Origin of the sequence: Paenibacillus sp. LPE1-1-1.1 (assembly GCF_040676435.1) — a bacterium.
Classification (GTDB): Bacteria; Bacillota; Bacilli; order Paenibacillales; family Paenibacillaceae; genus Pristimantibacillus.
In genome coordinates, this window is the sequence record NZ_JBEGHY010000044.1 from 115,343 (window position 1) to 498,659 (window position 383,317).

A 383,317-nucleotide genomic window follows, 5' to 3' on the forward strand; every position below is an offset into this window, starting at 1 on the left:
TAACAAAGGCGACGAGCATGACGGCTGAACCAATCCCGTTATAGATCAGAAATTGATTAGCCGCGCGCTCGCGGTTGAAATAACCCCAGATTCCGATTAAGAAATACATCGCAACGAGCGTAATCTCGAAAAACACAAAAAACAAGAACAGATCGCGGGCGAGGAATACCCCAAGCATGCCCGTCTCCAGCAATAGAAACCAAATGAAAAACGATTTCCATCTTTTTTTGACTTGGATGGCAGCCAGCGATGCCATGGCCGATACCAGCGTCGTCAGCAGCAGGAGAGGAAGCGACAATCCGTCTACGCCAAGCTCATATTGGAACGAAAACATAAATTCCGAAACGCCGGGTTGCTGCGTTTCCTTGTTCAGCGGCAGCTGCACCCAGCTTTGCTGCTCATCGAACGCGGCGCCCCCCTGCTGCTTGTCATAATTGGCGTACAGCCAAAAGGACAGGACCAGCGGAATGAGCGTCGTTACGACGACTGTTGTCTTCATCCAGCTGCTCCTATGCTTCGGAAGCAAAAGCATGATGATCACGCCTAACAGCGGCGACAGCAAAATAATCGACAATATGGGAATATCATTCAGGATGCTCACGGCAGGAACCTCCTTCCGACGATGGCAACCGCAATAACCACAAAACCGATAATGGCCGCTAGGCCGTAGGTTTGCGCCTGGCCGTTCTGCAGGCGGGCTGCCGCTCGGCCGGCAGAGCTTACCGCCGTGCCTGTCAGCCGGACGATTCCGCCTATGACATAGGTATCAAACGCCAGCAAAACAGAGCCAAGCAGCTTCAGCGGCCTGACGATCACGGCTGCATACAGCTCATCGATATAGAAGCCGCGCTCAAGCAGCCGGACAAGCCAAGGCGTTTTCTCCCGCAAGGCCGAACTGCTGATGCTTTTTTTTCCGTATACGAGCCATCCGATATAAATTCCGAGAAGTCCCACGGCAATTGAACCGACGATTGCCGCGCCGCTGGCATGCGCCTCTTCAGGACCATCGTTAATCCACGACCCGAACCAGCCGTTCCACGGCGTCTCGATAAACCCGGCTGCAGCAGCCAGGACAGCTAACACAATCAGCGGCAGCGTCATGGAAATAGGAGATTCGTGAGCCTTTGACGCCGCAACGCTTGGTTTGCCCATAAATACGAGAAAAAACAGCCGTGACATATATAGCGCCGTACAAAAGGCCGCTCCCAAACCAACGACGAACAACAGCGGGTTTGTCTCCCAAGCGACCGACAATATCAAATCCTTCGACCAAAAGCCGGATAAAGGCGGAATGCCGGAGAGCGCAAGAGCGCCGATACCGAAAGACCATGCCGTTATGCGCATTTTCGAGCCCAGGCCGCCCATTTCGTTAATATTCTGGGTATGTACGGCATGGATGATGCTGCCGGCTCCCAGGAACAGCAGCGCTTTAAAGAAAGCATGCGTAAACAAATGAAAGATCCCGCCCGTTAAGGAGCCGAGACCGAGCGCCAACATCATATAGCCGAGCTGGCTTACCGTGGAGTACGCCAATATCCGTTTGATGTCATTTTGCCCCAGCGCGATCGCGGCCGCGAAGATGGCCGTAAATCCGCCCACGTAAGCGACCGTTTCCATAGCAGCGGCGGAGTCCTGAAAAATATCATACGTCCGCGCTATAAGAAACACGCCCGCGGCAACCATAGTCGCCGCGTGGATCAAGGCACTGATCGGCGTCGGACCTTCCATCGCGTCAGGCAGCCATACATGCAGCGGGAATTGCCCCGATTTCCCGATGGCGCCCACAAAAATAAGCAGGGCGATTAGCGTCGTGATCCCGTTTGTAATCGCGCCCGACTGACCGTCGAACACGCTTTGAATCGTTGTAAAATCAAGCGCATGCTCCGGCATATACCAGAACAGCAGCAGGATAGCCAGCAGCAGCCCGACATCGCCGATGCGCGTAACGATAAAGGCTTTTTTGGCGGCTGCGCGCGCCTTGGGCAGCGTAAACCAAAAGCCGATCAGCAGGAAAGAGCAGACGCCGACCAACTCCCAAAAAATATAAAGCGACAATAAATTATCCGACAGCACCAAGCCCAGCATTGAAAAAGTAAATAAGGAAACATAGCCGTAAAATACGGATATCCGCTCGTCGTCCTTCATATAGCCCGCCGAATACAGCTGCACTAGAAAGCTGACAAGCGTGACGACCACCAGCATAAGCGCCGTCAGGTTCGTCACCTCAAACCCGATTCGAAGCGTATAATCTCCAATCGAAATCCAATCGAAGGCATAATTATAGTCCACTTCATTGGCGCCCAAGCGGTCTGCCAAAATCAACAGCGAAAACACGAAAGCAGCAAACGTGCCTAACGAGCCGATGAATACGCCCGCCCGCCGGTAGCTGCGGCCGAGCGCCGTCAAAACGAGGAAGGCTGCCAGCGGAAACAGCGGTATCAACCAAGCCGTTTGTGTGAATTTATCCATACGCTGCGCTACCTCCTCATTTTGTCAAATTCGTCGACGTTCACTGTCCCTCGCATCCGGAACAAAGCAATCAATATAGCTACTCCAATCGCCGCTTCTGCCGCGGCAACCGTAATCGTAAACAACGAAAATAGTTGGCCGGTCAAGGAAGGAACGACGCCGTATTTCGAAAAGGCGATCAGATTCAGGTTGACCGCGCCCAGCATAAGCTCAATCGAGAGCAGCACGACGACCGCATTTCGTTTTACTAATGCGCCGTAGAGCCCAATACAAAACAAAATCGCTGCCAGCGTTAAATAGGAGGATAACATCTCTTTAATCCGCCTCCTTCTTGGCGAGCACGATGGCTCCGATAAAAGCAACGGTCAACAGCACGGAGACAAGCTCAAAGGGAATGACGTACCCCGTATATAAAAGCTCTCCGATAGCCATCGTATTATCTTCCGCTTGCCGAAAGGGCTGCGGCTCAGGCAACTCCGTCGACCGAATCGCATAAAACAGCACGCCGAACAAGCTCAGCGCACCGATTGCAGCCAGCGTCTCATGCAGCGGCTTCGCAGGCTCCCGTACCCCGGGCTGATGCTTCGTCATCATAATGCCGAAGATCATCAGGATCGAAACCGCGCCGGCATAGATCAGAACCTGTACGAACGCGACGAACTCTGCATCAAGCAGCACGAACATTCCCGCTAAGCCCAGAAATACGGCTGCCATAGAGATGACCATATGAACGACCTTCTCCAGCGTGATCATAAGAACAGCGCCGCAAATCATGATCGCCGAAAAGATAAAAAAAGCGACGAACTCGCCCGTGAATGCAATATTGAACAACTATTTCGCGCCCCCTTTGGCCGGCGCTCCGATATTGTTATTATCCTGCCGGGTAAGCGTATTATTGTCGGTCAGCCATTGCGCGTCCTTAAACAGATCATCGCGGCTGAACGTCGCCAGTTCAAAATGATTCGACATGACGATCGCTTCCGTCGGACAAACCTCCGTACAGAGGTCGCATAGGATGCAAATTTCAAAGTTAATATCAAACGTGTCGATGACCTTGCCTTTTTTGTCCGGATCCGGATTCGGTTTGCCTGTCAGCGTAATGCAATCCGTCGGGCAAATGCGCGCGCATTGATTGCAGACGATGCACAAATCCGGAATAAAATGCTGAATGCCACGGAACCGATCCGGCATGACAAAGGGCACGTCAGGATAGGAAGTGGTCACTTTTGGAGCCGTCATCGATTTGAGCGTTACGCCCAGTCCTTGCAGCATTCCTTTCATTTCCTTCTCCCCTTTGCTAGTTCTTAATAAACAATTCCAAATATACGGCCGTGAGAAATACGTTAAGCAGCGAAACGGGCAGCAGCACCTTCCAGCCGAGTCCCATCAGCTGGTCTACGCGAATTCGGGGCATCGTCGCGCGGATCCAAAACAGGAAAAACACAATAAAAGCAAACTTCAGCAAAAACCAGATGATTCCCGGCACAAAATCAAGAAAAGGCGCCGGCGCATGCCAGCCGCCAAGAAACAGCACCGTCGTAAGGGCAGCAATCGCATAAACGTAAACATATTCCGAGAGCATAAAGAAAGCGAAGCGGAAACCGCTGTATTCGACGTGGTAACCCGCAACAAGCTCCGATTCCGCCTCCGGCAAATCGAAGGGCGTGCGGTTGAGCTCCGAGACCGCCGCAATGATGAAGATAACGAAACCGATGATTTGCGGGAGGAAATTCCAATCCCAGAACCAGCCCCCGTCCTGCGCAGCTACAATATCCCTTAAATTCAAGCTGCCGCTGAGCAGAATGACGCCAACCACCGAAATCACAAGCGGTACCTCATAGCTTATCATCTGCGCCGCCGAGCGCATACCCCCGAGCAGGGCGTACTTGTTATTGGAAGCCCAGCCGCCGAGAACGATGGCAAGCGTCGAGATCCCGGATAAAGCTACATAGTAGAGCAGCCCGACATTCAAATCCGCAAAATAAAGATTTTGCGTATACGGCAGAACCGCCAGCACGGAGAACGCAGGGATGTACGCGAGCGCGGGCGCTAAAATGAACAGTATGCGGTCAGCCTTGCGCGGAATCGTATCTTCCTTAATGAGCAGCTTGAAAATATCCGCCACCGTCTGCAGCAAGCCAAACGGTCCAACCCGGTTGGGTCCGATACGAAGCTGCATCCATCCGATTACCTTGCGTTCGAAGTAAATGGCATACGTAACGAAACCGAGCACGACAAAAAGGAATACAACCGCCCATAGAAACAGCACAAGCGCATTGCCCCAGGTGAGCGACTGGTTAAGCCAAGACTGCATCAACAATCGACCTCCCCGACGACAATGTCAATGCCGCCCAGTATCGTAATGAGGTTTGTCATCGTTTCTCCAACCAGCAGCTTCGGCAGTATTTGCAAATTAACGAAGGAAGGCCGCCTGAACTTGAGTCTGTACGGCTCCGCTTTACCCTTGGATACGATGTGGCAGCCGATTTCGCCGCGCGGTGATTCAATGCGGACGTAGACCTCTCCGGCAGGCGGTCGAAGTACGCGCGGCACCTTCCCCATCGTATCTCCTCCGCTTGGGAACATCGCAAGCGCTTGTTTCAAAATACGCAGGCTTTGGCGGATTTCCTCCATACGAATGCGATAACGGTCATAGCAATCGCCCTCCTTGCCAAGCGGCACGTCGAATTCAAATTGGCTGTACAGGCTGTAAGGCTCGGCCTTGCGCACATCGAAGTCGACTCCGGTACATCTCAAATTGGCTCCCGTTAGTCCATAATCGATTGCCGTTGCGGCATCATACTTTCCAACGCCCTTGATTCGGGCCAAGAAGATTTCATTGCCGCTGACAAGCTTATCGTATTCCTGCAGCTTGCTCTCCATATAAGGAACAAACTCGCGCACCTTATCGAGCCAGCCGGGCGGCGCATCCCATTTCACGCCGCCCACTCTCATATAATTATAGGTTAATCTTGCTCCGCACAGCTCATTGAATAGATCAATAATCATTTCCCGATCGCGGAATGCGTACAAAAAGGGGCTCATCGCTCCGATATCAAGCAGATAGGTTCCCCACCAGACCAGATGGCTTGCTACCCGCTGCATCTCCATGACCACAAGCCGCAAATACTCCGCCCGCTGCGGCACCTCAAGGCCCATCATGGTCTCCACCGCGTGCACGAGCACATAGTTGTTCGTCATGGCAGAGACGTAATCCATTCGATCCGTGTAAGGAATGATTTGCGTGAAATTTAAATTTTCCGCGATCTTCTCCGTCCCCCGGTGCAAATAGCCCATAACTGGCGTTGCCTCGGTTATGACTTCGCCATCGAGCTTAACGATAATTCGAAATACGCCGTGTGTGCTAGGATGCTGCGGACCTACGTTTAAGAGAAGTTCTTCTGTACGGATCAAGGGCTGCCTACACCTCCGAATCTAACGGTTCGTAATCCTTGCGCAGCGGATGGCCGACCCAATCGTCAGGCATCATAATCCGCCGCAAATCAGGGTGTCCGGGAAAATCGACGCCCAGGAGGTCATAAATTTCGCGCTCGTTCCAATTCGCCGTCGCCCACACCGGCGTCGCTGAATATACGGATGCCGAATCGCGGTCACTCTTGATCTTGATAGCTACCTCTCTGTTGCTGCCAAGCGAAAGCATATGATAGACCACTTCCATATGCGTCTCGTAATCGATGCCGGACACATTGCGCAAATAGTTGAACCGCAGCTCTTCGTGCTCCTTTAACAGCCGCGAGGCTTCCCGCCAGTAGTCATTTTTGATTATAATCATTGGCATGTCGCCATTTAATTCGTTCACGTAAGCATCCTCAACCGCGGACTCGGCAATCTCCCGCTTTAGCAGCGCTGTCATTGCATCCAGCTCCGGCTGCCGCAGCGACGGCGGCTTGGGCGGCTCCGGCTGGACTTCTCCCGCCTCCGCTTCCGCCTTTTCCTTCGCTGCAGCCCTTGCGGCGCGCGCCTCGGCCGCTGCCTTCAGCTTGGCCTCCCGCTCCGCATCTGCCTGGGGTGCCGGTTGCGAATCCGTAACGGGCTTTGCGCCGTCCCCGTTCTGTTCCTCGCTCATCGGTCGGTCACCCGCTTCCCGGTTTTCGCTTCATATCGGATCTTCTCCTGGAGCTTGTTGATGCCGTAGATCAGCGCCGCCGGGTTAGGCGGACAGCCCGGTATATACACGTCGACGGGCACGATCTGATCGACGCCTTTTATGACTGCATAAGATTTGATATAGGGACCTCCAGCCGTCGCGCAGGAGCCCATCGCAATCACCCATTTCGGCTCAGGCATTTGATCGTACAGCCTTCTGAGCAGGGGGCCCATCTTTTTCGTAACGGTACCGGCTACGATCATCACGTCGGATTGCCGCGGCGAGGTGCGGAACATGACGCCGAAGCGGTCGAGATCATAATGCGATGCGCCCGTTCCCATCATTTCAATCGCGCAGCAAGCCAGACCAAAGGTAAGCGGCCATAATGAATTGCTTCTCGCCCAGGCTTTAAGCTGCTCCAAGGTACCCATAAATACGTTGCGCTCCAGCTCTTTGCGTTCCTCTATTGAAATTGACTCTAAACTGAATTCCATTTCAGCACCCTCTTTTTCCAGGCATATAGAAGACCGATAAGAAGCATTCCCGCAAAAATGACCATTTCAACTAGCACAAATAAGCCGAGCTTATTATATGCAACGGCCCACGGATATAAGAAAACGGTTTCCACATCAAAGATGACGAACATTAAAGCAAACAAGTAATAGCGGATGTTAAAACGGACCTGTCCCTCACCTACGGGCTCATTCCCGCTTTCATAGGTGGTTTGCTTGAGTTCATTCGGCTTATTCGGTCTTAGCAGCCTTCCTGCAGTCAATGCAACGACTGGGAGCAAAATGCCAAGAACGATAAAAACAGCCACAACGACATAGTTATTGGCGTAGTTTTCCACACGATCGCCTCCGTCAATTGGGGTAGGTACGGACCGTTGCCGCTTGTCAATTTTTCCTCACAATTATAACAAATGCTTCCACTGACGTCTATGACGGAGTTACGTCAAAGCGGGCTCCTTGTCCGGCCTGTCGGCCTGCTGTTCCGGCTTTTTTTCTTTTTCGACAGAATCCGTTCCCTGCGGAATGATCTCGGGAAATTTGCCGCTGCCGTTATCCCGTTTTTTGCGAATGACGGCGATTACCAGCAGCAGGAACGGCAATAAAAAGCCGTGAAAGAGACTGTATACCGTCCACACCCCCATCGCAAACACCCGGGCATGGGCGACGTTGCGGTAGACGATAAAGGAGAGCGGTACGATAATAAACGCATACGGCAATGCCAATGTCCGATAGGTAGATAAATTCAGGATTTGAGCCGTAAGAACCGTTAGTACATAAACGCATAGCGCAAGCTTCATAAATACGGTGCCGACCCAAACCATGGCGACCAAAATCTCCACACGCACCAATATCTCTTCAATGTTAATATTTTTGGCCATATCATACACGGCGAACGGGCTGCGGCTTGCCTCATCCACTCCCATAACCCCGACCAAAAACACGGTAATCGATACACTCACAATCGTTATCAACGCAGCCGACAGCTTCAATGATTTTCTCAGTTTCTTACGGTCCTGCTCTCTCACCAGCGGAAAAACCATCGTGATAAACACAAACTCCCCAATCGGAAACCCCAAGATGGGATACAAACCCTTTATCGGCTGCTCCAAGCCATTATACAAAAACGGTTCGAAGTTATGGAAATCAAATTGATTGAATAACGAGACCGTCACAATCACAATGACGAACAGCCCCCAGCCAAACAAGATTTCTCCCGTGCGCGCGATGGTTTCGATGCCCAAGTAGACACCGTAAATAACGACAATCATAAACGTGCCGTCAATGAACCACTCCGGCGTGAGAGGCAGCACCGAGAGGCTCATAAAATCAGAAATGTTGCGCAGGACCAGCGCGCTAAGCAGGAGAAAAAACAAAACATAGAGCAGGGAGAACGCCTTGCCCGCCCATGCTCCCAGCACCCGTTCCGCATACTGGGCCAAAGACAGGTTCGGAAAGCGGTCCGAGAGCTTCAAGAATACGATTAAAATCAAATAGTTAAACGGCCCGGCAAGCAGCATCGACAGCCAGCCGTCTTGTTTGGCGATGGACGTGACGGAAGTCGGCAGTATGAGCGCCGCACTCCCAAGAGCAAATAAAAATAAAAGTTTGGCGCATTGGCTGGATGTGATTTCCGCATTGTTCATGCCCGCAAATTTACTCATCGCTTCAACGTATCCTCCTCTATCCAGGCTATAATCGGCCGGTAGATCGGCCCGGTTAACGCTTTTATCGCATCCGTAGGATTAGGAATTGGCAGATGGAACAGCCGGGCTATGATTAAGAGCGTACCTATTGTTAAAATAACCAATGCCCAGCCTCTCTCGCGAAAAAGAAGCTTATCGCCGTTTCGTTTCCAAATCACTGCTCCCGATATCGAGGCAAGCAGTAATACTCCAATTAATGCCATCATACCGATCACTCATTCCACTATAGATTCGCCCCGTCCACCCGATCCTGTAATTAAGAAAGTGCATATGACTTCGCTTTTCACTTTGGGAAACAGATAGGCCCAGTCCCCTTCAATCCGCTTCCAAATGGCCGGCTGCTGCAAATATACCTCTTTGCCCCAGCCCATCGCATCGGCTTGCAGTTTTTTTTGAAGCTTATTGATCGTGTCCTCTACCTCGTTCTTCACGACCTCGCTCGCCATCATTCCGATCTGGTTCAATACCTTTTCTTCCAACACATTGACCTTCGGGCACATAATTTCTTGAATGCTCCCTGTCACCCTAAGATGTACCTTTACAATCGGCATGTCGTTCTCGCCTTTTTTGACCTTGTATTTCACGTTTACTCCATGCACCTCTACGATTAAATTCCCCTTTGATTCCGGGCATGCCAGCTTGATGACAGTGCTTTTCATTTTATTTTGCAGCCATGACAGCCCTCTGGATTCCTTAGGCTTTAAGTAATCAACCAGCTTTCCATTGTTAAAAATTGCCATCGTAGAAAGTACAGGAATGGCTTCGGCCGGTATGCTGGATACATTTTCATTCTTGTTCCCTTTCGTACGATCGCCCTCTATGCGCATAGAGGGAAGCACGGCTTGCTGTTTCCCTTGCCCGTGCAGCTTGGTCAAGTCATTGATCTTAACCACGTAGTTCAGTCCATAAGCTTCCTGGTTAACCTCCACCATTTCATGAATCTGATTGATGGGTATCGACTCCATCTGCGTCGTTAACTGCAGCAGCTGCTCCGCCTTTACGCCGCGCGTAACGATAACGGAGATATCCGTTCTGATGTCAGGGTTTCTTTCGATTAAATCGATTAGCGGAAATATCCCCTTTTTGGCTATCCCCTCTCCAATAACGAGCATTTGGGTATGGGAGAAAAAAAGTCTCCTCGACGTTTTGGCCGACATCTTGCGTATCGCTTCAAACAGGGTATCGCCGGTCTCCGTAAATGTCGTTACCGCCGTCCCCCCAATTCCGCCCTTGCTCTCAGCGGCTACGTTTTGCGGGAGCACGACCTGAACCGTCAGCTGCAGCTTCTGTTTGCCGCTAGGATCTTCATCCACTCCTAAAGCCAGAACGACACCGAGCTTATCCAAATACCGAAGATCCCAGCAGCCGCTCAGCAGAATCAGCAAGCATGCTGTCCATAAGAGAACTCCTTTACGGCATGCTCGCAGGATGAAAGCTTGTCTCTCATGGCGTTGGAGGCGGCTCATTGCTCAGGCTCCTTCCTTGGCTCCAGTTCGATGTCCTGTCTTGTTTTGTTTTTGCTTGCCAGCAATTCAGGACGATCGCGCATCATCCAGTGCGGTGCCCGAACGAGCGTATCCTTCATATCCTTGAGAAAAAACGGGGCGAACGGTTTGATATACGGCATCCCAAAAGACCTGATATTGCTCAGATGTAAAACAAGCACGAGTACAACTAAACCAATGCCGTAGAAGCCCAGCGTCGATGCGGCCAGCAGCAGGAGAAAACGCAGCAATCTCGCCGCAATGCCAAGGCTGTAGGTAGGCGATACGAAGCTTGCGATTGCCGTGAACGAGACGACGATTACGACAGCCGGAGATACGATGCCCGCTTCAACGACGGATTGCCCGATAACCAAACCTCCTACAATGGAAATCGTATTGCCTGCGGCGCTCGGCATGCGAACAACGGCTTCGCGCAGGATTTCAAAAACGAATTCCATAATAAAGGCTTCCAAATAAGCGGGAAAAGGCACGCCCTCACGCTGTGCGGCCAGCTTCAAGAGCAGCTGCGTGGGGATCATTTCCTGATGGTAGCCGACAATAGCAACATAAACGGACGGCATTAGCAGCGCAATCAAAAAAGAAACAAAACGAAGCATTCTCAAAAAGGTAGTAATATCAAAGCGTTGATAATAGTCTTCTGACGCTTGAAAGAACATATTCAATATGGCAGGCACTACAAGAACGAACGGCGTTCCGTCTACCAAAATGGCAATGCGGCCTTCCAACAGATTGCCTGCTACCGCATCGGGCCGTTCATTGTTGAGCACGGTAGGAAATGGCGACCACTTCTGGTCCGTTATCAACTCTTCGATATATCCGGATTCCAAGATCCCGTCTAAACGTATGGCATCCAGCCTTTCACGCAAATCCACGAGCACATTTTCGTCCGCCAATCCTTTTATATACATAATACAAACCGGCGTTTGCGAAATTTCCCCGATCGTCCATTGCTCCATCCAGAGCTTTGGGCTGCGGATTTTTCTGCGGATCATAGACGTGTTCGTCCGGATCGATTCCGTAAAGCCTTCCCTCGGCCCCCGAATTGCCATTTCGGTTTTCGGCTCTTCGATTCCTCTCCTCGCACCGCCGATAACATTGGCTGCAAGCGCTTGATCCGTTCCCTCGACAAGCAGGATGCTGTAGCCCATAAAGAGCTTTTGGAATAACAACTTCCAATCGCTGATATCCGTAAGGACTCCTATGGAAAGCAGTCCGCTCCTCATGACCGTTAGCAATTCCTCCGGTTGGATAGGCTCGTCCTGCGGAAATCGCTCTCTATGGATCGGTTGGATGATAAACTCATTCAATCGTTCGTCATCCACCATTCCCTGCACATACACAATAACGATCTTCGTATGGTTAGGATCGGGAAGCGACAGTTCGCGGAAGATGATATCCTCGCTCTCGCCCAGCTCTTTTTTTATGATCGCCATATTTTGTTCAACAGAAAGTGAAAGGGGCTTATCCGCATAGGGATCAAGCTGCTCTTTCTCAAGCTTTTCAGCACGGGATGATCTTTTATCCGTTTTTTTTCCCGCTTTGCCTTTGCCTCGTACATAAGCTTTGTACATATGCCCCTCTCCTTTCCGTTATATCGCTCGCTGTCTTAGGATAACTCTTCCATGGCATAATTATGTACACCGCCCCATCCGCTGGATTATTATCGCTTTCACCGAACCTTTTTCACGAAAAAAAACCGCAGGACCGTTTCTACACGGTTTCCTGCGGCTTCCATTCTTTCTTCCTATCGGATTCTTGATTCCGTCAGCTTAAATTGTCCGACCAGCTGCTGCAGCAGCGTCGTAATGGACTCCACGCTTTGCGAGGTTTGACGTACATTCGTCATCTCGCCGATAAGCTCCTGCACTTTGCTCTCTACGTCGGAGGATACCTTGCGGTTTTCTCGGCTTACGAGAGCGATTTTCTCCATAAGCTGCACAACCTCGTCGACAACCTTCGTCTTGCGAAGATCCTCCGCGTGCGCGTTAGCAAGCGTACTGGCCGCTGCCGCAACCAGCTGGTTGCCTTCCTCGACGACTCTTGTTCCCTCATCCATCGATGCGTAGGCCTGCTTCGCCTCATCATAAATATGGCGGGTAATGCCATGCACCTCTTCGGTCGATTTTTTGGTCATATCCGCGAGCTTGCGGATTTCCGATGCGACCACCGCAAAACCTCGGCCCTGCTCGCCAACCCTGGCAGCCTCAATCGAGGCATTTAGTGCCAAGAGATTCGTTTGTGCAGATATTTCCTCAATCACATGCAGGACGCTTTGAATTTCCTGAACGGTATCCATAAATTTATGAATGGTCTTGTTCGTCTCACCAACCTTAGCAGAGATGTGATGCATTTTGTCCCCAATCCGGTCAACCTCGCTTTTGGCTGCCGCTATTTGTTCCGCCGCCTGCTCTTCAATCTGCTTCAGCGTCGTCCTCATATCGCCAGCCGCATCCTTGGCCATGTCGATATCTTTTAGCTGCAGCCTAATGCTGCCGATCATATCCGTTACTTTCCCGCTGACCCGTTCCGTTGATGCCGACGTCACTGCCGCCGACTCATTAAGCACAAGCTGGCTGGATAACACGTCTGCCGAAGCAAGCCTAACCTGAAGCATGATGCCTTCCAAGGAATCAATCATATTATTGATCCATTTAGCTAATTCCTTTGATTCATCATTATCGAACTCCTGAAGCGCGAGACGTTGGGTCAAATCACCTTTGCCTTCGGCATTCAAACGTATAAAGCTGTTAATTTTGCGCAAATGGGTCACGACCCGCTCGGACTCCTTTTTCTGAAAGACACCGCTGTAGATTAATCCGAATAAAAGATTAAACATGCCCGCTGCCGCCGCGGTCATCCAAATCGGTGCACTGGATGCAATGAACACTATAAGCAGCGCCGTCGTCACGCTTAAACTGGCAATGGAGATAAGCTGAAGCTTCCGCTGCCTCCAACCGATACTGCGGATCCGGTAAACCTCTTCCAGGTCGCCCTCGCACATCATCCCCCATTTATCCGGGCAATGCGGAAGCTGAAAGGTTACCCCTTTGCCAATAACGGATATATGCCTATAATCCGAGTAGCCCGGGAATTCTACAAACAAATTGCTGCCGTTGCGGATCGTATTCGCTACGCCCGTATGCAGCTCCCCTGTCGCCGGATCGGTAAATACGATCTCCAGTTCGGTATGCTCCTTTATCGAAACCGTACCCCAATCGGTAGTAACCCCATCCTTAAGGTTTTCTCCATGCGTAAATGTACGATCCTCGAAGCGGCTCCGGGAAAGTGCCGTACCCGGCGCAATTTGCGTATTAAGTCCGGCCTTAGCCATAAATATGTAATTATCCCCGGAATCCGGGTATACGTGGCCCGATTCCCGTTGAATCAAATCGCCCAACACATCATTTGGCACACGGCCGCACAAAGTCCCTGCCAAGCTGTTATTCACCGATATAGGGACCATAAACAATAATGTCATTTTATCGTGGAAGGAGGATGAGCGCGGCCCTAGCTTTAACGTAATCGGATCTCTGAAAGGTCCGAATAGGCATCTTCGCAACCTGCTCGCTTCCCTCGTATATGCAAGCCCTGGCTGCAAAATACTATCCGACGGGTAGGCCATGCCGACATGCGCGCTGAACGTTGAGTAGGCAACGGATTGCTTCGCATCCAGAAAGAAAATCTCTGTGAAGTCTATTGCCCGCGCATATGTTCTAGCGAATAGCGATTCTATTTGCGACTGCACGGTAGAAGCAGAATGATCTTCCTTTTGACTGAGCAGTACTGACATTTCGTCGCTCAAACGGTCTAAATGCGTCCAATAATCCGTCGCCCAGTTGGTAAGCAGCTCTTTGCGCGTCTCTGCAATCCCTTCAAAGCTATGCTCGACATCCGCTTTCAATTGCTTGTTCAAACGCCATGAAACCCAGAGCGGAAATCCTACCTTCATTCCTAACCAATCAAACATATGACTCTCCCCCTGCTATCTCTGTCATTTCTGATGTTAACTATATTAACATATAATGTTTGATATTTCATACATAATATTAGTCTTTTTGTCGAAACAGCTCAAATTCATAGGAATATATCATCGATTTCCGACTAAAACACGAATATTAACAAAAACCTGACATGGATTAGCGTCTAATAATCAATAGATTCATTAATTTCAATAAAGATGCTTACTGCAGTTAGGCTCCCAAAGCCCAAACATAAAAAAAAGCATCATTCACGCCTTGAAGGCATGAATGATGCTTTAATTGGTTATGCTTATTTCTGCTTTACGTTCAGACGATTCATGGCACGCTGCAAAGCAAGCTCCGCGCGGCGGAAATCAATCTGGTCTTGCTTAGCCGCAAGACGCTGCTGGGCACGCTGTTTAGCGGCTTCAGCCCGTTCAATGTTAATATCGGTTGCAAGCTCCGCGCTCTCGGCAAGAATAACGATCTTATCCTTGCGTACCTCGATAAAGCCTCCATTTACCGCTATAACATCTGCTTTATTATTATCGCGTTTGATGACGACAGGCGCGATACGAAGCGGCGTTACCAGCGGAATGTGGTTTGGCAATATGCCAAGCTCACCTTCAACGCCAGTTACGCTAACCATATTCGCAGTCTCTGCGTACACCTTGCGCTCTGGTGTTACGATCTCTACCAAAAACGAACTCATGTGGATTCCTCCCGCCTTTCGCTATTAAAGCGTTTTGGCTTTCTCCACGGCTTCTTCAATCACACCAACATATCGGAAGGATTCTTCCGGAAGGTCGTCATGTTTGCCATCGAGAATTTCTTTGAAGCTGCGAACGGATTCTTTAACAGGTACATATTTACCTTTAATGCCTGTGAACGGTTCAGCAACGTGGAACGGCTGAGATAGGAAGAGTTGAATTTTACGTGCGCGAGACACCGTCAATTTATCTTCTTCGCTAAGCTCGTCCATACCTAGAATTGCGATAATATCTTGAAGCTCTTTGTAGCGTTGAAGAATTTTCTTAACGCCTTGAGCTACGTTATAGTGCTCTTCACCCAAAACGGATGGGCTTAGGATACGCGAAGACGACGCGAGCGGATCAACCGCTGGGAAGATACCCATCTCGGAGATTTTACGCTCCAAGTTTGTCGTAGCGTCCAAGTGGGCAAACGTCGTTGCAGGAGCCGGATCCGTGTAGTCATCGGCAGGTACGTAGATCGCTTGGATCGAAGTAACCGAACCTTTTTTCGTGGACGTGATACGCTCTTGCAGCTGACCCATTTCAGTTGCCAGCGTTGGCTGGTAACCTACCGCGGAAGGCATACGGCCTAGAAGGGCCGAAACCTCGGAACCTGCTTGCGTGAAACGGAAGATGTTATCGACGAACAATAGTACGTCTTTTCCTTCTTCGTCGCGGAAATATTCAGCCATGGTCAGACCAGTCAAAGCTACGCGTTGACGTGCGCCTGGCGGCTCGTTCATTTGTCCGAATACCATCGCTGTTTTGCTTAGTACGCCGGAGTCTTTCATCTCGTGGTAAAGGTCATTACCTTCACGAGTACGCTCACCTACACCCGCGAATACGGAGATACCGCCGTGCTCTTGCGCGATGTTATTGATAAGCTCTTGGATCGTAACCGTTTTACCTACGCCCGCGCCGCCGAAGAGGCCGATTTTACCGCCTTTTGCGTATGGTGCGAGAAGGTCGATTACTTTAATGCCTGTTTCAAGAATTTCCGCTTGTGTGGAAAGTTGGTCAAAAGCAGGTGCTTCGCGGTGAATCGGAAGGTTAATTGGTGATGTAACATCGCCCGCTTCGTCGATTGGTTGACCAAGTACGTTAAATACACGGCCAAGTGTTGGTGCGCCAACCGGAATGGTGATTGCTGCGCCTGTATCTACTGCGATCATACCGCGTACAAGACCGTCTGTCGTACTCATAGCTACGGCACGTACCTTATTGTCACCGAGGTGAACGGCTACTTCAAGCGTCAAGTTAATATCAATGCCGCCTGCTTCGCCCTTTTGCTCGATTTTGACAGCGTTCAAAATTTCCGGCAAATTGCCGCGTTCGAACTCTAAGTCTACGACCGGACCCATGACGGATACAACATGTCCTTTTTTCATGGTTTTCCCTCCTGGTTCCTTCTTGTTACTGCACGCCGATCTGCTTATCGCAAGCGTCCGGCCCTTGCAGTGCCTATATTAAGATTGGGCATTTGCCCCTGCAACGATTTCGGAAATTTCCTGGGTAATTGCCGCTTGACGCGCTCTATTGTAAGTAAGCGTCAATTGGTTGATGATCTTCGTCGCATTTTTCGTTGCGCTTCCCATGGCAGTCATACGTGCGCCGAACTCACTCGCTTTACCGTCTAGTACCGCGCTGTAAATGAGCGTTTCCGCATATTTAGGCAGCAGCACTTCAAGCACGCCTTCTGGTGATGGCTCGTATTCATACGATGTAACAGCTGCATTTCCGCCCACTTCTTCAAGCGGCAGCAAACGCAATGCTGTCGGTACTTGAGTAATCGCATTTACGAATTCATTGTAGTAAAGATAAAGCTCGTCATACGCGCCTTCGGAAAACTTCTGTACCGCGGAATACGCAACCGATTTAATGTCAGCGAATGAAGGAGCGTCTGGCAAGCCAGTCACTTCCTCAACGATTGGCATGTTGCGGCGGCGGAAATAATCGCGGCCCTTCCGTCCGATAACGAACAACACGTACTCATCGCTTGACTTATGGTTCTCACGAATCGTTTGCGTTACTTTACGAAGAATATTCGCATTGTAGCCGCCTGCAAGACCACGGTCCGAAGTAATAACGAGATAACCCGTTTTCTTCACCGGACGTGTCTCCAGCATAGGATGTTTCACATCTCTAGTGCCGGCAGCGATGCTCGCTACAACTTCCTTCAGCTTCTCGGCGTATGGACGCGCTGCTTGCGCGGCTTCCTGTGCTTTTCTTAAGCGGGAAGCGGCAACCATCTCCATCGCTTTCGTAATCTGCTTCGTATTTTGTTTACTCTTGATCTCGCGCTTAATATCGCGCATACCTTTTGCCATTTGGTTTCACCCGCCTTTATTGCTTTGGACCTGCTCCAAAGCCTGGTGTTGGTGGAGTAAGCAGTCTAAGCCCGGACATATGAACGGGCGTTGACTTCTATTTCACAGCGCAGCACAAGCTTCGCCACAAACGTGGCGACAGCTGTTTACGCTAGATTATGCTGATACAGCAAAGCTTTTCTTGAATTTATTGATCGCATCAACAAGAGCTTTCTCGTTGTCAGCAACGATGTCCTTCGTATCGCGGATCGATTGGCCGATTTCCGGGCTGTTCGAATCCAAGTACGCGTGGAACTCTTTCTCAAAGCGAAGGATATCCGATACTGGAATTTCATCCAAGTGGCCTTTAACCGCGGAGTAGATTGAGATAACTTGCTTCTCAACCGGCATCGGTTGGTTAACGTCTTGTTTCAGAATTTCCATTGTACGGGCACCGCGGTTAAGGCGAGCTAGTGTAGATTTATCAAGATCAGAGCCGAATTGCGAGAACGCTTGAAGCTCGCGGTAAGCCGCAAGATCCAGACGGAGCGTACCGGCTACTTTTTTCATTGCTTTAATTTGAGCGGAACCACCTACACGGGATACGGAGATACCAACGTTAACCGCTGGGCGTTGACCCGAGTAGAATAGATCTGCTTCAAGGAAGATTTGACCGTCTGTAATCGAGATAACATTCGTAGGAATGTATGCCGAAACGTCTGATGCCTGCGTCTCAATGAATGGCAGTGCCGTCATTGAACCGCCACCTCTAGCGTCGCTAAGCTTAGCTGCGCGCTCAAGCAAACGGGAGTGAAGGTAGAATACATCCCCTGGGTATGCTTCACGACCCGGTGGACGGCGAAGCAAGAGTGAAAGCTCACGGTAAGCTGCTGCTTGTTTCGATAGATCATCATAGATAACAAGAACGTGCTCGCCTTTGTACATGAAGTACTCGCCCATTGTGCAGCCCGCGTAAGGAGCTAGGAAGAGCAATGGAGCAGGCTCGGAAGCGCCAGCCGTTACAACGATTGTGTACTCAAGAGCGCCGTGGCGGCGAAGAGTTTCAACTACGTTTGCAACAGTGGATTGTTTTTGGCCGACAGCTACGTAAATACATTTCACGCCGTTGCCTTTTTGGTTAATGATTGCATCGATTGCAATCGCTGTTTTACCTGTTTGACGGTCACCGATGATAAGCTCACGTTGTCCGCGGCCTACCGGTACCATTGCGTCGATTGCTTTAATTCCCGTTTGCATTGGTTCATGAACCGATTTACGGTCGATAACGCCTGGTGCCGGAGATTCAATCGCACGGAATTGAGTCGTGTTGATTGGTCCTTTGCCGTCAAGCGGCTGACCAAGCGGGTTTACTACGCGGCCAAGAAGCTCTTCGCCGACAGGTACTTCCATAATACGGCCAGTACGTTTTACTTGATCGCCTTCACGGATATCCGTGTACGGTCCAAGAATAACGACACCGACATTGCTTTCTTCCAAGTTCAAAGCCATACCGACAACACCGTTGGAGAATTCGAGCAATTCGCCCTGCATCGCATTTTCCAAACCGTGTACGCGGGCGATACCGTCACCGACATTGATTACGGTGCCGACGTCTACGACTTGAATTTCGGATTTATATTGTTCGATCTGTTGTTTAATCAGCGTGCTGATTTCATCAGGTCTGATACTCAATTCGTTCACCCCTATCTACAGTGCATTAGATTTTAAACGATTTTTGTAAACGTTCCAATTTGCCGGACAAGCTGCCGTCATATAGGCGGTCGCCGATGCGTACTTGTACGCCTCCAAGCAAAGCTGGCTCTACGATTTGCTGTGCAATAATAGTTTTGCCGGTTATTTGTCCGAACTGTGCCGCTACTCCGACAAGCTCTTCATCGGACAAAGCATGTGCGGTATAAACCGTTGCATGCGCTTGACCAAGCGACTCTCCCGCAACCTTCGTGTATGCCGCATATACATCGGCAATGACGTCTTGACGTCTGCGGGTAATAAGAATTTCCAGCGTATTGATCACAAGTGCGGATACGCGATCGCCGAACGCTGTTTTGAGAACGGCAATCTTGCTTGCCGGATCAATGCTCGGAAGAGATAGGAACTTTTGAACGTCAGCGTCTTGCTCGAGAGTTTGCACGACCAGCTTAAGCTGCTCCTCTACCTCCGAAACAACCTGCTGCTTCTCAGCAACCTCGAACAATGCTTTAGCGTAGCGCTTCGCTACGGCTGCATCGCGGCTCATTTATTTCCAACTTCTTTCAAATATTGACCAACCAGCTGTTCTTGCGATTTCTCATCTACTTGCTTCTCAATAATTTTCGACGCGATTTTCACGGAAATGCCGCCAACCTCGGTACGAAGGGCTGCAATTGCTTTGTTTTTCTCGCTTTCGATATCTTTGAGGGCATCGTCTTTCAGACGAGTTGCTTCCGATTTCGCGGTTTGAACGATTTCTTCCGCCTGCTTCGAACTTGTCGTTCTCGATTGTTCAATAATTTCGTAAGCTTCCTTGCGAGCTTGCTGGAGTGCAATCTTCTGCTCTTCCATTTGCAGCTCGGCTGCTTTACGGCTGCTTTCAGCTGTGTTCATTTGTTCAAGCACAAGCTGTCTGCGCTTCTCCATTACACCGAACAACGGGCCGAATGCATATTTACTTAGCAACCAATATAATATCCCGAAGGCAATGATCGCATATACTGTTGATTCCCAATGCCATGACATAGAAGCGACTCCTTTCTCAACGCAATATTGTCTTAATCATAACGAAGGCGAAGAGGGCTAAGGCCTTCCCCGCCAATATCAGTTATTATGCTTGGAAGAAAGCCAAGAAACCGATTACTACGCCGATGATAGGCACAACTTCGACGATACCTACACCGATAAACATTGTTGTTTGCAATTTACCTTGAAGTTCAGGCTGACGAGCGATACCTTCAACTGTTTTACTAACGATCATACCGTTACCTACGCCCGCGCCAACTGCGCCCAAACCTACTGCCAAAGCTGCTGCTAATAATTCCATTTTTAAAATCCTCCTCGAATATTGTTGTTTTTATTTTGTATAGCCAACCTCAGTCCTTAAAAATCACTCCGAGGCATAAAGCGGATATTAATGTTCTTCATCGTGGATAGCTGCTTGCGAGATATACACCATCGTAAGAATCGTAAACAAGAAAGCTTGGATACCGCCGACGAAAAGACTGAAGCCCTGCCATGCGACAAGAAAAGGCGTTCCCACCCATCCCATCATCAAGATTGTTGCGATAAGCACCTCGCCCGCGTAAATGTTCGCGAACAACCGCAGCGCCAGCGTTACCGGCTTAGAGATCGTCTCGATCACGTTAACAGGGAAGAAAACCGGAAACGGATGGAAGTAATGCTTCAGATAGTGCTTCGTATTCAATCTCAAACCAAGGAAATGGACGATCACGAATACGATTAGCGCTAGACCTGCCGTTACCGAGATATCAGCAGTTGGCGATTTCCACCAAGCGATTTCGACATGTCCGCCTTTATCTTCCAACAGCTCCTCCGTGATACCGAACGATTCGTAAGCATGATGAGTTTCAGTCACGATACCGAAAGGCAGTCCGAGCAAGTTGGAGATGAAGATAAACATAATGAGCGTCATCCCTAAAGACAAGAAAGGCTTTACACGATTTAAAGGCATCGTGCTAGAGATAAAGTTGTGTACGAAATCGACAACCCATTCCAAAAAGTTTTGGAACTTTGAAGGGTTGTCCACAGAAAGGTTGCGAACAGCCAGCTTCGCGATCAAAAACGTTACAATAACTGAAACCGTAATGGCAATGAAGCTCGAAATGTCGATTTGAAGCGGCCCGAGCTGCCATATGGGAAATTCATGCATCTAAAATTTTCACCCCTTTCCGCTAAGATTGTCGTTTATTGTGGATATACGCTGCTACCAATAGAACAAACGGCATGACCATACAGCCAGCTAAAGCTGCCGGCATGTTCAGGTCCTCCGGAAAACGATAGGCGATCATGGCAACCAACAACACTGTTGCGATACGGTTTCCAAGACCAAGACCTCTCTTGCGCGGTCCGACCCCTGCTGCTCCTAGGGTGACCATTTCTACTCTGCGTTTTAGTAAAAACGCATTCATGGAACTTGCTGCCAATCCCACAAGAAGGCCGAGAGACACCGTACGCCATTCCGGAAGGAACGCCCATACAATTAGGCACACTGCCATTGCATAAACAAGCGTACGTATTGCTGTCTTCATTATTTTATCCATCGGCTTCCTCCATAACCTTCTTAACGAGCAGAATGGCTGAGAGTAGTCCGACAGCCAGACCGACCAGTATGCCACCGAGCGACCATGCCTTCGGATCCCCAAAACGGTTCCCGAGCGACGAGCCGATCCAATAGCCTAAAAAGATACATACAGCGACTTGCACTCCGAGTGCGCCAACGAGTCCGGCGGCAAACAGCGGATTGTCCCTTCTGTCCTTTTTATTCATGGCTCATACCCCTGTCAATCCTCATTTATTTTATCCAAGCCGTGACACGTTTGTCAATTGAATTAACTGCAAACTTTTGGTGAACAGAACGTCCAAAACCCTTGATACATAAGGTATTATGACCCCGGAAAACCGTACAGTACTACTGTATGCTGTACATTCGCCTATCAGGTCATCGCCCTAATGCAATCTATGAACGTTGTGTGAACGAATCCGGACGATCCTTCAACCTGCCAAAATGATGCAATATCGCGTCTACGATACGTTCCGAAGCCCGTCCGTCGCCATACGGATTGGCTGCCTGGCTCATGCGGGCGTACAGCTGGGAATCGGTCAAAAGCGCATGCGCACGACTATATACCTGCTCCTCATCCGTTCCTACAAGCTCCAGAGTGCCTGCCTCGATGCCTTCCGGACGCTCCGTCGTATCGCGAAGAACAAGCGTCGGCACTCCGAAGGACGGTGCCTCTTCTTGCAAGCCGCCCGAATCCGTCATGATCATGTGGGCATGCGGGTAAAAATTGTGGAATTCAAACACATCAAGCGGTTCAATCAACCGAATGCGGGGATGATCGCCCAATATTTCATTGGCAGGCTCTCTTACAGCCGGGTTTGGATGCACCGCATATACGACGACGACATCCTCATGCTCATCCGCAATCCGTTTTACCGCGCGGAAAATGTTCCGATGCGGCTCGCCAAGCGCTTCGCGGCGATGAGCCGTCATAAGAATCATTCGTTTCCCTTTCGCCCAATCGATCACGGGATGCGAGAAGGACTCGTCCACCGTATATTGAAATACGTCGGTAGCCGTGTTGCCAGTCACATAAATGGCAGCATCCGACTTGTTCTCTTTGCGCAAATTATTCGCCGACCATTCCGTCGGTGCAAAGTGCACATCAGATAGCACGCCGGCAAGCTGCCGATTCATTTCCTCCGGGTACGGAGATAGTTTGTTCCACGTACGAAGCCCCGCTTCTACGTGTCCCACTTGTATTTGCTTTAGAAAGGAGGCATAGCTCGCAAGGAACGTCGTCTGCGTATCCCCGTGAACGAGCACGATGTCAGGCTTGGCTTCCGTGAGCACGGGATCCAGTCCTTCTAATACGCGGACTGTCGTTTCTGTCAGCGTCTGTCGATCCTTCATGACATTTAAATCGTAATTTGGATGGATTTCGAAAAAATCGAGAACCTGGTCCAGCATCTGGCGATGCTGAGCCGTTACGCATACGATCGATTCGATTTCGTCTTCGCGCTTTTGCAGCTCCAGCACGAGCGGCGCCATCTTAACGGCTTCCGGACGCGTTCCGAAAATGGTCATTACCTTCAGTTTAGACAAAATCTTTCACTCCTATTATCGTTTCATGTCGATTTGAACTAATTTGTGCCAAACATGCGATCTCCGGCATCTCCTAGACCAGGGACAATGTAACCTTTTTCATTGAGGCGCTCATCCAAAGCCGCGATGTAGATATCGACATCCGGGTGCGCTTCCTGTACGGCTTTCACGCCTTCCGGAGCAGCGATCAGACACATTAATTTGATTTGATCGCATTTATGGTTTTTCAGCGAGCTGATAGCCGCGATAGCCGAGCCGCCGGTTGCAAGCATCGGATCAATGACGATAAGCATGCGATTCGGCGCATCCGTTGGCAGATTAATATAATATTCCTTTGGCTGAAGCGTCTCGTGATCGCGGGCAAGACCGATATGGCCTACCTTCGCTGATGGAATCAGCTTCAATATGCCGTCTACCATGCCAAGTCCGGCACGCAGAATAGGGACAAGGCCAAGCATTCTTCCCGATACAACCTTAGCGTCCGTCTCAGCGACAGGCGTTTGTACCTTGATCGTATCAAGCGGAATTTCTCTCGTAATTTCGTATGACATTAATGTTGCGACTTCATCAACCAATTCCCGAAAATCTTTTGTATTCGTTTCTTTATTCCGAATAAAAGTCAGCTTATGCTGAATTAACGGATGGTCGCAAATGATTAGTTTGCTCATGGAGCGGTATTCCTCCCGTACATTGTTGTTATTATTCCAGTCGTCGCAAGCCCTGACACAATCCCGTATATTATAGCATTGTAAACAAGCGGTTGCATCTTGTGTTTTGCAAAACGCGCCAAGCGCCAACGGCCGCATCCGTCCTTTGGCGTCAAAAGCTTGTTTCGCGGAGATCTATAAGCCTATTTATTAGCGAAAATTAATAAATTTTAAATATAATAAAGGCCGGCGCCTCCCTCTTGGAAGGCGCCGGCCTTTGCCAGTCTATATGAGTTAAATGCTCTTTAGCTGCTACCGCAGCCGCCTCCGCAGGAGGAACCACAAGAAGATCCCCCGCTATCTCCTCCGCCGCCGGAAGAATCTCCGCCTGAACCGCCGTGGTCTCCCCCAGAATCGTTTCTGCCATCGTCGGAGGAACCGCTGCAGGCGTACGTTGAATCGCCGCTGCCGTTTGCTTTGCGCTGCTCCTCGTTCTGGGCTTGATCCATCTGCTGGGCGAAATCATCCGGATTCGACATTGAATGATAGATAAGCATACCCGACAGCAGGCCGGTTGCTCCCAGTATTGGATCATAGCCATAGCCGTTCGCGGGGCGCGATTCATTCCCGTAAGGCGGTTTGCCGCTGCCAACAGCCGAAAGCTGGGACCCGGCACGTTCTATTAAATAATCTACCGTTTCATTTAAATCCGCGATACGGGCCGCGGTCTTCTTATTAAACCACTGTTCCCGAAGCTTTTCCTTGCCGAATTCTTTTAGCTCCGCCAGCCTCTGCTCCGACATGCGAGTCCGGTAGAACGCTCCCCATATCCTTCCGCTAGCCGGTGTTTGAGTGAACAGCTCGCCGTAAACCCAATCGAACAGCGCCCGCTCTCCCGGCTGCGGCAGCGCTCCCGGTTCATGAGGCGCATGGTGAATCATTTCGCCGCAGAAGCTTGTGCAGAACTGCTCATACTCCCTGGTAAACATAAGCATCTCATGCCATACGGCATCCACCTGTTTGCTGTACATCGGAACGCTGCGCATAATGCTGCACATCAAGAAGTACCGCTTGAGTTCGAACCATGTCCAATCCCATTCTTTATCTGAGATTCTCGGGAATTCCTTCAGTACGCGATCCTTCGCGCGGCTCTCAAAGTCCGAGCTAAGCGCCGCCTCCAAGCGTTCCGCAGCCCGCCTCGCAGGGTGTCCGTACGGCACGCCCAGCGCTGAAGGCAAATCCGCTTTCGGCCAAGGCGCAAATGCATTGGTCCGACCAAACGACCCTTGTCCCCTGCCGCCCGATCGACCGTTTCGGCTAGAACCAGTCGCTTTTATAATTACGCTTAGTATAATAAAGAGGAATACCACAATGATCATAATCGCTGCAAATTGAGCCATCTTAACCTCCTGCGCCGTTTCGTCGTACCCATATATTAACACAACCGCGCCTGTCCAGGTTTAATACCTATTCCATCGAATAAAAAATTCCCTTTGCAGCTCTCTCTACAAAGGGTTCACGCGCAAACATCATCTTATCTTCTGAGCGAGGTCGTGCTGACAACGCCGTAGCGGAATAGCAGCTTGCGTCCTAGCAAGCCTACAGCCCGGTCCGTAATAAAGCCCATTAATCCGAGGCAAATCAGACCGACAAAAATCCAGTCGGTACGGAAAAACAATCGCGAATTCCAGATTAAATAACCGATGCCCTCGTTTGAAGCAATCATTTCCGCCCCGATAATAGCCATATAAGAGGTTCCCATAGCTAGCCTTACACCCGTAAACATGAAAGGGACCGTCGCAGGAACGATAACATGGAGGACAATTTGCCATTCTGAAGCTCCCATGCTCCGGGCCGAACGAATTTTGTCCTCCTCGACAGACAGCACCCCCGTCAGCGTATTCAGCACAACGATGAAGAAGGTAGCATACAAAATCAAGGCGATTTTGGAGGTCTCTCCAATACCGAACCATACCAAAAACAACGTAATAAACGCAATCGGCGGGATGAAGCGAATAAAGTTCAAGAATGGCTCCGCAAACGTACGAACGATGTTCACCTTCCCAATAATTAAGCCGACAGGTATGGCCAGCAAGCTCCCGAGCGTCCAACCCATCAATACGCGATAGGAGCTGATTCCGATATATTTGAGCAGGGAACCGTCTTCCAGCAGTTCATATCCTCCCTTCGCCGTATAGACGGGCCCCGGCAAAACCTCCGGGCCATACAGGAGAGAAAGCAATTGCCATAACGTCAGTCCCGCTGTCCACAGCAACAGCAGCAGCACCCCTTTTTTCTTCAGCAGACGCATCTGCCTTCCCCCTTTCTACTCGTCAAAATGAGATTGAATGCGTTCGTAAAGCTCATTGAATTCAGGTCTTGCGATATCTCGCGGATAAGCGAGCGGCACTTCGTATATATCCGTTATTTTGGATGAAGGCCCCGCCGACATAATGCCGATTCGCTGCCCAAGCAGAAGCGCCTCCTGGATGTCATGCGTAACAAAGATGACGGTTTTGTCCGTATTGCGCCAAATGCCGGCCAGCTCCCGCTGCATCGTCCGCCTTGTCATGGCGTCCAGCGCGCCAAACGGCTCATCCATAAGCAGTATGGCCGGGTCGTTAGAAAGCACGCGCGCGAGCTGTACCCGCTGCTTCATGCCGCCCGACAGCTCTCGCGGGAATTTTTTCTCATGCCCGCTCAGTCCCACCATAGCGATATACTTATCGGAAATCGCTTGCCGCTCTGCCGCCGGTATCCGCTTCATCCGTAGCCCGAACTCCACATTTTCTCTTACGGTCAGCCAAGGAAACAAGGAAGAGTCCGCCTGCTGGAAGACGACCGCGCGATCCTGCCCCGGACGCTCCACCTCGTCTTCGCCAACCCGCAAGTTTCCCGATGACTTTGAAACGAAACCTGCAACCATATTAAGCAGAGTCGATTTGCCGCAGCCGCTTGGTCCAAGAAGAACGAAAAACTCTCCTCCTTTGACGACTAAATCGACATCTTTAATAATGTAATGAAGCTCGCCGGCCGTTTGCTGCGAATAGCTCTTGTTTAAGCTTTCAATATAAATAGCATTGGTGTTCGGTGCGACTGCCATTTTGTTTGCCTCCCTACTTAAGTTCAATCACGCGATCCGGGAACGCCTTGCGAACAAGCGCCAGATTCAATTTCTCGTTCAGCTCAAAATCCTTCTCGATAATTTTGTTATCGATCATGTATTTCTTTTGTCCCGCTAAGCCGTCATAAGCCTTTTGCGTAAAGCCGATGCTCCACGGATTGTTCGGCAAATCCTTCAATGTCGCTTCCCGCGGCTGCTTCACTTCCTTGTACAAAAGGTCAGCCGTTTCATCCGGGTGCTCCTGCGCATAAGCCGAAGCTTCATCCAGCGCCTTCAAGAATTCCACTAAGCCATCTTCGTTTTTGGCGATCAGCTCATCGGGCGCAACCAGACCTGTTCCGAGCCGCACAGGCGTCTGCGACATATCCGTCAGCTCATTCGCTTCCTCCAGCGCCGCAAATTTGGCGTTCAATACCGCCCCGTAGACCCATACTCCGTCTACTTCGCCTTTTTTCAAAGCGACGTAGGCCTCGTCGAAGCCCCCTTGGCCGATTAACTCCACATCATTTAACGCGATGCCGTTCTCTGCCAAATAAACATCCCATAAATAAGGAATAAAGGTTCCTCGCGAGAAGCTTAGCTTCTTGCCCTTTAAATCGGCAGCATTCTGAATATCCTTTCTCGCAAACAGCTTCCACTCTTTGGCATTGGCATCCGATGCCAGACCCGTAGAGGAGATTACGGAGTAATCGCCCTTGCTTACCGCATTTAAGATCGGAAAGTCCGCCCCGTAAGCGATGTCTACCTGATTGATGAATAATGAATTAATGCCTTCGGCCGGCGTCGCGAACGTGATCAGCTCCGCGTCTATGCCATGCTTCTCGAAAAATCCTTTGTTTGCAGCCACTCTAAACACGGGATTAGAGGTAATATCCGCTATCCGAAGCTTTAATGTATCCGCCGCTTTTTCATCCGATCCGCAGCCCGCCAGCACGACGCCAAGCATCGCAAGCACCAATCCGGAAATTCCCCATCGCCTTAAGCTGTTTTTTTGCATACGCCTTCTCCTCCATTATGGAAGCCCCCTTAGGCCCCTCTATTCAACTCGACCTATCCGCTTGCTAATTTTGCTCTGTCTCGTCGCTTCTGGCTACGCAGAGAGCGCCCTCGCCAAAGGTGACCGTGCCTGCTACTTCAACCACGGATTCCGTCCCTCTTCCGGCTGCGCCCGGCAAGCGGTAATCGGCTACATCAATAGCAGCGATCTCCTGTTCAATTGGCTTCTCCAGCTGCGGTACCCACTCGTATGGCAGGCGGTATGCGCGATAGACCATGTTGGAGTTGCGTTTGTTCTTATACGGCGAAATATATTCCCAGACGAGCTCATGCTCGCGGGTCACTTCAAACACACGGCCGTCCGCACCCTCCGTTATTAGCGTATTGCCGTTTGGCAGGCGCTGGGCGGAACTGATGTACGGACTGTAAAAGCGGTAGGAGTCAAGTGGCGCCTGGAAACCGGCTTCGGTCGGCGTGTATTGCCATTCAATCTCAAGCGTGACGGGATTAATTTCCAAAATACGCGAATGATCGCGAAGCGCATTTTTCACGCCGTCCGACGAAGGATTCGGCTTGCCGTAGCCCGCCCAGCCGCCGTTGTCGAAAATGAGGATGTTGCCTTCGCCAGGCAGTCCCTGCGGGATGAGATGAGCATGATGCTGCCCGATAATCCAGCCCAAATGCTTCGTTTCCGGCGCGGAGTAATCCGGCCCCAGCTGCCATACGATTTTGCCCGTCTTCTTGTCGATAATCGCGATGATATTCGTTTCCCTGGCGTCCCAAATGATGTTATCCGGATGAAAGCGTTCGTCGCCTTGGTCGTAAAATTTATTAGGTCCTAGCACGGAAGCAGAGTTGATGTGCATCCAGTCGCCGGAGTTATTGCCGAAAAACCGCGTATTCGGGTCGCGGGAAAGCGTCTGCTTCGCATCCTCGTCAAAGCCCAGCTCGTCAAAATGGTCGCTGCACGTCCACTCCCATACCACGTTGCCTTCCCAGTCCACTTCAATAATCGTGTCGTCCAGCAGCTCGATCTCCGATATCTCCGGACGTTTTACATTTTTGTGGGCTAAAATGATCGTATTGCCTGAATCAACCTTTGGCTCTTGTCCGGGCACATAGTAACCAACCGGATTGCCTTCGCGCTGGTAGTCATGATGGGCTCTCGCCATCCATTGCGCAGGATGGCCCGGGTCTTCTATAAATTCGTAGCGGTCAAACTTCCATACGATATTGCCTTCCCAATCGACCTGGACGAGATTCGCCTCATCCTGGAAGCCGTATTTCGGATCTCTCTCCGCCGTGCTTCCAAGCACGTAGCCGCCTGGCAGCATTTTGTTCGGGAAGCCTCTTAATCCTTTCCACAAATGCACCTCGCGACCATTCATATCGATCAGCAAGGCGCCTAAATCCGCCGCTTGGTAAATCGTATAACCGCTCCATGCTTTCTCCGGGTTATAAACCGTTGCTCCTGTTGGATAAATGGTTGGATGTCCCATAATAATCGCTCCTTATATGTAGGTTAATGACTTACTCACTCGTTTAATGCCAGTATCTCAATAGCTAATGAACCGTTCGGACCGGCGCTTCTGCTCCGCTTGCTGCTCGCGCTCGACCTTTTTTGCATTTTGTTTGGCAAGCGACAGCATCGCATCAGAGAAACCTTCGAGATTCTCGATCATTTGCCGGTAGCCGTTAATCTGAAAGGTGAGCTGCTCTGCGGAAAAACCCGCGAACAGCGTGGTAATGCTCCGTAAGCCGACATCATGGTTTCGGTTAAGCATTTCCTTGCCTTTATCCGTGATTTCAAGGACTACCGCCCTGCGGTCCTGCTCGCTTCGCTTACGCACGGCTAGACCGCTTTCCTCCAGCTTGTCGCATAAGGCCGTAACCGCGCCTGAAGTGAAGTCCAGCTGCTCAGCCAAATCACCCAGCCTTTGCTCGCCATCCCGCAGGATAATATTCAGAATAAGGAGACCGGGCAGCGCAATCCCTTCTATCGAAATCTTGTCTCTTTCCTTCACGAACCTTCTTACCATTTTGCGAAACAGCCAATCCGCTTCCTCAAGCAGTGCCCAGTTGTTGTTTTCCATGAATTTTAATTCGTTCTCCTTTTCGCAGGATGACCGAGCTTAGATACAAAAAGGCCCCCGCCTTCTTTTCATGACGAAAAGAGAGCAGGAGCCTTTGGTGGTCCAATCGGCTAACCTAATTGTTTAACGCTAAGATAATGAATGTTCATTTAATCGTTCTGAAGCCAATATTAAACCATTAATTCACATCAGTCAAGTAGGAATTAAAAATTCAGAAAATATAGCTATTAACAGACATATCCCCAACTTATTCACATTTGTCCACAGGTTGTTCATAATATTGTGGATAAGTTTATGGGATAAGTGAGCAAAACTCTTTTCAACTCAAATTCTTATATCTAATTACGAAATTATGTTGCGCAACAAGATAGTACAAATGATTCGTTCCATAAAAAGGAATATGCTGTATATGAGTTGAATTTATAACAGCCATGCCACACTTCGAGTTTCTTTTCACAAACACCGATTTTCAATTAAGGATGTGTAAGCTTCTGAAACATTTATTGTATATAATATATTTAATATGTATAACGCTTTTAGTCACAGCTTGCACCTCTCGGCAAGAAATCCAAAACGATCATCATGTGAAAGACGCGGTTTTAAAAGAAATCAGTTCATATAAACTTAATGAAAAAAATTATTTGATGTTTGTGGATACTCCAGAAACAGATAATAAAAAAATAACTTTATATCTTCCGTATTCTGTGAATAATATTAATGTTAAAGCAATTGAGCTAGAGCAAGCCTGATTCTTGCAGACGGGAGAACCGTGAGCATTAGCACAGGTCAGTTTTATTTACAAAAATATGTAACAAAAGACAATGTGCCTCAAGATAAACTTAAATTCCCGGACAGCGGTTATTTTAAAAACATAAATGGAAAAATCGCCTATTCTGCACAGTTTAGCTATAGAGGGAAGTCAGATGTAGAGGATGTAAGCATAGTTCTGCCCGATGGATTATTTCCGCCACTCAACGCCAAAGTTTCTAAGTCCATTGATTCAAGCGATACAGCGTCATCGTATAACTTGGGCCTTACTTTTCCTGAAGCTGAGTTCAAACGGCACCATGTAGACTCCCTTACTTTTGAGATGTTATGGGCCCAGAAATACGAAGATAAAGATGCAGTAATTCTAATGGGTTCAGTCCCTATTAGATTAGAAGATTATAGCAACTAAAGTTAAATAAAAAGCAGTGATTAAACCTGACCAAATAAAATGGCGGAGCAAGGGTATACCTGCTCCGCCATTTGTTTATCTTTTAAATCACGTGTTGTTTATCCTTCACCTTACACCGAAGCATAGTGGCAAGCGGCAAAATGCCCCTTCCTCACTTCAAGAAGCGCCGGTTCATCGACCTTACACTTGTTTGTCGCAATCGGACAACGCGTGTGGAATTGGCAGCCCGTCGGCGGATTGATTGGGCTCGGCAGATCGCCGGTCAATACAATACGCTCGCGGCTCTCCTCAACCTCCGGGTCCGGAATCGGAATCGCCGACAGCAGCGCCCGTGTATACGGATGCGCAGGACTTGCGTAGAGCTCGCTGCTCTCGGCAAGCTCGACGATTTTGCCCAAATACATAACCGCTACGCGGTCGCTGATATGCTTTACCATCGACAGATCATGCGCGATGAATAAATAAGTGAGACCCATTTTGCGCTGCAGATCCTGCATCAGGTTCACAACCTGCGCTTGAATGGATACGTCCAGCGCCGAGATCGGCTCATCCGCGATAATGAAGCGCGGATCGACCGCAAGCGCGCGGGCAATCCCGATACGCTGCCGCTGGCCGCCCGAAAATTCATGCGGGTAACGCGTAGCATGATCGGGATTAAGACCTACGACATCGAGCAAATGCTCGACTCTATGCTTGCGTTCCTTCTTGCTGCCTACAAGCTTGTGGATATCCAGTGCTTCGCCGATGATGTCCATAACCGTCATACGCGGGTTTAACGACGCGTACGGATCTTGGAAAATCATTTGCATATCGCGGCGCAGCGCTTTTAGCTTGGCACCCTTCAGCTTATAGATATCCTGCCCGTCGAAGTTGACGCCGCCGCTTGTTGGCTCGTAAAGCCTCATGATCGTACGTCCTGCGGTTGATTTTCCGCAGCCGGATTCCCCAACGACGCCGACGGTTTCTCCTTTTTGAATGGAGAAGGTGATATCGTTAACGGCCTGGAGCGTCGCTCCGCCGCCTAAATTAAAGAACTTGCGCAAATGATTGATTTCAATTAACGGAGCACTCATACAGACACCTCCCGTTTTGCATAAGGATGCGCGAGCCAGCATGCCGATGCATGCGATTCATTGCCGTCTACCGGGAGCAATTCAGGATCATTGTCTACGCACACCTTCATGGCTTCATCGCAGCGGGCGCAGAAGCTGCAGCCCGCCGGCGGCTTAATTAAATCCGGCGGCATCCCGTAAATCGGAACTAACGGATCTTCCTTCCTCTGGTCGAGGCGTGGAAGAGAGCGCAGAAGCCCTCTCGTATACGGATGCTTTGGATTTTTGAAAATCTCCCATTTCGTGCCCGTTTCGACGACTTTGCCGGCATACATAACAATAACGCGGTCACACATATCGGCTACTACGCCTAAATCATGAGTAATAAGAATAATAGAAGTGCCCAGCTTTTGCTGCAAATCCTTCATCACACGCATAATTTGCGCCTGTATCGTCACGTCAAGCGCCGTCGTCGGCTCGTCCGCAATAAGCAAAGACGGGTTGCAGGCCAGCGCAATCGCAATCATCGCCCGCTGACGCATTCCGCCCGAAAACTGATGCGGGTACTGGTTGACCCGCGACGCAGCGTTCGGAATACCGACGAGATTAAGCATTTCAATAGCCCGCTCCGTTGCCTTCGCGCCGCTAATGCCTTGATGCTTAATCAACCCTTCGGTGATTTGCCTTCCAATGGTCAACGTAGGATTAAGCGATGTCATCGGGTCCTGGAAGATCATCCCCATCTCTTTGCCGCGGATGTCTTCCATTTGGCTGTTCGATAACTTCAAAATTTCTTTATCCTTAAACATAATCGATCCGCTGGTCTCAGCCGGAGGCGATGGAATCAAACGCATGAGCGACTGGGCGGTTACGCTCTTGCCGCAGCCGGACTCCCCAACGATCGCTACTGCCTCGCCTTTATTAACATGAAAGTTAACGCCGCGAACCGCTTTAACGATACCGCCGCGAACTTTGAAATTCACGCGAAGGTTTTTCACCTCAAGTAATTTCTCCATCCTTGTCCACCTCCTACTTCTTCATTTTCGGATCAAGCGCATCTCGTAGACCGTCGCCAAAAATATTAAAGCATAGCATAGTAATGCTAATGACCGCCGCCGGGAAAATCATTCTCCACGGATACAGCGTCCATGCTTTGATTGCATCATTGATCATCGTACCTAGAGATGCTGCCGGAGACTGAACGCCAAGGCCGAGGAAGCTCAAAAAGGCTTCCGCAAAAATCGCGCTCGGGACTGTCAGTGTCAGCGTTACGATAATCGGACCCATTGCGTTAGGAATCAGATGCCGGAATAAAATACGTCCGGTACCGGCGCCAAGCGCCTGGGCCGCCATGACATATTCTTGGTTTTTGAGCTGCATGATCTGGCCCCGCACGATCCATGCCATACTGATCCAGCCGGTTATACTGAGCGCAACCACGATGGTAAGCATGCTGGGCTTAAAAATAACGATTAATAGAATAATAATGAGCATGCTCGGAATCGAGTATAAAATTTCGCAGAAACGGTTCAAAATTTCATCCACGCGGCCGCCGAAATACCCCATGATTCCCCCGATAATAACGCCGAGAACCAAATCGGCAAGCGCAGCATATAAGCCAACCTGCAGGGAAATGCCGGCCCCCATCCAAGTCCGGGTGAAGAGATCGCGGCCGAGATCATCCGTGCCAAACCAATAAGTGGCCGAAGGACCCAGGTTTTTTTCCCTCAAATGATTCGTCTGATAGTCCTGATCGGATATAATCGGACCAAAAATAGCCATAAGAGATACGATGACTAGAATAATTAAGCTGATCATCGCAATTTTATTGGAACGCAGCCGCAGCCAGGCATCTTTCCATGCCGAAATGCTTTCGCGGACAACGACTTCCGTATGCTTCTCGTCTTTGCTTAGCTTTGCGAATTGATCCGGCGTAAAGGTGTTTTCCTTCATCCTTTCCCCCCTCCTCTTGTCAGCTTAATGCGAGGATCGACAAAACCGTAAGCAACATCAGTCAAGAACCGCGCTGCCATCAGGATAATGCCATAAAATAAAGTAAGCCCCATTATGAGCGTATAGTCACGGTTAGAAATACTTTGTACGAAATATTTGCCGATTCCGCCGATACCGAAAATTTGCTCGACAACAACCGAGCCGGTAATGATGTTCGCAGTCATCGGTCCGATGTAAGTAACCACTGGTAAAATCGCATTTCGCAGCGCATGGCGTACCAAGATGATGCGGCCGTTCAAACCTTTGGCGCGAGCGGTCTTAATGTAATCCGCAGACAATACTTCCAGCATAGTCGAGCGTGTCAGACGCGCGATAAATGCTGCGGGAAGGAAAGAAAGCGCTAGCACGGGCATAATAAAGTCGGTCGGGTCGTTCAGACCTGATACGCTGAGCCATTGCAATTTGCTTCCGAATACGTACTGCAGAATAGACGCGGCAAGGAAGTTCGGAATCGAAACCCCAAGCACCGCAATGATAATCGTGGCGCTATCCAGCCATTTGCGATGATTAAGCGCAGCAATGATACCCAGAATAAGACCTGCCGCTACGGACAGGATGACGGCAAAAAGTCCAATTTGAGCGGAATAAATAAAGCTTTCTTTAATGATTCGTGAGACGGACATATACTGCTGCTTCATCGACATCCCCAAATCGCCGTGAAGCAAATTGTTAAGATACATCAAATACTGCTTCCATACCGGCTGATCAAGGCCGTACATTGCCAAGAGATGTTCTCTTATTTTTTCCGGAATCGCTTTTTCCCTGACAAAGGGATCGCCCGGGATGATTTTCATGAGAAAGAAAGTAGCTGACGCAAGAACAAACAACGAAGCGAACATGGACAGAAACTTCTTGAATACATATTTTATCAACGCAATGGACACCTCCTTACAGAATATAAACAAGAAGAATCGTGAAGTGCTAGAGTCTGAAATAGTCAATAAGAAAGGGATATATGCGGACATCCCGCATATATCCCTACCTTCAGATGCTGGAAGGATGACTATTCCGCTTCGTAATAACCTCTTGTGTAATCAATGTCGCCTTTGTAATCTGTGATGATATTTTTGAATCCAGGTTTCAGCATGTAAACGTTGCTGTAGTAGTAAATCGGCATAATCGGCATTTGATCCATCAGGATTTTCTCTGCTTCAGTCATAGCAGCAATACGCTCTTTTTGATCTCCGCTTGCGTATGCTTTTTTGATCAAAGCATCGTATTCAGGCGAAGCAAAACCTGTATTGTTTTGGCCGCCGCCAGTAACGAACATATCCATGTACGTCATTGGATCGTTATAGTCCGCTCCCCAGCCTGCGCGGGAAATCTGGTAGTTCATTGCCGTACGGTTTTTGAGTAGAACAGAGAACTCTTCGTTCTTGGCAACGACTACGATACCAAGATTTTGACGCCACATTTCAACAATGGCTTCCGCGATTTTCTTGTGGCCATCACTTGTATTAAATGTCAAAGTCACTTCAGGGAACTTCGTGAGTTTCAGCTCAGCAAGACCTTCAGCAAGCAATTTTTTTGCTTCATCAACATTTTCTGTAAAGTAATCATCTTTCACTTCTGTACGGTAATCTTCTTTCTCACCGATAATGCCCGGCGGAACAAAACCGAATGAAGGAACTTCACCGGCCATCGTTACGCTTTCCACGATCGCTTGGCGGTCAATCGCCATCGAAAGGGCTTTACGGACTTTTACGTTGTTGAAAGGAACTTCTTCTGTGTTAAACATGTAGTAGTACGAGCTTGCAATCCCTTTTGTCACGAACTCATCCTTCTTCGATTCTTTTAGAACCGGGATTTGCTCGGCAGGAATTTCACCGGTAGGTTTACCCGTGTAATCAAGTTCGCCAGTCTCATAGTTCGCAAGCTCAGTCGCAGAATCAGACAGCATCGTAAAATTAACGCCTGCAAACTTCACTTGGTCTTTGTCGTAATAGTTCTCGTTCGGAACGAGCTTAATGGATGTATTGTGCTGCCATTCGCTCATTTTGAAAGGACCGTTACCGATGATTGTAGCCGCATCCGCAGCCCAAGCTTCGTTATCCTTCACCGATTGGTGAACAGGGTTGTAAACGTAGAAAGAAGTCAGGCTCAAGAAATAAGGAGTAGGCGAGTTCAGCTTCACTTCAAGCGTTTGCGCATCGATAGCTTTGATGCCTACGCCGTCAGCGTTCGTCGTTTTGCCTTCGTTATAATCTTGTGCGCCAACGATGTAGTAGAATTGGTAAGCGTATGTCGAGCCTGTTGCAGGATCAAGCGCGCGTTTCCAAGAGTATTCATAGTCATTAGCGGTAACAGGGTCACCATTGCTCCATTTCGCGTCTTTGCGAATGGTAAACGTGTAAGTAAGCCCATCCTCGGACATTTCCCATTTCTCTGCGGTTGCAGGAATGGTTTCGCCACTTTCGTCTTTACGAGTCAAGCCTTCATAAATACCTGTGGCAAGCGTACCGGATACGTTGTCTTCCATAAGTGCAGGATCCAGCGTCGAAGGCTCAGAGTGAATGTTCAAACGGAACACTTTCGCTTCAGTCGTCTCGCCCGTTGTCCCGCCATTCGCAGCGCCGTTGTTGCTTGTTTCTTCTTTCGGCGTACAACCTACCGCGATCATAGCAAGAATGAGTAAAGCAGCGATAAATGAAAAAGCAGACTTTCTTGTTCTCATTGTTACCCTCCCGTTTTTTTCTCTACTTTGTTCAGCAGTGGGTAGTATCGTCCACCTTACTCGCCTTATATACAAACGTTTGCATCAGAGAGAAAGCTTGTCTGATCCAAATGCGCGTATCCTCTTGAGCTAATGTTATACACTCATCCCATCCAAACATAGAGATTGAAGTTTACTAATAAATTTCACTATACATCCATGTTAATTATTTATCAACAAATATATGCTGTAAATTTATGTATTAAATGACTAATATCCGCTATACTTTAGTGCTTTGACGCGTTTATTCGAATAATTAATTTGTCGCTTTAATGCTTCACAGCGTTTATTTAGATTATTATTCTGTTACTTTAACGCTTTGAAGCAATTACAGGGAATAAAAGGCAAATATAGATCAAATTATATAAAATACATAAATCATTAAATATCCTTTTAATTTCCAATTGATTTCGAATATAATTTAGCTTTTTGTTTATAAAATCGAAATAAACCGCAATGACACTATGATTTTACGTATTCACAACATTGTGATAGTAACAAGAAATAATAAAATAATCAGACCTTATTTCATCATTTTTACTAAAATAATAGCCGAATCTGCTTATTTCATTGTTTTATATCATTCTTCTCGGCTTATTATTTTATACCGCTTATTCACTGCTCCACCGGAAGAACAACAACAAAAAAAGGACCTACTCGTGTATAAACACCGAATAGGTCCTCTGAATCAAATGCTGATGGAACGAATTAGTAAGTCATGCCAGGGTAAAGCGGATATTGTGCAGTGAGATCACGTACCAAGCCGCGGGCTTTTGCAAGCACTTCTTGATCTTCCGGACTGTTAAGCACGAGAGCGATAACTTCCGCAATGACTTTCATTGCTTTCTCGTCCATGCCGCGAGCCGTTGCAGCTGGCGTACCGATACGAATGCCGGAAGTGACAAACGGGCTTGTTGGATCAAACGGGATTGCATTTTTGTTAACGGTAATGCCTACTTCATCAAGTACATGCTCCGCTACTTTACCTGTAATGTTCAGGTTGCGCGTATCAAGCAGCATCAAATGATTGTCTGTGCCGCCGGAAACGATGTTGAAGCCTTTTGCAACAAGCTCTTCGGAAAGCACCTTCGCATTTTTCACAACTTGTGTCGCGTATTGCTTGAACTCCGGTTTAAGCGCTTCGCCGAAAGCTACCGCTTTTGCTGCAATAATATGCATCAATGGACCGCCTTGCGAACCAGGGAAAACCGCTTTATCAATCGCTGCTGCCCAAGGCTGACGGCAAAGGATCATACCGCCGCGTGGTCCGCGAAGCGTTTTGTGCGTAGTCGTCGTAACAAAATGTGCATGCGGCACTGGGCTCGGATGAAGACCCGCTGCTACCAAACCGGCAATGTGAGCCATATCAACCATGAACAAAGCGCCTACGTCGTTAGCGATTTTGCCAAGCTTTTCAAAATCGATGATACGGGGATATGCGCTCGCACCAGCCACGATCAGGCGTGGACGGTGCTTGAAAGCAAGCTTGCGGACTTCTTCATAATCGATGGTGAAGGAATCCTCTTGCACGCCGTATGCCACGAAGTTGTAAAGCAAGCCGGATGCATTGACCGGGCTGCCGTGCGTCAAGTGACCGCCGTGCGCCAAGTTCATGCCTAGAACCGTATCGCCAGGCTGCAAAGCAGCAAGGTAAACAGCCATATTCGCTTGTGCGCCGGAGTGAGGCTGAACGTTCGCATGCTCTGCGCCGAACAATTCCTTCGCACGGTTGCGGGCGATATCCTCAACGATATCCACATGCTCACAGCCGCCGTAGAAACGTTTGCTTGGGTAGCCTTCTGCATATTTGTTCGTAAGCACGCTTCCCATTGCTTCCAGAACCGCTTCGCTTACGATGTTCTCTGATGCGATAAGCTCAATGTTATCCCGTTGACGAGTAAGCTCAAGGCCTAGTGCTTTCAATACTTCCGGATCTTGTTTGCGCAGGTTTTCCATTTTCATTATCCTCCTCAAATTAGACAGCCTATATATTTTTAAATTGTTTTATAAAATTAGATCATTCGTTCTCCGCGTTCGGCTAATCGCATGTTCCGGCAGATTGCTCTGCCGCTATCTCAGTGCCCAGCTCGTATACCGCGCGCGAACCGCCTATCAGCTTCGGCCTTGTGACGGCCATCGTAACATGGGCTTCCCCGATGTCGCGAATCGACGGACGGACCGGAACGGCTACCCGCTTCAGATGCATGCCGATGAACGTATCGCCGATATCGATGCCGGCATGCGCTTGTACCGTTTCTACAAGACAGGGGTCCTTTAACTGGCGGTAGGCATAGGCTGCCATCGATCCGCCGGCTTTCGGCACGGGGACCGCTCCGACGGGTTCTAAGCCGTAACGCTCGGCTGCCTCCCTATCGATAACGAGCGCTCGATTCAAATGCTCGCAGCATTGGTACACCGGAATGAAGCCCAGCTCTCTCCGCGCCGCTTCCACGCCCGCGTAAATTTGCGCGGCCGTTTCGACGGTTCCTGCCGTTCCAATGCGATGGCCCAGCACTTCACTAGTACTTACACCGATCACTAAAAGCTGACTCACGGCAAGCCCGCCTGCCGCTGCCAGCTCGCGGACGATCGTCTCTACCTGATCTGCTATGACACCAAGCCGTACATCTTCTTCTATGCTCATCGCGATGGCCCCCTAATTAGGACTGGCTGCTGAACTGCTCTTCAATTTGCATCACTTTGTTTACTCTGCCGACATGGCGCTCGCCGTTCGAGAACGGCGTTTCAAGCCAAATCCGAATAATTTCCAAGGCTACGCCAGGTCCGAGAACCCGCTCTCCAAGTGCCAATACGTTTGTATCGTTATGTTCCCTTGTCGCTTTAGCCGAGAACATGTCGTTGACGAGCGCGCAGCGGATACCCCGAACTTTATTGGCCGCGATCGACATGCCGATTCCGGTTCCGCAAATCAAGATACCGCGTTCTGCTTTGCCGCTCGTAACAAGGTCGCATACGGGCAGCGCATAGTCCGGGTAGTCAACCGATTGGTCACAGCTGCAGCCTACATCTTCGATTTCATGGCCGAGCGATTGAAGAAAAGGCACAACCTCATCCTTCAAACGATAGCCCGCATGATCGGCACCAATAGCAATTTTCAATGCAAAAGACCTCCTTCGTTATGAAACATCACAGTGCTAGTATACCTATTTTTGCAGAAAAAGACGAAAAAAGAGCAAGACATGCTAATTAGCATGCTGCTCTTTGCCCAGGCGACCGGCCGTATATTCCGATGCTCCACCGTGGTTAGCCCACTTCCGTCGCCAGTTACATCGGAAACCGTATATTGTCTTTCCATAATAGCCGAAGCGGTTCAAAAAATCAATCCATATTAACGGGGACAGCCGCGGAATTATCTTTTGGAAAGCTTGTCCAGAAGCTTCACGAGCGCATCCTCGATTTCATTCGCGCTGCTGTTATAGATGGAGAGCGATCCGCCAAACGGATCCACGATGTCGAAACTTGGGATTCTGCGCTCCAGCTCCAGCAAACGGCTTCGTTCCGCCGAGGTGAGCTGCTGACCCAAGGCTTGCTTCATATGCAGCTCCGAATACAGACGTTCCAGCTCTTCGATATCGGCGAGCACGCTCGCGTCCTGGTACGCATATTCCTTCAGCGTATAGGTTTTGTCTACAGCCTCGGGATGCCACTGCAGCAGCCCGCGCTTATGGTTAGACGTCATCGTCAAAATAATGTCAGCCCAACCGACCGCCTCGCTTGTCAGCGCAAGCGAAGTGCTCTTATGCTCAATATCGCGCTGTCTAAGCGTCTCTACCGCATGGGCAGACACCGGCAGCCCATCGACCGTGGAGATGCCCGCGGAACGGACCGCAACCGTAATGCCTCTTAGAGCAGCCATCCGGCGCAGCATAGCCTCCGCCATCGGCGAGCGGCATGTATTGCCAGTACAAACAAATAATATACGTTTCACACTGCCAACTCCTTTTCGCACGCTTTTCCCAGCTGTCTATCTTAAAAAATAAACAATATACCGAAAATAAACAAAATTCCGCCGCCTACAGCCTCGCCGTATTCGCCGAGATTGCCGCTAACCTTGCGGCCGATCATTAAGCCAAGCACGGACATGAGCCCGCCCAGCAGCCCAATCAATAAGATGGTCGTCCACATATTGGCCGCAAACATGCCAAGCGTAATGCCGACAGAGAAGGAATCGATGCTGACGCTAAGCGAGAGCAAGAGCAAGCCCCATAAGGATTTGTGGTCAAAAGACTGCACCGCGTCTCCGCGCAGCGAGCTGTAGATCATATGCCCGCCCAGCAGCACCAGCAAAATACCGGCCGCGACCGTAGCCACATCGCCGAGCAGAACCCCTACATATTGACCCGTGTAGATGCCCGCCAGCGGCATTATAACATGAAACAAAGCAATAACCACGCCCAGCTTCAAAATATCCAGCAGCCGAATGCCTTTTAATCCTATGCCAAGTCCGAGCGAAAAGGCATCTAAGCCAAGCGCTAACGCGATAATGAACAGCGTCAGAAACTGTCCGGCATGCAAATGTGCTTCAACCACAGTCTATCTCCCCCATGTCCGCCTGGTTTCTCTACCAAACATATGCGGACATGGGGACAAACATACTTATCATAGTTCAAACTGTAAGGGAAGGCATTTTCATTTCAACGTCAACATCAATACCAATACCAATAACAACACCAAGACCATCAACATCAACACATATCATAGTTCACACTGTTGCCGAGGCCATTTCCATTTCAACGTCAATACCAATACCAATACCAATACCAATGCCAATGCCAATACCAATGCCAATAACAATAACAACACCAAGACCATCAACATCAACACATATCATAGTTCACACTGTAGCTAAGGCCATTTCCATTTCAACATCAACACCAATACCACACCAACACCAACACCAACACCAACACCAACACCAACACCAACACCAACACCAACACATTCTACTGCACTTTCTACAACAGAAACTTGACATGGCACCCGACAAATTGAGCTACGTTGCAGTTAGTACAACAGAATACCCACAACACGCCACAAAACTGCCCCTAGACATGCTTTCTATTGCGGAAACTGCATTGTAGCGAAACAATGGGTGATTGAGCAAGAGTTACATTGTACTAACTGCAGTGTAGGAGCATGATGCAGCTCTTGATTGGAGACGAAGTAAGTTTCTAGGTTAATTCCTAGCTCTTCGATTTGCTCGTTCAGCATGTGGCGTTTTTTTGCTTTTCACTTTTCGCCAGGGCGTTAGCTACACTGAAGCCATTTCCATTTCCATTTCGACATCAACATCAATACCAATACCAATAACAACACCAACACCAACACCAACACCAACACATTCTACTGCACTTTCTACAACAGAAACCTGACATGGCGCCCGACAAATTGAGCTACGTTGCAGTTAGTACAACAGAATTCCCTCAACTCGCCACAAAACTGCCCCTAGACATGCTTTCTATTGCAGAAACTGCATTGTAGCGAAACAATGGGTGATTGAGCAAGAGTTACATTGTACTAACTGCAGTGTAGGAGCATGATGCAGCTCTTGATTGGAGACGAAGTTACTCTTAACACATGCACCAGCCCAGCCTAATGTATTACTTCTAAACACGAACGATTCGATTGCCGGCTGCCTTTGCCAAGCGGTTCATCAGCGCGGCTCCAATGCCCTGCTCGCCGCTGCTCTCCGCCCAAATGCGCTCTGCGCCGACACCGTCAAGCTCCCGCAAAGCCGCGTACAAGCGATGGGCTGCATCGTCCAGCTCCGCTTCGCTTCCCAGCGACAATACATGGTCAGCGCTGTATTGGGCTACCCGCTCCTCGAAAGCCAGCACGCCAGTCACTTCCCCGTCCCGGCTTGCGGCTTCTGCTTGCGCATGAATATAAGCCGTGACGGCCCCTGGATCGCCTTGTACAAGCACAAGCTCTCCTTGCGGTGCGTAATGCGTATATTTCATGCCGGGGGAACGAGGGGCCGTCTCAGGCTCCTCTATCGAGGCGCTGTCGATTCGCGCTTCCGGTACCGCCTGCTGCAGCGCTTCGCGCGTAATGCCGCCCGGACGCAAAATGCGGATGCCATGCTCGCCGTCCAATTCAATTACCGTCGATTCCAAGCCGACACCCGTCGGTCCGTCATCCACAAGGCCGTCTATGCGTCCTTCTAAATCCTCCAGCACATGTTCCGCAAGCGTCGGGCTCGGTCTTCCCGAGCGATTCGCGCTTGGCGCCGCAATCGGGCATCCTGCTTGCTCAAGCAGCGCTAGAGCCGCCCGGTGATCCGGAATCCGGATGCCTACCGTAGGCAGCCCTGCCGTTACCAGGGGCGATAGCGCCTCATCACGAACAGGCAGCACAATCGTAAGCGGGCCCGGCCAAAAGCAATCCATAAGCCTCGAAGCCAGCTTCGGATACGGCAGCACCAGCTCATCCAACTGCTTGCGGTGCGCGATATGCACAATTAGCGGATTGTCCGAGGGACGCCCCTTCGCGCTGAATATCCGCTCCACGGCCTCCGTGCTCCGTGCGTCCGCGCCAAGCCCGTAGACGGTCTCTGTCGGAAATGCAATGAGACCGCCATCTCTAAGCGCAGCGGCTGCCTCCCTGAGCTCCGGACCGAGCTGTTCCACATTCGCCTGCTTAACGTGCCATACTTTCATAGTCGTCATCTCTATCCTTCAATCCTTGCTCTCATATAAATTATCCATTCTTCCGCTATTATAGCATATGCATGCCCAAACAAGCGTAAACGGATACTGCCGGCCTTTGGCGGCAAAATCTCGTTTAACGGGTGAGCTATAAGAACCCGGCAAGCTTCGGAAACCTATAAAATAATACAAAAAAATCGGCCGTCACGTCTTCCGCTTGCAAGACATGACGGCCGTTTTTTTATGAAAACAATGACTTATCCCAGTCGATTAGCGTTTTTATGAGAACAATGATTTAATCCAGTCGATTAGCGATTCGATGATCTCCCACAGGAAAAACTTCGCTTCCGGCGCTACGCCTTCCAATGGCGCGTCTGCCGCCGCAGTTTCAAGCGCTGCTGTTTTCACTGGAGCCGTATCCGACTGCAGCGCAGCGCCCTGAGCCGTATCCGTGCCAGAGGCAGCCGATGCCTCGCCGCTTGCCGCATCGATGAAGCATAGGGGCGGAAACAGTACGCACCACCAATTTTGGCCGCCGCCTTCGCCAAGCGTGATCCGGAGCGCTTCATAATCGCCGGCCGGATAAACCTGATTGCCATACATTTTAGTCGGGAAAGGGACCATGCCAAGCTCTGCTTGCGAGCCATATTCAAAACCGCGGCTTTCCAATACCTCTGCGGTAATCCGTTCAATTTCAGGCATATGGGCGAGAATCGTCTGGCGTGCTTCCTCAATCGTCTGAGGACCCGTTACCCAGCTGTTCATCGCTTTAACGATTTCATCCCGAACAAGGCGTTTCACGACTTGGTCAGCGGGATTATCGGAATTGGCTAAAATACGAAGACGAATCGATTCCTGCGGAATTTGGCCGCCTGCAACCGCCGCGTCCATTTGCTGGGCTTCCCAGCTCATAATTAGTAGAATAAGTGCAAATATAATAAAACCATAGGATTTACGGTAGGCAAATTTATTGGAACGAACGGATTTGGATGATGGAGATACCTCAATATTGGAATAAGAATGAATGGAATAATGGCTGGACATACACACAAGCTCCTCTCGTCGCACCCGTCAGTGCGTCTGCTTGCGTTCCGGAACGTATCTATCCGTCATTATGTCCGCCTATCGGAATATATAAACCTAGCAAACTATCTTTTTTCAAGCGTTAACAGAATATAAGAATACCGGTAAGCTTCGAAAGCTGATAAATGTATTTGAAAATGTATTTGAAAAAAAGAGCAATCGCTTATAATAAAAGCAACAACTAGACGGCGTTATTGAAGCTCCTCTATTTTGCAGAAGACAAGGATGATTATCTGATGGATTTCGAAAAAACGTATGCCGCTTACCGACCGCTGCTCCAGTCCATCGCCTACCGCATGCTCGGCTCATTCAGCGAGGCCGAGGACCTGGTCCAGGACGTGTTTGCGGATTACAGCCAACTTGACGCTAACGACATACAAAATGAAAAAGCCTATCTCGTCCGGATGGTGACGAACCGCTCCATTAATCTCAGCCAATCTGCGCGCAAAAGGAGAGAGGTGTATGTCGGCCAGTGGCTTCCGGAGCCGGATGTCGACCATACGGCCACGGACCCTGCCGAACTGTACGACCGGCACGAATCCGTCTCCTATGCCCTGCTTGTCATGCTGGAGCAGCTCTCCGCAGTGGAGCGGGCGGTATTCGTCCTGAGGGAATCGCTTGCCTACGATTACGATGAAATCGCGGCGTGCCTGCAAAAGACGGAAGCCAATTGCCGTAAAATTTTCAGCCGGGCCAAAGAGAAGCTTCAAAAGGAAAGAGAGCTCCTGCCGGCCAACACCGTGAAAGCCGAGCCGCTCGTCGTTACCTTTATGGAGGCCGCCGCGACGGGTGATTTCAACAAATTGGTTGCGCTTCTGACCGAGGAAGCAGTACTCGTCTCCGATGGAGGCGGCAAGGTACGCGCAGCGATCTTCGCTATTATCAGCCGGACTCGCGTGATGGCCTTCCTGCAGGGGGTTATTCCGAGAACCTTCCTCGGAGACGGTCACCGCTTCGCAATCGTCAACGGGCAGGCCGGCGTCATTATCATGAAAGACGGCAAGCCGCGCAGCGTAATAAGCTTTCAGCTTGATGCGGAAAATCAGCAGATCGAGCGGATCTTCGTTATGCTGAATCCGGATAAGCTGAAGCATGTGCTGGTGGAATAGGTTTTAGGCGGGGGGAGGTTTTGGCGGGTGGTTTTAGGATGGATGGTTTGGTTCGAACTATAGTGCGAAGCCTTTAGTTCAAAACCTTTGGTGCAAAACCTTTAGTGCGAGACCTTTAGTGCGAGACCTTTAGTTCGAGACCTTTAGTTCGAGACCTTTAGTGCGAATCCTTTAGTGCGAAGCCTTTAGTGCGAAGCCTTTAGTGCGAGGCCTTTAGTGCGAAGCCTTTAGTGCGAAGCCTTTAGTGCGAAGCCTTTAGTGCGAAGCCTTTAGTGCGAAGCCTTTAGTGCGGAGCCTTTAGTGCGAGGCCTTTAGTGCGGAGCCTTTAGTGCGAGGCCTTAGTTTGAGTAATTTTTTTGCGGAATCGTTCTTCTCCTGTCACAACTGGCCGCGCTGCTTTGTCTTAGATCATGAAGACACGCAAGACGGCCAAACGGCCGACCATTCGGATAATAGAGGAGAATGAAAACCATGACAGAGAGAATTGAAATCGCAAAAGAAATTCCTGCCGCGTATCAGGCAATGCTCGGGTTGGAGAAATTTTTGGGCACGGCAAGCATCAGCAAGCAGCTTAAGGAGCTCATCAAAATTCGCGCTTCGCAAATCAACGGCTGCGCCTACTGCATCAACATGCATACGAAGGATGCCCGGGCAATCGGCGAGACCGAGCAGCGGATATACGCTTTGAGCGCTTGGCGTGATACGCGTTATTTTACGGATGCGGAAAGAGCCGCGCTTGCCCTGACGGAATCCGTTACGCTCCTCACGAAGGAGCATGTGCCGGATAACGTGTATGAGGAGGCTGCCCGCCATTTCGACAGCAAGCAGGTCGGAGAAATCATCATGGCGATCGTCACGATCAATGCGTGGAACCGTATTGCGATAAGCACGAATATGATGCCGGAGTAAGTGCAGCTGGCTGGCTCATAAGGCAGGCCTGCTTATAAACACGGAGTCGGAGCTATGGGAGGAAAGGGATATGCTGGCGCTATCAGCTCCTTCATTTCCGCGGTACATTTGCGTCGGGATGGAGCTATGGGATAAATGAAGGGGATGTGTTGGCGTTATCGGCTTGCTTACCGCAGTACATTCACGTCGCTACGTGGCGTTAAAGGATGTAGGAAATTTGCTGGTGTTACCGGCTACGCATTAACGTGACAAATCCGAGTTGAGACGAAGCTAAGGGATGAACGGGTTTGATGGCGTTATCAGCACAGCTTTACCGCAACCTAATATGCATCTAGACGGAGCTAAGGAATAATTAACGGATTGCGCTGGCGTTATCGGCTTCCTTATTACCACAACCAATTCACGTTGAGACGGGACGTTAATGGATTAACGGAATGTACTGGCGTTATCAGCACCCCTTTACCGCAATTCGCTTTGAGACGGAGCTAAGGATGAACGGATTGCGCTGTCGTGACTCCAACTTCGCCTGTTTGTTTTAGAAGTTGTCTGCGCAGTAAAATTAGATGGAATTTCTCCTGCTAATTTCGGATTATTCAAGGGAAATATGATTTAGCTGGAATTTCTCCATCTAATTCTTGAGTTTAGAGATGATATAGCCGTTTTGGTGGCATTTAACAGGAGTTTTTCCCGTTATTCTGTATGATATCTGAAATATTAGAATATTAACTGGAGTTTTTCCTGTTAATTTTCGGCGGCACTCTCGGATAGGCTCATACGCTGCAACTTTTACAAGCAACAGACACACGTATTTGGTCCCTAAACGAACCTTACCTTATGGGAACGCACCAAAGAACGAGGCGCTCGCATTACATTATCACTGGAACGGACCCTAGCATGGGAGTGACTACTTGCCAGGGTCAACCCACGCCCATAGGACCGCCGCCAATCCGCAGCATAAACCGCTAGCTGGTTTCGTTCCGATACCGAACAGTGATTCAGCTACGAATCCACGGATCGAAACCGGTTAGAGGTAAAAATACCAGCGGCAGGAGGCCTCTTCACAACCTGCCGCTACAAAAAAAGGATGCCCCGAAAGCCTAAACGCTTTCGGGGCATCCTTTTACCTCTCGCATTAGCTCCGCTACAGTTGCGTCGCGATGACATGGCGCTCGATCCCGGCGTAATCGCTGATGATGCGGATGTCATCCCAGCGGTCGAGCGCCCGCAGCATCTCTGCGACGATGCGAGGCTGGCCCATGCCGAGCTCGAACGCGACGATGCGCGGTATCTGCGCCAGCAGCGGAAGCTGCCCGATCATGCGGCGGTATGGCGTAAGCCCATCCGCCCCGCCTTCCAGCGCGAGATGCGGCTCATAGTCGCGCACCTCGCGCTGCAGCCCTGCCATGTCCGCCGACGGAATGTACGGCGGATTCGAGACCAGCACGTCGATGCGAAGCTCGCCGTGCGGGGATTCACTCTGCTCATGCCCGGGTACGAAGGGCATGAGCAGGTCGCCCTGCACGAACGTCAGCCGGTCCGCTGCCTCCTGGCGGGCCGCGTTCGTGCGGGCGACTGCCAGCGCGTCCGGCGATAGGTCGGACGCGCACACGCGCCACGCGGGACGCTGCGAAGCGAGCGTCACGGCGATGGCGCCGCTGCCTGTGCCGACGTCGACCACCGTCGGCGCAGGCCCTTCCCCGCTGCCCTGCGCGGCTGGCCAGAGCTGGTCGGCGGCTTCAATCACCGCCTCCACGAGCAGCTCTGTCTCGGGACGCGGTATGAGCACGGCCGGCGTGACCTTAAACGGCCGACCGTAAAACCACTGCTCGCCGATCATATATTGCACGGGCTCGCCCGCCGCTTTGCGGCGGATAAGCGCTTCCCACTCCGCGATCCGCTCGCTCGGGAACGGCTCACCGCCGTCGCGGAGCAGCGCGGCGCGGTCCATGCCGAGCAAATGCATAAGCAGCAGCTCGGCATTATTCCGAGGCTCCTCCACCGCTTCCGCCAGCAGCAGCGCGGCCGCCTGCACGCTGGCCTGCCGAAGCGTCAACGGCGCCTTAAACCACCGTTCCCCTGTTTGCTTGCCCATTTCCGCATCGTCCCTTCACATCCAAATTCTATTACCCAAAAACCGCAAAGCAGCATGACCCTTCCTTTCAGTCAGCCCCGTGCCAGCCTTATATGCCCATAACCTAACAAAACGCCGAACCTCTGTCTGCTTATGGAAAGCAACCAGCGGTCAGCGCCATATTTTTAAGCCATTTCACGTTCCATAATATCGGCTTGCTCCGCGATCGTAAGCGATGAAATCACTTCCGACAGATCGCCGTTCATAACCGAATCCAGCTTATGCAGCGTCAATCCGATGCGGTGATCCGTTACGCGGCTTTGCGGGAAGTTGTACGTACGAATACGTTCACTGCGGTCTCCCGTTCCGACTTTGCTCTTCCGTTCGCCGGCATATTTCGCTTCTTCCTCTTGGCGGCGAACATCGGAGATGCGGGCACGAAGCACGGCAAGCGCCTTCGCCTTATTCTCGTTCTGCGATTTGCCATCCTGGCAAGTCGCCATGATGCCTGTTGGAACATGCAGCACGCGTACCGCGGATTTCGTCGTATTAACCGATTGGCCGCCCGCTCCGCTGGAGCAGAACGTATCGACGCGAATATCCTTGTCGAGAATTTCTACTTCTACATCCTCGACCTCCGGCATAACCGCTACCGTCGAAGTCGAGGTATGAATCCGTCCGCCCGATTCCGTTACCGGAATACGCTGTACGCGATGCGCGCCGCTCTCGAACTTCAGCTTGCTGTACGCGCCTTTGCCCGTAATCATGAAAATAACCTCTTTGAAGCCGCCAAGGTCATTTTCGCTGAAATCCATCAGCTCTACGCGCCAGCCTTGCGTATCCGCAAATTTCGTATACATGCGGTAAAGCTCATATGCGAATAAAGCTGCTTCGTCGCCGCCTGCCGCGCCGCGGATCTCGACGATAACGTTCTTGTCGTCATTCGGGTCCTTCGGCAGCAAGACGATACGAATCTTCTCATCAAGCTCCGCTTGGCGCTTGCTGAGTTCGTCGATCTCCATCTTAACCATTTCACGCATTTCGTCATCGAGCTTCTCTGCCTGCATCAGCTTGGCATCGTCAAGCTGCTCGGTGACCTGTTTATATTCCGTAAAGGCATCATAAGCCTCTTGTAAATCCGACTGCTCCTTGGAAAGCTCTCTAAGCCGTTTGGGATCACTGGATACATCCGGATCACACAACAGCTCACTCAGCTTCTCATACCGGTCTGCGAGTGCTTGTAAACGGTCAAACACGATCATTCACCTCTATTTATTCCATTAGGATAATGTTTATTATACCATACCAACGGATTTCTATCGACTGCTGGTTTGGATTAACAGTGGCCATTCCTGCCCAAATAGCGATACCGCTATAATCTTCATATGCCCGCCAAGCCGCTTTGGTTACCCCAGAGAGACAAGACCAATCCGCAATAAAGCCCTGCAAGCGCCAAACAGCACTTACAGGGCTATAGCATTGCCTATTATTTACACGTTAAAACGGAAATGGATAACGTCGCCGTCACGCACAACGTATTCTTTGCCTTCAAGGCGCACTTGCCCCTTCTCGCGAGCCGCTACCATGGAGCCGGCTGCCGCAAGATCGGTAAAGGATACAACCTCGGCGCGAATGAATCCGCGTTCGAAGTCGGTATGGATAACGCCCGCCGCTTGCGGCGCTTTGGTTCCGCTGCGAATCGTCCATGCACGGACCTCTTGTACGCCTGCCGTAAAGTAAGTGTACAATCCCAGCAGCTTATAAGCCGAGCTAATCAAGCGGTTAAGGCCCGATTCCGACATGCCAAGCTCTTCAAGGAACATTTCCTTGTCTTCGCCCTCAAGCTCCGCAATCTCCGCTTCAACCTTCGCGCTGATCGGCACAACATCCGCGCCCTCAGCCGCTGCGAATTCACGTACCTTTTGCACATACTCGTTGCCGTCCGAATTCGAAACCTCTTCCTCGCTTACGTTAGCGGCATACAATACCGTTTTCATCGTAAGCAGATGCAAATCGCGAACGAGCAGTTTCTCATCGTCGCTCAGCTCAACGCTGCGCGCCGGCATGTCGTTATACAATGCTTCTTTAATGCGCTCCAGCACTTCGATTTCTTGGGCAACCTTCTTGTCTCCGCCCTTGAGATTTTTACGGGAGCGTTCGATTTTTTTGTCAACCGAGTCGATGTCCGCCAAAATAAGCTCCAAATTAATCGTCTGAATATCGCTAATCGGATCTACTTTACCCGATACATGCGTAATATTCTCATCCTGGAAGCAGCGCACAACGTGAACAATTGCGTCTACCTCGCGGATATGCGCCAAAAACTTATTGCCAAGCCCCTCGCCCTTGCTCGCGCCTGCAACCAGACCGGCAATATCAACGAATTCAAAGGCTGTTGGCACGATGCTCTTCGGAACGACAAGCTCAACCAGCTTGTCCAGACGCTCGTCCGGCACTTCAACAACACCAACGTTAGGATCTATAGTACAAAAAGGATAATTGGCGGATTCTGCTCCTGCTTGCGTAATTGCGTTAAACAAAGTCGATTTTCCGACGTTCGGAAGACCTACGATTCCAGCTTTCAATGCCATGCGTTAAGACACCCCTATTTTCCCGAAAGTAAACAACTCCAGCTATTATACCCCAGCATCCCCTACATTGAAAGTGTAACCCGCTGGCAGAAACCACTTTAATCGGGCATTTAATCGAAGCCATGCCTGCGAGATGCCCGCTTATTCCGATTTGGAGCCCGCATGAGAATGATTAGCCCGGCTGCGGAAATACTACGGAAGCACCGGCCTGTGAATGACTGCATCATCAATAAACATAACGAGGAGATGAGCGAATGGAAAACAAGAAGCATAAAGGAAACTACAAAGGAACGACGAATATGCATGCCAAAAACCAGGATATGGCTTTCGTTAACGACACGATCGAAGATACGAAGTCTACATCGAACTACACCACCAACAATAAAAAAACAGACTAACTCTTGTCCCTTCAGCGGAAAATGGCCTGGCATCCCCTATAACCGGGTAATGCCAGGCCTATTGCCTTTCACGTTACATTCTTATCGGAGCTTCCTTCAGCTCTGCGCGGGATTGCAGGTACCGGAAGAAGGCTACCGATGCTTCGCCGCGCGTCACCTGCTTCTTAGGCAGGAACTTGCCGTCAGCCAGGCTCATGATTTTTAGACCGACGACGATTGCCGCCTGGCCCTTATGCTCGATTTGCGCGTTGTCTTTGAATGATGCTTTAAAAATATGGTCGTAATTCGCAAGCGCATTATAGCCTAAAGCGCGCACGATCAGCTCAGCCATCTCATCCCGTGATACTTTGCCGCTTGGATTAAAGGAACCGTCGCCTACATCGATTAAATTTTGCTCCAGCGCGGATTCAACATATACGAAATAGCTGGAATCCGCAGCGACATCGTTAAAGGAAGCCTTGGCATCTGAGCGATCGGCAGAACCGTAGAGCGGCGATTGGCCGCTGCTTCTAGCGAGCACCAGCATCTTGATAAGCTCGCCGCGGGTGATCGGCTCATTCGGGCGTACCTCGCCATTTTTGACGTCGAGCGCTTTATAGGCGACCATCAATTCCAATTGGCGCTGCGCCCAGTGCCCTTCGATATCCTTTGCCTTCGGCTTCTCGAGCTGCGTGGCCTCGCCGGTTTCCCTATTCCGCCAGCCGCCCGTCTCCGCATCAAGAAATACCGATTCATCGATTAAACGAGGCACCAGCTGATATACAAGCTCTGCTTCTGTCTGCTTCTGAACCTCATCGGCCTTGATTTCGCCCGAAGCTACCATCAGGTTATATTTCTCGATCGGAATCGGCTGTCCGTTCCAAGAAAATTGTTGTACAAGCCGGTACGTAAGCTGCGTGCGGTAATAATCCAACCAGCTGGCAACCGCCTGCTCCTTCTTGATCAATGCCGGTGCCTGAGCCAGATATTCAAAGTTCGAAAGGTAAGCATCATAATTGACCGTTTCTCCCGTACTCGAATCGATCGCGACGTTAATGCTGTCATAATTAACGACTGCGCCATGGATTTTGTGAACAAAGCTAAAGTAGTACTGACGGTTATCTCCCGCGTTAATTCCCTCATACTGCTTCGGGTCGGGCTTTACGAAATAAAGCTCATCCGTCAGCCAAGGCAAATGCTTCTTCACCGCATCTACGGCGAGAGTCGAGGCTTGGTCCAGCGACACCTTCGGACTGCCCGTCTGCCCCTGTTCGTTGTTGTAATAGATATAAAAGCTGCGCACGGCTCCCGTGCGTCCGTCCACAGTGGCCGAAGCTGAGCCGTTTTCTTTGCCATCCTTCTTTATCGACCAATTCAGATGCCAGAACGCTTCCAATGCGCCTGTGCTCTCATTCATTTGTTCACTGTAGTTGGAGCCGTTCAATTCTGCGTCAGCGGGCAGCTTAAAAGCAGCCTTAACCGCATCCGCCGCCTGCTTCTCCGTTACGGTTCCTGCTTTAGGCATTTCGCCGAGCGGCTTCTCTGAGAGAGGCTTATCGGAAACCGTCCCCGTTCTATAAGACGGAAAATTCGATTGTTCCTTTAGCGCCCCGGTTGCGGCATCGATGGCCATTGGCAGAAGCTCATAGCTAAGCATTGGCTTTCGTTTTCCCTGTGCATTATAAGGCACGATATAGGTCAACTCCGGAAGCGCCGCTGCCCGAAGCTTCTCGTTTGCCTGCTCCGTCGTTAGCAGCGCGTCCACCTTCGGAAATTTGATTGTATCATCCCATTGGAGCGAATATCTGCGAACATGTCCTTCGCTGTCTACCTCAAGCTCTATGTAGTTATCCACGTAGGGAATACCATTCACTACACGGTCATAACGGAGCCTGTGAAGCACCTCGCCCGTCAGCGGAGGCAAAAGTTGCAGTCCATATTCCGGGTTATATTGAATACTGTCTTTGTATTTGGCAGCGATGGCGTTGATGAATTTGAGCGCAATTTGCTGCGCGTCATCCCGCTCAACCTTCAGCGGATAAGTCGGCTTTGCAGAGGGATTATCGGTATAAGCGCTAAACTCAAGCAGCTGTCCGTCGTCCGCATGGATGCGAACATAAATGCTTCCTAAATGCTTGCCGTTAACTTTTTTTACGAAGTCGAGGCCCCAGGCATTTCGTTTGCCCCCAGCCAGCAGCTCCATCGAAAGATTAGCCCCTTGCAGCGTATACTCCTTAGGAATGCTGACATACTGCCTGGCCAATGCCTCTGCTTTCTCCTTCGTAATGGCTACATCAACCGGAGCCGCAATCGCTTCATCCATCGTAGTCCCTCCTGATGCAGACACCACATTCGTCCCCGTAGGGTTGCTGACGCTATCGGCAAATGCCGACGCAGGCAATACGCTCATGAGCATTGCTGCGGACAGCATGACCGCAAGCTTCTTGCTATTCCTTTTCTTCACTGCTTCACCCTCCAATGCTTTTCCAATTTATTCATAAACTAGACGTATCCGATACACTGGAAGTTGCAGGCTGCATACAAAAAAAGACTGCCGCAGATTCATGTCCGCCGGCAGTCTTTCCTTCATTCTTTATTCAATCGGCTTTTAATCGGTTACGCCGTTTTCCTGCGTCCGAAATAGAGCCCTATTTTTTGCAAAATATAAATGCCAAACCAGGTGGAGAGAATAATAAACAGCGGCATGACCGTGAAATTATAACGGTACTCCGGCACGAACACCAGTCGAATCATCGTCATAATAATAATGACTACCGCAAGCATAGCCGCCGGCTGCCTCCATCTCCATATAATCGCCAAAAGCGGGATAATCGCGCCGTAAATGATTAGGAGATGCAATGCAGCAACACGCGGGTAAGCATGATAGATCGGCGAATGCCCCGACCCGAAGAACATATGCGTATACGTATATTTCAGCTTGCCAACCGTATACCATTTCACATATTTCCATGTCTGCTGGGTAAAGCCCGCTTTGATACGCGCCCATGCATACTCATTTTGCGACATGCCGTTTTGTACGACGATTTTGTCCGAATAATCCTTGTTAGGATAGGTTCCCGCTTTGAACGGGTTAGATTGGGACGCCGTCAAAACAAACTCATTCAAGGATACCACATTGCGAATCCACCAAGGGAGCATTGTCGCCGAGAGGCATAAACCCGTAATAATACCCAGTAAAACGACTTTTTTGAATACAGCCAGCTTAGAGGTTCTTTCCGTCATCTGCCCGGATTTCGGCCTAAACCATTGCTGCAGCAAGAATAATCCATAGAGCGGAACAAACAACGGTAAGAACTCAGCTCTTACGAGCACGGTAATTCCCAGCAAAATACCTGCGAGGGCGGCATCGCGCTTGCGCTGCGTCCGAAAAGCATGCAGCTGCATCGATAGGTATCCCATTAGAAAAAACAGCGCTAGCGTTTCGGTAAGCACCGCGCCGTTCGCCCAAATAAAGGGATGGTATATCGCCGATATAAACAACGATACAATCGCTACCCATTTGTTTCTCGTTGCCTGATAAGCAATCATATAGATAAGCAGTAATGTCGCGAGGCTTACGAGGACTTGAACCCAGCGGATAAGCGGGAACGGTTCAACATTGATTTGGTCAGCCACCAAATACATTCCCGTCATGAACAAAGGATAACCCGGCGTTACCCTGGCATTCGGGACCTCTTCTTTATAGGCATAGATCCCTTTATCGAGCAGCCGATGCACCATCTCGTCATAATATTTGGTATCATGCGAAACGGTATGCTTAACCGAAGTAAGAAAATCGGTCCTCAACCAAGCTGCGAGCAGAAAAATAAGGACGATCGCTATCGTCCATGCTTTGTTTCTTTTTAACCATTCCACCACTTTCGATAATCCCCCTCCATGCTGAATGCGGCCTATTTCCAAGCGAGTACGATTACCCCCGCCAAGATAATTGCGGCACCAATCCAGCGCTGCAGCGGTACCGATTCGTGAAATATAAACACAGCTGCAACAAGCGCGATGACGTATGCCAAGCTTTGCAGCGGATAAGCTAAGCTAAGCGGCAGTTTCTTGAGAACATATAACCACAAAACGGTCGCAATGCCGTACAAAACCAGTCCCGACCAAATATGGGGCGACCACAGCAGCGATACCCAAGTATCACCTTTCGCCGTATCCATTTTGTTCATTCCTGTTTTCCACAATAATTGACCTGAAACGAGCAGCAAAATATTAAGAAACAATATGATATAAGCCATTATGAATCCGACCTTTTGCGTTCATGCAATTCATGATGCAATATGCCAAGCTCTTGCGTCAGCCGGATAACCTTCTCCGACAATTTCGATACGATAACCGTAAGATGCAGGATTAGTGCGATGCAGAACAAAATACCCACCAAAAATAACAGCGCCGGCGCATAATCGATGCCGACAGCATCTGCCAGTGCGTCAATGATTTGTACGCGAACCGACAAAATAAGCATCACAACACCGAACAACAACCACAGCATTGAATACTGCTCGCGGAGCAATCTCCGGTTAATCAACATAATTAGTACAAACAAAAAACCTACGCTTGTGATAATCCACAAGGCTTGCATGGTGTATCCTCCTTCAAGCTGTCACAAACTCATATTTGTAGCAAAAAAGCTTCGCAAGCCGTCGCTTGCTTCTACGATTGAACTTCAGCCGGCTTGGTTGCCTTCAGGCTCCGGATAAACAATGCCAGCGTAACCTTAATCATATAATACACCGAACGCATCGCATTTATAGATGAAGTCCCGCCCGTACGTGCTTCCATAACCACCGCAACTTCGCTCGTGCGAAGGCCGCTGCGGTGAATCAAAACAATGGAATCCACCTCGGGGTAATCCGTTGCATAATCGCTTTGGAATACGGAAATCGCCCGTTTATTGGCAGCTCTGAAGCCTGAAGTTACATCAAGCACCCGTTTGCGCGTCATTGCGCTGACAATGGTAGACAAAATTTTGATACCGGCTCTCCGCGACGCCGAAGAAAGAAAGCCCGTTTGCTCAATAAAACGCGAGCCAATCGCCAGATCGGCTTTACCGCTAAGTACGGGATCCAATATGAGATGCAGCTGTTCCGCTTTATGCTGTCCGTCTCCATCCACTTGTACGGCAACATCATAACCATAGCGGTAAGCATAACGATATCCGGTCTGCATGGCGCCCCCAATACCTAGATTAGTCGGAAGTGTCACGACAGCCGCGCCGTTCGCTTCGGCTACCTCGCGAGTCCGGTCCTTTGAGCCGTCATTGATGACCAATATGTGAGCAGACGGGCAATGAGTCTTCACATCACGGATCACATGGCTTATGCTGTGCTCTTCGTTGTAAGCCGGGATAATGATCAATACTTTTGAAGACGTTAACCCTTGCCGCAGAGACTCTCCGGTTACCGTACTGTCCTTTTTCGTCATGACTGCGTTCACTCCATCACCACTCCATAAACCAAAGTTTGGGTACGCAAATGCGCACAATTAGATCAATTCTACTAGATAACTCTATTAGAAAGCAACAAAAACGATTGTGAAAATGTGTAAAAAATGTGCATTTTCCGTAGTTTCCGTATCCAATAGATGCTTAATATAGCATTTTATGTTTGCTAGATAAATTAAGACCATGAAAAAAATATCGCCTGGTTAGCAGCCTTAGACTGATACCAGACGATATTTAGACGAAGCTTCGTTATAAAAAGTTGCTTACATTTGACCGGAGATTTTTGCTTTCAAAGCATCTTTGCTTTGAACGCCGACCATTTTGTCAACGGGTTGGCCGTCTTTGAACAAAATCAATGTCGGAATACTCATAACGCCGAATTGGGAAGCAAGCTCAGGCTGCTCATCCACGTTGATTTTCGCGATTACGGCTTGACCTTCCAGCTCAGTGGAAAGCTCCTCAACGATTGGAAGCTGCATTTTGCAAGGTCCGCACCAAGGTGCCCAGAAATCTACAAGGGAAACGCCGTTTTGAATGCTCTCGTTAAAATTTTCTTTCGTCAATGCTACTGCCATTTCAATCATCCTCTCCAAACAATGTGTATGATAAAGGGAATACCCGTCTCACCGCTTATTGAAACGTTATTTGCTATCCGCATGCATGAATTTGTTTCAACACGTCCTGAATCGTTATCGCGCTAAAATGGCTTTCCAGCTGCTTCTCCGCCGTGCAAAATATACCGAACATGACTTGATTCATATTCGATCCAACGACGCAATCCATCTCTGGATTGCCCGAGCACCAGCTCGGGATGAGCGATCCTTGTGCCATCACCCGATAGATGTCAGCCAGTGTTACCACGTTCGGATCAATCGTCAGCCTGTAGCCTCCGCCTGAGCCCTCACGCGTATCCACATATCCACTGCGGCGCAAACCGCCCATTACCTTGCGAACGCGAGCAGAGTGCGTGCCGACGTTCTCGGCAATCATATCGCTGCTGGCCATTCTTTCCGGTAAATAAGCCAAGTAAACGAGACTGTGTACGGCAATCGTAAATTCGCTGTTCACTGTTTAATGGCCTCCCTGCTTTGTACTGTAATTTTATCAGTTACAGTTAAGTTTGTCAATAGACAGGCCGCCGAATTGCTTTCTTAGCATACGGAAGGAACGATCCTGTTATTCTCCATCAATTTTTGGATTGGCCGTAAGTATTTTTTGTGATCATTGTCATGTTTGAGCGTTCTCTCCGAATAAATATGAATTGTGCATCCTTATTCGGTTCAGCCGACCTAACCGATAGGCACATGCTTCCTAAACCGGTTTTACTTTGTAAAACTTTAAGGAGGTGACGCAAAATGGCATTATTTTGGAATCGATGGATACCCGTTCGTACGGAGGGGGGTTCTAGATCGGAGCTGATTGACCGACTGGAGGCCCATTTCAAAGCCAATGGACTGAAATCCAAAATTACCATTGAAGGCAATTCCTTGAGACGGATTCATGTGCTAAAAAAGGACGCCGATCTCGCCAAGGTGCTGCTTGATGCATTTGACGAGGAGCATTAACCGGTTTGGCAAAACTTCTCCAGGCAGCGGCATTCTCTGTGGATGCCGCTGTCTGGCTTTCTAATTAGGACGAGCGTCCGATGACCGAGGAGTTTCTCATCCACCGGTAGCCTTTGCGAACGCCGTTCAGCACCCATTCGGGCACGGGAATCGCCTTCTTGGACAGAAAGGGCATATAAATTTTATTGTAGGCTTTCTTCAAATCCTCCCACATCGTACACGGCTCTTCCTTCAAAAAATCGGAAATATCAAGGACGATGCCGCGTCCATCCTTCACCATGACATTTTTGCCATGCACATCATGCGGGTGGAGGCCCCTGGACCGGGCATAATCGAGTGCTTCATCGATATCCTGAATCACTTTTTCGGGAATAACGACTCCATCAATGATGCATTGATACAGCGTTTTCCCTTTCAGCCGTTTCAAAATCAAATAATAATGCCCGTCATGCTCGCCGGCGTGATAACACATCGAATAGGCAGGATGGCTGCCAATCCGCTTATAAACCTCGCATTCGCTCTCCCAGCCCTCGCGGCCGGGCGCGTACACCTTTACAGCAATATCCGAATAATCGCGGTGCGTAAACACACCCGCATAATTGCCGGCGCCCAGAAGCTTCCAGCCTTGCGGGGTCTCATCCACGCGGATCGGATCCGCAGGGTCGATACTGCCCAGAACAAGCCCGGAAAGCAGAGTCTTCTTCATTAGCCCGATAAACGACTCCAACTGCTTCTCATCCATCATGAGCGTTCCCTCTTTCTTTATCCACGAACAATGTTTTCTTTCATTGTAAGACCCCCCGCCATAAAAATAAAGACCATGACAAAAAGCTCTCCAGCTCTCCATCACGGTCTTATGCTATTTTACGAGACTTAATGGCCTCCGCTTACGACCTTTAATCCAATAACTCCCGAAATAATCATCGATAAAAACAACAATTTACGCCAATCCCGGGATTCTCCGAAAATAAACATGCCGAGCACGACGCTGCCGATCGAGCCGATTCCCGTCCATATGCCGTATGCGGTGCTGATCGGAATGGTCTGAAGCGCCTTGGACAAGAAGAAAAAGCTGACAAAGCCTGCGCCAATCGCTCCTACCGTACCCTTCCAGCGTTTAAAGCCGTCAGACAACTTCATAAACGTTACGCCGCCGACTTCTCCTAATCCGGAAATAATTAAAAAGACCCAAGCCATATTAAGAACCCACCTTTTCTCGCTCTATGCTGATTGAGTTTGAATGACTCGCCTCAGGTGCAGGCTTTTCCTTCGACACCAGCTTCAACCCGACGATGCCGCCGACAAGCAAAGCAATAAAAAATAAACGCCAGAAATCAGTCGGCTCATCCAAAATCAGAATACCCGCTACAACGGTGCCCACCGTACCGATCCCCGTAAACATAGCGTACGCAACGCCAATCTCAATCGTACGCATCGCGCGGGCAAACAGCATAAAGCTGGCTGCAAGCAGCACGACCGTAATGATACTGGGCACAAGCTCCGTAAAGCCCTCCGAATATTTAAGGCCAAACGTCCAGCCCACCTCAAGAAATCCAGCCAACAATAAAAATACCCACTGCATGCTTATTCATTCCTCTCCCGCTGTCATCGTCCAAAGCTGCCATAATGATTGCCATACCATTTGCTTTCTTTTTTCGAACAGCTCTTCTTCGTATAATTGGTTTTCGACGAGCAATCCATCGACGCATACGTAAAAAACGGCTATTAAACGTTCTTCCTCTTCCCGGTTAAAAAGCCCCTCTGCTGCTCCTTTATGGAGGACCGCTGCAATCCCTTCGCTCAGCTCATTCTCGTGCCGCATGAAATCCTGCCTAAGCTGATCCCTCAAATGGCGCGGAGGCACAAGAATCGTCCGCTTCAAAAAGGCCTGGCCGGTTGTGATATGGTTAAGATCCGTGAAGAAAGCAAACAATCGGTATACCTGCTGCTTAATCGGCTCCTGCTCCATTTCCCGAAGAAGTTCCACATACTGCTTCAGCTCTTCCGCAATCACTTCTTGAATAAGCTGGACGAACAGCTGCTCTTTCGATTTATAATGCGCATAAATGGACGGCGTCTTAATGCCAACCGCCTTGGCAATTTCTGATAGGGCCGCTCCCTCGTAGCCGGATTCCGTAAACATCGTTAATGCCGCCTGCTTAATTTTCTCCGCCGTTGTAGGCTCACTACTCATCATTCATTCCTCCGTCATGCTCGGCTCGTCTTTTTACCTAACGAACGTTAGTTAGTTTAACGAAATTGTAAGACGGTTTTGAAAAAAAGTCAATGCATGCTGGAACGAGAAAAAAAGCCATACCCGCTCCCCTTCACTCGGAGAACAGCTATGGCTTCCAGTTTTATTGCTTCTTGATTTGATTATTTTCGATTTGTTTATTTTCAATTCGGTTGTTTTTAATTCCGTTATATTTGCCCCACAGCATCCAGAAAGCATTAATGATCATCGCGAGCGCGATGCTCAGCACCATCACCAGCACGTTTAGAATAAGGAAATATACGAGCAGCAATCCAAAATCGGTGTCGTTTTGGGACAGCGGCAGGATCTGGCTCAATGCGAATGCAAGCAGAACGCTGAACGGAATCCAGAACAAGAAGATGAAGATCGGAAAGTACCAATGCCGGTTACGAAACAGCTTAACGATGGGAATCGCGAATGCGAAAATCATCAGACCGCATACCAGGTAGCTGCGCTCCACGATTGCACTGTTAAAGTAAGCCGTATACAAAAATGCATTTCCAGCCGCGGCATAGATAAGGCTGAGCAGCAGCACAGAGCGCATCGAACGCTTAAACAACACCTGCTCCTTCACCGCTTCTTCCATTATCCGCCTACGATTTCTTCAAGCGCCCGGATAAATGCATCTATTTCATCATCCGTTCCGATGCTTACCCGCAAGTATTCATCGATGCGAGGCTGATCGAAATAACGGACCAATACGCCTTTGTCGCGCAGCTGCTGGAATATGGCTTTAGCCGCGAGCGATTCATGTGAAATGAATACAAAATTCGCCTTCGAATCGGTGACCTTAAAGTCCATCGCAAGAAGCTGCTTCGTTACACGCTCACGCGTGGCGATAACTTTCGCTGTCATTTCCTTGAAATAAGCGTCATCTTCAAAGGAAGCAACGGCTCCCGCAAGCGCAAGCCTGTCCATCGTATAGGAATTAAACGAATTTTTGATACGGTTCAATCCCTCAATTAATTCCTCGTTGCCAAATGCGAAGCCGACGCGCAGGCCTGCCAAAGAACGTGATTTCGAGAGCGTCTGCACGACAAGCAAATTCGGATAATCCTTAATGAGCTCTATCGACGACTGTCCTCCGAAATCAATATAAGCTTCGTCAATGATAACAGCCTGGTTTGGATGGTCTGCTAGCAGCTTGCGGATATCATCCAGCGGAAGCAATTGCGCCGTTGGCGCATTGGGATTCGGTATGATGATCCCGCCGTTATCCGCAGGAAAGTCTTCGATACGGACATGAAACTGCTCGTCCAGCGGAACAAGCTCCGTCTGCAAGCCATAGAGCTTGGCATATACCTTATAGAAGCTATAGGTAATATCGGGAAACAACAGCTTCTTCGCCGGATCGAAGAAAGCAGCGAAAGCAAACGCCAATATTTCATCCGAGCCATTGCCTGCAAATACCTGACCGGCAGGCAATCCGTAATAGGCGGCAGCCGCACTCACAAGACTCTCGCAGGTAGGATCGGGGTACAAACGCAGGTCGGCATTTGCCGCATCCTTAATTGCCTCGATGACCCTCGGAGAAGGCGGGTAGGGATTCTCATTTGTATTCAGCTTGATATACGTTTTATCCTTCGGCTGTTCGCCAGGCACGTACGGCACGAGCGAAGCCGTCAGCGGACTCCAAAATTTACTCAATGGTTACTCTTCCTTTCGTTTTTGGCATTCCAGTCACTGCTATTATTTTAACATTAATGCGATAGCGTATTACTGACATTAGATCTAACGAACGAGAACCTTCGTAATCATCAATCCAAGCAGTGCCCCCAATGTGTTAAGAATGATATCGTCGATATCGAAGCTGCCCACGCGCGTCAGCATTTGAGTCAGCTCCACAATGGTGATTAGCAGGATCGAGGCCGCGGCAAGAACAATCCCGCGGCTGTACTTCTTATTTAAGAGCGGCAAAAACAGGCCAATCGGCATGAAAAGAACGATATTGCCGAATAAGTTCTTGAACCAAATATCAAAGTTAAAATGATCATGATAGACGATGTATTTTTTTATCGTAAAAAAAGGAACCAGATTATAGCTATAGCCTTCTCCAAAATAACGATTACGGTAAAATAACAGCCAGCACATGACCAGCGCATACCCAAAAGCGAGCGCGGTGAGAAACAGGTTCAGCAGCAAACTTTTCGACTGGGCATTCGGATACAACCGCATCTTCTACAGCCTCCAAGGCACAGAATACACGTTAAACTCATCGGCCCCGGTAATCGCGAGCCCGTTGAGCTGAAGGCCGGTCGAACAGCCGCCGTCGATGCCGATCTTTCCGGGACCAAACCAAATGTCAGGTTTACCGTGGATATCTATCGTTTTGGTATGGCCAAATATAACGGTTTTACTTACGTTCGTCGGTCTGCTTAGGAAAGGTTGCTTGATATAGAGAAAATCTCTCGCCGGCTGATCCTTCCAATTCAAATAATTCGGATTAAGACCGGCATGCACATAAATAAAATGCTCGTCCTCATGATAATAAGGCAGGTTTTCGAGAAACGACATGTGATGCGCGTAATGCTCCCGGACAGCCGCTTTCGCTTCTTCAATGATATGCTCGATCGGGCCTTGCTTGATACCCGCGTAGCTCTCCGCCGTTTGCCTTCCGCCATGTCCGGTAAACTTGAGCAGCGCCTGCTCGCTCCGCTCCAGCATGACGTCGACGAGCCGTTCGTCATGATTCCCTTGAATGGCTATCGCGCCGTCTTTTTGAACCAATCCGATGACCTGCTCCACCACATCCCGGCTCCGGGGGCCGCGATCGACAAAATCGCCGAGCAGCATCAGCTGATCCTCGCCGGGACAATAGTTCATGCGCTCAAGCAAATCGTTAAACGGGGTGTAGCAGCCATGTATATCGCTTATCACCAGCGTTCTCTTCATACGCGTCTCCCCGAGATCACAAGATCTCTCTCTACGCCGTCGAGTACCGCAACCTTAGGCAAATGCCCCCATACCTCAAAGCCGAACTTGCGAAGCAAAGCCAAGCTTGGCTCATTGTGCCCGAACACGAAGCCGAGCAGCGTATTGATGCCAAGACGCGGGCTTTCCTCGATGGCCTTCCGGATCAGCACCGAGCCAAGTCCGAGCTTGCGGCATTCCTCTGCTATGTAGATGCTGATTTCCGCCGTCGCGTTGTAGGCAGGCCTGCCATAAAACGATTGAAAGCTGAACCACGCGGCAATTTCCCCCTCAACGAGCACAACCCATAACGGACGAAAATCAGCGGAATGATCGTCGAACCACGCTCTTTTGCTCTCTACGGTTGCAGGCTCCAAATCGGCCGTTACCATACGGCTTGCAACCGTTGAATTATAAATGTCGACAATGCGCTCCAGATCGCTTAGCTGCGCATCAATTATTTCATAATGTAGCTGTCTGGTCATGCTCGCCACCTCTTACCCTTCCATGTTATTCACGATTTTTTGCTTCAATCAGGACTCTCAGAGCTTTGACAAATTATATCATATCACTCATTGTCCGCTATATATTTATTGTATTCCGCAGGAGTATTTAAATTAACAAAACCGGAAGATTCTCCCTGCTCTTGCAAATTGATCACCACGGTCCGAAGCCTATTAAACAACCCCATAAGACGGTAATCCCCTGCTTTTAACGCCGCTTCTATCTGCGCTGCCGCTCTCGCATGATAGAGCGCATGAAACGGCTGGCCGGGGGCGTAAATCACATCCGCTTCGCTGTCCATATGGGCAAGAAGAACGGAAAGCAGCTCCTCCGACAGCTCCGGCATATCGCAGGCCATCGTAAATACATAACCGTCTCCAATAGAAGATAAACCCGCATGAAGCCCTGATAACGGACCGCATTCCGGAAAATCGTCGATGACAAAGCTTACGGCCTCGCCCCATTCGCCCAGACTTTCCCGATAAAGCGCTTCGCGCTCAGGCGATCCCACCGATACCGTCACATGCTCCGTCAAACGCGATAATTGCTCTACAAGCCGGTAAATGAGCGGTTTGCCCGCAATGGGCAGCAGCGCTTTATCCGTTCCCATTCTCGTGCTGAGCCCGCCGGCAAGAATCAAGCTTTGAATACGTTGGTTTCCCATTCCCTCATCCCCCTATAAATAGAAAGAAAGCCTGCCGAGTATTGACGCTCGACAGGCTTTTATCATTAATTGCCTTATGCTTTAGACGGATCGAATGAGCTCTTCAGCGAAACGATGCGGTTAAAGGCCAGCTTCTCGGCGGTCGTATCCTTCGGATCAACGTTAAAGTAGCCATGACGGAAAAATTGGAACTTATCCCCGCCCGCAGCGTCCTTCATGTTAGGCTCAACGAAGCCTTGCAGCACTTCAAGCGAATTCGGGTTAATGCATTCCAGGAATGGCTTGCCGTCCTCTTCGGCCTCGCTCGTAATCAACGGCTCGAACAAGCGAAAATCGGCAGCAACCGCTTGCGATGCTTCGACCCAATGAATCGTGCCTTTCACTTTGCGCTCATTGAAGCCGGAGCCGCTCTTTGTCTTCGGATCGTAGGTGCAGTGCAGCTCGATCACATTTCCCGCTTCATCTTTAATAGCTTCTTGGCAGGTGATGAAATACGCATGCTTCAAGCGGACCTCATTGCCAGGGAACAGACGGAAATATTTATTCGGAGGATTTTCCATAAAATCATCTTGTTCAATGTAAATCTCGCGCGAAAACGGGATTTGGCGCATGCCCATTTCCTCGTTCTCTGCATTATTCTCGGCATCCAGCAGCTCGGTTTGGCCTTCCGGATAGTTCGTAATCACAACTTTCAGAGGACGGAGGACAGCCATCGTGCGAAGTGCCTTCAGCTTCAAATCTTCTCTGATAAAATGCTCAAGATTGCGCTCATCGACCAGGCTGTTGCTCTTCGATACCCCGATCTCGCGGCAGAATGCGCGCATCGCTTCAGGCGTGTAGCCCTTGCGGCGCAATCCGCTGATCGTCGGCATACGCGGATCATCCCAGCCGTCTACTACGGCTTCGTCGACCAATTGCTTCAACTTGCGCTTGCTCATGACGGTGTTAGTCACATTGAGACGGGCAAACTCGTATTGGCGCGGAGTCGCATCCATCTCGCACTCAGCGACCGTCCAGTCGTAGAGCGGACGGTGATCCTCGAATTCCAGCGTACAGATCGAATGCGTGATGCCTTCGATCGCATCGCTTAGCGGGTGAGCATAATCATACATCGGATAGATGCACCAAGCATCGCCCGTGCGGTGATGATGGGTATGCGCGATACGGTACAGAACGGGATCGCGCAAAGTAATGTTCGGAGAAGCCATATCGATCTTGGCCCGCAGCACTCTCTCACCGTCCTCGAACTCGCCCGCGCGCATGCGCGCGAACAAATCCAGGTTTTCTTCCACGGTACGGCTGCGGTACGGGCTTTCCTTGCCCGGCTCCGTCAACGTGCCGCGATACTCGCGGGTTTGCTCCGCCGTTAGATCGCAGACGTAAGCTTTACCCTTCCGGATCAGCAGTACCGCGCGGTTATAAAGCTCCTCAAAATAGTCCGACGCAAAACGAAGCTCGTCCCATTCGAAGCCAAGCCAGCGCACATCCTCTTGAATGGATTCCACGTACTCCGTATCTTCCTTAAGCGGGTTTGTATCGTCAAAGCGCAAATTGGTCCTGCCTTTGAACTCATCGGCGAGCTCAAAGTTCAGACAGATCGACTTGGCATGTCCAATATGCAAATAGCCGTTCGGCTCCGGCGGAAAACGCGTGACAATTTCCTGCACATGGCCGCTCTTCAAATCTTCGACTACAATGTTTTTTATGAAATTCGAGGATGATGACTTGTTCTCTACAGCATTCTCCATCTGCGACCAACCTTTCCCACGAAAAATATTTATCCTCTTATAATACACAAATTTCCGTGAAATTATAATACTCACTCTATTCTGCGGCAGAAAGCATCATAGCCCGTCCTCAATACGAGGCGGGCTGGTCGTGCTCAGATCGAAAATGAATAGATTAACCTTTAATCTATAGGCAGCTATAGGTATTCCTACTATTGCACTGCTCATCATTTTCGAAGTCTCAAGCATCAAAACCGAATGATGCCCGACGAGTAGAGGAACACGAGCAATACGAGAATGGGCGCCACGTAGCGGAGCATGAACAGCCACAGCCTCAGCCACCACGAAGACAAGCCCGCTTCCTCTGCCGCTCCGCGCCAAGCATAACCGACGAACAGCGTGACAACCAGCCCGCCGAGCGGCAGCACGATGTTGGAGCACACGAAGTCCATCCAGTCAAAAAACGGCTTGCCGCCAAACGTCAGCCAAGGCACTTTGTTTCCTAAGGATAAAGCGGAAGGCAATCCGATCAAGAAGCAAAGCAGCGTTAGGAAAATAACCGAGAAGCTGCGGCGCCAGCCAAATGCCTCGCGTACGAAGGCAATTGGAACTTCGAGCAGCGATACCGTGGAAGTCAAGGCAGCGAAAGCCAGCAGCACAAAAAACAAGCCGCCAAAAAAAGCTCCGAACGGCATCGCCGAGAAGGCGGCCGGCAGCGCAACGAATACGAGGCTCGGGCCCTGCGACGCTTCCAAACCGAATACAAACGTCGTGGGAAATATAATTAAGCCCGCGAGAAAAGCATAAATTAAATCGCCTGCGCCAATGGCCAGTGTCGCGAGCCCCAGCGATTGCCGCTTATCGACATAAGCGCCGTAGGTCATCATCGCCCCCATGCCAAGCGACAACGAGAAGAAGGCGTGGCCAAGCGCGACAAGCGCGGATTCCGCCGTCAGCTTGCTAAAGTCAGGCTTTAGAAAAAAGGCGGCGCCTTCTCCTGCGCCCTCCAGCGACAATGCCCGTATACACAGCACAACAAGCAAAATAACCAGCCCTGGAATCAAAATCTTATTGAACCTTTCAATTCCGGCCGACACGCCCCGCATAATAATGAAGCCTGTCAGAAGCAGCACGATAAATTGCCAAGCAACAGGCATCCAGCTGTTGTTAAATTCACTGAACAGCAGCCCAAAATCAGAATGCTTGAACAGCTCTCCCGTAAACGAGAGCATGGCGTAATGCAAAGTCCAGCCCGCAACGACCGCATAGAAGGACAAAATGACAAACGCGCCCAGTATCGTAATAAACCCAAAGCCGCCCCACAGCTTGTGACCGCTGAGGCGAATGAGCGACGTGGACGCATTGCCTCTGCCGCCCCGCCCGACCGCCAGCTCGGCGAGCAGAACAGGCAGCCCAACCAGCAGCAAGCATATAACGAAGAGCAAGAAAAATGCCGCTCCTCCGTATTGCCCTGTTATATAAGGAAACTTCCACATATTCCCGAGCCCGACCGCACTGCCGATCGCCGCCAGTATAAAGCCCGAGGAGGAAAATCTTTCTTTCGCAGACTGCCCTTTCCCTTGCAAGGTCTCTGATTGATTTTGATCCTGCACCAATTCATCCCTCCATGCGGTAACTTTCTATGCGATATTCGACGTATTGATGGGTAGTATGACCATTTTTGAAAAATATATCTGCATTCGAATCGCACCGGTCCAGTGCGGTGCAACGGACAATTCATCTCTGTAATTAACAACGTGGCAGCCTCATGAAACATAAAGTTAAGAAAAGGGATCTTGCGGCAGCATAACGGCAAGCTCCTCTGACCGTTATCTTGCTTGGTTTACTCGGAACAGAAGCGATTATAACGCGTCGGGATGCCTAGAATCCCTTTGAGCAGATTAACTGATTTCACACACAGAAAATAGAGACACCCTCTCTCGAATGAGCAAAGATCAATATCCTGAAAAACCAGACATCCTTAAATTTTAATTGCATAATAACAACTTAACTGTTTGAATGACGATGTAGATACAAACACTGCTATCATCACGAATTTTCAAAAAATTCCCGAAAATGACTCGAAAAATAAATGCATATAAACAACTATAAAGAATAACGACATTCAAATGGCAACACTTAGCTACCTCTCCCTCCAAGAACGTGGATAATCGCGCTCTGCACTCTTGTCATTTCTGTTTATTTTCAACCAGTTATGATTGAAGGTTTTTTTATCGAAACCGCTCTGAGGCCAGATCCATTTGCATGGTAAAAGAGTGTGGAAAGCTCGGGATAGACACGGGTATAAAAAGCCAACTAGAGGCGGTGCTGCGGTACAGAGACTGCCATCGATCTAGCTCGTAAACAGACGAAGCAGGCCAACTGGATACACGAGGATGTATGAGGACGTACGAAGAGAAAGAGCCGTTCAATAAACAACAAGCATGAGTCCTGTAATTCAATCTGCCGGTATCTTTTTTCTAAAAACAGTTACTCCGCAGCGCCGCGCTTAGATGGATTATTCAGCCTCTCAGCTCAAAAGCAAAAGGGCGCCAGTCCTGAGACCGGCGCCCTTTCCATATACCATCGTTCTTGTATATAAATATACTTTCTTTCTGTTTCTATCCCTCTTGTATAGCCAAGTTTGTTGAACGGCGCTCAAATTCGGAGTAAATTCGCCTTCAAATGTCAGTCTTCCCCGTAAAACGACTAGAATAGCCATAAAATGGGCTTTTTTTCGCCGGGAAGCCGCATCTATTTCATTTTTTAGTGAGGGAGCATTAAAGCAAGCGTTCGATTTCGGCTCTCATATCGAGTGGTTCATCGGTTGATTCGAACCGTTTGATGACGTTCCCTTCGCGGTCAATGAGGAATTTGGTAAAATTCCATTTAATGGAATTACCCTCCAGGTAATGCGGCAATTTCTCCTCAAGGAAGGCATTTAGCATTTTGCCGCTTGGGGCACTTGTGTCAAAGCCTTTGAAGGGAGCTTCCTCCGTTAAGTAGTTGAATAAGGGATGAGCCGTTTCGTCCCGCACATCCGTCTTGTCGAAGAGCGGAAACGTGACACCGTAGTTTATTTGGCAGAAGCTTTGAACATCGGAATTCGCCCCAGGCTCCTGTTCGCCAAACTGATTGCTCGGGAATCCGAGAATTTCGAGCCCTTGATCCTTATATTCTCCATAAAGCTTTTGCAGATCCGCATACTGCGGCGTAAAGCCGCATTTGCTGGCCGTATTGACGACAATCAATACCTTGCCTTTATATTGCTCCATGCTTTGCTTCTCACCTTGTAATGTCTCAAGACCGTACGAATAAATGCTCATTGTTAATTGCCTCCTCCGGCGTATTTTAATTTCCCAAAATTAAATTGTATACAATTTATTATGTAATTAGAATAACATGAATAAATAGCGGCTGTCAAACGAAAAAGGACTGCACCCAGGCGATTCCTCTCCTGGGTGCAGTCCTTCCATTCCATAGGCTTATAAAAATTATGATTGCTTCTTTCTACCGCTCAGCCAATCCGTAAACAAAGCATAATCCTGTTCCACTTGATTGGCATAGGAGACAGCCCAATTCGCGATAAATGTACAAAATGCATCCTCATCATTGCCCATCGCCTTCACGATTTCAACCTCGCTGTGATAAGCCAATATCCCTTGTGCCACATCGACATCGGCACGCGCATGCATCTTGGCTGTCAGCCTGCCCATCGTTGCCGTGACAGACAGTAAGTCCCCCTCCGTCTCCAGCGCTTCAAGCTTAAGCCTTTTCTTGTAAGGAGAGCGCTCCCGCACATAAAATTGCCGATCGCCGATCGACAGCCACCCGAGATAAGGATCTGCCTCGTGATGCATCGCTTTCTGCGTCATCGTTACCCGTTTTCCCTGATGCTCGAACATCGCCCAGAAAGATTCGTCGTAAGGCATGAAGTAAGCGGGAACCGGAACGCGCACTTCCTTCACCTCAAGCACGATATCATCCCCGCCTTGCGCTTCCTCGCCAGCTTCAATTAATACATAGAATCGGTCAAGACCGATAGAAGCCGTTCCCGAGCCATGCTTTACCGCAATATCCTTGATTTGAAAATGGCGCAATTCCGCCGCTTCATCCGCTGCGACGGATTCCAAATAATTAGGCCAAGCATCCAGCAGCTCTGCGCGCTCCTTCTCGGTTGGCGATACAATTTCTTCCGTAGCCGCAAACTGGCGATTCTCCTGCACAAGTGCAGTGACCTTCTCCAGAAAATGCTGGTCCTTGCGTTTTTGCAGCTTCTTGAGCAGCTTCTTTACGGGACCCTCGGCCCGCTCCATATCTATTGCATAGGTACCCGGATCGTCCTTGCCTTTCGCAAAACGGCGGATTTGCTTCGAGTAGGCCTGCAGATAAGCCTCGATCCCGCCGAGCTGATTCTCATAAGACTGCCCTTTGAGCCTGCCAACCAGCGCAATGCTAACGGACATCCGCAGCAAATCGTATAAATACGAGCCTAAATACCCCTCGTCGAAATCATTTACATCGTAGACCAGCGAACCGCGTTCATTGCGGAAAGCCCCGAAATTCTCGAAATGCAGATCGCCTTGTATCCAGGTCGGACGGTTGATTGGCGTATGATACGGAAACCACTCCCGCGATACATCGAAATAAAATAAATACGCGCTGCCGCGAAAGAAGGAAAAAGGCGTTACCGACATTTTCAAATACTTTTCCTCGCGCTTGCTGCGCTCCAGCCTCATCAATTTCTGATCGAATTCCTGAAAAATGGCCGATAATGTCCGTCTTCTTAGTTTGTTTTGGGTCAGCTTCACGCGTTCAGTCAACTTTGGATCCATACGACTCTCCCCCATTTACACTACGATTCTACTTTTTGCAGCCTCATATAATCACTAATCATGGCAATACGCCACGGTACGATCATGCCAAACGCGAGCAAATAGAAAATAGCCCCGGTTTGCGGAATCGACATATACTGCTCCACGACGCGATGCAAGGACAGCCGTATGACGAACAGCGTCATCATAATGAAAATGAATGCTTTCGAGCGTCTAACATAAATTTCGGATTCCACGCGCTCCAAGCGCGTCGTTACGATTAACGGAAACGCGAAAATCAGCAGTCCCGTCAGGAAAGAGGAAAATCCCCACACCCATGGAATATGGGTGGCAGAGAACGCAAACATCATAAAGCCCGTTGCCATGCCGAGCGGCGGAATGGCGATTTTTCGCAAAGTGGTCGGCTGTTTGCCTGCACGGATCCGAACGATAATAAGTGTGAGGCCAGCTAGTGCCGATACGATGATCGAGCCGATTTGGATTAAGTGTGTAGACAGCAGCACTGCATCCTCCCTCCCGTTTCCTTCAACATATTCTGTTATTTCTTTCATCGTACTGTAAAACCATACGTACTGCAAATAGAGCAAAGCGTTGCTGCCCGTTAGCGATTGTATTCGAAAAAATGCCGTCTAAACCGGGCTTTGCCGTCCCGCGGGTCACGTTTCATTCGGGTCCTGAAGCCGGAATGCCTTCGGCGATATTCCCTCCTGCTTTTTGAAAACCTTGCTGAAATATTTCTCGTCGTGAAAACCGACCATTTCCGCGATTTGGGCAATGCGCAAATTGGGATTGACCATCAACAGCTTCGCTTTATCGATCCGAATGCCCGTAATGTAATCGGTAATGTTAATGCCGTATTCCTGTTTAAACTTGCGGGACACATATTCGCGGCTGACAAAAAACCGCTTCGCTATGTCCTGCAGGGAAAGCTCGTCCCTGTAATGCTGGTCAATAAAGCTGGCTATATCGCTCATTTTTGTTTTCTCCTGCGCTTGGCGCTGAACGACTGCCAGCGATAGACGCTGCAGCAGCCGGTAAGACCATTCCCGCCAATCCTGCAGCGAGAAGGCGTTTGCATTCACATACGGAGAATTTTCCGCCAGCTCCTCGGCGCTCAGCAGCGCCTCCTCTTCGACAGCCTGGCGGCCCGGCGCTTCCCGAAGCAGCCTGGCGCAAAAAAGCAGCACATCTGTTTTATATTCATCCAGCATATCAGGAGAAATATGACCCGATAAGCGCGCCGCCTCCAGCCAGCGCCCCGATGCCGAGGCCAGCTGCTCTTCGATTCCGCTGAGCGCAGCCACCTTCCACTCCTCTTCCCAGTCCGAGAAAGCGATTCGTTTCGCATTCTTCTCTTCCTCGAAGCAGTGCAGATAATGATTGGCAGCCAGCGTATTTCGCTGTGATAAAGCTGCTAATGCCTCCTCATATTGATCAGGCATAGCTGCCGGGAAATCGCCTGCCTTGCTCAGTCCGGCATGCATGCGCCGCTGCAGCGTCACAAATAAACCTTCATTAATATCTTGGAGAATAACAGGCAGCTGTCCGTTCTCGCCCCACGCGGCAATGACGATTTCCGTCGGCGCCCCCCAGTGCCTAAACGCGACGCCCCGCTTCTCGCTGATCAGAAACTCATTGCATATATTAATAATCGCAAAATGCAGCAGATCGCTGTCCCAGGCAAAGCGTTCTTGAAGCTGCTTATCGCTTGCATCGACCTGCAGCAGCGCTAGCCGCGCCTTGACCGTCCCCTCAGGAATGAGTCCCTCTTCCTGCAGCCTGCGCACAGCCGTTTGCGCCGTTTTCGGCTCATTGATAAGCCCCGTTAGCAGTTTCTCGCCGTATACCGGCTTGAATTCATTGAGCCGCATGCTCTGCTTCTGCCGGTCAGTCCGCTCTTGCTCCTCCAGACGCCACTGCGATGCAGCCTTGGCAACCGCCGCATTAATCGCCTCCGGTTCAATCGGCTTCAGCAAATAATCGATTCCGCCATGGCGCACCGCCTCGCGGACGAAATCAAAATCGCCGCGGCCGCTTACCACAATAAATTTTACCGTTCCCGCAAACTCATTGACCGCAGCCATCAGGTCTACGCCGCTGCCTTCGGGCATCATCATATCCATAATAACAATGGCAGGCTTGTCCAGCCTCATCCGCTGAATCGCTTCAAAACCGCCGCTGGCCTCATCGATTTCCGTAATCCCGTGCAGCTCCCAGTTCACGAGCAGTCTTACCGCCTTTCTTACGCGGGCTTCGTCATCCACGATTAACGCCTTCATATGGATCCCCTCCTTTCTCCAGCATGCTCTTCATGATTAGCGTGATCTTGACCCCCTTGGGGCCTATATTCTCAACCTCTAGCCGCGCTTCGTCGCCGTACACCATACGCATGCGCGCAAGCACATTGTTGAGTCCGATCTTAGGCTCGGCGCCAGCCTGCGCGAGCTTGACGTATTGGAGGGCGCTGTCGTCTTGGGCATGCGAAGCTTCGCTGCCGTCATGTAACACTCCGGCAGGAGCTTCATCTATGGCATCTTCCCTAAACTGTACGCCGGCAAGCTCCCGCCGCAGCTCAGACAGTCTTTTCTGCGGAATCGCGGCACCATTGTTTTCAACGATGATCTCTAACAGGCCATCCTCACGCTGGCGCGCCCGCAAGGTCAGCCGGCCATCCTCCGCCGACTTATCCATGCCATGCTTAAAATAATTTTCAATAACGGGCTGCAGCAGCATTTTCGGCATTTCCGCGCCAAGCAGCGAATCCGCCACTTCAACTTGAAATTCAAACCGGTTCTCATAGCGCTCTCTCTGCAGCTCAACGTAAGCCTTCAAATGTGCCAGCTCATCCCTCAGCGTAATGGTCTTTGACTCATTGTCCATGCTGTACCGCATCATCCGGGCGAGCGCGGACAGCAGCGCATAAATGCGGGGCACACCCAGCTCGAGCGCCAGCGTACCGATGATTTGGATGGTATTATTCAGAAAATGCGGATTGATTTGCGCTTGCAGCGCCCGCAGCTGATTCGTTTTGTTCGCAAGCTCCAGCTTGTATTCGCGCAAAATGAAATTATTAATCGTATCCATCATGCTGCGGAAACGGCCAACGACCAATCCGATCTCATCATTGCCCGAGGGTTGTATGGGCACATTCAAGTTTCCGGCCTGTACCTGATTCATATAACGGACCAGCTGCTTTACCGGAGCCGTGATTCGGAGCGATACCACTACCGTGGCCGTTACGATCACAACAAGGGATAAAGCAAGAAGAAGCAAATTGATAACCGCCGCTTGATTGGCCTCCCGAATGAGATAAGAAGTAGGAATACGCTTTACAATCGTCCAATCCGTAATCGAAGCTTGCACGCGTTCATAAACAAACAGCGCGCCATCCTGCTCAAAATGACCGCCCTCCTCGTCTCCGCGCGCCAATGCCCCGCCATACCACGCAGCTTTCAGCGGCTTGCCCAGCAGTGCTTCATCATCCGCGAAAATCACGTTCCCACTTTTGTCGATTACGTAAAGATCCTCCTCGCTGCGGTCATAAAGCTGCAAAGCGATATCCGCGAGCAGCGAAAGCTTCACGTCGATCGAGACATAGCCGAGCTTTTCATTAGAAGGGATACGCTCGATTCGGCGATGCAGCGTAAATACCATTTCGCTTGGCTGCTCAGGCTGCAAGGAGGAGAAGCCGTAGGTTTGACTCCTGTGCGTAGGCTGAAGCGCCGTGCTTTCCCCGCTTCCTACATAAGCATCCAGCTCGGAGAAGGGCTCAATATCATTTGCCCGTTTGGCGCCCGCCACATTCGTAACGATCGTTGCCCGCTTGCCAAGGCTTGCGTACAAATACACCTGATGCACATCCGGCACGGATGACTTCATGTACGACATCGCGGCGAACACGCGGCTATCTGTTTGGAAATCCGCTAAACCCGTCTGCAGCTGCCGGTAAAGTTCCGCATCCGAATAAACGTTAAGCGAACCGAGACTCAGCTCTTCCAGCACCCCGGTTACGTTCCGCTGGCCTTGATAAAGCAAGTTTTGCGTATCCTCCAGCGCCCTTTCCTTCATCGAATGAGTCGTATAGCTGTAGGAAACGATCATCGTTGTCACGATGGGAACAATCGTCGCAAACAGCATAAAAACAATTAATTTCGTTCGCATGCTATTAAATTTCAAAGGTAAACCGCCTCCGCTCCCGATCAATATATTGCACCTGACCGGTCACATCCGTCGGTGTTTATCGCTCCCTGAGACTTGCATAATTAAACATACAATAGTTTTCTGGTGAAAAGAAAGGGGAGTTCTTCGATGGGCAGCAAGAGAATGTCCGGATGGTGGCCGCAATTGGTATTCGTGGGACCCGTTACCATCTTTTTTCTACTTATTATGATTATCCCGTTTCTGCTTGGCATGTACTACTCGTTTACCGATTGGAACGGCGTAGCAGGAACCGTTAACTGGGTTGGCTTCGATAACTTCAAACAAATCTTTACGAATGATGCCGATTTCTGGTCTTCCTTCTGGTTTACGATTCGTTTTACGTTCGTTGGCGTCCTCTTAACTAATCTGGTCGGCTTCTTTCTGGCTTACCTGCTGACAAAGAAGCTGAAATCCCGCAATGTGCTGCGGACGATCTTCTTTATGCCGAACGTCATCGGCGGACTGCTGCTCGGTTTCATTTGGCAGTTTATCTTTGTAAAAGGTTTCTCTACCGTCGGCGATATGACCGGCTGGTCGTTCTTCAACCTTCCATGGCTTGGGGATGAAACGACGGGCTTCTGGGGCATTACGATGGTTTTCGTATGGCAATCGGCCGGGTATCTGATGGTTGTCTATATCGCTTCCCTTACGAATGTATCGAAGGAAGTGCTTGAGGCTGCTGAGATCGACGGGGCAACGCGCATGCAGGTGCTTCGCAGCATTATTTTGCCGCTCATTATGCCTGCGATCACGGTTTGTTTGTTCCTGGCCATCTCGTGGTCATTCAAAATGTTCGACCTCAACCTGTCGCTCACCAAAGGCGGACCATTCAAATCAACGGAATCCGTTGCGCTTAACATCTATGCCGAGGCGTTCCAGAACAATCGCTACGGACTAGGTACGGCCAAATCGCTTATCTTCTTTATCGTCGTTGCGGTCATTACGCTCATACAGGTTCGCGTCACCAAGAGCAAGGAGGTTGAAGCTTAATGGATACCAAAAAATATACCGGAAAGCTGTTCATTACCGAAGCGGTGATGATTATCGTCGGCCTGGTGTTTCTCGCGCCGTTTTATTTCCTGCTAGTGAACTCGGTCAAGCCCTTCGGCGAGATCATGACCAATTCGGCCAGCTGGCCGCAGGTTTTTAACTGGGAGAACTATTCCCGCGCTTGGAAGCTGACGCGTTTCCCGCAAGCTTTTAGCAATTCGATGATCATCACGGTTGTAACCGTCGTCCTGACTGCGCTGATCAGCGCCATGGGTGCTTACCGGATGGTTCGGGCGAACACCCGCTTTAACCGCGTTTTGTTTATGTTTTTTGTGGCGGCTATGGTTATTCCGTTCCAGTCGATCATGATTCCTTTGCTAAAAGTCGTAAACGTGCTTGGCGTCAACAATAGTATGTACGGACTTATTATGTGTTATCTCGGGCTCGGCGCCCCGCTTTCGCTGTTCCTGTTTCACGGCTTCATCAAAGCGATTCCGCTTGAAATCGAAGAAGCAGCGACCGTGGACGGCTGCAATCCGATTACCGTGTTCTTCCGGATCGTGCTGCCTCTGCTAAAGCCGATGCTGATGACCGTTATTATTTTGAACTGCCTATGGGTGTGGAATGATTACTTGCTTCCGTCGCTTATTTTGCAAAAGCCCGACATGCGGACGATTCCGCTCGCGACCTTCGCGTTCTTCGGGCAATATACGAAGCAATGGGATCTTGCGCTTCCGGCGCTCGTACTCGGCATTGCTCCTATCGTAGCTTTCTTCCTGCTGTTGCAGCGTTACATCGTTGAGGGAGTAGCGGCAGGTTCAGTTAAAGGCTAACGCTTGTAATTGAACAGTCGATTCCATATAATAAACCATTAATCAAGGGGGATTTACATCATGAATAAAAAGCTGACTATGCTAATGCTTAGCCTCGTGCTGGCGATGAGCATCGTATTGACCGCATGTGGCGGCAGCAGCACCAACGAAGGCGAAGGCGGTAACACACCGAAAGAAGAAGTCAAAACGGTAACGATTTTTCAATTCAAAACCGAAATCGTTGAAGGCCTGAACGAATTGGCGGTTGAATTCAATAAAGAATACCCGAACATCAAGCTAGATATCCAAACCGTAGGCGGCGGTGCCGATTACGGCGCTTCCCTAAAAACAAAATTCGCTGCCGGCGACGCTCCCGATATTTTCTCCAACGGCGGTTACGCGGAAATGGAAATGTGGCTGGACAAGCTCGAGGATCTATCCGACCAAGCATGGGTGAAGGATCTCGTTCCTTTGGCTGCTGAGCCAATGACCAAAGACGGCAAAGTATACGGCATGGCGATGAATCTTGAAGGCTTCGGCTATATCTACAACAAAGATCTCTTTACCAAAGCAGGCATTACTGAGCTGCCAAAAACGTATTCCCAGCTTGAAGCTGCGGCAAAAACGCTAAAAGCAGCGGGCATCACGCCATTCGCTAACGCTTATCAAGAGTGGTGGTTGATCGGTAACCAAGGCATCAACCCTGCATTCGCGCAGCAGCCGGATGTAAATGCCTTTATCGCTGGCCTGAACGACGGCTCCGCAAAAATTCCAGGCAACGAGAAATTCGCGGATTGGGCTAAACTGATGAAGCTTACTGTCGATTACGGCAACAAGAACCCGCTCACGACCGACTACAACACGCAAGTATCGCTATTTGCGAGCGGCGAAGCAGCTATGATGCAAGAAGGCAACTGGGCGCAAGTACAAATCGATAGCATCAATCCTGACCTGAACCTTGGCGTATTGCCAATGCCGCTTGGCGAGGATGCTGCTGCGAATGACAAGCTGAATGTCGGTATCCCGGCTAACCTGGTTATCAACAAAGAATCCGACGTGAAGGAAGAAGCCAAAACGTTCCTGAATTGGCTCGTAACTTCCGACATCGGTAAAGAATACATCGTCAAAAAATTCAAGTTCATTCCGGCTCTGACTACGATTACGGCTACGCCTGAGGATATGGGCGACATCGGTACCGAGGTTCACAACTATGTGCAAGCGGGCAAAGTGCTTGGCTTGCAGTCCTCGAAATACCCGGATGGCGTAACGCAGGAATTCGCCAGCGTGATTCAACAGTATATCGCAGGCAGAATCGATGAATCTGCTTGGGAGACTGGCATGCAGGGCGCATGGGATAAACTGAAAAAATAAGTCTTTTTGAATGTGAATGGCCGTTTAACCGTCCGAAAGGAGGTTAGGCGGCTGTTTTTTTGCTGCTAGCTTCGGAGCGGAGCGGTAAACCCGAAGATAGACATAACAGATAAACCGTATGTTATGATGAAGAGATCTTTTCTAATCGGCAGTTTATGGTTTGTGCCATGTATCAAAATCCTAGGCGGGCGGGGTGCGAGGATATGGAAACGAAAGTCGCGTTAGTTAAACCAACTCTGGCTTTGAAGGACGCGTATCTGTCTTTTTATCAGGAATGGGCGGAAAGCGGAGAGGATATGGTGCCGTGGGTTATTAGCAAGGAGCCTGCTGATTTTCAAGGCATGCTTCAGTTTTTGGAGGCTAATGAAAGCGGCGAGAATTTACCGAAGGGCTGGGTGCCGGACTCTACCTTTTGGCTCGTAGCTGGCGATGAGCGGATTGTCGGTGCGGTCAACATTCGACATGCGCTTACCGAAAAGCTGCTGAACAGCGGAGGCCATATCGGTTATGGCATACGTCCCTCGGACAGACGCAAAGGCTACGCTGGTAAGCTGTTAGGCTTAGCTTTGGTCGAGGCGCGCAAGCTAGGCATTCGCAAGGTACTCGTCGTATGCGACGAGAGCAATCTCGCCTCAGAGAGAACGATCCTGCGTAATGGCGGAGTACCCGATACTCCGTATACCGAGGAGAACGGCAATGTAATCAAAAGGTTTTGGATATCGTGCTTTTCTTAGTCCAAATAATCCAAGAAATCGCGAGCCAGCTCATATCGAACGATTCGTTTTCCGGTACCGCGGTAAAAAGGTTGCAGCCACCCTCTTGCGCATAAGTTCCGTAGGTGATGAACAGCCGTTTTGTGATCCATGCCAAAATGCCGCTCCACATCTTTCGGTCGAATAGGCTCCGCTTGCCGGATAGCGAGGCGTATTATCTCTTTCTCAGCAAGCAGTGTGCGGGAAATCCGAGCCTGCCCTGGCTCAAATCTGCTGAGCACCATCCGTAGCATCGTCATGCAAAGATCTGGGTTCTTCTCCACATCATCGTATGCGAATGAGATAACATGATAGCCCATCGCGAACATAAAAGTTTCACGGTTTAGCTCATTGGAATATTTTTGTCGGTCCATGTCGCGCACATGCGAAGCAAAACCTTTGATTTCAATAATAAGCTTTATTTTCCCCGGCAGCAGCCAAGCAAAATCGGCAAAATACGACCTACCTCTCCAATCGATGACTTCATACTCGGGATGCAGATGCTGGAAGCTGCCCCGTAAAGGCCACCAAACGTTCCGTAAAAATAATGTTTCCGCATGCCCATGTCCTCTCTCCAGTCTGCCGCGGCGCTCCCCCTTCCTATTCTCGACATGATATTGAATAAATGAGCGTTGTGCCTCATCATACGCCATATTCATCAACCTCCCTGAAAATAGAAAACGTCCCGGTATTACTCGCGCAGGAGTAACAACGGGACGTTCTTCGTCTCTTTCATCTAATTATAGGACAACAGATTTGAGATGACTAGTCTTTTTGCAGAAAAATGCTGCTGAACGAAATTACCAAACTTTTTCTGGATAGAGTAAACGGATGCCTTAGATATTTAACAGGAATTTCTCCTTTTAAATTATCCTTTTCTGTATGTATGACAGCTTAACTGAAATTTCTCCTGCTAATTTCCTCAGAACGCTCCAAAAGCAGCTCAAAACAATAAATTAACTGGAGGTTTTCCATCTAATTGGCCGGTAGGAGCTCAATTTGAGCAATTAACAGGAGGTTTTCCAGCTAATTAAACTGTAGGAGCACTAGATGCGCATTTCTACTTGAGGTCACCCGTAAGTTATCCAAACTTTATATCGAAAAGAGTGATCGGGTGACTATGAGCTTCGTTATTTAACAGGAATTTCTCCCGTTAAATTAGCCCTTTCTGTATGTATGACAGCTTAACTGGAATTTCTCCTGCTAATTTCCTCAGAATGCTCCAAAAGCAGCTCAAAGCGACAAATTAACTGGAGGTTTTCCATCTAATTGGCTGGTAGGAGCTCATATTGCGCAATTAACAGGAGTTCTTCCATCTAATCGGCTGGTGGGAGCTCAAATTGAACAATTAACGGGAGGTTTTCCAGCTAATTAAACTGTAGGAGCACTAGATGCGCATTTCTACTTGTGGTCACCCGTAAGTTATCCAAACTTTATATCGAAAAGAGTGATCGGGTGACTATGAGCTTCGTTATTTAACAGGAATTTCTCCCGTTAAATTAGCCCTTTCTGCATGTATGACAGCTTAACCGGAATTTCTCCTGCTAATTTCCTCAATATGCTCCAAAAGCAGCTCAAAACAACAAATTAACAGGAGTTATTCCATCTAAGCGACCGGTGGGAGCTCAAATTGAGCAATTAACGGGAGGTTTTCCAGCTAAATAGACTTTGAGAGCATTAAATGTGCCTTTGTACGAAATGGTCCTCGGTAAATCAAGGGACGGTGGAACCCGGATTGAGCAATTAACAGGAGGTTTTCCAGCTAAATAAACGGTGAGAGCTCGAATTGAGCATTTGTACTATATAGTCACCGGCAAAATAAGCAGAAGCCCCGCTAATTCGAGGTTTGTTCGAAGCAACGGGGCTTCCGTGGAAAACGTTAGATTGATTAGCCCTGCGGCATATACTTACGGATATCTACGCCGAGGTTCTGTGAAAGCTTCATGCCAAAGTTGCGGTCGGCGCGGAAGAAGTTGCAGATGGCGCGGAGACGTATATCGTCGTTCGTCTGCTCCAGCTCACCAGTCACATTGGCAATCAAATTTGCCTGCTGCTGCTCAGACAAGGAGCGGAAGCGCTCGCCCGCCTGCGTGAATTCATCGGTTTTTTCGATCTTTTGGCGGCCCGCAACACCTTGCAGCGGCGCATAGGAATCGGCGTATGACGCCGCTTCCCTCGGGCTCTCCGAGGAGCTGTTTGGCTCATAATTAACAGAAGAAGGATTAGCATGCATCGTCATCGCGCCGTCGCGTTGATGGTTGCGTACGGGCGCATACGGACAGTTTACGGGAATGTGCAGATAGTTCGCGCCAAGGCGGTACCGCTGCGCATCCGGGTACGAGAACAATCGTCCCTGCAGCAGCTTGTCCTCCGACGGCTCGATGCCCGGAACCAAAGCGCTTGGCGAGAAGGCCGACTGCTCTACCTCCGCGAAATAGTTAACGGGATTGCGGTTCAACATCATCGTGCCGACTTTTTGCAGCGGATACATATCCTCCGGCCATACCTTTGTCGGATCGAGCGGGTCAAACGCATACCTCTCCATATGCTCAATCGGCATAAGCTGCACATGAAGCTCCCATTCCGGGAATTGCCCGAGCTCGATGGCATCATGCAAATCGCGAGTCGCATGATTGAAATCTTTGCCCTGCATGACGCTCGCTTCGGCTGCGGTGAAGTTCCGTACGCCTTGCAGCGATTTCCAATGGTATTTCACGTAAGTCGGTTTGCCTGCATCATTGATCCACTTAAAAGCATGAACGCCAAAGCCGTCCATCTCGCGGTAAGTCGCGGGTGTTCCGTCATCCGAGAACAGCCAAGTCAGCATATGCGTGGATTCCGGCGAAAGCGTCATGAAATCCCAGTAACGCGCCGGATCTTGAAGATTCGTATGCGGTGCCGGCTTCAGGGAATGGACCATATCCGGAAACTTCATGGCATCGCGGATGAAAAATACAGGCAGATGGTTGCCGACAATATCGTAATTGCCTTCCTGCGTATAGAACTTCACCGCGAATCCGCGCGGATCGCGTGCCGTTTCCGGCGACCCCGTTCCGTTGATAACCGTGGAGAAACGGACGAATACCGGCGTCTCTTCACCTGCTGCCTGCATAAAATGAGCCTTCGTATGCTCTTTCATGCTGACCTCCGTACGGAATACACCATGTGCGCCAGCTCCGCGCGCATGCACGACACGCTCCGGAATCCGTTCCCGGTCAAAATGCGCAAGTTTCTCTAACAGATGGTAGTCCTCTAATAGCGCAGGCCCCCGCACTCCGGCAGTTCGTGAGTTCTGATTATCGCCAACAGGCATTCCTTGATTCGTTGTCATGTAGTTGTCCATGATAGCACCTCTTCGATTGGTTTATATATTTAGACTTGATCTAAATCCTTAAACCAATCTTAACGGATAGCCGAATAGCTGTCATGAACGCATGATGAACGAGAGATGAACATCTCATGAAAAAGCAGCTGCCTCCTGGCATGTTATGCCTAAAAGGAAATCGCAGCGCACGCTAATCGCGGATATCCGCTATTCGGTAGCCTACGCCACGCACCGTGACAATATATTTAGGAGAAACCGCGCTATCCTTTAATTTTTTGCGCAAGCTCTTAATATGGGCATCAACCAAATTGCTGCCGCCGTAGAAATGCAACCCCCACACCGTATCAAGCAGCGACTCGCGCGACAGCACGGAACCGTCGGACGACATAAAATGCAGCAGCAAATCATATTCCGTTTTGGTGAGCTCGACACGCTGGCTTGCCCGGTCAACGGTCATTTTCTTAAGGTCGACCGTAATATCCTTAAAGGTTCGAATGTCCTCATCCACCGCCTTTGCTCCGGCTGCCGGCCGGTTCAAGAGCATGCGGTTGATTTGTTTTATAGCTTGCTCCGGCTTAGCAGGCCAAACTAGCAGCTCGGCTGCGCCGAGGGCAAACGTCCCGCGGCTGTCGAATGATTTCTGGTCCAGTAGAATCAAGACAGGAACCGCATGAAGGTCAGCAGACTCCAGCAAGTCCGCGCCGGCTTGCAGCGTATGGCCTGTCGAAGCGTGTACAACGGGTATCGCATCGAATACAAGCAGCTCCGGCTGCAGGCTTTGAAGCATGCTTTTATTAAAATCATGCAGCGAAAAAACATCAAAACATTCGGATGACAATGCGACAAGCAAGCTTTTTACCCGTTCCGGCATCGGACTGATGATCATTACCCGCTGCGTAATCGAGCATAACATTCCGTTTTGCAGCAGCTCCTCTTCCGAGAGGCTTTCCGCACCGACCTTATTCAACGAGTCATTGTCCGTTATGATTGTTTCGTCGCGCATTCCTCGCACACCCCTTCTATGACAACCTGTGCATGCTCGATTCTATATTTCGTTTCCGCCGCTACCTTCTGCAGCCACTCGCTTGGCAGCTCCGTAAGCACCTCGTCGACTCGCCCGCACACGGTGCAAACAATATGTTGGTGCTCGTCCGTACGGGCGTCGTAACGGCTAACCGCCTCGCCCAGCTTCAGTTCCCGAATCAATCCCGCGTCCGTCAAATACCGCAAGGAATTGTACACCGTACCGTAGGCGAAGTTAAAGCCTTTGCCGCGAAGCCGCTCAATGACATCCGCAGCCGTTGGATGGTCCGGCGCATGCTGAACGACTTCCAATATCTCTTTGCGCTGTATCGTTAAGTTGATTTTGTTCACGAAAACATCATCCCTTTTTAGTGACTTTAGACTAAGTATAAATTCATGAAGGTAAACGGTCAACCATCCTTATATTGGCCATCCTATTACTCTATGAAATAAATATCATTTTTTTGTCGAAATAAATAAACTGAATATTTACAAAATTCAAACAATGGTGTATACTAAGCCTATATTAAAGGAAAGGGGATAGTCCATTGGAGTAAGTTAGCGAAGCATGTCTCATTAACTCGGAAAGGAGTACCGATCGGACTTAAGGACATGCGGGGACAATAGCGAAAGACATGTAAACAGCCACTAGGAATAACAGGTACTTACGGAAAAGAAGGATTTGAAACAAATCGAAAGGAAGTTGATCGAGGTCATTAAAGCTAGGATCGAAGTCGATAAGGTTTGTAACAAATTCGAAAGGATAAAGAAGAAACAGGGCAAGCAGCGGAATGGAGCGTTTGAATAAATTGAATAGTTTTCTACCAAGCACGTGAAGGGCTTCTGGTTATCATAGATAAGCAGAAGCCCTTCTTACGTGCGTCTATAGGATGGGACTCAATAACCTGGAAATCGATTCTTTGAACCGGTTCATCATCGGCCGCTCCGAATAAATTTCAAGCGTCATCTCCGTACTATTTTTCATATCATCCTCAAAAATGCGTTGCAGCTTAGCCGATGTCTGCGTATCATAGATAAACGCATTCATCTCAAAATTCAGCTTAAAGCTGCGGATGTCGAGATTCGCCGTGCCAACCGAAGCGACCTGGCCGTCAATGACAAGCGTCTTCGCATGGAGGAAGCCTTTCTCGAACATATAGCATTTGACCCCGTTGTTAAGAAGCTCTCCCAAATAGGAATGCGTCGCCCAATACACGAAAAAATGATCCGGCATGCTCGGCAGCATGATCCGAACGTCGACACCGGATAAAGATGCGATCTTCAGAGCCGTCATCAGGCTTTCATCCGGTACAAAATACGGCGTTTGCAAACAAATTGTCTTTTTGGCCGCATAAATCATTTTTATATACGCATCCTTAATTTGTTGGTACTCCGTGTCCGGCCCGCTAGCTACCAGCTGCATTCCGATCGAACCGGCATTAATGCTCATGATGGGGAAATACAAATCGTTCAACAAAATCTTGCCCGAAGCAGCCAGATTCCAATCCATTAGAAACTGTGCCTGCATTTGCAGCACGGCGTTGCCCTTAACTCTCAGATGGGTATCTCTCCATTCGCCGAAATGCTCGTTCAGGCCCAAATATTCATCGCCGATATTGAAACCGCCGATATAGCCAACCTGCCCGTCTATAATAACGAGCTTGCGATGATTGCGATAATTAATCTTTAAATTCAAATAAGGAATCCGCGATGGAAAAAAGGCCGCTTCCTGGCCGCCAGCCGCCAGCAAATCATGAAAATACCGCTTGGGCAGGCCCGAGCTTCCAATATGGTCATACAGAAACTTTACCTCGACTCCCTCAGCTGCCTTCGCAGCCAGGGCCTTTACCAGTCTTCTGCCCAGCTCATCGTCTCGGACGATATAATACACGAGATGGATATGGTGATGAGCTCCCTCTATATCCTTCAGCAAAGCGTCAAATTTCGCATTGCCCTCGGTATAGATTTCTACCGCATTATTGCTCGTAAACAGCGCGTAGCTGGTTTTTAAGTTCATATAGATCATATCCTGGTAGCTTTGCATGGCCGGATCGCGATAAGCGATTTCGCCGTCGCGCAGCTGCCGCATCTGTCTCTCGATGGTATGCTCGATAATGCGCTGGCTGTCGCCGAGCAGCTTATACAGCTTTCTTTTGCGAATCTTCTGCCCCAAGATCAAATACAAAACAAACCCGATAACCGGGATGAAGAATAGAACCATTAACCAAGCCCATGTCGTGCTTGCGTTGCGCCGTTCAAGAAAAATGACGGTAATCGCCAAAAAGATGTTCAGCAGCATAATAATTGCATATGCGTTTTGCATGATAGCCGTTCGTATAATAAACACCTCAGTCTAATGTAAAAGCTAATGCGATCATACTCCAAGCACGAAGTATGTTCAAGCCTGATTATATGCTACAATTCAAGCAGAACAACCTATTGCTTCATTAATATCCCATTCACATGAAATGCATCAAAATATAAGTTAATAATAAGCCGGGAACGATTGGCTCTGATTTTTTTAGATGAACCGCAGCGCTGGCACTGGAGGAACAACGATGGATATACGTAAATTTAGATTGGACGAGAAATCCCTTGGCACCTTTAGCGAGGAGCGAGACGAATACGAAAGAGATTATGCGAGGCTAATCCAATCCCCCGCGTTTCGCCGCCTGCAGGGCAAATCGCAGGTATTTGGCGCAGGCACGGGCGACTATTACAGAACTAGGCTGACCCATTCCCTGGAGGTTTCCCAGATCGCGCGCGAGGTTGCCCGCAGACTGGGCAAGCAATATGATTTTCTCTCCCGCAAGGAGCATCCTGGCCTTGTATTGGATCCCGCCGTCGTTGAAATTGCGGCGCTCGCGCATGATCTCGGACATCCGCCGTTTGGCCATAAAGGCGAAGAGGTGCTCAATCATGTGCTCATGGAAGAGTACGGCATTCCTTACGAGGGAAATGCGCAAAACTTTCGTATTTTGATGTTTTTGGAGAAACGCGCCGGCAGCGGAAGCGGCCTCGATTTGACTGCTGCTGTCCTGCTCGCGGTCAATAAATACCCGTTCAGCCTTGGCGAGCCCGACCGTCTAAAGGGTGTGTACGTCACCGAGTGGGGTGAGATCGAGCAGCTGCGCCGCTCATGGAAAATTCCGATCGGCTGCTCCACGCTGGAAGCCCAGCTTATGGATCTATGCGATGATATCGCTTATTCCACGCATGATATCGAGGATGGCATCCGTGCCGGCAAAATCCAAATGAACCGCACCTTTTTCGAAGACAGCAGGCTCATCGACCATGTCGTTCAGGAAATTGTCGAGGATAAAGGCAATACGGGCATCGGCTGGGGAGAGGTGGACATTCCCGCCATGGTCAAGCGTGTGCTCGTCTCCTATTTCGAGCAGTGGCAGGAGCTTTACGTCAGCTGCGAGCGCGAACCCTCGCGCACCCGGCGGGAGATGAAGGCAAGATGGGTAAGCCTTTTCGCCGGCAAGGTCGGTATCATTGACGATACCTCGCGCGGCTGGAAGAAGGTCACCTTCGTAAACAATGGGCAGCAGGATATCGATTTGCTGCGGACGATGGAAATATTGAAGAAGCTCGCATGGGTAACGCTCATTAAGGACTTCCGCGTTCAGCGGCTGCAGATGCGCAGCGAGATCATGATCCGCAGGCTGTGGGACAGCTTCAAGGTTCCCGAATACGGCCGGCTCATCATTCCGCCCGACTGGATTGAAAATTACGAGCTTCATAAGAGCAAATGGAGCTGGCCCCGGTTTGTCGCCGATTATATCTCGGGTATGACCGACGCCTATGCCGAGAAAGTATACGCCGAGCTCTATGCCAGCAAGTCGGGCTCGATTTACGAGATGGATTAACAAGCGTAAACAGCTGATGCCGCTTTGGCGGCAAAAGCTCGTTTCGCGGTGAAATATAAGCAACGTATACGGTTAAAATTTATATTTTCTTATATTTGAAAAAAGCGCAGCAGGGATGAGCTTGGCTCACTCCCCTCTGCGCTTTTTTTTAGTTAAAGCTAGTCTCGTTCTCTTATCGTGCTGACCGCGCCCGCAGACAGCTCGGTAATATAATCGAAGAAACGGACAGGATCAACGTCATATACGAGGCTGACCGGGCGCCCGTCCGCGCGTTCTACCATGCGGCCTTGGCTCGGCCCGTCCTTGATCACGCCGCTGTTGACTGTTTTGATCGCCGCCAACCCCGGGTTGCCTAAGATAGCCGTCGTCAGTACATCCCACAAATAATACGTCGAATTGGTCTCCATATAAACGAGCGGCGGACAGGCGGCGTAGCATTGGCCTACAAAATCAAGTCCCTCGTGCTTCCGCAGCGATGCCCAGCGATTGCGGACCTCCATCGTAAGCGGAACCTTGTTCGTGCTCTCCAAAGCGACGAGCACGATTTGAATCCGGCTAGCCCATACGCGGTGTACGGCTTCAGGATCCCAGAAGGCGTTCCATTCCGCAGTACCGTCATGCTCGGGCTCCTGGACGTTCCCCTTCTCATTAAACGTGCCGCCCATCCATACGAGCTTCTCGATCTTCTCTTCGATATCCGGCGCTTCCTCCAATGCCCGCGCGAGATCGGTAAGCGGGCCCGTGAACAGCAAAGTCACCTTCTCTTCGGAGCGGCGCAGCTGGTCCACCATGTGCTGGTGGGCAGGCTGTGCGGCGACTGCCGTTGAAATAAACCCGGATTCGTTCAGGATAGGGAGCGCATCCACGAAAAACGTATGCATCCGCCATTCAGCGGGGAAAGGGTTCACGCCGCGTGAATTCGACCTTGCCACCTCAATCGACTTCGTCTTGGCCGGGTCACCGAAGCGGTCGATGATTTTGCAGCTCGCCTTGATGCCGGGCTCCAAATAACCGTCTGCCGGGATCACGGATACCCCAAGCAGCTCAACCTCTTTCATTTGCAGCAAAAGAAACAGGGATACCAGATCGTCTACGCCGGCATCATGATTAAAATAAATTTTATTTCCCATATCTATCCATCCTTTCCGGGTATAAAACGATATATCGTTTGTCAATCCTATAGCTGAGGAGGTGAATGGTCCATGGCTAAGGATGTACTATGCGAAGTGAACTCATGCAAGTTCTGGGCGGCAGGCAATCATTGCAGCGCCTCATCTATTTATGTAGTCAGCAACCGCGGCAAACAAGCAAGCCACTCCGAAGAAACAGATTGCAAAACGTTTGAACCAAAGATTTAACGTTTTACTTCACATGTAGAAAAAACAGCGCAAGCTTCCTGGGCCAAAGCACCGTAAATGTTTTGGCTGACACAGGTACGGCTTGCGCTATTGTCTTTATTGCGTGACAGGCACCGCGTCATAATACTCTTCAAGCGACTCTCCGCTTTCGGCAAGCTCCGCAGCAAGGTCTTCGCCTACATAGCGCAAATGCCATGGTTCATATTGATAGCCGGTGATCTCTTCTTTACCCTTCAAATACCGAATAATAAATCCATGCTCATGCGCATGCTTCGCAAGCCACAATGCTTCCTTCGTATCCGCAAAGCAATCGGCTGCCGCGCATTTGCCGTCGCTGCCGGTAACATCGATCGCGAGGCCGGTTTCATGCTCGCTCGTTCCCGGAAATGCGCTGTACGTTCTCGCCTTTTCAATGCCGTCTCTCTTTACGTACCGATCAAACAGCGTCTTCTGCGTGCTGTGCGAGCGATAGGCCGAAACCCCAGCCAATTGGATATTGTCCGCCTCGGCCGCAGCAAACAGTTTCTCGAGCGCCGAAGCCGCTTCCTGGCGCAGCTTGCGCTTTTCTACCTTCTCCGCAAAAATAAACCGAACATCCGGATACACTAAATCCGTTGGATTATATTCCTCCGGCAGCTTGCGCTGCTTATTGACGAGCACGGCGATATCCGCAGGTTTTGCAATAACGGCTAGTCCATCCTCCGTTTTCTCTTCTTGACCGCCGCCAGCCCCAGCCCCATCGGCGGATTCCGGTTCTTCCGTCGCAGCAGGCGTATCGTTGACTGCATTCTCATCCGGATTCGAGTCCGCGCTTCCTGCAATCTCACCGCCGTTATCTGCGGCCCCGTCAGCGGCAGCCACCTGTTTAGGCGGAATCGTAGTCGTCTCTTCTTTATTGTAAATAGAGTAACCAATGACCATTGCCGCGCATACCATAACGAACAACAACAGCCTACTACTTCTTTTTTTCATGATTAACCTCCAGCAAATATTTTACATATATTTCATGTAAATATACTTCTATTCATAGTTTGTCCAATTGTCTCTCATTAATAGACTACTAAAACCGCTGTAATGTTTCAATCTAATCGTTTGAAACAGATGTTACCTTCTGGAATAAATAAAAAAACCTTTATTATTTCTTTACTTGTCAAGATTATGCTTGGGCATGGAGGAGCCTTTTGCCTTTTGACATCCGACTATAATTAGGAGCATAATGGATTAAGAATTTACCGAACGCATATATATTACTATAAGCGGGCTGGCTGCCTCTGTGAGACGGCCTGTTTTTGCTGTGAAAGGTAGGCGGTTATATGACATTTCTCACTCCAAAACGATTGTTAAGCACTCGTCCCATTCTTTTCTTCTCGTTCATTATGCTGCTTAAGAGCTATCTGGCGTGGATGGTTATTTTCGAGGATGGGTTTTCATGGACTACGATTTTAAAAGAAATTCCGTTTGTGCTCATTGTGTACTGTCTTATTGAATGGTTCGCTTCCAAGCGCAAGCTTGTCTATTATTTGATAGCGAATCTAGTGATGACTCTTATCTTATTCGCCGTCATTATGTATTACAAGTATTACGGCGTTATCGTAACCTATCTCGCGCTCGAACAGGTCAATCAAGTCACTGCAGTGAAAAATAGCGTGTTCTCGCTCATGGATCCTTACTACTTGCTGATCTTTATCGATATTATCGTTATGGCTGTCGTGTTATTCCGCCCGAAGAAGGCGCTAAACTGGAAGCAGGCGAGCTCCCGCAAGGAAAACAAACGGCTTGTCGTTGCCTTATTTAGCATTTCAATCGCGCTTTGCTTGTTCAATATCCTGCCAAACCGCGCCAGCATGAATGAAATTGTCAAAGCGGAGCAAATGGGTATTCTCAATTATGAGGCCTATATGATTTTTTCCAATAAAGACGTTGATTACGTTGATCCAAACCATATTACGCAAGACAAAATCAATACCGTCAAAAAGATAGAAACGCCTGCCGCGCCGCAGCTTTGGAAGACGGCATCCGGCAAAAACGTCATTATCATCCAGATGGAATCGTTCCAAAATTTCCTCGTCAACCTAAAAATTGACGGTCAAGAAATTACGCCGAACATCAATAAGCTTGCTAACGAAAACTATTATTTCAAACATTTCTATCAACAGGTCGGCCAAGGCAATACATCCGATGCCGAGTTCGTTGTCAATACTTCTTATTACATTCCGCCTCGCGGCGCGGCAACGATGATTTATGCCGATAAGGAGCTTCCGAGCTTACCGAAAATGCTGAAGGCCAATGGCTATGACACCTCAACGTTCCATACGAATGTCGTTGAATTCTGGAACCGCGGCGAGCTTTATAAAGCGCTAGGCTTTGACCGTTATTACGATGCTAAGTTCTTTGGCACGGAGGATTCGGTATTCTTCGGCGCTTCCGATGAGCAGCTTTATAAGAAAACAGCGGCTGAGATGGACCGTATGAGTCAAAACGGCAAACCGTTCTACTCGCATGTGATCTCGATGACCGCGCATCATCCGTTTACGATTCCGGAAGATAAATACAAAATGACGCTTCCCGAGCGTTATGAAGGAACCTTTGTCGGGGATTATATCCGTGCGCAAAACTATGCCGACTTCGCGCTTGGCGAGTTTATTGCCGATCTGAAGGAACGCGGCATTTGGGATAACAGCTTAGTCCTGCTTTACGGCGATCATCTCGGCCTTCCGGTTTATTCGCTTGACCGCGATGACAAAGAGCTGATGGCTGAGATTTACGGCCATGAATACGGCTATACCGATATGATCAACATTCCGCTCGTGGTAGCATCGACAGGCATTACCGAGGGGAAAGTATTCGATCAGCTAGGCGGCCAAGTCGATATTTTGCCAACGATCGCGAACATGCTCGGCATTTCCTTGGACGATCATATCCACTTCGGCCAAGACTTGTTCAACCAAACGTACAATGTGCTGCCGCAGCGTTATTATCTCCCGACCGGCTCATTCTTAAGCAGCAAAGAGCTGTTTATGTCGGGAAGCGGCTATGAGGACGGCAAGCACTATTCCTTGGCCGGCGACGGCATCACGGAGCAAGAAGCTACGGAGGATGAGTACCAGCGCGCGCTGGAGCTGCTCAATCTATCCGACAGCTACGTCAGCCAATTGCCAACTTGGAAGAAAAAATAAAAAATAGAAGGCTCGCCTTGAAGCGCAACTGCTTCAGGGGGAGCCTTTTCTATTTCTAGCCATTAGAGCAGTTAGCTGTTTTTAACCGCCTCAAGCACTTCATTCGCATGGCCGTCTACGCTTACGCTGCGCCATTCCTTGATCAGCCTGCCTTGTTCATCAAGCAAGAAGGTAGAGCGCTCGATCCCCATAAACTCCTCGCCGTTCCAGCTCCGCAGCTTCCATACGCCGAACAGCTCCGAAACCGTATGCTCCGTGTCCGAAAGCAATAGGAAAGGCAGCTCGTGCTTATCCACGAATTGCTCGTGGGAAGCCAAATCATCGGGGCTGATTCCGATCACTTCCGTATTGTTCGCAGCGAATTGCCCGTTAAAATCACGGAAATCGCATGATTCCGTTGTGCAGCCCGGCGTCATGTCGCGCGGATAAAAATAAATAACGAGTTTTTTGCCCGCAAAACCAGCAAGATCCACATCCTTGCCGTTTGATGCCTGAAGCTTAAAATTCGGAACTTGGTCTCCAACCTTCAATGCCTCTCCCATAATCGCTCATGCTCCTCTAATTTATATTTTCAATCGACAAACCTTGTTCATCTTCGCGCAGATATAATTCCCCTATACCGCGTATGGTTACGCGCACCGGGAAGCTCTCGGCAGTTTTATCCGTGAAATGCCAGCGCCTGCCGGTTTCGACCACCATCAACAACCCGTTGTCATCGCCGATCGGGTTAAAGCTGTCGTTACGCGTCTTATACGTCATGAGACCAAAACTCTCAAATTGGTCTACGGCCGCCGGAACGCTGCTGGTCGGCACGCCAATCTCGCTGATGCACAGGATGTCCTGCTGCGGGTCAAAGGGATGAGCGGCAGCGTTGTCCATCGTATGACGCGCGATAAGCTCCAGTATATTACCCGCCGGGTCTTCGAAATAAACCGAATGCGAGTTCCAGGACTCGCTGTAGGACACATCCTGGCCCGCCTCCGTGCCGATCGGCACCAGCGCTTCGATCCACTTTTTCGCCTCGGGAAGCCTGTTCTCCGGAATCGTAAAAGCAAAGTGGTAATAATGCTTCTCGGCCGGTTGCGGGTCCATCTCCCGGAACGTCAGCTCGCTCCAGCCTGCCTGAACCGTAAAGCTTCCCTGCTCCGAGCGAATAACCGGAAGACCTAGCACCTCGCTGTAAAATGGTTGAATGGCTGCTGCGCTAGCCGTTATTAACAAAAGCTTCTCAATAATCATTTTACACCTCGTTGCGTTCAAAATACAAAGCGCTCTCCGTTGCAAAAGCTCTTGCCTCGGCGGGATCCTCATGCATGCCGTAAGCGAGCATCAGCTTCGTCACGGCAGCTTCAACGGAAAGCTTCTCTATAACAATCGCCCCTGCTTCAATCAGACGAAGGGAGGAGGAATACAGCGCATCCGAACGGTCCCTAATCGGACATATGTAGAAGTCTATGCCGAGCTCCTTGCAGCGTGCGATGAACTGCGGGAGTGAGTACGGCCCCTGTTCGACCGCGCAGGCCGTACCGGAATGATGAAGATCATGAAGCACCGCCTTGGGCCGGTTCGACGCAAAATCGTAATAGGTATAATCCAGGCCCGGATAAGGCCTAATATAAACGATGCCGGAATCCAGACGCAGCGAGTCCGCTTGCCAGTCCAATGCCGTTTTCGGCGCGGCGAGCCGCAGCGTCTCCGGCTTCGGATTACGATCATGCGGAAGCCAGTTGAATACGCTATCCTCTATTTTTCCGTAGGGTAAGCCATAAGGACTGCCAAACTGGTCCGTGAAGGATACGGCTTGCGTAATCCGGGTTCCGAGATAAACAAGCATGTCCCCTTTGTCATCCTCGTACACCACAAATACGCCAGGAAGCTGCTCGCCCGCTGCAAAATCGATCGCACTCGCAAAATTGCGGCGCCCGTTGCTCCGCTTGTCAGCCAGCGGGTAATTGCTCGCGGTCAGCACGATCGGTACCCGCGTGCCCGCAAATAAATAGCTGATCATGGCTGCGCTATACGCTAACGTGTCCGAGCCGTGCGTAACGACGATACCGTCGTACGGAGTCAGATCCAAGCCGCGAATAGCCCGCGCAAGCGCGACCCAGTCGTTTGTCGTCAAATTTTCGCTTAACAGGTTTAGCGGCTGTATCGCATGAAGCGTTACGTCACTGCGTTTGCGCGCGCTATGGTTGTAATCATCAATAAGGGAATAAGAGCCTGCGCCGTCGACATCGATGCCCTCTCCTTGTTTTTTGCTGCCAATGGTTCCTCCGGTAAATACGACTAACAGCTGTTTCATTCTTGTTCCTCCTTGCCTTGCTAACATGCTATCGCTTCCCAGCGTCTATTGCTAATGGAATGTTATCATCGTATATGCGGCGATGCATCCAGGTCAAGACGGATCGTTATTCTTATCAGGTTGCCCCGTCGTACTAGCTTCATACGATCAAGACATTGCCCGCTCCGCACGCCCAAAACAAATAGAGCTGCCGCGAGGCACGCGTTTCTTCGCGCCCGGCGGCAGCTCAATTTGTTCAATCGCCCTCCAGCTTTTTTTGCTTCAGCCAAAAATCATTAAAGTGATCCAATATCGCCTCTGTCGAAACGGTGTCCTGCAAATATTTCCGTCCGATAACCGCAGCTTCTTCAAAATACACGTCATAATTCGTATAATGAGTCGGCCGCTTCACGCCTTGATAACGAATGGGGTCGTTTGCCATCAGCTTATACGGGGCATAAGTGCCCGTAGAATACTTCTCCTCATCTAAAGCATTGCTATAAATAGAGATGACACCCGCTGCATCCGCAAAGTCCCGGTTACGCTCAAGCGACGAAAGATAAGAAATAAATGCCCATGCCTCATTTTTATGCTTGGATTGCAGGGCAATCCCCCAGCCAGCCGCGCCTACATTGAAATGCGATACGCCCTCCGGTCCGGCAGGCAGGGGAGCCGTAGCCCATTGGTTCCTGCTAAGCTTGTCCTGAATGGAAGGAATCACGTCCGTATCTTGGATCAAAATGGCCGCTTTGCCGTCCGTAAACGCTTGTACCTGTTCATTGAAGCCCCAATCAATGGATGCGGGATGCGAAGTCTCGACGTAGATTTTACGGTATAGCTCAAGCGCCTCCGCTGCGCGTTCGCCTTTGAAAATAGTCGACCCGTCCAAATTAAACATCGAATCGTCAGCATTTACGTTATTCCCGTTATAATCCTGAATGATGGCCGATAAAGGGTTAGCCGCACCTCTTCCGCCGCGAAAGGCATAGCCGTACTGTTCGATCTCCGGCTTCGTCAGCTGCTTGCTGACAAAGAAAAGCTGTTCCCATGTTTCCGGCACTTGAAGCGCTTTGGCATCAAACCAATCCTTGCGGTAATAGAGCTGTACCTGATAGAGGCTGCTCGGGATGTAATAAATAATATCAGCCACGGCTCTCGCCATAAGCCTCGAATTTTCGCTGAGCAGCATGTAATTGCTCCAGCCTGATATGTACTTTTCCAAGCTAACCAGCAATCCCTTTTCCGCCATTGCATATACCGTAATATCGCGTACTTCCACGATGTCTACCTCTTGGTTTTGCTCCAGCATCGTCAGAATGTCAGCATCCGCCGTATCGTAGTTAGGTGAAATAAGCTCGATTGCTATTCCCGGATTATCCGCTTCGAATAGTTCGATTAATCGCTCGAGCTCCGCTGTGCGCTTCGGCGACATTAAGCTTTGGACGACCTTTAGAATCACTTTAGCAGGAGCAGGTGTCTGCTCGGTTTCCTCCGTTTGGCCGCGATTATTCGTGCAGCCGCCTATGAAAGAGATCATGATGATCAATGAGAGCGGGTACAGTGCTTTGTAGAACAGACTGCGCTTCATCAAATCCCCCCGATTCAAGTAAAGGTAAATTGCCATTACTTTGTATATCGGCTTTAAGCTCCCCAAACGGTACAGTTTCGTCCTTGTTTTTTGCCGAATATATCCTGCATGCTTCCTAAGCTGGATTTAGCGCTTATTTCATGAAGCCATGCGGCGTACCGGCTTTCTGATCAGCGCTCTTCCTCCGAGGAGCATCAGCGTAATGGCAAACGTAGCGCCGTACATCCATTTAATCGCCGGAAGCTGCGAGTCCGTTCCGGCAAAGAACCCATGCGCCATGGCCATCATGAAGATGGGATAAGCCAGCATGTGAATCGTTAACCACACGCCTTTCGAAAGCTTTTGGCGAAAATCCGAGGTAAGCAGCAACAGAATCAAGCCATAAAGCGAAAGGGTGCCCATTCCATAAAGCACGGGATGCTCATGAGCCATAAACGGTACGAGGATCTCCTTCCACTCAAACGGAGTATACGTATCAATGACAAGCACCGCGGCGTGCAGCAAAGCCAGCAGCGACCCGCCGTTCGTCAAGCGCATATGCGTCTTGTAGACGGACGGTTTTCTTTTGCCTTTTACAAACGGATAACCGTAAAGGATGCCAAAAGCCATTCCGGCAAAAAGAAGCAAATAAGCGCAAATGCCTAAAATTCGTGTAAGCTGCCAAGTCGGCAGTCCAATAATCCAATCCGTCATATAACTCTCCTCCCATTCCTCTGTGGGGGAATCGCTGCCTGATGCCTGTGGAGCGACCCGTCCGACATATAGATGCAGCCCTCGTAAGAAGGAGCATGCTCGGCAAGCATGGCCGTCCCCCGTTCTAGTCCGGCAATGCATACGACCTTCGCCCACACCTCGCATGCCGTAACATCCGGTCCCGAAATCGTGCACTGGACAACATCGCTGCCGCTCGGCCTCATTCCACGGGGATCTATAAGATGATGGTATTTTCCCTGCGGCGTTCCCCAGCTTCGCCCAAGCGTGCTCGAGGTCGCTACTCCGCCATTGTACAGCTGAATAGCCGCATCGCTGCAGGCTGCATCCCATGGATTTTGAATGCGCAGCTCTGCGGGGCCGCCATCCGCGCGGTCATCCCATACCATCGCATCGCCGCCCGCGTTAATCAATCCTCTTCCAATGCCCTTTCTACGCCGCAGCCAATCCGACAGCTTCCGGACAGACCAGCTCTTTGCTATCCCTCCGAGATCAAGCTGCACGCCGCTTCTTAGCCTCACCGCTTTCATCCGTGCATCCATTTCCATGTACGGCTCTTCCGGCCTCAGGATCGCTCCTTGGAAGGGGGTGGTTGGTTTAAATCGCCCCGCATGCTCAAAGGAACGGTCATATCCTGCCGCTTGCAGCGCCGCCAAAACATTAACGTCAAAAAGACCGTCTGTACGCAGCCGATAGGCTTCAGCTTCGGCCAGCAGCTGAAATAAAATATCCGAAACGAGCATCCAGCTTCCCGCAGCCCGGTTTAGCCTGTTCAGCTCGCTGCCTGCGTTAAATCGGCTGAGCCGGGCTTCCATATCCTCAAACCACTCTTTTACCAAAGCCGCGTATTCGCCTGCCTCATCCCGTGCTTCCTTTGCGGAATCCGAATGCGGATTCCGCTGCTGGATAAGCTGTGCCTCAATGTCTGTATTCATCGCGCGAAAATGAACAGATATCCGGTTATTCATCCTACGACCGCCCCGTCTGGGACCGCAGGCCGCCGCTTGCTGACCCCGAATCGCTATCCTGCTCGGGAGCGGTCTCCCAGCCCCCGTTTCCTTCCGCTTCGCCGTAACGCTCCGACCGGCCGTTAGATCTCTGCTGCGCCCAGCCGTCTACCACGCTGTCTTCCTCATCGAGCTGCTGTTCTATCGTTTGGTCAGAGCCATCCCCCGCTTTCAGCGCATGCACCTGCTGGAAAGCCTGGCTGTTCTGTATAGAGCCGAATACAAGAAATACAGCAAATGCTCCGCATGCCCCGAGCTGCCATTTCATCGTCTTGGATTGTTTCATCGACCCGCTCACTCTCCTTTTTTGAACACCATTTCTTCTAATTTAAGCAGAGTGTATCGCGGTATTCTGAAGCCTAGGTTAATACAATATAAAAAAAAATACGATCAGTCCCGCAGTTCCCGGCTATAATATATGATGGTATCCGCTCCTAGCCTGCTTACCTCATTTATTTTATAATTTGTAAATAATAATAATAATAATAATCATTGTCAATGCTATAAAAGTAACAAGATGATGCCAACTGAGAATAAGCCGGGATCGTTGTAGAACGGGATATCTCCATTAGGGATTGACTGGACTGACGTATACCGTATGATAGAGACCGAGGTGACGATTCATGATTAATCAAAATAGCGATGTCTCCGAAGAGCATCGACTGCATAAACCGGAAGAAGCCGGCGCCCATGAGCGCCGCGGCTCAGGCAAGCGTTATTTTGGCCGGGGCGGCGTGAAATTCGCGTTACTGAAGCTGTTAAACGGCGAGCCTATGCACGGCTATCAGATGATGAAGGCATTGGAGGAGCAGTCCGGCGGTCTCTATGTACCGAGCGCAGGCTCCATATATCCGACCCTCCAAATGCTGGAGGAGCGCGGGTTTATTGCCATGAAAGACGAAGATAGCGGCAAAAAGGTATTTATGATTACGGAGCAGGGCCGCTCGGCCTTGCTGCTTCTCCCCGATAAAACGAGATGCGAAACAGCCGAAGACGGCCGCTGCTCCCCGGAGACCGAATCCTTTCGGAATGAGAAAATACGCCGCAAGCTAGGGTTATCTCATGAAACCTTCGACCTGCTGCGCTTAGTGACGCGAGCCGAGCATGAAGCTTCGGCCAGCAAGGAACGAACGGAAAAGCTGCAGCGGCTGCTGAACGAGCAGCAGAAGCAGCTTAACGCTTTCCTTTCCGGCGAAGAGCAGCTCGTACGGCAATAAAGAGCGGACAGCATAACCAAAGTTCAGCGCTTATAATCAAAAAAAGATTACCGCAAAGCCTCCCAAGAGAGGCCAACGGTAATCTTTTTTATTAATCAGAACTAATGAGAGGAATCATGCGATACCTGATGTCCCTTCAGCGTATGACCGCCGTGAACGCTGCCTGATTGCTCGGCACCCTTTTCCCGTCCCATGAACGGCCACCAGTTGGCAGGTCCGAACGTACGCACCATAACCGGGATGAACAAAGGCAGCATCAGCAGCGCATACATGAACAAGCCGCAAAGCACGATCGTCGCGATTTGCAGAAGCGACATGACGCCCGAAGGCAGCATCGCCGCGAATGTCCCGCCTAGAATAACGGCTGCCGACATAATGACCGTACCCATGTTTTTCATCGCTTCCAGAATCGCTTCCTGCGGCGATAAATGACGATATTCCTTGAAGCGGTCCATTAAGAAGATACTGTAGTCGATTCCGAGCGCGACCAGCATTACGAAGCCGAAGAACGGCACCGCCCAGCTAATGCCGGATTGTCCGAGCACCCTGACGAATATGACCTCCGCAATCGCCATCGACGAATAGAACGTGACGAGGAGCGAAGCGACCATATACAGGGGCATAACGATGGAGCGGAACAAAATGATCAGAATGATCGAAATCCCTATCAGCATGAGGATAACGGTACGTGAATAATCAGCCTTCGAAATATTGCTTAAGTCGTTATTCATGCTGGTTACGCCGCCGACTGCGACCTCGGCTCCGCCGTATTCCGTCCCTTGGATAGCACGGTTGACCGCTGCTTCTAGACTGTCAATTTGAGCCATCGTCTCCTGCGCGTAAGGGTTACCGCTGAAGACAACATCAAATTTCGCCGTTTGGCGGTCCTCTGACATATAAACGTTCAGCGCCGACTGGAACTCCTCGTTCGCAATGGCTTCCTCCGGGATGTACCAGCCGCTCATTTGCTTATTCGGCGCTTCGGCAAGCCCGTTCAGGTAACCGCCGGCAGAAGCCAGCCCATCCGTTACCTGCGTTAAGCCGTCCACGCTTTGGTCGAGTCCGTCCGTAAGCTCGCCCAGCTGCTCATTTAAGGATGCAAAGCCGGCCTGCAGCTCCTTCTGCCCATCCGAGAGCTCGTCGAAGCCTTGCGTTACGCTCGGCAGCTTCGATACGATTTGGCCCTGGCCCGCTGCCGCTTGCGCGATGCCGCTTTGCAGCTCGGCAAGCCCCGCAGCCAGCTTGCCAAGTCCTGCCGCTAAGGCTGATTGTCCCTCGGACGCTTGCAGAAGTCCAGCATTCGCTTGCGTCATGCCGCCCGAGATGCCTGTAAGCTGCTCATTTAGCTGCGTCAATTGGCCGCTTAGACCTGCTGCTCCCTCTTGCAGCTGCCCCAATGAGCTAAGCAATTCCTTGTAATTCGCGTCGTCCTGCAGCTCTGGATGGCTGTCCTGCAGACTCGCCAAGCCTTGCTCCGTGCCTGATAAGCCGTCAGCCAACTTCGTTTGCTCGGAAGCAATCGCGCGGTATGCGCCGGATAACTGGCCAAGACCGCCGCCCAGCTGTTCATAGCTGCCCAGCAATTGCCGGCTGGCACTACCCAGCTGCTTCGCGCTTGCCTCTGCCTGCTTCAAGCCATCGCTCAGCTCTCCCGCACCCGCTGACCCATCCAGCATTCCCTGCTGAATCTGCTTCAGGCCGGCGCCGAGCTCCACGATACCAGCTTTCAACGCATTCGTGCCGTCTACAAGCTGGCCGGCGCCAGCTGCCGCTTCATCCAGCTTAGGCGCATTTTCGCTTAGCGCGCTGCTGGCTTCGGTGAGTCCTTCACCGATTTTACCCAAGCCCTCGCCGCTTTGACCAAGTCCGTCCTCTAGGGTCGTAACCTGATCCGACACGAGAAATTGCTCCATGATATCGCCCGTAGGACGGGTCGCGCTGCGGACAGCCTTGACGCCCTCCGTATTGGCAAGCTCGCGGCTAACCTGCTCGAGCGCCGCCAGCCCCTTCGGCGTATCCATCGGTTTATCCGTCTTTACAATAACGGTGGTAGGCAACGAATCCCCAGGACCGAAGCTATTTGAAATAATATTAAAAGCCTTGACGGAATCATATTTATCGCCGATTTCATCCAGCGAGTTAAAGGATATGGTTCCTTTATACGCAGTCAGGAAAGGAACGATGATGACCGCCAAAATAATAAGCGCCCATACGGGGCGTTTCAATGAAAATTTGCCGACTGTTCCCCACAGCTTGCTTGGTTTATGCTCCAGTGAGCCTTTTGCCGGCCAAAACAGCTTCGTGCCAAGCACCGCCATAAAGAACGGAACAATCGTGAATAATGCGATGAGCAGCACCGCTACGCCGACTGCAACCGCAACCGCCGAGCGGTAAAGCATGAAGGTCGAGAAGCCGATCGCGGCAAAACCGACCAGCACCGCCAAGCCGGAAAACAATACCGTTCTGCCTGCCGTGCGATAGGTTTGAATAATCGCTTCCGTCTTATCGCCTCCGCTATGCGTAAGCTCTTCCTTAAAGCGGCTGATGAGCAAAATGCAATAATCCGTACCGATACCGAATAATACGGCAACAAGAAATATCTGCGTGAAATTCGAGAGCGGAAAGTCGAAAAACTCGACTAAGAACGCGATAACCGATTGTGAAATCAAGTAAGTAAAGCCCACCGCAACGAGCGGTACGAGCGGCGCGACGGCCGAACGGAATACGACAAAAAGGATGACCAAAATGAAGCCAAGCGTAATGAACTCCGTTTTCTTGAGCCCTTCCTGAGAGCTCTGTACGACATCCTCGGAGATTACCCAGTTGCCGGTATAATAATGCTCTACCTCCACATCCGAAATCGCCTCGTAAAGCCCGTCTCTCAGCTCGACGAGCTGACGGTCGCCGGCCTCGACATTAACGAGCGCCAGGATGGTGCTTCCATCCTTGGACACCATCTGCTCCTTCAGCTCTTCGGTATCAAAGTGCGTGGTAACGGAGAGAACACCGATGTCCCCGGCATTGCTCTTCAGCTTATCGATGCCGCCCTTCACTTCCTTTAAATCCGCGTCGGATAAGCCGCCTTCCTTGTGAAATACAAGTACGGTCGGCATCCCGCTGCTGGCGCCGGCACCATCATTCCCGCCGATGGCTTCTTCCAGCTCGCTTGCAATGGTCGAGGAATAGCCGTCAGGCACGTTAATCTGCCCTTTCGTTCGTACGAGCTCCTCCATGTTCGGTGCGCTGAGCATCAAGCCGACAGCAGCCACCAGCCATAACACCAGAACAAGCCATCTCCATTTCAGTACGGTTCTCATCCCTAACTTCCCTCCAATGATATCAAACTAAGGTTGCATCATTTCCTTCGCAAGCTTCTCGAAGGTCTCGATAAACTTCATTGCTTCCTGCTCCGGAAAACGTTCGATGTATTTGGCCAACAGCACATGGATTTTATCTTCCATGCGGTCACAAACCTGTTTACCTTCCTCGGTAAGGGCCAAATAAATGACGCGGCGATCCTTTTCATCCGGCAGCCGCTCAATCAGGTTCTTATCAAACAGCCGCGTCATGATTGCGGTGATGGAGCTTTTGCCCACGCAAAAAATGTCCGCCAGCTCGGAAGACGTGCATTTCTCCCTCGAACGTAAATAACGCAATGTAGAAAATTGATCAACCGTTAGATCATCCGGCATTAGCTCGCGGATCATCGCATTTAGCCGGCGGTTAACGAGAAAATTCGCCGCCTCGTAGCGATCGATAATGTCTTTTAATAATGCTCGATCCACACTGATGTCCTCCCTGTTATGAAACATTCCTACGACCGATAAATTAATTCTATTGTGAAATAGTTCTACAATAGAACTATATCAAACAATTTTATGCCCAACAATCCAATAATTTTGAACGAATAGTGAACAATATGACATTTTTTCCTAGCTCAAGCGATAAACCAGAACTCATTTATCCTAAAGAGATGTGTCGAATGATAGGGAAAATACATAAGCAACCAGGCGGCCGCCGCAGGAGCTGGAGCTGCTGCTGGGCAGGGCAATTTAAGCAGAGAGCCAGAGAGAGCGCAAAAAAAAGAGCAGTCCTCGGTCTATGACCGAAGAGACTGCTCCATTTTCATTTAGCTTCGCTAATATGCCGCGCCTTCTACAGCTTAAACGGTTGATCCTTCGGCTGCATCGGTGCCAGTGCCCGTTTGCTCCTTAGAAACACCGCTGCCTTGGCGATCGCCGCGCGGCCCTTTGCCGCCGCCTCGTGTCGGCAGCTCTCCGTTCACATGTTTCGTCGCATGCTCAACGGCTGCTGCAAGCTTCGTATCATACTGCTCCTGCGTGATCGTGCCCGCCGCTAATTCCGCAGCCAGCTTCGTCTTCTGATCCTTTACCTGCAGGTCGATAAGCGCTTGGACGGCGACGCCCTTCTCGGCCGCTACGGCCGCAATGGTTTTACCCGCATCCAGCTCTACCTTTAACGCCTCTTCTGTCACGCCCAGCGCCTCAGCGATTGCGGTTAGATTTTTACCGAATCCTTGGCCCTTGCCGCGCTGTGCCAGCACGCCATTCACATGCTGAGTCGCATGCTCACCGGCTGCCGCAAGCTTCGTATCATACTGCTCCTGCGTGATCGTACCCGCTGCCAATTCCGCAGCCAGCTTCGTCTTCTGGTCCTTCACCTGCAGATCGATAAGCGTTTGAACGGCAACGCCCTTCTCGGTCGCTACGGCCGCGATGGTCTTACCTGCTTCCAGTTCTGCCTTTAAAGCCTCTTCTGTCACTCCCAGCGCCTCAGCGATTGCGGTTAGATTTTTGCCAATTCCGCCGCCGCCGCGTTTCCCGAAGCCAAAGCCTTTGGAATCGAGCAGCTTTTCCGCCTTCGTCGCAGCATCCGCAGCAGTATCATCGCCTGTTTGCGCCGGCGCAGCAGCCTCAGCCGCTTCCAGCCACTCAACTAATTTCGTCTGCAGCTCAGCCCTTGTCTTCCCTTGCTCTACGGCAACCTCCGACAAGGTTAAGGTTTGAAGCTTCGTCTGCAGCGCAGTTTCCTCTAACCCTAAGTATTCAAGAAGCTGTGCTTGTATTTGTTCAAAGCCGCGTCCGAATCCGCCGCGCTTGCCTGCATGATCCTTACCGGCTTTGCCGCTCTCTGCCTGTGTGCTCTGTGCCGCCAGCTTGTCGCTGCTTGCCGCAAATACGGCTTGGCCTGCCCAAAGGCTGCCGCCTCCGAGCGCCAACGTTAGCGCGATTGCTCCTGCTGTTATCGCCTTTGCTTTTGCTTTTGCATTCATTATTTACTTCCACCTTTCACTTTCGATTTGTTGTTACAAGATCTATCATAGCCAGCAATACTTAAGCCTCCTTTAATCCAAGCTGAATGTTGGCTGAATATGGACAGGATTCCGTCCATGCTGTCTTTCGTTTGACATGCAAATGTCGAATGATAGCGTTTAATATGCTTTTTTTTCTGAACAGAACACTTTCCTAACAGGAAGTCTCGCATTTATCTAATACCTATTTGTTAATGTAGACGGAGTTGCAGCATCATGAGCGGTCAAAAATGATTTGAAAATCCCTCTTCATTTTTCGACAAACTTCGACGATAACTTATCTTAACTTATAATTATGAGGTGTGGTCCGCATGAAACGCATGAAAGAAAGAAGCTTAGTCTTTACCAGCTCCATCCTATTGGCCCTTCTGCTTGTTCTGATCATCGGCGTTACAGAGTATTTATCGTACAACACGCAAAAAAAATCCTACCTCGCTGAAATTGAACGGATTGGCGAGTCGCTCAGCTACCAAATCGAGGCCGGGCATGATTTGCTTACCTTTGGCTTCAATGAATTAACGGCCGGAAGAGAAACCAAAAACGAAACCTTCGAGCTGCTCAAGCGGCAGCTGGATGTCATGACCAAAAACGATGTTGTCACCAATGCCTACGTGTACATGCCTGACATTATCGAACGGGACGGCAAGGAATTCATGGTCATGATGCAAAGCAATGAGGCGCTCCAAGCTGCAGGCCTCGGGGCTGGCGACGAATATGAAATGAATGCTGATTTTGCCGCAGATATGCATGAAGCACTTGAAAAGGGATCCGCCCTAACGGATGTTTTTACCGACGAATACGGCGAATGGATCTCGTATTTGATTCAAATTAAAGACCCCAGCGGCAAGTTGATCGGCATATTCGGCATGGATGTCGACTTCAAGCAAATTCATGAGGCTCTGCGGACTATGCTTTGGGAAGGCGTTACAATTGCCGCTATTCTATCCCTTATCGCTATCGTCATCATTGTTACCTTAATCCGTTTGGCGCTGAAGCCGCTCAAACGATTGGCTCAAGTATCCTCGCTGGCTGCAAAAGGCGACTTAACGCTGGCCGTGCCTATCAAAGGCGGCAACGAAATTGCGCAGGTATCGCTTGCCTTTAACGAAATGATCGCCAGCCTGCGCCAGCTGACCAATAACATCCGCATAACCTCCGATGAGGTTGCCGGATCGGCGTACAATATGCAGCAAAGCGCGGAACAAACTTCGCGTGCTACGGAAGAGGTAACGGAAGCCATTCAAGAGGTAGCTTCCGGCTCCGACACTCAACTGCAGAGCTTCCAAGAGTGCCAGCGCGCCATGACAGAAATGACGATCGGCATTCAGCGGATTGCCGAATCGACCTCTTCCGTATCCGAGCTTGCGGCCGATACGACCGCGCTCGCTTCCGAAGGCGAAGCCGTCATCGACCAAACGCTGCAGCAGATGCAGGCTATCGAATCCAATGTCATCGCAACCGTATCGACTCTGCATGAATTAAAGGAGCAAAGCGATAATATCGGCAGCATCCTGGCGTTGATCAGCGATGTTGCGAATCAAACCAACCTGCTTGCGCTCAATGCTTCTATTGAAGCCGCACGCGCGGGCGAGCACGGAAAAGGCTTTGCCGTCGTTGCCCATGAAATCCGCAAGCTGGCTGAGCGCTCCAAGGAATCCTCGGAGCAAATTGCCGCTATTCTGCACAGCATCGGCAGCCATACCTCAACAGCCGTCTCGTCGATGGAGCAATCGGTAGAAGCCGCACGCATAGGCTCAAGCATTACGAGCCATGCCGGCGAGTCATTCCGCTCCATCGTCACGTCCATCCGCGACGTATCCAGCCAGGTCCAAGAGGTTTCTGCCGCTTCGGAGCAAATGTCGGCAGGCAGCGAGCAAATCGCCGCGTCGCTGGACGAGCTCGAGGGCATCACGGCTAACGCCGCGGGCAACTCGCAGCGGGTTGCAGCCGCTTCGGAAGAGCAGCTTGCCTCGATGCAGGAGGTTGCAAGCTCCGCCGAGCAGCTCCGCAATTTGGCTGCCGGCTTGAATGAAGCCATCGGCCGCTTTAAAACCTAATAAACAGAAAAACGGCTATGCGGGAATGACTTCCGCTTAGCCGTTTTTGTTATTTAACCTATGCCGGTAAAGCCGCGCCTAATTGCAGCTGGTACATGGCATAATATTTGCCGCGCTGCTCCATAAGCTCGTCATGGCTGCCGCGCTCCACGATCACGCCGCGGTCCAGCACGAGAATTTGGTCGGCATTTCGAATCGTCGACAGGCGGTGAGCGATAACGAATGTCGTACGGCCCTTCTTCAGCACATCGAGCGCCTCTTGAATAATGGCCTCCGTCTCCGTATCGATGCTCGCTGTCGCCTCATCGAGAATAAGGATGGCCGGGTCATAGGCCAGCGCCCGGGCGAATGAAACGAGCTGCCGCTGACCGGCTGAGAGCGTGCTGCCTTTCTCGATAACCGGCGCATCGATCCCTCCCTGAAGCTGGCTGAACATTTCATAGGCGCCTACGTCGCGCAACGATTGCTCGATCTTCCCGCGGCTGATGGCCGGGTTATCCAGACTGATGTTGGACGCAATCGTTCCTGTAAACAAGAACGGATCCTGGAGCACGATGCCCATATGCTGGCGAAGCAGCTGCTTCGGAATATCGCGAACATCCATGCCGTCCACAATGATCTTGCCTTCATTTGCATCATAGAAACGGAACAGCAAGTTCAGTATCGAGCTTTTGCCAGACCCGGTGTGGCCTACCAGCGCCACGGTTTCCCCTTGGCGGGCGTGGAAGGAAATATGCTTCAGCACATATTCATCCTGCTTGTAGGCAAAGGATACGTCCTCGAACTTCACATCGCCTTTGTAACGCTCCATCCTGCCGCGAGCGACATCGATCCCTTCCTCGTCCATCAGCTTAAACACCCGCTCTGCCGATACGCGCGCCGTCTCCAAATTCGAGAGCTGATTTACGATACCTACAATCGGGGCAAACATACGGTTCATATAGTCGACAAAAGCGTACAGCACGCCGACCGATACCGCTGAGCGAAGCGAATCTCCCCAGAACATCCAAATGACGATGATGAACAAGATATTCCGCACGACGTTAACCAAATTATGCGACGTAATGGAATTGAGGCTGAGCAGCTTATTTTGATACTTGTAATAATGCTCGTTCATTTCTTCGAATTCCTTAGTCGTCTCTTTCTGACGGCGGAACGCTTGGATAATCGTCATCCCTTGGATGGATTCATTGATCATCCCGTTAATCTCACTCAGCTTCGAGCGGATAATGCGGTTATACCGCGCCGCGAACTTCCGGTAAACGATAATCCAGAGGATGAGAATAGGCACAAGCGGCAGCGCCACAAGCGCTAATCGCACATCCAATAAGAACAATGCGCCGTAAATGGCTGCCATATAAATAATGCCTGTGAAAAAATTCGCCAGCACCGCGACATAAAGCTCGCGAATCGCCTCCGTATCGTTGGTTACCCGGGATACGACCTGGCCCGCCGACAGATTATCGTAATAGTTCACCGGCAGCCGCTGCGTATGGGCGAAAATATCGGTGCGCATCTTGCGCACGATGCGGTTCGCCGACGTTTGCAGCATCAGCCGCTGACCGTAGGTAAATACGGCGACCAGCAGCAGAAAACCGAAATACATCACAGCCAGCTTCATTAATGAAGGGAACTCCGGCTGGTAAAAGGCATAAAGCTCTTCCCTGGAGAGCTTCGTTACGGGATACGAGATACTCTCCGCCGTATCCTTGTTTGTCACGGTAAGGGTATTGCCCTCGACCACGCGTTTGCCTTCATCCGATGCCAGCGCTTGGTCGAGCCAATAAAACTGCCTGCCCACCTGCAGCACGCGAACCTCTTTGCCCTTCTGCCCGGAAGCCTCTGCAGCAAAATGATCCTCGCGCTTATACCATTTGTCTTTATAAAAAACGGCGAAGTCCTGCTTGCCCTCGACCTCATGCCACTTCTTCTCGATGCCGAGAATGTTCTGGTCAATCATCCGCTTGGCTATAAACGGTCCCGCAAGCTCTGCGCATACTGCAAGCACGAGCAGCAAAAGGGCGAGCATGATCGGTTTTTTATAAAGCATGGCGTATTGAAACAATCGTTTTCCTGTATTGCCCATTGCCCTTCACGCCTCCTGTTTATTACGTTTCAATGATGGCCTCCAGCTGCTGGCGGTCATACTGCTCGCGATACCACCCGCCGCGCTCCAGCAATTGCTCATGCGTGCCTTCCTGCACGATCCGTCCCTCATCGAGCACGATGATCCAATCGGCATGCTGCACGGCTGATAAGCGATGCGTCGTTATAAGCGTGGTCTTGCCGGCTCTCTCCGTACGGATGCCCTCAATGATTTCAGCCTCCGTCTTGCCGTCTACAGCCGACAACGCGTCGTCCATCAGCAGAATTTCCGGGTCGGCGATGAGCGCGCGCGCAATGCTGACACGCTGCTTTTGGCCGCCGGAAAGCGCCACTCCACGTTCACCGACCATCGTCTCCAGCCCATCCGGCAGAAACTTAATGTCCTTCGCGAACGATGCCCGCTCCAGCGCCCGCTGCAAATCCTCTTCCGTACCCTCTTGGAGTCCAAAGAAAATATTTTCGCGAATCGTTTTGGAGAACAGGATCGGCTGCTGAGGCACATAACCGATCCAGCCCAGCAAATCATCAATCTTCAAACTGTCCAGCTTTGTCCCGGATATGCTGATATCGCCCCGGCCTAGCGGATATTCCCTTAACAGCTGCTTCAGCAGCGTGGTCTTGCCGCTCCCGGTCCTGCCTACAATGCCGAGCGTCTGTCCTTGCCGCAGCGCAAAGGATACGTTCGCCAGGTTATCGACCGCGGAGGAAGGATAACGGAACGTCACCTCCCGGAACTGCAGCGAAGACGGCCCGCTTACCTGTACCGGCGAGCTTGCGTCGGCAACGTCCGGCTTATAGCCAAGCGTTTCATTGACGCGGTCAAGCGACGCATTGCCCCGCTGCATGATATTAATCAGCTCGCCGATGGCGAACATCGGCCAAATCAGCATCCCGAGAAATACGTTAAAGGAGACCAGCTCCCCGAGCGTAATTTCGTTATGGAATACGAGATAGCCGCCATAACAAAGGCCGATCAAATAACTTGTTCCGACGAGGATTTTCATCGTTGGCTCGAACAGCGCATCGATACGCGCTACGGCAATATTTTTGCTCAGCACATCATTCGTTTTGGCGCCAAAGCGCGCCTCGTTGGCTTCCTCCTGCACGAACGCCCGTATGACCCGCACGCCGGATACCGATTCAAGCACCTGATCGTTTAACTCGCCGAATGCGTCCTGCGCATCCATAAAGCGCTCGTGAATTTTTTTGCCATAATGCTTCATCGCCAGCGCCATAAGAGGAAGCGGCAATAAGGCGGCGAGCGTAAGCTTAACGCTGATTAAGCCCGCCATTACGATTAGAATCGTAATCATGAACAGCGTCGAGTCGATGAGCGTCAAAATACCGAAGCCCGCCGTCGTCGCTACCGCACCCAAGTCATTCGTAGAGCGCGCCATAAGGTCGCCCGTCCGGTTACGTTCGTAAAAGGTCGGAGTCATGCGAAGAAAATGCCCCATCAAACGCGAACGAAGCAGCTTCTCCAGCACAAATGCCCCGCCAAACAGCTTATAATGCCATATGTACGTTATGATATAACCCACAACCGTAAGCAAGGTCCAGCCGTACAGCACGCGGTTAAACTCGGCCTGCCCGAGCTGGTCCTGATGGATGCCGTCAATCGTATAGCCGATCAGCCACGGCGGTATGACATCAATAAATCCCGTTAAAATAAGAAGTGAAATAGCCACGGTATAACGCTTCCAGTTCATTTTGAAAAACCAGCTTAGTTTTTTGAGTACACTGAACATCCTTCTCTACCACACCTTCCGTTATCCAACCCATTCTCGTTTACCTTCTGTTTATTCCCTCGGCATGTGCACATGGCGGCAGCTGCTCCCCTAGTTGCAAAAAAAAGAAGCGTGTCGCCGTAACGACACGCTTCTTCTCTGCGTAAGGCACGGCTGCATGGCAGTCCTGCCTCACGGGCATAGAAAAGGCGCATGATTACGATGACGTAACCATGCGCCTTTGATGATGGGAATACCCTTAATCAAAGTAAAACGACGCGCGGATGGATTACGTTATTCATGTCCAAACGATGGTTCATTGCTGCATTTGCATTAAAGTGGATGTTTGTATTCATGGATCGTAATCCTCCTCTCGATAAATTCTAATTGTCACTTTACCATTCGTGGAAATGACTGTCAACCCCGCGTTTGGGTATACTTTTCCTATAATCAAACATTACCAAGCTGCGGTTCCATTCGTGTTAGTGCTGAAAAGCGCATTCCCTCTCATGAGAAGCAGATCCGCGTCACAAATCGTTCCCGTTTACTGTGATTTAGATCACAAAGGGAAGGTTCTTACGCGGCTATACTTGGGTTATTCGATAAGGCGCGGCGAGAACGGATCAGCCCGTTCCATCCCGCATGGCGCCAATAGACAGTGGAGGGATTCATCATGTTAAGCGCGAATTCGGTTCAAATCATTAAATCTACGGTTCCCGTATTAGAGGTTCACGGCGTCGCGATTACGAAACGCTTTTATGAGCTGCTGTTCACGAACCATCCCGAGCTCTTGAACATTTTCAATCACGCAAACCAAAAGCAAGGCAAACAACAGACCGCGTTAGCTAACGCGGTTTACGCAGCCGCAGTGCATATCGATAATCTAGCGGCCATTATCCCGGTCGTGAAGCAAATCGGGCATAAGCATCGCAGCCTGGGCGTTAAGCCGGAGCATTATCCGATTGTCGGAACCTATTTGCTCAAGGCCATCAAGGAAGTGCTCGGGGATGCGGCTACGGATGAAATTTTAAATGCGTGGGCAGAAGCTTACGGCATCATTGCGGATGCATTTATTAGCATTGAGCAGGAAATGTACGAGGCTGCGCGTACGCAGCTAGGCGGCTGGGAGGGCTTCCGCCCGTTCCGGGTGGAGCGGGTCGTCAAGGAGAGCGAGGTTATTTCTTCTTTCTATTTGGTTCCGGAGGACGGCGGCGACATCGCCAGCTTTATTCCCGGACAATACGTGAGCGTGAAGCTCCAAATCGAAGGCGCCGAGCATACGCAAATCCGGCAGTACAGCCTGTCCGATTCGCCCGGCAAGCCCTATTACCGCATATCGGTAAAACGCGAGGATGCTTGTCAGGACCGCTCCGCGGGAGCCGTTTCCACCTATTTGCATCAATGCGCGCAGGAAGGCAAGACCTTATGGCTGTCGGCTCCAGCCGGTGATTTCACGCTTAACACCGACGATCAGCGTCCCGTTGTTTTGATTAGCGGAGGCGTTGGCTTAACCCCTATGGTCAGTATGCTGAACACGCTGACCGAACGCTATAACACGCGGCCGGTCATCTTTATCCATGCGGCACAGAACGGCGAAGTACACGCGATGAGAGACCATGTCAATGCGCTGGCAGACCAGCATCCGCAGCTATCGGTGTTTTATTGCTACCAGAACCCGACAGAAGAAGACATCCGGCTGCAGCGCTTCCACAAGGAAGGGTATATCGACTTGGCATGGCTGCAATCCGTCATTCCGGATGCGGACGCTCAATATTACTTCTGCGGGCCGACTCCTTTTATGGCATCCGTGAAACGTTCGCTGAGCGAGTGGGGAATTCCGGAAGCCGATACCCATTTCGAATTTTTCGGTCCGGCCGCCAGCCTCGAAACCGCAGCAACCAGCTAGTTCGGCTCGGATTCTTTCATTTGGGCGCGAAGCAGCCTGTTGACCGTTTCGCGCCTAAGGCCGACGAGCTGGCCGATCTCATCCTGCGTCAGCACATCGGTAATGGACATAGGACCGATATAAACGGCAAACCATTGCTGGAGCCTGATCAGCTTATCTGCCGGAGCAACCTGCGTTAATTGATCAATCCGCTGCTGCATCATACGCAGCTTGCTTTGGAGGAGCAGCGCGATTTCGCGGTTCTTCTCCGGATTTCGCTCGAGCTCGCCGTACCACTGCTGCGGCGATACGCTGTCAACCTCGCAGGTGATGAGCGCTACCGCCGTGCCGTGATAGGGCATCGGGCTAATCAACGAATGATGCGGAATGGTTTCTCCGGGCACGATGAGATTAACCAGAAACGGATTGCCGTCCTCGTGCACGCGAACGATCTTTAGCAATCCGCTTCGAAGATGGAAGAGCGGTCCGCTTTCCCCTTGGCGAAATAAAACTTGTCCTTTGTGCAAAAGCATGCCGTTCCTCCTTATTTCAGGGCCCATCCGGATTTTTTCGGATGGGCTTTATTGCCGTGAAATCCTGCTGCTATCCGGTCGGCGTCATTAAAAATGTCACATTTAAGCAATTGACTGTACGATAATGCCCAGAGTAAAATGTTACATGCTGAGTAAAGTTATCGGTTTATCCAACTAAGAAAGAAGGCGAGCCAGCAGCATGCAGATCAGAACCTATGCCATCTGTTTTTATATCATCATGATTTACTGGATTTCCTCTCATATTCCTTCTATGCATTCCTTGTTTTTCCCTACACTGGGCGCCTTCAGCCTGCTCTTCATCTCGCGTCCGTTCGAGAAAGCCGAAGTGAGCAAAATTGCCTTGGGAGCCGTCATTTCATCGCTTATCGGATCTGTATTCGTTTATTGGAATCCCGGCGTGCTGTCCCTGCTTCTCACGCTCTTGAGCGTTCTATATTTGATTAACAAATTCAAATGGAATGCGCCTCCGATATTGGCCGTTTCGCTCATTCCGTTCTTTACCAAGCCGTCGTTATTATGGGTCATTCCTTTATCCGTCTGCGGATCGCTTCTCGGCTTGCTGCTTACGCTGTCAGCCGCGGCTTACGTAGAGAAAAAGTTCGGCGCCGTTTCGCTGCTTCCAAAAAGAGCCGCCAAAGCGGAATCCGATTCCGCCATGTAATCAGCCCTTCCACTCCTCCGGCAAAAGCCGCTGGTACTGCGGCTGTAAATACCGGTCGTCAATGAGCACGAGCGTCCCGCGATCGGTTTCCGAGCGTATTAGGCGGCCGCCCGCCTGCAGCACCTTGTTCATGCCGGGAAACACATACGCGTAATCGTAGCCGCTCTTGCCCTGTCCGTTAAAATAATCCTTCAGCATATTCCGTTCGACGCCCAGCTGCGGCAGCCCTACGCCAACGACGATCACTCCGATCAAGCGGTCTCCGGCCAAATCAACACCTTCAGAGAATACGCCGCCCATAACGGCGAAGCCGATCAAAGAATTCCCGTTACCCGCTTGGAACGTATCCAGGAAGCGATCCCGCTCCTCCTCTGTCATATCCGGTCTTTGCAGCAGCACTTCCGCACCTGAGGCCGCGCCCGCGGGAACCGACCACTCCATAAGCTCCATATACGTCTCGTAAACCGCGTTCATGTAAGCGTAGGATGGGAAAAACACGAAATAATTGCCCGGGCGCTCGCCCATGAGCTGCACAATCAGCTTCGCAATCGGCAGCTTCGATTCATCGCGGTCATGATAGCGGGTCGACAGCGGTTTGACCATTACGTTAAGCTGATCCTTCGAGAAAGGCGAGGGTACCGCCAGCGTATAATCATCCTCTCCCGCCCCCAGCATGTCCATGTAATAGGACACCGGCGAGAGGGTCGCAGAGAAATAAATATGCGACCGGTAGCCTTTCCCCATCTGCTTCAGCAGCTGCGAGGGGTCCAGGCAAAACAGCTTCAGCCGAACATCGCTTTTCGTGAGCTCGGTGTATACGACATAGCGGTCATCGAACAACTTCGCTGTACGCATAAAATTTTGCGCCGCAAAATAAGTATCCAGCAGCAGCCCGCCGCCGCTTACGCCGGCCGCAAGCGCCTGTTCCGCGGCCGATGCGAAGGCATCGACAAGCGCGACCAGCTCCTCCGGCAGCTGCCTCTCGACCATGTGGGGCGCGCCGTCGCTGCTTTTGCGCAGGGCAATGAAATAATCGTTCACGGCCTTCGCCGTGCGGAAGCCCTCGCCATGCACTCCTTTAAGCTCGCGCTGCAGCGCTAGGAACGGAGCCTTCGCCAGCTCTGCAGAGAACATCTCCCTTGCCCGGTCGACCAGATTATGCGCCTCGTCCACAAGCAGCGCCGTCCGCTTCTTCATCTCCGCATATTGACGCTTGAAGGAGATGCGCGGATCAAATATATAATTATAATCACAGATAACCGCATCCGCCGCATAGGCCAAATCCAGCGAATATTCAAACGGGCATACGCGATGCTTATGGGCATAGGCTTCAATAACCGGCCTTGTCATCACCGTTTCCTGTTCCAGAATATCCAGCACCGCGCCGTTAATCCGGTCATAATACCCCTCGGCGTAAGGACAGTGCTCCTTCTCGCAGCGCACCTCCTCCTGGAAGCAGATCTTATCTTTAGCCGTTATCGTCACGGCTTGCAAATGCAGTCCTTTGCTCTTCATAAAAAGCAGCGCGTCCTCGGCCGCAGCTCTCGTCGTCGTCCGCGCCGTCAAATAATAAAACCGCTGGAGCATGCCTGCACCCATCGCTTTGATGGCCGGATAGGTCGTTGATATCGTCTTCCCGATGCCCGTAGGCGCCTTCGCAAACAAACGTACGCCCTCTTCAATCGACTTGTATACCGCACCCGCCAGCTTCCGCTGCCCCGCCCGGTACGTCTCAAACGGAAAAGCAAGCCCGCGGATGCTCTCGTTCCGGGCCTGCTCATGCCTTCGGCGCTGCCGGACGTAAGGGGCATACCTCGCAGCGATCTCATGGACATACTGCTCCAGCTCGGCGAAGCTGACCTCCCGCAAGAAGCGCCGTTCTTCCTCCGTCTCCGTCTGGACATAAGTCAGCTGCACGCGCATTGCCTCCTGCCCATGCTCCTTCGCATACATATAGGCATAGAACTGAGCCTGCGCCCAGTGTACGGGATACCCGTCTTCCGTTATTCGCTCCAAGTCGCCGCCGGTCGATTTAATCTCATCCACGGTAAGCAGCGGTTCTGTTCCGAGCAGCCCGTCGCAGCGCCCGTCAAGCGTAAACAGCAGCTCATCGACCGCAATCTCCGCCTTTACATAGACCTCCTTCCGGTCCTCTTCCCCATAGGTCCGCTGTACTCTCTGATGCGCTTTCGTCCCCTCGTGCATCGTATCTATCGCATTCAGTCTTACGTCGATGCTTCCGCTTAAAAACACGTATTCGACCAAATGCCTCACCGATATCGTAACCGTATCCTTATTTAGCATAATCTCTTCTCGATCGCTCCCATAAAGAACATTTGTTCCTCAATTGTACCACAAGCGCCGTATCTAATGACCAGCCAGACAAAAGAAGCACCTTCAATGCCATTTGCGCAAATGGCATTGAAGGTGCTTCTCTATCTTTCGTTAAGGAGCCGTATCGTCCTGTTAATTAAAGCTCTCCGGTTTCTTCCTCAGGATGGTTGCCAACGCCGTTCAGCAGGTCCGTGCCGTGAAATTCATCGCCAGGAGATGCCGGATCGACCGGGCTATCCTTCGCAATCACGTCCGCATCCGGAACGGCGGCAAGCTCCTCTGAAATTTCCTCAGCGGTATCCACCTCATCATACGATTCGATTGCAGCCGGAATATGCGATTCATGCACATGGGCATTCTCGCGCGGATGCTGCTTCGACAGGAGCTCCGCCGCATCCGGTACAGCGCCTTCCCGCGTCTCTTCCGTAAACAAACCGAAGGAAGGATCGATATCTTTTTCCGTCGCCAGACTGTTCGAATGCTCTTTATCGCGTTCGCGAGCGTTATCCATTTTGATTACCTCCTTAGACGTATCTACCCTATATTACCCACTACCCCCGTGGTTCTAACCAAAAAAAGTAGTGCAGTTTTTGTCGAAAAAAAAAGGAGCCGCCGCAACTCCGTCGAACCCTAAACGAACCGCAACCCTAGCGTATACGGTTATTGCTGTCATTTAGCGGTAAAGCTGGTATTGTTGCGGCGAAAGCTATGAACCCGTTATGTCGAAAAATCCATAGAGGCTTATATTTTGAAATGGAGGCGATTATGAATAGGCCGCATCTTCACAGCTTGCTGATCACCTTAAATTGGAACCGGTTAATCCTCAATATTTTGTGGGTTGTTTCCATTTTCGTGTTTGCCTTGCAATTGCTTATTTATGAGGTTATCGCACCCTTGGTGCCTTCTTTTACGCCAATGCATTATTTATCCAAGGACATGCTCATACCCGATACCGTGTTTTTGTTTATCATGGTCATTCTCGAGCTATGCCACCGGTTTTATCCGAGAAGGTCAGAGGGTGCGATCATTTCCGCCTCCATGGCATTATCGTTTATGTATTTCCGTTTCCTCAATGATCATTTTGCGGTCGCGCCTATTGTGCTGTTGTTTCCGCTGCTTATTTCGATCATCTATTTCAAAAAAAAATATTTGTTTATTTGCCTGGCTCTCAGCTCACTCGTCCTTTATGGCACCTACTATTATGCCGGGCATCGGACAACAACGGATATTGTCGAAATGCTTATCATGTTTTGTTTTATGTTCATTGCCGCTTTTACCGGACTTGCGGTAATCCGCCGCGGAAGCGAGCTCGTTGCACAGCTTGACATGGTCCAGCAGTCCGAGCAGGAGCTGCGTATTCAGACGATCCTGATGGAGCGTATGGTCATGATTGACCCGCTGACGGGCTTGCACAACCATAAATCGTTCCATGAACATTTCGAGAAGCTGCTGGCCGATCAGAAGCTGCATCCCTTCCCGATACAGATCGCCATCATGGATATCGATAATTTCAAGCAGGTCAACGATACGTTCGGGCACTGGGCAGGCGATATCGCGCTAAAGCAGGCCGCAGCCTGCATTGCAGCCCATATTAGCCGCAAAAGCTTTGCCGCCCGCTATGGCGGCGAGGAGTTCGTCATCCTCTTGCAAGAAGACGGTATCGAAGCCGCTTGGCACATCATTGAAAAGTTAAGAAAAGCGATTGCGTGCAGTCCCATTCCGGAAATGAACCACCGCTATGTGACCGTAAGCATCGGCCTGCATGCGGTTGAGGTCGGAGAAACGAAGGAAAATGCCTTCCAGCAAGCCGATCAAGCGCTCTATGTCTCGAAGAGCGAGGGAAAAAACCGTACGACGATGCAATAGGCAAAAAAGAAACAGGGCTGTCTTTCAAGGGATTTAACCTTGAGAGACAGCCCTGTCACCGTTAACCGGCGTTTTCATGCGTAGCCGCAAACGTTAATAACACGCCAATATCGCGATCGTCGCATTATCTTGATACGGTCTCTCCTGCGCAAGCACATGCTTTACAATAAATGCGGCTGCCTCATTAGGCGTGTAGCGCATCGCATCCTCCAGCAGCTCGACCGATAAATCGTCATACAGCCCATCGCTGCATAAAATAACCCAATCTCCCGCCAAGAGCCGGATCGGGATCTGATTCGCATTCATTTCCGTTACCCTCGGAATCCCTAGATAACTGGTTAATAAATGGCGTTCCGGATGCGTATCCGCCTCTTCCTGCGTAAGTTCGCCGGCGATTACCTTTTCCTGCAGCCGATTCGCATAGATATGGTCCTTCGTTAAGGCAAGCAGCCTGCCGCCGCGGTACCAGTAGATGCGGCTGTCCCCAGCCGATATCCAGTACAGCTTATCCTCATGAATAACGGTGGCAGCCAGCGTCGTGCCTACGCACCATTCCAGCTCATGTTTCAGCGCAAGCTCATAAACGGCTTTATTGGCGAGCTGCAGCGCCTCCGCCAGCGTCCGCGGTACGGATTCCTCCGTTTTTTTCTTCGTATATTCATCCAGCATGGTCAGCGCTGCAAGCTGGCCCGCTTCCTTGCCCATCTCGTAACCGCCCATCCCGTCAGCGAGCACCGCCAGCACGCCGTGGCGTTTGATCGCCTCCGTATCCTTGAAAGAAGAGAAACAATACGCGTCCTGCTGCTCCTCGCGCTCTCCGATATGCTGCGCGGAGCCGGTCATGACATGAATAGCGGCAGAAAGCGCAGGCTCCCCCTGCTCTGCTTGCAGTGTTTCGACAGCTGGCTGCGAAAGCTCCGTGGATAGCCCGATAACCATCTTCTCCCCTGTCTCTTGAACCGTTGCTGCATCGCTGCCAGGCTTGCCCTTCCTCTGATTAACAAACACATGGAATAGAAAGACTGCTGCCAGGAGCACGGCCCCGCCCAAAACGATCCAGCCCAGCACCAAGCTTATCCTCTCCGCCTGCTGCCCGCTCCACAACCAATCCAGCTGCGCTGCCGGCATCCACTTAACCGCAGCATAGGCAGCCGAGAGCAGCACCCAAATTAGCGCCAATCCTTTGGTTCCTCTATTCACGATCCGATCACCTCCGCCTTGTGTCCAGCTTGCCATCCGGCTCGGCGTACTGCTGAGATCCCGCCCTAGATGTTCCGCGCCGTCAATGGCCTTCATCTACAATCATATTGAGAGGAGCAAGCTTTTATGTTTGCGTCTGCGCAATCCCCCTTGCAGGAAGCCGGAAGCCGGCTTTCCACCCTTCATTACCCCCTGAAATTGACAAAATTCGACGAATCTATATAAAAGCTATACGTAAGGAGTGAACCACGATGGTGAATAATTACAAACGCTTCATTCAAAACCAATTCGAAAAAGTAAAGTCTACCGCTTCCGAATTCATTTCTTCAAGTAGTGAAGAACAAGAAGATAGCGCTATTGAACTCAATCCGCAATATTATGTCGAGCTGAAAGCAATCGCCGATATGCAGCATACAACCGTGCAAGCCATCGTCAATGGAATCGTTGTCCAATACCTGGCAAGCCTCCCATATGAAGCAACCCCCCTCTCCGTGGATCAGAAGGAAGATAACCCGCTTCTATATTTGGACGGCATTTGCAAACTAGAGGATTAAGGAGTGCTGGCAAATGGATCACCACTTGAACATTCAGGATACGGTTTTCCTGGATGAAACAGCTTTAGCCGCTTTAATGAACCCTGAAGACCCGCGTTATTTGAAAGCCCGAACCTTGTTTCTGGATTTGCATGATCTTGAACGCAATTACGTGACGACCAATTCCATTATATTTGGCCTTCACGAATGGCTTCGCAATGAATACAGCTATCAGCAGGCGGAATACTTTCTGAATGCCATTGATAAGGCAGTAAGCAAAGGCAGGCTTGAGGTTATCTCCAGCGGCCCCGAGTTTGAGCTTGAATCGCGCAGACTGCTAATGGACAGGCCCGAGCTCCGCTTCTCCCTCAGCGAAGCATTCACGGCTGTGACGATGTCCTATTATCAAGTAAAACGCATCTTTACTTTCAACCGCAATTACATGATGCTGGCTAATTTGGATAAGGATATTCGAATTATTCCTTCCAATTAAAAGGCTTATTTCCCTTGAACTTCAAAACTGCTTATGAAAAAAAGCTCCGCACGGGTGCGGAGCTTTTTGCTTTTCCTATTTATTTTTTCACGATGTCCTGTACCGCTTTGTCGAATTTATCAAGCAGCTGGTCGCTTGTAATTTGCTTGCCGAGGTACTCCTGCATAGCCGCACCCCATTGCTGCGTGATGCCGTCCGGGAAGCGGTCCCAGTTCCAGCCTTTCACTTGATCAGGGCTTGCATTCGCGAAAGCAGCGAAGTCGCCGCCGATTTTGCCTACTGCTTCTGGATTTGGTTCGATAGAAGACAATGCCGGTACAAATTTAAAGTCGGTGGAGATGAATTTTTCACCTGTTTCCGATGTAACCATCCAGTTCAAGAACGCTTTCGCTTCTTCTACTTGGTCGGATTTGCTGTTCACGATCCAGTTGTTCGGCACGCCTGTAAACACGTTCGGTTTGCCTTGAAGCGGCACAGCCATCATACCGAGGTTAAGCGCCGGATCGATCTCGTCGATCATGCCTTGAATCCAGTTGCCGTGCTGAATCATTGCGTATTTGCCGGCAGCAAATTCTGCTACCTGCGTGTTGTAATCCGTTGTCAACGCATTGTCTTGGCCGTTGGCGAACATAATGTCCACCAGGCGAATCCATTGCTTCATGATCGGGTCGTCCTTCAGCTTCACTTTGCCTGCTTTTACATCCTCGATGAAGGCAGCCGGATCAGCTTGGTTCGCGAATGCGATGTTCAGCGTATGGATCCCCATCGACCACCACTCGGAAGTGAGCGCAAATGGCGTGATGCCTGCATCCTTGAGCTTTTTGGCAACGGCCTCGAGATCCTCAAGCGTTTGCGGAAGCTCGGTGATGCCCGCATTGGCAAACAGATCCTTGTTATACGTGAAACCATAAGCTTCAAGGTTCATCGGCATGCCGAGCAGCTTGCCGTCACGCGTAATTTGCGCTTTCGACGCTTCTACCAAATCTTTGGCCCAAGCCTCGCCTGTCAAATCGGTAGCTCGGTCCACGTAAGGCTCGAACCCGGCCCAGCCCGCAGAGTTGAAAATTTCCGGCTCTTCTCCGGCAGCAAGCTCCGCTTTCAGCAATGCGCTGTAGTCCTCGCCGCCGCCATGCGTCTCGATTTCCACCTTAACGCCAGTTTCCTTCTCGTACTCGGCAGCCAGCTTCCCAAGCGCCTCGGCAATCTCGACTTTAAATTGGAACACTTTAATCGTAACGTCTTTCTTCGGAGCTTCCGTGGGCTCCTCTGTCTTACCTGCATTGGCAGCTTCCGTTGGCGCATTTGTTGCGTTTCCGCCGTTGTTGTTGCTGCCGCAGCCGCTTGCCAGAACGATGAGCATAATAGCCGCTAACATAAGAAATGAAATTCTTTTCATCTTATGACCTCCCGCAAATTTTATATATCATTCTGTTTTGTAACGCTTACATCGTCATTATAATTGTGCAACTAGCTGGCACAACACCGAATATATTGCACTAATAGGTGTAATATGTTGATAACTTCCATATATTCAGCATTAATTTTATCCTTTTACGGATCCAGCCGTTATACCTTCAATAATATGCTTTTGCAAAAATAAGAAAAAGATAATGATCGGAATCGTGCTCAGCGTGAGCGCTGCCATAGCCAAATCCCATTTGCGCAAATATTGGCCAAAAAACTTCTGCACCGCCAGCGGAATCGTTGTCAGATTATCATTAATAACCAAGACCGGAAGCAAATAGTCGTTCCAGATCCACAGCACGTTCAGGATAATGACCGTCACCGTAATCGGCTTCAGCAGCGGGAATACGATTCGCCAGAACACGCCGTAAGGAGAGCAGCCGTCCATCACCGCAGCCTCTTCTACCTCGAGCGGAACGGACTTAATGAAGCCGTGATACAGAAACATCGATAACGATATGCCAAAGCCCATGTAACAAATTACGATACCATATAGATGGCCGCGAAGCTCGAATAGGGAAGTAATGCGCATGAGCGGCAGCATCACCGATTGAAACGGAATGATCATTGCGGCAACTAGCACCGTGAGCAGCAGCTTGTTGAAGGTCGTTGGACGGCGTACCAAGCGGTAAGCCATCATCGAGCTAATGACGACTAGCAACAGCACGCTGATTGACGTCACCATAAACGAATTAAGGAATACCGTCGGGAAATCGATGGCCACCCAAGCCCGCTTAAAATTATCCAGTCCCAGCTTCTCCGGAAGCGAGGCGGCATTGAGCAGAATGTATTTGAGCTCTTTAAACGAGTTCGTGAGCAAAAAGTAAAACGGTGCCAGAAAAATTAGCGCAACCGCAATAGCGACAAGCTCCAGCAGCAGGATGAGGGGAGTGTAGCGCTGTCTGTTTTCCATTATGCCTCCACCTCTTTCTTCTTCGTAATCCACACCTGCGTGACGGTAATCAGCGCGACCCCAAAGAAGAAGATCATCGCTTTTGCCGTGCCGAGACCGTAACGGTTGTTCACTAGCCCCTCGCGGTATACGTTGAGCGCGATCGATTCCGTCGCGTTGCCGGGTCCGCCCGCGGTGAGCGACAGGTTAAGATCGAACATTTTGAATGAGTTGGAGGTCGTTAAGAACAAGCATATCGTAATCGCTGGCATGATGAGCGGTACGGTTACGGAACGCAGCAGCTGCCACGCGCCAGCCCCGTCGATCTTGGCAGCCTCGATTAAATCCTTCGGCACGCTGATCATCGCCGCAATGTAGATAATCATCATGTAACCCGCTGTTTGCCAAACGAATACAATCACGATTCCCCAAAAGGCCGTATTCGGCGTACCGAGCCATTGAAAATTGAAGAATCCGATATCCGTTGCTTCCCCGATCGCCCGGAAGCCCCGCACAAAGATGAAGTACCAAATGTAGCCGAGCAGCAATCCCCCAATGACGTTAGGCAGAAAAAACACCGTCCGCAGGAAGTTGCGGCTCTTCAGGTTGCGCGTAAGCAGCAGCGACAGCAGAAATGCCGTTACATTGGTGACGACGACGGCCGCAGCCGTAAATTTAGTCGTAAACCAGAACGCATTCCAAAACCTGGTATCATCGGTGAAAATTTTTATGATATTTTTCATTCCGGTCCATTTCGCGTTGCCGAGATCCATCCCGTTCCATTCTGTGAACGTGTAGTAAAAGCCCATCGCGAACGGCGCAAGCACAATCAGTATAAAGGCAATAAGTCCCGGGCCGACAAACACGGTTTGCTGGGCCCATTCGGTCCATTTGATTTTTTTGGACATCCTCTCGTCCCCCTTCTCTTTCCGATGACGGAATATAGCTGTTGATATACCCAGTATAAAACCGATGGCCGCCAATGGAACACAGAGGATGATGATAAGGTAGGTGGACTATATTGACCATCCGCAGCCTGATCGGTTACTGTGTATGCAAGAGCGAGATGTACAGAAAGCGGGCGATCGTGATCATGAATACGGCTAAGCCGTTTAACACCATTCGAAAAAAACTCATGCTCCTGCTGCTTGCGGCAACGATTTTGCCCATTGCGACCTCCATGATTATCTCTTATAACGCAACCACCAAATCCATAACTGAAGAAGCCATCGCCAAAAATAACCGGCTGCTGTCGCTCGGTAAAACCAACATCATGAACTACATGAACAACATCAACCAAAAGTCGCTCGCCGTCTATAATGCAATGAACGTGCCGCGCTCCTTGTATTATATTTTGGAGCACAGCATGGAGGACGAGGTATTCCCGAACGATATTACCGATGTCATCCGCAACCGCAATCTGCTGAAGGACCACCTCTACAACATCTATCAAAGCGTAAGCGAGTTTCATAAAGTCAGGCTCTATGTCGTGAAGCAAAACGCGACTTACCTTCTCTGGAACGACGATATCAAGGTGGGGCAGAACGCCGGCTCCATCCCGGAAACGGCCAAGAAAGCCTATATCGAACCGTCGCATAAAAGCCATAATTACGGGCTCGTCGATCTGAAGTCAGCCGCAAGCGAGGAAATGGTCTTCACGCTGCATCGCCCGATCTTCCTTGCTCCGAGCGAAAAGCTGCTTGCCGAGCTGTCCATCGATGTACGGCTGTCGGTGTTAGAGGATTTGAACCGCCAGCTTTATGACAGCGGCGAGGAGAGCTTCTACATCATGGATTCGAGCGGCCAAATCGTGTTATCCTCGGATAAAAACGAGATCGGCACCGCCTCCAAGCAAAGCTGGCTTGAAACGGTCTTGAAGTCAGGGCAGGACAGCGGGCATTTCGATTGGAAAGCGGAATCCTTCGACGGGATGGTCTTTTATGACCGGATTAAGACGCCTTACATGGACTGGTATTTAGTTAAGCAAACGCCATACAAGCATCTGTACAGCGCTGCCGACCGCATAGCCCGCATCAATACAGCCGTCGGAATCGCCTTTCTTGCTGTCGTGGTATTGGCTACCTTATTCATTTCCATCCGGTTTACAAAGCCGCTGCTGCGTCTGATCGGTTACGTGAACAAAATTGAAACGGGTAATTTGAACGTGTCGATCGATATCCACAGCAATGATGAAATCGGCCTGCTTGCCCGGCGTTTCCGCTCCATGATGCAGACGATCAACAACTTGATTTTGACCGAGTACCGGCTCGAGATCGCCAACAAGACGAATGAATTGAAAGCGCTGCAGGCCCAGGTTAATCCGCATTTTCTCTACAACGCGCTGCAGTCGATCGGCACCGTGTCGCTCCAGCATGGGGATACGAAAGCCTATTCGCTCATAACTTCCCTTGGCAAAATGATGCGCTACCAGATGAACACGATGGATGCGGTCGTCGAGCTCAGCCGGGAACTCGATTATGTACAAGCTTATCTCGATCTGCAGAAGCAGCGCTTCGATACCGCCCTGCATATTCAACTGAATATCGACGAGCAGGCCAAACGCATTTTGATTCCAAAGATGATTTTGCAGCCGTTGCTCGAAAACTTCTTTAAGCACGGCTTCGTGCAATCGTCAGAGGAGCCTTCCGAGCTGGTTATTACATGCTTCTTGGATGAGCCGAGACAGCTGCTGTCCATCGAGGTACAGGATAATGGCTGCGGCCTGCCGGAGGATCGGCTTCAGGAGGTGCTGCAGCAGCTGAACAAGGTGCCGAAGCTCGGCGCCGCGCGGGAGAATAACCAGGAGGACGGGGGCATTGGCCTGCATAACGTGCTCTCGAGGCTACGCCTGCATTTTGACTCCACCGCCGCAATGGAGCTGCGCCATGTGCAGCCGCACGGCTTTTCCGTTACGATCCATATCCCGCTGGTGAAGGAGAATGAAGGATGAAGGCATTAATCATAGACGATGAGAAGCATGTGAGGGAAGCGATTCGCCTGCTCGTTCCATGGGATCGATTCGGCATCGATACGCTGCTTGAAGCACAGGACGGCGCAGCTGCTACGGGCTTGATCCGAGACGAGAAGCCCGAGATTATTTTCACCGATATGATGATGCCGAACATGGACGGCAGGGAGCTGCTGCAGTGGGCGGCCGAGCATGCGCCCGCCAGCAAAATCATCGTGATCAGCGGCCATGATGACTTCAGCTTTGTTCGCCATGCGGTAAAGTACGGCGGGGTCGATTATATATTAAAGCCGATCGATGCCGAGCAGCTGGTGAGCGCTTTGACCAAAGCGGTGGACAGCTGGACGACGGAGGAACAGGAACGTACCCGCAAACGCAAAATGAATATCGAGCTGAACCAGCTGAAGCCGATGTATTTGGAGCAGTATTTCTCGACGATAATTAATGAGCCCGGCACTTATCCGAGCTTTGCCGATACGCTGAAACGGGAGCTCGGCATGACGTCCCCGATTACTAGAGCCCGCATCGCAATCGTAAGGCTTGACCTGACTTCGCCTGCGGTAAGGGAAAAGTTTGCGGACGGACTGGATTTGCTGTTATTCTCGCTGACGAATATTTGCAATGAGTTTCTGAAGGAGAAAGAGCAAGGCTTCGCCTTTCGCCACCGCGGACATGAGCAGGAGCTGCTGCTTCTGTTCTGGGGCGAGGGCGCACAGGCTCAAGAGCTGATAGCCGAAATGAACGACGCCATGTCCTTGGCGCTTAAAACGCGGTTCCACTTTGGGCTCGGCCACCCAGCCGCCTTCCCTGAAGCCGCAGCCGGCGCTTATCAGCAAGCCAAGCTTGCGCTGCTGCGCCGAAATCTGCTCGTTAACGATACTTACTGTCATCCGTTCAGCGCTGCGGCTCCCGGCAGCAAAAACACGCAGCAGCTTTTTAGCGAGCATGAGGAATCTCTGCGCTTTGCCGTTCTCAGCGGCAGCAAGGAGCAAATTCGCCGCGCCTTAAAGCCGTGGTTTGATACGCTTGACCAAGCCGGCAGCGTATCGTTAGAGCAGCTTCTCGTCTGGCGTCAGCAATACGGGCTGGCCAAGTCGATATGGGAATCCAAAAAAGACCGCGGCAGTATCTCGGAGCAGGCCCCGAAAGCGGAGGAGCAGGTATTATTGCCTGTCGATGCCCATGGTGTTTTTGATTTTGAACAATGGAAGCATTTTGTATTTACGGAGGCTTGCGAGCTCGCCGCACAATTAGCGGAGCGCGACAAGGAACGCAGCGTCATCGAAGACATTGCCGAATATATCGAACAGCACCCGCATGAGGAAATTACGCTGCAGGACATATCGGAGCGGTTTTTCTTGAGCAGAGAATATATATCACGGAAATTCAAACAAGAAACGAATGGGAATTTATCCGATTTCATTGCGGAGGTACGGATTAAACGGGCGAAGGAGCTGCTGGCGAACGGACAGCTGAAAATTTCGCAGGTCGCAGAGCTTGTCGGCTACCAGGACGAGAAATATTTCAGCCGTGTCTTTAAGAAACGAACAAACTGCTCGCCTAACGATTTTCGAAAGCATCTTTTTGGCGGAGATTCGTAGGCTGCTGCTGCCTCTCGCGGCAAAAGCAGGCGATGTCCGAATTTATGCAAACCCTGGCGTAAACGGCCGTCACTGTCCTTAGCGGCAGAAGCTCGTTTCGTTTCGCGGTAAGCAAAAAGCCGAGCCCCGCGCGAATGGCGTTAACCATTCGCGCGGGGCTCGGCTTCTGTTCGTGAATAAGGGAACTACATGATTGGCGTACCCTTTTTCAACGTCTTCATGTCACTATTGGAGTTATTGAGCGCGGGCAGCATTTTCTCGCCGCTGACCATTGGTTCATGGCAGATTAAACAAGTCGGAACGTGATCAAACGCAAAGTTATCGCGCATCCAACTGTTGCACCCTTCCGTCTCGCATGTCCATACCTTCGTGTTTTCTTCCGGAATTTCTTCAAGCGGTTTTTTACGATTGTACATGGTCAGCCCCCTTCGCGATAAAAAAGGAAAAACTGCCTCGAACTTATAGGTTAGGGGCAGTTATCATTTATAAACAGCAGTGTATTGTGAATATTTGCTTCAAACTTGCAATTGATTTCATTGTACCATATTTCGTCCAATAAAGGCAAATATCAGCCTATGCTCATGCGCCTTTTTTTGAGGATTCGTCGTAGTAAGCAAACAGCTGCTCTATCGGCTTAAAATACAAGTGTCCGTCCTCCCACGGTTGAAAGTGAAGATCCATCCTTGAGTCATTCCAATCGGCAGGCGTGCCTGTCGTGCTTAGTCTCCCTGGCAATAACGGCTCCTCTACAACGGTTGGAAATTCTTGATAGCCAAACAGCAAATTTTCGTGCATCGCGATGATTTCGTATTTCGGACCATGGAAAGCCCGCTCTTCCTGGAGCTGGTAATGGAAATAAATATAGCTCGCGGCCATATCCGGCTTCAAATGCGCAACCCTTCCTACGCGGCGATCCACCGTTTCCTTGCGCAGCCAATGCTCATAGCTTGCAGGCTCGTTAAAATGAAACACGTCGATCATCGGGATCCATTTCCGCGGCGCAGAATGCCCCGGCCAATCCTCCAGAAAAGGCGCCATCGATAGCAAAAGCTCTTCCGGCTCCAGCGGCCGATTCACGCACTCATAGTAAACGAACACATTGCGTTCCCATTTGAAGCAGCACGCCGTCATCAGCTCGCCCTGCTCCAACTGTTGATGCACCGCCTGCTCCCGCTTCGCGGCTTCCATCGCTTCCGCTTCAAAGCCTTCTCTCATTTGCGCCCGCGCAATCACTCTAAACATAAGTACCTCGCTTTGTGTAACCGAATGTTAAGTAATACTACGCAATACCGCATTCTGTCTATGTATCGTTTGCGCCGAGCCTGTTGTACCATTATATGCTGTCCATGACGCACATATGGCTATTATAAAGGAGGACAAACTCTGCTTTCAATCGCCGTTTCATAAATATATGGATGGAGAGCCTGATTTCTCGATTGTTGGTTATTCTAAATAATGAAGTTGCAATGCACTGCTTAAAATAAAGGAGGATGATGGTTTTGGAAAGCACAAGCGAGTTTGTGGCTAAGGTAAAGGCTACGCAGCACAAGGCCGAGCTTAACAAAAGAAACCGCGGCAATGGCAATCCGGCTGAGAAGCTCAGCACTAAACAGCACAGCACCAATAAATAACGGGAACAAGACAAGGTTGTCTAGCGTGATTCATTCGCTGTAAGCCTGCATAGGGAAAAGGCCCTCCAGCTCTTATGCAGCTAAAGGGCCTTTTCACTATTGATTTCATGGCTTACCGTATCAAACGGAATATTCATGCGGATAATACTCAATGCGGGAATCCGCGATAATCGTAAGCTTACTCTCCGCCGCGTCGAATTCAACCGTACCATCCTTAATGTAATACCAGGTTTTTAACGTCGGCTGATCGTCAAACTCCTGAAAAACAAACACGTTCAGCTCTTCCTTGTGCGCTAACAGCTCCTCAATCATCGGGCCCCAAGGCACGCTGACCGTGAATTTCCAGCCCTGTCCCTGCGGAACGAGCGTATAGGAAACATCATGCTTATTCGAATCAATAATCATACGCCCGCCCACTGCGTGCTTCACTTGAAACGTCTGTTTCATCTCGAACCCCTCCCCAAAGCTTGCGCAAGCAAACTTACTTCGTATGCCTAAGGCAAATCAATAAGCATAAAAAACACGGCTTCCGACGCGGCAAGAGAAAGCCCATCCGCCGCTTCGATCTGCGCGGTATCGCCAGTCTCCAGCGTTTCCCCATGCACTTGAAGGCTGCCCTCAATGATATAGATAAATTGCTTGCGGCCAGGCTCGACCGCGTAGTCCAGATTCTTTCCCTGCTCCAGCTTGCTCAAATAGATGGTCATGTCTTGGCCTATCGAGGCTGTCTGCCCATCCGCTTGACCGGAGACGACAGGCAGCAGCGCATTATGCATCTTGTCGATATCGAATCGGCTCGCTTCATAGGATGGCGCCAAGCCTCGCTCCTTCGGCATAAACCACAGCTGCAGCAAGCGCAGCTCTGTCTCCTCCGAGGCGTTGAACTCCGTGTGGATGACACCGGTACCCGCTGACATGCGCTGTATCTCTCCAAAAGAGGATACAACCGAATTGCCGAGATTATCTTCATGACGGATCTGACCGTTCAATACGATAGAGACAATTTCCATGTCGCTGTGGGGATGGGCGCCAAAGCCTTTTCCCGGAGCCAAATAATCGTCATTGCACACACGCATAACGCTAAAGCCCGTTCGGTTCGGATCATAATAAGCGCCGAATGAAAAGCTGGGTTGGCTGCGCAGCCAGCCGAGATCCGCCGAATGCCGCGAAGCTGCGGGAAATACGTCGATCATCGTCTCTCCTCCAAACAACTGTTTATTTACTTACTTATTTATAGCAGTTTTATATCTATCAAGCAAGCTATAAACCCCGTTTGCAGACAAACCAAAAAGGCGGCCGATAGCTCAAGAGCTGCCGAGCGCCTTTTTACTTTATTTTAGGCTCTGTTATCGTTAAATTTTGATTTTCATATAAAAAAACCGCCTTTTGTAAGGCGGTTTTTAACTCGTAGCCGTTAACGTTGTTTTCGTTTTGTTCTATCTCGTAATTTGCGCAGTCTTGAAACATTACGGCAACAGCAAAGATTCCCGAGAACTTGACATCCCCCTTGTATACACCTATCAGCATCGCTTGGTTCTATCTCAATACATAGGACTATATTCGGACTGTCACCAACACACGCTCGCAATGGGATAGACAACATGCCATTCCCAATTCGGGTACTAATCATGGGAATATTTGAAGCGGATTTGTTGCGCGACTTTTTGTGGCACTTCCCTCTACATCCACATGAACATGACAAAGGGGATACACCGCCTTAAATGAAAGTTTAAATGGTGTATTGTATGCGATAACTTGTAAAAGTGCATGGACGACAAATAGCAACAATGAGAATCAACAAAGCTTTATTTTAAGGCAGACTCTTAATTGCGCACCGGATTAAGCAGCGGCTTAAAGCCTTCGATGCGGCATTCCACCACATCTCCGTCTCGGATAACGACAGCGCCGGGGGTGCCGGTCATAATAATATCCCCAGGAAGCAGCGTCATTACTTTCGAATGGAAAGAAACCGCAAATGCGGGCCGAAACTTCATGTTAAACACTTTGTTCCGATGCGCGGCCGCCCCGTTAAGCGCCGTCTCCACTTGAATATCCAGCGGATCGGGAAATTCATCCTTCGTAATAAATTGAGGCCCGAAGCTGAAAAAGGTGTCAAAGCTTTTGGCTCTCGTTAAGTACCGCTGATTTCTAGCGTGGATATCGGATGCCGTTACGTCGATCGTCGTGGTATAGCCAGCGATGGCGTCATATACTTCAGCTTCCGTTATGTTTTTGCAAGTCTTGCCGATAATAATGCCTAACTCGGCCTCCGCCGTAATCGTCCCCGCCCCCGGAGGAATCCGTATGGCATCGAGCGGGCCGATAAGGGTCGTATCCGGCTTCATAAAGCTGACCGGCTCATCATTCGGATCTGCTGCAGCAAGCTCCGCGGCATCCTTCACGTAGTTTAGGCCGATGCCCCAAATTTTTCGGGGATGCCGGTAGAGGGGGCCGTACTCTGCTTTTTCATACGGAATAGACGCAAGCTGTGCCAGCTTCTCCTTGCCGCCGGCGTTGTACCATTCCGTGAGAGTCGCAAGCTCTCCAAGACGAATTAGCTCGAACAGCTCCGTACTCCAGCCTGCCCGTTCCGCTTCGTTAATCGTTTCTATGAGGACAAGCCCGTTCGGGACTGAAATCGCGGCTTGCTCATTGCCATTTATTTTTACGGTAGATAATTTCATCGATGAGCACTCCTCTGCTTTAGCTTATGGCTCTACAATTGCCGATACGTGGTCAGCTACCCATTCCAGCAGCCGCAAATCTTGCCCGCGGCCCGCAACAAAAGACAGGCCGACAGGGTAACCGTGTTCTCCCGCAATTGGCACCGTCACCTGCGGAAGTCCCGCAAGTCCGGCTATGCAGCTCATTTCAAGCGTTTGTATACGGCGCTGCTCCACCTCGGAACCCGACAATTGAAGCAGCGGAGCTATCGCGGGTACCGTCGGCAGAACAAGAACGGCATCAGTCCCGAGCAGCTCATTCATACGGGAACGCACGTTTTCTCGCAACCTGTACGCCTCGCCGCTTTCCTCTTCCTTGAGCGTGCTCGCCCAAGCAAACCGTTCAGCAATTCCCGGGCCGAAGACGGGCTGTACGCGTGTGATCCATTCTTGGTGCGCGCGCCAAATTTCCAAGCCCTGAATGATGCGAAAAGCGTTCATCCACTCCCGCAGGCCGTTCAGCGCCACGACAACCTCCTCATGCTGCTGAGTCCTTTCACGCAGCGCCGGAAAATAGCGGGATGCCGCCGATTTTGTGTGGTCATCCGTTAATGACCATACATCCTGAGCGAACAGCATCCGCGCAAATCCCCGGTCGGCAGACGGCTCGGTATCCAGAAGCACTTTTCCCACATCGACAAGCGTCTGCGGGTCGCGAGCCATCCAGCCCACTGTATCAAAGCTCGGTGCCAGCGGAATCAAGCCGCGTGCATCCACAGCGCCATGCGTTGGCCGAATGCCGTAAATCCCGCAATAGGCGGACGGCACTCGGATCGAGCCTCCCGTATCGGTACCGATCGCAAAGTCTGCCAGCCCAGCCGATACCGCAACGGCCGAGCCGCTGGAGGATCCGCCCGGTATGCGCCCAGGCGCTTTCGGATTGACCGGAGTCCCGTAATGGGCATTTTCTCCGTTAATGCTGTACATTACTTCATCCGTAAGTGTGGTTCCCTCCAGCCTCGCACCGTTTCGGAGCAGGCGGTCTATCACAGCGGCGTTTTCCGTCGAGGGCCCGTGCGTCCGCAGCCAATCCGGATTGCCCGCACCCGGTGTATGGCCGGCAATGTTAAACACATCCTTGACCGCAAACGTTTTTCCGCTTAAGCTCCCCTGAGCTAGAGGCTCTAACACCAATTGTTCATTCGCATACGCGTTCCAGCTTTGCTTCATCGTGTTTTCAGCCTCCATGTCTCTCCTATTGGATACTACCAGCCTATTGCGGCGCCATCACAGCGCGGGTCCGATCCACCCTGCAGGAACCCTTGCTCATCGCGCATAATCGCATGCGCATGCCCCATAATCCCGTCAAAATCCTTGACTTTGCGCACAATATGGCCTGCCTGCGCCAACGATTCCAGGACCTCCTGCGATACGCGCCCCTCGATCTTCAGCTCCTGTGTCGGCTCTCCCCATGTCCGGCCCCAAACCCATCTAGGCTCGTTAATCGCTTGCTGCGGGTCCATTCCATAATCAATCATCCGGGTAAAAATCGCGGTTTGCGTCTGCGGCTGTCCCTCTCCGCCTTGCGTGCCATACAGCACGGCCGGTTTGCCATCACGGCAAGCCATCGCAGGCATGAGGGTATGGAATGTTCTTTTGGCCGGCTTCAGGCTGTTTACATGATTCGGGTCAAGCGAAAAGAACGAACCGCGGTTTTGCAGCAATACTCCCGTATTCCCTGCTACGACGCCTGATCCGAACTCGAAATATAGACTTTGAATGAAGGAGACGGAATTCCCTTCCTCATCGACGGCGGCCGCATAGGCCGTATCGCTGCCAAGCACCTCCGATTTCTCCGAGGAAGCACGGTCGAGTGCAATCGAAGCGGCAAGCGCTGCCGCATAATTTTTATCCAACAGCCGCTCAAGCGGCACATTCGTAAATGCGGGATCGGATAAGTAGGTGTTCCGGTCACGGAAGCTCAGCTTAAGCGCCTCGATGCACAACTGATAATAATCATGCGAGCCATGCGCGATTTCACCCAGCTTAAACTGTTCCAATATATGAAGCGCCATAATGGCGGAAAAACCTTGGGAGTTAGGAGGCATCTGATGAAGCGTATAACCTCGGTAGGAGCCTTCGACCGGCGTTACCCAATCCCCGTGATGATCGGCAAAATCATCCGCCGTCAGAAGTCCGTCATGCTTGCCGAGGAAATTCGTGATTTCCTTTGCCGTCTCCCCCTTATAAAATTCATCGCGCCCAAATTCCGCCAGCCGCCGCAGCGTCTTGGCCAGCGCAAGCTGTTTAAAGCGCTCGCCTGTCTTCGCGGCCTGACCGCCAGGCAGATAAATATCCGCGGTTTCAAGCGACCTCGCAAGCACCGATTCATTATGAACCGTGTTCTGATATTGATCATTCGACATCGGAAAACCATTTTCGGCATAGTCTATGGCAGGTGCCAGCACTTCCGCCCAAGACAAACGGCCATACTCGCGATGAACCGCATCCCAGCCGTCAACCATGCCGGGTACCGTGACGATACTGCCGATGCCCCGGTTCGGTATGGCTGCAAGGCCCGCATAGGCGCCGATATTCGCTTTATAGCCTGAACGCCCGCTCGCATTATAGCCGCGAACCTTGCCTTCGCTATGATGATAGCCAAGCCAAAAGGAATCTCCCCCGAGACTTGTCATATGCGGGTACACAACGGCAAGGCATGCGCTGACCGCGACCGCGGCATCATAAGCATTACCGCCCTTCTCCAGCATGCGCGCGCCTGCCGCAGTAGCTAAATAATGAGGACTCACAACCATTGCTTTCGTTCCAACCACGGACTGATTCACATCTACCACTCCCAATGATGATGATTTGCTGACAAGCGCAAACGGCTGCCGTTAACCATTGGCGGCAAAAAGCCCGTTTTGCGGTGAACGATAAGAATTCCGATAAGTTGAATAACTTATCCATTCCTATATCTAAAATAAAACTCGTAAACGGTTTATTTTTTATGATAGATAATATAACATTATATATGAATTTAAAATACCATCTCCGCAAATGATAGGCAACTAAAATGTAATCAGTTTTAATTTATTGTATTGAAAACGACTGATAATGTGTATATATTTATACATATGGTAATGAAAACACGATATTACAAGACACCTTGAAATAGAACAAATACGGATTGGAGCTGATTAGAAAGTGCAAACAAGACCAATTGACGAGACATATACGATAGAAATTGATGATATCGATCGCAAAATTATTGCAGAACTCAATCTGAATGGAAGAATATCTTACACCGATTTAGCAAAAGAAATCGGTTTATCCCGCGTAGCCGTTCAATCCCGTATCAATGCTTTGATGGACGGAGGGGTAATCGAACGGTTTACCGCCGTGATAAATCCGGAGCGAATCGGCATACACGTATCGGCATTTTTTAATGTGGAGGTGGAGCCTAAGCATTTGCACGCCGTCGCGGATCAGCTCTCGACCGAGCCGTTCGTCACCAGCCTGTACCATATGACCGGTCCCAGCAAGCTGCACATGCATGGCCTTTTCCGCAACAATCAAGAGATGGAGCATTTTCTGAAGGATAAGCTGTACACCTTGCCGGGTATCATGAGCGTCGATTGCCAAGTGCTCATTAACCGTTACAAGAGCCGTATGGGAATGAGGCTGTAAAATATGGCGAGCAAAATAATGAATAACCGCTACATGCAGCTGTCATGGGCGATGATGAAGACCGGCATTATCGGCTATGGGGGCGGGCCCTCCGTCATTCCGCTTATCCGTTACGAAGCCGTTACGAATTACAAATGGATCGAAGACGAGGAATTCGGCGAAATCTTGGCTCTTGCAAATGCACTGCCGGGACCGATCGCCACAAAGATTGCAGCTTACCTGGGCTACCGGGAAAAAGGCACGCTCGGCGCGATCGTATCCGTTCTTGCCCATATCGTTCCGTCCGGCATTGCGATGATTTTGCTGTTAACGACTGTCCAGTTTCTCAGCAGCGCGGCGTTCATACAGGGAATGATCGGGGCCGTAACGCCAGTTATTGCGGTCATGCTTGGCATGATGGCCTATGAATTCGGAGAAAGGGCCGTAAAGGGGCTCGGGAAATACGTTGGCTTTGGTTTTTTCGCCTTGGCCTTTGGACTGCTGCAGGGCATTCATATCCATCCTGCTATCGTCATTCTATTATTTCTAGGTTACGGCGCTTTCCATCTGAGAACCGTAGGGGCCCTGCAGCGCAGAAAGCAGCAAAAGCAGCAGCGTACCGTGCAGCAGAAGGAGGGCGTCACGCGTGGAATGGATTAATTTAGTTATCGGGTTCTTTATTGCCAACGTGCTCGGTTACGGCGGAGGCCCCGCTTCCATCCCGCTCATGTACCGGGAGATCGTAACCAACCATGCGTGGACGACGCCGGTTGAATTTTCAAATATTCTTGCTTTGGGCAACGCGCTGCCTGGCCCGATTGCAACAAAAATAGCCGCGTTCGTCGGCTACGACGTCGGCGGCTGGATCGGCATCCTTCTAGCCTTAGCCGCAACGATCGTTCCTTCGGCTGTCGCGCTGATCCTGCTGCTTAAAGTGCTGCAGAAGCATCGTCAATCCCCCGTCGTAAAAGGAATGACCCTGCTCGTGCAGCCCGTCATTGCCGTCATGATGCTTCTGCTGACTTGGCAAATGGCTCAAAGCTCCGTCGAATCGATTGGTATTCTTCAATCTCTTATCATAGCGGCAGCCGCTTTCTGGGCGATGCAGTTCCGCAAAATCCATCCCGCCATCGTCATTGTTATCGCATTCGCATACGGGGGGTTAGTTATCCCACATTTGAACGTACTTTAATTTTATTCCATGCCAAAGAGGACTGCTCCTCCGCAAAGCTTGCTTTGCCGGGGGGCCAGTCCTTTTATTTTGCGGGATTCCTACGCTATATCTAGTTAACAAACCATTTATAGAGGTAACTAAGCAGAATCCCCATGATAAATAAAAGATAAATGCAGTACTTTCTTTTTTCAGACTCATCCGTTAGAGCGGCATCCATAAAGTATACAATCGCTGTAAGTATGATTTTAAATAGCAGCTGTTGAAAAGGAAGGGCTAGTCCCATGCCGAATGCAGCCAGGTAAAATAAAACTTTCAAGTTCATTTCATGACTCCTCAAACCTCAAAATCAAAAGTCACTTCATCCGCGTGAATGCTTCCGTGTCGCGATCATGATTCCAGTAGACCAGTTCAACTTCGTTATCCATAAATCTTCTCTGGCATCTAAGTAGTTTATGAGATCTACACTTTTGGGTAATGTGCTTCCGACCAGGTCGCAACCGGGTTTAAATCATCAATGATATAAAGTCCTCCCGGCTTCAATAAATCCAACGTTTCATCTAACGCATAGAATTTTCCTGGCCAAGTATCCGCGAAGATGAAGTCAAAAGCCTCGCCTTTTAACTCATTTATCAAAATTTCTCCATCCATAGCAAAAAATTGTACTCTCTTATCGGAGCCCAGATGCTTTTTGGCTATGGCCAGCAACGCTTCGTCACTCTCAACCGTCAATAACGTCGATTCACGGTCCATTCCATCCAATATCCAGCTAGTAGATATGCCCGCACCCGTGCCCAGCTCTAGCAGCCTGCCGTTCGCGCAGGAAGCCGCCAGCGTTCTGAGCAAAGAACCGGTTTCCGTATCGCAGGACATTTTAAAGCCTAGTCCCTCAGCATCATTGGCAATGGCTTCGATTACATCAGGCTGCATGTAATTTTGAACGAGTATCATAAAACATGCCCGCCAACCTTCATGGTCAGCGGGCATGTTTTTAATAGGTACAGCTATTTGACTATAACTTTCATCACGCTGCTTTCATTCATGCCGCTGGCGTTCTCGAGTTCCACCCGATACTCGTACGTTCCTGACGTTCTGCCGCTCACGCTGGTAAATGCGGTTTGCGCATAAGGCGTTTTGGCCGTCAGCGTTTGGGTATCGATGAGCACGCCGTTCTCGAAGAGACGGTATGTGGTGCCGTTCGTGCCCCACCACAGGTTCATCGTGATTTTGTAATCCCCGTTTCCATCCCAGTTATCATGGGATAAAACCGGTTTTGCAGGCGCAGCATCCTTCACAACGGCCTCATGAGATCCGCAGGATGTTGTCCCATAGGAGTTAATCAGCTCACAGGTATAGGTGTATGTGCCATTCACTTTGCCTGTGATGCTCGTTTCGGCCGTTTGTGCCGAAGGCGAGCGGTCAGTCAGCACCTGCGTATCAATAAGCAATCCATTCTCATAAAGCTTATACACCGTGCCGTTGTTGCCGTACCAGAGATTCATCGTAATTTTGTAGCTGCCATCCAAAAGGCCGTTATCATGGCCATTGTTATTGGACAGCACCGGCTTGCCAGGCACAGCTGTCGCTTTCTCGATTCCTGTCACGATAATCGTCACGGCCTTCGCGGTTTCAAGTCCTTCATTGTTCACGGCCACCGCCGTAAACGTATGAATACCTGCATTATCTTTCAATGGAAGCTGGCTTCCGTTCTCAATCACCGTTCCGTCAAACGTTAACACTAAACTGCGGATACCCGATTCCAGGTCCTCTGCGGTTACTTGCAAGGCGTAAACGTCCGTTGCCTTTAATTGCTGAGGCGGCAACCCCGCCACTGCCGGTGCAGTCGTATCCTCGGGCTGCTGCGGTGCGCCAATATACTGAATATGCGGCGCAGCCGGCTCCGTCATATCGGCCCCAAGATAGAAGCTGGTATGCGGAGGCTGGTTGTAGGCTACGTTCTGCCAAGCAACGCCCAAGCGGTACACAGGATCATGCATTAACGTGCGGATCCGGTGCTCCGTTACATCCGTCGTCGTATAAATGCGCAGCTCCGAGCTGTCCGACGAACGCCACATGACTTCCTCGCGCCAGTCACCGAACAAATCGGCCTGCAGGCTCGGGTTCGCTTTGGTCGAGTTGTTGGAGGCCGCTCCTTCCGCTGTAAATACGTTTGCGGTCGTTTCACTCGCGTAGTCCCACTTATCAATACGGTTATAATCCTGCAGCTCGCGCAGCAGATCGCCATCCCACCATACGCCGAAATTCGTAGACGTTGGGATATTCGTCGTAATTAATTCGCCGCGCGCATTGTATAGGCCGGTAATTGGGATATGCTGCTCGTTCGTGATTGTAGCCGACCATGCCTCTTCACCCACATGGTTCGGATCAATATCGGCCGAGAGCCCGCGTCCCGTGTCGATACCGGTATGCACGCCCCATAAAATTTCGCCCGTAGCCGGATCACGCATCTCCATGCCGTATTCAGAATCCGTATGCTCATGCACGTCGAACAATTCGAGCCCGGGTCTTGTCGGATCAAGATCGCCCAGATGCATAGCATCGCCATGACCAAGCCCTGTATTGTATAACGGCTTGCCGTCATCGTCGATCGCCATGGCGCCGAACGAAACTTCATCTTTACCGTCGCCGTCTACGTCGGCAATAGACAGGTTATGATTGCCCTGGCCGGCATAGCTTCCGTAACCCTCGTCATTCGAATCGAATTTCCACTGCTGTTCGAGCTGACCGTCACGGAAGCTGTACGCGGACAATACCGTTCTCGTATAGTAGCCCCTGCTGAAAATAACGCTAGGGTGCTCGCCGTCCAGGTAAGCAACGCCTGCCAGGAAGCGGTCTACGCGGTTCCCGTATGCATCCCCCCATGCGCCAACGTCCCCGCGCGGTGGATCGTAAGCCACGGTGTCGAGCTCCCCGCCGGTTAATCCGTTGAATACGGTCAAATATTCATTGCCAAGCAATACATAACCGCCGCTGTTGCGATAATCCGCGCTGGCGTCGCCTATGGCATGGCCTTGGCCGTCAATCGTCCCGTCTGCGGTCTTAAACGTAACCTCTGCGCGTCCGTCACCGTCCAAATCGTACACCATAAACTGCGTATAGTGTGCGCCTGCGCGGATGTTCGGGCCCAGATTAATGCGCCATAAACGCGTTCCGTCCATTTCGTAAGCATCCATGTATACGATGCCCGTATAACCGCCCTGCGAGTTATCCTTGCTGTTCGAAGGCGACCACAGCAGAACAATCTCATACTGGCCGTCACCGTCCAAATCACCGACGCTCGCATCTCCCGCGCTATACGTGTACGGCTGGCCGTCCTTCGTATAATCATCCGCCGGCTTCTGCAAGGGAACCGACAAATATTGCTTCTGCCATACGCCGAATGCTTCGGAGGCCGGTTTCTCTACGCCATTCATAACCGAAGTCAATTTGTAGGAGGAGCTGTCCGTACCCGCCGTATCGACATAGTTTGTCGTATCCGTTATGGGCGTTGCGTTTAGCTTTATGCCGTCACGGTACAGGTTAAACCCAATGGCTTCCGGATCCAAGCCAAGCAATCTCCAACCGATATAGTTGCCTGCATCCTGTTTAACCGCCACCGGTGCACGGTCCAAATACTCCATATTGCGATATAGCGTGGTCACCGCAGGTGTTTCCAAGCTCGCCGATTGCTCGGAGATGCCTCCTGCGTTAACCGATGCGACTTTATAGTAGTAAGAAATAGTCGTCAATACCGTTGTGTCCGTATAGTTGGCCTCTGTCGATTTGCCGATCAGCGTATATTCCCCATCCGCTTTCTTCGCACGGTAAATATTAAACATGCGTGCTTCTGCTACAGCATCCCAAGTGAATGTGATGTCGTTTTTATTCGTCGACTGCACCGTTAAGCCTGTCGGAACAGCCGCCTTTGCGACGTTTGGATCAATCATGGATACGGTAAGCACGTTCGAGGCTACCGATTCAAAACCTGTGCTTTCCACGGCTGTAACCGTGTATTCGTAATCCAAGCCAACATCGGCGGTCAGATCCGTAAAATGGGTGTCCGACGTTTCGATAAGCAGCTCCGGACTGCTTGCAACGGTCGCTTGACGGTACACACGGTAGGCGGATGCGCCGTCTACCGCTCCCCAGGAAAGGGCTGCCGATACCGGATCGCTATTCAGGTCGATGCCGGTAAGCGTCAGGTCCGTCGGCGACAGCAGAAGCGGCGTAATTTCCAATCCGTTCAGGTGAGCCGTCTGGCCGCTGAAGACAAGGTTCATCTTCCCGTCCTTCACCGCGATTTGGTTAAACATCTTCTCGGCAATATTGGCTTTGCCCGAAGCAATCGTGCCATAATCCTTGCCCTCAATGCTGACGTTCGTCCTCGTCGAGCCGATCCAGTCTCCCGTATACGTCTTCACCGAATAGTAGCCATTCGGGAGATCAACTTGGAATTCATAGGAATTGCCAAAATACGCTACAAAATCCCTGCGCAGGTCATCCGTTGCCGATCCGCGGTCGCGATCAATCATGCCCGTGCTCGAAGTGAGGCCGTACCCAAGCTCCGGCGTGTAGAGAACGCTGCGTGTTACTTCCGTATATCCCGATGCAACGGGAGCGCCTACCGGGCCAAAGTCGAAACGGTATAGGGCCGATTTGGTCGTAATCGATACAGCATTCGACGGCTCTGACTCGCCCCGGCCGTTAACCGCTGTTACTCGAACCGTATAGGTCTGGCCCTCCAGCATGCCTCCGATCGTCAGTTTCGGAACGGTTGCTGTTCCAATCAAGGCATAGGCCATGTCCGGCTCTGATGCGAGCCTTCGGTATATTTTATAAATATCCGTTCCTTCCACGGCATTCCACTGCAGCTGCGCACCCGCGTTGCTGACGCTGCCCGCGACCAGCCCGGCAGTCTTAGCCGGCACGGCTTCAGGCTGTTCGATCTCTTGAACAAAATCCGCCAGCGGTACATTCAGCTGCTCAATGCCTCCCGCGAGCAGGCGGGCCAGCTGGATTGCGCCGTACTCCTGGAAGTGCGTGTTGTCCGCAGACCCGTTCGGGAAAGCCCCGTAAATCCCCGGCTCGACATGCAGGAATACAGACAAGGTCGCCTGCGCGCCGATGGAATCGTAATACGCCACGCTGAGCGTACTTAGGTCGACCAGCTCCACATTCAGCTCTTCGGCGACATCCTTCATTGCCGCTACATATTCCGGAAAGCTGACGTTGAACTTGCCCGTATCCGCATTAAAATCTCTGCGGCCCATTGGCGTTACGAGAATCGGCGTAGCACCGCGCTGTCTCGTGCCGTTAATATAGGTTTTCAAATAATTTTTGAAGTCTGCTGGCGATGCGTACCGTTCAGGAACGCTGATGGTTGCATCGTTATGGCCAAACTGAACGAGGAAATAATCGCCCGGCTTAATGGCACGCAATACCTCATCCAGCCGTCCTTCGAAGATGAAGGACTTGGAGCTTCTGCCGCCGATCGCATGGTTTTTGAACATGACGCCATTGCTGAAGAAACGCGGCAGCATTTGGCCCCAGCCTGCTTCCGGCTCCCAATACGGGTCATACGTTTGAACCGTCGAGTCGCCGGCAATATAAACAGTCGGGAGCTCGCCTGCTTGGCGTACCTGCTGCTTCGTAATGACCAGCGCATTGATTTTCGGTGCGCCCCCGCTGAATTCCAAATTCAGCTGGCCGTCCACCAAAGCGATCTGGAAATCCATCTCCAGAAACTGTCCAGCCACTTTGCCCGTAAGCTGTACCTTCTGAATCGCCTCGGCTTTAATCGCGATTTCCGATGCTTCCGAAGCGTCGCCTGCGATAAGCGACACGGTATAATCGCCGTTCGGAAGATCAACGCTGAACGTTGTATTCAACGGCATGGCAAAGTCGGATTTAAGCGCATCATCCGTCCCTCTGTCGCCAAAGCTCACCTTTGAAATATCGGCAAAGCCGTATTTCAGAGCCGCGGAATACGCCGCTGCGGACGTAATCCGCGTATAGCCCTCCGCTTGTGCCCCTGAACCAAAGTCGAAGCGCTGAACGTCTCCGTCCGGCAGCGGATCAGGCGTAGTATACACTGCACTTGCTGCCGTACTCGACGCACCCGACTCGCCGCGATCGTTGGATGCCGTAATTTGATAGTAATGCGGTACGGAAGTGTCCACGCCTTCATCGGTAAACGCCGGTACGGCCGATTGCCCGATTTCCGCGAATGGACCCGCTTCCGCATCGGAACGCCAAATTTTATAGCCTGTCGCTCCGTCCGTTACCGTCCAGCTTAGCTTTACGGCTGATTCCAATACCTCGCTGACCGTTAAGCCTGCCGGTGCTGCCGGCGCTACGGCAGCGGGAATTTCAACCGCAGCCGTCGGCTCGCTCAGCTCGGATTCCAATCCCGCGGCGTTCAATGCCGTTACCGCGTACGTATAGCTGCTGCCTTCCGTTACATCCGTATCGATAAAGGAAGCGCCCGTCGATTGTCCCGCGAGCAGGCTCGCGCCGCCGCCCTCTGTCCGATAAATCTTGTAGAGAACCGCACCCGCAACGCTGCCCCATGAAAGCGACACGTCATTCTTTGTCACTCCTGTAACGGCAAGGCCCGCAGGCGCATCCGGCCGAACAGGCATGACCTGTTCAATAACGAGTCCGTTCAGATAGCCATATCCGGTAGATGCGGAAATGCCGACCGTCAATTGCCCGTCATTTACCGTGGTCCGATAGGTGGCTTGCGCAATAGCCTGCCTAGTTGAGATCGTTCCAGCCGCAACGCCTTCCAAGGCGACGTTCGTTTTTGTCGTGCTTGTTCCTGTTAGAAGATCGCCTGAATAAACGGTGACATCATATTCGCCGTTAGGTAGATCCGCGTAAAAGGAAAACGAGCTGCCGAGCACAAAATCATTGGTCAGCTCGTCGCCGCCCGAGCGATTCCGGGACGCAAGCGCCGCACTGAGGCCATAACCCGCCTCTGCCGTATAAAGCTGAGCCTCATTAACAGCCGTAAACCCTTCCTTGACCGGGCTCGCGGCAGTGCCGAAGTCGAATTTCCCCACCCATTGCTCCGCGCTTGCATTCACCTGCCGTGAACCGAGCGGCAAGCCAGGCATGACAGTCGAGCCTATAACGGCCGCTGCCAGCAGTATCTTAAAAAGACGTTTTGGATTTCTTCGCATATAACATGAATCCCCCGCTTTCCTCAAATAAAATGCCTCATTTAGCAGCACTAAGATGTAGTAAGCGTTTTCAATTCACTTGTGCAAAAGCGTCTATGTTGGGGCTGAGTAACCGAAATGTTTGCATACCTCCTCTTTCCCAGAGCAATCCTTTATGTCGGATTTTTCAAAGCAAGACATCTACCACTCGATAGTACAGCGATATAACATCGGAGAACATCCAAAAAACCGTTAATAATTATGAAAAAACCGAGTTTATTGCGGGCAGTCCCGATCCCTTCGGCGTCTTATAGGACCTAATGACCAGAACATATTAAATGTTCGGTTCCGTTATTTGATTCGAACCACATCATAGATAGCAGCGGGGACTAAAAAAGATGGCTCCTGTTCAATACAGGAGCCATCTCTGACGTGCGGCCTAATACTCTTTTTTCAAGTTTCTTTGACTAAGGGTTCAGTTAAGAAGGCCGCGGCCTTCTCTCCTGTTGTTTATTTTTTCGCTGCAAGGAATGCATCGATTTGGGTTTGCAGCTCGTTCTGAATCTTATCGATACCTGCTGCTTTGACTTGTTTTTTCAAATCTTCAAGGCCTTTTTCTACGTCTTTGATCACACCGTACTCCAGTGGAATCGCATAACGAAGCATCACATTACTTACATTGGCAACTTCTGTTTTTACTTTACTGTTATCGAAAACAAAAGTTTCAAGCGGGTAGTGGTACACGTTGCTGTCCCAACCGTTTTGCATAGCCGTCGCTTCCTCAGGGAACGACTCGTTATCACGGTTTAGAGGGGAGTTGAAGCCCCAGAAGGAGAAGCCAGTGTAGTTCGGGCTTTTGTCTGTTGATTGGAATTTTTCATCGCCAACAGCTGTGTAGTGAACGCCTTCAATACCGAGATTAATAAGGTCATGCAGTTCTTGGTCATTTTGCATCAAATCAATAAACATAAGAGCGCGTTCCGGATGTTTCGATGTCGCATGTACGGATACCCCGTTCTGTGTAGCAACCGCTTGGGATTTCTTATTGTTCGGGTTAATGTCAGCAAGTGCAACTTCGTATTGATTGGTTTGGCGCATCAAGGCCATGAGAGAGCCGAGCGTACCCATATTATGAGTAATAGCTGCGGTTTTACCTTCTCTGAAATCCTGCTGATGATCGTTTTTGTTGTTCAGTACGTTTTTGGACCAAGCATTATTGTCCGCAAGGTCTTTGTAGTAAAGAAGCTGCTCTTTAAATTCCGGTGTTTCATAGACATTAAAGATCTGTCCCGTTTCATCCGTTATTTTAAAGCCGAGTGGAATATCTAAATCAAACAGGTTCCAATCATTTTGCTGCTTCAACATGATGCGGTCTAGGTTATGCATCTTCCAGTCGCCAGTTTCCGGTGTGAAAGGAGTGATTCCTTTCTCGTTAGCTGCCACTGTTTTCAAATAATTTGCAAATGTTTCCGGGCTGTCGATTGCAGGCAGGTTGTATTTTTTGCGCAAATCTTCACGGTATAGAATAAGTTTCTCTACGGATTCACCAAGGTTCTGAGGAACCATATACAGCTTGCCGTTTACTTTCGCTTGATCCCAGTTAACATCGGACATTGCTTTAAAAGTTTCAGGCATATAGGTTTTAATCATGTCTTCAGTCAATTCAAGAAAGCCGCCTTTAAGCGCTTGGTCATTATATCCAGCCCAGTTGGCCGTATAGATAAGGTCGAAATCTTCATTAGCCGCAAGCTTCAACGGATATTTCTGTGCCCAATCGGACCAATCCAGAAATTCACCTTCAAGTGTTACATTGATTTTTGCTTTCAATTTTTCGTTAATAGCTGCAAAAACACTATCATAATCAACCGGTTTAGGTCCTACAAACACCATTTTAAGTTTAACAGCCTCTGATGTATCTGCTGCGCCTTGGCCTTGCTCCGTATTCGTGCTTGTCTCTCCCCCGTCTGGTGTCTGGGTAGCAGCAGGTGCGTTATTGTTCTTGCTTCCGCAAGCACTGATGATCATCACCATTGCCATGATCAAAGCGAGCATAATTATACTTTTCTTTTTAATCATTTGGTATATCCCCCTTATTATTTATCGTATTTATCGATAAACCAAGTTTCCTTGGAATCATCCTTTAACAGCGCCAATCGTCAAGCCTTTAACAAAGTACTTCTGAATAAACGGATACGCGACTAGGATCGGGCCGCTTGCGACAACGGTCATCGCCATCTTCAAGCCTTCAGTAGGCAGCACATTGGTAACGACTGCGCCTGAGCCCATCATCGCCTTGCGCATGCCATCCATATTGCCTAGCATTTTGTATAGATAGTATTGGAGAGGCATCAGCTTTTCATCCGAGACAAAAAGCAAGGCGTTATACCAGTCGTTCCAATAACCGAGAGCAAGAAATAATCCAATGGTTGCGAGTGCAGGCTTCGAGAGCGGAAGAATCAGACGAAGGAAAATGAGAAAGTCGCCTGCACCGTCTATTTTAGCCGATTCTACAATCGCTTCCGGGATATTGCTCATAAACGATTTCATAACGATCATATAAAACACGTTGAGCAGCAGCGGAATAATCAATGCCAGAATCGTATCCTTCATGTGCAAGTAATTGACCATCAGAAGGTACCAAGGCACAAGGCCGCCGCTGAACAATGTGGTAAAGAAGAAGAAGAATGAAAATTGGTTACGCCATTTGAAATCTCTTCTGGACAAGCAATACGCGGTCATCGCTGTCAGAAATAATCCGATAACGGTTCCGATCGCGGTAACAGCCAATGTCACCGAATATGCCCGTATAATTTGCTCAGGGTACTTAAACAGAATTTTATAGGGTTCGAATGAAAATGCACTCGGGAAAAACTGATACCCTTCTGTAACAATCGTACTTTCTTCGGACAGTGACGAAGATAAGATTAGAATAAAAGGCAGGATGCATAGAGCAGCCAGGACAGTTAAAGAAATATAGCCGATAACGGAAAGCAATTGGCGATCCCGTTGTTGTGATCTTACTGGTTTCACTTCAAGCTCAGTTCCACTCATATCATATTACCTCCCATTAGAATAACGCCCGATCTTTGTCATACCTGCGAACTGAGTAGTTCACGAGCATGATGGCTGTAAATCCAAGAACGGATTGGAAAACTCCGGCTGCGGCCGACATACCAATATCATTCGAGGTAATCAGTGACCGGAATACGAATGTGTCGATTACGTCGGTAGATGAGAATAGAACACCATTGTTACCGACCATATTGTAGAACATTCCGAAATCGCCTCTGAAAATATTGCCTACCGCGAGCAGCACTAGAATGATAACGGTTGGATACAAGTTTGGAATCGTCACTTTCAGGATACGCTGGAACACATTCGCTCCGTCGATCTCAGCCGCTTCATACATTTCCGTATCGATGCTCGTAATTGCTGCCAGATACATGACCGTACCATAACCAAGCATCTTCCAAGCGGACACAATCGTCAAAATATATGGCCAATAAGCGGGTGTATTATAGATGTCGATTGGCTCCATGCCGATTCCTCTCAGCAGGGAATTGACGGTACCAATATCGAAATTCAATAAATTATAAGCAATTGCGCCAACAACGACCCATGAAATGAAATAAGGGAGAAACAGAATAGATTGCGTAATTTTACGGAACCACTTGCCCCCAACCTCAAACAATAGAATCGCGGTAAAAATTTGCAAGATATTATTTACGATAATAAATGCGATATTATAGAGAGCCGTATTTCTCGTAATTCTCCAAGCGTCCCCCGATTCAAAGAAAAACCGAAAATTATCAAGCCCGTTCCACGCGCTTCCAAAAATACCGCCGGCATAATCATAATGCTTGAACGCAATGATTATTCCTGCCATCGGTACATAAGCAAACAGCAGGAAAAACAAAACAGCGGGCGTTAGCATCAGCAGAATCGTGCGGTATTTGTTCAAATCATTTATAAATCCGTGTCGTTTCATGTGCGCTCCCTCTCTCATCTCTTGTCTACGTTTATTATAAGAAATAGAAGAGAGCTGCATAATTAGGTTGATCAACTAAAACCAATACTAATTCAACGATTGGCTGTATAAGAGCAAAGAACTGCCCGGTCCTGAGCAGACCGGGCAGTCATTTATTCCTATTTTAAATTTTATGCTGCTTACGATATTCTCCAGGCGACATGCCTGTGGACAGCTTGAATTGCCGGTTGAAATACACAATATTCTTGTATCCGGCAAGCTCTGCGATCTCATACACCTTTCTAGTCGGATCCTTCAACAATTCGCATACACGCTTCATGCGCAAATCGATAAGGAAATCGGTAAATAACGTATTCGTTTCAGCCTTAAAGAGCTGCCCTAAGTAGTTGGGAGTGAAGTCGAAATGCGCAGCCACCTCATTCAGCGTGATCTTCTGGTCGAGCCTTTGCTCAACGAATCGTGTAATCTCATCAATAAGCTTGCGTTTCTGCCGCTGCTTCTTCAAATACAGCAGTTCAGACAATTCGAAGAATCGTCTTCGCAGCCAGGATAAAATATCATGCACCGTTTCAAATTGAAACAGAATAAAGGGCTGATGCGATTCCCATTTCAAAATTTCATACAGATGCTCGTTCATTTGCTGAAGATCGGCATGGAGCTTGGAAGTAATACGAATGATAAGATCATAGATGTCGCTTTTCTGAGTTAGGGGCTGATCCCCATTAAACAGCTCAAGCAAGCAATCGTCGATCGTAGTGAGATCGTATTCGAGCATCGCTTGTAACATCCGGTCAACCGTCTCCTCCAAATTCAAAGCCATTGCCTGCTTGGGAGACCAAGCCGAAGCATCCTGTATGAGCCTGTTTTTGCCAAACACCCATTTGATGCTTAGCGCGGCTTGGGCTTGCCGATAGGAGTCATGCAGTTTATTTATCTCTGACGTATATTTACCCGTGCCAATCGTAATGGAGTAGGAGAATTCTTTGTAGAATGCTTCGATCAATTGTTCTAGGATTGCCTTTATATGTTCTTCCTGAATCGTTGTCAACAGCACGAAATGGTCGTCGTAGCTCGCCATCAATGTTCCCAGGCTTTTCGCTTTCACAAATTCCCGGATGAAGCGGGTGATGCTTGCGATTAACAATCGCCGTTCCTCTTCCGCCACTTGCTTGATTTTCCAGGCCAAATCATCGACTTCGATAATAGCGACTGCAGCTCCGCTTTGGAGGATGGGAGCGAGAAAACGGTGAAGATGCGCCTCTACTTGTCCCGGCGTAGGCTCCTTAAACCACCGCAGCAGCAGCTCCTGATGCACGAGGCTCAGTGTATCCGAAAGGGAAGAGAGCTGTTTCCGTTCCTCCTCGATTTTGTTGCACATATGATCCAGCATATCATGCAGTTCACCATCCTCCACAGGTTTAAGAAGGTAGCCAGAAGCGTTCAATTGAATCGCTTCTTTCGCATAGCCGAAGTCCTGATGACCGCTTATAAAAACGATATGAACCTGCGGGTTGATCTCCTTCGCTTTACGTGCGAATTCCATGCCGGACATAATCGGCATTCGTATATCGGAGAGAATAAGATCAACCGGGTGCTGCTCCATAAGCTGCAGCGCTTCGAAGCCGCTTACCGCGGTTCTCACATTCTGATGCTGCACAGCCTTGTTGCTCACAACGCGCCGCCGAAGCCATTCCAAATCAATGGATTCATCATCAACCAGTAAGATGTTCACTTCCATAATCTTCTGCTCCTCTCATCGTTGTCTGTGATCAGGCGTTGATATCGCCATCTTCCTTTATTTCCGAATTCGCCATTGGAAGAATAATTTGCACGGTCGTTCCTGCTCCGTAATGGCTTCCAATGCGAATGCCGAAGTCGTCGCCGTACCGGAGCTTAATCCTCTCCTCAACGTTTTTGAGTCCGTATTTATCCGATTGGTTGTCCGGCTGCAGCGTATTCGATTGCATTTTCCTAAGGGTATCCGGTCTCATTCCGATACCGTTATCGATGACTTTCAGTTCAATATGGTCGCCCAGCCGTTTCCCGGTAATTCGAATGGCAATGGATTTGCCGAACCACGAATGCTTGAATATATTTTCGACAAATGGCTGCAGAATCAGCTTAATGATCGGCGTATGCAGAATGTCGGGCTCGATATCGAAATAGACCTTGAACGTGTCTGCATACTTGACCCGCTGAATATCGAGGTAGGCTTCAATCTGTTCAAGCTCCTTCTCTAAGGAGATATAGACATTGCCTCCATTTAAGGTGAGCCGGTAGAACTTGGACAAGCCTTGAACCATTTGCGTGACCTTCTGAACCTCACCGAGATTGGCAAGACTGCCAATTGTAGACAAGGTATTATATAAAAAATGAGGGCTGATCTGCGCCTGAAGCACATCAAGCTCGGCCTGTTTCTTCTGAATGCCCTGCACATATTCATTTTTGATCAATTCCTGAATGCTGGTGGCCATCTGGTTAAACGAATCGGCAATATGGACAAATTCGTCATTGCCTGTGAACACGATCCGTTTATGAAAGTTTCCTTCCTGAAAGGAACGGACCAGCGTGACGATTCGCTTCATTTTTTTGCCGGAGAGCCTAGCAACGATAAAACCGATAAAAGCCATAACTAAAAAGCTGATCGTACAAACGGTGCCGATCACCTTTTGCATTCTGCTGGCATCTTTGTTCAAATAAGCATGGGGTACCAGTGTTTCGATAATGAAAGGTGTGCCGCTAATTTGTTCTGTGATGCTGAGCTCGTTGCTTTGCTTCGAATGCGTGTCTGCCCGGCCTCGGGTGTATAAGGTTGCGCCTGTCGTCGTATCGACTAACCGCAAGCTGATGCCTTCATCAATCGGAAACGTATCGAAGTTGCCAAAAAGCTCGTCGAACCTAGCTGTAACGCGGATATAGCCAATCACAGACGCCAGGCCGCTGGAGGAAACCAGCTTGCGGAAATGGGAAATATGATCCAGCTTCTTGTCTGTATCAAGTTGAAGCCACAGATTATCCTGATTCATGGCTTGAATCGATTTGAACCAATCCGTGTTTTGTATGCTGCTGGCAGGAAGGACGTAATAGTCCCTTCTGGTAATCTCCTTTTCCATATTGTCGCCTTGAACCTCGTACATTTTTTCATTCACAGTGTAGAGGGCGAGACGGATGTTGTTGCCGTACAGCTGAAGAGGCGCTTTCATTTGAGGAATGATGTCATCTCTCATTTTGAGCATGACCTCAAGAGGGTCTCCCGTATTCTGAAGCGCGTTCTGAAAGGTAAGGCTGGTGAACAAGGTGCTCGACATTCGGTTGATTTCATCCATTTGATATTCGATATTATTGCTTGTCTGCTTCATAGCTGTCCGAATATTCGTTTCCGCCATCTCTGTTCGGGACTGAATAAGCATCGTGTACGAAATATAGCCAATGAGTAAGTCAGTCAGCAGAACAAGCAGAAGGTAAGGGATCATCATTTTGTAGGTGAACGGGATATAGAGCCTTCCTAGTCTGAAGCGTCGCATGGGACTTCCACTCTCCGGGCAAATTTATTTTCATTAAATATACAGGATTAAAAAGCCGAAGTATATTGGTTAACACAAACTGGTAACCCAAATTGGACACTTTGAAAAAAGTGCATAGCGTAGAGGCACAAAAAAAGATGACTCCTGTCCAGTACAGGAATCATCTCTTACGTGTGGCAATCTTTTTTTAAGCGTCCTTGACTAAGGGTTCCGTTTATCTTGGACCGCTTTTATAATTCAAGCTTTACATACGCCCGCGAATCGCATCAATGTACGCTTTCGACTGCGCCATTTGATGCTCCTTCGCTTCCTCCATGATAATGTGCACATGCGGCTTGTATTGATTGAGAAGCTTCATATAAAGCTCATAATTCATGTCGCCGAGGCCCGCTGTCGACGTTCCCAGCTCGCCGTTCTCAAGCAAATAACGGTCCTTCGCGTGAGCCGCAATGATCCGGTTGCCCAGCAGCTCGAACGCCTCTGCGATTACTTGGTCCTGCTTGGCAAAATTCGCAGCCGTCAGCAGGTTGCCGGGATCGATGACGACGCCGATATTGGAGGAAGGAACCTCCTCCAGCATTCGCGCAAGCTCGGGAGCCGTACCGACCAAATGGCCGTTGGCAGCCTCCAGCCCGACAAAGACGCCCCACTTCTCGGCTTCCTCGGTGAGCTCCTCAAGCGTCGCTTTCATGATTGACCAGTCACGGTCGGTGTAGTCTCCGCCTTCGTTGCGCCCGGTTTCCGCAGCCACCATCGGCGCTCCGAAAAATCTGGCATAGCGCAGCAGCTCTTTAAATCGGTTCACGTTCGCGCGGCGCAGCTCCTCGTCCCACTCAAACAAATGAACGTAGCAGCCGAGCACCGAAATCGAAACGCCATGCTTATCGAATTGCTCGCCGATTGCATTCGCCAGCCCCGGGCTTAGATTGCCCGGCTTGCTGAAATCGACATCGCTGATGGCCTTCCATAAAGCGAGCTGCACATGGCTGAACCCGCTTCCCGCTACTTTTGGCGCAAGCTCCCGGTAAGGCAAACTTCCGAATAAATGGGCAAGAACACCGACTGACATCTGATCGTCTCCTTCATATTAGACGCTGCCCTCCAGTGCGACATCCACCTTAGGCGCGTACACTTTTTTGGCTAGATAGGATTGCGCAATCATGAATACACCGCCCGTTACCCAATACAACGAAATAGCGGCAGGCGCCGACAGAGCGAATACGCCCATTAGAACCGGGGATAAATACCCCATGAATGCGAGCTGCTTTTGCTGTGCGGCATTTGCGTTAGGCTGCGTCGTCTGCGATACCTTGAACTGTACAAAATAAACGACCGCCGCGATAATCGGAAGCACGATATCCGGCGAGCCAAGCTTAAACCAAAGGAAGGAATGGTCCGCCAGCTCCGGCGTCAGCTTGATAGCCGAGTATAAGCCCATCAGGATCGGCATTTGGATAAGCATCGGCAAGCAGCCTATCGCGAGCGGGTTCACTTGATGCTTCTGATAAAGCTGCATCGTTTCCTGCTGCAGCTTCTGTTTGGAATCCGCATCTGACTTGTTTTTATACTTCTCTTGAAGCTGTTTAAGCTCCGGCTGCAGCAGCGCCATCTTCGTTTTCATTTGATTTTGCGAGCGGTATTGACGCATCATGAGCGGAAGCAGTACCAGCCGAATAATAAGCGTAATGCCAATAATCGCAAAGCCGTAATTTCCGCTAAACAAATCCGCTAAATATTGAATCGTTGCGGAAAGCGGATAAATAACATAATGATTGAATAAACCGGGCGTATCCCCATCGATCGTGCCGCTGGCCGTGCTGCAGCCGCTCACCAAAAGCAAGCTTGCCAGCATCATGCCGATTATGATTAACCGTCCATATTTTATTGAAGGGAATACATTGTTCGTTTGCATAAAAATCCTCCTCGTTTGTTTGAAAATGGCGCAACAAACGAGGCGTTGCAATCTGCTATGTCGTCATCGGGCGATTCCTTCCGCTTTACCTTTCTGGCCAGCCAATGATGCAGCGGCACGGTGCGAATCAGCACTTGAGGCATCGCAATATACAAAACTTTTACAACTTGGTCCCGCTCCCAGTATTCGTATGCCCCCGAATGCAGATGCGACGCATAAGCAAAAGCCAAGGAACATAGAAGGCTGATTGAAATCAGATACGGAATAATATCATGCAGTTCAAACTCGAACAATGTATTCACCTCCTTTCATCTTCATGTTGCTTTCTATACGACTTACTCCGTAAACCGTTTCGTTTGCAATGATTTCCACAAAACAAAATAGATTTCATTCTATCTGGATATTATAACAGTAATTCTCATCCAATTTCGACTGCTGAAATCACAAAGATGTTACAAATCCGTTCTTCTTGGTTATTTACAAATGAATAGCGAACACCATATAATTTCTAAGTTGCAGATGCAGTCAACCTCGTATTCTGCAGCCTATCCATAGTCTAGAGATCAACTCAGGGAAAGAGGACAACATGAATCGAAAAAGACTCAAAATCATTTATTTCTCGCTCATTACCTTCACGGTCCTGCTTGTAGCACTTGGACAAGCCTTTCCGATGGGCAAACAAAGCTCATATTCCGTGAGCGCAGAGAGCGCAGCTAATGCCCCCGCTTCCGGCCAGAAAAAGAAGCTCGTCATGGGTACGTCTGCCGATTATCCGCCCTACGAAAGCGTAGATGCCAAGGGCAGCGGCGAAATCGTCGGCTTAGATATCGATGTAGCCAAGTATATCACCAGTCAGCTCGGTTATGAACTGGAAATCGCGAACATGGATTTCAATGGTCTTATCGCCGCGCTCCAAACCGGCCGCGTGGACTTCGTAATGTCCGCAATGTCCGCTACGGAGGAGCGAAAGCAGAGCATTGATTTCTCCGATACCTATTACGCAGCCCGCAATACCATCGTATCCAAAAAAGGCGCGCCGCTCGAGACGGAAGCATCGCTCTCAGGGAAAAGGGTTGGGACACAGCTTGGTTCCACGCAGGATCTTTATGCGGCCACGATCGAAGGCGCCGTTCTGAAGAAGCTCAATAAAATTCCCGATCTTATTCAAGAGCTGAACTCCGGCCGCATCGACGCAGCCATTGTTGAGGATGCGGTAGCGGTCGAGATGACTAACTCAAATCCGGAGCTGGTCATGAACTTCCTGCCAGCCGAGTCCGCGGACAACGGCTATGCGATTGCCTTCCCGAAGCAATCAGCCATCGTAGCCGAATTTAACGGCGTTCTCGCAGAAATGAAGGACAACGGGAAACTGAATGAAATCGTGCAGCAATGGTTTGCCGAGGAGAAGGACGAATCCCGTTCGCTGCTAGGCTTAAATATCGATTTTAGCACGCTCAACGGCTACATCCCTTACATTTTAAAAGGCGTATACGTTACGCTTCTCTTCACGCTCGTCTCCGCCTTGTTCGGACTCGTGTGGGGAACTATTTTGTCGCTGTTCAAAATATCCGGCATCAAGCCCCTGGAGTGGTTCGCTACCGCGTATACCTCCGTATTCCGGGGTACGCCGCTGCTGGTGCAGCTCACCATTATTTATTACGCCACGCCGCAGCTGTTCAATTACGATATTCCTGCGCTGATGGCGGCCGGCCTTGCTTTTGGCCTCAACTCCGCTGCTTATTTGTCCGAAACGATTCGCGGCGGCATTATGGCTGTCGACAAAGGCCAGCGGGAAGCGGCGATTGCGCTCGGCGTTCCCTATCGGAAGATGATGATCCGCATAATTTTCCCGCAGGCGCTTCGTACGATTTTGCCGGCGCTCGTGAATGAATGTGTTGCTTTACTGAAGGAATCGTCGCTTGTATCCGTCATCGGGGTATCCGATTTGATGCGCCGCGCAGACGTTGTCCGCTCGGACACCTTCCGTTCCATCGAGGTTTTATTGTTTATTGCCGCTATTTATTACGTGCTCGTGCTCATCTTGACCTCGTTTGCCCGTAAGCTTGAAAGGAGGCTGCGCCGCAGTGATTAATATTACCGACTTAACAAAGGCCTTCGGCAAAAACCAAGTACTGAAGGGGATCACCACGACAGTAGAACGGGGAGAGGTTGTCGCCCTGATCGGGCCGTCGGGCTCAGGCAAATCCACCTTTCTACGCTGCATCAATATGCTGGAGACGCCGACCTCCGGTACGATTACCATTGAAGGCACAGCGATTACCGATCCCAAAACCGATATCGCCCGCGTTCGCCAGCGGATCGGCATGGTGTTTCAGCATTTTCACCTGTTTCCGCATATGACCGTCATCGATAATATTACGTTTGCTCCTATCCAGGTTAAAGGGATGTCGACCGAAGCCGCTCGTACCAAGGCGAAGGAGCTGCTCGCGCGCGTTGGTCTTGCAGACAAAGCGGACAGCTTCCCTTCCCGCTTGTCCGGCGGGCAGAAGCAGCGCGTGGCCATCGCCCGCAGCCTTGCCATGGAGCCCGATATTATGCTGTTCGATGAGCCGACCTCGGCGCTTGATCCTGAAATGGTAAAGGAAGTGCTCACCGTTATCCGCAGTCTGGCAGACAGCGGCATGACCATGCTGATCGTCACGCATGAGATGAAATTCGCCCGCGAAGCCGCAGATACGATTTATTTCCTCGACGACGGCAAGCTGGTTGAACGCACCAAACCCGAGCAATTTTTCACGAAGCCGCAAAGCGACCGTGCCGCACGGTTCCTGGAGCAGGTGCTTTAGGGTAAGGATTATTAATGGTCGGCAGGGTCGGGGCGTTAGCCTCAGCAGTTAAGGGCTTGCTTGATCGATATACCGTGCTAGCCGCGCTTGAGAAGCAATCCCGGCTCCAGCCATTACTCGTACAATGTAGTTTCTACAGCAGAAAGCATGCATTTAGCCTGACGAGAGATTCTACATTGCAGTTTATACACTCGATTTGAGGGAATTCGGTTGATTTGCCGCTCTTTGCGGCTCCAAGCGCCTGCTAGGTTGTACAAAGTACAATGCAGCTCATCGGCTGGCCTTCATATGTCTTTTTCGCTGTATAAAGTACAACGTAGGCAAAGGGTTCTTATTTCCGCGCGCGAGTGAATGAACCGAGTACCGCAAGTCTCCTCTCTACTGCAAGGGAGCATCCCATAACAAGCGTAAACGGCTGTCGCCGACCTTTGGCGGCAACAGCTCGTTTCGCGGTGAAATATAAGCTTATTTATACATGTGAAACTTATTAATTCTTATATTTTAAGAAAAAGCTCTGCGGTTATCCTAACCGCAGAGCTTTTTTTACCTTCCCGCTACTCCTGCTCGGCAAGCAGCGACTCCATCTCGACGCAGGCCATGACGAAAGCGCCGACGCCGTGCAGATCGTTGCTGCTGGTCGGCCTCGTCACATAGTTCTCGTAATCGCCGGCCGAGGTGCCGATGCAAATATCCGGGAGGACAAAGCGTCCCTGCTCATCGCGCTGCACAACGCGCACCAGCCCCTCGAACCCGCGCTTCGCCGCGGCCAAGCCGTCATTGCCTATAAGACCAAGCTTATACGCTCGTGCAAGCGTATAGACGAACAAACAAGTACAAGAGGTCTCCAGCCAATTATCCGCCAGCTCGCCTTTATCCACGATCTGATACCACAGCCCGCTAGACGTTTCCTGATACCGAATGAGCGACGACGCGAAGTCGGCAAGCACGCCTTCGAGCTCCGCGCGCCCAGCTTCATCCTCATTTAATTCGTCCAAAAATTGAGCAACGGCAAGTCCGTACCAGCCGAGGGACCGTCCCCAAAACTCAGGCGAGCAGCCCGTCACGGCATTTGCCCAAGGCATTTGACGGCTCTCGTCCCAGGCGTGATACAGCAGCCCTGTCTTCTCATCCCACATATAACGCCGCATCAGCCGTTCTTGATGCAGCGCCATGCCGCGCAGTGACTCGTCTCCGTAAGCATTGGCATATTTCAGCGCAAATACGCCGCCCATGTACAAGCCGTCCAGCCACATATTATAGGCATATTTATCCTTGTGCCAAAAGCCTCCCTCCGAGGTGCGGTGCAGCGTATCGAATAAGCTGCGGAGCTTATCCGCCGCGATCCGGTATTTGCGTTCCTCCCCGCCCTCGTCCAGCCTAAACAACAGCAGGCCGGCTTGGATCGCATCCAGCTCGTCTCTCGCAAACTCAAAGTTGCCGTTGTCGTCGATAAGCTTATCTGCATAACGCTTAATATAAGCCGCATAGCGCTCGTCCTGCTCCGCCTGCCACAGCATCTCCATTCCGCAAAGAAAAACGCCTTGATGATAGTGCCATCTTCCCGCAGGAGGAAGCTCTTCCGGCAAATAGCTCTCCATTAAAGAATCACAGGCTGCTTTCGCCCATGCAATCGGCGACATTCTTTCATCATTCTGCATTAACCAAAAATCCCCTTTCCGTTCTCCTGTTAAAATTCCAACAACCGCGTGCGTTATTTAAACGAATCATAAAATGAGCTAAGCTGCATCTCCTTCAAAGGGGGAAGCTCCGATCCCGCAAGCTTATGGCATAAGGAGCGGATAAGGAGCGCCTGCGTAGCCGCATTCATGTCGCCCTCCGCTTTTCCTTCGCTCAAATAAACCGGCTTCGGCCTATCGGGATAATCGGTCCCGTCCTTGATCTGAGCGATATTTGGCGCAGAAGGCGAGCGGGCCAGCTCTCGCGAGAAGCCGCCGTCCATGCGGAGCAGCTTGCTCAGGTTAAGGAGCGTCGTCCGCAGAATGAAGATCAGCTCATCCTCCGATATTGGCGGCTGAATATAAGACAATAAATGAATCGGATTGCGAATGTAGCACATGTCGCTCGCCTGCTCATGCCGCAGTCCCGTCAAAAGGCTAGCGTACATCCGGTCCCTCCGCGGCATCGGCCTCTGAAAAGCGCCGTAAAAGATATGCAGCTTAAACGTGCCCGATAAGCGGACATACATAGAGCCTTCTCCCCACAACCCGCTGCTTTGATCCTGTATCTCCTCAAAAAACCGAAATGCCGTATGCATATACGTTTCCCGAACTTGCGGTTCCAATGCCTTCAAATAAACATGCGAGCAAGCCAGCCGGTCACAGCCGCGCCAGCTGTTGCTAAGATCAACCCCGCGCAGCCACTGCGAATACGAATCCGCTGATCGCATATAACCCGGAGCGCTCTCCCTTTCTTTCGGCAGAGGGTAGGCAGGCCTGCTGCCCAGCTTGCGGATCGCGTTCGTGCTGTAGCTCAGCGCACGCGCCATCATAACCTCATCCTCGCGCATAGCGGGGTCATCGTCATAAAAGTATCCCCACATCTCATCCTGCCTGCTTCGGAAGAAATGCAGCATTTTCGCCTTTATCCGTTCCGGCATAGCCGTCAATAGCCCCAACCGTTCCAGCATATTAAGCGCTTGTGCCGTGGATTCGATATCCGGCCTGCGTCCCTGAAGCAGACGGGAGCTGCGTGCATAATAAAAACCCCCGCTCGCCGCATCATACTGGCCTTCGAGCCAGTTCACCAGCTCCGCGAACAAGCTCTCCATGTCCAGCAGCAGCTCCTGAACCTTTTGCTTTCCCATTAACATACGGACCCCGCCCCCAAGATTATCCTTTTATCGATCCAAGCATTGCGCCTTTGGCAAAATGCTTTTGCAGGAAGGGATACACGATCAGAATCGGCAGCGTAGCCACCACGATAACGGCCATCTTCACGGTTTGATCCGGCGGCGGTACCGCAGCATCCAGGTCGGAGCTGTAATCGAGGCCGCTTGCGAGCACCACGATTTGGCGGAGCAGCACTTGAATCGGCCATTTGGCGCTGTCATCCAGATACAGGATCGCGCTCAAATAAGTGTTCCAGTACGTCACCGCGTAGAACAACGATATCGTAGCGATGGCAGGCATCGATAAAGGCAATACAATGCGAAACAGAATGCCAAAATCGCTGCAGCCGTCAATTTTTGCCGACTCCTCCAGTCCTTCGGGGATATTTTGAAAAAAGTTTTTCAAAATAATTAAGTTGAACGCGCTTATCGCCGACGGAATCACGAGTGCCGCATAGGTATCGATCAGCCCCATCTCCCGCACGACGAGAAAGGTCGGTATAAGCCCCCCGCTAAACAGCATAGTGAACACGACTAGAAACATAATGGCCTTCCGTCCGTCCAGATCCCTCCGTGACAAGCCGTACGCCATTAAAGCCGTCGTGAACATGCTGAACACGGTGCCGAATAACGTAATGCCGGTCGAGACGGCCATGGCGCGAAAAATCGTATCGGTCGAGAAAATGAACTTATACGCGTCAAAGCTCCATATGGTCGGCACCAAAATAAATTTCTTCACCGCCATCTCGGCGCTGGTCGTGAACGAACCGGCAACGACATGCAGGAACGGCAGCACCGTAACGAGCGCGATAATGGCGAGAAGCGTAAAGTTCACAATGGAAAAAAGCCGGCCGCTGAGCGTTTTATCCTCTACCATGCGGAATCCTCCTAACGTTTGCGTAGCAATAGGTCCTCCCAATGCCCGTCATTTAATACACGCCCTCCTCGCCCATCTTCTTCGCCAGCCTATTCGCCGCCATGACCAGCACGAGTCCGATAAAGGATTTGAAGAAGCCGATCGCCGTGCTGTAGCTGAACTGTCCTTGCCTCAGCCCTGCCGTATACACATAAGTATCAATAATTTCAGCAACATCTCGGTTCATCGAATTCAGCAGCAGGTACACATGCTCGAAACCAAGCTCCAGCACATCGCCAATTTTCAATATGAGCAAAATAATGATGACGCTGCGGATCGCAGGAAGCGTGATATGCCATACCTGCCTCAAACGGCCGGCCCCGTCCATACGCGCCGCTTCATAAAGGCCGGGGTCTACGGAGGCGATTGCCGCCAAATATATGATCGTTCCCCAACCCGCTTCCCGCCAGATGACTTGGATGATATACGTCGGTCTAAACCACTCGGGACTGAGCAGGAAATTGATTTTTTCGAATCCAAAATACGCAAGCAGCTCGTTCACGATACCGCCGTCCGACGTCAGCATGACGAAGCTGATGGACACAATGATGACCCATGACATAAAGTGAGGCAAATAGACGAGCGTCTGAAACGTTCTTTTGAAAAAAGACGATCGAACCTCGTTCAGCATAAGCGCTAATACGATCGGAACAGGAAAAAAGAATAATAGGTTCATGCCGAACAACAGCAGCGTATTGGTCAAAATGTTTATAAAATCCGGCTCCGTAAACAATCGCTCGAAATGCTTGAATCCCACCCAGCCGCTTCCGCCTATGCCCTTAAACGGCTTATAATCCTGAAAGGCGATAGCGAGTCCAAACATCGGAACATACTTGAATACGATAAAAAAGAACACTCCCGGCAGCAGCATGACATAGAGCCATTTGTTTTTCCAAAGCCGTTTCTTAAGCTCGCTTGTTCTGGGCTGAGGGATCCTTGCCTGCTGAATAACCGTTTCTTGCATAGCGCTTCTTCCTTTCCACGGGAGGTTGGGAGACTGCCAGGCTGGCCGGGCAGTCTCCAATGGTCACGACCATACGGATGCGATGGCGCGGTTCTTATTTCTTGTAGGCTGCGTTGTATTCCTCGATAATTTGAGCGCCGCCGCGCTTCTTCCAATCCTCGACCGCCTTGTCAAAACCCGCTTTATCGATCGAACCATAAATGTATTTATACGTCGCATCCTTAATGATTTCTTGAAGCTCCGTGCCCTTCTCCGTATATGCGGCAGAGTCAAGCGGCGCCGTTGGATCGGCGATGGCGATTTGCGCATTCTCCACAATGAGCTGCTCTGCATGGATCCGTGCGGGCAGCTCGTGGAAGCCCTCGTACATGCCGTTCGTCTCCGGCTCGCCGATGACGCTGTCCTTGAAGCCTTTGACCTCGCGCTCCGTCAGCTCTTTGTCCTCGGATGCTTTCGCTTTGCCGTCCACTACCGTGTAATGCGTGCCTTCGATGCCCCAGTACATCATATTCGCCACTTCCGGCGTCATCAGCTTATCGAAGAAGGCCAAAATTTTCTTGAGCTCCGCTTCGTCTTTAATCGCGGATTTAGGAAACAAAGCAACATTGTTGTAACCGGGAATGGACCACGAAGCCGTTTTTCCGTCCGGGCCGGCAACCATGCTGTGCGTATCGACCACGGCCGTCGGCACGTTTTTGACCAAGTCCTTCACCAAGGAGTCCACATCCTGCATGGAACCGATATACACGCCCGCCTTGCCGCTTGTGAACATGTTGACTTGATCTGTTTTGCTGGTTGCCGCAAAGTCGACGTTCATCGCTTTGGCGTCACGCACTTTTTTGATAAAATCCATCGTTGCCGCATATTCCGGCGTCGTAAAGTCAGGCACGAGCTGGCCGTCTCTCTCGCCCCAGTTATTCGGCGTTCCGAACCAAGCCGCGACGGTTTTAAAAGCGCCGTAAATAAGATCGTTGCGGTCGGCTAAGCCAATCGTGTCCGGTTTGCCGTTACCGTCCGGGTCGCCGTTCGTGAATTTCTCCATCATCGCAAACAGCTCATCTACGTTAGCCGGCGCGGCAATGCCCAGCTTATCCGCCCAGTCCTTGCGGTAAATCATCCCTTGGCGGGCAAGCGGCCTGCCGATATACACCGAATAAAGCTTGCCGTCCACCTTCGTATTATTTAAAATTTCTTCCTTCAGCTTGCTTAGATTCGGAAACTCGCTGAGAAAAGGACCAATCTCCCAAAACTGGCCTTCGCGAATCGCTTCTTTCATTTGGACGAAGGTCGCCTGGTTTTTCAAATACGTCACCTGCGGCAGCGATCCCGTCGCAAAAGAAGCGTTCAGCTTCTCCTCATACGTATCGGCCGGGAAAAATTGATACGTCAGCTTCGTGTTGGTCAGCTTCTCCAGCTCGTTCTTAATCGTATCCGGCGGTGTCTCTGCAATGTTGAGCGGAAGCATGATCGTAATTTCGGTTGGCTTATCCGTTTCTTCTGTCTTAGCCCCGCTGTCGTCGCTTGGTGCCGGCGATGCATTTTGGCTGCCGCCATTGTTGCCGCCCGAGCAGGCTGCAAGCAATAAGCTAAACGTCAAAACCACGCCCATCAGAATCGAAAACGATTTTTTCTTCATACCGCGTTGACCTCCATATATCGTTTTGGTTGCTTCCCCTTCAAGCTACCATGCGTATTTGGAGTGCCGAAACAATCATTTGCATCGATGGCCGCCGGTTTAATGCGTACCTGAGCAAATGATTACTGCCTTGGCAAATGACACTCGCCATAACAAAACAAAAAAAGAGCGAGGTATAAGCCTAAGCTTTCCCCCTGCTCTCTTTATCTTTCATCCATTGGGCTGCTTCCCGAGATAAGCCGCCGTGTACTCGCTCATCATCAGGCTGCCGCCGCTGCGCTTCCAACGGTCAACTTCCTGATAGAAGCCCTCGGCGCTAATTTGCCCAAGTATATATTTATAGGTCGCATCTGAAATGATTTTGTACAGCTCCATGCTTTTCTCGTCGTACGTCTTCGATTCAAGCCCGATCGTGGGATCTTTCACGATAAATTTATCGTTATCGGCGCTTAGCCGCTCCGCCAGCTCCCACATCGTCTCCTGCTCCGCTACTTTGAGCAGGTTCGGATTGCTCAGATCGGCAATCATAAGCGAATAGAGGGCATTCACTTCGGTGACGCGAAGCTGCGACGTCTCCTCCGGCAGCTGAATCTGATCGCCTTCCATGCGATAATGCTTGCCCTCTATTCCGTAGCGCATCAGATTTGCCGTATCCTTATCCATCGTGCGATCGAAGAAAGCAAGCTGCGCCAGCAGCTCCTCTTCCGTCCGAATCGCTTTTTTCGAAAATAAATACAGCCCGTTATAGTTCGGAATTGACCATACGCGGTAGCCTTCCGGTCCCTGGATCCGGTTAACTAGCGTGAATCGCGCCTTGGGATTTATTCGCTTCGCTTCATCGGACAGCCGCTGCACGTCAGTCATGCTGCCTATATAAACGCCGGCAGCGCCCCTGATGATTTTGTCGCGCTGCATGTCCTTGCTGGTCACGGCAAAGTCCGCGTTCATCAGCTGCTCGTCGTACAGCCGCTTCATAAAGTTCATCGTGTCCATGTACGGGGCCGTTTCAAATTCCGGAATGACCTTATTATCGACAACGCCCCAGTTGTTAGGCGCCCCGAAATAGGAGCTCAGCGTCTTAAAAGCGCCAAACACCAAATCGTTGCGGTCCGCCAGCCCTACAGTATCGTTTTGCCCATTGCGGTCCGGGTCCTTCAGCGTAAACTGCTTAATCGCCTCATACAGCTCTTCGATCGTACCCGGCGTGCCGAGCTGGAGCTCATCCAGCCAATCCTCCCTAATAATAATGCCTTGGCGCGATGACGGGCGCTCCGTGTAAAGCCCGTAAATACGGCCGTCGATAGCGGCTTGTCCCAGAATGTCGGAACTTAGATGCCTCAGGTTCGGGAACTGCTCGAGGTAAGGCCCAATCTCCCAGAACGAGCCGGAACGAATCGCGTTTTTGACAAAAATATAATCGGTGTGCTTCACAAAGGTTGCCTTCTTCAGCGAGTTGGTGGAGAGCGCCGTGTTCATTTTATCCGTATAGATGCCGTCAGGAACCCAGTTTATATCCAGCTTTACGTTAGTCAACTCCTCGAGCCGGGCCAGCATTTCCGCGCTTGGCGGGTGAGGAAAATGCAGCGGCGCCATAATCGAGATCGTTGTCACGGCACGGTCGTTTTTGTCCTTATCGGGCGTAGATGATGCCGCGCATGAAGCGCTCAGCAAGAGGATAAGAAGCGCTGCAATAAAACGGCAGCTCATGGACAGCTTTGCGCTTAGCGAACGGTTGCTCATAGGCAGCCCCCTTGTCTAATCTGCCTTTTCTCCCCATAATCTAAGGAAATGATTATCTGCAAGCCAGATGATTATTGCTCTAAATGTATGCGTTTACTAAAATAAAGCTAAAGCTTTCTTATTCCTCGACAAGGTGTTGGTAGCTGTGCGGTCCTTAACTTTTTTAGGCAAGATGACGATCTTTGGCTTTCTGCTCAGCACGCTTCCTGTTATTTTTATCGGTGCTTTCTCTTACGTGACCTCATCCAACGAAATACAGAAAAATGTAAATGCAGGAAAAATGCAGCTGATTATGCAAATTAAATCAAATGTAGAGCAGAAATTGACGACTGTCAACCATACGCTGAATCAGGTCATTAACTCGACGGTGCTGAAAAAAGCGATGAACCAGCCGCTTACCGTAAACGAATTCGTGATGTACGACGATTTGCGCAATGAAATCCGGCATATGCAGTCGTTCGATACGAAGCTGGAGGATGTCGTGCTGATCAACGAGCGACATAACTGGATGATTAAAAATTCCGGACTCTACTCCTTCCGGCAATACGCTTATTATGAGGAGCTGTCCGGCTTGATGCAAGTGCCCGAAGGCACCTCCTGGTTGCTGAATCCGTCCAGCTGGTTTTATAGCGAGGAATCCGCGGGAAGCGCGGCTTGCAGCTACAGCATCAGCCTCGTGAAGAGGCTTCCCACGAACGGCCTTGAGAAATACGGCCTGGCGCTCGCCAACATTCCGACCTGCAGCCTGCAGGAGCTGCTGGAGAGCGATGACGACCCGTTATCCTCGATCATGATTTTGGATGACCAATACCGTATCCTTCTTCATCCCGACCCTTCGCTCGTCGGCAAGTCCGTCACGGTAAGCGGGCTGCACGCAGGCCAGTTCACCGAGCCCTCCGGGCAATATACGGAAACCGTCGACCAGAACGATTATTCGGTAACCTATTACCGCTCCGAGCTCAATGGCTGGATCTATTTATCTGCAACCTCCATTGCAAGCATGACGAAGGAGTCCACGAAAATCGGCACGTATACGCTTTATGTATGTGTATTCATGCTTCTGCTCTCGATGCTGCTGGCTTGGCTTGGCTCGCGCCGCATGTATTCGCCGATTCAGCTGCTGCTGAATCAAATCGGCGAGCGGCTGACGGACATTCAGAAGCGGAAAACAAACGAGTTTCAAGTGATTGGCGAGCGTGTTACGCATCTGTTTCAATCCAAGACCGAGCTTGAGAAGGAGCTGCAGCAGCATATTCATCAGGTACGCACCTTTTTCTTCATGAAAGCCTTCCAAGGCCAGGTCAGGCAGAGTGAAATGACCGAGAAGCTGACCCAGTTCGGCTATGGCACGCAGTTGGCCGAATGGAAAACGATGGCCGCGATCACGCTGCAAATCGACTTTCTCGAGAACAGCCGATACTCCAAAAACGACCTCGAGCTGCTCCTGTTCGCGGTGCATAACATGATCGAGGAGCTCATTCCGTACGAGCAGCGCTTGGCCCCGATCATCATGGATCAAACCATTGTGACGATCATCGGCAGCACAGCGTACGATTTAGACGAATTTAGCAGCGCCCAATATGCGCTTACCGAGCATCTGCAGCAGCAGATTGCAAGCTGCCTTAACGTGCAGGTCAGCATTGGCATGAGCCTGCCTTTTTGCTCATTCTCCGCGCTGGCAATGGCATACAGGGAAGGCCTTGAAGCGCTTAAGCATCGCATGAAATTAGGCGAAGGAATCATCATTCAATATGAGAATGTGAACGAAGGAAAGCATTATTTGAATCTCAACTATCCGGCGCCTATCGAGAATGAGCTGATGGATGCGGTGAAGCTGGCGCAGAAGGATAAATCCAAGGAGCTGCTTCGCGCCTTTTTGCAAGCGGTGTTCGCCGTCGAGCTTTCCCCTCAGGAATATCAAATCCCGCTTGCCCGTCTGCTTAATAATTTGCTGATTGTGATGCAGGAATCAGGAATAAGCATGAGCCAGATCCATCCGATGAAAGGGCCGCTGCTCAAAGAGCTGCTCGAGCTGCATACTTCAACGGAAATCGACGATTGGTTCTGGACGAAGGTCGTCTATCCGATGATCAAAATATTCAAGGACCGGCAGGAGGAGCAGTATCACAATATATCGGAGAAAATTATCGATCTCGTGCAGCATCGGTATGATACGGATCTTACGCTGGAGGAATGCGCCACGCGACTGCATTACAATGCCAACTATTTGAGCAGCGTATTCCGCAAGGAAACGGGCCATTCTTTTAGCGAGTACTTGTCCATGTACCGTTTTAAAATGGCGAAGAAATGGCTTGCGGACGGCGATATGCCCATCAAGGACATCGCCGCGCTGCTTCGTTACAACAATCCGCAAAACTTTATCCGCTCCTTCCGCAAGCAGGAGGGCATTACGCCCGGGCAATATCGCGATAAAAGGCGAAACGCCTAAAATAGCAAATCCGTTTGGGAGATTCTATGCTATACTCTTCCAAATGAATGGAGGCTGGACGTATGGCAAATCGACCGTCAATAGAAGAATACTTTCCTTATCATGAGCAATACATTGGTTTGGTAGGCGAGGGCGATGTAACGGCATTACTCGCGGAGCAGCTTGCGAGCACGACGGAGCTGCTCTCCGATATTCCGGAGGCGCAGGCCGATTACCGGTATGCGGAAGGAAAATGGACGCTGAAGGAAGTAATCGGCCATATCTCCGACAATGAGCGCGTCATGGCTTATCGCCTGCTGCGGGCCGCCCGCGGCGACAGGACGCCGCTCGCGGGTTACGACCAGGACGAATTTATGAGAGGCGCTTCGTTCCAGAGCTGGAGCTTGGCCCAAATCATTGAGGATTACATTTCCGTTCGTAAATCCACGCTTGCTTTATTGCGCGGGCTGACAGACGAAGCTTGGCTTCGCATCGGCGTATCGAACGGCGGCGACGTCTCCGTGAGGGCTATCGCCTATATCATTGCCGGACATGAGCTGCATCACCTGAAAATCATTCACGAAAAATATTTAGCCAAATAGCTTTTACGGTTCCTGCCCGACAATCCATTGTATATGTAAACCAAGTATTGTGTTAAAATGGTTAACATATTTCTGATAGGATAAGGAGCGCGGTACGTTGATGGCGATTCGATTGCGAGGGCATCATCTGCTTTGTCTGCTTGGCTACCGGGGCATGGGGTATTCGGTTGATTTTTGCGTCAATATGACCGCGATCTATGAGATGCTTCGCAAGGAACCTCAAACGGAAGTGGAAATCATAACCGGACCTGACGATGTTTGCAGAGCCTACCCGCCGGACAAAGCCAACCACTGCGAGGGCACCGTTTATGGCTTGGATGAAGCGGTATTAAAGAAGCTTGGGCTTCTTGCAGGCACTAAGGAAAGCTGGAGCTCCCTATGCAGCCGGGTGGCAGCGTCCATGGTGCCGGAAGATATTAGCCGGCTGTGCACGACCTGCCCGTGGGAGAAATACGGCGTATGCGCCGAAGGCGTCGGGCTAGTCGCCCTCGGCAAACCTCTGCCAAAGGTTGGAGCGTAATAGGTATTCGAGAAAAAATGCGGTAAGGACGGTATGTTATTGCACCGTTCCTTACCGCATTTTTTTATCATTCAGTTAACAACGAGCCGCTTCCAGCCGTTCATGTAGGGTTGGAGAGCTGCCGGTATGCGTATCGAACCATCCTCCTCCTGATGGTTCTCGAGGAGCGGAATCAATATGCGCGGGCTGGCTACCGCCGTGTTGTTGAGCGTATGGCAGAACTTTAATGTGCCGTCCTCGGCACGGTACCTTATATTCGAGCGGCGCGCTTGAAAATCATGCAAGTTCGACGACGAATGCGTCTCCCCGTAGGCTTGGCGGCTCGGCATCCACGTTTCGATATCGTATTGCTTATACGTTTTTTGCGACATGTCGCCGGTACATACCGCCATAACCCGGTAGGGCAGCTCCAGGCCCTGCAGCAGCTCCTCGGCATTCGCCGTTATCTCCTGCAGCATCGCCTCCGACAGCTCGGGCTCTGCTTTGCATAGGATCACCTGCTCTACCTTCGCAAACTGGTGAACGCGGTATAAGCCATGGACATCCCTGCCTGCCGAACCGACCTCGCTGCGAAAGCAGGTCGAAGCTGCGGCAAGCTTGATTGGCTTCTCTGCCTCTACGATTTCATTGGCATAATAAGTGACCATCGGCACCTCCGAGGTTCCGACCAGCCATTTCTCGTCGTTCACGATCCGGTAGGTCTGATCCTCGCCCAGCGGGAAAAAACCGGTATTGCACATCGCATCCGTGCGAACCATTAACGGAACATCCAGCAGCGTGAAGCCCTTTTGCAATAACAAATCAACCGCCAGCTGCTGGACCGCGCGATGGAGCAGAACGCCCGCTCCCTTGAGGTAATAATTGCGGCTGCCCGCAGTTTTGACGCCGCGCTGGACATCGACTAAACCGTGAAGCTCGCCAAGCGCCATATGATCCTTGGCCCCGAAGCCGAAGCTTGGCGCTTCGCCAAACCGCTTTATCTCCACATTATCCGCGTCCGAGTGTCCGACCGGCGTGTCTGGCGAGACGATATTAGGAACCAGCGCGAGCAGCTCTGCCAATTGATGCTCGACATTCGCAAGCTCCGTCTCCGCTGCGACCAGCTTCTCATTCGTATCCTTTGCCTCCTGCCTTGCTTGCGCCGCCTCCTGCTCCGCTCCCTGCTTCATCAGCATGCCAATATGCTGCGAAAGCTTATTGCGTGTTTCCCGCAAAGCCTCCGTCTCCTGAAGAAGCAAACGCTTCTTCTCATCCCGCGACAGCAGTTCGGCAACCGAGAGCCGAATTCCCTTCTGATCAGCCACCGTCTGAACCTGCCCGCCATTTTGCCTAATCCATTTCATGTCTAACATGACACCGCGCTCCTTTTTTATGAAAATACAAAAAACGCCCTCATCCCTATGGGACGAGGAGCGTTTTGTACTCGCGGTGCCACCCAAATTGACCGAACAGCCGCTGCTGTCCAATCCTCTTTGCTCCGCGATAACGGGCGGGCCCGGTAAACTTAGGGGGAATGCTCAGCCCTCCCCTTGACGAGAACGCCTCCGAGTTGGATTCTCTTCACTGGCGTGATCCGATTATTAATTTAGAGTACTATAGCACAGGATCGGGAAAGAAAACAAGGGATAGTGCAGAATCATAGGATTCCCTGTTTATGGTATACATATGCTTTACGGGAAGGGTTTGCTCTGCCCGCTCTCGAATAATACACGTACCATAAAGACTGGACGAGAGGAATGGATGACGTGACGCATGATTCGCATGTGCAGAAGCTAACCACACTCAAAACGATAGCAGAAACGTTAAATCAGTCGAATGATCTTTGACGGCCAGGGAGCATGAAGTATTAAAGCATGCGGTGAAACAAGGACTTATTTCATGCATAAGACTATAGTCGTAGAACATCAGCCAATGGTTCAATGCTCTTTTGGGTTGAAAATACGTCCTATTGCGGACGTTATTTTGCATTTGGAGTGTTACGATAGAGTCAATAAAAGGGAATGACGAAAGGGAGAGTATCATGAAAATCGTAATCATAACAGGAAGCAACCGAAAATCCGCAACCAGCACGCGTCTCGCGGTCAATATGGGGCAGCTGATTTCAAAAAAAGGCCATCAGGTCCAACTGTTTGATTTATTTGAAACGCCGCTTCCTTTTTATTCACCTGAAGGAATAGGCTTTGACCATGCAACCGTCCAATCGCTTCAGCAAGCCATGCTGCAAGCTGACGGCGTCGTACTGGCAACGCCTGAGTACCACGGCAGCCTTTCCGGCGTGCTCAAAAATGCGCTGGACTTCCTCGGGCAGGAGCATTTTCGCGGAAAGGCCGTGCTGTCCATGAGCTCCTCCGGAGGCGCCGTCGGCACCAGTTCGCTGCTGCAGCTGCAGTCCATCGTGCGCAATCTCCACGGAATCAACTCGCCGGATTGGGTCTCCATCGGCGGTGCGCAGCGAAACGAGCTCGCTGACGGATTTGCCGATTACGAAGGCAGCGGCCAAGGGATAAACGACCGGATCCATCGCGCTGCCCTTTCCTTCCTCGAGCTTGCCGCGCAGGTAAGAGGAAACTAAAGGCTGCGATTTGAGGCAGAAAGCACACGTAAAACAACAACAAGGGCTGTACCCTCGTTTTAAGTACAATTGTCTACTTAAAACGGGGGTATGCCTTTTTTGTTGTCCTCCAATGCTCAGCATTTTATGACGATTTTTGCCTGTCGCAATATCCCGATGTTCTGAAGATATCCTTCTGGTATCACAATTCTTCCATGTCTTCCTGCACTAATCGAGCGTACCCGCAGAGTTTTTTGCAACAAAGTAATACTTTGTGTTACTTAACACTCCTCTGTTGATGAGACATTTTTACGATTTTTGGTTGAAAATACTACGGCTGGTTTACAATACAGTGTAAAGATAAATGACAGACGGAATAAGTCTGCCATGCTTTAAGGAGGCCATTATGCTGCATACGATGACGACGTTACCGCATGCCAAACGCAAAAAGAAAGGGTTCGCGGCTTTTGCCGTTTTCGGCATAGCTATGACATTGCTCGCCGGCTGCGGACAGACGGGTACGAGTGAACTCAAACCCGGCACCGATCTGGACAGCGCCACAATCGTGCCTACGAATGAGGCTGAACCGGCAAATGCCAGCAATGTGGAGGATAACCCCTTCGCGGCAGCAGGCATTGACGATCCCGCGGCTTTTATCAAAATGTTCGAGATTGCAAAAGCGGCTGTGGCCGCAAATGAGAAGGATGCCGTAGCAGAGCTTATCCTGCTGCCGCTGCAAGTAAACGGAGAAATACCCTATGCGGTCAAATCAAAGGAAGAATTCATAGAAAAATACGATCAGATCATAACCCCGTCCGTAAAAGAGGCATTGGAGGCCCAGAAGGTCGATGACCTTTTTGTCCGGGACCAAGGCGTAATGGTCGGCGATGGCGAGCTTTGGTTCGGCGCATCCGCGGAGGAGCCTCAGGCTTACGGCATCATTGCCGTTAATCCGGTGCCGATTAATGCGGGTCGATAACGGAGCTGCTTAAGGGGAAAATTAACCGCGGCAAGCACATAACGTGCTTGCCGCGGTTATTCGCATGCCAGTTAAGAGCCGGCCAGCGCATTTCGAAAGGCCAAAATATATTTGGCTTGATCCAGCGGATTTACGCCCCTGCGCACCCGCTCTGCCTTCACATCCGGCGGACATTCGCGGTAGCCCGCGAAAAAGGTCGCCAACGCGCCTCTCCCCTTCGTAAGGGAACCGAACCTGGCAGGGAAATCAAGCGATGTCGCTACCGGCAGCGTTCCTTCGATTTCCATTCGCTCCTGCCTGACGACCGGCGTGTCAAACTCGCCCCGCATCAGGATCAATTCATTCATAAGCTTGCCGCCCGTCTCCTCCGGAATAGAGAGGCGGAACGAGAGCAGCGGCTCCAGCAGCTTCACGCCGGTATGCGATAAGCCATCCATAATGCCCATTGGCGTCGCTAGCGCAAAATCAAGCGGATGCGTATGCCATACATGATGCTCCCCCTCGATGAGCGTCACCTTCAGGTCTGTTACTTCCCAGCCAAAAAGCCCCTGCTGCAGCGCTTCAGGCACACTGCGGGCTACCTCATGCTGATAACGCTCGAGCAGCCGCTCCGAACGAACGGTCGAGCTGTAGGTTAGCCCGCTTCCGCGTTCGCCGGGCTCGATACGAAACCGCAGAATGGCCCAGCATGGCTTCGGCATCGTATAGGCAATAAAGCCCTCGCCCATTTGGGCAGGCGTCTCTTTGTAAATGACGGAGGGCTGACCGAAATCAACCTTTAAACCGTACCGGTTGTTCAGCACATGCGTCAGAACCTCGATCTGAATCGGACCCATAACCTTGAGATGCAGCTCCCGCTGCTCCTGCAGCCATTGCAAATCGAGCAGCGGATCTTCATCCGCCAGCTCCTGGAGCGCCGCAACGACTGCCGGATATTCCGCCTCATTGCTCCACTTCACTTGAACGGTAAGCAGCGGCACCGCCAGCCGCGTCTCACCGGGCACATGATCCGCGCAGCCGATAATATCGCCGATGCGCGCGTGGTTCCAGCCGCAAACGGCGGCAATGTCTCCGGCTTCCAGCAGCCCGACATCCTCGGCCTTCTGCCCGTCGATTTTGCGGATCTGCGTTATTTTCTCCTCCAGCTGCTGCGTTTCATTGCGTACGGAATCACGATTGCGCAAGACTCCGCTATATAAGCGCACATAGGCGACTCGCCCCATTGCCGCATCGCGCTCCATTCGGAAGACAACGCCTGATACCGGCCCGTTCAAGGCGGCTAGCGGCGGGGGAAGGAGCGTTACCATCGCTTGAATGAGCGGTTCGATTCCCATTCCTTTGCTGGACGCGCCAAAAAGGACAGGAAACAATTCTCCGTTTTGCGTCAGCGCAGGCAGCTTTTGGACCAGCTCCTCCCTAGGCAGCGTGCCGTTGTCCAAGTATTGAAGAAGCAGCGACTCCTCCCGCTCAGCCACCGTTTCCTCCAGCAGCTGCAAATAACCCTTTGCATCCTCCGAGTCGCCAGGAGTTAGACCGAGCACGCTCACTGCGCCGCCAAAGCCGTCCTCTGCGCCGATAGGCGCTTGAACAGGCGCTGCCTGAGGCGACAGCAAACGCCTGATTTGCTTAAGCGTTCCCTGCGGATCCGCGCCAATGCGGTCCATCTTGTTCACGTATATGAGAGTTGGAATGTTCCTTTCCCGCAGGGCATGCCAAATAACCTCCGTTTGAGCTTGTACGCCTTCGACCGCCGAGAGGATCAGCACCGCCCCGTCCATGACGCGCAGCGACCGCTCCACCTCGGACAGAAAATCGACATGTCCGGGCGTGTCCACCAGGTTAACCGTCACGCCCTGCCAAGAAAAACGGGTAGCCGCAGCACGCACCGAGATCCCCCTGGAGCGCTCTACCTCCAGAAAATCCGTCTGCGCCGTGCCTGCATCAACGCTGCCAAGCGACCGGATACGGCCGCTGCGGTATAAAATCTGCTCCGTTGTTGTCGTTTTCCCCGCATCGACATGAGCGAATATTCCAATGTTCCGTATAGGTTTCGAAGCCATCGTCTCCATTTTGCAAGTCTCCCTTTACTCCTGATCCTTTCCTTATCCTAACGCTGAAAGCGCCTTCCAGCAAGGGTAATCGGATGCCGCCTATCTCAACTGCGAATACTCAAAGGGAGCCCAACAAAAAAACGGCCTATCCCAGCCATTGCCCGGATAAGCCGTTTCGCGGTGAAAAATAATCCTTTTTATAATTAGCCTTGTTGAGTCGCTTCAATATCAATCGAGACTTTCACTTCATCGCCGATGAGAACGCCGCCCGTTTCCAGCACTGCGTTATAAGTTAAGCCGTAATCGCTGCGTTTTAGGCTGCCCGTTGCGCTGAATCCCACTTTTTCATTGCCCCATGGATCTTTGCCCGCGCCCTCGAAGCTGACGGCAAATTTCTCGGAACGCGTGACGCCGTGCAGGCTCACGTCGCCGACAACGTAATACTCGCCGTCATCTGTTTTCGTAATTGCCGTCGATGTGAAGACGAGGGACGGATGCTTCTCGATATCAAAGAAATCAGGGGTGCGAAGATGCGCGTCACGGTCTTTGTTGCGTGTATCTACGCTGTTAAGGTCGATGGTAAGCTGAATGTCCGCGGAAGTCAGATCATGCGCGTCTGCCACGATATTTGCTTCAAAAGCGTGAAAAGAGCCTTTTACCTTTGCGATCATCATATGCTTTACCGAGAAATCAATGCTGCTGTGACTCGCGTCAACGATCCATTGCGATTTTGCCATGTTAAAATTCCTCCTATGAGTGCAGTGCATAACTTAAATTTACTTACTTTTTACAATGTACTAACTTTTATTATGTATAATTTCATTTTAGTGATTAGACACATAGTTGTCAAATTTATTTTATGAAAAAAAGGACACCGCAGAAGTTAAATATCTTCCTTGGTGCCCCTTTTGCCCGCCGGCGTCTATCCGTGCAAAACCGCCGGTTTATCCTTTTGCTCCCGCTTGACGAGCGCGTGCTTCTCCCAAGCTCTGCTGCGCCAGCGGAAAAACATAATAAACGCGCGCAGCCATTCATCCGCCGCAATCGCCAGCCAAATGCCGGCCAAACCTAAATCCAATACAAAGATGAAAAAATAACCGAGCGGCAGGCTCATCGCCACCATCGAGAACATGCCAACCCAGAGCGGATACTTGGCATCGCCTGATGCGCGCAAGGAGTTAACGAGCACGATGTTGATCGTACGCCCCGTCTCCAGCACAATGCTCAGAAGCAGAACCTGTACCCCTAGCCGGATTATCTCCTCGTCATCCGTAAACATGCGCATCAGCGGCTCGCGGAACGCGATGACGAGCAGGACAGCGAATAAGGTGACGCCGCTTGCCCAGCGCACGCTTTTCCAAACCCGGTGATAGGCTGTCGTCTGCTCGCCTGCCCCGACAAGCCGGCCGACGATAATCGACGTACCCATGCCGATCGCAAAAGCAAACAAATACGTAAACATCGAAATGTTATTCGCGTAATTTTTGGCTGCGAGGGAGGCTGCGCCCAGATAAGTCGCATAATACAAGAAAACCATTTGACAGGCTTGGTACATCACCTGCTCCAGTGCGGACGGGATGCCGATTTTCAAAATTTTAGCGATATACTCTTTCGACAAGGTGAAATAATAGCTGATTTCTACCCTTACCGACATAATGCGATAAAGCATCCAGAAGAATACGGCCAGCGCTAATGCGCGGCTGATGACCGATGACAGCGCCGCACCCTGCACGCCCATCTCCGGAAAGCCGAACTTACCGAATATGAGCAAATAGTTTAAGATAATATGAACGACATTCATGCCAAGCGATACATACATCGCTTCCTTCGTAAAGCCATGCACGCGAATAATCGCCGAGATGGAGTTAATAATCGCTTGCAGGAATATCATCCCGCCTACGATCGATAGATAGCTTTTGGCATGGACGAGGATCTCGCCCTGCAAATTCAACGTCTGCAGCAATTGACCACCAAACAGCACGAACGTTAAGCTTATAAGCAGCCCGACCGCTAGATTGAGCGTTACGGCAAGCGCTGATATTTTTGCGGCTTCTATAAACTTTCGAGACCCGATATATTGCGCAACGACGATTGACGCCCCGTTACCGATGACCTCCAGCAGCAAAATGGCGATATGCAGGTATTGATTGGCTGCCCCGACGCCGGATACGGCATTGTCCGAAATCGCGCTAAGCATGAGCGTATCCGCGATTCCCATGAGCATAAACAAAAAGATCTCCAAAAATATAGGCCATGTCAGAAAAAATAAATTAATGCCCTTCTGCTCCTGCGGCCTTTGTCCTTTACCGGCTTCTGCCGTTGTCATGTTGTCACCTTCTTCTAATAGGAAAAGTAAAGCACAAGGTATCGTAGCATATCGAGAGGGCTATTGCACGTTAGAAATACGCTTTTACGAGAATAAAATGTTGGCAGCTCCGATGTAAACGCATACTTATAAAGCCTGCGTTCCCGAACACAAAAAAAGACTGTCCGGACGCCGTCGAAACGGCCCCCAAACAGTCTTCCTCTTTATAATTTAAAATGATAGATATCATTATTGCTCTTCAGACTCTTCTTCGGCAGCTTCTTCCTCAGCCGCCTCTTCTTCCGCTTCCTCTGCAGCATCTTCCTCTACCGCAGCAGCCGCTTCTTCCGCTTCTTCCTCTTCCAGTTCAGCCTCAACAGCTTCGATTGCTTCTTCCGCTGGAGCCTCTTCCGAAATGAGTTCCGCGGTCTCTTCCGCGCCTTCTTGAACTACTTCTTCTTCTTGGCTCATATTATTCACCTCCTACTTCTTATTACCTTAATAATAGCGCTTTCATAGAACTAAACAAGAGGTGTAAAATGTCGCTTTATAAGAAGTATTTCCGCTTTTTGTAGCTTTCGATTCCATTCGCGGTCATTCGACGAACATCCCCCGTCACAGGTCTAGGACCTCTTTCAGACCTACGGCGGTTTTTCAATTCCCGATGACTCGATAAGATGAATAACGACTAGAAAACGGTTTCTTCTATAAAGCCGCAGACGCAGAAAACAAATTCTTCAGGAGGCTATTTCGATGTATTCACTACTCATTCAATCGGAGCTCGGCGCGTTAATGCTATTTGTTATTTTTTCCTTTATTGCCGCAGGAAAGGCATCAAAGCTTATTTATAACCGGTCAGAGAGGCAGCTATACCGCAAAACACGCAAGCTTATTTTTTGGTCCGTCAGCCTCAGCCTGCTCGCTGCCGTCATGGCAGCTGCGGATACTATGCTTGCGGCATCTTCGCATCCGTTGTTTTGGATGGACCGGCTGCTTGTCCGCACGCCGCTTGCCTTGCTGCCCGTCCTCCTCATTTGGTTCTACTCCTTTCCCAGACTCCGTAAGCTCATGCACCGGACGAGGGGACGCTCGGAAAATGCTCTTGATGTCGCACGCCGCCGCCAATCCTCCGATCCGGCATTTATCGTCCCCTTTCAGCTCGCCGCATTGTGCTCCGTCGCGCTGTTTTATTTTGCGTTCGTGCCGCCTATCCCCTTCCATTGGACAGCAGTAACCATGCCGGCTACTTTGTTATTATTCGTTGCCTGCTTGCAGTGGATGCTGCAATCCCGCCGCAACCAGCTTGCAGCGGAGGTAGCGCTTGTCTACCGTCCATGGCGGCGCCGGCTAACGCATACCGGCTTGCTCCTTGCCGTTTTAGCCGTCAGCAGCATTCCGTTCCTGACGGCTATGGAGAACAGCCGACTGCCTGAGACGCTAAGCATGATGTCAGGAAAAACAGATTACGGCATAGGTGCACGCTCTTCACAAGAGCTGGCGCATGCAGAGCATCACCATACTGGGGCCAGCACGGCTGCCGGGACATCCCCTTCCATTCCGGTCACCGAGCTGACTGGACCGCGCACGGGCATCCCCGATCGCAAGTTTACGCTCACAGCCGAGCGGAAGACCGTTGCGCTCAGCTCCGGCAAGCAGGTGGAAGCTTGGACCTATAACGGCCAAATTCCCGGTCCTGAGCTGCGCATGAAGGAAGGGGAGCTCATCGAGGTTACGCTCATAAACAAAGATATCGAAGACGGCGCAACGCTGCACTGGCATGGCCTTGATGTGCCGAACGCCGAAGACGGCGTCGCCGGCGCTACCCAGAATGCGGTTATGCCCGGAGAAACCTTTACCTATCGTTTTGTCGCAGAGCAGACGGGCACCTTCTGGTATCATTCGCATCAAAACTCTAAGACAGCCGTGGAGAAAGGTTTGTTCGGCGCGCTGATCGTGGAGCCGCAGGAGGCTGCAGCGGGACCTATCGAAGACATTACGGTTATCACGCACAACTGGCGCGGCGCAGGCATGTCGATCGGGGCGGACCCGTCTGTGCAGCGAAAAGCGGTCGCGCCCGGCACGGCGGTTAAGCTTCGGCTGATCAATACCGATGACTGGGTCCGGCAGTCTTATATTTTAACGGGGGCCCCGTTCAAAGTAACCGCCATAGACGGCACCGATCTCACAGGCCCGGCAGAGCTAGAACACCACCGCCTCGAGCTGCTCACCGGCGGCCGGTATGACGTCACCTTCACCATGCCCGATCATCCCGTCTTTCTGCGGGTTGGGAACGGCCATTCCTTGGGGATACTGATGAGTAAAGACGGCAGCGGAGACATTCCGGAGCGCCCTGAAGTAACTACTTTTGATCCGACACATTACGGGACTTCGCCAGCAGACGTTCCCTTTCATAGAGACAGCAAATTTGACCGCGAGTTTATGATGGTATTAGACAATCGCTTTGCCTTTTACAACGGAGGCTTTGCCGCCTACGACACGATTAACGGCGAAGTATTCCCGAATACGCCCATGTTTATCGTGAAGGAGGGCGAGCTCGTAAAGACAACCATAGTAAACCGCAGCTCCGTCGAGCACCCGATGCATCTGCACGGCCATCATATGCTTGTGCTGTCACGCAACAATGAGACTGTAAGCGGGAGCCTTTGGTGGTCCGATACGCTCGATGTGGCACCCGGAGAAACGTACGAGGTCGCTTTCCGCGCGGATAACCCCGGCATCTGGATGGACCACTGCCATAACCTTGTTCACGCGTCCGCCGGGATGACGATGCATCTCATGTACGAGGGCGTTTCCTCGCCGTTCGAGGTCGGTACGGCTACCCCGAACCATCCGGAGTAGAGGAAACTAGACTTTAGTCCAGTTTCCGATTTTACCTGCAGCAGGAGGACAGTTATTTTCAATCTATGCTATGCTGAAAGCAGCTAATAAAACGTGGATAGGGGTGCTTTTGTACAATGAATTTAAGAACAATTAGCGGGTTTGTCCTCCTGCTGCTAGGTGCTTGTTTATTTCTAAACCAAGGCGAAACGTTCGGTCCGGGCAAAATCTTTGCCTACTTCTGGCCATCGCTATTCGTCATACCGCTCGGACTCTTTTTCCATTGGCTCTACTTCTCCATGATCGGCAGAAAAGGAGTCGGACTGCTCATCCCTGGTGGTATTTTGTTTATCGCGGGCGTCGTCTGCCAGATCGCCATGCTATTCAACAACTGGGTGTATATGTGGCCAGGCTTTATCCTCGCCGTTGCCATCGGCTTGTTCGAATTTTATTGGTTCGGCAACCGTAACAAATGGCTGCTTATCCCCATCAATATTTTGAGCGTGCTGTCGCTCCTTTTCTTCGCTGTCTTCTCAATCGGCTCCTTCTACAACAAATTCGTGCTCAGCCAGCCGATTATCGCCATTGCATTCATTCTAGCCGGCGCCATGATCATTCTAATGAAGAAGAAGGATGCCTAACAGTCGCCTCCTGCGATGTGGTATAATCACAAGCATCGCGACTGCTGCTTCGCAAACTAGGTCCATGCTTTCGAAGCGGTTTGCTTCGCAAACTTAGGTCCATGCTTTCGAAGCGGTTTGCTTCGCAAACTAGGTCCATGCTTTCGAAGCGGTTTGCTTCGCAAACTTTAGGAGGAAACATATGCTGTCTTTTGAACAAAAGCTCGCTATCATCGAAGCCTTTCCCGAATTGGAACGAAAGGATGTTTCTCTAGGCCGCACCAACTTCCATTATGAAGAGAGTGCCCATGAGAAGAAATCGGTCGTGCACCATTTGCATCCGAACGGCAACGGCTATGTATTCGCCGGACTTGTGCCCGGTGTGGAAACCGACGACAAGGGCCTCGTAAATATTCGAGACTTTAATGAGGAAGAGCTCCGCTCGATTATCGAGAAATCGATTAGCTCTCTTTCCATAGCACCGCCGGAGAAACCGGAATCGAAAAAGAAGAAAAAGAAAAAGCAGGCTCTGGAACAACGCTGGATCGGTCCGGACAACGCCGTGCTAACGCTGCTTTTCGAAGAAGATCTATGGTATTTATATGCCGATCTTAACCTCGAATCTGCCTTCGAGACGTATGAAGAAGCAGAAGAATACCTTCTTGAAGAGCAGTTTACGCGCGAATCATAGAATACGGATTTCAAAAAAGGGAGAGCCGCATAAGCTTCTCCTTTTTTTATATGCGGACAAACAGGATTTTTGTCACTCCGTGTCTAATTGTAGTACATGCACCTTAGAACCTCGGGGGGATATCCTTTTGTCCATTAAAAAAAAGCTGTCATTTTGGATTTCAATTATTGTTGCCGTCATTTTGGCCCTGAGCCTATTCATTTCTTATTTTTCTTCCAAAGCTGAGGTGCAATCGAGTCTTGAGCAGCAGGTAAACAGTATTGCGAAGCAAATTAGCCTCACGATTGCAGCCTCGGAAAGCGCAAGGCAATCTATGGAGGATTCAATAGGCGAGAAGCTGAGAATCGTTGCCATTGCCGCTAAGGAGCAGCTTGATCCCGATATCGATAAAGTCAAAAACGAACAGCTCGTCGAGCTAAGCCGCAAGCTTGGCGTCGATCATATTACGCTGTGGAAACGCTTCGATGACGATGTTATCGCATTAAAATCCTCCGATCCCAATGAAATCAACCTAAGCTCAAAAACGTGGGATTATTGGCACAGGGCGTTTTTGCAGCTTTTTGAGAATCATAACGTCACCATTCCTGAAGGGCAAAAGCTGGAAAACTTTTGGTCCGGACCGTTTAATTTCTCCACCTCAGACCCTAAACAAATAAGAAAATGGGGCGACTATTACGACGGAACGACAAACTATATGATTAATCCATACGTGAATGCGCAGGTGCTGCTCGATTTCGACAATTCGATCGGGACGAATTCCATCGTCAATAAGATCATTGCCGATCAGCAGGATATTTTAGAAATCACCGGCTTTGATCCGCAGTTTTTCGGAAAAAGTCCAATCATAAAAATGAAAAAAGGCATTCCTGTTTACAATCTAGACGTTCGAGACATTCCCTTTGGGCAATACACCTACAAAGATCAAGAAAATGATTCCGTGAATATACAAAAAGCGTTGGATAGCGGGATGACGGTTACAGCGAAAAGCACGATCATGGGCAAACAGGTCATGAAAACCTTTATTCCGATCACCATCGACAAAACCTATGTCATCTGTATCAGCTTTGACCATCAATCTATTTTGAAGCCGCTTAAACGGCAGCTGCTTATGCAATCGGTCATCTCATTGTGCCTCGTTCTGGTGACGATGTTCGCGAGTTACTTCATTGCGGGCTTCATGCTGCGCGGCTTGAATCAGATTTTAAACAAAGTAAATGCGATTGCTGCAGGCAATTTCGGCAAAATCATTACGATACGCAGCAATGATGAGTTAGGCTTGCTCGCTTCCCGCATCGATACGATGGGCGATAATTTGCACAGCTATACCACTCAGCTTCAGGATACGGCCGAAGAGCTGCGAAACACGAAGCAGTACCTTGAATCGTTCGTCAATCATACCTCCGATGCGATTCATGTAGCGGATTTGGCGGGCCATGTCATTCAAGTGAACAAAGCCTTCGAGATCATGTACGGCTGGAATGAGGAAGAGGCGCTCGGCAGACCTCTGGATAATGTGCCAAGCGACTATCTCAGCTCGCATCATGAGCTTGAGGCTACCGTGCTGCGCGGCGGCTCTGTAACCGACTTCGAAACCGTCCGTTATACAAAATCCAATCAGCTCATTGATTTGAGCATTACGATATCTCCGATACGCGATGAGCTTGGCGCCATTATTGCAATCGCCACCATTTCAAGGAATATTACATCCCGTAAGCAAACGGAGGAAATTATAAGGCGCTCCGAGAAGCTGTCGGTGGTCGGTCAAATTGCCGCGGGCGTTGCCCATGAAGTGCGCAACCCGCTGACGACGCTGCGAGGCTTTGTCCAGCTGCAGCAGCAGACCGGCTCCTTAACGCCTTCCCATCTCGAGGTGATGCTCGGCGAGCTTGACCAGATCAATATGATCGTAAGCGAATTTCTTGTATTCGCTAAGCCGCAAGCCACCCATTATCAACCTGTGAACGTGCTGACCCTTGTCGGCGATATCATGATGCTGCTCGATTCAGAGGCGAAGATGAGCAATGTTCAGCTTGCGCTGCTCGCCGAAGCCGAGCTTCCTGAGGTGATTGGCGAAGCTAACCAGCTGAAGCAGGTTTTCGTCAACATCATGAAAAACGGGATTGAATCCATGCCCGGCGGCGGTGTGCTGTCCATCCAACTGGAAAAGAATAGGAGCGGCTCGATTGTTCTGCAATTCATCGATCAGGGCTGCGGAATTGCCGAGGATGATTTGATACGCTTGGGCGAGCCTTTCTTTACGAAAAAAGCCAGTGGCAACGGCCTTGGCCTCATGGTTAGCCAGCAAATCATCGCTGCCCATAAAGGAGCTATCGTTTTCCGAAGCGAGCTTGGCCAGGGAACCTGTGTTGAGATTACGCTGCCTAGACAGGTTTAATTACCGTTATAAGAAACAGGGGTGAGCAAATGGCTCACCCCTGTTTTATATCCACTAAAAATCAAACAGGCTGACACCTCAGAATAGAGGATCAGCCCGTAATAGCATCCATATTTAATTCGGTCAATTTTACGATTATTGTGCGTAATCGCCTGTATAGTTAATAAGCGATGCATCATGTACGCCTTCAATTTCGCTAATCGTTTTCATAAATGCGGTATTGTCGTCACGCATTTTAATTTCTACAGTCAGCTCTGTAAAATCCTTGCGGACGGTTTTGGATTTCAGCTTAGAGTCCAGCTTGCGAAGCTGAACTCTAAGTTCAGCAGTTGCGCTATCGGTATGGCGAATAATCAAGAGAAAGGCTTGCTCTTGAATTTTGCGCTTGGATAGCCAAGCCAACGTTAAACCGATTATGATGGATCCACCTAAAGCCAGAGGGTACATTTTGGCGCCGCTGGCGATACCTGCAGCAATTGCCCAGAACATGTACACGATGTCCAACGGATCCTTTACAGCGGTTCTAAAACGCACGATGCTGAGTGCGCCGACCATACCGAGTGACAATACGATATTCGTACTGATTGTCATAATAATAAGCGCCGTAATCATTGTCATCAGAACGAAAGAGACATTATAGTTATAGCTGTACACGACACCGCGGAATGTTTTGCGGTAAATCCAATAAATGAATAAGCCGATTATGAATGCTGATGCTAGACCCAAAAACATATCTACATAAGAAATACTCCGGAATGCTTCAAGATGAAGCATGCTTTTTTTGATGACGTCCTGGAAATTAACCGTATCGTTCATTATTGCACCTCTGCTAGTCTATTGTTTAAAATGCTTCATGCCAACCTCGCGGCAAATGACATACTTGGATATCGCTGACCGCGCATGCCTCTCCGGCTGTACAACCTTACGAATATTATCCGGAAGAAAATCATCGAACTTCACTTCCATTATCGTTTGAGCCGGGAGCAGCGCTTCCTCCTGCACTAAGTGGGGGTCAAATAAATCGACGGAATTTACGCCCGCAGTCAAGCGCTTATCGAATGTAATTCGCACATTTCCCGGTTCATACACATAGGCCTCTCGAAAATAATCAACGATGACGATAGGCCGGAAAGCCCGATGCGCAAGCGCCGAATAAAATTCGATCAGCAAAGGTTCCTTTTTGCCTGCTAACGGCTCGTAATCTTTTCTCATGATGGCATCGTACTCATCACGACTAATAGAGGCTGCTTCCTTGCATACGAATTCACCGTATTTGCTTTTCCGCTCCACGGTAATTTTCGCGTCACTGCCATTGTAAATGCGAATACGGTATTTCTCGCGTTTAAATATGCCGTTATTCTTATCATACAAAGAATGATCATGCGGGCCGTCAAAATACAGGCTGCGAATGCCGTATCCATCTACTGACAATGAGTTTTTGTCCATAACAAGCATGGTCGAGACCTTGTAGCGAAGTGAAATATAATCATGCATGTGCAAATAATACTTCATTTCGTTTCGTAGCTTTTTACCCTGAAATAACATGCTATTCCACCTCGAACTGTCTAATACCGTTATACTCATTGCCTTCTACGTCAGTAAAGGAATCGAAAGAGGTTTGCTCATGCCCGCTGCTATCGCGAACCGTTACCCGCCAGTAGTAAGTTCCATTTACCGGTCTTTTAAATGATGCTTCGTTAACCTGTATGTTCTTTTGGGATCCAATAATTTGCGCAAAAGCAGGATCACGGGCAACCGTCACGTCATAAAGGAGATCATCCCCCTGAAGATCAAACGAGATTCCCCATGTAAAATTAATTTTCGCGGCTTCTATATCAACTGCGTCCATATAAAATGGCTTAGGCTTTTCTAAATCTTTCAGGAATCGTTCTACTCCTCGTTCCGGAGTATTGATAATTTGCTCAAGCTCCTTATCGAAATCATCATTGCGTCCAGGTAAATAGTTCATATCAGGCGCGCTGAAGAGAAAAGGCTTAACGACATCCTTATATTCGTTTAACTGCTTTGCCACGCTGTCCTTATTAATGACTTTGGCTAACTCTTCTACTTTGTCCTCTAACTGCTTAATATGCTCTTCATTTCGGAAATAACGGTTATGCAAGGTGTTTCCCCAGAAATTACTGAGTCCGGACTGATAAGTCCGGATGTAGTTTCCTTCCCTCTGCAGCTCCCAGCCACCGTCATAATCCCAAGGAAGCAAATACCACTTCTTTGAATTTAACGGGGAATAAAGATAAAAGTTATTAGCATCCGTATCCATGTTGTCCGTCAAAATGTTTATTGCTGTCCATGTAAGGAAATTTTCCAGATCAAAATGTTCTTCAATGACTTCATCAATAGACTGTTCCATATTGTTCAAGTCATCCAGCATGTCGATCAGCTTGTCATGCTCTTCGCGGCCTTTAATTTCAAGAATGGTTTCAAAGGCTGCCTTATCATAATCCGGATCTGACTGCGACTTAATTTGATCGGGATAGCGTTGGAACTCGAAAAAGTTAACTTTGTAAAGCTGACCGTAAGGGTCCAGCCAATGAGACTTCAAAAACATTTCGTTAGGCTGTTCGATTTGGCTGTATAGACCATAGTCTTGATAACCTGCATTTGCCGAGCCCTCTGACAAATCCTTGACATACAAATGAACAAACTGCGTTCTTAAGCTCGTTATATTCGGGATTTGCTCCAACAAATCAAAGCTTAGCTTATTACGTAATCTCGAAAGGTCCGTCGAATGCTTGTTTAAATTCAACGTCCTCTGGTTCTGCCATAAGCCTGCTTCATCAAATAGCTTGATTTTATAGGATTTTTGGGCAGCATATCTGGCAGTATTGCCTCGTAGGCTGATTTTTGCGTTAGCAGTGTCTGCCCCGTATCCAAACATTCCAGACGTTGGCCCCGTGCCGTCTGCCTTTCCTTCCTGCATAATGACTTCCAAATTCTCTTCACTGTAACGATCTGTCATCCGATTAAGTTCATACCAGTTTACGGAATCGGCATCATTTGCTTTTTCCGGCATTATCGTGACATACAAAGCCTTAAGAGAGCCGTCCTCATCTCTTTCATAAATCCGTTTATCCTCCGCGATGCCGTCGCTTTGCCCAGTGGAAGCAGCTGCGCCCTCACTATTGGAAGGTTCGCCTACTGAAGCAGCTTTATCACTAGAGCATGCGGATAAAACCAGCGTCATAACAATTATTGAAGAAATAATCGAGGCCGGTTTGACCAATGAAAGTTTTGAATTTTCCCGCTGGCTTTTTGTCGTAAGCGGTTGTGAACAGAAGGTATAGTAATCAATATTGCGCAGCACATGCAGCAGGCGCGCAATCCCAACGGCCAGCGCTACGAATGCCGCCATGAACATGCCGAGACCATTGAGGTCTAAATTCATCATCCAGTACGTAAATCCGGCATTTGCTGCAATAAACAAACCACTAATCATAAGGACACCTTTCCGGTCATCGAAGTACATGAGGACATGTACAAGCACGAACATAATAATAAATAAGAAATAGCCTAATGTTAAGATGAGAAACAAGTCCAGCTGCGCCATTGTGAAACCAATTTTCGGCAGAAAATTCATTCCAAGAGCTATGGAAAGAATGGTAAACAGCAGCTGTACTTCCATTAAAAAGCTGAATTCACGCAAAAGCGTTTTTTGCATTTCTTTTTTGGCTTTATTGATATCCTGATAGGTGCCGCCATCCAATACGTTCAAATAATACACCCGAAACTTCTCGTAGAAAGACGTTTCAACCGATACGACAAAAACGACCATGGATGGAACGACAGAGAGAAACGCGTAGAAAACCGGTAAATCGTATGCCGGCATAACCAGGTAACGATTAGCAACCTCCACGCCCGATGGTCCAAACCAATAAATAAAGCTGTGAATATATACGCCGCCATAAACAAAGCAGCCGGTAAAGAAAAGCGAAGGGTATTTCTTAAAGTAGGTTAGAAAAGTAAAATATTGCCGGCTCTGCGCACGGGGGAATATTTGCTCGAAATGAAAGGAAGAAAGTACGGCTATAACCAAAAAGCCGATATCGATCGAGAGTAGCGCGGCTGTAGTTGCTTGGATGTCCGTATACGAAAACAGTAGGAAACCGCTTAGCAGTGCGATGACAACCCCAATTCCGAAGCTTCTTACAATGCGAATATAGTCCTTTAAAGCCGATAAATAAATTCCTTGTATCCAAATAATAATAAGCTCCATGAAGAAAAGATAAGCAGCCAGCTTATATCCGGAATCAGCAGACACCTCGCGCAGAAACAGCCAAGCTGCCAAAGCGCACACGGGCAGGCAAACCATTAATGCTCCGTAATAGGAGGATAACAGCTGCTCATACTTTTTCTGATAGATCATGTCGGCAATGAAACGCGTGATAACCATGGATATCCCGCTCGTAATGATAATGGAAAAAATAAAGCAATAGGTTACCGTCGAGATATACAGCTCCCATTCCAAATAGCTTCCATTATAGACGGACATCATTTTTTGAAGCGCAATAATCAAGGACATGCATAAGACCATTGGTCCTATCGTCGTCAAAGACGAATACGCATAAGCCTTAACATTATTTATTAATCCCTGCTCCTGAAACAACTTTCTCAGTTCGAAGCCGATTCCAGCCACTTACGTCAGCCTCCCAACGATTGATAAAGATTACGATAGCTAGCAATAAAATCCTGATGCTTATAAAAACGCTGAACACGCTCGAATGCATTACGTCCCATCTGTTCACGCAGCTTTTGGTTTTTGCACAATTCTATAACACCGTTTGCGAGCTGCTCGTAGTGCATAACCGGCGCGACTAAACCTGCAGGACCAATACCGTCGTCCATTCCGTTGATCAGTTCCTTACAGCTGCCGACATTCGTCGTTACAAACGGCTTTGCGCAGGCCATCCCTTCCAGAATGGCGAGTGGCTGCCCTTCACTAATGCTCGTTAGCATAAGAATGTCCATTTGGCCAATATAGTCCTTGATTTGCACTTCGCCTGTGAAAATAATGTCCTTAATTTCCATGGCTTCTACCATCTGCATGCATTCCTGATAGTACTGCTCGTCCTCTTCAATCGGACCCATGATGTACATCTCCGCATTTGGGACCTCATGCTTAATCAATGCGAAGCTTTGGATCATCGTCTTAATATCTTTTATAGGCACAACGCGGACAATCGCTCCGATTCGAAGTTTGCCATCCTGCGGAGCCGTTATTAAATTTACATAGTTGTCGATATTTACGCCGTTGGGGATAATGCTTATTTTGGATTCGTCGCACCCAACCTCTATTTCAATTTCCTTGTTGCGGCTGAACAATGTGATGACTTGATCCGCTGCTTCATAGACACAGGTTGAAAGGTTATAGAAATACTCGATCCACAAATCTTTAAAGTAACCTTTCACCCAATCTGCTTTAATGATTTCTTCTTCCCGCTCACGCGAGTAAATGCCGTGCTCCGTTAGCAGCAATGGTTTTTTATGCAAGTGCTTAGCCAGCGCGCCTACCACGCCCGCATATCCTGTCGATACGCTATGGTAAACGTCCGCCTTCGGTATTTCATGTCGTATCGTCAAGAACAGCGGCAGAATCATCGAGCGCACCGTCCAAAACATTTCCGTAAAGGGCACTAGGCTATATTTATTCCTTCCGAGCTGCTCCAAAATATCAAAGTAATCCTTGCTTGATAAGAAATCAGCCGCTCTGCGGAACTTGCTGGTTCGAAGCAAATCAAAAATATTGCTCCAATTTACCGTTCCTTCCCCACTCAGAAGGGCCATTATTTCCTTTTGCTGGTCATTCGTCAGCTTAAAACGATGGCCCCACTCGCCTTCCTCGAATAAATACGCATCCAGGAACATTTCCTTCACTTCAACGATATTGCTTGGCAGTTTATATTTATATCGACCCTTTTGCTTGGTCTGTGCCCCAATCGCGTAAATCACGAATTCATGCTCCGGCATTTGCGTAATGATACTATGAATCCAGCTTGACACCCCGCCAGTAATATACGGATACGATCCTTCAGCAATTATACATATTCTCATGTGATTACCCACCTAATTCGATCGTGAATTTAGAATCATATACTTCGACAAGGAACGTATTCGTATCTATTTTTTGGACAGAGCAATTCACTTGTTTCCCGATTTTTTTATCGGAGCGTAAAACATAATAAAGATTTGAACGGTAGTTGGATACTTCGCCTTTGATGCTGTCTTCGCTTTCCGTAAGCTTCAGCTGCGAGGTCAAGGCAACTCCCATATCTAGCGCCGCCTCGGTCGAAGCCATTGGACGGACCCATGGATATGTCTTTTTCAGCCGTTCGACTTTTTCCGAGAAGCCGTCATAAAGCTTTTCCCAGGTTTGGTTTTTACTTCGCGCGCCGCTTAAAACATCATCGGGATGAATAAAATGAGAGAAGATTCCTAACCCGGTCATGGCGTTCGCTTCCGCCCAGCGTTCAAAGGTATCCTCAAAATAACCCGAGGTGACGCGAGGCATCTCAATAATGCCATCTTTGGCAATCTCATATTCCTGTACATAGGCCATTCCTGATGCATCCTCACCGTATAAAGACGAAATAACCGTCAAGTTCGGCCATGCTTTTTTCAACCCTTCTCTCCCTACTTCATCCAGCACATTAGAAGGCGGGACGTAGGACATAACTGAATACTTGGGAAAAGCCTGGGCTGAAAATTTCAAAACTTCTTTAATGGATTCTGCCATGATGTCGGAGTTCTTCCATGCGTTATAACCAAAACTTTTGGATACTTCCTCGTCTACAACCAAGGATTGATGATTGTAGCCGTGAATTCCGATTTCGCCGCCGCTCTTAATGACCTCGCGCCCGTATGAAATAAGCCCGTAGCGATCCTCGTCAATCGGATATTCGAATGGCGGCAGCACCTCGTCGTGGTAGGATTGAATAATTACCGCCGTATATTTAATCGCGTATTTTTTCGCAGCCTTAAGCATATCCGGCCACCAGATATCCTGGTAAAAGCTTGGCGTATCCCGTTGATATTCTCTGTAGATAGCCGGAATGACCTCTTTTGAAATCGGGGCTGGAAAGTCGTCGATAAAAAATATTTTCGAATTAAAAATCGGATAAATAAAATTCGGCTCAAGCAAGCTTAAAGCTCCGGCAAAAAAACCACGGTTGATTTTTTCTTGCAGCATGGAGCCGTTAAACATCATGAACGCTCCTTTGCCGTATCCCCGTTTCCAAAGAAGCGGATTGCCGTCTGCTGATTCGGCGAGCAGCTCTGACTGATCATCCAACTCAATACTAATGGAGGAGTTGCTCATAAATTCATCGTCTATGTGAAGCTTTTTTTCCCCGATCAATACATTGGAGAGAAGCTCGATTCCAATCGTTTCATGCGGTTGGCCAAATGACGAAATGCCGAATTTCCGATAGAGCACTTGAAAATTGGTATCTATGGTTAAGGAGCTCATAAATATCATATAGCCGCCATTAAATACGTAATCATCAATGAGATTGACCTTTCCTAACTTATTCAAGTTATCCGTTGCAACGATAACTACACCACAGCTGTCTACATTCAGATTTTGCTCTGCTAAATTAATTTCAGCAGCTTTCTTCTGCATGTATTGTAACGTTCGGGACGCATTTTTTTTGAGCGCGACACTATAATCCTCGGTTGATTCATACACAACGCAATAATTCGTGCCTGTAAGTTCTTGAGCAGGATGATCCTTTATATTTGCAAACAGCTCCTCGCGTTGCTCCAATAAATTGGTATTATGCTTAAACTGTAGGATATATTGGGAACGCGCGATCTGAATTACAACTCCAAACGCCAAGACTACCAGCAAAATGATGTATATTTTTCTCGAGAAGTTTAACTCGTTCTTCATGTCATGCCCCTTCCGACCAAAACCTTACCATGGTGAGGGCCCGGTTCGAGAGCCTCAACGGTGACTTTTTTAGTGTTTCTATCGTTGTGTGCAGCTTATCCACCGATTTTGTCATAAAATACAGCTGAACCAAGCTAAGATAGGCATCCTCGCTGTGGGGATATCTCTCGATGTACGCATGGCAGGTCTCCTCGCTTGCAATAAATTGACCCAGCTCCATCTCCGCATTCAGCTTCTCGGCAAACGCCGATTCCACATCCTCCGAATTGGAAATTAGCTGTTCTAAAACTGCAACATACGTATATTTATATTTCCGTGAGGTACGTTCATCCAAAAATCCGCTGCGCATAAAGCCTTTCAGCACTTCCGCATATGCACGCAGCAGATGCTCGTCCGTTTTGTTTTGCTCATACTGTACAGAAAGCTCCTGAATCGATATCGAGAGCTTCCTTTTCGCCTCCATAATCGCACTAACGGCATAATGGGAGGTTTCCGTATCTTCATTGCTAACGGCCGTTTGCAAAACCTCAAGATAATTAATGGAATCCTGCTTCAGAACATCGATCATGACTCTGCGCCTTGCAGAATGTTCGCTGACAATGAGCGCATCCTCGATAGAAATGATGTTTAACTCTTTTTCTACTTCCATCTTCTTGTGAATGCCTATGTTGCTTACAGACATCTCTTCCTGCTGCTTTACGATATATTCGTCCAGCTTCTCGCCGGCATGGTTAAACCAACGTCTCGGCCAAAACACAGGCAAGAGCCACCCGATTACTGGAAGCAGCGTAACAATGATCATCCTAAGCAGCCATTCCCGCATAGATTTACGGTGGATTAGAAATAAGCCGAATGCCGACAGCAGCACGTATATTCCGTATAATAACCCAATCATATTAGAGCTCCCCTTCGACAACTCTCATGCTGATTTCTTGTTGCGCAAAACGAGATAGGACAAAGTTAGCATCTTCTGCCGCCGAGTTGGAAAGGATGACGACAACTTGTCCTTCTTTTACCGAACCGATATAATCCGTCTCGCGCAGCATGCTTGCAACCTTTTCCGAATATTGCTTCAAGGACATTTGGCCAAGCTCGCCTTCCAGTAACAGATAAGGTGTATTGTGCATGCTTTTTGCCTGTTTCTTGCTTGACAGGATTTCTTCGAAAGCCTCTTTTCGCAATACAGAGGTACCCTCGATAAACCTGCGGCTTTCCGTTGCATCGAGATACGCAAGCGCGCGCGACAGAGCAGAAGAAACCAGATCAGAGGTAACTTTAAACAAGTTCTGATAATAGAGCGAAAACTTATCGATAGACATGCCTTCTATGGAAATAAATGCCGCAATCGTTCCATCATGATAGATCGGCACGCTCATCAGCGGCGCATGGCTATTAAGCTCTTTATTTACAAATACCTTGCCGTCTGCCAACATTTTCTGTAAGTAAGCATGGTCTTCAAGACGCAATGACTTGCTTACTGCCGCCCCCGAATCATTCGTATTCGCGACAAGTCGCATAAACGAGCGGTTCGGACTGACCGTATAAATGGATACGGTTTGCACGCCCATAATCGATTTGACAACGTTGACCGTTGCCATAAACACCTTCTCAAGCTCCAAGCTCTCCAGCTCTTTCGTAATCGAGTGGATTTTCCCGAAGCTGTCACCGCTGTTCAAAATTCGGTGCTGCAATTCGTCCTTCACTTCGCGAACCTCAGTATACACGCCGTTCAAAAACTCGTATCTATTTTCCAGTTCCACGATTTTTTGCTCTTTGGCTTGAATAATGCCGTTCTTCCGTTCCACCGAGTAACCAACGACGAGTCCGATAAACAAATAAATGGCCAGCTGGAAAAAGAAGTCCGTATCGTACATCAAAGATACAATTTCATGACCGTCATCAAGCTTTTTGAATAGAAATAACCCGATGGATAATACAACCGCTAGAATAGATTGACGATTACCATAGATAATACCAATAATCGTAATGTAAAATAATTCAACATCAATCAGCCCGTATGCACTGCTTTGTTGGCTGAGCACGATCCAAGCCGTTAGAGCAAAGGCCAGCAAGTTCTCGAAATAAGGCTGAATGCTCTTAAGCCACTGCCGCTTGGATGATGTCTCCGCCACTGCGCTAACTGCGACTTCGCGCTTTGCCTGATTCGATTTGAACCACGCAAAGGTACGCTTCAAACCTTCGTTCGTATCATACATCGGAACCCAGTCCAGCTCGTTTTTAATTTTCTCGTTGCTCAAAGTCGACCGTTGGATATCTCCATCCCTGCGGTCCGTGTGATGAACCTCTTTCACATCGTGAAGCTCCTTCAACACATCAACCAAGGAGTTAACGCTGCGTTCCGTATTCGTCGATAAATTATAAATGCCTGACAGACTAGTATATGAAGCGCGGTAGATCGCATCCGCTACATCCTCCACATAGATAAAGTCTCTCGTCTGTTCGCCATCGCCATGAATAAACACGGGCTGCTCCGAAATGATCCGATCCATAAATATAGAGACTACGCCGCTTTCGCCCACGCTGCCCTGACGCGGTCCGTACACATTGGAAAACCTAAAACACACCGTTTCTAAATCATAAAGCTGTTCCCATTTCAAACAGTAGGATTCGCCAACCCATTTGCTAATGCCGTAAGGCGAGATGGGGTTACAAAGATCCGTTTCTACTAGCGGCAATTTATCATTCATGCCATAAACCGCAGCCGATGAAGCGAAAATGAATTTTTTAACCTTATATTTTTGAGAAAGTGTAAGCATATTGACCAAACCCAGCACATTCGACTCGGTATCCAGTCTTGGATTGCTCACGGAGTCGGCAACGCTGACCTGAGCAGCCAAATGAATAACCGCGTCAAAGCGGTTAGAACGGAATATTTCCTCGCATTTTGGATCCTCAACGGATAGTTGATACCCTTTATGCTTAAAAGTAACGTTTTCTTTTCTTCCGGTTAATAAATTATCTATTATGAATACTTCATATCCTTCTTTATGAAACCTATCGGCAACATGAGATCCGATAAATCCATAGCCTCCTGAAATAAGTACTTTCACGACTCCACCCCGTCTTTATAATATGGATATTCATTACAATAAAAAACTTTATGCTCTAACCGGCTTATCATTTTTGAAAGGCAAGGGCGTCATATTACAAGCGGGGAAATGATCCTATGCAGCTTTAAGAATAGATGTGGCAAAGAGATAAAGTCTTGTTATTTCGACTATTAATTGTATGTAAATGTCGAATGCTAACTTATGATAACATACGTGATTCGTTTCGACTACGAAATAACAATTTTTATGTAGAATTTTGAGAGATTGCTCAATTCCTTGAAATAAAATCTTTTATATTTCTACAATTTCAAACAAAAAACCTCTACATTCGACAATATTCGGGAGATCACTTCGATCATTTGTCTCCCGATATTATCGTCTATAGAGGGTTATTAAGACTAGGTCAAAAGAATTATATTTTCCTTTTACTCTTTAACAATAGCGAATGACTTCATTACGCCGTCGTTAGGAAGAATTGTTTTGGTTGAATCAGCAAGCACCACGCCAATCGAAACGGAACCGTCCACCTTTAGCCCCAGCACATCGAGCGGAATTGCAAACTCTATGATTTCTGTTTTTACGATATATTTCTTAGTTGTTTTTAATGAATCTATTTTTCTCCACGACCAATCGCTTCCCGAGCCCGAGTACGCGTATAAAGTACCATTCTCTAATAGAAACTCTGCACCGCTCTCTGCCAGCTTCGTTGATTGGTAACCTGTTTTTACGCTGCTGTCGGTATTGAAGTAAACCTGAACCTTAACTGATAAATTACTGCCTTGTAGAAGTACATTCAAATTAGAATTCGCATGGACTGCCTTAAGAGATTTAGGATTCGAATCGCCAACTATGAATTCCGAAACTTTGTTCCAATCGGCTGTTTCTCCGTCCACGACAATGGTTGTCTTCATTGGTTCCGGTGTCGCCGTCGGTGTTGGCACCGGTGTTGGCACTGGTGTTGGTACTGGTGTCGGTACCGGTGTCGGTACTGGTGTTGGTACTGGTGTTGGTACTGGTGTCGGTACTGGTGTCGGTACCGGTGTTGGTACCGGTGTCGGCGCTTGCGTCGGAACTGGCGTAGGAGTTGAAACGTCAGGTTCTGTCCCCGTCCCTACTCCAATCACAGCTAAATCTCTGCCCAGAGGCAGTTTCTCAGCGTTTGAATCATTCCATACGTATCCTGCTGAAACTGGCGACCCTTGTGAAATACCGATATCGGAAAGCGCAATCGATACTTCAATTACCGTATTGGTTTTTACATATTCTTTAGCTTGTAAAAGATTTTTTACTTGTATCCACGACCAGCTCGTGCCGCCGGATCCATTATATTTATATAGAACACCATTTTCCAATAAATAATCGGCACCGCTGTTTGTCCAGTACGGCACTCCAAAACCGCTATCCTTGTTTTCATCCGTATTAAGAAAAAATTGTCCTTTTTGCTCAAGCAAGCTGCCGTATACATAGAGCACGAGCTTATCATTAGTCATCAAAGCTTTTAAATGCTGTACGTTGCCGGCTCCCTCGGCCAATAAAGGAATACCTTCCCAATCTGACAGATCGCCATCAACCAGGATAGCAGGAGCTTCAGCTTCAGTCTCTTCTCCTGGAACAATTATAATAGGATCCGTATCTGGAATTTGCGGTTCTTCCACAGGCACAGTCGGCGTTGGCGGCATAAACTCACTAGCTCCAATATCTACGCTCTTGCCTTGGATTCTAAGCTGGCTGCTGAAATCCATTGTTCCATTAAGATCTGGTCGTGATATTCCTTTATCAATAGCAGGGGAAGTATCCTTCAATTGAAATTGACAGTTCTTATCGACCAAAAGCGGATCAGAGAAAATAGAATGGACATCGTTTCCCGTTGCTTTTTTATAGGCATCCCAAGTAGTATAGGAACCGCTCTGCCAACTCCAAGGAACAGTGTCAGGCTCGCCCGCGCGGAATAATAAATTGTAGTCGACAATATTACCCGATCCGCTGCTGTTTGATTTATGAACAAAAGTCTTTTTCGGGCTGCTATAAACAATGTTATTCATGATTGAATTGTTTGTGTTGTTCCATTGCAAGGTAATTTCGCCGTATCCCTGATTTAATGTGTCATTTTCTATCAGCGTATTATTGGAAATGATATTGTCTGCCGCCCCGCCATTCGAGGAACTAGATCCGCCCATAATAATGCCTGCGCCATAATTATGGTGAACAACGTTGTTGCGAACTGTAATTTTCCGGGTTAGTTTGCCGAGCTTCTCACTCGCTAATTCAATGCCAAAATCGCTGTTGAATACAATATTCCGTTCAATAATAACTTCTGTGCCGCCATCCACATAGATGCCGCCTGCTGCATGGACTCCCTTATATGCAGGGTTTGTTGAAGAGTTAATGTTATAAACGGTATTGTCGGAAACGATCCCGTTTCGCGCTTGATCAATACACGATGCAGTACATGCCCCATAGAATCCTGCTATATCAATGCCTATATTATTATTATCATGAACAATGTTGCGAATAACGGAGAAACCATCAATATTACCGCTTAGCGTTACCGACTCGCTGTAGCCCGTTACTAAATGATGAACCTCATTTCCGCTAATCGTGACGTCTCTTATCGCTGTGCTTGAGTTTCCATAAACATGAATGCCATGCGCGTTGCCGCTGGCAGCGCTGTTTGAAATATGATGCACGTTGTTATTGAGGATATTGATGCTTTGTCCACCCTCGCGCACTCGAATTCCAGCCGGATAATAGGAGCTGCTTGAGGTCGTTAGGTTCCGAACCTCAAACCCATCGACGATAATGTAGCTGGCATTGCTTAAATAAATTAAAGCATTTTTCCCGCTGCCTACACTAAGGCCTGTTCCATCCAAAATCGGCGTTTCTCCCGGATAAGCCTGAAAGGTAATGAAGCCAGCCTCTTGCGAGCCGGAAGTCTTGATCGTTACGAATTCCTTATAAATACCACCGCGCACATAAACCGTGTCCCCGGCCAGCACCGTATTTGCTGCCTTTTGAATCGTTTTCCATGGCAATTCCTTCGTACCGGGGTTACTATCGTTACCGGTTGCGGATACGTAATAAACATAGCCTCCCGATGCTGCTTCGACTCGCGAGCCCGAAACAAACGGAAAGGATTCTACCACTAACATGATGATCATAAATACTAGAAAACAAAGCTTTACGTACTTAAGGCCTGCTACGCGTTGCGTGTGTATCTTCATAATGGAATCAGCATCCTTTCTATCCAATATTCAAAATATTGGTGCAGCAAGCCTTTTGTTTTTACTAAATTATAGCAGAATTGACTTGTGTGTTCATGAGTTAGATATCACTCTTTTAAAATAATGCGTATACAAAAGATCATTTTTTGTAGAATTATGTATGCAAACTTATTCTCCATGTTATATCCTTGCTCCTTCAAATAGAATAAATATTTATTTAGGTTATAAATACGATAGGTAAATTTATGTTTATTAGCGTCGCATAACCGCGAATTATATAATATTTTGATGAAGAACGAGCTCATATGGTAAAATGTGTCGTAGCCTATACCCTTGCGCGGTCAGGCTGTAACGACAATAAACTATTATTCCGCTACATTGGAGCCTCTTATGTTAATAACTAAGGATACCCCTATTTCCCAGTATATTATTTTTGTCGTCATTTCCGGCGTTCTTAGCGTGCTGCTTGCCATATATGCTTACAACAACAAGAAAAAGTTCACGGGCATGAGAGTATTTATGTGGTCGACCATTTTATCCGCCGTTTATACGTTCGCTTTTGCTTTCGAGCTTGCTAGCGGATCGCTTCGCGAGATCCGTTTTTGGTTAAATATCGAATATCTTGGCATGCCGTTCATCTCTCCCTGCAGCTTGCTGCTGGTCATGCATTATGTAGGCATAGATAAATTCGACAAGTTCAAGAAGTCATGGATCTTTTTTGTCATCCCGGCGATAACGCTGCTGATGGTTTCGACCAATGAATTTCATCACTTGTTCTATAAGCAGCTATTTTTGCATCCAAACGTCGCCACTCCCATGGTTGATGTAGTGCCCGGTCTCTGGTATTACGTTCATGGAAGCTATACCTCCGGATCGATGTTTGCCAGCCTATTTATATTATGGCGTTATTGGCGAAGGACAAAATCAGTGTACCGCAAGCAAATAATAACGCTCGCCATCGGCATAACGCTCCCTATGCTGGGAGCACTGGCCTATGTACTCGGTCTTACTCCGCTTGGCATGGATCCTGTGCCGATTCTGATATGCATCACATCAACCCTGTATGTTACATCCATTTTCTCGACATCGCTGCTTACCGTTGCTCCTATTGCGCGGGAGCATATTTTCGAGAGTATGCGAGATGGAGTGCTTGTGCTAAATCTAGAAAACCAGATCATGGATTTTAACGGAGCGGCAACAAAAATCATTCCGGCACTCTCACCTAAAGCGATTGGGCAACGGCTGGATCATATCTGGAAGCGAGGCGCGGACACCGGGGCATTCTCGTTTGGCATAGACGATACCTTGGATCATGAGCAGGAGCTGAAATGGGTACGTGGCGGAGAAACATCCTATTACCGGATAAGATCCTCTAAGCTTCTTAAGCCGAACGGGCAGCTGGCGGGCAGAACCATCGTAATGATCGATGTAACGGAACATACGCTTCTCCAAAACAAGCTGCGCTATCTCGCTGAAATCGACGGGCTCACTTCCATTTATAACCGTACTTTTTTTATGGAAAAAAGCAGGGAGCTGCTGACTGCCGCCCATTCTACAAAGACGCCGCTCTCTTTTATTTTGCTTGATATCGATCATTTCAAACAAATCAATGACCGTTACGGCCATAGCGTGGGAGACTTCGCGCTCCGGCACATCGTCATGATCTGTCAACAAATTCTTCCTCCTAATGCTCTATTCGGCCGGTATGGCGGCGAAGAATTTGCCATCAGCTTACCGGATATGCCGCTTGAGCAGGCGGGGCAAACCGCTGAACACCTCCGTGCAGAGATTGCCGGCAATCCGCTTTACAGCGCAGCTAAAGCGATAACCATCACAGCCAGCTTTGGCGTGACGCAAGCGCGCACTGCGGATGTGCCGCTGGAAGCGCTGCTAAGCGAGGCGGATATCGCTCTTTACCGCTCGAAACATAGCGGACGGAATGCGGTCCATCTATCCAACCAAGGCATTGTACATGCAAATCATTAGATTTAAACATACTAGCATAAAAAGGGGAGGTGGGATAAACGATGCTTAAAGCAGAAAAACTGCGCGATATATTGCGGTATCGACCAAGCCCGCCACAAGTCATGACCTTCGGCTTTATATTAATTATTCTGGTTGGCGCCCAGCTGCTGTCACGGCCAATCTCCTACACGGATGAGGCTTCGGTAACCTATCTCGATGCCTTGTTTATGTCGGCCAGCGCCACCTGCGTGACAGGGCTTACCGTACTGAATACCGGCACGCACTTCTCCACCTTCGGTCAGGTCGTCATTATCGTATTAGCCCAAGTCGGCGGACTGGGATTTATGACGATGGCGACCTTATTTGCTTTGCTGTTCCGCAAACGGATTTCATTCCGTGAGCGTCTCGTGCTGCAGGAATCGATGAACTACGGCTCCACCGAAGGCATCGTGCGCATGATTCGCAAGGTATTGCTTTATGCCCTCGTCATCGAGCTATCCGGCGCTATACTGCTAAGCAGCTACTTCATGCTGGAAATGCCGCTTGGGAAGTCGATTTATTTTGGCATCTTCCATAGCATTTCGTTCTTTAATAACGCCGGCTTTGATTTATTCTCCCAATTTCCAGAGCGGGCAAGCAGTCTCATTCATTATGTAGAGGATCCGTTCGTAAATATCGTGTCCATGCTGCTTATTTTTTTCGGAGGAATTGGGTTTATCGTGATTTCGGAGCTCGTTACCTATCCAAAAAACCGAAAGTTCAGCCTGCACAGCAAGGTCGTTTTATCGGTTACAGGTGTTCTTACGGTCATTGGAGCCGTTGTTATTTTTGCCCTTGAGTTCTCCAATCCTCAAACGCTGCAGCCTTTGTCGGCTGTCGGTAAAGTGCTAGGCGCTTCGTTTCAATCCGTAACCGCGCGTTCCGCTGGCCTTAGTACGTTAGATCCCGGCATGCTGCGCGAAGTTACGCAGTTTTTCCTTGTCCTTCTTATGTTTATAGGCGCTGGCCCAGGCTCCACGGGGGGCGGTATACGGGTGACAACCTTCGCTATTCTAATCGGATCGATCATTGCAATGATCCGCGGGAAAGATGATGTCGTTCTATTTCGTTACCGCATTGCCAAGCATCAGATTCATCAAGCCATCATGTTCACCATGATCGCATTCTCGATTATTTGCGGAGCGACGATGCTTCTATCCATAACGGAAACCGGGTCTTTTCTCGCGATATTGTTTGAAGCAACCTCCGCTTACTGTACCGTCGGCATGTCTGCCGGTTTAACGAGCCATTTAAGCGATATCGGCAAAGTCATTATCATATTGCTTATGTTTGTCGGCCGCCTTGGACCTGTCACGCTTGCCTTTGCGCTCAATACGCGCTCGAAGAAAGAGCTTTACCGTTTCCCTGAAGGAAAAATCACGATCGGCTAGCCGCCTATTTGCAATGGCGATTTGACGGGTGATACGATAAAGCATGACCAGTCAGAAGCCTTATTAAAGGAGCTTTCGTTCTTATGACCGTACATTCCAATATACAAGATGGTAAAGCAGCCGAGGCCGTAACGGCCGGGAGCAAGCGCGTATTGATCGTGACGGCTGTGGATGCGGAGCGCGACGCCGTGCTTCGCGGCTTGCAGGGCATACCGGACGTAGATGTCATCGCAGCCGGAGTAGGAGCAGCCGCTGCGGCAGCACGGACCGCGGCTATGCTTGCTCCGTCAGCCATTGCATACCGCTTAGTCATTAGCGCAGGCATTGGCGGCGGATTTGTTGGACAAGCTGAGATCGGCTCGCTTGTCGTCGCAAACCTTATCGTCGCTGCCGATTTAGGAGCAGAGACGCCGGAGGGTTTCCTCAGCTTGGACGAGCTCGGCTTCGGCTCGGCACGCATTCCTGCCAGCGCAGCATGGAGTAACCGGCTGTTCGACGTCATCCATTCTGCCGGCTTACCCGTGTGCAGCGGCCCCATTCTCACGGTAACGACAGCCACCGGCACGGCAGCGACTACCGCTGCTCTTGCTGAGCGCGTCAGCGGCGCCGCTGCCGAAGGCATGGAAGGCCATGGCGTTGCGGTCGCCGCGGCTGGATTTGGCATTCCTGTCACAGAAATACGCGCCATTTCAAACGCGGTTGGTCCGCGTGACCGTGCTGCATGGCGTATTGGCGAAGCATTAGCCTCATTAGAAGCAGCAAGTAAAGCCATACGGGAGGTATTAAAATGAACATCGCTTTTTCACCCTGTCCGAATGATACATTCGTCTTTCACGCTTGGGCGCATGGCCTAATCGAAGGTGCGCCAGAGCTGGATGTAACGTATGCCGATATCGATATTACGAACAATTGGGCTGCCAAGTCCAAAGGCCCCGAGGTGATGAAAATATCTTATGCGGCATTGCCTTGGGTACTGTCCGATTATAAGCTGCTGCCTTGCGGCGGCGCGCTAGGCCGGGGCTGCGGCCCGCTCGTTTTAACGAAAAACAGCGAAGGCGAAGAGGCTAATCCCGCCTCCCTATCCGGTAAACGCGTAGCCGTTCCGAGCGAGCGCTCGACCGCCTATCTCTTGTTCCGCTTATGGGCAGCCAAGCATGTCCCGGGCGGGGTTGGCGAGATTATCGTGATGCCCTTCCATGAAATTATGCCCGCCGTTCGCGACGGCCAAATCGATGCCGGACTGGTCATCCATGAAGCCCGCTTCACTTATCCCTCTTACGGGCTGAGCATGCTGACTGACCTTGGAAGCTGGTGGGAGTCCGATACCGGCCTGCCGATCCCGCTCGGAGCTATCATTGCGAAACGCTCGCTGGATACCGATGCGATTACCGGTTGGATTCGCGCATCCGTCAAGCATGCCTGGGCTCACCCGGCAGAGTCCCAATCCTATATTATGATGCATGCGCAGGAGCTCTCACCCGATGTAGCTGAGCAGCATATCGATCTCTACGTCAATGAGTTTACTGCCGATTTGGGCGAAGACGGATACGCGGCGATCACTGCCCTGCTTGGCCGCGCTGCCGAGGAAGGCCTCGTGCCGAGCTTCGACCTGTCGCTGCTGAGATAATTCAGAAGGTTCGCCGATGAAGCTGCTGCTCTACTCTGCTTACACGCTCACTCTTCAGCGAATAGGGTTCATGCCCGCTTTGGTGTAGCATCGGCTGCCGTTATCGTCAATCGAGCCTGCTGCATCGCAGTTGATGCCGCTGGCGCGATTAATATCGGATCAGCAGCAACAATCCACGCAGAACAGTGTAGATTATACAACACATGCTGCAGCTTATTGGATAACGTTACGCTTCATTGCATTTTATACAGAGCATAACCGCCAGAAACCCCCAGACTCCATGGAGTTTGGGGGTTTCTACTGTATATACTACACCGCTTGAGACGGCTCCGTGCATGGCGGCTATTTGCCTTGCCATGAAAGAAGAGACTGTCTCCTTAGGTCTTCGACCTTCGAGACAGTCCCTTCTTTTGGAGCCGCGGCTTACTCTTGCTATTATTCGCCGGAATCGCGATCCACTGCCTTAAGCGGGCCAAACGAATCCGCATCCGAGGGATCTTCGGTTTCCACGAAGCGCTTAAGCGCCGACAGTTTATTTTCCCAGTAACGCTCATAATAAGCCAGCCAACGTTTGAGCTCAAGCAGCGGTTCCGGATCAAGCCGGTAGCGCGTTTCCCGCCCGACCTTCCGGTCCTTCACGAGCCCGGCATCGGCAAGCACGCGCAAATGCTTCGATACCGCTGTCCGGCTCATCGTAAAATGGCCGCTGATGACCGTGACCGGCAGTTCCTCATCGCCAAGCAGATGGAGCAGCTTCCGGCGCGTTGGATCCGCGATAGCTTGAAAAACGTCATGCTTGGGTGCTGGCTCAGCCATATTAGGCCTCTACTTGCTTGCGTAGTTTTTCCACGATGCCAACCCAGCCGCCCGACATTTTGCCGCGCACTTCCTCGTGGGGTTGGCCAAATTCAGTAACCTTATCCGCATCCCAGCCTGCATGAATAAGCGTGAATTCCGTTTTGCCCGCCATGTCGGTAAGCTCGAACGTCAAGGACCAGTCCTTGCCCCATTCGAAGGTTAGTTGGTTAGGAGGGTCCAGCACAGTAACCTTGCAAGGAGAATTTCCGAAGGGACCTGCCTCCAAATGAAATTCATAGCCCAGCTCCGCTTGAAAGTTGTTCGGCATGAACCATGCCGCAATGCCTTCTGAGGTAGCAACCGCGTCCCATACCTTCTGGATCGGGGCGTTAAGTACAAGCGTTTGTCTGATATCAGCCAAAGTGTTTTGCGTATTATTGTTTTCCATTCGATAACCTCCAATAGGTGAGTATAAAGATATAATCTCGCAATTATGAAACCATTTGGTTTCGCATTTTGATTATATGACACCTTTTGGTTTTATGTCAAACGGAAGAGTAGATGTCTCTGCTAGTCTGCCCTGTCCCTTAATCCCTATGCCGTTGAAATTGTTTTTTGGAAAACCCGGAACAAGCGCCGTCTTGGCAAAATAAAATGGGCTGATAGAAATTCAGCCCATTCCTTTTGCTTTATGGCTTATACACGCATGTCGAACGTCCGGTCGGAATTTGCTACCGGCCCTGCTGACGGTTTCGAAATTTGCGCACTAGCTTGAGCCTCGGACCGGCTATCGCCGCCAGCAGCGCTTGCCTTCGTCTTTTGCTTTGCTATCTCTTGCTGCAATTGCTGAATTTGATGCTGGATGACCTGCGCCTTTTTCTCTTTGGCCGCTTGGTCTTCCTTGCTGTCATTCACTTTTTTGAGCTCGGCCTGCAGGCCCGATAGCTGCCTCTCCAAGCTGGATGTGTCGGGAGATGCCGATTGGTAAGAGGAATAAGCGGATGGGCTGCTGCTTGTTAGAGATGATAGGTTCATTGCGTTTCTCCCTTTCTGCGATAGCGTATTACGAAAGGCTAATCATACAGAAACATACTGAACGCAGTATGAACGAGCACTCAGCCGCTTCAACATAGTCCGCCTCCCGCCGCTAGCGGTATGAAATCTCTTTTGCCGCTTCGGCCCATTTGCCGCCTGCCAGCTTGCCACCGGAGAATACGGCTTCGCGTTGAGGAGCGGACGCAATAGCATGCTTTGCATTCGCCGCGGGAACCAGAATGAAGCTTGCGGCATCCCCCTCCTTGGGCGTTAACGGGCCCGCGGAAATAAGCGGATAGGTTTGCAGCAGCTGATCATCCAGTATCCAGCCGAATTTCTCAGCCAGCTTCGCGCCTCTCGCGAGCAAATCACCGTTGCCGAACGGACTCCAGGCATCAAGAATATTGTCTGATCCGACATGAACCGTTACGCCCTCGGCGACGAGCTGGTCGACGCGCGGCATCGGCCTATCGAGCGGAACGCTTGTAATAATCGCCACATCGTTTGCTTTCAGCTGCTGCGCAAGCTCTCTCGACTCCGCTTCGGTTACCTGTCCCAGGCAATACGCATGGCTGACTGCCGTTCTGCCGCCTTTGCCCGCTTGTGCCGTTAAATCGGCAAAACGGCTGATCGTATACAAGCCGAGGTGCCCCGGGTCATGCAAATGGAGATCTACGCCCGCATTGAACTCGGCGCTCAGCTCAAATGTCACATCCAAGCACCGGTCAACCTGCCGGTCCAGACCGGCAGGATCGACGCCGCCCACATATTCGGCGCCCGCTCGAAGCGCGTTCTTCATGACCGATACGGAATCCGAGCGCAGCAACCCCTGCTGCGGGAATGCAACGATTTCGATATCCATAATACCCCGGTATTCCTCACGTACTTGAAGCACATCCTCCAAATGAGAAATCCCGATTTGCGGATCAACATCGACATGCGTCCTGATTTTCGTCGTTCCGTGGCTAAGCAGCAGATCAATAAGACGACGGGCGCGTTCCGCTGCCGTGGTCGGCAGCGAAGCAAGCATGGACTTCTCGAACGCCAATTGCCCGGGCAATGTTATGAACGGCTGCAGCGGCCTCCACGGTTCCCCCAAAAAATGTTTATCCAAATGAATATGCATATCGGTCGTTGCCGGCAAGTATTGCAAACCCCCGGCATCCCTTGCGTCGCCTGTATTTACGCCTGCCGAAGCATTATGGCTTGGCGTGATGCGCGAGATAACCCCTTTTGCCAAATCTATCGATAGATCGAACAAACCCTCATTTATACGAATGCGGTTAATTTGTGTTATGGACACGTTCGTCACCCTCTGCTTTATCATTTAGTTAATGCGCGCCCAAATAAGCTTTGATCATACGGTCGTCATGGAGCAAAGCGGAGGATGAACCATGCAGCGCGATGCTTCCGTTATCTACGACGTAGCCGCGCTTCGCAATGGATAGCGCCTTATGCGCCATCTGCTCCACAAGCAAAATTGTGGTACCGTCATTAGCTAACTCTTTGATGGTCGCAAAAATTTCATTTACGATAATGGGCGCAAGCCCGAGCGACGGCTCGTCGAGCAGCAGCAGCTTCGGCTTACTGATCATCGCCCGCGAGAGAACCAGCATTTGCTGCTCGCCGCCGCTAAGCGTGAACGCAAGCTGGTTTCGCCGCTCGTGCAGACGGGGGAACCGTTCGAATACAAGCTCCAGCTCCTTTTCGAATTGCTGCTTCGATACGGATCCGATTTTCTTTTTGAGCCCCATACGCAAATTTTCGACGACCGACAGCGTACCGAATACCTCGCGCCCTTCCGGTACGAGAGATACGCCGAGATTGGAGGTTTTGTTCGCCGAAAGCTGGGTAATCGGCTTGCCTTCCAGCTCGATGACACCTGCATTCGGACGAACAAGGCCAAGCACCGATTGCAGCAGCGTCGTTTTGCCGGCGCCGTTCGAGCCGATGACCGCGACAATTTCGCCTTTGTTCAGCTTAACGTCAATGCCCTTTAATGCATGGATAGCTCCGTACCGAACGTCCAATCCTTTAATGTTCAACACTTGCGGCCACCTCCTCTCCGCCCAGGTAAGCCTGAATGACGCGCGGATCGCTCAGCATCTGCTCCGGACTGCCCGTTCCAATAATTTTGCCAAAATCAAGCACTGTCACCGTATCCGATACGCGCTGGACAAAATCCATATGATGCTCGATCAAGATGACCGTCATCCCTTGCTTAATGAGACCCCGCAGAAGCAGCTCCAGCTGTTCAATCTCTGCTGCCGTCATTCCCGCCGCCGGCTCATCAAGCAGCAGCAGGCTTGGCACAGTCGCTAATGCGCGGGCAATCTCCACCATCCGCTGATGTCCGTATGGCAGCTGGCTCGCCGGCATATTCCGGTCCCCTTCATACCCGATGAGGTCCAGCAGCGCATGCGCGCGCTCCTTCATAAGCCGTTCCGTCCGCAGCTGCTTCGGCGTTCTAAGCAGGGATGCTCCTAAGCTGCTGCGTTCCCGCTTGGTCATGCCCGTCATCACATTCTCAAGCACCGACAGCTCCTTGAATAACCGGGAATGCTGAAACGTTCGGGCAATGCCACGCTGTGCAACCGCAGACAGCGACTTAGGAATGAGAGGCTGCCCATGCAGCGCAAATGTCCCTTGCTCGGCGCTGTACAAACCGGAGATCACGTTGAGCAGCGTAGTTTTGCCGGCGCCGTTCGGACCTACCAGCGAGTGAATCGTCCCCGAGGCTACCGTGAGGCTTACATCCTTCAAGGCATGCAGCCCGCCAAAATGCTTATTGATTCCTTCGAGCACCAGCATCCGCTTATTCTCTGCCCGCACCGATGCGGCAAATAACTGCTTTTCCTCGCCATTTCCTCTGGCTGAAGTCCTCTCTCCTTTAGGAGCAAACCGACTCAGCAGCGGCGCCAGCCACCCTGCGACCGTACCGGCAATGCCCTTCGGCAGGAAGTACAGTACGGCGAACATAATGCCGCCGTAGAGTGCCATCCGCAGTTTTTCCATATCGAGTACCTCAGGTAAAAATACGATAATCGCCGCTCCGATAACCGGTCCCAGCACTCTGCCCGCCCCGCCCAAAATAACAATCAGCACCAGCTGAACGGAAGTCTGAAAATTGTACGTATCCGGGCTGATAAAGCTGTTAGTATGCGCATAAATAGCGCCCGACAGGCCTGCCAGCACCGAACTGATTGCGAATCCCGCGTATTGGACCGCAAATTTGCGAATACCGAGGGATGCAGCGGCAATTTCATTCTCCTTCGTCGCGATCATCGCCCTCCCCCAGGAGGAGCGTCGCAAATTTCGGGCAAGCAGCAGCGCAATGACAGCAACTGCCAGAACGAATATATACATGCTCTTCAGATCGAACGTGTACGCGGCGACTTGCGGCTTCGCAATGCCGGAAATGCCGAGCGGACCGCCTGAGAAGCTGTCCCAGCGGATCAGCACCTCATGAATAACGACGCCAAAGGCGATGGTAATCATAGATAAGTAGACGCCGCCAGCCCGAATGGTGGGGATCGCGATAAGACTCCCGATAATCAAGGATACCAGCATGCCGACCAGCGCCACGGTCCAGAACGATAGGCCGTATTTGGTGCTGAGAAAGGAAGACATGTAAGCGCCAATCGCCATAAGTCCTGCATGGCCGATGGAAACAATGCCGCAGTAGCCGATTAAAATATTCATGCCCGTGCATGTGATGACGAAGATTCCGATCATAAACAATAGATTTAAATAATACGTGTCGACCATCCAAGGCCCCGCGGCAAGCAGCCCTAAGGCTGCGAGTCCCGCCACCCATCCGGCGGCCGTGCGGTAACCGAAGCCTCGCTCTATAAGTTGATTCATCTGCGCACCCCCTGACGTTCCGAAATTATACTTTTACAATCGTTTTGCGCGCATTGAAGAGGCCCATCGGCTTCCAATACAGCACGAGAATAACCAAGCCGTAAACAAACATCTCCCGGAATGCCGTCGAAATGTACTGCCCGATGAACGCCTCCGAAATGCCCAAAATCAGACCTGCGGCAACGATTCCCTTCGGATTGTTGACGCCTGCGAGTATCGCGACGGATATGGCCTTAAGCCCGAGCGGCAGCCCGATATCAACCGAAACCGCATAATTGGTAGACATCAAAGCGCCGCCGATGCCGGCCAGCAGACCGCTCAGCACATAAGCGACCGCAACGATTTTGTTGCTGCTCACGCCCATGATCTCAACCGCGGTCCGGTTGTCGGCCGTCGCCCGGAGCCATAGGCCCCAATGCGATTTTTTGTAAAACAAGATGAGCAGCACCAGCAGGATGCCGACAACCGGCAGAAAAATAAATTCCTTCCAGTAGATGCCTGCGCCAAAAACACGAAGCATCCCGTCGCCAACCGGAGAAGGGGTTACCCCTTCGTCCGGTCCGTTAATATAAAGCGCGACGTCTTGAATAATAATGCCTACCGCTATCGTACTAAGCACCCACTCGATCGAATTCGCGCCCTTGTCGAACTTGCGGATCGCAAGTCTCTCTATGCCTAAACTCAGCAGCCCTACGATTAGCGCAGCAAGCGCGAATGAAACGAGAAAGGGCAGGTGCCCGAGCTCGGCAAAGCCGAACATAAGCACCCCGCCAAGCATGACAAGCTGACCTTGCGACATATTCAGCGTTCCATTCACCACAAACGTCAAGCTGTAGCCGAGCGCAATTAAGGCATATAGACATCCGACCGAGAGCCCGCTAATGACGAGCTGGAGTATAAGCGACATGTCCATCCCTCTTTCTTTGTTAAATGACTTATTGCTTGTCGGAAATAACCAGCTTGCCGTCCTTCCATACGCACATCAGGTAGGAGTTCACATCAACCGCATCGTGGTTTTCCGGCGTAAAAGCTTGCTCCCAATCCTTGATCACGCCGCTGTAAGAGCCGAGCCCCGTTTCGAGCGTATTTTTGATCGCCTCGCGGTCCTTGGCCAAATCGCCGGTCAAACCTGCCTTCTCAATCGCTTGGAAAATCATCATCGCACCGTCATAGCCTTGTGCCGCAGAAGCGAAGGTCGTTGGAATATGACCGAATTTCGCCGTAAAGTCTGCCAAAAACACCTTTGCTGTCTCACGCGTTTGATCCACGTTGAAGTTGGCCGTTTGAATGGCGTACGTGCCTTCCGCCAGCTCCTTGCCCACCTCTTGCGCGCCTTTGTTTGCCATACCGTTCTCGCCTACGATCGGCACCTTCCAGCCGAGCTTATCCATCGCTTGCAATACATAACCGTTAGCCGCGCCTTGGCCGAACAAATAAATCACCTCGGCTCCCGCTTCCTTCGCCCGGTTAACCTGCGCCGTCATGTCTTTATCCTTCGCGTTGTCAAAGGACTCAACAGCCACCGGCTTCAGTCCTTCGCCTTCAAGCACCTTCGTCATGGCCGCTGCGGCGCCCTTGCCGTAACCGCCGTTTTCGTGCAGGACTGCAATATTCGTTGTGTTAAAATGCTCTTTAATGAACTTAAGCGCGTATTGCGCCGTAATATTCGCATTCATCCGCACGCCGAACGTCCATGGCATGCCCGATTCGACCGATGCGGGAACATTGGAGGTAGCTACCATGAACGGGAACTTCTCTTCCATAATGATCGGCGACTGCGCCAGCATGACCGTGCTGTGAAAACCGCCGATTGCGGCAAGCACCTTTTCCTTTTGGCTAAAATCACGGATAATGCTGATGCCGCGCGTCGGATTTTGCTCGGTATCGCGTACTACGAGCTCAACCAGGCGTCCATCGATACCGCCTTTTGCATTGATTTGATCGACCGCTACTTGAACGCCTTGATAAAGATTGACCGAGTTCATCGCGTTATCGCCCGTGGCTTCCGTAGACATGCCGATCAAAATCGGCTCCTTGCTTCCCGCACCTTCGCTCGTAGCAGGCGCATTTGCCGTTTCCGTTTCGCTGCCGCTTCCGCCTCCGCATGCCGCCAGTACCCACATCATGACGACAACAAATAACCCCAGCGACCACTTCTTGCCCGTTAGCTTCATCATCCGAAAATCCACTCCTCTATTTTTCTTTTATAAAAGCCCATGTACTTGGCTTGCGACCTGCGTTTCCGCTGTTTTTACCCCGCGTTTCCATACCGTTCGGCGCTCCGGCTTATCCAGAAGAATGTCGCGCTCGGTCGGTACGGAGAACAACACCATATCCGCTTCCGAGCCTTCTCGAAGTCCATAGTTTCTTAAGCCGAGAGCCCTGCCAGCGCCTTCTGTCAGCATCTGAATCAGTTGACGGGCGTCGGCATCCCCGCCCATATGCGCGGTAACTGCCAACAACCAAGCCGTCTCCAGCGGATCGGCTTTGCCGAAAGGCGTAAACGGATTGCGCACGTTGTTGACACCGATGACGACATTTACGCCCTTCTCGAGCAGCAGGCCGACCGGCGTAAGCCCGCGGCGCGGCCTCTCCCGTTCTCCCCTGCCATTAATGAACAAATCCGTCGCCGGCAGGCTCATGATATGCAGGTCCGCTTCTTTGATCCGATCCGCAACGGACATCGCGCGCCCATGCTCGAGCGAACCAAGCGAAGTCACATGCCCCGCGGAAACAAGTCCCTGCATGCCGGCCGCAATCGTTCTGTCCGCAATTTCGGCAATCGCCAGCTGATCGGGGTTATCCGAGAAATCGGCATGGAAATCGAGTGGCTTTCCATGCTTCTCCGCCATATCGAACACAAGCTGCAGATGGGCTTGCAAATCCGCATCTTGGTACGTAATGCCTCCTACCGCATCGCCGCCAAGGCGCAGCGCTTCTTCCATAAGCTCTGCCGTACCTGGGCTTTTGAATATCCCCTCCTGCGGAAAAACGACGATTTGCAAATCAAGCGCATCCCTTACCCGCTCCTTCAGCTCAAGCGCGGCCTCAAAAGCGGTTAGCCCCAGGATTGGGTCAACCTCTGCTTGGCAGCGCATGTGGGTAACGCCGCTGCGAACGGCTTCCCGGATAACAGCAAGCGATCTCGCCTGCATGTCTTCCTTCGTAAAGCCATGCTTCATTTCCGCAGTCATTTGAATGGCGTCCTGCAGGGATGCCGCCTCATGCTCCATCCGCGAGAGCAAATAGGCCTTCTCGAGATGAATATGCGGTTCCACGAATCCCGGCAGCAGCATTCCTCCTGCCCCTTGCTCCCTATGCAGCGCATCCGGTACGCTCTCTCCGCCGCTAGGCGCTATGTAAGCAATCCTGCCTTTTCGGACGCCAACATCCATGAGCCTCGCTTCATTTTGCAAGCGCACCTTTGTAAGAAGTAAATCCAGCAACCGCCTCACCTCTGTTTATCCAATGTCATTGGTGCAACGAGCCAAAACATTCGGTCCCGCCTGCCAACTCTCATGTGATGTTAATTAACATTAAATCCCTTGAAAGAAGCATAACTTCTTGGATGCTCCCTGTCATTGTTCAATAGGTCCAAAGCTTCCTATGACATTTGGATCATTCGTCCAGCATACTCTTTACAACCCCCAAATTTGATGTTAGTTTTTATATCATTATTAGGAATGAGAGGATGGACGAGAATGCTGCTTGAGCAATTGCTATCCCACGCGATTTTTTCCAAATCGCAAATTATCGCAGGACGGAGCGGCTTATCGCGTGCCGTTCAAACCGTAAACATCATGGATGCCCCCGACATCATCCATTTCTTAAGGCCCGGAGAGCTTCTGCTTACAAACGGGTATTTTATGAAGGAAAATCCTGAGAGCCTTCTTGAGCTGATGACCAAAATGGATCAATTGAAATGTTCCGGGCTGGCCGTCAAAACGAAGCGGTTTGCGCTAGCTATTCCGCAGGAGGTGATAGATGAGGCCAATCGGATCGACTTTCCGATCATCGAGATTTCTTCCGTGGAGCATTCACTCGGGGAAATTCTGCAGCGCTCGACCAGCGTCATTTTAGATAACAAAAATGATGAGTTGCAATATTCCCTCACCATTCATAAGCAATTTTCCGCGATGATTATGAAAGGAGACGGCATTCCCGAGATCATAACCGCGCTCACGCAGCTGCTGAACTCGCCCATTCTGCTGCTGAGCAGCAAGCTGCAGATGACCGCGCAGTCCCAGCATTTCAAGCAGCCGCGGATGCAGCCGCTTATTTCCGCCGCCGAGGCCATGCTGAGCGGACTTCCTGCCATTCAAGCCGCAGCGCAGCTCTGCTTGCTCGATCCTGCCTTGCGCGGCTATCGCTATATGGAGCTGTATCCCATATTCACCTACAGACATGAGGGATATCTCATCGCTTTCCAGCCTAAGCAGGCTGCGTCCAATCAATATGGTTTAACGCTGGAGCAGGCCTCTAATGTCATAGGCATGGAGATGACGAAGCGGCAGGCCGTCAAGGAGCGCTCGCGCCGTTACAAAAACGAGTTTTTCTCCGATTTGATCGACGGTTTTATCGGCTCCGAGCAAGAGGCACTCCATCGCGGCAAAAAATACGGCCTTAAGCAGAAGGGCACATGGCTGCTGCTCGCCGCACGCAAGGACGAACAAACCGGCGCCCAGGCAGGCATGCCAAAAAACGCTGCGTCCTTAGCCGACGAGCGTCTTATTTCCGAGCGGGATTTGCAGTATGAGCTGATCAAACGCCATTTTTCCACGCTTGGCGAGGTTTTTGTCATGTTCACGAAAAATGATTTGTTCGGCATGCTTGTCTTCATTCAGGAAAAGCAATGGGAGGAAACCCGATTTCTGAAGCAGCTGGCTGCGATGACCGTTCTGCTATACGAGCAGTCCCAGCTCAGCGTCTCGCTTGGCATCGGCAATCCGGTAACGAATGTGCTCGATATCGGACTCTCTTATAACGAGGCCGTCAAAGCGCTGCAAATCGGTTATCAAATGAAAAAAACGAGGTTTATCCAATCGTATCAGTCGAAAGATATCAGCTATCTGTTCCGGATGATCCCATACGATGAGCTGAAGCAGTTTTACGAGGAGACGTTCCAATGCTTCTCTTCCGCCGAGGAGAACGAGCAAAAAGAGCTGATGCGCACGCTGAATGTTTATTACGATACGCAGTGCCAGCTTGTTGAGACGTCGAAGCAGCTTTTTGTGCATCGCAATACGGTCATCTATCGGCTTGATAAATGCGAGAAGCTGATGGGCATCAAGCTCAAGGACCCCGGGGAGAGCCTCCGCTTCCGCATAGCCTTCGCCATCGAGCCGCTCCTGCGGGTTGGAAGAGGCGAAGCGGCACACCGTTAATGCGGATCGGTGCGGTACGTGCCGCGATTGCGAGCAAAGCCGCTTGCTAAATATCTGGCGTACAGTGTAGTTTCTGCATCAGAAACCTTACCATTCCGGCTGTGCGCCAGCTACGCTGCAGAAAGTGCAGCAGATTCGGCCTCAAACTCCGTTTCAACCACGTATCTACCCCATTCTATTGCACTAACTGCAGCGTACCTCGAAACTTTCCCGCATTCCTCCCGTTCTGCTGCACAAACTGCAATGTAGACCGACTAGCCATCCATGCCTCATAAATCCGCCCAACAGCTGCCCCCGCAACGCATCATTCCTTCCACAAACAACGACGCACGCCGAGCTGCTTGCCCCCAAATGTTACTCTATTGCACAAACGGCACACGGCAGAGGAAGCAAGCTTCCTTCCTCGGGCTCACCTTTGTCCTTATTCGTTCTTATCTGTATTTATCCGTATTTATCCGTGTTTAACCGTCTTTATCCGTATTTATTCATCTTTATCCGTCCTTATCCGCAGCTAGGCTCATGGCGTATAGTGTAGTTTCTACATCAGAAACTTTCCTTTTACGCAAACACGCCAGCTACGCTGCAGAAAGTGCAGCAGATTCGGCCTCAAACTTTGTCTCAGCCACGTAGCTACCCCTTTCTATTGCATAAACTGCAGCGTACCTCGAAACTTTCCCGCATTCCCCCTGTTCTGCTGCACAAACTGCAATGTAGACCGACTAGCCATCCATGCCTCATAAATCCGCCGAACAGCTGCCCCGCAACGCATCATTCCTTCCACAAACAACGACGCACGCCGAGCTGCTTGCCCCCAAATGTTACTCTATTGCACAAACGGCACACGGCAGAGGAAGCAAGCTTCCTTCCTCGGGCTCACCTTTGTCCTTATTCGTTCTTATCTGTATTTATCCGTATTTATCCGTGTTTATCCGTCTTTATCAGTCTTTATCCGTATTTATTCATCTTTATCCGTCCTTATCCGCAGCTAGACTCATGGCGTATAGTGTAGTTTCTACATCAGAAACTTTCCTTTTACGCAAACACGCCAGCTACGCTGCAGAAAGTGCAGCAGATTCGGGCTCAAACTCCGTTTCAACCACGTATCTACCCCATTCTATTGCACAAACTGCAACGTACCTCGAAACTTTCCCACATTTCCCCCGTTCTGCTGCACAAACTGCAATGTAGACCGACAAGCAATCCATGCCGCATAAACCCGCCCAACAGCTGCCCCCGCAACGCATCATTCCTTCCACAAACAACGACGCACGCCGAGCTGCTTGCCCCCAAATGTTACTCTATTGCACCAGCTACACTGTAGACCCACCAGCACCCCCAGCCATAGCAGCGAAAAAGAGACAATCACGGGGCGCATATTGCTGCCCGAGATTGCCTCTTCATTGTCTCTTGCTTCTTTATAATTGTTGGTTATTGCAATTTACTCCAAATTAGCATGATTGCCGTACATCGCCTTACCGCTCAAATCCTGCTTCTCCATCAGTCTGAGCACAACCGCGTCGCATACGAGTAGCAGCATTTGCTCAAATAATGAGCCCATGGGCTGGACGGTCGATGCCTCATGCTCCGCTTGCTCCTTCGGCGCTCCCGGAAGCTTGACCGCAAAATCCGCCTGTCTCCCGATGGTCGATCCTGGAGCGAGCGTTAAAGCGCCTACCCTCGCTTCAAGGCTCCTCGCCTTTTCTGCCATGGGAATAAGCGATTTCGTCTCGCCCGAACCGGAGCCAATCAGCAGCAAATCACCTTTGCCCAGGCTGCGGGTTACCGTCTCGCCGACGACATATACATCGAGCCCCAGATGCATGAGGCGCATCGCAAAAGCACGCATCATCAGCCCCGATCGGCCCGCTCCGGCTACAAATACGCGCCCGGCTGAGCTGACCGCATCGGCCAAATGCTCCAGCTGCCCCTCATCAAGCTGATCAACCGCAAGCCGCAGCTCATTCACTATCGTTGAAAGCGCAGGAACGTTCGCCTTCATCCCGCTTACCCTTGCTTGATCAATTGCTGCATCTCGGATGCCGCAGCTTGAATGTCGGCTTGTCCCGTAATGCCGCCGCCTACGATAATAAGGTCAGGCCCAACGGCGATAACTTCCGGAAGCGTGCTAAGCTTGATCCCGCCGGCAACGGCTACCTTCGCATTTTTGACAACGGATTTGATCGTGCGAAGATCCTCGAAGGAATTTTGTCCTTCCGCTTGAAGATCATAACCGGTATGCACGCAGACGTAATCAACGCCGAACGAGTCTACCTGCGCAGCGCGCTCCGCTAAGTTTTTCACGGCAATCATATCGACCAAAATTTGTTTTCCTTGTTTTTTGGCCTCTTCCACCGCGCCCTTGATGCTCGCATCCTCAGCTACGCCAAGAATCGTAACGATATCCGCGCCGGCCTCCGATGCTTTCATCACTTCGTAGCCGCCTGCATCCATAATTTTAAGATCGGCAAGAACGGTCATGTTGGGGAACGCATCCTTCAATGCTTTTACGGCGTGCAGCCCTTCGTTAATGACGATTGGCGTACCGATCTCCACAACGTCCACATATGCCTCTACTTGCTTCACAACCTCGATTGCTCCCTGTATGTCAACCAAATCCAGCGCTAATTGTAATTTCATGTCTCAATCGCTCCTCATAGGTTTATTCCACCGGTTTCGTTTATCCGATAGCCCTATAATAGACGCCCATAGTCAAAAAAAACAGTACGCACTTTTATGGAACGTAGTACCCATTTGGGTACTATGAGGAACCTGGCTGCCTTATTTATTCGGCTTCGCCAGCCTTTCCTGATGCTGCTCGCCCCACTGCGACATCACATTCAGCAGCTCTTTCACCGATAAGCCATACTCGGTTAAGGAATACTCCACCTTAGGCGGCACCTGCACATAAACCTTGCGATCAATGATGGAATCCTCTTCCAGCTCCCGCAGCTGCTGCGTGAGCATTTTTTGGGTAATGGACGGCATCTCCCGCTTCAGCTCGCCAAATCGATGCGTGCCCTCGGTCAAATGGCAAAGAATGACCGGCTTCCATTTTCCTCCGATTACCTTCAAGGTAAGCTCTACCGTTTCTTTAAAATGCTGGTCTCCCAAGTCGAACGACTCCTTTAGTATAAAAATGATACTATCTTACTATAAAGTTGCTACTTGCTTTAAGTATGGTGTAGCATAATAATTATATCTAACGTATGTGATGCCTGGTTAAAAGGATATCATATCGAAGTCATTACATACGAATGTAGAAATACGCAGCTAACAGAGGAGAGATGAACATGGAATTAAAAAATAGATCGGCAATTATTACAGGCGCAGGAAAAGGGATCGGCAAAGCCATTGCTGTCGCATTAGCGGCGGAAGGCGTCAATCTGGGTATTATCGCCCGTACAAGCTCTGACCTGGAATCGCTGCAAGCCTCCCTTGCAAGCACCTATGGCGTGAAGGTATTTGTAGCTTCCGCTGACATAGCCGTTAAAGCAGAAGTAGACGGAGCCATTGCCGCGCTAAAAGAAAGCCTTGGATCCATCGATATCCTCATCAACAACGCGGGAATCGGAACGTTCGGCACCCTGCTTGACATGGACCACGAGCAGTGGGAACGCATTATCCAAACGAACGTGCTTGGCACCTACTATGTTACGCGCGCCGCGCTTCCGACAATGCTGGAGCAAAGCAGCGGAAGCATCATCAACATCGCTTCAACGGCAGGCGAGCGCGGCTTTGCAACCGGCTCTGCTTACTGCGCATCCAAGTTTGCGGTGATCGGCATGACCGAGGCGCTTATGCAGGAGGTTCGCAAGTCCAATATACGCGTTACCGCGCTGACGCCAAGCACCGTCAATACCGAGCTGGCATCGAATGCCGGTCTCAAAATCGGCGACGAGGACCGTATGATGCAGGCCGAGGATATGGCTGAGCTGGTTCTCGCAGCCTTGAAGCTGCCAGACCGCGTATTTATCAAAACAGCAGGCATTTGGACAACAAACCCGCAATAAGAAGCATAATATCATGGCCCCATGTCCTTAGCGGCATTGGGGTTTTACGTTTTGGCTGCCTGATAAGCACGGCGGAACAGCATTACTGTTCACGCATTTCTTTTAGGAGGTAAATACGACGATGCCTATTCAAGACATCCCTTTCTCCATACTCGATCTCGCTCCCATCATTACCGGCGGGACACCTGCTCAATCCTTCCGCAACACTCTTGATTTGGCCCAGCATGCCGAAAAATGGGGCTATAACCGCTACTGGGTAGCCGAGCATCATAACATGCCGGGCATTGCCAGCTCCGCCACTTCCGTTGTGATTGGCTATATCGCGGCAGGCACGGAAAAAATCCGCGTCGGCTCCGGCGGCATTATGCTTCCCAACCACGCTCCGCTCGTGATTGCCGAGCAATTCGGCACGCTCGAGTCCATGTACCCCGGCCGGATCGATCTGGGCCTCGGAAGAGCGCCGGGGTCCGACCAGGTTGCAGCCCGTGCGCTGCGGCGCGGGCTTGGCAGCAATGGCGAGGATTTTCCGGAGCAGCTGAACGAGCTGCGCCATTACTTCAATCCGGGCGAGGATGCCCGGGGCGTTATGCCTAGAGCCGTTCCCGGCGAAGGCCTGGATGTTCCGATCTGGCTGCTCGGGTCAAGCGGCTTCAGCGCCCAGCTTGCCGGGCATCATGGGCTTCCGTTCGCGTTTGCCAGCCACTTTGCGCCGGACTTTCTGGTTCCGGCCTTGAAGCTGTACCGCGATAACTTCCGGCCTTCGGATGTGCTGGCTAAGCCTTATGCCATGGCCGGCGTGAATGTCATTATGGCAGACTCAGATGAAGCGGCCGCATTTCTTGCTACCTCGCAGGAGCAAGCCTTCCTTAATCTGATTCGCGGACGCATGGGACAGCTGAATCCGCCCGTGGACAGCATGGACGGTCTCTGGAGCGAGCAAGAAAAGATGATGGTGCGCAAGCAGCTCAGCTTCACGATTACCGGCACGAAAGCGGCCGTCAAAGAGAAGCTGAACGACATCATCGATCAGACAGGCGTCGATGAGTTAATCGTCGTCAGCCAAATTTACGATCATTCTGCGCGCCTTCGCTCCTTCGAGCTGCTGGCTGAAGTTATGAACGAAGACCACGCTTAACCGGCTGCAACCTTCCATTGAGGCAAAAGCCCATTTCGCGGAAATATATAAACAAAGGCAGCAGCTAAAGCGTAACCGCCGAAGCTGCTGCCTTTTTCCGTCCCCTTAGATGCGATGCTTATACAGCGGGTAGTTTTGAACCTATTTAGCTATACTAAGACAAGCATTTTTTAGGAGTGGATAAACATGGGACAAATCTTTGCGATTTACGCCAAGGATCTTCGCGGCATTTTTCGAAACGGCGCCGCTGCTGTCATAATCATCGGTCTCGCCTTTCTGCCTTCCTTATACGCATGGTTCAATATCAAAGCATCTTGGGACCCTTACGGCCAGACAAGCTCGCTCGCCATCGCTGTCGTCAACAACGACGAAGGCGCTGTGCTCCGCGATATTCCTATTCACGCCGGGAACCAGATCATTGCCTCCTTGAAGGAGAACAAAAAGATCGGCTGGGTGTTCGTGGAGGAGAAAAAGGCTATGGAAGGCGTTAAGCACGGCGACTATTATGCCAGCATAACTATTCCGGCAGATTTCTCTGCCGACTTGGCCACTGTTCTCACCGACAATCCGCAGCAAGCCGAACTCGACTATGCCGTAAACGAGAAAATTAACGCGGTATCGCCCAAAATCGCCCAAAAAGGGGCAAGCGGCATTATCGAGGAAGTTCGGGCCAGTTTCGTTAAAACGGCCAACGAGACGATATTCCGCATCTTTAATCAAATCGGCGTAGAGATTGAGGAAAATAAGCCTGCGATCGAGCAAGTTCGAAATACCGTATTTAAACTGGAATCGCTGATTCCGAAAATCAACGAAGCGGTATCCCTAGCTGCCGTGGACATCGAAAAATCAAAAAAAATCGTCAGCGCCGTTCAAACGGAGCTGACGAAAGCTGCCCAGCTTGCTAAGGATGGCGAGGCATTCACAAAGCAGCTTGGTCTTTTCTTCCGTAAAAGCACAACGGCACTCGATACCGTTGGCCCGCTTATCAAGCAGGACTTGCAGCTGCTGCTTGAGACGGCTCATGCGATGGAGGAGCTCGCTGCCGTTCTGCAGGATTCATCCGTTGATCCCGCATTCGTCCAAACGACCCTGGAGCTTGCGGAGAAACGCCTAACCAGTGCAGCCGCGGTGACGGGCGGCATGATCAGCCTGCTTGAACGCTTGAACGATTTAACCAGCCATAAGCCGCTCGCGTCTGCCATTGAACGGCTGCAGCAGGTAAACAGCCAGTTTCAGCAGCAGCTTACGGTTGTACAGCAAATCCGCTCCGCAATGCGCAATGGCGAGAAACCCGCGCAAACCCTTATCGATCGCCTGAGCGCCTTATCGAAGGAAGCAGCCGTGATTCTAACCGAAGTGCTGAGCCGATATGATAGCGAGATATTACCGGGCATCATGCAAGCCGCGGATAAAGCGAAGCAAGCCGCGTCCAAGGCTGAATCGGTAATGGCAGAAGCAAACAAGGCCATTCCAAGTGTCGTCAAAATAGTAAATGATGCTGCGAAAGGGCTAGAGCTAGGCGGCCAGGAGCTTGCGAAAATGCAAGCCCGTTTACCTGCAGCCGAGCAAAAGATCAAGGATTTTGCCATGCAAATACGGGAGCTTGAGAAGGAAGGCCATTTGGATGAGCTGATTGATCTGCTCAAAAACGACGCGGAGCGCGAAGGGGCTTTTTTCGCGGAGCCTGTGGTATTGAAGGAAAACCGCTTATTCCCGATTCCGAATTACGGTTCGGCGATGTCGCCGTTTTTCACCACGCTGTCCTTATGGGTCGGGGCGCTTTTGCTTGTGTCGCTGCTTACGGTGGATGTTCATCCTGCTGGGCATGCTTACCGGAGCTATCACATTTATTTGGGGCGATACCTCACCTTTCTAACGATAGCGATTGTGCAGTCTCTCCTAGTTACTCTAGGGGACATCTGGCTGCTCAAGGCATATGTCGCCGATCCATTATGGTTCGTTCTCTTCGGTGTCATTCTAAGTGCCGTGTTCATGCTGATCGTGTACACGCTCGTGTCCATATTCGGAAATGTAGGCAAAGCAATGGCCATCGTTCTGCTCGTGCTCCAGCTCGCCGGATCCGGCGGTACGTTTCCGATACAGGTGACGCCGCCGTTTTTCCAAGCGATTCATCCGTTCCTGCCCTTCACCTATGCGATCAGCATGATGCGGGAGGCGGTCGGCGGCATCCTATGGGATATTGTGGCGCGAGATTTGATAGCTTTGGCGGTTTTTGCCGGCGCGGCGCTTCTGCTCGGGCTTGCTTTAAAAAAATGGATCAATCGTTATTCCGCCAAAATTCTGGAAAAAGCGAAGCAAAGCGGAATAATTCATTAGATGATCATTTGACTACCGCCCGTTTTCTATGAATAATATTAATATAGAGATAGATAGAATTTATTGCGGCCAGGAGGAGAAAACATGTCCATCGTTCCACGTATCATGGAGTTTAACAAGCAGTTTGTTGAGGAAAAGCAGTATGAGGCTTATATGACTGACAAATTCCCCGATAAGAAAGTTGCAATTCTTACTTGTATGGATACACGGCTCGTAGAACTGCTGCCCAAAGCTTTGAATATCAGAAATGGTGATGCCAAGTTTATCAAAAATGCGGGCGCCATCCTGACGCAGCCCTTCGGCAGCGCCATGCGCAGCATTCTCGTCGCCGTATATGAGCTGGGCGCACGCGAGGTGTTCGTGATCGGCCATCATGGCTGCGGCATGACCAACTTGAATACGGAAGGCTTGGTCGGCAAATTCATTGAGCATGGGATCGACCCGCTTGCTATAGAAACACTGGAGAATTCAGGTATCCGCATGGATAAGTTTTTGAAGGGCTTTGCCAGCGCTGATGAAGGCGTTATGGATAGCGTCAAATTAATACGCAAGCATCCGCTTTTTCCAAAGCATATTCCGGTTCACGGTTTCATCATAGATCCCGAAACAGGCGCCTTGGATGTTCTCGTCCAGGATTACCGCGAAGAATAAATAGTACCTGCACTCATAAAAAAACGCACACTCTCAGCCCTAGACTTAGAGTGTGCGTTTTTTATTTTATCGCGATATAAATTTCGATTTCCGCTTCCTCCGGGTTAAACGTTCGTCCATCATACAGCTCATAATCGCCGGTATACGCACGCTCAAGCGAGGAATGCTGGAAATAAGCCCAAATCTCGCCCCATGCCTGCGCTACAACCTCATACACAGGCCCTCTCTTCGTCTTAAAGACGAGGTACTTTGCCTCCGGTACCGCTACCGGTACCAAGCCTGGCACCTCATCTACAGCATCGCCGCCGCGTTCATGCCCAATAAGAGTCGTATAGGCGCCACTTGCATCGCTCTCGTAATCCGTATAAAGCGCATAAATCAAATGGCCGTTGCTTACCGCTGTCCGCTCGGCAATTCCGCTTTCGAAATAAGTATTCCACAACGCAGGCAGGCGTCTGTTCGGACCGGCCTCCTCCGCATTGGTCGTTCGTGTTGCTACTCCGATAAGCGCAAGCGCCGGTTTGACTACGATTTGTTCCTTCATCTGTCGTTCCCCATCCCCTTTGGTTTTGTTCTTAGTATAGCTAGGGAAACTGGACAGCTGTCTGTCTTAGTTCTCGTAACGGGCAATAATATTTTTGGCGCGCTGAATGACCTGCTCGGCAACATAGGCAGGCTGCTCTACCTTTACTTGATTGCCGAAGCTCAGCAGCATCCCGTAAAAGAATTCATCTACTATCTGCTTGCCCTCTACGCGCACGGATCCGTCCTCCAGCACATAAACCTGTTCCGGGCGAAAAGCATCCCCCACGCGGTAGCGTACCTGAGGACGGAATAGCAGCGTCACTACGGTTTCGGCATTTTTCGACCATTCCGTATCCCATGCATACCTCTCCAGCGAAGGGGCATCGCGGCGCACGAAACGTTCCTCAAGCAGATGATGCTTCAGCACGCGCGATAAACGAAAAACGCGAAATTGCTCACGCAGCATGCAGTAAGCCTGCACATACCATACATTTCCTTTTAAAATAAGCGCATAAGGCTCGATTTTCCGTTCCGTCTCCGATCCATTCATATTTATGTAGCTTAGCTTCATGCACCGGTTTTCTTCTATAGCTTGTTTAAAGAGATTGACCTTAAGGCGCGCAGCCGGTCCTTGTCCCCAAGGATTAAGATCAAAGACCAGGCTTTCCTCGCTGCTAGCCGCCTGCTGCTTGTCCGATTTATGAAGCAGCGATTTGACCTTTTCATGGAGCTTGGCATAATCCGTATCATCCAAAGCGGTCCCTATGCCTTTTACGGCAGCTATAAGAGATGAAATTTCCCCTAATGATAGGTACTGACGCGATATCGTGTACTGCTCCATAATCTCGAAGCCGCCCGCCGTTCCTTGATGGGCAAAGATCGGAATGCCGGATTGGCTAAGCGTATCCATGTCGCGGTAGATGGTTTTCGTAGAGACCTCAAAACGGTCGGCGAGCTCCTTCGCGCTTATTCTCCCGCGATTAAGAAGAAGCACGGTCATCGCGAGCAAACGATCGATTTTCAGAAAAATTCCTTCTTCCTTACCATTTATCCTTACATAAATCTTATTTCGGCAATCGGCCCGCTCTCAACGAAGCCGATGTTTTTGTATACTTTGTTGGAGGACGAATTTTTGGTATCCGCATAGAGCATCGGTTCACGGTTCTCTTCCTCCAGAATCAAACAAAGCTCGGCAACGATTGCGCTGGCATAGCCATTTTTCCGCAGAACCGGCGGAGTATAGACGGCATTAATCCTTCCGTGCCGCGGAGAGCGGTAAGCAATATTTGCCATCGCCACCGGAAGCTCGTCGACGGTCCAGAAATATAAATTCCCTCTCATTACCATTCCTTCCGCAGCCGGAAGCTGGCTGGCAGGTATAACCGATGTTCCGTAGGCGTCCTCGGAAAAGCCGGCCATAAATTCGGCGACAAGCTCCACATGCCCGCGCTCCGCTCGAATCATTTTCCCCTTCACCTTCAACGGCTTAATCACTTTGGGGCAAGAATAGGTTTCCATCATCATATAAGCATGGTATTTCAGCTGGTTAACCTCCGCGTAGAGCCTAGCGAACTGTTCGGCAATCGGCGGAGAGCCGCATATACCGGGCAGCACCGTTCCTTGATGGTACCCGATTAGCTCCTTCATCAGCATCAGCCTGTGTTCATCCGTAACATCCTCCGACAGCCACAACCAAGCATTATGTCCCGGCGAGCCGGCGAACAGCATGCGGCCGTCAGGCGTTTTCAACGCGGACGATCCCTCAATCGCGGTTATCAAATGGATTAAATTATATTGCAGCTCATCGCGCATAAATGGAAACTGATTTAAAACATAGTCATCAGCGTGCAGCTTCTCTAGCATATATGTTTCTCCTCCTGCCAGCCGTTAGAGCTCTCGAACAAGCATGACGCGGCTAACTACTTTGTTCCATCCATTACCCATAAAGCAAGCTGCTGTAACAATCAAGCCATAATCTTTATCCTTATTTTAGCAAAAATTCGACGGTTTGAGGCAGCTAATTGTTTATATCCGCTGACGAAGCAGCGCGTTCACCATCCAAAATCCTGGTTCGTCAAATCGGTATTGGCTCCGATAGCTGCTTTGCTGCCCTCTCCCGCTGCAACAACCAGCTGCGCAGGAACAATAATGGAGGAATCGCCGGCCGCATACACGCCCCTTACGCTGGTTCTGCCATAGTCGTCGGTCATAAAGCCGCCGACCTGAGTCATGGCGCAGCCGAGCGACTCCCCGAACGAGGCGGCCTGATCCCAGGAAGGCGTGACGAATCCGCCGACGCGCTTTACCTCGCTGCCATTTTCAAAAACGACCCGGTTAAGCCTGCCGGCCTCGCCTTCAAGAGCTCTGATCCTATGGTGCGCCACTTGAATGCCTCTTTGTCCGAGCATTCCTATCTGCTGCGCGTTTAGGCTGCCTTTCCCATTCGTGCAAACGAGCACATCCTTGCTCCAGTTATAGACGATTTTGGCCAATTGGAACAGATTCGAGCCCTCCGATATGACCGCCAGCGGTTGATCGCGCAGCTCCCAGCCGTCACAGTAAGGGCAGCTGAACAAGCTTTTACCGTAAAACTTTTGAATCCCGGGGATTCTGGGCAATGACTCCTTCAGTCCGGCTGCCAAAATAACGGTACGGGCCAAATAGGTGACCCCGTTGCTCGTCGTCACCTGAAAACCCGCCTCACTATGCCTAATCTCGGTGACCTTATCCGGCTTGATGGTCACCGACGGATAATTCGCAATATCATTATGGGCTAATCTGCGAAGCTCGCCCGGCCCAATGCCGTCTCTCGTAATAAAGCCGTGGGACTCGCGGGTGACCGCGTTTCTAGGCTTGTTATTGTCAAATACAATAACATCCCTCCGCGACCTGCCAAGCACAAGCGCAGCGTTTAAGCCCGCCGGCCCGCCGCCGATAATGGCACAATCCAGCCTCATATGGTTCGCTCCTCTATCCCGGTAAGTTGGAAAGCTTATCCCTTCTTCTGCTTTTAAAAAAAGGATTGCTTATCCTTATTCGGCCATTCGGGGAAGGATGCATATATTTGACGCGATCCATCCGCTATAAATCAGAATAAAAAATGTCGAAACATAAGGTATTTTGAACCATTTTAATAGTACATTCTGGGAAGTCATGCTAAGATAAAAGTACTACATTATAAGCACGGATCACATGCAATTATGACTTTTTTGTTCAGGCAGGCTTTTACATTCAGGAGGGGTACCACTTGGCGAACAGTCCACTACAGAAGAAGGCTTCTTCTTCCCGCGAATCCATTAAATCAACACCAGGCCAACCCTCCGTTACGGCAGAGCGCTCCCCCGGCGCCGCGGCTCCTTCTAATGTGCTTCAGCTGCAGCGGACCGCAGGCAACCGGGTGGCGCAGGCCAGCGTCAAGCAGCTCAAGGAAGGCGAAGCGCAGGCAGCCGGAGGCTCCCAGGCGATTATCAGCTGGCTGAAATCGGAAGCCTCCAAGGATAAGAAATCCGACTTGTTCAGCTTCTTCGAAGGACTCAGTACGATGGAACAGAAAATTGCCGCAAACCTATTTGCCGGAGGCAGCGGCGCTCCCTCTTTAAGCAAGGCCAAAAAGCACATTACCGGCTTTACCGGACGAAGCGTCGATTGGGACAAGTTCTCCACGATTGTGCGTACGGTCAAGGGTAACAAAACCAAGAATTACAACGAAGACCAAGACCGGGATTACGTCACCTATGCAACAACAGCCGCAGCTGCTTCCGTGGGCGCCTCAAGCGCAGCGGCTACAGGCGTCAGCGAGGCCCAGAACCTTGCGACAAGTTCGACCAACGCAGGGGCGCTCGGCGCTGTCACCGATATTGGCCCTGCATCCGCGATGCTTAGCGGCGTCACGGCCGGCATGCAAATCTATAACGCTGCTCAAAATCATGAGGAAGCGTTAAGCACGCATGATAAATATCAAAATATCGGCGCCGAAGGCGGAGCAGGCGTTGCCGATCTAGCCCGCTTCGGCGCAACCAGCGTCGTCAATACGCAGACATTCATGGGCGCCGCAGTCAGTACCGCTGCTACTGCGGCAGCAGGCGCTGCCGGCGTGGTCGGCGGGGCAGCCTATCTTGCCGGCGGCGTAGCCGGCGTTTACACACACGGCAAACGCAAAAACAATCTCGAGAAGCTCGAGAAAGAAACGGCAGGCAAGGACGAAAAACTTAACCTTGCGGCTAACATCGGTGCCAGCACGCAAGAAATCAACCGCAAGAAAAGCGCAGCTACCGCGCTTAAAGGCGCAGCCATGATTGTCGGCGGCGGACTTCTGCTTGCCAGCGCCGCCACGCCTGTCGGCTGGTTATTGCTTGGCGTTGCAGGCGCTATCGGCGGTATTGCCGCCATTTATAAATTTTATAAGAAACGTACGCGCAAAGAAGAGATCGTTGACCGTTTTCTTGGGGTGGATAAAAAAGTTGCCGAGCTTCAAGCGGCAGATCCGCAGGCCAAACCCGACAAATCCGTCATTCGTAACAGCCTGCTTCAGCAAAACGGCTTCAACTCCGTTGGCCAGTGCTACAGCCAGATCATTACCGATCTCGCGCATACCGTATACAAGAAGGGTGTCCTGGAATCCGATCCGCAATATATCACCCTAATCAAAAATATCGGCTTAACGCCTGACGCGAAGAAGAAGACGCCAAAAATCGAACTGATTGCGAAAAAGCTGCACACTTAATTGCAGCCGGGAGGTATGTATGACAAATTTTTCTACCGCTCCAGACCGACTGCTCCGATTGCTCGAGACCGATTATAACACCGAAGGGTTTTCTACCGGCTGGGCGGAGCCTACATCCGAGGATCCGTTCCGCTCGCTCATTGTCCAATTTGACGGCATTGGCGAGGAAGCGCGCGACATGCAGCTGGAGCTGGGCTTTCTTCCGAATATGGAGGACGCCGAAGCTGCGGGCATTTGTATCTTGCAAGCCTTTGTTACGATTGCTGAGGGGGTTTCACCTCTTTACTGCGGAGAGCTTCTCCGCCTAGCGGCAAAGCTGAACACGATGCTGCCGCTTGGCGCTTTTGGTTTGTTCGAGGATACGGGTGTGGTTTATTTCAAGCATAACTCGCTCCTTCTGTTAGGCAACGAGGACGCGGCCAACATCAAAGCCATTGATACGCAAAATGGGCTTATTCTGCATCTTCACCAGCTTTATATGGAAGCATTTCTCAAGGTTGCAGCCGGACAGGCCTCCGCCGATGAAATACTGGAAATGCTCCCTCTTTAAGGCACAGGACGAGAAAAAAACAACAGCAGAACATTAATATCTTCTCACTTACGTATCCGCCAATCGACAATTTTCTGCTCGGATTGTATAATTCTGTTGTTCCTTCAATAAATAACGGTGGTGACGAATATTTTATACGCATTCTCTCTCGTAGTTTCTTTTGCGATCGTTTATTTCTTGATACCCCCGTTCGGAAGACTAGCCTTCCGCCTTGATTTTGTGGACAAGCCGCGCAAGGACGTTGAACGCAAGCTTCATCGGGAGCCGATTCCGCTCACGGCTAGTTATGTCATCTTTATTGGTTTTTTCCTTACGTATTTGCTTGTGACCAGGGACTTCTCCATGCAGACCGGCGCTATTTTTGCAGGAGGCGTTCTGCTGCTCATCATAGGCACGGTCGATGATTGGTATAAGACGAAGGGCAAGGATTTTCCTTCGCTTCCCAAATTTGTCGTGCAAATATCGGCTGCAGTGCTCGTCTATGCCTCCGGCATTTCCTTTACCGGCTTCTACAACCCGCTCTCAGGCGAATATGTGCTGCTTCCGGTTATTTTGCAATTTTCGCTTACAATTTTATGGATATTCGGCGTTACGACAGTCATTAACTTCTCCGATGGCATGGATGGGCTGGCTGGCGGACTGTCCGCGATTTCGGCTGTTACGCTCTTCGTTGTTGCCCTTGCAAAGGGTCAATCCAATTCCGCCATCATGGCCATTATTCTGGTCGGGGTTACCATTGCCTATTTACGTTACAACAAGCCGCCGGCCAAAATATTCATGGGCGACGCCGGAGCTACCTTCCTCGGGTTCATTCTCGCGGTTATCGCACTGGACGGCGCGTTTAAGCAAGCAACCGTCATGTCGCTGTTCATTCCGATTTTGGCGCTGGGCGTACCGATCTTCGATAACTTGTTCGTCGTGGCAAGACGGATGCTGCAAGGCAAAGCCATTTATCAGGCAGATGCCAGCCAAGCGCATTACCGCCTGCTCCGGGCAGGTTTAAACCATAAGCAGGTCGTTATGTTTCTCTGCTTAATCAGCACCTGTTTGTGCTTATCCTCTATTATTTTGCTGCTTGTACAGATTTAAAGCTGGAACCGGGACTCGGCGTCTCGGTTCTTTTTATTTTGCTCTAATGTCGCTCCCACCATAAGCTGGATGCTTGACAAACCGCATTTTGCTGACTATTATAATACCCATAGGGGTATAGGTATAGGGAGTTGATGCGGCCGTATTTTTGTAATGAATCAGAAATGAAACACAAAACCCTATGGAGGTGCTGGAAAGCCCATGCATAATGACATCCACGTCGATCAAATCTTGGACTGCAAAGGTCTCGCATGTCCAATGCCAATCGTCAAAACCAAAAAAGCGATGGAGCTTTTAAAAGCTGGCCAGGTCATTGAAGTACAGGCGACAGATAAAGGCTCGTTAGCTGATATCCGGAGCTGGGCAAAAAATACAGGTCATCAATACTTGGGAACCGCGATGGAAAACGAAATACTAAAGCACTACCTGCGTAAATCATTTCCGAATGAAACGAACGAACAGTCCAAATTTGCAAAGACCATATCGAACGAGGAACTGGCTCTTAAAATACAGGCAATAATGAACGTAAAGGTATTAGATGTTCGTGAGCCTGCTGAATATGCTTTTCATCGAATACCAGGGGCGCTATCGATTCCTTTAGGAGAATTAGAAAGCCGAATGCATGAATTGAATCCGAATGAACAAATTTTCGTCGTATGCCGCAGCGGTACGAGAAGCGATTTGGCTTGCAAACTGCTCTCGGAAAAAGGCTTCCAATCCGTGAATAACGTCGTGCCAGGGATGTCTGAATGGTCTGGTCCGTTAGAAAACAACGAAATGAGTACAAGAAGGGGGTAACAACATGAAAGCTGCATCTGCGCTCCACCCGATGACCGCGAAGGAATTGGCAAAAATCATAATCAACCATGAGAACTTAACTATTTTGGACGTCCGAAATACAAATGATTTTGACGATTGGAAAATTGAAGGGGCAAACATTGAAATCATAAACATTCCTTATTTTGATCTGCTGGAAGGTGTGGAACCCGTTCGGAAACACCTACAGGATGATAAAAAAGTTTTGGTCGTTTGTGCAAAAGAAGGGTCATCCCTGTTCGTAGCCGAGCAGCTAATCAAAGCTGGTTACCCTGATGTGTTCTATCTTGAGGGCGGCATGAAATCATGGAGTGAGCATTTGGAGCCTGTAAAAATCGGTGATTTAACAGATGGAGGAGCCATCTATCAATTCGTACGCATCGGCAAAGGCTGCCTGTCCTATATGGTCATATCTGGCGGAGAAGCCGCTGTTGTCGATACGCCTCGCATGACGGATGTATTCGAAACATTTGCCAAAGCGCATGGAGCCAGAATCACGCATACCATTGATACTCATTTGCACGCCGATCATATCTCCGGAGGGAAAAAACTAGCTGAAAAATCGAAAGCGTCCTATTGGATCCCTCCAAAGGATGCTGAGGAAATCAGCTTTGAGTATGAGAAATTAGAAGACGGAAATGACATTACCGTTGGGAATACGACCATACGCATGACACCCATTTATTCACCGGGCCATACGATTGGAAGCACCTCCTTGATTGTTGATGATCAATTTTTGCTAACGGGAGACATCTTGTTCATTGCATCCATCGGACGCCCGGACTTAGCCGGCAAAGCAGAGGATTGGGCAGGAGACCTTCGTCATACGTTATTTAGCCGCTATAAAGAGCTAAAGCAGGATTTGACGGTTCTCCCGGCTCATTTCGGTAAGATCACAGAGCTGGACATGGATGGAAAGGTATCGGCCCGGTTAGCAGAACTATACGAGAAAAATCCAGGCTTAACGGTGGCTGGCGAGATAGAATTCAGGCGAAGCGTTACCGAAAAGCTGCCTCCTCAGCCCCATGCTTATTTAGAAATCCGGCAGGCTAATAGGGGTAAAATTCAGCCCAGCGAAGAGGAGCAGCGCGAGATGGAGATTGGACCTAACCGCTGCGCTGTTCACGATAACTAAGGAGGAAACGACAATGCAAGCAGATGTGATTGTAGATACAAAAGGACTGGCATGCCCGATGCCGATCGTGAGGGCTAAAAAAGCGATAGACCTTTTGCAATCAGGACAAACTATGGCGGTGCTATCTACCGATAAAGGTTCTTTGAATGATTTTCAGGCTTGGGTGAAACAAACGAAAAATGAGCTTCTTGCGCATGAAGAGGAAAACGGTGTATATACCTTTTTCGTGAAAAAGGTGTAAGCCAAGAAAATAAGCTAGCACCACGGCTGTGTTCACTTATTTTGAACCAACGTTATCACTGGAGGGAAGCATGGACATTCTCCACTATTTCATAATGGCTTTATTAGGATTTATCGGATCTTTTTTTTCCGGATTGATGGGAATTGGCGGAGCCATCATTAATTATCCTCTGCTGCTGTTTGTTCCGCACGCTTTGGGAGTTGCTGAATTTAATGCCCAGGAAGTGGCCTCAATGAGCATGTTTCAAGTGTTTTTTGCTTCCTTGGCGGGAATGCTTGCTTTTCGTAAAAAAGGAAAAGACTATGCATTAATAAATAAGGATCTTGTCCTTTATATGGGAAGCAGCATTCTGGTTGGCAGTCTGGCCGGAGGATTTCTTTCTAAATATCTTCATGCAGGCCTCATCAATATTCTGTACGGTTCATTGGCCATTTTAGCCGTTGTTCTCATGTTGATACCCGTGAAGGGCAAAGCGATCGATGCTGAAAATCACCTATCGTTCAGTAAAATAATCGCGGTTTCCTCTTCTTTTTTAGTGGGCATTGTATCTGGAATCGTAGGTGCGGGCGGGGCTTTTATCCTGATTCCCATCATGCTGACCGTCTTAGCCATACCTACCCGAGTAACGATTGCTACATCGCTTGCCATTGTATTTATATCGGCCCTCGGCGGTATTATAGGGAAGCTGACCACGGGTCATATTCCAGCATTACCGACTCTGTTCGTCATTTTAGGCAGTATATTAGGGGCTCCGATAGGCTCTAGAATCAGTTCTAAAATGAATGTGAGGGCATTGCGGTACGGACTCGTTGTTATCATCTCATTCACGGCCATTAAGGTTTGGTGGTCTATTTTGTTCCTTTAACTGCGGACTTTTTAATACCTATACGGGTATGTGTATATAAAATTAATAAGGAGAATGAATAGGCATGGAACAAACAAAACAAAAAACAACGATCGTATTATTTAGCGGAGACATGGATAAAGCGATGGCTGCATTCATTATTGCTAATGGAGCAGCCGCGTATGATCATGAGGTCACGATCTTCTTTACTTTTTGGGGCTTGAATGCTTTACGTAAAGACGTAGCCGTTCGGACAAACAAAGGATTACTGGAAAAGGCATTTGGTTGGATCATGCCTCGCGGGGCAAATAAACTGGGATTATCGAAAATGCAGTTTGCCGGTATGGGACCCAAAATGATCAAACACGTCATAAAAAAGCACAACGCACTTACTTTGCCTCAATTAATTGAACTCGCTCAAGAACAAGGGGTTAAAATGGTCGCTTGTACAATGACAATGGATCTCCTTGGACTGCAACAAGAGGAATTGATGGACAACATCGAGTATGGAGGAGTAGCCGCCTATCTCGGCGACGCATCGGAAGGAAAAGTAAACTTGTTTATCTAATTGTATGAAACTATTTTTTTGATTTATAATATACCCATACATGTATATGTGAGTTGGAAGGTAGGGTTGAGGATGGAATACAACTATACGGACGAAATGAAAACGCGTTTAAGAAAAATCGAAGGCCAAGTACGCGGTGTTCTTCGCTTGATGGAAGAAGGCAAGTCATGCAAGGACGTGGTTAGCCAATTATCTGCGGTTCGAAATGCCTCTGATAAAGCAATCGCGCAAATTGTTGCAGAGAACCTCCAGCAATGTATTCTGGAAGAGCAGCGTGCCGGAGGAGATACAGGAAAGCTGGTACAGCAAGCCGTAGAGCTGCTTGTCAAAAGCAGGTAAGCGAAAATCTAAACAGGCGGTTTGAAGAGGCTGTCCTTCATGGCCTATTGGCCTTTGGGACAGCCTTTTCGTTCGTTTGCATTAACCTTCAATCCGAGCAATAAAAAGCCAGCACTACAGGCCAGTTCCACTGCCCGTAATACGAATCCGCAATGTCGATCCGTTTGATCCACGCCGCTGCGCGGCGTCCGTTCTCATCTGCCAACATCACGTCTGCGACAGACTGGTTATATTTCACCCAAGCCAGCATGGAATGCAGCGCAATCGGATTGTACGCACCATGCTTTTTAGAAGGCTTCGTGATTAGCTTCTGCTTGCCGTTCTCCAGCTCTACTCTTACTAAATAAGGATAAGAAGGCTCGGACTGACCGCTTTCCTCCTTGGACTCGACTGCTCTCGACACGACTACATGCTCCATATCCTGCCATGCCAACGCTTGATCGACAAAGCCCTTAGGCGTGTAAGCAGCCCCTTTCTCCGTGGTCACTGCCAGCACCTTCAGCTGTTTATTGCGGACTGCCTCGCGTCCGACACCTGCAATATAGGCTAAGCGGTCGCCGCGGGCTGCCCATTCAAACCATCGCGCGTTATTCACCATCTCATCCAGCGTTCGAAATACGACGCCGTCCGCCGTAACTACGCACAGAGTATTGCTATCAGCCGATAAAGAAGCCGTCGGCGTAGCCAGAAAAGCAATCCAGCGGCCGTCCGCAGACCATTTGAACACACTCGTTCCGACAGCAAAAAAGTCATCGGACTGCTTTGGCAGCACATGAACCGTTATATATTGGCTGGGATCTCCGAGCACTTTCAGCGGTATTCGGCATAAACTGACCGGTGTCCAGCCGTCTGGCAGCAGCTCCGGCTGCGAGGATGCAAAGAAGCCGCCGCCGCTTGGCAGCCATGAGTAATTGCCGATCCCATTCGCTGTGCCAAGCGGCGTACCAGGGTTTCTTGCATCGACATACTGCAGCATGCCGTTCATAAGAAATGCCAGCTTCTCTCCGCTCGGCGACCACTGGAAATTTGATCCGCCTTCCGGATGGACAAGACGGATTCCAGCCGTCTGAAGCTCCAGCACCCAAAGCTCCTTCTCGAATTCTCCTTTCGTAAAGGCGAGCCATTTTCCGTCAGAAGACCATCTCGGATTCCGGATAAAGGGCCCGCTGGCCAGTTTTTTCTCTTGGTTGTTTTGCTTTACCCAAAGATCGCCGTTACGCACAAAAGCAGCCATAAGGTCCCTGTCTCCCTTTACTGCCGCTGCGTCTTCTGTTCCTCCCGCCGTCCAAATTAAAGCTAACAATAATAAGACTAATCCTACTTTTACAGCTTTCACGGGTACCTTCCTCCTCCAAAAAATCACATTAAGGTTACCGTTCCCTTCGGCTGTCGATTCATACTTCTTTTCACTTGCAGCCTTCAAGATTGTTGTTTCCGGTGTGCTGCCGATTTGATACCGAATTGAAACCCGTTTGTAACTGTTCTGTTACGAATTCACCCGAAATTCACTCTATAATTGCTATTACAACGATTTATCATCCAGAGGGGCTGAACATCATTTTTTCCATCCGTATCCGCAATAACCGCTGCTTATCTCGCGTACTTCGTCTAACCCGCCATGCCGCAAGTCTCCCCATCCCGTTTTGCGAAGGAGGAGTACGCCATGCCTAAACCAATCGGCAACAGCGGCCGATACATGCCAGGGCTCGATGGCCTGCGCGCAATTGCCGTTCTCGCTGTAATCGCCTATCATTTAAACCTCAAAGCCGTACCGGGCGGTTTGCTTGGCGTGAGCATGTTTTTTGTCCTCTCTGGTTATCTCATCACCGATATTTTGCTTAAACAGCTGGGCCAAAAAAAGACAATTGATTTAAAAACATTTATTATCCGCCGCGCTAGGCGGCTTCTGCCAGCCATGTTCCTCATGATTGCCGTTGTTTCCTTATGGCTGTCGATTAGCGATTCCGAAAGGCTCCTTTCCCTAAAAGGAGATATCGGATCAGCTTTACTCTATATAAGCAACTGGTGGCTTATTTTTCATGAAGTCTCCTATTTCGAAAGCTTCGGCCCCGCGTCCCCGTTCGGGCATCTATGGTCGCTTGCGGTCGAAGAACAATTTTATCTCGTTTGGCCGCTGGTATTGATCGCCGTCATCCGCTTCGTTCCGAAACGCGGCATGCTCGCTTTATGGACGCTTGCGGCAGCCGCAATCTCTGCCGGCGCCATGGCGCTGCTCTATCAGCCCGGCATGGATCCAAGCCGAGTTTACTACGGAACGGACACGAGAGCTTTCGCACTTCTCATCGGCGCGGCGCTTGCTGTCGTCTGGCCAAGCTGGAAGCTTTCCGCGTCAATTTCCGTACGCGGCCGCCTCCTTTTAGATACCGTGGGAACGGCCGGTCTAGTCATTATTTTGTTTATGATTGGACAAACCGGTGAATACGACGCTTCGCTCTATCGCGGCGGCATGGTGCTGCTCGCAATAGCAACGGCGGCCGTCGTTGCTGCAATGGCGCATCCTGCAAGCAGGCTTGCACAGATCATCGGCAGCAAAGCTCTCGCATGGGTCGGCGTCCGCTCCTATGGCATTTATTTGTACCATTATCCGATTATCGTGCTGACTACGCCGGCGGCAGAGAGCGGAGAGCTTCATCCCGTACGCGCTCTGCTTCAAGTCGTGCTTACCTTTATTCTTGCAGAGCTATCCTGGCGGTTTGTGGAGGAGCCGATTCGGCATGGCGCGCTGGGCAATTTATTCGCCTTGCTGAAGAAACAAGCTTCCCTGCTCCATCTGCCGCAATTGCGCAAATCAACGACTTATTTCGCAGGCATCGTGCTGATCGTATCCTGCGTGTCCTGCACAAGCAGCGTCGATTTGCAAACGGCAAACAGCAACGGCAGCGATATCGGCACGTTGAAGCCCGGCCAATCCAATGAAGCAGCTGCAAAGCCTAATACGGAAGAAAACGTTGGAGCCAGCCAAGAAGGAACGGTTACCAAGCCCGATGATACGAATGTGCAGGGTAAACCAACGCCGACGCCAACAACAACAACAACAACAGCTCCAACATCAACGCCGGCGCTAGAAGATCCCGCTTCATCCGCTGGGAAACCATCGGAAATTCCGAATAACGGAGTGAACGGCGGCACGAAGCAGACAGATACAGATACCGACACAGCTGGCGGCAAGCCCGTTACAGATAAAACTGCGGGCAGCAACAGCGGTACTGCAAAGCCTTCAGAAGACAACGAGCCTGAAGCTTCCGGCAATCCACATAAAATTACGGCTATTGGCGACTCCGTTTTATTAGATGCAGGCCCTTATCTTGAAAAACGGCTGCCAGGCATCCATATAGACGGCAAGGTTGGCAGACAGTTCCCTGAAGCAGCGGTGATCATTGATGAGCTAAAAAAGAGCAGCAAGCTTGGAGAGACGGTCATCATTGAGCTTGGCACAAACGGTTCCTTTACTGCCAAACAGATGAATGCCCTGCTCGATGCGGTCGGAGATGACCGCGAGGTTATTATGGTGAACACGCGCGTTCCGCGCAAGTGGCAGGATACCGTAAATAAAATGCTTGCCGAAACGGCCAAAAACAATGAAAATGTGACTGTCGTGGATTGGTATTCCGCAAGCAAAGGAAAAGAGGATTTCTTCTCTAAGGACGGCGTACACTTGAAGACGCATGGTGCGGAGTTTTATGCGGATATGCTGGCAGATGCCATCTGAGGGTACATTCATGAAGGCTGCTTCTAATAAATGATCTTTCACATTTAGCAGGAATTTCTCCTGTTATATAAATGGTTTTGTGCTGCGCTCTACACTTAGATGGAAATTCTCCCGTTAAATTAAGTGTTTTTAAGAGGAAATCGCGAATCGATTGAAATTAACAGGAGGTTTTCCTGTTAAATTCAGTAAATACAAATAAATCGAATAATTACCGGGAGATTATCCCTCTATTTTAATAGCGCCGCATACCGAAGGCACCTGCTTCATGCAACGAGAAGCTGATTCGCATTTCATGCCTACAGCAGCATTCTGCACACATTATGATACAAATAAAGGAGCAGCTGACCACGATTCATCCCGTGTTCAACTGCTCCTTTCTTATTTGCCTACCCGAAGCTCGATCAGCCTCGCGGTTCTCACGTCCTGCAAGCTAACCTCCAGCACGCCTTCCGCTTCATGCCATACCATTTCGGTGCCATGTGCTTCGGCTGGATACGTGCACCGCGTCTGCAGCTGCTGCCCCTTCCATCTAGCTAAAGGAAGCTTTACCGTAGAGGAGCTTCCCTTTATGCGCCACACGGCCAAATAAATGCGGCCCTCATGTCGCAGTCCATAGCTAATCCAGTCATCCTGCTGCGTCGGGAGTCCGATTGGCCAGAACGGCATCGCCGAAGAAATATCGCCGCGAATGGTTTTATAATAATCCAAAGCTTCTTTGACGAGCTCCCTGCGCCGCGGGCTGAGCTCCGCCAAATGGCCGCTCTGGTGAACCCTGAGCAAAAGAGCGTTGACCATATTGAAAATAACTTCCTCATCGTCGCCCTCCCGCAGCGGATAGGACCAAATCGCCGATTGCTCCGGGGTTAATGCCGCCGGCGAGCTCGCTGCGATCGCCGCGTATTTCACGTAATCCTCTTGGTCGCTCGTCGATTGAATGCTGTGACGGCTTAGCATCGCATAATCCATGCGCATGCCGCCGCTAGAGCAGTTCTCAATGACCAGGCTCGGATACTTGGCGAACGTTTTGTCTAGCCAGCTTAAATACGCGCGGTTATGCTGAAGCAGCCCATCCCCATAGCTGTCGGACCCGCTTTCCGTTCCGATACCGGCATTGATGTTGTAATCCATTTTGATGTAGCCGACGCCATAATCCTCGACTAAACGACGGATGACTTCATCGGCATGGGCAATGACCTTCGGATTGCGATAGTCGAGCTGGTAGCGGCTGCGGTCCTTAACCCGCTTACCGTGGCGCATGAAAAACCAGCTGTCGTCGGTCTCCGCCAGCTTCGGACTGTTAATGCCCATTACCTCAAGCTCCAGCCATAGACCTGGAATCAAGCCTTTCCCGCGGATGTAATCAAGCACATACTTTATGCCCTCCGGGAATCTCTCCTCCGAAGGCAGCCACTCGCCGACGCCGTCCCACCATTCGCCCGGGGCGTACCAGCCCGCGTCGATACAGAAATATTCGCAGCCTACTTCGGCTGCCGCATCAATAAGCGGGAGCAGCTTTGCCGTGGTAGGGGCACCCCAAAGGCAGTTCATATAATCATTGAAAATAACCCGCAGCAGCCGGTTATCCTCATTCGGTCTACGAATCAATCTGCGATACGCCGTCAGCTGCTCGATCGACTCTTCGAAGCCGCCTTCAACCGAACCGATGGCCAGAGGCACCGAGACAAATTCCTCGCCTGGCGCAAGCTTCAGCCACCAATGGTTGTCATGCTCTGTCGGACCGCTGATCAGCACGGTCAGCAAATCCGATTGTTCAATGATTTCCCAGTGCCATGAACCGTTATGCTCGATTTGCCAGAACAAGCTGGTCCCTGCTTCCTCATTTTGCAGAACGGCCATCGGAATATGCTCCGCCGCTGACCAGGAGCCGGTATTGCTGCACGATACGCGTTTGGAGCCGCGGTCCATCAAATGCGACATGCCCAGCTCAGGCAGCTTGTAGGAGCGCCATTGCAGCTCGCTTTGCCAGCCGTTATGCGCCAAATGGAGCCTCATTTTTTCATCGCGGTCCTGTTTTCCTTCCTTATCGAGCCCGGTTAGCGCAAACGAGGACACATATTCCACCTCTGCATCCGCCGCTCCCTCATTCCTCAGCGCCGTCCAGCTGCGAACCGTCTGCACGCCGTCATAGAACTGGAAATGCTGTACGGCCTTCACCCCCGTGACTTCATCCCGCAGTACAAGCTCAAGCTTACGCCCTGCTTCATTCCTTGTATCCTCATGCGATACATATACCATTCGCAATCCGGGATAAGAAGCACGATGCGTACGCCCATGGTACTCCGCCCGGTCCTCGCCCGTTAATTGCAGCTCCAGCAGCCGAAAGCCCGGCTTTTGCTTCTCCTGTATGCTGTCCTTAGCCAAAGGTGTTGCGCCAAAATGAAGAAACAGCACATCTCCGCTGCTTGTAATTTCAAACTGCAGGTGCAGCCCGTTTTCTGCGATTTCAATAAGTTTGCTCACCGCGTATCCCCATCCTTCATTTCCATTTTATCTCCCCTAAAAACAACTTAACCCAGCACTGTAAAAGTGCTGAGTTAAGAAATTGCCTATTGATTGGCTTACTCTGCGGAACCGAATTGAATCCAAGCTTTTTGAATTTCGTCAATGGCTTGGTCTTTCGTTTTGCTGCCGCCGATATAAGCTTGCATCAACTCACCAAACTTTTGGTGGAACGTATCCAGGGAGTAGTTAACCGACAAATCGCCGGATTTTTCTGTTTTCAAGATCTCTTCCATTTGTTTCGGCATATCCAGTTCAGGAAGCGGAGCATCCTTGATTGGAGGAATAACCTTCGCTACGTTGGAGAACCAGCTTTTGCCGTAATCGGAAGTGTACAGCCAGTTGAAGAACTCAATTGTTTCATTAACTACTTTAGAATCTTTGTTAATCCGAAGCGCTTGATCCGCACCCGTTACGAGCAGCGTTTGCTCTGCTTTTTCGCTTACAGGGTAACCCACGATGCCAAGCTCAAAGTCTGGCGTAATTTTTTTGATTGCTTCTTCATCCCAAGCGCCTTTACCTGTCATGAATGCTGCTTTGCCCGAAGCAAAGTCACTTACCCCAGCATTGCTGTCGCGCTCAAGCGGCTTGTTTGTGCCATGCTTCACTGTCGTATCGATGAAGCTGAAGAAGTTGTCTTTCAACACAGGATGATCATTAAACGTTGTTTCGCCGGCAATAAACTTGCCAACCAATTCTTTTGGCGTAATGCCTGCATCTTCAGCAGCCGCGTTCACGAAGTTTTGGAAAATATGCTTCCATACCCACCACTCTTTATAAGCGTTGGCAAATGGCGTGATGCCTTTTGCTTCCAGCTTCGCGATTGCATCTTCCATTTGGGAAGTTGTTTTTGGCACTTCGGTAATGCCCGCATCAGCAAGCAGCTTTTTGTTGTAAACCATGTTCATCAGGTTGCCTTTGACAGGGAAGCCAAGCACCTTGCCGTCTTTGGAGCTCATGTTGATTTTGACGGAATCGGTCATTGCAGCCGCAAGCGGCTCGTTAGTCAAATCCGCGCTGTATTCTGCAAAAGTATCGATATCCCCGCCCGCAGTCGTTTGGAACACGTCCGGCGTGCTGCCTGCAGCGATTTTCGATTTTAGAACCGTGTTATAGTCGGCTTGCATAATTTCAAGATTGATTGTCACGTTCGGTTTTACTTTTTTGTATTCTGCGATGTATGCATTGAAAGCATCTGTGTATTCAGGAGAGGCAGTAAACATGTTGATGGTGACCGGCTTGTCGGAGGCTTCCGTATTTTCACCGGTATTTGCACCCTCGTTGTTAGTCGTATTGTTTGTGTTGCCGCCGCAAGCAGCCAGTATTCCGATAATCAGCACTAGGCTGACGGACAGTGCCAGAAATCTTTTAAACATTGTATTGCCCCCGTTTCTTTCATTGAATGTGGTCTACGATGCCTATTGTAATGAAAAAGAAATAGGATAAGAATGCACATAAGTGAATAGTTAAGGGTAAAAAAGTGTCATGCTGCATGCAGTTCACTATTTGACCGTTCACTTTGAGGACCGATACTCGGTTGGCGACAGCGAATAGTAGTTGCGGAACGCTTTGCTGAAATAATTTTTATCCTTATATCCCAGCATTTCCGAAATATCCTGGATCTTCAGGTTAGGATCGTCCAGCAGCTCCTTCGCCTTGTCCATCCGGACCCTCTGTACATACTCATGAATACCGAAACCGAACTGCTGCTTAAACAGCTTCATCAAGTATTCCCTGCTCAAAAAGTATTTGTCCGCGAACATGGAAATTTTGATTTCCTCAAAGTAATGATTGTCGATATAGGTTTTAATATCCCCTACTTCGAAAGGCTGATTCGTCATTTGGGACTTCCTAATTTCACCGCTAAAATAGTCTAAAATATCGCTTAATAGCTGCTCGAACTGCTCAACGTTCGCAAAATCGGTAGAAATGCCGATGTCCCGCAGCGCATGGTCGCCCCCCAGCGGCAGTGCCTCTTGGTTCACGCCCAGCTCAATCGCCATATCGTTCAGCAAAATGACGAATTCATGCAGCGCGCGGTCCGCTTCTCCGATATTAAAGCGGTCCGATGCCCGCCATTTTTTCACATAGTCGCTCAAAATGGTTTTGGCATTATGTACGTTGCCGCTCTCCAGCGCGCTGCGAATGACGAGAATCCGGCTCGTTAAGGAATGGCTGTCCTTCGGCGGAGCCGCTTTATCGGCGGCAAGGGCAACGGTTGCCCCCTTCAGCTTGAGCAGATCGATTCCGTTAATTGCCGCTTTGGCAGCTTCATAGGAGGAAGCGAGCTCCAGCGCGTCATGCGTGGAATGCCCGATACCTACGGCTACGATAACGCCGAACAGCTCCTTTAAGGTTGAAGCTACTTTATTCAATTGATGCATGGAGCGGTAAGCGATATCCTCCGGATACCCGCCCTTCATCGTAAGAATGGCAATCAGCTCGCGCTCCTGCTTGGGGCTGGCAAAGCTGAATGCCCCAAAATGATCGGCCGCGATTTCATTCATGACATTGGCGACCGCAAAATGCAGCAAATCCGTGTCTTCATGGAAGCGGCGCTTTCTGATCTGCTCCAAATTGAGCACCCGCAGCACGACGGCCGTAAACCGGTTGCCGGGATCGTCTGCGCCGATTAGAGGCAGGAACGCTTCATTCGTTTGGCTCTTGAAGCTGCGTTCGATAATGGATTGATATACCCTCTCCTTCAGGCGCGGCAGCGACATATTGAGCGTGATATTGCGATTAATAAAATCGCTCTCTTTCTTCCGTTTCGCATCCAGCACATCAATGGCCTTGCGCAGCGATTGATTCAAATCCTGCCGATTGACCGGCTTCAGCAAATAATCGACCACCTTAGAGCGGATGGCCTGACGCGTATACTCAAAGTCGTTGTAGCCGCTAATGACAATCGTCAGCAGATCGGGATAATCGCGCTCAATGATTTGCAGCAGCTCCATTCCGTTCAGCTCCGGCATTTTCATATCCACCATGGCCAGGTCGATTTTGTGCTCAGCCAGCATCGCAAGCCCGACCTTCCCGTCCGTCGCCTCCAGCACCTCTGAAACCCCTAAGCCCTTCCAATCGCCTAAAATGCGAATCGCTTCGCGCAGAGGCTCTTCATCATCAATAATAAGTACCTTATACATGGCTCACGCCCCCCAGCGGTAATAACATCTCCATCTCCGTGCCTGTCTTATCCGTATGGATAACCAGTTCGGCTTCGTCTCCGTAAAGCAGCTTCAGCCGCGTATTCAAATTCACGAGACCGATACTCTCATTCTCGTCTTCACGGTCCTTCCACTCATTCAAAAAGGACTGCCTCACCTGCTCCAGCCGTCCCGGCGAGAACCCCGGCCCGTTATCCCTCACCGATATGATGGCATGCGATTCGGATATCGCCGCGCGGATATCGATCGCAATGGTGCTCGACACCTTCTCCAGCGCATGCTTGATCGAATTTTCGACGAGCGTCTGGATCGACAGCTTTGGAATTTCCAGCTCCAGCATCGATTCCTGCCATTCGTAAGTCACCTGGAGACGGCTCCCGAAGCGAGCCTTCTGGAGGGACAGGTAGTTTTCAATATGCTTCAGTTCCTCTCTTGCCCGTACGATATCCTTCCCGCTAATGCAGTAACGGAGCGTAAGCGCCAAAGCATCCACCATATCCGCAATGTCATAGCGTTCATTTTTTAAAGCTTTCGTCGATATGGCCTGCAGCGCATTATATAGGAAATGGGGATTAATTTCGGCCTCCAAGGCCTTTAATATCGCATTTTTCTCGACCAGCTTCATTTTGTAGCGTTCATTGATCAAATCATTCGTACGTCTCACCATCAGGTTGAAATGGCGCGACAAATAGGCAATTTCATCCCTGCCCTTCACCTCGGCTTCCGCATCGAAGTCGCCCGTACTGAAGCGGTTCATGTGATAGGAAAGCTTCTGCAGCGGCTTCGTAATGGCATTGGAGAAATAAGTCACGACGATAATGGAAAGCAGCAGGAACAGAAAGCCGATAATAAAGCTTAAATTCCGCGTCGTCCTTGCCGCTTCATAAATTTGCGAGTAAGGAATCGGCTTAACGAGCTTCCAGCCCTCCTGCTCCCCGATATCGTAGACGACAAGATACTTTTGCCCCGCCTCCGACCACGTTAGCTGACCGTTTGGCTTATCCGTCAGCTTGTCCGCCAAAGCCGTTGATTCCGCCCTTTTATAAAAGCTTTTGTCATCCGAATAAAACGGTTCGTTGTCCGGGCTTAAAAACAATAAATGCTGGCCCTCGTCAAAAGGAATGTCCTTGAGGATCTCATCGCTCACCGAAGAATCGAAATAAAAAGACAAAACGGCTTGCGGCTGCCTGGATACTATTGAGCGCAGCACCCTGTGATAAGCCATAAAGGTGTCTGCTGTCTGAACCGGATAGCCTACCTCAGACTCCGGCTCTACAAAGGACTGATAGGAGCGGTTAAAGGGGCTTTCCATTGCCTTCGAATACCACGACAATTCAGGAATCCCCGGCTCCGTGCCCGTTCGCACCGATATATTATAGTTTTCCTGGGAAATAGAATAATATTTTTTCTCCTTCACGACGTAGAGATAAATCGCTTGAAGGTCATTCCGGGAATAATAAAGCTGACGCAAATAGTTTTCCAAATACATTTTCGAAGCATAGTCCTCCGATTCGTGCATGATGGCATACGTAATCTCGTCGAACCGGATTTGCGGCAGCGAAAGCTGCTCCATTCCCTTCAAATAATCCTCCATATTCTGATTGACGAGCAGCAGGTTGTTGGATGTGCTGGCAATGCTGTTCGTCACGGATTCCTTCTGGAACATCTGATATGAAATAAAAGTCAACGACGCGACAACGAGTATAATAATGGTCGTGAAAAGCAAAATAAGCTTGTTCACCAGACGTCTATTCACGCGCTCTGCCATTGCCGCCGCTGCTTTAAACGCTCTATTTATAATAAGTTTCTCATCCTTTCATCGCAGCATTCCGTTCACCTTTTTACCCCTAACTGATTTCTTAAATCCATTTTTGCGGGGAGGATGGCTGATTTATAATACACATTATAGCTAATCCTGCTTTTTTAAAATATAAATTTAGATGAACTCCTTAGAGAAGAGGTGCAATGATGTTTAAAGCATTAGGTAGAAAATGGGGCGAAAAGCTTGAATTCGGCATCTTCACCTTGCCTGTATTAATTTGTATCGCCATCGCGTTTTACATTCCTTTCGCGATGACCATTCGATATTCCATGACCAAATGGAACGGGATTTCCAAGCATCCAAAGTTTGTTGGACTTGATAACTTCAAGCAAATTTTCATGGGCGACACGAACTTTGCAAACTCCGCATGGTTCACGATCAAATACGCGGTATTGTATATCGTCATTGTAAACGTTCTGGCGATTTTGCTTGCTGTCGTGCTCGATATGAAGCTCAGAACCTCGTCGTGGCTGCGTGCCGCATTCTTTATCCCTTATATTCTCAGCTTGGTTATTGTCGGCTTTATCTGGAAATTCATTTTCATGCAAGGCTTCGAATCGCTTGCGCAGAGCACAGGCTGGGGAATTTTCGATCTTAGCTGGCTCGGGGAGCCGGGGCTTGCCTTCGTCTCGATCCTGCTCGTATCCATCTGGCAGTCGATCGGCTTTTATTTAGTCATTTACATTGCCGGATTGCAGTCCGTACCTGACGATTTGAAGGAAGCTGCAACGGTTGACGGAGCAGGCCCGGTAAGACGCTTCTTCAGCATTACGCTGCCGCTGCTTGCGCCATCGATTACGATTTCGGTATTTATGGCTTTAACCAACTCCATCAAGGTGTTCGATGTCATTCTATCCTTGACTGGCGGCGGGCCTGGCGGTACGACGTACAGTATTGCGTATGACATTTATAGAGATACGTTCCAAAACAATCTTTACGGCTACGGAACGGCAAAAGCGCTTATCTTATTCGTGGCTGTATTAGTCGTAACGATCATTCAATTGACGCTCTTCAAACGCAGGGAGGTTGAAGCCTGATGAAAACGCAAAACAAAGCAAGAGCCGGACGCATTGTACTGGAGATCGTCATGGTGCTCCTCTCGCTCGTGTTTCTATATCCGTTGTTCTTGGCCATCAACAACTCGTTCAAAAGCTTCGGCGAGGTCATGACCGACGTCGTTGCCCTGCCAAAGCAGCTCGTATTCGAAAACTATTCTTATGTTTGGTCGTTTATTAACTATCCGAAGCTGTTTCTTAACAACTTCATTATTACAACCGTGGGACTGGCGGGCATCATTCTCGTCTCCTCCATTGCCGCTTACAAGCTGGCCAGAACGAAAACGCGCTGGAGCGCGCTGCTTTATCTCGTGTGCATCATGCCGATGCTCATTCCGTTTCAGTCAATCATGCTTACCGTGCTGCAATTGGCGAAGGATTTAAACCTATCGGAGAGCACATGGGGACTCGGTATTCTTTACTGGGGCTTTGGCGCTCCGCTCGCGGTCTTCATTTATCACGGCTTCGTGAAGGGCATCCCGAAGGAAATTGACGAGAGCGCGACCATTGACGGCGCTTCCGGCTTCAAATTGTTCTTTCTCGTGATCTTCCCGCTGCTGAAGTCGGTTACAACGACAATCATCATCATCGACGTGATGTGGATTTGGAATGACTTCCTGCTGCCGCTTCTTATGGTTAACGGCTCGCCTGATACCAAAACGTTAACGCTTGCTGCCTATACCTTCGTCGGTCAATACACCTCCGACTGGCAGTATGCAATGACCGCCATGGTTATGGCCGTGCTCCCATCGATCGTCGTGTTTATCTTCTTGCAGAAATACATCGTTAAGGGCGTTGTTGCCGGAGCGGTGAAAGGTTAATTAACGAAACGTAAAAGGCAGCTCCAAAGTCATTGACTTTGTGAGCTGCCTTTTTTTTGATCCGCTCCGGCATTGCCGCCAAAGCCCAGACTATTTCTTCAAAACCACCTGCCAATTATGGTTGCATACCGCCTCGACTACGCCATGCTTTTGCAGGTAGGCCGCAACGAGCTCCGCCATATCGATCTGCACCTCGCGTACGATTTGCTTACCCTGATACATTTCGTAATCGCCTCCGCCGGCCGCACGGTAATTGTTCATGACCACATCGAACCATTCGTTACCTCGCAGCGGCAGTCCGTTCCGGGTTAGTCTCGTCACCCTCTGGCCGATCGGCTTCGCCGCATTCAGCTCGTACTCGATGCCTTCCCACATGTCATAGTTGTAATGCTGCAGCTTTGGCTCCAGGTAGGCAGGGTTGACGCCTAAGGCACCGTTCGAATCCGCTTGGAAATAGGCTGCGGTTTGCTCTAGCGCAGCTCTTATATCCTCTCCGCGAAGCCTGAGGACGGTCAGCGTGTTCGGATACATGAAGTTTGCCAGGATATCCCGCATGGTCACTTCCCCGCGGAAGCCCTCCGATTCGTTGTTCAGGAGAGCCGCATTCGAGATATCCACGCCCGCCGCATCCATCTGCACTCTGTTCATGAACGCAATGAAGGGATGGTCGGCGCTGCGGCAGAGCAGTGGATCCGCTATCGTCATGTCGCCCCGGATGTGTCCGATCGTCTGATCGAGCCAAGTCTGCGTGGCCTCTTCCGCTTCACCCGTCAACGACAAAATAGCCGGGTCTGACGCAACCGCTCCGTCTATTCTGAGCAGCTCCGCCTGCTTCCTAGCAATCATCCAGCCGCTCTGCGTTTTTTGAAAGGCAACGCTGATCTTGCCCACTGCTTGTCCATTGCAGCCCGGCTGAATGACGGTAACCCCATTCACCTCGCCGGCTATAAAACGATGCTGATGCCCCGTTATCAGAACGTCTATCCCCTCTGCTTCCATACACATGGCATAGGCTTGATTCTCGCCTGTCAGCTTCTCTGCCGGCTCGCCGCTCGATAGATCTCGTTCGAAGCCGCCGTGATAGGAGACCACAAGCAAATCCGGCTGCTCTTCCTTCCGTATATAGTCGGCCCACTGTTTGACCGTCTCCAGCGCGTCTTGAAATTCGAGTCCTTTGATATGCTTCGGGTTCTCCCAATTGGGAATGTAATGCGTTGTAACACCAAGTATTACTACCTTGATGTTCGGACCTAATGTCTTGACGATATATGGCTTTCCAAACACCGGCTCTTTCGTCTCGCGGTTTACGATTCCGGCCGAAAGCCATGGAAAGCTGGAATCCCCTACCGCCTTGGCGAGCAGCTCCCAGCCGTAATTAAATTCGTGATTGCCGAGCACTGCCGCATCGTATCGCAGCTCATTCAGCGTCGCAATCGCCGGATTAAGCCGGTGCTTGCCGGCTGTCGCCGCATAATAAGCGAACGGCGTTCCCTGCAGCAGATCGCCATTATCCACCAGCAGCAGCTCCGGAGATTTCTTCCTGGCTTCTTTTATAAGCGTGGCTATTTTGGATAAGCCGGCATGCCTTTCCTCCCGCGTCCGGTACTCCACGGGCTGAATGTGACCGTGAATATCGCTGGTCACCATCATTTCACATGTAAATTCAACGCTCGGCCCCATGCTGCGACTTCCCTTCTATAATGATCATTTATTCCCTATTTTAACAGGTAAAGAAGCCAAGGAGATCCCGTTTCCACTCGTTTACAAAAGCTTATCGCCTCGTTTACGGACAGCTAATAAAATGACTTTATGCTGTAGAAGTACCATAAATTAGAATTTCTGGAGGGTTATCGTTTGAAAAAAATGACTAAGTTTGTTCTGCCGCTTTTATTTTCCTTTTCTCTGCTCAGTGCTTGTGGCACTAACAACTCCAACAACGAAGCCGCGGCAACAAATCAGGCAGCTACGAATGCACCGGCTGCTACCGAGCAGGCTGCAGGCTACGTGCCGGAGAAGCTCACCGTACAATTCGTGCCTTCCCAGAACGCAGATACGCTTGAAGCAAAGGCTAAGCCGCTGGAGAAGCTCCTCTCCGATAAGCTTGGCATTCCCGTTGAAGTGAGTATTTCAACCGACTATAACACGATTATCGAGGCGATGTCCTCCAAAAAAGTCGATGTCGGCTTTCTTCCCCCGACAGCTTATGTATTAGCGAAAGATAAAGGCGCTGCCGAGGTTATTCTCCAAGCACAGCGCTTTGGCGTACAAGATGACACCGGCGCTCCGACCGAGGAGCTCGTTGATTTCTACAAATCCATGATTATCGTGAAAAAAGATTCCGATATCCAAACCGTTGAGGATCTCAAGGGCAAAAAAATCGCCTATCAGAACGTGACCTCTTCCGCAGGCTTCGTATGGCCGGCCGGTAAATTGCTCGATGCGGGACTTGATCCGCTGAAGGACGTAACGGCCGTTACGGTAAAAGGCCATGACCAGGGCGTTATTGCCGTATTGAACGGCGACGTGGATGCGGCTGCGATTTTCCAGGATGCGCGCACGCTCGTTTCCAAAGATTTTCCGACCGTATTCGACGATACCCGCGTGCTGACTTATACCGAAAACATTCCGAATGACACGATCTCCGTTCGTTCGGACATGGACGCGGAATGGGTAACCAAAATCCAGGATACCTTTATTGCGCTTGGAAATGAAGAAGCCAGCCGTCAAATTATATTTGATATTTACTCCCACCAAGGCTACGTGAAGTCCGAAGACAGCATCTTCGACATCGTTCGCGAGTACGGGGAAAAGGTAAAAACAGAATAACCTTCTCGCATTAGCGAGGATTCACCAGACTATATGTTCAAAAAGCCAGTCCAAGCGCATCAGCGCCAGGACTGGCTATCCTTATGACTATGATAATGAGCAAAGGAATGATGTTCCCGTGATCGAGCTGCGGAATGTATCGAAAATGTACCCAAACGGGACAATCGGCTTAAACAAAATCAATCTTGCTTTTGCCAAAGGCGAATTTGTCGTCATCGTTGGGCTCTCCGGTGCCGGAAAGTCAACGCTGCTGCGTTCCATCAACCGCCTGCATGATATTTCAGAGGGCGATATCCTCATTAACGGGCAATCCATTACCAAAGCAAAGGGCAAGCAGCTGCGTTTGATTCGCCGTAACGTCGGCATGGTATTTCAGAGCTTCAACCTTGTTAAGCGCTCTACCGTCCTGTGCAACGTACTCGCGGGCCGAGTCGGCTACCACTCCACATTCACGACCTTGACGGGACGTTTCCCCGAGCGGGACATGAACCTTGCCTTCGAAGCGCTGGACCGCGTCAACATTGTCGAAAAAGCATACTCTCGCGCCGATGAGCTTTCCGGCGGACAACAGCAGCGGGTCGCGATTGCCCGCGTACTCGCGCAGGAAGCAAAAATTATTTTGGCTGACGAGCCTGTCGCCTCCCTTGATCCGCTGACGACGAAGCAGGTTATGGATGATTTGAAGAAAATTAATACAGAACTAGGCATTACGACGATCGTCAATCTCCACTATGTCGATTTGGCTCGCCAATACGCGACAAGAATCATCGGTTTGCGCGCCGGGCAGGTTGTATTTGACGGCCCCGTGGGTGAAGCGACCGATGAACGGTTCGCTGAAATATACGGACGTCCCATTGAAGATGCCGAGCTGCTGGGAGAGCGGCGCGCATGAGATCACCCGCTAAAGCGAACTATCCAAAGCCGCCCGGCAAGCTCAAGCATTATTTGACGGCTTTGATTATTGTTCTGCTCCTTTGGGGGAGCTCGGTTCAAACGGAAGCTACGCTTGGCGAGCTCATCGAAGGTTTTCCGAATATGTTCGACCTGCTTGCCGAAATGTTTCCGCCCAAATGGACCTACTTCGACAATATCGCCGGCGCGATGCTCGAGACGATTCGAATGGCGCTCATCGGGACGACGATCGGCGCCCTGATCGCTATGCCGATCGCTTTGCTCTGTGCAGGAAATATCGTAAGAAGCCGGTGGCTCCGCCATCCGGTACGTTTTGTGCTGAACCTCATACGCACCATCCCTGATCTGCTGCTCGCGGCGATCTTTGTCGCTATCGTCGGAATCGGTCCGCTGCCGGGCACGATGGCGCTGACCGTCTTTTCCTTCGGCTTGATTGCCAAGCTTACTTACGAAGCCTTGGAAGGCATCGATCGCGGACCGCTGGAGGCGATGACCGCGGTCGGAGCAAACGGCATGCAGCGTATTCTATTTGCCGTCATCCCGCAAATACAGGCTCATTTCATGTCCTTTACGCTGTATACCTTTGAAATCAATGTCCGTGCGGCAGCCGTGCTTGGGCTCGTGGGCGCCGGCGGCATCGGCCATTATTATGAAATCACGCTGGGTTTTTTGGAATACGACAAAACGAGCGTCATCATTATTTTCACATTAGCCATCGTCTTGCTCATTGATTATTCAAGCACGAAGCTGCGGGAGAAGCTGTTATGACCAAACCATGGAACGCAATCATTCAAAAGCCTAAAAAAAACCGTTTCCGCTGGCTGATTTACCTTGCGCTTGCCGTCGTCTATATTTGGGCGTTCGCAGGCATTCCATATACAGGCATAAAAGAGACGGCCGTCCAAATTACGAAAGCGATCGTAACCGGCATTCTCTCCCCCGACTGGGATTTCGTATACTTGCCCGAAGGCGAGGATTTACTGCGGGGCCTGCTGGAGACGCTTGCGATTTCGATTCTGGGCACCTTTATTTCATCGCTGCTTTGCCTGCCGCTTGCCTTCTGGGCAGCAGTCAACATGAGCGGCTCAAGGGTCGTTTCCGGCTCAGGAAAAATGGTGCTCAGCTTCATTCGCGCCGTGCCTGAAATGGTGCTTGCCCTTATGTTTATTAAGGCCGTTGGGCCGGGCTCGTTCGCCGGCGTGCTTGCGCTCGGTTTGCATTCGGTCGGCATGCTGGGCAAGCTGTTTGCGGATGAGGTAGAAAATATGGACAAAGGACCGGTCGAGGCTTTGCTCTCTTCCGGCGCGAATAGGCTGCAAATTTTATGGTTTGCCGTCCTTCCGCAGGTGCTGCCCGGTTTTCTGTCGTACATGCTGTACCGGTTCGAAATCAATATGCGCTCCGCTGCCATTCTCGGAGTCATTGGCGCCGGCGGCATCGGTACGCCGCTCATATTTGCCCTGAGCACCCGCAACTGGGATCGCGTCGGCATTATTTTGCTCGGCATCGTCATTCTGATTACCGTCATCGATATACTCTCCGGCGCTATCCGCAGGCGCCTCGTTTAGCTAATGCAAGCGTAAACGGCTGTCGCCGTCCTCTATGGCAAAAGCAGTCGTTTCGCGGAGATATATAAGCACATTTATATGTGAAAACATATAAATTCTTATATATTAAAAAAGCCCATACCGGCGAGTACTAGCCATGTACGGGCTTTTTTGGTTAGGCGCATCGAGCAGTCTCGTATGCGGGGGAAGACTACAGCACAAGCAGCAGCAATAGCAGCGCAAGCAGTGCGGGCAGGCCTTGAACGACGAGAATTGACTTCTTCGCTGTCAAGCCGCCGTAAACCGCAGCCACAAGGACACAGATTAAGAAAAAAAGTTGGATTTGATGGCCGAAATCGGCATTCGGACGAAAAAGCCCCCATAGCAGGCCCGCTGCCAAAAAACCGTTATATAACCCTTGGTTGGCAGCCAGCGATTTCGTGCTCGCCGCAAAGTCCTTGGTCGTTCCGAATGCTTTGCGTGCCCGCGGCGTATTCCATAAAAACATCTCAAGCACAAGGATATAAATATGCTCTATGGCTACAAGCGCGACGAATATGAAGCTTAATACAACCATCCCTTACCCACACCTTCCTTAACTAGGCCGTTCAATCGAAAACTGTTCCCCAAGCTTCGCATAATCGCTGCCAGCCAAGCGGCTGACCGGCTTTAATGCTTTGGCATCGATGCGCCCATTCTCGTACAAGGCCTCATCCAAATGAAAGCGGACGACTCGGCCAATCAATAGGTCGCAAGCGGGCGAATCCGCGCTGCCGCCAAGCGCGAGTGCTTGCTCCAACACGCATTCCATCCGGATTCTCGCCTCGGCGACACCCGGCACGCCGATGGTTTCGCTGGCTACGGGCGTTAAACCCGCAAGCGCAACCTCGCTCTCCTCCGCCGGCAAAATCGCCGCCGTTACATTGATCGCTTCGATGTAGCTCTCATCCGAGATATGGACAACGAACTCCCCTGCGCTGACGGCATTTCTGGCGGTGTCCTTCTGGAGACCGTCCGGCTTGCGCTGTACGGATACCGCTACCATCGGCGGATTCGCGGTTACGATATTGAAGAAGCTGAACGGCGCTGCATTCAGCACTCCTTCGCTGGACCGTGTCGTAACAAAGGCGATGGGTCTTGGCACGATACTGCCGATGAGCAGCTTATAATTGTCCTGTACGCTCTGGCTCGCGGGATCGATGGATTTCACGAACAGACCTCCTTTTGCGGCAATTGGCTAGAATTAATTAATCTTTGAAGGCTTCTTTATACCAAGCTGCAGCAGCTTCCACTTCGGAGCTCGTTAATTGATGGCCGAACGGCTCCCAATGGACGGCAACGGCTGCGCCCGCTCCTTGCAGCAATTGGTTAAGCTCTTCGGTTTCCTGCGGCGTGCACAGCGGATCGTTTGATCCTGCGCCGATAAAGCAAGGAACACCAGTCAGATCGGGAAGCTCTAAGCCGCGGATCGGAACCATCGGGTGATGCAATATCGCCCCGCTTAGAGCTCCTTGATAGTGGAACAGGAGACTAGCCGCAATATTTGCGCCGTTGGAATAACCAACCGCCACAAGCTTGCTGCGGTCGAAGCCGTACTCTGCAGCGGCGCTGTCCAGAAATTCATTCAGCTCCTTCGTCCGGAACCGAAGATCTTCTAAGTCGAATACGCCTTCAGCCAGCCTGCGGAAATAACGAGGCATCCCATTCTCGAGCACGTTGCCTCGTACGCTGAGCACAGACGATGCTGGCGATAACCGTTCGGCAAGCGGGAGTAAATCCCGCTCGGTGCCTCCCGTGCCATGTAAGAGCAGCAGTACTGGCGCAGCTTGATCCGAACCTTGTTTGAAAATATGCTTCATCATTTGTCATCCTCCAATACTCTAACTTCAAATGGCGATAATAATTGCTCGATTTGTGTGCGGTGCCCTTCATACCATTCCGGAAGCATCAGTTTCTCGCCCAGGTGCTCCGTTTCTTCATCACGGGAGAAGCCCGGAGGATCCGTTGCGATCTCGAATAAAATGCCGCCCGTTTCCCGGAAATAGATCGCGTTAAAATATTGCCGGTCAACAATTGGCGTAGGCTGGAAGCCATTGCTTTCCACGTGGCTTCTCCAAAGCGCATGCTCTGCGTCATCTTTTGCCCGCCAAGCAATATGATGGACCGTTCCCGCTCCGCCGTGGCCCGGCTCCATGCTCTCGATATTGACATCGATAAGGTTACCTATATCTCCTGTTGATTGAAAACGGGCGTAACCGCCTTCTTCGCCTACTTTCTCCAGCCCCATCACTTTTACGAGCAGCTCTGCGGTTTGGGCAGGAGCCGTGCTGTACAGTATAGCTCCGCCGAAGCCTTTGACCGCTTTATTCGCCGGTACGCCGCCAAATGCCCATTTGCTGTTCGCCCCTTGTTCACGGGCTACAATCTCAAGTTTCAAGCCGTCCGGATCTTCGAATTGCAAGTAATTTTCGCCGAATCTGGTTGTTTGCGTATATTCAACATGCAGTTTAGCCAACCGCTCTTTCCAAAAATCAAAGGCGTCTGCTGGCACTACATAAGTTGTGTAACCGACTTGGCCGCCGCCAATTTTGCCTTTGCGTGAATTTTTCCAAGGGAAAAATGTAATGATGGTGCCTGGGCTGCCGATTTCATCACCGAAGTACAGATGATATACCTCGGGGGCATCAAAGTTGATCGTTTTTTTAATTAACCGAAGTCCAAGCACTCCTGCGTAAAAATCTGCGGTAACCTGTGCGTTTCTTACAAAAGCAGTAATATGGTGAATACCTGTCGTTTGAGTTGTCATATTAATACACTCCTTATTTTATATAATATTGAAAGTATTGTAACTAATGATATTACAGATTAACGAATGAATGCGTCAAGTGAATAGTCGCCCGCTCCCGTTAATGCAACACCTATAGCAATGGCTAATAGCACGAGATTATATTCATATCCGTTAGCCGTAGCCCAAAGCCCGTTCTGTCCATGCACCTTTACGATAGCGACCAGCATAGTGAGTACGATCAGCGCTGCGGCAAGCGGAGTAAGCAAGCCTGCTGCGAATAAGATTCCGCCCACAAGCTCCATCAAACCGGCAACAACGGCCATTGCAACTCCCGGCTTAACGCCGATGGATTCTAACCAGCCGCCCGTTCCTTTTGGACCGTAACCTCCGAACCAACCGAACAGCTTCTGCGCGCCATGCCCTACGAACAACAAACCGACAACCAAACGAACGACCAACAATCCCAATGCGATACTCATTTTAAATTCCTCCATTTTTGTTTTATTGTTTTTGTTACTAATTAAAGAGTCTTTAATTTAAGATATTAGACAAGCGTTAACGGTTGTTTGCTTCCATTGCTTGCAGCAAACCGATTGCTTGATATAAAAAGGGCTAATGTCCTCAGGCGTAAAATGCTGACGCCGTCCTTCGCGGCAAAAGTTCAACATAAGCTGCGCTACTTGTAATGCTCCTGCGCAAATTTCCCCAGCTTCTTCAGCAGCTTGCTTGCGAGCTGTTTCTCTTCCGGCGAAAGTCCGCCTACCGCTTGCTCGATCGTTGCTTGATGCGCCGGAAACACATCCTCTATGAACTGTTTGCCCTGATCGGTCAGCTCGGCATAAATGAGGCGTCTGTCTTCGGTTGATGCCCGGCGGCGCACCGTCTGCTTCTTCTCCAGCTTATCCACGACGTACGTGATGTTTCCGCTGCTCATCAGCACCTTCTCGCCAATTTGCTGCAATGGCTGCGGTCCTCTATGGTATAACAGCTCCAGCACGCCGAACTCCGTCCGGTTCAAGCCGTTCTTGCGTATATCGCGATCCGCATGCGCGTTCACCCATTGGGTCGCTCTGGACAGCGCAATGAAGAGATCTAATGAATCATTTTGTTTTTGTTTTTCGTTTGCCATGATTATCACTCCCTTCCGCGCTGCATTTATCTTTAATTTAATTATCTTGAATTAAAGATAATATATTTTGAAGCTGCTGTCAACACCTTTTATAAAAATGATTTCGTCTTTATCGTTTCGTAATCCTTCCGCCAGGATAAAAGCTCCGGCGTTCCGACAGCCGAACGTCAATCACTCGTGATCACGGCTTGCGTAAAAATCAAACGGCAGCCTATAACCCAATATGAGGTTCAGTTCTGCCGCACATTTATTGAATAGTCTTTAATTGCCCGCTTAATCATCCGGATAGGTCTCATTCAGGAATTTAACGGATTGTTTGATCATCGCTTTCAAAACTTCAACGTCAATGTCGTCTATTTTATTGATATAGACACAGGCTTTGCCTGCAGTATGCTTCCCGAGCTGCTGCTGCAGTCTAGCCCGTTCGGTATCGCCCGTCGCAAAATACAAACTTATCTTTGCTTTTCTAGGCGAGAAACCAGCCCGCGGTGCTGCTCCTTCGTGTCCGGATTCATATTTGTAATGGTATGAGCCGAAACCAATGATGCTAGGTCCCCACATTTTCGCGGGATAGCCTGTCGTTTCCGTAAATATATCCAACAGCTTGTAGGCGTCTTCGCGCTTCTTAAGATTCTCCACATTATCAATAAATTCAATTACGCTGTGGTCGGTTTCTTTTGTTTTCTGTTCATACATCGTTATAGAATCTCCCCTCTGCCTTCAAATTATCGCTTCAAAGTGAAATTATTTTGAAATTGGAAGCCTTATAGTAATACTTCTTCAATTATTCCCGGCTTTCCTGCCCGTTAACTTCACGACTCATCGCAAGAATAAGACTTTATTTCCGTTAACGGCATTGCATTCGAATTCCAGGTTGCAAGAGCGGCTCGTTTCCGCCAATATCAACCTATAAGGAGGCGAAACGATGCTGCATATTGTGAATGGGGATTCGGTTGGAAATAAGCTGAAGGACGCAGGCGCTCAGGGCGATGTTCTCGTATGGAGGGAAATGTATACCGAGGGGCCCGTCTTTCTCCGGCAGGAGCTGCCCGCAAACCGAATCGCCAGAGGCCAATACATGGAGGAAGCTTTCGGCATCCCTTTGGAGGAATGGAAGACATCCGCGGAAGCACAGGAAAAACGGCTTGCGGACTTCCATCTGCATGAGGATGTCGTGCTATGGTTCGAGCATGATCTGTTTGACCAAACCATGCTAAGCTACTTGCTGCACTGGTTCTCTGGTCAAAGTTTAGGCAATACAAAGCTTTATTTGCTTAGCATCAATCAGTTCCCGGGCATTCCGTTATTTCACGGTTTAGGCCAGCTCTCTGCTGCCCAGCTGTCCACTCTCATGAATACCTGGGAAGAAGTCAGCCCCGGGCAGCTCTCGTTAGGCAAAAAAGCATGGGAAGCCTACACGGCCATGCTACCTACGGCAATCTCCGATTTGCTGCAGGAGGATACCTCTGCCCTTCCTTTCCTGGAAGACGCCTTCAAGCTGCATTTATCCCGTTACCCTTCCGTGCAAAACGGCCTTGGCGTCATCGAGCAAACGACGCTGGAGCTGCTTGCATCAGGAACCGATACCCCTTTGCGGCTTTTCCAACAAACGGGCGACATGCATCATGTGCTTGGAATGGGTGATACTCAGTATTGGTTCTGCCTGCGGCAGCTCGCGCAAGGGTCCCATCCGCTCATTGCCCTCGAGGGCAGCGTCAGCATTCCCGGCTTGTACGATTCGCCCCAAAGCTTCCTGCATTCCAAAATAAGCTTAACCGGGCTGGGTGCTGAAGTCGCTGGAAATGGCAAGGATTGGGCAAAGTTAAACGGCATCCATAAATGGTTTGGGGGCGTGCTGCTGGAAGGGCATGACCCTCCATGGCGCTGGGACAACAAGCGTTCCGCAATCATTCCTGTCTAACCCTAGCTCAAACAGCCTGCCGGGAAATCCCGGCAGGCTGTTTGCTTGCTGCTTACCCAGCTTACCTCCACCAAACCGAAGAAGGATAGGATGCCGCTTGAATCAGCACGGTCTCGCCAATTCTCGGAGTCGAAATTCTGGCGTTGAGCTCCTTGGCGGCTTTCACGGCACGTTCTACCGGATCAGTCCAGCTATGCAGCGCCAGCGTGAAAGCGCCCCAATGGATCGGAATCATGACCGCTCCCCTTACGTCCAAATGAGCTTGAACGGTTTCTTCCGGCATCATATGAATGGCGGCCCAGCGCTCGTCATATTGGCCGCATTCCATTAAAGTAAGGTCGAACGGTCCGTACTTCTCGCCAATTTCTTTGAAATGGGGACCGTAACCGCTGTCTCCGCTAAAGAAGACCTTAGCCTCGCGTCCGTGAATGACCCAAGAGCACCAGAGCGTCGCGTCACGGTCCGTCAGGCTCCTGCCGGAAAAATGCCGCGCCGGCGTACAAGCCAGCTTCAGTCCTTCATACTCAAACTCATCCCACCAGTCATGCTCCTCAATCATGGCCGGATTGACTCCCCACATCACCAAATGCGGAGCCACGCCCAGCGGAACGATGAACCGCTTAACCTTATCTTTAAGCTTTACAATGGAACCGTAATCCAAATGGTCATAATGATCATGCGAAATCAGTACCGCATCGATCACCGGAAGCTGTTCGATTTCAAACGGCAGCTCGCTGTTAAATCTTTTTCCGCCAATCAACGGAAACGGGGACGGCGCATTGCCGAACATCGGATCAAGCAGCAGATTTTTTCCGTCCAGCTGCAGCATGGCAGCGGAATGGCCGAACCAGGTAAGCTTAGGCTGCTGTCCGCTGCGCTTTAAATAGTCATCGCTCATACGCTCGATGGCAATCGGCTTACCCGGCTTTGCATGGGGATTTCCTCTAATGAATGCGATAAGGAGCTTCAGCTTTTCTCTTGTCGTGGTTTCCATCACGGTAGGAATCGCATTTATGAACTTTTTGCTTGCGTACTGCTTCGATCCGCTCAGCTGCTGCCGCCGCTCCTTGGACGGCCTGGCCCCGAACGCAGGGTAATATTGCAGCAGCAAATAGACAACAAGAACAAAAGCAGCGAGAATACCAATCGTTATGAACATTTTATCCAACCTCTTCCGTCTTCGCTTTATACACACAGAAAAAACCGCTATTGAAGTATACGTTACTACTTCAACAACGGTTTTATCAAGTTTGCGTAAAAGCCAACCTATGCTCTTCTTGTTCCTCGCAAAATGGCGCTTAAGATCAGTACGACCACAATGGCTCCGATAATGGCTGGAATGAGAGCGAATCCGCCTACATCTGGTCCCCATGAGCCAAGAAGAAGGGTACCTAACCAAGCTCCGACAAGACCGGCGATGATGTTTCCGATAATTCCGCCTGGAACGTCACGACCTACTAATAAACCGCCTAGCCAACCAATTACCCCGCCGACAATGATTGTCCATAAGAATCCCATATTCATCTTCCCCTTTCTGTGTTGCGACTGTGTTGTGATATAACTAAGAATAACCGCATCTGCTCGCTTTGAAACAAAACGAAGAAGTTTAAAATATGGAAGATGAATAAGGATTCATTTTTTTGCCGTCATCGCTTGCCCGCAATGGGACTATTCCGCCGGCAGCGATACCTCGAACAAAGAGCCTTCATGCAGCCGGCTTGAAACCGTAACGCCGCCGCGGTGCAGCTCCACGATTTTTTTTACGATCGACAAGCCAAGCCCGCTCCCGTCGGCTGTTCTCGTGCGCTGCTTATCCCCTTTATAGAAACGCTCGAAAATCCGCGGCTGATCATCCTTGGATATTCCGATGCCGCTGTCGGCAATGCTTACTTTGATTTCATTGGCCATCCGATGGAGAACGATTTTTATGCTCCCTTGTACGGGGGTGAACTTGATCGCGTTATGGATAAGGTTCACCCACACCTGGCTGAGCATCTCTTCATTGGCCACGATTTCGGTTTCCTCCAGCTCGAGTTCGAGCTCCAGCTCCTTCTCCAGCCACTGCGGCTCGCAAGCCAGCACGATATGCTCAAGCTGCGTATCGAGGCGGTAGCGCTTCGTATCGAGCTGCTGCTGCTCGGCTTCAAGCGTGGTCAGCTTGAGCAGATTATCGCTTATTTTGGACAAGCGCGTCGTTTCCATTTCGATAATGGATAAGTAATGCCGCTGCTCCTCGGGACTGAGGTCCTCGCGCTGCAAGGTGCTCGCAAAACCCCGGATCGAGGTTAAGGGAGATTGAATTTCATGCGAAACATTCGAGATAAATTCCTGGCGCAGCAGCTCAACCTGCTTCAGCTCATGGGCCATATCGTTAATGGACTCGATGAAAGCGCCGATTTGCCCGTGATACTTCTTGTCCCGGTCGAGCATCACATTGAAATCGCCTTTGGCCATCCGCTTTAACGCATCCATCATTTCGATCCAAACGGCCCTTTGCTTCGAATGCGTAAACAAGTTGATGATCGCGACCAGCAAAATTAAGATAAGGATCCCCAGTCCCCAGTTCACGAGCTGCAAAACATATTCGGGCAAATCCACTGCATGGCTGGCATAGAACCAATCCGTCAACCAATACGCAAGCGAGAAAGCGCCGCCGCTGAAGAGGAATACCATGGCCGTTGACCCTGCGACGCGCAGCGCTATCTCGATTTTAGTTAATCCACGCTTCATTTCAAAGCCTCCAGCCGATAGCCTAAGCCGCGAATCGTGCTGATTTTGATCGAGACATCCCATGCCACAAACCGCTCGCGCAGCCGGTTAATATGAACGTCGAGCGTTCGTTCGTTGCCGTCAAAATCATAACCCCAGATCGCTTCGATCAGCTGGTTCCGTGTCAAGGTACGCCCTAGGCGGCTGATCAGCATGAACAGCAGCTCGAACTCCTTCGGGGGAAGAGTCGTGTATTCCGCGTTCACTCTCACCTCATACGTCTGGCGATCCAGCATCAACTCCGCAACGGTCACCTGCTGCGATACCGCGATCCGGTAACGCTTCAGCAGAGCCTTAACCCGGACGGTCAGCTCCGCAGGGTCAAACGGCTTCACCAAATAATCGTCCGTACCCAGATTGAAGCCCTTTAGCTTATCGCCCATTTCGCCTTTGGCTGTCAGCATCAGCAGAGGGATGTCGTATTGCTTGCGCAGCTCCTTGCACAGCTCCCAGCCGTCCATGTTTGGCATCATGATATCCAAAATAACCATATCAGCCGGCAATTTCTCCATCTGGGCGAGCGCCGCTTGCCCGTCTGGCGCTTCTTGCACGAGCATTCCCTCCTTCTGCAAAATAACGCGGACAAGCTCCCGGATATGCGGATCGTCGTCTACAACGAGCAAGTAGCCCATCTCTTCCCCTCCTCGCTTATGAAGCTGTTTTATCCATGCGGAGCTGGCCATTGGCAAACTCGCGATACATCGTATGGCTGGCATACAGCTGCTCATGCGTGCCGACGCCGGTTATGGCGCCCTTCTCTAGAAATACGATCGAGTCCGCGTCAACGACGGTCGACAAGCGATGGGCAATGACGACCGTTGTCCGTCCGATCATCAGATTTTTGAGCGCGTCCTGCACAACCTCTTCCGATTTGCTGTCTAAATTCGAGGTCGCTTCATCGAGCATTAGAATATGCGGATCCCGCAGCAGCGCCCTGGCAATCGCAATCCGCTGCCTCTGGCCGCCGGAGAGCTTGATGCCGCGCTCCCCAACCTCGGTTTCATAGCCGCTCGGCAATGCCTCGATAAATCCGTCCGCATACGCCATCCGGGCAGCCTGCTCTATCTCCTCTTGCGTTACGCCGCGGGCCAAGCCATAGCATAAATTATCTCTTATCGTCCCCGCAATAATCGGACTTTCCTGAGAAACGTAGCCGATCTGGCTGCGCCACGAGCGCAGCGAAGCATCCCGGATGTCCGTACCGCCAAGCCGGATAGCTCCTGAGTTTGGATCGTAGAAGCGCTCCAGCAGGGAGAACAGCGTCGTCTTGCCGCTGCCGCTTGGCCCGACAAGCGCCGTCACCTTGCCCGCTTCGATCGTTAAGCTTACATCTCGAAGGATCGGCTCCTCCGGCTTGTACGCGAAGGAAACATTCTCTACCTTCAGCGTTTGGTTCATTTCCGTCACAGCCTTGCCGCTGTCTTGGTCTTCCTCTTCCGATTCAATAATGCCAATGATGCTCTCCGTTGCGCCCATCGCTTTCTGAAATTGCGTAAAGAACTGCGAAATTTGCGTGATCGGCAGCATAATTTGGAACAGATACATAATGAACGCGACTAATTCGCCCGCCGTCATAGCGCCGGATGATACCTGCACGCCTCCGAAGCCGATCAGGCAAACGAGCAGCAATAATATAATAAACGAGACGATCGGCGATATCAGTGCCTGCATGCGGGCTTCCTTCAAGCCAAAGCCGAACAAATTTTGAATGCCGATGCGCCCCTGCTCGTATTCGGCCGGCTCGGAGCCCGATGCCTTGACCAAACGAATCTCCGAGACGACACGGTTCACGACCGATGTAAACCTGGCGTTTTCTGCTTGCGTCGACTTGGATATGCTGTACATTTTACGGCCGATCGGCACCATAATTAAAGCAGCCACCGGGAATACGGTAAGCATGATCAGCGTCATTTGCCAGTTCATGTAGAACAGGATCGACAGCGCGCCGATAATGGACAAAATGCCGGTGAAAAAGCCGGTTACATGCTCCGTAATGAGGCCCTTCAGCAGCGCCGTGTCATTCGTGAGACGGCTGATCGTATCGCCGGAAGACTTGTTGTCATAGTACGGAACCGGCAAGCGCAGCAGCTTGCTCCATAGGCGCTCGCGGATCGACGAAACGATTTTGTTGCCGCTGTAATGCAGCAAATAAACCGAAACGCCGCCAGACACTACCTGCGCGATAAAAGCCGCAGCCATGCCGACGATTTGCATCGTGCTTAATGAACCCAGCGAGAAGCCGTTGACCATGTTTTTCGTAAATAGGGGAATCGTCAAACCTACAAGCGTCGTAATGACGCTAAGTATAACCGCCACGGACAGCATTAATTTCGGAGGGTTCGTCTCCATAATGAGTCCTATGAACCGCTTAACATTGCTTTTTTTATTGTTCATCGGTATCTCTCCTGTTTCTCTATTCTCTCCACCACGTTTCTTACTTTACCTTTCTTGTTTAAACGCAATTTAAACGACGGCTTTAAATGAACGAGTATCCTTTTCCCATTCCGCAAAGCTTCTTTTATATGGTAATTTGAGGTAATATATTAAGCAATCATTATCCGTTTTAACATGCATTTCATGGGGGTTTCTTATGAACGAAGAGCTGGTTGTTATTGGAATTGACGGGGGCGGAACACATACCCGCGTCATGGTTTGCGATTTGCGCGGCCATGTGCTTTCTTATATCGAGCGGGGCTCCGCTTCCTTTTACAAGGATGAGAACGCCGTTCAAAATGTACAAGGAGCCCTAGCGGATGCGCTGCGCCAAGCCAATCGAGCGCATGATCATGTGCAGGCACTTGTCGCCGGCGTTGCCGGCTTTGATGCGCCGAATGATCTGGAATGGATTACGCCTCTAACGGAGCTGCCGGGATTAACCTGCCCGAAATGGCATGTCAACGATGCGGTTTCCGCCCACGCAGGCGCCCTGTTGGGCGAGCCCGGCATCGTGGTTATCGCCGGCACCGGGTCCATTATTGTAGGAATAACAGAGGACGGGCAATTCATACGCAATTATGATTTTCATCATTATGCCGCCAGCGCTGCCCGGTTCATCGCCTATGATGCTGTTTATGAAATATTAGCCGGCAATACGGACGGTACCGATCAGGAGCTTGTGCAGGCAATGCTCGCGCACTGGCAGTTTTCATCGATTGACGGCCTGGCAGCCGCCGCCAAAAAAGGATTCGCCGAGGATCGCCGAGAACGCGATAAACAGTTCGGCGAATTTGCCCCGGCTATTACAGCTGCCGCGGCGCAAGGAAGCTCCACTGCTATCCGCGTGTGCAGTCGCGCCGTTGACCAGATTAAAGTTGGCCTAGAGCTGATTGCCGCATCCTTCGCAAGCAGCGAGGTAACCGTTACCTTCATTGGCAGCGTTGCGAACAGCCCTTATTTCTTAGAGCGGCTGAACGAGCGGCTTTTGCACGGAAACCGCAAGCAGTACCGCGTGGCGAAGCCACAGCTCTCGCCTGTAATCGGTTCGGTCTTATTAGCGTTGAAAAACTTGAATATCCCAATCGCCAGCGATGTCATCGAAAATCTGCGGAATGGAATGAGCCATTAGTTTGTCCCTTTTGCTGACGCTATTGACTTTAACGTTACGTACACCTTTATGCTGGGGAGGTATCATTACGCTAACCCAATGGAGGAGGGATATCATTGCCGGATCATAACGAAATTTATTTGAACGAAGCGGAGCGATATCATGAATTAATCGCGAAGCAGCCGAATTTGAGACCCGCTATCGAGGCCATCAGACCGGTCAAAGGATTGGATGTCGTTGATCTTGGAGCCGGATCCGGCAGGCTGACAGCCGTGCTGGCCGGAGAGGCGGGATCGGTTATCGCGCTTGATGCGCAGGAAGCGATGCTGCAAGTTACGGCAGAACGGCTGCGGCATGCGGGACATACGAACTGGAGAACGAGCGCTGCGGATCATCGCAGTCTTCCCTTGGAGAATCAAAGCGCGGATTTAATCGTGTCAGGCTGGAGCATTTGTTATTTAGGCAGCGACGAGCTGCCTGAGTGGGAACAGAACATCCGTCAGGTTATTGGTGAAATCAAGCGCGTACTCCGCCCGGGGGGAACCGTCATTCTTTTTGAGACGATGGGGACCGGCTTCGAAACGCCGAATCCCCCCGCCTTCTTGAAGCGCTACTACGCCGCGCTGGAGAATGACTATGGCTTCTCGCATCGCTGGATGCGAACCGACTATATGTTCGACAGTCCCGAGCAGGCGGAGCAGCTGACCCGCTTCTTCTTTGGCGATGAGCTGGCTGACCGGGTAGCTGAGCAAGGGCTCGTTCATCTGCCGGAATGCGCGGGGATTTGGTGGCTTCAAACGTAGGCGGTTATCCGTCAGCCGGGCTTTTGGATACACCAGGTCGTCATGCACCGTTTGCCTGCTACGATGACCGTTTTGAGCGGTTCATACCACTGTCCGCTCATCCGCCCGGTCAGCGCTTGTAACCGTTCCTCATTCACAAGAAAACGTCTGCTTCCGTCAGGGAGCAGATAACGCCCATCGCCGATCGGCTGTATGCCGGACTCCATGCCGATAGAGGAAGCTAGGCGCGCGAACAGCCTGCCGCCGGGCGCCAGCACGCGCCAAAGCTCATTCACCATTTGCTCAAAATGGGCTTCATTGTCCGCGAAATGCAGAACCGCGCTGCTGATGACAAAGTCGAAGCTCGCATCCGCAAAGCTCATCTGCTCGACAGGTTCAACCCTTGCCTGATCCGCCTGCCAGTCAGTCGCGTAGGCGGCTCCCAGCCTCTGTACCTCTTGAATAGCCGCTTCGGAGCGGTCGACCGCAAATACCTCATAGCCGCTGCGAAGCAAATAGACAAGATTTCGTCCGGTGCCGCACCCGGCATCGAGAATTCGCATCTCCTTCGTGATTCGCCCCTTCAGCAGCTGATCAAACAAATAGATATCAATGTCGCCAAAAAGCTCCTTTAGGTCCGTTTTCATAAAGTCGACCCGCTTTCCTATTCGTTAATGAACCTTGTAGACATAAATCTTGGTGCGATAGATGTCGCGGCAAATAATCACCTGCTCAGGCTCCCAATCCGGAAGCGCGAAGCACACGCTGATCACCTGCGCGCCAGGCTTCAATTCCTCCCGAAATAGGATACTCAAACGCCGCATCGCCCCCGGATAAAGGTAACACACAACCCTATCCACATCCCGGTACGAATATGTGTATAAATCACCCCTAATAAACGATACAGAGGCCCGATTTTCGAGTTTGGCGGCCAAAAAAGATATCCACATGGGGATAACTGAATTTTCGATTCCGATGATACGCCAGTCCCTGCAGCTTCTTCCGATCTGCATCGCCAGCGTTCCCCAGCCCGAACCCGCTTCTACCATGATCCCGCTGCCCGGCAGCCGTTTCATCACCGCAACGACTTCCCGCCGCACCGGCGCCGATGCAGGCATGGGAGAGATCCCGTTTCGCCAGCTTACATAAACGATGGATAACAAGGCAGCCAACATCAATGCCGCCGCCGCAAGCATTACCGCCTGATAAACAACGCTTTCCATAATCATCTCCTGATCGCTATTGGGGATGCTTGCAGCTGCATGTCAATCCTTTACTCGATATCCAACATGCAGTATCCATGAAGCTATGACTTATTTCCCCTGCGAACCTTAAGCTGCTTGCCTTTGACCGTCGTATTTCGCATGACTTCAAGCACGAGGGACCCCTTGCCGTTCAGGATCTCAACATCCGTCACATTATCCAAAATCGTAATAATCCCGATATCATCAGCGGACACGCCTTCGATTTTGGCAATCGTTCCGACGAAATCAACGGCTCTAAGCTTCTTCTTCTTGCCGCCGTTAAAGTTCAACTTCATAATCTGCTTATTTAGCTGCTCGCGCTTGTCCTTTTTGAGAACCGGTCCGATATTGAGCTTTTGTTCAAAAGCCTCGCGGCGAAGGTCTACCGCTTCCTCGGAAGGCACTTTGGCCTTATGAATGCTGAATCCGATGTAGCCCTCTATTTCGGCTAAGCGCCTTGCATCCTTTGAAGCCGCGAAGGTGATGGCTTTCCCGGTCTTGCCTGCCCGGCCGGTTCTTCCCGTGCGATGGACATAGCTCTCCTTCTCCAGCGGGATATCAAAGTTAATGACATGCGTAATATTCGTAATATCGATGCCTCTTGCAGCCACGTCCGTTGCGATCAGATAACGGAATTGCCCTCTCCGGAAAGCGTTCATCACTTCAAAGCGCTCATCCTGCTCCATTCCGCCGTGGATGCGGTCGCAAGGATAGTCCAGCTCCGCCATTTGACGGAAAACCTGATCCACATTCTCCTGGGTGCGGCAAAAAATAATGCAGCTGTCCGGATTTTCGACAATCATCACGTCCTGCAGCAGGGCAAATTTGTCCGCTTCCTTCACTTCGATAACGGAATGCTCGATCGTGGCTGTCGTTAGTCCCTCAGCTTTAATCTCGACGCGCTCGGGATCGTTCATGTATTTATGCGACAGCTTCGCAATATCCTCCGGGAAAGTAGCCGAGAACAGCATCGTCACCCGGTCTGTCGGCAGCTGCTCGATAATGGACTGTACCTGCTCGATAAAGCCCATGTTCAGCATTTCATCCGCTTCATCGATGACCAGGTATTTAATGCGCTCGATAGGGAGCGTGCCCCGTTCGATATGGTCATGGACGCGGCCGGGCGTTCCTACGACCATATGCGTTCTCTGCTTGAGCTCCGCCTTCTGGATATGAAAAGGAGCTTTGCCGTAAACCGCCATCGACTTAATTCGCTTGAAGCGCCCGATATTCGTAATGTCTTCATTAACCTGAAGGGCCAGCTCCCTAGTAGGCGTGAGCACAAGCACTTGGGGCTTGTTCTCGTTCCAATCGACAAGCTCGCATAACGGAATGCCGTAGGCAGCCGTTTTGCCGCTGCCCGTTTGGGACTTAACGACCAAGTCCTGCTTCTCCAGCGCTACCGGTATGACTTCGCGCTGCACCTCGGTAGGCGTCTCGTAGCCCAGGCTCGCAAGCGCTCGAACAATCTCATCGCTTAAGGAATAATCCGCAAACTTTATTTCACTCATCTATATACCTCTTCTACGTTTTATTAGTTTTTTCACTCGCACTCTTAAGGATAGCACAATAACTACCCTTTGGATTCCTTTATTGGTTTAGTATGTTCCAACCCGCTTCGGATGCAGTCGGAACTGCCTTAAAAACTTTTTTTTGCATGGTTGTGATCCAAATTCGCATTCCCCTCGCGATCTGCTTACGCTCTAATGCAAATGAAAGCCCAAAAAGCTCCTGACAGCCGCTGTCAGAAGCTTTTGATTTTTCTTATTCCGCAGCGCTTCGCAAATTCATTTCTGCTTCCTTCACCCGCTCCAGACTGCTTTTGTTGCTCACCAAAAGGGTATCGAGCGTCGCAGAGAGCTGTTCAAGCGTGGCGGAGGCTTCCTGGCTAATGGACGCCAGGTTAGTAGTGGAATCCGCGATAACGCCGGAGGAAGAGCTGATTTTGTGCATCAGGCTTCCATAACCGGTTGTTAGCGTATTAAGCTCCGACACCGCGCCGGCTATGGATTCAAAGGACTGCCTTGTGTTCTCCGTAATCTCATGGCTCTCACGAACCCTGCCCGCCGCTTGGCTCAGCTTGCTGCGCGTAGCCTCCGACTGGCTGGCGAACTGGGTCAGCTGTTCGGTTATGGAGATGGCAGCTTGGGCAGTCATATCGGCAAGCTTGCGAATTTCCGCGGCTACGACGGCAAACCCTTTGCCATGCTCGCCGGCGCGCGCGGCTTCTATGCTTGCATTGAGAGATAAAAGGTTGGTTTGATTGGCTATATCCCGAATCGTTGCGCTGAACTGACTCGTTTCCGCTAAGCGGTCAATAAGCAAAGACGTTTCCTCGTTCACGGACTCAATGTCGCGCGTAAAAGCAGCGTTTGTATCCGACAGCTTCAACATGCGGTTCTTGCCTTGTTCAGCCTGTTCGGCGGCATCGCTTGTTTTGTTTAGCAAATCGTCAATGGAATCGGACATTTGATTAACCAACACATTCATCTCTTGGATCGAATCGCTGATTGCCAGTGTAGAATCCACTTGATCTGTCGCGCCGCGGGATATTTCCTGAAAGGCAATATTCATCTCCACGAAGGAGTAGTTATTGTCCTCGCCAGCCTCCGATACGCTCTGCAGATGCGCCGATACCACGTTCACATGGTCCAACATGTTTTGCTTCTGGTTCTCCTGCAGCAGAGACAGCTGTTCGGCTTGCTCACGAGAAACCTCCATGCTTTTGATCAGCCGCGAGGTCACGCCGATGAGACCAAAAAGAAGCCCCGAAATTAAAATATAGAGAATAATGTATGTAGGGATAGTCGCTTCGTCAAGCTTAAGCTGCTCGCCTTGTACGATCACTATGTATAAAAGCTCGGCAAAGCCTAATGTAAGCCCTAGAATAAGCGGCCACAGTCTCATAAATATAACGCAAACAATCAGCAAATAAAAAATGGAAAACGTATTCGATATACTCGGAGTCTGAAAAATGGAGGAGAAGGAATTGATAGCCGAACCGATAATGGCCAAGTAAGAAATATAAGGAATGAACTTGCGGGAAAAATAGAAAAACGCATACACAGCCGTTGTCGCGAACTGCAGGCCAATAATATTTAGGGTACCGGAATCCACCGCCCCTTGGCCGATAAAGGCCAGGACGCTTAATAACGTGATAACCAGGGTAAAAGATAGTGCAAGCAGCACGACAAAATTCCGTTTAACCATGTCGCGATCCCGCCCGGATAAATGCTCGTCCTTCTCTTTAACAGCGCTTCGAATGTTCTTAATGATGTTGGTCATGATAGCCGCCCACCCCATATGTAATCTTGCCTTTTTACTAATAAACACCATTTAGTAGTCTATTCGTACCATCATTATAAAATCGTTGTTGAAATTTGTCGATTTAAATATTTTTTGACAAGTAAACGCATTCATTAGGTGGTTAACAGGTGCGGCCAAGCATGTCTGCTCAGCGCAGTACTACAAAAAGTGAGTACTAGTTCGCTTTTGATTGGGTCATTATAATACAAGACATACCAACCAGAAAGGCATGTGATTCCAATGCTGCGATTAAATGTTACACGTGTCGGCTTCCTCATGGGCGTGTCCCTGCTCCTTGCTGCTATCATCTACTTTTTCGCTGCCAATTGGGGCGGTCTCGGCCGTGCCGATAAAATTCTCGCCTCCGCAGGCATCATGGTCCTGTTCTACGGCGCTGCGTTCGTTTTTTCCAAAATGAAGATCGTGCTCGGACACCATTCTTTTTTGTCCGCTATTTTTCTAGTCGGCGGCTGTATCTCCTTTGGCGCTGCCGTTGCCCTGCTAAATCAAATCTATAATTCCCATGCCGACAACTACGAGCTCTTTCTCGTTTGGTCGATTCCCGCTCTGCTGCTGGCTTTTATTACCCGCTTTAATCCATTTTACGTATTGGCTTATGCGCTGGTCCATTTGACGCTGTGGCAGTACTTTTTCCCGAGCTCGCTTTATATCGTTCGCAGTGACAACGAAATTTGGCTGATCGGCTGTATGTTTGCCCTTATTAATCTCATCTTGTTCGTATTAATTGAAAGCAAATGCTTCTCTTCCGCGCCTCTGAAATATGCCAGCTTTGTTGTCTTCCATATTTCGGTGCTCGTCTTAACGAACTCCACGCAGTACGAGGTGTCCGGTCCATGGATGAATATCGTATGCATAGCTGCAATCGCATTGGGCTTCTACTATTTTATCAAGGTTCGTCTGGATAAGGTTATGCTTACGCTTAACGGGCTTGCCGCATCGGCATATGCCGTATTTAAATTTTTAGAGCTGCTTTCGGAGCATGCCTCGACTTCCTTTTTTGTTTTCGGCCTTCTCTTTGTCGCTGTGCTGCTAACCGGAAACTTCTTTTTCTTCCGTTTTCTAAACAAGCTGGGGGCGCGTGACGCAAGCACGGAGAAGAGCGAGGAGAACACGCAAGCCGGGGCCCACCACGGTGCCCTCGTCGGAAAAATCGTCTCCGCAACCGTTACCGTTATCGGCGTCTTAATCGGCAGCATTTCTCTAGTCGGCTTAGTGCTGCTCGCTTCGGATGAGATTGAACCGCAGCATGTGCTGTTTGTCATTTCGCTGCTGTTCGTGCTACCCATACTCTTGCTGCCCCGCCTAAACGCCGTTATCCGTTACACGGTGCTTACCATTGGATACGCCGCAGGGTTGATTGCGATCGCGTGGATCGATTGGGCAGGCTTAACCTTACTGTTCTTAGCCGTCACGACGGCAGGCTGGTTCAAGCTGCATGGGCGGGCACAGCATTTTTTCATCTATTCTTTAATCAATCTAAATGTGGCCATATTGCTTTTCCAGCTGTTTGAATACATCCAGCAAGCCTATTCCTTTATCGTGCTGATCCTGGCAGCCCTGAATGCCGTCATCTATGCCAGCCACCATTTGCTCGCAAAGGGCGTCCAAAGGCAGCATCTCCGGGAATGCGGGTTGCCGTTCATGCTGCTTCTGCTGTTTTGGCTCACATTTATGGATGATATCTTCCCCTATTCGTACGAGCTGTTTAATCTTATTCATTTTATCGTCGTAACCGCGTTAGCTTTCCTGTTTGTCCGCCGCGGCCAAGTCTTCGAAGCGGCAGTTAGCTTGGTGTTTTGGTTCATGTTCCTGGCGTACAAATATTACGATTTGTTCTGGACGCTGTTCCACAAGTCGATCACCCTTGCCCTGTTAGGCGTGGTTGCTATTGCGGTTACGTATATCTACGCATACCGGACACGCGCAAGCGTGCCTGAGGGCACCGACTCGTACAGTCGGCTGCTGCGCAAAAGCCCGATTTTAATCGCCGTAGTTATTGCGCTGCAGCTAGGTTACGTCGGGTACCATGCCGCAACGAGCGAAGCTTTGCTCTCGAGCGGCGCCTCGGTTAAGCTGGCGATTGAGCCGCTCGACCCGAGATCTCTGCTGCAGGGTGATTACGTAAGGCTCAACTACGGCATTTCTACGCCGCCGCCAGGCATCGCTAAGGAGTTGGAAGCGCGCGGAGGCGCGCGGCGAATCAAGGTTGTGCTCCTTCGGGGCGATAATGGCGTGTACGAATTTGAGCGTTTATACAAAGCCGGAGATTCCATAAAGGGCAATGAGATTGTCATAAACGGCATCTCTAACGGCTGGGACAGCATCTATTACGGCATTGAAACTTATTTCGTCCCGGAAGGCACCGGCACCGAGACCGAACGGAATGCCCATTTTGCCTACGTCAAGGTTGGCACCAATGGGGATGCGCTCCTTGAGCGTTTAAGCAAGGATTAAGGACTTTTGCATTTGCAAAAAAAATAGCAGGACATATCCGGCCTCCATGCCGCATATGTCGTGCTATTTTTATGAATACGTCAGCTTGCTCAGATCCGGAAACTCCTCTAAATAACCGTTTCGCTCCAGCTCCATCAAGGCTTTGCGGATGCTTTGTTCGTCTTCCCCCGATTGGTCCGAGAGCGCCAGCAGCTCCGCCAGCGTAATCTCCTTATGCTCCTTGCAATAAGTCAGCAAGCCTTTGGCTGCCCAAGACAAACGGTCATCTTGGAACTCCCCGATCATTTTACGGAATACTTTATGTGGAATTAACTGTTCGTTTACTAATGCCTGCATGGCTTTTATCGCGAGCTTTGTCGACATGCGGCCCTTCTTAGCAACCTCATCCAAGGTGAGCGATGCGGAATCGGCAGTGCTTGAGCTAAGTACGATATAAATCATTTGCGAATAGATATCCAGGTTTGGATTATAAAAGATTTCGGTAGAAACGGTGAAATTGCGTACGTTACCAGGTGAAATATCAGTAGTCATGTTTCTTCTCTCCCTTCCGATTGGTCTATACCATAATAAAGGTTCGGAAACGGGGTTTCAATTTAGGCTTTATTAGAAAATGTTAATCGTAACCGGACTTGCTATTCTGAACCAGGTTACATTTTCAGAAAAAATGGCGTCTTCCTTATAAATGATATGCTGCAAAATGGATTTGCACAGAAAGGATGATATCCGATTGATAGCGATTCAAAACCTGTCCCATCAGTTCCAAATCGGTAGAAAAGGCAATGAGAGAACCGTCCCGGTATTAAGCAACGTTCATCTAGAGGTAGCTAAGGGAGAAATCGTATCCGTCCTCGGGCGGAGCGGATCGGGTAAATCAACATTGCTAAATTTAGCAGCCGGTTATATGAAGCCCGCCAGCGGTTCCATTACCATTAACGGCACAAATGTCACGGAATACAACGAGACACAGTGGTCAAAGTTTCGCCTGGACCATATGGGCTTTATTTTTCAAAGCTTCCAGCTGATGCCCAGCATGACCGCGTTCCAGAACATTGAGCTGCCTCTTACCTTAAAGGGGTTAGACAAGAAGGCACGCGACCAACGGGTTATGGAGACGCTTGAGCTCGTAGGGATGAGCGACTATGGATCATTTTATCCGAGCGAGCTGTCAGGCGGACAGCAGCAGCGGGTCGGAATTGCGAGAGCTATGGTGCTGCGTCCTTCGATTATTTTGGCGGATGAGCCTACGGGAAGCTTAGACAGCGAGACAGAGCAAACGGTGCTGGAATTTATCCGGCATTTGAATCAACAGCGGGGAACCACGTTTCTTATGATTACGCATGATGCCGAGGTCGCTTCCATCGCACACCGATCGGTTACGATCCATAACGGAGAATTAGTCAGTTAGAAAGGAGAGCCGCATATGAAATGGAAAGATAAATATGATTTTATGCGTCAAAATATGAAGAAAAACAAATCGAGGCTGTTTATGACCGTTTTGGCCACGGCGATGGGCTGCTGCTTTCTAGTCGTGCTTTCTTCCATTGGATTCGGCTTTCAAAAGAGCATCACGGAGCAGATCACATCCAACGGTAAAGTTACCGAAGTATCGATTTATGGAAAAACTGTCGCAAGCGGCGATGAGAACAGCGTAGATTCACTCTATTCTCAGGATGAGATTGATTATTTTCAGAGCATTCCCCATGTCGAGGCCGTTGTACGCCAGAACATGGTTAACCTGAATACGCAATACGCTCTTGACGATTACGCTGCCGATGTTGAACATTCACCTGTATTTACGGTCATGGAGGCGGAGCAGCACGGCAAGCTGGAGCTAGCCGAAGGAAGATTCCCGACAAACGAGCATGAAATACTCGTAGGCTATCACTTTGCAGAATCGCTGCGTCTACCGTCTAACCCAGCTCAACCCTACTCGGGCCGTTTGTTAAATAAGACGATAAAGATTACGTTGAAGCAGCCAGCCGATGCAGCCATTAAAGAAACCCAATCCATCGCGCTAGATGCTGAGGTCGTTGGCATATTGAAGCAGCCCGCTAAGGAATGGCTGCAGGATTACAGCGTAGTCATGGATCAAAGCGCTATCGCATCGGTAATCACCTTGCTGCCTGCAGAGGAGCAGCGGCTTCTGGACCATTATCAAAATGTGCTTGTATACGCGGACGACATGCAGCATGTCACTCGTATCGCCAAAACGATTAAGGATAATGGCTACAATGCCTACTCCGTGGCGAGCGAGCTGAAAAAGGTCGATTCGATATTCTTGTTCGTAAAGCTGGGTCTTCTATTCGTAGGCGCAATCGCAGTGCTGATCGCTGCAATCGGCATTTATAATACGATGACGATGGCGGTTACCGAGCGAACGCAGGACATCGGCATCATGAAAGCGATCGGCGCGTCGCCATCCTCGATTCGGAGCATCTTCCTCCTGGAAAGCAGTTTTATCGGAGTATCGGGCACACTCATCGGAACGGCAGTCGCCTTTCTCGTCAGCTTTGCGGCAAACCAATTGATTCCAATCATTTTAAGCAGTCAAAATGAGGACAGCGAGCCTGCAGGCTTTATTTTCAGCTATATTCCTATGACATTAATCTGGGTTTCTGCAGCAATCAGTATCGGCATTGCTATTTTGTCCGGCATGCAGCCAGCCCGCCGCGCAACCGAAATTGATGTCCTAAAGGCGCTGCGCAGAGATATTTAATAAAGCTGTGGCTGTTGAGCAGCAAAAAAAGCTAACCCTTGATGCCAAGCGGTTAGCTTTCCTCCTCGGTGACGGCATGATAACGGTATTTGCTCAAATCGACTCGTCCATCCCCGCTCGTTGCAACTCCCTCTCCGTTTAAGTAAAGAATCTGCATATAGCGGGCTTCTTCATCCGTAATTGCAATTTCGCCTTTTGCATTAACTACCCTGTGCCAGGGAAGATTATGAATGCCGCTTAGCGAATGTAAAATCCGGACCACCTGTCTTGCGCCTCTGCGGCTTCCGGCTAACTCCGCTATCTGACCATAAGTCATTACGGCCCCTTCCGGAATGGCTTGAATGATGGCGATGACTCTCTGCGTAAACGGCTGCATGGTTCTTCTTCTCCTTATGCTCGTCATTTTTTATCATGTCTGTGGATTCGATTGGCTCTTTTCATCATATCTTATGGAAGGGCACTCGCGCATATTTGTATTGGAACCAAACTCATCAACCGATCCGGCAACAACCAAATAACCAAAAAATGGTGTTAATATCGACAAAATGCATGCATTCGCCTGTCCTTGATAACAAAATGCAATATTTTTTTGCCAAAAGTATTAAATTTCTTTTTAACTTTTGATGAAAACGATGTAGAATAGAAACAAAGGGTTCAATCCGATTACGTCATGCTCGCTAACTCATCCTTCTCCAAGCATCTTGGGTAAGGCTGTTACTAACGCACAGTCATCTATTTGAGAAACTATGTGAAAAGTGTAACAAACTTTAGGGATGTACGCCCGCTTCTAGCGAATGGCACAATTGAGACCATAACTTACTTTCAAATTAACGTAAAGGAGGACATTCTATAATGTCACAACCATCTGCTGGACAAGAGGTAGCAGCAAGCCTGGCTGAAGAAAAGCAATCGTTAGATGTACTTGATCAATTAATGAAGCCGGAGGTTCAACAGTCGCTGACTGTGCTCGTGGATAACCTTCCGAAATTAGCTGAAATGGTAACACTAATGACCAAAGCGTATGATTTCGCGCAAAACATCGCTACAGACAAAGTATTGATCAACGATTTCGCTCAAGGTATCGGTGAATTCGTCAAACCGGTGCAAGAGAAAGCAAAAGGGATCGCAACTGCAGCAATCGAGGCTGGCGAGCGTTCGCAAGAAGCGGCTAACACTTCTGTTGGCTTGTTCGCTATGTTGAAAATGCTGAAAGATCCGGAAGTTCAAAAAACGCTGCGCTTTGCACAAGCATTCCTTAGTGTGCTGTCTGAACGTAAAAACGAAAAAGCATAATATACTGATTACGCATAGAACGAACGGAGGATGAACATGTCGAAGCAAATTTTAATTCTTGGTGGCGGTTACGGCGGTCTTCTTACAGCTCTAACAGCCCGCAAGCACCTGACTGCAGCAGAAGCAAGCATCACAATCGTTAACCGTTACCCTACACACCAAATCATCACTGAGCTGCACAGACTTGCCGGAGACACGATCGCTGAGCAAGCCGTTGCGCTGCCGCTGAGCAAGCTTCTTGGCGACAAGCAAGTGAATATCATCGTTGATTCGGTGAAAGAAATTAAACCAAACGATAAACAAGTCGTTCTTGCAAGCGGCCAAGTACAAAAGTACGATACCCTTGTTGTTGCACTGGGCAGTGAAACAAACTACTTCGGTATTCCTGGCCTGGAAGAGAACAGCCTTGTTCTTAAATCCGTTGCCGATGCTAACCGCATCCGCAAGCATGTGGAAGAGCGCCTTGACGCTTATAAGAAATCAGGCAACAAAGCTGACGCAACGATCGTTGTTGGCGGCGGCGGCTTGACCGGCGTTGAGCTTGTCGGCGAATTCGCTGACAGACTTCCAGAAGTATGCCGCAGCAAAGGCATCGACTTCAATGACATTTCGTTATATTGCGTAGAAGCAGGCCCTGCTGTTCTGCCAATCTTCCCGAAAGTGTTGATCGACCGTGCGGTTACAAGCCTTGAGAAACGCGGCGTAAACTTCATTACGAGCGTAGCCATCACGGAAGCAACAAAAAGCTCTGTTTCGCTTAAAGACGGACGCACGATCGAATCGAGCACCATCATTTGGACAGGCGGCGTAAAAGGCAATCCGGTAGTCGGCAGCAGCGGCCTTGCAGAGGACCGCGGCCGCTCGACCGTTACGCCAACTCTTCAATCGACTTCGCATGCCGATGTATTCCTTGCCGGCGACTGTGCAGTCGTATTCCCAGAGGGCGGCGACCGTCCTTATCCTCCAACGGCTCAGCTTGCTTGGCAAATGGGCGAAACGGTAGGCTACAACCTATCGGTTCAAATCAAAGGCGGCGTAATGGATAAATTCGTTCCTGTATTCTCCGGAACGCTTGGAAGCCTAGGCCGTAAAGACGGCGTAGGTACAATCGGCGGAAACGCGACACAACTGAAAGGCTTGCCTGCATCCCTGATGAAGGAAGCAAGTAATGTCCGCTACCTGTCGCATATCCACGGTCTATTCGCACTTGCGTACTAATATACACACAAAAAAAGAAGGCGGGCATCTTGCCCTCCTTCTTTTTTTTGTTCATTTTACACGAACATCCTTATTAAATTTAGCCGGGCTGTGCCTTCGTAATTTGGTTCTTACCTGAATCCTTCGAGGTGTACAGAGCTTTATCGGCCAGCTGGAACAGCTCTTCGAAGGTCATGCCGCTTCTGTCCGTATACGCGATACCGCCGCTGGTCGTAACGGAAATCAGTTTTTCCCCGTTTATCGCGATCTCGGTTTGCTTTAGCATTTCACGCAAGCCTTCAGCCATTTCCAGGCTCTCGTCCTCGCTTCTTCCCTGCAGGAATACCGCAAATTCCTCGCCGCCCACTCTGCCAACCATTCCAATGTCCGCATAAGCCTGCCGCAGTAAATTAGAGATCGTTATAAGCACCTGATCACCTGCCAAATGCCCGTGTACATCGTTCACCTTTTTGAAATCATCGATATCCAAAAGCAATAAGGAGAAAGAAATGCCTGTCCCGCTAAGCTGCTCTCTTACCTTCTCCACAAAATGCCTGCGGTTGAATACGCCTGTCAGACCGTCAATGGTTGCTTGCGCATACAGCTTTTGTCCCGTTTCTTTGGCATGATGCGCTTCCTGCACCTTATACTCCATGGCTCTTCTAAGCCGATGGAAAACGTAAACGATTGCGATTAAGCTGGACATAAACAACAGCAAAACAAAGCTATGGATAAGCATAGTCGTCGTAAATTGGTTATAGGCAGCCTCACCGATTTCCTGCTTGCTCACGCTGTATAGTTTGTTTCCGATATACAAACCGTTTAACAGCAAAATAAAAGAGCACACGATGAACATAAACCAACGATCGACATACATGCAAAATAACGTCGCTAAGGGAAATACAAAAGTAAACGTAACGGATGTCGTAGCCGTCATTAAAGTAAATACATACATGATAAAAAAACCACTAAAGGTGGCGACCCTAACATACCTTGTGAGTGGGTTATTCCTATAAAAAAAAGTGCCTGCAATGACCGAAATATAACCAACGGAAATGATCGGCAGCACAAAAGAAAGCGGACGGGTCCCTTTAAAAAATTCAATCATGAATCCTGCCGACAAAATAACAACCATAACCCAACAAACAATAATAACAATAAAATTTACAGCGCTTTCATAATAAAATGGCTTTTGCTCGTTTATCTCTGATGCTCCTCTCCATAAACCTCCACTGTACCTATATCGTATATGGAAATGAACGTCTTGTCACTGCATTTATACAGCTCAATCATTTCCGGAATTTTCTAGGTAAAACGAAAATAGCACCCCTAAGCACCACCGAATGTGACTTAACATCACTTAATGGTGCTTCGGAATACCGAGTAATACTTAGTGTTATTTTTGCTCTAATTCAACGTTTCAAAAGTTCCTATGTGCGTCTAACTCCAAGCTTCAATATCATCATCATCGAATTCTTCCTCTACCGCTGGCTCGGCTGCAGGAACAACCGGAGCAGCAGGAGCCTCTTCTTTCGCGGCTGCCATCTGCTCCAAGCCGGCAGAAACTTGAGGACGAGCTTCATTTTCTTGCGGTATGGCTGGGGAGTTGGAGCTCTGCAGTCTGCTTCTCTCCATGGGAACGAATGCCTGCAAATTCCGCACGCCGTTTAACGCAATCTCGTTCTCTACCAAATAACGGAGAGAATCCATGAGGTTGGATTGCGTATTCAGCCACTGCATAACCAATGGATCCTCTGTCTTTTTTGTTTTCAAGCTGATATTTTCACCGGGCAGCTTAGTTTTTTTCATTACAGTCACCTACCAAAATCCGTTAGAATATGCCCAAAGTTAACCTGATGAGGCTTATACGGGTTGAACCGCCTTATTTTTGAGCGCCTCATAAATTTTTCCACGTACAAAAGCATCGAGCCCCATCGCATTAAGCTGTACGGCATACTCGGCCGGAATATACAGCAGCTGCATTTCGCGCTCCGTGCAAAGCTCTTTAAGCTGTGCATATAAGACAGAGCGCATGAGAATGCTTCCGCCGCCGTATACGCAGATCAAATCAATTTCGTTACGCGCCTTGGTCAGCTGTTTTTTGACATGCTGGACAATTTGCCTAACCTGGCTCTCAAGCGGCCTCTTTAGCGTCTTAAGCGCGCGTGCGTGATACTTATGAGCCGGATTTTTAATCACGTCGCTGAAAAATTGACGCGGGCTGTCCGGCAAGTGAATGAGGCGATTGAACTCCTGAAGCGCTTCTTCAATCGCATAGCCAGCACCGTGATGGCTGCCATGGACGAATTGACGCAAAAATTTATTGCCTTCCGTAATTGGGTATTCCGTGGAGCCGTCACCGATATCCACATGCAGAATACGTTTATCCTTAAAATAGCTGCCGGTAAATTTCTTCTCAATGCCGTAGGATTGAAGGAAATCATCAAAGATATCCCCTTCTCTCCAGCCGCCAGCCGCATCCTTCTGCAGGGTGAAAATAACCGGCGTGGCCTCAGGAACGACCTTGGCAAAAGGGAATACGATCTTCACGGCTACGCGCTGAATGCCCAAATGCACCGTTACGTGATGCGTGCCCGTAGTGAAGCGCTTCTCGAACTTCGTGGAGGTCTCATCCGTATGCTGGGTGACCGGCAAAGCGGTTGCCATATCGACCTCTACATCAATTTGTTCAGGAATTTTTTTCTCTTCCTCATAGCCCTTCTGCACGGCCATCGCCGCGATTTGGGCAAGCGTATTGATAACCGGGAGATCCATATCGCTTTTTAGATCAATTCCGATTTGAAGGTTGTCCAAAATCTCTCCGCTCTCTAGGGCAAACTTCCCGACATAGTACATTCCCGGTCTTGCAGCAGGCGAATCTATGGTGACGACCAGCTGGTCTTGCAAGTTTTTGATAAAGCTTTCCGGCGATTGCTCCTCGCTCCATGGGAGCTCGTCCACCGTGCAATTTACATTCGGCTGCTGAACCAGTTTACCGTCAATAATTAGATCATGCTCACTGTTTCCGTTATCGTTGCCTACAAAGAAATGAAAATTCATAATCGCTTTCCTCCTAGAAAAGTTTTGGGAAACAAAACTAGCTTCCTATGTTCGTTTTTTAGCTTCATGCATTCCTAAGTAATACTTTGCCATACTTAGTGTTAGTTTACATCAAGCTAGAGTCCCATAGCTCATTAATCTTTTCTCATCTATTTTTGTCGGAATCTGCTTACCTGGCTCGTATAGGAGGCGATGCTGTCGTTTTCGCTTATTTTCGCCATAAAAAAAGCTAATCCGTCATGGACGGATCAGCTCTTTTCTTTATTACGTTCCGTTAGTTAAAGGTTTGAGGGAACTGCTTAATGATGCCTTCCGTGAGGGCATCCGCAAGCATCAGAATATGGTCTTCGCCTTTATCGAAGGCCGCTACATCCGCATCCCAATTCTTTTGAAGCCTGGCCGCTACATCCTCGCTGAGCAGCTGCAAATGAACGTACAGTAGGTCTTTGAGCGCTTTCTCGGACCAATTCGGATTTTTTTTGCTTAGAAATGCCGCAATATCATCCGCGTTTCTATACCACTCTTTGTTGTATTTTGCTGCATCCGCTTGATTCCCGCTCGCTAAGGCGCCTACCAATTTGCCTGCAATTGCGATATGCTCCTGCAGAAGCGCAGCAAGCTCATTCCCAGCCGCCTCACCGTAAAACGGTTTAAAGCTATTCCCGATATCCTGCTGGTTCTTAAGCAGCCGCTTCAGCGTGACGTCCTTATCCTCAAGCCCCGCCAATGCACTCACTATGTAATTTCTCGTCCACAGCGCATGTTCGATCCACAGCTTTCTCGAGTCCTCTTTCAACTTTACGGCTGCCGGGCTTGCATAGCCCTCATGTCCGTGACGGTGATCCATTTCGCTTGCCTGGACTCTTAACGGCGCGGAACTGACTGCGACTGTCGCGCACAAAATAGCGGCGATAAGAAATTTGCTCTTCATAGTTACCTTCTCCTTAAATGATTCGAATGGAATAGCCTGTTATATTGTTAGCTATTCCCCGCAAATCATTCGTAAAGGGAACTCAATGGCGTTGGCATGCCGTCAATGCTCTTCTGGTTTTTCTCTTTTCTGTACGACTTAAGGCCTTCTTCTCCCTGCTGAACCGACCAGCGCTGAAGGGTGTCGCGTTCGCCAGTATAAGACATGAACGGAATCGAATAACCGCATGAAGTCTGCACCTTATGCACCTCGATGTCAATAATCTGCCTCGCCCCCGGAATCGGCGTGAAAAGCGGATATAACGCCTCCCATCCCGGTGAATCCGGCAGCACGACAGTACCTTTCCCGTAAAGTCTCATAATGTTAGGCGCTCCGTCGAATGCGCAAAACATGACCGTCACTCTTCCGTTTTCTTCAAGATGCGCGCTGGTTTCATTGCCGCTGCCTGTCAAATCCAGATAAGCCACGCGATTAGCGGACAATATCCTTAGAGAATCATGTCCTTTGGGCGATAAGTTGACATGCCCTTCTGCCGATAGCGGAGCCGAACCAATAAAAAAAATATGCTGCTGGCGAATAAACGCCTCATGTTGAGGTAATATGGCATCAAATTGCTTTCCCATTTCGCCCTCATCCTTTTCCTTAGGAATGAATAATTACGCTTTAATTTCAAGAAGCTCGTATTTAATAACGCCCATAGGCGCGTTTACGCTAATGATACTGCCTACGCTTTTTCCAAGAAGCTCCTTGCCAAGCGGGCTTTCGTAGGAGATTTTATTTTCTGCGACATCGGCTTCTTCGGTGCCTACGATTTTGTACGTAATTTTCTCTGAAAACTCAATGTCATTCAAAATAACGGTCAAGCCGATATTGACCTTTGAGAGATCTTGGGTATCTGCTTCGATGACGCGGGCTTTTTTCAGCATATTAGTTAGTATAATAATCCGTGTTTCCATAAATGACTGGTCGTTTTTCGCTGAATGATACTCGCTGTTTTCCTTTAAGTCGCCGTAGCTTATCGCCAATTTAATCCGGGCGGCCAATTCTTTGCGCTTTACGTATTTCAAATCATCCAGCTCGGCTTGCAATTGCTCTAAGCCCTCTTTGGTCAAAATCACTTCGTCGTTCGACATCTAAACAGCTCCCATTTTGCATTCTTGCTCTCATCTTACCCTATATTTCAAAAATATGCGAAAAGCGATGGCTTCCAGTTGCTTCATTCGGATTCCTTTACTTCGAAATATCAATAAATCCCTCGCCGAACACGTCGCGCACATCATGAATGGTAATAAAAGCGTTCTTATCGGCTGCCTTCACGATTTTCTTCAGCGTGCTAAGCTCCTGCTTGCTAATGACGATATAGAGAATTTCCTGAGGCGTTTTCGTATAATATCCGCGCCCGTAGATCACCGTAACGCCCCTGTCCATTACCACGTTAACCTGCTCGGCAATCTTGTCCTGCTGCTTGGATATAATCGTCACGGCTTTCTTCGGGTTTACACCCTCAATAATAAAATCCATGACCTTCGTTCCAATATACAGCATGATAATCGTCAGCATAAGCGCCTGTGCCCCGATAATGAAATAAGAGGAGAAAGCGACAATTAAGTCAAAAAACAGCAGCGCGTAACTGATATTCCAGTCCAAATACTTATGTGCGATGCGCGCCAGAATCGTCGAGCCTGCGGTGGTGCCTCCGACCCTAATAATAAGTCCGATCCCAATCCCTCCGAGCAATCCGCCAAACACGGCATTTACCGTTATTTCATCCGATACGATGCGCCAGTCCTCGGTCAAATGCAGAAAGAGGGAATGAAACAAGACCGCTGCAATCGTATAAAATACCGTTCTCCGGTCCAGAAAGCGATAGCCGATCAGCAGGAGAAAGGAATTGAAAATTAAACTGACCAGTCCCGGCGACCAGCCGAACAAATAATATAAAATAATCGTAATCCCGGTAACGCCGCCTTCTCCAAGCTCATTCGGAATAACGAATAGATTGATTGCGAGTGCAAAAATAAGCGCTCCAGCCATTATGATGAGTAAATCCAACGCTTTTTTTTTCATGTCCATACACCTTTCTTAGCCGAAAATAACCCCGGCAGCAAATTCATCTTAACAGAAAAGATATGGAAGAAGAAGGCTGTCACGTTAACGCAAAAAAGAACATTCCCGGAATAGGAAATGTTCTTCATGCCGTCCTTATTTAGCCAAGCTGAAGCTCCTTGGATTTTTTGATTTGCTTGCTTCTGAGCTGTCCGCAGGCCGCGTCGATATCCGTGCCGTGCTCCAGTCGAACGCTGACGCTGACGCCCTGTTTTTTCAAGGTATCGTAGAAAGCGCGAATCGTTTCCCGGTCCGTCCGCTGATACTGGCTATGCTCATCCACCGGATTGTAAGGAATGAGATTTACGTTGGCCAGGCTGCGGCGATTCCCGATCAGCTCGGCAAGCTCCAGCGCATGCTCCTTCTGGTCGTTCACGTCCTTGAGCAAAATATACTCCAGCGTAATTCTGCGATTCGTCTTCTCCAAATAATAATCGATGGATTCCATTAACTTCTCGATCGGAATCGCCCGGTTAATCTTCATAATGCGTGTGCGCAGCTCGTTGTTCGGCGCATGCAGCGATACGGCAAGATTAACCTGCAGATCTGAATCGGCGAACTCTTTGATTTTATCCGCTAAGCCGCTTGTAGAAACCGTAATATGCCTGGCGGCGATCGCAAGCCCCTTTTGGCTTTTGATGACGCCGATAAAATCGGTCATGTTTGTGAAATTATCGAACGGCTCGCCAATGCCCATAACGACGACATGGCTCACCTGCTCACCCTGCTGCATCCGGTCGAGATGAAGCTGAGCCTGCATAATCTGCTCGACAATTTCCGCGCTAGATAGGTCGCGGCTCTTGGCAAGCAGTCCGCTCGCGCAGAAGCTGCAGCCAATGTTGCAGCCAACCTGCGTCGTGACGCAAACGGATAATCCGAATTTATGCCGCATTAATACGGTCTCGATCAGGTTGCCGTCCTGCAGCTTGAACAAAAACTTGTTCGTCCCGTCCGCCGATTCCTGCCTTGTATGCTCAGTAAGCGTCTGGATGACAAAATGCTCCGACAGCAGCTGAACGCATTCCGCTTTTACATCCACCATGTCCGTAAACAACGTTACGCGCTTCCGGTATAGATATTCCCACACCTGCGATGCCCGGAATTTGGTGAATCCGCGTTCCTTCAGCCACTCCGTCAGCTGCTCAAACGTTAATCCATATATAGATGGTTTATTCATAGGATATCCTCTTTTCAATACTGCAAAATCCAGTCTAATCTGCCTATACTGCCGAAACGAATAATCTGCTTATTATTGTCCCAAAATTGGCCCATTAAAACAAGGGGGAGATCCCTCATTTATTTGACATAAAAAAGAGGCCTCCTAGCGCATATGCATCTAGAATGGCCCCTTTCGCTCTTTTGATCTACTCTTACTCGACAACCTTCTTGGAAGCGAGCAGAAAATAAACAAAATACATGCCGCACAAGGCAGCGATGAACCCAAAGCCACCAAAGATATCGAATCGGGACGAGTAATAACCGAATCCGAGCCCTGTAAAGGTGAGAAGGAAATTTTCGCCCAATGACTGAAAGGATCCCATTGTCGCTCTCATCGAAGAATCGATGCGATGATGCAAATAACCCGCGGCAAGCGGCTCGATAATGCCCGCAGCCAAACAGACAGCAATCATGGCAGCCAAGCCGCTGTAGTCTTTCATGATCGACATATATACGAAGCCTGCCGTCAAAAACGCCGTAATGCCCAGAAGCAGCGCCCTGTAGCTGAAAACATTTTTCAGCTTGTAAGCTAGAATATTGCCCGGCAGCCTGAGAAAGAAAACCGCAGCCGAAAAGAGTCCAAAATAGACGACCGGGATATTTAATCTCTCCAAATAAATTTGCCAGAACTCATCGATAAAGTTAACGGCGGCACCGGTTACCATTCCCGATAACAGCACCAAGCATAGTCCGGGATTGCTTCTGAAAAAACGCACGGAATCCGTAATGTACGCTTTGATCGGTAGCGGCCCGTCATCTTCGCGGCTGTTCCTATCCGGCTCAACCAAAAGAATGGTTACGCCAAGGGATATGGCCACTGCCCCGAGCGAGATCCAGTAGTTCAGCTCATAGCCAAAGCGGCTGGCCAAGAAGCTTCCGCACAAGGCAGCGATAATAATCGAAATGGTATCCAGAGCATTTAAACGGCCTACTATTTTCTCGAAATGCTTCTCTTTTCCCTTCGCGAGCAGGGAGTCATACAGCAAAGCATCCTCTGCCCCGCTGCTTGCCGAGTGGCCAATCGCTGCCAGAAAAACGACCAGCGCAAAATGCCAAAACTCCGTGGCAAACACGAGAATAAGAAACTCGCTGCAGCTCAGAAGAGCGGATACGACGAGCAAGTGCTTCCTTCCCCATTTATCCGCCATAATGCCGGAGGGGACCTCAAACAAAACGATCGTAAACGCAAAAATAATTTCGGTATATACGACCATCTGAATGGTCATGCCTCGATCTTCCCAAAATAACCTCTCGATTACATAGGCGGGAATTAAACTAGAAAAAAAACGAATAACGAGTAGCTTCCAAATGTTCGGAATATCGCCCATAAATAACGGCCCCTCTCCTCTCTGATTGCCAATGCGCAATCAAATCACGGAGGCGGTCGGGGACGATATGACCCTAAGGATTAACAGGGAGGTCTTGCAATTCTCATGTCATGATCCCCTTTAATTTAGAGTAGTGAGGAACCTCAAACTTGAACGTTTGAGCTTATTATAGCTTAAAATATCGCTTAGCAATAAAGATAATACGGATTCCACAACTATTCTTTGACGGATATTGTATTTCCTCTATAAACAAGTATAATAAACGCCGATGAATAAAATGAACGACAATATTCGACACAGCCACCTGCTTCGTCGTTGCTTATTTGGAGGATTTGCAAATGATCGATAACCTTTCTGAAAAACGCCTAAAAAACCTGCTAAAAAGCTGCGGCCACCAATCGCACTCCCATTTATATTTCCTTGGCGATAAGGAATGGCTTTGGGATTCCAATTATGAGGCTCTCCTTGTATACCGTTCCGTCGGTAACCGGAGGATCGTGCTGGGAGACCCGCTAGGAAAGCCCGATGCCGTGAAACGGATCATCGCGCATTTTATTGCCGGCTGCGACAAAGATAAACGTATCCCTGTATTTTATCAGGCAAAGTCATCCTACCTGCCGCTCTATGAAGATTTAGGACTGCAAAGCGCCAAAATCGGAGAGGAAGCCCAGGTAGACCTAGCCTCCTTTAATTTAAAGGGGAAGCAATGGCTTAAGATACGCAACCGCATGAATAAATTTCAACGCAACGGCTTTACTTTCGAGGTGCTGCAGCCTCCTTATTCGAGCTCGCAGCTCAACCGTCTTGAAGCGATATCGGAGGAATGGCTTGCCAACCGCAGGGAGAAAGGCTTCTCTGTCGGCTCGTTCTCTAAGGCTTATATCAGACAATACCCCGTCGCTGTCTTGATCAGCCCTGAAGGAAATTATGAAGCCTTTGCATCGGTTGCTGGCGGATCATACCCTACTGCAAAAACCAAAGAAGAATCCTATACCCGCCGGATCACGGTTGATCTTATGCGCCATACGGATGCATGCCCGCATGGAACGATGGATGTTCTGTTCGTGTCGTTATTTCTATGGGCGAAGGAACAAAGCTACGATGTATGCAGTCTGGGAATGGCGCCTTTAGCCCATGTTGACAGGTTTCGCTTAGCTAAGCTGTTATACCGGTACGGAAACAAAATGTATAACTTTAAGGGTCTTTACGAGTATAAAAATAAGTTCGCTCCCCAATGGGAAGACGTTTATTTCGTATATCCGCCCGGTACTCTGCCCATAAACGTCATGCTGCTATCGTATATTATTCATCGGCCTAAAAATCAAATGCATCCACATAAACAAATCACCCTGTCCCCTGTAGCAGAAGTAGAATCCCCTTTTGAAAAACGCGCCTGATGACGCAACCAAAAAAGCTGCCTCTGAAGGCTATGAGCCTGACGGAGACAGCTTTTTGGTGCATTTATATCGAGGAGCTTCGCAGCATAAATGTTATGCTCTATATCGGGTTCTGAGCAAACTGGTAATCGCAAATCATCATATAGCTGATGTAACGCTGACCCTTAACCTCCACGGTAATCATGCTGATCGCATATTTAGGCTTATGGCCATTTACAGCGGCTGTCCCGAATTCTCTCATCGTGTGCATCCGGTCCTTTTTCTCATCCATGACGAAAATGTAATCCACAAATGGATCTTTTTCTGATGAGGGTTTTCCGTATAAGCCTTTAAATAGTGCTGTACTCGTCAGCAGTCCCGCTCCCCGGGGTGTCTCGTAAATCGTCTTTGAATCATCGCTTAATCTTATGATCATGGATACGACTTGATTATTTCGATAAGAAATCGTGATGCCGTCATAAACAATGCCAAACAAATTTTCATCGATCGGCTTGCCGGTGATTTCTTCGGCTTTTTCCCGCTGCATGCCAAGCGTTATATACGTTTGCCTGCCTTGGGGAGTAAAGGAGAGATCCTTCATGTTCAGCAGCTTAACCGGTCTAAACGGAATTGAAATGGCATTTTTTTCGATTAAATGTTTTTCGGACAATGCCGTATAATCATTTCTTACGATTTGGATGCTAGAAACCTCGCCATTGAAATTGACGCTTAGGCTTAAGGAATAAACATCAGGACTTTCTTGGTGCAGCTGTATTTCTTTTTCCCCTTTTAATTGCACCGCTTTACCTGCTTGGCTATCCCACCGGTAGACATAAACAAACCGGTTAGGCACAGAGGTCTCCCCTAGTATCTTTAACGCATCTGCCTGGCTCATCTGGAACGTAACGCCTTGGGCCAGCTTTGATTCTGTTCCAAGCGACAGCCACGCCAGCCGGTCATCTATATAAGCGGCATACAGATCTTCATACTTAAAATATTGTCCGCCATCTGGGGTAAGGTAAGCTTCCGGGTTACCCAGCAAGCGGTCTACTTCGGTTTTATGCATGCCCATCCGGATAGAGATTAGCGTGTCGCCTTTTTGGTGCTGTACGCTTAGCACGGGGTCGGTTACGACCTGCTTGTCCTCTGCAGCCAGCGTTCTTTGGGCTGCGGGCGCTCCCAATAAAAAAATGATTGCGAAACAAATCAGTATCTTCCATTTTACGCTATGGAGATTCAATACGCGTGCAACAGGGTAATCGCTTAGCTGGCCGGACATGACTTCACCTCTAGTATTTTTCCATATTATAACTTAAATGACTGGCATGCGGTTTAACAACAGTTCAATAATAGGTAAATTTTTCACTTACATATATTGACACATTATATATCGGAATGATATATTATGAACCGTAATACATGAAGGAGGGCATATTTTGAACAGTCAGGATGTTATTCTAGGCATGCTTATGAAGCGATCATTATCCGGCTATGAAGTGAAACAGCTTTTCGAGGATATCTTCTCTTATTTTTACAGCTCCAGCTACGGGACGATCTATCCTATGCTGCATCGGATGGAAAAGGAGGGATTAATAACGAAGGAAAATGTGGTCCAAGAAGGTAAACCGAATAAAAATATGTTTACGATAACGGAGCTGGGCAAGCAGCAGTTCCACTCCTATTTGCACAGTCCCATAGAATCGGATTCGATAAAATCGGATTTTCTGATGAGGCTTTATTTTGGTCAATTTGTAGGCAATGATCTGATTATAGCCTGGTTGAAGAAGGCGCAGGCCTATACACAAAAGCAGCTGGACGAACTAAGCGAAAAGTACGAGGTATATAGGGATAAAATGCATCCCTCCCATATCATTTGTATCGAAATAGGCATTAAGGAATATCGCGCGAAGCTGGAAACGATTCATGAAGGGTTGGCACGTATGGAGCAATTAGAACGAGAAGAGAGGGTTTAATATGACGAAATCCGGTTCGAATAACAAGCTTATTATTCTTGCGATGGCACTCGGATTATTAATGTCATCGCTCGATAACACCATTGTGGCTTCCTGTCTTAACAAAATTAGCGAGGATTTTAACGTATTCGATAAGGTAAGCTGGATCTTTACGGCCTATATGCTGGCAGCAACCAGCACGATGCTCGTATTTGGCAAAATGTCTGATTTATTCGGGCGAAAATTGTTCTACATGATCGGTATCGGGTTATTTCTCGTCGGATCCGCGCTATGCGGCGTAGCACAGAATGCGGATCAGCTCATTTTATACCGCATCATTCAAGGCATTGGCTCGGGAGCATTAATGCCGATCAGCTTCACGATTATCTATACGATATTTAAAGATCCTAAGGATGCCGCCAAGATGTCCGGGGTATTCGGCGCGATCTTCGGGCTCTCCTCGGTTGCGGGACCGCAGTTGGGCAGCTTTATTGCCGAGCACATGGGCTGGAGATGGAATTTCTATATCAACATTCCGATCGGCCTAGCTTCCATGGTTGTTTTAATGATCGCATTAAAAGAAACGCGTTCCGAGCGCAAGCCAAAGATCGATTATTTAGGAACGCTGTTCTTAATCATTACAACCGTTTCCTTAATGCTGGCTCTGGAGTGGGGCGGCAAAACTTACGCTTGGAGCTCTTGGCAGGTGATTGGATTATTCGTCATCTCGGCCGTGATCGGCGCATTATTTATTCTCGTTGAGCTGCGGGCGCAGGAGCCCGTGCTTCCCCTTCGCATATTCAAAAATAAAATGGTGTTAGGAACAAGTATCCTTTGCTTCTGCCAAGGGGTGCTTATGTTCTCGGCTATTACGTATTTGCCCAGCTTTACGATAGGCGTATTAGGCCATTCCAACTCCAACGGCGTATTAACGCCTATGATGGCCTCCTTGATTGCCGGTGCTATGCTATTCGGCTTCCTGCAGTCCAGGTTCGCTTTCCGTACATTAATGGTCTTCACGATGCTGATGACCATTATCGTGGCCTCGCTGCTCGCTAACGTCAGCCCAGACGCCTCCAGCGGGTACATGATAGCACTTATGGTTTTGCTTGGCCTTGGTGCGGTTGGACCCTTGATGAGTGTCGCCCAAAGCTCGGTTGCAGCGAACGTGGATCCCAAATACATGGGCGTCAGTTCCTCCATTGTAGGTTTCTGGCGGAATATTGGCGGTATATTAGGTGCTTCGATTATGGCGACGATCGTGAACAACGACTTAAACCGGTTAATAACCGAAGGAGCTGGCAAGGTTGGCATTCCGGCCGACAAGATCAGCACCTTAGCCAATCCGGAACTGCTCATGCATGCCGGCGGCGACCTGAGTCCCCAGATCAGGGAATTTCTGCAGGAGGCGCTGGGCACAGCCATAAACCACGGATTTATACTCAGCGTTTGCATTGGCGGCATCGGCCTGGTAACAGCCATGTTTGTAGGATCAAGCAGACTCGCTGCCGTAAGAAAGCAGCAGCCTAGCAGCGCGCATTAGTTATGCTTCGTAAAGTATAACCTTCGTACGGAATCATTTGGGATGCTGTCCCTTTTGTATTATAATTTGCTGTATAACAAATGGGATAGGAGTTGTGGGATGACAATGAAAACGGAGATTATTAAGCGATTTATTTCATATGCGCAAGTAGATACGCAGTCCGATGAGAGCAGCGATACCTGCCCTTCGACACCGGGGCAGCTTGTGCTCGCCCGCAAGCTGGTAGAGGAATTAGAAAGCATCGGCATGCAGGACATTACGCTGGATTCAAACGGCTATGTCATGGCCACTCTTCCCTCCAATACGGATAAAGAAATCCCGACCATCGGTTTTCTCGCCCATATCGATACGGCAACCGACTTCACCGGCACAAACGTAAAGCCACAAATCGTTGAAGACTACGACGGGCAAGACATCATTTTGAACAAAGAGTTGAATATTGTCCTTTCTCCAAAAGACTTTCCAGAGCTGGCCGGGTATACAGGGCACACCTTAATCACGACAGACGGCACCACGCTGCTAGGCGCCGATGATAAAGCCGGTATGGCCGAAATTATGACGGCGATGGCCTATCTCCTTCAACATCCTGAGGTGAAGCACGGCAGAATACGAGTCGCTTTCACGCCGGATGAAGAAATAGGCAGAGGCCCGCATCGGTTCGACGTCGCCGCTTTCGACGCGGTTTATGCTTATACCTTGGATGGAGGCCCTCTAGGCGAGCTGCAGTACGAGAGCTTCAACGCCGCTGCCGCCCATATTACCTGCAAGGGCAAAAACGTTCACCCCGGCACGGCGAAAGGAAAAATGATCAACTCTGCCAAAATAGCCATGGAGCTGCACGGAAGGCTGCCTGCCGAGGAAACGCCAGAGCAGACCGAGGGCTATGAGGGCTTTTTCCACCTCACCTCTATTGAAGGCGACGTCGAGGAAACCCAGCTTCGTTATTTGGTTCGCGATCATGACCGTAATCGGTTTAACGAGCGAAAAGCAGAGCTGACCCGCTTGGTTGCGGAGCTACAGGAGAAGTACGGGAATGGTCGTATCGAGCTTGAGATCAAGGACCAATATTTCAACATGAGAGAGAAAATCGAGCCCGTTATGGAAGTCGTGAATCTTGCGAAACAGGCGCTCGAAAATCTGGGAATTACACCGGTAATAGAGCCGATTCGCGGCGGCACCGACGGCTCTCAGCTATCCTACATGGGCCTGCCGACACCGAATATCTTCACGGGCGGAGAAAATTACCATGGCCGGTTCGAGTATGTTTCGGCAGACAATATGGAGCTGGCCGTAAAAACCATTATTGAAATTGCGAAGCTATATGAACAAAGAGCTTAGGGATACAAGCGGTATTTCTCATGCAAGCAAGAGCAGGACAAAATGAAAAATGGCTTGATTATGCTATCAGAAAACTAAATAATAGGTAACGGGCCAAACGGTCCGTTGCCTATTTATTTATTGCGAAGCTTGCCAGACGCAGCAGAAAGGTTGACATTTACATCATGGAGTTAGCACAACAGCAGCATCTCACCAAGAAACGAGCGGCCAAAGAACCGTTTCCTGTCTCCATCCTATCCCTTACGGTCGGCGCCTTTGCTATTGGCATGACCGAATTTGTCATTATGGGTCTGCTTCCCAATGTGGCAGAGGATCTGCATGTCAGCATCTCAGCCGCAGGGCAGCTCATTACGATGTATGCTCTCGGAGTCGCTGTCGGAGCTCCTATATTAACCGTTCTCACCCACCGCATTCCGCAAAAGAAGCTCTTATTGCTGCTGATGGTTTTATTCATCCTCGGCAATGCAATGTCCGTCATCGCCCCCACCTATGCGATCCTCATGGCAGCCCGTGTGTTAACGGCGCTAACCCACGGGACTTTTTTTGGCGTTGGCGCCGTGATTGCCTCTAATCTGGTACGTCCCGAAAAACGCGCCGGCGCCGTATCCATTATGATGGCCGGCCTGACGATTGCGAATATTATCGGCGTTCCTCTAGGCACCTTTATCGGTCAACACATGGGCTGGCGAGCCTCGTTCGGCGCCATTTCGATCATGGGCGTTGTGGCGCTGATCGGCATTCTGATTTTTATACCGCAAATCCGGCAGGCGAAGCCCGCTAGTATCCTACAGCAGATTGCCTCACTTGCCAGCCCCAAGCTGCTGCTCTTTCTGTTCATTGCCGCGCTGGGTAACGCAGGGTTGTTCGCCGTATTTACTTATATAACGCCGCTGCTTGTGCAGGTATCCGGTTTTGCGGAGCACAGCGTAACTTGGATTCTCGTTCTATTCGGCTGCGGAGTAACCATAGGCAATATCGTTGGCGGAAAGCTCGCGGATTGGAAGCTTCTGCCCTCTATTTTAGGCCTTTATTTTACGATAGCCGTACTTCTTACCCTTTTCACCTTTACCGTTCATAGCCCGATCGCAGCCGTATTGACCATCTTCTTGTGGGGAGCTGCATCCTTTGCCGTCATGCCCGGACTGCAGGTGCGAATCATGAGCCTTGCCCAAACGGCGCCGGCGCTTGCTTCTACGTCCAGTCATTCTGCCGGTAATTTAGGAAATGCGTCAGGCGCTTTTATTGGCGGTTTTGTTATTACGCATTTGTCGATAACGGCCCTGCCGTGGGTCGGAGCCTTGCTTGTCGGATTGGCACTCCTTTTAGGGTTGGCCTGTTATATTGCGGAACGCAAGTCCTCCCTGTCATCATGAAATAACGAAAGCGCGATAAGCAGCTAGCCCGGCACATCATGTGATGTTGTTGGGTTAGCTTTTTTGTTTTAATCGAATGCCTTCACACCTTTTTGCCAGGCATTATAATGGTTTATATTCTATTTTTTAAAATAGTTGTAACGAAACGCCAGCTTGGCTGTCTTATATAGGTGAGGAAGTGAGAGCGTGAACGATTTTGAGGAAATCTACAATGCATATTTCCGGGATATTTATTTATTCGTGTTCTCTTTGAGCCGAAATGAGTCGGTTGCCGAAGAAATCACGCAAGAAACTTTCTTTAAAGCTTTGAAAAAGATTGATTCCTTTAAGGGCCAATGCAAAATAAGCGTCTGGCTCTGCCAAATTGCCAAAAACACCTACTTTTCCTATGTTGAGAAGCAAAAACGGTTCGAACCGGAACGCGTGCTTAAAAAGGCTGGTCCCTACAATATCGAAGCCGCTCTTTTGGCCAAAGATACTGCGCTAGGCATACATAAGGCATTACATCATTTAAATGAGCCCTATAAAGAAGTATTTACGTTAAGGGTATTCGGGGAATTGTCCTTTGCCCAGATCAGCCAGCTGTTTGAAAAAACCGAGAGCTGGGCTAGGGTCACCTTTTACCGTGCCAAACAAAAAATTCAAGATTCGCTAAAGGAGGAATAACGAAATGATGAAATGCGAGGTTATTAAGGATTTATTGCCTTTATATATCGATAACGTATGCAGCAAGGAGAGCGCAGAATTGGTAGAAGCGCATCTCGCGACATGCGGCAGCTGCAGGTCGGAATGGGAAACCATGCGAAACGAGCTGAAAATTTCTCCGGCTGCCGTTGATGCGAACAACAGGGACAGCCGTCTACTAAAGGAAATATCCAGCTACTGGAGCCGTTCCAAATTAAAATCATTTTTGAAAGGAGCCGTGCTTGCCTCATTATGCCTCGGAATCGCTGTTGCGGCCTACTTTGGTTTGACGGAATGGAACATGATGCGCGTTCCTTCGGCTATCATCGAGGTGAAGGATACCAGTCTAATGAAAGACGGCAGAGTTGCCTTTCATCTGCGGCTGACAGACGGTTATGATTTAAACGAGATTAGCTACGACATGGACGAAAAAGGGAACTTTTACATGGTTCCGTACCGGCCTATTATCAAGAAAAAACCAATTACTACGTTTGGGCTTTTTAACATGTATCAATCACTGGACCCTTTTATAAAGGAAGTTTATCAAAATAAATATGGCGCAGACGCGAAAGTGACTGCCCTCTATCTCGGAACACGCGACGAAAATATTTTAATCTGGAAAGAAGGAATGAAGCTTCCTCCGGCTAGCGATGCAGTCGAAAACGAGCTTAGGAAATAACGTCTAAGAGGCTACCCCAGAAGGCATTAAGCCCGTCGAGATAGCCTCTTCGATTAATTCGAGATTAGTTTTAACAGTCTGAGTTGAGTTAAGATAAATAGATCAGACTTTAGGCCTTTTTAACAAACTCAGACTTTAATTTCATCGCGCCAAAGCCGTCGATCTTGCAATCGATATCATGGTCTCCGTCAACCAAACGGATATTTCTTACTTTGGTGCCTATTTTCAATACGGATGAGCTTCCTTTTACTTTAAGGTCCTTGATTACCGTTACCGTATCGCCATCGTTTAAAACATTGCCATTGGCGTCTTTCACGATTTTGTCCGCTTCGCCGGCAGGCGCATCCGATTCTAAACTCCATTCATGGCTGCATTCCGGGCAAACCAACATGTTTCCGTCCTCGTAGGTGTATTCTGAATTGCATTTCGGGCAATTAGGCAAATCCGTCATGGTTTAATTTCTCCATTCGTTATTATTCCCTCTACTATACGACGGTTTTTCAAATTAATCAAAAACCGTCAACCCACTGCAAAATGGATAAAACCCAAACGAAAAGTTTGGGATTGACATTCGTATCCATTTCTTTTATGTTTGTTGTACATACAAAATACAGAGGCGAAAACAATATTTATCCTTTAGAGGAGGACTATATATGGCAAAGGAATCGAATTCAGCATCAGAGCAAACAACTTCTAAGGACGAAGCGTTTCTGCATAATTGCTTGTATTTCACAACGAATCGGCTTAGCCGTGCCATCACCCGTATGGCGGATGAAGCTTTTGCCACGACCGGACTGACGCCAGCCTATGGTTATCTGATCCGTCTCGTCATCGGAACACCCGGTATTACGCAGAAAGAGCTCTCAGAGAAGCTGTACATTACGCCTTCTACGCTAACCCGATTTATTGATAAGCTTGCGGGTAAGCAGCTTGTCGAGCGCAAAGTACAGGGCAAGACCGTTCTTGTGTACCCGACGGATAAAGGAAAAGAAATGGAGCCCTCCCTTCGCAAAGCCTCCAAGCAGCTAAAAGCAAAGTATGAAGCATTACTCGGCAAAGAATTAGCAGAACAATTGACTCATGATCTTGAAAAAAGCAGCGAGCAGTTAGAGAAATAATTTTTTTATTTTATTTTGTATGTACAAACAAAATTGAAGGGATGTATGAATGAATGAGCACAAAAGCTTCCCGAGAAGGATCCCATCCAAAGTCCCGCTTCTATTATGGTTGGGTTATTGTACTGCTAACCTTCACAACCTTGCTTGTTTCCGCGGGCATCCGCTCGCTGCCAAGCATTCTGCTCATCCCGTTCCAGGATGAATTCGGTTGGAGCAGAGGCGGTATCTCCAGCGTGATCTCCATTGGCATTTTTCTATACGGGCTGGTAGGCCCGTTCTCAGCAGCCCTGTTGCTCCGCTACGGTATCCGTAAAGTCGTCATCAGCTCGCTTACCGTATTGGCCGCTAGTCTGGCGGTAACGCCATTCATTCACTCCTTGTGGCAGTTCGAGCTGTTATGGGGGCTTGTCTCCGGTCTAGCGACCGGCATGATGGCCAACGTTCTCGGCGTTACGGTTAGCAATCTGTGGTTTGTTAAGCGAAAAGGCCTCATCATCGGCTTGTTAACGGCAAGCGCCGCTACCGGCCAACTGCTGTTCCTTCCGCTTTTCGCCAAAATGACAGCCGATTTTGGCTGGCGGTATGCCATCTACACAGCAGTAGCCGGCATCCTGCTCGTGCTTACCGCCGTTGCAATCTGGATGCGCAACCACCCGTACGATGTCGGTGCAGCGCCTTACGGCTCGGATGAGATGGTGAAGCCTGCTATTTTTAAGGGCAATCTGTTCCTGACTCCCTTGCAAAATCTTCGTTTCGCTATGAAAAACGCCACCTTCTGGCTGCTTGCCGGAACCTTCTTTTTCTGCGGCTTCTCGACCAACGGTTTAATCGGGACGCATCTTATTGCCGCGTGCAGCGATCATGGCATGCTTGAGGTCACTGCTGCCGGTCTGCTCGCCATGATGGGGCTGTTCGATTTGTTCGGCACAACGATTTCCGGCTGGCTCTCCGACCGGTTCGACAGCCGCTGGCTGCTGTTCTGGTATTATGGACTGCGCGGATTGTCGCTGCTGTTCTTGCCCTACGCACTGGACGCAACGCCTGCCATGCTCGTCGTTTTTTCCGTTTTCTACGGTTTGGACTGGATCGCAACCGTTCCGCCTACAGCTAAGCTTGCAGGCGAAACGTTCGGTAAAGAAAAATCCGGCATGATCTTCGGCTGGATCGTCGTCGCCCATCAAATTGGCGCCTCCACGGCCGCCTATGGAGCAGGCGTCATGCGCGATTGGTTCGGCAGCTACTCTCAGGCTTTCGTTATTGCCGGTTTCGTTTGCTTCTTTGCAGCTTTAATGGCTGTCCGGATCCGTAAAAGCAACGCTGAAAAGATTCACGCGACAGCCTAAGTATTGGGACGCGGAGTGAAGTAGTCAAATCAAATCAGCCCCGACACCAGTCAGGGCTGATTTGATATAGGTTCCAGTTGCTTGCTAGCTCTTGCTAATCCAAGCCTCTGCGAGCAGCTCGCCATTAATGCCAACGCCAGCCAGCGCTCCTAAGGAAGCCGCTGTAATCGCTTGGTACATCTCCGTAGCGGCATCTCCGGCACTATAGACGCCCGGTACGTTCGTTTTGCCAAAAGCATCGACGATTACGGTTCCTGCCTCCGTCATCTTGCAGCCCAGCGTTTGCGGCAGCTCGGATCCGGCAGCAAGCTTCGGCGCGAAGAAAATGCCGGTACACGGAATGTTCGTGCCATCCTCGAGCACAACCTGCTTTACCATGCCTTCGCTGGACTCAATGCGCAGGATCTTGGAGTCATACGTCGGTACGTTATGCCGCTTGAGCTCCTCGCGCTCTTCCTCGGTCCATTCATCGGGCCCATCGGTACAAATGGTAAATTGATTCGTCCAACCTGACAGCATTTTGGCCGAATGCAGCGCCCGCGCACCTTTTACAATCAAGACGAGGGGCTGATCCCTTAGCTCCCAGCCGTCGCAATAAGGGCAGACAAAGGCGCTTTTGCCATACACGTCTGTCAGACCGTTAACAGTAAGCGGAAGATCCTTCATTCCTACAGCAAAAAGCAGTTTTTTGCTCTTGAAAACCGCCCCTTGTGCAGTCGTGACTTCAAAATGACCATCGGTACCCGTAACGGCTGCCGCCGCATCCTCCACAAATTGAACCGCCGGATAAGCGTTCATCTGCTCCTTCGCTATTCGCCGAAATTCGCTGGGGCTGATGCCGTCACGGGTAAGAAAACCGTGGGTCTCGCGGGTAACCCGGTTACGCGGGCGCCCCTCGTCAATAACCGCCACGCTTTTTCTTGCTCTGCCCAGCACAAGCGCCGCATTCAAGCCTGCCGGTCCGCCTCCGATAATCGCTACATCAATCATTTGCATCATTCTAATCACCCTCCTGGATCTTTAATGTCCATAATTAAAGCGCAAGAAGCTTATGGCTTCTTGTTTATTGCATCGCTGTTACTGTACAAAGCCATATCGACTACCCACTGGATCGTGTGTTTCTGTAAATAATCATGCATCTGCTGTTCGGCGCCGTTCATTACTTTTTTAACCAGGCACTCCTTGCCGGGTGCGCGGATAGCCGTATCAGGATCCAATTCATCCGCTTCAAAAAACAACTGATGGCGCTGTTCATCGATATTAAAGCAGTCGTACAGATGCTGCCTGCCTTCGACAACTTGAATCACCTCAAGAAACGTAATCTGATCGGCCTCCCTTGCAAGCTCATAACCGCCGCTCACACCCGTAACGGCGCGTACGATGCCATCCTGCCTCAGCTTCGACATGATTTTGGACAAATAGCTTTCCGGCACGCCCAGAGACGACGCCAATTCCTTAATGCCTACATTGTGACCGCGCTCCGCATATGCTAGTTGAATTAAAGCATGCAAGGCGTAACCCGTGCTTTTGGAAAACTGCATCCCAAACTCCTTTCATTCACATGAAATCCCTATTATTATAGACTCTTGTTATCCATTATAGATAATAAGTGTCCATTATTCAAGGGTAGGGCTTATTTAGATTTTGTACTCAACGCGACAAAAAATGTCCAAGGCTAAGCCTTCCTTCGTTTCATAGACATTGAAATCTATCAAGCTTTTGTGAGACAATCAATAAAGCGATTACATAAAAATGCTATACCGATACTTGGGAGGAATGAACCGATGAAAACGATAAAGCTTGGAACAAGCACCTTAGACGTACCCGTAGTAGCAGTTGGATGCATGCGTATCAATTCGCTCGACAAAAGCCAGGCTGAGCGCTTTGTCCAAACGGCGCTGGAGCAAGGCGCTAATTTTTTTGAGCATGCCGACATTTATGGCGGTGGCGAATGCGAGGAAATTTTCGCAGATGCGGTTCACATGAGCGACAGCGTTCGCGAGAAGATCATCCTGCAATCCAAATGCGGTATCCGGCAGGGAATGTTCGACTTCTCCAAGGAGCATATTTTGAATTCGGTCGATGGCATTCTGAAGCGTCTGAACACGGATTATTTGGATGTTCTGCTTCTTCACCGCCCGGATACGCTGGTTGAGCCGGAAGAAGTGGCAGAAGCGTTCGATCTGCTTGAAAGCTCGGGCAAGGTACGGCACTTCGGCGTATCGAATCAAAACCCGATGCAAATTCAGCTGTTGAAAAAATCGGTCAAGCAGCCGCTTGTTGCCAACCAGCTTCAGCTGAGCATCACAAACACGACGATGATTTCGAGCGGATTCAACGTCAATATGGAGAATGACGCAGCCGTTAACCGTGACGGCAGCATCCTTGATTTCTGCCGGTTGAACGACATGACCATTCAACCTTGGTCGCCATTCCAATACGGCTTCTTCGAGGGCGTTTTCCTCGGCAGCGACAAGTTCCCGGAATTGAATGCCAAGATCGATGAAGTAGCGGCAAAATACGAGGTCAGCAATACAACGATTGCCATAGCGTGGCTACTGCGTCACCCTGCCCGCATGCAGCCGGTTATCGGAACGATGAACATCGAGCGCTTAAAAGATTGCTGCAAAGCAAGCGAGATTTACCTGACACGCGAAGAATGGTATGGCATTTACCGCGCGGCAGGCAATGTGCTGCCTTAAGATGCATGGAATATGTAGATACAAAGCAACCTCAAGTTATAGAATCGTCAGTTATTGACCATTGGTAACATTCGGTTTGCTAACTCTATCTAACATAGAAGAAGCAGACAAAAAGGCCTCTCGTTTCGCAAAAAAAGGGTTGGACAAGATGCAAATCGCATCCTGCCCAACCCTTTTCACATTATATTTATTACGCTTTGTTCGAAGAACCGAACTCACGCATTTTGCCTTGAACTGTTGTTTTGATGGCATCGCGGCCCGGGGACAAGAATTTACGCGGATCGTAAACTTCGGAATCCGAAGTCAAGATTTCACGAGCAACTTTTGTGAACGCGATTTGGTTTTCTGTGTTTACGTTGATTTTTGCAGTTCCCAGCGAGATCGATTTCTTGATGTCAGCAGTTGGGATTCCTGTACCGCCGTGCAATACCAATGGAAGCTTGATCGTTTGACAGATCTCTTCCATTTCTTTGAAGCCTAGGTTTGGTTCGCCTTTGTAAGGGCCGTGTACGGAACCTAGTGCAGGAGCAAGGCAATCGATGCCAGTAAGCTCAACCAGTTGCTTACATTCTTGAGGATCAGCGTAGATAACGCCCTCAGCGATAACATCATCTTCTTGTCCGCCAACTGTTCCAAGCTCAGCTTCTACGGAAACGCCGCGCTCATGCGCGTATGCAACCACTTGTTGCGTTGTTTTTACGTTTTCTTCGAAAGGCGAGTGCGATGCATCTATCATAACGGAAGTAAAACCAGCATCAATCGCTGCTTTACATTTTTCAAAGCTTGAACCATGGTCCAGGTGGATAGCTACAGGAACCGTGATTTTCATTTCTTCAATTAGGGATTTCACGATTGCAGTTACAACTGTGAAGCCTCCCATGTAACGGGCAGCACCTTCGGAAACGCCAAGAATAACCGGGGATTGCTCAGCTTGAGCAGCGCCAAGGATTGCTTGTGTCCACTCTAGGTTATTGATGTTGAATTGACCAACAGCGTACCCTTCTTTTAAACCTTTGTTCAACATTTCTTTCATTGATTCCAAAGCCATGATAAATCCTCCTTCAAAATAATTGCAATTTAATAACTCGACCTTTCAATCATACCCAATTCATCTGCAGTTTAAAATGGCGTCCGCAAAACTGCAGCGAAACTGGCACGAACGGACTGGGCTTATCCACGTTCTACTTATCAGTCTACATATTATCACAAATTTCTCTTTAAGACTACCTATAAGCAGGGAGGAATGCTTTACTTATTTCATTGTCCTTTGAAGCGAATATTTATAAACCGGCAAGGCGTTTAGATCATGGAAATGAATACGGATCCAGTCATTATCCCCCGATCGCTGAATTCCGCATTCCGAGCATTATTGCCCGGGTAAATAAATCTCATAGCTTTAGCCTTTTGGAAATCATCCGGATCCATTTTCAAAGAGAAGTAAAGGGAGATGGTACTATCCCCCGCCGAACCATCCGAATAAAAGACGGATCAGTATGCTGTACCAATCCTCTGTTACGACCGTGCCATAGACAAAAAATATAAAATTACGATACCCGCTCCGGCCCCGGAATACGCCGTACTATTAAAACCATGCCATAACATCCTTAATATGCAAGGTTATCAAACACCCAACCCTATAAATGATATTTATAATTGGATTTATTTGCCGTATAATGGTTTTGTATTGTTCATTTCATGCGCAATAACCTCAAAAAACTTTTTTATGATGGGGGTTTATTTGTTAATGAGTAATCAGAATGGTCTAATGACTAAAGCAGAAGCCATGGAGAACCTTATGGATTCTTACAAAGAAAGGATCAGCGCCTCGGAGATTTTGACGATCATACGCCAAGTTTTCAAGCTCGATCTGGAATCGGTCTCTGAACTGCCGGCCCTGCCCCGCGCAGCTTTAGACGCGTACTTGGAGCAAGTCGAAAAAAAAGTCACAGGCGCAGAGATTCGCAAAATGGTTAATCAAACTTTTTCAATTAATTTAGACGCCCTATCCGCATTGGAAGGGGGCAAAATCTCCTTGTTTTCCAAAAACCAATGGATGGTTCGGCATGATAAAGACTTGTTTGCGGTACATACCGGAGCCGGAGATATTGATGTGAGAATTTCCCCAACCCATTATTTCATGGAACAAACGGGCTCCGAAGCACTGCCGGCTGATCTAATAAACGCATTAGTCGCTTTGGGCTACCGCAACGAGGAGAACATTGGAAGCTGCTATTTCTCCAACTCGGCAGGCGAACCCGTACCGGATGCCTTTAAAGGACAAACCATGATGGCGATAAAGAAAGTTATCGATCAATCCTATTCTCATCTGTAAGAAAACGATTATTTGCCAAAAGAGGACAGGAATTTAACACGATCCCCCATTGGGGGGTTATTGTTGTCTCTTAATGCCACCTCTAAAATAGCCGGTCCGTCTGCATTCAATAAATTAGTAAGGATATCTGAATTAATTTCATCCATACCGTTAACTCTAAAGCTTGGGATACGCATAGCCGCGGCCATCTCTGCAATATTGACCGACACCTGCTCAAAGGAGGGATGGGTCCTCTTAAACTGCAACGAATGCCCGTGATAGACCATTCCCAAGCGGGCATTATTCATCACAACAAACAAAATAGGCAAGCCCTGTTCTTTGGCCGTTAAGATTTCCATACCGTGCATGAAGAAGCAACCATCGCCCGTAATACAGACAACGGGACGTTCGGGTTCAGCTAGTTTAGAGCCGATGGCTGATCCAATTCCGACACCCATTGCTCCAAAATGAACATTGATATTATAGGAATCGTAATCCAGCACCTTCATGTGATGGATGACATACGCCATAAATTCACCGATATCGACCGTATAACGCGTATTAGAAGGCAGCAGCTTTTGAATATTCAGCAGAACATTCTTCGTGTTATACTCCCCCATGTCCTGAACGAGCGATTCGTTCCCTTCCATGGCGTTTTCTTCAAAGGCAAGGTGGGCCGTTCCCCTTGATAATCCCAAGACCCTCAGATCCTCGATCATCATCAACAAGCTCAAATGGATATCGCCTAAAACCGGAATATCGATTTCATATTTACGGTTAAACACCGTCTGGTCAAAATCAAGCTGTACCGTGAACCGGTCCTTCGTAAGGTTTTGGTTATAGTTATTCGTAGCGGTTTCGCCCAAGCTCGAACCCACAACCAACAGCGCTTGACCGGCACCTTCGTTAATGAGATTCGATGCGGCTTCATGTCCCGCAAATCCAAATACGCCGATAAGCAGCGGGTGGTTCTCCGGGATATATCCTTTGGCCTGCGGGGTCGTCACGATCGGCCAATTCAGCATTTCTGCCAGCTCGATTAAGGAGTCCACGGCGCCTCTAACGCCTTGTCCAACGAGAATACAGCCGTCTTTCCTCTGCATTAACGCTTTAGCGGCGGCCTGAATGGTTTCGGGGTTAGGAATCATCGGCTTTCTTTCTTGCAAAACAGGAATTTCAAGATTTCCGACCTCGGCATGCTGCACGTCGATCGGGATCGCGATATGGACGGGACCCGGCACGCCGGATATTGCAATTTGGCTTGCTTTAATGATTTCAGGAAGCAAATCCTTTGCCTCTTTCACAATAACGCTATACTTTGTAACGGAGCGGAAAACCGGCGCGGCGTCTAATTCTTGCGAGGCATTCAATCCCATGGTGCTTACAGGAACCGCGCCCGTCAAAAACAAGACAGGCAAATGCTCTCGCATCGCATTAGCCGCGCCGGTAACCAGGTTCGTTCCCCCCGGCCCGCTGCAGCCGATACTCACGCTCATTTGTCCCGTGTATTTGGCGTAAGCTGCAGCCATATAGGAGGCGGCTCCTTCATGCTTGGTTACAACCGGCTCAATTTCGGGCATATCGTACAGCGCATCAAAAAACGCGTTGACGGAGCCTGCCGGAATTCCGAAAATATGTTTAACGCCGCTTCCTTTTAAAAATTCCAATACCGCGCGTGCTGCTTTCATGAAAGAATTCCCCCAACTCTAGAATTGTCACGATTCATTATAAAATCTAACGTTATATCTTCTGCCTTCATCGGTCGGCTAAAGTAATAACCCTGCATCAAATAACAATCTCTAGCTGATAAAAACTCTACATGCTGCTTGGTTTCGACACCTTCGGCAATGACACTGAGATTTAAATTTTGAGCCAATGTAATAATGGTATTGGTAATTGCCGCATTATCATCATCGTTGGTCACATCCTTCAAGAAGGATTTATCGATCTTCAACGTGTCAATTGGCAAGCTTGTTAAGTAACCCAGCGATGAATAGCCCGTCCCGAAATCATCCACCGCGATTTTAATGCCCAAGCCTTTTAATTCCTTCATCGTTTTTAGCGTTAGGTCCTTATTCTTAATAATTAAGTTTTCGGTAAGCTCCAAATGCAAATATTCCGGAGACAAGCCTACTTCATCTAAAACGTTGGTTACCATTGCAAATAAATTGTTCTGTTCGAACTGACGGGCCGACAAATTAACCGCTACGCTTAATAAAGGGTATCCTTGGTCATGCCATTCCTTTAATTGCCTGCATGATTCTCTTAGAACCCACTCGCCTATCGGAATGATTAAGGCCGTTTCCTCGGCAATCGGAATAAATTGATCCGGCGCAATTAATCCTTTTTCCGGATGATTCCATCTCAGCAATGCCTCTACGCCCACAATTTGATGCGTGATGTAGTCGACTTGAGGCTGATAATGAATGACGAGCTCCCCGTGATCCAAAGCCCGATATAAAGCATTCTCGAGCTTAACGCTTTCGAAGGTTCTCGTATCCATCCCTTCGCTAAAGAAATGATAGCTGTTGCCCGATATTTCTTTTGATTTGTACATCGCGGTATCCGCGTTTTTGATTAAAGTCTCGGTCGTATCCCCGTTATCGGGAAACAGACTGATTCCAATGCTCGTCTTGATATAGATTTCATTATCCAGCAATTGGAACGGCTCTCTAAAAGAATCAACAACAAGATGTACAACCTTCAACACTTCGTTTTCACACTTGATATTAGGCAAATAAATGGTGAACTCATCTCCGCCTTGCCGCGATACCGTCGCGCCCTTCGGCACACATAGACTGAGCCGCTCGGCCACATGCCGCAATAAATGATCTCCGAAGCTATGTCCCAATGAATCGTTGATCAATTTAAAGCGGTCTAAATCCAAGTACAGAACAGCGAGCTTCTCGTTATGGATTTGGGCATGGGTTATCCCTTGGCTAAGCCTGTCCTTCAAAAGGATCCGGTTCGGCAAATCGGTTAAACTATCAAAGTAAGCATGGTATTTTATTTCCGCCTCCATTTGCTTCCTTTGCGTGATATCTTTGAATGTAACGACTTCCCCGACAATCTCGTCGCTTTCCTTTATCGAGGAAATGACGTATTCAACCGGAAAGCTGGAATTATCATGCCGGTAAAAAATTTGATCCTGGTCATACTGGCTCCAATTATTATTCATATTCGCTGGAGCTGCGTTCTCACCCGACCGGTTCTTCCCATTAAAAATAAGGCTTGCCGGTTGTCCGATCAATTCGCCCTTCGTGCGGTAGCCGAGCATGGAGAAGCCTGCCGGATTGCAGAAGGTTATTTTACGGTCGAGGTCTAAACCAAAAATGCCTTCTCCCGCTGAGTTTAGAATTAATTCCTTTTCCCGGCTAAGCTGCTGCAGCTCCGTGATCGCTTTTTGAAGCTCCTTATTTTTTACCGTGATCTCCGAGGTTCTCTCTTCGATAATGATTTCTTGCTTTTCCATATACAATAAGTTAGATAATGTCGAGGCCGTCGCATCCACAATGGATTGCGCAAGCTGCATCGTAGCGATCGAATAATCAAGATTTCCTTCCTCTAGATTAACGACCGGGATGACGCCCAGAACCTCGCCCATCGAAACCAGCGGGAGCATCAGCATGCCATTGATCCCAAAATTACGGCAGAGGTCATGGTTAGGCCTTTTATCTGCAAAGACATCCGGAATGAGAACTGCCTTTTTTGATTTTATGACTTCTTGGAACACCGCATCATTGCTCTCGTCTATCCTGATCTTGCCATGCGTCTTCATCCAGTCTTCTTCTGTCCAGTCACTATCCTTGCTTAGCTTCGCAGGCCTGATCTGTCTTTCCGTTATTGGGTCTAACAAGTGAACGCCTATATTATAGTTGTTCAATACCTTCCCCAAGTAGAAAAAACAACTGTCTAAGCTTTCATGCAGCGTGGAGCACATCGCCAAATCACGGGTGACGTCAAGCAGCAGCTGCTTCTCGGCAATAGAATTCTCTTTTTGCGTTAAGTTTCTTGCATTTTGTATCGCTACTGCTGCCATGTTCACATAAGCCTCGACCGTTTGAATTTCCGATTCTGTCAGGTTCATGGGAATGCCATAGTCAAATAAAAATACAAGACCGAATAATTCCTGCTCGAATGAGATAGGGAGAACGAGTAATGATTTAATATGAAATCCTTCTACTGCTCTGGGGTCCGGCCGATTGTCCTTTGAAGTATCCGGAATATAGATTGTTTTTCTAGTGTCGATGACCTCTTTGGCCAGTAGGTCCATATCCGTATCAATGACATGCATATCCAGCGTCCATCCGTTGATGACCTGCGGCTTGCCCACATATCCTTTAAACGTTCCGTCCTCCTGCGGCAAATAAATGCCTACCGAATTACATCGTACGATTTCTTCGGATATCGCTGTCGTTACATGCTGCAATACATCACGCAGCTCCAGCTTTGTATTGATCAATTTGGTTAAATGCGCTAGACGAGAATATCTCATCTGTTCCTTAAACATGATCTGCCCCCCCTGCTCCCCAGTTAAAATCCTCAAGCATTCGTTACGCTCCTTGTACCTCTCTAGTCATGAACGAAATATTAATATTCTACAAAGTTCTACAATTAATATCGGAATCCTTTTATTAAAGCATTATTTCTTGAGAAAGATTTTCAATATTATATTGCGAGTCAAAAATAAGGCAATAAACTTTGGAGAACGGTGTAACATTTTCGCCTCCATGACGGGAATTTGCGGGATCAAACCGGGCTCTCGCAGTCAGATTGCGAGGGACAAATCTTACCTCAGCAGCTAAAAAATAGAGACCCAAAAGGATCCCTATCATTAAAAAAGCAGTTTTTTGTAAAATAAAAATTGTAATAATAAAACAATAAAGCATGCATGCCTAGCTGTTTCCCTTATCATCCAGCATCGCGCGGGAAATCGTCAGGAAATCTTCCCGCTCAATCTGGAAATGGCCGTAACGAAAGGCATACCCCCAATTTCGGTTTCCTCTTGTGAAGCTGAGCTGATCCAACAGATCGGCAATCTTCACTTCCCGGCACCGTGAATAGTGAATATTTCGGCGAAAAGGCACAAAGGTATCGGACATCCGATATTCATAGACCTGCTCGTCCGCTACCTGCCCAATAGCGGTGAAGGCTTGGAGCGGCTTCCCTTGCGCCATTTCCGTTCGCGGCGAGTAGTAGATCAGCCAATCGCCAGGGCGCATCCTCCGTAAAGGCGCTGACTTCCCGTGGCAGAGCTGGGCGAATCCGCCCTGTGTCCCCCGCTCCACATGCGAAGCGGATACGACGCCGATCCAGTAGCGGCTATGCCCGCTGGTTGTATCCATCGGCATGGTTCCCATCCTCCTCCACCTCTATTATAGGATCTCTTTGCTTTCTAACCGCTTTTTCAAACGGTCCATCTGCAGGAGATGATGGCGGTAGTGCATTTCGATAAGCAAAAACCATTCTTTCGCATGCAGCCCCCCGAATCGCGGATGGGCGGCCGTATTTTGCGCAGATGCCTTTTCGAGCATCGGCTCGACCTCTTTCATCCGGCGGATCACGGCATTCAAACCCTCGATCAGCTGTTCTTTGCTGTCCGGCTGCTGCGGCGTATATTGCGGGGAAGGCGGAACCTGAATTCGGATGGGCGGAAAACCGCCTTGATCAAAAATAGCTGCGCCCTCTTTTGTTTTCTCCCCCGCAGAGGAAGCGGGATCCTCACTTTGCGTCAAACATTGCTCCAGATTACGAAGGTGCATATACAGGGCCGAGTTAATAAGATGCTGGTACATTTGTCCAAGCGACCACTCGTCCTCGCTTGGTTGGCGCTTCAACTGCTCCATGCTGAAGCTTTCTAATTCAAGAAGATAGCGATTCGCGATTTCTTCAAACTGCTGTAATGCCGGTGCGGTGTTCATATCCTTCAAACAGCTCCTTTATAATCATCTAACCCCACTATACAAAAACGCTACTGACAACAGTATGTCAGTAGCGTTTCAACATTTTTTCAGCTTCGGCACGAACCGTATTCCGGAAAGACTCAGGCTCCAATACGACAACATCCGCTCCCCAGCCGAGGACCCATTGCAGTAATTCTTCAGGCTGTCGGACGCGAAAACTCACATGTAAGCCATTCTCATTCTCCTCTGCTTCTTCCATGTAAAAGTTATTCGATTCCTTTATCTTATCCGCTATGTCAGGGTTTGCCTGGATACATACTCTTACATTGCGGTCATCAGGCGGCTTGTAATCATGCAAATGGAAATCGGACGGGATCTTATACCGATCCTCCAGAACGGTAAGCTCCGTCATCCGCGACAAGCGGAAATGGCGAATTTCTTGCCTTAGATCACACCTTGCAATCAGGGTCCATGACCCTTGTTTAAGCACTAGCCCATAAGGCGCGGCAGAACGAACACTTTGCCGGTTCCCATCGGTCCCGGGCATTCTTTTGGAATAACCGAATTCTACCTTCTGCTCCATTAATATAGCCTGCCGGATCGATTCGATGTATGCTTTCTCCCGTTCATTCGAAACATCTTCGCCCGGTTTGAGCAGCCGAATGGCCTTACGTACCCGGGCTGCTTCGCTGCGGACACGTTCCGGCAGGATCGCTTCAATTTTGCTTCGTGAGGATTGCGCCTTCATGCCATAGTCGTTATCGAATTTTTGTTCGATAAAGTCCGTCCCAATGAGCAGCGTCACGGCTTCCTCCACGGTGAAGCTGATTGGCGGCAGAAAATAGCCTTCCATCAAGGAATAGCCCAAACCGGGGGCTCCTACCACCGGTACTCCCGCTTCGCTGAGCGCCTGAATATCCCGATAAATGGTCCTTACGCTCGTCTCAAAAACTGCCGCCAAATCCTCGGCCCGTATCATCTTCTTACGCTGCAGCTCTAGCACGATGGCTAACATCCGGTCTGTTTTGTTCATGCTGCTGCCTCCCCCCGAGAAAATATACTATTTCCATTCTATACTAAATAGGGAAAAATCGATATATTCCGCGTTGACTGCGCAGAGGGACAGGAGCAGGACGTATTTCTTATACTTCCACATATTTCAATATATGATAAATGGCATACCACCTACCAGGGATGAGAGTGATTCGTGAATACGGAATTTTTAAAAGGATTTATGGAAACGGCGCGGACGAAAAGCATTTCGAAAGCAAGCGAAGCACTGCATATTTCGCATACCGCACTCAGCAAACAGCTGAGAAGCTTAGAGCAGCAGTTTGATGTACAGCTTTTTGTCCGTTCCTCTCATGGCGTTGAATTAACCGAAGCCGGGGAAGTCCTATATGAATCCTCAAGGGCATTGCTCGATCGGCTATCCGTGTTAACTAAGGCGCTGGAGCCATATAAGGTATGGCAGCGGATCCGAATTGGAACGGTCCCTGATATCGCATCGCAGTATTTACTTCCTTCGCTTCACAAATTAGAGGAGCATGGCCATGAAGTGGAATTAGTGTTCCGGCAATCCACGACCGAGGCATATAAGCTGTTGTTCGATGGGGAAGTGGATCTGCTCGTTGCCGAACGAATCTCCTTGCATCCATCCGTATGGATGGGTGATCTGCACCGGGAGCCTTTATTCGTGGTCATGCCGAAGCAGCATCCATTTGCAACAAAAACAGCAGTTACACTTCCCGAACTAAGCAGCCAGCCCCTTGTTCTTTATGCCGAAGGTTGTACCATTCGGGCAAAATTGACTGATTTATTCGCTACCGCGTGTCATCCTATGAATATAAAAACCGAGGTTAACTTCAAAGAAGTCATCCTCGGTTATGTGGACAATGGCGGTGGACTCACGGTACTGCCCGAACCTTACGTTAAGCCGTTATCATCGGATCGTTTAGTCAGCGTGCCGCTGAGCCATCCCGATGCCCAACGAACGATTGCCGTTTTTAGTACGAACCGGGCGAAAGCCCAGAAGATTTACCGGTTACTAAGCTAATTGGCAGGCACGGCTTCCTTGATGCCAAATAATTGGAGCGAAATATACGGATAGGTGCCATAGCGGACAGCCAGTTCCAATTCCAAAAGCGTGAAACGTTCAATCGTACGATTATTGGCGAGTCTGCCCGCATGGAGAAAACGAAACGGGAGAGGCTCGAAGCGCTCAATGAACTGGCGAACAGCCTCTTCATCATCCCCCGTAACAAGCACATCGCTTTTTTGATCCTCAAATACCGGGTTCTCAAATACTTTGAAAAATGTATTTTTAAAGGCGCCGACTACTTTAGATTCCGGCAGTAAAGACTGGAGCCGTTCGGCGGAGGATTCACCCCATGCCGTAGTAAATCCGCTGAAGTCGTTGTTAAAAGGATTTGAGATATCAACGACTATTTTGTTTTTGATCTTTTCTTTATGGGCTGCTGCCCATTCTATCATTGCCGATGCTGGAAATGCGGGGATGATAATATCGGCCTGCAGCGCTTCCTCATAAGAGCCGGTTACGATCCCGTCCAATTGAAAGGTTTTCGCCAATTCCGCTGCTTCCGCCGGATTGCGTGATCCCCAAAATACTTGGCCCCCCGCATATGCTGCTGCTTGTTTCACCAAAGCCTTCCCCATATTGCCTGTTCCTAGTACGCTGATTTTCATGATCATCACTCCTTCTCTGAATTGATTTCAGATTATCAAAGAAGGGGATGCTGCAGAAGTTCTACAATTTCGTACCCATCCCACTTTTGGTTTCGGCCCATAAATTCCCCGCTAATCCTCCAAAAACGGTCTTGGGAGGAGATTTACGAGCTTCCGGAATCCTTCCACCGGGATCAATGCGAGCATTGGATCGGGCTCGCCGATTTGATTGTTCAGTATACAAAGCATAAGTGAATATGGAATTGTAGGCTAGGTAAGCAGTTAGCGGTTGGTTCCTATCCAAGCAGAAGCCGTCCGAATCGGAAGTTTTGGATGACGAAAAAGCAGGGATATGTATCCCTGCTTTTTTTAATAATCTGGCTAAAAGCCTATTCTTGGTTCGATATACGATCCTGTGCAAGCCGAATCATCTCCCGAACCATCGAACCTCCGATTTTTCCGCCAATATGGCCGGCCGATTCTGTCGTCAATCCGCCATTGTCGCCAGGCTTTAGCGGGATACCCAGCTCCTTGGCCACCTCGTATTTTACATCATCCGGTCTGTTCGGGTTAACGTCATAGCCTTCGCGTTTCATTACCTCTGCTTTGAATGCTTGCATGCCCTGTTCCGCTCCCGGTACAATGTATCTTCTTCTCCTTCTAGCCATTCTGCTCACTCCTCTGTTTTTCCTTTAGGTTGTCCAACCGCTGGCCATAATACCCTGCAGTTTTCTATAGATCGCTGAGGAGAGAACCTGTCTGAACATTTTGGTCGTAATGCCCCCTTTCTTGCTTAAACATACTGCTGCGGCCCTCATGAATTCCAACACTCTTTTTCCAACATAAAGTTACAACACATTACTACATCAAGATCTCGATTTTTGTTTTAAATCCTTCAAACTCTTCCAACCTATTCGCTTCCGGCTCTTCATAGTATCTCGTTCGTGAAGCATTAGAAAGTCAACGCTATCAAGCTATTTTCTCCTATAGTCTGTCACTTTTAGAAGGGAATCAGACTTGCTTACTGGCCGACATTCGGACAAAAATTTTTGTCTAAATATTTTTATGTACTTGGTTTATAACTCGACAGAAATTCTATTACATGCTTGCTATAATCTAGTTAACTCTTAATACTAGGTTGGGGGGAATAGTAGAATGGAAGCTATTTTATTGTTCATCTGGAATCTTATGATGGTAGTCAAACGGGATACTGCAAAACAGACTGATAAAGGTACACCCGCCTGTCTTGGCAAAGTCTATTCGTTTGAAGCGTATTTGATTAAGAAGCAATCGATATCTGTCTTGCCGGATAGGCAAAACAATATTGAGACGCTCCAGCCAAGCAGCCCCATACAGAAAAGCCCGCAGCGCAGCACGCGTACCGAATGGCAGATTTGGTGCGAGAATAATAGAATGCTTTTCCAGAACTCCGCTTAACGTTCTCCGCTTGGGTAAGATTGCTCTAATTGTTGAATAGCGCGACATATACTGTGATTTATTGTTGGTGTATCGTGGTTAACCAATTTAAAACTGGGAGGAATGAAAAAATGAAAACAATTTTCTTCTTTTTCTGGAATCTTATCCTGGGAATCAAACGAGCCGTTAGCCAGCGGTTTGATAAGGATACAACATTTGTTTTATCCTATTCGTTTCTAACCCCTATGTTAGGAAAACAATTGGCGGCCGCAGACCTGCCCGACGGGCAAAAGCTGCCTTCCAATAAGCTCCAATCATCCGTCTTTTTTCTGAAAGACCAGCAAAACCATGCGCGTGCCGAATGTCGGATTTGGTGCGAGAACGATAGAATCTTATTCCTGAGTTCCGCTTGAGGAGCTAATCTTAGCGTAACTTTTTTTGGCCGAAATGGAAGGCCGCCCCCATTCGGGTGGCCTTCGGTAGAACGGATTTCCTGCTTTCAAAAGCCGGTTTTGGCTTCTGCTTCAGCAACCTCTTTTACTTTCTCCAGAAATTTAATAACGACCTTTTCATTTGCGAAGATCATAAAAAGCTTCACATACCACTTTAATGCTTTATTGGTTGTAGTGTATCTTAGCTTTGTTTTCTGATCATTTACCCGATGCAATTCATATAAAGCCGTGATTTCGAAGGAGTTAGCCAACGTAAAACCAATCTTCACTCTCTTATCGTTCAAGTTATTTAAATATTCTAGCGTATGGACATCATATTCCTCGATGCGTTTGCCTTCTTTATACTTTTGACGGTAGATACTGCCGACAACTTCTTTCGTTATGATGACAGGTTTATTCTCCACCACTTGAGGCATAATCTTTTGCATTTGATCTAACGAGCCGTCTAGATACTTCCATACTTGTTCGATTGGTGCGTTTATCTCAATTTCACTTGACCATTGCTTCAATATCTTTGCCCCCTGTTTAGATCCCCGTAAATCCATTCTGCATGATTGATGAAAAATTGTAGACCGGAATGTTATATCAAATCTACGCTTTACCACAACTTGCAGCGAAAAAAAAGCGAAATGATCCAAAAAACAAAAAGAAACCGTTTCTTGGTAAATGAATTAGCCATTTACGTAAGAAACGGTTGTTTTATAATTACTTAATAACGACGTATTCCAAGTTAACCAGTTTGGCGTAGGTTACGATTTGGTCTGTCGTCAGGTTCAAGGAAACGACGGTATGGTGGCCGCCGCCATTCTCGATCCAAGCTTTCACTCCATCCTGGAAGTTCGGCTTCACAGTCCAGAGGACGCGAGCAACAGGAAGATTAGGAGCCGGAACCGTCGGCTCGAATGCGGAAACCTCGTTGATCAGCAATTTATAATGAGTGCCGAAGTCAGCCATGGATACAACGACGCCTTCGCCGGCTTTGCCGTCGAATACCAGACGCGCTGGATCTTCTTTACCGCCGATTCCGAGCGGGGAAACAATGATTTTCGGCTTGTTGCTTGCCAAGGACGGATCTACCTCGAGCATATGGGATTGCAGGATGGCTTCCTGTCCGGCCGCCATTTCGTAGGTGTAATCCTCCATAAAGCCCGTGTTTTGATTGCGGCTCATTACTTTCAGCAAGCGATCGAGCGCGGACGTCTTCCAGTCGCCCTCGCCGGCAAAGCCATAGCCCTGTGCCATCAGACGTTGGACGGCAAGACCAGGAAGCTGTTTCATTCCATGCAAATCTTCGAAGTTCGTCGTGAAGGCATTATAACCTTTTTCGTCTAAGAAACGTTTGAGGGCGATTTCATAACTTGCTTGGACTCTGACGCTCGCTTCCCAGGCTTCTTTGTTGTTCGTGCCGTAATCGAATTCGTAGAGCTCCGCATATTGGCCCATCAGATCATCGATTTCCTGCTCCGTAACGGCATTCACGTATTGCACGAGGTCGCCGATGCCGTAATAGTCCACGGTCCATCCGAATTGGATTTGGGCCTCGACCTTGTCCCCGTCCGTTACGCCAACATTGCGCATGTTATCGCCGAAACGAGCCACTTTGATGTTGAAGCTTTCGTTATAGGCAACCGCTACGTCCATCCAATCCGCAATTTGCTGCTGCACTTCCGCACGTTCCCAGTAGCCTACGACGATTTTGTTTTGTTTCTTCAGACGGGCATTGATGAAGCCGTATTCGCGGTCGCCGTGAGCGGCCTGGTTCAGGTTCATGAAGTCCATGTCAATCGTTGCCCAAGGAATGCTTTCATTGAACTGGGTTGCCAAGTGAAGCAGAGGCTTCTGCAGTAATTTCGTACCGCGAATCCACATTTTCGCAGGTGAGAACGTATGCATCCATGTGATGACACCCGCCACTTCGTCGCGATAGTTGACTTCTTTCATGATGCTTGTAATTTTATCTGCGCTTATAGCAAGGTCCTGCAAGACAATCGGGTAAGGGAGCACACCGCTATTATTCAAGGCATCAGTCATCGTCTGCGCGTGGGCTTTTACTTCTGCCAGCGCTTCTGCCCCGTACAAATGCTGTGAACCTACGACGAACCAAAACTGTTTATCTGCTGTTGTTGACATCTTAATCATCCTCTTTTCTGTATTTTATAATGGCTAAGGCTATTACTTCTGCCCGTAGTAGGCATCTTTCCCGTGTTTCCGAAGGTAGTGCTTATCCAGAATGCCTTGCGGCAGTTCTTTGGCAAAATTGTTCAATTGCCGCGCGTACAGATTCATTTTGCACACTTCCTCCAGCACGACGCTGTTCACGACCGCCGACTTCACGTCTTTCCCCCAAGTGAAAGGCGCATGTCCCTGGAGCAGAACGGCCGGGATCGCCATAACATCCAATCCGCGCTTCTCGAATGTTTCGATAATAACGTGACCCGTCTCCGCTTCGTATCCCCGGTCAACCTCCTCTTGGTTCAAGAACCGTGCGCAAGGTACGGCGCCATAGAAGGTGTCCGCATGCGTCGTTCCCATGACGGGTACATCGAGTCCCGCTTGCGCCCAGATGGTTGCCCAGGTCGAGTGAGTATGCACAATACCGCCAATTTGCGGATAGTGTTTGTACAACACGGCGTGAGTTGCGGTATCAGAGGAAGGTCTCATGTCTCCCTCGACCACATTACCGTCGAGATCCACAACGACCATGTCGCTTGGTTTCATCTTTTCATAGCTAACTCCGCTCGGTTTGATCACGAACAGGCCGCTTTCCCGATCGATGGCGCTCGCATTACCCCAAGTGAATTTCACAAGTCCGTGCTTCGGCAAATCCAGATTCGCTTGATATACCTCTTCTTTCAGTTGTTCTAACAACGTTAGTCCCTCCCGTTCTCTAGCAGATGGTCTACGGCGGCTTGTTCGATGGCGAGCCCTGCTTGGTATCGTTTGATGAATACTTGGAACCCTTCGACATCCGCTCTATCCGGAGCAATCTCCTGTCCTTCGGCATCTTTAAAGACTTTCTGCTCGAGGAACTCGTCAAGGCTCTCTTCTTGATCCTTGCCCGTCATGTAAGAAGCTAGAAGCGCCATGCCCCATGCCCCGCCTTCGCCGGCCGTCGACATGACCGAGATCGGTACGTTCAGCGCAGCGGCTAAAGCTTTTTGTCCAACGACAGGGGTTTTGAAGAGGCCGCCATGAGCCAAGATGCTGTCAATGGCCACCTGTTCGTTTTCGGTCAAAATGTCCATTCCCAGCTTCAATGCTCCGAAAGCAGTGAATAAGTGCGTTCGCATGAAATTAGCCAGATTAAAGTTGCTTTCAGGCGAGCGAACGAACAATGGCCTGCCTTTGTCGATTCCCGTAATATTTTCGCCCGAGAGATAACCGTAGCTAAGCAAACCGCCACCATCCGGATCGGCTTCCAATGCCTTATTCAACAACACGCTGAACAATTTGGCGGAATCCATGTTGTATCCCATCGCTTCGGAGAATTCGCGGAACAATCCCATCCAGGCGTTGAGATCGCTGGAGCAGTTGTTGGCATGAACCATGCCGACCGGACTGCCATTCGGCGTCGTGACCATATCGATCTCCGGATAAACCTTGGATAATTCTTTCTCCAATACAATCATTGCAAAAACGGAAGTGCCCACGGATATATTTCCCGTACGCTTCTTGACGCTATTCGTCGCAACCATGCCTGTGCCGGCATCGCCTTCCGGAGGACAGAGCGGAATGCCGGACTGCAGATCTCCGGCTGGGTCCAGAATGGCGGCTCCCGCAGCCGTCAGCTCGCCAGCTCGCTCGCCGGAGAGATATACCTTGGGAAGAAGATCCTCAAGCTTCCACGAATAACCTTTGGCTGCGATGAGTTCATCGAATTGCTCAACCATCGTTGGATGGTAATTATGGGTTGACTCATCTATAGGGAAGATACCGGAAGCATCTCCGATGCCGATCACTTTATTGCCGGTCATCAGCCAGTGGATATACCCGGCCAATGTCGTTACAAAATCAATGCGAGGCACATGCTCCTCTTGGTTTAATATGGCTTGGTACAAATGGGCGATACTCCAGCGCTCGGGGATATTAAATTGGAACAAGTCCGTTAGTTCCCTTGCTGCCGCGCCTGTTGTTGCATTGCGCCAAGTCCGAAACGGCACTAGCAGCTCACCCGTGCTATCGAATGCCATATAGCCGTGCATCATAGCGGAAAACCCGATTGAACCGACGGTCCGGAGGGTGACTCCGTAATTCCGTTCCACTTCCTGCTTCATTTCACGATAAGCGGTTTGGAGGCCTGTTATAATATCCTCCTGGCTGTACGTCCAATATCCGTCTTTCAACAGATTTTCCCACTCAAAGCTTCCCGATGCAATGGTCTCGAAACGATGATCGATCAACACCGCTTTGATCCGCGTAGATCCAAATTCGATACCCAGCGAAGTTTCTCCCTTGGTTATCGCTTCTTTCAATTCGACATGATTCATGATCACGTATGTCCCCTCTCTGTTCGTGGTTTAAACAGAAATTAAATCGCTCCTATCGCGATCTAACTTCGTGACTTAACCCCACCGACTACGAATCCTATACTTGCTGCATCCGATCGAATCGGTTAATTGATGAGACAACCGGAAGATTTCGACCGAAAGAAGGCGCTTTCTCATACTGACAGCCTTAGTATATTTTCTGTACGTACATTTGTCAATATAGTCTAATAGTTATACTAACATAAGTTGCTATGCCATCTTTATTCGTCTGATCATGGTGTTTTTCTAAGGACAAGCATGAAACTTGTACCATTGAAATCGCACATGATATCATTGCATTTGCATTTCATGCTATTCATGCTAAAATGTGTACGTACAACTTTTTCGAGCAACGATGAAAGAAGTGGATTGCATGAAGCCAAAGTACCAGCTCATTATTGATGATATCAAAAGTTATATCCTCTCGGGAACGTACAAAGCAGGCGAGAAAATCCCTTCGGAGCACGTTTTGCAGGAAAGCTACAACGTTAGCCGGCAGACGGTTCGAAAGGCCATTCTAGAGTTATCGAACGAGGGGTTCCTGCGAAGCGAGAGGGGATCCGGCACGTACGTCAGCAGCCAATACCGGTCCAGAACGGGTGCCAAAACCATAAATAAAACGATCGGCGTCATCACGACCTATATCTCGGATTACATCTTCCCCTCCATTATCCGCGGCATTGAAAGCCGATTAAATGAAGATAACTATTCATTGCTGTTAGCCAGTACAAATAATGATATCTCCCAGGAAAAAAAGGCGTTGGAAATGATGCTATCCTACGGCGTGGATGGACTGATTATAGAACCTACCAGAAGTAATGTATACAACCCCAATATCGCTTACTACCTGTCTTTTAAGGAGCAGGAGGTTCCGTTCGCGATGATCAATGCCTATTATGAAGAGTTGGAAGTTCCTTTCTTCTGTCTGGATGACGTGCAGTCCAGCTATCTTGCAACCCGGGAGCTGATTGCCAAAGGGCATACCCAGATTGGCATCATCGCGAAAATGGATGATTTGCAAGGGAAGTTTAGAATGAAGGGATTTATCAAGGCTCTTGGGGAAGCCAAATTACGGTTCCAGCAAGAGCATGTGCTTTCTTTCGATACATCGACAAAGTCGGACCTGTCCGCTAACTTGGAAGTGTATCTGAACGACAATCGGGATGAATTGACTGCGCTTGTGTGTTATAACGACGAGGTAGGATTGGAAGTCGTGCATGTCTGCAGAGAATTGGGAATCTCCATTCCGGACGAACTATCTATCATTGGCCAGGACAATTCATATTTCGCCAAAAACGCGAATATCAAACTAACGACGCTGACGCATCCCCAAGAACAAATGGGACGTGACGCAGCGGACTGGGTCATCAAGAATTTACAAGGCAAAAAAGACTTACCCACCAACACCTACTACCAGCCCATATTAATTGAGGGGGAAACAGTAAAAGCGATCGAAGTGGAATAGTTGAGGTCCGTGTTCTTACTTATGATAGGGTTCCCCATAACGGTCATATCGGCTAAATAACGAAAGGGGCATGCCACGGCCGCCCCTTCGTTGTTTCTATTGAATTCTTTATTGAACTATGCGCTATGATAGCCGACGAACCTTTAAGATAAACTCAGGGTTCTTTGAGAAGTTAATTATTAAAAAATAGTTGGTACCATTCCCCCATCCATTCGGATAGGGGATCCTCTAAATGCGGAAGCATAAGGGCTGCATACAAATGTAGCCAGTCTGCCTATTTCACTTGGTTCGATAAATCGCTGGATTTCAGATTGAGGCAGATTCGTTGTCATAAAGTTTTTCTCTTTTTCTGAAAACATCATATCCCCGTCAGGATAGATCCCCTCAATAATATGCTGCACATTTTCAGAAAGCGTCGGTCCTGGCATGATCGAATTAACTGTAACTCCGGTTCCTTTTGTTAATTTGGATAAACTTTTGGACAAGGATAATAGCATAGATTTGGTCATGCCATACTGAGGCATTAGTCCTGAGGGCATAACCGCTTCTTCACTCGCGATAAAGATAATCCGGCCATAATCATTCTTCAGCATTTTGGGTAGGTAAAATTTGGATAATCCATTTGCGGCAAGCACATTGGTACGGAAATAGGTTTCCCATACTTCGTCGCTGACATCGTCATATTGCATAATCTCATATCTGCCCATACTGTTAACCAGAATATCGACATCAGGAAATTTTTCAAATAATGCTTCTCTTTGTTGAATATTCACAAGATCGGCAACAGCATTCTGAGGAGAGGTAGCCGGGAAAGCGGATTTGATTTGGTCTACGGTTCGTTCGACCCCTTCATAGTTCCGGCCATTGATAAGTACGTTGACACCTTCTCTGGCAAGCTCGATCGCAATCGCTTTGCCTATGCCTTTCGTTGATCCTGTAACTAGCGCTGTTTTATTCTTTAATCCCATATCCATCGGACATTTCCCCTTTTATCAAAGCATTCCCATTCTTTTGTACTCCGGGTAGTGATTATATTACCTTGTCTGTCCGGTTCAGTAACTAGTATACTGCGCCAAAAATCTTGTTTAACACGACAAACAAAAACAAGTAACACTCTAACTCACTAGGGAATGGGCTGGGGGGGAGGAGAATCTATTAATGAATCACAGGCATGCTTAGCTGTCCTTATGAGAGCGAGGTTGTACCTAAATATTCATTACGCCAATTGGTAGGAGTATCGCCTTCCCAAAGGCGAAAAGCGCGGTAGAATGAGTTCTGATCTTCATATCCAATTAAGAAAGCCACTTCCTTAATATCAAGCGAGGGGTCTGCCAAGTACGCTCGTGCCTGCTCATGTCTGGCTTGTGTCAACAGGTTCTTGAAGCTGGTGTTCTCGTCAGTAAGTCTACGCTGCAAGGTACGAGCGCTCATCCTCAGCTCCTTCGCGACAGAACGAATGTCGGGGCGTCCACCTGTGAGACTGCGTTTCATGATCCATTTTACCATCTCCGTAATGGAATGATTCCGCTGATGTTCATCCAGCCATTGGTCCAGAGCAGGAGTCAAAATCTCCTGCAGCTCTTCGTTGTATGAGGCAAAAGATTGGTCCAGATCTCTTCGATGCAACGTCAATCGGTTTTTTGAGGCTTCAAGCCGGATTGGGCAGCCGAAGTACGCTTCAAGAACCTGCACATCACCAATAGCGTGCATAAATTCGACCGACTGCGCCGTCACATGTTGACCTGTGCCCCGGCGCCCCAGTTCCACAAGAAAAGCCAGCGTAATGCCAACCAGTATCGGCGGACCGGGCTGCTCGGCGTGCAGCCATTCCATTTCAATGATACATTGCTCTCCCTCTTCTTTGATGCTTAGGCTTTCGGGGGGACACAGTTTTTTGTACCGAGCCATTCGGCGTAGAGCATCGCGGTAGTCACGAGCGTGGTAAGTTGCTAAGACAGGTGGTGGGTACTTTGCTGTTTCGAATACGGTCGCAAGCTGGATGATGCCTTTGGCAGTATCACCAATAAGATCGGAATAAGCCTGCCAAATCGCGAAATATTGAGCGGTAGTGACTATCGGTTCATTGACAATGGTAAGCGGAAGTCTTGCTCTACGTGCTACATTGTGGGCAGCAACCCCTAATTGACGTAAGCCTGCCCAAAATCCTAGGGGCATTTTAATACGGTCAGAAGCATGAGATTTCATAACATTTACCCCTCCTTAGACTGAAATTCCGCCCTATTTATGATACGGTTCACCGTAACGATTTTAACGGCGAAATTCCATCCAGATTAATTGCTTGAATGATTCACTCCGTACAGCTCATTCATATGCTCAATATGGGATACTCCCCAATCATTTAATACCTGAAGCACAGTGCTTAAACCTTTGCCATATTCCGAAATCGAATATTCTACTTTCGGAGGGATTTGATTGTACACCTCGCGATGGACGATATCTTGATACTCAAGTTCCCTTAATTGTTGGGTGAGCATCCTCTTGTTAATATCCGGTATTGCTTTTTGAAGCTCGCTGAATCTCATTGTACCGTTTGAAATAAGCTGAAGCAGAATGACAGGTTTCCATTTCCCTACTAATATATCCAACGCCGATTCAAATTTACAATAAGACTGCAATTCCTCCACACTCCCCTTTACTTTGTTAAGGTAACTTTTTATTTACTATGTTATGTTAAAGTGCCTACTTCACTTCGTCTACTCATCGGGTTTATTATACCTTTATCGGTTAACAGTACGAGATCAGGAGGATGGCATAATTAATGAATATCACGTTATGGGTCGTACAAGTTGTTGCAGCACTAGTTTTTCTCTACGGAAGCTGGTTAAAGGCGTTTCAGTATGAAAAGGCCAGGGAGTCTTGGGGGTGGATAAAAGACGTTCCAAAAGCATTTGTGGTCTTTATTAGTTTAGTAGAATTATTGGGTGTACTTGGAATCGTCCTTCCTCTCGCGACGAATATCACGCCTATGTTAACCCCAATTGTTGCAACCGGACTTGCCGCAATCGTCCTTTTTGGTGCCCTCTTTCATGTTAAACGTAAGGAATACCGAGAGATCGTCCTGAACATAGTCCTTTTCGCGTTAACAGTATTTGTTGCTATCGGTCGTTTTTAAGCCGACATATAAGCTCATATTAGGGGCATCCGCTACGGATGTCCCTAATACTTTTTGCTTCGTTTGCGGAGCAAGTAACTAACAACTCAACAAGACCTGCTCTCCTTTTTTCTCTTTATTTCCATGTTGCGTCAGAACCCCTTCCCACAAATAAAATTTGCGTCATTTGTGATAAGGTTCAGCGTAACATCTATAGGGCGAAATCAAAGGAACCCAACTCTCTGCGCAGTTGAATATACTCGCGCCTAGACGCGCTCGTGGTGTGCCATATTTCGCTTTACTTGTACGTTATTGTTTAGAAAATAGATAAGCCCCTATTCTCCATTCGGAATAAGGGCTTATATCTATCACACTCGATACCTTAATATTGTCCTTTAATGACAAAGAACGAACCTCGAATTGTCCCAGCTAGTTTGGACTTCTGCCTAGCAAACTTAAACTTCCCTTCTAACTCCTTTGGTACCTCCATTCCCTCAGAAAGCTTAAAACCTACAGCCCGCTTTTTAGGGTCATCAACCGTATACATGACATTGATCCCAAGACCATCCTCATAAAAAACGTAGGCAAATTGGATATTTTCCACTTGAAAACGCGCCGTTTCTAGAGGTTTGGCCGCAAACTCAATATCCCGTTCTTCTTTCAGAATTCGGTTCACATAATCAAGGGTCTCCTGGCTTTCGCCAGCTGGTACAACCGTAAATTCATGCTTGTATTTGTTCATAAAGTAACGGGCTTCATTAGCACGTAAACCAGCAAGCGCTTCTGCTACTGGTGAAGACTCTAAACCAACCGTAGACACATTTTTAAAATCAACGATATAGGACATCCTCATTCCTCCTGCTGATCTCATTTACTTATTTACAACCGGAATCCACATTTCACCATATACAAAGCCATCTCGCTGCCCCATCTCAACCGTTGCATTGGGCCCGCCAACATAGGCGTAATTATCGGCTGCTGGCAAAGCTTGACCAAAGGCAATGCCAGTAAGCATACTACTCAACTCATCTGCCGACTTCCCTTCACCTTTAACGACGAGGTATTGTCCCTTAGGGAATTGGATCACTCTGTGTTCTTCCGGTATCGATGAATTTGCCATGACGCCAGCATAATACATCATCTTCTGATTTACCGCTTCGTTTACGGCAAAAATATAGTCGTTCGCAGCGATAGCCTTTAACGTGTCAAGCCTTCCATCCTGCTCCACTGCCCGCCAAAAGTTTTCCTTCTCCTTGTTCATGCCGGCATAATCTGTGTAATCGCTCTTCAGCTCCGTTCCAATACCAAGAACGATAAAGCTGTCTTTTTCCTCAAAGGTATATGTTGCCATCATCCCAGCTCCTTTTTTTGAATGGATCAATTGATTTGTTATTTCACTTGATGGGTTTATCATAAACATAAATCATGTCAAAATATGATACTGTTTAGAGGGCTGCCGATTATTCTCTCCCACAGCACACCCTACCTAATATTAATTTTTTTTGTAGTAGAAGTCTATCGGATTAACGAATGGACTAGCGTCAATTTTACTCCCCATTAGAGTCTGCGGCTTTTCGGACGCAGCGCCCAGGAGGCGATGCCGAGCGCGGCATAGAAAAGCGGAAGAATAATATGGAATCCACCATCGCCGTAATCATTAGCGAACGCATGAGATAAGGCCGCACCCGTCATTAGAAAAAAGATACCGCTATAAGCCCATTCCTTAAGCCGGGGGAAACCTGGCATTACGATCGCAATGACTCCAAGCAATTTCCAAGTTCCGAGAATGTTCGTGACATATAACGGGAAACCAATATCGCTCACTAAATCGACATTGCCACCATATCGCATCATTTGCCCGATACCGCTTAATGCTATAGAGAATGCGAGAATGATTGTGACGGTCCAATAAGCGGCCATCCTTCCAATAGGGCGGGATTCAACCTTCGCAATTTTTTCATTACCTATAATCGTACTCATTCCCATTCCTCCTTTGATCTCGTTTACTTCTTCACAACCGGAATCCACATTTCCCCATATACAAGGCCGTCTCGCTGCCCCATCTCAACCGTTGCATTTGGCCCGCCGACATAGGCGAAGTTATCGGCTTCCGGCAAGACTTGACCAAAGGCAATGCCGGTAAGCAAACTACTCAACTCATCAGCCGTCTTCCCTTCGCCTTTAATGACGAGGTACTGTCCCTTAGGGAATTGGATCACTCTGTGTTCTTCCTGTACCGATGCTTCTGTCATGATGCCGGCATAATACATCCTCTTGCGGTTTACCAATTCGTTTACAGCAAAGATGTAGTCGTTCGCAGCGACAGCCTTTAAAGCGTCAAGCCTTCCCTCCTGCTCCACTGTCCGCCAAAAGTTTTCCTTCTCCTTGTTCATACCGGCATAGTCCGTGTAATCGCTCTTCAGTTCCATTCCAATACCTAGTACGCTAAAGCCGTCTTTTTCCTCAAGGGTATACAATGCCATCATCCAAGCTCCTTTTTTTGAATTGATCAAGTTATTTTGTTTTTTTCACTTGATGGGTTTATAATAACCATAAATCATTTCAAAATATGACACTGTTTAGAGGACCCGATGAAAAAAGTAGAACGGATTAACATCATCATGCGGTACATCAACAACCGCGCCCATTTTACCATTTCGGAAATCATGCATGAGTTTAACATCTCCCGTTCGACGGCGATTAGAGATATCAGGGAAATTGAAGCAATGGGAATGCCTCTAGTCGCCGAAGTCGGGAGGGACGGGGGTTATTTTGTGATGAACAACTCCGTCCTGCCCACTGTCCGCTTTACCGATAATGAGATTAAAGCTCTATTTATCGCCTTCATGGCCACACGAAATCTACAACTCCCTTATCTCAAGAGTCGCCACTCTTTAGCGGAAAAGTTGCTCGGCCTCATTTCTCAAAACCAGCAAGATGATCTTGTTCTGTTAAATCAAATCTTACTCTTCGAAGGTACCAACCCCCACAATCCTGACCTGCTTGATCTATCAGATCTGCCCCATCCTATGTTAGAACAACTCATCCAAATCCTTCTTATGGACAGCTACTTAGTGGTTTCCGTCGAAGAAGGAAGGGAAATAAAGTCTTATCCCATCTATCTCATGCACCTATATCGTGAAAAAAGCTCTTGGCAAATTGAAGGCTTCGACCTAGAGGAGGAAAAGAGGCGGATTATTCCTGTCGATAATCTAACCGATGTCAAACCATACCCCGAGAAAAAAAGAATAAGCAAGAAGAAGATTGTAGAACAGCTACGCAAGCAGGAAGAGGCCATCAACCTAGTCCTCGAACTTGGTCCCAAGGCGATTGCCCAGTTCAAAAAGTACCATCCATTAAAAATTACAATTTCATACACGAATCCTTATCAAACCACGGCTATTTTAAAGACATTCATCAATGTTCATCATCCGGATGAATTGACCGAAATAACAAATTGGATACTTTTCATAGGTGGAGATATCAAGGTCAGGGAGATACCGAAAGAAGTTGTAGAAGGATTATTGGAGAGAGTGGATGTTTTAGGGAACAAGTAATTGACCATAACTACCGCCTGTAAAGCTCATCGCAGATAAAGCGATGGCATAGTCTCGATCATTCTTATTAGGTTTATCTTGCAATTCGCTCTATTTATGGTACGGTTCCCCCCGATTTATCTTCACAGCCCGATAAATCTGCTCCACCAGCACCAGGCGCATCAGCTGGTGCGGCAAGGTCATGCGCCCAAAGCTAAGCTTCTGCTGGGCGCGCTTCAACACCGCGGGAGCAAGACCATTGCTCCCGCCAATAACAAAAGCCACGTGGCTGCGCCCATACGTGGCTAATTTATCGAGCTGGCCCGCGAGATCCTCGCTGGACCAGAGCTCGCCTTCAAGCGCGAGCGCGACGACGTGCGCATCAGGCTTCAGCTGCGCTAGAAGCCTCTCGCCCTCTCGCTCGCGCACAATCGCTTCCTCCGCCGGACTCATCGTCTCCGGCGCTTTCTCATCGGGCACTTCCGTGAGCGTAAGCTTCACGTAAGGCCCTAACCGCTTGGCATATTCCGCTATGCCAAGCACCAAATACTTTTCTTTCAGCTTGCCGACGGCGGCGATCTGTATATGCAAACCTGACACTTCCCTTTGGCTGACTCCAAAATTCGACTATCCTATTTGTTAACTTTTACATCCGTTTTTATCTGTCATTATTCCTTGTTTTACATCTCTTTAAATCTCATTATTCCTTTATATCTCTCTATATCTCACATGATTCCACGTTTTTTATTCCTTTAGCTTACTCTTCCCTAAACCACCAAAAAAGTAGCCGGCTCCGCACAAAAGTCGCATTTCCGCGGCGGATCCCAATCCGCGAACTGGGTTTCCTTCAAATCGACAACATCCGGCGCATCCTCATACTCATCTACAAATCGGTCCAATGCCGTTTCCATATGCTCTTTACATACACAATACATCGTCTGCACGCTTCCTATCCTAGTTGATTGTCTTCTTATGCCTCTAACCTGCGCTTATACTCACATGCATGTTTTAACGTTTTCGTTTCAACTTCCGTCTTACCAGTCTGTCCAAAATATCTATACACAGCATAGCAGAAAACGCCTCCCCATGTGAAGACGACAATTTTCGCACCCGATCCCCAAAACAAAAAAAACCGCAGCGCTCAAACGGTTGCCCGCCTGCGCACTGCAGCATCTATTATGCTTATTCCTCTTCTTCCTTCTCACCCAGCTTGAAATGCGTAACCTTCAGCTCTCCGTCCCGGTAAAAGCTAATTTCGATATCGTCGCCGATTTTTTTCTGATCGTACAAATATTTGCGAAGATCCATCGTACTTGCGATCGACTGGCGATCAAGCTTGACGATGACGTCGTTGAAAAGCAATCCCGCGTCCTTAGCAGGACCAACGGCCTCAAGCACGATGACGCCGTCATAAATATCGTCGGGCAGTTTAAGCTCCGGCAGAGCCTCTTCCGTAACGGCCCCAGCGTCTTCCTCCGGTGGTCCGCCTTCAGCATCCTGCTGCTCGTCCGCGAAGCCCTGCTGCTCCCAATACTGCTCCAGGTCCATGGTGTAGACACCGAGGTAAGGGCGCGGTACATGGCCAAGCTTGATTAAGGATTCGACAATCGGCATAGCCAGATTAATCGGAATGGCGAAGCCGATGCCCTCCACGCCGAGATCGGCTATTTTCATGCTGTTGATCCCCACCACGCGTCCGTTCAAATCAATAAGCGGTCCGCCGCTATTTCCTTGGTTAATGGACGCGTCAATCTGGATCACCTCTTGCTCCCAGTCATACACGCCATCCTGGTTTAGCGATACCGGCACGATTTGGTTTGTTTTGCTCACGCTGCCCGTCGTAACCGACTCCCCCAGCCCTAGCGGGTTGCCGATGGCAATAATATATTCAGCCGGACGCAAAGCCGATGAATCGCCTATTTCCGCAACGACATCAATACCCTTGTCGTCGATCTCGAGCACGGCAAGATCCGTAATTTGATCCTTGCCGACGACGCGGGCTTCGCGGGCCTCGCCGCTCATCAGAATCACCTGCACCGCCTGCGCCTGATCAATAACATGGTAATTCGTTATGATGATTGCTTTGCCATCCTTCTTGCTAATAATGACGCCAGAACCAACGCCGACTTCGCGCAGCGTCCCTTTTTCCTCCGAGCCCTCGGGAAGAGCCTCGCCATCGCCGATCCCGAGCGCAAACATCTGCTGATTAATGACGCTTACGACGGACGGCCTTACTTTCGCGGAAGCTTGTATGGGACGCTCAAGCGGATCAATCGCTTGCACGCCGCCGGCAGTTGCTACGGCTCCAGAGCCATTGCCGATCCCGCCGTCCCCTCCGAATACAAGGCCGAACAGCAGCGTAGCGGCAACCGCGCTTGTCATCGAGGAGACGAACGCAATGCGGACACTGGACCACTTGCGGCCGCGGCTTTTAAATGGGAAAACCAAGTCTCTTTTCCTACTCTCGCGAGCAGCACGCTTGGAAACCTTGGTCGAGTAAAAATCGTCGTCGAATAAGCTCATGACTATCGCTCCTCTCGATGTCTGAGACATCAAGACTATTTTTTTCAATCTAGGAATGTTTTCGGAAGAAATGACTAAAATAATAATAGATTCAGACGATCAAGCGTAAACGGCTGTCGGTTTCTTTTGGACGGCAAAAACCGTTTCGCCAGGAATTATTTCTTTTTAGGTGTAAATAATCGATCCGCCAAAGGAGAACTGCCAAGATGAAAACCAAAACCCCTGTTGCATGGGAGCATGTTCAGCTTGCTGCAAAGCTAGCAGATTTGAAGGATGACCACTATCGTACCGTACTCACTTTAAGCGCAATGCTAGAGTTGTTCATAGATAAGGGCATTCTAACAAGAGAAGAGTTAAGCGCCAAAGCCGATGCACTCGATGCCCAGCTGGAATCGGTTATTTCCGCCTCACTTCATCCCATGGGGTAGGCTTATCGTGGTACGTTGCCCGCAGGGGATGCTCTTCTTTCTTATAAAATATTCCGTGATCCTCCAAGATAGTATTCACGGTCAGCATCGCTAAATCCATTAAGTTATGATCAAGGCTCAAGTGAGCCAAATAGACACGTTTCGTTCGATCCGTCATGAGCTCCAGCAGCGCTTCGCCTGCTGCCACATTGGATAAATGGCCGACGTCGCTCAATATCCGGCGTTTTGTATTCCAGGGGTAGCGGCCCATCCGCAGCATCTCCGTATCGTGATTCGCCTCCAGCACCAGCACATCCGAGTCGATAATGTGACGCTTGACCTTTTCGCTGACATAGCCTAGATCCGTAGCCAAGCTTAGCTTTTCGCCATTCTCCACGAAGCAATAGCCAACCGGCTCTGCCGCATCATGCGAGATCGGATAGGACTGCACGGCCATTGAACCAAAGGATACCTCTTCGCCCGTTTCCATAAATACGCGTTTCTCTGGGGCAATCGTGCCGACATGCCTTTCCATGGCAGCCCACGTTGCCTCGTTTGCATAAATCGGTAAATCATATTTGCGGGCAAAAGCGCCCAAACCTTTAATATGATCGGAATGCTCATGCGTGACAAACAGCGCGTCCAATTGATGGCCCGACACTCCCCGCTCCCGCATGAGCTCATCCAGCTTCTTCGCGCTCATTCCCGCATCGACGATGACCATCTTCTCGTTCCCCTGGACAATTGTCGCATTGCCGGTTGAGCCGCTTCCCAGTACTGTAAATCGAAGTCCCATAATGCTCTTTCCTGTCCCTTCTCCCGCTCCCGTTAACGTAAACCGTTCGCTGCCGCTTCCCCTTGCTCTTCATCCGTTGCAACCTCGCCGTTTATTGCATGCACATAAAACAAATGGCCGTCCTCCAGCATGACGCGCCATGATGGCGCGGATACCTGTTTCTCCGAATCAAAGATCTGGCCTTTATAGCCCAGCTGAATATCAGAGATGACCGCCCCATCCGGCAAGTAGGTCTCGATCAAGCTCGCCACGACCTTCGCGGCAGGCAGCACCTGCTTCGCCTCGCCCGATCCAAGCAGCTCTACCCGGTCCTGCAGGAACGAAATGATTTTTTGGTCGCTGATATACAGCGTCAGCTTCACATCAAACATCGGCCTTCCTTCCACGACGCGATAGAGGACGAACTGATCGACGCTGCTGTTCAGCAAATCAAACTCATATTGGTCAAGCTCGGGGATTCGATCCCCAAGCGTCTTTAATAATTCTTTTTTCGAATAAATAATTGTGCTGTCCACCGGCTTGTCCAATATAACCGGCTCTGCGTTTTTGCGGCTGTCGGAGTGCAGGATGTACGGTAAATCCCCCAGCTCCGGCGTTTCCAGCGGCAGATTGGCCTCAAGCGATATCCGTTTCTGCTGCATAAGCAGCACTTTATCCTGCGGCAGCTCTGCCGTGTTTACATTTACGTTCAGCTGCTCTCTAATATCCAGCCAAAGCTGATACCCCAGCAAAATATTAAGCAGCAAAAACGAAATAATAAGCACGTTTTTCGCTCTTCCCCAATCCACTCGCCTTCACCTCCGACCGTCCGTAGTCTCGCTATTTTCTATCTCCGAAGAAGAGCTGGCTTCCCCCGCCGGCAGATAACGCCGCAGCACCCGCTCCGGTTGCCGCTGTTGCGGAGTCCGCATCCGCGTCGCCCTCATCCACCGAGCCCTGCGCAGATGAATCCTGCTGCTCAGGCGGCTCGTAACCGCTCGGATACGCCGATGCCAGCATTTCTTCCGTGCCATCCTTCAAGCGGACAGCCCATACGGGAGTGAACCGGAGCTGCTTCTCATCCACCGGCGCTGCCTGCAAAGCAGGGAACAACGCCGTGACCTCGCTGCGTCTTTTGTAATTCTTGAGCGTTTCCTGCAGCCCTTCGCCGCCCGGCAGCCATCGCACGCTGCGCGATTCCGACTGCGGTCCAAGCGTAATGAGCGATCTCGAATATTCCGTTACATCGCCTTGCTGGAGAGTGAGCCTCATATAGCCGTAACGGAACGGCGGCGTCGGAATAACCGGATACTGCTCCACATACTGCTTGAACCTGATATCCTTGCCTTCGCCTCCCGGAATCGCGTTCACGAACCGGTGTACGCCGTCCCATCCGCCGTGCTGGTTCACAAAGTCCACCGACGCATATACATTGTCGCTTAGCAGGTTCTCCGTAATTTGCGGCGCGCTGGGATCGGTATAGCTGATCCATTTGCCGTTTTGCTCCACCTGCAAGCCCCGTTTGCCATCGGTATAAATTTGCGAGCCGCCCCGGTCCTCCAGCGCTCTTGTCGTGCTGGGGTCAAAGAACAAGCTTCGCTGCATCAAATCGGGAGTATACGTCTCGTATGGAAAGAGCATTTCAGTCGTTTGAATCGGTGCAAGCGGGATATAGAGGCCGTCTCCCGTCATGGAATATTTGGGCTGGAACTGTCCGAAGCCCACATAGTCCTGCACGTCACGTACCGTCAAATCCGCACGGACCGACTCATAGACCACTTCACCGTCTGAACTAAAGAAGAAGGTTCGAATCTCCTCCGTGCCGGTTGTCTTGAAGATCCAGATACGGTCAATCGTCTCGTTCAAAAACAGCAGGTCGCCCTCCAGCTTCAGCAGCTTTTGCAGCAGCTCCACCGGAATCCCGTTCTCGAACCGCAGTTCAATCCCGATATCATTCTTCCGAATCTCTTCCCAGTTCAGCACATCCGAAGGGCTCCGCTGGAACCCCTTAAATTCTCTACCCTGTATGCGCTGATTAAGAATCATTTCGTAGAACTGCGTCCCCGGATAAATAACGGTATGCTTATTCCCGCCCAAATGAATGACGAGCTCCTCCGGAAAAATAACGCTCTCTACGCTCGTTGCCGTACCCATCGGCTCGGCATTGGCGTAATCCTGGTCGCTTCTTACCGTTGCGCCGAGGCCTGGCATGCTGTAAGCCAGCAAATAACTTTGCAGAAGGCTCAGCGCCACTAGAACGATAAGCGTTGTTGTCTTTATTTTTTCCCTCATGCCGGCTCACCCCCTTCCTGCAGCAGCGGGAGTGTGAAGGTAACCGTCGTTCCTTCATTAAGCTCGGAATGCAGTGAAATCGTGCCGCTGTGCGCCTTCACAATTTCCCGGGCAATCGAAAGTCCAAGGCCGGTACCGCCCATATTGCGTGAGCGGGCTTTATCCACCCGATAGAAGCGGTCAAAAATACGATCCAAATCCTTTTTCGGGATACCGATTCCCGTATCCTTGACGCTAATCGCCAGCAATGCCGAATCGGCCGGTTTCTTCGCAGTCAGCTCGATAGTACCGCCGTCCAGCGTATATTTAATCGCGTTGGAAAATAAATTATCAAGCACTTGGTCAATTTGGTCACGGTCCAGCCAAGCGGATCCAAGCCCTTTATCCACGCGTACCGCCGCTTTGATAGACTTTTGCCTAAGCTGGAACGAAAACCGGTCGGCGACCTCGTCCAGCATGTCATGCACATTGGTCTGCCGCCGGCGGAGCGGCGCTTGGTTCGAATCCAGCCGCGAGAGATGCAGCAAATCGGTTACGAGCCTAATCATCCGCTCCGTCTCATTGCGGATAACGCCAACAAAGCGCTCGGACAGCTCACGCTCTTCAAGCGCGCCGTCATTGAGAGCCTCCGCATAGCTCTTAATTGTCGTCAAGGGCGTCCGCAGCTCATGCGATACGTTGGCCACGAACTGACGGCGCGATTGCTCCAGCTTCTCTTGCTCCGTCACATCCTGCAGCACCGCGATCGTTCCCGTTATCCCCTTGTCGCGACGGTGAATCGGCGTAAAGGTTGCCCGCAGATGCCCCTCATCGCCGTCGCTCATATCCTGCTCATCCGCATTGCGCTCAATAAGCAGCGTCTGGCCACGGCCTTGCTGAAGCTCGTCCAAACGCTGCTCCGACAATTCGAACAGCTCGGATAATAAAAGTCCTTCAAAGGTCCGAACATCCAGCAGCTCCAGCGCACGCCTGTTCCATACAATGACCTTGCCGTTCTCGTCAGCCGCGACTACGCCGTCGCTCATATTCGATAAAACGGAAGCAAGCTTCTCATTCTCCTCTTCATTGACCGACAGCGCTTCCTTCAGCCTGATCGTCATATCGTTAAAAGCGACACTCAGGCTGCCGATCTCATCATCGCCAAGCACCGGAACCTGAAGATCGAATTTCCCCTGCGCAATGGCCTCTGCCTGCCGAGTCAATCCCTGAATCGGGCTCGTAATGGTGTGGGCGAGCAAAATGCCGAGCACACCCGTAAGCCCCAGCGCGATCAATGTACCCGAAAAGAAGATTTGATTGACCCGGTTCACCGTTTCATAGAGCTCATTCATAGAGGCTACGACATATACGACGCCGACGACCTTGTTATCGTTGATCGTCACCGGCTGCGCGATCATTTTCTTGCGCGTATTGTCCTCATCGATAATTTCTTGCTCGTTGTCGGTTATGTTCTGAAGCGCCCTGCTCACGGCCAGCGATTTGTTCTTCTGGCCGATATAGGACTGGTTGCCCTGAACCGATGTCGCTACCATCTTGCCGTTCGAATCCAGCACCTGTACCTCGGCGCCGCTGATACTGAACAGATTGCGAACGACAAGGCTAAGATCCTCCGTCGTGCTTTCTGATGAATCGCCTTCAATATCCGGCTTAGCCGCTAAGCTCGGAGCGGCAAATTTCGATAGAATATCGGCCTGCTCTTTTAAATTTTTGGTGAAGCTGTCTATTAAGGAGTTTTTAACCGTGCTGATAAAATAAACGCCAATCAGCTGCATCGCCACGAGTATGAGCAGCAAATAGATAATGACCAGCTTAACCTGAATGGTTCGGAAGAAGCTCTTGCCCTTCATCCTACGCGAAGCCTCCAGACTTGGAATTACGCATCATATAACCGAGTCCGCGCCGGGTCATAATGTACTCCGGACGGCTCGGATCATCCTCGATCTTCTCGCGGAGCCTCCTAATCGTTACGTCGACTGTCCGCACATCCCCGAAGTACTCGAAACCCCATACGGCCTGCAGCAAATGCTCGCGAGTCATAACCTTCCCGCTGTTGCGGGCCATATAATAGACGAGCTCATACTCCCGATGAGTCAGGTCGAGCGGCTCGCCGTCTTTGTATACCACGTACATATCCGTATCGATAAACAGGTTAAACAGCTTAAAGCCCTGCTGCTCCTGCTCGGCAGGCTCTCCTGCAGCATTCGCGCGCTCGCCGCCAGCTGCTCCGGCCGCAGGCTTTTGCTGCCTGCGCAAATGCGCCTTCACCCGCGCAAGCAGTTCCCTTGTGCTGAATGGCTTTGTCACATAATCGTCCGCGCCCAACTCAAGCCCAAGCACCTTATCGATTTCCGTATCCTTGGCTGTGAGCATAATAATCGGCATTTGCAGCTTCGCCCGTACTTCGCGGCAAACATCCATACCGTCCTTTACCGGAAGCATGAGGTCCAGCAAAATCAAATCCGGAAGCTCTTCAAACGCAAGGCGCACCGCCTCTCCGCCATCAAAAGCGCAGATGACCTGATGGCCTTCCTTCTCTAAATTAAATTTTATAATATCGGCTATCGGCTGTTCGTCATCGACCACTAATATTTTTCCGTGCATCGTCACACCCGCCCGTCGCTTGTCCTTAGTCGTTTACGTCTGTAACTTCTATTTTAACACACGTTATCCCTGACTTCACAATGAAACTTCCTTCATGTTAGCAAGGTTTTTCCTGTAACGCTATAGAAGACACCCTTTAGTCAAACAAGCCAGTAGAGCTGCCGATATTATCTGCGGCAAATGTCGAATTTCACGGATATAAATAAAAAAAAGAAGAACCGCTTCGCTATATGCGAGAGTGATTCTTCCTGATCGAATTTGGGTATAAATTATAAGTACTTTAAAGGATTTTGCAAAACGCCGTTCTTGTGCACTTCAAAATGCAAATGAACGCCTGTCGAATTTCCCGTGCTGCCCATAATACCAATCGTATCGCCTTGCTCAACCACAGCGCCTACCTTTGTTTTGTACGAGCTTAGGTGGCCGTAAACCGTGGTATATCCGTTTTTATGATTGATAATAATCGTATTGCCTAGACCTGGCTTCGTTCCGACGAATTCGACGATACCGTTATCGGAAGCATGAATGTTCTTGCTCCCTGTTAAATCGATACCGTTATGCATACGGCCCCATCGCTGGCCGAATTTGCTGGTCAATCTCGAGCCGGATACCGGCATGGCAAAGCGGCCCGTTCCTTCGCCGATAATAACCTTAGTGCCCCGTACGACAATTTTCGGAGTTGCTTCCTTAATGACCTCTTTGGTAAGAAGCTCTTCAGTGACTACATAACCGTTCTGCTTGACGATGCGATAGGTTAGCCGTTTTTGGCCTGATGTTCCTTCAGACAGCGTCTTGGACTCGCCGACACGCATGTCCGCATTTTTCTTAATTTCAACCGGCGGCTCGATGGTTTCAATCTCCACCAGATTTTCCGTCGTCTTCACCGTAAGCTCCGGCTGAAGGACCGTCAAATCCAGCACATCGCCAATCGTAATTTTGTCGTCCTTGATCCATGCATTGTTCTTATAGATAACCTCGGGGGAAATATCGAACTTCTGTGCGATGCAGCCCACGCAGTCACCGGCTTTTACCGTGTATTTGGTTGGCTGAATGCTGCCCTGTACGAGCATCTTGTAAATCGATTCCGCTTCCATGATCTGCTTGGGATCCGTATCAATGGACTCGGTCAAAACCGCTTCAACGAACTCGACCTCCGTAACCTCTCGGCCAGGCGTCTTAGCTGCCGGCTTTGTTTCCGCTGCCGGGGCAGCGGTTTCGCTTGCATTAAAAGAAAGCGACTTGACTTCCTTTGTATCTTTCTTAGCTGCGGCAAGCTCCGGTGCGAACTTGCTCTGCACGCGCAATAAAACCTCATCTGCTGTCTGCTGATCCTTAACAACGCCAACGACTTTTCCATCAACCTTTACTTCGACGCCAACCGCATGGGAAGCAAACAAGCCTTCAAGCTTGTCCAGCGTACCCTCCGTATCCGGCGTACCTTTAAAAGCATGATCCGCTTCGTATGTAATTGTTCCGGTATCCAGCACCATGTTAATGCCAGGATTGGCTTGCTGAACCTCTTCGGTTTCCAGCAGAACGAGCTGCTCTACTTCCTGTGGATCGTTTACGGTTCCAACTGCTGTGCCATTCATATATACGTTATAAAATTCGACTGTGTTTGCTTGGACGTATTGGATTCCGCTAAATCCGGCTACTGTGAGGAGTACGAGAGCCCCGCCCGCCAGCCGTACCGGTTTTTTTCGCCAAAATGGCGCTTTGACCGAGTCGCTTACGGGTTGCTTTGTCTTGCCATTCAAGTGTTGCGATCGATCCTGCCGAAAGTACTGAATCGTTTGATTCCATACCTTCTGAATCCGACCTTGGTCCCTGAAAACGGTCATGATTGTCTCCTTTTCGCGCTAATGCAACTTTTTTTTCCGGTTTCCGACAATAAAAAAAGGCGAATTATCCTGTCGGATCACTCGCCTAATACTTTAACATATGCCCAACAATTGGGGCAACCTTTACACAACATTCAAAATATTAATATTTCTTCAGAATGTCCATCATTTGGGTATATTCTGTTTTGTCGAGATGCTGTGCCATGATTTGTTGAATGGCTGTCAATTCTTGCTCCGTCAGCCCATTTTCAATATATTGAGAGATGGTTTGCCACGATTCCTGAGGCAATTTACTCATTAACAGCCCAAAAAGCTCATCCTTGTCCGCATCGCTCATTTGTTCCTTTACTTCCGTTAATTCCTCTGTCGTCATCGCCGTTTCGGTACCTTCGACTCCCTCGGTTACCTCGGCTCCCTCTGCTCCTGCTGTTCCTTCTTCTGCGTTCCCGGCTCCTTCGGCTCCCGCGGTCCCTTCCTCTACGTTCCCGGTTCCATCCGGCGCAGCGCCGCTGCCCGCCTGCGTGCCGCCGCCGATTCCGATATCGGTAAGCGGAGGATCGGACGCCTGGCTAAAAGCATCTACCGATGCCGGCGGATCGTCTTGCCCGCTCTCATCCGCATTGGTTTGCGGTGCCTTTTCGTCCGTCGTTTTTGTGTCTTCCTTCCCAGCCATATCCGTTGTCACCAGCGGATCTGCTCCCCACAGCTTGCCCCATACGCCTGACATAGCCATTGGCGGCACCTCAAGCGGCAAATTGAATTGTTTTAAGATTGTTTCTACATAACTTGTGACGATATAACCCGTTGTCCAAATACACAAAAAGCTTAATATCAGCCCTGAGGCAACCAATTTAGCCAGCCATCCGAATCGTTTTAACATCCGCTACATTCCCTTCGTACCACAGCTTCTGCCACGCTATACCGCAGCTATATTTACCATAATCTGTTATATACCATTATGGTCAAGAATACGGGCAGACATTCTCTCTTCTCGTATTATATTCCCATTGTCTGCATGTTTTGGGCATCTTCTGCGCAATCTACCTGTTAAGGCTAAGGGGGAGAATGATGTGAAAAAAGAGCCATCTGGACAAGACAAGCAGCAGCCTTATCCTGAGCTGACAGCTATTCTTGCCAAACAGCGCGAGCTGCTTGCCAGCGAACTGAGCGTATCTTTGTCTGCTAATATCAGCGTGCTGCGCCAGCTCTTTCTCGATGGATCAGATCTTATTTTTCATGAATTCCATTCAAAAGACGGACTGGGCATGGCCATCGTGTATATTGAGGGAATGGCCGATATAAAGGAAATTGATTCGCAGCTGCTAGCGCCGCTTCAGAACCACTCCATATCAGATCTAGAGCGCGGCTGGTCGGCCGTGCTTCCGCATATTGCAATTTCTGCCTATCAGACAGTGAATTCCATGCAAGAAGCGGTTGATTATATTTCGGCAGGAAATGCGGTAATGCTCATCGACGGACAAGCCTCCGGGGTTTCCTTCAGCATTCCGCACTGGGTCATGAGAGCCATAGATGAACCGTTAGCGGAAACGGTCGTGCGAGGTCCTCGCGAGGGCTTTGTCGAAACGCTTAGGGTGAACACCTCCATGCTGCGCAGAAGGCTCCAAACGCCTGCTTTTAAGTTAAAGCCCATTACGCTTGGGCGTTATACCAAAACCGCATGTGCCATCGCTTATATAGAAGGAATCGTAGATCCGGGACTCGTTGATGAATTAGAACAACGCTTAAAGAAAATCGACGTAGACGGGATCATTGATTCAAATTTGATCGAAGAAATGATTGAGGATGAGCCCCTGTCGCCGTTTCCGCAGCTCCATGCGACGGAACGGCCCGACGTCGTATGCGCGGGCTTGCTTGAAGGCCGTGTTGCGCTGCTTGTTAACGGCACGCCCTTTTCTTTGATCGCACCGGCGACTTTATTCAGCTTAATGAAGTCTCCGGAGGATTATTACCAGCGGGCGATAGTAGCCACAGGGATTCGATGGCTGCGCTTTTTTCTCGGTTTAATGGCGGTATTCATGCCTTCCATTTATGTAGCCGTGCTATCGTTTCATCAGGAGATGATTCCAACTTCCTTGTTGTTCACGATTTCCAAATCACGGGAGCAGATCCCTTTTCCCGCGCTTGTAGAAGCCCTATTAATGGAAGTGACCTTCGAGGCGCTGCGTGAGGCGGGCATTCGCCTGCCCAAGCAAGTAGGATCTGCCGTTAGCATTGTCGGTGCATTAGTTATTGGTCAAGCTGCCATCTCGGCGGGTATCGTGTCATCCCCCATGATTATGGTTGTCGCCATAACGGGGGTTGCTTCTTTTCTCATTCCTAACTATTCGCTCGCGCTTGCTATGCGGCTTATCCGTTTTCCCATCATGCTCTGCGCGGGTGTGCTCGGCCTTTACGGCATCGTGCTGGCTGCATTGCTGATTGTGATTCATATGCTGACGATTCGCTCGTTCGGTGTGCCGTTTCTTTCGCCTATTGCTCCGATGCAAACGGATCAGCTCAAGGATACGTTGTTGATTAGGTCGCCGCGCTGGGCGATGTCAACGAGACCGCATTTCACCGGATCTTTATGGAATAAATTTCGGATGCGAAAAACTAATTCCAGATAAAAAAAGGGTTGATTCGCATGAAAACGACATTTTCCAGCTATTTCCCGCGTCTCCTGCTCTTATTATTATGCTTGGTATGCCTTTCCGGCTGCTGGGATCGAACGGAGATAAACGATTTAGCCATCGTTACCGGCGCAGGCTTTGACTTGACCGAGGATCGCAAAATAAAGCTGACGATTCAGCTCTTTGTTCCCGGCACCTCCTCAGATTCCCAATCCATGGGCAGCGGGCCTAGCTCGCAGATGAAGCAGTCACTGGTCGAAAGTGCCGTCGGCTTAAATACCTCCGATGCTGCATCCAAATTGCAGGAGCTGCTTTCGCGCAAATTTTTCTGGGGACAGGCTGATGTATTCATATTCGGAGAAAAGCTCGCCCGCTCCGGCATTCAAGACCCTATGGATTTTCTTGCCCGCCATCCCCATCCCAGGGAACGGGCCAATGTATATATCAGCAAAGGCACCGCTGACCAGGTTTTGAATTGGCAGCCGCAAATTGAGCGTAACAGCGCGGAGGTGCTGCGGGAAATGTCCGTCCTTCAGACCGGACTTAATGTAGCCCTGCTCGATGCCATCGTCGAATTTTCCGATGAAGCCCATACGGCTCTCATTCCCTGGATCCGGTTAAAAAAGAGCGGCAATAAAATTAGCCCCTATCTGGCGGGAGCTGCATCCTTCAAGGACTTAAAAATGAACCAGGTCTATGATGTCCAAGAAACGCGCGGCCTTCTCTGGCTCCGCAACGAAATTAAAACGGCAACGCTAACTGCTCATCCCGAAGGGGGGGCTGGTTTTACAACCCTGAACATCTTAGACAGCCGCTGCCAGCTGACGCCCAGCATCCAGGATGGCAAATGGAAGGTTAACATAGCTATTAAAGCAGCAGGCAACCTTATTCAGAATACAGCTGACATCGATGTAGTAAATCCGGCAGTAATCGATCAGCTGGAAACACAGTTTGCCTCCGTTCTCAAAGAAAGAATTCAAATGGCTGTGAAGATCGCGAAGAAGACCAATACCGACGTTCTTGGTTTTTCCGATCAATTTCACCGGCACTATCCGAAGGAATGGAATAAACACAAAAAAAACTGGGATCAAATCTTCCCCGCCATTGAAGTGAACTACAAGGTGAAAATAACCGTTCTGCGTTCCGGGCTTATCGGCAAAAATAAAATGTTCAATAACCCCAAGGGAGATCAGCCATGAGTTTCACCTCTCTTACCTTCATCACCATCGTTGTTGCTGCCATCTTTTCCATTGAATGGCCACGGATCACGGATCGGAAAACAAAAATAATATTTGCCGTCTTTTTAACTGTTCAGTGGGCCCTAGCGCTAGTCATATCGTCGAACCGAGAGATCCTAGGCCCGCAACAGTTTATTGAGTTCGAGATGCACTCGTTATTCGGCTCGTTTATCAAGCCATAGACAAAATGGAGGCAATACAGTTGCGAAAAGAATCGATTTCCGCTGTCCAGCTATGCATGCTTATGTTTACTGCCATAATAGGAACAGCCTTTCTTACCGCGCCTACCTTGGCAGCCAATGCATCCGGGCTCGACATGTGGATTGCCCCGATATGCGGCTTAGCGGGAGGGCTTCTTTGCATGGGGATTTTAATTGCTCTCCACAAGCTTTATCCGGGGCAAACGATTGTGCAATACGCAAATCAGATTGCCGGTAAATTCGCAGGGTCGCTTGTTTCCCTTTTATTTTTGTCGTTTACACTCTATAGTACAGCCTATGTATTACGGCAATTTACTGATTTTGTATGTATGTCTTTCCTGCCTGAAACGCCACCTGTTATTATAGCAGGCAGTTTAATTCTGGTTTGTGCAGCTGCCGTCTATGCAGGAGTGGAGGTCATATGCAGGCTCTCTGCAGCGCTTGTACCGCTTCCCCTATTTTTAGTCGGGCTCATTTTCATCCCGCTGTATACCAAATTCACGCCTGTCTCGCCAATCTTTGAATACGGCTTTCTTCCATCCCTTAAAGGGGGATTTATCATGCAGCTCTGGTTTGGCATTTTTTCTATGGCAGCATTTTATATCCCTTATGTTCATAATCGAAATAAGTTAACGAAGTGGGCCATGCTTTCCGTCGTCTTTTTCTGCGGTATGATGGTTTTGATTAATTGGAATGTCGTTTCCATTCTCGGAAATGCAACCGGCATGTACCATTACCCGTTTATGGTGATTAGCCGGTATGTTTCTTTTAGCGAATTTTTCGAGCATTTGGAGTCCGTGCTCATGATGGTTTGGGCAGCGCTTATCTTTACCCGCCTGACATTTGGCTATTACGCTTTTGTGATCGGTGTCTCCCAGTTCCTGAAGCTGCCTGATCACAAACCAATGGTGCTTCCCGTTGGCATGCTGATCCCTATTATTAGCTTTTGGGGGATAAACAGCTCCCAGCACGGCTCAACAGTGCCCATGCTCATGGCTGTATATTACATTTTGAACGGGATCGCCCTTCCTCTTCTGCTTCTCATTGCCGCTTGGGTGCGTAAGGGATTAAAGCCTTCGGCACGGTAATCCGATGCTTCAACCGAGGAAGAAAGTCCCTCTGTCTAAGCCGGAAAACGATCCCTAAAGATCAAAAAAAGGATGACCCTATACGGGCCATCCTTTTTCAATATTCATTCTATTCGTAAATAGGACGAACGGGATTAGTTTGCTCACGGTTTCGTCCCACGGAGAAGATCGCGATTGGAATACCGGTAAGCTCGGAAACGCGGTTCAAATAGTTGCGCGTATTGACTGGAAGATCCTCAAGCGTTTTTGCGTTTGAAATATCTTCTGACCAGCCTGGGTGTTCCTCGTAAACCGCTTCGCACTCCGAAACCATTTTCAGGCTTGCAGGGTAGGTTTCAATAACTTCGCCGCGCAATTTGTAGCCTGTGCAAATTTTCACGGTTTCAAGGCCTGTAAGCACGTCCAACGAGTTAAGGGAAAGGCCAGTAATCCCGCTGACACGGCGCGCATGGCGAACCACAACCGTATCGAACCAGCCGACGCGACGAGGACGGCCTGTTACCGTACCGTATTCATGGCCTTTGTCACGAATCAATTGGCCGATTTCATTATCCTGCTCCGTTGGGAAAGGACCATCGCCTACGCGAGTCGTGTACGCTTTGGCAACGCCGATTACTTGTTTGATTTTTGAAGGACCAACGCCAGAACCGATACATACGCCGCCAGCCGACGGGTTGGAGGACGTAACGTACGGGTAAGTTCCTTGGTCAATGTCGAGCATAACGCCTTGAGCGCCTTCGAACAATACCTTCTGTCCGGCATCAATCGCGTCGTTAAGAACAACCGATGTATCGGTTACGTATTTACGCAGAATTTCCGCATAACCGAGATAGTCACGCACGATGGAATCCGCATCCAGCTGCGATCCGCCGTATACTTGCTCGATCAATTGGTTTTTCTCAATGATGATGCTGCGAACTCTAGCTTCGAATTCTTCCGCATCCATCAAATCAGCGATACGGATACCGTTGCGCGCTGCTTTATCCATATAGCAAGGGCCGATCCCTTTGCGTGTCGTGCCGATTTTATTATCGCCTTTACGGTCTTCTTCTAGTCCGTCAAGCACGAGGTGGTAAGGCATGATAACATGCGCGCGGTCACTGATTTTCAAGTTGTCCGTCGAGAAGCCGTTATCATGGATATAGTTAATTTCGTCGATCAGCGCTTCCGGATTGATGACCATTCCGTTACCGATGACGCAAGTTTTATTATGGTTGAAAATACCTGATGGAATCATCGTCAATTTATACTTTTTGTTATCAATAAGGATCGTGTGTCCGGCATTGTTTCCTCCTTGGTAACGAGCGACGACGTCGGCTCCCTCTGCCAAGTAATCAGTGATTTTGCCTTTACCTTCGTCTCCCCACTGTGTACCAACAACAACAACCGTAGACATAATTATACCCCCGTCCGGTGTTTATAAGCACCGAAAATTACCGTCAAAATGCTGCAGCACGAGATTTCCTCCGTAAAAAGGATTTCTTTGCATCGTGATACAAGTCAAAAGACAGCATTAATAGTGTAGCAGTCCATCTTCGAGAAGTCAAACTAAAAACGAACAATTGCATAGCTACCCATGCAATTGTTCGGAAATTCAAGATGCCTGCATCGGATCCTGATGCGCACGGTCAATACTTACGAATTTATTGTATTTTTTGAGAAACACCAGCTCAACCGTTCCAACGGGTCCATTCCGCTGCTTGGCTATGATGATCTCGATAATATCTTTTTTCTCGGACTCTTTATCGTAATAGTCATCCCGGTAAAGGAAGGATACGATGTCGGCATCTTGCTCAATCGATCCGGATTCCCGAAGGTCAGACATCATTGGCCGCTTGTCCTGCCGCTGCTCAACGCCCCGGCTAAGCTGCGAAAGCGCGATGACCGGAACCTCGAGCTCACGCGCGATTTGCTTCAACGTACGCGATATCTCAGATACCTCTTGCTGCCTGTTCTCGCCCGCTTTGCCGCGGCCGGAGATGAGCTGCAAGTAATCGATCATAATCATGCCAAGCCCTTTTTCCTTCTTGAGGCGACGGCATTTGGCACGAATCTCAGCTACCGTAATCCCCGGCGTATCATCGATAAAGATTTGTGCTTCGGACAAGGAGCCGATCGCCATCGTCAGTTTTTCCCAATCATCGCCTTCCAGATGGCCTGTACGCATGCGCTGCGCATCAACATTCGCTTCGGCACAGATCATACGTTGAACCAGTTGAGCCGCTGACATCTCCAGACTGAAGATAGCTACCGTCTCCCGGGCGCGAACGCCCACATTTTGCGCAACATTCAGTGCGAATGCTGTTTTACCTACGGAAGGACGGGCAGCAACGATAATCAAGTCGCTTCGTTGGAAGCCGGCGGTCATACGATCCAAATCCGTGAAACCGGACGGGATGCCTGTCGTGCCGCCTTTATCCTGATACAGCTGCTCAACCTTCTCGAATACCTCCATTAATACGTCCCTGATGGAGATAAATCCGCTGCCTGAACGCCGATTGGATATTTCAAGAATTTTTTTCTCGGCATCGCCAAGCAGGACGCCTACATCCTCCGAGTTGGCGTATCCGTCGGATACGATATTCGTTGCGGTGCGGATCAGGCGTCTAAGCATTGATTTCTCTTCAACGATTTGCGCATAGTAGTCAATGTTAGCTGCCGTTGGAACGGAGTTGGCCAGCTTCGCTAAATAGCTGACTCCTCCGATTTCCTCAAGCAGATGCTGATCCTGCAAATGAGCGGTCAAGGTAACGAGATCGACCGGTTGGTTATTTTCGGCGATTTCGACCATCGCTTCATAAATTTGTCTATGGGGACCGCTATAGAAGTCTTCGCTGCGCACCCGCTCCATCGCTGTAATAAGCGCTTCCGCATGCAGCAATATGGCTCCGATGACAGCTTGTTCAGCCTCTAGGTTTTGCGGTGGAACACGGTCAAACATCAGCTCATTACTCATGGGAACCTCCTAAAAGGATTGCAAAGCAATCCTACTTCGTAAACAAAAGCTTTGGTTTGCGGTGCAAACCTAACTTCGTAAGCATAAGCGAAGGCTTGCGTAGCAATGCTGCTTCACAAGCCCAATCGCTTTCTATTCTTCAGCCGCCTGCACGCTCAGCTTTGCTTTTACTTCAGGGTGAAGCTTCACGATAACCTGCGTAACGCCAAGCGTACGGATAGGATCTTCAAGCTCGATTTTGCGTTTGTCGATCTTAATGCCTTGCGCTGCCAATGCTTCGCCGATTTGCTTGCTCGTAATGGCGCCAAACAACCGTCCGCCCTCGCCTGCTTTTGTCTTGATCACGACGGTCATTTCTTCCATCTTCTTGCCAAGCGCCTGCGCGTCTTCTTTTTCCTTCTCTTTGCGCTTCTGTTCGGAAGCGTGCTGAACCTCAAGCGTCTTCAGGTTGCCGTCAGACGCCAGCTTCGCAAGTCCCTGCGGCAATAGAAAATTACGTACATACCCTTCGGAAAGATCCTTTACTTGCCCTTTCTTCCCTTGTCCTTTAACATCCTGCAAAAAGATCACTTTCATTCAAATAACCCCTCTTCCGCTTCAATTTCGTCCAAAACCTGCTTTAGACGTTCTGCTACTTCGACTACGGTCCCCTCAAGCTGTGCGGCTGCATTCGTTAAATGTCCGCCTCCGCCCATTCTTTCCATGACAACCTGTACATTCATATGGCCCAGCGAACGCGCGCTGATGCCAATGAGGCCGTCAGCCCGCTCCCCGATAACGAAGGAAGCTAGGATATCCGTCATATTCAGCAGCGTATCGGCGGATTGCGCGATGAGCAGCTGCGAATATTTTCGGCCGGTTTCTGTTACTGCAATTGCCACATGCTCATAAAGCACTTCGGCATGCTTGATAATTTCCGCCTTGCGTACGTATTCCTCAAGGTCTTCCTTCAGCATCCGCTGAATCATCATCGAATCGGCGCCGTTTCGGCGCAGGAACGATGCCGCTTCAAACGTTCTCGCGCCCGTCCGGAGCGAGAAGCTCTTGGTATCCACCGTAATGCCGGCAAGGAGTGCTGTTGATTCCCTGACATCCAGCACGACGCGATCATGAATATATTGAAGAAGCTCCGTAACGAGCTCGCAAGTTGAAGATGCATAAGGCTCCATGTAGACCAAAATGGCGTTCGCGATAAATTCCTCGCTGCGGCGATGATGGTCGACAACGACGATACGCTCGGTCTGCGTAAGCAGCTTAGGCTCTTTCACCATGGATACCTTATGGGTATCCACGACCACAGCCAGCGACTGCGGAGTAATCAAGGCGGTTGCCTGCTCCGGTGAAACAAACCGTTTGGAAAGCTTCTCGTCTTCCCGGATAAGCTCCATCATTTTCTGAATGGCCGGGTTAACGCCCTCCAGCACGATATAAGCCTCTTTACCGAATAGCTGCGCGGCCTTCATCACCCCGATTGCCGCTCCAATCGCATCCATATCGGGCATTTTATGCCCCATGATGACCACATTGTGGCTCTCTTTGATCAGATCCCGCAGGGCATGGGCAACGACCCGTGCGCGCACCCGCGTCCGCTTCTCCACTGCATTCGACTTGCCCCCGTAAAAGGACTGGCGGCTCCCGACTTTGACCGCAGCCTGATCACCGCCGCGCCCGAGCGCGATATCCAGGCTCGTATGCGCCCACTGGCCAAGCTCCGTGATATGCTCGGCGCCTGCCGCGAAGCCGATGCTGAGCGTGACCGGAATTTTATGATCGCCGGTAATTTCCCTTACCTCGTCCAGAACGACGAACCGGGACTGCTCAAGCTGTTTGAGCGTTCGCTGGTCGGTCACTAGAAGAAACCGGTCCGAGGTGAGCCTTTTCAAATAAATATGATATTTTTGCGCCCATTCGGTAATTTCCGTTGTAACCTTGGCCAGCATCGAGCTGCGCTGGTGATCGTCCAAGCCCTGCGTAACTTCCTCAAGATTATCGATCATCACAACGCCAAGAACGAGTTTCTCATCATCATATTTGCGGCCGAGCTGCCACAGGTCCGTAATGTTTTTGACATACAGGATGCGTTCCTTCGGCTTAAATATCAGCTGGTACACCTGGGAACCGAGCATGGCTTCGATTGTCCCCTCCCGCTCCTTCACCTGCTGCAGCGTAGGAAAGAGCTCCGCCAGCGGCATGCCGATAACCGTTTCACGATCCGCCATGTTTGCAATGTAGGGATTATGCCATTCTACGATTCGATCCTCGTTATATAAAATAATTCCGAAAGGAAGCTCGCTGACAACATCATTGCCCGCTTTCTTCACCCGATAAGACAACGTGCCTAAATACGATTTAAGGTCTTTGCGAAAGGCTCTTTCCGCCATTACCGTATAAAACAAAACCCCGCCGGTAAGCAGCAATCCAAGCAGGCCAAGCAGCCACTCGAACCAGGCAAGCGTCACCGACATCAGCACCATCAGTACAAACGCCCATACCTGATGCATGCCGTGCCAACGTGTAACTAAAAACTTCGGCATTTCCTATCCGCTCCTGTGCTATGGTTTCGTAAACGACTTGCGGATTGGGAAAGCAGTATCCAGCACGCCAATTAAGCTTAACGGCGGGATCAATAACACCGGAATCGCTATGAGAACCGGTACCGCTTTATTCCATCCTCGCTGGTGGGCAAGGAAAAAGAAAAATCCGACAGCCTGAAACGCAAAAACAAAACTAAGCAGAGGAACCAGGTTGAGCAATGCGACTGCAAAAAAAGAATCATTTGTCGTAGATGAGAGCATCTCCATGACGTAGGCAATCAGGTACAGCACAACCAGCAAGCGCGGCAAACGCCACTCCCTAGCGCGCGTAAATCTTGGCACGTCCGGTCCTCCGCTCCGCTTTACCGCCCTGCGGGCCAGAAACTGCCCAATTACGGTGATCATGAAGGAAATCATAATAAAGGTAACCGGAATCGAATTCACCATCGTATGGATCACGATATCGGTCAGCTCCGAATCCCATTGCGTCGAAAGATAGCTCTGCGCCATGAGGTCCTCAACGGAAACGCGTACGAATGTGCTCAGCTCTTTAATAAGCGAAATATCCAAGAACACCTCGAATATAAGCAGCTCCAGCATCATTTGCGCGAGAAAGACAAGGCCGACCGTCCGGACAACCTTTGAGGCGGGCGCTTGCTTCATATACAAGTGGCCCATCACAATTGACGGTATGAGAAAAAATAACCCGATAATAAGCGTGGCCGGTCCACCGATAATGAATGCCAGCACCCATACCGGAAGCAGATGCAGTGCAAAGGCTTTAGGCGACAAGGTCGTATAGAGCACGACATAAGGCACCATAAGCAGCAGCATGGTAATGACGTTTAAGAGCGGTACTAGAAGGGACAATAATAAAAGGAGTGCCGCACAGCTCCACAGCACTGGTTTCAAGCCGGTTCTCAAACCGTTCACCTCTTGCTCATATAATCTGGTTTCTTACGAAACTTTTACAACTCATTATAGCATAAAAGCTAAACATATCACGCACATTCCCGCCTGTGCCAGCATGTCCCGCAAAAACAAAAAGACGGAACAGTCCCTCCATTCCGTCTCCGTTCTTATTAGTTTGCCCTGCCCGGTTTGAAAATAGTACCTGGCAATGCGGATAATGCTTGGAATTCGTTATTAATCCTGCAAAACATTATGCTGCTCCGTAATAATTTTCTGGCAGTAGTCAATAATTTCGCTTCTGCGAACGATTCCGATAAACCGGTTCCGGTCGTCGACGACAGGCACAAAGTTCTGTAGCTTTGCCAGTGAGATGAGATCGTCCATGTTGGCATCGATTCGAACCGTCTTATTGTTCATGCGCAGCGGCACGTCCATAAGCTTCACTTTGTTCGTCTGCTCCAGCGAAAGGTCGGCATGGTCCTTAACGTACCATAACAAATCGCCTTCCGTAACGGTGCCGGCATATCCGCCGTCGTCATTAATAATAGGTACCGCGGTATAGCGGTGATGCTCCATTTTCTCAAGCGTCTGCCTTAAGGTAGCATCCTGTGTCAGGCATACGACCTCTTGTTTCGGCAATAAAAAAAACGCGATATTCATTTTCCCCAACAACTCCGTTCCGTTTGCTCATTCTATTTCCTGTTGGTCGAAGGCAGCAGACGGACCGGAGTAAGCTCCCCAATCACTGCTTGGCGGAATTCCCGCCGCTCGCCAGCGTACCAACCTCTTTTACCTTGTCTTCTGTGTACTTTTCCGGCAATATCAGGCTGGAAGCAGGCGTGTCTGCATCTAACCAGCTCTTAATCATCGTCTGTACCTTCGCCAAATCCTCATCATCGGCAAAATAATACCAAGCGCCCCCGGTTTTCAACCGATGTCCGCTGCCAATCAGCGAGTGGCTGTAGATATGCCGTTCTTTGGTTTGCAGCAAGCCTTGGCCTAAGTCGACCAGCTGCTGCGGCCGCATATCCGTGCTAAAGTTATCACCCATAATATCCATAAGATCAGGAACCTTGGACCATTGATTCATTTGCTTCGCTTTATCCATCAGAAGATTCAAGAAGATTTGATGTCTCTCTGTACGATTTACATCGCCGCCGGCATCCTCCCGGTAACGTACGTAGTTTAGAGTATCTTTACCATTATAAGTGTCTTGGCCTGCTTTAATGACAAACTTCTCGTGGTCGGGATCATCATTGACCATATCCTCTTCAATCGGCAGCGATATTCCGCCGAGCGTGTCGATGGCTTGCCGGAAACCTTCAAAGTTAATGGAGGCATAATATTGAATCGGAGCGTCTAGAAACTTTTCAACGGTATCCATCGCCATTCCTGCTCCTCCGAAAGCGTAGGCATGCGTAATTTTATCCTTTTTGTCTTTCCCTACGATATCTACATACATGTCTCTTGGAATCGAGACCATAAGAAGATCCCCGTCATTCGGACGAACGACCGTATAGATCATGGTGTCGGAGCGTCCGATCTCATTGCCGCGTTGGTCAACGCCAAGCAGCAGCACGGAAAACGGATCCTGCTTCTTATCTATTGTACTAACCGGAATAGGCTCCCGTCCATCTATCGGTTTGTAAGTTTGCTCTAGCTGCTTTGTTACATGGCCTTCAAGAAACCAATCAAAGCCCATCATAGCCAAGGTGCTGCGGTTAAAAAAACCTGCAACGACAATGATAACGACGGCGGCGGATGCCGCGTACAACCATCTGCGTTTATTCATAATATGATAACTTCTCCTATCTGTATCGATTCTTTTATAAATATGCACTCTCATTTTAGACGATATTTTGTCGAAACAGGTTACAAATCTTTTACAATATAATGATACCAATTCTGGATATTATTTTATAAAAGAAAAAGGTCTATGAATAGCAAATGACGAATACAATCATTGCAAGAATATGTAAGTAGAGAAAGGGTGAAACCATTGCAACAACCTCCATCCTTAAAACCGGACAGCTCCTCCACCGGTCTTGACCCTAAGGTAGCAGGCTTGCTTTGTTATCTGGGAGGCTTCATTACGGGCATTATTTTTCTCGTATTAGAAAAGAATAGCCGTTTCGTCAGACTGCATGCGGTTCAATCGATCGTAGTTTCTGTTGCCATCATTGTGCTGAATATCTTATTCGGCTTTATCCCTGTTATCGGCTGGCTTCTAGGCCTGCTGCTTGCACCGATCGGCTTCATCTTATGGATCGGTCTTATGCTGCTGACGCTGCAAGGCAAGCTGAACAAGCTTCCCGTTATCGGCGATTGGTCCGAGCAGCAAGCCAATAAGTTTTAATTGCTTAGCCAAGCGCAAACTTATCATGCTTGTATACCCAAAAAATGGACGGCCTGCTGCCGTTCTTTTTTTGACCCCATAACAAGTTCATAAGAACTATTCATTAAACCATTACGGTTACCGCGATAAATCGAGAGAATGGCTAATATCAATCCGCTATTCTCTTCAAATGGGTAAAATCGACCCTCTACCGCTTCTTAGCCCCTATTGGGCGGTTTGATGAATTGGCAGAAAGTTCGTACTATTAAATGATATAAATCAGATAAGAAGGATTGTGAATATTTCATATGGGTATAGGACTTAATCTACTATTATTTGCTTTACTAATTGTGCTGACTGCTTTTTTCGTTGCTACTGAATTTGCCATTATTAAGCTTCGGACCAGCCGAGTCGACCAATTGGTCGTTGAAGGAAAGAAAAACGCGCTTGCCGTTCAACGTGTAGTCAGTAATTTAGATGGTTACCTATCCGCATGTCAGCTTGGCATAACGATTACGGCGCTCGGCCTCGGCTGGCTTGGAGAGCCCACCGTTGAAAAGCTGCTTCTCCCGCTGTTTGATCACTGGGAGCTGAACAACGATCTCAGCCATATTTTATCGTTTCTGATTGCCTTCATTGGCGTAACCTTTCTCCATGTCGTTATCGGAGAGCTTGCGCCGAAGAGTATCGCGATTCAGAAAGCGGAGCTCGTCAGTTTTGCTGTCGTTAAACCAATCATTTTCTTCTACAAGGTCATGTACCCGTTTATCTGGTTGTTAAACGGTTCTGCTAATGCTTTAGTCCGTTTGTTTGGCTTAAAACCGGCAAAGGAACACGAGAATGCCCATAGCGAAGAAGAAATTCAAATCATACTAAGCGACAGCCTCGAGAGCGGCAAAATCAACAACACCGAGTATGGCTATGTAAACCGGATTTTTGCGTTTGACGAAATTTTGGCCAAAGAAATCATGGTCCCGCGCACGGATATGACCGTCTTGTACAAAAACAACACGCTGCAGCAAAACATGGATATTATCCGCAAGGAGCAGTATACCCGCTTCCCTGTTGCAGGCGACAGCAAAGACAATATCGTAGGCATGATCAATACGAAGCAATTATTTTTGCAATATCATGTGAATAATGATATTGATCTTCAGACGCTGATCCAGCCCGTAATGTCCGTCGCTGAGGTTCTGCCCGTCAAGACGCTCCTGACGCGAATGCAGCAAGAGCGCGTGCATTTTGCGATTGTCGTCGATGAATATGGCGGTACATCCGGACTTGTGACAATTGAGGATATATTAGAAGAAATCGTCGGAGACATCCGGGACGAGTTCGACGCCGATGAGCGTAAAGACATTGAGATGCTTTCCGAAACGTCTTATCTTCTCGATGGCAAGGTGTCACTCACTGAGCTTGGTGACCTGATCGGCACGGAGCTTGCGCATGAAGAAGTAGACACGGTCGGCGGCTGGCTTTACAGCGAAATGGAAGAGGCAAAGCCCGGGAAGCAATTCGGATTCAACCACCTGACCTTTACCATTCGTGAAGTAAGCAAGCACCGTATCAATAAAGTAGAGCTGACAATCGCTCCGCGCACGAGTCTGCTGAAACCGGAAACCAGCTAACATGCTTAAACGTCTGACGACGTTCCTTCCCTAAACGGCTAAGATGCTTATAAAATAAATAAAAACAAGGAAGTTTGCCCTAGCGGCAGCTGCCTTGTTTTTTATTTTGCGTATGCGTAAGCGGGTACGGGGTATCTTAATAAAAAAATGTACAAGAAAGGAATTTGAGATGCATTATGAAATGGTGATTAATCTCATCTGCGGTTTCATTATTCCTTGGCTTGCCGCCATACCTATTGCTGTAAGGAAAATGAAAACCTTGCTGCTCATTTCCCCTATTAGCGCGGTCGTTTCCTTAGTTATCAACTCTTTTGGCTTCCAAATGATGTTTTGGGATTTCACGCCGCTTATCCCAAATGATGAATCGGTTTCGGCTTTGCCTCTCGATATTGGCCTATATCCCGTTTTGGCCAGCTACATGATTTGGTCCATTCAAGCCCACCGGAACAAAACTGCGTTTATTTTATTTTTATTTGTTATATTCACGACCCTGCTTGAATATGTAGGCATACTCGTAGGAAAAGTAAGCTACGGCAACGGCTGGAATGTAGGCTATACCTGCTTATCCTATATATTAGCTTTTAGCATCGTATTTGTTTATTTCAAGCTGCTGGAACGAAACCGAGTATTATAAGGGCTGCTTGTCTCTCTGCTCCTCTTCATAGAGCGATGAATGGCTTCTGAACCATTCGTACGAATGGATGGCGATCACCTTTAAAACAGCATAGCCCGGTACGGCAAGCACAATTCCAGCGAGTCCGAACAAATTGCCAGCCGTTAAAATAACAAAAATAATCGTGATCGGATGGATTTGCAAGCTTTTGCCCATAATTTGCGGTGAAATGAACTTCCCTTCGATAAGCTGCACAATCGTCCAGATGACAACCATCTTCAGCAGCATGACAGGTGAAGTAACCAGCGCTACCACCAATGCCGGCGTAATAGCTATTGCAGGTCCGAGGTATGGAATGACGCTCGTGCAGGCTGCGACGAGGGCGAGCACCAGCGAGTATTCAAGCCCGATCACTAGATAACCTATATACAACAGCATGCCTATACAGAAGCTCACAATAATTTGTCCTCTAATATAACTGCTGATTTGACCGTTCATTTCAGCCATGATCCGCTTCGTTTGCGGCTGCAGCTTATTCGGCAGATACCCGACAATGAATTGCGGCAGCTGCTTTCCGTCCTTTAACATGTAGAATAGAATGAACGGAAGCGTTACGATGGCTAAGATCACTTCCTTTAGTGCCCCAACTAGCGAACCCAAGCTCGATAACGTGCCATTCAGCAGCGAAGTCGCCTGCTCCGTAATATTGCCGGTAAGCTCTTCCGGATTTAAATTAAACCATTCTTGAATTTGCAGAAAGCCCGCGCTTCCCATAAAATCCTCAAAGTTTCTTCGCAGCTGGTCTCCGTATTTAGGAAAATTATTAACGAAGCTTACCGCTTGCTCATTGAGAAAAGGGATGACTGCGACCAGCACGACCGTGACCAGTCCCGCTCCCAGCAGGAAGAGCAAAATAATAGAATATACTCGTTTTACGCCCTTGCTATCCAAATAATCGACAATGGGGTTCAAAAGATAATATGCGATTCCCGCCAAGATGACAGGTAGCAGCAAGGTTTTAAGGAGCACCGTAACCGGCGTGAAAATATACGATATTTTCGTCAGTACCATAATATTCAGTCCAACGAGCAGCAGCACAAGCAGAAACAATACGAATTTGTTATTTAAAATAAATCGTTTGAACCGCTCTGTTCCCGTTTTGGCATTTTCCATCGAGATTTCTCCTTTTCTTCTCCGAAAGGTGCTTCATTTGATTCATTGTAGCATTACTTCAAAGATAAACGCGAATCACGCGATTCCTGAATATTCTTGCAACTAATTGCTTTTATTGAGCGTATCATTATTTATGTGAAACAATCCTAGGAGGGATTAACTTGTCTATATTCAAAAGACTGCGAGACCTTACTTTATCGAATGTTTACTCTTTGATTGAGAAAGCGGAAGATCCAATAAAACTAAGCGATCAATATATTCGCGATATGCAGGAAGACCTTGCTGATGCAGAGAAAGCCGTTGCCGCGCAAATTGCGATCGAGAAAAAATTCAAGCAGCTGTATGAGGAACAATCCCAGCTTGTCGAGAAACGCGGTGAGCAAGCACATCTTGCTGCCCAATCTCAAAATATTGAGCTTGCGCGACGAGCCCTGGAAGAGAAAAAATCGGCCGAACAAAAGGCTTCCGAATACAAAGCCAGCTTTGACCAAAATAAAATGCTCGCTGACAACTTGCGCGGCAAGCTGGATGAAATGCGCAAGCAGCTCGCCGATCTGAAGAACAAGCGTGAAACGCTGGTAGCCCGTTATCAAGCGGCTAAGGCGCAAACGGAAATCAATAAAGCGATGTCGGGCTTTGGCACCGATTCTGCTGCCTCAGGCATGAAACGCATGGAAGAGAAAATGCTGCAAATGGAGGCTCAAGCGGAAGCGAGCAATGAAATCAACGCTAAAGGCAAATCGCTTGATGAGGAATTCGAGAAGCTCGGCAAGGACAAAGCGGTAGAAGACGAGTTAGCCGCGCTGATGAAGCAGTACGAGAAGCAATAGTTCTTCCAATTAATTAGGAAGTATTGTATAGTATGACCGCTGGTGTTAGGACTCGGACTCCCCGGTTTTAACAAAAGGCGGTCATTTTTATAAATTCAAAACCTTGGAGGAATTATCGATGTCATGGATTGATCTTATCCGTATTCCGGTTTGGACTGGCGCAGGAGCCATTTTACTCGTCATTATTATGTTTCTGGACTCCCGGTTTACGAAGTACAATGATTTGCAAGAAATTAAAAACGGAAATACTGCCGTAACGACTCGCTTTGTGCTTAAGCTTTTTGCTCAGGCGTATATTTTATCCCAATCTATCAGCAAATCCAGTGAAATGTGGGAAGCTCTTGTCATCTCCCTCGTCTCTTTCGTCCTCTTGCTCGTGCTGGAGTGGATCGTGGAGAAGGTAGTCATCGCCATAAGCGGGATGAAGCTGGAGCAAGGAATCCATGAAGGCAAGATCGGTTATGCATTGTTTGCCGGATCCCTTCATATTGCCGGTGCGCTGATCATTGGATCTATCTAATTTAATAAAGGAGCATTTCAGATGAGCTTGTTCAAAAGGATCAAAAACCTGCTTACTCCCGCTGAAGCGCCCATTGCTGAGAAAAGTATCATGACGCTTTCGCCTGGCGATGTATGCGAGGTTTCCTTAATTACTTACAACGTAACAGGCCGAACACATAACCGATCCCGCAATGCCATCGTGCTTACGCTTCAGGACGGCATTACCATTCGCTACTTGACTGTAGAGGAACGGGAAAGAACGGTATATGCGCTATATGATCCCATTGACGGGCGGCTGGACTCCATTGATGAGGTCCCGACTATTTTGGAGTTGGATGATCGGAATTACCACATGGAGGAGCAATTCTCCGGCTTAATTATGGCCAGCGGCAAAACGCCTTACATGCAGGGAGGCGAACAGCATGTCTGGCAATACCAATCTGATGATATGAGGCTTCTCCGTATCGAATGGCAGGACGGACGCTTCATGCTTTATGAAGGAGAAAGCGTTCTGCCGGCCGATGTTCGCGTGCTGCGGGGCGGATAGGAGGACATGATGAATAAATGGTGGCATCAATCGATTAAATACCTGCTTCTGCTGAGCTTTATCATCCCTCTTCTCACGGCTTGCGCCGTTTCGGATTCCGTGAAGGATCAATATCCTTTGCAATCGGTCAATGGTTCCGGCAATGAGACCTCTTATGTGTACCGTGCCGATAATATCTCCGTTCCCGATGTGGCCGCTAATTTAGCGGACCAGCGAAAGCCCGAGCAGCAGAGCGAAGTGAGTACGGAACGGATGTTTCTCGTTTATTCGGACGAAGTCATTCAGTTGGATCAAGCTCCTGACGATCCGTCCGACACATTAATCGAGATTAACTCCACCGAATATGTAAGGCAAAATTACAGCTCGAGTTTTCTTCAAGGCTACCTTATTGCCAGTGTTCTTGACGACTTGTTTGATCATGGTAAATATGGCAAAGGGAAATATCGCGGATATACAACCAAGGATATATATAAGCCTAATACCTCATACCGAGTCCCTACGGTAGAGGATAAGAAGCTGGCTCCTCCGTTAACGGTTAATCGAACGGGCTCGGTGTTTAAGCGCTCCAAGGATGCCAATGCTTCAGCTTCCTCACCAAATACAAGCTCAAGCCAAAATAAAGATACCATTACTTCCAAGCCAGCCACTAAGGGGAAAATTGTAAAGGAAGCCAATGAATCAAGCAAATCAAATAAAGTATACACCAAGCCGCGTAAATCCAAACCTTCCGTTAAGGTTGGTAAAAGCAGAGTAACGCGTAGGCGGTAATAGAAACAGAAACGCCCTGCCGCCTCATCAAAGAAAGAGCAGTATCCCGATTAAGGATGCTGCTCTTGTTTTTTTTGGGGGAAAACCATTTTCAACATTGGCGGTGTGACTAGCGTTGTCAAAATTACCACGATGACCACTGCCGTAAAGTACTTCGGAAGCAAGAGCCCCGATTCTAATCCCGATGCCGCAATTATAAGCGCCACCTCTCCCCTGGATACCATGCCGGCGCCAATTGCCAGCGAAGAGTGATTGTTGAACCCGGTTAGCCTTGCACCTAATCCTCCGCCCAGCAGCTTCGTCAGAATCGCAACCAGCGATAACAACAGAATAAAAATGAGCTGATTGCCTACTCCGACAAATGTGATATTTAAACCGATGCTCACGAAGAAAACAGGCACGAATAACGTATAGGCGATCGGCTCCACCTTGGAATCCACATCATGCTTAAACGAGGTTTGCGATATGGCGATTCCAGCCGCAAAAGCGCCTATAATTCCGGCCACACCCATTTTCTCTGCAAAATAAGAAAACGCAAAGCAGGCAATCAACGCTCCGCTCATGGCTGCTTCCGTTACTTTAAACCGAGCGAACTGCTTCATAAAGAATGGAATGACCCATATGGATATGACTACGATAATAACAAAAAATAATAACTTTTTACCAATTAATATCGGTAAGGAAACATCGCCTGATGCACCAAGCAAACTCATCATCACTGCTAAAAGCACAACCACAACGACATCGTCTACAACCGCTGCTCCAAGTATCGTCGTTCCTTCCCTGGAATTAAGCTGATTCATTTCCTTTAGCGTTTGAACCGATATGCTGACGGATGTGGCACAAAGCAGCAAACCAAGAAATAATGCTTCTGTATTTGACAAGCCTAGAGCTACTGCAATGGCGTATCCTCCAACAAACGGAAGGATGATTCCGCCAATGGCAACCGCGAAGGATGCTTTCCAATTTTTTCGAAGCTGCTCCAAGTCCGTTTCCAAACCTGCGATGAACATGAGTAAAAGCACGCCGATTTCCGCAAAATGATCAATGAAATCGTCAGGATGTACCCATCCGAGCAAGGCTGGCCCAAGGATGATACCCGCGAGCAGCTTTCCAAGCACGGCAGGCTGCCCTAATCGAACAGATAAATGCCCTGCAGCCTTTGTAGCAGCGATAATAAGAGCTAGATAAAATATAAATTGCATTCTCGTATACGCCCCCTATATCGATTGAATTAGCATGCAACAAAAAAAAGGCCCGTATTCATACGGGCCCCTAAATAAACAAAAAGAGCCCTTGGTGACAGGCTCCTCCGTTTTGTGCATATTCGCTTATCGACCTATTCAGTCGTGTAAGGAAGCAATGCGATTTGACGTGAACGTTTAACTGCGATTGTAAGCAAGCGTTGGTACTTCGCGCTTGTTCCAGTCACACGACGTGGCAAAATTTTGCCGCGCTCGCTGATAAACTTTTTCAGCAAATCTACATCTTTATAGTCAATTTTAGTGATTTTGTTTACAGTGAAGAAACACACTTTACGGCGTTTGTTGCGTCCGCCTTTACGTCCGCTGAACTTACGTTCTGGACGCTCGTCGCCACCGTTATCTCTTTGCTTGAAAGCCATGATAGGTATCCTCCTTATCGTTGAAAATTTTACAATTACGCAGCTGCTTTATATTGCGATAAAGGCTGCATAACCGTTCCATTGATACGCGAAGTAGAAGCTACTCCGATATCAAAAGGGCAAATCATCCTCTGATATATCAATCGGGCGTCCGTCATCCTGGAAAGGATCACGGCTGTCGTTACGTGAGTTATTGCCAGATGGCCGGTTACCGCTGCTTTGGGAAGCGTTGCCGCCGTAAGATCCGCCGCCGCTGCTTGTACCGCCGCTGTAGCTGCTTCCGCCTTCTTCGCGCGAGCCGCCGCCGTCTTTATTGGATTCCAAGAACCGAACGTTATCCGCGATAACTTCCGTTACGTAGACGCGTTTGCCTTCGTTGTTCTCGTAATTCCGTACTTGAATGCGTCCTTCAACCGCTGTTAAGCGGCCTTTACGCAAGTAGTTGGCGCAAGTCTCGGCCAGTTGACGCCAAGTTACAACCGGAATAAAATCCGCTTCACGCTCGCCTTGACCGCCGCTCGTAAACGGACGATCTACTGCTAGCGTAAATTGTGTAACCGCAACACCTGCAGGCGTATAGCGAAGCTCTGGGTCTCTCGTCAATCTACCAATTAGTATAACACGGTTCAACATCGTTTCTGACCTCCCAATCGAACAATCCAGCGTGGATTAAGCGACGTCTCTGACGATCAACGAACGGATAACTTCATCCGTAATCTTCATGATGCGGTCAAGTTCATTCACAACTTCAGTCGTTGCGTTGAAATGTACCAGTACAAAGTACCCATCACGAAGCTTATTGATCTCATACGCAAGACGACGTTTTCCGCTCACATCTTGCTTTGTGACCTCTCCGCCGTTGGAGATAATGCCATGGAATTTGTCAACGATCGCTTGCAAGGCTTCTTGCTCAACGTCTGGACGAACGATGTACATTACTTCATATTTGCGCATATTGTTTCACCTCCTCTTGGACTAACGGCCCCATAAATGGAGCAAGGAACGAGCTTCTGCTCGCATCTCTATACTATATCAAATTCAATCGCCTATGACAAGCGAAAATAACAGAGGTTTTGCTCGAATACGTTTTTTAGCCGATATCTGCTACTTATGCAAATTAACCTTACTGCAAATACTACCCCAGCGGACAGATGAAGTGAGCTTCTCTTTAACGCGCCAAAATTATGCTGGAGGATGATCATGATGGGTGAAGGTACAATCTTTTCGCCGGGAGACAGAGCTCCGAACGATGGCACTTATATCGAGGATGGAGTGAATTCATTTCACATGGGCATTCAAAATCCGAAAAAAGTTAGGCTTAGCAAGGGAGAACGCTTTCCGGAAACAAGCAACCATGAACGCAAATGGAAGCGTATGGGACATTAGTTTTTCTGTTTTAATGAATGATGAAGGGCTTCCTTGGTCATTCTAATTGTCGACGGTGTAAGAGAGGTGTGGTTCCGTTGAACCATTTTGGCATGCGTAAACGACTGGCCCCGTCTTCTGACGGATCAGCATTCGTTTCGCAAAGAGTACAGCCTCAAGAGGATTTCGTTCACACAGGATAGAAGCGGAGGGTTGTGCCAAAGACACATGTCTGTAACACACGCGCATTCGAGCATCGTTAGGTATAACCGTTCAAGCGGATTCGTAACGTTGTGCTCAAAAGGATATAATGAAGCCCTGGCTGATTTGCTCCGATTGACGAATGAAGACCAAGGTTTCAAATACTTGTCGTGAGAATTAATCGACTCAACCATCAACCATCGTCAAGAAGAGGGCTCGCGAGAGCCCTCTTCTCTTTTCTACTCATGCCAGCTTTTACTTGGGCGATCTGCGGGATAACCATGCTCCGCTCGGTACAACTTCCGTTCCTGCGTAAAGTCCCACCATTGCTTATCGCTCCCTGGATGATTCGCATGGTACACGGCTAGCCTCATCACGTCTTCTACGCATGGATCCATCCAAACACCGTGCAGGCGCTCCAGACGGTCTACAAGCTCGGCTCCGCTCTCTCCACCGCTCTTAATTTGGTCCAACGATAAATAGCCCAGCTCGACTAAATTCATGGAGAGGCTCGGGCCAATCGATGGCACGCTTTGAAAGATAGCAAGCGCAAGCAAATGCGCTGCTCGCTTCTCGGAAACCTCTAATGTGACGCTTAGTTCTTCCGCGGAAAAATTCACTAAATCAATGAGCTTAATCTTTGCTTGTCTTAATCGCTTGCGTTCATCTTCCGTTAAAGGCAGCTTAGGCGCGCTCAATTCACTGGCCTCCCAGCAAAATAATATGTAAATAAAAAAAACGATCCGAATATCGAATCGTTTGACTGTTTAAGTATGGCGGAGAAGGTGGGATTCGAACCCACGCACGGTTTGACCCGCCTAGCTGATTTCGAGTCAGCCCCCTTGGGCCTCTTGGGTACCTCTCCGCATGTAAAAATTATTGTATCATAAGGCTTGTCTTCATGCAAGTGCTTGTTCGGATTTTTTTATTATTGATCATTAAGCATCGGAGACATCTTCCGTTGCACCTTTTGAGCGAAGCACTTTCTTCATGTTTTTTTCGAATTTAGCTCGCGGGATAAGCACGCTGTGTTTACAACCCACGCATTTAATGCGAATATCCATGCCCATTCGAATGATTTCCATTTCATTAGAGCCGCATGGATGCTGTTTTTTCATTTGAACGACATCACCCAGCTCAAATTGCTTACGCTCCACCTTTCACGCCCCCTTTTTCATTCCGGTGATAGGTCACCATTCTCGGATAAGGAATTTCGATTCCGCTGGCATCTAATGCTTTCTTGATCACCATATTTAATTTTCGCGCCACAACCGGATGCGTATTGGGACGGCATTCTGCAATAACGCGAAGGGTCACGCCGGTGGGAGCAATCGTTTGGATACCGAGTACCTCCGGCGCATTAATCAAATTCTCATCCTGCATCGTTATCATCGTATGGCGAACGACCTCAAGGGCACGGTCAACCTCTTCTTCAAAAGCAATCGAAATGTCTACAACGGCGATGCTGTTATTGATCGAGAAGTTCGTGACCTCGTTAATCATGCCGTTTGGCACGATATGGACCTCACCCGTCCAGCTTTGGATTCGCGTTGTCCGAAGGCCGATCACTTCCACGGTTCCTTTAAACTGACCCGTTTGTATGACATCGCCGACGGCAAATTGATCCTCCAACACGATAAAAAATCCTGTAATAATATCCTTAACCAAGCTCTGGGCGCCAAAACCTATCGCTAGTCCCAACACTCCTGCTCCCGCAAGCAAAGGGCCCAGATTAATGCCGAACTCGGACAGAATAAGCATGGTTGATATGAAGTAAACGACATACGAGGCTACATTTTTCATGAGCTTGCCAACCGTTGTCATCCTTCTCGTATGGTTAACCGGCCTCTTGCTCTCACGCTCCAAAATAACCCGATCGATTGTTTTATGTATAATCCATACCACTAATCGCCCAATAAACAAAAACATTACGACACGCAAAGCTGAGCTGCCGAAGGATCCCCAAAATTCATTATCTGTCAACCATGCAACAACTTTATCGTATCGTTCTTTGATTGACATACTACTTCCTCCTCTTTCCAACCCTTATCTAAATTATACGTTTACTTGCTCGTATCCGGATTCGATGGCTTTAAATATGCCTCTAACCTCTACGTTTTCTTGCACAATGACTTCCTTTACCATCAATAAATCCTCTTCCGGAAAATGAATCGATAACGCGCAGCCGGCTGTTATTTCCTTGGGCGTAGGACAAATATCGATTTCGATTTCTGCATATTCCAGCAGCATCTCCGCACGCAATGCCTGCTGCGTGGAGTCAAACGCAATTAGCACGTGCATGACCTCCATTGATTCGAATGACAAACCATTTCGCAAACAAAATATCAAAACTATCTGACGTATAAAATGGTTGTCCCATCCATATACTAGTAACATATCGGTATTATCGGAGGGATTCTATGAAACTTTCATTTATTAAAGAGACGCCTTTGAAGGTACCTTACACGACTGCTAATGTTATTGGCATGCTGGTTAATCGCCTAACCGCCATGCTGGAAGAGATGGCCGGCAACCGCCCCATCGTAGTCGTATGCGTGGGTACGGACCGATCAACGGGCGATGCTTTGGGACCTCTAATCGGAACGAATTTATCCAAATACCGCAGTCCTCATTTCGAGCTGTTTGGCACATTAGAAAACCCTGTCCATGCCATGAATTTGGATGATACGCTTATTGAAATCAATCGCCGCTATCATAAACCTTTTGTTGTCGGTATCGATGCATGCCTTGGTCAAGTTTCCAGCGTAGGCAGTATTCAAGTAGGTGTTGGCCCTGTTCGCCCTGGTGCCGGCGTCAATAAAGATCTCCCTCCGGTTGGCGATATCCATATTACCGGTATCGTTAACGTTGGCGGCTTTATGGAATATTTCGTGCTACAAAACACACGCTTGCATCTTGTAATGAAAATGTCCGATATTATAGCGCTTAGCCTTTTTACGGCGATTGCGAATAACGTTCATCTTACCAACACTGCAATTGAACAAACAGCGGCTTCCGATAATCTTTAATGGGATATCCGGATTTTATTTTGCTTCCAAAATAGCTTTGCGCTCTTCAGGTGTTAATGGATATACGGATTCGCCTTTTTCGACTGGCTTTGCATAGACATAGCTGGTTTCCCTGCTGTGTAAACTCGAGAAAACGGCTCCGTCCTTCGCATCATTAATAATGGCAATTGAAAAGCTAAGATCACTGCCTTGTTCAGCAAAAGCATTATAACGGATAACGCCTATTTTCCCTTTTTGCAAAGGCACAGTTTCTTGTACTGAAGTTAATTGTGATTTCAATTGTTTGTTTTCCTGCTGCAGTTCTGTAAAGCTTTCCTTCAATTCAATAATCACAGATTCAATATTCGTTACTCCCGTATTCCCCATGACCGCTGTATACTGCTTACGCAGCTTTTTCAGCCGCCCGCCAATGATTGAAATCCAAATGAATAATATGATGACAAATAAAGCTAACCCCACCGTAACAGCATTCATCGGATTTGATGTCCAGTCTTCCATCGTTGTTAATCCGCCCCCAATTCATTGCTATACCCCATACTGCTGTGCGATTTCCTTTATGGCCATTGCCAAAGTATCGATTTCCTCGTTTGTCGTAAATACGCCAACACTAGCGCGTATAGCTCCCGTCTCCGCAGTTCCTGCACAAGCATGTGCGAGCGGTGTACAATGAAAGCCAGCTCGCACGGCAATCCGGTAATGCTGATCCAGAATGAATGACAGCTCCGATGGATCAACGCCGGTTAAATTAAAAGCCACAATTCCAGTTCGCTGCTCACCAAGATCAGGCCCCATTAATTTGACTCCATTAACCGATTTTAGTCCTTCCAAAAGCCTCTGCGTCAATGTCCATTCCTTAGTATGGATTTTCTGAACCGTCTCATTCAACACATACTGAACACCTGCTTTAAGCCCTGCCAAGCCTGGTGTATTTTGCGTTCCGGCCTCATAGCGATCAGGCCTAACCTGGGGCTGCTCACGCGCCTCTGATTGACTCCCGGTTCCGCCATGCAATAATGGCACCAAATCAAGCTCAGGATTGATGTATAGGCCTCCTGTGCCCTGTGGGCCAAGCAGTCCCTTATGCCCTGGGAAAGCAAGCATATCAATCCCCATTGCTCTTACATCTACAGGTATTATACCGGCACTTTGAGCTGCGTCTACAAGCAGCTTTATACCATGTTTTTTTGTAAGCTCAGCAATTTCCGCTACGGGCATTATCGTTCCAAGCAGATTAGAACTATGATTAACAACCGCGAGCGTTGTATTGGGACGTATGGCATTGGCAACATCATCTAGATTTAAAAAACCGCGTTCATCCGATTCCACATAGGTCACTTCAATACCAATCGTTTGCTCCAAGTAATATAATGGCCGTCTTACCGAGTTGTGCTCCACTGAAGTTGCAATGACATGATCGCCCGGCTTCAGCCAACCCTTGATCGCCATATTTAACGACATGGTCGTATTTGAGGTGAATGCAATATCATTCGGGTTTTTTATGTTGAAAAGCTTAGCGAGATGCTTACGCGTCTCAAACAAAATACGACTGGCCCGCACTGCCATTGCATGGCTGCCTCTGCCTGGATTAGCGGCGTCATTCAACATAGCGTTAATGACTGCTTCCGTTACTGCCGGCGGTTTTGGCCAAGATGTTGCAGCATGGTCTAAATAAATGACCGATTGTTCGTTGTTAATCACAAATTCACACCTTTCCTAGCTCCCTGTTCACAACAATGGCATACCTTAGTTTAATCTTTCAAAAGCAAGATTACAACTTAGGTATGCCATTGTTTGGTATAGCTTTATGCCATGTATTGAAGCAGTTCTAGCAACCTTTCCAAATCCTGTTTGCTATAGTACTGAAGCTCTATTTTGCCTTTATCTTTCTGCTGCTTAATTTTAACGGTGGTTTTAAATCGTTCACGCAATGATTCCTCAAGATGATCGATATAAGGATCACGTTTCCGCTGGCTCGGCTTAGTTACATCTTCTGGTTGCTTAGAATCAAGCTTCTGAATCGCCTCTTCCAGATCGCGCACGCTCCACTCTTGCGCTACGGTCAGGTCTGCTAATTCCTTCTGTGTTTTATCATCTTTAATTCCAACTAATGCTCTTGCATGGCCCATTGAAATTGTTCCACGTGAAACATTGTCTTTAATTTCGGATGGCAATGATAGCAGTCTTACAAAGTTTGCAATGTGCGAACGTGACTTACCTACCTTCATAGACAACTCTTCTTGCGTGAGCTTGAACTTATCAATAAGCGCTTGATATGCTATAGCAACCTCAATTGCATTCAAATCCTCGCGTTGAAGATTTTCAATCAGTGCAATTTCCATTACCTGTTGGTCTGTGAAAGACCTGACTACGGCAGGAATGGTCGCATTGCCACAAAATTGGGAAGCGCGAAAACGTCTCTCCCCCGCAATGATTTCATAGCCCTTTAATACGGTACGAACGATAATCGGTTGAATAATGCCATGCTGCTTAATGGATTCTGCTAGTTCTTTTATGGAATCCTCATCAAATGTTTTCCTTGGCTGATACGGGTTAGGTCTTAGCTGCGTTAATGAAATTTCAATCACTTTGTCATCGTCATTCACAGAAAGCGATGGGATAAGCGCATCCAGCCCTCTACCTAGCCGCTTGCTCATACATAATCACTTCCTTTGCGAGTTCAAGATAAACTTCCGCACCTTTAGAACGTGGATCATATGTGATAATTGCTTGTCCATGCGATGGAGCCTCACTCAAACGAACGTTACGCGGAATAATGGTTTGGTATACCTTTTGTTGGAAATACTTTTTAACCTCTTCAATAACCTGAATGCCCAAGTTCGTTCTTGCATCCAACATGGTTAGAAGAACACCTTCAATTTGAAGAGATGTATTCAAATGCTTTTGAACGAGTCGAACCGTGTTCAAGAGCTGACTCAATCCTTCAAGCGCATAATATTCACACTGAATAGGAATAAGGACAGAATCCGCTGCAGTTAAGGAGTTAATGGTCAAAATGCCTAGTGAAGGCGGGCAATCAATCAATACATAATCAAAATCATCCTTGACCATGTGTAATGACTTTTTCAAGCGAAGCTCCCTCGATATCGTAGGAACCAACTCAATTTCTGCGCCAGCCAGCTGAATGGTTGCCGGTATGATTTTTAATCCGGGGACTCTTGTTTCAAACATGGCATCCTTCGGATGGACATCATTAATAAGCACATCATAAATACAGTTCGTAACATCACCCTTGTTAATGCCTAATCCACTCGTTGTATTCCCCTGTGGATCAATATCAACCAGCAGCACTTTTTTACCAAGCGATGCTAGACAAGCAGCTAAATTGACAGACGTTGTCGTTTTTCCGACACCGCCCTTCTGATTGGCTATTGCAATAATTTTCGACAAAACCGGCTCACCTCAATGTGTACAACTTTTATGTGCTTTTCTAAGAAGCAAAAATACCCCAATATAATGTAGGAATAAAAATGATATTTTGGTTGGTTTTTATAGTCTACTAAAAATATGACTTCTGCTACAAATGGCATCGCCGCCCTCGGTGAGGGCGGCACAAAATAAACGTTTAATTATTGCAAATGTTTAATTATATTTCTATCGTTTAGGGATTTGGATGACAATTTCGTAATGATCATCGTGATCCTTTTCGTTCGTTTTAATTTGCAGACCTGAGCCGGAGACCATCTCAATCGATTGTCTAATTGTATTTAAAGCCAAACGAACATCCTTTGTAAAAGAAATACGCTTCGCTTTCTTTAATTTAGTCGATTCTTTTAAGAAGGCAATACGAACCTCGGTTTGCTTTACATTTAAATCTTTAGTGATGATCTCTTCTAAAACCTTAAGTTGAAGTTCTTCACTATCTAACGACAATAAAGCACGAGCATGTCGTTCCGTAATTTTGCGTTCCATCAATGCCATCTTAATCGTATCATTTAGCATTAATAATCGCAATTTGTTTGCTATCGTGGATTGGCTTTTTCCGAGTCGCTGAGCTAGGCTTTCTTGTGTTAATTGATGGAGCTCAATCAGCTTTTGATATGCAATCGCTTCCTCAATAGCCGATAAGCCTTCTCTTTGCAGATTTTCAATCAGAGCAATAGAAGCGGTCTGCGAATCATTGAATTCACGAACAATTCCAGGAATGGTATCATAACCAAGCTTGGTAACTGCACGCCAGCGGCGCTCTCCTGCAATTATTTCATATCTGCCATTTCGCATGCGAACAACAATAGGCTGAATTACGCCATGTGTTCTAATTGTCTGGCATAACTCTTCAATTCGATCGTCATCAAAAATGGTACGCGGCTGAAATGGACTTGCGTCAATTTCTTGAATCGGAATTTGTCGAACTTCTTCTTGCGGTATGCGCTGCTCGGACAGGCCGAACAATCGAGAAAATTGTTCTTTCATATCGATAATTACCACCCGATCATGAGATAAACCTTGTTTTTAATCACTTCAAATGAAACCATTTCCCCCAACACTAACGGAATCATGCGTTTCATATTAGATGCAGCCTCTATCTGCTATAAACAAATAGAGCTGCTATTCTATTAAAAAGCAATTACAAGGTTTTTGCAATAAATACGCTTCAGCAGTAAGATTGGTTCATTGCCAATTGGATTATTTCGGTTGCGAGAACCTATCTCAGGTAATAATCGTCAACTGCACGGCGAACATCCATAACAAAATTCATTCGGAAATGATAGGAGAGGCTTTGTTTCAAATATAATCAAGTATAGCTTTGGAACTTATACGATGCTTATATTTATCCGCGCTCTGTGAACAACTGCCTTAACAAGGACAATGCTTTCTGTTCGCAGGCTAACGGTGTCGTCCAGTCTCTTCATCTACTTTAAAGATTCGACTAAAGCTGGACGATCTCCTGCTTGACACTAGTTCTGAATGAATAAATGTTGTATAAATATGGCGGTTATAGGACTTTCAATTGTTTCACGTGGAACAATATCGTTGATTTTACAGAAGCGGTTGTTTAAGTGGTGTGCCCGCTTTTCTAGGGTATTTACGCGGAGTAGCATCCGTCTTTTCTATTAAAACAATGTGACGCTCGGATTGTTCGTTCGGAAGAGACAGTTGATGCTGCGATTTAATTTTCCCCTTAAGCTCTCTTAAGCTAAAAGCTGCCTCTCGTACTTCTTCATCAGATTGTGAACCTTTCATGGCTGCGAATAAACCACCTTTTCTTACGAAAGGTAAACAAAATTCATTTAACACATTCAAACGAGCAACGGCTCTTGCTGTTACTAAATCATAGTTGTCACGATGCTCAGCTAACTGGGCAATATCCTCCGCCCGGCCATGCAAACACAAAACATTCTTTAAACCAAGCTGTTCGGTAAGGTGAGATAAAAATTGAATTCTTTTATTCAAAGAATCAACAATCATCACTTTTAGATGCGGAAAACAAATTTTCAAAGGAATACTTGGAAAACCAGCACCCGAACCAATATCCGCAATATTACGGACGTTATTCATTTTCGTATAAAAGGAAAGCGATATCGAATCATAAAAATGTTTTTCATAAACGGCATCTCTTTCCGTAATTCCCGTCAAATTCATTTTTTCATTCCACTCGACAAGCAACCGGAAGTAAAGCTCGAATTGATCTAGCTGTTCAGAGGAAAGCGGTATGCCGCTCTCCTCCATCCTCTTTGTAAACCAAAGCAATGTTTCATCCATATTAAGAACCTCTCGCTGCAGTCACACGGTTATAATGCTCCAAGTACACAAGCAGTATTGAAATATCAGCCGGGGTTACGCCAGCAATACGAGAAGCTTGCCCAATGGATAGAGGCCGAATAACGGAAAGCTTTTGTTTTGCCTCAGAAGCCAAGCTGCGCACATCATTATATTCAATGTCATCCGGAATCCGTTTTTTCTCCATTTTGTTCAGGCGTTCCACTTGCACCAGCTGCTTTTCAATATATCCTGCGTACTTGATTTGAATTTCAACTTGCTCCTTCATTTCCTCCGTCATTTCCGGAACGGAAGGCACTGCCGTCTCAAGCATCGCATAGGTTACCTCAGGCCGTCTAAGCAAGGAAAGCGCGTCTGTTCCATGCTCCATCGGAGCTGTACCAGCAGCAATCAGCATTTCATTCACTTGATCTGGCTTCACCTTTGTGCCGCGCAGACGTTCAATATCGATTTCAACCAATTCTTTTTTTCTTAAAAATTTATTGTAGCGTTCTTCCGAAATAAGCCCGATTTCATAACCTTTCGGCGTTAAACGTAGATCCGCATTGTCATGGCGAAGCAATAAGCGATATTCCGCTCTTGAGGTAAGCAACCGGTAAGGGTCATTCGTACCTTTCGTAACAAGGTCGTCAATCATTACGCCAATATAGCCCTCTGAACGACCGATGATAATCGGTTCTTTTCCTTGTACTTTACGTGCTGCATTAATTCCCGCCATCACGCCTTGACCCGCGGCTTCCTCGTATCCCGATGTTCCATTAATTTGCCCAGCCGTAAACAAGCTGTCAATCACCTTTGTTTCTAAAGACGGCCACAGCTGCGTAGGAACAACCGCATCATATTCAATAGCATAACCATTGCGCATCATCTCAACTTTTTCCAAACCTGGGATAGATCGCAAAATACCAAGCTGGACATCCTCCGGCATGCTTGTCGATAGTCCTTGCACATAATATTCAGATGTATTTTTGCCTTCCGGCTCTAAAAAGATTTGATGCTTAGGCTTATCGGCAAAACGTACGATTTTATCTTCGATTGACGGACAATACCGTGGCCCCGTACCCTCAATAGCACCAGAGAACATCGGAGCGCGATGCAAATTATCGTTAATAATTTTGTGTGTTGCTTCTGACGTATACGTCAACCAGCAAGGGAGCTGTTCATTATCAGAAGACTCGGTCTCATGAGAGAAAAACTTAGGCTTATCGTCACCCGGCTGAATCTCTGTTTTAGTGAAATCAATGGTGTCTTTATGAACACGCGGCGGAGTGCCTGTTTTAAAACGAACAAGCTCGAGCCCGTTTTCCTTCAAGCTTGCAGAAAGTCTGACCGAAGGCTGTTGATTATTCGGACCACTTTCGTACATTAGCTCGCCCATAATGATTTTTCCGCGCAAATAAGTTCCCGTTGTAACAACAGTCGTGCGTGCACGATATTCTGCTCCTGTTTTTGTAACGATACCTAAGCATTTGCCATCTTCAACGATAAGCTCCTCCGCCATCCCCTGGCGCAGCGTCAAATGCGGTGTTTCCTCAATTGTTTTCTTCATTACATGCTGATAATCAAATTTATCGGCCTGCGCACGTAAGGCATGCACTGCAGGGCCTTTACCCGTATTAAGCATTCTCATTTGAATAAATGTTTTGTCGATATTGCGTCCCATTTCGCCGCCTAAAGCATCAATTTCACGGACAACATGGCCTTTGGCCGGACCGCCGATCGATGGATTGCAAGGCATAAATGCAACCATGTCCAAATTAATCGTAAGCAGCAGCGTTTCGCAGCCCATACGCGCAGCAGCAAGCGCCGCCTCACAGCCCGCATGCCCCGCTCCAATGACTATCACGTCATATTCACCAGCGTTATATCTCATTATTCTTTACCCTCCTAAAGGCTTTCCCAGAAAATCTGCTTCGTTTGCTCTAATTGAGGTTTACGATAAAACAGATCCCTTAATCATTGATCAAGGCTTTCAATAAAAGCCTCGATCATTTTCATCCTTACTGCTTTAGCATTAGATGAACATGTTTATGGTAAACAAACTCGAATTTTGTAATGTTCTGCAGGATATAACCCTTTATTGCAATACTTCTTCCTTCTAAACCGTCATAATCTGCGGATAGCAAAACCACCACTTAACCCTCACCTACATCCAACTATTTCCCTAAGCAGAACTGCGAGAAAATTTGATCAATCAGGGAATCGCCGGCTTCGTCTCCAAGGATTTCGCCAAGCGACTCCCAAGCGGAGCGAGCATCAATCTGGATAAGATCGATTGGAATGCCTGCTTCTGAAGCTTCGATCGCATCGACAAGGGACTGTCTCGCCCTCTTCAGTAAAGCAATATGTCGAACGTTGCTTACATATGTCAAATCGCCGGATTCGAGTTGTCCCTCAAAAAACATCTCGCTAATCGTTTTCTCCAGACGGTCAAGACCGTCCTCTTCAAGAACCGACATTTTTACGATGGAATCCGCAGAAATCGACTCCTCCACCACCTCAATTTCTAATTGACGCGGCAAGTCAGTCTTATTTATGATCGCAATGACCGGGCGACCCTTCATTTGCAGCAAAAGTTCCCGATCATCTGCTTGCAGCGGTTCATTATAATTGAGCACTAGCAAAATGAGATCCGCTTCTTCAAGGGCATTGCGCGATCTTTCTACTCCGATTCGTTCAACCACGTCCGTTGTTTCCCGGATACCTGCTGTGTCGAGCAGCCGGAGCGGTATGCCGTTTAGCGCCACAAACTGCTCAATGACATCACGGGTCGTTCCGGGAATATCCGTAACAATCGCTTTGTTTTCTTGCGTCAGTACATTCATAAGCGACGACTTACCGACATTGGGCCGACCCACAATTGCCGTTACGATGCCCTCTCGTAATATCTTGCCTTCATTTGCGGTTTTTAACAAACGATCTATTTCATCAATAGCAGAATCGCATTGGTCACGAATAAAAGAATTCGTCATTTCCTCCACGTCATGCTCCGGATAATCAATGTTCACTTCGATATGAGCCAGCAGCTCTATGACAGTCTGTCTTAAAGCTTTAATCCGCTTCGATAATACGCCCTCCGCTTGCTTCCGCGCAACGGAAAAAGCACGATCCGATTTGGAACGGATCAAATCAATGACCGCCTCTGCCTGCATAAGATCAATTCGGCCATTTAGAAAAGCACGTTTCGTAAACTCTCCCGGTTCCGCCGTGCGGTATCCCTGCAGCTGCAGCACCACATCTAGGACCTTTTTAACGGCAATGACGCCGCCATGCGCATTGATTTCGACAACATCTTCCGCCGTAAAGGACCGCGGCCCGCGCATGAGCGTAACCAGTACTTCTTCCACCTCTTCACCCGATATCGGGTCAATGATGTGGCCATAATGCAGCGTATGCGTTTCTGCATCTTTTAGATTGATTTTTGAACGAAACACCGTTGCGATTCCGGAAATTGCTTCCGGCCCGCTTATTCTTATTATGGCGATGCCGCCTTCTCCGACTGCTGTCGAAATGGCTGCTATCGTATCATGTACCATTGCTGTCAGCACCTCTCAAATGGAAAAACAGCAATGACCATTATGAGCCATTGCTGCGGATAGCGTATTGATTCGTATTGATTTATGTTGTGCATCTTATTGTCTCAAAGCGATGACGACTCGCCGGTTAGGCTCATCGCCTTTACTGAACGTTTTCACCTTAGGGTGATTCTGCAACTGCGAATGAATGACTTTGCGCTCATGCGGCGACATTGGCTCCAGGACAACTTCTTTCCGGGTGCGAATGACCCGTCCAGCTAAGCGGTCGGATAAATCCGCTAATGTCTTGCGGCGGCGCTCACGAAAATCCTCTGCATCAAGCACGATACGCAGATGGCTGTCAGAGTAACGGTTAGCCACAATATTAACCAAGTACTGTAATGCATCCAACGTTTGTCCGCGACGTCCAATCAGCATACCAAGGTCGCCACTTCCAGTTACGGACAAGTGGGTTCCTTCTCTTGTTTGCTTTCGATCGATGTTTACTTGCAGCCCCATCGTACCAGCTACTTCACGGAGAAATTGCTCCGCTTCCAGCATAGGATCGGGAATAAGCTCAAGCTCGACTTTCGCTTCTTTTGCGCCGAACAATCCAAAAAAACCTTTTGTGGGCTGCTCAAGCACAACTTGTTTAACGCGGTCTTCAGTGACTTGCAATTGTGTTAATCCGTTACGTACAGCATCCTCTACCGTTTTCCCCGATGCGACGATTTTCTTCATTTCGCAGGGACCTCCTTACCCTTGTCAGATGAACGAACGTACAGGAAGTAGTTTTGAACAATCGTGTAAATGTTGCTGTAAACCCAATATAACGGCAGTGCTGCTGGGAAAGAAAGTGCCATTACAAAAATAAGCACAGGGAAGATCGCCAGCATCATGCCCATACCAGGCATCGTTTGCGTTTGCTGCTTTTGCATCATCTTGGACTGAATAAAAGTCGTAGCGGCAGCGAGAATCGGAAGTATGTAATAAGGATCCTTCTCACCTAGTTGAAGCCATAAGAACGTATGCTCACGAATATCCGGGTTTTTGTAGATGGAATTGTACAACGCGATAAAAATCGGCATTTGAACAATAAGCGGCAAACAGCCCGCCATCGGATTTACCTTATGGGTTTGGAAAAGCTTCATCGTCTCTTCTTGCTGCTTCTGCGGATTATCCTTGTGTTTCTTTTTAATTTCAGCCATTTGCGGCTGCAGAGCTTGCATCGCCTTGGAGCTGCGATATTGTTTCAGCGTTAACGGTAAAATTAACGTTCTTACAATAATCGTCAGAAGCAATATAGCAAGTCCGTAGGATTCGTTGAACCAGCCTGCGAACGTATCAAGCGTTAAGGCAAAATAGTAAACAACGTTTTTCTCCCAGAAGTTTCCCTTCAATAAATCGGCAGTCTCCGTCGTCTGGGTTGTTGGAGCACCACATCCTGCAAGCACACCCATAAGCAGGACAAGACCAAGCACTAAAATCCATTTCTTGTTTTTAGTCCAAAACAACAACATTAAAACTCCTCTCTGAGAGCATTTACATCAAGCGTAACAAACGGCTAATACCGTTTTTTCGGCAAAACTCGTTTCGCCAAGAAACATAAGTTATGTATAGAAAAAAAAGCATATACTTTCTTATATCCCAAGCTATAACGGCAATGACCGTACCCTTGCGGCGCAGCATTTGATTCTGATTAAAATATCGGCATTGCATACATGATACAATACTATATTTTCATTCTAGACTATACCATAATTTATGGGACAAAGAAACAATGAGGTGCCCCCTGCATCCGCTTTCTTTACGCATGTTGCAGAAGCTATTTTGAGCATGCGAAGCAAGCCGGCCGAATTACGTCAATCTGCCTGCTTCTCTTTTATATTCGTTGTGGTCTTGTTCTTCAGCAAACCGGCTTTCTTCAATACATGAAGAACGCTTTTCTCCATTTCCTTCATCTTCATCAACGTAGCTGGTTTTCTTACGATTAGAATGAAGTCGGTCCTCGGAACAATCCGATCTGCTTGATGCCGAACAATTTCCTTTATCATTCGGCGCATCCGGTTGCGCACAACCGCATTGCCTATTTTCTTGCTCGCGGACACGCCTAAGCGAAATGGTTCCGCCGATGGCTGCTTAGACCAATAAACGACAAACTGCCCATTCGCAAACGATTTACCGCCCCGATAAATACGGCTAAAGTCTTCACGATTGCGAAGACGCAATTTTCTATGCACGACTGATGGCCACCGTTCCCTCATTGATCTTCTAAGTATCGACAGTAAGCGAGCAGCTTAAGCAGCCGCTCGCCCACACCTCATCGCCAAAAGCAAAAAAAAAAGACCACCGGACGTGGTCTTCTGCTTATGCGCTTAGTACTTTTCTTCCTCTTTGACGACGCGCTGCCAAAACTTTACGTCCGTTCTTCGAGCTCATACGTTTGCGGAATCCATGCACTTTCGCACGTTTGCTAACATTAGGTCTAAATGTAGGTCTCATCGTTCTGCACCTCCTATACTGCGTGTTCCAATTAAGCGTAAACGGCTCTCGCCGTCTTAATGGACGGAGCAGCATCGTTTCGCGGTGAAATATAAGTGGCGATATAAGTGTGCTACTTATAAAGCCTTATATTTAAAAAAACGCTTTTTTTATTAAACCATGTTGGCCGCCAAAAGTCAATGATCCTCTCCCGCTCCGAAATTGTTGATAAATGTTTTTCGGATGACGCTGTGGATAAACGCATGAAATGACTCCTTTTATCAAAAACTAATAACATGTGCACAATCCACAGGCCCCTTGAACGAACTTTGTCGAAATCTTAACAAGATATAAACAATATGTAGTGGTGTAGATAACTTTTATGCACAAGCAGTTGAGAATGTGGATAAAATATGCGAATTCGTTGAAATATAAGGGATCTTTTGCTATGATAATTATGTTTTCATTGTGGATTAGATCATTATTGCCTCAGTTTTATCAACAGCCTGTGGATAACATTGTGAACAAACTCATCCCCTATTTATAACTCATCCGCTTATTATTCTTTATAATGTGGATGTTTTCGTTATAATACCCTGATTTTCGACATTTTTTCTTGCAACTGCGCCATTCGTGGCGATTGGATAAGGAGTGACAGTCTGTGGACAGCCATACCTATGATTTATGGCAGCAAGTGTTGTCGATCATCCAGACTAAATTAAGCAAACCGAGCTTTGACACCTGGTTCAAAGCAACGAGAGCTTCTTTTGTCGATGATTCTATGCTTGAAGTAACAGCGCCGACAACATTTGCGGCCGAATGGCTGGAGGGCCGTTATACGAAACTAATAAGAACAACATTGTTTGAGTTTTTGGGCAGACAGGTTGATGTTCGCTTCTCTATAGAAGAACCGAAGGGTGCGGAACCTGCTTATACGTTCCAGCCGAAAACGGTAAATTCCCCAGTCATGGCCGAGGAAGCGACACCTTCTCATATGCTTAACCCGAAGTACACGTTTGATACATTCGTCATCGGGGCAAACAACCGCTTTGCTCATGCTGCATCGTTAGCGGTAGCCGAAGCACCGGCCAAAGCTTATAATCCATTGTTTTTGTACGGCGGCGTCGGGCTTGGAAAAACCCACTTAATGCACGCGATCGGCCATTACATCATGGATCACAACCCCAATACGAAGGTACTATATATTTCGTCAGAGAAATTTACGAACGAATTCATTAATGCCATTCGTGATAACAGGGGCGAAAGCTTCCGTACGAAATACCGAAATATTGACGTATTGCTGATCGATGATATTCAGTTTCTCGCAGGAAAAGAGCAGACGCAGGAGGAGTTTTTCCACACTTTTAATGCGCTGCATGAGGAACGGAAGCAAATTGTCATCTCGAGTGACCGTCCGCCAAAAGAGATACCGACGCTGGAAGAACGGCTTCGCTCACGCTTTGAATGGGGGCTTATTACCGATATTCAGCCGCCGGACCTGGAGACGCGGATCGCAATCCTGCGGAAGAAAGCCAGAGCGGAAAATCTAGATATTCCTAACGAAGCGATGATCTATATCGCAAATCAAATCGATACGAACATTCGTGAATTGGAGGGCGCCCTAATCAGGGTTGTCGCTTATTCATCCTTAATAAATGCCGACATTACGTCGCATCTTGCGGCAGAAGCGCTTAAGGATATCATTCCGTCCAGCAGGCCGAGAATGATAACGATGCATGACATACAGACGAAGGTTGGAGAGTTCTACGGGCTGCGGCTAGAAGAATTCAAAGCGCGGAAACGGACCAAAGCCGTTGCTTATCCGAGGCAAATCGCCATGTATTTGTCGAGGGAGCTCACCGACTTCTCACTTCCTAAAATCGGTGAAGCATTCGGCGGCCGTGATCATACGACAGTCATTCACGCGCATGAGAAAATTACGCAGCAGCTGAAGATCGATCAGGACCTGTACAAAATCGTCCAAAACCTGACCGAAAAAATCAAAAATCATATGTGAACAACTAAGCAAGCCTATGCACACGCTATGCACATGTGGATAGGCTTGCTTTATCGGTCTTCCAAGGGGTTATCCACATATTCAGGGCCCCTACTACTACGACTACTAAAAATCTTTAAAAAAACATCATCAAATAAGCCTAAACGGCAGATTCCTTCCTTTGGCGGAAATTGTCCTTTTCGCGACGTTATACAAGCTTTGTACAACGTTTGAATGTATACGTCATCTTTTCAAATAAAACGGTTAACACCTCTTCTAACAACAAACATCGTTTCGTGCGAGCTCATACTTTGGATGAATTTATAAGAACGCTAGGAGTGAAACCATGAAATTAACAATCTCAAAAAATGAATTAAACGATGCGATCCAGCAAGTAGCTAAAGCTGCTTCTTCACGTCCTGCCATACCTATTCTCGGCGGTATCAAAATCGAGGTCACCCATCTTGGGGTAACGCTTACCGCAAGCGATACGGACATCTCCATTCAAAGCTTTATCCCTGTGGAAAGAGATCAATTCGTTATTGCACATGTGGATAAACCCGGAAGCGTCGTGCTGCCGGCTAAATTTTTTGTCGAAATCGTAAAAAAGCTTCCTTCGGAGCAAGTCGTTATCGATGTAAGCAATACTTATCAAACCATCATTCGTTCCGGTTCAACTGAAATTCAAATGGTCGGACTTGATCCTGAAGAATTCCCGGTACTGCCTTCCATTGAACAAAATGAAGTATTGCAAATGCCTGGTGATCTATTAAAAGCGATGATTCGTCAGACCGTTCTAGCAGCATCGGCAAGCGAACAAACGCCAATTTTGACAGGTGTGCTTTGGAATTTGCTCGAAGGCGAGCTGAAGTTTGTAGCAACCGACCGTCACCGGCTGGCCAGCCGTACCGCTCAAGTCGATACTGACGCGCAATTCAAGTTCAGCAATGTCGTTATTTCGGCAAAAACGCTGATTGAGCTTTCTAAGCTCGTTCCGGAGCATAACGCTCTTGTAGATATTGTCGTAGCAGACAACCAGGTTCTATTTAAGCTTGGAAACGTATTGTTCTATACGCGTATTCTTGACGGCACCTATCCCGATACTTCTAAGATTATTCCGCAAACCTTCAAAACAGAACTTGTTTTGGATACAAAAAATGTAATGGACGCGATTGACCGTGCCTATCTGATGTCCCGCGAGGAAAAAACCAATATCGTGCGGCTGATGACGCTTGAAGACGGATCCATTGAAATCTCATCCAGCTCGACAGAACTGGGCCGGGTTACAGAGCAGCTTGAAGCAAAAGAATTCAACGGAGAAGCGCTTAGAATCGCATTCAACTCGAAGTATATGCTTGATGTTCTTAAAGTTATTGATAGCGAGCAGTTGTTCATCGGCTTTACTGGGGCTATGAGCCCGATTATTATTCGTCCTATGGATCATGCCTTCAGCATGTATGTCATTCTGCCATACCGTACAACTGGTTAATCACAAGCGCAGAAAAAGAAAGGAATGAGCTTTTCGATGAAAGAAATCGGCATCAAAACAGAATATATTACGCTAGGGCAGTTTCTAAAGCTGTCCGATTGTATTTCAACCGGCGGGCACGCCAAGTTTTTTCTTCAAGAGAGCACTGTGATTATTAACGGAGAAGCGGATAATCGGCGCGGCAGAAAGTTGTATGTTGGGGATAAAGTAGAGGTTGAAGGCTGCGGCGTATTTACAGTAGGTAAAGCGTAACGCACCGATGGACCGGGAGGTCGAAACGTGTTTTTAACGAACATACAGCTGCAAAATTATCGAAACTATAGTGACCTTGATCTGCAAACGCCCAATAAGGTAAATGTGTTTCTTGGGCCCAATGCCCAAGGAAAAACAAACCTGCTGGAAGCCATATTCGTACTGGCTTTAACAAAATCGCATCGTACCTCCAAAGACAAGGAGCTCATTGGCTGGCAAGCCGACGCAGCGCGCATCTCAGGTGAGGTCGATAAGAAATACGGGTCGGTTAAGCTCGATCTCCTCTATTCGGCCCAAGGGAAAAAAGCTAAAATTAACGGACTCGAACAGCGTAAGCTGAGCGATTTTATCGGTTCGGTCAACGTCGTCATGTTTGCGCCGGAGGATCTGGAAATTGTAAAAGGAACGCCGGGTGTGCGAAGACGGTTTCTCGATATGGAAATCGGTCAGGTGCAGCCCGGCTATTTGTATACTCTGCAGCAGTACGGAAAAGTGCTTCAGCAGCGCAATAATTTTCTGAAAGCCTCGTACCCTGGAGGGGCGAATCAGACGATGCTGGATGTATGGAATATGCAGCTTGCAGAGCATGGTGTTAAAATCATGAAAAAAAGGAAACACTTTATACATAAATTACAAACGTTTGCAGAACAAATCCATTCGGGCATAACGAACGGCGCCGAGCAGCTCACAATTGAGTACCGGCCTTCTTTCGATACGGACGCCCAGCAAGATGAATCTGTTTTATTTGATCAATTTATGATAAAGTTAACACAGGTGAAAGATCAGGAGATTCGCAGAGGGGTTACGCTAGTGGGACCGCATCGCGATGATCTGGCGTTTTTTATTAACGGCAAAGAAGCGCAGACATTCGGCTCCCAAGGGCAGCAGCGGACGACTGCCTTATCTTTAAAATTGGCGGAAATAGAGCTCATTAACGAGGAAATCGGTGAATACCCGCTTTTGCTTCTTGACGATGTGCTGTCGGAGCTTGATCAGAACCGTCAAACGCAGCTTATTGAGACATTTCAAAGCAAAGTACAAACCTTTATTACAACGACCGGCCTTGAAAGCGTGAATGTGAGCAGGCTTCAGGATGCCGGCATCTACCATGTGCATGGCGGCCGAGTGACGCGTTAAGGTGCGAATAGGAAAGGTGAGGAAGAGGACATGTACATCCATTTGGGCGGCGAGAAAATAATTCGGGCTGCGGAGCTGGTGGCCATTTTTGATATTTCCATCGAGCAGTCCTCCAAACTTTCCAAGCAATTTGTTGCGGGAGCACGCAAGCGCAAGGACGTTGAAACGATAGGCGAGGAAGAGCCAAAATCGATCGTTGTAACGAAGCAGAAAATATATTATTCGCCTATTTCATCCTCTACGTTGAAGAAACGAGCCCATCATTTTGCGGCGAACGGCTAGAGCGAAGGCGATCAGGAATAGCAGTTGAGAGGAGCAGTGAAATTGCATGTCTTTGGAGCAGCATACGTATGACGAGAGTCAGATACAGGTCTTGGAAGGATTAGAGGCGGTACGCAAACGTCCGGGGATGTATATTGGCTCCACCAGTGGCAAAGGTCTCCACCATCTCGTATGGGAGGTTGTCGATAACAGTATTGACGAGGCTTTGGCCGGTTATTGCTCAAGAATCGAAGTAATCGTTCACGAGAATAACAGCATAACTGTTATCGATAATGGACGCGGCATTCCTGTGGGGGAGAATACGAAACTGAAGAAATCGACTCTTGAGGTCGTAATGACGGTTTTGCATGCCGGAGGTAAATTCGGCGGTGAGGGCTATAAAGTATCCGGCGGCTTGCATGGTGTCGGTATATCTGTCGTAAACGCGCTGTCCGAGCTCGTCATTGTTCAAGTTAAACGTGAAGGACATATCTATCAGCAAGAATACCGTAAAGGCGCTCCGCAATATGATATCAAAATTATCGGAGATACGACGGAAACGGGCACACAGACTACGTTTACGCCGGACAGCGAGATTTTTACGGAAACAACCGTTTTTGATTATGAAACGCTGCAATCGCGGATCCGCGAGCTGGCGTTTTTGAATAAAGGCATCGAAATTGTTCTTACCGATGAGCGTACCGGCGTATCGAATACGTTTATGTACGAGGGCGGTATAATTGAGTTTGTAAAATATTTAAACCGCAATCGCGAAGCGCTTCATGAGCTGCCGATTTATGTCGAAGGGTCGAAGGACCATATCCATGTTGAGGTCGCATTGCAGTATAACGATAACTATACCGAGAATATTTATTCTTTCGCGAACAATATCAACACGCATGAGGGCGGTACGCATGAGTCCGGCTTTAAGAGCGCGCTAACGCGTATTATTAACGACTATGCCCGCAAATCGAACTTGATTAAAGACAATGACTCCAACTTCTCCGGGGACGATGTGCGTGAAGGCTTGACTGCGATTATTTCGGTCAAAATCCCGGAACCGCAATTCGAAGGACAAACAAAGACCAAACTTGGTAACAGTGAGGTTCGCGGTATTGTGGAATCCTTCTTTGCCGAGAAGCTGCAGGAATTCCTCGAGGAGAATCCGGCGGTTTCACGCAAAATCGTAGAGAAAGGCTTACAAGCAGCGCGTGCCCGCGAGGCGGCGCGTAAAGCCCGTGAGCTAACCCGTAGAAAAAGCGCGCTCGAGGTAGGTTCCCTGCCTGGTAAGCTTGCCGATTGCTCCTCGAAGGATGCTTCAATCAGTGAGCTTTACATCGTAGAAGGTGACTCTGCCGGCGGCTCTGCCAAGCAAGGCCGCGATCGTCATTTCCAAGCGATTTTGCCGCTTCGGGGTAAAATTTTGAACGTAGAGAAAGCGCGTTTGGATCGAATTTTGGGCAATGCGGAGATTCGGGCTATCATTACGGCGCTTGGTACCGGCATTAGCGATGACTTTGATCTGGCTAAAGCGCGTTATCACAAAATCATCATTATGACCGATGCCGACGTCGATGGCGCTCATATTCGTACGCTCATGCTGACGTTCTTCTATCGCTATATGCGGCAAATTATAGATGCTGGCTATATCTACATCGCTCAGCCGCCGCTATTTAAAATCGAGCGGAATAAAGTGATTCGATACGCGCAGACCGAGAAGGAGCGCGACCGGATTATTGCTGAATTCGGAGAAGGCGTCAAAGTTAACGTTCAGCGCTATAAAGGACTTGGCGAGATGAATGCCACTCAGCTTTGGGAAACAACGATGGATCCGGAAAGCCGTACGATGCTGCAGGTAACGATCGAGGATGCGATTGAGGCCGATGTCGTTTTTGATACGCTTATGGGAGATAATGTTGAGCCCCGCCGCGAATTCATTCAGAAATACGCTAGATATGTAACGAATCTAGATTTCTAAAGTGCAGTGTACAGGGTAAAGAAGCAGCCTCCTATTATGGACGACTGCTTCTTTTTTTGAAACGGCCATAGGCAACTGCATACCGGTAAACCTTATGGAATACGCTTTGGTCGGGCAGCTTTTGGAAGATAAAGGGGTCGGGCAATGTATTGACCTCCAAAATCCAGGGATGAAGCTTGGCGTCAATCGCAATGTCGACCCCAATTTCTTTTATATTTGGATAGGCAGCCTCGAGGTTTTTAGCAATGGTAATACTTAATTTTCTTAAACGGTTTTTGAACGCGGCAAGTTCTGATGAGGTGGTATGGTCGCTCATAAGACGCTCTATAGACATGGGGGTGCCGCCGCTGTGGTAATTTGTAACGATTTTTGCCGGGTGAGCAAGCCGTCCGATAATTCCTGTAGCTTCCCAATCATTTTTTGGGTTTTTTTGAACCATAACGCGGATGTCGAAGCGGCGCTTCATGTGACGAAGCAGATGGATGCCTTGTTGGACGATATATTGCCGGTCTTTCTTTTGCTTCACCAGCTTTTCGTAAAGCTGTTCGAAAGTCGGAAAGAACAAAATTGTTTTTTCCAGCTGATAGCGGTAACCTAGCTCCGGTTGAGTTGTTCTTTCTATCCGTGTTACACCTTTGCCGAAGGTGCCGTTAATTGGTTTGAAATAAACCATTCCATATTCACTCAGCATAGATTGAAGAGTGGCGCGTCCAAACAACTTTGTTGTAGGCATATATTGTCTCAAATATTCTGACTTAAGCATGATATTTGTTTTAGCCCATTTGCTCTTAACACGTCGAATGCTCAACGTTTTTTCTCCTCTCGCGCTGTTTCTTTTCTACGCATGGAATTCAAATGATGAAGGAGACAGACTTGGAATTGAGTGGTATAATGAAAGTTGGGTCTGTTTATTCTATGGCGGCTTTTCGTGTATGGATAGCGGCGTTTCACCTATTTTTTTCGAAGAATGAAGACAGTTCCCCGGGAATTTCAAAAGCAAGAGCAAAAAAGGTTTATATGCTCGCTTTTTGAGAAAGTAATATAAGAGTTATGTTGATTTAAGAGTAGCTATAGATAGCGTCAGGGAGGTAAATCATGGCGGAAGAAGAACGTATATCTATAAAAGATCGGGATATTGGTACGGAGATGCGGGATTCCTTTATGGATTACGCAATGAGTATCATTGTAAGCCGTGCTCTTCCCGATGTTAGGGATGGTCTAAAGCCTGTGCATCGTCGCATTTTGTTTGCAATGTCCGAGCTAGGCATGTCACCGGACAAGCCCCATAAGAAGTCGGCGAGAATTGTAGGAGAAGTAATCGGTAAGTACCATCCGCATGGTGATTCTGCAGTATATGAATCAATGGTACGGATGGCACAGGATTTCTCCATGCGTTATATGCTCGTTGACGGACACGGCAACTTTGGTTCAATTGATGGCGACTTCGCGGCAGCCATGCGTTATACGGAAGCTCGTCTTTCAAAAATAGCAATGGAACTGTTACGGGACATCAACAAAGAAACGATTGATTTCGCACCCAACTATGACGGTGAAGAATCGGAGCCGGTCGTATTGCCAGCACGTTATCCGAACCTGCTCGTGAACGGGGTTACGGGAATTGCGGTAGGTATGGCCACGAATATTCCTCCTCACAACTTGAACGAGGTTATCGACGGGGTACAGGCTCTGATTGTTAATCCTGATATTACGCCAGTCGAGTTAATGGATTATATAAAAGGTCCGGATTTCCCAACAGCCGCATTTATTATGGGCCGCCAAGGTATTCGCCAAGCTTATTTGACAGGGCGCGGTTCAGTAACGATGCGGGCGCGTGCGACAATCGAGGAGAATAACGGCAAAGCACGTATTATTGTGCATGAGCTGCCATATCAAGTCATTAAAGCCCGTTTGGTAGAGAAGATCGCTGAGCTCGTCCGCGAGAAAAAAATCGAAGGTATTACCGATTTGCGGGATGAATCAGACCGTAACGGCATGCGTGTCGTCATTGAGCTTCGCAGAGACGTTAACCCAAGCATCGTTCTGAATAATTTGTACAAGCAGACGCAGCTGCAGTCCAATTTCGGAATTAACATGCTGGCGCTCGTAAATGGTGAGCCTAAGACGCTTAACATCCGTGATATGCTTTATCATTATTTGCAGCATCAAATTGAGGTTATTCGTCGGCGTACCGAGTTTGAACTGAAAAAAGCCGAAGCTAGGGCGCACATCTTGGAAGGCTTGCGGATTGCGCTTGACCATTTGGATGAGGTTATTGCGTTAATTCGTGCTTCTCAGACCGCTGATCAAGCCCGCGAGGGTTTGATTACAAGATTCTCGCTCTCTCATGAGCAGGCGCAAGCGATTCTGGATATGCGTTTGCAGCGTCTGACTGGTTTGGAAAGAGACAAAATTGAGGCAGAGTACGAAGAGCTTATGCGTAAAATTGCTGAATATAAAGCGATTTTGGCCGACGAGCAGCTTGTGCTCGATATCATCAGCACGGAACTCTCCGAATTAAAAGATCGTTTCGGAGATGAGCGCCGGACAGAGCTTATGGCAAGTGATGAAGAAATTCTGGATGAGGATCTAATTCCTCGCGAGGATGTTATCATTTCGATTACGCACACCGGCTATATCAAGCGTTTGCCGGTTGGTACTTATCGCAGCCAGAAGCGGGGCGGTAAAGGCGTAGTCGGCATGGGAACGAAGGATGATGACTTTGTCGAGCATCTATTCGTTTCGAATACGCATCATTATCTATTGTTCTTTACGAACAAGGGTAAGGTGTACAAGCTGAAAGCCTATGAAATTCCTGATCTTAACCGTACCGCGCGCGGAACACCAATCATTAACCTTATTCAGATTGAACAAGGCGAGACGATTAACGCGGTTATACCAGTGCAGGAGTTCGATTCTGAACACTTCTTGTTCTTTGCTACAAGACAAGGGGTTGTGAAGAAAACGCCGCTGGACGATTACATCAACATCCGGAAGGTCGGTCTCATTGCGATCTCGCTTCGTGAGGATGATGACCTCATTGGCGTGAAGCTGACTGACGGTAATCAAGAAATTATCATGGGTACGGCGCAAGGGATGTCCATCCGATATTCGGAGCAAGATGTTCGCTCCATGGGACGTTCAGCCACAGGCGTTAAAGGTATCCAGCTTGATGATAATGATACGGTTATAGATATGGACGTTATCGTACCGGATAAGGACATTCTGATCGTTACCTCCAAAGGTTACGGCAAACGGACACCTGTGGCCGACTATCGTATCCAGAACCGTGGCGGCAAGGGGATCAAAACCCTTAATGTGACGGATAAGAATGGACCGATCGTCTCACTTAAGGTCGTTGAGAACGATGAGGACCTTATGATCATGACGGCATCGGGCACGATGATTCGGACCAGTATGGAAGGCATCTCTACAATGGGCCGGAATACGCAAGGGGTTAAACTCATTAATACGCGCGAGGATGATACGGTAGCCACAGTTACTCGTGTTGCCCGCAGCGAAGAGAATGACGCGCTGGATGAGAACGAAGAGCAAGACGGTGGCGAAACGCCGGTTGAATAGTGGTAAAAGACACAGCTGATTCCGTTATCGTACGGATCAGCTTGTGTTTTGCGGTTTAAAATGAATTTAGAATATATTCATTTACAGGGGAGAGAACTCTTGTGGCGGCGGTAACGTTATCACATCTTAAATTAGGCGACAAAATTATTGAAGATGTCCTCACCCCGCTTGGCGGTACCCTATTTCAAAAAGGCAAAGTCGTAACGCCTAAAGAACTAGAGATATTGCAAGCCTTCCTTATTGCAAGCGTAGAAATTGAATCAAACCAAGCGGCAAGTAAACCAGGCGCTGATACAGAGGAAGAATCCGCACAGGAAGCAAATCTGGTATACGTCGCATCTCCCCTGCATGAAGAGTATGACAAAATGGTCATTGTATTGCGCCAAGTGTTCAACTCATTTGTGGCTGGGCAAGCAATGCCGGTTATGGACATTCGGAAGCAACTTGAGAAGCTGTTGGAGCATATTAAGAGCTATAACCTGCTGACCTTTGTACCGCGTCAATTTATGGAGAAGGATTATTTGATCCATAATAGTATCACTTGCGCATTAACTTCTTATCTTATCGCGCAATGGACCGGATTTCCTCAAAAGGATTGGATGCAAATCGCATTCGCCGGTTTACTGCATGATATTGGGAACGTTCGGATTGATAAGACGATACTGACCAAGCCCAATTCATTATCAGTGGAAGAAAAGGAAGAAATGATGCGTCACACCGTTCATGGTTATCAATTGCTCAAAAATGTTTCCGCCCTAAATGAAGGGGTGAAAATGGCAGCTTTGCAGCATCATGAGAAGGTTGACGGTACTGGATATCCGCTTGGCATAGATGCTACAAAAATTAATCCGTATGCCAAGATTGTGGCTATCGCAGATATCTTCCACGCCATGACCTTAAATAAGGCATATAGGAAGGCTGCATCCCCATATCTCGTCCTGGAACAAATTCAAAGTGATGCATTCGGCAAGCTGGATCCTACCTATGTGCGTACATTTGTAGAGAAGGCGACTCAATTCCACAACGGAACGATCGTTAAGCTCAGCGATGAACGGGTTGGAGAAATTGTGTTTTCGGATCGCAACTATCCAACGAGGCCTTGGGTGTCCATTGAAGGAGTAATCGTAAATCTAATAAATGAGCGGCATCTTCACATTAAGGAAGTACTGCGTTAAGTGATTTTTATTACAAAAGGACAGTAAGCACGTATACGTCACGCTAAGGCTCATTAATGATTAGCAGCGTAACCTAGTGCTTGCTGTTTTTTTATGCGATGAATGAATAATGAAACAAGAACGGGAAATATTAAAGTTCGTTGCGTATGTACAATGAATTTCTTTATCCTAAATAAATAAAACCTTCCGTAAATAAGATGTATATAAGGAGCAAAATACTAAAGCGAAATCTTTTTCGGAAATAATGAAAAAAAGACTTGCAATGTCATAGGCGAACATGATATATTATCTAAGTCGCCAATGAGAAACACGGCCGACACGGAAGAAAAGATTGCTCTTTGAAAACTGAACAACGAGTAATAACTGCCCTTACGATCCTAACGGATCGTTAGAAAAGCGATAAAAAGTAATGAGCATTTCAAACACCAATTTGGAGAGTTTGATCCTGGCTC

At 49.2% G+C, this 383,317-nt stretch carries 352 protein-coding genes, 1 tRNA gene, 1 pseudogene and 1 riboswitch (1 of these 355 only partly in view); of the genes and pseudogenes, 107 read left to right on the forward strand and 247 right to left on the reverse strand.

All coding sequences use genetic code 11. The annotated features are described in order from the left end of the window. From MRBLPE1_RS27205 to MRBLPE1_RS27365, 33 genes are all read right to left on the reverse strand, one after another. Positions 1–595, reverse strand: partial view of a complex I subunit 4 family protein gene (locus MRBLPE1_RS27205; RefSeq protein ID WP_364152730.1) — the 5' portion only. 1,034 nt of this gene lie to the left of the window's left edge; the window shows 595 of its 1,629 coding nt (coding positions 1–595); the start codon lies at positions 593–595; its stop codon lies off the left edge, out of view. 2 nt (positions 596–597) lie between these two features. Then, positions 598–2,469: an NADH-quinone oxidoreductase subunit L gene (gene nuoL, locus MRBLPE1_RS27210; protein WP_364151788.1), complete on the reverse strand. Its 1,872-nt coding sequence runs from the start codon at positions 2,467–2,469 to the stop codon at positions 598–600. Positions 2,470–2,477: 8 nt separating this feature from the next. After that, positions 2,478–2,780 carry an NADH-quinone oxidoreductase subunit NuoK gene (gene nuoK, locus MRBLPE1_RS27215; RefSeq protein ID WP_414698929.1) on the reverse strand — a complete coding sequence of 101 codons (303 nt, stop codon included), beginning with the start codon at positions 2,778–2,780 and terminating at the stop codon, positions 2,478–2,480. Positions 2,781–2,784: 4 nt separating this feature from the next. Beyond that, positions 2,785–3,300: an NADH-quinone oxidoreductase subunit J gene (locus tag MRBLPE1_RS27220; RefSeq protein WP_364151791.1), complete on the reverse strand. Its 516-nt coding sequence runs from the start codon at positions 3,298–3,300 to the stop codon at positions 2,785–2,787. After that, on the reverse strand, positions 3,301–3,750 hold the full coding sequence (gene nuoI / locus MRBLPE1_RS27225; RefSeq protein WP_364151794.1) for an NADH-quinone oxidoreductase subunit NuoI: 450 nt from the start codon (positions 3,748–3,750) through the stop codon (positions 3,301–3,303). A 16-nt stretch (positions 3,751–3,766) separates the two neighbouring features. Next, positions 3,767–4,783 carry an NADH-quinone oxidoreductase subunit NuoH gene (gene nuoH / locus MRBLPE1_RS27230; protein WP_364152735.1) on the reverse strand — a complete coding sequence of 339 codons (1,017 nt, stop codon included), beginning with the start codon at positions 4,781–4,783 and terminating at the stop codon, positions 3,767–3,769. Beyond that, the gene (locus tag MRBLPE1_RS27235; protein ID WP_364151797.1) at positions 4,783–5,883 is read right to left on the reverse strand and encodes an NADH-quinone oxidoreductase subunit D; all 1,101 of its coding nucleotides are present in this window, start codon (positions 5,881–5,883) and stop codon (positions 4,783–4,785) included. The genes nuoH and MRBLPE1_RS27235 overlap by 1 nt, the downstream gene beginning before the upstream one ends. A 7-nt stretch (positions 5,884–5,890) precedes the next feature. Continuing rightward, positions 5,891–6,556: an NADH-quinone oxidoreductase subunit C gene (locus MRBLPE1_RS27240; protein ID WP_364151799.1), complete on the reverse strand. Its 666-nt coding sequence runs from the start codon at positions 6,554–6,556 to the stop codon at positions 5,891–5,893. After that, entirely contained in the window at positions 6,553–7,071 is a 519-nt protein-coding gene (locus MRBLPE1_RS27245; protein WP_364151802.1) for a NuoB/complex I 20 kDa subunit family protein, read from the reverse strand. Before MRBLPE1_RS27245 ends, MRBLPE1_RS27240 begins: the two co-directional genes overlap by 4 nt. Then, positions 7,056–7,427, reverse strand: coding sequence for an NADH-quinone oxidoreductase subunit A (locus MRBLPE1_RS27250; RefSeq protein ID WP_364151804.1), 372 nt, complete (start codon positions 7,425–7,427; stop codon positions 7,056–7,058). The genes MRBLPE1_RS27245 and MRBLPE1_RS27250 overlap by 16 nt, the downstream gene beginning before the upstream one ends. A gap of 99 nt (positions 7,428–7,526) precedes the next feature. Then, complete coding sequence (locus tag MRBLPE1_RS27255) at positions 7,527–8,750, reverse strand: GerAB/ArcD/ProY family transporter (RefSeq protein ID WP_364151807.1); 1,224 nt, start codon at positions 8,748–8,750, stop codon at positions 7,527–7,529. Continuing rightward, on the reverse strand, positions 8,747–8,998 hold the full coding sequence (locus MRBLPE1_RS27260; protein WP_364151809.1) for a hypothetical protein: 252 nt from the start codon (positions 8,996–8,998) through the stop codon (positions 8,747–8,749). The genes MRBLPE1_RS27255 and MRBLPE1_RS27260 overlap by 4 nt, the downstream gene beginning before the upstream one ends. A 9-nt stretch (positions 8,999–9,007) precedes the next feature. Beyond that, entirely contained in the window at positions 9,008–10,258 is a 1,251-nt protein-coding gene (locus MRBLPE1_RS27265; protein WP_364151812.1) for a Ger(x)C family spore germination protein, read from the reverse strand. Then, positions 10,255–11,868, reverse strand: coding sequence for a spore germination protein (locus MRBLPE1_RS27270; RefSeq protein ID WP_364151815.1), 1,614 nt, complete (start codon positions 11,866–11,868; stop codon positions 10,255–10,257). The genes MRBLPE1_RS27265 and MRBLPE1_RS27270 overlap by 4 nt, the downstream gene beginning before the upstream one ends. Before the next feature lie 173 nt (positions 11,869–12,041). Beyond that, complete coding sequence (locus MRBLPE1_RS27275) at positions 12,042–14,264, reverse strand: methyl-accepting chemotaxis protein (RefSeq protein ID WP_364151818.1); 2,223 nt, start codon at positions 14,262–14,264, stop codon at positions 12,042–12,044. Positions 14,265–14,566: 302 nt separating this feature from the next. Further along, entirely contained in the window at positions 14,567–14,968 is a 402-nt protein-coding gene (locus MRBLPE1_RS27280) for a F0F1 ATP synthase subunit epsilon (RefSeq protein WP_308995252.1), read from the reverse strand. A gap of 24 nt (positions 14,969–14,992) precedes the next feature. Further along, positions 14,993–16,396, reverse strand: coding sequence for a F0F1 ATP synthase subunit beta (gene atpD / locus MRBLPE1_RS27285; RefSeq protein ID WP_364151822.1), 1,404 nt, complete (start codon positions 16,394–16,396; stop codon positions 14,993–14,995). A 78-nt stretch (positions 16,397–16,474) separates the two neighbouring features. Beyond that, the gene (gene atpG / locus MRBLPE1_RS27290) at positions 16,475–17,335 is read right to left on the reverse strand and encodes an ATP synthase F1 subunit gamma (protein ID WP_364151825.1); all 861 of its coding nucleotides are present in this window, start codon (positions 17,333–17,335) and stop codon (positions 16,475–16,477) included. Between the two features lie 156 nt (positions 17,336–17,491). Continuing rightward, on the reverse strand, positions 17,492–19,006 hold the full coding sequence (atpA, locus tag MRBLPE1_RS27295) for a F0F1 ATP synthase subunit alpha (protein WP_308995255.1): 1,515 nt from the start codon (positions 19,004–19,006) through the stop codon (positions 17,492–17,494). 25 nt (positions 19,007–19,031) lie between these two features. Beyond that, complete coding sequence (locus MRBLPE1_RS27300; RefSeq protein WP_364151827.1) at positions 19,032–19,571, reverse strand: F0F1 ATP synthase subunit delta; 540 nt, start codon at positions 19,569–19,571, stop codon at positions 19,032–19,034. After that, entirely contained in the window at positions 19,568–20,050 is a 483-nt protein-coding gene (gene atpF / locus MRBLPE1_RS27305) for a F0F1 ATP synthase subunit B (protein ID WP_364151829.1), read from the reverse strand. Before atpF ends, MRBLPE1_RS27300 begins: the two co-directional genes overlap by 4 nt. Before the next feature lie 85 nt (positions 20,051–20,135). Then, a complete protein-coding gene (gene atpE / locus MRBLPE1_RS27310; protein ID WP_053373757.1) occupies positions 20,136–20,351 on the reverse strand; it encodes a F0F1 ATP synthase subunit C in 216 nt (71 codons plus the stop codon). Positions 20,352–20,438: 87 nt separating this feature from the next. Continuing rightward, complete coding sequence (gene atpB / locus MRBLPE1_RS27315; RefSeq protein ID WP_364151832.1) at positions 20,439–21,197, reverse strand: F0F1 ATP synthase subunit A; 759 nt, start codon at positions 21,195–21,197, stop codon at positions 20,439–20,441. A gap of 22 nt (positions 21,198–21,219) precedes the next feature. Further along, on the reverse strand, positions 21,220–21,588 hold the full coding sequence (locus MRBLPE1_RS27320; RefSeq protein WP_364151835.1) for an ATP synthase subunit I: 369 nt from the start codon (positions 21,586–21,588) through the stop codon (positions 21,220–21,222). Continuing rightward, entirely contained in the window at positions 21,581–21,814 is a 234-nt protein-coding gene (locus MRBLPE1_RS27325) for an AtpZ/AtpI family protein (protein ID WP_308995260.1), read from the reverse strand. The genes MRBLPE1_RS27320 and MRBLPE1_RS27325 overlap by 8 nt, the downstream gene beginning before the upstream one ends. A 190-nt stretch (positions 21,815–22,004) precedes the next feature. Next, complete coding sequence (wecB, locus tag MRBLPE1_RS27330) at positions 22,005–23,153, reverse strand: non-hydrolyzing UDP-N-acetylglucosamine 2-epimerase (RefSeq protein ID WP_364151837.1); 1,149 nt, start codon at positions 23,151–23,153, stop codon at positions 22,005–22,007. A 38-nt stretch (positions 23,154–23,191) separates the two neighbouring features. Further along, positions 23,192–23,821: a uracil phosphoribosyltransferase gene (upp, locus tag MRBLPE1_RS27335; RefSeq protein WP_364151839.1), complete on the reverse strand. Its 630-nt coding sequence runs from the start codon at positions 23,819–23,821 to the stop codon at positions 23,192–23,194. A gap of 284 nt (positions 23,822–24,105) precedes the next feature. Then, positions 24,106–25,200: a hypothetical protein gene (locus MRBLPE1_RS27340; protein WP_364151841.1), complete on the reverse strand. Its 1,095-nt coding sequence runs from the start codon at positions 25,198–25,200 to the stop codon at positions 24,106–24,108. A gap of 134 nt (positions 25,201–25,334) precedes the next feature. Beyond that, complete coding sequence (locus MRBLPE1_RS27345; RefSeq protein ID WP_364151844.1) at positions 25,335–26,111, reverse strand: ABC transporter permease; 777 nt, start codon at positions 26,109–26,111, stop codon at positions 25,335–25,337. Positions 26,112–26,126: 15 nt separating this feature from the next. Next, the gene (locus MRBLPE1_RS27350) at positions 26,127–26,903 is read right to left on the reverse strand and encodes an ABC transporter ATP-binding protein (protein ID WP_364151846.1); all 777 of its coding nucleotides are present in this window, start codon (positions 26,901–26,903) and stop codon (positions 26,127–26,129) included. A gap of 13 nt (positions 26,904–26,916) precedes the next feature. Beyond that, positions 26,917–27,921 carry an ABC transporter substrate-binding protein gene (locus MRBLPE1_RS27355; protein ID WP_364151848.1) on the reverse strand — a complete coding sequence of 335 codons (1,005 nt, stop codon included), beginning with the start codon at positions 27,919–27,921 and terminating at the stop codon, positions 26,917–26,919. Between the two features lie 64 nt (positions 27,922–27,985). Beyond that, complete coding sequence (locus MRBLPE1_RS27360; RefSeq protein WP_364151851.1) at positions 27,986–29,419, reverse strand: aryl-sulfate sulfotransferase; 1,434 nt, start codon at positions 29,417–29,419, stop codon at positions 27,986–27,988. Positions 29,420–29,476: 57 nt separating this feature from the next. Further along, a complete protein-coding gene (locus MRBLPE1_RS27365; protein ID WP_364151853.1) occupies positions 29,477–30,013 on the reverse strand; it encodes a MarR family winged helix-turn-helix transcriptional regulator in 537 nt (178 codons plus the stop codon). 769 nt (positions 30,014–30,782) lie between these two features. On the opposite strand from MRBLPE1_RS27365, the gene MRBLPE1_RS27370 reads away from it, so the two are divergent. Further along, positions 30,783–31,190 (forward strand): hypothetical protein, encoded by a 408-nt coding sequence (locus MRBLPE1_RS27370; protein WP_364151856.1) that lies wholly within the window; start codon positions 30,783–30,785, stop codon positions 31,188–31,190. Positions 31,191–31,300: 110 nt separating this feature from the next. On the opposite strand, the gene MRBLPE1_RS27375 is transcribed toward MRBLPE1_RS27370, so the two are convergent. The 12 genes from MRBLPE1_RS27375 to spoIIR form a co-directional block, all read right to left on the reverse strand. Further along, a complete protein-coding gene (locus MRBLPE1_RS27375; RefSeq protein WP_364151858.1) occupies positions 31,301–32,263 on the reverse strand; it encodes an ABC transporter ATP-binding protein in 963 nt (320 codons plus the stop codon). Then, positions 32,260–33,258, reverse strand: a complete 999-nt coding sequence (locus MRBLPE1_RS27380) for an ABC transporter ATP-binding protein (protein ID WP_364151860.1) — start codon at positions 33,256–33,258, stop codon at positions 32,260–32,262. Before MRBLPE1_RS27380 ends, MRBLPE1_RS27375 begins: the two co-directional genes overlap by 4 nt. Before the next feature lie 13 nt (positions 33,259–33,271). Beyond that, positions 33,272–34,195: an ABC transporter permease gene (locus MRBLPE1_RS27385; protein ID WP_364151862.1), complete on the reverse strand. Its 924-nt coding sequence runs from the start codon at positions 34,193–34,195 to the stop codon at positions 33,272–33,274. After that, positions 34,192–35,127, reverse strand: a complete 936-nt coding sequence (locus MRBLPE1_RS27390; RefSeq protein WP_364151864.1) for an ABC transporter permease — start codon at positions 35,125–35,127, stop codon at positions 34,192–34,194. The genes MRBLPE1_RS27385 and MRBLPE1_RS27390 overlap by 4 nt, the downstream gene beginning before the upstream one ends. A 131-nt stretch (positions 35,128–35,258) precedes the next feature. Continuing rightward, on the reverse strand, positions 35,259–36,929 hold the full coding sequence (locus MRBLPE1_RS27395; protein WP_364151867.1) for a peptide ABC transporter substrate-binding protein: 1,671 nt from the start codon (positions 36,927–36,929) through the stop codon (positions 35,259–35,261). Positions 36,930–37,676: 747 nt separating this feature from the next. Further along, positions 37,677–38,924 carry a serine hydroxymethyltransferase gene (gene glyA / locus MRBLPE1_RS27400; RefSeq protein ID WP_364151870.1) on the reverse strand — a complete coding sequence of 416 codons (1,248 nt, stop codon included), beginning with the start codon at positions 38,922–38,924 and terminating at the stop codon, positions 37,677–37,679. A gap of 82 nt (positions 38,925–39,006) precedes the next feature. Then, positions 39,007–39,612, reverse strand: a complete 606-nt coding sequence (locus MRBLPE1_RS27405) for a TIGR01440 family protein (protein WP_364151873.1) — start codon at positions 39,610–39,612, stop codon at positions 39,007–39,009. A 16-nt stretch (positions 39,613–39,628) separates the two neighbouring features. Continuing rightward, a complete protein-coding gene (gene rpiB, locus MRBLPE1_RS27410; protein WP_364151875.1) occupies positions 39,629–40,087 on the reverse strand; it encodes a ribose 5-phosphate isomerase B in 459 nt (152 codons plus the stop codon). Positions 40,088–40,185: 98 nt separating this feature from the next. After that, a riboswitch (ZMP/ZTP riboswitch) is annotated at positions 40,186–40,267 on the reverse strand. Between the two features lie 71 nt (positions 40,268–40,338). After that, a complete protein-coding gene (locus tag MRBLPE1_RS27415; RefSeq protein WP_364151877.1) occupies positions 40,339–40,917 on the reverse strand; it encodes a low molecular weight protein arginine phosphatase in 579 nt (192 codons plus the stop codon). 41 nt (positions 40,918–40,958) lie between these two features. After that, on the reverse strand, positions 40,959–41,519 hold the full coding sequence (locus MRBLPE1_RS27420; RefSeq protein ID WP_364151879.1) for a manganese efflux pump MntP family protein: 561 nt from the start codon (positions 41,517–41,519) through the stop codon (positions 40,959–40,961). Between the two features lie 1,076 nt (positions 41,520–42,595). After that, positions 42,596–43,657 (reverse strand): L-threonylcarbamoyladenylate synthase, encoded by a 1,062-nt coding sequence (locus MRBLPE1_RS27425; RefSeq protein WP_414698930.1) that lies wholly within the window; start codon positions 43,655–43,657, stop codon positions 42,596–42,598. 258 nt (positions 43,658–43,915) lie between these two features. Next, positions 43,916–44,680 (reverse strand): stage II sporulation protein R, encoded by a 765-nt coding sequence (gene spoIIR, locus MRBLPE1_RS27430; protein WP_364151885.1) that lies wholly within the window; start codon positions 44,678–44,680, stop codon positions 43,916–43,918. A gap of 275 nt (positions 44,681–44,955) precedes the next feature. Here spoIIR and MRBLPE1_RS27435 point away from each other — a divergent pair, with 275 nt between their 5' ends. Together MRBLPE1_RS27435 and MRBLPE1_RS27440 are read left to right on the forward strand one after the other, a co-directional pair. After that, positions 44,956–45,828, forward strand: a complete 873-nt coding sequence (locus tag MRBLPE1_RS27435) for an RNA polymerase sigma-70 factor (protein WP_364151888.1) — start codon at positions 44,956–44,958, stop codon at positions 45,826–45,828. 471 nt (positions 45,829–46,299) lie between these two features. Further along, a complete protein-coding gene (locus MRBLPE1_RS27440; protein ID WP_364151890.1) occupies positions 46,300–46,737 on the forward strand; it encodes a carboxymuconolactone decarboxylase family protein in 438 nt (145 codons plus the stop codon). 1,141 nt (positions 46,738–47,878) lie between these two features. Here the strand turns inward: MRBLPE1_RS27440 and prmC are convergent. From prmC to ychF, 3 genes are all read right to left on the reverse strand, one after another. After that, entirely contained in the window at positions 47,879–48,829 is a 951-nt protein-coding gene (prmC, locus tag MRBLPE1_RS27445; protein WP_364151893.1) for a peptide chain release factor N(5)-glutamine methyltransferase, read from the reverse strand. A 164-nt stretch (positions 48,830–48,993) separates the two neighbouring features. Then, positions 48,994–50,064 (reverse strand): peptide chain release factor 1, encoded by a 1,071-nt coding sequence (gene prfA, locus MRBLPE1_RS27450; protein ID WP_308995281.1) that lies wholly within the window; start codon positions 50,062–50,064, stop codon positions 48,994–48,996. Between the two features lie 234 nt (positions 50,065–50,298). After that, positions 50,299–51,399 carry a redox-regulated ATPase YchF gene (ychF, locus tag MRBLPE1_RS27455; RefSeq protein ID WP_308995282.1) on the reverse strand — a complete coding sequence of 367 codons (1,101 nt, stop codon included), beginning with the start codon at positions 51,397–51,399 and terminating at the stop codon, positions 50,299–50,301. Positions 51,400–51,653: 254 nt separating this feature from the next. Here ychF and MRBLPE1_RS27460 point away from each other — a divergent pair, with 254 nt between their 5' ends. Then, positions 51,654–51,797, forward strand: a complete 144-nt coding sequence (locus tag MRBLPE1_RS27460; protein ID WP_308995283.1) for a hypothetical protein — start codon at positions 51,654–51,656, stop codon at positions 51,795–51,797. Positions 51,798–51,870: 73 nt separating this feature from the next. Here MRBLPE1_RS27460 and MRBLPE1_RS27465 read toward each other — a convergent pair whose 3' ends face one another. The 7 genes from MRBLPE1_RS27465 to MRBLPE1_RS27495 form a co-directional block, all read right to left on the reverse strand. Further along, positions 51,871–54,240 (reverse strand): YcdB/YcdC domain-containing protein, encoded by a 2,370-nt coding sequence (locus MRBLPE1_RS27465; protein ID WP_364151898.1) that lies wholly within the window; start codon positions 54,238–54,240, stop codon positions 51,871–51,873. Positions 54,241–54,392: 152 nt separating this feature from the next. Beyond that, a complete protein-coding gene (locus tag MRBLPE1_RS27470; protein WP_364151901.1) occupies positions 54,393–55,655 on the reverse strand; it encodes a phospholipid carrier-dependent glycosyltransferase in 1,263 nt (420 codons plus the stop codon). A gap of 32 nt (positions 55,656–55,687) precedes the next feature. Continuing rightward, complete coding sequence (locus tag MRBLPE1_RS27475; RefSeq protein WP_308995285.1) at positions 55,688–56,032, reverse strand: EamA family transporter; 345 nt, start codon at positions 56,030–56,032, stop codon at positions 55,688–55,690. Continuing rightward, the gene (locus tag MRBLPE1_RS27480; protein WP_364151903.1) at positions 56,032–56,376 is read right to left on the reverse strand and encodes a DUF2304 domain-containing protein; all 345 of its coding nucleotides are present in this window, start codon (positions 56,374–56,376) and stop codon (positions 56,032–56,034) included. The genes MRBLPE1_RS27475 and MRBLPE1_RS27480 overlap by 1 nt, the downstream gene beginning before the upstream one ends. A gap of 71 nt (positions 56,377–56,447) precedes the next feature. Beyond that, complete coding sequence (locus MRBLPE1_RS27485) at positions 56,448–57,218, reverse strand: glycosyltransferase family 2 protein (RefSeq protein ID WP_364151905.1); 771 nt, start codon at positions 57,216–57,218, stop codon at positions 56,448–56,450. A gap of 282 nt (positions 57,219–57,500) precedes the next feature. After that, positions 57,501–57,812: a thioredoxin gene (gene trxA, locus MRBLPE1_RS27490; protein ID WP_053373731.1), complete on the reverse strand. Its 312-nt coding sequence runs from the start codon at positions 57,810–57,812 to the stop codon at positions 57,501–57,503. A 73-nt stretch (positions 57,813–57,885) separates the two neighbouring features. Beyond that, entirely contained in the window at positions 57,886–58,305 is a 420-nt protein-coding gene (locus MRBLPE1_RS27495; RefSeq protein WP_076266281.1) for an RrF2 family transcriptional regulator, read from the reverse strand. Between the two features lie 287 nt (positions 58,306–58,592). On the opposite strand from MRBLPE1_RS27495, the gene MRBLPE1_RS27500 reads away from it, so the two are divergent. Beyond that, the gene (locus tag MRBLPE1_RS27500; RefSeq protein WP_308995289.1) at positions 58,593–58,802 is read left to right on the forward strand and encodes a hypothetical protein; all 210 of its coding nucleotides are present in this window, start codon (positions 58,593–58,595) and stop codon (positions 58,800–58,802) included. 64 nt (positions 58,803–58,866) lie between these two features. On the opposite strand, the gene MRBLPE1_RS27505 is transcribed toward MRBLPE1_RS27500, so the two are convergent. From MRBLPE1_RS27505 to MRBLPE1_RS27585, 17 genes are all read right to left on the reverse strand, one after another. Then, a complete protein-coding gene (locus MRBLPE1_RS27505; RefSeq protein WP_364151909.1) occupies positions 58,867–59,547 on the reverse strand; it encodes a serine/threonine protein kinase in 681 nt (226 codons plus the stop codon). Positions 59,548–59,675: 128 nt separating this feature from the next. Further along, positions 59,676–59,999, reverse strand: coding sequence for a DMT family transporter (locus MRBLPE1_RS27510; RefSeq protein ID WP_364151912.1), 324 nt, complete (start codon positions 59,997–59,999; stop codon positions 59,676–59,678). 1 nt (position 60,000) lies between these two features. Then, on the reverse strand, positions 60,001–60,384 hold the full coding sequence (locus MRBLPE1_RS27515) for a DMT family transporter (RefSeq protein ID WP_364151915.1): 384 nt from the start codon (positions 60,382–60,384) through the stop codon (positions 60,001–60,003). Positions 60,385–60,390: 6 nt separating this feature from the next. Next, complete coding sequence (locus MRBLPE1_RS27520; protein ID WP_364151917.1) at positions 60,391–60,996, reverse strand: TetR/AcrR family transcriptional regulator; 606 nt, start codon at positions 60,994–60,996, stop codon at positions 60,391–60,393. A gap of 163 nt (positions 60,997–61,159) precedes the next feature. Further along, a complete protein-coding gene (locus MRBLPE1_RS27525; protein WP_364151920.1) occupies positions 61,160–61,642 on the reverse strand; it encodes a hypothetical protein in 483 nt (160 codons plus the stop codon). After that, a complete protein-coding gene (hisC, locus tag MRBLPE1_RS27530; RefSeq protein WP_364151923.1) occupies positions 61,642–62,703 on the reverse strand; it encodes a histidinol-phosphate transaminase in 1,062 nt (353 codons plus the stop codon). Before hisC ends, MRBLPE1_RS27525 begins: the two co-directional genes overlap by 1 nt. A gap of 84 nt (positions 62,704–62,787) precedes the next feature. Beyond that, on the reverse strand, positions 62,788–63,231 hold the full coding sequence (locus tag MRBLPE1_RS27535; protein ID WP_364151926.1) for a VanZ family protein: 444 nt from the start codon (positions 63,229–63,231) through the stop codon (positions 62,788–62,790). Between the two features lie 3 nt (positions 63,232–63,234). Next, positions 63,235–63,948, reverse strand: a complete 714-nt coding sequence (locus MRBLPE1_RS27540; protein WP_364151928.1) for a metallophosphoesterase family protein — start codon at positions 63,946–63,948, stop codon at positions 63,235–63,237. Beyond that, the gene (locus tag MRBLPE1_RS27545; protein WP_364151930.1) at positions 63,945–64,451 is read right to left on the reverse strand and encodes a GNAT family N-acetyltransferase; all 507 of its coding nucleotides are present in this window, start codon (positions 64,449–64,451) and stop codon (positions 63,945–63,947) included. Before MRBLPE1_RS27545 ends, MRBLPE1_RS27540 begins: the two co-directional genes overlap by 4 nt. An 83-nt stretch (positions 64,452–64,534) precedes the next feature. Next, positions 64,535–65,134: a molybdenum cofactor guanylyltransferase gene (mobA, locus tag MRBLPE1_RS27550; protein WP_364151932.1), complete on the reverse strand. Its 600-nt coding sequence runs from the start codon at positions 65,132–65,134 to the stop codon at positions 64,535–64,537. Positions 65,135–65,208: 74 nt separating this feature from the next. Beyond that, complete coding sequence (locus MRBLPE1_RS27555; RefSeq protein WP_364151934.1) at positions 65,209–66,882, reverse strand: glutamine--tRNA ligase/YqeY domain fusion protein; 1,674 nt, start codon at positions 66,880–66,882, stop codon at positions 65,209–65,211. Between the two features lie 227 nt (positions 66,883–67,109). Beyond that, a complete protein-coding gene (locus tag MRBLPE1_RS27560) occupies positions 67,110–68,474 on the reverse strand; it encodes a sodium-dependent transporter (RefSeq protein WP_364151937.1) in 1,365 nt (454 codons plus the stop codon). Positions 68,475–69,641: 1,167 nt separating this feature from the next. Continuing rightward, the gene (locus MRBLPE1_RS27565) at positions 69,642–70,187 is read right to left on the reverse strand and encodes a glutathione peroxidase (RefSeq protein WP_364151940.1); all 546 of its coding nucleotides are present in this window, start codon (positions 70,185–70,187) and stop codon (positions 69,642–69,644) included. 168 nt (positions 70,188–70,355) lie between these two features. After that, positions 70,356–71,696 (reverse strand): DUF2252 domain-containing protein, encoded by a 1,341-nt coding sequence (locus tag MRBLPE1_RS27570; protein WP_364151942.1) that lies wholly within the window; start codon positions 71,694–71,696, stop codon positions 70,356–70,358. 20 nt (positions 71,697–71,716) lie between these two features. Further along, positions 71,717–72,199, reverse strand: coding sequence for a CcdC family protein (locus tag MRBLPE1_RS27575; protein WP_364151945.1), 483 nt, complete (start codon positions 72,197–72,199; stop codon positions 71,717–71,719). 153 nt (positions 72,200–72,352) lie between these two features. Beyond that, positions 72,353–73,975 (reverse strand): response regulator transcription factor, encoded by a 1,623-nt coding sequence (locus MRBLPE1_RS27580; protein WP_364151947.1) that lies wholly within the window; start codon positions 73,973–73,975, stop codon positions 72,353–72,355. Continuing rightward, on the reverse strand, positions 73,953–75,872 hold the full coding sequence (locus MRBLPE1_RS27585) for a cache domain-containing sensor histidine kinase (RefSeq protein ID WP_364151949.1): 1,920 nt from the start codon (positions 75,870–75,872) through the stop codon (positions 73,953–73,955). The genes MRBLPE1_RS27580 and MRBLPE1_RS27585 overlap by 23 nt, the downstream gene beginning before the upstream one ends. Positions 75,873–76,004: 132 nt before the next feature. On the opposite strand from MRBLPE1_RS27585, the gene MRBLPE1_RS27590 reads away from it, so the two are divergent. The 4 genes from MRBLPE1_RS27590 to MRBLPE1_RS27605 all read left to right on the forward strand — a co-directional run bounded on the left by MRBLPE1_RS27590 (position 76,005) and on the right by MRBLPE1_RS27605 (position 79,803). After that, a complete protein-coding gene (locus MRBLPE1_RS27590) occupies positions 76,005–76,886 on the forward strand; it encodes a carbohydrate ABC transporter permease (RefSeq protein WP_364151952.1) in 882 nt (293 codons plus the stop codon). Beyond that, the gene (locus tag MRBLPE1_RS27595; protein ID WP_364151955.1) at positions 76,886–77,719 is read left to right on the forward strand and encodes a carbohydrate ABC transporter permease; all 834 of its coding nucleotides are present in this window, start codon (positions 76,886–76,888) and stop codon (positions 77,717–77,719) included. The genes MRBLPE1_RS27590 and MRBLPE1_RS27595 overlap by 1 nt, the downstream gene beginning before the upstream one ends. Before the next feature lie 60 nt (positions 77,720–77,779). Continuing rightward, a complete protein-coding gene (locus tag MRBLPE1_RS27600; protein WP_364151957.1) occupies positions 77,780–79,069 on the forward strand; it encodes an ABC transporter substrate-binding protein in 1,290 nt (429 codons plus the stop codon). A 203-nt stretch (positions 79,070–79,272) separates the two neighbouring features. Then, a complete protein-coding gene (locus MRBLPE1_RS27605) occupies positions 79,273–79,803 on the forward strand; it encodes a GNAT family N-acetyltransferase (protein WP_364151960.1) in 531 nt (176 codons plus the stop codon). On the opposite strand, the gene MRBLPE1_RS27610 is transcribed toward MRBLPE1_RS27605, so the two are convergent. From MRBLPE1_RS27610 to cls, 5 genes are all read right to left on the reverse strand, one after another. Then, entirely contained in the window at positions 79,800–80,474 is a 675-nt protein-coding gene (locus MRBLPE1_RS27610; RefSeq protein ID WP_364151962.1) for a DUF559 domain-containing protein, read from the reverse strand. The two genes, MRBLPE1_RS27605 and MRBLPE1_RS27610, sit on opposite strands and share 4 nt — an antisense overlap. Positions 80,475–81,709: 1,235 nt before the next feature. After that, positions 81,710–83,164, reverse strand: coding sequence for a catalase (locus tag MRBLPE1_RS27615; protein ID WP_364151964.1), 1,455 nt, complete (start codon positions 83,162–83,164; stop codon positions 81,710–81,712). Between the two features lie 172 nt (positions 83,165–83,336). Further along, entirely contained in the window at positions 83,337–84,149 is an 813-nt protein-coding gene (locus MRBLPE1_RS27620) for a winged helix-turn-helix transcriptional regulator (protein WP_364151966.1), read from the reverse strand. Then, entirely contained in the window at positions 84,128–84,520 is a 393-nt protein-coding gene (locus MRBLPE1_RS27625) for a Fur family transcriptional regulator (protein WP_364151968.1), read from the reverse strand. Before MRBLPE1_RS27625 ends, MRBLPE1_RS27620 begins: the two co-directional genes overlap by 22 nt. A gap of 532 nt (positions 84,521–85,052) precedes the next feature. Then, positions 85,053–86,492, reverse strand: a complete 1,440-nt coding sequence (gene cls / locus MRBLPE1_RS27630; protein WP_364151970.1) for a cardiolipin synthase — start codon at positions 86,490–86,492, stop codon at positions 85,053–85,055. Positions 86,493–86,727: 235 nt separating this feature from the next. Here cls and MRBLPE1_RS27635 point away from each other — a divergent pair, with 235 nt between their 5' ends. After that, positions 86,728–88,044: a deoxyguanosinetriphosphate triphosphohydrolase family protein gene (locus MRBLPE1_RS27635; protein ID WP_364151972.1), complete on the forward strand. Its 1,317-nt coding sequence runs from the start codon at positions 86,728–86,730 to the stop codon at positions 88,042–88,044. A gap of 158 nt (positions 88,045–88,202) precedes the next feature. On the opposite strand, the gene MRBLPE1_RS27640 is transcribed toward MRBLPE1_RS27635, so the two are convergent. After that, positions 88,203–89,174, reverse strand: coding sequence for a nucleoside hydrolase (locus MRBLPE1_RS27640; RefSeq protein ID WP_364151974.1), 972 nt, complete (start codon positions 89,172–89,174; stop codon positions 88,203–88,205). 72 nt (positions 89,175–89,246) lie between these two features. Between MRBLPE1_RS27640 and MRBLPE1_RS27645 the strand changes: the two genes are divergently transcribed. Continuing rightward, positions 89,247–89,402, forward strand: a complete 156-nt coding sequence (locus MRBLPE1_RS27645) for a DUF1540 domain-containing protein (protein ID WP_364151976.1) — start codon at positions 89,247–89,249, stop codon at positions 89,400–89,402. Between the two features lie 96 nt (positions 89,403–89,498). On the opposite strand, the gene MRBLPE1_RS27650 is transcribed toward MRBLPE1_RS27645, so the two are convergent. After that, positions 89,499–90,374: a M15 family metallopeptidase gene (locus MRBLPE1_RS27650; protein WP_364151978.1), complete on the reverse strand. Its 876-nt coding sequence runs from the start codon at positions 90,372–90,374 to the stop codon at positions 89,499–89,501. A 341-nt stretch (positions 90,375–90,715) separates the two neighbouring features. On the opposite strand from MRBLPE1_RS27650, the gene MRBLPE1_RS27655 reads away from it, so the two are divergent. Continuing rightward, complete coding sequence (locus tag MRBLPE1_RS27655; RefSeq protein ID WP_364151980.1) at positions 90,716–92,578, forward strand: LTA synthase family protein; 1,863 nt, start codon at positions 90,716–90,718, stop codon at positions 92,576–92,578. 71 nt (positions 92,579–92,649) lie between these two features. Here the strand turns inward: MRBLPE1_RS27655 and bcp are convergent, their stop codons facing one another. The 7 genes from bcp to MRBLPE1_RS27690 all read right to left on the reverse strand — a co-directional run bounded on the left by bcp (position 92,650) and on the right by MRBLPE1_RS27690 (position 98,451). Next, positions 92,650–93,120: a thioredoxin-dependent thiol peroxidase gene (gene bcp / locus MRBLPE1_RS27660; RefSeq protein WP_364151982.1), complete on the reverse strand. Its 471-nt coding sequence runs from the start codon at positions 93,118–93,120 to the stop codon at positions 92,650–92,652. 16 nt (positions 93,121–93,136) lie between these two features. Continuing rightward, complete coding sequence (locus MRBLPE1_RS27665) at positions 93,137–93,817, reverse strand: VOC family protein (RefSeq protein ID WP_364151984.1); 681 nt, start codon at positions 93,815–93,817, stop codon at positions 93,137–93,139. Between the two features lies 1 nt (position 93,818). Next, positions 93,819–94,880, reverse strand: coding sequence for an asparaginase (locus MRBLPE1_RS27670; protein WP_364151986.1), 1,062 nt, complete (start codon positions 94,878–94,880; stop codon positions 93,819–93,821). A 235-nt stretch (positions 94,881–95,115) separates the two neighbouring features. Next, entirely contained in the window at positions 95,116–96,447 is a 1,332-nt protein-coding gene (locus tag MRBLPE1_RS27675) for an ABC transporter substrate-binding protein (RefSeq protein ID WP_364151988.1), read from the reverse strand. A gap of 138 nt (positions 96,448–96,585) precedes the next feature. Next, the gene (locus MRBLPE1_RS27680; RefSeq protein ID WP_364151990.1) at positions 96,586–97,140 is read right to left on the reverse strand and encodes a ferric reductase; all 555 of its coding nucleotides are present in this window, start codon (positions 97,138–97,140) and stop codon (positions 96,586–96,588) included. Next, positions 97,137–98,126, reverse strand: a complete 990-nt coding sequence (locus tag MRBLPE1_RS27685; protein WP_364151993.1) for an FAD:protein FMN transferase — start codon at positions 98,124–98,126, stop codon at positions 97,137–97,139. The genes MRBLPE1_RS27680 and MRBLPE1_RS27685 overlap by 4 nt, the downstream gene beginning before the upstream one ends. 1 nt (position 98,127) lies before the next feature. After that, positions 98,128–98,451 carry a hypothetical protein gene (locus MRBLPE1_RS27690; protein WP_364151995.1) on the reverse strand — a complete coding sequence of 108 codons (324 nt, stop codon included), beginning with the start codon at positions 98,449–98,451 and terminating at the stop codon, positions 98,128–98,130. 337 nt (positions 98,452–98,788) lie between these two features. On the opposite strand from MRBLPE1_RS27690, the gene MRBLPE1_RS27695 reads away from it, so the two are divergent. Next, positions 98,789–99,382, forward strand: coding sequence for a PadR family transcriptional regulator (locus MRBLPE1_RS27695; RefSeq protein WP_364151997.1), 594 nt, complete (start codon positions 98,789–98,791; stop codon positions 99,380–99,382). 101 nt (positions 99,383–99,483) lie between these two features. Here MRBLPE1_RS27695 and MRBLPE1_RS27700 read toward each other — a convergent pair whose 3' ends face one another. The 3 genes from MRBLPE1_RS27700 to MRBLPE1_RS27710 form a co-directional block, all read right to left on the reverse strand. Further along, positions 99,484–102,699, reverse strand: coding sequence for an MMPL family transporter (locus MRBLPE1_RS27700; protein WP_364152000.1), 3,216 nt, complete (start codon positions 102,697–102,699; stop codon positions 99,484–99,486). Between the two features lie 27 nt (positions 102,700–102,726). Next, a complete protein-coding gene (locus tag MRBLPE1_RS27705; RefSeq protein ID WP_364152002.1) occupies positions 102,727–103,167 on the reverse strand; it encodes a MarR family winged helix-turn-helix transcriptional regulator in 441 nt (146 codons plus the stop codon). Positions 103,168–103,544: 377 nt separating this feature from the next. Further along, positions 103,545–104,675 carry a hypothetical protein gene (locus MRBLPE1_RS27710; RefSeq protein ID WP_364152004.1) on the reverse strand — a complete coding sequence of 377 codons (1,131 nt, stop codon included), beginning with the start codon at positions 104,673–104,675 and terminating at the stop codon, positions 103,545–103,547. A 350-nt stretch (positions 104,676–105,025) separates the two neighbouring features. Here MRBLPE1_RS27710 and MRBLPE1_RS27715 point away from each other — a divergent pair, with 350 nt between their 5' ends. Beyond that, the gene (locus MRBLPE1_RS27715) at positions 105,026–106,771 is read left to right on the forward strand and encodes a methyl-accepting chemotaxis protein (RefSeq protein ID WP_364152007.1); all 1,746 of its coding nucleotides are present in this window, start codon (positions 105,026–105,028) and stop codon (positions 106,769–106,771) included. Between the two features lie 58 nt (positions 106,772–106,829). Here MRBLPE1_RS27715 and MRBLPE1_RS27720 read toward each other — a convergent pair whose 3' ends face one another. Further along, positions 106,830–108,857 (reverse strand): ABC transporter ATP-binding protein, encoded by a 2,028-nt coding sequence (locus MRBLPE1_RS27720; protein WP_364152009.1) that lies wholly within the window; start codon positions 108,855–108,857, stop codon positions 106,830–106,832. Between the two features lie 22 nt (positions 108,858–108,879). After that, positions 108,880–110,625, reverse strand: a complete 1,746-nt coding sequence (locus tag MRBLPE1_RS27725) for an ABC transporter ATP-binding protein (protein ID WP_364152011.1) — start codon at positions 110,623–110,625, stop codon at positions 108,880–108,882. A gap of 652 nt (positions 110,626–111,277) precedes the next feature. Between MRBLPE1_RS27725 and hmpA the strand changes: the two genes are divergently transcribed. Continuing rightward, entirely contained in the window at positions 111,278–112,510 is a 1,233-nt protein-coding gene (gene hmpA / locus MRBLPE1_RS27730) for an NO-inducible flavohemoprotein (RefSeq protein WP_364152013.1), read from the forward strand. On the opposite strand, the gene MRBLPE1_RS27735 is transcribed toward hmpA, so the two are convergent. Beyond that, positions 112,507–113,022, reverse strand: a complete 516-nt coding sequence (locus MRBLPE1_RS27735) for a Crp/Fnr family transcriptional regulator (RefSeq protein WP_364152015.1) — start codon at positions 113,020–113,022, stop codon at positions 112,507–112,509. The two genes, hmpA and MRBLPE1_RS27735, sit on opposite strands and share 4 nt — an antisense overlap. A gap of 199 nt (positions 113,023–113,221) precedes the next feature. Between MRBLPE1_RS27735 and MRBLPE1_RS27740 the strand changes: the two genes are divergently transcribed. After that, the gene (locus tag MRBLPE1_RS27740) at positions 113,222–113,704 is read left to right on the forward strand and encodes a hypothetical protein (RefSeq protein WP_364152018.1); all 483 of its coding nucleotides are present in this window, start codon (positions 113,222–113,224) and stop codon (positions 113,702–113,704) included. Here MRBLPE1_RS27740 and MRBLPE1_RS27745 read toward each other — a convergent pair whose 3' ends face one another. Further along, positions 113,705–116,008, reverse strand: a complete 2,304-nt coding sequence (locus MRBLPE1_RS27745) for a helicase C-terminal domain-containing protein (RefSeq protein WP_364152021.1) — start codon at positions 116,006–116,008, stop codon at positions 113,705–113,707. It abuts the gene before it with no gap. Positions 116,009–116,174: 166 nt separating this feature from the next. Further along, a complete protein-coding gene (locus MRBLPE1_RS27750; protein WP_364152024.1) occupies positions 116,175–116,549 on the reverse strand; it encodes a hypothetical protein in 375 nt (124 codons plus the stop codon). Positions 116,550–116,803: 254 nt separating this feature from the next. Here MRBLPE1_RS27750 and MRBLPE1_RS27755 point away from each other — a divergent pair, with 254 nt between their 5' ends. Further along, positions 116,804–117,904, forward strand: coding sequence for a GGDEF domain-containing protein (locus MRBLPE1_RS27755; RefSeq protein WP_364152027.1), 1,101 nt, complete (start codon positions 116,804–116,806; stop codon positions 117,902–117,904). A 93-nt stretch (positions 117,905–117,997) separates the two neighbouring features. On the opposite strand, the gene MRBLPE1_RS27760 is transcribed toward MRBLPE1_RS27755, so the two are convergent. Then, positions 117,998–119,104, reverse strand: coding sequence for a PP2C family protein-serine/threonine phosphatase (locus tag MRBLPE1_RS27760; RefSeq protein ID WP_364152030.1), 1,107 nt, complete (start codon positions 119,102–119,104; stop codon positions 117,998–118,000). A gap of 251 nt (positions 119,105–119,355) precedes the next feature. Here MRBLPE1_RS27760 and MRBLPE1_RS27765 point away from each other — a divergent pair, with 251 nt between their 5' ends. Together MRBLPE1_RS27765 and MRBLPE1_RS27770 are read left to right on the forward strand one after the other, a co-directional pair. After that, positions 119,356–119,658 carry a hypothetical protein gene (locus MRBLPE1_RS27765; protein WP_364152033.1) on the forward strand — a complete coding sequence of 101 codons (303 nt, stop codon included), beginning with the start codon at positions 119,356–119,358 and terminating at the stop codon, positions 119,656–119,658. A gap of 13 nt (positions 119,659–119,671) precedes the next feature. Then, the gene (locus MRBLPE1_RS27770; RefSeq protein WP_364152036.1) at positions 119,672–120,130 is read left to right on the forward strand and encodes a hypothetical protein; all 459 of its coding nucleotides are present in this window, start codon (positions 119,672–119,674) and stop codon (positions 120,128–120,130) included. A 79-nt stretch (positions 120,131–120,209) separates the two neighbouring features. Here MRBLPE1_RS27770 and MRBLPE1_RS27775 read toward each other — a convergent pair whose 3' ends face one another. The 3 genes from MRBLPE1_RS27775 to MRBLPE1_RS27785 all read right to left on the reverse strand — a co-directional run bounded on the left by MRBLPE1_RS27775 (position 120,210) and on the right by MRBLPE1_RS27785 (position 123,394). Then, the gene (locus tag MRBLPE1_RS27775) at positions 120,210–121,526 is read right to left on the reverse strand and encodes an ABC transporter substrate-binding protein (protein ID WP_364152039.1); all 1,317 of its coding nucleotides are present in this window, start codon (positions 121,524–121,526) and stop codon (positions 120,210–120,212) included. 147 nt (positions 121,527–121,673) lie between these two features. After that, a complete protein-coding gene (locus MRBLPE1_RS27780; protein ID WP_364152042.1) occupies positions 121,674–122,507 on the reverse strand; it encodes a carbohydrate ABC transporter permease in 834 nt (277 codons plus the stop codon). Further along, positions 122,507–123,394: a carbohydrate ABC transporter permease gene (locus MRBLPE1_RS27785; protein WP_364152045.1), complete on the reverse strand. Its 888-nt coding sequence runs from the start codon at positions 123,392–123,394 to the stop codon at positions 122,507–122,509. Before MRBLPE1_RS27785 ends, MRBLPE1_RS27780 begins: the two co-directional genes overlap by 1 nt. Positions 123,395–123,507: 113 nt before the next feature. Between MRBLPE1_RS27785 and MRBLPE1_RS27790 the strand changes: the two genes are divergently transcribed. Continuing rightward, complete coding sequence (locus MRBLPE1_RS27790; protein ID WP_364152048.1) at positions 123,508–125,436, forward strand: sensor histidine kinase; 1,929 nt, start codon at positions 123,508–123,510, stop codon at positions 125,434–125,436. Beyond that, positions 125,433–127,055: a response regulator transcription factor gene (locus tag MRBLPE1_RS27795; RefSeq protein ID WP_364152051.1), complete on the forward strand. Its 1,623-nt coding sequence runs from the start codon at positions 125,433–125,435 to the stop codon at positions 127,053–127,055. Before MRBLPE1_RS27790 ends, MRBLPE1_RS27795 begins: the two co-directional genes overlap by 4 nt. A gap of 185 nt (positions 127,056–127,240) precedes the next feature. On the opposite strand, the gene MRBLPE1_RS27800 is transcribed toward MRBLPE1_RS27795, so the two are convergent. Together MRBLPE1_RS27800 and MRBLPE1_RS27805 are read right to left on the reverse strand one after the other, a co-directional pair. Then, positions 127,241–127,471: a cold-shock protein gene (locus MRBLPE1_RS27800; RefSeq protein ID WP_053373644.1), complete on the reverse strand. Its 231-nt coding sequence runs from the start codon at positions 127,469–127,471 to the stop codon at positions 127,241–127,243. Between the two features lie 163 nt (positions 127,472–127,634). Continuing rightward, entirely contained in the window at positions 127,635–128,297 is a 663-nt protein-coding gene (locus tag MRBLPE1_RS27805; RefSeq protein WP_364152054.1) for a hypothetical protein, read from the reverse strand. 257 nt (positions 128,298–128,554) lie between these two features. On the opposite strand from MRBLPE1_RS27805, the gene MRBLPE1_RS27810 reads away from it, so the two are divergent. Continuing rightward, on the forward strand, positions 128,555–128,686 hold the full coding sequence (locus MRBLPE1_RS27810; protein ID WP_414698931.1) for a DUF4023 family protein: 132 nt from the start codon (positions 128,555–128,557) through the stop codon (positions 128,684–128,686). Between the two features lie 120 nt (positions 128,687–128,806). Here MRBLPE1_RS27810 and MRBLPE1_RS27815 read toward each other — a convergent pair whose 3' ends face one another. The 5 genes from MRBLPE1_RS27815 to ggt form a co-directional block, all read right to left on the reverse strand. After that, a complete protein-coding gene (locus tag MRBLPE1_RS27815) occupies positions 128,807–129,133 on the reverse strand; it encodes a hypothetical protein (RefSeq protein WP_364152057.1) in 327 nt (108 codons plus the stop codon). Positions 129,134–129,180: 47 nt separating this feature from the next. After that, positions 129,181–129,879 (reverse strand): pirin family protein, encoded by a 699-nt coding sequence (locus tag MRBLPE1_RS27820; protein ID WP_364152060.1) that lies wholly within the window; start codon positions 129,877–129,879, stop codon positions 129,181–129,183. Positions 129,880–130,509: 630 nt separating this feature from the next. Further along, positions 130,510–131,370: a fumarylacetoacetate hydrolase family protein gene (locus tag MRBLPE1_RS27825; protein WP_364152063.1), complete on the reverse strand. Its 861-nt coding sequence runs from the start codon at positions 131,368–131,370 to the stop codon at positions 130,510–130,512. Positions 131,371–131,394: 24 nt separating this feature from the next. After that, on the reverse strand, positions 131,395–132,579 hold the full coding sequence (locus MRBLPE1_RS27830) for an amidase (RefSeq protein ID WP_364152066.1): 1,185 nt from the start codon (positions 132,577–132,579) through the stop codon (positions 131,395–131,397). 35 nt (positions 132,580–132,614) lie between these two features. Then, positions 132,615–134,195: a gamma-glutamyltransferase gene (gene ggt, locus MRBLPE1_RS27835; protein ID WP_364152069.1), complete on the reverse strand. Its 1,581-nt coding sequence runs from the start codon at positions 134,193–134,195 to the stop codon at positions 132,615–132,617. A gap of 361 nt (positions 134,196–134,556) precedes the next feature. Here ggt and MRBLPE1_RS27840 point away from each other — a divergent pair, with 361 nt between their 5' ends. From MRBLPE1_RS27840 to MRBLPE1_RS27850, 3 genes are read left to right on the forward strand one after another with little or no spacing between them, the layout of a single operon-like run. After that, positions 134,557–135,039: an Lrp/AsnC family transcriptional regulator gene (locus tag MRBLPE1_RS27840; protein ID WP_364152072.1), complete on the forward strand. Its 483-nt coding sequence runs from the start codon at positions 134,557–134,559 to the stop codon at positions 135,037–135,039. Positions 135,040–135,042: 3 nt separating this feature from the next. Then, positions 135,043–135,678, forward strand: a complete 636-nt coding sequence (locus tag MRBLPE1_RS27845) for a chromate transporter (RefSeq protein ID WP_308998012.1) — start codon at positions 135,043–135,045, stop codon at positions 135,676–135,678. Next, entirely contained in the window at positions 135,665–136,210 is a 546-nt protein-coding gene (locus MRBLPE1_RS27850; RefSeq protein WP_364152076.1) for a chromate transporter, read from the forward strand. The genes MRBLPE1_RS27845 and MRBLPE1_RS27850 overlap by 14 nt, the downstream gene beginning before the upstream one ends. A gap of 91 nt (positions 136,211–136,301) precedes the next feature. Here MRBLPE1_RS27850 and MRBLPE1_RS27855 read toward each other — a convergent pair whose 3' ends face one another. The 11 genes from MRBLPE1_RS27855 to MRBLPE1_RS27905 form a co-directional block, all read right to left on the reverse strand. Further along, complete coding sequence (locus MRBLPE1_RS27855) at positions 136,302–136,514, reverse strand: hypothetical protein (protein ID WP_364152079.1); 213 nt, start codon at positions 136,512–136,514, stop codon at positions 136,302–136,304. Positions 136,515–136,651: 137 nt separating this feature from the next. Beyond that, entirely contained in the window at positions 136,652–137,140 is a 489-nt protein-coding gene (locus tag MRBLPE1_RS27860) for an O-methyltransferase (RefSeq protein ID WP_364152082.1), read from the reverse strand. Between the two features lie 53 nt (positions 137,141–137,193). Then, the gene (locus tag MRBLPE1_RS27865) at positions 137,194–143,373 is read right to left on the reverse strand and encodes a fibronectin type III domain-containing protein (protein WP_364152085.1); all 6,180 of its coding nucleotides are present in this window, start codon (positions 143,371–143,373) and stop codon (positions 137,194–137,196) included. Positions 143,374–143,862: 489 nt separating this feature from the next. Next, positions 143,863–145,428, reverse strand: a complete 1,566-nt coding sequence (locus MRBLPE1_RS27870; protein WP_364152088.1) for an ABC transporter substrate-binding protein — start codon at positions 145,426–145,428, stop codon at positions 143,863–143,865. 57 nt (positions 145,429–145,485) lie between these two features. Beyond that, positions 145,486–146,403: a carbohydrate ABC transporter permease gene (locus MRBLPE1_RS27875; protein ID WP_364152091.1), complete on the reverse strand. Its 918-nt coding sequence runs from the start codon at positions 146,401–146,403 to the stop codon at positions 145,486–145,488. A gap of 16 nt (positions 146,404–146,419) precedes the next feature. Then, on the reverse strand, positions 146,420–147,340 hold the full coding sequence (locus MRBLPE1_RS27880; RefSeq protein ID WP_364152094.1) for an ABC transporter permease: 921 nt from the start codon (positions 147,338–147,340) through the stop codon (positions 146,420–146,422). Positions 147,341–147,503: 163 nt separating this feature from the next. Next, complete coding sequence (locus tag MRBLPE1_RS27885) at positions 147,504–149,078, reverse strand: response regulator (RefSeq protein ID WP_364152097.1); 1,575 nt, start codon at positions 149,076–149,078, stop codon at positions 147,504–147,506. A gap of 31 nt (positions 149,079–149,109) precedes the next feature. Then, positions 149,110–150,864, reverse strand: a complete 1,755-nt coding sequence (locus tag MRBLPE1_RS27890; RefSeq protein ID WP_364152100.1) for a sensor histidine kinase — start codon at positions 150,862–150,864, stop codon at positions 149,110–149,112. A 244-nt stretch (positions 150,865–151,108) separates the two neighbouring features. After that, positions 151,109–151,933 (reverse strand): sugar phosphate isomerase/epimerase family protein, encoded by an 825-nt coding sequence (locus MRBLPE1_RS27895; RefSeq protein WP_364152103.1) that lies wholly within the window; start codon positions 151,931–151,933, stop codon positions 151,109–151,111. 18 nt (positions 151,934–151,951) lie between these two features. Then, on the reverse strand, positions 151,952–152,776 hold the full coding sequence (yidC, locus tag MRBLPE1_RS27900; RefSeq protein ID WP_364152106.1) for a membrane protein insertase YidC: 825 nt from the start codon (positions 152,774–152,776) through the stop codon (positions 151,952–151,954). Next, on the reverse strand, positions 152,746–153,069 hold the full coding sequence (locus MRBLPE1_RS27905) for a hypothetical protein (RefSeq protein WP_364152109.1): 324 nt from the start codon (positions 153,067–153,069) through the stop codon (positions 152,746–152,748). The genes yidC and MRBLPE1_RS27905 overlap by 31 nt, the downstream gene beginning before the upstream one ends. A 377-nt stretch (positions 153,070–153,446) precedes the next feature. Between MRBLPE1_RS27905 and MRBLPE1_RS27910 the strand changes: the two genes are divergently transcribed. Both MRBLPE1_RS27910 and MRBLPE1_RS27915 read left to right on the forward strand, forming a co-directional pair. Next, complete coding sequence (locus MRBLPE1_RS27910; RefSeq protein ID WP_414698934.1) at positions 153,447–154,868, forward strand: ABC transporter substrate-binding protein/permease; 1,422 nt, start codon at positions 153,447–153,449, stop codon at positions 154,866–154,868. Beyond that, positions 154,861–155,583: an amino acid ABC transporter ATP-binding protein gene (locus tag MRBLPE1_RS27915; RefSeq protein ID WP_364152115.1), complete on the forward strand. Its 723-nt coding sequence runs from the start codon at positions 154,861–154,863 to the stop codon at positions 155,581–155,583. Before MRBLPE1_RS27910 ends, MRBLPE1_RS27915 begins: the two co-directional genes overlap by 8 nt. A gap of 554 nt (positions 155,584–156,137) precedes the next feature. On the opposite strand, the gene MRBLPE1_RS27920 is transcribed toward MRBLPE1_RS27915, so the two are convergent. The 6 genes from MRBLPE1_RS27920 to MRBLPE1_RS27945 all read right to left on the reverse strand — a co-directional run bounded on the left by MRBLPE1_RS27920 (position 156,138) and on the right by MRBLPE1_RS27945 (position 163,687). Further along, on the reverse strand, positions 156,138–157,241 hold the full coding sequence (locus MRBLPE1_RS27920) for a glycoside hydrolase family 88/105 protein (RefSeq protein ID WP_364152118.1): 1,104 nt from the start codon (positions 157,239–157,241) through the stop codon (positions 156,138–156,140). Between the two features lie 53 nt (positions 157,242–157,294). After that, positions 157,295–158,413: a hypothetical protein gene (locus MRBLPE1_RS27925; protein ID WP_364152121.1), complete on the reverse strand. Its 1,119-nt coding sequence runs from the start codon at positions 158,411–158,413 to the stop codon at positions 157,295–157,297. Positions 158,414–158,432: 19 nt separating this feature from the next. After that, positions 158,433–159,308, reverse strand: a complete 876-nt coding sequence (locus tag MRBLPE1_RS27930; protein WP_364152124.1) for a carbohydrate ABC transporter permease — start codon at positions 159,306–159,308, stop codon at positions 158,433–158,435. A gap of 52 nt (positions 159,309–159,360) precedes the next feature. After that, positions 159,361–160,311 carry an ABC transporter permease gene (locus tag MRBLPE1_RS27935; RefSeq protein ID WP_364152127.1) on the reverse strand — a complete coding sequence of 317 codons (951 nt, stop codon included), beginning with the start codon at positions 160,309–160,311 and terminating at the stop codon, positions 159,361–159,363. 94 nt (positions 160,312–160,405) lie between these two features. Next, positions 160,406–161,947, reverse strand: coding sequence for an extracellular solute-binding protein (locus tag MRBLPE1_RS27940; RefSeq protein ID WP_364152130.1), 1,542 nt, complete (start codon positions 161,945–161,947; stop codon positions 160,406–160,408). Between the two features lie 210 nt (positions 161,948–162,157). After that, a complete protein-coding gene (locus MRBLPE1_RS27945; protein ID WP_364152132.1) occupies positions 162,158–163,687 on the reverse strand; it encodes an extracellular solute-binding protein in 1,530 nt (509 codons plus the stop codon). A 145-nt stretch (positions 163,688–163,832) separates the two neighbouring features. On the opposite strand from MRBLPE1_RS27945, the gene MRBLPE1_RS27950 reads away from it, so the two are divergent. From MRBLPE1_RS27950 to MRBLPE1_RS27960, 3 genes are all read left to right on the forward strand, one after another. After that, positions 163,833–166,136 (forward strand): AraC family transcriptional regulator, encoded by a 2,304-nt coding sequence (locus tag MRBLPE1_RS27950; protein ID WP_364152135.1) that lies wholly within the window; start codon positions 163,833–163,835, stop codon positions 166,134–166,136. A gap of 62 nt (positions 166,137–166,198) precedes the next feature. Continuing rightward, positions 166,199–166,717, forward strand: a complete 519-nt coding sequence (locus MRBLPE1_RS27955) for a DinB family protein (RefSeq protein WP_364152138.1) — start codon at positions 166,199–166,201, stop codon at positions 166,715–166,717. A 100-nt stretch (positions 166,718–166,817) separates the two neighbouring features. Then, on the forward strand, positions 166,818–167,237 hold the full coding sequence (locus tag MRBLPE1_RS27960) for a DUF1284 domain-containing protein (protein ID WP_364152141.1): 420 nt from the start codon (positions 166,818–166,820) through the stop codon (positions 167,235–167,237). Between the two features lie 71 nt (positions 167,238–167,308). Here MRBLPE1_RS27960 and serS read toward each other — a convergent pair whose 3' ends face one another. Further along, the gene (gene serS, locus MRBLPE1_RS27965) at positions 167,309–168,589 is read right to left on the reverse strand and encodes a serine--tRNA ligase (RefSeq protein ID WP_364152144.1); all 1,281 of its coding nucleotides are present in this window, start codon (positions 168,587–168,589) and stop codon (positions 167,309–167,311) included. 668 nt (positions 168,590–169,257) lie between these two features. On the opposite strand from serS, the gene MRBLPE1_RS27970 reads away from it, so the two are divergent. Beyond that, a complete protein-coding gene (locus tag MRBLPE1_RS27970; protein ID WP_364152147.1) occupies positions 169,258–169,809 on the forward strand; it encodes an NADPH-dependent FMN reductase in 552 nt (183 codons plus the stop codon). A gap of 385 nt (positions 169,810–170,194) precedes the next feature. Beyond that, entirely contained in the window at positions 170,195–170,767 is a 573-nt protein-coding gene (locus tag MRBLPE1_RS27975; protein WP_364152150.1) for a hypothetical protein, read from the forward strand. Between the two features lie 71 nt (positions 170,768–170,838). On the opposite strand, the gene MRBLPE1_RS27980 is transcribed toward MRBLPE1_RS27975, so the two are convergent. From MRBLPE1_RS27980 to MRBLPE1_RS27995, 4 genes and pseudogenes are all read right to left on the reverse strand, one after another. Further along, the gene (locus MRBLPE1_RS27980; RefSeq protein ID WP_364152153.1) at positions 170,839–172,836 is read right to left on the reverse strand and encodes a translation factor GTPase family protein; all 1,998 of its coding nucleotides are present in this window, start codon (positions 172,834–172,836) and stop codon (positions 170,839–170,841) included. Between the two features lie 185 nt (positions 172,837–173,021). Continuing rightward, positions 173,022–173,555, reverse strand: coding sequence for a YceI family protein (locus tag MRBLPE1_RS27985; RefSeq protein ID WP_364152156.1), 534 nt, complete (start codon positions 173,553–173,555; stop codon positions 173,022–173,024). A 185-nt stretch (positions 173,556–173,740) separates the two neighbouring features. Continuing rightward, a pseudogene (locus MRBLPE1_RS27990) lies at positions 173,741–175,194 on the reverse strand (MATE family efflux transporter). Positions 175,195–175,372: 178 nt separating this feature from the next. Next, positions 175,373–175,594 carry a hypothetical protein gene (locus tag MRBLPE1_RS27995; protein ID WP_364152162.1) on the reverse strand — a complete coding sequence of 74 codons (222 nt, stop codon included), beginning with the start codon at positions 175,592–175,594 and terminating at the stop codon, positions 175,373–175,375. A 282-nt stretch (positions 175,595–175,876) separates the two neighbouring features. Here MRBLPE1_RS27995 and MRBLPE1_RS28000 point away from each other — a divergent pair, with 282 nt between their 5' ends. The 4 genes from MRBLPE1_RS28000 (at position 175,877) to MRBLPE1_RS28015 (ending at position 181,667) form a co-directional block, all read left to right on the forward strand. Then, entirely contained in the window at positions 175,877–177,982 is a 2,106-nt protein-coding gene (locus tag MRBLPE1_RS28000) for a multicopper oxidase family protein (protein ID WP_364152165.1), read from the forward strand. 116 nt (positions 177,983–178,098) lie between these two features. Further along, positions 178,099–178,602, forward strand: a complete 504-nt coding sequence (locus MRBLPE1_RS28005) for a hypothetical protein (protein WP_364152168.1) — start codon at positions 178,099–178,101, stop codon at positions 178,600–178,602. Positions 178,603–178,783: 181 nt separating this feature from the next. Beyond that, positions 178,784–179,272: a hypothetical protein gene (locus MRBLPE1_RS28010; protein WP_364152171.1), complete on the forward strand. Its 489-nt coding sequence runs from the start codon at positions 178,784–178,786 to the stop codon at positions 179,270–179,272. Between the two features lie 127 nt (positions 179,273–179,399). Continuing rightward, positions 179,400–181,667 carry an ATP-binding protein gene (locus MRBLPE1_RS28015; protein WP_364152174.1) on the forward strand — a complete coding sequence of 756 codons (2,268 nt, stop codon included), beginning with the start codon at positions 179,400–179,402 and terminating at the stop codon, positions 181,665–181,667. Between the two features lie 135 nt (positions 181,668–181,802). Here MRBLPE1_RS28015 and MRBLPE1_RS28020 read toward each other — a convergent pair whose 3' ends face one another. The 8 genes from MRBLPE1_RS28020 to MRBLPE1_RS28055 all read right to left on the reverse strand — a co-directional run bounded on the left by MRBLPE1_RS28020 (position 181,803) and on the right by MRBLPE1_RS28055 (position 195,793). Further along, the gene (locus MRBLPE1_RS28020; RefSeq protein ID WP_364152177.1) at positions 181,803–182,483 is read right to left on the reverse strand and encodes a DUF4956 domain-containing protein; all 681 of its coding nucleotides are present in this window, start codon (positions 182,481–182,483) and stop codon (positions 181,803–181,805) included. An 18-nt stretch (positions 182,484–182,501) separates the two neighbouring features. After that, positions 182,502–183,212 carry a polyphosphate polymerase domain-containing protein gene (locus MRBLPE1_RS28025; protein ID WP_364152180.1) on the reverse strand — a complete coding sequence of 237 codons (711 nt, stop codon included), beginning with the start codon at positions 183,210–183,212 and terminating at the stop codon, positions 182,502–182,504. Position 183,213: 1 nt separating this feature from the next. Further along, entirely contained in the window at positions 183,214–186,321 is a 3,108-nt protein-coding gene (gene pelG / locus MRBLPE1_RS28030; RefSeq protein ID WP_364152183.1) for an exopolysaccharide Pel transporter PelG, read from the reverse strand. Positions 186,322–186,326: 5 nt separating this feature from the next. Continuing rightward, positions 186,327–187,736 (reverse strand): GT4 family glycosyltransferase PelF, encoded by a 1,410-nt coding sequence (gene pelF / locus MRBLPE1_RS28035; protein WP_364152186.1) that lies wholly within the window; start codon positions 187,734–187,736, stop codon positions 186,327–186,329. 4 nt (positions 187,737–187,740) lie between these two features. Next, positions 187,741–189,573, reverse strand: a complete 1,833-nt coding sequence (locus MRBLPE1_RS28040; RefSeq protein WP_364152189.1) for a DUF2194 domain-containing protein — start codon at positions 189,571–189,573, stop codon at positions 187,741–187,743. Between the two features lies 1 nt (position 189,574). Beyond that, a complete protein-coding gene (locus MRBLPE1_RS28045) occupies positions 189,575–190,468 on the reverse strand; it encodes a hypothetical protein (protein ID WP_364152192.1) in 894 nt (297 codons plus the stop codon). A 1-nt stretch (position 190,469) separates the two neighbouring features. Then, positions 190,470–192,644 (reverse strand): NAD-dependent epimerase/dehydratase family protein, encoded by a 2,175-nt coding sequence (locus tag MRBLPE1_RS28050; RefSeq protein WP_364152195.1) that lies wholly within the window; start codon positions 192,642–192,644, stop codon positions 190,470–190,472. Between the two features lie 425 nt (positions 192,645–193,069). Continuing rightward, the gene (locus MRBLPE1_RS28055) at positions 193,070–195,793 is read right to left on the reverse strand and encodes a right-handed parallel beta-helix repeat-containing protein (protein WP_364152198.1); all 2,724 of its coding nucleotides are present in this window, start codon (positions 195,791–195,793) and stop codon (positions 193,070–193,072) included. A gap of 462 nt (positions 195,794–196,255) precedes the next feature. Here MRBLPE1_RS28055 and MRBLPE1_RS28060 point away from each other — a divergent pair, with 462 nt between their 5' ends. The 4 genes from MRBLPE1_RS28060 to MRBLPE1_RS28075 all read left to right on the forward strand — a co-directional run bounded on the left by MRBLPE1_RS28060 (position 196,256) and on the right by MRBLPE1_RS28075 (position 200,887). Next, positions 196,256–197,851, forward strand: coding sequence for a histidine kinase N-terminal 7TM domain-containing diguanylate cyclase (locus MRBLPE1_RS28060; protein ID WP_364152201.1), 1,596 nt, complete (start codon positions 196,256–196,258; stop codon positions 197,849–197,851). Positions 197,852–197,892: 41 nt separating this feature from the next. Further along, complete coding sequence (locus MRBLPE1_RS28065; RefSeq protein WP_364152204.1) at positions 197,893–199,260, forward strand: TrkH family potassium uptake protein; 1,368 nt, start codon at positions 197,893–197,895, stop codon at positions 199,258–199,260. Positions 199,261–199,343: 83 nt separating this feature from the next. Further along, positions 199,344–200,051: a futalosine hydrolase gene (locus MRBLPE1_RS28070; RefSeq protein ID WP_364152208.1), complete on the forward strand. Its 708-nt coding sequence runs from the start codon at positions 199,344–199,346 to the stop codon at positions 200,049–200,051. Beyond that, on the forward strand, positions 200,048–200,887 hold the full coding sequence (locus MRBLPE1_RS28075; protein ID WP_364152211.1) for a 1,4-dihydroxy-6-naphthoate synthase: 840 nt from the start codon (positions 200,048–200,050) through the stop codon (positions 200,885–200,887). Before MRBLPE1_RS28070 ends, MRBLPE1_RS28075 begins: the two co-directional genes overlap by 4 nt. A 435-nt stretch (positions 200,888–201,322) precedes the next feature. On the opposite strand, the gene MRBLPE1_RS28080 is transcribed toward MRBLPE1_RS28075, so the two are convergent. The 9 genes from MRBLPE1_RS28080 to MRBLPE1_RS28120 all read right to left on the reverse strand — a co-directional run bounded on the left by MRBLPE1_RS28080 (position 201,323) and on the right by MRBLPE1_RS28120 (position 210,030). Then, the gene (locus MRBLPE1_RS28080) at positions 201,323–201,703 is read right to left on the reverse strand and encodes an ArsR/SmtB family transcription factor (protein ID WP_364152214.1); all 381 of its coding nucleotides are present in this window, start codon (positions 201,701–201,703) and stop codon (positions 201,323–201,325) included. A 1-nt stretch (position 201,704) separates the two neighbouring features. Further along, the gene (locus MRBLPE1_RS28085; RefSeq protein ID WP_364152217.1) at positions 201,705–202,133 is read right to left on the reverse strand and encodes an SRPBCC family protein; all 429 of its coding nucleotides are present in this window, start codon (positions 202,131–202,133) and stop codon (positions 201,705–201,707) included. 248 nt (positions 202,134–202,381) lie between these two features. Beyond that, positions 202,382–202,720, reverse strand: a complete 339-nt coding sequence (locus MRBLPE1_RS28090) for a FlxA-like family protein (RefSeq protein ID WP_364152220.1) — start codon at positions 202,718–202,720, stop codon at positions 202,382–202,384. 112 nt (positions 202,721–202,832) lie between these two features. After that, the gene (locus MRBLPE1_RS28095; RefSeq protein WP_364152223.1) at positions 202,833–204,023 is read right to left on the reverse strand and encodes an amidohydrolase family protein; all 1,191 of its coding nucleotides are present in this window, start codon (positions 204,021–204,023) and stop codon (positions 202,833–202,835) included. A 28-nt stretch (positions 204,024–204,051) separates the two neighbouring features. Next, entirely contained in the window at positions 204,052–204,768 is a 717-nt protein-coding gene (locus MRBLPE1_RS28100; RefSeq protein ID WP_364152226.1) for an ABC transporter ATP-binding protein, read from the reverse strand. Continuing rightward, positions 204,755–206,584 carry a branched-chain amino acid ABC transporter ATP-binding protein/permease gene (locus MRBLPE1_RS28105; RefSeq protein WP_364152229.1) on the reverse strand — a complete coding sequence of 610 codons (1,830 nt, stop codon included), beginning with the start codon at positions 206,582–206,584 and terminating at the stop codon, positions 204,755–204,757. Before MRBLPE1_RS28105 ends, MRBLPE1_RS28100 begins: the two co-directional genes overlap by 14 nt. A 25-nt stretch (positions 206,585–206,609) precedes the next feature. After that, a complete protein-coding gene (locus MRBLPE1_RS28110; RefSeq protein ID WP_364152232.1) occupies positions 206,610–207,491 on the reverse strand; it encodes a branched-chain amino acid ABC transporter permease in 882 nt (293 codons plus the stop codon). A gap of 28 nt (positions 207,492–207,519) precedes the next feature. Then, positions 207,520–208,761 (reverse strand): ABC transporter substrate-binding protein, encoded by a 1,242-nt coding sequence (locus tag MRBLPE1_RS28115; protein WP_364152235.1) that lies wholly within the window; start codon positions 208,759–208,761, stop codon positions 207,520–207,522. Between the two features lie 27 nt (positions 208,762–208,788). Continuing rightward, the gene (locus MRBLPE1_RS28120; protein WP_364152238.1) at positions 208,789–210,030 is read right to left on the reverse strand and encodes an amidohydrolase family protein; all 1,242 of its coding nucleotides are present in this window, start codon (positions 210,028–210,030) and stop codon (positions 208,789–208,791) included. Between the two features lie 255 nt (positions 210,031–210,285). Between MRBLPE1_RS28120 and MRBLPE1_RS28125 the strand changes: the two genes are divergently transcribed. Further along, on the forward strand, positions 210,286–211,968 hold the full coding sequence (locus tag MRBLPE1_RS28125; RefSeq protein ID WP_364152241.1) for a PucR family transcriptional regulator: 1,683 nt from the start codon (positions 210,286–210,288) through the stop codon (positions 211,966–211,968). Between the two features lie 1,438 nt (positions 211,969–213,406). On the opposite strand, the gene hxlB is transcribed toward MRBLPE1_RS28125, so the two are convergent. From hxlB to MRBLPE1_RS28140, 3 genes are all read right to left on the reverse strand, one after another. After that, complete coding sequence (gene hxlB / locus MRBLPE1_RS28130) at positions 213,407–213,967, reverse strand: 6-phospho-3-hexuloisomerase (RefSeq protein ID WP_364152245.1); 561 nt, start codon at positions 213,965–213,967, stop codon at positions 213,407–213,409. Positions 213,968–213,972: 5 nt separating this feature from the next. Beyond that, positions 213,973–214,605 (reverse strand): 3-hexulose-6-phosphate synthase, encoded by a 633-nt coding sequence (gene hxlA, locus MRBLPE1_RS28135; RefSeq protein ID WP_364152248.1) that lies wholly within the window; start codon positions 214,603–214,605, stop codon positions 213,973–213,975. A gap of 141 nt (positions 214,606–214,746) precedes the next feature. Next, positions 214,747–215,079 carry a winged helix-turn-helix transcriptional regulator gene (locus MRBLPE1_RS28140; protein WP_364152251.1) on the reverse strand — a complete coding sequence of 111 codons (333 nt, stop codon included), beginning with the start codon at positions 215,077–215,079 and terminating at the stop codon, positions 214,747–214,749. Between the two features lie 179 nt (positions 215,080–215,258). On the opposite strand from MRBLPE1_RS28140, the gene MRBLPE1_RS28145 reads away from it, so the two are divergent. From MRBLPE1_RS28145 to MRBLPE1_RS28160, 4 genes are all read left to right on the forward strand, one after another. After that, complete coding sequence (locus MRBLPE1_RS28145) at positions 215,259–215,978, forward strand: 3-ketoacyl-ACP reductase (protein WP_364152254.1); 720 nt, start codon at positions 215,259–215,261, stop codon at positions 215,976–215,978. A 121-nt stretch (positions 215,979–216,099) separates the two neighbouring features. After that, on the forward strand, positions 216,100–217,113 hold the full coding sequence (locus MRBLPE1_RS28150; protein ID WP_364152256.1) for an LLM class flavin-dependent oxidoreductase: 1,014 nt from the start codon (positions 216,100–216,102) through the stop codon (positions 217,111–217,113). Between the two features lie 186 nt (positions 217,114–217,299). Continuing rightward, positions 217,300–219,450, forward strand: a complete 2,151-nt coding sequence (locus MRBLPE1_RS28155; protein WP_364152259.1) for a YhgE/Pip domain-containing protein — start codon at positions 217,300–217,302, stop codon at positions 219,448–219,450. Positions 219,451–219,534: 84 nt separating this feature from the next. Next, positions 219,535–220,101 carry a beta-class carbonic anhydrase gene (locus MRBLPE1_RS28160; protein ID WP_364152261.1) on the forward strand — a complete coding sequence of 189 codons (567 nt, stop codon included), beginning with the start codon at positions 219,535–219,537 and terminating at the stop codon, positions 220,099–220,101. 61 nt (positions 220,102–220,162) lie between these two features. Here the strand turns inward: MRBLPE1_RS28160 and MRBLPE1_RS28165 are convergent, their stop codons facing one another. From MRBLPE1_RS28165 to MRBLPE1_RS28180, 4 genes are all read right to left on the reverse strand, one after another. Further along, on the reverse strand, positions 220,163–220,645 hold the full coding sequence (locus MRBLPE1_RS28165) for a GyrI-like domain-containing protein (protein ID WP_364152264.1): 483 nt from the start codon (positions 220,643–220,645) through the stop codon (positions 220,163–220,165). 66 nt (positions 220,646–220,711) lie between these two features. After that, complete coding sequence (locus MRBLPE1_RS28170; protein ID WP_364152267.1) at positions 220,712–221,626, reverse strand: helix-turn-helix transcriptional regulator; 915 nt, start codon at positions 221,624–221,626, stop codon at positions 220,712–220,714. 53 nt (positions 221,627–221,679) lie between these two features. After that, the gene (locus MRBLPE1_RS28175; RefSeq protein WP_364152270.1) at positions 221,680–222,489 is read right to left on the reverse strand and encodes a GNAT family N-acetyltransferase; all 810 of its coding nucleotides are present in this window, start codon (positions 222,487–222,489) and stop codon (positions 221,680–221,682) included. 188 nt (positions 222,490–222,677) lie between these two features. Then, positions 222,678–223,583 (reverse strand): NAD(P)/FAD-dependent oxidoreductase, encoded by a 906-nt coding sequence (locus MRBLPE1_RS28180; protein ID WP_364152273.1) that lies wholly within the window; start codon positions 223,581–223,583, stop codon positions 222,678–222,680. A 290-nt stretch (positions 223,584–223,873) separates the two neighbouring features. Between MRBLPE1_RS28180 and MRBLPE1_RS28185 the strand changes: the two genes are divergently transcribed. The 9 genes from MRBLPE1_RS28185 (at position 223,874) to MRBLPE1_RS28225 (ending at position 230,931) form a co-directional block, all read left to right on the forward strand. Next, positions 223,874–225,349, forward strand: a complete 1,476-nt coding sequence (locus MRBLPE1_RS28185; RefSeq protein WP_364152276.1) for a hypothetical protein — start codon at positions 223,874–223,876, stop codon at positions 225,347–225,349. Positions 225,350–225,368: 19 nt separating this feature from the next. Further along, positions 225,369–225,899: a hypothetical protein gene (locus MRBLPE1_RS28190; RefSeq protein WP_364152279.1), complete on the forward strand. Its 531-nt coding sequence runs from the start codon at positions 225,369–225,371 to the stop codon at positions 225,897–225,899. Positions 225,900–226,019: 120 nt separating this feature from the next. Next, positions 226,020–226,988 carry an MraY family glycosyltransferase gene (locus tag MRBLPE1_RS28195; protein WP_364152282.1) on the forward strand — a complete coding sequence of 323 codons (969 nt, stop codon included), beginning with the start codon at positions 226,020–226,022 and terminating at the stop codon, positions 226,986–226,988. A 201-nt stretch (positions 226,989–227,189) separates the two neighbouring features. After that, positions 227,190–227,786, forward strand: coding sequence for a sulfurtransferase TusA family protein (locus MRBLPE1_RS28200; protein WP_364152284.1), 597 nt, complete (start codon positions 227,190–227,192; stop codon positions 227,784–227,786). Between the two features lie 4 nt (positions 227,787–227,790). After that, positions 227,791–228,939, forward strand: a complete 1,149-nt coding sequence (locus MRBLPE1_RS28205; RefSeq protein WP_364152287.1) for an MBL fold metallo-hydrolase — start codon at positions 227,791–227,793, stop codon at positions 228,937–228,939. 13 nt (positions 228,940–228,952) lie between these two features. Beyond that, positions 228,953–229,180, forward strand: a complete 228-nt coding sequence (locus tag MRBLPE1_RS28210; RefSeq protein WP_364152290.1) for a sulfurtransferase TusA family protein — start codon at positions 228,953–228,955, stop codon at positions 229,178–229,180. A gap of 70 nt (positions 229,181–229,250) precedes the next feature. Continuing rightward, the gene (locus MRBLPE1_RS28215; protein WP_364152293.1) at positions 229,251–230,045 is read left to right on the forward strand and encodes a sulfite exporter TauE/SafE family protein; all 795 of its coding nucleotides are present in this window, start codon (positions 229,251–229,253) and stop codon (positions 230,043–230,045) included. A gap of 64 nt (positions 230,046–230,109) precedes the next feature. After that, positions 230,110–230,592 carry a DsrE/DsrF/DrsH-like family protein gene (locus MRBLPE1_RS28220; protein WP_364152296.1) on the forward strand — a complete coding sequence of 161 codons (483 nt, stop codon included), beginning with the start codon at positions 230,110–230,112 and terminating at the stop codon, positions 230,590–230,592. A gap of 72 nt (positions 230,593–230,664) precedes the next feature. Then, the gene (locus MRBLPE1_RS28225; RefSeq protein ID WP_364152298.1) at positions 230,665–230,931 is read left to right on the forward strand and encodes a metal-sensitive transcriptional regulator; all 267 of its coding nucleotides are present in this window, start codon (positions 230,665–230,667) and stop codon (positions 230,929–230,931) included. An 88-nt stretch (positions 230,932–231,019) separates the two neighbouring features. On the opposite strand, the gene MRBLPE1_RS28230 is transcribed toward MRBLPE1_RS28225, so the two are convergent. Next, the gene (locus MRBLPE1_RS28230; RefSeq protein ID WP_364152300.1) at positions 231,020–232,267 is read right to left on the reverse strand and encodes a hypothetical protein; all 1,248 of its coding nucleotides are present in this window, start codon (positions 232,265–232,267) and stop codon (positions 231,020–231,022) included. A gap of 327 nt (positions 232,268–232,594) precedes the next feature. Between MRBLPE1_RS28230 and MRBLPE1_RS28235 the strand changes: the two genes are divergently transcribed. Beyond that, on the forward strand, positions 232,595–234,661 hold the full coding sequence (locus MRBLPE1_RS28235; RefSeq protein ID WP_364152302.1) for an acyltransferase family protein: 2,067 nt from the start codon (positions 232,595–232,597) through the stop codon (positions 234,659–234,661). A 378-nt stretch (positions 234,662–235,039) separates the two neighbouring features. Here MRBLPE1_RS28235 and MRBLPE1_RS28240 read toward each other — a convergent pair whose 3' ends face one another. The 4 genes from MRBLPE1_RS28240 to MRBLPE1_RS28255 form a co-directional block, all read right to left on the reverse strand. After that, positions 235,040–237,142, reverse strand: a complete 2,103-nt coding sequence (locus MRBLPE1_RS28240) for a glycoside hydrolase family 36 protein (RefSeq protein ID WP_364152304.1) — start codon at positions 237,140–237,142, stop codon at positions 235,040–235,042. A 98-nt stretch (positions 237,143–237,240) separates the two neighbouring features. After that, on the reverse strand, positions 237,241–238,557 hold the full coding sequence (locus tag MRBLPE1_RS28245) for an ABC transporter substrate-binding protein (protein WP_364152306.1): 1,317 nt from the start codon (positions 238,555–238,557) through the stop codon (positions 237,241–237,243). A gap of 138 nt (positions 238,558–238,695) precedes the next feature. Then, a complete protein-coding gene (locus tag MRBLPE1_RS28250) occupies positions 238,696–240,327 on the reverse strand; it encodes a response regulator transcription factor (RefSeq protein ID WP_364152307.1) in 1,632 nt (543 codons plus the stop codon). Further along, positions 240,320–242,116, reverse strand: a complete 1,797-nt coding sequence (locus MRBLPE1_RS28255; RefSeq protein ID WP_364152309.1) for a sensor histidine kinase — start codon at positions 242,114–242,116, stop codon at positions 240,320–240,322. Before MRBLPE1_RS28255 ends, MRBLPE1_RS28250 begins: the two co-directional genes overlap by 8 nt. 200 nt (positions 242,117–242,316) lie before the next feature. On the opposite strand from MRBLPE1_RS28255, the gene MRBLPE1_RS28260 reads away from it, so the two are divergent. Then, positions 242,317–243,207 (forward strand): carbohydrate ABC transporter permease, encoded by an 891-nt coding sequence (locus MRBLPE1_RS28260; RefSeq protein WP_364152312.1) that lies wholly within the window; start codon positions 242,317–242,319, stop codon positions 243,205–243,207. After that, entirely contained in the window at positions 243,207–244,046 is an 840-nt protein-coding gene (locus MRBLPE1_RS28265) for a carbohydrate ABC transporter permease (protein ID WP_364152315.1), read from the forward strand. Before MRBLPE1_RS28260 ends, MRBLPE1_RS28265 begins: the two co-directional genes overlap by 1 nt. Positions 244,047–244,136: 90 nt before the next feature. Here MRBLPE1_RS28265 and MRBLPE1_RS28270 read toward each other — a convergent pair whose 3' ends face one another. After that, positions 244,137–245,726, reverse strand: coding sequence for a bifunctional metallophosphatase/5'-nucleotidase (locus tag MRBLPE1_RS28270; protein WP_364152318.1), 1,590 nt, complete (start codon positions 245,724–245,726; stop codon positions 244,137–244,139). Between the two features lie 183 nt (positions 245,727–245,909). Between MRBLPE1_RS28270 and MRBLPE1_RS28275 the strand changes: the two genes are divergently transcribed. The 4 genes from MRBLPE1_RS28275 (at position 245,910) to phnE (MRBLPE1_RS28290) (ending at position 249,352) form a co-directional block, all read left to right on the forward strand. Next, on the forward strand, positions 245,910–246,872 hold the full coding sequence (locus MRBLPE1_RS28275) for a phosphate/phosphite/phosphonate ABC transporter substrate-binding protein (protein WP_414698935.1): 963 nt from the start codon (positions 245,910–245,912) through the stop codon (positions 246,870–246,872). A 118-nt stretch (positions 246,873–246,990) separates the two neighbouring features. Continuing rightward, positions 246,991–247,764 carry a phosphonate ABC transporter ATP-binding protein gene (gene phnC / locus MRBLPE1_RS28280; protein WP_364152324.1) on the forward strand — a complete coding sequence of 258 codons (774 nt, stop codon included), beginning with the start codon at positions 246,991–246,993 and terminating at the stop codon, positions 247,762–247,764. Next, complete coding sequence (phnE, locus tag MRBLPE1_RS28285; RefSeq protein WP_364152327.1) at positions 247,761–248,552, forward strand: phosphonate ABC transporter, permease protein PhnE; 792 nt, start codon at positions 247,761–247,763, stop codon at positions 248,550–248,552. Before phnC ends, phnE (MRBLPE1_RS28285) begins: the two co-directional genes overlap by 4 nt. Continuing rightward, on the forward strand, positions 248,549–249,352 hold the full coding sequence (gene phnE / locus MRBLPE1_RS28290) for a phosphonate ABC transporter, permease protein PhnE (RefSeq protein ID WP_364152330.1): 804 nt from the start codon (positions 248,549–248,551) through the stop codon (positions 249,350–249,352). Before phnE (MRBLPE1_RS28285) ends, phnE (MRBLPE1_RS28290) begins: the two co-directional genes overlap by 4 nt. Positions 249,353–249,542: 190 nt before the next feature. Here the strand turns inward: phnE (MRBLPE1_RS28290) and MRBLPE1_RS28295 are convergent, their stop codons facing one another. The 7 genes from MRBLPE1_RS28295 to MRBLPE1_RS28325 all read right to left on the reverse strand — a co-directional run bounded on the left by MRBLPE1_RS28295 (position 249,543) and on the right by MRBLPE1_RS28325 (position 253,944). After that, the gene (locus tag MRBLPE1_RS28295; protein ID WP_364152333.1) at positions 249,543–249,908 is read right to left on the reverse strand and encodes a DUF1304 domain-containing protein; all 366 of its coding nucleotides are present in this window, start codon (positions 249,906–249,908) and stop codon (positions 249,543–249,545) included. A gap of 18 nt (positions 249,909–249,926) precedes the next feature. Further along, entirely contained in the window at positions 249,927–250,541 is a 615-nt protein-coding gene (locus tag MRBLPE1_RS28300) for a flavin reductase family protein (protein ID WP_364152336.1), read from the reverse strand. A gap of 37 nt (positions 250,542–250,578) precedes the next feature. Then, positions 250,579–251,190, reverse strand: coding sequence for an alpha/beta hydrolase (locus tag MRBLPE1_RS28305; protein WP_364152741.1), 612 nt, complete (start codon positions 251,188–251,190; stop codon positions 250,579–250,581). Next, a complete protein-coding gene (locus tag MRBLPE1_RS28310) occupies positions 251,190–252,137 on the reverse strand; it encodes a ring-cleaving dioxygenase (protein WP_364152339.1) in 948 nt (315 codons plus the stop codon). The genes MRBLPE1_RS28305 and MRBLPE1_RS28310 overlap by 1 nt, the downstream gene beginning before the upstream one ends. Positions 252,138–252,196: 59 nt before the next feature. Then, entirely contained in the window at positions 252,197–252,598 is a 402-nt protein-coding gene (locus tag MRBLPE1_RS28315; protein ID WP_364152342.1) for a DoxX family protein, read from the reverse strand. Positions 252,599–252,795: 197 nt separating this feature from the next. Next, a complete protein-coding gene (locus MRBLPE1_RS28320; RefSeq protein WP_364152345.1) occupies positions 252,796–253,248 on the reverse strand; it encodes a MarR family winged helix-turn-helix transcriptional regulator in 453 nt (150 codons plus the stop codon). 273 nt (positions 253,249–253,521) lie between these two features. Further along, positions 253,522–253,944, reverse strand: a complete 423-nt coding sequence (locus MRBLPE1_RS28325) for a DUF1801 domain-containing protein (RefSeq protein WP_364152348.1) — start codon at positions 253,942–253,944, stop codon at positions 253,522–253,524. 229 nt (positions 253,945–254,173) lie between these two features. Between MRBLPE1_RS28325 and MRBLPE1_RS28330 the strand changes: the two genes are divergently transcribed. Further along, complete coding sequence (locus tag MRBLPE1_RS28330; protein ID WP_364152351.1) at positions 254,174–255,169, forward strand: DUF1835 domain-containing protein; 996 nt, start codon at positions 254,174–254,176, stop codon at positions 255,167–255,169. Between the two features lie 61 nt (positions 255,170–255,230). On the opposite strand, the gene MRBLPE1_RS28335 is transcribed toward MRBLPE1_RS28330, so the two are convergent. The 5 genes from MRBLPE1_RS28335 to MRBLPE1_RS28355 form a co-directional block, all read right to left on the reverse strand. Then, the gene (locus tag MRBLPE1_RS28335) at positions 255,231–256,163 is read right to left on the reverse strand and encodes an MBL fold metallo-hydrolase (protein WP_414698936.1); all 933 of its coding nucleotides are present in this window, start codon (positions 256,161–256,163) and stop codon (positions 255,231–255,233) included. Between the two features lie 272 nt (positions 256,164–256,435). Next, entirely contained in the window at positions 256,436–256,687 is a 252-nt protein-coding gene (locus MRBLPE1_RS28340) for a GlsB/YeaQ/YmgE family stress response membrane protein (RefSeq protein ID WP_364152357.1), read from the reverse strand. 150 nt (positions 256,688–256,837) lie between these two features. Further along, a complete protein-coding gene (locus MRBLPE1_RS28345) occupies positions 256,838–257,899 on the reverse strand; it encodes a HAMP domain-containing sensor histidine kinase (RefSeq protein WP_364152360.1) in 1,062 nt (353 codons plus the stop codon). Continuing rightward, positions 257,896–258,570 (reverse strand): response regulator transcription factor, encoded by a 675-nt coding sequence (locus tag MRBLPE1_RS28350; RefSeq protein WP_364152363.1) that lies wholly within the window; start codon positions 258,568–258,570, stop codon positions 257,896–257,898. The genes MRBLPE1_RS28345 and MRBLPE1_RS28350 overlap by 4 nt, the downstream gene beginning before the upstream one ends. A gap of 16 nt (positions 258,571–258,586) precedes the next feature. Next, entirely contained in the window at positions 258,587–260,332 is a 1,746-nt protein-coding gene (locus MRBLPE1_RS28355) for an ABC transporter ATP-binding protein (protein WP_364152366.1), read from the reverse strand. A 196-nt stretch (positions 260,333–260,528) separates the two neighbouring features. Here MRBLPE1_RS28355 and MRBLPE1_RS28360 point away from each other — a divergent pair, with 196 nt between their 5' ends. Both MRBLPE1_RS28360 and MRBLPE1_RS28365 read left to right on the forward strand, forming a co-directional pair. Further along, entirely contained in the window at positions 260,529–261,503 is a 975-nt protein-coding gene (locus MRBLPE1_RS28360) for an N-acetylglucosamine kinase (RefSeq protein WP_364152369.1), read from the forward strand. A 95-nt stretch (positions 261,504–261,598) separates the two neighbouring features. Then, positions 261,599–262,285 (forward strand): class I SAM-dependent methyltransferase, encoded by a 687-nt coding sequence (locus tag MRBLPE1_RS28365; protein ID WP_364152372.1) that lies wholly within the window; start codon positions 261,599–261,601, stop codon positions 262,283–262,285. Positions 262,286–262,296: 11 nt separating this feature from the next. On the opposite strand, the gene MRBLPE1_RS28370 is transcribed toward MRBLPE1_RS28365, so the two are convergent. From MRBLPE1_RS28370 to MRBLPE1_RS28385, 4 genes are all read right to left on the reverse strand, one after another. After that, entirely contained in the window at positions 262,297–262,911 is a 615-nt protein-coding gene (locus tag MRBLPE1_RS28370) for a class I SAM-dependent methyltransferase (RefSeq protein WP_364152375.1), read from the reverse strand. Positions 262,912–262,935: 24 nt separating this feature from the next. After that, a complete protein-coding gene (locus MRBLPE1_RS28375) occupies positions 262,936–263,487 on the reverse strand; it encodes a class I SAM-dependent methyltransferase (protein WP_364152378.1) in 552 nt (183 codons plus the stop codon). An 83-nt stretch (positions 263,488–263,570) separates the two neighbouring features. After that, positions 263,571–265,019 (reverse strand): DEAD/DEAH box helicase, encoded by a 1,449-nt coding sequence (locus MRBLPE1_RS28380; protein ID WP_364152381.1) that lies wholly within the window; start codon positions 265,017–265,019, stop codon positions 263,571–263,573. A 253-nt stretch (positions 265,020–265,272) separates the two neighbouring features. Next, positions 265,273–266,793, reverse strand: a complete 1,521-nt coding sequence (locus tag MRBLPE1_RS28385) for a methyl-accepting chemotaxis protein (RefSeq protein WP_364152384.1) — start codon at positions 266,791–266,793, stop codon at positions 265,273–265,275. Positions 266,794–267,054: 261 nt separating this feature from the next. Here MRBLPE1_RS28385 and MRBLPE1_RS28390 point away from each other — a divergent pair, with 261 nt between their 5' ends. Continuing rightward, complete coding sequence (locus MRBLPE1_RS28390) at positions 267,055–269,289, forward strand: GDYXXLXY domain-containing protein (RefSeq protein ID WP_364152387.1); 2,235 nt, start codon at positions 267,055–267,057, stop codon at positions 269,287–269,289. 69 nt (positions 269,290–269,358) lie between these two features. Here MRBLPE1_RS28390 and MRBLPE1_RS28395 read toward each other — a convergent pair whose 3' ends face one another. Next, entirely contained in the window at positions 269,359–269,820 is a 462-nt protein-coding gene (locus MRBLPE1_RS28395) for a hypothetical protein (protein ID WP_364152390.1), read from the reverse strand. 196 nt (positions 269,821–270,016) lie between these two features. On the opposite strand from MRBLPE1_RS28395, the gene MRBLPE1_RS28400 reads away from it, so the two are divergent. Both MRBLPE1_RS28400 and MRBLPE1_RS28405 read left to right on the forward strand, forming a co-directional pair. After that, on the forward strand, positions 270,017–270,694 hold the full coding sequence (locus MRBLPE1_RS28400; RefSeq protein WP_364152393.1) for an ABC transporter ATP-binding protein: 678 nt from the start codon (positions 270,017–270,019) through the stop codon (positions 270,692–270,694). Between the two features lie 15 nt (positions 270,695–270,709). Then, a complete protein-coding gene (locus tag MRBLPE1_RS28405; RefSeq protein WP_364152396.1) occupies positions 270,710–272,005 on the forward strand; it encodes an ABC transporter permease in 1,296 nt (431 codons plus the stop codon). Positions 272,006–272,057: 52 nt separating this feature from the next. Here MRBLPE1_RS28405 and MRBLPE1_RS28410 read toward each other — a convergent pair whose 3' ends face one another. Beyond that, a complete protein-coding gene (locus tag MRBLPE1_RS28410; RefSeq protein ID WP_364152399.1) occupies positions 272,058–272,381 on the reverse strand; it encodes an MGMT family protein in 324 nt (107 codons plus the stop codon). A gap of 476 nt (positions 272,382–272,857) precedes the next feature. Here MRBLPE1_RS28410 and MRBLPE1_RS28415 point away from each other — a divergent pair, with 476 nt between their 5' ends. Further along, positions 272,858–273,298 (forward strand): DUF1641 domain-containing protein, encoded by a 441-nt coding sequence (locus MRBLPE1_RS28415; RefSeq protein WP_364152402.1) that lies wholly within the window; start codon positions 272,858–272,860, stop codon positions 273,296–273,298. Positions 273,299–273,334: 36 nt separating this feature from the next. Beyond that, positions 273,335–274,516, forward strand: coding sequence for an NAD(P)/FAD-dependent oxidoreductase (locus tag MRBLPE1_RS28420; RefSeq protein ID WP_364152405.1), 1,182 nt, complete (start codon positions 273,335–273,337; stop codon positions 274,514–274,516). Positions 274,517–274,595: 79 nt separating this feature from the next. On the opposite strand, the gene MRBLPE1_RS28425 is transcribed toward MRBLPE1_RS28420, so the two are convergent. From MRBLPE1_RS28425 to MRBLPE1_RS28465, 9 genes are all read right to left on the reverse strand, one after another. Beyond that, a complete protein-coding gene (locus MRBLPE1_RS28425; protein WP_364152408.1) occupies positions 274,596–275,603 on the reverse strand; it encodes a GGDEF domain-containing protein in 1,008 nt (335 codons plus the stop codon). A gap of 332 nt (positions 275,604–275,935) precedes the next feature. Next, entirely contained in the window at positions 275,936–276,304 is a 369-nt protein-coding gene (locus MRBLPE1_RS28430) for a hypothetical protein (protein ID WP_364152411.1), read from the reverse strand. 54 nt (positions 276,305–276,358) lie between these two features. Next, positions 276,359–277,555 carry a ParM/StbA family protein gene (locus tag MRBLPE1_RS28435; protein WP_364152414.1) on the reverse strand — a complete coding sequence of 399 codons (1,197 nt, stop codon included), beginning with the start codon at positions 277,553–277,555 and terminating at the stop codon, positions 276,359–276,361. Between the two features lie 274 nt (positions 277,556–277,829). Then, on the reverse strand, positions 277,830–278,486 hold the full coding sequence (locus MRBLPE1_RS28440) for a glycosyltransferase (protein ID WP_414698932.1): 657 nt from the start codon (positions 278,484–278,486) through the stop codon (positions 277,830–277,832). Between the two features lie 65 nt (positions 278,487–278,551). Continuing rightward, the gene (locus MRBLPE1_RS28445; protein WP_364152417.1) at positions 278,552–279,109 is read right to left on the reverse strand and encodes a pyridoxamine 5'-phosphate oxidase family protein; all 558 of its coding nucleotides are present in this window, start codon (positions 279,107–279,109) and stop codon (positions 278,552–278,554) included. A 33-nt stretch (positions 279,110–279,142) separates the two neighbouring features. Next, the gene (greA, locus tag MRBLPE1_RS28450; protein ID WP_364152420.1) at positions 279,143–279,619 is read right to left on the reverse strand and encodes a transcription elongation factor GreA; all 477 of its coding nucleotides are present in this window, start codon (positions 279,617–279,619) and stop codon (positions 279,143–279,145) included. A 97-nt stretch (positions 279,620–279,716) separates the two neighbouring features. Beyond that, positions 279,717–280,553 (reverse strand): YitT family protein, encoded by an 837-nt coding sequence (locus MRBLPE1_RS28455; RefSeq protein WP_364152423.1) that lies wholly within the window; start codon positions 280,551–280,553, stop codon positions 279,717–279,719. A 139-nt stretch (positions 280,554–280,692) separates the two neighbouring features. Continuing rightward, positions 280,693–281,769: a 23S rRNA (adenine(2503)-C(2))-methyltransferase RlmN gene (gene rlmN / locus MRBLPE1_RS28460; RefSeq protein WP_364152426.1), complete on the reverse strand. Its 1,077-nt coding sequence runs from the start codon at positions 281,767–281,769 to the stop codon at positions 280,693–280,695. A 193-nt stretch (positions 281,770–281,962) separates the two neighbouring features. Beyond that, positions 281,963–283,138, reverse strand: a complete 1,176-nt coding sequence (locus MRBLPE1_RS28465) for an MFS transporter (protein WP_364152429.1) — start codon at positions 283,136–283,138, stop codon at positions 281,963–281,965. Between the two features lie 338 nt (positions 283,139–283,476). On the opposite strand from MRBLPE1_RS28465, the gene MRBLPE1_RS28470 reads away from it, so the two are divergent. Next, complete coding sequence (locus tag MRBLPE1_RS28470; RefSeq protein WP_364152432.1) at positions 283,477–284,535, forward strand: phosphatidylglycerol lysyltransferase domain-containing protein; 1,059 nt, start codon at positions 283,477–283,479, stop codon at positions 284,533–284,535. A 100-nt stretch (positions 284,536–284,635) separates the two neighbouring features. Here MRBLPE1_RS28470 and MRBLPE1_RS28475 read toward each other — a convergent pair whose 3' ends face one another. Continuing rightward, positions 284,636–285,793, reverse strand: coding sequence for a hypothetical protein (locus MRBLPE1_RS28475; protein WP_364152435.1), 1,158 nt, complete (start codon positions 285,791–285,793; stop codon positions 284,636–284,638). A gap of 157 nt (positions 285,794–285,950) precedes the next feature. On the opposite strand from MRBLPE1_RS28475, the gene MRBLPE1_RS28480 reads away from it, so the two are divergent. The 6 genes from MRBLPE1_RS28480 (at position 285,951) to MRBLPE1_RS28505 (ending at position 292,083) form a co-directional block, all read left to right on the forward strand. After that, complete coding sequence (locus MRBLPE1_RS28480) at positions 285,951–286,487, forward strand: PadR family transcriptional regulator (RefSeq protein ID WP_364152438.1); 537 nt, start codon at positions 285,951–285,953, stop codon at positions 286,485–286,487. A gap of 1 nt (position 286,488) precedes the next feature. Further along, positions 286,489–288,009 (forward strand): DHA2 family efflux MFS transporter permease subunit, encoded by a 1,521-nt coding sequence (locus MRBLPE1_RS28485; RefSeq protein ID WP_364152441.1) that lies wholly within the window; start codon positions 286,489–286,491, stop codon positions 288,007–288,009. Positions 288,010–288,114: 105 nt separating this feature from the next. After that, on the forward strand, positions 288,115–289,347 hold the full coding sequence (gene pepT / locus MRBLPE1_RS28490; RefSeq protein ID WP_364152746.1) for a peptidase T: 1,233 nt from the start codon (positions 288,115–288,117) through the stop codon (positions 289,345–289,347). Between the two features lie 164 nt (positions 289,348–289,511). Further along, complete coding sequence (locus MRBLPE1_RS28495; protein WP_364152444.1) at positions 289,512–290,720, forward strand: MFS transporter; 1,209 nt, start codon at positions 289,512–289,514, stop codon at positions 290,718–290,720. Positions 290,721–290,906: 186 nt separating this feature from the next. Continuing rightward, positions 290,907–291,386 carry an RNA polymerase sigma factor gene (locus MRBLPE1_RS28500; RefSeq protein WP_364152447.1) on the forward strand — a complete coding sequence of 160 codons (480 nt, stop codon included), beginning with the start codon at positions 290,907–290,909 and terminating at the stop codon, positions 291,384–291,386. Positions 291,387–291,390: 4 nt separating this feature from the next. After that, positions 291,391–292,083 (forward strand): zf-HC2 domain-containing protein, encoded by a 693-nt coding sequence (locus tag MRBLPE1_RS28505; RefSeq protein ID WP_364152450.1) that lies wholly within the window; start codon positions 291,391–291,393, stop codon positions 292,081–292,083. 109 nt (positions 292,084–292,192) lie between these two features. On the opposite strand, the gene MRBLPE1_RS28510 is transcribed toward MRBLPE1_RS28505, so the two are convergent. Further along, positions 292,193–292,534, reverse strand: coding sequence for a zinc ribbon domain-containing protein YjdM (locus MRBLPE1_RS28510; protein ID WP_364152453.1), 342 nt, complete (start codon positions 292,532–292,534; stop codon positions 292,193–292,195). A gap of 202 nt (positions 292,535–292,736) precedes the next feature. Between MRBLPE1_RS28510 and MRBLPE1_RS28515 the strand changes: the two genes are divergently transcribed. Both MRBLPE1_RS28515 and MRBLPE1_RS28520 read left to right on the forward strand, forming a co-directional pair. Next, complete coding sequence (locus MRBLPE1_RS28515; RefSeq protein ID WP_364152456.1) at positions 292,737–293,201, forward strand: MarR family winged helix-turn-helix transcriptional regulator; 465 nt, start codon at positions 292,737–292,739, stop codon at positions 293,199–293,201. Between the two features lie 53 nt (positions 293,202–293,254). After that, positions 293,255–294,544, forward strand: coding sequence for an MFS transporter (locus MRBLPE1_RS28520; protein ID WP_364152459.1), 1,290 nt, complete (start codon positions 293,255–293,257; stop codon positions 294,542–294,544). Positions 294,545–294,628: 84 nt separating this feature from the next. Here the strand turns inward: MRBLPE1_RS28520 and MRBLPE1_RS28525 are convergent, their stop codons facing one another. Together MRBLPE1_RS28525 and MRBLPE1_RS28530 are read right to left on the reverse strand one after the other, a co-directional pair. After that, complete coding sequence (locus tag MRBLPE1_RS28525) at positions 294,629–295,543, reverse strand: NAD(P)/FAD-dependent oxidoreductase (RefSeq protein WP_364152462.1); 915 nt, start codon at positions 295,541–295,543, stop codon at positions 294,629–294,631. 50 nt (positions 295,544–295,593) lie between these two features. Continuing rightward, entirely contained in the window at positions 295,594–296,085 is a 492-nt protein-coding gene (locus MRBLPE1_RS28530) for an RrF2 family transcriptional regulator (RefSeq protein WP_364152465.1), read from the reverse strand. Between the two features lie 243 nt (positions 296,086–296,328). Between MRBLPE1_RS28530 and MRBLPE1_RS28535 the strand changes: the two genes are divergently transcribed. Further along, positions 296,329–297,246, forward strand: coding sequence for an aldo/keto reductase (locus MRBLPE1_RS28535; RefSeq protein ID WP_364152468.1), 918 nt, complete (start codon positions 296,329–296,331; stop codon positions 297,244–297,246). Between the two features lie 190 nt (positions 297,247–297,436). On the opposite strand, the gene MRBLPE1_RS28540 is transcribed toward MRBLPE1_RS28535, so the two are convergent. Beyond that, positions 297,437–298,294, reverse strand: coding sequence for a class II fructose-bisphosphate aldolase (locus MRBLPE1_RS28540; RefSeq protein WP_364152471.1), 858 nt, complete (start codon positions 298,292–298,294; stop codon positions 297,437–297,439). A 696-nt stretch (positions 298,295–298,990) separates the two neighbouring features. On the opposite strand from MRBLPE1_RS28540, the gene MRBLPE1_RS28545 reads away from it, so the two are divergent. Continuing rightward, entirely contained in the window at positions 298,991–299,578 is a 588-nt protein-coding gene (locus MRBLPE1_RS28545; protein ID WP_364152474.1) for a hypothetical protein, read from the forward strand. Between the two features lie 8 nt (positions 299,579–299,586). Here MRBLPE1_RS28545 and MRBLPE1_RS28550 read toward each other — a convergent pair whose 3' ends face one another. The 5 genes from MRBLPE1_RS28550 to MRBLPE1_RS28570 form a co-directional block, all read right to left on the reverse strand. Further along, a complete protein-coding gene (locus tag MRBLPE1_RS28550; protein WP_364152477.1) occupies positions 299,587–301,245 on the reverse strand; it encodes a thiamine pyrophosphate-binding protein in 1,659 nt (552 codons plus the stop codon). Then, positions 301,242–304,067 carry a bifunctional diguanylate cyclase/phosphodiesterase gene (locus MRBLPE1_RS28555; RefSeq protein ID WP_364152480.1) on the reverse strand — a complete coding sequence of 942 codons (2,826 nt, stop codon included), beginning with the start codon at positions 304,065–304,067 and terminating at the stop codon, positions 301,242–301,244. Before MRBLPE1_RS28555 ends, MRBLPE1_RS28550 begins: the two co-directional genes overlap by 4 nt. A gap of 385 nt (positions 304,068–304,452) precedes the next feature. Further along, positions 304,453–304,908: an EVE domain-containing protein gene (locus MRBLPE1_RS28560; RefSeq protein ID WP_364152483.1), complete on the reverse strand. Its 456-nt coding sequence runs from the start codon at positions 304,906–304,908 to the stop codon at positions 304,453–304,455. Between the two features lie 24 nt (positions 304,909–304,932). Further along, positions 304,933–305,478 carry a DinB family protein gene (locus tag MRBLPE1_RS28565; protein ID WP_364152486.1) on the reverse strand — a complete coding sequence of 182 codons (546 nt, stop codon included), beginning with the start codon at positions 305,476–305,478 and terminating at the stop codon, positions 304,933–304,935. Positions 305,479–305,545: 67 nt separating this feature from the next. After that, positions 305,546–306,493 (reverse strand): helix-turn-helix transcriptional regulator, encoded by a 948-nt coding sequence (locus MRBLPE1_RS28570; RefSeq protein WP_364152489.1) that lies wholly within the window; start codon positions 306,491–306,493, stop codon positions 305,546–305,548. 174 nt (positions 306,494–306,667) lie between these two features. Here MRBLPE1_RS28570 and MRBLPE1_RS28575 point away from each other — a divergent pair, with 174 nt between their 5' ends. Further along, positions 306,668–307,516: a LysR family transcriptional regulator gene (locus MRBLPE1_RS28575; RefSeq protein WP_364152492.1), complete on the forward strand. Its 849-nt coding sequence runs from the start codon at positions 306,668–306,670 to the stop codon at positions 307,514–307,516. Here MRBLPE1_RS28575 and MRBLPE1_RS28580 read toward each other — a convergent pair. Together MRBLPE1_RS28580 and MRBLPE1_RS28585 are read right to left on the reverse strand one after the other, a co-directional pair. After that, the gene (locus tag MRBLPE1_RS28580; RefSeq protein WP_364152495.1) at positions 307,513–308,166 is read right to left on the reverse strand and encodes an NADPH-dependent F420 reductase; all 654 of its coding nucleotides are present in this window, start codon (positions 308,164–308,166) and stop codon (positions 307,513–307,515) included. The two genes, MRBLPE1_RS28575 and MRBLPE1_RS28580, sit on opposite strands and share 4 nt — an antisense overlap. Before the next feature lie 368 nt (positions 308,167–308,534). After that, positions 308,535–308,813: an alpha/beta-type small acid-soluble spore protein gene (locus MRBLPE1_RS28585; protein WP_364152498.1), complete on the reverse strand. Its 279-nt coding sequence runs from the start codon at positions 308,811–308,813 to the stop codon at positions 308,535–308,537. Positions 308,814–309,300: 487 nt separating this feature from the next. On the opposite strand from MRBLPE1_RS28585, the gene MRBLPE1_RS28590 reads away from it, so the two are divergent. Both MRBLPE1_RS28590 and MRBLPE1_RS28595 read left to right on the forward strand, forming a co-directional pair. After that, positions 309,301–309,582 (forward strand): hypothetical protein, encoded by a 282-nt coding sequence (locus MRBLPE1_RS28590; protein WP_364152501.1) that lies wholly within the window; start codon positions 309,301–309,303, stop codon positions 309,580–309,582. A gap of 110 nt (positions 309,583–309,692) precedes the next feature. Next, complete coding sequence (locus MRBLPE1_RS28595; protein WP_364152504.1) at positions 309,693–309,974, forward strand: hypothetical protein; 282 nt, start codon at positions 309,693–309,695, stop codon at positions 309,972–309,974. A gap of 86 nt (positions 309,975–310,060) precedes the next feature. Here MRBLPE1_RS28595 and MRBLPE1_RS28600 read toward each other — a convergent pair whose 3' ends face one another. The 4 genes from MRBLPE1_RS28600 to MRBLPE1_RS28615 form a co-directional block, all read right to left on the reverse strand. Further along, positions 310,061–310,522, reverse strand: coding sequence for an SRPBCC family protein (locus MRBLPE1_RS28600; RefSeq protein WP_364152507.1), 462 nt, complete (start codon positions 310,520–310,522; stop codon positions 310,061–310,063). A 196-nt stretch (positions 310,523–310,718) separates the two neighbouring features. Further along, positions 310,719–312,143 carry an L-arabinose isomerase gene (gene araA, locus MRBLPE1_RS28605; RefSeq protein ID WP_364152510.1) on the reverse strand — a complete coding sequence of 475 codons (1,425 nt, stop codon included), beginning with the start codon at positions 312,141–312,143 and terminating at the stop codon, positions 310,719–310,721. 42 nt (positions 312,144–312,185) lie between these two features. Next, complete coding sequence (locus MRBLPE1_RS28610; protein ID WP_364152513.1) at positions 312,186–312,881, reverse strand: L-ribulose-5-phosphate 4-epimerase; 696 nt, start codon at positions 312,879–312,881, stop codon at positions 312,186–312,188. Positions 312,882–312,883: 2 nt separating this feature from the next. Continuing rightward, positions 312,884–314,500, reverse strand: a complete 1,617-nt coding sequence (locus MRBLPE1_RS28615; RefSeq protein ID WP_364152516.1) for a xylulokinase — start codon at positions 314,498–314,500, stop codon at positions 312,884–312,886. Positions 314,501–314,912: 412 nt separating this feature from the next. Here MRBLPE1_RS28615 and MRBLPE1_RS28620 point away from each other — a divergent pair, with 412 nt between their 5' ends. Further along, the gene (locus MRBLPE1_RS28620) at positions 314,913–316,004 is read left to right on the forward strand and encodes a GntR family transcriptional regulator (protein ID WP_364152519.1); all 1,092 of its coding nucleotides are present in this window, start codon (positions 314,913–314,915) and stop codon (positions 316,002–316,004) included. 179 nt (positions 316,005–316,183) lie between these two features. Here the strand turns inward: MRBLPE1_RS28620 and MRBLPE1_RS28625 are convergent, their stop codons facing one another. The 3 genes from MRBLPE1_RS28625 to MRBLPE1_RS28635 form a co-directional block, all read right to left on the reverse strand. Further along, positions 316,184–316,978 carry an SDR family NAD(P)-dependent oxidoreductase gene (locus tag MRBLPE1_RS28625; protein ID WP_364152522.1) on the reverse strand — a complete coding sequence of 265 codons (795 nt, stop codon included), beginning with the start codon at positions 316,976–316,978 and terminating at the stop codon, positions 316,184–316,186. 211 nt (positions 316,979–317,189) lie between these two features. After that, positions 317,190–318,209: an AraC family transcriptional regulator ligand-binding domain-containing protein gene (locus MRBLPE1_RS28630; protein WP_364152525.1), complete on the reverse strand. Its 1,020-nt coding sequence runs from the start codon at positions 318,207–318,209 to the stop codon at positions 317,190–317,192. Between the two features lie 86 nt (positions 318,210–318,295). After that, complete coding sequence (locus MRBLPE1_RS28635) at positions 318,296–318,640, reverse strand: winged helix-turn-helix transcriptional regulator (protein WP_364152528.1); 345 nt, start codon at positions 318,638–318,640, stop codon at positions 318,296–318,298. A gap of 143 nt (positions 318,641–318,783) precedes the next feature. On the opposite strand from MRBLPE1_RS28635, the gene MRBLPE1_RS28640 reads away from it, so the two are divergent. After that, positions 318,784–319,137, forward strand: a complete 354-nt coding sequence (locus MRBLPE1_RS28640; RefSeq protein WP_364152531.1) for a DoxX family protein — start codon at positions 318,784–318,786, stop codon at positions 319,135–319,137. 361 nt (positions 319,138–319,498) lie between these two features. On the opposite strand, the gene MRBLPE1_RS28645 is transcribed toward MRBLPE1_RS28640, so the two are convergent. From MRBLPE1_RS28645 to MRBLPE1_RS28660, 4 genes are all read right to left on the reverse strand, one after another. Beyond that, entirely contained in the window at positions 319,499–319,963 is a 465-nt protein-coding gene (locus MRBLPE1_RS28645; protein WP_364152534.1) for a phage tail protein, read from the reverse strand. Positions 319,964–319,987: 24 nt separating this feature from the next. Next, positions 319,988–320,467, reverse strand: coding sequence for a GyrI-like domain-containing protein (locus tag MRBLPE1_RS28650; protein ID WP_364152537.1), 480 nt, complete (start codon positions 320,465–320,467; stop codon positions 319,988–319,990). Positions 320,468–320,673: 206 nt separating this feature from the next. Next, positions 320,674–321,096 carry a DoxX family protein gene (locus MRBLPE1_RS28655; protein ID WP_364152540.1) on the reverse strand — a complete coding sequence of 141 codons (423 nt, stop codon included), beginning with the start codon at positions 321,094–321,096 and terminating at the stop codon, positions 320,674–320,676. Between the two features lie 23 nt (positions 321,097–321,119). Beyond that, the gene (locus tag MRBLPE1_RS28660) at positions 321,120–321,599 is read right to left on the reverse strand and encodes a GyrI-like domain-containing protein (RefSeq protein ID WP_364152543.1); all 480 of its coding nucleotides are present in this window, start codon (positions 321,597–321,599) and stop codon (positions 321,120–321,122) included. A 108-nt stretch (positions 321,600–321,707) separates the two neighbouring features. Between MRBLPE1_RS28660 and MRBLPE1_RS28665 the strand changes: the two genes are divergently transcribed. Then, positions 321,708–322,673: a helix-turn-helix transcriptional regulator gene (locus MRBLPE1_RS28665; protein ID WP_364152546.1), complete on the forward strand. Its 966-nt coding sequence runs from the start codon at positions 321,708–321,710 to the stop codon at positions 322,671–322,673. 90 nt (positions 322,674–322,763) lie between these two features. Here MRBLPE1_RS28665 and rlmH read toward each other — a convergent pair whose 3' ends face one another. From rlmH to MRBLPE1_RS28680, 3 genes are all read right to left on the reverse strand, one after another. After that, positions 322,764–323,243, reverse strand: a complete 480-nt coding sequence (gene rlmH / locus MRBLPE1_RS28670; RefSeq protein ID WP_364152549.1) for a 23S rRNA (pseudouridine(1915)-N(3))-methyltransferase RlmH — start codon at positions 323,241–323,243, stop codon at positions 322,764–322,766. Between the two features lie 176 nt (positions 323,244–323,419). After that, positions 323,420–323,587 carry a CxxH/CxxC protein gene (locus MRBLPE1_RS28675; protein WP_364152552.1) on the reverse strand — a complete coding sequence of 56 codons (168 nt, stop codon included), beginning with the start codon at positions 323,585–323,587 and terminating at the stop codon, positions 323,420–323,422. Between the two features lie 247 nt (positions 323,588–323,834). Then, positions 323,835–325,175 carry a S1C family serine protease gene (locus MRBLPE1_RS28680; RefSeq protein ID WP_364152555.1) on the reverse strand — a complete coding sequence of 447 codons (1,341 nt, stop codon included), beginning with the start codon at positions 325,173–325,175 and terminating at the stop codon, positions 323,835–323,837. A 206-nt stretch (positions 325,176–325,381) separates the two neighbouring features. Here MRBLPE1_RS28680 and MRBLPE1_RS28685 point away from each other — a divergent pair, with 206 nt between their 5' ends. Further along, positions 325,382–325,603: a hypothetical protein gene (locus tag MRBLPE1_RS28685; protein ID WP_364152558.1), complete on the forward strand. Its 222-nt coding sequence runs from the start codon at positions 325,382–325,384 to the stop codon at positions 325,601–325,603. Here MRBLPE1_RS28685 and MRBLPE1_RS28690 read toward each other — a convergent pair. From MRBLPE1_RS28690 to MRBLPE1_RS28720, 7 genes are all read right to left on the reverse strand, one after another. Continuing rightward, positions 325,572–326,378, reverse strand: a complete 807-nt coding sequence (locus MRBLPE1_RS28690; protein ID WP_364152561.1) for an MBL fold metallo-hydrolase — start codon at positions 326,376–326,378, stop codon at positions 325,572–325,574. The genes MRBLPE1_RS28685 and MRBLPE1_RS28690 overlap by 32 nt on opposite strands. Positions 326,379–326,410: 32 nt before the next feature. Further along, a complete protein-coding gene (yycI, locus tag MRBLPE1_RS28695; protein WP_364152564.1) occupies positions 326,411–327,166 on the reverse strand; it encodes a two-component system regulatory protein YycI in 756 nt (251 codons plus the stop codon). 31 nt (positions 327,167–327,197) lie between these two features. Further along, positions 327,198–328,649 (reverse strand): YycH family regulatory protein, encoded by a 1,452-nt coding sequence (locus MRBLPE1_RS28700; protein ID WP_364152567.1) that lies wholly within the window; start codon positions 328,647–328,649, stop codon positions 327,198–327,200. Next, complete coding sequence (gene walK / locus MRBLPE1_RS28705; protein WP_364152570.1) at positions 328,646–330,496, reverse strand: cell wall metabolism sensor histidine kinase WalK; 1,851 nt, start codon at positions 330,494–330,496, stop codon at positions 328,646–328,648. Before walK ends, MRBLPE1_RS28700 begins: the two co-directional genes overlap by 4 nt. A 1-nt stretch (position 330,497) precedes the next feature. Continuing rightward, positions 330,498–331,250 (reverse strand): response regulator YycF, encoded by a 753-nt coding sequence (gene yycF / locus MRBLPE1_RS28710; RefSeq protein ID WP_364152573.1) that lies wholly within the window; start codon positions 331,248–331,250, stop codon positions 330,498–330,500. 269 nt (positions 331,251–331,519) lie between these two features. Beyond that, a complete protein-coding gene (locus MRBLPE1_RS28715) occupies positions 331,520–333,091 on the reverse strand; it encodes a M23 family metallopeptidase (RefSeq protein WP_364152576.1) in 1,572 nt (523 codons plus the stop codon). A gap of 142 nt (positions 333,092–333,233) precedes the next feature. Beyond that, the gene (locus MRBLPE1_RS28720; RefSeq protein WP_364152579.1) at positions 333,234–333,971 is read right to left on the reverse strand and encodes a hypothetical protein; all 738 of its coding nucleotides are present in this window, start codon (positions 333,969–333,971) and stop codon (positions 333,234–333,236) included. Between the two features lie 190 nt (positions 333,972–334,161). Between MRBLPE1_RS28720 and MRBLPE1_RS28725 the strand changes: the two genes are divergently transcribed. From MRBLPE1_RS28725 to MRBLPE1_RS28735, 3 genes are all read left to right on the forward strand, one after another. After that, positions 334,162–335,718, forward strand: coding sequence for a spore germination protein (locus tag MRBLPE1_RS28725; protein WP_364152582.1), 1,557 nt, complete (start codon positions 334,162–334,164; stop codon positions 335,716–335,718). 17 nt (positions 335,719–335,735) lie between these two features. Further along, the gene (locus MRBLPE1_RS28730; RefSeq protein WP_364152585.1) at positions 335,736–336,920 is read left to right on the forward strand and encodes a Ger(x)C family spore germination protein; all 1,185 of its coding nucleotides are present in this window, start codon (positions 335,736–335,738) and stop codon (positions 336,918–336,920) included. A 241-nt stretch (positions 336,921–337,161) separates the two neighbouring features. After that, complete coding sequence (locus tag MRBLPE1_RS28735) at positions 337,162–338,247, forward strand: GerAB/ArcD/ProY family transporter (protein ID WP_364152588.1); 1,086 nt, start codon at positions 337,162–337,164, stop codon at positions 338,245–338,247. A gap of 109 nt (positions 338,248–338,356) precedes the next feature. On the opposite strand, the gene MRBLPE1_RS28740 is transcribed toward MRBLPE1_RS28735, so the two are convergent. From MRBLPE1_RS28740 to MRBLPE1_RS28770, 7 genes are all read right to left on the reverse strand, one after another. Beyond that, the gene (locus MRBLPE1_RS28740) at positions 338,357–339,643 is read right to left on the reverse strand and encodes an adenylosuccinate synthase (protein ID WP_364152591.1); all 1,287 of its coding nucleotides are present in this window, start codon (positions 339,641–339,643) and stop codon (positions 338,357–338,359) included. A gap of 198 nt (positions 339,644–339,841) precedes the next feature. After that, positions 339,842–341,203 (reverse strand): replicative DNA helicase, encoded by a 1,362-nt coding sequence (gene dnaB / locus MRBLPE1_RS28745; RefSeq protein WP_364152594.1) that lies wholly within the window; start codon positions 341,201–341,203, stop codon positions 339,842–339,844. Between the two features lie 132 nt (positions 341,204–341,335). Next, positions 341,336–341,779, reverse strand: a complete 444-nt coding sequence (gene rplI / locus MRBLPE1_RS28750; RefSeq protein WP_364152597.1) for a 50S ribosomal protein L9 — start codon at positions 341,777–341,779, stop codon at positions 341,336–341,338. Then, the gene (locus MRBLPE1_RS28755) at positions 341,776–343,737 is read right to left on the reverse strand and encodes a DHH family phosphoesterase (protein WP_364152600.1); all 1,962 of its coding nucleotides are present in this window, start codon (positions 343,735–343,737) and stop codon (positions 341,776–341,778) included. The genes rplI and MRBLPE1_RS28755 overlap by 4 nt, the downstream gene beginning before the upstream one ends. An 18-nt stretch (positions 343,738–343,755) precedes the next feature. After that, positions 343,756–344,661, reverse strand: coding sequence for a DUF2232 domain-containing protein (locus MRBLPE1_RS28760; protein ID WP_414698933.1), 906 nt, complete (start codon positions 344,659–344,661; stop codon positions 343,756–343,758). A 222-nt stretch (positions 344,662–344,883) separates the two neighbouring features. Then, the gene (locus MRBLPE1_RS28765; protein WP_364152606.1) at positions 344,884–345,309 is read right to left on the reverse strand and encodes a CBS domain-containing protein; all 426 of its coding nucleotides are present in this window, start codon (positions 345,307–345,309) and stop codon (positions 344,884–344,886) included. 82 nt (positions 345,310–345,391) lie between these two features. Beyond that, positions 345,392–346,441 (reverse strand): LCP family protein, encoded by a 1,050-nt coding sequence (locus tag MRBLPE1_RS28770; RefSeq protein WP_364152609.1) that lies wholly within the window; start codon positions 346,439–346,441, stop codon positions 345,392–345,394. A gap of 198 nt (positions 346,442–346,639) precedes the next feature. Between MRBLPE1_RS28770 and MRBLPE1_RS28775 the strand changes: the two genes are divergently transcribed. The 3 genes from MRBLPE1_RS28775 (at position 346,640) to MRBLPE1_RS28785 (ending at position 349,246) form a co-directional block, all read left to right on the forward strand. After that, entirely contained in the window at positions 346,640–347,005 is a 366-nt protein-coding gene (locus tag MRBLPE1_RS28775; protein ID WP_364152612.1) for a DUF4870 domain-containing protein, read from the forward strand. A 287-nt stretch (positions 347,006–347,292) separates the two neighbouring features. Further along, the gene (locus MRBLPE1_RS28780) at positions 347,293–348,612 is read left to right on the forward strand and encodes a hemolysin family protein (protein WP_364152615.1); all 1,320 of its coding nucleotides are present in this window, start codon (positions 347,293–347,295) and stop codon (positions 348,610–348,612) included. 169 nt (positions 348,613–348,781) lie between these two features. Next, complete coding sequence (locus MRBLPE1_RS28785; RefSeq protein ID WP_364152618.1) at positions 348,782–349,246, forward strand: CBO0543 family protein; 465 nt, start codon at positions 348,782–348,784, stop codon at positions 349,244–349,246. Here the strand turns inward: MRBLPE1_RS28785 and MRBLPE1_RS28790 are convergent. Further along, positions 349,241–350,398, reverse strand: a complete 1,158-nt coding sequence (locus tag MRBLPE1_RS28790) for an AI-2E family transporter (RefSeq protein ID WP_364152621.1) — start codon at positions 350,396–350,398, stop codon at positions 349,241–349,243. The genes MRBLPE1_RS28785 and MRBLPE1_RS28790 overlap by 6 nt on opposite strands. A 161-nt stretch (positions 350,399–350,559) precedes the next feature. On the opposite strand from MRBLPE1_RS28790, the gene MRBLPE1_RS28795 reads away from it, so the two are divergent. From MRBLPE1_RS28795 to MRBLPE1_RS28810, 4 genes are all read left to right on the forward strand, one after another. Continuing rightward, positions 350,560–351,228: a PspA/IM30 family protein gene (locus tag MRBLPE1_RS28795; RefSeq protein ID WP_364152624.1), complete on the forward strand. Its 669-nt coding sequence runs from the start codon at positions 350,560–350,562 to the stop codon at positions 351,226–351,228. Positions 351,229–351,346: 118 nt separating this feature from the next. After that, a complete protein-coding gene (locus MRBLPE1_RS28800; protein ID WP_364152627.1) occupies positions 351,347–351,748 on the forward strand; it encodes a DUF350 domain-containing protein in 402 nt (133 codons plus the stop codon). A 21-nt stretch (positions 351,749–351,769) separates the two neighbouring features. Then, positions 351,770–352,276 (forward strand): DUF4178 domain-containing protein, encoded by a 507-nt coding sequence (locus tag MRBLPE1_RS28805; RefSeq protein WP_364152630.1) that lies wholly within the window; start codon positions 351,770–351,772, stop codon positions 352,274–352,276. A 9-nt stretch (positions 352,277–352,285) separates the two neighbouring features. Beyond that, entirely contained in the window at positions 352,286–353,044 is a 759-nt protein-coding gene (locus tag MRBLPE1_RS28810; protein ID WP_364152633.1) for a DUF4247 domain-containing protein, read from the forward strand. 50 nt (positions 353,045–353,094) lie between these two features. Here MRBLPE1_RS28810 and MRBLPE1_RS28815 read toward each other — a convergent pair whose 3' ends face one another. The 4 genes from MRBLPE1_RS28815 to rpsF all read right to left on the reverse strand — a co-directional run bounded on the left by MRBLPE1_RS28815 (position 353,095) and on the right by rpsF (position 355,622). Further along, positions 353,095–354,249: a cation:proton antiporter gene (locus MRBLPE1_RS28815; RefSeq protein ID WP_364152636.1), complete on the reverse strand. Its 1,155-nt coding sequence runs from the start codon at positions 354,247–354,249 to the stop codon at positions 353,095–353,097. 134 nt (positions 354,250–354,383) lie between these two features. Next, the gene (rpsR, locus tag MRBLPE1_RS28820; RefSeq protein ID WP_053373429.1) at positions 354,384–354,668 is read right to left on the reverse strand and encodes a 30S ribosomal protein S18; all 285 of its coding nucleotides are present in this window, start codon (positions 354,666–354,668) and stop codon (positions 354,384–354,386) included. A gap of 111 nt (positions 354,669–354,779) precedes the next feature. After that, a complete protein-coding gene (ssb, locus tag MRBLPE1_RS28825; protein ID WP_364152640.1) occupies positions 354,780–355,301 on the reverse strand; it encodes a single-stranded DNA-binding protein in 522 nt (173 codons plus the stop codon). 36 nt (positions 355,302–355,337) lie between these two features. Then, positions 355,338–355,622: a 30S ribosomal protein S6 gene (rpsF, locus tag MRBLPE1_RS28830; RefSeq protein ID WP_053373427.1), complete on the reverse strand. Its 285-nt coding sequence runs from the start codon at positions 355,620–355,622 to the stop codon at positions 355,338–355,340. Between the two features lie 249 nt (positions 355,623–355,871). Here rpsF and MRBLPE1_RS28835 point away from each other — a divergent pair, with 249 nt between their 5' ends. Beyond that, positions 355,872–356,054 (forward strand): YjzC family protein, encoded by a 183-nt coding sequence (locus MRBLPE1_RS28835; RefSeq protein WP_364152645.1) that lies wholly within the window; start codon positions 355,872–355,874, stop codon positions 356,052–356,054. A gap of 419 nt (positions 356,055–356,473) precedes the next feature. Here MRBLPE1_RS28835 and MRBLPE1_RS28840 read toward each other — a convergent pair whose 3' ends face one another. The 5 genes from MRBLPE1_RS28840 to MRBLPE1_RS28860 all read right to left on the reverse strand — a co-directional run bounded on the left by MRBLPE1_RS28840 (position 356,474) and on the right by MRBLPE1_RS28860 (position 358,535). Next, positions 356,474–356,932: a helix-hairpin-helix domain-containing protein gene (locus MRBLPE1_RS28840; protein WP_364152649.1), complete on the reverse strand. Its 459-nt coding sequence runs from the start codon at positions 356,930–356,932 to the stop codon at positions 356,474–356,476. A gap of 76 nt (positions 356,933–357,008) precedes the next feature. Next, positions 357,009–357,099 (reverse strand) — tRNA-Ser (locus MRBLPE1_RS28845). Positions 357,100–357,172: 73 nt separating this feature from the next. Further along, entirely contained in the window at positions 357,173–357,391 is a 219-nt protein-coding gene (locus MRBLPE1_RS28850; RefSeq protein ID WP_364152652.1) for a DUF951 domain-containing protein, read from the reverse strand. After that, on the reverse strand, positions 357,381–358,256 hold the full coding sequence (locus tag MRBLPE1_RS28855) for a mechanosensitive ion channel family protein (RefSeq protein ID WP_364152655.1): 876 nt from the start codon (positions 358,254–358,256) through the stop codon (positions 357,381–357,383). The genes MRBLPE1_RS28850 and MRBLPE1_RS28855 overlap by 11 nt, the downstream gene beginning before the upstream one ends. Positions 358,257–358,289: 33 nt before the next feature. Beyond that, positions 358,290–358,535, reverse strand: coding sequence for a DUF3343 domain-containing protein (locus MRBLPE1_RS28860; protein WP_364152658.1), 246 nt, complete (start codon positions 358,533–358,535; stop codon positions 358,290–358,292). Between the two features lie 119 nt (positions 358,536–358,654). On the opposite strand from MRBLPE1_RS28860, the gene yyaC reads away from it, so the two are divergent. Further along, positions 358,655–359,263 carry a spore protease YyaC gene (gene yyaC, locus MRBLPE1_RS28865; RefSeq protein ID WP_364152661.1) on the forward strand — a complete coding sequence of 203 codons (609 nt, stop codon included), beginning with the start codon at positions 358,655–358,657 and terminating at the stop codon, positions 359,261–359,263. 15 nt (positions 359,264–359,278) lie between these two features. Here yyaC and MRBLPE1_RS28870 read toward each other — a convergent pair whose 3' ends face one another. The 12 genes from MRBLPE1_RS28870 to rpmH all read right to left on the reverse strand — a co-directional run bounded on the left by MRBLPE1_RS28870 (position 359,279) and on the right by rpmH (position 371,019). Next, positions 359,279–359,761, reverse strand: a complete 483-nt coding sequence (locus MRBLPE1_RS28870) for a DUF4446 family protein (RefSeq protein ID WP_364152664.1) — start codon at positions 359,759–359,761, stop codon at positions 359,279–359,281. Positions 359,762–359,788: 27 nt separating this feature from the next. Next, complete coding sequence (locus MRBLPE1_RS28875; protein ID WP_364152749.1) at positions 359,789–360,958, reverse strand: aminotransferase class V-fold PLP-dependent enzyme; 1,170 nt, start codon at positions 360,956–360,958, stop codon at positions 359,789–359,791. A 107-nt stretch (positions 360,959–361,065) separates the two neighbouring features. Beyond that, the gene (locus MRBLPE1_RS28880; RefSeq protein ID WP_364152667.1) at positions 361,066–361,917 is read right to left on the reverse strand and encodes a ParB/RepB/Spo0J family partition protein; all 852 of its coding nucleotides are present in this window, start codon (positions 361,915–361,917) and stop codon (positions 361,066–361,068) included. Further along, positions 361,898–362,671, reverse strand: a complete 774-nt coding sequence (locus MRBLPE1_RS28885; RefSeq protein ID WP_364152670.1) for a ParA family protein — start codon at positions 362,669–362,671, stop codon at positions 361,898–361,900. The genes MRBLPE1_RS28880 and MRBLPE1_RS28885 overlap by 20 nt, the downstream gene beginning before the upstream one ends. Positions 362,672–362,875: 204 nt before the next feature. After that, positions 362,876–363,694: a nucleoid occlusion protein gene (gene noc, locus MRBLPE1_RS28890; RefSeq protein ID WP_364152673.1), complete on the reverse strand. Its 819-nt coding sequence runs from the start codon at positions 363,692–363,694 to the stop codon at positions 362,876–362,878. 567 nt (positions 363,695–364,261) lie between these two features. Then, positions 364,262–364,984 carry a 16S rRNA (guanine(527)-N(7))-methyltransferase RsmG gene (rsmG, locus tag MRBLPE1_RS28895; protein WP_364152676.1) on the reverse strand — a complete coding sequence of 241 codons (723 nt, stop codon included), beginning with the start codon at positions 364,982–364,984 and terminating at the stop codon, positions 364,262–364,264. A 1-nt stretch (position 364,985) separates the two neighbouring features. Then, positions 364,986–366,875, reverse strand: coding sequence for a tRNA uridine-5-carboxymethylaminomethyl(34) synthesis enzyme MnmG (mnmG, locus tag MRBLPE1_RS28900; RefSeq protein ID WP_364152679.1), 1,890 nt, complete (start codon positions 366,873–366,875; stop codon positions 364,986–364,988). A 283-nt stretch (positions 366,876–367,158) separates the two neighbouring features. After that, on the reverse strand, positions 367,159–368,538 hold the full coding sequence (gene mnmE, locus MRBLPE1_RS28905) for a tRNA uridine-5-carboxymethylaminomethyl(34) synthesis GTPase MnmE (protein ID WP_364152682.1): 1,380 nt from the start codon (positions 368,536–368,538) through the stop codon (positions 367,159–367,161). Between the two features lie 96 nt (positions 368,539–368,634). After that, complete coding sequence (gene jag, locus MRBLPE1_RS28910) at positions 368,635–369,258, reverse strand: RNA-binding cell elongation regulator Jag/EloR (protein ID WP_308997686.1); 624 nt, start codon at positions 369,256–369,258, stop codon at positions 368,635–368,637. Further along, positions 369,255–370,037 (reverse strand): YidC/Oxa1 family membrane protein insertase, encoded by a 783-nt coding sequence (locus tag MRBLPE1_RS28915; protein WP_364152686.1) that lies wholly within the window; start codon positions 370,035–370,037, stop codon positions 369,255–369,257. Before MRBLPE1_RS28915 ends, jag begins: the two co-directional genes overlap by 4 nt. A gap of 342 nt (positions 370,038–370,379) precedes the next feature. Then, positions 370,380–370,757, reverse strand: a complete 378-nt coding sequence (gene rnpA / locus MRBLPE1_RS28920) for a ribonuclease P protein component (protein WP_364152689.1) — start codon at positions 370,755–370,757, stop codon at positions 370,380–370,382. A 127-nt stretch (positions 370,758–370,884) separates the two neighbouring features. Then, on the reverse strand, positions 370,885–371,019 hold the full coding sequence (gene rpmH, locus MRBLPE1_RS28925; protein WP_308997689.1) for a 50S ribosomal protein L34: 135 nt from the start codon (positions 371,017–371,019) through the stop codon (positions 370,885–370,887). 640 nt (positions 371,020–371,659) lie between these two features. On the opposite strand from rpmH, the gene dnaA reads away from it, so the two are divergent. The 6 genes from dnaA to gyrB all read left to right on the forward strand — a co-directional run bounded on the left by dnaA (position 371,660) and on the right by gyrB (position 378,111). Beyond that, positions 371,660–373,015 carry a chromosomal replication initiator protein DnaA gene (gene dnaA, locus MRBLPE1_RS28930; RefSeq protein WP_364152692.1) on the forward strand — a complete coding sequence of 452 codons (1,356 nt, stop codon included), beginning with the start codon at positions 371,660–371,662 and terminating at the stop codon, positions 373,013–373,015. 325 nt (positions 373,016–373,340) lie between these two features. Then, a complete protein-coding gene (gene dnaN / locus MRBLPE1_RS28935) occupies positions 373,341–374,483 on the forward strand; it encodes a DNA polymerase III subunit beta (RefSeq protein WP_364152695.1) in 1,143 nt (380 codons plus the stop codon). Positions 374,484–374,519: 36 nt separating this feature from the next. Continuing rightward, positions 374,520–374,735: a S4 domain-containing protein YaaA gene (yaaA, locus tag MRBLPE1_RS28940; RefSeq protein WP_364152698.1), complete on the forward strand. Its 216-nt coding sequence runs from the start codon at positions 374,520–374,522 to the stop codon at positions 374,733–374,735. Between the two features lie 27 nt (positions 374,736–374,762). Beyond that, positions 374,763–375,872, forward strand: a complete 1,110-nt coding sequence (gene recF / locus MRBLPE1_RS28945; RefSeq protein ID WP_364152701.1) for a DNA replication/repair protein RecF — start codon at positions 374,763–374,765, stop codon at positions 375,870–375,872. 30 nt (positions 375,873–375,902) lie between these two features. After that, positions 375,903–376,154, forward strand: coding sequence for an extracellular matrix regulator RemB (remB, locus tag MRBLPE1_RS28950; protein WP_012772007.1), 252 nt, complete (start codon positions 375,903–375,905; stop codon positions 376,152–376,154). 46 nt (positions 376,155–376,200) lie between these two features. After that, the gene (gene gyrB / locus MRBLPE1_RS28955) at positions 376,201–378,111 is read left to right on the forward strand and encodes a DNA topoisomerase (ATP-hydrolyzing) subunit B (protein ID WP_364152705.1); all 1,911 of its coding nucleotides are present in this window, start codon (positions 376,201–376,203) and stop codon (positions 378,109–378,111) included. Positions 378,112–378,145: 34 nt separating this feature from the next. Here the strand turns inward: gyrB and MRBLPE1_RS28960 are convergent, their stop codons facing one another. Beyond that, positions 378,146–378,919, reverse strand: coding sequence for a YheC/YheD family protein (locus tag MRBLPE1_RS28960; protein WP_364152708.1), 774 nt, complete (start codon positions 378,917–378,919; stop codon positions 378,146–378,148). A 287-nt stretch (positions 378,920–379,206) separates the two neighbouring features. Here MRBLPE1_RS28960 and gyrA point away from each other — a divergent pair, with 287 nt between their 5' ends. Together gyrA and MRBLPE1_RS28970 are read left to right on the forward strand one after the other, a co-directional pair. Then, complete coding sequence (gene gyrA / locus MRBLPE1_RS28965) at positions 379,207–381,690, forward strand: DNA gyrase subunit A (protein ID WP_364152710.1); 2,484 nt, start codon at positions 379,207–379,209, stop codon at positions 381,688–381,690. Between the two features lie 101 nt (positions 381,691–381,791). Beyond that, positions 381,792–382,865, forward strand: a complete 1,074-nt coding sequence (locus MRBLPE1_RS28970; protein WP_364152712.1) for an HD-GYP domain-containing protein — start codon at positions 381,792–381,794, stop codon at positions 382,863–382,865. Positions 382,866–383,317 lie beyond the last annotated feature (452 nt).

Bases quoted from the DNA above. Each gene is read 5' to 3' on its own strand.
- MRBLPE1_RS27565 (WP_364151940.1), bottom strand. From the start codon at position 70,187: ATGAGCATTTATTCGTACGGTCTTGAGACATTACAAGGTGAGAAGCAA.
- MRBLPE1_RS28580 (WP_364152495.1), bottom strand. From the start codon at position 308,166: ATGAAAATCAGCGTACTAGGAACAGGCAATATGGGGAAGGCTTTGGTG.
- MRBLPE1_RS28470 (WP_364152432.1), top strand. From the start codon at position 283,477: ATGATCGATAACCTTTCTGAAAAACGCCTAAAAAACCTGCTAAAAAGC.
- MRBLPE1_RS27505 (WP_364151909.1), bottom strand. From the start codon at position 59,547: ATGATGGATGAGAAGCAGTTGGAGTCGTTTATCGGGCTAATGAAGAAG.
- MRBLPE1_RS28700 (WP_364152567.1), bottom strand. From the start codon at position 328,649: ATGAGGGAAAAAATAAAGACAACAACGCTTATCGTTCTAGTGGCGCTG.
- MRBLPE1_RS27980 (WP_364152153.1), bottom strand. From the start codon at position 172,836: ATGGAGACGATGGCTTCGAAACCTATACGGAACATTGGAATATTCGCT.
- MRBLPE1_RS28465 (WP_364152429.1), bottom strand. From the start codon at position 283,138: ATGGGCGATATTCCGAACATTTGGAAGCTACTCGTTATTCGTTTTTTT.
- upp (WP_364151839.1), bottom strand. From the start codon at position 23,821: ATGAGCAAACTAATCATTTGCGACCATCCGTTAATTCAGCATAAGCTG.
- MRBLPE1_RS27890 (WP_364152100.1), bottom strand. From the start codon at position 150,864: ATGCGACGCTTCAGACTAGGAAGGCTCTATATCCCGTTCACCTACAAA.
- MRBLPE1_RS27325 (WP_308995260.1), bottom strand. From the start codon at position 21,814: ATGAATAAAAAGGACAGAAGGGACAATCCGCTGTTTGCCGCCGGACTC.
- MRBLPE1_RS28220 (WP_364152296.1), top strand. From the start codon at position 230,110: ATGGAACAAACAAAACAAAAAACAACGATCGTATTATTTAGCGGAGAC.
- MRBLPE1_RS27960 (WP_364152141.1), top strand. From the start codon at position 166,818: ATGGCGATTCGATTGCGAGGGCATCATCTGCTTTGTCTGCTTGGCTAC.
- MRBLPE1_RS27945 (WP_364152132.1), bottom strand. From the start codon at position 163,687: ATGAGCAACCGTTCGCTAAGCGCAAAGCTGTCCATGAGCTGCCGTTTT.
- MRBLPE1_RS27405 (WP_364151873.1), bottom strand. From the start codon at position 39,612: ATGAGCATAGAAGAAGATGTACGGCTTGGTGTCATAGCAGATCAGGTA.
- mnmE (WP_364152682.1), bottom strand. From the start codon at position 368,538: ATGGTACATGATACGATAGCAGCCATTTCGACAGCAGTCGGAGAAGGC.
- MRBLPE1_RS27775 (WP_364152039.1), bottom strand. From the start codon at position 121,526: ATGAAAAGAATTTCATTTCTTATGTTAGCGGCTATTATGCTCATCGTT.
- MRBLPE1_RS27675 (WP_364151988.1), bottom strand. From the start codon at position 96,447: ATGAAGCGCAGTCTGTTCTACAAAGCACTGTACCCGCTCTCATTGATC.
- MRBLPE1_RS27875 (WP_364152091.1), bottom strand. From the start codon at position 146,403: ATGAGTGGAACTGAGCTTGAAGTGAAACCAGTAAGATCACAACAACGG.
- MRBLPE1_RS28335 (WP_414698936.1), bottom strand. From the start codon at position 256,163: ATGGAAACCACGACAAGAGAAAAGCTGAAGCTCCTTATCGCATTCATT.
- MRBLPE1_RS28360 (WP_364152369.1), top strand. From the start codon at position 260,529: ATGAACGAAGAGCTGGTTGTTATTGGAATTGACGGGGGCGGAACACAT.
- MRBLPE1_RS28325 (WP_364152348.1), bottom strand. From the start codon at position 253,944: ATGTATGAACAGAAAACAAAAGAAACCGACCACAGCGTAATTGAATTT.
- MRBLPE1_RS27650 (WP_364151978.1), bottom strand. From the start codon at position 90,374: ATGAAAAAAAGAAGTAGTAGGCTGTTGTTGTTCGTTATGGTATGCGCG.
- MRBLPE1_RS27580 (WP_364151947.1), bottom strand. From the start codon at position 73,975: ATGAAGGCGTTAATCGTGGATGACGAAGCCCGCGTAAGAAAGGCGGTA.
- MRBLPE1_RS28560 (WP_364152483.1), bottom strand. From the start codon at position 304,908: ATGCCGATGGATACAACCAGCGGGCATAGCCGCTACTGGATCGGCGTC.
- MRBLPE1_RS27460 (WP_308995283.1), top strand. From the start codon at position 51,654: ATGGAAAACAAGAAGCATAAAGGAAACTACAAAGGAACGACGAATATG.
- MRBLPE1_RS28190 (WP_364152279.1), top strand. From the start codon at position 225,369: ATGACAAATTTTTCTACCGCTCCAGACCGACTGCTCCGATTGCTCGAG.
- MRBLPE1_RS27970 (WP_364152147.1), top strand. From the start codon at position 169,258: ATGAAAATCGTAATCATAACAGGAAGCAACCGAAAATCCGCAACCAGC.
- MRBLPE1_RS27380 (WP_364151860.1), bottom strand. From the start codon at position 33,258: ATGGAGAAATTACTTGAGGTGAAAAACCTTCGCGTGAATTTCAAAGTT.
- MRBLPE1_RS28260 (WP_364152312.1), top strand. From the start codon at position 242,317: ATGTTTAAAGCATTAGGTAGAAAATGGGGCGAAAAGCTTGAATTCGGC.
- MRBLPE1_RS28740 (WP_364152591.1), bottom strand. From the start codon at position 339,643: ATGTCTACGGTTGTTGTTGTTGGTACACAGTGGGGAGACGAAGGTAAA.
- MRBLPE1_RS27885 (WP_364152097.1), bottom strand. From the start codon at position 149,078: ATGGAAGTGAACATCTTACTGGTTGATGATGAATCCATTGATTTGGAA.
- MRBLPE1_RS28175 (WP_364152270.1), bottom strand. From the start codon at position 222,489: ATGCTAGAGAAGCTGCACGCTGATGACTATGTTTTAAATCAGTTTCCA.
- MRBLPE1_RS28585 (WP_364152498.1), bottom strand. From the start codon at position 308,813: ATGGCTAGAAGGAGAAGAAGATACATTGTACCGGGAGCGGAACAGGGC.
- MRBLPE1_RS28590 (WP_364152501.1), top strand. From the start codon at position 309,301: ATGGAAGCTATTTTATTGTTCATCTGGAATCTTATGATGGTAGTCAAA.
- MRBLPE1_RS28810 (WP_364152633.1), top strand. From the start codon at position 352,286: ATGAATAAATGGTGGCATCAATCGATTAAATACCTGCTTCTGCTGAGC.
- MRBLPE1_RS28770 (WP_364152609.1), bottom strand. From the start codon at position 346,441: ATGAATAAACGCAGATGGTTGTACGCGGCATCCGCCGCCGTCGTTATC.
- MRBLPE1_RS28165 (WP_364152264.1), bottom strand. From the start codon at position 220,645: ATGAAGGAACAAATCGTAGTCAAACCGGCGCTTGCGCTTATCGGAGTA.
- MRBLPE1_RS27865 (WP_364152085.1), bottom strand. From the start codon at position 143,373: ATGCGAAGAAATCCAAAACGTCTTTTTAAGATACTGCTGGCAGCGGCC.
- MRBLPE1_RS27895 (WP_364152103.1), bottom strand. From the start codon at position 151,933: ATGTCAGTCGGTGTTCTTGCCCATTTATTCGGAAGTTTGCCTTACCGG.
- MRBLPE1_RS27260 (WP_364151809.1), bottom strand. From the start codon at position 8,998: ATGATGGCATTAATTGGAGTATTACTGCTTGCCTCGATATCGGGAGCA.
- MRBLPE1_RS28440 (WP_414698932.1), bottom strand. From the start codon at position 278,486: ATGAAGAGCAAATTTCTTATCGCCGCTATTTTGTGCGCGACAGTCGCA.
- MRBLPE1_RS27750 (WP_364152024.1), bottom strand. From the start codon at position 116,549: ATGGATAACGCTCGCGAACGCGATAAAGAGCATTCGAACAGTCTGGCG.
- MRBLPE1_RS28065 (WP_364152204.1), top strand. From the start codon at position 197,893: ATGCTTAAAGCAGAAAAACTGCGCGATATATTGCGGTATCGACCAAGC.
- MRBLPE1_RS28125 (WP_364152241.1), top strand. From the start codon at position 210,286: ATGCTGCTTGAGCAATTGCTATCCCACGCGATTTTTTCCAAATCGCAA.
- bcp (WP_364151982.1), bottom strand. From the start codon at position 93,120: ATGGGAGAGGCATTGAAGGTTGGAGACCAAGTTCCGAATTTTAAGCTT.
- MRBLPE1_RS28270 (WP_364152318.1), bottom strand. From the start codon at position 245,726: ATGGGGCCGAGCGTTGAATTTACATGTGAAATGATGGTGACCAGCGAT.
- MRBLPE1_RS27485 (WP_364151905.1), bottom strand. From the start codon at position 57,218: ATGACGAAAAAGGACAGTACGGTAACCGGAGAGTCTCTGCGGCAAGGG.
- serS (WP_364152144.1), bottom strand. From the start codon at position 168,589: ATGTTAGACATGAAATGGATTAGGCAAAATGGCGGGCAGGTTCAGACG.
- MRBLPE1_RS28540 (WP_364152471.1), bottom strand. From the start codon at position 298,294: ATGGCTTTGGAATCAATGAAAGAAATGTTGAACAAAGGTTTAAAAGAA.
- MRBLPE1_RS28235 (WP_364152302.1), top strand. From the start codon at position 232,595: ATGCCTAAACCAATCGGCAACAGCGGCCGATACATGCCAGGGCTCGAT.
- MRBLPE1_RS27610 (WP_364151962.1), bottom strand. From the start codon at position 80,474: ATGGCGTATGATGAGGCACAACGCTCATTTATTCAATATCATGTCGAG.
- MRBLPE1_RS28000 (WP_364152165.1), top strand. From the start codon at position 175,877: ATGTATTCACTACTCATTCAATCGGAGCTCGGCGCGTTAATGCTATTT.
- MRBLPE1_RS27825 (WP_364152063.1), bottom strand. From the start codon at position 131,370: ATGAAATTATCTACCGTAAAAATAAATGGCAATGAGCAAGCCGCGATT.
- atpG (WP_364151825.1), bottom strand. From the start codon at position 17,335: ATGGCAAAAGGTATGCGCGATATTAAGCGCGAGATCAAGAGTAAACAA.
- MRBLPE1_RS27615 (WP_364151964.1), bottom strand. From the start codon at position 83,164: ATGGACAACTACATGACAACGAATCAAGGAATGCCTGTTGGCGATAAT.
- hxlA (WP_364152248.1), bottom strand. From the start codon at position 214,605: ATGAAATTACAATTAGCGCTGGATTTGGTTGACATACAGGGAGCAATC.
- MRBLPE1_RS28475 (WP_364152435.1), bottom strand. From the start codon at position 285,793: ATGTCCGGCCAGCTAAGCGATTACCCTGTTGCACGCGTATTGAATCTC.
- MRBLPE1_RS28520 (WP_364152459.1), top strand. From the start codon at position 293,255: ATGAGCACAAAAGCTTCCCGAGAAGGATCCCATCCAAAGTCCCGCTTC.
- MRBLPE1_RS27375 (WP_364151858.1), bottom strand. From the start codon at position 32,263: ATGAGTGCTCCGTTAATTGAAATCAATCATTTGCGCAAGTTCTTTAAT.
- MRBLPE1_RS27475 (WP_308995285.1), bottom strand. From the start codon at position 56,032: ATGGCTTATATCATATTGTTTCTTAATATTTTGCTGCTCGTTTCAGGT.
- MRBLPE1_RS27535 (WP_364151926.1), bottom strand. From the start codon at position 63,231: ATGCGGTTGTATCCGAATGCCCAGTCGAAAAGTTTGCTGCTGAACCTG.
- MRBLPE1_RS27690 (WP_364151995.1), bottom strand. From the start codon at position 98,451: ATGAAACAATCCAAGACGATGAAATGGCAGCTCGGGGCATGCGGAGCA.
- MRBLPE1_RS27920 (WP_364152118.1), bottom strand. From the start codon at position 157,241: ATGCAGAATGATGAAAGAATGTCGCCGATTGCATGGGCGAAAGCAGCC.
- MRBLPE1_RS28570 (WP_364152489.1), bottom strand. From the start codon at position 306,493: ATGAACAAAACAGACCGGATGTTAGCCATCGTGCTAGAGCTGCAGCGT.
- phnE (WP_364152330.1), top strand. From the start codon at position 248,549: ATGACCAAACCATGGAACGCAATCATTCAAAAGCCTAAAAAAAACCGT.
- MRBLPE1_RS27710 (WP_364152004.1), bottom strand. From the start codon at position 104,675: ATGAATGCAAAAGCAAAAGCAAAGGCGATAACAGCAGGAGCAATCGCG.
- MRBLPE1_RS28715 (WP_364152576.1), bottom strand. From the start codon at position 333,091: ATGACCGTTTTCAGGGACCAAGGTCGGATTCAGAAGGTATGGAATCAA.
- MRBLPE1_RS27715 (WP_364152007.1), top strand. From the start codon at position 105,026: ATGAAACGCATGAAAGAAAGAAGCTTAGTCTTTACCAGCTCCATCCTA.
- MRBLPE1_RS28630 (WP_364152525.1), bottom strand. From the start codon at position 318,209: ATGAAATCTCATGCTTCTGACCGTATTAAAATGCCCCTAGGATTTTGG.
- MRBLPE1_RS28665 (WP_364152546.1), top strand. From the start codon at position 321,708: ATGAAAAAAGTAGAACGGATTAACATCATCATGCGGTACATCAACAAC.
- MRBLPE1_RS27665 (WP_364151984.1), bottom strand. From the start codon at position 93,817: ATGATTATTGAGAAGCTTTTGTTAATAACGGCTAGCGCAGCAGCCATT.
- MRBLPE1_RS28055 (WP_364152198.1), bottom strand. From the start codon at position 195,793: ATGTTAGTGGTAGAATCCTTTCCGTTTGTTTCGGGCTCGCGAGTCGAA.
- MRBLPE1_RS28390 (WP_364152387.1), top strand. From the start codon at position 267,055: ATGCTGCGATTAAATGTTACACGTGTCGGCTTCCTCATGGGCGTGTCC.
- MRBLPE1_RS27595 (WP_364151955.1), top strand. From the start codon at position 76,886: ATGGATACCAAAAAATATACCGGAAAGCTGTTCATTACCGAAGCGGTG.
- MRBLPE1_RS28320 (WP_364152345.1), bottom strand. From the start codon at position 253,248: ATGGCAAACGAAAAACAAAAACAAAATGATTCATTAGATCTCTTCATT.
- MRBLPE1_RS27655 (WP_364151980.1), top strand. From the start codon at position 90,716: ATGACATTTCTCACTCCAAAACGATTGTTAAGCACTCGTCCCATTCTT.
- MRBLPE1_RS28060 (WP_364152201.1), top strand. From the start codon at position 196,256: ATGTTAATAACTAAGGATACCCCTATTTCCCAGTATATTATTTTTGTC.
- MRBLPE1_RS27975 (WP_364152150.1), top strand. From the start codon at position 170,195: ATGCTGCATACGATGACGACGTTACCGCATGCCAAACGCAAAAAGAAA.
- mobA (WP_364151932.1), bottom strand. From the start codon at position 65,134: ATGGGAAACCAACGTATTCAAAGCTTGATTCTTGCCGGCGGGCTCAGC.
- MRBLPE1_RS28550 (WP_364152477.1), bottom strand. From the start codon at position 301,245: ATGAAAGCAGCACGCGCGGTATTGGAATTTTTAAAAGGAAGCGGCGTT.
- MRBLPE1_RS28310 (WP_364152339.1), bottom strand. From the start codon at position 252,137: ATGACAACTCAAACGACAGGTATTCACCATATTACTGCTTTTGTAAGA.
- MRBLPE1_RS27300 (WP_364151827.1), bottom strand. From the start codon at position 19,571: ATGAGCCGCGATGCAGCCGTAGCGAAGCGCTACGCTAAAGCATTGTTC.
- MRBLPE1_RS28375 (WP_364152378.1), bottom strand. From the start codon at position 263,487: ATGGAAAGCGTTGTTTATCAGGCGGTAATGCTTGCGGCGGCGGCATTG.
- MRBLPE1_RS28275 (WP_414698935.1), top strand. From the start codon at position 245,910: ATGACTAAGTTTGTTCTGCCGCTTTTATTTTCCTTTTCTCTGCTCAGT.
- MRBLPE1_RS28515 (WP_364152456.1), top strand. From the start codon at position 292,737: ATGGCAAAGGAATCGAATTCAGCATCAGAGCAAACAACTTCTAAGGAC.
- dnaB (WP_364152594.1), bottom strand. From the start codon at position 341,203: ATGAGTAATGAGCTGATGTTTGACCGTGTTCCACCGCAAAACCTAGAG.
- MRBLPE1_RS28295 (WP_364152333.1), bottom strand. From the start codon at position 249,908: ATGGTTGTATTAAGCTTCATATTCGTCGCGCTTGTAGCCATAGAGCAT.
- ssb (WP_364152640.1), bottom strand. From the start codon at position 355,301: ATGTTGAACCGTGTTATACTAATTGGTAGATTGACGAGAGACCCAGAG.
- MRBLPE1_RS28535 (WP_364152468.1), top strand. From the start codon at position 296,329: ATGAAAACGATAAAGCTTGGAACAAGCACCTTAGACGTACCCGTAGTA.
- MRBLPE1_RS27880 (WP_364152094.1), bottom strand. From the start codon at position 147,340: ATGAAACGACACGGATTTATAAATGATTTGAACAAATACCGCACGATT.
- MRBLPE1_RS27725 (WP_364152011.1), bottom strand. From the start codon at position 110,625: ATGTTCAGTGTACTCAAAAAACTAAGCTGGTTTTTCAAAATGAACTGG.
- MRBLPE1_RS28720 (WP_364152579.1), bottom strand. From the start codon at position 333,971: ATGTTAAAACGATTCGGATGGCTGGCTAAATTGGTTGCCTCAGGGCTG.
- MRBLPE1_RS28305 (WP_364152741.1), bottom strand. From the start codon at position 251,190: ATGAAGCATATTTTCAAACAAGGTTCGGATCAAGCTGCGCCAGTACTG.
- MRBLPE1_RS27515 (WP_364151915.1), bottom strand. From the start codon at position 60,384: ATGCAGTGGGTATTTTTATTGTTGGCTGGATTTCTTGAGGTGGGCTGG.
- MRBLPE1_RS27815 (WP_364152057.1), bottom strand. From the start codon at position 129,133: ATGAAACAGACGTTTCAAGTGAAGCACGCAGTGGGCGGGCGTATGATT.
- MRBLPE1_RS27500 (WP_308995289.1), top strand. From the start codon at position 58,593: ATGGCATTATTTTGGAATCGATGGATACCCGTTCGTACGGAGGGGGGT.
- mnmG (WP_364152679.1), bottom strand. From the start codon at position 366,875: ATGAGATATAACGCTGGTGAATATGACGTGATAGTCATTGGAGCGGGG.
- nuoL (WP_364151788.1), bottom strand. From the start codon at position 2,469: ATGGATAAATTCACACAAACGGCTTGGTTGATACCGCTGTTTCCGCTG.
- nuoI (WP_364151794.1), bottom strand. From the start codon at position 3,750: ATGAAAGGAATGCTGCAAGGACTGGGCGTAACGCTCAAATCGATGACG.
- MRBLPE1_RS27940 (WP_364152130.1), bottom strand. From the start codon at position 161,947: ATGAAGAAAAAATCGTTTTCGATTCTGATGGGCGTGGTTTTGACGTTT.
- MRBLPE1_RS28085 (WP_364152217.1), bottom strand. From the start codon at position 202,133: ATGGAAAACAATAATACGCAAAACACTTTGGCTGATATCAGACAAACG.
- MRBLPE1_RS28075 (WP_364152211.1), top strand. From the start codon at position 200,048: ATGAACATCGCTTTTTCACCCTGTCCGAATGATACATTCGTCTTTCAC.
- hxlB (WP_364152245.1), bottom strand. From the start codon at position 213,967: ATGAAGGCGAACGTTCCTGCGCTTTCAACGATAGTGAATGAGCTGCGG.
- MRBLPE1_RS28625 (WP_364152522.1), bottom strand. From the start codon at position 316,978: ATGGATATGGGATTAAAGAATAAAACAGCGCTAGTTACAGGATCAACG.
- MRBLPE1_RS27745 (WP_364152021.1), bottom strand. From the start codon at position 116,008: ATGCTAAATAAGGATACGGTTACGATATCGGTGAGGCATTTGGTCGAA.
- MRBLPE1_RS28495 (WP_364152444.1), top strand. From the start codon at position 289,512: ATGGAGTTAGCACAACAGCAGCATCTCACCAAGAAACGAGCGGCCAAA.
- MRBLPE1_RS27440 (WP_364151890.1), top strand. From the start codon at position 46,300: ATGACAGAGAGAATTGAAATCGCAAAAGAAATTCCTGCCGCGTATCAG.
- MRBLPE1_RS27270 (WP_364151815.1), bottom strand. From the start codon at position 11,868: ATGTACAAAGCTTATGTACGAGGCAAAGGCAAAGCGGGAAAAAAAACG.
- MRBLPE1_RS27645 (WP_364151976.1), top strand. From the start codon at position 89,247: ATGGCTAAGGATGTACTATGCGAAGTGAACTCATGCAAGTTCTGGGCG.
- MRBLPE1_RS28435 (WP_364152414.1), bottom strand. From the start codon at position 277,555: ATGAATTTTCATTTCTTTGTAGGCAACGATAACGGAAACAGTGAGCAT.
- MRBLPE1_RS28430 (WP_364152411.1), bottom strand. From the start codon at position 276,304: ATGAAAAAAACTAAGCTGCCCGGTGAAAATATCAGCTTGAAAACAAAA.
- yaaA (WP_364152698.1), top strand. From the start codon at position 374,520: ATGAAAGAAATCGGCATCAAAACAGAATATATTACGCTAGGGCAGTTT.
- greA (WP_364152420.1), bottom strand. From the start codon at position 279,619: ATGTCGAACGACGAAGTGATTTTGACCAAAGAGGGCTTAGAGCAATTG.
- MRBLPE1_RS27755 (WP_364152027.1), top strand. From the start codon at position 116,804: ATGAATAGGCCGCATCTTCACAGCTTGCTGATCACCTTAAATTGGAAC.
- MRBLPE1_RS27435 (WP_364151888.1), top strand. From the start codon at position 44,956: ATGGATTTCGAAAAAACGTATGCCGCTTACCGACCGCTGCTCCAGTCC.
- MRBLPE1_RS28225 (WP_364152298.1), top strand. From the start codon at position 230,665: ATGGAATACAACTATACGGACGAAATGAAAACGCGTTTAAGAAAAATC.
- MRBLPE1_RS28655 (WP_364152540.1), bottom strand. From the start codon at position 321,096: ATGAGTACGATTATAGGTAATGAAAAAATTGCGAAGGTTGAATCCCGC.
- MRBLPE1_RS28640 (WP_364152531.1), top strand. From the start codon at position 318,784: ATGAATATCACGTTATGGGTCGTACAAGTTGTTGCAGCACTAGTTTTT.
- phnE (WP_364152327.1), top strand. From the start codon at position 247,761: ATGAGATCACCCGCTAAAGCGAACTATCCAAAGCCGCCCGGCAAGCTC.
- MRBLPE1_RS28510 (WP_364152453.1), bottom strand. From the start codon at position 292,534: ATGACGGATTTGCCTAATTGCCCGAAATGCAATTCAGAATACACCTAC.
- MRBLPE1_RS27245 (WP_364151802.1), bottom strand. From the start codon at position 7,071: ATGGAATTCAGTTTAGAGTCAATTTCAATAGAGGAACGCAAAGAGCTG.
- MRBLPE1_RS28005 (WP_364152168.1), top strand. From the start codon at position 178,099: ATGAATTTAAGAACAATTAGCGGGTTTGTCCTCCTGCTGCTAGGTGCT.
- MRBLPE1_RS27525 (WP_364151920.1), bottom strand. From the start codon at position 61,642: ATGGAAGAAGCGGTGAAGGAGCAGGTGTTGTTTAAGCGTTCGATGCGC.
- rplI (WP_364152597.1), bottom strand. From the start codon at position 341,779: ATGAAAGTGATCTTTTTGCAGGATGTTAAAGGACAAGGGAAGAAAGGG.
- MRBLPE1_RS28755 (WP_364152600.1), bottom strand. From the start codon at position 343,737: ATGCCGAAGTTTTTAGTTACACGTTGGCACGGCATGCATCAGGTATGG.
- MRBLPE1_RS27425 (WP_414698930.1), bottom strand. From the start codon at position 43,657: ATGACGACTATGAAAGTATGGCACGTTAAGCAGGCGAATGTGGAACAG.
- MRBLPE1_RS28210 (WP_364152290.1), top strand. From the start codon at position 228,953: ATGCAAGCAGATGTGATTGTAGATACAAAAGGACTGGCATGCCCGATG.
- MRBLPE1_RS27255 (WP_364151807.1), bottom strand. From the start codon at position 8,750: ATGAGTAAATTTGCGGGCATGAACAATGCGGAAATCACATCCAGCCAA.
- MRBLPE1_RS27770 (WP_364152036.1), top strand. From the start codon at position 119,672: ATGGATCACCACTTGAACATTCAGGATACGGTTTTCCTGGATGAAACA.
- MRBLPE1_RS27795 (WP_364152051.1), top strand. From the start codon at position 125,433: ATGAAGGCATTAATCATAGACGATGAGAAGCATGTGAGGGAAGCGATT.
- MRBLPE1_RS28425 (WP_364152408.1), bottom strand. From the start codon at position 275,603: ATGATTGAATTTTTTAAAGGGACCCGTCCGCTTTCTTTTGTGCTGCCG.
- gyrB (WP_364152705.1), top strand. From the start codon at position 376,201: ATGTCTTTGGAGCAGCATACGTATGACGAGAGTCAGATACAGGTCTTG.
- spoIIR (WP_364151885.1), bottom strand. From the start codon at position 44,680: ATGTCCAGCCATTATTCCATTCATTCTTATTCCAATATTGAGGTATCT.
- MRBLPE1_RS28555 (WP_364152480.1), bottom strand. From the start codon at position 304,067: ATGTTTAAGGAACAGATGAGATATTCTCGTCTAGCGCATTTAACCAAA.
- MRBLPE1_RS27340 (WP_364151841.1), bottom strand. From the start codon at position 25,200: ATGGCTCAATTTGCAGCGATTATGATCATTGTGGTATTCCTCTTTATT.
- MRBLPE1_RS28205 (WP_364152287.1), top strand. From the start codon at position 227,791: ATGAAAGCTGCATCTGCGCTCCACCCGATGACCGCGAAGGAATTGGCA.
- ychF (WP_308995282.1), bottom strand. From the start codon at position 51,399: ATGGCATTGAAAGCTGGAATCGTAGGTCTTCCGAACGTCGGAAAATCG.
- MRBLPE1_RS28070 (WP_364152208.1), top strand. From the start codon at position 199,344: ATGACCGTACATTCCAATATACAAGATGGTAAAGCAGCCGAGGCCGTA.
- MRBLPE1_RS27720 (WP_364152009.1), bottom strand. From the start codon at position 108,857: ATGGGCAATACAGGAAAACGATTGTTTCAATACGCCATGCTTTATAAA.
- MRBLPE1_RS27685 (WP_364151993.1), bottom strand. From the start codon at position 98,126: ATGAATAACCGGATATCTGTTCATTTTCGCGCGATGAATACAGACATT.
- MRBLPE1_RS27480 (WP_364151903.1), bottom strand. From the start codon at position 56,376: ATGCAAGCCTTGTGGATTATCACAAGCGTAGGTTTTTTGTTTGTACTA.
- MRBLPE1_RS28565 (WP_364152486.1), bottom strand. From the start codon at position 305,478: ATGAACACCGCACCGGCATTACAGCAGTTTGAAGAAATCGCGAATCGC.
- MRBLPE1_RS28675 (WP_364152552.1), bottom strand. From the start codon at position 323,587: ATGTATTGTGTATGTAAAGAGCATATGGAAACGGCATTGGACCGATTT.
- MRBLPE1_RS28485 (WP_364152441.1), top strand. From the start codon at position 286,489: ATGACGAAATCCGGTTCGAATAACAAGCTTATTATTCTTGCGATGGCA.
- atpB (WP_364151832.1), bottom strand. From the start codon at position 21,197: ATGCATGAATTTCCCATATGGCAGCTCGGGCCGCTTCAAATCGACATT.
- MRBLPE1_RS28650 (WP_364152537.1), bottom strand. From the start codon at position 320,467: ATGGCAACATATACCTTTGAGGAAAAAGACAGCTTTATCGTTCTTGGT.
- MRBLPE1_RS27360 (WP_364151851.1), bottom strand. From the start codon at position 29,419: ATGGGACATCCAACCATTTATCCAACAGGAGCAACGGTTTATAACCCG.
- MRBLPE1_RS28155 (WP_364152259.1), top strand. From the start codon at position 217,300: ATGGGACAAATCTTTGCGATTTACGCCAAGGATCTTCGCGGCATTTTT.
- MRBLPE1_RS28355 (WP_364152366.1), bottom strand. From the start codon at position 260,332: ATGAACAATAAAAAAAGCAATGTTAAGCGGTTCATAGGACTCATTATG.
- MRBLPE1_RS28690 (WP_364152561.1), bottom strand. From the start codon at position 326,378: ATGGGACTTCGATTTACAGTACTGGGAAGCGGCTCAACCGGCAATGCG.
- MRBLPE1_RS28815 (WP_364152636.1), bottom strand. From the start codon at position 354,249: ATGCAATTTATATTTTATCTAGCTCTTATTATCGCTGCTACAAAGGCT.
- MRBLPE1_RS27935 (WP_364152127.1), bottom strand. From the start codon at position 160,311: ATGCAAGAAACGGTTATTCAGCAGGCAAGGATCCCTCAGCCCAGAACA.
- MRBLPE1_RS28045 (WP_364152192.1), bottom strand. From the start codon at position 190,468: ATGATTGGGTTATTATACGGAATATACGTGCTGCTGTCGGCATTCGGC.
- MRBLPE1_RS27860 (WP_364152082.1), bottom strand. From the start codon at position 137,140: ATGATACTCGTTCAAAATTACATGCAGCCTGATGTAATCGAAGCCATT.
- MRBLPE1_RS27765 (WP_364152033.1), top strand. From the start codon at position 119,356: ATGGTGAATAATTACAAACGCTTCATTCAAAACCAATTCGAAAAAGTA.
- MRBLPE1_RS28410 (WP_364152399.1), bottom strand. From the start codon at position 272,381: ATGCAGCCGTTTACGCAGAGAGTCATCGCCATCATTCAAGCCATTCCG.
- MRBLPE1_RS28765 (WP_364152606.1), bottom strand. From the start codon at position 345,309: ATGAATATCGCGTTTTTTTTATTGCCGAAACAAGAGGTCGTATGCCTG.
- MRBLPE1_RS27275 (WP_364151818.1), bottom strand. From the start codon at position 14,264: ATGTTTGATTGGTTAGGAATGAAGGTAGGATTTCCGCTCTGGGTTTCA.
- MRBLPE1_RS27350 (WP_364151846.1), bottom strand. From the start codon at position 26,903: ATGGCAGTCGCACCGAACACCAATGCTATTTATATTGAAAGCTTAAAC.
- MRBLPE1_RS28040 (WP_364152189.1), bottom strand. From the start codon at position 189,573: ATGAAGAACGAGTTAAACTTCTCGAGAAAAATATACATCATTTTGCTG.
- MRBLPE1_RS27670 (WP_364151986.1), bottom strand. From the start codon at position 94,880: ATGAAACAGCTGTTAGTCGTATTTACCGGAGGAACCATTGGCAGCAAA.
- MRBLPE1_RS28395 (WP_364152390.1), bottom strand. From the start codon at position 269,820: ATGACTACTGATATTTCACCTGGTAACGTACGCAATTTCACCGTTTCT.
- MRBLPE1_RS27605 (WP_364151960.1), top strand. From the start codon at position 79,273: ATGGAAACGAAAGTCGCGTTAGTTAAACCAACTCTGGCTTTGAAGGAC.
- MRBLPE1_RS27955 (WP_364152138.1), top strand. From the start codon at position 166,199: ATGGCAAATCGACCGTCAATAGAAGAATACTTTCCTTATCATGAGCAA.
- MRBLPE1_RS28315 (WP_364152342.1), bottom strand. From the start codon at position 252,598: ATGAGTATCGCATTGGGATTGTTGGTCGTTCGTTTGGTTGTCGGTTTG.
- MRBLPE1_RS27240 (WP_364151799.1), bottom strand. From the start codon at position 6,556: ATGAGCGAGGAACAGAACGGGGACGGCGCAAAGCCCGTTACGGATTCG.
- MRBLPE1_RS27800 (WP_053373644.1), bottom strand. From the start codon at position 127,471: ATGTACAATCGTAAAAAACCGCTTGAAGAAATTCCGGAAGAAAACACG.
- MRBLPE1_RS27540 (WP_364151928.1), bottom strand. From the start codon at position 63,948: ATGAAGAGAACGCTGGTGATAAGCGATATACATGGCTGCTACACCCCG.
- prmC (WP_364151893.1), bottom strand. From the start codon at position 48,829: ATGGGCAAGCAAACAGGGGAACGGTGGTTTAAGGCGCCGTTGACGCTT.
- MRBLPE1_RS27930 (WP_364152124.1), bottom strand. From the start codon at position 159,308: ATGGTAGAGGATAAAACGCTCAGCGGCCGGCTTTTTTCCATTGTGAAC.
- MRBLPE1_RS28800 (WP_364152627.1), top strand. From the start codon at position 351,347: ATGTCATGGATTGATCTTATCCGTATTCCGGTTTGGACTGGCGCAGGA.
- MRBLPE1_RS27570 (WP_364151942.1), bottom strand. From the start codon at position 71,696: ATGGATCCAAAGTTGACTGAACGCGTGAAGCTGACCCAAAACAAACTA.
- MRBLPE1_RS28330 (WP_364152351.1), top strand. From the start codon at position 254,174: ATGCTGCATATTGTGAATGGGGATTCGGTTGGAAATAAGCTGAAGGAC.
- MRBLPE1_RS28250 (WP_364152307.1), bottom strand. From the start codon at position 240,327: ATGTATAAGGTACTTATTATTGATGATGAAGAGCCTCTGCGCGAAGCG.
- MRBLPE1_RS28855 (WP_364152655.1), bottom strand. From the start codon at position 358,256: ATGTCAATCAAAGAACGATACGATAAAGTTGTTGCATGGTTGACAGAT.
- MRBLPE1_RS27695 (WP_364151997.1), top strand. From the start codon at position 98,789: ATGATTAATCAAAATAGCGATGTCTCCGAAGAGCATCGACTGCATAAA.
- MRBLPE1_RS28265 (WP_364152315.1), top strand. From the start codon at position 243,207: ATGAAAACGCAAAACAAAGCAAGAGCCGGACGCATTGTACTGGAGATC.
- glyA (WP_364151870.1), bottom strand. From the start codon at position 38,924: ATGGAAAACCTGCGCAAACAAGATCCGGAAGTATTGAAAGCACTAGGC.
- MRBLPE1_RS28730 (WP_364152585.1), top strand. From the start codon at position 335,736: ATGAAAACGACATTTTCCAGCTATTTCCCGCGTCTCCTGCTCTTATTA.
- MRBLPE1_RS27785 (WP_364152045.1), bottom strand. From the start codon at position 123,394: ATGTCCAAAAAAATCAAATGGACCGAATGGGCCCAGCAAACCGTGTTT.
- MRBLPE1_RS28160 (WP_364152261.1), top strand. From the start codon at position 219,535: ATGTCCATCGTTCCACGTATCATGGAGTTTAACAAGCAGTTTGTTGAG.
- MRBLPE1_RS27545 (WP_364151930.1), bottom strand. From the start codon at position 64,451: ATGACCAGACAGCTACATTATGAAATAATTGATGCGCAGCTAAGCGAT.
- MRBLPE1_RS28545 (WP_364152474.1), top strand. From the start codon at position 298,991: ATGAGTAATCAGAATGGTCTAATGACTAAAGCAGAAGCCATGGAGAAC.
- MRBLPE1_RS28805 (WP_364152630.1), top strand. From the start codon at position 351,770: ATGAGCTTGTTCAAAAGGATCAAAAACCTGCTTACTCCCGCTGAAGCG.
- MRBLPE1_RS28380 (WP_364152381.1), bottom strand. From the start codon at position 265,019: ATGAGTGAAATAAAGTTTGCGGATTATTCCTTAAGCGATGAGATTGTT.
- MRBLPE1_RS28115 (WP_364152235.1), bottom strand. From the start codon at position 208,761: ATGATGAAGCTAACGGGCAAGAAGTGGTCGCTGGGGTTATTTGTTGTC.
- MRBLPE1_RS27925 (WP_364152121.1), bottom strand. From the start codon at position 158,413: ATGTTAATGGGAAAGCAAAAGGTTCAGGAGCTGCTGCTGGACATGGAG.
- MRBLPE1_RS27985 (WP_364152156.1), bottom strand. From the start codon at position 173,555: ATGGCAAAATCGCAATGGATCGTTGACGCGAGTCACAGCAGCATTGAT.
- rpsF (WP_053373427.1), bottom strand. From the start codon at position 355,622: ATGCGCAAATATGAAGTAATGTACATCGTTCGTCCAGACGTTGAGCAA.
- MRBLPE1_RS27805 (WP_364152054.1), bottom strand. From the start codon at position 128,297: ATGTTTAGAGTGATTGCGCGGGCGCAAATGAGAGAAGGCTTTGAAGCG.
- MRBLPE1_RS28595 (WP_364152504.1), top strand. From the start codon at position 309,693: ATGAAAACAATTTTCTTCTTTTTCTGGAATCTTATCCTGGGAATCAAA.
- atpE (WP_053373757.1), bottom strand. From the start codon at position 20,351: ATGGAATTATTAGCAGCAGCTTTGGCAGTAGGTTTGGGCGCAGTTGGC.
- MRBLPE1_RS27320 (WP_364151835.1), bottom strand. From the start codon at position 21,588: ATGGATAAAATAATGAAGACAGCAATACGTACGCTTGTTTATGCAATG.
- MRBLPE1_RS28615 (WP_364152516.1), bottom strand. From the start codon at position 314,500: ATGAATCATGTCGAATTGAAAGAAGCGATAACCAAGGGAGAAACTTCG.
- atpF (WP_364151829.1), bottom strand. From the start codon at position 20,050: ATGTCATGGCATTGGGAATCAACAGTATATGCGATCATTGCCTTCGGG.
- MRBLPE1_RS28790 (WP_364152621.1), bottom strand. From the start codon at position 350,398: ATGGAAAATGCCAAAACGGGAACAGAGCGGTTCAAACGATTTATTTTA.
- MRBLPE1_RS27830 (WP_364152066.1), bottom strand. From the start codon at position 132,579: ATGAAGCAAAGCTGGAACGCGTATGCGAATGAACAATTGGTGTTAGAG.
- trxA (WP_053373731.1), bottom strand. From the start codon at position 57,812: ATGGCAGTAGCATTGACGAAAGAAAATTTTAACGAGAGCATTCAAAAC.
- MRBLPE1_RS28505 (WP_364152450.1), top strand. From the start codon at position 291,391: ATGATGAAATGCGAGGTTATTAAGGATTTATTGCCTTTATATATCGAT.
- MRBLPE1_RS27355 (WP_364151848.1), bottom strand. From the start codon at position 27,921: ATGCAAAAAAACAGCTTAAGGCGATGGGGAATTTCCGGATTGGTGCTT.
- MRBLPE1_RS28170 (WP_364152267.1), bottom strand. From the start codon at position 221,626: ATGACCGTGCTTCTTCTTAATCGCGGGAGAATAAGCGCGAAGGAGCTC.
- MRBLPE1_RS28660 (WP_364152543.1), bottom strand. From the start codon at position 321,599: ATGGCATTGTATACCCTTGAGGAAAAAGACGGCTTTAGCGTACTAGGT.
- MRBLPE1_RS27680 (WP_364151990.1), bottom strand. From the start codon at position 97,140: ATGACGGATTGGATTATTGGACTGCCGACTTGGCAGCTTACACGAATT.
- MRBLPE1_RS28870 (WP_364152664.1), bottom strand. From the start codon at position 359,761: ATGGAAGACTGGACATCAAATCCGATGAATGCTGTTACGGTGGGGTTA.
- MRBLPE1_RS28620 (WP_364152519.1), top strand. From the start codon at position 314,913: ATGAAGCCAAAGTACCAGCTCATTATTGATGATATCAAAAGTTATATC.
- MRBLPE1_RS27265 (WP_364151812.1), bottom strand. From the start codon at position 10,258: ATGAGCCGCCTCCAACGCCATGAGAGACAAGCTTTCATCCTGCGAGCA.
- hmpA (WP_364152013.1), top strand. From the start codon at position 111,278: ATGTTAAGCGCGAATTCGGTTCAAATCATTAAATCTACGGTTCCCGTA.
- MRBLPE1_RS28530 (WP_364152465.1), bottom strand. From the start codon at position 296,085: ATGCAGTTTTCCAAAAGCACGGGTTACGCCTTGCATGCTTTAATTCAA.
- MRBLPE1_RS27740 (WP_364152018.1), top strand. From the start codon at position 113,222: ATGCAGATCAGAACCTATGCCATCTGTTTTTATATCATCATGATTTAC.
- MRBLPE1_RS27700 (WP_364152000.1), bottom strand. From the start codon at position 102,699: ATGAGAACCGTACTGAAATGGAGATGGCTTGTTCTGGTGTTATGGCTG.
- MRBLPE1_RS28455 (WP_364152423.1), bottom strand. From the start codon at position 280,553: ATGAAAAAAAAAGCGTTGGATTTACTCATCATAATGGCTGGAGCGCTT.
- MRBLPE1_RS28255 (WP_364152309.1), bottom strand. From the start codon at position 242,116: ATGGCAGAGCGCGTGAATAGACGTCTGGTGAACAAGCTTATTTTGCTT.
- MRBLPE1_RS27780 (WP_364152042.1), bottom strand. From the start codon at position 122,507: ATGGAAAACAGACAGCGCTACACTCCCCTCATCCTGCTGCTGGAGCTT.
- MRBLPE1_RS28105 (WP_364152229.1), bottom strand. From the start codon at position 206,584: ATGAATCAACTTATAGAGCGAGGCTTCGGTTACCGCACGGCCGCCGGA.
- MRBLPE1_RS28215 (WP_364152293.1), top strand. From the start codon at position 229,251: ATGGACATTCTCCACTATTTCATAATGGCTTTATTAGGATTTATCGGA.
- araA (WP_364152510.1), bottom strand. From the start codon at position 312,143: ATGTCAACAACAGCAGATAAACAGTTTTGGTTCGTCGTAGGTTCACAG.
- walK (WP_364152570.1), bottom strand. From the start codon at position 330,496: ATGAAGGGCAAGAGCTTCTTCCGAACCATTCAGGTTAAGCTGGTCATT.
- MRBLPE1_RS28685 (WP_364152558.1), top strand. From the start codon at position 325,382: ATGAAAACCAAAACCCCTGTTGCATGGGAGCATGTTCAGCTTGCTGCA.
- MRBLPE1_RS28340 (WP_364152357.1), bottom strand. From the start codon at position 256,687: ATGGGATTCTTATGGACAATCATTGTCGGCGGGGTAATTGGTTGGCTA.
- MRBLPE1_RS28080 (WP_364152214.1), bottom strand. From the start codon at position 201,703: ATGGCTGAGCCAGCACCCAAGCATGACGTTTTTCAAGCTATCGCGGAT.
- MRBLPE1_RS27395 (WP_364151867.1), bottom strand. From the start codon at position 36,929: ATGAGAACAAGAAAGTCTGCTTTTTCATTTATCGCTGCTTTACTCATT.
- MRBLPE1_RS28200 (WP_364152284.1), top strand. From the start codon at position 227,190: ATGCATAATGACATCCACGTCGATCAAATCTTGGACTGCAAAGGTCTC.
- MRBLPE1_RS27635 (WP_364151972.1), top strand. From the start codon at position 86,728: ATGGATATACGTAAATTTAGATTGGACGAGAAATCCCTTGGCACCTTT.
- MRBLPE1_RS27590 (WP_364151952.1), top strand. From the start codon at position 76,005: ATGGGCAGCAAGAGAATGTCCGGATGGTGGCCGCAATTGGTATTCGTG.
- MRBLPE1_RS28780 (WP_364152615.1), top strand. From the start codon at position 347,293: ATGGGTATAGGACTTAATCTACTATTATTTGCTTTACTAATTGTGCTG.
- MRBLPE1_RS27280 (WP_308995252.1), bottom strand. From the start codon at position 14,968: ATGAGTTCGTTTTTGGTAGAGATCGTAACACCAGAGCGCAAGGTGTAC.
- rpmH (WP_308997689.1), bottom strand. From the start codon at position 371,019: ATGAGACCTACATTTAGACCTAATGTTAGCAAACGTGCGAAAGTGCAT.
- rsmG (WP_364152676.1), bottom strand. From the start codon at position 364,984: ATGGATGAAACATTGCTTTGGTTTACAAAGAGGATGGAGGAGAGCGGC.
- MRBLPE1_RS28860 (WP_364152658.1), bottom strand. From the start codon at position 358,535: ATGCACGTGCTAATTGCGTTTGACTCCACGCAGCAGGCATTGCGTGCG.
- pepT (WP_364152746.1), top strand. From the start codon at position 288,115: ATGAAAACGGAGATTATTAAGCGATTTATTTCATATGCGCAAGTAGAT.
- MRBLPE1_RS28680 (WP_364152555.1), bottom strand. From the start codon at position 325,175: ATGAGCTTATTCGACGACGATTTTTACTCGACCAAGGTTTCCAAGCGT.
- MRBLPE1_RS27855 (WP_364152079.1), bottom strand. From the start codon at position 136,514: ATGAACTTGAAAGTTTTATTTTACCTGGCTGCATTCGGCATGGGACTA.
- MRBLPE1_RS28110 (WP_364152232.1), bottom strand. From the start codon at position 207,491: ATGTCGCTTATACTCCAGCTCGTCATTAGCGGGCTCTCGGTCGGATGT.
- noc (WP_364152673.1), bottom strand. From the start codon at position 363,694: ATGAAAGAACAATTTTCTCGATTGTTCGGCCTGTCCGAGCAGCGCATA.
- atpD (WP_364151822.1), bottom strand. From the start codon at position 16,396: ATGAAAAAAGGACATGTTGTATCCGTCATGGGTCCGGTCGTAGACTTA.
- yidC (WP_364152106.1), bottom strand. From the start codon at position 152,776: ATGCAAACGAACAATGTATTCCCTTCAATAAAATATGGACGGTTAATC.
- MRBLPE1_RS27820 (WP_364152060.1), bottom strand. From the start codon at position 129,879: ATGATCGACGTATTTCCCGCAGCTTCGCGGCATTCGGCGGATCTCGGC.
- remB (WP_012772007.1), top strand. From the start codon at position 375,903: ATGTACATCCATTTGGGCGGCGAGAAAATAATTCGGGCTGCGGAGCTG.
- MRBLPE1_RS28445 (WP_364152417.1), bottom strand. From the start codon at position 279,109: ATGGGAAAGCAATTTGATGCCATATTACCTCAACATGAGGCGTTTATT.
- MRBLPE1_RS28415 (WP_364152402.1), top strand. From the start codon at position 272,858: ATGTCACAACCATCTGCTGGACAAGAGGTAGCAGCAAGCCTGGCTGAA.
- MRBLPE1_RS27365 (WP_364151853.1), bottom strand. From the start codon at position 30,013: ATGGAAAACAACAACTGGGCACTGCTTGAGGAAGCGGATTGGCTGTTT.
- MRBLPE1_RS27845 (WP_308998012.1), top strand. From the start codon at position 135,043: ATGGCGAGCAAAATAATGAATAACCGCTACATGCAGCTGTCATGGGCG.
- MRBLPE1_RS28785 (WP_364152618.1), top strand. From the start codon at position 348,782: ATGCATTATGAAATGGTGATTAATCTCATCTGCGGTTTCATTATTCCT.
- yycF (WP_364152573.1), bottom strand. From the start codon at position 331,250: ATGCACGGAAAAATATTAGTGGTCGATGACGAACAGCCGATAGCCGAT.
- MRBLPE1_RS28525 (WP_364152462.1), bottom strand. From the start codon at position 295,543: ATGATGCAAATGATTGATGTAGCGATTATCGGAGGCGGACCGGCAGGC.
- dnaN (WP_364152695.1), top strand. From the start codon at position 373,341: ATGAAATTAACAATCTCAAAAAATGAATTAAACGATGCGATCCAGCAA.
- MRBLPE1_RS27520 (WP_364151917.1), bottom strand. From the start codon at position 60,996: ATGAGTAGTGAGCCTACAACGGCGGAGAAAATTAAGCAGGCGGCATTA.
- MRBLPE1_RS28915 (WP_364152686.1), bottom strand. From the start codon at position 370,037: ATGTTGTTGTTTTGGACTAAAAACAAGAAATGGATTTTAGTGCTTGGT.
- MRBLPE1_RS28350 (WP_364152363.1), bottom strand. From the start codon at position 258,570: ATGGGCTACTTGCTCGTTGTAGACGACGATCCGCATATCCGGGAGCTT.
- MRBLPE1_RS27600 (WP_364151957.1), top strand. From the start codon at position 77,780: ATGAATAAAAAGCTGACTATGCTAATGCTTAGCCTCGTGCTGGCGATG.
- MRBLPE1_RS27345 (WP_364151844.1), bottom strand. From the start codon at position 26,111: ATGCGTCTGCTGAAGAAAAAAGGGGTGCTGCTGCTGTTGCTGTGGACA.
- rpsR (WP_053373429.1), bottom strand. From the start codon at position 354,668: ATGGCTTTCAAGCAAAGAGATAACGGTGGCGACGAGCGTCCAGAACGT.
- MRBLPE1_RS28880 (WP_364152667.1), bottom strand. From the start codon at position 361,917: ATGAGCAAGCGGCTAGGTAGAGGGCTGGATGCGCTTATCCCATCGCTT.
- MRBLPE1_RS28180 (WP_364152273.1), bottom strand. From the start codon at position 223,583: ATGAGGCTGGATTGTGCCATTATCGGCGGCGGGCCGGCGGGCTTAAAC.
- MRBLPE1_RS28150 (WP_364152256.1), top strand. From the start codon at position 216,100: ATGCCTATTCAAGACATCCCTTTCTCCATACTCGATCTCGCTCCCATC.
- MRBLPE1_RS27910 (WP_414698934.1), top strand. From the start codon at position 153,447: ATGGGCAAACAAAGCTCATATTCCGTGAGCGCAGAGAGCGCAGCTAAT.
- MRBLPE1_RS28090 (WP_364152220.1), bottom strand. From the start codon at position 202,720: ATGAACCTATCATCTCTAACAAGCAGCAGCCCATCCGCTTATTCCTCT.
- MRBLPE1_RS28010 (WP_364152171.1), top strand. From the start codon at position 178,784: ATGCTGTCTTTTGAACAAAAGCTCGCTATCATCGAAGCCTTTCCCGAA.
- gyrA (WP_364152710.1), top strand. From the start codon at position 379,207: ATGGCGGAAGAAGAACGTATATCTATAAAAGATCGGGATATTGGTACG.
- yyaC (WP_364152661.1), top strand. From the start codon at position 358,655: ATGAAACTTTCATTTATTAAAGAGACGCCTTTGAAGGTACCTTACACG.
- MRBLPE1_RS28345 (WP_364152360.1), bottom strand. From the start codon at position 257,899: ATGAAGCGTGGATTAACTAAAATCGAGATAGCGCTGCGCGTCGCAGGG.
- MRBLPE1_RS28025 (WP_364152180.1), bottom strand. From the start codon at position 183,212: ATGTTATTTCAGGGTAAAAAGCTACGAAACGAAATGAAGTATTATTTG.
- MRBLPE1_RS28835 (WP_364152645.1), top strand. From the start codon at position 355,872: ATGGGTGAAGGTACAATCTTTTCGCCGGGAGACAGAGCTCCGAACGAT.
- rlmN (WP_364152426.1), bottom strand. From the start codon at position 281,769: ATGAATAAACCATCTATATATGGATTAACGTTTGAGCAGCTGACGGAG.
- MRBLPE1_RS27870 (WP_364152088.1), bottom strand. From the start codon at position 145,428: ATGATTAAAAAGAAAAGTATAATTATGCTCGCTTTGATCATGGCAATG.
- MRBLPE1_RS27620 (WP_364151966.1), bottom strand. From the start codon at position 84,149: ATGCGCGACGAAACAATCATAACGGACAATGACTCGTTGAATAAGGTC.
- MRBLPE1_RS28405 (WP_364152396.1), top strand. From the start codon at position 270,710: ATGAAATGGAAAGATAAATATGATTTTATGCGTCAAAATATGAAGAAA.
- MRBLPE1_RS27510 (WP_364151912.1), bottom strand. From the start codon at position 59,999: ATGGCTTGGGTCTTTTTAATTATTTCCGGATTAGGAGAAGTCGGCGGC.
- MRBLPE1_RS27995 (WP_364152162.1), bottom strand. From the start codon at position 175,594: ATGAGCCAAGAAGAAGAAGTAGTTCAAGAAGGCGCGGAAGAGACCGCG.
- MRBLPE1_RS27735 (WP_364152015.1), bottom strand. From the start codon at position 113,022: ATGCTTTTGCACAAAGGACAAGTTTTATTTCGCCAAGGGGAAAGCGGA.
- jag (WP_308997686.1), bottom strand. From the start codon at position 369,258: ATGAAGAAAATCGTCGCATCGGGGAAAACGGTAGAGGATGCTGTACGT.
- MRBLPE1_RS27555 (WP_364151934.1), bottom strand. From the start codon at position 66,882: ATGGAGAATGCTGTAGAGAACAAGTCATCATCCTCGAATTTCATAAAA.
- MRBLPE1_RS28370 (WP_364152375.1), bottom strand. From the start codon at position 262,911: ATGAAAACGGACCTAAAGGAGCTTTTTGGCGACATTGATATCTATTTG.
- nuoH (WP_364152735.1), bottom strand. From the start codon at position 4,783: ATGCAGTCTTGGCTTAACCAGTCGCTCACCTGGGGCAATGCGCTTGTG.
- MRBLPE1_RS28385 (WP_364152384.1), bottom strand. From the start codon at position 266,793: ATGACCAACATCATTAAGAACATTCGAAGCGCTGTTAAAGAGAAGGAC.
- MRBLPE1_RS28645 (WP_364152534.1), bottom strand. From the start codon at position 319,963: ATGTCCTATATCGTTGATTTTAAAAATGTGTCTACGGTTGGTTTAGAG.
- MRBLPE1_RS28420 (WP_364152405.1), top strand. From the start codon at position 273,335: ATGTCGAAGCAAATTTTAATTCTTGGTGGCGGTTACGGCGGTCTTCTT.
- MRBLPE1_RS27385 (WP_364151862.1), bottom strand. From the start codon at position 34,195: ATGAAGGAAAACACCTTTACGCCGGATCAATTCGCAAAGCTAAGCAAA.
- MRBLPE1_RS28145 (WP_364152254.1), top strand. From the start codon at position 215,259: ATGGAATTAAAAAATAGATCGGCAATTATTACAGGCGCAGGAAAAGGG.
- MRBLPE1_RS28245 (WP_364152306.1), bottom strand. From the start codon at position 238,557: ATGTTTAAAAGATTTCTGGCACTGTCCGTCAGCCTAGTGCTGATTATC.
- MRBLPE1_RS27640 (WP_364151974.1), bottom strand. From the start codon at position 89,174: ATGGGAAATAAAATTTATTTTAATCATGATGCCGGCGTAGACGATCTG.
- nuoK (WP_414698929.1), bottom strand. From the start codon at position 2,780: ATGTTATCCTCCTATTTAACGCTGGCAGCGATTTTGTTTTGTATTGGG.
- MRBLPE1_RS28020 (WP_364152177.1), bottom strand. From the start codon at position 182,483: ATGAACGATACGGTTAATTTCCAGGACGTCATCAAAAAAAGCATGCTT.
- cls (WP_364151970.1), bottom strand. From the start codon at position 86,492: ATGCAAAACGCATATGCAATTATTATGCTGCTGAACATCTTTTTGGCG.
- pelF (WP_364152186.1), bottom strand. From the start codon at position 187,736: ATGAGAATATGTATAATTGCTGAAGGATCGTATCCGTATATTACTGGC.